We start from the raw sequence: 461,373 nt of genomic DNA, 5'->3' as shown, positions 1-461,373 counted from the left end.
ATAATGGAGGACTTTATATCCAAGTGCTTCAACACGTTGTTCATTTTGTGAAATTGCCTTTAATACTTTCCCAATAGAAGACTTTGTAAAAAGACGTAATAGAATAAAAATGAAGAATAAACATACAAGTGATACATAATAAAAAGTAAAACGATCACGGAATATTTCTGGTACCCCAAATGTAAAACCATCTCCTCCGTGAGTAAGCCCACGCCATTTTTCAGCAAGTACGAAAAACAACTGTGAAATAGCAAGTGTTAACATTGCATAAAAATGACTTTTCAACCGCAAAGAAAGCAAACCAATTATATAACTAACGATTGCTGAAACGATAATTGCAGCTACTATTCCTATTAAAAAATTCGTTATTGATACGCCTTGCCGATCAAATAAAAGCGCTACCCCATATGCTCCTATCCCAAAGAACATACAATGACCGAACGATACAATTCCTGTATACCCAAGCAATACATCAAAACTCATTGCAAAAATAGCAAAGATGAAGATTTGAGTGAACAAAATTAACAGGCTCCGTGAATCATTTACGAACGGAAATACACTTAAACAAATGAGCATACATACTCCGAAGTATACTTTAATTCGGTCCAATGTGTTGTTCACCATTTCACCCCTTTTCACCAACAAGCCCAGTTGGCTTTACTATTAAGAAAAATAGTAACATTAACATATTAATTGCAAGTGATAAATCTGGTATAAAATACGCTGTAAAAGCACCAGCTAATCCGACAATTAAAGAAGCAATAGCTGAACCTTGTACGCTTCCTAATCCTCCGATAATTACTACTATAAAAGCTAAAATTGCATACTGCATGCCCATCTCGGCGAAAATAACGCCCGAATACGGTGCTAATAAAAAACCTCCCAAAGCTGCCATCCCTGCTCCTAATAAAAAGACGAAAGAAAATATCGCTTTTACATTAATACCAAGCGCTTGAACCATTTCTTTATCCATTACACCTGCACGGATCATAAGACCTATCTTCGTCTTTTTGAGTAATAATAGTAGTGCAATGTAAATAATTACCCCAATCAAAATAACAAATAGACGATATTTAATTAATATAATACCTCCGGATGTAAAACTTCCTTGTAACCATAACGGTAATTTTGCACTAATAGGGTTTGGCCCCCAAAATATTTTAATACACTCACTAAGAACGAGCATTCCCCCAAGCGTAACGAGCAGCTGTCGAACATGATTTCCATATACTGGTCTAATAAGAAACCTTTCTAAAATAAATCCTAGGAACATTCCCATAGCTACTGCTCCAACTAAAGCTAATATATAACTTCCTGTCATATTAAATAACCAAACACCTGTAAATGCTCCCCACGCAAATAAACCACCGTGTGCAAAGTTTAAAACGCTCATTAGACCGAAAATAAGTGAAAGACCTGATGCTAACAAAAAAATGAGCATCCCTGTTGAAATCCCATTTACAAATAAATTGATTAACACATCCATCCTTTTCACCTCGGATTCATGTTAAGAGATTCCTAAATATTTATGACACATTTCCTTATCCTTTTTTAATTCATTCATAAAACCGTTATGAACAATTCGTCCGTTATCCATAATGTAAAAATAATCGCCAATTTGACTAGCCATCATAAAATTTTGCTCAACAAGTAAAACTGTTGTTTTCTCTTTCATCTTCAAAATAGCTACCATTAATTTCTCCACCATTATCGGGGATAGCCCTTTGCTCGGTTCATCAATAAGTAATAATCCATCACTATTAATAAACGCTCTTGAAATAGCCAACATTTGCTTTTGCCCTCCGCTCAAGAGCCCACTTTTCTTATTCCAAAACTGCTTTAAATCCGGAAATAGTTCCAGCATCCACTCTATTTTCACTTCTACTTCTTCACCTTTTCCCCTAGCAAGGGCGAATGTTTCTTCTACTGTCAAATCATGAAAAATACCTTGATTTTCTGGTACATACCCTATTCCTTTCCTTGAAATTAAATGTGTAGGTAATCCACTTACTTTTGCACTATCATAATAAATTTCACCATCTGCAATCCGGTGAAACCCCATAACTGAACGTAATGTCGTTGTTTTCCCTGCCCCGTTTCTACCAAACAGTACAGTAATCGTCCCTTTCTCAACACCAAGAGATACTCCTTGCAAAATATGAAACTGATCTAAATACGTTTCTATATTATTTACTTGTAATAGTGCCACTATATAATCCCCCTAAATAAGCACTTTGTACACGCTCATCTTTCATAATTTCTTCTGGCAATCCTTCAGCCAATAACTCTCCATGAAATAAAACGATAAGATGATCTGACAAACCTAGTATCATATCCATTTTGTGTTCGATAAGTACAATTGTGCTCTCTGGATGTTTCTTAATATTTTCAATCACTTGTAATATAGCAGGGACTTCCTCAACCGAAATACCTGCCGTCGGCTCATCAAGTAATAACACATCCGTTTTTAAAGCTAATAACATCGCAAGTTCTAGCTTTCTTTTCTCTCCATGTGCCAAATCTTTCGCTAATACGTTCTCTTTCTCGTGAAGTAATACTGTTTTTAAGAAACGTCTCGCCTCTCCAACTTGTTGCTTTAATTTTGCTGGACTCGGGAAAAAACTATAGTAATCTTGTACGAATGATTGAACACTTAAACGGACATTTTCAAGTACCGTTAATTCTGGGAATATGTTTGTAAGCTGAAAAGAGCGACCGATTCCTAAGCGTGTTCGATCTGAAATCGATAGTTTTGTAATATCTTGCCCTTTAAAATACACTTCACCTGTTGTGGGTGAAATCTGTCCACTTAGTAAATTAAATAATGTTGTCTTCCCCGCACCATTTGGCCCGATAATAGAAATGAGCTTTCCTTTTTGGACAGTTAAATTTACATCTTTAATAACTTGATGTTCACCAAAAGATACACTAAGATTTTTCGTCTCTAGCAAATGTGTCACGAAATCCCTCCCTTTAAAGCCGTGAGTATGAAAGAAATATGTATAAAGAGGGTCCCCCCTCTTTATACAAAACAACAGAAAATTCAGTCTATTTATTTTGAACTGGTGGTTCTGTTTCTTTCATCGTTAATTCTCGCTCTAACACTGGCACTGGATAATCAACACCATCTTGCTTTTTCAATGTGATAGAATACAGCGTCTGCATCGCTTGGTGGTCCTTCTCTCTAAACTTCATCTTTCCTTTCGGTGTATCAAATTCCATTCCTTCCATTTTCTTAATCAATGTATCTACATCTGTATCACCTTTTGTTTTCTTTAAAGCTTCTACAATAGAAATTGCTGCTGACATTCCTCCCGCTGTAAACAAATCTGGCACTACACCATTAAAACGTTTTTTATGCTCTTCAACTAGCCAATCATTCACTTTATTTTTTGGAAGTGTGTGATAATATACAGAAAAACCTTGCATACCTACTAATGCATCCATTGTTTTTAATGCTGGTATATCTGGGGCACCTGTAGAAATTTTAATACCTTGCGCTTCCACATTCATATCTTTCAACTGTTTCCAAGGTGAATTTGCCCCTGCCCAAACGATAAATAAATAATCTGGTTTTGAACTAATGATATTTTGAATATTCGCTGTAAAATCTGTTGAATTTGTATCCGCGTATTGCTCATTCACAATGTTCGCACCTAATTTTTTTGCACCCGCTTTAAATGCAGCAATCCCTTCACGACCAAAAGCGTTATCTGGGGCAAATGTCGCAATCTTTACACCTTTTTTCGCAATTGCTGCTGCTCCTGCAATCGCATCTTGTGAGGAACTTCTTCCAGTTCTAAAAATATATTTATTCCAGTTCTTCCCGGTAATACTATCCGCAACTGCTGGTTCTACAACCATAATCTTTTCATATTCTTCAGCCAGTGGTAAAACCGCTAACGTATCACTTGAACTAGACGATCCAACTAAAAAATCAACTTTCTCTTCTTCTAATAACTTCGTAGCTTTCTTCACTGCTACATCCGCTTTCGTTTCTGTATCTTCTACAACAAACTTAATCTTTTTCCCATCTACTTTCCCAGTTCCACCAGTTGCATAGTCTAACCCTAATTCAAATCCGTTCACTGTTTGTTTTCCATACGATTCTAGCGGTCCTGTTAAAGAAGCAAGGACTCCTACCTTAATCGTTTTTTCATCCTCTGTACTTGTTTTCTTTCCTGAACAAGCTGCCGTTATTAATAACGAACCTAAAACACAGCCAGTAAACATTGTCTTTAGCCACTTACGTTTTTTCATCGACATTGTGATCCTCCCCATACTTTACTTTCTGATAGAATCAAACACGCCAAAATCCCCTGTCCGTAATCATGACTAACTAATTCGATAGATAATGGAAAACTCTTGTAGTACCCTCTACATTCGGCACAAATATATAATCACCTTCCTATGTAATGGAAACGGACATACAATCAATATATATTCTGCAATCCAATTGAAAATACTGTTTCATTTCAGTAATGACCATACAAAAAGACTAACTTATTTTTTTAAGTTAGTCTTTTCACCTTAATTAGAGTTAAGTTCTACTTTCTCTAATCCTTCAGCCAATCGTTTCTTATCTAGTCCTTCTCCTATTACTACCAAGTTTGTTGGGAAACCGAAATCTTGTTCCAATAAAGTTGGTACTCCGAACGAATATTGGAATAGGTGAGGGTATTTATCTCCATGAAATTTCACAAAACCTTTCACACGATAAATACTATCTGGTAAATTCGAAAGCCATTCATATAATTTGTCTTGATCAATCGGTTTCGTAAATTGATATGTCATCGTTTGTATATGTAAATGCTGTTTGACATGTAGTGTCTCATGTTCCTCATCATTTGTAAATTCAGCTTCTTCAATATCTTTTAAAGATATATTACAATATTTTGTTTCATACAATTTCGCATGATCATTTATTGCCTTTACTTCTTCAAGCACTATGTTCTTGTCTTCATCTGTTAGTAAATCTGCTTTATTAACAAGAATATGACTACCAAATTTCAGTTGCTCATGCAGTAGCTGTTGTACATTTGCACTTAATATACTTCGGTTTAACCATCTTACGGCATCTAAAACGACTACAATTGATTTCACTTCCAGGAAAGGTGCTAAAATTGGCGAGACACACGCGTCTAACACTTCAATTGGATGCGCAACACCTGTCGTTTCTATATAAATTACATCTGGTCTTTCTTGTTGATATAACGAATGTAATTGTATTTCAAGCTCTTCTTTTAACGTACAACAAATACAACCTTTAAGAAGTTCTCTTAAAACATTCTCTTTTCCAATAATATCTGTATCTACCGAGTATTCACCAATTTCATTCATTAATACTGCAACTTTTCTATTCTTCTGTTTCTCTGCTAACAATAAATTTTGTAATAATGTTGATTTTCCACTACCTAAAAAACCACCTAATATATGAATCTCCACTTTATTCATTCAACCGACCATCCATTTCTTTACTTCAAATGTATTCAAAGCGTAATAATTACGATTTATATTTATCATTTTATTAAAAGAATGACCATTTGTAAATATAAGAGATTCACTGTTCATTTACTTCATATGCAACTCTAACTCCAGACTCAATTGCCCCTTGCATCCATCCATGTGTTAATGTCGTATGCTCTCCTGCAAAGTGTACTTTTCCAGATGATGGTGTAATATACGGAAATAACTCGAGCTCTTGGCCTGGTTCGAAAGCTGTAAATGCACCGCAAGAATACGGATTTTTACTCCAGCTAAAAGATGTTCCAGTGACAAACTCACTATAGACGATGTCACCGTATATTTCCGCTAAATTTTTTAATGCGTAACGAATACGATCTCTTTGCGGGAGACTATCCCATGTTAACGCCTCATCTGCCCACGTATAACTTGCTATAACGATAGCTGGTCCTGGAGTATGAATGCCATAACTCGGATAGTATGTAAACCGTATCGGTAAATCAGTAATAGATTTTCCACCACACTGTCCCGCTTTCTCCCAAAATCTACTTTTAAACTCTATTGCAATTTTAGTTGCAGCAATATAATTTAATTCACGAATTGCTCTTCTTTTAAAATAAGAGAATAAATAGTATGGCTGAACTTCTACAAATCTTAACGCTGAAAATGGAATTGTAATAATAGCAAAATCACTTGTTATTGTAAATTGCTCTAACGTTTGCTCATGATTTCCTTGTAACATTACTTTATTATCTTCTTGTATGATTTTATCAATCTTATACGGCATTAAAATATGCTCCCTTAATTGTGGTAAGAATGCATTCGATAACTTATCCATTCCACCAGTTATTTCATAATATTTCGTTGTTGAAGTAAAAAAGATCATTTCACGTAATACTTCAATTAAGGACATTCCCATATAAGCTTCCATATCAAGAAGTACCCCGATCATATCTATTGCACCATCTGAATAATACTCCATTAAAAATGAACCAAGCGAATACGTTTTATACTTTTTTTCAACGATAAGCCAGTTTTTATCCGGTTCCTTCTTAATATAATTTAGTATTGGTTCTAATACCTCAATCATTAACTCTTCTGCCGTTTTTCCTCTTTCTTTATCCAAAACCGGATATTCAAGTACACTTGGATCATTTTCAAACACATTCAATCTCGTTTGAATGTTATTCGTGTAAATGATATCTGCAAAAGTTTTATTTATAAAAAGGTTTAAAGGCAGTTTAAATTTATAAATATACGCTAAGGTTAACTTATGGGTATCAGGGATTCTCATCGGTCCCGCATTAAAATATAAACCCACACTAAATGGTTCCCGAATCGTATACACCCTGCCACCTATTCTGTTATTTGCTTCTATAATCGTTACTTCGTGCCCAGCCTCTTTTAATAAAGAACCTGCAACTAATCCAGAAATCCCTGCACCGGCAATCGTAATCCGTTTTGGGTTATTCTTTTTAACAAGCCCTGCATGAATAATATGAAGCATCTCTTCCATTGTTAATGGGTTCCCCATGCCATTTCCCCTTTTACAAAGGATTTTACTGAATTATATTCAGTTACCTTCATTCCTATGTTTTGGGCAAGGAATTACACGGATACATTTTCAAATACTTGAATATCTTTTATAAAATGTAATAAACTAGATATGATTCTATAGAAGTAAGACGTATTATCTTACATAACAAAACCAATGAAATTGCGAGGAATTTTGAAATGAAAAAAGGTATTAACCGTGTTGTATTAGTAGGAACAGGAGCAGTTGGATGTAGTTATGCTTACTGCATGATTAACCAAGCCGTAGCTGAAGAATTTGTTTTAGTCGATGTAAATGAGGCAAAAGCTGAAGGAGAAGCAATGGATTTAAGTCATGCTGTTCCATTCGCACCAGCTCCAACCAGAGTATGGAAAGGTAGCTACGAAGACTGTAAAGATGCTGACCTTGTAGTTATTACAGCTGGATTACCACAAAAGCCAGGCGAAACACGTTTAGATTTAGTTGAGAAAAACGCTAAAATCTTTAAACAAATCGTTCGCAGTATTATGGATAGCGGATTTGATGGCATCTTCTTAATCGCAACAAACCCTGTAGATATTTTAACTTACGTAACTTGGAAAGAATCTGGTTTACCGAAAGAACGTGTAATCGGTTCTGGTACAACGCTTGATTCTGCTCGTTTCCGCTATATGTTAGGTGAGTACTTCAATATTGGTCCACACAACATTCACGCTTATATTATCGGAGAACACGGCGATACTGAACTTCCTGTTTGGAGTCATGTTTCCGTTGGTATCCAAAAACTACAAACACTGCTTGAAAAAGACAACACGTATAATCAAGAAGATTTAGACAAAATTTTCATAAACGTCCGTGATGCAGCTTACCATATTATTGAGCGTAAAGGCGCAACTTATTATGGTATCGGTATGTCACTTCTACGTGTTACAAAAGCAATTTTAAACGACGAAAATAGTGTATTAACTGTATCAGCTTACTTAGAAGGTCAATATGGTCAAAAAGATGTTTATATCGGGGTACCTGCTGTTTTAAATCGCGGCGGTGTTCGTGAAATTTTAGAGGTTGAATTAAGTGAAGAAGAAGAATTAAAATTTGATCACTCTGTTCAAGTATTGAAAGAAACAATGGCTCCTGTTCTTTAATTAAGATAAAAGCAATCCAATTTATTTTGGATTGCTTTTTATTTTCATTATCTCCTATGACTTTTTAATGATTTTCTATCATTTCTTATTTTTTAGTCGCATCCTCATTATTTATATCAAGTACATCTAATAAAAAGATAAAGATTGGTATCCCGATAATAAGCCCCCATATTCCAAGGAAATGCTCTGAGAAGATAAGAATCATAAATGTATAAAAGATTGGTAAATTTGTTTTTGCAGACATAAACTTCGGATTTAAAAAATAACTTTCAAGAGCATGGATTACTGTTATGAACACGAGTATGTATACTACGTACATAACTCCGCCTACGTTGTAAGCAATGATACAAAGTGGAAACAAAGAAATAATCACACCTGCAACAGGAATCAACCCTAGTAAGAAAACCATAACAGCTAATACGAGTAGCTGTGGAAATCCTAAAACAATTAATGCAATGACAGTAAGAATACAATTTACAACGGCAATTAAAAACTGAGCTTCAATTACTTTTCCGAACGATCTTGCAAATCTTTCACCAAAATATGCAATTTCCTCATAAAAGATTTTTAACTTACTATCTTTAAACTTAGATGTAAATGTAATAATACGCTCTTTTTCTAATAAGAAAAATAAGCTTAAAATTAGAGATAATAATATTTGTAAACTTACCTTCCCTATATTTGCTATTGATTGATATATGACGTCTACACCTTGTTCTATATATTTTGATACTTCCATCCCATTAATTGTCGAAAGTGCATATTTAACGATTTCATTATCAGGTGGATTTTGAAAAAATAGTTTAAATTGATAAATTAATTGTGAAATTTGTATCGTCAGCACAGGTAAATATTTATATAACGTTGTGCCTATAAAGGAAACTAGTATTATATATAAACATGCAATAACAATTTTCCGGTTTACTTTCAATTTTCTTGAAATAAAACGTTGAAATCGATCCATTAAAAACGTCAGTATAAACGTAATTAATATTAAATTAATCATACTTTTTAATGCGTATAATACAAGCGCTACTATTATTAAAACGAGAAACCGTTGAAACCCTCTACTTCGAAAAAAACTCTTTACTTCATTCATTAAGAATTAACCTCCCCCTTCAATGGATGGAAATTGAATATATTACATTTTATGAACTCCTATAGACAATCTTTCTTACTAATTGAGAAGAATCCTTTTTTTCTTTTCATATTGTTAGATTCGTTTAACTGGAATCCACCAACATAATTTCGGTGGATTCCAGTTATTTTTCATATAATCTTTTATAAACTAGGCGATTTTCTATTTTTAGACTGCTGTTCATACGCATATCCAATATTGAAAAGCTCTCTTTCACCAAACTGTTTCCCTACAAACACTACACCGATTGGTTCTCCATTTTTATCATATCCAGCAGGAACCGCTAATTCCGGATAACCAGCTACAGCTGATAGAAGAACTTCATCGTTATTAATCATAACTAGAGCATCCAAACCTTTTTCTACTAAATACCTATCTAGCTCTTTTCTTGCATTTTCTTGACTCGTTTGCACTACGTTTTCAAACTCTTCTTTCGTTATAGCAGATTTTTCAGACCCCTCAATTAATGTTTGTCCGTATTTTATTCGTCTTTTACTATCCTTTTTATTAAACGCTATAATCTCTTCTAACGATTTTACCGGTACATTCTTTTGCTGTGAAAGATAGTCGTTTACATTATGCTTGAACTCATATTCTAATGTTTGCAAATTATCTACACCCTCAGCACTTAACTGGATATTATCAGTTAATATCGCACCTGCATCTTGAAGGTCTTTTCTAATTTTTTCTGCTACTGCTTTTCTATTTTCATCTTGTTGGTCTACAGAAAAAAGAAGTCCTATCTTTTTCCCTTTTAATCCATCTATTGATAAATCCTTTGTATAATCAATTCTTTCTTTATCTTTCATTTTTTCTGTCATAACATCTTTTTCGTCATAACCTATCATTGCATTAAATAACGTTGCTGCATCTTTTACCGTTCTTGCCATAGGTCCTGCTGTATCAAGAGTTTCAGCTAACGGAATAATTCCTGTTCTGCTTACCATACCTAAAGATGGACGTAACCCAACTACTGATTGCTGCGCCGCGGGTGCAACAATCGATCCCGTCGTTTCTGTTCCGATTGCAAGCGGTGCAAAATCTGCCGCAACTACTGTAGCAGATCCTGAACTTGATCCTGAAGTATCGAATGTGATCGGACCGTACGGATTTAAATTTTGTCCTTTCTTCCCACTATACCCACTTGGCATTGTAAAAGATAAATAGTTCGCCCACTCAGACATATTCGCTTTTCCTAAAACAAATGCCCCTTCTTCTTTCAACCGCTTCACAATTGTTGCGTCTTGATCTGCAATCCAATCTTTTAATACATAAGTTCCTGCACTAGTCGGCATCACTTTTTCCGTCTGTACATTATCTTTTACAACGACAGGAATACCATATAAATTCGACTTTTTGTTTCTACCTCGCTCTTGATCTAACTTCCTTGCTTCTTCCATCGCATTAGGATTTATCTCTGTAACAGAATTTAATGTTGTTCCATTTTGATCATGTTCTTGTATTCTAAAAAGATAAATACTCGTTAATTCTTCATATGACAACTTTCCATCATCAATCATTTTTTGAAGCTCATCTACAGTCGCATTTACGATTTCTTTTTCTTTTATCTTTACATTTTCTATATTGATTCCTTTAAGCTGATTATGTATCGGTTGTAGCACTCTTTCTTTATCATATACAATGCGCTCAGGTCCCTTTGGAAAATAATTTTTATACACGTAATATCCGCCAGCACATGCTAATAAGACAATACCTCCAGCGATAGACAGCGTTACCTTTACCCATTTCTTCATGTTGCTTCCTCCACTCTATAAGATGCTTAGCTATACAAAAAAGAGAGTTACCTTTTACTTAACTCTCTCCAATCAAAATGCTAAATGAAAAAATGAAAGATTTCAATCTAATTACTTCTTTTTTTGCATTTGCTTTGCTAACATTTCTTTCACTTGATTATACGTTAACCCTGAATTTTTATTTAAACGCTTTACTTCCTCAACATCAGTACCTACCACTGTATATTTTTTCTCATCATTCATTTTTCTAATTCCCTTCTCACCGTATTATTTCTTATATTTCTTCCCTAAATCCGCCTAAATTAACACCACTACAAAAAAGGAAGCTGTTTTTAAGCACAGCTTCCTTCTCGTTACATATTGTATTTCTTAATAAAATTTCACTACATCTTCAGTAGGCAAGAACGTTCTTTCTGCTGGTTGTTCATTTGGCTCACCAAATGGCATTTGTCCTACTAAACTCCACTCTGCCGGAATGTTCCAAGTTTCTTTCACTTCAGCATCTACGATTGGATTGTAATGTTGTAATGATGCACCAATTCCTTCAGCCGATAATAACATCCATACAGTATGTTGTAACATTGCATTTCCTTGATGAGACCAGAATGGGAACTGATCTTTATATAATGGTGCATTTTCTTGCATTTTTTCTACTGTTGCTTGATTTTCAAAGAATAACACAGTCCCAACACCTGTATGGAAACCTTTTAATCTTTCTACAGTCGCTTCAAAGTTTTCTGCTGGTACGCGAGCTCTTAGTGTTTCTTTAACAATATCCCAAAACTTTTCATGCTCTCCATCCATTAATACAACCATACGACCACTTTGCATATTGAAAGATGTTGGTGCGTGTAAAGCTGTTTTTAAAACTTCTTCAATTCTTTCTTTCGTAATTGCATCGTTTTTTGTTACTTTACGAATAGAACGACGGTTCACAATTGCTTCTTTTAAGTTTGTTGTAGTTGCTGACATTTTAATTCCTCCAAATATTTGTTTTATAATTTATTTTGTTATTTCATAACAAGCGAATTAACAATATCCATCTGTATTACATTGCATACCTTCAAATGAATTTGTTTTATCCTTTTCAATTTCTTTATCAATGACTCTTTGTAGCGTTTCTTTACTAGCTAGCCCTTGAATGACTTCATCTCCAATCATGACAGTTGGAACAGCCATAATATTCGCTTCATCATATGCGTGCTGAATTGCTTCTTGATGCTTTTCTTTATATTTACGAGTTACTAACGCATCTTTAAATTCAGCTTCAGGAAGACCTACTTCTACCGCTAATTTTGTTAAAACATCAATATCTTCAATGTTTTGCTCTTCTTGGAAAAATGCTGTGAATACGCGGTGATGATACTCATTTCCTAGTCCACGTTCTTTCGCAAATTGACACCCTTCGAAAGCTAAATGTGTATATGGATGCGGAGAAACACGTGGCAAACGCATATCGATTCCTAACTTCTTCGCAGTTGGAAGAATAAAAGCATCCCATGAGCCTAATTTTTCTGGCTCATTCCATGGATCAATTTTTGCATATGGACTTGGACGTAATTCAAATGGCATCCATTCAATTTCTACATCTTTCTCTTTCGCTACTTCATCTAATGGACCTTTTGCTAAAAAACAAAATGGACATATAAAATCTGAGTATACTTTCATTTTTACAGTCATACTTTTACACCTTACCTTTATAGTTGTAATCGAATCAGTTACATTAGTGATAAAAAAATATAAATATTATTTAAGCATTCATTTTTTCTTGCAAAGTTTCAAACAACTGCCCCATCGTAATATTTCTCAAAACTTCTTCCATCGCGGATTGTGCTTGAATTAAAATAATTTCTAGCACCGCTTGAATGTTCGCCCCAATTGGACAATCTGGATTCGGTTGGGCGTGAATATGAAATAGCTTATCTTCTTCGACTACATTCACTGCATGATACACATCTAACAATGTGATTTCATGTAAATCTTTTAGTAATCCCGCGCCACCTGGTCCACGATTTACATAAACAAAGCCAGCTTGTTTCAAATACGACATAATTTTACGAATGACTACTGGATTTGTATTGACACTCTCAGCCATATAGTCTGAAGTGCATAGTGAAGATGGATTGTTTTTTAAAATAGATAAAATATGAACAGCTATAGAAAAGCGGCTACTAATTTTCATCGTAATCACCACCTCGATGTAATCATTATAGTTACAACTAAAAAATAAGTCAATCCTTTTCATAGATTTTTTATAAGCAAATTAAAAAGTGTCCCATTATGATATATGAGACAACCCTTTTTATTCTGCAAATAGCGCTTGAAATTCTTCAATAAATAGCTGCACAGCGATTGAAGAATCCTTTAATGAAGGAACAGCTAAAGCAATTTCTCTCCATACTTGTGGTTCCAATTCTCTCGTTTGCACATTTTTTGGTAAATTCGTTAAAGATAATTCAGCTAATATTGCAATGCCTAATCCTTCTTGAATCATATTTAAAGCTGTAGTAACGGTTGATATTACATACTCAGCCCGAAGTGGTACGTTTGCTTGTTTAAACATATCAATAATAGGTGGTTCGTATCCACCCTTACATAATATGATCGGTTCATTCTCTAAATCACTAATTGTAATAGAGTCCTTCTTACAAAGAGGATGATCATCTCTTAAGATAGCAACCATTTTCCCCTTCGTTAATGGAACAATCTCCATCTCTTTATTAGGCAAAATAACAATTCCTATATCAACAACCCTCGATACTAACCAATCTTCAACTTCTTTAATCGTTCCTTCACAAAGAACTACTTCTAAGTTCGGATACTTCTCCTTAAAAAGGTTTATCATTTTGGGTAAAAAATGTGCAGAAGCGCTCGGAAAACTCCCAATTCGAATCGTCCCAACTTCGTGCCCTTTCTCCATCGCAACTTCTTGTTCAATCTTCGCTACACCGTTCAAAATCTCTCTAATATGTACAAGAATCCTATTTCCTACATCCGTAACGAGTAGCCCTTTTCGTTTATCACGTATAAGAATAGTAACTCCTAACTCTGACTCAATACTTGAAATCGCATGACTAACAGCTGGCTGCGTCATATTTAACACCCGAGCAGCTTTCGTAAAACTACCTAACTCAACGGTTTTTATTAATACTTGCAGTTGTGTAATGGTCATAACTAATCACTTATACTCCTCATAAAAAAGATTCATTTTATTTATTACAGTTGATATCATATCATAGTGAAATGAATAACAACAAGGAGGTCTTTCAGTGACACAGCTTTCTCGAACTAAGACGGCCATAATCCTTACTTTTCTCGTTTTCATGTGGGGAATCAATTGGCCTTTATCAAAGTTTGCCCTGCATTATACACCACCTGTTTTATTTGCAGGCGTTCGAACTTTAATTGGAGGATTCATTTTACTCCTTTTCGCATTACCGAAATACAAAGAGTTACATTTAAAAGAAACGTGGCATTTATACGTTATTTCTTCTTTACTTAACATCATTATATTTTACGGGTTACAAACTGTCGGCCTTCAATATATGCCTGCTGGGTTATTTTCCGCCATTGTATTTCTACAACCAGTTTTACTCGGTATTTTCTCGTGGATATGGCTTGAAGAATCAATGTACGGCTTGAAAATTTTCGGGCTCGTTCTCGGATTTATTGGCGTAGGTGTTATTAGCTCTAGCAGTTTAACTGGACATATTTCTATTATCGGAATCCTTCTCGCGTTAGGATGCGCGATTGGCTGGGCACTTGGCACAGTATTTATTAAGAAGACTGGTCACCGTGTTAATGCCATTTGGATGGTAACACTTCAGCTTATTATTGGTGGACTTTGCTTAATTGGATTTGGTTCAGAGTTTGAAAGCTGGTCTAGTATCGCTTGGAGTATGCCATTTGTTAGCGTACTTCTCTTTATTTCGTTCTTCGTTATTGCAATGGGGTGGCTTGCATACTTCACACTTGTGGGAGCTGGTGAAGCAAGTAAAGTTGGGGCTTATACATTCCTCATTCCACTAATCGCTATTATTGTAAGTTCAATTTTCTTACATGAGGCCATTACAATGAGCTTATTTATTGGGCTATTATTTATTGTTGTGAGCATTTGTTTTGTAAATATAAAACCGAAAGCACTTGCTATAAGGCAGCAAGTTGAAATGAAATAAACGTAAGAAAGAGCCTGCTGTTTGTAGGCTCTTTCTTACGTCTTACTTTTTACGACGTACTACAAAAACACACGCACTTACCGACGATACTATCGCCAAAATAGATAAGACAATTGCTATCAATTGCATATTACTAGTACCTTCATTCTTTTCTACACGAGACACTTCACCATGTTCTCCTGTTAATGACGTACCTTTTGCAATTGTAGTAAGTGAATGTGGTTTTTCAGCTTTTTCATCGCCTGTCCATTCAACAATTTCTCCGTCTTTATATTGTTGATATGCGTCCCAAGCTATTTTTTGCTCTTTATCCGGATTTTTAGCGACGAAAGTAAATCGCTGGAACTGACCTGTTAAAATTCCTTCTCCTGTCGCTTCCCATACTACAGTTTTAACTTTTCCGGCATTATCTTTTTGCTCCTCAACTTTCCATCCTGGCACTGGTTCATACTGTTGGAACTCCACTCCAGACGGTATTTTCAGTGTAACTTTTGTCGTTGCTACATTTTTTTCAACTGGTACTTTTATCGTATAAGTCTCCCAAGAACCAACGTCAGAAGTTGCTGGTTTTACAGTGACGTGCGCACTAACAGGTAACGAAAACATTCCCATTGCAATAATTGTTGCGATCATTGTTGTTCCTAATTTTTTTATACGTTTCATTTTCTATTTACTCCTTTTCATCTATAACATCTGTTTATCCTGCTACTCGCTAGCAGCATGATTGGTAAAATTTTATCTGCCACCTACAATAAATTTAAAATCTGTATCGAAACTATCAAGAGATTTTGTTAATCCATGAACATGTATATTCCAGTTTCCTGTCATATTAATATACATACCTTCTGCTTCATATTCTCCTGGTGAAACTACTGAAACTTTAAATGAACCTTTTCCCATGTTCATATCTAATGATTGAGTCGTCAATATCATTTGTTCCATACCAGTAACAGGCTGTCCCTTTTCGTCCTTTAGTGTAATATGGAATTTATTTTGTCCTACCTTATTCGGACTTACATTTAGCGTAAGTTCATATCCATTATCTAATTGCTTACTCTCTGTAAATGGTCCAGTAGGAGGCATCGGTGGTGTTTGTACGTTTGTCATAAAAGCTACGATTACGAAAATGATAATTCCAATGACAAACTCTACTTTCACCGTAGCTCCTAATCCTTGCTGCGCTCTTATTCTCCCTTTCACATAATGAATAATTCCCAATATCCCCATGAAAATAAATAATAGTATCTTTGCTAATAAAGCCAATCCATACTTCGTATCAAATAACGAGTGGATTGTTGGAATAAAAAATGTACTGTTAAAAAGGCCTGTTATTAAAATCACGATGACAGCACCTGTTGCCCACGGTGAAAAACGCTTAATCATATCCCAATACATATGCCACTTGTTATCCTCTTTACGTAAAAGAAGAATAATAGATGATAAACCACCAACCCATAATGAAGCTGCTAATAAATGTAGAAAATCCATAACGACAGCAATGTTTTTAAACTTTAAACCGTATGCGTGACTATTAAAGGCCTTCATAACAAGTAACCCTATAAACAATAGTATTGGAATACTCCATACTTTAAACGACGAAAACTTCTCATGCTTCACCGCAAAATACGTAACAATTATAAGCGTACTAATGAGAACCATTTGAGTAATCCATACATAACCAAAAACAGAAAGCTGTAATGTTTCTTTTAATAGTAAAGGATTGAATGCTTCTAGCCATGAAACATCAGCATTTATTTTCGCTTGCAGTGGTAGATTGAATAACAAGCTAATTAATATCCCAAATAAAGAGATCCATATTATGTTCTTACTCCTTGATCGAACCGAGGTTGCATTGCCTTTATACATAATAAGATTAAAGAATAGCACTCCTATAAATAGTGAGAAACTTGCATATAAAATTCCACGTTCCATAATCATATCGATTTGTGGGACGTAACCCATCTCTTCCACTTGTATATCGTCTGTTTCCGCTTCCGCTAATCCAACCCGGAACGGGATAACTCCTTGAATTGGATGTCCATCAGCTGAAATCACTTTCCACTGAATAGAGTAAAGACCATTTTTGAGATTGTCTTTTAATCCAGCTTCTAATAGCTTTTTATTTTTTTTATCAATATGAGCATCTTTTAAATCAACCCTTTTACCTGATGTATCTCTCACGTACAATGTATTAAAACTTGAAACTTGTATGTCCTCATCGAATTCGATTTTTACAACAGATGGTGCTTTCTTCAATGTTTCATTTTCAGTAGGGTTTGATTTCACAACGTACGCATGAGCAGATGCACTTTTCGGTATCAATATGATAAGCACACATGCAAGTAATAACCATGTCCCTAATCTTCTCATTACTTTCACACTCATTTCACTTCTCTCTTCCTCATCGCTCTATTTTCATTACTTTAACTTCCAAAGTTTGATTCTCCGTAGAAATATTAACCTGATTAAATATAAATTTCTATAAAGTATAACTCTTTATTTCTATTCCACCTCTAAACTTCCAATATAATAGTAACTATTATGATAGATACAACTTACATTTTTAAAGCCGATTGTTATTATATCATAAAATATATTTATGTAAGTTATCAATGAAGAAAAGTTATCGTGAATCATTTGTGAAGAAAATGTGAAATACATAAATAAAAAGGTGTTACGTAATAACGTAACACCTTTTTAAAATATCCTTCTTCTATTTCTCTTCCGGATAATCACAATACTCGATAATCGTTCCTTCTGTATCCGCTGGGTTAAGATATATTAATCTTCTACCGTGCTTATTAATCCGAAGTGTATGCTCTAATGTCCGAATACCTTGTTCTTTTAACTCTTCTAGAGCCACATCTAAATCATCGACACGATACGCAACGTGATGAACACCTTTACCTTTTTGTTTAATAAAACGGGCAATTGGAGATGTCGTATTATTCGTCGGTGCAAGTAATTCAATTCTATCTCCATCCACTTCAAGAATGGCTACTTCGCTTTCCACACCAGGAGCTTCACTTACGTAACGATCTATTAAAGTTCCTAGTAACACATTTTCATAAAAACGTATCGTACTATCTATATCTCGAACTGCGATGCCGATATGATCAATTGTTTTTTTCATTTTATTTCCCCTACTACTTTATTTTTTCTATCCTTATCAATAGTAACAAAAAAAGTTATAGAAACAAGTTCTATAACTTTTTTATTTAACCTATTTTCTTATTCGCACTAGCTGGTTGAACTTGATTTTTTGCTTTTACAACGCTAATGCCATATCCGATAAATCCACCGATAATCGCTGGGAAGATCCAGCCTAATCCTACTTCCTGCATCGGAAGGAATTTAGTGAACACTTGGCTTACTACTTCAATGTTAACTCCAGCTGCACTTAATCCATCGAATAAGCTGATGATAAATGTTACGATTAAGCTCACTTGATAAACTTCAGCTCTTCCTTTGAATAATGAATGGAAGAATGTTAAGAAAATCAATACGATTGCTAGTGGATAAATTGCTGTTAATACTGGAACAGAAACTGCGATTAACTGTGTTAATCCTACGTTTGCAACAATTGCACTAAATACACATAGTGTGATTGCAATTGCTTTGTAAGGAACATTTGGGAATAACTTATGGAAGAATGAAGAACATGCTGATACAAGTCCCACACTAGTTGTTAAACAAGCTACTGTAATCATTAATCCTAATAATACTCCGCCATATGATCCGAAATAGTAGTTAGAAACTTTCGCTAATACTTCTCCGCCGTTCTCTAAATGTCCAAGCTTTGCAACACTTGAAGCACCCATATAAGAAAGAGCTGTATAGATAATTGCTAAAATAGATGCTGCAATTATTGTCGCTTTTGCACAAACGACCATAATTTGTGTTTTCGTTTTCGCACCTTTTTCTTTAATAGCATTGATGATGATAATCCCGAATACGAATGATGCGAGCGTATCCATCGTTAAGTATCCTTCTTGGAATCCTTTAAAGAATGCATGTGATGTATAAGCTTCCACTGGTGCTTGCATATCTCCAATCGGATGTATAAAAGCAACGATTACTAAAATACCGATGAAAGTCAACTTAATTGGCGTTAAAATTTTTCCAACAATATCGACAATTTTCGCGGGATTTAGCGAAAAAAAACAAGTGATGCTAAAGAATATAATTGTGAAAAGAATTAAAGGTGTAGAACCTACTCCCTCTGGCATAAACGGCTTAAGACCAATTTCATAAGATACATTTCCTGTTCTCGGTATTGCAAATAACGGACCGATCGCTAAGTATAAAACTGTTGTAAATACAATCCCGAACACTGGGTGAGCACGATTTGCTAATGACTGTAAATCATCTTTACCTGAAAAACCAAATGCTAGTACACCTAGTAATGGTAATCCAACACCAGTTACTAAAAATCCAGCGTTAGCAATCCATACATTCTCTCCTGCTGATTGACCAAGCATCGCTGGGAAAATTAAATTTCCTGCTCCAAAAAATAGTGCAAATAACATTAATCCAATAACTACTATGAACGAAAACGGTACTTTATTCGCCATATTATAACCCCCATTCAAATTTCCTTATCTCATTTTCCAATTTTAACTAATTGAATTTTCTGAATATTTAATTTAAGTATCAACTATTCTTGAACTCATTATAGTTTGCTATATAATATTTTGCAATACTATTTTCGAACTTTTCTTTTATTTTATAAACATACATTTTTTAACATGAAAAACAGACTAAAAAACCAACACGGTCATCCATGTTGGTTTTTCCATTTACTATCATAAATTAAAATTTCGCTGCTACTTTTTTAACGTTTTCTAGACCTTCTTCAACAATTTGTTGTGAACGATCTGGATATTGATTGTGCCCTTCAATTACAACTGTCTCTGGATTTGTAATTCCCCAGAATCCAAGTACAGTTGTTACGTAATTAACTGCCATTTCCATAGGAGCCATTTGCTCTGAAGAGTAATCTGAACCACGAGCACCTAACACAACTACTTTTTTACCACCAACTAAACCTTCTGGGCCATTTGCTGTATATTTAAACGTTTTTCCAGCTTGAGATAAGTATGAAATATATGTGATTAATGGTGCTGGTACTGTAAAGTTCCATAATGGGAATGCAAATACAACCTTATCAGCTTCTAAAAACTGATTTAAATATTGATCTACTGTAGCAACTGCCTTCTCTTCTTCAGCTGTTAACTCCATGCCTTGGCTACGTTTATATCCACCTGAAATCGCGATATTTCCGTAATAAGGAAGATCTAATGCAAATAAATCTAATTCCGTAATTTCTGTATTTGGATTTGCTTCTTTATAAGTACTTACAAATGTTTCATACATTTTTGAACTAACTGCTTGCTCCGCTGGACGATCGTTTGCTTTTACAAATAATACTTTTGACATTTTTTTATTCCCCTCTACATTCGTATTTTCTTCTTTTTTACCAAATAATGAGCTAAATAGTCCCATTTTCTTCACCTAATCTTTCTTTTCATATTCATTATTCATCATCATAAAAATTCTTATTCTAAGAAAAAGTTTCAATAGATACCTTAAGTTAAGCTATCAAAACTTTTTGTTATTTAATTACCTTATGTAAGTGATTGTAATATAGTTACTTACTTTAGTCAAGTAACTTTTAATAAAAAACAAAATCTCAATTTAAAAATATTAACTAAAATACAATTGAACACCAAATACATCTTTATTACTTGTATAATAAACTTAGAGAGGAAAATTCATATATAGAAAGGATTTATTCATGAGCACTATAGAAAAAATTCAAACTTTTATTATTCTTTTTGCTGTTACATGCGGCATCGTACTCGGACAATTTAATTTGATACATATGTATTCAGAACAATTTATTGTCCCCTTCTTATTTTTTATGCTATATGGATTATTCCTCAGCATCCCATTAAAAGAAATAAAAAACGGATTTCGCAATTTAAAATTTGCTGGAACAAGTCTTACTATTAACTTCTTATGGACCCCTTTACTCGCTTGGGGATTAGGAGCACTATTTCTTTCAGATCATCCAGCACTTTGGGTTGGATTTATAATGTTAATGGTTACTCCATGCACAGATTGGTACTTAATCTTTACTGAAATAGCGAAAGGAAATGTAGCACTTTCTACTGCAATTTTACCTGTAAATTTAATTTTGCAAGTACTACTCCTTCCAATTTATTTATTTTTATTTGCTGGTGTCATGAAAACTGTAGCGGTTTCTGTTTTAGTAGAAAGTATTGTTATCGTAATCGTCTTACCATTTATACTTGCACACGCTACAAAATTCATTATGAATAAACTGAAAAAAGCTGAAACACTCGAGAATAATCTCATTCCGTTTTTCAGCTCTGCTCAAATTGTATTTTTAAGTTTAGCAATATTAGCGATGTTTGCCTCACAAGGTAAGTACTTATTACAAAATATGAATGTTGTTTTATTGTTACTTATACCAGTATTACTGTTCTTCATGATTAACTTTATACTAGGACAGTTTGTAGGACGTATGATGCATTTATCCTATGAAGACACTGTAAGCCTAAGCTTAACAACATTAGCGAGAAATTCGCCTGTTGCACTCGCAATTGCTGTGACTGCTTTTCCAGATGAACCTCTTATTGCACTTGCACTCGTTATTGGACCGTTGATTGAGTTACCGGTACTAGCTTGTGTTTCACAAGTTTTGTTGCTTATTAAGAAAAAACGGCAATACGCATAATAAAAAACGTCCCATTTTGGGACGTTTTTTATTATGGAAAGATTACATACAACACTTATTTCTTATTTCTTATTTATCAATACAAATGAAATTACCGAAACTACAAACGTAATAATACCAATTGTAATAAAGTGAAACTTTAATCATTGGAGGTTTTGTTCATCCCCCAATGATTATTAGCCCTCACCACTCCCGCATTAACAGATCCTTTCTAATTAAAAATGATAGGAAACGTAAATATAACGAAAGCTGCCCAAAGTCCGTATATTGGCAAATACTTCGTAACGGCATCTTGGATAGCTTTTGGTCCTGATTTATTTTGCAAGAAACGCATATAGGCAAACATAATCCAAATGAGATTTGCCCAAATCAGTATGTTTACTCCTAAAACAGCAAGTCTATTAGGTGTAATCCCGTAAGAAGAAAGTCTAAATACTATGGCTGACAATGCGACAGTGTCAATAATAAGCGCCAGAACAATTAAGGAAAAATTTATATAATCTGAAATATTCTTTTTCTCGTCCGAGTCACTTTCAACGATAGAAAATATGGTAACAGCCAATACACCAAGGAGGATTCCGTTGAAGGCCATTAGGAAATTGTGATCCAAGAACGGATTTTTCCCGACCCAAATTACCGTTATAAGATAGATAAGCAACGTGATCAGGACGAGAGGACTAAAAATTTTAGATATGTATGGTGTAATATTTTTAGCAAGCTTAAGATTCATTGATACTAAGTATGCAGCCACAATAGCGAGAGCCGCTGCTCCAAATAAAACAACATTACTAAAATAGAATTCTCCTATATCTAAGTCAACAAAGCTAAATAAACGCATGGTGAATACTGCTAGTATCATTCCGCTCACTGCCATGCTGGCGTAGAGAAGACAATATTCTAAATTAAATTTTATATAGGCTAATCTTGTACTGCCTTTTGAATATTCATTTCCTGTAAACGCAAGCCCTACTAAGACCCATAAAAATATAGGAAGATGTAAATAAGCAAGAATGGTACTGTCTTTATAATTTAATGGCAACGTATTAAGATACATCCCGGAAATAAGGAACAACGCTGCAAGGGAATAAATAATACTTTTTTTGGGAGTATTATTGTAAACAAAATAAGCAGCAATAAAGGGAATTACACCAAAAGCCAAGTTAATTGGAGCAATTGCTTCCTGCTCAACAAAGTGGAAAATGATCCTGGTGCTTATGCCGGCCAGAATAGCTAAAAGGCCCATGAATAAGAAACCTTTTTGAAACAAAGATGTTTTTTCTTTATTTACTTTCTCCTTGAAATGCAACCTTTCATACCAAGCACCTAGAACCTGGGAATCAGGGTTTTGGTCCCATGCTTGTGAGAATGCTTTTTTAAAAGCTTTCGGATCTTTTCTATACATCTTCTCCAACTCATGGGGGTTATCCATATTTTTAACAATCAAATTGTTAATGTTCATAGTTATACCTCCTCTAATTTTAAAAATAAGGTTGTTACCTTTTAACAAAAGCACCTCACTCATTTATTATGATTTTGATTTTAATACAAAATTTATCGTTTTACAATAAAAAATTATTATTTAAAGGATTTTTTTATCGTTAAATTTTAAATAAAAGAAAAACAAAAGAGCATGACAGTTTTATGTCATGCTCTTTTAACAAATTAATTCTCAAATACAAAATTAATCTTATTATCTTTCCACTCTAATTTCGCATCAAACGTTTGCTCGCCCTTTTTAAAACCTTTAATTAAATCAGTCTTTTCACCTTTTAAGAGCTTTGTCATATTCTTTTGCGAAATTGTTTTACTTAATATCTTCTTTGAAATGGTGAAATCACATTGCGTTGTATTATAGTTAGAACAACCGTAAAACGTTGACTTATCAATTACATCACCATCACATTTTTTACAGCTACCAACCTTTTTACCCGTTGTAAATTTCGATCCTTTCCGTTCAATCGATTCAACATGTAGTCCCGTGAAATCCCACTTCTCAGACATTTCCACTGCGTCTTCAATAATTTTAGCTGATAGCTTTTTCGTCTGTTCCATAAATGTAGCTGGTGAAGCTGTACCTTCACCAATTTCCGCAAGACGTTGTTCCCATTTCGCAGTCATTTCCGGTGAAGCTAGTATTTTATCACCAATTGCGGTAATTAACACTTTTCCTTTATCAGTCGCATACACTTGGTTTTTCTTTACATCTATATACTTACGGTCTTTCAGCATCGTAATAATACCTGCGCGAGTCGCTTCCGTACCTAAACCTTCTGTTTTCTTTAATACTTTCTCCAGCTCTTCATTCTCTAAATACTTACCAGCTGTTTTCATTAACGTAATAAGTTGTCCTTCTGTATAGCGCTTCGGTGGCTGTGTTTTTCCTTCTTTCACTTTCACCTTTACAACTTTTCCTTCTTCGCCTTCAGCTACAATTGGAAGAATGGTTTCGTCATCTTTATCGTCTTGGAAAATAACTTTACGCCAACCTTCTTGAATTTGCTGTTTTCCTTTTGAAATGAATTCAGCACGTTCATCTACAAGCGTTACAATCGTTGTATAGTCAAAGATTGCAACTTCATAATGAGCTGCAATAAGCCTTCTTACGATCATATCGTATATTTTCTTTTCATCACCTGATAGTCTGCTTGGGTTTGTAACTTGCTCTGTCGGAATAATTGCGTAGTGATCTGTTACTTTCTTTTCATTTACATAACGCTTGTTATTCATAATGGATTCAACCGGAGCCGGTAATAAGCCTTTATATTCATCAAACTGACTTAACTTCTGTAAAATATCAGGGAACGTCGCTGCTTCTCCTTGTGTAACATAGTTAGAATCTGAACGTGGATAAGAAACAATCCCTTTTTGATAGAGTGCTTGCGTTATATCAAGCGTCTTTTTCGGTGAAAACTTAAAGGCTTTATTTGCCGTTGCTTGCAGTGATGATAAGTTAAATAAAAGCGGCGGCTGAAACTCTTTACGCTCCGTTTTCATTTCCTTCACAACAGCCGGTTTCCCTTGGCAAAATGCCGCAATTTTATTCGCCATATCAGGGTCTTTTAAGCGGGATTCATTATCCTTTTCCCATTTTCCGTCATATTTCTTTCCTTCTATATTAAAGGTTGCAAACACTTCCCAGAAAGGCTCTGACTTAAAGTTTTCAATTTCTTTCTCTCGCTTTACAATCAATGCTAACGTTGGTGTTTGGACACGACCAGCAGAAAATACATCATTCATTCCTTTTTTCTTTAACAAAATACTAAAGACACGTGATGCATTCATACCAACAACCCAGTCAGCGCAAGATCTTGTGTATGCTTCGTAATACGTATTAATTGTATCTGATTCATCAAGTAGATTTTTAAATCCTTGGTAAATAGCTTGCTTCGTTAAAGATGAAATCCATAGACGTTTCATCGGCTTTTGCACGTTACAAAGATTAATAATATTTCGTACAATCAGTTCCCCTTCACGCCCAGCATCGCCCGCGTGAATAATTTCTGTTACCTGAGGATTATGTAACAGCTGTTTCACTACGTTAAATTGCTTATACTTTGACTTTGTTACTTCAAATTGAAAACGTTCTGGAATCATCGGTAATGTATTAAGTGACCATTTTTTCCACTCTGCGTGATAATGCTCTGGATTACATAACTGCGTCAAATGACCAATTGCCCATGTACAGTACGCTCCATTTGGAAATAACTCATTCGCTTCTACCTCTAAATATCCATCTTTCCGGCGATATTTAAACTGTGAAACAAGAGCCAACCCTTGATCTGGTTTCTCGGCAATAATTAATTTCATTTTATAACTCCCTATCTGTATTCCAGTGTTACTTTCATTGTCTATATGTTTAGAAGCGATGATAAAACAACAATCTTATTTATCATTCGCGGTTTGTCTCGCAAATGGGAGACCTATAATATTATACGCTTATTCTTTATGCCTTCACAATAGAAACTCATAATATAACAATTTCTTTCACATGCTTATAATTAAAAAAGACGCCCTAAAAAATCAAGCGTTCCTTTGCTTACATCTATGAAATTGTGCAGATAATATGCAGATATTAATAAGCATAAGTACCCTCCATATAAACATATGATGAAATGAACGATAGGACAAGGAGGTATCATAATGTTTGCTTATACGTTAACTACCTTAACACTTTGCTGTACCTCGATTCTTATTACATCCTATATTTCTAAACGTAAGGGTACCCTAATGGAGTATATGGTATTTATTATGTCTTTTAGTATGAGTATCGGTTTAAGTATTGGTTTTTACTTAGGCATTCTCTTTAAGGGGGAATTACTATATTCTACTTTGCTTGCTATTTTAATTAGTGGTTTTATCGGTTTCTTAATCGGTCTACGTTTTCACCTATATACTGCTTTAGAAGGAATGTTCTCTGGATTAATGGCAAGTATGATGGGAGCAATGATTACAGAAATGTTAAACGCTCAACAAGCTCATAGTATATTGTTCATTAGCCTTTTACTTACTATAACGATTACTATGTCCTGTGTGATTCAATTATTATCGGAGAACTTTTCTACTTTTATCCAACAGCGTTTTTTGTTATTACTTTCAATTAGTGTAGTAATTATCGTTGCCGTATTCGCGACATTTCCAAATCATGCTCCTTCACCTGGGCATAATCAACATATACATTAGTACTTGCAACAAAAATGAATAAGCAGCTATCCATAGGATAACTGCTTCCTATTATTCTGGCTTATTAGGAATGTTTTGGTTTGGAACATAGTCAGATTTATAATCTGTATAGTTCACTTCCGTTACCATCCCTGCTGAAGCATGGTGTAAATCGTGACAGTGGAACATCCACTCACCCGGATTGTCTGCTACAAAGGCTACTTCATATTCTTCACCCGGTTTTAAGTTCAATGTATCTTTTACAATTGGAGAACCTTCTATCGGTTTTCCATCTTTACTCAACAACTGGAAAAAGTGTCCGTGTAAATGCATTGGGTGATCATCCATTTTAGAACGATTTACCAATCTCACTTTTACTAAATCACCCTTTTTCACTTGAATTGGGTCAATATCCGGAAATACCTTTCCGTTAATTGTATATACCATTTCATTTCCATTCATTTGCGTATTTAAGTCCATATTATATGTGGCAGTATACTCTTGATTTAACGTGAAACTACCTAATTTTTTAGTACCATATTTCATTATATCTACTTTCGGTAATTTTTCTTTTTCGTCTGTTTTATCTTTCATCTCTTTGCTGCCATCATACTCAATAACAGCTTTCATTCCTTTTGCACCTTTATTTTTTGAATGGTCTTCAACATACCATTTCCCAGGATTATTAGCAGTAAATTCAATATCATAACGTTCACCCGGTGCGATTGAAATTACTTTATCCTTTATAACTTTTGGATCGTTTATTGGTTGACCATCTGTCGCAATTACTTTTATATCATGACCGTGAACATGTATATCATGTGATAGATAACCAGCATTAACGAGTCGAAGACGAACTTTATCTCCCTTATTCACTTTCAATGGCACTACTAAATCACCGCTTTTTCCATTGATTGTGAATAAATCATACATACTCATATCATGACCTTCCATCTTCATATTTCCATGGTCCATTCCTGTCATATTGCCAGAGTCTTTTTGATCACTGCCCATGTCCATACCGGAATGATCCATGCCGTTCTTATCGTCATTCTTTTTCGTATTTTCATCACCTTTAGATTTATTACCTATTTGCCCTTTTGTCATTTCTTTTAACTGCTTTTTAATTTCTTCTTTATCTGTAACCCATTCATCCAACATTAATGTGTAATCTTTATCATATTTTTCCTTTGTATCTTCTACAATGAGCGCTCCATACAAACCTCTCTCTAATTGATTTACAGAATCTTGATGCGAGTGATACCAGTACGTTCCTTGTACGTTCGCTTCAAATTCGTAAGTGAAACTTTTTCCTGGTTCAACCGCATCTTGTGTCACGCCTGGAATTCCATCCATGTTATTTGGGACAGGATATCCATGCCAATGAATAGATACTGGTGCAGATAATTCATTTTTTAATGTCACTTTCACCTTTTCACCTTTTTTCACCCGAATTTCTGGACCAGGAGATGAGCCATTAAATGTCCAGACTGGAACAATAACACCGTTACTTAATTTTTGCTTTTCTTCTTTCGCAATTAAAGTAACTTCTGGTCCTTTTTCAACCTTCAATGGTGTTGTAGCTGTTTCAGTCTGTAGTGTTTTTTTATCATTCATATTTTTATGATCATTTGTTGTATTTGTCGTCACAGAACAGGCAGCAATTAAAAATATTACAGAGACTGTAACGGCTCCTAATACAAATCGCTTCATGGAAAATCCCTCCTTTTTCTTTTTCAAAATCATTATAGAAGTTGATTTTCAAGAAAATAAGGAGATGTAATTAGATCTTACGTAAGCTAATTGGAAGATTACTAAAAGCGGAGACATTACAAGAGGCGAATATTTTAGAAATACAAAATATTTTCCTTGTAGCGACTATACTAGCCGTTCTCGTATTTGTTTTGACGTTATTTCTTAAGAAACAATAACACTGCTATTATTAAATAAGAAAAATGTAGCTAAAATGCTCTTCACAAAAGAACTTACATTTTTGTATAATAAGAACTAATGTTCCTTACAAGAAGACAATAGACTCAAATTACACAAATATATCAAATAGAAGAGGATTGATATACGATGAAAATTGATAGACCAAAAATTTCACCAGAGTTATCTTCAAAGAATTTTCAAGATATTTTTTATGAAGAAGATCCAACATTAGAAGTGTGTGAAATTATAGACTCCACTTTCGAAAATGAATCTGTAGATAGAGTGCGATTGTATGATGCAGTGATAAAGAATTGTAAATTCACTAATACAGACTTTAGCAATATTGATATTACAGATGTTTGTTTTGAAAACTGCGATTTATCAAATGTTAATTTAAGCAATTCTTCTGTTCATAGAGTCGAATTTAAAAACAGTAAATTAATCGGGGTTAATTTTGCAGAATCTAGCTTAGGAAATGTTAAATTTGAGAATTCAATTTTGAATTTAGCAGCATTTGGGAATTCTAAACTAGAAAAAATTATATTTAATGAAACTTCATTAAATAATGCAGATTTTTTTGACTGTAAACTTAAAAAAGTTGAATTCCAATTATGTAGTCTTGATGAAGCTAATTTTGATCAGACATCACTGAAGGGGATAGATATTAGTTCTTCTACCTTTGATACACTTACAGTTTCAGTGAACGATTTAAGAGGATGTAAAGTATCAACATATCAAGCTGTTCAGTTTGCAACTTTATTAGGATTAATAATTAAAGATTAGTATTTCGAAGATAAAAGAACCCTATCCCGAATCCTGGATTTTTTAATTGTCCACGATTCGAGATAAAGTTCAAATAAATTAGTGATGACTTTTTTATTATTTAACTACAGCTTGGTTTCCTTTTACATGTTCATTATTTACACTCATAAATTCTTCAATTTCTTCAACTTCTCTAATGATATCTTTTGATAAGTTTTCATACCCGTCTTTCGTTACAAGAATATCATCTTCTATTCGAATACCGATCGACTCTTCCTCAATATAAAGACCAGGTTCAATTGTTATAACCATACCTTCTTCTAACACTCTATCTTTATATGTTCCTACATCATGTGTATCTAAACCAAGGAAATGGCTGACACCATGATAATAGTATTTTGATAACTCTTCATCTTCTTGAATTAAACCAATTGCTTTACACTCTTCTGCCAGCACCTTTTTTGTATGCTCATTTAATGCAGCGAACTTTAATCCTGGCTTAATAATCTCTGTTGTTTCTTTTAATGCCTTTAATACAATATTATAAATTTGTTTTTGACGACTAGAGAATGTTCCATTTGCCGGGAATGTATAACTAATATCAGCGTTATAGTAGTCTTTTTGAGCACCTAAATCTAGCAATACTAAATCACCATTTTGAATTTGTGCATCATTATCTTCATAATGAAGAACTGTAGCATTTTTACCACTTGCCAAAATTGTATTGAACGCATGGTGCTTAATGCCAGATGATTTCAGTGTAAAATCAAATTGAGCTTCTAATTCATACTCCATCATACCTGCTTTTGCATGCTTAAGTACGTTGTAAATACCGTCTTGCGTTATAGCAATCGCTTCTTTAATAATTTCAATTTCTTCCTCTGTTTTAAATACTCGTAATTCACAAATGTTCGGATATACATTACCAATTGTTACGTGTGGGTATTGTTCTCTTACATGTTTAGCAAATGCTAATGTTTTTGTCTCCGTACCATTCCACTCACGACGTTCTATATCTAAATATAGATGCTTCGCATTTTCTGTAAAAAGTATATTTGACATTGTCTTTTCAAAGCTATCTAAATATACAACTTTCTTTATACCTGAAATTCCCTCTGCTTCTTCGCTAGAAACTGTTTTCCCAACCCATTTTTCCATTACTGGATCTGATTTTTCAATAAAAAGTGTCTCTTCTACACTATTCCCAAACTTTTTTAGCATAAAAATAACATTTGGTTCATCGATTCCCGTTAAGTAGTAAAAATTACGATTCGGTACAAATTTATAATGTGCATCAGCTGACATATGCGGTGCTTGTCCCGCAAATAAAATCGTAACGGATTCATCAGGTAATGTTTTCGTTAGTCTTTCTCTATTTTGAGCGAAAAATGTTGATTTCATAATAATCCCCCTAGCGTTTTATGTATAATTGTGAAACTAATTATTCAATACACTTTATTCTATTATTGTTATAATTTTTCGTCAATTTTTAACTTATTTTTAGATAGTATTGACACAAACAACTAAACAAGTTACAATAACTATAAATTAGTAAGTTACTAATTTAATTTAAAACAAGAGGTGAACAAAATGCAAAATATTTTATTCCGTATTAATGAATTATCAAAAAAAGAAAGAACATCTGGATTAACAGTTGATGAAAAACAAGAACAACAAATGTTGCGTCAAAACTATACACAAACATTTCGTGGAAGCTTAGATTCCATTTTATTAAACACAAAAATTGTTGATCAAAATGGTCTTAACGTTACACCAGCCGCATTACAAGATGCTCAAATACGTTTAAAATTAAGCAAATGAGTTCCACGCTAAAGAATTCTAATAAAACATAAACAGAGCTGGATTTCCTATATAGAAATTCCAGCTCTGTTTATTGTCTTTTTTAATTTAGTAAACGAGCGATACATCGCAATTCTCCACGACACAATCATCGCAAATGCAAGTAAGAAAAACATTCCGCTTAACTCTGCCAAATCAATTGATTGGCTTAAATATGACTTTAATGCCACGCGTACAGCTAATAAGCCTACTAAAATAAATATGAATGCTTTTGACGGTTTCATAAATATATGTTCGCCTTTTATTTCGAACTTAGTTGTTTTAATAAGAAAAATAGAAAAGATAAGCCCTATACTAATTGCCTCAACTATTTCTAACGATGTTAATCGAAACTCTGGTAAAAAGTACATCATTGCGCCTGTACTCATAAAAATTGGCGGCAATATAATTTTCTTTTTCGTTACCGGCTTTTTCGCTGCTTTAAAACGTAGAAACATTACCCCAACAGCCATACAAACTGCTACGACACTTGATAAAAGTACTATCATACTTTCCACTCCTATCTATTTAAATGACTTTTTTAGCAAAATCATAAACCAAACGAGCCCGATACTTATAATAACATGACCTAATCCAGCCATATGGCTTAAACCGTAAAAGTCAGTTCCATTTACTTGTAGAAGACCTCTCCATAGCATTGTAACAATAGTAAAGATTACTCCTACATTATAAACAACAAACCATGCACAAAAGCTCTTTGTTTCTTGTACATGAAACACTTTACATAAAGCTAAAGCAATTAAAAAGAATACAAAACCGAGCACTAATACATGTGTATGCACTAATTGCAACATTGTGGATCCTTTAATTCCTTGTGCTTTCGAATATTCTCTTGCAAATACACCTGATAATAAACCAATAATTAAGTAAATAAATGTCGCATTATATAATTTCTTCATTTTATTCCTCCTGTTGTAAACTTTCTATATTCGCTACAATCATTTTACGGAAAGTTTATGAACGGAATATGAATAAAATATTACATCCTATTTTCAAATAAAAAGCCATTTTGTTTATATTGGTTTACCCATTTCAAAATTACGGTGTCTCTTATACCAATAGCTTTACTAATTTCTCGGTAACTTTCATTTCCGTTCAAATAACGTTGAACGATGTATATTTTTTCATCAGTTGTGAATTTAACCATAGAAAAACTGCACCTCCAATTGTTAGACTGTGTCTAACAATTGGGGTGCAGTTCAGTTTTTAATGGTGGGATGCTCTTTTATAATTTATTCATTATTGATTATTTTCCATCCTGTAAGTTTCTAGCTTAATTTAAACCATTGCTTCAGTTTCTATAATTACTAAAATTACCCTTTTCTCATAACCGTCTAATATTCCTAGAATTTCCGGGATTTTTGAGTTCATGCGGTTAAGCCCTCTCAATTATTTTAGAACTTAACTAATCTTAGTTTGTAACTCCATTCCAAACATCGACATCATTATCATCTAAAATGGCTTTGATTTTATCTTTCTCAAAAACTACCAGATATTCATAAGGTAAGGCTAAAACTTGAATAATTGAAGGTCTAATTTTTAGTAGCTGATATGCGTAATATGCTTCTAATTCACCGTCAGTTTCTTCTGTTTCATCGACAGGACCGATATACCAACCAGAATCACCTTTGTCACAATCCCTAGCTCTTTGTAAATAAACCTCATCTAGTTGTAACACATTTTTTGAAGTCACTATTTTATCGCTAAACTTTATTGTTTCACCGTCAATATTTAACTGACGTAAACAATGTACTTGTTCTAATTGCACCCATAAAGCAATTGTTAGATCATCTGTAGTATCCTTAAATGGATTTTTTGTATAATCTGGGGCAATAATATGATACCCATCTTCACGTTTGGATAGAACAAAAATAGACCAACCAACTTGCATAGAAAATCTATCAACTAATTTGTTATCTTCTACTTTAGTTAGCAAATACAATAACTTTTCTATCTGGGGGCCTAAATGTTCTTCTGCTGTAGCTATTATCTTTTTACCACCTATATTTTTAACTATTGTTTTCAATGGATTGTAACCTCTCTTTTATTGATTTTTTCAAAGCTTCTCTAGCCACTGCTTCACGTTCTAACATTTCTAGTCTTATAATTTCCGGAACCTTACCGTATTTAGGGTGCCCCGGCCATGTACTCCAATCTTTTGCATTCTTAGAAGCATTTGTTGGTTTTCCAAGTCCAACAAAGTTTACATCCATATTAAGCACTTCTATTTGTTGTTCTCTCGGTAATAGGTCAAAACCTTCCATGTCCGTTATTTCTTTCATTGAAACAATGTGGTCAGCTTCAAGTTTTTCCACTTCATAACCATATACAGGATCAATTTTGGGTACGTCTGTATTTACGCTTTTTCTTATCCTATTATTGGGTGTTCTCTTCCTTAAATCTTTATATTCCTCTTTTGAAACCGCAAATTGATTTAATAAGTCTTTCGCTTCTTGGTATGCCCCACCAAGTTCATATTTTATAGAACTTTCTCCAACATCAGCATAAGCCAAACGGTTTCCAGTGTTCAACTTAAAATCAGTTAATACATTTCTATATGCAGCAGAATTAGTCATAAACGACTTTCCTTTTGCTAGGTTGCCAGCGATTGCTAACTTCCCTGCTTGTCCTGCTTTACTAAGACCTTTATCACCAATAAAACCTGTTAATAATGATGCTACACCATAGGCAGCATAGTGCTCTCTACTTTCCATATCTCCGTTCCAGAAATCATTAATAAATGAATCTGATAAAGTATTCCATGCAGCAGGAAGTGTTTCTTTATAATTAATAATTGCATCTCGCATGTTTAACCACGTTTCTTTATCGCCTAAAGCTACGAATCCTTCCCATGCATCTACAGCACCATCTACAAAACCTGTAGAAATACCAGTCCATGCATCACTTAGATCCTTTTTCTCTCTTTCCCAAGCCTTCTCGAAGTCAGATTTAGGCGAAATTTTACCGCACATTGCACCTTCTTCAATTGAATTATCAGCCTGACGATTCCTATCTTCTGTAATCGCCTGGATAGAAGTCGTCCACTCCATATTCAATCCTTGTATACTAAATGTACCACTTGCAGGACTAAAACCTTTTCCACTTTGTACTTCTGCAAGACCTGTAGCAATACTATTAGCTAATTGAATTGCTGTAGCATAGTTATTGCTAGACGTTTGATTAAATTCATGTAGATGGTCTAACTTTTCTTGAAGTTTTTTCCTCATGACAGTAAAAAGATTTGCCATAGCGTCTATACCTGGTATTGGCATAGTTTGAGTGATGGCTTCCATACTTGCTTTCATTCGGTCAATCTCTCGAATTTGTTCTAATATTTCTTGTTCAATTACATCTGCCTGAGCTACTTGTGATTGAAATTGACTTGGAAATGCATCGTTCTGACGTATTAATTCTTCACATAAGTATATGATTCCTTGTGCTAAAGGGCGAAAGGTTTCTGCGAAAAATGCTTTTGCACTATCGTAAGTTTGCCCTTGTAGAACGGTATCACTTGTAAAAGCATCAATCGATTGAATGGCTTGTTCCATACCTTGAATGGTAGCTGTACATACAGCATTCATGCTTTGAGTTTGGCTTTGTACTTCTCCCAAATACATATTTAAACTCATGCATTGACCTCCCTTGCTAATTGTTGTTGCTGGTAGGATAGGTCGTTTTCTGAATCACTAAGGTCTCGTCTTTCTTTAAGTAATGTTTCTTTTTGATTTTCTAATTCAAATGTAAGTTTTCGCTCAATGTGTTGTGCTTCTTGACGGATATTTATAAAGAAATGAGATAACTCTTTATCGTTGTGCCAAGTTTCTAAAATACGGTTAAATAAGCGGTTGCTTCGATTTTTCAATTCGTGAAAATCAGCTTCCGCTTGTTCCTGAGTTCGAAGCGCAGATTGATTTCGGTCCTGTTCTTCAAATACACTTCGTAATTTTTGATTTAACTGTTTAATTTGTTTTTTGATATCTCGATCCATTTTTTTCCTCCTAAAGTTTTATCTTTACGAAGGTGGTCATATTAGCGGAAAGTATTGTGAAGCTCGTGATCCATTCTCTCAAACTCTTTGGCTACCGAATGAATATTATCGACCGCTTGTTGAAAGGCGGTGGAAAATTGTTTCGTCAAATCTAAAACTTGTTGGTTCGCTTCTTGTGCTTTTGAATTAACTGAAAGCGTAGTACGTGTCGCCTTTTTTATAGAACGATTTGTTGCGCTTTGGATTGTATCTGAAGCTGCCCTCATTTGCGTTGCGATTTGTGTAGCGCTTTGAAAATTACTTTGAAATTGTCCCATCGTATAAACCCCTTCTATACTTAATAGAGCATGAAAATTATACCATATTAGTATAGATTTTTATATTGATAGAGAACCTTTGTTGGTAGGGCGTTTTTTAGAGTACGAAAGGTAATTCAATTATAAAAATAGCCTATCATCTTTTAATATTAATTGGGAATTTATAATGTACTTACACTACATTAATATTTAATATTTATTTTTTAAAATTTCACATGTGGTAAAATAATAAATTGATGAAAAAGGGGACGAAATATCAGTAAATAATTCACCGCAATATAAAGTAAAAAACTGCACCTCCAATTGTTATTCGTGTCTAACAACTGGAGGTGCAGTTCACTTTTCAACTTATTTTAGATTTTCTATTGTGAAAGCACCCGGAAGTAACTGCTCAACAGTCACTTCTTTTTCATCACCTTTTACATTCGTTAATAATACAGGCATTTTCGGGTCACAGAATTCAGCAATTACTTGTCTACACGCACCACATGGTGAAATCGGTCCATCAGTTTCTCCTGTAATAACTAAGTAACTAAAATCGCGCTCACCTTCTGATACTGCTTTAAATATTGCTGTTCTTTCTGCACAGTTACATAAACCGTAAGAAGCATTTTCTATATTACAACCAGTATAGATTTTCCCTTCTTTCGTAACTAACGCTGCGCCAACAGGAAATTTAGAATACGGAATATACGCTTTCGATAACATCTTGTTTGCTTCTTCAATATATTTTTTCTTATCCATATTATTTCCCCCTCAAAGTAAATGAAATAATGATTAGTCAGTAATAACTGTATGAACTAATTTAGGAGCCACTGCTGTTTCAGCGATAGAGATGTTCTCATAAATTTTTGCTTTTACATCTTCTACATTTTCACGATTTGCGTAGATTGTTACGAACGGCTCGCCTTCTTTTACTGCATCGCCAACTTTTTTGCGTAACATTAAACCTACTGCTAAATCAATTTCATCTTCTTTTGTTGCGCGGCCAGCACCAAGTAACATAGCTGCGATACCGATTTCATCTGCAACAATGTTAGAAATAACACCTGAAGTTTTTGCAGGTACATCAATTACATACTTCGCTTGTGGCATTTTTTCTGGATTGTCTACAATTGAGCTATCTCCGCCTTGATTGCTTAAGAACTCTTTAAATTTCTCAGTTGCTTTTCCGTTTTTCATCACTTCAATTAGCATTTCACGAGCTTCTTCTAACGTATTTGCTTTTTTCGCAAGTACGACCATTTGACTTCCTAATACAAGTACTAATTCTGTTAAATCTTCTGGACCTTCACCTTTTAACGTATCAATTGCTTCTTTCACTTCTAGAGCATTACCAATCGCAAACCCAAGAGGTTGTGACATATCTGAAATAACTGCCATTGTTTGACGTCCTACGTTATTTCCGATACGTACCATTGCATGTGCTAATTCTTTTGCATCTTCTTCTGTTTTCATAAATGCACCAGCACCTGTTTTTACATCAAGTACGATTGCGTCAGCACCAGCTGCAATTTTTTTACTCATAATTGAACTTGCGATTAAAGGAATTGAGTTAACAGTTCCTGTTACGTCACGTAATGCATAAATCTTTTTATCTGCAGGCGTTAAGTTTCCTGTTTGTCCAATAACAGCTACTTTGTCACGGTTTACAATATCGATGAACTGCTCTTTCGTAATTTCAACGTGGAATCCTTCTACCGCTTCTAATTTATCAATTGTTCCGCCAGTATGTCCTAAACCACGACCAGACATTTTTGCTACTGGTACGTCTAAAGCAGCAACTAATGGTCCTAATACTAAAGTTGTTGTATCACCAACACCGCCAGTTGAATGTTTGTCTACTTTAATTCCTTCAATTGCTGATAAGTCGATCGTTTCTCCAGACTCAACCATCGCCATCGTTAAATCTGCACGTTCGCGATCTGTCATATCTTTAAAGAAGATTGCCATTGCAAGTGCACTCACTTGATAATCAGGAATACTTCCGTCTGTATATCCATTAATAAAGAATTTGATTTCTTCAGTCGTTAATTCTTTGCCGTCACGTTTTTTCGCGATAATATCTACCATTCTCATTACAATCACCATTCCTTTTTATATTATATGAATCTATTAAAATAATAATCCAACGATTGTTGCTGATAAGAAACTTACTAACGTTGCACCGAATAGTAATTTCAAACCAAATCTTGCGACTACATTCCCTTGCTTTTCATTTAAGCTCTTAACTGCCCCTGCAATAATCCCAATTGAAGAGAAGTTTGCAAATGAAACTAAGAATACAGATATAATCGCTGTCGTTCTATCTGAAAAATTAAAGTTTCCTTGTGCTAAATCTGTCATAGCGACAAATTCATTTGATACTAATTTTGTTGCCATAATATTTCCGGCATTAACTGCTTCATGCCATGGAACACCCATAATAAATGCAAATGGTGCAAATACATAACCAAGAATTTCTTGGAATGAAATACCGATTACACCTTTAAATACTGCATTAATGAATGCGATAAGAGCTACGAAACCAATTAACATAGCTGCTACTGTAATCGCAACTTTAAATCCATCAATAATGTATTCCCCTAATACTTCAAAGAAAGTCTTCTTCTCTTCTTCTTGTACTTCTAACATATCTTCTTCCTCAGTAACTTCATATGGGTTAATGATAGAAGCAATGATGAAGCCACCGAATAAGTTAAGCACTAAAGCGGTTACAACATATTGTGGTTTTAATAACACCATATATGATCCAACAATAGACATAGAAACTGTAGACATTGCTGATGCACATAATGTATACATTCTTTTCTCTGGCAATAACCCTAGTTGTTTCTTAACTGAAATAAATACTTCAGATTGTCCTAAAATCGCAGATGCAACAGCGTTATATGATTCTAGTTTCCCCATTCCATTTACTTTACTTAATGCTAGACCGATAGATTTCACAATAATAGGTAATACTTTAATATGTTGCAAAATACCTATTAAGGCTGATATAAATACGATTGGCATTAATACACTTAAAAAGAACGAAAACTCTTTTTGATTTACTAATCCACCAAATACGAAATTCACACCGTCAGCGGCATATTTTAATAGCTCTCCAAAACCATCTGCTATTCCGCTAATTAATATATTCCCTACACTTGTATTTAATAATAGAAACCCCAAAATGAATTGTAATATAACCATCGTTATGATTGGACGATATTTGACTTTCTTTCTATCATTACTAGCAAGCCAAGCGATACCTAAAATCAATACGAGGCCAAAAACACCGATTAAGTATTTCATAAGCCGTTTCCTCCCATTCGTATCCGCTTACATTTTTTTCAATTATTAAAGCAATAGATATACTTTAAACGTATATCTATTGCTTTAAGCTTTTATCGATTAGTAGTTATCTGTAGCACCTTTTGCATCATTTAATACGATTGCAACACTAGCACTTGCTCCAACGCGAGAAGCTCCAGCAGCTACCATTTTGTCTGCATCTTCACGTGTACGAACACCGCCAGATGCTTTTACACCAACGTTTGGTCCTACTGTTTTACGCATTAATGCGATATCTTCAGCAGTTGCTCCGCCAGTTGAGAATCCAGTTGAAGTTTTTACGAAATCAGCACCAGCTTTTACTGATAATTCACAAGCGCGTACTTTCTCTTCATCTGTTAATAGGCAAGTTTCAATGATTACTTTTACAAGAGCTTTTCCTTTTGCTGCTTGTACTACTTCATAAATGTCTTTTTCAACAAGTTCGTTGTCGCCATCTTTCAAAGCGCCTACGTTGATTACCATATCAACTTCAGTTGCACCTTTCGCGATAGCATCTTTTGTTTCAAATGCTTTTGTTTCAGTAGTGCTTGCTCCTAATGGAAAACCGATTACAGTACAAACGTCTACATCATGTCCAGCTAGTTCATCAGCCGCTAATTTTACCCATGTTGGGTTAATACAAACAGAAGCGAATTTATATTCCTTTGCTTCTTCGATTACTTTCATAACATCTTCTTTAGTAGTATTAGCTTTTAAAATTGTATGGTCAATTAACTTTGCAATGTTCATTATCTTCACTCCTCATATCTTTTAACAACTTCATTCTAACTCTTAGTTGAACAAATGTAAATACACTTTTGAAATTTTGTTCATTCTTTTTAAAAAGGAATTTTCCTGTAGTAAGTAAAGCTCATTCTAACTAAGAAACATTTCCTATTTAAAATCAAAACTTTTATATTAACAATGGTAGTATGTATCTCCATATCCATAATTATTTTTAAGAAGGCAATTTGTGTTCAAAAAAAAACACCTATCATTCATACATAACAAAATAAAAGGCGTTCTCAAAATTAACATTTTGAGAACGCCTTTTATTTCTAATCTTTTTGATAATGTAACAATTCTTTTGCTGTATGCTGATCGATAATTAATACATTTGCATACCCGCCACGTAACGCACCATCAATTGCTTTTATTTTTCTATTACCACCTGCAACTAAAATAGAGCGTTTCTTTAATTTCAGTTCCTCTAACTCAATTCCAATGGTCCGCTTATTAATTTCTTCACTACTAATATTTCCGTCTCCATCAAAGAAACGTGAACAAATGTCACCGACCGATTGTTTTTTGAGTAAACTTGTTTCCTCCTTATCGAAATAACCTAATCGGAATAATAGCGCTTCATCTCGCACTGTTCCTACAGTAAAAATTGCAATATTCGCTTGCTTCCCCATTTCGATAATGTGATGAATATGTCGATCCTGCTCTACTAATTCTTTTGTCACAGCATTATCAAATATAACTGGAAGAGGTAGATTTCTTGGCGTCGTTTGAAAAGCATCTGCAAATAAAGCTATCGTCTCATTCGCATATGTATTTACACTCGAGTGACTAATACCACCTTTTAGCTGGACAACCTCTACCCCTTTTACATGTTGCGGTACGATTTTTCTAGCGATTTCATACATTGTCATTCCCCAGCTTACACCAACGATATCACCAGTTTTAACTGTCTTTTCCATATACTCAGCTGCATATTTACTAATATACTCTGTAATCGTTGCATATTCCGGCACTGGAGAAAACACAACATGTGCCTCTAACAAGTTGTACTTTTCTTTCAGTAAATTCCCAACGTTATCTAAATCCGCAAATGGATCGGCGATGCTAATTTGAACAAACCCTTTTTCTTTCGCGTACTTTAACAATCTAGAAATCGTCGGTCTTGAAATATTTAATTTGTTAGCAATTTCTTGCTGACTATAATCTGATTGATAATATAATCTTGCAACTTCAACGCTTAATTGTTGTTTATCTTTTTCCATAGTAACTCATTACAAATCCCTTCCTGTATTTCCCTTTCGTTACAAGCATTATACAGCTTTATGCAAAAAAATTCGACTACCGAATTTTATCTAACTGAACTTTTATTCCACTTATTATATACAATGAAACCGTTCAATAAGAAACATGAAACATCGTCTAAAAACTACCTTTGCTAAAAACTATTCAAATACCCCTTATAAACAGAAGATACTGGTTATAAGGGGTATTTATTCAATTTAATTTTATAAAAATTGGATGAAAACAATGCAAGTTCCCACTTATTTAGAATAAGTGAAAAGATGATGTTTTATTTGTTCAATAAAATAATGATGGTGTATATTATCGTTAGATACTCGACTTGCCATAATAGCCCCCTCCATTGAAGATGCAAGAAAGGAAGCGAGTGATATAACCTCTATATCTTCTTTAAGTTCTTGTTTCTCTATTCCTTCTTTTATGAGAGAAGCCATTAACATTACTGTATCATCATAACCTTTTGCTGCTGCTTTTTGTAATTCTGGAAATACTCCAGTACTTTCAATTGCGCTATTAAGTAATGGACAGCCTCCAGCAATAGGAGGATTATTAGCTGCATCTTGATATACAAGGAAAATTGCAAGGACTTTATCGATTGCTGTCTTTTTATTTTCCATTGCTTTATGAAAATGACTCCACATAATCTCACCACTTTTGTCGTAGGCAGCAAGGACAATTTCTTCTTTACTTTTGAATCTACGATAAATAGATCCCTTAGGTAGTTCAGTAGCTGTCATTATATCCTGTATGGATGTGCGAGTTATCCCATTAGTATTAAATAAATATAAAGATGTTTCAATAATTTTTTCTTTAATCTTATCAACTTTAGTCATACTTTGTAATCCTCCTAATAAAAACGAGCTTAATATTCCAGGTGATATTTACCATCTATTTTCTTGAATTTTTTTGTAAGTATAAATAAGTTTGGAACAAAAATATATTATCCATCCCTATATTATGTGAACCTCAAACAATACAGTTTGAAAAGAGGTAATCAAATTGTATTATCTATATCATTCAAATGAATTTTCTGTCAAAATTAACATGTCCAATTATTTAATTCAGTCCTGTTATACAACTAATTTCACCTACAATCGTAGAAGGTGTAAAAATATATAGTTAATTTTAACGTATAGACTATGATTATTATATATAATTTTTATTAATATGTTTAGCTAAAGTGTTTGAACTACCCCCACTTTCACTTCATTCTATAAAAGATTAACCATTAATGATTACTGGAATTAAATTGTAACAAAGCAACTGAAATATAAATATATTTGCTTTTTACCATTTTGATTTTGTTAAAAGGGTTTAAAAAACTAGAAACTTGTAGTATCATTAGATTTCGATTCAGACCGAACCGTCCGGTTTGTAATATAAATATATTTAGAAGGAGAACGTTATGCAGAAAGAAAAATCAAAGATTATAGGTAATTTAATTACGGGGGCAATAAAGTGAACTTTATAAGAATGAATAAAAAAGAAATTATTATGCTAATAGTTTATACAATGTTTGCACTACTTCAAATTGGCTTGTTCATATTATTTGGCCTATCACTTTTAACTAACAGCAATTTAGTTGAATCAGAATTTGCTCTTAGTGCCATCGGTTTGACTGTACCTGCTATTGTAGGAATAATTTTCTTTAGGAAAGAAATTATTGAAAGTTTTACTTATTTTAAAGAGAAAACAATTTTGAAAATAGTAAGTATTCCTATGGTGGTTTTATTTACGGTAATTGTGGAACAGTCTGTTATGCATTTTCTAGCAACTGATCAGCCAGAGAACCAAGAACAGCTCCTTGAAACAGGTACGGGGATACCTCTTATTTTCACATTGCTAGTATTTGGTATTCTAGGACCATTGCTTGAAGAAATTGTGTTTCGTCATATAATATTAAATCGTTTTTCACATTATATTGGTACTGCTATTGCATCTATCATTTCGATTATAATTTTTACAGTTCTTCATACGAACCAGCTTTCGGATATTGCTATTTATTTACCTGGCTCGGTGATACTTACTGTGGCTTATCTTATTTCTAACAGATCCATTGCATATGTTATGGCGATACATATGTTAAATAATTCTATCACTTTTATTCAATTACATATGTCATAACAAGACATATGTAATTGAAGGTTTTGATGCAAAAATACTCTATGTTTCTATCGAGTATTTTTTGGCACCAGAACCACTTTTCTAAGGCATAAGAAATCTTATCAAAACTATAACTTATTAGGAGAGTGTCAGTCATGATTGTAACAACAACTTCTGGAATTCAAGGTAAAGAAATTATTGAGTATATTGATATTGTAAATGGTGAAGCTATTATGGGTGCAAACATTGTCCGCGATTTATTCGCTTCAGTTCGTGATGTTGTCGGTGGCCGTGCTGGTGCTTATGAAAGTAAGCTAAAAGACGCTCGTGATATTGCGATGGACGAAATGAAAGAACTTGCAAAACAAAAAGGTGCGAACGCTATCGTCGGCATTGACGTAGATTACGAAGTTGTTCGTGATGGAATGTTAATGGTTGCTGTAAGTGGTACAGCTGTACGTATATAAATAAATAAAAAAACGGTTCCCCTTGGAATTTATACTTTGAGGGGAAATCCTGGTTCTGTTGCAGATTTTAAAGAATAACAAGAGATGTTGATAAATCATTGTACGTCGAAAAAACACAGTTTGAGTGTAAACTGTGTTTTTTTATATAGAGGCACCATCCCATCACTATCAAGCTAAAATTTTGTGTTAACTTGTACAAAATGTCCATTTTTTCGCTTTGGGGTAATTTTGAATCCTTAAGTTTATGGGCATGTGGCGTTACCCTAATACTGTACAACTTTTTTATAAATGGTTGTAAGGTTCTACGTTTTTGACCATTCTGTACAACGATAACTTTGGTTTATTGATTTCACCTGTAATCTGGTAGCCTATCCTCTGATACAATTTAATGGCAAGTTGGTTCTCTTTCTTTACTGTCAGAGAGCATTTGGCAAAGCCTTGCAGCGAAGCTTGTTCCTCAGCAAACTCAATTAATCTGGTACCTATCCCTAGTCCTCGACTTTCGGGCAGTAAGGCAATTGTTCCGATGTGAAACTCGTCATCTTCTCCCTCCTTCAAGGTAAACATGGAATAGAGCATTTTGATATTCAGAATGTTATAAACAATAAAACCCAGCTTTCGGAACGAAAGCAGCTGTTTAAAAGTGGGCCAGGCAAGACGATTTAAAACGGGTATGGGATAGCAAGTAATCATCCCTAAAGTTTTCCCGTTCATTTGAGCTTCATAGGCGTATTGATGACTAAAACGGTTGTTCTCCTGCCGCCATAGCTTACAAAATGTCCAATCGACTGTGTTCTTCTCCTCAGATCCTGCAAGTGGAAACGCCATGTATTCCAATGCCATTACATTTAGCTGGGCGCCGACCATGGATTGATGAACAGCCTTTACAATAGAGATTTTATTCATTATCCTATTGCTCCTTTTCACTTTCTATATTATTAATATTAATTATCATGGATTTGAATCAGTTCACTTCCCTCTCAATTCATCCTTAGCTTTGAAACCATAATAAAATGTATTTAAAACAAGCTCTGCAGCAGATTTTTTAGCCACATTTCCTTCATGTACCTGTTCCCAGGTATGGAAAAGCAGAGCATAAAGCGTATTCAAAATCCATTCACTGCTAACTGTTTGCTGAAAGTAACCTCTTTGTTGTAGCAATTCAATAACGCGTCTTAAGGGTTCCCTCAGCTTCTCTTCTGCTTCACCTAATTCTTTGTTGTTAAATACAGATGCATCATGACCTAGAAAATAGATTTTGTCACCTAAAGGGATTAACGCTTCAATGAGTTCCGGGATATAGTTTTCGCTTCTTTCCTCATCCAGTGGAATCTGGTTTACAGTATCACTTACCAGTTGTATAGCCCGATGGCCCAAGAACAGCATCAATTTCTCCCTGCTTTCGACGTAGCGATGGAGTGTAGCAATTCCAATTCCCGCATATTCCGCAATTTCATTCATCGAAGCAGTAGGATTTTCAACAAGCAATATAGTAGCTGAATCAAGAATTGCATTAAATCTCGCTTCCTTCAACGCTGACAAGTCTTTCTTCATCGTCAATCTCTCCCTTTTTCTGTATAAAGTCGTCATTTTTGATAGATAAATATATCATTTGATATTATAATAAACAATCTCAAATAAAGTGTCCAGCTGCTGAATGTAGCTTTTCAAAAAGAATTTATTCCTGAAACTGATAGTACTTTGAATGTTTCATTTTTAGCATTTCATTATTTAGATAACGATGAAGAAATTAAATTCTTTAATGTAATAAATACAAGAGCCAAAGGAAATGGTAGGAGTTACTTTCTGCATAAAGTTATCGGTTTATTTTAAAATTCACTTCCGGGTATTTGGTTATCAGCCTTTTAAGGGTTGAGCCGTCATCCTTCTGTTTTACATACTGGTCAAAAAATGCCAGGCTGAATTCGTTAATAATATGATGAACTTCCTTTGGATTTTCACCTGGGCTCTGCAACAGAGGTGAGAACAAATGTAAATCGGTAAAGCTTGTATGATCCGTATGAGGAATGACCATTGACATACCACCGCCAGCTAACCCGCGTCCGTATCGCTCCCTCACTTCAAAGGGATCTGCTTCATCAGGCTCTTCTGCATTCATGAGCAGAAATGGTTTTCCAATGCCACTTTCAGGCAAGATTTCACCATACAATGTACCATCCATATTGATAGCTGCTTTGACACGAGAATCTTTTGCAAGTATTTGTGCTGCGGTAGCTCCACCGTAAGAGTGGCCAAACATTCCAATTCGCGAGGTATCCAGTCTTCCTGTAAAGAAACCGGTCTCATCGTTTTCGTTAAGTTTCTCTATCTGATTAAGGACAAAGCTGACATCTTCCTCCCATAATTTTATGTGACTATCTCCTTCATCAGTTAAATTGATGGGCTGTACATAAGCAGTTCGACCACCTGGAAAGACGGTAGCTGCAGCATCAAAGGTATGATCGATACTTAGAACAATATATCCTTGACTAGCCAACTCCTCAACTTGAAACGTGTTTTGATTACGAAAACCATTAAAACCATGAGAGAAGAGTAATATGGGATAGTGATTCTCTGAGTCTGAGAGTTGTAAATCCATAAACGAATGAGACTTTACCAATTCCATGTGGCTGAATGCAAATGCAGGAATAGACAATGTTTTTTCCAATCCCTTGGAAAGCTCATTTATGTTACGAATATAAGGTTCTGGATCCCCCTTGCTTTTTTCAGCTGCAGGATACCAAATTTGCACCATCAGTTCGCGCCGATTATTTGGATTTTTCGAATATGGTTCATTTCTCTGATGATCAACCCAATGATATAGCTTCGTACCGATCCTATGTGGACCAGTTGGTTCTTCAAATGAAAATACTGGCATAAGTAAGGGTAGCGCAACTGCTACAAACAAATAGATACATAGTAACGAAGTCTTAACTATGAATATACCCGAACTTCTAAAGCCCTTTTTCTGCCCAGTTAATAAATAGCATAAAATTAAGATAACTGGGGATACATATGCCGGAATCATCTGCCACCTAAAACCTTCTGCCAATAACTGAACTGTAACCATTACAACGGCAATCAAAGTAGCTAATTTAGACCACTTTTTCGTTTCTCTGCCTATTAACAGTATCCAACTCAATAGACTAAAATTCACTACTATCAAAACAACTTCCCAGAAATTCATTGGCCTATCTCCTTTGCATGCATTTTACTTCTAATTAAAGAGGTTGTTTTCAGCCTAAGCAAAAGCAGGTGAAACACCTATATAGTTGCACCGATTATGCTAATCGTTTCATTCACTCTACTCCTTTATTCAAATTAAAAACTTAAAATGCCCAGCTACCTTTACGGAAAATTGGTTCTACAGTTCCATCTGGTAGAATACCGTCGATGTCCATCTCACTGCTGCCAATCATAAAGTCCTCATGTGTTACTGAAATATTTGCCCCTAACGTTTCAAGCTGATCGTTTGCTAGATCTCTTCCACCCTCTAAGCAAGTTGGATAAGCTTTACCAATCGCTAAATGGTTCGATGCATTTTCATCAAACAATGTATTAAAATATAAAATTCCCGATGCTGAAATTGGTGATTCATGTGGTACAAGTGCTACTTCACCTAAATAGCAAGAGCCTTCATCCACATTAATAAGCTCTTGTAATAAATCATGTCCTACCTGTGCTTCAGCTTTAACAATTTTTCCTTCTTCAAATGTCAGTTTAAAGCCATCGATAATATTCCCTTGATAAACTAATGGTTTTGTATTGCTTACATAGCCATTTACACCTTGTTTCATCGGTAACGTATAAACCTCTTCTGTCGGCATATTAGCCATAAAGATAGTATTATCAGGAGTTTTACCACCTCCAGTAACCCATTTATGCTGTGGTGCTAATGCAATTGTTAAATCAGTACCTGGCGCTGTATAGTGAAGCTTCATATATTTTTTATCGTTCAGTAGGACCGCACGAGATTCTAAATTTTTTACATGTTCACGCCATTTTTCAATAGCACTGCCGTCACCAATACGAACAGCTTTAAAAATAGCCTCCCATAATGCTGGTACTTGATCCTCAGTTGCTAAACCTGGGAACACCTTCGATGCCCACTTTGGTGAAGGAACTGCTACCATCGACCAAGCTATTGAATCCTTCATTACGGCGTTGCGATTGTTTCTCAGAGCAGCTCCTGCTACCTTTTGATAGGTAGCTAGACGATCAGATGAAATACCTGTAAATTTATCAGGATCTGTAGCATCTATCATTAATAGTGCTCCTTTACGTTCGATCAGCTCATCATTCATTTTGACTATCCACTCTGGGAAGCGATTAAATTCTTCATCTGAGGCATAATCAAAGTAAGCACGTTCCATTTCTTCATCCGAAAAATTAACATGAACACGCCCTGCCCCAGCCTTATAAGCCTCTTTCACAATTATACGGGCGAAATCCAATGCATCCACTGATGTATTGACTAATAAGTATTGCCCTGGTTGAATATTGACACCGATTTTCACCGTAAGTTCTGCATATGCTTGTAATTTTTCTTCAAAAGTCATATTATTTACCTCGCTTTTATTAAATTGGTTTTGAATTCCCCTCACTAACTTACTTTCTGAACAGGTTTTCTCAGAATTTCCATTTCCCATTTTTTATTAGAACATGATAACAACTAATGGATTTTTTCTACTACTCATATATTTAATTTTTAAACTTTGATTCAATTAATATTGATTTGTTTTTCAAAAAATCTAATCGAAGGGTATCAAACACTACATAAAGTTATAGAGTTCTTTATTGTGAAAGCTCACTCATTTCTTCCCAATCTTTTCAATGCTGCTGTACCTAAAGACTTACCATCAATAGGGCGTTTAACATTCTCAATCACTCCTTTATCTTTACAAAAGTATTTTTGATAGATAAACATATCATTTGACATAAGATTAAATCATTTCAAATGAATTATCAAGCCATAAAATTTAATTTTTAAAAAATTCGGTAAAAAAACCATATGAAAATGGATTCTATCAAAGGGAGCGATAACAAAAAGATTTTTATACACACATGGATAAAACACATGACAAACTTATATATAATTGCAAGTTCAACCCTTACAAAAAACAGGATAAAAAATAAACAGCAGAACTAGCCCACTGTTTACTTTGCCACACCTTCATGCAATTTTTCTGTATAATCCTTTACATCTTTCCAGCTATCTTTCGCTGTATGTAAATCTTCTTTTATAAACGTAAACTCTTCCGGACTAATTCCTTTTACGTTTTGTAGTAAATTATTATATTTTGCACCTACTGTATACCATTGATTTGATATGTTTTGTAGTGCTGTAATTGCTGCATCAATTGTTTCTGTCATGTTTGTTGTTTTATTTTTTACATCAGTCAAAATTAAGACTTCTGCTTGTGCTCCTGAAATTCTATCTTTTAAATTGGCGATTTCTCTTTCTGCATTTGCGATATCTTTTTTCGCAACCGCAATCATCGGCCCGCCAGCAAGACATGTTATTAGCGCTACGCAAAGTACGCCACCAGCAATGACCATATCATTACTCTTTTTAATTGAATCGTTATATGTATTTATTTGTTGCTCTAGAGCTGGAATACCAGCATTCGTACTTGCCAATATCGCTGTTAACTGATTTGTATCCTCTTTGAAACTATTTGTATCTTTCGCCATTCTATCGCGAAAAGCTTTCAAATTTCCTAATAATCCATCTACCTCATTTTGATTCTTTACAATATCCGCATACAACTTTTCTAAATCCGCTTTTAATTTTCCGCTATCCTTTTGATCAATCGCTATTAACATGTCATTATAATAAGATTGGAAAGTATTATTGTAATTAATAATATTTTGATCCGTTTTCATAATTTGAGGCTTCATATTATTTAACCAATATGCTGCATTAACTTTTGCATCTCTTTGATGCTGAATCATATTCCCTTTAAATTCACTATTAATCGAACTTATTTTACTTAAATCCGTCTCTTGTTGATTTTGAATTAATTTTGCATATGAATCCATTGCAAATATACTTGATGTCGTTTGTGCCATTACATCTTGGAATCCAGCTGGTCCAAGAGAATAGTTTTTCACATTTTCTTGTAACACCTTTACATTTTGTTCTGCTGCAAAAGGATGTAAAGGAAATGCGTTACTTGTTGCCACCCCAGCAATCATTACCGCTAAAAGACATTTTTTATAAAATCGTTTCTGCATATTTTTCACCTATTCTCTTTATAAGGATATCAAAAGCTCCTGCTCACAACTGAACAGGAGCTTCAAATCATTCATCAACACTTAACGCTCTAACGATTCGTATTCGATTATGCTTTTTTCGTATCTACTACTTTAATATCTTCAGCATAAATCTTTTCTGCATAGTCTTTAATGTTTTTCCAGCTATCTTTCGCAATGTTTAAATCTTCTTTAATGAAAACTAGGTCGTTTGGACTAATAGAATCTACATTTTGAAGTAAAGAATTGTATTTTGATCCCATTGTGTACCATTGGTTTGAAATATTTTGTAACGCTGTAATTGCAGTATCAATTGTATTTGTTAAATACTCTGTTTGTGTTTTAATGTTCGTTAATCCTGCTACTTCTAATTGCGCAGTTGTAACTTGTCCTGTTATCTTTTGAATTTCTGCTTGTGCATTATCAAGCTCTTTCTTCGCTAATACGATTCCAGCTGTACCACCGCCTACAGCTGCTGCACCACCTGCAATTAATGCTACTCCTAGCGGTGTTCCTGCGCCCGTAGCAATAACTACTGCACCACCGATAATTGCAATTGGTCCTAGAGCTGTCGCGACAGATGAACCGATAATAATTGCATTATATTTACTAATTGCTTCATTGTACGTTGTAATTTGATTTTGCAGAAGCGGAATTCCTGCATCTTGACTAGCTAATATAGATGTAATTTGATTTGCATCACCCTTGAAGTTTTGCGTATCCGAAGTCATTTTATTTCGGAATTTCTTCAAGTCTTCTACTAACTGATCCACTTGCGCTTTATTTTCATTAATACTACTTGATAATCTAGTTAAGCCTTTCGTAAGAGTCGCTTTATCCTTTGCATCAACTGCAGCAACTAAAGTATCATAATAGTTTTGGAATTTCGTATTGTAGTTAATGATATTTTGATTCGTTGAAATAAGCTGTGGTTTTAATACATCTAACCATTGCTTCGCATTTCCTCTCGCTGTATCTTGATGCTGAATGACTTTTCCTTTTAAAGCCGCATCAACAGACGATACATTTCCAAAGTTAACATTACCTTGTTTAATAATTGTTAAAGCATACAGATCCATTACTAAAGCATTTGAACCTGTTCTTTCCATTGCATCTTTTAAGCCTTCTGGTCCTAATGAATATTCTTCATAGTCATTATAAGCTTTTGCTACCGCATGAACTGGAGCTTGTTTCACTGTGCTTTCAGCTGCATACGTATGGGCTGGCATAATGTTTCCTGCTGCAAATACTGCCATAAGTGCTGATAGAGCCATTACTTTATATGGTTTTTTTGTCATTTTTCTTCTCTCCCTATATCGCTAATTATTTTTCTGCTTAATGTACTTCAACGTTTGTAACGTAATCTTCAAATTGATTTGTTTGTTTATTCATTTCATCACTTACTTTTTTAATTTGATTGAAATGTTTTTGAAGTAAACTACTGTCTGTATACGTGCCTTCTTCAACATTCTTTTGAATTTGGATCATATTATTGTTTAAAACTTTCCAGTCCGTTAATAACGTTTCTAAAGTTGTAATTTGACGATTGATTAGTTCTGTAAAGCTACTTACTTGGTCTTCAACGAATGTAATTTGTGTCGCCTCTGCTTCAGTTTGTGATAACTTTTGAATAAGTGGTAGTAGCTCTTTTTGCTTTTGCTGAATGCGAAGAGCTGCTTCTCTCGTTTGACTATCTGCAGCATTTACAATTTCATTACTTAAAGTACCGATAGAAACAAAATCGATTGTTTTCGTTTGTGCAGTTTGATTTGTGATTGTAAATACTTGTTTACCGATATTAATAGAACCTTTAATGATTTCTTGAGGTCTATTCAAAATAGTAGTTAGTTCAGCTTGAATTCCCCCTTGAATTCTTTTAATATCTTCTCTTAATTTCACAATATCTCCACTTGATCCTTGCAGTGTTTTTATTGCTTCATCGGCTTTAATTGATAAGTTGTTACTATCTTTGTCTAATACTGTTTTAAATCGATTTAACTCTAATAAATCTTGCTCCATACTCTCTTGGATGCTTTGTACTTGCAATTGTAATTTTCCATATGCACTCATAAAATCTGCTTTTGCTTGCTGATCTTCATTTACGTTTCCTGCTAGTTCATAGAGCTTACTATAATAGCTATTAAATCTAGTGCTGTATCTCATCATTTCTTGATTTAAGTCAATTAGCTTCGGATTATATTCATCAATCCATTCTCGTACATTCGCCTTTGCAAACTTTTGATGATTCGTTAAGCTACTCATCGCATTTACCTTAATGTCTGGCTGTTGCAAAATAATTAATCCGTATGCTTGAATAAGCGGTGATTGTGATCCTAACATTCTAATTGAATTGGATAATGTATTTGGAGCAATTACATTTTGCGCATATACTGTTTTCACTTCTGTTTGCCCCTCCTTGGCGTAAGCGCTTACAGGAATGAAGCAACTCGTAGATACTGCTGTAACCAATAACCCTGTAATTAAAGTCTTTTTCACTTTAACTCCTCCTATGTATTAGCAACTATTACTATCGCATTTTATTATTCTATTTTCTTGCCCATAATTTGAGATGGTTAAAATAGAGAACGTTCTCACCGCGATCCATGTATGAACCACCTCTCTCGTATTGCTACAGTACTTACTTATCGTCACAAAACATTTTATTATTTTTCATATGTGTTTAGTATGGATAACATTGTATAAATTTTCTATTTCATCGAAATTCCCACATTCACATAGTGAATATATTACGTAAAAATATTATTCATTTTAAACTAAACAACATGCGTAAATATGAAATTTCGTTTTGTTTTCATATATGTTTTGTACTGTAAGGTCATTTAAACACAGCTGTTTATATAACGTAAAGAAGTATTTTCATTCCCTTTATTTTCAAGCTTTCATGTCCTTATTTCAAAATATAATCCGATTCACTTTATCGATTGAAATATCTACATATCACAACAGAAAACACTACTTGCAAATAACCGATAAAATTATATCGATATAATTTTTAAACCCATATGCAATTATGCATAGGATATACACAAAAAGGATAGCTTCATTTTCACGAAGCTATCCTTCAAAAATCTTCTTATTTTTTCAAATGATATGGAACTGTCGTAATAACAACATTTCTTTTATAAAGTAAATACGCACGTATGAGTAAACTGGATTGATTATGAAGAATGTTATGCCAACCTTTTTTCGGAATGAACTGTGGTATAACGACCGTAACGCGGTAATTCGATTCACTTGCCTTATACTGCACTGTATCAATGAACTTCGTTAGCGGCTGAATAATACTTCTATAATGAGAATGTAATGTAACAAGCCTTACTTCAGGTTGCCACACCTTCCATTTCTCTTCAAATTTCTTTTCCTCTTCTCTGTCAAAAGCAACATATACAGCGATAACTTGATCTGCCGAAAGAGATTTCGCATAGTTCAATGAATTTTCTACTACATGCGTCATACCTGCTACAGGAACGACAATTACATTCCCCTCAATTGGAATAAGAGGTTCACAAGTTTTTAAACTTAATTGATCACCCACTGCATCATAATGCTTCTTAATTCGATGAAACAAGAAGATAATAGCAGGTAAGAAAATAAGAATCGACCAAACTTGTGCAAATTTAGTTAAAAAGAACATGCTCATTACGATAAAACTAATAACTGCACCAATTAAATTAACCGTTAATTTTAAAACCCATCCTTCAGGTTTTTCGCGAAGCCACTTTAATACCATCCCTGTTTGAGAAAGTGTAAATGGAATAAATACACCTACTGCATATAACGGAATTAAATGTTCTGTTTGTCCTTGGAAAGCTACAATTAAAATAATCGAAGCAACTCCAAGTATTATAATACCGTTTGAGTAACCTAGACGGTCTCCTCTAATCGTAAACATTCTCGGTATAAATTTATCTTTTGCGAGGTTAACCGCTAATAAAGGAAATGCAGAATAGCCTGTATTAGCTGCGAGAATTAATATTAAAGCTGTTGTACCTTGTATGAAATAGTACATGAAATTACGTCCAAATGTTTGTTCAGCAATTTGAGAAACAACTGTTACTTCTTTACTCGGCGTCACTCCGTAATAATAAGCTAAAAATACAATTCCTGAAAATAACACAGCAAGTAATGCACCCATTGCAAGCAATGTTTTTGCAGCATTGTTTGGCGCAGGATCTTTAAAGTTCGGAATTGCATTTGAAATTGCTTCAACACCTGTTAAAGCAGAACTACCTGATGCAAATGCTCTTAACAGTAAAAACAAACTAATGCCCGCAACCGGCGTTCCGATCGGCGTGTGTAAAGCCTGCGAAACGTGACCAGTCAAAATATTATATATGCCTACACCAATTAATATAAATAGTGCTAAAACAAATAAATAAACAGGATATGCTAAAACGGAAGCTGATTCCGTTACTCCTCTTAAATTTAAGATGGTAATAAATATAACAAATATAATCGCAATGATTACATTATGTGCATGTAAACTAGGAAAAGCAGATGTTAGCGCATCTGTACCTGCAGATACACTTACCGCAACAGTTAAAATATAGTCGACTAATAAAGATCCTCCAGCAATTAAGCCTGGATTCATCCCTAAATTTTCTTTTGATACAACATACGCTCCCCCGCCATGCGGATAAGCAAAAATAATTTGACGATAAGATAAAATAAGGGCTGTCAATAATACTAATACCCCAACAGCGATCGGAATGGAATACCAATAAGCGATCGCTCCCACACCTGCTAAAGCAATTAAAATTTGTTCTGGACCGTAAGCAACTGATGACAATGCGTCAGAAGATAAAATAGCTAAAGCTTTCGTTTTATTAAGCTTTTGTTCTCCAAGCTCTGTTGATTTTAACGGTCTTCCAATTAAAAATCTTTTAATAGATGAAACCAATGCTGTCCACTCTCCAATAATTTTGTACGAACTTTTCTGCTTGTTACAGCCAGTAAACTATTTCTTCAGAAAACAAAAAATGTCTACAAGCCATAGCGAAATAGACTTGTAGACATTATTTTTTTTGTCGCACAAGCTCCACCTTCCTTCTCAATATAACGCTTACGAGGTTAGCTGTCGGATTCGGGCCTATGAGTAGCCCTACCTTTTTCAAGGATTCACCCCATCGGATTATGTACTAATCCGTAAAAACGGGTCCCCCGTACCATGCGGTTTCAGCGATTTAGAAAATTGAAACTGTGGATTATAATACTCCTTTATTTTCAAAAAGTAAACAAAAATTTTTAATAAGAAAAAAATTAAAATGATTGCGCATAATCCGCTGAGAAATATACATAATGAATATTAAAAATCCGCAAAGGAGACCCATATGTCTAAAAAAAGAAGCCTATTTTTTCCGATTCATATTTAGATGCAGTAGCAAATGAAATTAATCAGTTATATGGTAAACGTGAACAGGAAATAAATTTGACAGATAGAACGAAAAGAAATAAATAATTTGTCATACAAAAAAATAAAAAAGATAGCAATACACTTATATATTGCTATCTTTTTTATTTTTTCATACATCTAATTCTATTACAGATTTGTTAAAGGTCATCTCTTCATACACCTTTAAATTTTGATATATAGTGCCTAATAATGGTGCCGCTATAGAAAATTGCTCTGCTACATCCAGTAAATATCCTTGCAAGTGCTTCCCTTCAATAAACGAACCCTTTTCCATATCACGTTGCATTGATGACTTCATATCATACGAAATTTTATCAATCGTTTTCATATGTTCCTGGGCAATTTTAGCCTTTACTGGAGCTCCTAATACTCTCATGATTTGTACAGATTCCTCAAACACATTACGGATAAAATCACGGCCGCCTTCACTTTCACGGATTGGTCCAATTGGTGCACGCATTAACGTTGTCACACCTGACATTACAGTAATAAATAAATATTTATGCCACATATCTTGCGTAATATTTTCACTTAAAACAAAACTAGATTTCGTACCTGAAAATGCTTTAGAAATATGCTTTACTCTCTCTGAATTTTGAGACTTAATTTCTCCAAACACAAGTCTGTTGGCAGCGCTAGTTTGTACAATTTCTCCTTGATCGTTTAACGTCGTCTCGATAAAGCATAAACCGCCAATTACTTTTTCTTCGCCGAATTCTTTTTGTAGTAGTGATAAATGAGCGATACCATTTAACAATGGAATGATTACAGTATTTTCACCAACAAACGGCTTCAAATCTTGAATAGCCTCGTTTAAGTGATACGCTTTTGTTGAAAATAAAATAACATCAAATTGAGAAGTTCTCTCTTCTTTCGTTATTAATTTCGGTTGGAAGGAAAAATCCCCGTTAACACTTCGGATTACAAGTCCTCTTTCCTCTAATTGTTTTTTCCGTTTACTACGAACAAGAAACGTGACATCTTCTCCCTTCTCGACTAATCTGCCACCAAAAATCCTCCGACTCCACCAGCGCCTAATACTAAAATCCGCATACAGCATCCCCCTTTTTAAAATACAATTTTATAACTTTTAGTATACATAACATTATACATGTTCCCTGCTAAATAAGCTGAATTTTCACTCTTAAACAAGTATAAAACAGTGGTTATTTTCAAATAAATTTGGGCATGTTGTTTCTATAGCATATATGGAAAGGAAACAATGTAGATGGAGGCAATACAAGCAATTGAGGAAAAAGGTGTAGCAACAGCTATATTTCAATTTATATTCCCGTTTTCGTTTAAAACTGGATATGAACAAAATATGTTCCCTTTCTTACAAAAAAACGATTTTCGTCCTTTTCGGCTCGATCATCTCGATGATGAAAATACATATTATGGGGAGTTTAAAGTTTCACATCAAAATATGGAAGCATACTATCTTTCATTTACAAATAAAATTCTCTTTCCTCACTCAGAGCATCAAAAGGGCTTGCAACGTTATTCAAAGGATCTTAACTTAACTGGACATTTAACAACAAACCTTATTTCAATTCCATTCAAGATACACTCTATTGATGTAACACTTTGTCCTTATGAACTTGGCTTCTTAACAATTCGAACAAAAGTAAACACTGCTCCAAATATGACTTTATCTGAAGCAATCGAATTCGCTGCTCGCTTCCGTGTACTTGAAACTAAAACTGATACAAATGAATCTATTTGTATTGAATGTAACGGAAAAAAGTATTCCCAAGTTGAAAAATTCATTTTTGGTTATTTATTTCATGGCGTAACTGATTTCTTTGAAAAGAAGAGATTAAGAAGTTCATACTTTCAAACCTTCCCTTTCTTTGAAGACCAAAGAATGTACGTTCAAACTTTATTGTCACTAAAAGAAGGTATGGAATTTAATGAAGTGGATGTTTATCGTACTTCCAGTCTTTCCGGATTAACAAGTGATGGTAAACCATATGTAAGCGCAAATAACCTTCCTTACATTCATGACTATTTAAAAAAACACGCTTACCAGAGATGGGCTCCAAATCGTTATTTCATAATGGAAGAACATATTTTTACATGTGTAACAAATGAAGGAGAACGCGAAATCTCTAAACTTGCTAGTCAAATGTACGGGGAATTTTATTACGCTTTATTATTAAACCTATTCCATAAAATTGTTTTATTAAAAATGGCAAACGCCTATGCTGAGCTAAATATTGAACAAGATACTAATGAAATAGAGAAATTAATTTATTCGATCAATTCGTTCACTGCTAATTATTTTTCTTTAGAATTAGTATCCCAATCACAAAGTGAAGATATTTTCTTCCGCTTAAGAAAACTTTTTAATATTGAGGTTTTATACTCGAACGCGAAACAAAATCTTGATAGTTTGTTTAAATATCAAGAAAATGTCGCCTCTAAAAAAGATAGCCTTTTATTATTAATTTTAACGCTCTACTCTGTAGTGGGCCAAATGTTAGGGTTTACTATGATCGACCTTTTAAGAAACACCGATTCAAACAAAATATCTTCACCTCTTGAATTTTTCGCTCTATTAATTGCGATTAGCGGCATTGTCATTTCACTTATTTTAGGAGCCCAAAGTTTATATCAATGGGGTCTACAGCATAAACAAAGAAAAGCTTGGGTAAAACAAACGGTACTGTCTGCTGTAAAAGAAAAAGAGGATAAAAATTAAAGAAGGTTATTTTCAAATACATGGTATGCTGCAGTAAATGAAATTTTTATTAGCGATTTTCCGATTATATCGGCGCAACTCGAAATATATCAGTGATTTTTAAGATATATCAGCGATTTTTTAAATATATCGACTTACCGACAAATGACAGGACTGGATAATAAAAAAAGGGTACTCCAAAATAAAACTTGGAGTACCTTTTTTTATTAAACGAATTCAGCTTACTTCCCTGCTTCGATTTTCTCTAATGCAGCAGCTACTTGCTCTTCCGTTAATTCATGTTGTATTACGTAGCGGTTACGTGGACTTACACGACATTCATGAGAACATGCACGTAAATATTTCGCTTCGTTTTCTTCAGAACATAAAATTTTCTTATTACATTCTGGATTTGAACAGTTTACATAGCGCTCACATGGTTCACCTGTAAAGTGGTCTTTACCAACGATAACATGTTCTTTTTGGTTTACTGGAACAGCGATACGCTCATCAAACACGTAACATTGTCCATCCCAAAGCTCACCTTGTACTTCTGGATCTTTTCCGTACGTTACAATTCCGCCGTGAAGCTGACTTACATCTTCATAACCTTCACGAACTAACCAACCTGAGAATTTCTCACAACGAATTCCACCTGTACAGTAAGTTAAAATCTTTTTACCTTCAAGGGTTTCTTTGTTTTCTCTAATCCAATCTGGTAATTCACGAAATGATTCAATATCAGGTTTAATCGCACCTTTGAAGTGTCCTAAATCAAATTCATAATCATTTCGTGCATCAATGATAACTGTATCTTCTTGTTTCATTGCTTCATAAAAATCTTTTGGCTCTAAATACTTGCCAGTTATTTCGTGTGGGTTAATGTCATCTTCTAGACGAAGTGTAACTAATTCTGGACGAGGACGTACGTGCATTTTCTTGAATGCATGGCCTTCTTCTTCATCTATTTTAAATACGATACCATCAAAACGTGGATCATTGTTCATTGCTTCCATGTATTTCTCTGTTTGCTCTACAGTTCCAGAACAAGTTCCGTTAATACCTTCTTTTGCTACAAGAATTCTTCCTTTTAATTCAAGTGAATTACAAAATTCTAAATGCTCTGCAGCAAATTCTTCTGGATTTTCAATTGTTGTGTACATGTAATATAGTAATACTCTGTATGGTTTTGTAGTTGCCAATGTATTTCTACCACCTATCTAATTTTTAAAATCATGTATAAGTTAACGTTCATATCAAAACATATATAATAAGAAAATGAATCCCATTTTCTTTTCTTTATACTATTTTCTATCAGTTAACAAAATAAAAAACAAGATTACACACACCAAAACACTATGGTTATGTTGTAATCCCAATATATTATATATCATACAAATGCAATTCCATCAATTAATATGCTGTATTATCGGCTTTATGTTCACATAAATTTCAAAAACAGCCCTTTAATTCATTATGTTTCCCCACGTCATCACACCATAAACTCCCAATTTTTTTTACGTTATTACACCATCCATTGCATAAAGGCATATAATTTGCATTAAGGAAACTTTCGTGTTCAAATAAAATTATCACATAACATATTTAAATGTATTGAAATAATGAGTAAGAATAAATACAATAATTTCATCAAGTTAACATTTTAAAGGGGAAAACTACTATGAATAAAGATATAACAAAAGATGAACATCTCCCTTCTGAAAGTACAACTGTACAATCAGCTCACTTAGCTTTAAGTGGAGAAACAAAAGGCTGGAAAAGACTGTTACCATTTTTAGGGCCCGCTTTTATCGCGTCCGTTGCTTATATTGATCCTGGCAACTTTGCTACAAATATCGCAGCTGGTTCACAATATGGATATTTACTATTATGGGTTATATTCGCTTCTAACTTAATGGCTGTATTAATCCAAACTTTATCGGCTAAATTAGGAATTGCTACAGGAAACAATTTACCCGAAATAGCTCGTGAAAACTTTCCAAAGCCTGTGTCTATCGGCTTATGGATACAAGGTGAATTAGTTATTATGGCTACAGATTTAGCGGAATTTATTGGAGCTGCATTGGGGCTTTACTTACTATTTGGAATCCCGATGCTACCTGCCGCTTTAATTACAGCAGCCGGATCATTTATTATCCTTGAATTTCAACGTAGAGGATTTCGCCCACTAGAAGCTATTATTACAGGGATGATTTTTATTGTAGTAATAGCATTTGGAATCCAAGTTTTTTATGCAAAACCAGAATTAAGTCCCCTTCTTTCAGGACTATTTATTCCGAAATTCCAAGGTGTAGACAGTATATTACTTGCAGCAGGGATATTAGGTGCGACAGTAATGCCGCATGCAATATACTTGCATTCTGCATTAACACAACGCCGCGTGGTTGGAACAACTGACGAACAAAAGAAAAAGATTTTTCGTTTCGAATTTATCGATATTATTATTGCAATGGTTATCGCTGGAGCAATTAATGCAAGTATGTTAATTGTAGCAGCTGCACTATTCTTTAAAAATGGCTTACATGTTGAAGACCTTGATGTTGCTTTTAACCAGTTCAGTACTTTAGTCGGTCCTGTATCAGCTGCTTTATTTGGAATTGGGCTCTTATCAGCAGGACTATCTAGCTCTTCTGTCGGTACAATGTCAGGTGACATTATTATGCAAGGTTTCATTCGAATGCATATTCCGTTATACTTACGCCGCTTTATTACAATGATTCCACCATTAGTTATTATCGCTTTAGGTGTAAATCCAACTTACGCTCTAGTCATGAGCCAAGTCGTCTTATCATTTGGTATTGCTTTTGCATTAGTGCCACTTATTATGTTTACAAGCAATAAAAAAATTATGGGTGCGCTCGTTAATCACCGCATAACAACCTTTATCGCTTGGATCATTGCTGCACTTGTTATCATTTTAAATATTTTCTTACTGTATCAAACGTTTGTAGGGTAATAGAAAAAGGTATTCCAATAAAACTGGAATACCTTTTTTCATTACCACTTATGTATGTACCTCTTTCTGGCATTATCACACCTTTCTCAGTTCGAAAGTAAAGTGGTAATCCTTCCGCAAGAAATATGCTCACATTTGATGGATCCTGCCTTTGATGATGAATATGTAAATGCGGCTCACTTGAACTTCCGGAGTTACCGACTTGGGCTAGAACCTCTCCTTCATTTACATGTTGGCCTTCCCTCACTTTAATTGATCCTTTCTTTAAATGGGCCAGAACCATAAATGTCCCTGATTCATCTAGTCGTAAATAAATATGATTCCCCGCCATTGACTGAAAATCATCCTCTCCTGGAACTACATCTTTTTCATCATTATTGATAGATACAACTGTTCCAGAAGCTGGTGCCATTACTTTCGCTCCATATATTCCATAATCCCCTAAATTACTACTTTTCGCTTCAGCAGGCGGAATAAGAATATCATATGCCCACCTTTCATTCGGTTTTATAACGTGATAGTTCGTTTCTAACCGATCACCACCCCATCCTACTAGTGCTCGTTCATTTAAGGGAAAACGAACGACTATTTTAGGACTCATAGTCTGTACATCTGCTGGATAAGCAATTCTACCTATATTAGCAAACCAACCGACAGGCCAAGCTCCAATGATAGAAAACAGAATAATTAAAAGTAGCGTTCTATCTATCCGCTTTCTAAAAATGCCGTTCAAAAAAAACATTATTACTGATCCTATTAAGAGAAAAACTGAAATTACACTAAAAGCCTGTATACACCACCAAACAAAGACTGATGTAACACCATTAGCTACATAAATTAAACTCCAACTTATAATTAAAAAAGGAACTATAATTACTAATAAAAATTTCTTCCACATGTCGTATCCCTACTCTCATATCCTTTTTCTCAATGATACAAAGTAAAAATTACGACATATGAAAGAAATACTTACGACTTTCTTACTTTTTTATACTGCGGTAATTTTACAGTAAAAACTGTTTCTTTATCGTTACTACGTACAGTTATATCCCCTTGATGGAGCTGTGCTATACTTTTCGAAATTGCAAGTCCTATTCCTTTCCCACCCGTATGAGAGCTACGTGATTTTTCACCACGATAAAACTTTTCAAAAACGTAAGGAAGGTCCTCATTCGGAATGCATTGTCCAAAATTTTTAATTTCTATTTCAACATTCATGTCTCTTTTAGAAACTTGAATCAAAATCTGTTTTCCGTCTTTCCCGTACATAATACTATTACTAATTACATTTTCGAATAGCCTCACCATAAGCGCTACATCCATTTCCACATGTAACTCCTTATCACCGTTAATACAAAAGCTCATATCGGCATCATCTAGTAGTGGTACAAAATCAATCATGATTTGTTCAATGAACGCTTTCATATTTACTACACTTTTATGTAATTCGATTTCTCTATAATTTATTTGACAGTATTCTAATAAATCATCTACTTGATTTTTTAATTCATAACTTTTTCGCTTTAATATACTTACATACTCTTCACATTCTTCTCCATTTGAATGAAGTTTATTTCCTAACAGGTCCGCATAACCTATTAAAGTTGTTACTGGCGTTCGTAAGTCATGAGAAATATTACTAATCATTTCATTTTTCATTTCCTGTGATTTTTTTCATTCTCAATAGACTCTTTTAAACTTTTCGCCATTCTATTAACATTTGCCGCTAGTTCACCAATCTCATCGCTTTTCGAAATAGGTATATGTATTTCAAAATTACCATCACTTATTTTCTTCACGTTCTTATTAATTTGAGATAATCTTTTCATCATCGTTTTTGTCATGAATGCAAAGTATGTTGTAGTAAAAATCAAAAAAACTATAAAATATAAAAATGAATATTTTTCCTCTAACGCAGTAACATGACTATATATATTTCCAATTACAATTTGAAACGCTATTATACTTACAGTTGCTAACAAAATGCTACATATGAATGCGATAAAAAACTTAGTTCTAATGCTTTGTAATGATTTAATCTTCAATTTTATATCCGACTCCCCAAACATTTTGAATAAACTTCGGCTCTTTTGGATTCTCTTCAATTTTATTTCTTAATCTTGCAATATGAACCATTACTGTATTATTACTTTCATAGGCTCTTTCTTTCCAAACGCTCTCATATATTTCTTCAATAGTAAACACACGATTCTTTGCAGCAGCCATTAAGTACAAAATATCATATTCAGTTTTCGTAAGATTGATTGTTTCTCCATATAACATTACTGTTCTAGACACTTCATCTATTTCTAAACCTCTAATATTTATTTTCTTTTCTATTACTTGGACAGCATTTTGATTGAAATATGTATACCTTCTTAATTGAGCTTTCACTCTCGCTATAAATTCAATTGTACTAAACGGCTTCACAATATAATCATCTGCCCCAGTACTAAATCCAATTACTTTATCTACGTCCGATGATTTTGCGCTTAAGAACATAATTGGTAAACTATGTTTTTCTCTAATCCTTCTGCACAATTCTATCCCATCCATTTGTGGCATCATAATATCCAAAATAGCAAGTTGGATACTGTTATTATTTATTATTTTTAAAGCCTCTTCTCCGTTATGAGCACTAAAAACTTTAAAACCTTCTTGTTTTAAATTCACATTAATAAATTGAATAATATCTTTATCGTCATCTACAATTAATATTGAATTTTTTTCCATTTCCAAACCTCTTTTTTGAAATATATTCCACATCTAAGTTTATCATAAATCAAATCTACCATTACACCTTGAATAATCTTTATTTTCAGATTAAATTATATAATAACAAATACATTCTATTTTCATGTGAAAAGGAGCGAAAATATGTTTCCTTTATTAAAAACTGAAAGACTTATTTTAAGAGAACTGACCGAAGAAGATGCACCGCGTATACTACAATGCTTTTCTAATACTAATGTACTGCGCTATTATGGCCAAAAACCGTTACAAGATGTTGATCAAGTGAAACAAATCATTCATAACTTTAAGTTGAGTTACAATGCAAGAAACGGTATAAAATGGGGAATCGAATTAAAAGACAAGAAAGAACTCATCGGTACCATTGGTTTTCACGATTGGTCTTCTGAGCATAAACGAGCCAATATAAGTTATGCCTTTTTGCCTGAACACTGGGGAAAAGGATATGCGACTGAAGCTGTTTCTGAGGTTATATCATACGGTTTCCATACGATTCATTTAAAGCGGATCGGGGCAATTGTATTTCTTGAAAATGAAGCTTCCAATAAGGTACTATTAAAATTAGGCTTTGAAAAAGAAGGCGTTCTAAAAAATTATATGTATCAAGATGATATCCCATATGATACGAATTTTTACGCTTTATTAAAATTGGTTTAATAGAATTCATTTGTAAAAAACCTTACTTTTAAAAAGTAAGGTTTTTTGTATTTACTCATTAGCAATATAAGCATTCTTATAAGTATAAACACCACCAAATTGATGTTTTTCAATCCCTTTTACATAATCCTTTTGTACATACGCTGAGCCAATATGATAAAGCGGCGCCACCGCAGCATCTTCTAATAATACCTGCTCGGCTTCTCGCAACGCTTCCCATCGGTTTTCCGTATCTAGTACAAAATCCGTTTTCGCTTTCTTTATTAATTCATCGTAACGAACATTAGAATAATTCATTTTATTATTCGGATTCCCTGTCGTAAATAACTCTAAATAACTAATTGGGTCTTTATAGTCAGGTCCCCAATTTGCCATAGTTATATCGTAATCACCTGTTTGTTCTAACTGTAATTTTTGCTTAAATGGCTGTTGTTTAATTTGTATCGTTAATCCATGCAAATTCTTTTCTAAATCACCTTTTATATATTCTGCCATCCGTTTTGCATTATCTTGTTCAAACGTTAAAAACTCGAGGTTTACTTGCTCTACTTCAAGCTCTTTTTTCGCTTCTTCCCAAATTTTTTGCGCATTTTGCAAATCATATGAAGAAAGATCTCCGTTTTCTTTTCTAAAATCTTTACCGGTCACTTCATTTACATGACCAACTGGTACAAGCCCGCTTACAGGTTTTGCTCCGTTATTAATAAAGTGAGCAACGAAATCATCTTTATTTAACGCTAATGAAATAGATTGACGCACCTTTTTATTTGCTAACGCGGTATTTTTTTCATTAAAACGAAGCATAGCAATTCCAGGATCACTCGACATATGTAATTCCTTATTCCCTTTATACTTATCTACAACTTGCGAATTAATAGGTACTCGATCCAAATCTCCGGCTTCATATAAATTTACAGCTGTCATTGTATCCTTTACGATATGAAAGTTTATTTCGTCTAATTTCACTTTCTTTCGATCCCAATATGTAGCATTCTTCTTTAATTGAAACTCTTGTTCATGCTTCCATTTTTCTAATACAAATGGACCGTTATATATGAGATTACTAGGTTCCAATGCATAATTGTTTCCTTGTTCTTTCAAAAATGCTTCATGCTGTGGTAAGTATATAGGTAGTGCTAACAACTGTAAAAAATACGGAACCGGCTGTTCGAGTTCAACTTCTAACGTATAATTATTTATTGCTTTAACCCCAAGTGCATCAAGAGGCATTGTTCCCTTATTGATCTCTTTCGCATTTTTCACATAAAAGAGCATGGACGCATATTGAGATGCTGTTTCAGGGTTAATTGCACGTTTCCACGCAAATATAAAATCATTTGCTGTTACATTATCCCCATTTGACCATTTTGCATCTTTACGCAAGTCAAATGTATATTTCTTACCATCTTCACTTCTTTCAAACGATTTTGCTATGGCTGGAGTAGACTGATCTTGATCATTTAATACATATAACCCCTCAAATATATTCTGCATAACGTGCGCTGATGTACCATCCATCGTTTTCGCAGTGTCCAGAGAAGGAATTTCTTCTGATACTGTTACATTTAACACTTGTTTTTTAGCCTCTGTGTCACTTTTATTCGTTTTATTATTACAAGCTGCTAAAAATAAAGATGTAACAAGTGCCATTACCATTAAATGGCTCTTTTTTCGCTTCATGAGTTGTTCTCCTTAAATATAAAATATTATAAAGCGTAATATATTATAGCAGAAATACTAACAGAAAGATGCGACATTCTTTTGAATATTTATTCGTTCAAGAAAAAAGCTATCCTTTTAAAAGGATAGCTTTTTCAACTGCCACATAATTATCTATCTTTGCAAACCTCGTTTATAACGACTCGCTTCAAATATAATACGCTCTTCATCTAACGTTTTACATTCTCCATTCCAAACGACACGTTTTCCGTTAATGATTACATCGCTTATATCTTTTCCACTAGCAGCATATACAAGGTGCGATAACACTTCATCTGCTGGTTGTAAATGCGGCTTATTAGATGGATCAATTGTGATAAAATCGGCACACTTCCCAACCTCAAGTGACCCTGTTTGTTTCATCCCGATTACTTCAGCAGCTCCTTTAGTCGCAAGTGTAAGAGCAGTTTCAACCGGTAAAGCTGTTGCATCTTGGTGAATACCTTTTTGTAGTAAAGTCGCTATACGCATTTCTTCAAACATATCTAAATTGTTGTTTGATGCCACACTATCTGTTGCAATTCCTACTTTCATTCCTGCTTCTAGCATCGCTTTTACATTCGCTATACCAGATCCTAGTTTTAAATTACTATTCGGATTATGTGCTACTCGAACATCATGTTCTGCTAAAAATGCACGTTCATTTTCATTTAATACTACACCGTGTGCAATAACTGTTGGGCGTTTAAACAACCCGCAACTTGCTGCATATTCTACTGGACGTTTTCCGTACTGTGCTTCAATATCACGTACTTCACGCTCTGTTTCCGAAAGATGAATATGAACCATCGTTTGATTTTCTACTGCAATACGTGCGCATTCTTCTAATAATTCTGTGGAACATGTATATGGACTATGCGGTGCAACCATCGTAGTTAACATGCCACTTTCGTTATAGTAACGCTTTACATATTTTTCAGCTTCTTCAATGGCTTTCTTTTCATCATCTTTCGTTCCGAAGCTAAATAAAGTTCTTGAAACAGCAGCTCGCATCCCACTTCTTGATACCGTTTCCATAATTGCATCTTGATCTACTCCAATTGGATTAAACATGTCAGAGAATGATGTTGTACCACTTTTCACCATTTCAAGTAATCCTAATTCCGTACTAGCGACCGCAAGCTCTGGAGTAAACTGACTTTCAAGTGGCCAAATTCTCGTCTCAAGCCATGGTTGTAATAACATATCATCTCCAATACCTCTTAAGAGACTCATTACAACGTGTGTATGTGTATTTACAAGCCCTGGTAAAACCCACTTTCCTTTCATGTCAATTACTTCATCTACTTCAAAATCATTAGCGAATTCTCCGCTCTTCACATCTATAATTTGATCATTTTCTACAATGATATATCCATTTTCTATCACTTCATTTTGTTCATTCATCGTTACTATTGTAGCGTTTACATAAGTTGTTTTCAAAAGTATTTCCCCTTTCAACTCTATGAAGTTCCCTTTAATAAGTTACCACCATTATAGTAACTTATTAAAGATTAAGAGTCAAAAGATAATTTTAATTCTTTTGTTATTTTTTCCTTCAAAATGCTATATTGCTTTTCATTTGTATCTGCAAATGCTGCTTCCCGATTTGACTTTTCATCCATATAATTCAATTTCCCATTGAATTGAGTCTCTGTAAAATCAAATCTCTGCCCATCTATAAAGTTATAAACGTGCCATACCTCTCTTACTTTTGTCTTTTTAATTTCTCCTCCGTATATGTCTTGAACGACAAGAGCTGTAACACCACATTGTCCCTTTGCTGGATTTTCAATTGTCCACTTTGAACTTGTTTCAATCGACCACGATTTTATTAGTGCTTCATATATTCTTTTTTCCTTTACATCATCCATTCTAATCTTCCCCTACTATTAATAGTTTTACACATCATATTTCAAAAGAGGCAGTAAACGACCCTTAAAGACAGTTGATGGTGTCTCTCCTATTAACTGTGCTCCCATTTTTAAGTAATATCCTTTTGCATTCGGATCACTATCAATTGTAAAACTTTTTAATCCAAGTTCATTGGCTTTTTCTATTACATACTCCCAAAGTATTTTCCCGTAACCTTTTCCTTTGTAATGAGGATGAATGTACAAGAAATCGAGAGCTTTATCATTATGTAAAAATGAGAAGAAACCAATCTTCGCATTATCGTTTTCTAAAACATATACAAAATTATTTTTTATGTACTCTTCCGTAATTGTTAAATCTTCCTTACAAGCAAGTATGAATTCTTCACTATAATTCCACGTTGCTTTTGAATGTAGTGCGAATTCACTTAATTCATTTGCTTCCCTTAATAACGCTTCTCTTATCTTCATGATTCTTTTTCCTCACCTTCAATATGTAAACTACTAAATTGATTCGGAATGCACTTCAAAAAACCTTTTATTTTCATAAATTAGAAATTACTTTTATAAATCTTTATTATAATCAGTACGATTTTTAACAATTTATTTAAAGAAAAAGAACGCCATCCCTAAAAGTCGGCGTTCTCTTTTTCTAAAATTTAATCTTCAAGCTCACTCATTCATTTTACTATTTCGTACGATACACACCTATACAGTTTCTACTACCGCTTCAAGCATTGTTCCATTTTTAGCATAGTTCGTATGCCAAGAAAAAGCTTTTTCTAAAATATGAGGAGTTTGTCCACCTCTTGTTTTTGCTTCTTCGTAATAAGCTCGTAGCTGGGCACGATACATTGGATGTACGCAATTCTCAATAATAAGTTCCACTCTTTCTCTTGGCGCAAGTCCCCTTAAGTCAGCATACCCCTGTTCAGTGACGATAACATCTACATCATGTTCAGTATGGTCTACATGAGAAACAAAAGGAACGATGCTTGAAATGTTACCACCTTTCGCAATCGATTTAGTAACAAAGATAGCTAAGCGAGCATTTCTTGCAAAATCACCAGACCCACCAATACCATTCATCATTTTTGTACCTAAAACGTGAGTAGAGTTAACATTTCCGTATATATCTAATTCTAATGCAGTATTAATTGAGATTAATCCAAGGCGACGAATGATTTCAGGATGATTGGAAATCTCTTGTGGACGCATCATTAATTTGTCACGATATTTTTCAAAGTTAGAAAATACTTGTTGCATTTTCTCTTCAGAAAGCGTGATAGAACAACAAGAAGCAAAATTGACTTTTCCAGCATCCATAAGATCAAAAACTGCATCTTGTAAAACCTCGGAATATACTTCTAAATCTTCAAATTCTGAATCTAACATTCCATGTAATACGGCGTTAGCCACTGAACCAATTCCTGATTGTAACGGCGCTAAACGATTTGTTAATCGGCCTACTTTGACTTCTTCTCGAAGGAATTCTATTAAATGCTGTGCCATAATAACAGTTTCTTCATCCGGAGGAACAATTGTCGATGGCGAATCCAATTGATTCGTAAACACAATTCCCTTTACTTTTTCAGGATCAATTGGAATACCGATTGTTCCAATTCGGTCATCCGTTTTCACAAGCGGAATTGGAAGCCTCTCTCCTTGTTTACCTGGTTCATATAGATCATGTAGCCCCTCTAATTGCGCGGATTGAGCCATATTCATTTCAATAATAATAGACTTAGCATTTAAGGAAAACGCTAAGGAATTTCCAATTGAAGTGGTTGGAATAATCATTCCGTCCTCTGTAATCGCAACCGCTTCCAAAATAGCGAAATCTATATCCAGAACGTCAGCACGAAGTAACTCTGCTGTATGAGATAAGTGCTGATCTACAAATAAAAAGTCTCCGTTATTAATTCCTTTTCGCATTGTCGCATCAGCTTGGAAAGGCAATCGTTTCCCTAAAATTCCTGCCTCAGCAAATAATTTGTCTACATCCGAGCCTAAAGAAGCCCCAGTATAAACATTTACTTTAAAAGATTCATCATTCTTAACTCGGTTTACAAGCGCAAATGGGACTGCTTTCACATCACCTGCACGTGTAAACCCACTTAAGCCTAAAGTCATTCCACTTTGAATCCAGGAAGCTGCTTCTTCAGGTGTAACTACCCGATCTTTTAGACGTTGATCTCTGATTCTATCTAAATTGTTCTCCATATGTAATCCCTCTCTCATTGAATATTCATAATTATTTTACACATTAACAATATCAAAATAGGGATTTTAGTATACAATGCCGAAAATTCAGACAGAACAGCAAATCTAGGTTCTAAAGCAGAAAAATTTAGAATCCTAGAAGCTTACGGAAATAACTAGCGTATGATTGACTAACTGGTACCCTCTCACCATTATCCATCGAAAGTACAAAAGTAGAATGGGTATCAGGATAAATCGCTTTAATATGATTAACATTTACAATAAACGAACGGTGACATCTAATAAATGAATCTTTCGGAAGCAAGTATTCGAATTCTTGTAGAGAGTATTTATGTGTTCCTGATAACTCTTCTGAATTCACATACGTCTTTTTATCTTTAGCCTCTAAATACATAACCTTTGAAAAAGGAACCGGAATCCAGCCGTCTGTTGTTTTTAAAGTAACGACTGACTTTCCATCCGTTAAAGCTGGATAAATTGCCGTTACGCACCCTTCAAGCTTTCCATTGTTTGAAAATGGTACAGCCATTCCATGATAAGGAATACCAAAAACATCCCGATTAATAAACTCAGATGTTTTTTGATTCATCACCATCGATTTATGAGCAATCGTTCCTTCCTTTATAGGATCCCCGACACTAATTTTTAAATCAATTCGTTTACTTGGCCGGTAGTAAATATATTCTTTCGTATTCGAAACAGCAATTGAAATTTCATCTGAAAATAATTCACCAACAACATCTAGTAATAAACCTAACGTTCTATCTTCCATTCTATTAACACCTCATTCACTATTATACTACTATTATGAACAGGCATCTGTTGCTTTATAAAAAGTTTGATTTTAAGTTACTTTTAAAATTAGTTTTATTCACTATTACTTCGTTACTACAAAAAACCTCACTTCAGAAAAGTGAGGTTTCCTCTCATACAATATTTCTTTATTTTTTTAAAGACTCTAGTAACTTTTTAACAAAATAAATTGAATTATGCGAAGCAGATACACAATTATCTTCGAACACTTCTATGCCAGACGCTTCTTCTGTATCTGTTATTGATCTCACTGCTAAAAACGGAATCGTATTTGCATAGCAGACGTGGGCTATACTTGCAGTTTCCATATCTACACAAAGTGGATTGTATTTAGAGATTATTTCTGTACGACCACTCTCACTAATAAACGCTTCTCCAGTAACAACTTTTCCAAAATAAACATTTTGAGCGAATTGATTGTTCTCAACCACTTCTCTGCTTAATTCAAGCAGGTTTCTATCCGTTCTAAAATATACACTTTCCATCCAAGGATGATATTCAGTTAATATCCCTTCATCAACATCATGATATGCTATTTCTGTTGAAATTACTGTATCTCCAATTTTCAATACTTTGTCGATTGCTCCTGCAACACCTGTGACAATAATATGCGTTACATTGAATTTATCGATTAATATTTGAGTTGCAATAGCTGCATTAACTTTACATACACCACAATATAAGGCAACAACTTCTACATTCTCATATTTCCCACTGTGAAATGTTAACATCGCAAGATTCGTTATTTCCTTATTAGACATTTCTTCAATAAAAGGCGTAATTTCATCTTCTGATGGACCGATAATTCCAAATCTCATACATTCATCTCCTTACTTACACAGAGCTTGCTATCTGTTTAATTATATAGAATAAGATTTATTTTTTATTAAGTAAAGTGAATTTAAGAATTTATTGCCCCTATTTCTGTATAATAAATAATCCCAAACTACAAACAGTTTGGGATTATCTTTCTCATTTATTATGCGCATCTAACCACGAAATTAAATCTTTAAATACTTCATCCTTATTTACTTCATGAAACATTTCATGTCTACCATTTTCATATAAACGTAGTGTCACGTCTTTCACACCACATTTTTTATAGTTTTCATATACTTCTATTACACCTTTCCCCATATCGCCAACAGGATCACGATCACCAGAGAATATATGTATTGGAAGATTTTTTGGCGTCTTCTTGTATTCTTCTAGTTTATTTACTTCTAATACTCCAGAAAATAATTCTCGGTAAAAACTCGTCGTACAAATGAAACCACATAACGGATCCGCAATATATTTATCAACTTGATTATTATCTGAAGATAACCAATCAAATTTTGTACGATTTGGCTTAAAGTTCGAATTGAAGTTTCCGAAAGATAAAAAGTTTAACATTGGACTTTTCGTTTTTGCCCCACGCAATTTCATTTCGATTGTCGCTACTTTATGACCAACGGCTCCTAAAAGCCCTGGATTTCCACCTGTTCCTGAAATCAGAAATCCATCATATAGTTCACCTCTAAGTTGTACAGCACGTCTTGATAAAAAAGAACCCATACTATGTCCAAGTAAAAATAACGGGCATGTCTGCTCTTTTCTTATTGTTTCTGATACAAAAATAACATCAGACACAGCCTTACTCCAACCTACATTTGGTTCAAAATGACCATAATCTTCTTCTCTTTTTACTGTTTTCCCATGCCCTTTATGATCATGTGCATAAACACCATACCCTGCTTTTAATAACGCAGCAATAAAGTCTGTATAAACACCTGCATGTTCTGTCATACCATGTGCAATTTGAATAATCCCTCGCGGATCTCCTTCTGGTAGCCACTTACGTAAATAAATTTCCGATCCATCCAATGCCGTAACGAAACTTTCCTGTACGTTCATTTCGTCAGCCCCCAACTCTATTATGTATATCAAAAAATGAATATCCATTCATTATTCTTATTATGTATTATATGCAATTGCTTTCATTATGACAAATGACTCGCTTTTCCAATTAGCTCAATAACTATTATGTTGACGAACTTAAAATAAAATTATATAGTTACTTACATAAAGTAACTTATTATATTTTTGGGAGGTTTCTAATATGATGCCATCATTATTTTTAGCACATGGATCACCGATGCTTGCTATTCAAGATACAGACTATACAAGGTTTTTAAAAAAACTTGGAGAAACATATAAACCGAAAGCGATTGTTATTTTCACTGCTCACTGGGAAAGTGAGGTATTAACAATTTCTTCATCAGATAACGAATATGAAACAATTTATGATTTTGGAGGTTTTCCTCCTGAGTTATACGAAATCAAATATCGTGCGAAAGGTTCTTCTAACATTGCATCTATGTTAGAAACAAAATTTAAAAACAAAGGTATTCCAGTCCATCATAATATGACGAGAGGTTTAGATCATGGCTCATGGACTCTTCTGCACCGCATGTATCCAGAAGCAAATATTCCTATCATCCAAATTTCAGTCAATCCATTCCTTCCTGCAAAAGAGCAATTTAACATTGGAGAAGCACTTAAAGGACTTGGACAAGAAGATATTTTAATAATCGGTAGCGGTGTTACCGTTCATAACTTACGAGCTTTGAAATGGAATCAAACGACACCCGAACAATGGGCAATTGAATTTGATGATTGGATTATTAAACATATGCAGAATAACGATAAAGATGCATTGTTTAATTGGGAGAATAATGCCCCTCATGCACAATTAGCAGTACCAAGAGCAGAGCATTTTGTTCCTTTGTTTATTGCAATGGGAAGTGGCGAGAATAGCGGTGAAGTCATTCACCGTAGTTATGAGCTTGGTACATTAAGTTATCTCTGTCTTCAATTTTAAAGAAAAGGATGAAGCAATCGTTGCTTCATCCTTTTTCTTTTTCATTCACTTAGTTAACTAACTTCCAAATGTCGTTTCTCTGATACTTCTTCGTTCTTATTATGAAAATAAACCCAGATACACGCAATAAATAATAGTGATGATGTAGAGAGGAAAACATATTGGAAGCCTGCATGCGCTGCAATTTGTCCCCCGAGCACTGGACCAATCATATTTCCTAAAAACTGAAACGACTGATTATATCCAAATATTCGTCCCGTAACATGGGTTGGTGTATGTTGTTTTAGTAGAGTTTGTACGGAAGGCAATAATCCTGCTTGTGCGATACCTAATAAAAATCGAAGAATTAATAGTTGCCAAGCTGAGGTTACAAATGCTTGCGGGATAAAAATAATTCCTGCTGCAAACAACGCTACAACTAACGTTTTTTGAGGACCGATATGATCTGATAATCTTCCTAGTCTTGGTGCTGCCAAAATAACTGCTAATCCTGTCGCCGACATAACTGCACCCGCAATTGTTTCAATATGTGCAGTATGAGGACCTACTAAATTTTTTACGTACAATGTAACAATTGGTTGAACTGACATATTAGCAAGTTGAATAATAAATGTTGTTACAAATAAACTAATAATTAAATGCTTCGCTGGGACCATCGTCCATACTTTTTTCGGCTGTGTTTTTTTTGCTTGAGCAGAGTGATTTTCTTCATGCAGGAAGAAAAAAACGATGAGAAAGGAAAGGAATAAAAAAGCTCCTGTAACAAGAAAGACATGACGCATTCCAATTAACTCAGACAAATAACCTCCAAGTAACGGGCCAAGTAACGAACCGCTCACACCACCAGTTGAAATTGTGGAAATCGCCCAACCTGAATGTTCTTTCGGAGTTTCTGCTGCAATAAATGTCATCGCTGTTGAAAGGAAACCAGATACTGCTCCCATTAAAAATCTTAGTGCGACTAGTTGATACACATCCGTTACAAACCCCATAAGCGTCATAATAATCGCCATACCGAGGCTAGCACGAATAAGCATCAGTTTCCGTCCATGTATATCACCAAGCTTTCCCCATATTGGCGATACGATCGCACCCATTAAAAATGTTACACCAAATGCAAGTCCCGACCACTGTGCAATGCTTGAAGTGCCAGTTACTCCTAATTCCTCAATATAAAAAGATAAGAAAGGAATTACTAAACTCATACCGGCTGCAGTGGTAAAACAACCTAGCCAACAAATCATTAAATTTCGTTTCCAGCTGGCCATTTTCACACCTTCTTTCTTTAGATACCCATTCTACACCCTTTCTTGTCAAAAGTTTAGTAATTTGCTTTATATGCAAGATTTACTACAAAACCCGCTATTTTCTAGTAAAAATCACTACATCTCTACATCATTTTCATAATAAAACCAACTCCTCTAGATGAAGTTGGTTAATTATTATCTATCGGTATTAAACGAGCATTACAATTTCTCTCGTAAAACTCAATGGGACCTGCTTGTCCAATAATCGCATATTCATATCCATCTTGCTTCATATTATATAAACAATGATGCAATAATTCTTTTCCTACACCTTTCACACGATTTTGTTTCGCTATGCCCATTGGACCAAACAATCCTTTCTTTCCTCTCACTACATCGTAACAGGCAAAACCAATTATCACTTCCTCCTGCTGTGCAATATAGATAGGTAACTTTTCGCTATATGTCCGAAATCCATAATCAACCGACTGCAACCACCGTTCACCAAATTCATCCGCCACAAATCGTGATAACTTATCAAAATCAGAAGGGCTAGCTCTTCTCACATGACAAAATAATGTATTATAAATAGATTTAAAACGATTTAAATCTACCACTAAGTCTCTCGGTGCAGCTGTAATACGTAATATATCTTCTTGCATTTGTGTATGTATAAATTCACCAATATCTGTATCTACACGAAATAATGCATACATAATATGTCCTTCATTAATTACTACTTGCTGAAAGCGTTCCATACGTTTCTTCGCTATTTGTAAAATTTCTATCGCTTTATAAGATAGTTTATATTGTCCTACTTTTTTATATTCTTGATTATGTAAATCGAATCGTTTTCGTAACGAAAGTTTTTCTAAAAAATCTGGACCCACTTTATGAAACAAATACATAAATAACTCAGCTCAAACTCCTGTACCTTCTTTACACATACCTATAAACAGATGGACCGGGTGAATTATGTTACACTGACTCTCTTTTGCTGCAATCTCCAATATTTTATGCACACGTTTTGTAAATTGAAATTCCTCCATATGTATTTCCATCCTCTACTAATTTACTAACAAACCGTAACTATATATAGCTGAAACAATTACACCCACTACCAATATACCTGGAAGTAAATTTGCCACCTTGATTTTAATAATACTAAGCAAGTTCAATCCAATAGCAGATATCATAATGCCGCCCGTAGCTGTCATTTCTACTATAAATTGGTTCATTAATTCTTTCGGGACAAAACTATTAATTTGTGTTGCAAAAACTGCAATACCACCCTCATATAAAATAACTGGAATCGCTGAAAATACTACACCAACCCCTAGAGTTGTCGTTAATATAATAGAAATGAATCCATCGATAATTGCTTTTGTAAATAAAATATCATGATTTCCGCGAATCCCACTGTCAAGTGCACCAAGTATCCCCATCGCGCCAATTGCAAAAATTAAAGTAGCTGTTACAAAACCTTCTGATATGCTACCTTTCCCTTTCGATCCAACTTTATTTTCTAGCCAATCCCCTAAATGTTTTAACTTTTCTTCTAATTGTAACCATTCTCCAATTACCGTACCAATCACTAAACTCAGTATGACAACAAGAAAGTTTTCACTTTTTAATGCCATTTGAAGCCCAAGCACAGTAACCGCTAAACCGATTGCGTGCATTATCGTCCCTTTCATACTTTCTGGAATCCTACTAAATAATTTACCAAGTAAAGTACCAAATATAATACAAATCCCATTTACAACTGCTCCTAATATAACCATTTCTCATTCTTCACCCTTCGAATTCTTTATTTCTATATTTTGGTTTATACATTGATTTACAGGTTATCTATATGTTAACTTAATATTGAGAATATTAACAAATGTTTTCCACTACATAACCCGCTATTTTTTTGTAACTTTAATTACCTTTAATAGATTCAGTGTTAATTTAATTGCGGGATAATATTAAAAGGGAAGGTATATATGAAAACTTTACTAAAACGATTTTTGTTAATAGCCTTTTTCATTACACCGATTGTTTTATTAATCAATTACTCTTTTATTTCAAAAGCAAAAGACAAACCCGATTTGCAAAACAAATCTAGTAAAACCGCTTCAAAAAACGAAAAGAAAATAGAAGACCAAGAAATCACACTCACCTTCTCTGGTGATACAATGTTTGATTGGCAATTACGTCCTATAATCGAAAAGAATGGGGCTGATTACCCATTCCAACATGTAAAAGAAGAAATAAAAAAAGCTGATATTTCTTTTGTGAATTTAGAGTCGGCATTTACAACGAAAGAAAAGAAAGCACCTGGGCAACTGTTTTGGATTAAAAGTGATCCATCTACACTACAAGCCATTAAAAACACTGGATATGACATCGTAAATATCGGGAATAACCACACACTTGATTATGGGCAAGATGGATTATTAGATACGATTTCTCACGTAGAAAAATTAAAGTTCCCTTACATTGGAGCCGGAAAAAATGCGAAAGATGCATATACAGCACGAGAAATGACCGTAAAAGGGAAAAAGTTCAAATTTCTTTCCTTCGTTCGATTTATGCCTGATTCTAATTGGGTAGCTGGTGAGAATAAACCTGGCGTTGCGAATGGCTATGATTTAAATCTTGTAACAAAAACAATTAAAGAACAAAAGAAAGATGCAGACTATTTAATCGTCTATATGCATTGGGGCGTTGAAAAATCAAATCGTCCGGTAGAATACCAAAAGCAATATGTACCTAAAATGGTTGAAGCAGGAGCTAACGCAATTGTCGGAAGCCATCCACATTGGTTACAAGGGTTTGAGTATTATAATAAAGTTCCTATCGCTTACTCATTAGGTAACTTTTTATTCCCGAGTTATGTGAATGGGAAAAGCGCTGAAACTGGCGTATTAACTTTAACTTTTAAAGGAAAGGATGTCCAAATGTCATTCAATCCTTATATCATTCGCAACAACCAAGTTTCCCCTGTAAATGAGGGAGAAAAGAAAAAAGCTCTACAATATTTACAAACGATTTCAACTGATGTAGAAATTGATGATACAGGGAACATAAAAAACAAACGAAACTAGACAGCGCAAGATTTATTTCTCTGTAACATACTTTATAGAATAGGTGATGAACATGCTGAAAGAGTTATTAGAAAATATAAACCTCTTAGAAAACATCTATAAAATGTCTATAGCAATCCTGCTTTTATGTTCCTTTTATTCTGTGAGACTATTAAAAAAAATAAAGCGAGAGAGAAATCTTACTCCCTTTGAATTTACAATGTATGTAATTATTCGCATTGCGATATTTTTTTGGTTAGCTAGCTTTATTCTTCTTGAATTTAATGAGTATCTAGTTTAACTATAAAAAAGATAGAACAAGCATTATTTTTCCCCGCTTGTATCTATCTTTTTTATTTGGGTGCTAACTCTTTCCTTCTATTAAATAAGTAAATCAAACAAAACAGGGTTTTTATTAAGCTCCATAAATTGAATATTATTTTCTTTAAAGCGAGTAATTAATTGCTCATAATCTTCTTTATGTTTTAATTCTACGCCGACTAATGCTGGACCATTTTCTTTATTATGTTTCTTAATATACTCAAAGCGCGTAATGTCATCTTCTGGTCCTAATCCTTTATCAAGAAATTCTCTTAGCGCACCTGAACGCTGTGGAAATTCAATGATGAAATAATGCTTTAACCCTTCGTAAATGAGAGAACGTTCTTTCATTTCTTGCATTCTATCAATATCATTATTTCCACCACTTAGCGTACATACAACTGTTTTACCTTTTATTTCATCCCTGTATAGATCAAGGGCTGCAATAGAGAGTGCACCAGCCGGTTCAGCTACAATCGCATTTTTCTTATACAGTTCTAAAATCGTCGTACAAACTTTCCCCTCTGGTACTAAAACAATGTCATCAATTACATCTCTACAAGTTTCAAAAGTTAACTTTCCTACTTTTTTAACCGCTGCCCCATCAACAAAACTATCTATTTTCTCCAATGCGACATTATCATTTTGAAGAAAAGCCTCTTTCATAGATGCAGCTCCCATCGGTTCTACACCAATAACCTTTGTAGTAGGACTAACACCTTTTACATATGTACCAACACCTGATGCTAATCCACCACCGCCGATTGCTGTAAAGATATAATCAACCGATTTCTCCATATCATGCATAATTTCAACTGCCACTGTTCCTTGACCAGCAATAACATACGGATCATCGAACGGATGAACAAACGTCATTCTATTATCCTCACAATAGCGCTGTGCTTCTTGGAAAGAGCTATCGAATGTATCACCAACTAATACAATCTCTGCGAAATCACCACCGAAAAATTGTACTTGTGATACTTTTTGTTTCGGTGTTGTTGTGGGCATAAATATTTTTGACGGAATCTTCAATAAATTGCACGTATAAGCAACTCCTTGCGCATGATTACCAGCACTTGCACAAACAACACCGTTTTGCAACTTTTCTTTCGGTAAGCTTTGAATTAAATTGTACGCACCACGAATTTTGAAAGAGCGAATTAATTGTAAGTCTTCTCGTTTTACATAAACGTCACAATCATATTTCTCAGATAAAACTGTATCACGTTGTAACGGTGTTTTAATAACGATATCTTTCATGCAATTATGAGCCATTAAGATATCTTCAATTTTCACTCTCTCCTTTACCTTTTGCACCATTATATATCATCCTTATCTCTTTTAAATTGGCTCAATCAAAATGTGGGATTTTCAGGACAGCCCCTGTATTCGCCGATGTTACCATTTGTGCATAACGTCCAAGCCAGCCAGTTTTTACTTTCGGTTCTGGTCGTTTCCATTCTTTTTTACGCTTATCTAATTCTTCATTACTCACTCTTACTTCTAGTAAGCGTTCTTCAACATCAATACATACAATATCCCCTTGTTCAAGAAGTGCAATTGTTCCACCAGCTGCCGCTTCTGGTGAAATATGTCCTACTGAAATTCCACGTGAAGCACCCGAGAAACGTCCATCCGTTAATAATGCAACCTCAGCACCTAATCCCATTCCAGCAATTGCTGATGTTGGTGCTAACATTTCTGGCATACCAGGGCCACCTCTTGGTCCTTCATAACGAATGACAACTACATCTCCTTTTTTCACTTTCCCAAGCATAATGCCAGCAAGTGCCTCATCTTGTGAATTAAAAATAACGCAAGGTCCTTCAAAACGCTTTACCTCTGTTGCACCGCTTTTAATAACTGCTCCATCTTTCGCAAGGTTGCCTTTTAATATACGCAATCCTCCTTCCTCACTATGAGGGTTTTCGAGAGAGTGAATAACTTCCTTATCTTTAATCTCTGCCTCAGCAATATTTTCTCTTAATGTTTGCCCCGTAGCAGTTATTCGATCAAGATGAAGTACTCCTTCTTTTCGGCTCATCTCTTTCAAAATTGCACTAATCCCGCCCGCACGATCAATATCTTCCATATGCCAATTTGAGGCTGGACTTACTTTACATAAATGAGGTACACGTCTTGAAACTGCATCAATACGGTTCATATCATAATCTAGTCCTGCCTCTTGTGCGAGTGCTAGCGTATGTAATACTGTATTCGTTGATCCACCCATCGCCATATCAAGTGCAAAAGCATCGTCAATTGCTTCTTCCGTTACAATATCACGCGGCTTAATATCTCTTTCAATTAAAATTTTCAATTTCTCTGCTGCTTGTTTAATTAACTCTTCACGTCTTGGATCAATTGCTAAAATACTCCCGTTACCAGGAAGAGCTAAACCTAACACTTCACATAAACAATTCATAGAGTTCGCGGTAAACATACCCGAACAAGAGCCACAAGATGGACAGCCATGATCTTCAATATCTTTTAATTCTTCTTCTGAAATTTTCCCAGATTGATAAGCTCCTACTCCTTCAAAAACGGAACTCAGATCAACAACTTCTCCTTTAGATGTTTTTCCTGCTGCCATCGGGCCGCCTGAAACAAACACAGTCGGAATATTAATACGTAGTGCCGCCATCATCATACCTGGTGTAATTTTGTCACAGTTTGGGATACAAATCATGCCGTCAAACCAGTGTGCATTTACAACCGTTTCTACTGAATCTGCAATTATTTCACGACTCGGAAGAGAATAACGCATACCGATATGTCCCATCGCAATACCATCGTCAACTCCAATTGTATTGAATTCGAATGGTACCATACCTGCCGCACGAACTGCCTCTTTTACAAGTTTCCCAAACTCGTTCAAGTGTTTATGCCCTGGAATAATTTCAATAAAAGAATTACAAATCGCTATGAATGGTTTTTCAAAATCTTCATCTTTCAAACCAGTTGCTTTTAATAAACTACGGTGCGGCGCTTTATCAAAACCTTTTTTAATCATGTCACTTCTCATCTTGTCAAATCCCCTCTTACATATTTTTCATTTATACTCTCTTACTCTATTTCTTTACTAATTCTTTCGGTGCATGAATCCAGCTCATCATTTCACGAAGCTCTGCTCCCACTTTTTCTAATTGATGATTTTGTTCTGCTTTTTTCATTGCGTTATACGTCGGACGCCCTGCTTGATTTTCTAAAATCCATTTCTTCGCAAATTCACCTTGCTGAATTTCTGTAAGAACACGCTTCATTTCCTTCTTCGTTTCATCTGTAACAATTCTCGATCCTGTTGCATAATCTCCAAACTCTGCCGTATCTGAAATAGAATGGCGCATATTCGTTAATCCACCTTCGTACATTAAGTCAACAATTAGCTTTAATTCATGCAAACATTCAAAGTATGCAATTTCAGGACGATATCCACCTTCCGTTAACGTTTCGAACCCGGCCTTCACAAGTGCAGTTACCCCGCCGCAAAGTACAGCTTGCTCACCGAATAAATCCGTTTCGGTTTCTTCTTGGAATGTCGTTTCAATTACACCCGCACGTGTACAACCTACACCTTTTGCATACGCTAATGCTACATGTAGCGCTGTTCCCGTCGCATCTTGATGCACTGCGACTAATGCCGGAACACCATTTCCTTCTTGATATACACGGCGAACGAGATGACCTGGACTTTTTGGCGCAACCATTGCTACATCTACGTAACTTGGCGGATTAATTTGGCCGAAGTGAATGTTAAATCCATGTGAGAAAAGTAACATTTGTCCTTCACGGAGATTCTCTTCTACTTCTGATTTATATACATGTGCTTGCTGTTCATCTGGCAATAACATTTGTACAACTTGTGCGGTTCGAACCGCTTCTGAAACAGACATTACTTCAAACCCATCCGCTTTCGCTACTTCATACGACTTACCAGAACGAACACCAACTACTACTTCTACACCAGAATCACGTAAATTTTGTGCTTGCGCATGACCTTGTGATCCATAACCAACTACTGCAACAGTTTTCCCTTGTAATAACTCTACATTTGCATCTTTCTCATAATACGTTTTCATATTCCATACACTCCTTATAATTTATTTACTTGTAGAACATCAATTAATTTTTTCAACTGACTAACAAGTAATGTCGCTTCATTTTCAGTACAAACTGCTGTGAGTTTCATTTCAGAAACACCACTAGTATCTCTTTCGTTTAAATGTAAAGAAGAAATATAATAACCACGCCGAGCAAAAATCCCACTTATACGTAATAAGACACTTGGCTCGTTATGAATAACGAGTGAAAAAGTATGACTCATTCTTCCCACCTCTTCATAATCATTTCGTTATTTCCTTTGTTTGGCGGAACCATCGGAAATACGTTTTCACCTTCTTCTACACAAAAATCAACTACGACAGGACCTTCATAAGCAAATGCTTCTAACATCACTTGTTTCGCCTCGGTTGAATTTGTTGCTCTTAATCCCTTGACTCCATAAGCTTCTGCTACTTTCACAAAATCTGGTGATCCAATTTTTGACTCTGATAAACGATTTTCATAAAACATTTCTTGCCATTGCCTTACCATCCCTAAAAATTTGTTATTTATGATAAATACTTTTACAGGGATATTATTTTCAGCAATTGTTTGTAGTTCTTGAATGTTCATTTGAAAAGAAGCGTCACCTGCAATACAAATAACAAGTTCTTCTTTTTTAGCTAGCTGAGCACCGATTGCTGCTGGAAAACCAAACCCCATCGTTCCTAATCCTCCAGAAGTAAGGAACGTCCGAGGTTTTCTTGCTTTATAGAAGTGAGCAGCCCACATTTGATGCTGTCCTACTTCTGTTGTGACAATTGCTTCACCATTCGTTAATTCACTTACTAAGTTGATCACATTCTGTGGTTTTAACTCAGATTCTTTTTGCTTATAAGAAAGTGGATATTCTTCTTTCCATGCCTTTACTTTCTGAAGCCATTCGTCTGTTTGTGTATAAATAGACATATGTAACAACATGTGTAACGCTTTTTTCACATCACCAACAATCGGATGCTCTACAGTTACATTTTTATGAAACTCAGAAGGATCAATATCAATATGTACTTTTTTCGAGTGCGGAGAAAAAAGTTCTAATTTTCCTGTTACACGATCATCGAAGCGAACACCTAATGCAAGTAGTAAATCACATTCTGTTACCGCCATATTAGCAGCGTATGTCCCATGCATACCAAGCATCCCTAGAAACAATGGATCTCCCGGTGGATATGCACCAAGTCCCATTAAAGTTGAAACGACTGGAATACGGTTCTCCCTTGCGAATTCGAAGAGTTCATCGGATCCACCTGAATGAATGACACCTCCTCCAATATAAAGAAGTGGACGCTTTGATTTTGAAATTGCTTTAGTCACCTCTCTAAGTTTCATGCTGTCTGGTACAAGTTCTGGTTTGTACCCCGGAATATCAACTTCTTCATTAAAGAAACTGGTGACTTTTGCATTTTGAACATCTTTTGGAATATCGATTAATACTGGTCCCGATCGTCCGCTTTTGGCGATGTAAAAAGCTTCTTGCACAACTTGTGATACATGATTTACATCACGAACTTGGTAATTATGCTTCGTAACAGGTACTGTAATTCCGACAACATCCGCTTCTTGAAATCCATCTTTACCAATTAAAGGCGTCGCAACTTGGCCGGTAATGACAACTAAAGGAATCGAATCCATATAAGCGTCTGCTAAGCCCGTAACTAAATTTGTCGCCCCTGGGCCAGAGGTAGCAAAGACTACCCCGACCTTTCCAGAAGCTCTCGCATATCCTTCAGCCGCATGAATGGCAGCTTGTTCATGACGAGTTAAAACATGTTTCAAACCACTTTCGTATAACGCATCGTATACTGGTAAAATCGCTCCGCCTGGATAGCCGAAAACGGTCGTTACACCCAATTTCTTCAAACATTGAATCACGTGCCCAGCGCCTGTCATTTCTTCACACTGTAACTTCTCATACGCTGTATACTGCTGCTTCATTTCAATTAACTCCTCTCCTTATTTATGCTAAGCTTTCCGTCAGCCCGGGAACACGTACTCCTCTTTCTCTCGTTAATTTTTTAAATTCTTCGGTCAATTGTTTCGTTACACTTCCTGGTTTCCCATCTCCAATTTCTCTCGAATCAACTTTTACAACTGGAATTAACTCCGCTGCTGTTCCTGTTAAAAATACTTCATCCGCTACGTATACGTCATGGCGAGTGAATGGTCTTTCCTCACATGGAATACTTAATCGTTCACATAGCTCGATAACACTATTTCTCGTAATACCTTCTAATGCTCCTAAATAGGATGGCGGGGTTAATACTTTTCCATCTTTCACAACGAAAACATTATCGCCAGAACCTTCACAAACATATCCTTGTTGATTTAACATAAGAGCCTCTAACACTCCTGCTTGTGCCGCCTCAATTTTTACAAGTACGTTATTTAAATAATTCATTGACTTAATACGTGGATCTAACGCGTCTGGCGTATTACGTCTTGATGCAACAGATACAACGCTTAGCCCATTATCATAAAATTCTTGTGGGAATAACTTTAATTGTTCTGCAATGATAATTACGCTCGGCTTCACACAACTTCTCGGATCGAGCCCTAAGTCACCTTTTCCTCTTGAGACAATTAAGCGAATGTAAGCATCAGCATATTCGTTTTTTTGGAGTGTATGTAAAACTGCTTCTTCCATTTCTTCTACCGTCATTGGAATTGTTAGTAAAATAGATTTCGCTGATTCATACAATCGTTTCACATGTTCTTTTAAACAAAATACATTTCCTCCGTAACTACGAATCCCTTCAAATACACCGTCTCCGTATAAAAAACCGTGATCATATACTGAAACAACTGCCTTTTCTTTTTCTACAAATTCCCCATTCATATAAATGTACTGGTTTCCCATCTCACATCGCTCCTCTTTTTTCTCTCTATTTTTGCAATCTATTTCTATATCGATTGCTGAGATGAGTATTTTTAACAGAATATTCAGTATATAAATCTTAAAAATATACTCGTCTCAACAATCGATTACATACATACTTGTAGCAATCCATTGCTGAGACGAGGGAATCGCGGTACCACTCAGCTTCCTTACACTTCTCACGAAATATAAGCTCTGCAAGTCCAATTAGACTTTTGTTTTTCTATCGGAAACAACTCCGCTACTTTTTACTAGTTTCAAAAGTAGTGCTCCGAGGTGATCTTCAATGATTAAATTGTTACCGCCCTCACAGCTTCTAGGCGGCTCTCTGAAACAATTTTTATCATTTACTCTCCTCTTCTACGCATTCTCTTCTTCTATTTTTAAAAATAAAAACTCTCGCCTCAGCAATCAACTACTACAATTTAGTAGCTTTGATTGCTGAGGCGAGAGTTTCGCGTTACCACTCAGCTTCCTTATACTTCTCACGAAATATAAGCTTTGTAGGTCCAATCAGACCTCCGTCCTTTTACCGGAGACGATGCCGCTGCCCTCTACTCAGTTTCCCTTTCGCAAGCGATGCTCCGAGGTGATCTTCAATGATTCGATTGTTACTACCCTCACAGCCTTGGAGTAGCTCTCTGAAACGATCATAATCATCTACTTTCCTCTTCTTTGCATATACAACATATAAAGTTAGAAAATTCTTAATTAACTTTTATTTGTTACACGTATTATAGGACGTTGTTCTTTTCCTTGTCAACATGTTTTTTCAAAAAAATCAAAATTCATTCTATTTATTTTTTCTCAAATCAAAATTGGAATGCATTACTTACATACACTCATATATTACTTAAGTATGTTTGCATTACTACATAAAGAAAAACTTATAAAGTTTATGAGGAGATGAGGAAACTATGTTAAAAGGGAAAGTAGCGTTAGTTACAGGAGCAAGCCGAGGAATTGGACGAGCGATCGCTAAACGTTTAGCAAATGACGGTGCATTGGTTGCTATTCATTACGGAAATCGAAAAGAAGATGCTGAAGAAACTGTTTATGAAATTCAATCAAATGGCGGATCTGCTTTTTCTATCGGTGCAAACCTTGAATCTTTACATGGTGTAGAAACCCTTTATAGTTCTTTAGATAGCGAATTACAAAAAAGAACTGGTAGTACTAAATTTGATATTTTAATAAACAACGCTGGAATTGGTCCTGGTGCTTTTATTGAAGAAACGACTGAACAATTTTTTGATAGAATGTTTTCAGTAAATGCAAAAGCACCATTCTTTATCATTCAACAAGCACTGCCACGTTTACGTGACAATAGCCGAATTATTAATATTTCATCCGCTGCGACCCGCATTTCTTTACCTGATTTTGTTGCATATAGTATGACGAAAGGCGCTATTAATACAATGACTTTCACACTAGCAAAACAGCTCGGAGCACGAGGAATAACAGTGAATGCAATACTTCCTGGATTTATTAAAACAGATATGAATGCGGAACTCTTGAGCGACCCAATGATGAAACAGTACGCTACTACCATTTCCGCTTTTAATCGCTTAGGTGAAGTAGAAGATATTGCCGATACCGCGGCATTTCTCGCTTCTCCAGACAGCCGCTGGGTTACTGGACAATTAATTGATGTTAGCGGAGGATCTTGTTTGTAATTTCTTAATCTACTTACGCAAAAAAAGCCAGCATTTTTGCTGGCCTTTTTCACTGTGTAAAACGATATCCTACTCCCCAAATTGTTTCGATATATGATTTATCGAATGGATCGAGTTCAATTTTTTGACGAATATTTTTCACATGTACAGCAACCGTTGCTGCATCACCAATTACATCCATCCCCCATACAGTTTCAAAGAGACGATCTTTACTAAATACTTGATTTGGATGTTCTGCCATACAAGTTAATAAATCAAATTCTTTTCCGGTTAACATGACCTCAGTTCCATTTACAAATACACGTCGGGCCGATTTATCAATAAACAATCCTCGAATACGAATTTCATCTTTTATTAGCTCTCGTTTTCCTGTTAAACGATCATAACGAGCTAGATGAGCATTTACACGTGCCACCATTTCACTCGGGCTAAACGGTTTTATAATATAATCATCTGCTCCAAAACCTAACCCTTTAATTTTATCGATTTCCTCTTGTTTTGCGGACACCATAAGTATTGGTATGTCCTTTTCCAATCGAACTTGTTTACAAATTTCATATCCATCTATTCCCGGTAACATTATGTCTAAAATTAACAAGTCATAATCCTCTAGAAGAACTCTTTGTAAACCTTTTTCGCCAGAGTAATCAATATCTACTGTATACCCAGCAACCTCTAAATAATCCTTTTCTAACTCTGCTATAATAGCTTCATCTTCAATAATTAAAATTCTTTTCAAGATGCTCTCCTTTTTCTAATTGATTTTTTGTAATGTAAATGCCAGCGTCGTTCCTTTACCTTTTTTGCTTTCTACCCAAATATCACCACCATGTTGTGTGATAATCTGATGTGCAATTGACAAACCAAGTCCGCTTCCACCTGTTTTAGAATTTCTAGAATGATCTGCACGATAAAACCTTTCAAATATATGAGGCAACGCCTTCTCTTCTATTCCTACCCCATTATCTTTTATGTAAATCGTTACATAATCAATAGATTCGGTCATGCGAATTCCTATATATCCTTCTTCTTTATCCATATACTTCACACTATTCCAAATGATATTTGTAATAACACGACGTAATTTTTCACGATCACCTTTTACCAAAATAGAAGTATCCTTTTGAGCATCCCATCTCACTGCAATTCCCTTATTTTGTAATTCAAGCTGTAGTTCTTCTATGCAATCAGATAAGTATTGATTAATTTCAACCTCTTCAAATTGAAACGGTTCCTCTTTTAAATCAAGTTTTGAAAAGAGAAAAAGCTCGTCAATTAATTGATCCATATCAAACACTTTATGATAAATAATCGTTAAATATTTATCTAATTGTTCTGGAGTTCGAGCGATACCCTCTTTAATTCCTTGTACATAACCTTTAATAGCCGTTATTGGCGTCCGTAAATCATGAGAAATATTTGAAAGCAACTCTTTACGATTTTTTTCATATTGCATTTGCAACTCGACCGATTCCTTCAACCTGCCACGCATCTCTTCAAACGATAAACTTAATTCACCTATTTCATCTTTCGCAAGTGGCTTTACTTGAAAATCTAAATCACCCTTTTGAATTCTTTCCGTTGCCTGCTTTAATGAATGCAATGGTTTAATAATACTCCGTGATATAAAATATGTTAATATTCCATTCGTAATAATTAACCCAAGTATTAAAGAAAATACGAAATACGGGAAAAATTCTCTAATCATTTCTTCTAAAGTATTTACATACTCAAATACAAAAATACTTACCTTATCCTTCTCTTCATCGTAGTAATCAAATTGCTTATAGTAAAAAGAATTACCCTCTATTTTCACATCCATTCCTTTTCTTTGTCCTTCCGTTTCAAATGCGGGTAGGTATTTATCAAACGAAGAGATTTTAAAATATGGGGATGAATATGTAAGCTCATCATTTTTTCGAATTAGTAATCCTGCTTGATTATCGTTTAATTCTTTATCAGTTTCCTTTAAAAAATTTATATCCTCCAATTTATCTGGAGCATACGATGAAAGAATTTTCAACCTACTAAAAATATCATCTTCATCTTCTTTTGTACGAATAGCTCCCTCCTGCTCTTTATCAATGAGAGAATGACTATTTTGATTAAGACCAATGATTGCTTTTGCAATACGAATATCACCAAATAAAGTAACACTAATTAACATAACTGCTATACCGCAAAAAACGATTGGAATAATTACCATCGCAACATACGACAACAGCAATCTAATACGGATTGACATTACAGAACTCCTATGAACATTATAATTTTAGCTTGTTACAGAATTCACCGGAAACGAAACTTGACTCATCCAAATACCAGCTAATAATACGAGTATAGCTAGAACAATTTCTAAGAGCAATAAACGGCGATTAACTGTTCCAATATCGTTACCCCATGTTTTCGTTTGTCTCCATGCTACAATTGTAATTATACATACAGTAAGAATCTTTATATTTAAAAGGTTCGTCCATATTGAATTAAAATTAAAAAGCACCCAATTCCTTGTCTGTAAAAACACAATTAATTCCCCAGAAAGAAATGCTAGAATAAATGAAATACCAGCAATAATACTAAAATGTTTACGGAAACGCTTTTGATCAAATGTAATTTTGTATAATGTTGTCCACGCTATAACAAGAGCTAAATAAATAAGTGCTCCTAGCCACACTGCAATACTCATAACATGGACCATTCTAATTATAACTGCTGCCCAATTTGGATTAGTAATCCATACATGACCTGTGAAAGAAAAACTCGCAACAAGAAATCCCCAAACTAGCGCATACCATTCGTTCCCCATATGCTGCAAAGACATAAGAACTAATAATAGCAGTTGAATCATAATAATAACTGAAAATGGCGAATGAATAAGTAAACTCTCCTTCGGAATAATTGACTTATACACTATTAATTCGGCTATTAATCCTACTACAAGTATAGAGAAAAAAATCTTTTTCATATTCTTCATTCTTTGCAATATGGAAGGTAATCTATAACGTTTTACAAACATATCGAGCCACTTTACTCCTGCTCCAATTAAAATCATTCCCTCTACAATATAGCGTAGTGTTACTATCATAACATCTGAAAATACTGAGCCACTCCCACTCGCATTTCCCTCTACCACTACATTAGTTTGTACTTCTTCTCCAATTGAAAAGGGATAGCCTCCCTCACTCGGATGTCCGTCTGCAGAAATCATAGACCACCTTACTGTGTAAGTACCATTATTTAAGTTTGGTAATTTCACTTTTATTTTTGTTGGGTTATCTAATATTTCAACCTTTGATACTTGTACTCTCTTTGCACTTGGATCTAGCAGTTCAATATTGACTACATTTCCTGTAACTGGTTCACTAAATTCAAGAATAATCTGTTCCGGTTGTACTGTAAGAACCTCCCCCTCTTTAGGGGTGGCTCCTACAACACTTGTATGAGCAAATACACTACTATGAGAAAATAAAAATATACTTACACTTATTAAAATAAATACTATCATTCTATAAAGCATGAAAACCTCCGTATTATTATTCTGGATGATTACCTGAGTGATCTCCGGTAGAAAATGGAGTAGTTACCCCCTCATAATTCATCATCGTATGCATTCCTTTTTCCGCATGAACGAGATGATGACAATGAACCATCCATAGTCCACTATTATTTGCCTCTAAACCAATTTCATATTCTTCTCCCGGAAAAACATTAACTGTATCTAAGTAAATCGGACTTCCCTCCATTGGTTTACCATTTTTAGAAATAACTTGGAATGTATGTCCATGCAAATGCATTGGATGAATTTCTTCTCCCTTATTTTTAAAGCGAATCTTAACTTTATCTCCTTTCTCTACTTTAATGGGTGGAATATTAGGTGATGTCTTTCCATTAATCGTATACACCCATTTTTCTTGTCCATTTACATCTTTCACACCTTCTGCCAAATCCATATTATAGACCTTTGTAAACTTTGAATCTATCGTAAACTTGCCAACTTCTTTTTCTCCATATTTCGTAAAGTCAAACCATGGATAACTCTTTATATCAATAGGTTTTTTCGGCAAAGAACCGTTCCCAATAGTCGCCGTTAACATACGATTCATTTTCTTAGATGGATCCACATTAATAAGTTTTACACTCGTTGTTTCCGGCATTTTAAAAACAAGGTCATAACGTTGTGCAGCTCCCATCGGAAGAATTGCTTTATCTAGCTCGTCCCCACCTTTTATATCACGACCATCTAATGCGATAATTTGAAATGGCACCCCAACTAATGTCATTAAATGCGTATTATTCCCAGCATTAATTAAGCGAAGGCGTACTGTTTCACCTGGTTTTGCATCCAATCGTAGTCCCTCACTTGTATCATTTAATGTAAATACATCATAATCATCTCCATCAGATAAATCTTTGAGTTGATCATTACTTGGCATCATTAACGGGCCTTCTAAAGTTTGCGCCTTTTCATTTCGAATATGATTGCTAGGGTAGCTATCCCAATCTTTATCTTGTTCGCCATTATGCTTACGGGTTTTTATGGCTCCTGTTTTCCATTCATGGATCGCCACTGTATAATCCTTTTCATATTTTACAGCTGGTTTATTCGGTTCAATAACAATGGTTCCAAATAGTCCCCACTCCGTTTGTATTGCACTTTTTTGATGTGAATGATACCAATATGTCCCCACCTGATCAGCATTAAATGCGTATGTATATGTTTCACCTAGTTTTATAGCATTTTGCGTAACACCTGGAACACCGTCTACCGCCGCAGGAACATCTAATCCGTGCCAATGGATTGTAACTGGTTCTGGCAATTCATTTTTCAAATTTACAACAATACGTTCACCTTGTTTAACTCGAATTTGAGTACCCGGTGATGTTCCATCAAAGGTCCATGCATCTACCTTTTTCCCATTTCCCAAATCTACACTTGCTACTTTCGCCGTAATATTAAAAGTTTTTGTAACCCTTTTTTGGCATCTGAATTAGCAATAGATGTAATTGATTCTGAAGTAGATGTTGCATCTGTTAACTTCTTTTTTCATTTGTACCTGGGTAATTATTTATTAAAAAATATCCAAAAATAACTAACCCTAATAGTAAGCATGCCGCAATTAATATATTTCTTAAATCGCTTTGTATAAATTCCTTTTTCATATTAGTCTCTCTTTCATTTTTTGTTGTAAACTATTAATTTTCATATATGGATTCATTGCCTATCACCTCACATATTCACTTCGATTTACATCATAACACTCAGAAAAAAAGAAACTTTGAAGGAATTTTAAAGACTTTATAAAGAAATATATTTCAATTTTTCTTTACTTCTAAATTTTTTTTATTGCGCAATAAAAAAAATTGTATAATACTATATAAAACATATACATTTAGGAGGATTACAACAATGTCCGAAAAAACATACGAACTCGCAACCTTCGCAGGCGGTTGCTTTTGGTGCATGGTAAAGCCATTTGATGAACTTCCTGGTATTCATAAAGTACTTTCTGGCTATGCAGGTGGTCATGTAGAAAATCCAACATATGAACAAGTAAAAGCTGGTACATCTGGTCATTTAGAAGTTGTACAAATTACATTCGATCCTTCTATTTTTCCATATGAAAAATTACTAGATTTATATTGGCCACAAATCGATCCAACTGATGATGGCGGACAATTCTTTGACCGTGGTCCCTCTTACCGCACTGCTATTTTTTATCATAATGAAACGCAAAAAGAGCTTGCTGAAAAATCAAAACAAGCTCTTGCAGAAAGCGGTATGTTTAAAGAGCCAATCGTAACTGAAATTCGCTCGGCTGCACCTTTTTATGAGGCTGAAGAATACCATCAACATTTCTATAAAAAGAACCCAGAAAAATATGCTAATGAGCAAAAAGAATCTGGCCGTGAAGACTTTATAAAAGAAAATTGGCAAAAATAATAATAAAAATGCATCGTACCTTTTAAGTACGATGCATTTTTATCTTTGAAAAAAGTGCCATGCAATGATGAGAACAACCGCTGTCAATGTCCAAAGTGCGATTTCATTTTTCACTCTACTCTTCTTCTTAGTCATTTCATTCCCTCCTAATAGCAATACAACATATTCAAGATTCCCTCTGTTTAATTGTCCATCTTATATACGTGAATACATCCGTACAAATTCTTATAACAAGACCACCAATGATTCCGATTGCAATTAAAATTACTAACGTCTGTCCAAAACTAAAAGTAGTTGTGTATGTTATGTAGAGAACAACGCATACAAGTAAAACATCCGGTAAAGAAAGCAAAAACTTTTTAAGCATTTCTTCAGCTCTCCTATGCTTTATTTATCTCTTCTACTGTAGCTTTGAAATAAAGCTTGTTTAAAAATTCTATTTAGATACTTATTTTACGCAAAAAGAATAAGAACCCCTTTTGAAAAGAGATTCTTATTCATCAAATGCAAATTTGATTATTTTCTACATATCCTTTACCATAATTACTCCTAAAATAGAATAATATTACTAATGATTTGTTGTACATTAACTATTTGCCAGGCAATCGGATGTTGCGCCAACTACCTACATCGCATTGACCGTATGTATTATCACCTACTGCTACCACGGTGCCATCTAATTTAAGACCGACCGTATGCGCACAACCAGCTGCTACCGCTATAATATCGCGCCAATCACTTACATTACATTGACCATACTCATTCCAGCCTACTGCCACCACGGTACCGTCTGATTTAAGTCCGATTGTATGATTCGTACCAGCTGCTATTGCCATAATATCTTTCCAGCTGCCTAAATCGCATTGACCAAGCTTATTATTACCCACGGCCATCACTTTGCCATCCGGTTTCAAACCAACAGTATGAAGGTAACCTGCCGCCAACTCCACCATACCACGCCATCCACTTACATTGCATTGGCCATATCGATTATTCCCCACTGCCGTCACTGCGCCGTCCAATTTAAGACCGACTGTATGCCAATCACCCGCCGTGACCGCCACAATATTTCTCCAGCTACTTACATTACATTCTCCTTCTTTATTTCGCCCCACCGCTATTACCGTGCCATCCGGTTTAAGACCAATGGTACGACGCCATCCCGCCGCAACCGATACAATATTATGCCATTCGTTTACATCACATTGATTATGCTTATTCCACCCCACCGCTTCCACAGTATTATCACTTTTCAGAGCGATTGTATGAGCATTACCCGTGTTCGTCGCCATATGAACATTGCCCGCTGCGACTGCTTCAATATCACACCAACCGCTTACATTGCATTCTCCTTCTTTATTTCGCCCCACTGCCACAACTGTGCCATCCGATTTAAGAGCAACTGTATGACCACGACCTGCCGCTATCGTACCTTTAGGCCACCGTTTCACTTTTAACATTTCTTCTTTCGGTGAAATGTAATTCATGTTTTACCTCCTCGCATATAAGCAACTGTATCCAAATAGATATTTTTATCTAATTTCATTATAAATGACCCGACTTTTTTTATAAATTTACAGCTACAAAAGAAGCCTATTATTACTTCTTCAAAAAATAAAAACCTCCAGTTTAAATACTAGAGGTTTTTTCTTTATTTCTTCAATCGTTCAATAAAATCGTTCAATTTATCAAGTGATTTCATATTCTGATTACAAGCTACACCATCTTTGCAAATATAGTTTCCCTTTTTAACGAAAGTTCCTTGTACATCACCTTTAATTTCAACTAAAAACATCCCTACTTCTTCATGTCCATGACATAATGAACAAATGCTCTTTTTATTTAAACTTTGGAACGTTCCTTGCAGACCAACAAACTTATTTTTATCATTTTTCGCTATAATAAATTTCCTGCTTGACCCTTTATCAATCCAGCTTAAATAAGATAATTCTTTCATGTCCAGTTCTTCCATATCAGGAAGTTTTAACTTTTTCGCTTTAGGAAATAATTTTTTTAATGTTTGCGCTGTAACTTCCTGAAACGGAATGACATACGGATTTATTTTCATTAAAAATGATTCTGCATCTTCTCTATTTTGAACTGTTAATACCGTATCAATTAACTCTTTCTGTTCATCTGTTAAATTTTCAAATACATGTATTATTTTTTCAATTGCAAGTGATTTTAATGCTTGAATTACACCTCTATCATTTGCCGTTGCATGCCCATTTGCTAAAATATAAGCTTGTGATTTTATAAAATTGTATTGATCACTTCTAATAAAAGCTTCCATCTTTATCACTCCATACAAATTGTTGATCTAGTCTTATTGTATACAATGCTTCAGCTTTTTGATATGTAAAAGATAACTTAGAAACAAATATTACATACTCCGATTATGTTCTACCGCTTCATTTCCTGACAAAAGAAACCATCGTCTGTTTTCCATTCTGCATATAATACATCCTCAAATTTAGTAATCCCTTTTTGCTTTATTTGTTTATAAAGCCATCCTTCATCAAAGCCTGCTTCTCTCAAATTATCTTTCACTACTTTTCCATCACTAATTAATGAAACCGGTAAGTATACAGGCTTATGTTTTAAGCTTAAATCATTTATAGTCGGAGATTCATATTTGCTCTTTTTCAGAACACTTATGTTTCCATTAGGTTCCAAGATCATATATTCAACTTCTCGGATTGAAAATATATCTTTTTGTTGTCTTAGCATTTGTTGTAATTGATTAATATCCAAATGATTTGAACTTAATTGTTCTCGGTCAATCTTTCCATTACGGATAATAATGGAAGGATATCCTTCAAAAAACCTTCTTGTTCCTCTTATTTTTTGTGTTATCACTTCTATAGTATAAATTAAAACCACCCATACAAATACTGAATATAAAATAGACCACACTTTAATTTTAGGGTCATATATTGAATTCCCAACAAGCTCACCAAGAACGATAGCAGAAATAAAATCAAATGGCGTCAGCTCGAGATATTTGTGTTTTCCCTAATATTTTCGTAGCAATTAACAGAACAAAAAATCCAACTAAAAGCTCTATCGTTATTTGTCCAATATGATTCATATATGTTCACCTTTCTGCTTTTCACTCAAATACTATGTATTCTATTTAGTAAAAAAACGGCACAATATTGCTATTATCATGCCCATTCATATCAAGTAGATACAAAGCAAAAAGAGTCTAGTTCAATTTAATAATTGAACTAGACTCTTTTATCTTCATTTAGAATACACAATCTTTTTAATCGTTTCCCCAGAAAGAAAATATTCTTCTGCAAGTTGATGAATAGCAATCCCACTTTTAAACGCTTCTTTAATTGCTTTATTTCTTTCATCTAGTTGTTTTCTTCCGCCAGATCGTGTACCCCATTTATAATGTTTCGTTTCTTGTTTCGGAATGTAAATTGTTTCACCTTGTATATACTTTTGAATTTCAGTAATTAAACTCTCTGGTAAAACAGCATTAGCTTTTACGTATTTCATTTCTGCTCGCCCCTTATTTTTTATGGTTCATTTCAATAAGGTGCAAAGCCAAATATAAAAAATGATACGAGCTCATATAGGCGATTGTATATTACTTGTCTACCTCACGCAAAGTATCGCCATTTCCATACTTGGCTTTGCATGAGACGTTGCAGTGTCTGGCAATTGAATTATAATCGCCATATAAACACCTCCTAATATACCTTTTGCATTTTATTATATGATAAATTCCTTCTCCTTGCATCCACACCCTTCTTAAAGCACGAAATTACTTAGTTTGATATAATACTTTTTAACTGAATTAAAAATCATTGTGAGGTTACATTATGAAGAAAAAAATTATCATTACAATTGTTACACTATTCTTTATTATCACGGCATTATTCGGAACATACAAATTGATGAACGCAAGAAGCTTTCAATTATTTGGAGATTTAACACAACGCGTAGAAACAAATGAAAAAGTGATTGCTTTAACTTTTGATGATGGCCCTACTAACAATGTAAAACAAATATTACCGCTACTAGATAAATACAACGCTAAAGCTACTTTCTTTTTAATTGGAAATGAATTAGAGCAAAATTTATCGTTAGGAGAAGCTATCGCGCAATCTGGGCACCAACTTGGAAACCATACATATTCTCATAATAGAATGGTTTTCAAAACACCTTCTTTTATTAAGGATGAAATAGAAAAAACGAATTCATTCATCCGCCAAACAGGATTTACAGACGAAATTGATTTTAGGCCCCCTAACGGAAAAAAATTAATTGGACTACCCTATTATTTAAATAAAAATAATATCGAAACGATTATATGGGATCTTGAGCCCGATACTTTTTATAAATCTGCGGCTGATAAAATTGAATATGTTAATAAAAATGTAAAACCAGGTTCTATCATTTTACTGCATTCTATGTATGATGAGTCTAATGAAAATTTTAAAACGATTGAAGGTATTTTAGATTCTTTATCTAAGAAGGGCTATCAGTTCGTAACAGTAAACGAACTGCAAAAAAGAGCAAAATAAAAAGTAGCGTATCATAGAGCGATACGCTACCTTTCTTTTTAAATAATGCCAAGTACATTTAAGAATACGATAATTATCGCAATTGGTGCGATAAAGCGAAGTAAGAATAACCATAATACGAACAGTTTATAGCCTTTATTTTTACTTACACCTAGCTCTTTCATTAATACATCTTTCTTCATTTTTAAAGGAACAAAGATAGAAACTAATAATACACCAAGTGGCATTAATACGTTACTTACTGCATAGTCCGCTAAATCAAAGACTGTCTTTCCGAAAATCTTCAGATCACTTAATATACCGAATGATAATGCTGATGGTACCCCAACAACGAAAATTAATAATCCAACGATTAAAGCCATCTTTTCGCGTTTCCCTTTACCTTTTGCAGTTAAAGATGCAACACTAATTTCTAACATTGAAATTGCTGATGTAATCGTAGCGAAGAAGAATAGTAATAAGAAAACGATGAAGAATAATTTTCCGAACGCCATTTTACTGAAAATAGCTGGCAATACGATAAATAATAGTCCCGGCCCTTGAGATGGTTCCATTCCAAATGCGAACACAACTGGGAAAATTGCAAGTCCTGCAAGTAATGTAATAACAAGAGTTAAAGCTACGATAGAAAATGCCGAACGTGGTAAACTTTCTTCTTTCGGTAAGTATGAACTATACGTTACCATTACGGCTACACCGACTGATAATGAGAAGAACGATTGCCCCATTGCGTATAATATAACTTCTGATGTTACATGTGAGAAATCAGGTTGTAAGAAGAAACGAACGCCTTCTCCAGCACCATCTAATGTAAGTGCACGAACGATTAATACAAAGAATAAAACGAATAGTGCTGGCATGAAATATTTATTTACTTTTTCAACACCATTTTGTACACCTTTACTTACGATGAAAATAGTAATAAGAATGAATAATAGCTGTGATCCAACTGCTAAATATGGATTGGAAATGATTTCACCAAACGTAGCTTCGTATGCTCCATTTCCTTCCCATAGTCTACCTGTAATTGCATTCCATAAATATAATAAAATCCATCCCCCTACAACACTGTAGAAAGAAAGTAATATGAAACAAGTTACAATCCCTAATTTCCCTAACCATGGCCATAATGTTTTTGGTGCGATTTCTCTATATGCATCAACAGCCTCTTTTTGTGTACTTCTTCCGATAACGAATTCAGCTAATAATAGCGGTAAACCAATTAATAATGTGAAACCGATGAAAATAAGGAAGAACGCCCCGCCTCCTCCGATGCCGGCCATATAGGGGAATTTCCAAATCGCCCCAAGGCCAATTGCTGAACCTGCTGCAGCTAATACGAAACCTAATTTCGATGTCCATTGCTGTGAATTCATTTATTAATCTCCTCTCTATCTCTTTTTCTTTGTTACAATTCGGTATTTATATTGTTCTATCAATACTCTTTTCTAATACGTTCACTTCCTCCCTAATAAAAAAACGCCCCTACGTAAATACGTAGGGACGACAAAAATATCGCGGTACCACCCTAGTTGTGAAGAATACTAAGAAACCACCTAAATAAAAATGCCCCTACGCAAAAACGTAGGGACGATTAAATATCGCGGTACCACCCTAGTTATGAAGCCACACCAAAGTTAGGACCTAAATAAAAAACGTCCCTACGTAAATACGTAGGGACGATAAATATCGCGGTACCACCCTAGTTGTGAAACAATCTTCACCACTTTATTTGATAACGGTATAAACTACCGTCTTTCATTTCCTCATAATGCGAGATTTATGAAAGATGCTCCAGGACGAACTTCATGAATAATCTATATACTGATTCACACCAACCATCAGCTCTCTGAAATAGGGAGATATTCACTACTATACCCTTTCATTGCCCAAATATTATTTTCCGAATTGATTACTATCATTTTTATCACACATTAAAAATAGTGTCAACTTATATTTTGAATTTTTATGTATTACAATCTATTTAAAAATTTGAAATATAAGTTTTAGTTTAGAAAACAAGTAGATTAGTACATAACGAATTCTAACAGGCAATAGAAAAAGAATTACGTATTATTGATACTTATTCCAGAAGAAAAATCATCTAGAAACATAACCTATCTCTATCTCTATCTGTATTAGTTTTTAAGAGTTTGATGGATACCAAGAAAATTTCGCATCACTATCCAGTGGTCTATTTTTCGTTTCTTCTTTAATTACACGAAACCATTCATTTAGAATTTGAGTTTTGGGCAATTGAGCAGCAAGGTTATCTTCCCAAATTATATGTGAGAACCAGGCTTTCGTTTCCCATTCAAACTGCAATTGTGCGAACGAAATTATAGGGTGATCAGCTTCACGAAATTGCTCATTTACTGCATTTGAAACTTCTGGAGCTTGCGGTAACAACTCGTTCTGAATTCTATTTCTTATCGTCTCATTTTCTAGCTGATCCCAGAAATACAATTGCCCATTTATTTGATAAAAAATATCAAATGAAGCCTCACCTTTCTTCAAATTCAATAATACGAAAGCACGTTCCACATCATTGTCAGCCGCCTTTACAGCATTAACAATTATATTTTGTGCCATTGATACCCAGTAACTAGTCGCTTCCTCTACCGGTGATTCGACATACAATTCTTCACTTAATTCATGCAGAGTGGCTTCTTGCTCATTTACTTTTTCAACTTTTTTAAAAAACCTATTAAAAAACCCCATAACTTCCCCCTTATTACTGTTTTCTATTTCACAAAATAAAAAATAGATTTTTTTGCTCATCCACATTTACTCCTGGCGCGTATGTATGAACTTGTTGCAACACTTCTTCTATTAGCAACTCTAACTCCTGCACACTATTTTCTGGACTCCCTATTAATGTATCTGCCATACGTTTATATAATTTTTCAGGTTTAATAGTCATTCGTTCCACATTATTAGGCATCCATTTAAACGCTGGATGATGCACGTACATTTTATTCAAGCCAAATAAAACACCAAATACATTCCTTTGTACTTCACAAATAACGTCATAAAGCATAAGCCAATCTTTCCGTTTTAAAAGCGCCTTTCGATTGTGCCAACGATTACTTAAGCATAGATTTTCTGAAATCATCCGTTTTGCTAGTTCATCTGGATATGCCGCTACTCTATCTTTTAATTCATTCACTTTCCCTTCTCCATACAAACTAACACCATCATGAACAGATGATACAATACATTGTTTTTCATAACTTATATCATATTGATCCACCACATCCGAAATCACTTTCTCTACTGTCTCTGTTAAAAAGTTACTAATCTCTAATTTAATTCCCTCTTTCGTTAAATACGTTTCCGACCATTCTTCTTCCTCATACGGATGATACGATAATATTTTCCCATCAATATGATAAATAGGGGCCCTACGATCCTCATCTTCCGGCGGTGTTGACCATAAAATATGTAATTCTATATCTGAATGTTCATCTTCAAGTTTTCTAGCTACTGAACCCGCTAAAATAATAGCTTCCACTTTCGGATTTTGCCTATAAATCCCTGACATCTCTATTGCTTTCTCTTTTAATCCCAATTCATTTCCTCCTAAAATTGCAGTAATCCCCTTACTTTTCATTTATCTATTTCGATTTTACAGCTTGCATTACCTTTTAAAATTCCTACTTAATCATATTTCTATCCAATAGCGCTGAATAACTTCACCAGTACGAGAAGAAACTACTTCATTTTCTAACACACCGCCAACCTTTTGAATCGTTTTAGCAGAACCGATATTGGATTTATCGCAAGTTATTAACACTTTCTGTAATCCTAATTTTTGTGCTTCAGCTAATGCAAGCTTTAGTTGTTTCGTAGCGTAACCGTGGCGACGTTTATTCGGATGGACACTATATCCAATATGACCGCTTTCCCTTAATAATTCTGGAGTTAATCTATGTCTAATATTCACAAAACCTATAAGTTCTCCTTTTTCAAAACTTAAAAATTGGCTAGATGGTACTCGATTAGTTAGTAAATTTTCTCCTAGTTCTTGTTTACGCACTTTTTCAAACCACTCATCAAGAGAATCAAAATTTTGTAAAGAGCTACTTCCATGTGGTTGTTCCCCTGAGTGTAAAAACGCCTGTCTATACGCCGTAATATGCTCACTATATTCATGGATTGGTTTTATTAGTTTCATTGTTCTTCTCCCCCTCTTCATTCCATAAAACAAACACCTTAATAGCAGCTACTCACTATTAAGGTGTTTCTATCATTTTTATTCAAATAACCCCATACTCAAATAACGTTCCCCTGTATCAGGCGCAATACATAAAACTTTTTTACCAGCGCCTAGACGTTTCGCTATCATGATTGCAGCGTAAACAGATGCTCCAGAAGATGGCCCAACTAATAATCCCTCTTGTCTAGCTAAGTTTCTCATTGTCGTTAAAGCCTCTTCGTCTGCAATTTGAATAATTTCGTTATACACTTCTGTATTTAAGTTTTTCGGGATAAATCCTGGGCTTGTTCCTACTAGTTTATGAGGACCTGGTACACCACCTGATAAAACGGGAGATCCTTTCGGTTCTACTACTGCAATATATAAGTTTGGTAATTTCTCTTTTAACGTTTCACCGGTCCCTGTAATCGTTCCGCCTGTTCCTGCCGTTGCAACAAAAGCGTCAAGCTCTCCATCCATTTGTTCGTAAATTTCAAGCGCAGTCGTATAACGGTGAATATTCGGATTAGCCGGGTTTTCAAATTGTTGCGGGATAAAACTATTCGGTATTTGTTTTTGCAGTTCTAACGCCTTCGCAATTGCTCCTGGCATTCTTTGTTCTGCTGGTGTTAAAACTACTTCTGCCCCGTATGCTTTCAATAAATTGATACGCTCTTTTGACATATTGTCTGGCATAATTAAAATCGCTTTATACCCTTTAGCAGCTGCATTCATCGCTAAACCAATCCCTGTATTCCCGCTTGTCGGTTCAATAATTGTATCTCCTGGTTTGATGAGACCATTTTCTTCTGCAACGTGAAGTAAATTATAAGCAGCACGGTCTTTCACACTGCGCGATGGATTAAACATTTCTAGTTTCACATACACATCTGCTGCGTCTTCCGGAATAAATTTAGATAATCGGACGACAGGTGTATCTCCTATTAATTCCGTAACGTTTTCACACAATTTCATAGCGCATCCCCTATTCTATCGTTTTCTTATCACTTGGCAGTAACCATGAAGTGAGTCCAATTAATGGTAGACAACTACATAATAGCATAATAAATTGCAGGCTATATATATCTGCTAATTTCCCAAGAACTACAGCACCTAATGCTCCAAGTCCAAACGCAAGACCTACGATTAATCCTGACACCATTCCCACTTTTCCAGGTACAAGCTCTTGTGCATATACAACAATTACACTAAAACTACTTGAACTAATAAAACCGATACATAAAAATAACGGTACGACCCACACAAGTGAGACATGTGGTAATAACAGTGCAAGTGGCGCTGAACCTAACATTGAAAATACGATGATATTTTTCTTACCAAATCGATCTGCTAACGGTCCTCCGAAGAAAGTTCCTAACACACCAGCAATCATAAATGCGAATACGAAATACTGGGCATTTTTTATAGATAAACCGTAATGCTCTATTAAGTAAAATTGATAGAAATTCCCGATACCAGCACCGTACCAAGAGCGTACAAAAGTAAGAAAAACAAGAAGTATAATAACGAATTTAATGTGTGTACTTACAATTGCATTTTCCGCCTCAAGTGCAGCCCTCTTCTTCCTTCTTACAGCACCGGTTGCTAATTCATTTTTGTACCAATTCGATACGAAAATTAATAATACAATTCCTACTGCTGCAAATGCTGTAAAACCTAATGAACCAATTTGACCGAGTGGAACGAAAATTAGCGCTGTAAAAATAGGAGCTAGAGAATTCCCCGTGTTTCCCCCAACTTGATAAATTGCTTGCGCTAACCCTCGTTTTGCACCTGCCGCCATATACGCAACACGAGCGCCTTCTGGATGAAAGACCGCGGAACCTAAACCAATAAATAAAACAGAAATAATAACAATAATAAAGTTTGGTGCAAACGCGAGTCCAATCATTCCAAGCATACTTGAAAACATGCCGAGTGGTAATAAAAATGGTGACGGCTTCTTATCTGAATACATACCAAACACCGGTTGCATAATCGATGACGTCATATTTAATGCAAACGCAATCCACCCTACTTGCATATAGGATAAATTCATCGTTTTTTCCAAAATAGGAAACAACGCCGGCACAACTGCTTGCATCGAATCATTTAAAAAATGCCCAAAGCTAATCGCAAATAAAATTCGATATATTGTCGGTGTTTCTACAGTTTTTTTGTGTGAAACTGCCTGCATATGTGAATCTCCCCTTTCTGTACAAAATATATATTTATTACAGTAGGTGTAATAAATTCTGACTTTTGAAACATTTCTATTCTATACTGCTTTCATTTCTTTTTCCAGAAATATAACTTAACTCCCGTCATTGGCTTGCATCCTTGTAACTTTCAGCGGTAAAACAGTACAAAAAAAGACAACCCAATCACATACTGGGTTGCCTCTTACATTAAATTGCAAAATGCTTATACTTCTCGTAATCACTCGTCTTACATTCTATTTGTAATTTGGTACCTTCGTTTTCGTAACTCGTAGATAAAACGTGTGCATGATTATTGAAATACGAAACTACCTGTCCTTGATCATATGGAATTAACATTTCACACTTCGTATATTCTTTATAGATGTGTGAGCGAATCATTTCTACAAGTTCTTCAATTCCAACATGTTTCTTCGCTGATAAATAAACGCGATCTTCTTGCACTTTCGGAATTTCAACATCTACCATATCTGATTTATTATAAGCATAGATCGTTGGAATATTTTCTACTCCAATTTTCTTTAACGTTTCATTTGTAATATCAATTAATTGTTCATAATTTGGATTTGCGTAATCTACAACGTGAATAAGTAGGTCTGCTTCCGCTACTTCTTCTAACGTTGAACGGAACGCCTTCACAAGATGATGTGGTAATTTACTTACAAATCCAACTGTATCTGTTAATAAAAATGATTTATTATCTGGCAAATCAATATTTCGTACAGATGTTTCTAACGTCGCGAATAACATATCTTTTTCAAATACTTGTTTTTCTTCTGTACCATTATAAATTTCAAGCATTGCATTCATCGTCGTTGACTTTCCTGCATTCGTATAACCTACTAATGCTACAACAGGTATTTCATTTTTCTTACGCTGCTTTCGCTGCGTTTGACGCTGGGCAACGAGCGCTTCTAAATCTTTATTCAAAACTGAAATTTGTTCTTCAATTTTACGACGGTCTAACTCTAACTTCTTTTCACCGACACCTTTATTTTTCGTACCAACGCCGCCGCTCTGTCTCCCTAACGATTCACGAAGACCGATTAAACGAGGCATCATATACTGAAGGTGTGCTACTTCTACTTGTAGCTGTGCTTCTTTCGTTTTCGCACGTTGCGCAAAAATATCTAAAATTAAAATGGTACGATCAATTACCTTACAATCTAAATCCTCTTCTAAATTTCGAATTTGTGAAGGAGATAATTCATCATTAAAGATAACCATATTCGCATCTATTTCTTGTACATACGCTGCAACTTCTTCAATCTTTCCTTTTCCGATATAATGCGATGGATTTACTCGTTGTAAATTTTGCGTTACTTGCCCAATTACCTCTACATCACAAGCTTCCGCAAGATTTGTTAACTCTTCCATCGAATATGCAAAATCATCTTCATTACCTACATTTACTCCAACTAAAACTGCTCTTTGTAATACTTCTTCCATATATTTATTCCTCCATTTCGATTACGTAAAATAAAAAACACAGGTCGCTGCCTGTGTTTTCGTAAACGGATAAGGGTTCACCAAAGAAATAGAAGAAAGCTATGCTTTCATCCTATTTTATAGTCAAAAAGTCCCAAGATTGTATACGTATCCACAGTAAGTGTTCACTTATACAATCCCATTCTATTTATAAAGGCAAAACAAAAAGAGGGCGTATTCGTCCCTCCCTCTTTTTCACATATAAGCTTAATAAAGGGTTCCTTTAAAATAGGCAGACCAATCCCGTTCACTCTGTACACAGACAGAGCCTTTGAGCGCTATTCAATTATTGGCACAAAGTATTGAGACGTAATCTGATTAAGATCAAAGGAAGCCCCTCCGTTCATTTTAAGTTACATAAAGTGTAGCATAAGTAATTCGCTTTCACAAGGTTTAACAACCTATATCATACTAAAGAAAATCTTTATATTTTTACTTTAATCTTCATTTTTTGCGAATTTTTCTCACAATAAAAATAACAAAAGCAATTATCAATTTTAGAAACTTCTCGTATATTATTTTTACAGCACTCGCCAAATTCCTTCATAGTAAGTTAAGTATTATCGTTTTAATACAACAAAAATCTTTATTGACATTTTTATAACCTAATATTAGTATCAGGTTATAAAAAATAAAAGTTAGGAGATGTTCCTATGCATTCTAAATCTCGTATTACTGCAATTGGTACTTATGTTCCAGATCAAATATTGTCTAATAACGATTTAGAAAAGATGGTCCATACGAATGATGAATGGATTGTACAAAGAACAGGAATAAAGGAAAGAAGAATCGCTAGTGACGAAGAATACTCCTCAAACTTAGCCATTAAAGCAATTAAAAATTTATGTACAACATATAAGAAAAACTTAGAAGATGTCGACTGTATCATTGTCGCTACTACTACTGCTGATTACGTTTTCCCTAGTGTTGCTTGCCAAATACAACAATACTTCAACATACCTCATACACTAGCCTTTGATTTAAATGCAACTTGTGCTGGTTTTACATATGGACTACACGTCGGTAATAGCTTAATCACTTCTGGATCACATGAAAAAGTACTTGTCGTAGCGACAGAGACATTATCTAAAGTTACTGATTATAGCGATAGAACGACCTGTATTTTATTCGGTGATGGTGCTGGAGCTATTTTATTAGAAAGAGATGAAGACACCCCAAGCTTTATCGCTGCTCACATGGGAACAAACGGTGATGGCGGCATTCATCTATATAGAACAAACTTATCTACTACTATGAATGGCACACCACTGCAAACAAATGAAAAAATCGTTCAAAATGGAAGAGAAGTATATAAATGGGCAACACGTACAGTGCCAAAAGGCATAAAAGATTTAATACATACCGCAAATATGCAAGTAGATGATATAGACTGGTTCATACCCCACAGCGCTAACTTACGAATGATTGAATCTATTTGCGAAAAATCTCAAATTCCAATACAAAAAACATTAACGAGCGTGGAATATATGGGGAATACCTCTTCAGTCACCATTCCACTCGCTTTAAATTTAGCTATAAAAGAAGGAAGGTTAAATAACGGAGACACACTTTTACTATACGGATTTGGTGGCGGACTTACGCATTTAGGACTTATTGTAGAGTGGAATTTAATTTAAGTGTATAAAAAGAGGTTCTAGTCAGTAACTAGAACCTCTTTTTCATTTAATTTCTTGCCCCTTTTCGAGACCATATCACAACAGGAATAAGTAATAACGCTAACACGCCTCCAGCCAATGACAATGCCGCATAACTTGAATTCGCTACTACCATACCTGACATTGCTCCACCAGAAGCTCCAGCTAGCGCAATAAAAACATCTATTTTCCCTTGTGTTTTAGCACGTGTAGACGGTGTTGTGGAATCAACGATTTGTGCTGTACCACTTATCAATCCGAGGTTCCATCCTAGCCCAAGTAAAGACAGAGCAACGATTAATAATAATAAAGAATCACTTGGCGCTATCGCAGCTATGACACCCGCTGCAAGTAAAATCACTCCACCAGCTATGCTCATTGTAGTTCGGCCAATTTTATCAATTAACATTCCTGTAACGAGAGATGGAAGATACATTGCACCTACATGAAAACCTATCACAAGTCCTACCGCACTTAAACCGTGACCGTGGTGTCCCATATGAACTGGCGTCATCGTCATAATCGCAACCATCACTATTTGCGTAAGTATCATTACGATTGCTCCAACTGTAATACCTCGTTTATTTTCTTTCGCTTCTTCTGTTATTGGTTGTCCTTTATATGTATGTTCCTGTTTATATCTTTCTATTATGTTAGCAATAATCAAAGGATCTGGACGAAGCATAACAAAAAGAACTAGACCCGCCAGTATAAATGCTGCTGCCGATAGTATGAACGGACCTGCAAGTTTAGGAACTCCAATTGAATGAGCAAAACTTCCCATTACCCCTACTAAATTTGGTCCTGCAACTGCACCGAAAGTCGTCATTACCATCGTAATGCTAACAGCCGTTGCTCTCTGCTTCTTATCTGCTAAATCTGTACCTGCATAACGAGCTTGTAGATTCGTGGCTGTACCGGCACCATATATAAGTAAAGAAATAAGTAAAAGAATAATACTATTTGTTAAAGCTGCCATTACAACACCAATTGCTCCAAATCCGCCTACTATAAACCCTGTTGCAAGACCTATCCGGCGTCCATATCGTTGCGAAAGCTTCCCTACTATGAAAGCTGCGAATGCCGATCCTAATGTAAACATAGCAGTTGGTAATCCTGCAAATGCATCTGTTCCAAGCATTTGCTGCGCAAGAAGTGCTCCCACTGTAATACCAGCAGCTAGTCCTGCACCGCCAAACATTTGTGAAATGCTGACGATTATTAACGTTCGTTTGTATAGTTTTTGTTGCTCTTCTTCTGTGTACACATGATTATCTATTAAAGCCCCTGCCTTATCTAGCAATTCCCCATCCTCCTTTTAAAATTAATCCCTCTTGTTAATGTACTATGTATAACGTTACATATTCAATGGCATTTTCCATTCCTTCCTTTCATTCTAAAAAACTTTCTAATCATACTCGACTTATCCCATGCTATATTAAAAATACTAATATTCACAATATGCAAGGAGAAAACAATGAAAAAAACAGTAGAATTATGTGAAGCTTGCAAACATGATCCAGTATATAAAATAGAAGAATCCGATCAAGCAAATCAACCTTATAAATTATGTAACCAATGTCATGAGCGTCTTATTTCGTTATCTTTACATCCTAAAGAATGGTACCACCTTGTAATGATTCACTCACCTTATAAATATTATTTGCATGATAGTTTTTATGAAGAAGATGGTAAAGCGAAGCAACCAAAATTAGAGATGAATGAGCACAAACTTACACCCGTCCCCACTTTAGAAGAAGTTCGCTCTAGTTTAGAGGAATTACTTGATTACACCATGACTAGATGGTTTCTTCAAGAAGCAGAAATTGAAGCTCTTAATAGGTACGATCAAAACGAAGTACTAGATGCTGTTATAAATCGCTTTTCAAACACAATGAATGGTGTAATTAAAACTAGATTACTTGAGATTGTTATATGTATACTAGGAGAATTCGCCTCAGATTGGATAAGAAAACTGTGGAAGGCATTTGATGAAGATTTACTTGCACCTCTTTCTCACGCTGCAGCTTATTGTTTACCATTTGAAGAAGCCTTTCCTTTAGTAATAGAAAGGCTAAAAACAGTATTAAAAAGTGAGCTTCCGACCACTTCCTTCATTTGTCTGCATTCTTTTCAATCCTCAGAAACATTAGATTGGATAGAGGAACATGCAGTATCATTTCATAACGATTGGGCGCGATTAGCTGCAGTATCACAACTAACTTGGAGACGAATTAAATCTTGGCTAACAAAAGGACACCCTTTAAGTTTAATAGCACTTGATGCAATGGTTAGCTGTATACCTGCAAATGAAGATGTACTACATGAAATGGCTCCAAAAATTTTATTAACAGATCCGTCAGAAATAAAGTCAACCTTAATAGCTTACAAACAAAGAGACAATGTTCCAACTGTCAAAAGAAGTGTTGAAACTATTTTAGAAAACAAGACAGAAATATTTCAATACATGAATCCTTTACAAATATCTATCAAAAAGAAACCACAAAACTTTTTAGTTATGGATGGCACAGTACAAATCCATGAAAACAGACTGGATGAATACGTAAACTTCATTAATACAAACAACTTTACTGATGTTTACATTAATGATCTTAGGTATAGTTTGCACCATATTAATTTTCTTGAACGCTGCCCGCAAATTGAAAGCTTACACATTAGTAGTATATATATTACTGATTATTCAGCCCTATATAAATTAAAAAACTTAAAATCTTTATCACTAGAAGAACCACAAGTTCCACTAAACTTAACAGAGCTAGAAAGCTTTACAAATTTAGAGGAACTTCACATACAGTGTAATAAAAACATTAAAGGCTTCGAATCTTGTCCTAACTTAAAAGAACTATACATTCGGAAATACAAACCGAAACAAAAGAACCTTGAAGAATTAATGTCTTTACAAAAAATTGAAAAACTAAGCATTACACAAGGGAACATTAATTCATTAAAAGGATGTAGGTCATTACCTAAATTAAAGCATTTAGAACTCAATTATTTAAGAAATTTAGAGCATATTGATGAAATTGAAAACAATGCTTCAACTTTAAAATACATCGAATTCGACCATTGCAGTAAGCTTAAAAACCACGAATATTTGCGCTATTTAACGGAATTAGAAACTCTCATCTTATCAAGTTGTGGTAACATACGAAATCTACAATTCATTAAAGAACTACAAAAATTAAAACATTTAAGCTTCGTGGATTCTACGATTGTAGACGGAAATTTAGAATCTTGCGTCGGAATTGATTTTGTTGGTTTTAATAATAAAAGGCATTATAGTCATAAATTTAAAGAATTAAATCCAGATTTTTCATACTAACGTAAGGAAAACAGGCTATAGCAGCCTGTTTTTCTTTACGCTTCTTCTACTAATCTTCCCCTTCTCTTTTTACTCAAAGCTTTCCCTTCCCAAAACAACAAACTTACGAAAGCACAAATTAAAATAATTGGCACACTTGCTTTATATAAATCTGTAAAACTCATTGCCATCTGATTCTTGGCATAATGATTCACATCATTCGAAAATGTGAGTACCTCTTTCTTTATACTTTCCTCTTGTTTTTCAACTTCTTTTGTCACTTGCCTCATAACTTCTTCTCTTTTTACATCTCTATATTCTACTGGAACTTCTCTTAATATTTCATCCGTCTTGTCGCGAATCAATTCTTCCTTTTTCTCTTTACTTAATCCCATTGTCATTGCATTTTGTTTCTTATTTATATTCGACTCTAAACTTTGATTCTCTATTTTCTCTTTAGTCATTTGTAAAATTTCAGTTTGCTCAGCACTATTCACATGAATATTACGCACCTTTTCTTCTGCATAACGATATACTTTTTCTTTATTTACAGTTAAATTGTGAGTTAAATTAGAGACAAATATTGCAACCGCCAATACAATTCCAACTTGTCGTAACATTGATACAACACTTTGAGAAGCAGTTAACAGTTCTCCTTCAAATGAAGAAGCACTTAAAACTGTAATTGGCCCCACTACTAAACCATATCCAACACCTAATATCATACATGGAATAATAATTTCTATATTTGTTGAATTAACATTGATTATTTGCAACCAATAGTAGGAAAGCCCCATAACAAGAAATCCTGACAAAATAATAGTTACTTTTCCGAGTTTTTCAATTAAAGTTGCTGCAACTGGTGAGACAAAAAATATCATTGCTGAAATTGGTGTCACTAAAAAAGCCGCTTCAATTTCCGTTCGACCTTGTAGTTTCGTCAAGAAAGTTGGAAGCAATACAGTAACTCCAATTAAAAATAAATTACTCAATATAACAACGATTGACGCTCCGACAAACATTCGATCTTGAAATAACTTTAAATTCACCATTGGATTATGAATCTTTCGTTCTACTAAAACAAATAGAATAAGAGAAATAGTGCTAATTGCATAACAAGACAAAGCAATATTACTTTGCCATCCCCATGTATTACCTTTTACTAATATGAGAGTAAATGAAAAAATTGCTGTGCTACTTAATAGTAGTCCTATCCAATCTATTTTTGAGATAATACGTTCTTCATTTTTTATTTGTAGCATGATGCAACATAACACGATTCCTATTATACAAACCGGAACATTAACGAAGAACACCCATCTCCATCCTAAATTTTGCGTAATAATTCCACCTATTACTGGTCCCATAGCAGCTGACAATCCTTGTGTTACTCCTAAAATTGCAAGCGCAACATGCCTTTTAGCTAACGGCATAGCTGATACACCAATTACCATACTTGTTGGAAATAAAATTGCTGCCCCAATACTTTGTATAAAACGAGAAAAAATAAGAAAATCACCTGTATTAGCAAAAGCGCAAAGTGCCGATCCACCACCAAAAATCACCAGACCAAGAATATACATCTTTGCTTTTCCAAAGATATCAGCTATCCGCCCTAACGGAATGGCAAGTACTGCAATCGTCATTGTATAAACATTTAATACCCAAGACATCTTTTCTAACGAAGTATTTACACTCGATTGTATTGCCGGTAAAGCTATATTCATAATTGTCGTATCAATCATACAAAGAAAGATACCTAGACACATTAAAAAGACAATCTTAATACCCTTTGATTGCTCCATCTTTATATACCCCTTTATTTATTGTGAACGCGTTTTTCATTCTTCTGTTTTATTGTTTTCTTTCGCCTCTAACTCTTCTAATTTTTTCTTCAAAGTCTCCACTTGTGCACTATACGATGCAATACCTACATCTAGTGAAATTTCTTCGACGAAAGTAATACCTACTCTCCACTTTTCATATTTCAATCGAAGATCTGCAATGTACGCTTCTTTTCTTTCAATTTCATCTTTAATCCATTTTTTTATTGTTACATCATCACTATAGTTACCAAAATACATTCTCATTAAAAAATCCGAACGTAAAACATCCTTCTCTACAGGTGTCTGCATGTATTGATAAAATTCTTCACGCCCCTCATCTGTAATAAAGTACATTTTCTTATTCGGTTTTCCCTCTTGCATGACAACCTCTTTTTTTATTTTCCCTTCATTCTCCAATTGTCGTAACGTTGGATAAATCATTCCAAAACTTCCATCAAAAAAATGAGTAAATACGTCTTCAAACACAATTTTAATATCGTAACCAGACAATTCCTTTTCCATTAATAAACCTAAAACAACATCTCTTCCCTTCAAAGTAAAACCCCCACATAGTATATAATCAATAATCATATTAACAATGTTAATATGATTATTGATTATATACCTTATTCTGTTAATTGTAAAATGTTTCTAAATAAAAAAGCCCCATAATTTGGTTTCACCAATTCACAGGACCATTTTCTTTTTTACTCTTTAACACCTACATCTTGCAAAACTTCGATATCCTCTTTCATTTCATAATAATAAGAAGGCAATTCTATACCATGTTCTAAGAAATAATCCTCAATGAATGAAATAATAATTTTTAACGTTTTCACACGAGCATACAATTTATCGTTACTTTCAATAATATGCCACTTCGCATTTGGCTTACTTGTTTTTTCAAACATGTCTTCCATTGCTTCAACATATTCATCCCATTTTTCACGATTACGCCAATCTTCGTCTGTAATTTTCCATCTTTTCAAAGGATTTTTCTCTCTATCTTTAAATCTCTTTAACTGTTCCTCTTTACTTATATGGTAGAAGAACTTCCCTATTATGTAATGGTCATCTGTTAGTAGTTTTTCAAAATCATTAATCTCATCATATGCTCTCATCCACTCTTCCTTTGTAGCAAATCCTTCAACACGCTCAACTAACACACGACCGTACCATGAGCGATCAAAAATGGTGATTTGCCCGTACTGTGGAATTTTACGCCAGAAACGTTGCAAATAATGGTAACGTTTTTCATGAGGTGCAGGCGCTCCAATTGGATTTACTTGGAACCCACGCGGGTCAAGATGTTCCGTCACCCGCTTAATTGCCCCACCTTTACCAGCCGCATCCCATCCTTCCATAACAAGCATAACCGCGATTTTTTCTTCTTTCAAAATTTGCTGTAATGCTAATAAGTGCCTTTGATATTTTTCTAATTTCTTATTGTACTTAGATTTTGATTCAATTTTTTTCGTTAAGTCTACTTTAGCAAGATGTCCATTTTCCATAAAACAAATCCCCCTTGTTGTATGACAATGTTATTTTAACATATTTTTGGTAATTTTTTCATATCCTAAATAGCTGTGTAGAAACATCTCTACACAGCTTCCTCCTCTAATTTCACATATATAAGCACATTTAACTACATTAAAATAAATAATTTATACAGAACTCTTAGTATATTCTTTTTATTAAAACATAAAAATAGCCCTTTTAAAAAGAGCAGTAATCTAAGTATAGAAAAAACAAATTTATTCTTTCTTACTACATACGTAATTATGCCAGCTATAAGAGTAGTGAATAAGATATTGATTCACTACTCACAATAACCACTTTACATTATATGGTATATTTACTCGTAAAAAGAGGATAATAACAAGTAAATCCATTAAAGAATGGGAGCTCTCAAAAAATGAAACGAAAAATATTAACTCTCTTTACGCTTATATGTTTAGCACTACCAATGCAAGCTAGTGCTTACACATTTCAGTCACTACCGATTGCGTCAAAGTCTAAACAATGGTATGTCGAAATTGATAAATCTCATAACTCAAACAAGCAAGCAATCCAGCCAAAACAAGGTGTATTTGATACGTATAGTTTACTCGTAAAAAACATCGGTCATGATGTATCAAACGTATCTGTGGAAATACTTGATAACAATCCTACCTCTAAAGCTACCTTTAAACCTACTACACCTAATGAAAATATTTCTAAAAGTCATACAAGCTTTGACTACATGGTATTCCCATTAGACTTTAATAGTCATAATTTTAAAGTTGTGATCACTTGGGAAGAAAAGAATTTCTCTTATAACGGCCATCCGGTAAATGAAGGTGAAAAAATGAAACAAACATTTGTATTTAATGAAGAATAAGTCCTAATTTCTTTAGGGCTTATTCTTCTCTTTTGAAACCCGCTTGTATCGCTTCCGTCACTTCTTTTGTGATTTCCAATTCTGTTGCTTCCATACTAATTTTCTTGTGCCAAATATGTACGGACGGTTTTTCATTACAAAGATGTTTTATTAATACTAATTGATTATATGCTAGATTATTTTCTATATGGGTAGCGATACAGACTGTAAAATTGTTCGCTTCAAAGACCTTTTCTTCCAAAATGTATTTACTCTCTAATTGCCTTGTTACTATATCTTTCAAGTTTTCTATAGTCATGCATATCCCCCTCTTTTCCCATATAATCAATTAAATCGACGAATACTCGGTACAGACAATGCAATTCCAATTGTTAAAATTACTAAACTAGCTAGTGTTATAATAGTTATCTCGCCACCTATGACAGTAGCTAACCAACCTACAACTACATACCCTAATGGCAATAAAGCAAAAGAACCCAACATATCAAGGCTTGCCACCCTTCCGAATGCTTCTTCCGGTACAAGTTCCTGTAAACTCGTTTCCCAAATGAGTCCAAATATCATCATGCCAAATCCTTCAATTGCCATTAAGAATATTAAAGCGGGTGCCCAAGAAATGAATGGCATAATTAATAAAGCAATACCACTAATTAAAACACCTCCATAAGCCAGTAATCCTCTCTTATGCCACCGCTCTTTCCCACCAAATATTAATGCGGCAATTACAGCCCCACCACCAGAAAAGGCCATGCCAAGTCCATACACGTAAGCTTCAAAATGATGATGAACATTAAATAACCACGGAATTAATACGACGATAATGCCGGCATAACAAATATTTATAAAAGAAAAAACTAAAATTGTAATCCACAGCCACGGATGACTTTTTAAAACTAAAACACCTTCCATAAACTCTTGTTTGTAATTAAGCTTACTCTTTTCAATGGGTTTTACTTTTTTAAACTTAATTTCTTTTAAAAATAATAAACATAAAAATGATAATAAGTACGTTACTGCATCTAGGCCGAAACCTATCCCTGCAGACGCAACCGATACGATTAACCCACCAAGTGCTGGCCCAATTAATCGTATACCTTGATTACTCATTTGAGTGAGTGCGTTAGCTGCATTACGAATTTCAGGAACGAATACTTTTGCCCTTACAGCAGAATATGCTGGTTGGAATATCCCTTCCATAAGTCCGTATAAGGCTACGAGAATATATAAAACTGTAATTGTTAATAAATCCATAAATATAAGCGATGCAAGTAATAGCATTAATATACAGCGGAGTATATCCGTAAATAACATTAATTTAACCCGATCAATTCGGTCTACAATTAAACCTGCAAACGGTAAAGCGAGAATATTAGGTAGCATGTACATTGCCATTGTCATCCCCATCACAACTGTTGAGCCAGTTAATGAATACACAACAACTGGAAGTATGACCATAGTTATCGAACTGCCTAAGGCCGAGAGTAATTGTCCAATCCATAAAAAGTTAAAATGTGGTGACGCTTTAACTGGCGATAATAATTTGCCAACATACCCTAAATCTTTTTCTCTTTGTAATTCCCCTTGCATCTTTCTCTCCTCTTTTCAAATGATTATAGACTTCATAATAAAGTGCCGAAAATTAATAATATTCTATTTTAATTATATAAGAAACTATTATGTTATGGTAAAATTATCAAGAAAAATAAAGGAGAATACATTACAATGCCTTCAAATTCACATAACATCGAGCACCGCATCTATACAATGTGTATGATCCAACGAAATAATGATGTTTTACTTATAAAACGCCCCGACCATCGAGGTTTTCCTGGCTACATCGCTCCTGGCGGAAAAGTAGATTTTCCAGAAAGTATCGTTCAAGCTGCTAAACGAGAAGTAAAAGAAGAAACTGGATTACTTGTTTCAAATTTAACTTTTAAGGGATTAGATGAATACGTAAATCCGAAAGAAAATGTTCGATATATGGTATTTAACTATTGGACAAATTCATTTGAAGGTGAACTCCTTTTGAATCCTCCTGAAGGCGAATTATCCTGGATACCAATCGATACAGCACTACATCTTCCTATGCAAGATTGGTTTAAAGAGAGATTCCCATTATTTTTTGAAACAGGCACTTTTGAAATTCAACGTGTTTGGGATAATGAGCTAAATAAACAAATTTCTATGACAATTACCCATACATAAAAAAAGCTTGGAAACCTGTCCAAGCCTTTCTTACTTCTAAGTAATTTTTTCAATCTTATAATGAATATGTAAAAATTTAAGTCCAAATATCCACATGCTATGATGAGCTGTTAACATTTTATCCTTATCCTCTGTAATGACGAAAGTCTCTGCTAACGGTAAACGTATTGTAAAGAAACGAGTATGTAAATAAATACCCTCATCTCCCTTACCATTTCTTCTTAGCTTACTAGTAATGATTAAATCATTACTCTTATTACATAATTTCAAAATCCCTGTCATATTCGAATATGGTAAAGGTAATGCAATATTCATGTATGTCTCGTTCTTATATGTATGCTTTGAATAAAGAGCTACAAAAATAGATTTACCTGCTTCATTTTTCCTTAGCCAAGCCCTTACATTCTCTCTTCCGTCTTTCTCATCCATTACACCAATGATAGAGCCATGCATCGTTTCCCACTTGCCGCCCATCCCTAAATGTATTTGTCCCACACGCTTGCTCATTTTCTCATAACAAAATGCAAACGGGCGGAACCAACGAGCCCATTTAATATTTGATTGCAACTCATACTCTGTTGTGTTTTCATAAAAACGAATAATCCTTAAAGGAACCTTCGTCACATCAAATGACTCACTATGAAAGTCATTTACTTTATCAACTAAACCGTTGTATTCCTTACTGTCTACTAAATTGCTGCTATATAAATAAGCCTCACCAATTGCCACATTTCCTCTTAACTTACTCATTGGTTTCCCATAGTATTTATAATTCGGAACACTCTTTTCGATCATCCAGCCGACAAATGCCGGTAACGCTACTCCAATTCCGTTGACAACACCGTGAATCCAAACCATTTGAGCAATTGTAATCGTCAATACATGCTTCAAATTCCCGTATGAATATATGAGTGAGAACATAATTGTAACCATGAGTGTACTAGACGAAACGATTAGAAGAATCTTTGCACTGATAGCATTAAATTTTGCTCTCCAAACGTAAAATCCATACCCATAAATCGCACATAAATATAGGAACACTGCAAAAAATTCAAATATTCTTGAGTATGTAATTCCTATTGCAACTGTCATAGGTGAAATCATGATGATAAACATAATAACATCATACACTTTACTTCTCTTTTCTCTTTTTCTCCCTATTAAACCAGCTGATAATGGCAATAGAAACGCCGAATAATGAAAATGTGCAGCTGTGAGTAAAACAATGTCAGAGCTAAAATGCATAATTGAAAGTTTTGCTACTGAAGCAAAAAACCAAAAACCACCTAAAAACAAATAAATAAATGCACTATCTATGGCGGTCTCTTCTAACGGCTTCCATCCCCTTTCTAGCAATCTACTTACACCAAATAACGCAACAATTCCTGTATATACAAACCAAACTAGCGCAAATAAATAGTGATTTGTGAAGAAAGCTAGCATTGCACAAATTGCTGCGATTGGATATAAAAACGATACGAATTTATAAAATAATAAATGCGAACCATCTCTTTTTCTTTTATCAACAATACAAAATGATATTGGTATAAATGATAAAATAGATAATAATATAATTGCTTCAACAGGGTTTATATTCGACCACTCATATATTAAAAAAACAACATAACAAGCAAGCCCAAATATTATATTTTTCATATCGTTTAGTTCCTTTCCACAAATGTTCCCTTATATGAAAAAAGCGAGCCAATTAACGGGTTTCGTACTTGTACATGAATTCGAAAACACTGTAGTGTTGCATCATAACTTTCAACAATTTTTGCTTCACCATACAAGAATTTTGGCAACGGCATTTTTCTTCCAAACATATAAAACCATTGTTTCTTTGAAGAAATATGCATTGCCCCTAACTCATCGATATGAAAATGTAGTGTAGAAACGAGTAAATGTGGTTCGCCAAAATAATCTACAATTTCATTTTCGTTTTCATCCAATTGCATAACTGCGTTAAAATATCTTTTCTTATTATGAAAATAAAAAGTACGGTTCCACCTTACTAATTCTTGTCCATATTCATCTCGCTCAGCTATGTTTTGTATCGTAAATGGAATTTCCTCTCCTCGTTCCGAGAAAAACATTCGAAACTTCGATGCAATTTTCAATATAAATTTCACGAAAAAAGAACCACCGTAAATTCCATCCATCTTTCCTTCCCCTATAAAACTATTCTCTTCTGTAATCGCATAACGCTTCTGCAATTCAGGATGAAGATTTTTATAGGTATCCCCTAATAATCGTTCATACATATTAGCCATACACTTATCCCTTTCTCGCCCTCTTGCAATTTTTCGCGCTTGGTAAATCAAAACTATTTATATAACCGATAATTGATAACCCCATTAGAAGAACATTTAATGTAATCGGATTAAACGGACCTGTAAAGCTTTTGATATCCGTAAACCCTGCCGCTAATGTTAAAACTAGTAACACAATAATATGCAGTATAAATAATTTTCGTTTTGTTAGTGGCAACAGCCATACGACACCGAAAATTATTTCTAACACCCCAATTATTTTAAGTATACATACACTACTTTCATTTGAACCAATTAATACAGAAAGCATCTTTACTTCTTCTAAATGAGTAAACAGTAGTTTTGGCACTATCCCTTGATATATCCATACAAAAGCAAATAAAAAACATACGAGCCAATACGTCATTGTTCTTCTAATTAGTAACCTAGGATGAAGCCCCTTTTCTACCCATAATTTTAAGGCATCAAAACTCCAAGCGGTCGCCCAACCTAATAACGGACGAAAAATATAGGAATCTATTACATTTCCTATACGACCAAATCTTGTATCATAATCATATTGTGTCTCAAAATGGATGTATTCTTTATTCGGCGTATACTTCCAATAACCACGTCCTATTTGAATAAGAGATAATGTATTATCCGTCCAAAATTTTAAAGAAGAAATTCTTTCACCAGTTTCTTTTCTTATTTCACCTATTGATTCCCCTTCTCCAGCTATTTCAAGCCCAAATCCAATCTTTGTTTTATACAAAAACTTCTGTGGTTCTCCTTCTTTTTTCTCTAAATACGAAATTTCAGTAAAGCGAGCATCCCACTCTGTATGTATATCTGGCTCTTGCGTATATTCCCATAATTTTTCCATCGTCGTGTTCATTTTTGTCGCAACATAAATAGGCTGTTTCCTTTTCATTCTCCCACCTCCTATGCACTATAAGTTTAATGTACATGCAATGAATTTATTTTGCTACATTTTTCACAAACTTTTTCTGAAAAAGAAAGAATTTTTAAAATATATATAAAACACTTGATTCCCCGAAAAATTTAAATTATTATAAAACAAATGTTACCAACAACTTCATAAATCAAACACTCTCGCCTAAAACGTGAGATAGAGGTTGCGATACTTATGAGTATTCTAATGGAGACACAGAGATGTCTATGAACTTAGATGAAAGGAAGTATTGCCGAAATTGATAAATTTCTCTGCATTTATCAATTGGGGCTGTTTTCGAATAGAAACAGAACTGTCATATGTACAGACGTGTACGTATGAAGAGCTATCTACAAAAAAGAGATATCATTTTTTATGATATTCCTTTTTTGGCGGTTTTTTTATTAGCTCCGTTTTCTGTTTCCCTTTTCCTGTAACAGCACCATCCTCACTTATTTGAGATGGTGTTTTTTGTTTGTCTTTCTGGTAACTACAGGAGTATTGGGATTTATATATTTCCTAATCTATTCTTAAAAATAGACGAAAGAAGGAATTTGTAATGGAAACAATTGTTCAAAAATTTGGTGGCACTTCGGTCGGAAGCGTCGAACGCATTCAACATGTAGCAAATTTAATTATTGAAGAATATGAACGAGGTCATAGCATTGTCTCTGTCGTTTCAGCAATGGGAAAAAGTACAGATGAACTTGTCGCACTCGCTAACGCTATTACAGAAAATCCAAGTAAACGTGAAATGGATATGCTTCTATCTACAGGAGAACAAGTAACTATTTCATTATTAACAATGGCACTGCAAGCAAAAGGCTATCATGCAATTTCATTAACAGGATGGCAAGCTGGTATTACGACAGAATCTGTACATAGTAGTGCACGGATTACTGACATTCATACAGATCGTATTCAATCTTATCTTGCTGAAGGCACGATTGTTATCGTAGCTGGTTTCCAAGGTATAAGTGTAAAAAATGAAATTACAACGCTTGGCCGTGGTGGTTCTGATACGACTGCTGTCGCACTAGCCGCTGCACTTAAAGCAAAAAAATGTGATATTTATACGGATGTGACAGGCGTATATACGACGGACCCACGAGTTGTAAAAGATGCTTACAAATTAGATGAAATTTCTTATGACGAAATGTTAGAGCTTGCTAATCTCGGTGCTGGCGTATTACACCCGCGCGCTGTTGAGTTTGCTAAAAATCATAACGTAGTTTTAGAAGTTCGCTCAAGTATGGAACAAGAAAACGGAACAATTGTAAAAGGAGAATGTAACATGGAACAACAATCAATCGTTAAAGGTATTGCATTTGAGGATAACATTACACGTGTCACAATTAAAGGACTAGAACAAGGCTCGCTTTCAACAGTTTTCTCTACATTAGCAGCAGCACACATTAATGTAGATATCATCATTCAAAGTATTACAAATGAAGGAACTGTACATCTCTCCTTCTCCATTCACTCGAATGATTTAAGAGAAACTTTAAAAGTTTTGGAACAAAATCAAGAAACTCTTCACTACGAATCTGTAGAACATGAAAATCACTTAGCAAAAGTATCAATCGTAGGATCTGGCATGGTATCTAACCCAGGTGTCGCTGCAAATATGTTCACTACTTTAAAAGAAGAAGATATTCATATTAAAATGGTAAGTACATCAGAAATTAAAGTGTCTGTCGTTATTGACCGCCTTCATTTAGTAACAGGCGTTGAGGCGCTGCATCAATCATTTATGGCGAAAATTGAGCCTTTCGTGCAAATGAGCTAATTTGATATGTTTAGTAACGCTTATAAAAAAATCATATTAATCTACTTCCTTCCTCTTAAATAAAACGCTGTTCGTTAACAAGATGCTATATGACATATAAAAAAACACCTTGTCACCTTTTCATATACTATGACAAGGTGTTTTTGACTGAAAGGAATTTGTAACTACTTAGTAGTATAATTATGAGGATGATTAAATAATAAACTTTTATACATAAGGAGATAAGACTATGGCAAAAAACAAATTACTACGAATGGACAATGTCAGCATCGTTGTAGAATCCCTTGATAACGCAATCTCTTTCTTCGAGGAGATTGGCTTGAACCTCGAAGGGCGAGCCACTGTCGAAGGTGAATGGGCTGGTCGCGTAACTGGACTCGGCTCTCAGTGCGTAGAGATTGCTATGATGGTCACTCCAGATGGCCACAGTCGAATTGAACTTTCGCGATTTCTCACCCCACCTACTATATCAGATAACCGAAATGCTCCTGTGAACGCTCTCGGTTATCTACGCGTCATGTTTACCGTTGAAGATATTGACGAAATGGTATCGAGACTCACTAAGCATGGTGCAGAGCTCGTTGGTGAAGTAGTTCAGTACGAGAACTCGTATCGTCTCTGCTACATTCGTGGAGTCGAAGGAATTTTAATCGGTTTAGCAGAAGAACTCGGGAATAAATAAGTAATGTTTTATAAGAAGTCTTTACTAAAGTAAAAATATTTGAAAGAAATTCTCGCTTCATAAAACTTAGATTTTGCACCCCGTTCTAGCTTTAGAACGGGGTTATGCTTGTTTGAACTTTTTAACACACTATCAATATCCTAAAATCATTATGAAACAATTCAATTACTTCTTATACTCTTTCCTAGGAAATATAACTGATTCTTCTCACCTCTTATCATATATATCTTTTCTTTTAAAAAACGATCTGAACTCATTCAAAATAACTTTCTTCACGTCAGAGTAAAAAACTATCATGAATAGTGCTATTCCTAATAAAATTTCTTGCATTCCTTCATAATCAACGAAAGCACTTAAAATTAGCAAACCAAATCCAATATAAAAACCAAACTCATTCTCTTTCTCAAAATCCTCATCTTCTTCATCAATATGTATTTTTTCTTTAATATTCTGTTTCCCTTTTATTAACTCATCAAGCGTAACATTGTACATTTCGCTTAGTAAAATTAGATTGTCAATATCAGGATAACTTTTATCATTTTCCCATTTGTATACTGCTTGCCTTGTCACACCAATCTTTTTAGCAACATCCTCTTGCGAAAACCCCTTTGATTCTCGTAGTTTTTTTAGCTGTTCTCCTATGCTCATAACGTCCCCTCCTTTAACAAATTATTACATAAAAAGAGATATAAATGAAAGAAACCATTAGTAAAACTCTCTGTAAACCATTCGTTTACACAATTAAAAAAGAGGGAATAGCTCTATATTTAAGCTATTCCCTCACTTCTATTAAAACAGATGAATGTTTTCTTTTTTACAAGCTGCACGTAAATCGTCAGGCCATACAGAAGATTGAACTTCACCGATATGTGCTTTACGTAAGAAGTACATGCACATTCTTGATTGTCCAATGCCACCGCCGATTGTTAATGGTAGTACGTCTTCTAATATACCTTTATGGAAATCATACTCACGTTTGAAGTCTTCACCAGTTTTCGTTAGCTGCTCATCAAGCGATTTACTATCAACACGAATTCCCATTGATGATAATTCAAATGAAGATTGTAGTACTGGGTGCCAGAATAAAATATCACCGTTTAATTTCCAATCGTCATAATCAGCCGCGCGTCCGTCATGCTTTTCACCTGAACGAAGTGCATCACCAATTCCAATAATAAAGACTGCACCGTGTTCTTTTGCAATTGCGTGTTCACGATCTTTCGGTGTTAATTCTGGATATTTATCTTCTAGTTCTTGAGAAGTAATGAAAACAATCTCTTCTGGTAAATACTTTCCAAGGAACGGATATTTTTCAAATAAGTGATCTTCTAAATCTTTGAATATTCCATAAATTGTTTGTACTGTTTTTTGTAAGTAATCGACAGTACGCCATTCTTTTTGAACGATTTTTTCCCAATCCCATTGGTCAACGTAAATGGAATGCGTTGCATCAAGTTCTTCATCACGACGAATCGCGTTCATGTTTGTATATAAACCTTCACCAGCTTCGTATCCGTATTCATGTAATGCAAATCGTTTCCATTTCGCTAGTGAATGAACAATTTCTAATTCTTCTCCTGAATGTAACATATCAAATTCAATTGGGCGTTCTACACCGTTTAGGTGATCGTTTAATCCTGATTTTTTCGTTACGAATAATGGTGCAGATACGCGGAATAATTCCAGGTGTTTTGCTAATTGGTCCTCGAAAAATGTTTTAACTTCCTTAATTGCGATTTGAGTCTCTCTTACTGTCATTAATGATTGATACATGGTGGTTTCCTCCTAAAATGTTTGGATGTTGTGAAAAGAAGCCAACAAAAAAAGCCCTTCTTTCCCAAAAAACTGGGACGAAAGGCTTTGGTTCCGCGGTACCACCCAAATTAGCAACAGAGGTTGCTCACTTATACAATACGGAGATAAAATATCTCGATACTGTTCTTCTTGTAACGGCGAAGTTCCCGGCTAAGTCTACTTTCCTATAAAGGATTTCGGTTAGCAACTCCAGGAGGTTCTTCATAATAGGCTTCGTATCAGGCTCACACCACCCCTGACTCGCTTAAACTACGTCCTACTACTACTCGTCCTTTCATAGTCGTTTTGTTGTCACATCTCTGAAACATTTTATTAATGATTATTCTATACAAAAAATAAAGAAAGTCAACAAAAAGTTTTAAAATGTTTTTCAATTCTTTATTTTACGGCTTTATTGATTGTTGTTAATTTAACATCTTTACTTTTTCTGCCTCGTCAATCCAAAAAATGTTTCACTGACCGAAACTAACGTATACACAACAATTAATGTGATCGTTCGGAATATAGAATCCGCAGTATTTCTTATTATTTTCATTTTCTTTATAATTCCTTTCAGTTTACTTGCAAATTCATGTTATACTATAGCATTCAAGCAGTTTATTTTTACTTAAAGCAATCATAGTCATTTATAAAGAGTATTTTCTAAATCATTGACTATTATCAAATAAGATTTTTATATAACGGAGTGATCATATGAGTAAAACGAAAGCAAAACCGAAAAAAGGTGTAGGACAAGGTACAGGAAGTAAAGGATGGAACCGTTGGCAATCAAGTGCAAAGAAAAAGGCAGCTGCCAAACCATACAAAAGTAAAGGTACAAAGAAGTAATTTAAATAACATTTGATTTCTTTACTTTGTACAAAACAAAATATAATTATTACAACAAAAAAGCTATGCCCTCATAAATTCGAAGGCATAGCTTTTTTATATTAAATCATTAAAATATCTCGAATTTCTTCCTCTGTGATTGAGGACAATTTCTCTTCTCCCGGCTCAATCACTTCAGCGATTAAATTTTTCTTACTTTCTTGCAGTTCATGCATTTTCTCCTCAATTGTTCCCTGGGCTACTAGCTTTATAACTTGCACTGTATTTTTTTGTCCCATTCGATACGCTCTATCCGCCGCTTGTTGTTCAACAGCTGGATTCCACCATAAATCGTATAATATTACTGTATCTGCACCAGTTAAATTAAGTCCGGTACCACCAGCTTTTAAAGAAATGAGAAATAGATCTCCTTCTCCTTCGTTAAACCGATCGCACAGCTCTACACGTTCCTGCGCTGGTGTACTCCCGTCTAAATAAAAGTATGGAATTGCTTGTCGATTTAACTCACGACCAATAATGGAAAGCATCTTCGTAAATTGAGAAAAAATTAATATTCTCTTTCCTGTACTTCTACATTCCTCTAAAATCTCTAACAGTTGTTCAAATTTAGCTGAACTTCCTTTGTAATCATCAACAAATAAAGCGGGATGACAACAAATTTGTCGCAATCTCGTTAAACCAGCTAAAATTCTAATTTTATTTTTACGTAACGTGTCTTTGTCTAAATGCTTTAACGTTTCTTCCCTTAACTTCGCTAAATAAGCAGCATAGAGACTCTTTTGATCGGGTAATAACTCCGATGATTGTAAGTGCTCTATTTTCTCTGGCAACTCATTTAATACGTCCCCTTTTAATCGTCTTAATACGAATGGTTTCACTCGCTTCGCTATATCTTCACGCCTTAAATCACCGAACTCTTTTCTTCCTGGTAATAATTCCGGGAAGACGACATGGAAGATAGACCATAGCTCTTCTAATGAATTTTCTACAGGTGTACCCGTTAGTCCGAAACGGTATTCAGCTTGAATTGTTTTCACAGCTCTTGCCGTTTGCGTTGTAGGGTTTTTAAACGCCTGTGCTTCATCAAGAAATAGTGTATGAAATGGTCTTGCATATAATCTTATATCTCTTCTCAGTAATGGATATGACGTAATTACGACATCAAATTCCGTTATATCTTTCAAAATTTTCCGGCGCTCTGCTTGGTTTCCATCTGCAATAACTGCTCTAATATGCGGGGCGAATTTTTTCAATTCACTAAACCAATTATAAACAAGAGATGATGGTGACACGACTAATATTGGCAGTTTCTTTTCTCGAATCTCAGTCAAAACAGAATCTATAAAAGCAATGCTTTGCAACGTTTTTCCAAGTCCCATATCATCTGCTAAAATACCGCCAAAACGGTAATGAGCAAGTGTTTTCATCCATTCGAACCCATATACTTGATACTTTCTCATTTCTGCATTTAAAGTATTTGGCACAGCAAACTTTAATTTTTTCGGGTTTTGAATGTTTTCTACTAACTCTTGAACTGAATCATCCAAACTTAAAACATTGCCTTCGTGAAGTCCGTTCATCCATTTTACACTCCGAATAAGCGGAACATTTACCTCTTCTCCATGTAAAAATTCTTTCCGAATACCTGACTCTTTTATAAACTGATTAATTTCATTAAACTCTTTACTCTCTAGCGATAAAAACGAACCGTTCGCCAATCGATAATATTTACGTTTCTCTTCAAGTGCCGCTAATACACCTTTAATTTCTGCTTCTGGTATTCCTTTTATATCAAAACGAAATGACAACCAATCAATTCTTTCTTTTCTTCTCACTCTAATAAGAGGAACTGCATCCCCTTTACTAATTCGCAATTTGATTGCTGTCGTCGCATAAATATCAACTAAACCTTTTAATGTTGGCACGACATTATATAAAAAGTTATACTCAGCTTCTTCATTATGCATAAAGTAACCGCCTTCTGTTTTTGCAAAGGCACTTTCACTCATAATGTCTAAAATCTCTTTTTCCTTTTTCTCATCACGATTAAAAACAGACGGCTGTCCATCCTCTTCTAGCGGATTAATCATGACGTTCCCATAGTGAAATTCAAGACCTGCTAATAAGCGATTTTTCACACGGTCTAAATACAATTTCGCTTTTAGCGAAGGTGTTTCAACACGATCTGATATTACTTCATCAATGTGTACAGTTCCGAGCTTCATTAATCCTGGTACAACTTTCGCGACGAAATGTTCCATCTTACTTTCTGGAATATAAAACTGATTACTATTTGAGCGACTCATCATCTTTTGTAATTCAATAAGTCGCATACAATCTTCAATGTGTAAGTGATATAATTTCCCATCGTAAAGTGCATTGTTATACATATCCATAACTTGTACACGATTTAGACCATCTATATGAAGTGTAAATCCGCCATTATTCCCCTTCGTAAATTCAAAGTGTAACGGCAACAAACCTTTTGAAACTTGTAATCCCTGAAACAGTTGTTCATTTTGTTTCAGCTGTACATATTCAACTTTAGAAAGTGAAGAGAGCATATCTTTCCATGAAACTGGTGGTATGAATATCATACTTTCATCTTGTTTCGCATGTACTTCTAGCGTATCTTCATACATTTTTTCGTTATGATACATTTTAATGAGCTGCTGAATAATCGCATCCGTTTCTTGTTTAAAACTATGTACAACTGGTGTATATGTAAATTCATTTGAACAATGAAAAGACTCTCTTTTCTCTACCTTAGAAAGAAATTCTCTAATATGATTTATGAAATACACTTTGGCAAGTTTCAATTGCATGCCAAGAAGAGCACCACCACTCCTCGTAGCTACTGGTGTACATATAAACTCAATATCTAACATTTCACGTGTATCAAAACGGTGTTGTTTACTTTTTGGCCTCAGTGGTTTGTCTGCAAACAGCTGCAACATACCACTTGTCAATTGATCATTTCTGTTACTAGTGGAGCTCATTCCACCTGTTTGTTGATTATAGTTTATTTGTATTAATACCGCTGCAACATGTTGACAGTACGTTTGAAAAGACGCTAATGAAGGACAGCTACATTTCGCAACAACATCACCCTTTTTAGCTTTTTCTACTATAACATGGAAATCCTCATTCCCTTTTACTGTCGCCTCGCAAATTTCTTTATTTTCATCATAATGATTTATTATCACTTTATTTGATTTATAATAGGCTTCACCTCTTTTATATGAGGTCTCTCCGCACACTTCTTTAATAATCGATTTATTTAATGTGAAACTCATTGCTTTGACACTTCCTTAATATAAAACCATTTTCTCTTACTTAACATTTTACATGCTCCACGAGAAAATATAAAATGTTGATTTAACAAAAAAAGATGCTTATTTATAAGCATCTTCTTCACTCTATCTCCATCAACCTCTTCGCCTCAAAATACAACACTTGAATAAACTTCTTCGTATTAATTCGCGTATGACCAGAAGATGCGAGTTCATCTTTCGTCATTTCTGTCATCCGTTTTCTAACTACAGTGAAATCGAAAAATTTTGGAGCATAGCTTTCAAATTTTGGATTTGAAAAGTCTGTTAATCCTAAAGAAGCCAAATGATTTAACGACTGATAAATAGCTCGACGTACTCTTTGTTCAGACGCTTTTTTCTCTTTATCAATATCTGCATCTAAAGCTACATCCCCTAATTTCTTTATCGTAATATGATGAAAAATTTCTTTTAACGCAGGAAAGCCAAACTCAAATGTCTGTGCCTTTTCTTGACCATATAAATATTCCAGCATACTAAGTAAATCTTTACTTCCATTCTCTCCCGCAATACCGAGTTCTGATAGTAAAAAGCGTCCTAAATCCCCTATCTTTTTTCCTTCTTGCACTGGTTCAGTACGCAATTGCGGTTTTTCCCACTGAAACACGTTATTCAATGATTTTTGAATATCATGTATAGAACGCTCCAATCTAATACGCTCCATCACTTTGCGTACAACAGATACAACTTCGATTTTATTTAATGGTTTTGTAATATAATATTCTACGCCAAGTGTATATGCCTCACCTATAAGTTGCTTCGATTCCACTTGAGAAATCATAATGATTTTCCCCGTGAAAGTTGACGCAATGTGACGAACTGTTTCAATTCCATCCCTCATCGGCATTAACAAATCAATAAATAAAATATCTACTTTTTTAAAATTTAGTTGATCCGCTTCAATAAAAGCTCCGTCATCCGCCTCACCAATTACTTCTCCAAGATCTCCATCTTCAATAATTTGCGACAGCATCGAACGGAAAACTTCATCATCGTCTACGATATAATAAAACAAATCTATTCCCCTTCCCGCTTTAAACTGCACTCCGGTAAACAAACGATAAACTTACACCCTTTTCCGGTTTCATTGTCTTCTAATCTTACTTCTCCGCCTAGCTCTGTTACCATTTCATGTATGTAAGAAAGTCCAATGCCTGTTGACGGTGTTCCTGTTTGATCATACTTGGAAGTAAATCCTGGCTTAAATACTAATTTCTTATACTTTTGCGCAATACCAGGCCCATCGTCAATTACTTCAAATATTACATGTTGCTCTCGTTTATATAAATTAATATGAATGAGACCTCTATCTTCAATTGCTTCCACTGCATTGGCAACTAAGTTATTAAAGATTGATAGCACTGTATACACGTGATATGCAGCGTGTTCACCTTCTATATGTTTAGAAAAACGTATATCTTTCTCCAGCATTCCAGCGTACTTTTCATTTATTCTTACAATCATTTCTGTAAGCTCATGTCCTTCTACATACTCAGCTACATTTTTATCTAATAACAGTTTAGATAATCCCGCAAAAATTCTTTGATTATCCTTTTTTATTTCGTGCACTTCTCCTGCTATTCTTAATGCTGTTTTACTATTAGAATCATCGTTCGCTTGTAAATTTCGATATAGCTGATATGCTTCTTGTGTGATCAATTCTGCATTTTGTAACGTCTTTTTCAAATGAACAGATTCCACATATAAATTAGAAAGATGCATTAACATGTTTTCATTTTCTTTTCGAACTTGCGATTCTTTTAATTTCGTTTCATATAAATTCATCATATTTAAAAAACCAAGTGCAAAGAAACTACGAAAAATAGCAATAATAATAAGTTTATTTACTTCAGAAATCGTTATTGTTGTACCGAGTACTAACATGTGATAAAACGCAAGTTCTGACATACTTGCAACAATTTCAATTGAAATTCCAAGGCATCCAATAATGATTGGTTTCTGATGGAACTTATTTACCCTGCAAAGCGAAAAAAGACTGCCATAAATAAAATAATAGAAGAACACAGGATAGCGCAAATAAAATGATTCTGTCATATGAAACGAACCTTGCATGATCCAGTCAAGACATACTCGGAATAAGACTACAGATATACCAACAAGAATACCTGCAACTCCTGCTGGTACTCTTCTTAAAAATAATAATAAAAAGAAGAATAGCGGTGTACCGAAGCTAACTCGAAACGTATCATTAAAGGGATGAAAGTTCAGCTCCCCAGCAATCGGAACAACGACCATTAATATAATTAAAAGGGACATATCTTTCTTCCATAATTGATTCCAATTCAAAGGTGCCACTTCCTATACTTTTTTCAGTAGTAAAAGCGAAAGCCCGCTTATTGTTATAAACGGGCTTTTTTTCTATATTCTAACCTTTTCTACCGCTTTTATTTGGCGATACTCTGGCTTCCACATTGCTTCTTTCACTGCCATCTTAATATCGTTATCACTTAAGTTCACTCTTGCAACACCTTCTGCAACTGCAACTTTCGCTACTTCAATTGCAACCATTTCTGAGATATTACGTAATTCTTCAACCTCTGGTAAAATAGGTGCTCCTGGCTGACTTGTATCTACCATACTTGCAACTGCTTCAGCTGCTGCTGCGAACATTCCATCCGTCATGACACTTGCACGTACTACAATTGTTCCAAGACCAAGCCCTGGGAAAATAAGTGCATTATTTGATTGTCCAATCACATACGTTACACCGTTATATGTAACTGGTTCAAATGGACTTCCTGTTGCAACTAACGCTCTTCCTTCTGTCCACTCGATTAAATCTGCTGGTTTTGCTTCAGCAAGCGGTGTTGGATTCGACATTGGTAAAATAATTGGTCTTTCTACGTGAGAAGCCATTTCTTTAATAATTCCCTCTTTAAATGCGCCCGCAACAGTAGATGTACCAATTAAAATTGTCGGTTTTACATGTTTCACAACTTCAGCAAGTCCGATCACATCATTTTGCTTCCACTCACTTACTTCCGCTTCTTTTCTTGCGTACGGAATTTGGAAATCAAGAAGATCTTCCATATTATCTGTAACTAACCCGTTACGATCAATACACCAGAAACGCTTATATGATTCTTCTTCAGATACGCCTACACGGACCATCGCATCTCTAACTTGATCTGCGATACCGATTCCAGCCGTACCAGCACCAAATACTACAACGCGGTGTTCACTTAATGGTACACCAGAAGCTTTCACTGCCGATAACACAGCCGCAAGCGAAACTGCACCTGTACCTTGAATATCATCATTAAACGTACAAACGTCATGACGGTATTTATCTAAAATTTTTCGTGCGTTACGAGAGCTAAAGTCTTCCCAATGTAAAAGTGCTTTCGGGAATTGTTTATTTACCGCTTGTACAAACGTATCAATAAATTCATCGTAAACTTCACCTGTTATACGAGGGTGACGATTTCCAATATAAAATGGATTGTTTAATAGTTCCTCACGGTTTGTACCTACATCTAAAATTACTGGTAATACACGACTAGGATCGATTCCAACTGCCGCCGTATAAACAGCTAGCTTTCCGATTGCGATGTTAATACCACCAACGCCCCAGTCACCAATTCCTAATATGCCTTCTCCATCTGTTACAACGACTAAATCAATGTTCTCAGCTGTTGCACCGATATTGGCAAACGCTTCTTCAATACCTGATGGATCGTTAATTGATAAATAAATACCACGTGGTTTACGGTATTCATGGCTATACCTTTGAATTGCTACACCGACAGTTGGTGTATATACAATCGGTAACATTTCACGTAAATGATCTGTTAATATACGATAAAATAATACTTCATTTCGATCATGTAACGCAGTTAAGTATACATTCTTTAATAAATCATCCGGCTGAGAACTAAATTGTTCGTATGCCCGGCGTGCCTGTTCTTCTAACGTTAAAACCGCAGGCGGTAATAACCCTTTTAAACCTAACTCTTCTCTTTCATTTTGTGTGAAAGCTACCCCTTTATTTAAAAGTGGTGTTGATAATACTTCTGCTCCTCTTAATGTTGTTTCTAATGCACCATTAGAAGCTACTGTAAACTTGCTCATAACATCCCTACCTCTATTCATATATAGCATTTCTATATTGTAAACAAAAAAGAGGGGCTTGTCCCCCCTCTTCTTTTAATTTTTCTTTAAAAGAGTTGCTCCTGCAATCCCTGGATGTGTCATTTCGAATGGATCTAGAATTAACTCTAAGTCTTCTTGTGACAATACACCATTTTTTACACAAAGTTCTCGAACGGATTGACCTGTTGCAATTGCTTCTTTCGCAACGCGAGCTGCTGCTTCATAACCGATATGAGGGTTCACGGCTGTAATAATTCCTACACTCTTCTCAACATACTCTTTTAAGCGATCTTCATTCGCTTCAATTCCTTTTAAGCAATTATCTGTAAAGGCACGGAAACCGTTATTCATAATGCTAATTGATTGCAGTAAGTTGAAAACAAGTACTGGTTCCATAACGTTTAATTCTAATTGTCCTGCTTCTGAAGCAAGGCAAATTGTATGGTCATTACCAATTACTTGGAACGCAATTTGGTTAATAACTTCTGGCATAACAGGGTTTACTTTCCCTGGCATAATAGAAGAACCTGGTTGACGAGCTGGTAACATAATTTCAGCTAAACCAACACGTGGACCTGATGCCATTAAGCGAAGGTCATTCGCAATTTTAGACATATTCATCATACATACTTTAAGTGCTGCAGATACTTCAGTATAAGCATCCGTATTTTGTGTCGCATCCACTAAATCTTCTGCACCAACAAGCGGTAATTCACTGATTGCAGCTAAATGTTTTACAACTGCTTCAATATATTCTGGATCTGCATTTAAGCCTGTACCAACTGCAGTTGCCCCCATATTTACTTCATATAAATGTTGACGCGATTGTTGAATTCGTTTCATATCACGTTCAAGTACACGGGAATACGCTTTAAACTCTTGTCCAAGACGAATCGGCACAGCATCTTGTAAATGTGTACGACCCATTTTAATAACATGGTCAAATTGTTCTGCTTTTAATTCAAATACATCATGCATATAACCCATCGTTTGTAATAAGCCTTCTAATGCATTTAACGTTGCGATATGAATCGCCGTTGGGAATGCATCATTTGTTGATTGCGCCATGTTTACATGACTATTTGGACTAATATAGTGATAGTCTCCCTTTTCCATCCCTAATAATTCAAGAGCACGATTGGCAATGACTTCATTTGCATTCATGTTCATTGAAGTACCTGCTCCGCCTTGAATTGGATCCACGATGAAATGATCATGCCATTTTCCATCAAGAATTTCTTGAGCAGCTTCTGCGATCGTGCCACCCTTGTTCAATTCCAATCTTCCTACATCTGTATTAGCAAGCGCTGCTGCTTTTTTTACAATTGCGAACGCTCTAATTAACCCTTCATGGATTTTATATCCTGTAATTGGGAAGTTTTCAACTGCACGCATTGTTTGTACGCCGTAGTATGCATAGTTTGGTACTTCTTTTTCACCTAAAAAATCTTTTTCAATTCGAACACCATTTTTAACTTCAGTTAATGTTGCCATGATTATTCACTCCTTAACGATTTCTTATGCTGCTTTTGTTTCTTTGACTGTTTCTACATATTGTTTTGCTTTCTCATTATCGAATTCGCCTTCCCACTTCGACATAACAATGGCCGCTAATGCATTTCCTAATACATTGACAGATGAGCGAATCATATCTAAAATGCGGTCAATTCCCGCAATTAACGCGATACCTTCTAGTGGTAACCCCATTGAACCTAACGTTGCTAATACAACAACGAACGATGCACCTGGAACTCCCGCCATACCTTTGGATGTTAACATGAGAACGAATAATAACGTTATTTGCTCCGTTAGTGACATGTGCACACCGTACATTTGTGCAACAAATAATGCCGCTAACGCTTGATAAATAGCCGATCCAGTCAAGTTAAATGTATAACCTGTCGGAATTACGAAAGAGGCAACTGCCTTTGGACAACCGAACTCTTCCATTTTTCTCATTATATTAGGTAAAACAGCTTCTGAACTTGCTGTCGTAAACGAAAGAATCAGTTCTTCTTTTAAAATTTTCATTAATGTAAAAATGTTTACGCCAACCATTCGTGCATTAATACCTAATACAATCACAACGAATAGTATAACAGTTACGTATACAGCTAGCACTAGTTTTCCTAGCGGAAGTAATGTCGCTACACCAAATTTTGCAACCGTAACGGCAATTAATGCGAATACACCAAATGGTGCAAATTTCATCACTTGATTTGTAACCCAAAACATCGCTTCGAGTACGCCTTCAAAGAAGTTAAAGACAGGCTTTCCTTTTTCCCCAATTGCCGCAACTCCTAAGCCGAATAATACTGAGAAGAATATAATCGGTAATAGGTCACCTTGTGCAATCGATTCAAATACGTTTTTCGGTACAATGTGAACAATTGTCTCAGCAAAACCTTTCTTCTCGGTTGCATCTGCTGTTTGTTTATAAGAAGAAATATCACTTTGCTGTAAATTACTCATATCAACGCCAGTACCTGGTTGGAATATATTCGCTGCAAGTAATCCCATTAAAATAGCAATCGTCGTAATAATTTCGAAATAAAGAATTGTCTTACCACCCAGTTTCCCAAGCTTTTTCATATCTCCTACACCAGCTACCGCAACAATTAATGCTGAAATAACAATCGGTACTACAATCATCTTAATTAAGTGAATAAATATATCCCCAATTGGTGTGATATAAGAAATCGCCGTTTTATTGCCATAAAAGACTGCCCCTACTACAATCCCTAAAACAAGCGCGACAAAAATTTGTGTTGCCAATCCGAATTTTTTCATTTATGTTCATCCCCTTCATGCGAACGCTTTCAATTTGTATTTATAAAAGCTACTCACACATCTTATAAGCGAACCTACAAAATCATACAAAAACCTACAAGTTCGTCACAAAAAATTCAAATATTTTTCTTCTTTTTTTCATTGACACCATTTTGTTAAAAAACGATAAAATAAACTTGATAAGTAATCAGATTGTTTCGTATAATCAAAAAAGATATATACTTACAACAAATCAAAATGAAAAGGAGTGGATGTTATGAAAAACTATACAAATCAATTCGTCCTATCTTCTTCTTTTCTTTTTCATTTTCTTAAAAAGGAACAAAGGCATTCGCCTTTGTTCCTTTTTTATTGCGATCTATATAGGGGGAAATTGTTATGAGACCATATAAACGTGTCTTAATTAAATTAAGCGGCGGTGCACTTGCCGATCAAACTGGAAATAGCTTTAACTCCAAACGATTAGAACATATCGCAAACGAAATTTTATCCATTGTTGATTTAGGTATCGAAGTATCCATCGTCATCGGTGGCGGTAACATTTTTAGGGGGCATCTAGCTGAAGAGTGGGGAATTGATCGCGTAGAAGCTGATAATATCGGTACACTAGGTACAATCATTAACAGCTTAATGCTTCGCGGTGTTTTAACAAGTAAAACAAATAGAGAAGTACGCGTTATGACGTCCATTCCATTTAATGCAGTAGCTGAACCATACATTCGCTTGCGTGCAGTCCACCATTTAGATAACGGTTATATCGTTATCTTTGGAGGCGGAAACGGGCAACCGTTCGTGACGACAGATTATCCAAGTGTACAAAGAGCCATTGAAATGAATAGTGATGCCATATTGGTCGCAAAACAAGGTGTCGATGGCGTCTTTACAAGTGATCCAAAGCATAATAAATCAGCGAAAATGTACAGCAAACTAAACTATAATGATGTTGTTAGACAGAATATACAAGTTATGGATCAAGCGGCATTACTGCTTGCCCGGGACTATAATTTACCAGCACATGTCTTTAACTTTGATGAGCCTGGGGTCATGAAGAAAATATGTTTAGGCGAACATGTGGGGACGTTGATCAATGATGATGTTACGATGTTGGTGCATGAAAAATAATGATTTCCCACCAAAAAGGGTGCCTTTTGTAGGCACCCTTTCCTAATTCATCGTTACAAATAGAAGTCAACCAATCCCGCCACTTTCTCCTTACAACGCTCCCAAAAAGATAACTTCTCAAAAAACTCTTTCGTCATTTCTTTTGAATCACGAAAATCCTCTGTTAACACCTTATTCACGTCCGTTACGATAGTCCCGCCATGAATATACAAATTCATCTCATCATTTATATAGAAGCTACGGGCAGTAAAGTTTGTTGTACCGATAACAGTTAATTCATTATCAATGAGCATTAATTTCCCATGAAACATCCCTTTTTTATAACCGTATACAGTAATCCCGTTATTAACAGCTTGACGTATATACGGATATGCCGCCTCTTTAATAAGGGGGATATCTGGTTTATATGACCAAAGTATTTTTACTGTAACACCACGTTTTTGCGCTTCAATTAAAGCATTCATTAATTCTTTATTTTTCGCTATAAAATAAGGCGTTGTAATGACGATTGAATGCTTCGCTTGCTTTATTAACTGTATATATGTTTCAGCGACGTAATGCCCATTGTAACTAGTCATAGTATGTAAAGTATTCCCTTTACTAGCTTTATTCGTACTTCTCTTTATCTCTTCTTTCGTATCTCGTTTCCAATCTAAAGCGAATTGCTGTTCTAAATCTTTTGCTCCTTCTCCTTTAAGCCGGACATGATAATCACGCCAATATCCAAATCGCTTATCTTTCCCTAAGTACTCATCTCCTATATTAAATCCGCCTGTATAGCCAATTTCCCCATCAATCATCGTAATACGGCGATGATTCCGGTGTTGAAGTGAATAAAATCCGAATGGCAATGCAGGTTTTCTACTATATGTAAAATGTACACCACTTTCCCGCAATTCATTTATCATCTTTCTTTCAAAAGATAAATCATTAATGCGATCAACTGATAAATAGACGCTTACTCCTTCTTTTGCCTTCTCTTTTAATAAGTTTAAAAAAGTATGGCTACTTTTATCATCCGACAAAATGAAAAAATAAGTGTAGATGGAGCTTTTCGCTTTTTTAATATCTTCAAATAGCTGCTCATATAATGATTTTCCTTCTACATATAATTGAAAATCACTATAATGAGGCGCATACTCTGTCGGCATGTTTTTCCCAGCTTCCATTTTCCTACCTAAGGTAACATCGATATGCATCCAAATTAAAATAAAAATGAAAATAGCAATAATAATAGAAGTAACTCGCAATATTTTTTTAATCATTTTGATTTCCTTCCGTTCAAATTACTTTCTACTCCGTAGTGTTTCATTTAAATATGTTTTCATACGAAATGTATTTCTGATTTTTATTGATGCTAAACGATTAAAGGAGAGAGAAATATGAGAAGAGGAAAAACTCCTATTGTTTTTATCCCAGGTCTTTTCGGCTCAATGAGCAATATTATTATTTCCGGCACTGGTAATTGGAGTTTTGGACTTTCTGCACTTGTTTACGAGCCATTCATCATGATGTTAGAAAGTATGGGGTACGAACGAAATAAAGACTTGTTCATCTGTTTTTATGACTGGCGGCAGCGCATTGCTTTTTCTACACAAAAATATTTATTACAAACGATTGCCTATGCTAAAAAAATTACAGGTTGCGATAAACTAAATCTAATTTGTCATAGTATGGGCGGCCTTCTTGGACGTTCTTACGTTCAAAGTGAAACATATAAAAATGATGTGAATCAACTTATAATACTCTGCACACCAAACGCTGGATCTCCACCAAATTATAGTTATTGGACTGGCGGTAGTCTCCCTATCCATGCCTCTTCTAAAATAAATATCGTTCATTTTTATATGGAACAATATATTCGTTACTTAAGCATCTTACATAAAATGAATAAGGTTGAGGCGATACATCTTTACTTTCCCGGATTACAAGATGTTATTCCTTGTAAAGATTACGGAAATTATTTATTTATAAGGTCTGACTCTTCTATTACATTTCTTCCTTATAGTAATATGCAAACGAAAAACCCTTTCCTCGATACATTAAATGAAAATAGATTTATTATACAAAAAAGAAATATTGAAACTACACTCATTGCCGGAGATGGAGAGGAAACAATTCAATATTTACAAGTCGTCCCTTCACATTCCAAACTGAAATGGACAGACGGCAAAGTTGTCGGTGATTTACTTACAAAACATGGTGACAGTAACGCTGTTTTACATAGCGTTTTTCTTCTAGATGGAAATAAATATGTTGTGCATGCTTCACATAACGAAGTGCTCTACAAAAGCATTCCTATATTACAAAAGATACTCTAAATTACAAACAAAAAAGGTATGGCATTAAGCCACACCCTTTTCACATTAAACAAAATTCCTCGCATCATTATTTCTTCCAAACTTATAAATCGCAATTAAGAAAAATGCCATCGCGAAAGCGCATAAAATTAAAATGTTTAAATACAACTCAGAGAATGGAATTCCTTGTTGTAATTTTGATATCGTATCTAACAACCAGCGCTGCGGAAGAAAATTAGCTACTTTTTGTACTGCACTTGGCATAATGTCATATGGGAAATAACATCCAGCAAGTAAGCATGTTGGTACTATTACTATATTTTGCATTGCATTTGAAGCAGCTGAATTTTTTGAAAAGGACACAATGACTAATGATAAACCAATTGCAATTAAAGCAAATATCATAAGCACACCAATCATTACTATGAAAGGCATATTAATATTTGTGTGAAAAACATTCGTCATAAAGAATACTGCAATGACAATTTGTACTGTTAATATCATCATATTCACTGCGACATTAGATAATATAAATTTCTTTCCATCAATCGGCGTTGATAATAATCTAAAATACGTTCTATTCTCTTTTTCTTTTAAAATAAATCCTGATAAGTTCACTGCTGAAAATAGCATAAACATAATAAGATAACCCATCGTTTGATTTGTCATATCTTTATTTTTTGAAGTATCTTCAAGTGTCTCAGACTTTACTTTAAATGAACTTTTTTGATAACCCGCGTACATACTATTAAACGTACTTTGATCCGCTCCTGCCACTTTACTAATCGCAGCTACATTATCGACATAGTTATATAAATATGATTTTATAAATACTGTTACTTGATCGCCTTTAATCGATGAAATCTCAATATGATCAGGTTTCCCCTCTCGAACACTTGCAGAAAAACCAGAATCTAATGTAATCACACCATCAATTTTTTTGGAAGTGAGTTTATCTTCTACTTCAGACTCTTTAATTTTGCTTACATTAACATGATTTAATCCTTCTAAAAATTTCACAGTATCATTTGCGATTGGCTGACTTTCTTTATTTACAATCCCGATATTTAATGTTCCTTGCCCTACATTTCCGTATATCGAAAAGGAAATGAGCGTCCCTATTATCGGCAAGCTAATTATAATGAGTAAACTTTTTTTATTTTTCAAAAGTACAGATAGCGTTTTTTGTATGAGCCATAAAATATCTTTCATACTATAGCCCCTCCCGTCTACGTAATGCAATAATCGCAATTAATAAAAAGAGTGCTGATACTCCAAGGTTTAAAGAAATGACTGGTAGTGCTGCCCCTACATCATTCGCATAAATAATTTTCATAACAGCTGTATTTGCCCACGTTAATGGTGATAAATTTGTAACGAAATTTTCTTCTACTACGAAATATGCACCACCAAAAATAGAAGCTAATTGCACTACTACCATAATAATTGCTCTAGACGCTTCACCTGTTTTCGTAATATATCCGATTCCTAAACCGAAGCTAATTGCTAGAAAGACTTGTGTTAATAATATAATAAATATGATTCCAAGATGGTCGCCCCAGTTCGCTTGAAAGACAAATTTACTAAATAACATGACGAGTAATATGCACAGGGCATTTGCTACAAGACTACCGAGTACTTTTCCAATGAATATTTCAGCTTTACTTATAGGCGCAGCAATGAGACGATCTCCTGTTTTACGTATTCGTTCTCCTCGAATTAAAGAACTTGCTCCCATCGCAGCATACAGTGCAATCATTGTCGTCATTACAACCGCATAGTAATCCATAGAACCTGGTTTTTTCGCCGCTTGTAAAGATGTTTCTTTTATATAGTCATTATGATTTCCGCTTGAAATAACTGCGCTAACCTTACTAGGATCTACTTTTGCAACTTCTGTCGCTACATTATACTTATCAACAAATGTTGTAAGCATTCCTTCTACAATACTACCCTCTACACTACTTCTGTCGCTACCGTAAAATTTTGCACCGTCTTTATTTAATTCTACATATGCAGCATATTTATTTTGCTTCACTTCTTCTTTCCCATCTATACTGCCGGAAGCTTTTTTAAAATGAATACCTGATTTATCCACTTCTTTCGTAAATGCTGCAAATGATTGAGACAACGTGCTACTTGCTTCATCTTTGTATAGTACTTGTATATCTTTAATCGAATGACTATCACTATTAAATGCGTTACTTAACGCTGTTCCTAACACAAGCATAAGCACAATTGGAAATGCTAACATAAAAACTAAAGTTCTTACGTCTCTGAAATCTCTTTTAATATGCATAACTGCTATATTGAAGATGTTCAATTGATGAACCTCCCTTTACCTTTTCTTCATTTACTTTTTATTTATCTCGTAAGTTTCTTCCAGTCAACGTAAGAAATACAGTTTCTAAATTCGGTGCCTGCTCTTCTAACGAACGAATTTCAATATCGTGATTAATGAAGTGCTGAATAATTTTATTTAAATTATTTAATCCTGCATCCGAGTTTACCTTGATTACGTTCTCTTCAATTTGAACAGCTTTCACACCGTTTATATCTTTTAACTTTTCTACATCTAAATTTTCTACAGACTTCACTTCAATCCAAATATCTTTCGTATCTGTAATAATCGCTTTTAACTGTTCTTTCGTACCTTCTGCAATCACTTTACCGTGGTCGACAATTGCGATTTTTGTACAAATCTCTTCCACTTCTTCCATGTAGTGGCTCGTGTAAATAATCGTGCTTCCCATTTCATTTAATTTCCGAACAGACTGAAGGATATAGTTTCTTGACTGCGGATCAATTCCAACTGTCGGTTCATCCATAATAATTAACCTCGGTCTATGAGCAATTGCACAAGCTATATTCAGTCTTCGCTTCATCCCACCAGAAAAGTTTTTCGGGTAACTCTTATGTTTATCGCTAAGCCCCACAAATTGAAGTGCTTCCTCTACTCTTGCTTTTAGTTCAGCCCCTCTTAACCCATACAATCCAGCAAAAAATTTCACATTTTCATAGGCCGTTAACTCTTCATAAATTGCAATATCTTGCGGAACGATACCGATATTCATTTTCGCAAATCGATTATGTTTCTTTATATTTTTTCCTAGTATGCTAATTTCGCCTTCATTACTTCTTAACAAGCCAGCAATCATATTTATCGTTGTACTCTTACCAGCACCATTTGATCCTAAAAAGCCAAATATTTCTCCTTCTTTAATAGATAAAGACATATTATCAACTGCGATAAAATCACCAAATTTTTTCGTTAAATTTTTAATTTCTAATGTATTCATCATTTTCACCCCTATTTCGGTTTCTCTGCTATTAGTATAAACAAAAAGAATGAACCTGCTCAGTGCAGAAGTTCATTCTTTTCACATGAGATTATTCACTTTTTTCATATGAGATGGTTCATCTTCGTCCCATTCTCTTATATCGGCAACAACATCGTCACTGAAAAACCACTTGTTCCATCTACAATAATTTTTCCGTTTACAGACGCTGTTCGCTCCTCCATCCCCATAATACCGAGACCTTTCTTAACAAGAGCTGCGCCTTTTCCGTTATCCTTCACTTGCACCTTAACCATCTTATTCAGTACATGAATATCGATTGAAATGACTGTCGCATCAGCATATTTCATCGCATTTGTTAACGCCTCTGTAACGTTTTCACCGATAATTTTCCACTGAATGGGAGAAATCATATCTAAGTTTCCCTTATATACGAAAGGAATGTTTACATCATGCTTACTAGCAAACTCCTCTATGAATAATTTCATACGGTGAATGCCAATTTGCTCAGTTGGTGGCTTCATATTTTTTAATGTAATGCGAATGCTTTCAATTCCATCTTTTGAAATGTGAATTGCATTTTGTAATAACTCCGCAGATTTTTCTTTATCTATCCCCATTAATCTCTTTGCTGCTTCCATTTGAATTAATGCGCCTGTCATCGAGTGACCAATTTTATCATGAATTTCTTGTGATAATCGATTTCTCTCTTCTAGCTTAAATGTGTATTCTGATTGCCTTATGTACTCTTTATTTTCATGTAAGCTTTTCGTAAGTCGTTGCATATCTTTTCGCATCTTATCATTTTGAGATTCAAGCTTTACTACACGTGATATATATCGATCTGCCATAGTTAAAACGAGAAAAGAAAATGCAACAATTAATCCATAAGTCATTCGAATGCTTTCATCTGTAATTGTAATTGGAAGCATCATAATAACAAAGCGTGACCAATTCTTGTCTATGTAATGGAATGTAATTTCGTATAAATTCAAAGATAAAAACAAAATAAAAAACGGATGAACACTCCATGTTAATAACATAACTACACTAATTGAAATACAAATCAATATTTTTTTGTACGTATCTTTTTTTAATATAGAGATTAGCACGTTTACAGAAAGATATAAAAGCAAAGCAAATATAACCCATGGTAAGTTCGTAACATTTGAATGTATGTAACTGAACACAATATATATAAAGACAATTAATTTACTTACAGTTAACCAAAATTCCATATCATTAATCTACTTTCCCTGTTAAGTAGTAAATCGCAATTTGTGTGCGATGTTCAAGTCCCGTTTTCCCTAAAACTGATGTAATATAATTTGCGATTGTTCCTTCAGATATAAAAAGCTGTTTCGAAATTTCTTTATTTGAGAAACCTTTTGCAATTAATGCGATGATACTAAGCTCTCTTTCAGTAAAAAGACTTTTATCTATTTTACATTCTTCCTCTTTACTTTCCATTAAATTGGACTTAATTTTATCGAGAACTACATCTTGCATAACAGTTTGGCCATTATATACCCCTTTTATTGCATCACGAATACGCTCCGGATCGTTATTTTTTAATAAATACCCTTTCGCTCCGTTTTTTACTGCATCCAAAATATATTCATCATCATCAAACGTCGTTAAAATAAGCGGTTTTGTTTTCGTCTCTTCACAAATAAACTTCGTCGCCTCTACCCCGTTCATATTTGGCATACGAACATCCAAAAGAGCAATATCAACTTCATGCTTTTTACAATATGCTACAGCTTCTTCTCCATCATTTACTGTATCTACCACTTCGAACTCTTCATATGTATTTAAAATAATTTTCATGCCTTCTCTAATAAAAGAGTTATCGTCTGCTATTAATATTTTAATTTTCATGTTTGTTAGTATGGACCTTCCTCCTACTAACATTCACATCCTTTCTCCGTGTAACATTTCCTACTTGCTCATTATATACTTCTGCTTACCATTTTTTCACACTTTTTTCATCTAGCTCTTCTGCAAAAAATATATTATTCTTTTTTTACAAAATGTGTAGGGTGACTTATCATTCTTTACGTCTATATAATAGAATGCGTCAAAAAGGAGGGAGAGACCCATTGAGGAAAAACAATTAATTGAAAAAGCACAACAAGGAAGCGAACATGCTTTTCGTATCCTCGTGCAAACATATCGTCATTATATTTTTCAAGTTATCTTTTCTATTGTAAGACATGAAGAAGATGCGAAAGATGTTACACAAGAAGTATTCGTAAAAATTCACGCCTCTCTCCCTAATTATCAATTTCGCGGATTAAAAACGTGGATGGCACGTATTGCCACCAATCACGCTATTGATTATAAGAGGAAGAAAGCTCGAGAAAGTGAAGAACTCTCCTTATGTAAAGAAACTGAGGAAAATATACAGTCCTCTCATAATATTGAGGCTTTATTATTGACGAAAGAGCAGAAATTACTCATTGCTCAAAAACTGAGAGAACTTCCTGAAAATTACCGTGACGTCGTTCTCGCACATTACTTAGAAGAAAAAAGCTATCAAGAAATTGCTTTACAGGAAAACATTGAAGTAAAAACAGTCGAAATGAAACTGTATCGGGCAAGAAAATGGATTAAAAAACATTGGAAGGAGGAAGAGTTTCTATGATGCATTATTCAAAAGAAGATTGGCGCAATTATACATTAGATTTTATAGAAAGCAATGAACGTGAATCTATGGAAGAACATCTTTATGAATGTGATCATTGTTTAGCACTTTATATGGAAAGTATTGATGAACAACATGAAAACCTTCCAATGATAAATGATGATTCATTTACGAACGAAGTTATGACGCAAATTAATTTTGAAACACTACAGTCTAATGAAAATATAAAAACAACCTCACTAAAGCGCACGATCATTCACTACATAATTGCGACTGCGGCTACAATTATTTTTATGGTAAGTGGTTTATTTCAGTATATTTTTACAGCGACATCAAATTTAGAGAAATCTTCAAAACATAACGAGTCTTCTATCTCACAACAAATTGTAAACAAATCGGTAGACACATCGAAAAAGGACGGAGGTTCAAAGCATGAATAAAAATCCCTTTTTAGCACTTGTATTAGGGCTAATTCCTGGGCTTGGACATTTATATTTAAAGAAATTTGGACGGTTTATTTTATATAGCGGAGGGGCTGTATTTCTATTTATCTTTGCAGCATTTTGTACAATAGCATTAGGAGCCCGTGATATTGCTTTTCTTTCTCTATTTTTACTAGTCGTGTTATGGGCAATCAATTTATTAGATTTAGTTATCACTATTATTAATCAATCGAAAAAACAAGCTGCCGGAGAATTCATAGAATCCTCTAAAGAGAGCGAACGATTTTATATCATTCTCTTATCCATCATCCCTGGACTTGGCCATTTTCAATTAGGACTTATGCAACGCGGACTTACATTTTTAGTAGCTTGCACAGGAATCGGAAGTATGATCATTTTCGTTGCACTTTTAACATCGCAAGAAAGTTTTCTTATCTTCCTTATTACATTACCTGTTTTATGGATTTACAATTTCTTTGACGTTGTTCAGCAACTCCAGAAAAAAGAACGTGGCGAGCAATTAGATGATCGTACTATTTTCGAAGAGTTTGAAGAGCACCGCGAGCAAGGAAAGAAAAATAAAACATTTGCTTCTATTTTAGCGATGTTCCCCGGAGCAGGTCATATGTATTTAGGCTTACAACGCCGTGGTCTTCAGCTTATGGCAGCCTTTTTACTATCTATTTATTTACTCGACTTATTAAGACTTTCTGCGTTTTTATTTTTAGTGCCAATCATTTGGTTCTATAGCTTTTTTGATGCTTTACAACAAACAGCAAAATACGGAAAAGAACGAGTACAAGACGAACCCATTATCGATTATTTTATAAATCATCAAAGATGGATTGGTATCGGATTAATTACACTCGGTGTTTATTATTTATTAGATCAAACGGTCCTTCCTATTTTGAATGATTATTTTGTAACTATATTTAATATTCATCTTAGTGAACTATATTATCGCTATTTCCAAACATCTATCGTTGCGCTCCTTTTAATTGGCGGCGGATTTAAATTGTTACTTGGAAATAAAGAAAACAAAGGTGGGACAAGCGAATGAGGACTTGGCGTGTTGGAACATTCTCAATGGGGCTTTCTATTATATCGTTAGGATGCTTTTTACTATTTTCAGTCGTAAAAGGAATTCAAGTATTAGATACACTAACTGCATGGTGGCCAGTTTTACTTATCATACTTGGAGCTGAAATTTTACTATACCTTCTATTTTCTAAGAAGGAACAATCATTTATTAAATATGATATTTTTAGCATTTTCTTTATCGGCGTTTTAGGAAGCGTCGGAATTGCTTTTTACTGTTTATTATCAACTGGTTTACTAGAAGAATTTCGTCATTCTATTAACACAACGAGACAAACGAGTAATATTCCAGACGGACAATTTGATATACCTGAATCTATCAAAAAAATTGTAGTAGATGCAGGGCATCAGCCTCTAACGATAGAGGGAAATAATACAAATCAAATTCACCTTTTGGGAACTTATGAAATGACGACGAAAGCAAATGAAAAACTCAATTTAAAACAAGATGATTTCCTTTCAGTTCAAACGGCTGGTGAAACGATGTATATCACTTTAAAATCATTACCTGTTCAACATACGTTATTTAATTCAGCACCACAGGTGAAACCAACGCTTGTTCTTCCACAAAATAAAAATGTGGAAATCCGTGCTTCAAATAACGAACTATCTCTTTATCCAGGTCAATTACAAAATAATTGGTTTGTACAAGAAAGCTCAAGAGTGTCTGTCCATCTTGCAAAAGAGAGTGATGTATCTTTAACAGCAGTAACGAATCAAAAAGAAACACATGGAAGTACACCTTGGGAACAAGTAGAAGATTTAACGAAAAAAGAAAATACTTCTTCAGCAGAACATCCAGAATTAAACAACCAAGAACATTGGTATAAAAATTCAATTAAAACTGGAAATGGCACGCACAAGTTAAATATTGAGAAAACTTATAATTTAACTATGAGCGTTATTGAAAAATAAGAAAAACCTTCCGCAATTGCGGAAGGTTTTTCTTATATAATCGCTTTAATTCCTTCTAACACTAATCCAATCATAAATCCACAAACCGCCCCGTTCACTCGGATCCACTGCAAATCTTTACCGACATTATTTTCAATCATTTCGATTAACGTTTTATCATCTAACTTATCAAGGTTTTCTTGTACAAGCTTACCAATTTTCGAATGGTTCTTCTCAACAAGATTCACAACTTGTTTTTGTAACCAATCTTTTATTTTTTGAACTGTCTGTTCATCTTCTTTTATTTTATTCATTTGTTTTTGTAAAAATGGAATAACATATTTATCAGCAAATTCTTCATTATTTACAAAAGCAACTGCTCTTTGTTGTACTTGCTCTAGCATCTCTTTTATTTTGTCAGTAGCATTCCAATTCGCAATCCACTTTTCTTTCCAATTTTCTAATTCCTTTAATAAGGCTTCATTTTCTTTTACATTGATAATTTCTTGACGAATCTTCGCTAATATAAGTTGTCTTGTGCTATTATCAGCCTCTTGTAAGCTGTTAATATTACTAATGATAAACTTCTGCAAAATGCCGCCAATTTTATCTTCATCTACAATATTCATAAATGATTTCAAAGTAAACTGCAAGAATCCATCTACTTTTATATTTTCCATCGCCTTCATACCTAAGCTACCGAGCTGGTAACGAGCTTCATCTTGCGCTGTCCAATCTTTTACCTTCACTAATATGTAATCAAGTGTCTTTTCATCATATTCTTGCACAACTAATTGATCAACCAGCACTTGTAAAATGTTACTTGTATTAATTGTATGTAAATATGTTTTTAATTCTTTTTCAATAATAACAGCTAACTTTTCTGTATCTATTGTTATAATTGCTTTCTCTGCAATCGTTACAATCCCCTTTTTCACAGCATCAGACTGCATTTCTCTCTCAGCAATTTGCAGTACCATTTGTGCTAACTGCATCTCTTTTACTTTATTCGTAATACTTTCTTTCGTCAGCCATTCATTTTCTAACGTATGAATAAGCCCTTTCGTTACCCGTTTACGGTTTTTAGGTAACAAAGCTGTATGCGGAATTGGTATTCCCATCGGATGACGGAATAAAGCAGTAACCGCAAACCAATCCGCAAGTCCACCAACCAATCCAGCTTCAAATCCACCTTGTATAATCTCTCCAGCTACCGTTCCTTGAAAAGGGATAGAAGCCGCAAAGCCGACACCCATAACCCCAAGCGAAATACCCGCTATATATTTAGTCTGTAATGACATCGTATACACATCCTCTTATTATGTAAAATAAAGCTTTTTTGTTGTATTTATTCAATATTAGTTATCCTTTATATATACTATAAAGAACTATTGTGAAAATAACAAAGATTTTTATGTACATGAAAAAATGAGGCTACAACTAGCCTCATTTTTCTTATATCGATAATTCCAAACCTTTCCTATAATATTCATTCATTACATCTTTAGGAACCATACTTCCACCCGTTCCCCACACAATATGAGTACCTTTTTTCACCTTCTCTGCTAACTGTTGCTTTTGTAAATACTCATCTTCTTTACACACTTTCACTGGCCCTATCATACCTGCTAGTGCAGAAGGCTCTAAATAAATATTCTCCGTATCAGCTAGGTCTTTTAACAATCTATATAACTCTTCATCGTTTACTGTATAATTTCCGCTTAAAAATGGTTCCATCGTTTTCCCGACAAATCCAGACGGTCTTCCTACCGCAAGTCCATCCGCATCTGTTACATTATCAATTCCGATATCTTGAACAGCAATTTTGTCATGAAGGCCTGTCATTAAGCCGAGTAACATACATGGAGAATGTGTTGGCTCTGCAAAGAAACAATGAACGTTGTCTTTATACAATAATTTTAAACCGAATGCTACTCCGCCAGGTCCTCCTCCTACTCCGCACGGAAGGTAAACAAATAAAGGGTGATCTTCATCTACTACAACCTCTAACTCATCTAATTGCTTTTGTAATCGTGATGCTGCTACTGCGTATCCTAAAAATAAATCATGTGAGTTTTCATCGTCTACAAAATAACAGCTGGGATCTGCATCCGCCTGTCGTCTTCCTTCTTCTACTGCTTTGCTATAATCATCTTCATATTCAATAACGTTTACACCTTTACTTCTTAATAAACTTTTCTTCCATTCTTTTGCGTCTGCTGACATATGAACAGTTACATTAAAACCTAGATTCGCACTCATAATTCCTATGCTAAGTCCTAAATTCCCTGTAGAACCTACCGCAATTGAATACTTCGAGAAAAACTCTCTACATGTATCACTATCTAAAATGGAATAATTATCTTCTTCTGTTAACATTCCGTGCTGCAATGCTAGTTGCTCAGCATGTTTCAACACTTCATAAATGCCGCCCCTAGCTTTAATTGATCCTGATATCGGGAGATGACTATCACATTTTAATAATAATTCTCCTAAAATAGGTTGCTTGTAATTTGTCTCTAAAGCTTTTTTCATAGAAGGTATTTTCACTAAAGGTGATTCGATTATGCCGTTCGTCCCTTTCGTTTCAGGAAAAACTTTCGCAATATATGGCGCAAAACGCTTTAATCTCTCTTCCGCATCTTTTACATTCTCTTCATTCAATGGTGTATCTTTTATTGCTGTTTCATACTTTTCTATGTTTGGATTTATCCAAAATACTTCTTCTGTTGCGATTAATTTATTTAATAGTAGATATTCCTCTTTTAATTTCTCTATTTCCTTCATTTCTCTTCCTCCTCATCACCTTGTAGCTTACGATTTAATAAATTATAATTAAATTAATTTTAATATAGTTTAACACAAATTATTCAATTTAGTTAATTTTAATTTAATTTATTTAAATATAATTTAATAATCATTAAGGAGATTTTCATTATGGAAAATATAGATATTGGTAAAAAAATTGAAAAACAAAGAAAAGAAAAAGGTTTAACTAGTAAAGAACTAGCAAAGATGGCTGATATTACACCATCTATGTTAAGTCAAATTGAGCGCGGGTCGGCTAACCCTTCTATTCAAACATTAAAAGTGCTTGCTAAAGCTCTTGATGTGCCAACATTTAGCTTTTTACTTGAAGATACAAATACAGACGATTTAATTGTACGTTCTCATAAACGAAAGAAAATGATTATCGATAATTTATCATATGAAATGCTTTCACCTGATTTCACTGGAAATTTAGCAACAGCAATTATGACCGTCCCGCCTAATACAGCTTCATCAGAAAATGTGCTAGAACATAAAGGAGAAGAATTAGCATTTGTCTTAGATGGGAAAATCACATTATATTTAAACGAGGAAGAATACGTATTAGAAACTGGTGACAGTGTAAAGATACCTGCTTATTTAAAGCATAAATGGGTAAATCATTTTGAAAAAAACGCGATAGTTTTATTTTCTGTTACTCCGCCGATTTTTTAATGTATAAATAAAAACAGGTTACTTCTTATGAATTACACCTCCAATTGTTAGAATGTGTCTAACAATTGGAGGTGTAATTTTTTTATGACTAAATTTACTTCAGAAAACAAAATGAATGCAGCAATACATTATCAAGATGGAAGTGAGAGTATAAAAGATATTGCGAAATCATTGAGAACGAATCACGAAGTGGTTCGAATATGTATAAAACAATTTGAATATCATGGAATCCGAGCATTTGAAAAAGACTATACAACGTATTTTGTACAGTATAAACTAGGCGTACTAAATTATATGTTCGAAAATGGGACGTCTCCAAACGAAACGGCAGTTATTTTTAATATTTCTTCATCTGGACTTATTAGAAAATGGCGTATTCAGCTACGTCAAAAAGGAGTAGACGCCCTTAAATCTAAGAAAAAGAGGCATCAATCTATGACTAAGGACAATCAAAAATCAATTAAGAAACAAACACAAACAGAAGAGTCAGTAGAAGCATTACAAGCTGAATTGGAGCGTTTGCGTATGGAGAATGCTTATTTAAAAAAGTTGAATTCCTTAGTTCAAAACAAGGAGAAATCACCAAACAAGATAAGGCGCAAATAATCTATGAACTAAGGAAAGCATTTCCGGTAAAGGCACTTTTAAAATTAGCAGAACTCCCACGAAGTACGTATTATTACTGGATACAGAATTCTAATCATCCAGATAAAGAGCTAAAGGTCTTAATTCAAAACATTTACGATGAACACCAAGGTCGTTATGGATATCGCCGTATTCGCGATGAGTTAATGAACCAAAGACACAAAATCAACCATAAAAAAGTTCAACGAATTGTGAAAGAGTTATGTTTAAAGAGCCTAGTTCGTATGAAAAAATATCGCTCTTATAAAGGGAAAGTAGGTAAGATTACGCCAAATATTTTAGAACGTAACTTTAAGGCTGAAAAGCCAAACGAAAAATGAGTTACAGACATAACAGAATTTAAATTATGCGGCGAGAAGCTCTACTTATCACCGATGTTAGATCTATTTAATTGAGAGATAATCGCTTATACAATTGATTCAAGACCAACCTATTCACTTGTATCAAAGATGTTACGATAATGCGATTATTGAAAGTTTCTTTGGTATTATGAAATCTGAATTTCTTTATCTAAAAGATTTTGAAAGCATAGAACACTTTAAACAAGAATTTGAAAAATATATCGATTATTATAATCACAAACGAATTAAGGCAAAATTAAAAGGCATGAGCCCGGTACAATATCGAACTCATGCCCTAAAAGCTGCCTAATGAAACGACTTGTCAAACTTTCTGGGGTTAGTTCAACTTTTAACGAACCCATACCACTAGTACTCAAAAATTCTGTTCTCCTAACTGTAATATCTCCTTATTTACCGGACATTTTACTTTCACTTCCCAGTGTCCATGTACTGTAACTCTCACCTGAGGATTAAACATTTTGATTTCATCTACACTAAAGATAATGCTTTTCTCCTCAAAATTTTTTTCCTTAGTGTTTACTTTCCCTATGACTTCATTCTGCCAAAACACTTCTAATGAAGCCTCACTTTTAGGATCTCCCAAGTATTTATATACAACTTCAACTTCCCCTGTACGTTCAATTAGTTGAAAAAAACACTTTTTCATATCTATGGGACTATTAAGAACAATATTAGTTCCACAGGTATACGGCTTAAATATTGATCCATCAAGTTCTGTAAGACAATTGACTTTATGATACCAATTTCCTATGTAATCATTCTTAACAACTATTTTATTTGGGTTAAACTTGGGATCATAATAAAATATTATATCATGTGGACTATTAAAAACTACTCCATGCACGCGTGTATGAGTTTGTCCAATTGGTGTAGTAAGATTGTTAATCCAAAACACTTTAAAAAAAGAATCTACCCACCTGCTTTGATAGGTATTGATAATGATATAACCTGATTTATTTAAAGGTAATTCATGATAAATTTCTGGAACCGACGTGTATAATCTTTCACCACATCCATAGGGTTTTGCAACAGTTCCATCTCCATCATCAATAATGAATATACCCCCTTCTACCTCTAAATCCAATAAATCTGTCTCCATTGCACAAAAAAATGTACCATCTTCAAAAAAGAACATGACATGATATAGTTTTTCTACTTCATAATGCCCTGTAAATCCTTTTACAAACTCTCCATCATATTTCAATTCTTTAGTAGGTGGATATATTATACCTTTTAGACCCTTATATGTCCCTTCTTTAACCAGTGCTACTTTCCCAATATTAGGATCTCGGGGATCTAATTTTGGTCTAGGAGCATTATTAGTACTAATGCTATTGCGCGTATTTTCACTTATAACAAAGTCAGACAATCTTTTAGCCTCCCACAACATGTAATTCTATAGATTCATCATTTAATACAGTGCGGTCCACAGCAATAACCATCCCCTCACCAACTTCAATCATAATGAATTTTTCAGTGATATCTTTTAAACCACCAATATATGCATTTTCTTTACATGTAAGCATAATAGCTTTTCCAATTTGATCCCCTAATTCACTAATCGGATGTGATTTCCAATTACTTCTCATATAATCACCTCTAAACTATTCAAGTTTTAATACTCTCTTTATAATCGCTCTTTATAATCAAACCCAAAACTAAGCAAGAATATAAACAATTAATTTCTATATCAAAATTAATTGTTTATATAAATTAAAGTTTTCCATCATTAAAAAACTACATGTTTATTGCAATCTATTTAATAGTATTATAGGTAAATTAGTTTATATTTTATCTGCATGTAGAATTATTTTTTATTTCCTTAAAATTCCCCCTCAACTTTTTCAGCATATAAAACGATACTTATAATAGAAAGAGGTGTTTTAACTGTATAAAACAATGCCAAATTCAAAAGAAAGAGAATTTATATACAATAGCTCATACAACAAAGGGCATATAAGCACTCCTAGCATGGTAGCTCACTGTATTGGCCTAAGTACTCACGCAAAATTGGTTTACTCAAACATTTTGAATTACATTTATAAAAAAGGAGAATTCGCATTCCCAAGTATTTATAGATTATCTATATCTTGTTCCTGCTCAATAAATACAATTATTCGTTATATTAATGAATTAGTTGAAAAAGGATTTATAAAAAAAGAGGTCCCAGGTCGCGGAAAAAGTAATCGATACTACATAATAGAATGTGATAAAATTCCACTCCTAAAAGTATCAGAAATGATGTGGGAAGTAATAGATACACTTGCAAAAAAATATGGTTGGAAGGATATTATGAAATGTAAAAATTCAATATTATCTTTTCTCAATCAAAATAAATATTCATTACATCATATGGAGATTCAGCAAAATACAATAAACCACTTAAATGCTTTATTCCTTCATGTTTTAGAGAAAAAAGAATTAGATATTGAAATATTGACTAGTAATTTTATATTTAAAAATCAATCTATTATATAACAGTTTCAAAATTACAAAATCATATAAAGAATTTATAAACATAATGGGTGGTGTGAATATTGAATGAACCTTATGTTACTTGTGCACAATGTGTCGTTAGGGATTGGTGCCAACGTAGAACTGGTACTACTCCCCTGCCACAGGATTATACGATAAATCCTGAGTGTGGCGGTTATATCTTACTTAATCAGGCTATAAAGCTTTCTCAAATTCCTTTAGAATATCAAAATGCAAATAAAAGAAATTTCATAATAGACACGGATAACAAAATGTACAAAGATTACATTATAGATACTTTTAATTCAATTAAGGAAATTGTTAAGAATGGAAATAATCTCGCTTTTATACATCCACAAAAAGGAACTGGTAAATCATATACTGCTATAGCCTTTGCAATGGAATATATATTTAAATCAGTAATGAATCCTTCTTTATTTAATTTTGAGTCTCCGGTTGTACTCTATATTAAGTATGGTTCATGGGCAAATGATCTACGCCAAATTTATCAATTAAATGATGAAGATTTCACACAAAAAGTTTTACAACAAGTAAAACTCATGAAGACGGTTCCCTTACTAATACTTGATGATATAGGAAATGGAAGATTTACAAATTATATTAGAGATTTTACTTATGATGTGATTGATTTTCGTAAGGAAAATAAAAAATCAACATTTTTCACTTCTAATCTTACACTCCAACAATTAGAACAAGAGAATTGTCTTGGAGATATTATTACATCTCGTATGTTATTTAATACTGTTGTATATCAATTAGGAGGTCGTGATAGAAGACAAGAAAAAAGTTATATTTTGAAGCCCATTATATAGAGGTCTCGTCATGCAACGAGCTCTTTCTACAATCCATTTAACAATAATATGATAAATATGTAAAAATAGTATTACAATTAATATATTTCCATAGTATACTAATTTACATGATTAAATTTTCAGCTTATGAATTGAGAAGGAATGTATTAAATCCTCATATATAAATACCTGTAAAATAAAAGAAGTTAATTAGAACAAAATAAAGCATCAATATCTGTTTTGGATAGTAAGATGCTTTATTCCATTAGAGTTCTGATTTAATCTTCTATTCTTTTACGCCTCAAAAAACGAACATAGGTTCTTTTATTTTTTGGCAAAAAACAGAACATACGTTTTATTTTAATTCACAAAGGAACGTAGGTTCTATTTTTTCACCTCAAAAAACGAACATAGGTTCCGTATTTTGTTATTAAAAAAATCGCAACTATTTCCATTATCACATCGATTATTATGTCGAGATTAGATGAAAAGGAGTCTATATTATGCCATCCATTGAAGAATTACAACTATTAAACCATATATTAGAAAATAAAGATTGGTCTTCAATTGATCAAAATGGCCTTGATGAAGAACATTTTCCTATACATAAAGATATTTTTAATTACATTAAAAATTTTAAGAAATTACAAAAACAACTTCCAACAATAGAAACCGTAATGAATATGTTTGAAGAATTTGAAATGGTCGAATTAGAAAAAACAGAATTTGTAGTAGATGCCCTTAAAGAAGATTGGTTACATAGAAAATTCAAGCCCTTTCTTCAAAAAGCAGCAAACCTTGTCGCTGAAAAAAAAACTGTTGAAGCTATTTTAGATATTAAATTAAATGCCACGAATATGTTAAAACTTGCGAATATTGACAACAAAGGATACTCATATACTGGAATGGCGGATACACGTAAGAGTAAATACTTATCAATTCACGGTAGAGATGAAAATGAAATTTTAGGAGCGACTACAGGTTTTAAAACATTAGATTTAGTAACTAATGGATTAGTAAGTGATGGACAAGAAACTGATTATTTTCTTGTTTTCGCACCATCTAACATGGGTAAAACATTAATTTCTTCATTTATGTTAATGTCCGCTTGGAATAGTAATATCGAGTGGGATTTCCCTGCATACTTTGCTTTAGAACAACGTGCTGAAGAAATTGCACGAAATTGGGATCATGTCCTGGCTGGTGTATCAAATTTAGGCATACAACGTGGTACTATGTCCGCTGAACAAAAAGACCGTTACATATTCTTTTTAGATCAACTAAGGCAAAAGCAAAAAGATATGGTCATCTATGATATTCAAAAAAATGGTGGCCGCCCCTATTCAGTGACTGAAATACAGCGCATCCTTGAGTCTGAAGGACATACTCGCTTCGTTTTAGATCAATTATCAAAAGTACGTTTAAATAACTCCAATAATAATTTTGGAGATTTAAGACAAAGATTATTTGATATATCAGCAGCAGTACGTGAAATGATTTTAGGAACAGGAATTCCAGGTTATGTAGTAGCACAGGCTAACAGAGAGTCCGCTAAAAGAATTAAAAAAAGTCTAACTGATAGCACGATGACTGGTGAGGATATCGGGGAAACTTATGCAATTTTCCAAGATGCTAGCAAAGGTATATCTATTATCAAAATAAATGAAACAACCTTTAAAGTACAGGTCATAAAAAATCGTGGCAATGCTAGTGGTCAAAGTTTCATTGTGCGATATAACTTTGATACAGGACTGATTAGTACCATTAACAATCAGTACGAAAAACAGTTCTTCTAGTATTAATAATGGAGATGAAAATACATGCAAAAAGCAAGAAATATAGAAATACTCGAAAATACATCACTGGATATACCAAGTCTAATAGATGATTTGCGTTTTAAGTATCAGTATTCCCTTAGATACCAAAGTAACCATGCAGCATTTTCAAAGAAAAATGATAACGGCAATTATATAATGTGTTGCTGTCCGAACCATACAGAAACAAGACCATCATTTGGGATTTCTAAAACCCCTCCCTATCACACACACTGTTTCTGTTGTGGATACTTAGGAACCATAGATTGTGTAATTGAAACCGCTTTTGTTTTAGAGCAAGGCAACGGATTAAAAGCCCTATTATCGAATTACTATTTTGAAAACAATCGTAAACCTTTAGACATTTCAAAACTCTTAGCTACAAGAAAAAAATGTATAAAAGCAAATACGTTATCCGAAGAAACACTCAAAAAATTGGATGAGGAAAAATTTAAAAATCAAGGGATTTACAATGTAGCAATGTCCTATTTAATTAATCAGCGTGGAATAAACATGGAGACTTTAGATACTTACGAAATAAAAATAGATGTCAGAAATAAATGTATAGTATTTCCGCAGCGTACTCGAAACGGGGATCTTCGCTTTTTACAAAAACGAAAAATTGGAAGCCATTATAAGGGTTCAAAATTTATCAACGAAGGATTACCAAACAAAAAAGATATTTTATTTGGACTTCATTTAATTAACCAACTACGAACATCACCCAATCGGATTAAAAGAGTTCGTATCGTAGAATCTCCTATAGATGTAATGAGTAACTATCAAGTAGGTATTCCTGCTGTTGCAATTAATGGGAAATTATTATTTAAAAACCAAATACGCGAATTACATCTAGCAGGTATAGAGATTGTTGATCTATTTTTTGACAATGACAAAGCTGGAAAAGATGCAACACAAAAAGCAACAAAACAATTAATACAGGAAGGATTCACGGTCAATCATACGCTCTATCCACCCCAATTCACTGAAGATTCAAAAATCGACTCCAATGACTTACTTAAAATGGGATTACTAGATAAATTAAATACAAATTCAATTAGTTTACTAAGCAGTAAATTTTAATTCATTCAAATAAAGGGGATTTATATAATGAACACAGCAACTATAAACTTTCAAGATTTAATAATGGAAATACTAAACTCTGAATCTATAGCTAAAATTTTTAATTTCGAATTATTTAAAGTGAGAAATCAAGACAAAGAGGATGTGAAACAAGATTGTATCTTGCGCATAATGAAATCTCTTCAACAAACAACAGTTCCATCTGAAAAGCTACCTTCATTCTGTCAAACAATTATTAAAAGAACCGTGGTTGATTACTATCGTTATACAAATAGAATGGTAGAACAAAATTCGACTTCTGTATTTTATTGTGATGGATTTATTGAAGACGATTCTAGTGACAACAATTGCCCTACATTTTGCCAAGAGTCTTACGAACAAGGATATGAATTCTCAATTGTTAAAGCAGATTATGAAATACATAGAAATAAATTTACTCCGACTGAACAAAATGTTATCGAATACATGCTATATGACGGCTTAGGAGTCTGTATGAATTTAGCCGAAATCGCAAACGAACTTAAAATTAATAAATCGCACTCAACAAGAGCATTAAAGAAATTGCGTAGCATTTATTGTTGTTAATATACTTAGTTCCCTACTATCTCAAACAACAATCACCCAAAAATATTGTAAAACAATTAAGAACATTTTGTAAACAAAAGTAACTTTTATTTTTATTATAAATTCCGCAACTTTTTAATTAGTTATTACGATAACTATTAATTAGTCTAGTATATACAACTAGTATACAACATAGACAATAATTTTCAAAGGCGTTTTATCTGTTTCTTATTAGATTTCAGCCTTCTTTTATATATAACACTTCATTACATGAACTTTACTGGAAAATTATTAAGCTTAGTTATTCAATTATTACTATTAAGTATTGGTTAGATTCATAACTTACAGTCTGCATTTTAAAACTTAAGTTTTATTTATTTATATAAACAGAATAAACAAAGTTAATTTAAATAAAACTTTATATCGATATATAACAATTTAGAGACGGTATATATATTAAGGAGGAAATAAAGTATGACAACAATAAAAGGATTAGATGCAATTTTAAAAGTGGGAAATACCTTTCTTACGTTTAAAGATAAAAAACCACTTACACTTTTATTTATCGATTGGTATGAAAATCTGGTTGGTATTCGCGAGCATTATGAACCCACCTTAAAACCCAAATATATACGTTGTCCAGGGACAGGTGTGTGCCCCCTTTGTCACGTTAATCCGAGTAAATATCCGAATTTAAAGATTAAATTACGTGTATATGATCCATTAGATAATAAGATTAAGCTAGTCTCTTTAGCGAAAACTCACATTCAAAAATTACACACAGATTTTAATCTTTACATGATTGATCCTACAAAAGACTTTGTCACTATTTCTAGAAGTGGAACAGGTGCTAATGATACCACTTATTCAGCTAAACCATACCATTATACTTCAGTGGATGATGAACCTATATTAAAGAAACCAGACTTTAATGAAATTGAAATGCTTGATATATCAACATATATAACTTCTCATAGTCCTGATGAAATCCAAGAATTTATGAATGCAGCATCAACAATATATAATTTACAGCAAGCACAGTTTCAATGTAGTTCCCCTACTCTTCCATTGGCTACTGAAGGTTTTGATGAAAAGGAACAATTGAGAACTACTAATCATAAATTACCATTTTAGAAAACATTATGGAATTTTAATTTCTATTATTAAATATAGAAAGGGACGATTATTTCGTCCCTTTTTGAAGTAAGGAGTTGTAAATTTTGTTTTTTAAATCAAATGAATCCAATCAGGACATTTTTACACTATTAAATAGGCGCAAAGTAAAAGAAAGCACACAAAAAACTCGTATAAAAAAAATGAGAAAAAAAGATTACGATAAAACAAAATCAATATGTTCACGGAATTAATCATTCAGTAAAACTACCTTCAAATTACTATTTAATACATACACCTGAACAATTTGAAGAATTTATTACCAAGTATAAGGTATATAAAACCTTACATTCGCAAGCTTATACATTTATTGATACGAAATCCACTGGTTCGAATCCTTTTAAAGACTCAATCATCTCAATTACGATTGGATTTATGGATAACTGTTTTTTTTATATACCTATTAAGCCTTTTAAACATGGATTATCACAGCATATCTCTACATTAAGTCTAGAATACACGATGAAAAAACTCTCACCACTATTAGAGAAAGATACCTTATTAATACTTAGTAACAGTAAGCAACACATTCATGCTCTATATAATTGGTGTGATTTTGACATTACATATAATATCTTTTGGGATACTGAGATAGCTGCAAACCTATTAAATGAGAACCATCCAAAAGGTGTAAAAGAATGGTATAAAGAATATGTATTACCTCGTCTTAATTCAAATGAAACCATTTTAAATACCATTGATAGAAAAAAATATATGATTGAAAAGACACTCTATGATCAGCTACAACATCATGTAGCTACCTACTTCGCTTGCTATGATATTTTTATGCTAAAGTCTGTATTCGAGTATCAGAAAAGAATTTTTGAAAACCCTAAATTTAATCTTGTTCCTATATATAAATTATTTAGGGAAATAGAGATGCCTTTAATAGCCGTACTTACTACCGCTGAAAGAAAAGGAATTAAAATTAGTGAAGAATTTCTAAGTAATGATGTAAAACAAATACTCCAAACGAAATTACAATCCGTAAAAAAGAAATATTGAATTACCTAGGTTCCACTATCACATTAAATAATTGTATACACCCACCTAAGCAACAAAATAAATATAATGGCGTAAATAAATTAACAAGCACTTTGTTTAATATAAATTCTCCAGCCCATTTGGCCCAAAAACTTTATATTGATAACGCTATTCTAAAACCTATCATGGAATATGACAAAGGTTGCAAAAGTGTGATTTCCAAACTAAAAACAGATAGAAAAACGCTGATACGTAATCTATCAAAGCATCCTGTAATTCCTCTAATTCTAGAATATCGTCGCTTAGTGAAATTAATAAGTTCTTTTTGTGACTCCCTACCCAAAGAACAACAAGGTACTATTGATAATAAAATCCATCCTATCTATAACTCTGTAGGAACTAAAACAGGCCGTATGAGTTGCTCGTCACCAAACCTAAAGTTGTGGGCTGCATAAAGGTGACTTTATGTGTAAGCAGATCGTTAATTCAGGGGAAACTAAGGGTAATTACCTATGTCAATCCTGAGCCAAGTCTAATAGGGATATTAGAAAGGTGCAGAGACTACTTAAATTAACCTAGAACAGGCGAAATAAGCACGAAAGCGATCCACCCTTCTACAACAGGGTGATGATATAGTCCGATACTCTTTGAAAAAAGAGAGCAAGGATAAAGAGCCTTGCATTACTACAATGACAACAAGTACCAAGTAAAGCTGATTTTATACGTATGGCCTTTAGAGCAGAAAGAGGTAGATTGTTCACCAGTATTGACTTCAGTTTACAAAACGTTGGCTGAAGTCGTTAATCTAAACCTACTCAAAACAGGGAACGCCCTCATGTAACGGTGGAGCGAATCCTGTGCTTCTAGTGACAAGAAGTGCAACGACTGCTTGTTAATTATCATCTCGATTCATAGTTAACAAAATAATGAGTCGTCTATCAACCAGAATTGATAAATCAATCGAACTCATTTATACGGTAGGCTATGGGCTTAGTGGTCACAAAATTCGCCCATTATTTGCAGGAATGCAACAGAAGGTATAGTCTAATCCGGCTCCTTTAAGGAGTGTTGAAGTACCATGAAAATGGCGGTATACATACAACAAGAATTACGTTGGCTCGCAATAGTAACACAAGAACCGGTTCTAATTGAAGCCTTTAAGAAAGGTTTAGATGTACATAGTCAAATCACTTGCCAAATTAAGGGGTTTACTTATCACTTGTTTGAGGATATTCGAAATTATAAAAGAGAGACACTAAAAGAGACTCAGCATCATATACAACAGCTTATAAATAAATGGTCAGATACTCCAGAATGTCTATATATCTTGAAGATATATAATATGAAGGAACTAAATAGTACTACCATTCCTACTCTAGCAAATGCTTTTGAATTGCTTAGAAAAAAAATGAAAAGCATTGTATTCGGTAAATGGATTGCCGAATTCAAATCTCACTCAAAACAGGGAAACCTAAGTGTATAGGCATAAGGCAATCCTGTGCCAAAGCGTTCATTCGAATGGCAGGTGCAGAGACTTATAGCGTTCCGCGGTTAATAAACAACCAATCTAACGAGTTCGCTTAATGTGAGAAGCAGCTTAAAATAGTTGCTAAGGTATAGTCCACTCCCTTAGGAAACTAAGGGGTTTAAGTGACCTTATATGGTATAACAGAAATCGGTTTATCTGATCAATTAAATATTACAAAAGTAGCAGCAACCTCCTTAATTAATCAATTTAAAAATCAATTACCAAACTTTTTAAGGTGGGAAGCTGAAACACATAGAGAAGTTTTAACTAATGGTTATGTAAAAGATTTGTTTGGTAGAAAAAGACGTTTTAAAGAAGCAATTCTAAAAGCTACCTCTTCCTCCACCTTTAAGAACGAAAATTCAGATTGGAGATTAGAGAAAATAAAACGGCAAAGTTGTAACTTTAAAATACAAGGAACTTCTGCGACACAAGTTAAAAAAGCTATGGTGAATTTATTTTATCCCACTCGCTCAGATGGCACAAAATGCTTAGATAGAGTTGAATGGCTACAGGAGAATTACAAATCTATACTTGAAGATCATGATATACACATCGTATTACAAATACATGATGAATTAATCTTTGATGTACCACAAGATATTTCCCAAGACGTTTTAAAAGAGATTTCAAACATCATGCTAAATGCCATACCTTCTACCCATTTAGGAGTGACATTTCATTCGGATATTCATACCTCTCCATATTGGGGTGGTACATTTTCAATCGAAGAAATTAGAGAGTACTCTAATAGTGATTTAGATTTCAATAGATTATTTCATCAACAATTTGAAGAGAAAATAAACGACTTTCTTAATTCAAAGTTTTAGGTGCATTAAATAGAAAATGACTTGAAAATTAAACATTATAATTTCCGCCTTGATTAAATGAAATAAAAAGATAAATAAAAAACGTACACTTCTGTACGTTTTTTATTATCTTTAGTTTCTAATTATCTATACAAAAAATTGAAATACCATTTCAACTTCTGCCTCATTTGTATATTCAACCCTAGGCATAGTACTTGGGTTACCATCAATAGCTAACGACAAAGGTGCCAGACTAACCATTGGTGTAGGTGTTGTTAATAAAACCTTACATGCAGTTACCCATTCTATGCCATATTTTTGCCGTGCCGAGTCATTTAATTTCACATCAATTCTAGAAATATTTCCAAAGTTCGTTACTGACTCCCCTGTTTGCTTATTAAATCCTTTAACCGCAATACCGTTACGTAACGAGTCATACGTTACAATATACTTCTCTGATGCAATTGTGAGAATTTTATACGGCATTGCACTCTTAACAAATTCAAATGCATTTGGTCGTTTGTCAGGCTTTCTAGTACTCATCTCAAATACTTTAATTAATTCAATATCTTTAAGTGATAATTGTCTCTTTTTCCCCCCACAATTGCTTGCTGTATCATATGGTGCAGGAGCTATATCATGAGATAATTCACCTGGAATATCAATACAATTAAAGCATCTTTCAATAGATTCTATAATCGTAACAAAGTTTAATAATTCAAAATCTATATTTGTACGTTCTAATTCATATAATTTTTGTTCAAGCATCTCTAATTCTATTTCCAAACGACATTTTGTAATAGAGGAACAATCTGAACTAGCTATATCGTCTCTCATACGCTGCATAGCATCTTCAATAGCTAAAATCTCCTCATACAAATCTCCAAATCTAATTGTCATTATCACTTCCTCCTCACTTTTTTTTCGGAGCCTTAGTAGGATCTAATGTCCAAGTGATCCAATCGCTTACATCTTTTAAAGTACTTACATGGAAGTACTCTCTACACTGTCTAAAGAAAGGAATGATAGGACTATTCCAATTCCCTGGCCCTATTTTCCCAGGTCCTTTTCTTCCAGGAAGAACTGTATATATAGTTTTCATAGGCACTAACGCATAACGATTAAATACTTTAAGGCTATTTAGCTTTCCATCAACCTGATCGTATGTAACTTCTTTATACAGGCGATGTGAAGGTTCGCTACTGCCCTCTAACTTTTGTCTATCATCTGATACAAGAATAAGAGAATTCTCTACAGGTTTACCATTTACTACACTTTTATCTATCACTTGATCAATCGAATGATAAATTGCAGACATACCAGATTCAGGGAAATCCGATCCTCGCTTAAATGTTAGCGTACCAATATCAGAAAATGCTTGTGCTAACCCTTGTACATCTACACTTTTATTCAGTAGAATTCTCCAAAAGTTCGGTCTATTCTCCCCTGCTCTGTCTGTTGGATCAGCGTAGGCCACTAATGATACTTTACATGGGATTTTAGCAGCTTTAGCATAACGTTCGATTTCATTTGCTGTGGCAACTAATAAATTTCTAACACGACCTCCAGGTTCAAGGCCCCCTCCTTCAAACATGGATTCAGAAATATCCACAACGAAAATAATATTAACCCCTGTGACTGTAACAGGTGGTACCCACGGATCCGGTTTTGGATAAGGTAAAACTTGTGGTTTTCGTGCATAAGAAGGTCTCACGCACTCCCTTATACATTCCCTGATTTTATACATTAATGTATCCAAGTTTTCACCAGATTCAAGTCCTGATTCCATGATTACTTCACGTATAGCTTCTAATTCATCTACATATTGCCGTAAAGCATCTACTGAATATGGATGGCTATGTGCCATACCCTTACGCAAATCTTTAATCATTTTATCTATTTCTTTAACATATCTCATAATACTTTTGAGTTTAGGCATATCGATTGTAACCTCCTAACCAAATATAGTAAGCCCATTATAGGAAAAGGTGTGTCAAATGACACACCTTTGTGGTATTACCTTTTCATGTTTCTTCTCACTTTAAGCATCTTTTTCTAATACTTCCTCTTCAGCCTCCATTTGGCTTGCTAATTTACTAGCCTCAATAAACTCCTTAATTTCTTGCTTAGGAGTAAATCCAACTTTCTTTTCAATATTTTTACCATCTTTCATAAACAGAAGCGTTGGAATCGTAGTAACTTCACACAATTTAGTGATATCTAAAAATTGATCAGCGTTAACTTGAATAAATTTAATATCGTCAATTTCTTTTGACAATTCCTTAATATCCTGTGTAATCATTTTACAGGGGCCACACCAAGTAGTATAAAAATAAACTAAAACAAACCCTTCTACTATCTTTTCTTTAAATTCTTCAACTGTATTAATTTCAAACATTTTATTCCTACCTCCTGTAAAGTATTTATAAGGAAGAACGCCAATAAATCCTTTATACCGTATATTAATATAAAATAATTATATATTTGCATACATTTATGTCTACTTAATTTCCACCACAGCCGCATCCAACCTTACGAGCTACCGTAAATGTATTACCGTCATTCCACTCTTGAGAAATATTTAATGCATTACGAGCAGAACTAGCCCAAACTTCTTTTTCTACATATTTTCCTTCTGCATCATGACCAGAAACCATATATTTTCGCTTGCCTAACAAATTAACCCTCTCCTTAATTACTTTTATAGAAATTACCTAAATGCTCAAAGCGAGGAACTTTTACTCCGCATACCTCAATATCCGCCATAAAAGTACTCTGAGGTTCAATCCAAGTATTTCCTTTAGCATCTTCATAAATTACCATTTCTTCATCCGTTCCTGTTTGTTTTCCCTTACCAGTAACGAGATAAATTCCACCTGTATAATATCTATAGATTTTAACTTTTTTATTATCCATATCTCCTCAACCTAAACATAATCCTCATATAAATTTATTTAATAATTTCCTTTATTTCTTTTAACCAATTTACTAACACCATTTCTATTTCCTGCAAACGTCTTATAGAAGTACTTTCAATCATTCTTTTAGATGCTTTATTGCAAATATAGAGACGTTCTTTTTCAGTATCAAATACCAAAGAAAGATGGTAATCTTGTAAGCCAAGTGAAGTGGAATCATATCTTACCATTCGTTTAATGGAATGTTCTATATGTATCTCCTTTAACTTACTAGCGAGGTTTTCTCTATGCTTTTTCCACTGATCCGTTGTAAATGTATTTAATAGCATATTAAATTATCACCAACCTTAAAATCATATCCTCTAAATCTCATTTATTAACTACACTAAAATTGCTGAATCATAATCCCCTGATACAATATAATTAATCCCTGAATCATTATGAATTTTAATTATAATCACTTCGTTAATTTGATGATTTATAAATGATCCATAAGGTACCTCAATATCTTTCATTGCATCAATAACATTTTGAATCTCTTTATTCTTAACTTTCATTGCATTTTCTATTTTGTTGCTACTATTAGAAAAATGTAATGGATACTGTAAGTTTTGCTCCGTTACATTTTTTACATTTAGTTGTTTCACTAAATATTTCACATAATCTTCTGCTTTTTTAAGCCGATTCTCCATATTACGATAGCTCTTTTCCAGCTCCGCAATATAAAGATTTCTACTCATATCTGCCTCATTATTAGAAACTGATTCAGAAGCATTCTTAGCCTTTTTATTCAATTGACTTTTTTCCTCAATGTTATCTCTTACTTGCAAATGTTGTACCTCAAGCAAATCTACATGTTTCAAGGCATTATTTTCACCTTGTTCTAATTCTTTTTTTATTGCCTTTCGCAAGTAATTAAACCATTGGACTAGCCATGTGTTATCAATATGACCATTAATAATTTTGTTTTGTTCTTCCATAGAAAAATCCATGTCACAAATTCTAGCAAGTCCGGAATTAATGTCGATACTAATGGACAAATTTTCGCCACTTTGAATTAACTGTACTAATCGACTAATTTTCTTAGATAATTCCATATCGTTTACCTCTCCTATTTCATACTGGTATTATAGTAGTCGAAATATATATCAATTTAGTTGCGATTTTTTTCTATAGCAAATTTAAATATTAAACTTGCTATAATACGTACTTCCTTATGAAAAATACTGTACTATGTTTTTACATTCACATTAAAAAATCTTAAGTAGTCGGTAATTCATCTAATGGTTTATATTGAAATGCATTAGATTTTTCAGACTCTTTACCCTCTAAATTAATTGCCGTCATTTCAATTACAGATACTTTATCATTAAAAATGTTATGATCTAATTTAGCAGGTGAATGCTCAACACCTGTTAAAACTAATACACCATTTACAAAAATGTTATAAGTCCCACTATCAGGTGACGTACTATAATCAAATCTAACTTCTACTCCACTTTCCATATTATTCACAGAAGTAATAGCTGGTGGTTCAGGGGCTTCATTTCCTACGACTGTAATTGGTAAAAATACTTCATGCACCCCATTTGTAATGACTATATCTGTAGTTCCTCCACTAAGGCCTGTTACAATTCCTTCAGGGCTCACCTTTGCTATATATTTATCTTTGACAGAATAAGTAGTGCCTGTACTCGCCCAATATACATAAATTAACCAGTTATCACCAACTTCTTCTTTACCATCTGTTTGGAAAGTAATCCCTAAATAGTCACCATTTAAATTTACAATTCGATATTCATTTCGTTTATTCGTTGCTATAACTTGTAATCCTTGTGTTTCTCTATCATCACCCACACCAAAACCATTGGTAGTCTTTACTATTTCAACTGTTCGTTCTTCGTATTTATAATTACTAATGTCTACCGTTGTAATTAAACCTTTATTATTATATAAATTATCTATATCTTTAAATAACATGGCCGGACGAAGTTCAGCAGTAACATTCCTTGTAACCCCATCACTAGTTAAGGCTTCTACATTCAACTGAACTTGATCACCCGTGTTGAGATTTAAATTCTTGTGGGAAACCATTAGAAAAGCTGTTGATGATAAAGGCTCGAATTCTGTATTAAGAAAAGCATCAACTTTCTTCTGGTACTTCTTTAGAGAGTCCTCCAAAACTAACTTTGCTTCTCTATAGGAAGTCTCAATTAATGCAGAACTTACCTCATCTCTCTTTTGCTCTAAAGTGCCTAACTTCGTTAAAATTTCTTTTGCCCTCATATTTCATCCTCCTCCCTCTTGTATCGCATTCATTATAAGGATTTACAAAATTTTTTATTTAATTTTTTCTAGAATAATTCTAGCCTTTTGTATAGTCATATTGTTTAACTTCCCAAAAGAAAAACTCTTTATTTTCAAATCTATAAAGTAATTTTTTAATGATGCTGCCCTGTTCATTATTATTTTTTAAATGCAGGATGTTCTTGAATACTTCTTGTTGCTTTAGAAACATCTTCATTCAACTCAGTTGTAGCTAGAGAGATATCTTTGGCTAAGCTAACTAACATGGTCATATATTCAACTTCTGCAAAGGATATGATAGAATTTTCACCTTTAGCATTTTTTCGAATAATAGTAGTACCATTTTCCTGCCATTCCTTAAACTTACTTTGAAAAAAAACATCTGCTTCCTCTAAGCTAAGACCTTCAGTTACTTCTTGTGTCTCACTCTTTAACTTTTTTATTAACTTATCCTCCAGCCAATCAACTTTCTTTGAATTACCACTTTTAAAATAAAAAACCGCAGAAACATTAAATTTATTTATTTTCATATTTAAATACCTCCTGGATTATAATCTTTCATCTACACCTGATCTTACTCTAAAACTTCAATAGGTTAATTAGTTTGATATGGGATTTATCTCATACAGTCATATATTTATAGTCGTTTTACTTAACTAAAGTGTTGCGAACTTATTTCCTAATAATTAAAAATGAGCCAATATCATGGGAAGCATCTATAGGTATTGATATGATTCCTTTAAGATGAGAGGTACCTGATTTACGAATTGAAATACTTCCCTCTAAGCGCGATGCACTTGCAACATAAATAGAGCTTTTTATTTCGTCAAACATACTCTTTCTAATAATAGCTGTTCCAATAAGAGTATAGCTTGCATACTGTCTTGTTAATATTGTAGAAATTATTTGAGACATATCAGGATATACCACTAAAATATTGCTATGAATCTCCATAAATTTATAATAAGTACCATCTGCAAATGGTTCCGTATTTAATACTTTTCCAATTAACAAATTGTATGCTGAGCCGCCAATTAAATTAATATCATGATGTTTCTTTGTATCCATGTGCTCAAACACCAATACAGTACGATTATTAGAAAAATCATATATCCCACCTAATTTACAAAACAAAGGAATGTTATTATCTCGAAAAATAGTTGTAATCATTTCAGGAAGTTCACTTTCAAATTGCTCATGATAAGTTTTATATTCACCTGTCTTTAATATGACATTGTATACAATTCCATCGATCTTAATTTCTAGGTTTTCATCTAAAATAGAAATAACATCCTCCAATTTTTTATCGCAGTATATTCTATCACCATGTGGAGTCAATGCCACTTTCTTCACCTCCTAAGAAAAGCAAACTTTCAACAGCTTTGTTACTCTTTAAAGAATTTCTTTGCTTTGAATTTTGTTTAACTGAAATTTTGTTTGAATAAAACAGAATTATTACTCCTCCTTTTTCATAATAGCTATCGAAATATCCCTAAAAATAGTTGTAAGATTTTAAAAATCTAAAATGAAAATAGTTTTTTGCTAACCTTCAATTCGATACTTACAAGTGTCTTCCGTTTATCCACTCAATAAACCTATATTTTCTCCTGCCCTTTTTTAAATCCTTCTACTTTTTCCGTCGCAACCTATTAACTTCTCATAACGACAGTTAGTATGCAGATTCAACAAACAGGAGGATTTAGAAATGACAAAAGACAAATTAATAAAGCTATTATATTTCAATTTGGATAAGTTAAAGTTAAACTCATACTTTGATTCGTTACCACAATCTTACATCCTAAAATTAACCAAAAGTTTTTTCTTTGTTAATAGAGTTGGGGTGAATTAAAGTGCCTTCCCAAAGATATATTGACCTTAGAGAAGATAATCTACCTGACTTACATAACAATGTGTTATTGAAAGCTTGCCAAGAGGATCCTGATTTACTCTCTGAACTTTTATATGAAAATAAAGAATTTCTCTTCTCAATCATTGCTCACTATAAAGGAAGCATTGAATCCCTGAAAAACAAATTTAACGTGGATGAAGAAGAGTTACTTCAACATGCTTATATAGCTGTTATTACAGCAATTAGAGATTTTGATTTTAATAAAGGAATTAAGTTTACTACTTATATTTATCGGCCAATTATATGGGAAGTTAACCAATTACTCTATAATGATTCTAGACTTGTACGCTTAAGTCGAAGTGCAGTAGATCTACTCAAACAAATGGAGAAAGTTGAAAATGAACTAGGTTATTTTCCAAAAGCTGAAGAATTAGCAAAATTACTTGATGTTACTGTAGAGCGCATTGAAAATGTTCTTCGATTCGCTTCAGAATTAACCTCTTTAAATTCACTTGAAAGCTTTGAACCCGAGGATTACTCAATAGGTTATGAAAGTAAAGTAATGGATAAAATCTATGTAGAAAATCTACTTAAAAACTCCGATTTATCCGAATTTGAAACTCAAGTAATCAACCTTATTATGGATGGTAACAATAACTCACAGATAGCAAAAAAATTAAATGTCTATCCAATGACAGTTAATCGTGCTTTAAACCGTATAAAGAATAAGTTAGATAACAACTTTGAGTCAAAACGATTGTCCAAATATGAAAGTGAAATAGGACTAATTGCAGAAGAAATGATCGAATTAAACTGTATAATGAATATAGAACAACTCAAAGATTTATTAGATGTATGTGGTTACAATATAAGCAAGTATAGCTCTCGAGTTTTATATTATATTCGTCAACAAGCTATAAGCCGCTTAGATCAAAACCTATCTGAATGCAATGATTGCTCGCAATAAAACTTAATTAAAAAAGTATATAACATTAATTTACAGAAGATTCAAACTATACAACTTCTTAAAAATCATTTTATTTATACATAAAAATAAGCAGATTCTTTTAATAAAGAATCCGCTTATTTATTAAATTTCTTGAATCCACATACCATAGTTAGGAAGAGCTAATTTTAATTTATTAAATGTTTCATCAACCCATGATTTAGTATTAAAATCTCCTACAATAATTCGATAATTATCATCCCCTAAATTTTCCTCCCACAAACCATAACCAGGTAGAATTTCTTTTACTCTATTCATTGTGGCATCCTTCCACTCAGACGTATTAAAGTCACCAAGGTAGATACGATAAAACGTTTTGTTCTCCTCTTCTCCCAAGAACCATTTAAGAGATTTGTCACCATTCAAACGGTTAACATCACAATTCCCAATTCCAGATACATACCCACCTGTTGTATTGTCTGCGTATTGCCATAAATCACAACTATATTTCGGCTTATTTCCATAGCGTGGAACCCATAAAAAATCAGCTTTTACATTACTTAACCCATATTTTTCATACATATGATGGCTTACATATAAACCAACTTTCCATCCTGCCGCTTTACATGTATCAATAAATGCTTGAGATGCTGCAGCTAATTTGCTCGGTCCACAACTTGCGAGTGTATCATCTTCTACATCTAACACTAAGAATCTAGCATTTGGACTAACTCGTGCCATAAAATCTTTTGCTTCCACAATTGCATCATTAACACTTACATAACACCCGTAAGCATATGCTGCATGCGGGACGCCATATGCTTCTAATTTTTGCACATGCTGATTATACAATTTATCACGTTTCAATGAACCATATTGCACACGACAAATAGCAAGATCTAAATTTTTTGCCGCCACAGCCCAATTAATATTATCATTCCATTTTGAAATATCAACAATATATCCCATACTTTAATCCCATCCTTTTTTAACGTAAAATATCAAATTTTTTCAAAAATCCATTCGCATAATTTGCTCCTCTACTTGCCAATAATCCTGCAGATATCATGGATATATATTTTCCATATCCATTCAAGTCAAAGAAGTTTAAATTAAAAGCAAATGCTAAAGAAATACCTACCAAAATAGATAACAGATACGTGAAACGATCTTGAATGGTTCTATTAGGTATCATGTTTTTTAGAATCTCTGTAAGAGATTCTGTTAGAATTGCTAAAATCACTAACAATGCTCCATTTTCTAGCATTGACTGTAAAAGGTCATTCATTTTCTATTCCTCCAATTTAAAATAGTGCATACCAAGTTTGCATACCAACTACACCATCAATAGATAAGAAACTAGAATTACGCTGATACTCTTTAACCTTTTCTTCTGTTTCCTTACCAAATATGCCATCAACACTCACTTTTAATGTTCTTTGAATCGCCTCTATATTCCGTCCCCTATCGCCTTGTTTTATAGGCTTTCCTGGATATGGTCGAACAGGAGGACTTCTCATATACTCTTCTAGTTCTAAGTTGATGTAATTCTTGCCTAATTGTGGTGAACCTGTCTCGATTAAAATACTTTGTCCTTCATACAATGCATGGATGTCCAGTTCTGGATTTAGTTTTTTTAAACAATCTACTTTTATACCAAATTGAGTGGTTAAAGACTGAAGCGTATCGGTTGAACGTATTGTATATAAATTTCCATTTTTGACTGACACCTGTTTAGATATCAAATTGGTGCCCTTTGTACAACTTTCATACTCGTCTACTACATCCATAATGAATTGATTAAAGCTTTTCCCTACATATTCTAATCCTTTAGTGGGATCACTTCTCAGCTTAGAATCTAGTACATCATGCCCTATAATATCTCGGCGAGGATTTAGTCCAAACTTATAACAAATATAAGCATGTAGCCAAACATAGCGCTTATACGAATCTACCTTATCAATTTTTTCACCGTAACATAATTCCACTCCGATGGCAGAATTATTAGCACATGTATCATATAATGCATTACTAGTATTAACATCATAAATTACATGAAAGGCATATTCTGGTTCATGTGTCACCGCAGGTATACATTCAATAATTTGTTTATCATCTACGAGAAAATGTACCGCAGTATTTGATTGATTCTGTGTACGTTGATAATAATCTACACTTTCTCTTGCTGTTAAGTTTGGATGCTCTATATCATGCGCAACAATAAATTGAACATAAATGCGATTACCAGGACGCTTGGTTGATCCTTCATCCAGATAATCCGTTTCAATTTCAAATTTTTTCTTAAATCCCACATCAAGACCTCCTCATGCCTGAATAAAATGAAGAACATCAATCTCGTATTGCAACACTTGATTTGCATTATTATAAGGAGAATATTTTATGGTTTAACATTTACTTAGAATAATAAATATATTTAATATAAAAACAGATAGAGGTAGTCCTTGCCTTTGAAATAACTAATTATTCTGAATGCATTTCCCATGAGTCACCTTATTCCGTAATACTATTGCGTCTCCTTTGTACCTCTTCTTTTAATTCTCTATTCGCAGTGGTTAATTCATGCACTTGCGTTTCCAGACTCTCATTACGAGCCGTTAATTGTCTTACTTGTACTTCTAATTGAAGGTTCGCTTTTGTTAATCTAGCAACCTCTAGAGTTAGTTCTTTCACCTGATTTTGATATGTTAACATCATATCTTTGAGTTCAATTCGAAACTGCCTTTCGTCATCAGATAAAGAATGACGGTTTGTACTTGTATCGATACTGGTGTTAGAAGTTGGTTTGTTCTTAGAAGTTAAGTAACCAAAACCTCCTGTAATAAACATGCCTAATACAGAAGCAATTGCAGAAATTAAACTATCTTTCATTAACCGTCACCTACTTTCATCAGCTTAAGATAGAGACCTGCGGCCATAAGTGCCCAAACAAAATAACTTGTACCTGTTGTAGCACTATCACTTAACCATAAGGAAACGGAAACAAATGTCCAAAATCCAATAGAAATTAACAATCCAATACTTCTAATAATCTTATTATCTGTAGCCACCCCATATAATAAGAAGAAAGATATAAATAAGCATTGCATGCCCCATAACTGTTCCGGCATAACTTGCTCCATAGTACTGTATACAGAATTTTTAAATGTAGCAATGGGAGATAACAATAGAACTGCCCACCACAGTGCTATACTGATCAAACCAATTTCAACAAGATTGTATTTTCCCTGTTTAGGCATATATAATAGCCTCCTACTTTTAGAAATTCTCCTACCTTAGACATAACCTAATGTGAATTATTACAAGGTAAAGAGATGTTACACATGAAATACGCTCAAAATTTTTATCTCCATGTATTGTCAGAGATAAAACGTATTCCTATTTCATTTATCCTTATAACTTAAGGCAGTTATCACTTTCTATCATTGAGTCTTATCTAGCTTCTTACATAGAATAGTTCAAAAAATTTCATGTCACTATACATAAAACTAACTTTCTACATTGGAAATATTTACGCTATTAAACAATTTAAGTAGAAGATTTATATATTCCCTCTAACATTACTCAAAAATAAAAAGATTACACTTTTCTTAGAGAAACACTATCTACAACACAATACGTTAAGAAAAGTTACTTTAATTAGACCATTGAAAGTTCTTTAGACAATGAAAATTGATTTTTACAGCAAAATCATAAGAATTTATATGATTCATATATTTATAAATTTATTATCTTATTCAATAGAAATTATAAGAATTTAATCATAAAAAATAGCCTACCCAGTGAAATGGTAGGCTACTTTTCTCTTTTACATTATATAGGCATATGGATATGCTGTTACGACCTCAATACTACTCTCTAAATTGCTAACACGCTTAATTAAAGCTGTTACCGATATCTGTGATTTATCACTTTGTCTTACAAAGAAATTATAAGCTTGTAAGTCACTTTTATCGGACTGTCTAACAGCTACTGTTCCAAGTTTATCATATGCAGCTGATCGTCTTACTGCAATTGTACTACTTAAATCTTCCTTATCACTCTGCCTTATAATAACCGTGGAATTTACACTGTAATGTTCAAATACTTCAACTAAACCAACAAGATTACTATTCGAAGACTGTCTTACGGTAATTTTACCATTAAGTAAACCACCATCTGTTTGAGAATCACCCCATACTCGTACAGTAGCGTTCCCGAACAAATTAAAATGATCATAGCAAGCTATTTCACAAGCTAAATCTGCTAAGGCAATTTGTCTTGCGGCAATCTTGGAAGGTAAATCACTAACTTGTTTAGCTTGAATAAATCCATTTAATCCGATTTCAGCACTTCGTCTAATACTAATACTCGATTCTTGATTCTGGTTATCCCATATTCGAATAGCTATTGTTCCATCTAGTTGTCCGCCATCAAGCCAAGAGTCACCCCATACTCTTACTACAATAGAGTTTTCTAGTATCACTGCACCAGTTTGTCTTATTCTAATAGAAGAGGCTAAATCTCTATACCGTGGCTTACTAGCAGTAATACTAGAGAACAAGTTAACCCAAGGCCTTACATACCCCTTAATCGGAAGCCTATCTTCAGTATTTTGTTTAACTCTTACATAACCTCTAAAATCTATATGACCTATAGCTCTTACAGTTAGTTCTGAATAGAAGTTACCTGAATTTATTTCAAATATACTGTCTAAATCTGAGCTTCTTCTCACTCGCGCATTTAACATGGAAACCAGATTTTTTTGCGCATTAATAGGAATCGTAATAAACGATTGTAAATTACCTGAGTTTACTGTTACAATACCTGGAACATCATACATCATGCGTAGATTAATCGAAGAAGGAATTTCCTCCCACCCACCTAGCGGAATATGAATAGTCGCAGGAAGATTGTTCTCATTATTTTGTCTTGCAATTACATGGCCATTTAATAAAGATTTCTCCCAAACATTAATGTACGTTTTTAAATTAGGATTTCCTATGTTACCATAACCTTCTAAATCCATTCTATACTTAACGTACATTTCAGAATGTTGATCCGTACATTCTTCAACCCTAATTCCAATTGTACTATCTAATTCAACTCGCTCTTTAACATCTAAACTACCAGGCAACTCAAAACTACGTGTGATTTCAAATTCCATGAGTAGATTATTTTGCAAGTCAGTATCATTAGACCATACTCTTATATCAAAATTAGAAATGAGATCATCCCTATAAAGAACATAAACACTAGAGACTTTATTATTTTCAGTAATACTCATAGTAGAGGCTATTTGCCCACCATTAACTATAGGGTTCCCCCATACACGAGCGGTAATATTAGTGCTCAAATCATTTCTATAAAGAACATAAATACTCGAACGTTTTTCTATTTCATTGGCACGAATATAACCATCAAGGTCAGATGCACCTATTGTTTTAATAGCTATTTTTGCAAGAATTTCACTAAAATCTTTTTGTCTAGATACAATACTACCTATAATTTGTGGATGGTTAATCCAAATTCGGGATTCTAACTCCCTAGGTTGATGAACATATAAACTAGATGATAGATTACCAAATCCTTTATTATCTCTAACAAGAATGTTACCAATTAAATCTTTTACCTTATTCTGAATAATTGTGATTTCTGCTGAAATATACGCATGATCATCAGAATATATCTGCATGTCATAGTATGTAACTTCTAACTCTGGTCTTCGCTCGATTGCTTCTTTTGTATAAAATCCTCTAGATAAATTTTCGGACTCTTCTACTGCCCGCACTAAGAAACCAAGGTTAGGTTTTTCATATATATGCCACTGCTTAACTAACTGCGTAACATCAAACTCTACGTATCCAGCTGCTCCACCTATTACTCTAGTTACAGAAAATCCATCTATTGCAGCTTGAGGTTGGTTAGCCCACGTTACACCTGTTTCATTCCATTGACTATTACTTTCAATGACCTGAACAGACTGAGAACCTTGTCCTCTCCCATCATAATACAGTCGTAAAATAGCTTTACCTATTTCAGTATTTACTGTAGGTATTGTTGAAATATCAAATCCCACAAGGGAACGATATTTCTCAGGAAACGGTGATCCAGTCCTACCTATATACATCTGTGTTTCTGAACCATAGTTTAATTTCGGGAAAAATTCACGAATAAATGCATCCTTATTCGGATACAGTTTCATATTAAACTTTGGCCTTTCCATCATGCCATAACTAGCCCTTAATACGAATGGCTTAGAGACAAACAATTTACATTGTAAATTTTCAGTTACTCTAATCGATAACTTAGATGATAACCACTCAAAATAAATAGGCGCTATTTCATAGGTAGCCATCATACTGTTTTTCAAATTAATGAACATGTCTCCATATAATTCATTCCACTCTTTAATCCCTAAATCCATAGGTAAATCTGCTATAAAGATTGGCGAAATTTCATAGCTGGCAGACATTATTCCTTTTACAGCTACCGTTAAGGTACCATCGAGCTCTGAAAGACTAGTAATAGTAATTTTTGAAACCAAATCATCTATGATAATCCCAGACATACCATACTGTGCTCTCATGGATGAACGGGTCGTTACGTTAATAGTAGAGGGAAGTTCCTGTACAGCTCTTACAGTAAGATTTGCAAGGAAATCTCTAATGGTAATACCATCTACTCCATAGGTTGCTCTTATATATGAATTAGTAGAGATGTGTATACTTGATTCCAAGTTATTCGTACCCATTACAAAAATCTCGGAATAAAGATCACTATAATACGAAGGCTCAGTAAAGTATGTAGCCCTTACTAATCTATCTACATTTATATTAACTCCAATATTGGAAGGTAAATCTTTAAAATATGTTACAGAAATGGCACCTTTAAAATCATGATATGAAGCTTTGTCCGTTTCATACTTAGCAGACAAATGAATTTCTTTCATATTCACTATAATGTTTGATTTTAAATGTGCAGGATACGTCAATACATTTACTTCAGAAAGTAAACTTGAAATATATTGTTCATCAATCTCATAATGGCCTACTAATTTGGCATAAGGGTTAATAGATATATTGGAAAATAGATTGTTATGTGTACATACTCTAATTTCTGATTTAAAATCGCTAGATCCATAACCCTCCATATTATATTCAGAACGCATATAACTGATAGGATTGATATTCAATGTACATCTTAAATCTTTTTGGAAATGTGTGACACTAATTGTAGCAACTAAATCTTCTTCTCCAAATTTATCAATCTCATAGTTAGCGGCTATTCTAATACTTGGATTAATTATAATAGAACTTATCATATCTTCAGGTTTCATAATATCTATGAAGCCTTTTAAATTTTGACTATCTACTTTGGCTGTCTCATATTTCGCTATTGCTCGCGACATTATGCTTACATTTAAGGTAGCTTCTATCTCATCACGCCATAATACTAATCCCTTAGAAGATAGTTCACTTTTATTGTCGGTAATAAGAAAACCTGCATTGTAACTATTCGTTACCTCATCCCAACTAAGTGCCCTTTGATATATTCTAAAAGTTGCTATATTTCCTTCAAAATAACTATTATTTGCTGTTGATGATTTACCTAATACTAATGGGGCTGTTGTATTAACGTATTCTCCCAATACAGGTAAGCTAAATCCCTGCGGAGCTGCATTGATCATACCCCATAAACGTTCCCCGTCATACAGTAAAGTTACATGTTGCCAAGCCTTTACGTTAACTTCAGCAAAAACAAAAGACATTTTCTTTGTTTCTGTTGTTATTTGAACCCGAATTTCACGAGTATCTAAGTCAAAATAAAGTGAAAACCCTCGTTCACTTCCCGCACCATAAGATGCCACATAACCTGACTTAACTGGTTTGACCCAAGTTTCAAAAGTAAAACCTGAGTCTATTGGCAGTAATTCCAAATGATTAGGGATTACCACGTGATTGTTAAGGCCGTTAAAGTAAAGCGAATAAGGATCCGTAGGTATATTCATACCTGTCCAAGTCTTATCTTGCGAGAAGTTAAAACTTATCAAACTTCCGTTATGCCCTTTTCTTGCTAAATCAAACCAAGAATTAACAGGGGGTGTATTTACACCCTGTGAGTAACCTTGGTTAGCTAACGCAGAGTGTAAATGTAAAGTCAGTCCCTTTAACGGATAAGCCATTCTAATCACGTCCAATCCCATTGTATTGAGATGAAAAGCTCATTAAGCAGGACTTGCTTTTGCCTTCATATCAAATGTACCACCCTCTGTTACTGTAACTTCGGACAAGAACCTAATATAAAACTGTCTAGCATCTCCAATAGGTATAGTTCCAGGGAAAGGTATTTCATCTACAGGTACAAAAGGATTATTTGATAAACTTAATTGGACTGTAATTCCAGGTTTAACTGTATGTGGATCGACCCAAACTTTCATATCTTTAACAGGAAAATCAGCATTATTCTGCAACCATACTGGATAAGCCTCAGAGGTACTACCCGCTACCAAAGTTCCATATTCTAAATATCGTAAAATATTACCAGCTTCATCCGTATAATACAGGCCTATTTCATTTCTAAAACCTAAAATCGGAAGTTTTGGTGGGATGTGTTTTATTAATACGGGATCCCCATCTCGATTTTTTTCATCGAATGCCCAAATATTCACAAAGTCATAGGCACCGTAGGTGGAAGGATGTCGAATTTCTGGTGTATATTTGGCATCAAGTGTATTATAAGAGCCTGCATTAGTTTTATTTCTATTAAAGAAACTATTATCAAGAATCCATCCATTGATGAAATATCCAGGAGATGGATTTTCTCCATAGTTAGAATCCCATGTCCAAAACGATAAAGTTGACGCTCTAGCATAGCCTGTGATAATAACTCTAGAAATTGTTACTCCCCATACTCCAGATTGACCTGATGTATTAGTATTATAATATTGTTCTTTTCTGCAATGAATTCCACCAATAATACCCGAATTATTAGATGCATTCGCCATATTAGCGTGAACAACACAATCTTGTATTTTGATACTTTGACTAGATTTACTGTAATAGGAGATATAAGGAATATTACCAACAATTCCTCCCATATATCCGGAAACTTGATCAAAGATACCTGATACTGTACATTTTGAAATTAAAGCTGTCCTATCTGTAGTTCCAACAATTCCTCCAAAATATCCACTTTGTTGCTGCATAGGTGCATCGAAAAGACAGTTTTCAATAGTGGTATCGTTACCCATAGTGCCCACCATTCCTCCTGATCCGTTTCCGTTTCCTGCTTTAGCAAAGACTTTATAATTAAATGTGTTAAACATCTTTACACTTACATTAAGTAATTTAGAAGAACCGGACATTTTCCCTACCACAATTCCCGATTCATTTCCAACTTCCATGTCAACATCAATAATAATAAGATTTTTTATAATAGCAGAACCAGATAATTGATAAAATAGCCCAACATTACTTGCTGAACGCCTATACATATAAAGGTTACCTATAGCCTTATTATTTCCATCAAAAGTACCTTCAAAAACATTAGCCCACCAGCCATTATCATAATTACTCATCCCCATTCCAATTGGTAGCCAACCAGAACCCGACTTAGGATAGTTCAGTATAATATCATTTTCCATACGAAAATGTTTGTCCGCGAAATGACGGACTTGTTCTAAATCAAATTGATTATAAATGAGGAACGGGTCCTCTGAAATTCCTTTACCCTTTTTAAACTTAATAAATTTTCTATTCTCAGGATATCCTCTATTTACTTTATAATCACCAATATGCCAATAATTCTGATAATCAAACGAGTATGAAGAAGCTTTTTTCATGTCTGCTTCATTAAGTGCAGTGCCCCCACCTTTAGCTACTCCGCCTTGTTTTGTAAGATTGTAGTAGCAATAGGATACACTTCCTGAACCTACAAACCCCCCATGATACGAAGCGTTTTTAGCAACTGTTAAATCAGTAACAGAACCTGTTGAGAAACATTGAGATACAGATCCACCATTAACAATTCCTAAAAAACCACCACAGTTATTACCTGAAGACATCACATCCGCATGACTATAGCTTCTTACAATTCTCCCTGCATTTTGGTAACCAACTAAGCCACCTGTATATTGAGCAGAGCTCCCCTCATTTTTAACTGTTCCCGAAATTACGGCACAATCCTCAACATCTCCATCAGACTTTCCTACTAAAGCACCTACCATTGATCCGTTGGCCACAATATTTACATTAACTAATCGAACACGCTTAATAGTCCCCCCGGTTTGTTCACCAAACAAACCCACATTAGATTGGGTACGATTAATATATAAATCTTTAATATCATATCCCGCACCATCATAGTAACCTTTAAAGCTAGTAATTGGAGCAAAACCAGAACCAGTTTGATAACTAGTCATAATAATATCCTTTGTTTGCGTGTAGTAAGCACCTAAGTTACTTCGGACATTATGTAAATCCTTTTCATCCTCAACTAAATAGGGACTAGATTGTGTTCCCCCTCCACCAGAGAAATGGTCAACATATATATATGTCTTACCTTTTTCTTTTAAAAAGTATGGTCTTTCTTGATTTTTTTCTGTTTTTTGTTCAATAAAGACAATTAAAGGGTTCCCATCTTTATCCGGATCAGTAGCAATAAATACTTTATCATAATCATCTTGAGGTAAAATAATAACGCCACTTGTCTCTGATGCCCCGTCTACCCAAGTAAATTCCCTCGGCAAATCTATACCTGCTTCAGAAATTAAATTAGATAAATCACGAACTCGTTCACGACTTCGTACAGAAATACCTGTTGGATCATCTGTGTCTAAAATTATTTCACTGTCCAGATGAACTTCTTGAAATGTTGAATATATTAGGCTTAAATCTTCATCACTTACTACACTCTCAATATCACACCATTCGTTTTCTACTAAGATTTGAACTGGTATATTAAATGTTTTTAAGTGAACTTTCTTATCTATAACTTCTATTGTGTAGTTTCGAATCGTTTCAGTATCTTTTACTACACTCCCATCCATGTTATAAGATGTACCATAAAGGGTATTTAGAAGTTGTTCTCTTGTTAACTTTACTGAATGATCCAATTCAATTCACCACCTATATTAGGTTCAAGAGGCGCTTTAGTTTCAAAAGCTACTCGTCCATTATTTACTATAATCACTTTTCCATCTAATTTCTGATCAGCTACCATTCGTAAATTAATCATGGCAGGTTGGTTAAGTGGAAGTTTTACAATGGGTTTAAAATGAAAGTTAATACCTTCTACATTAATATTCGTTTTATACCCCAAGCTGTAATGAGTGATGCGGTTCGATAGCATTCCGTTTCCCTGAAAACCAGCCACAAGTCCTGATGCTTCTGCATCTTTAAATGTGATAATATCGTTAATGTCATACTTAAAATCGCCATTTAAAGGTATAGTTTTTCCATCAAACTCATAAAAGAACTGAATGCGATGATCTGCTATACTGAAAATACCATCACGTTCAAAATAAATTTTATTACCATGACCAATTAATCCGAATCGGAAAAGCTTATTTCTATCAATCTTATAAAAGCTATTCTCTTCTTTTGTATTAAAATCAAATTCTGGGAGATGAGTACCGTCAGGATACTCAGCCACCCAGATAAAATCCTGTGCCACAGGAGAATGTGTATATTTATCATTTTGTAAAATCAATTTGCTTCCCCCTACCTCATTGCATTGAAGTAACTATTTTTTATACGTACTGATATGCAACACGTGTTAAGAATGCTACGTTTCCTGCTGTCGCGTTACCTGGAACATTGGCACGAAGGATAACTTCTGCATAGTTACCTTTTGCACTAGTTTTATTACCATCATTTTTAACACCTAAAATTTCATTTGCATTTGGAGAAAACGTACCATCAGTATTCGTTGAATTTCCTCCTGCTTGGATTGGATGAGTAGAATTACCTCCAATAGGTGTACGACCAGTTTCAGCTGCCGATGCAACAGTCACCTCAACCCATTTATTTGTTACTAACTCACCCGTATTACCACCTGCACTATCTTTTGTCGTAATAGTACAGTTTGTCATAGTAGATAAATCTGTTGTTCCCGCAAAGTTATTCCAAATTAATACTCCAAAATCAGAGGAAGGTGTTCCTGCATCAATGGTCCCAATATTCCAAGACGGTACAGCTCCTGAGTTGTCTTGTTTTCTCCAATTCACTTGTGGTGCTGGCATATAAATGACCTCCTAATTTTTATTTACACTTTAATTATCGCTACATCTCTTTATAAAGTTGTGATGAATTATTTATTATTCTTCGAGAGCTAATTCAACTATCAACTCTACAGTAATATCTTTTACGCCCTTACCTACCTCTTTGATATTGATTCTAAAGTGATCATCACGATTAACAGCTAGTTGTGACGGTTTAAAAGAATATGGTGTAGAGGACGTACGATTAGATTTGCTCTTTCCATCAATAACAAGTTCATCAGCAAGAATGCTATGCCAAATAGGTGTTGTATCATATGAACTTTGACTGCATCTTTCAATGTCAATACACGTTTTTGATTCTCCCATTGTGCCGCACGTTACATATGCATCAATTAACTCTCCCTTATAAGGGAAACGTAATTCTGTACGAACAATACCTACTTGTACAATAGATGGCACAACAAATACCATCACTTTATCGTCAAGCTTCCGTATACGCCTGTTATTGAGATGTGCTCTATTGTAAGCAATAAAATCCATAAATTTATCCTCCTTATAAATCGAGGTATGCACTGTCATTATAAGAACTTTCCATTGGAAATTAACAAAGGGATAGACTTAGCTATCCCCTCGTACTGTTGTCTTTAATAGTCTTCTAGTTGCAGGATCATATGAAAATTCCCTTGTAACCTGTTGAGATAGACTTCCAAGACCATCTGTATAATATACAGTCTCTGTTTTCAATTCACCCTTTACCATAGGTGCCTCGTTCTCATAATACGTAAACTCTCGAATAATAGTATGATCTCCCGTGATAATTTCACGAATAATTTGACCTCTTTCGTTATATTCATAATCTATATCTACACTAGAATTTCCACCGTACACCAATTCTAACTGGCGTTGTATTTCATCTAAACGTGCATCTAATGAAATATGAGGCTTATCACTCTCTCTGAATTGCCGAGCATCATATACTTCCTTTTGTAAGTCATAAAATTGCGTTCCACTAATAGTAGCTTGCCCTCTACTACAATATTGGTTTTTATAGACTTCTATGTACACCTCATCACCAATTTGTAGCTGTATAGAACGCTCTTCATTTTTTGAACCTACACCTAAATGGATGTGATAATCATCCAGCTCAATATAATCAACTCCGCTTAGTAAACGCCGGCCATTATAATACACTTTTAATAACCCTTTATTTGGTTCATAAGTATGACCAACTGGTAAAATAGGATTTGATGTACCATATGTTTTCACGAAATCTTGATCAACAACGTGTAATATTTCATCCCAATCTTTTGTGATAGGACTATATCTATGGAGCTTCATTCTTGTTCCCATTTAGCCACCCCTTATTCGTTTCTTATTTCCAAGAAGAAGTGTGAAGGTCTCATCTGTTGTTTTATTTTTTCAGGATCGGTTGTATCGACCCTAGCAATTCTCACCCAAAAATCCTTTGATTCTCCTTCATGTAACGTTCCTATACGTATTGTTGTATCTTCATATTGATTAGGAGTACCGTTGTTGTCTGTGGCAAGATCACACCATTCCCAGCCAAACTCTTTTTTATAAACAGCAATCTGAATTTCAATATTCTCCGCTACATTTCCCGAAGTATCGTTTAAGACAGTCAATTTTTGTTCAATTATGTCACTTTTCAGTGCACCTAAATGTGTAGCTTTTGTTTCACTTAACTCTTGGCCTTTCCATTTGACTTTTAAATTTGTACCTTTTAAAAACAGATCTCCGCCGTACATTTCAGCGTATTCTTTTTGTTCATCTATTAAAACATACTCACCAGTCTCACTCTTATCGTAAACTCTAATTTTCCCCTTAAAAGGAATGGTAGGTAATTCAATGTCTATACCTGAATATCCATCTGGAACTATTTGAGTAGTTACAATATTTCTTTCATAATCAATTAACTCAACTTTATAAAAACTATTTAAATTACCAACACTAATATTGGTACCTTTACACAAGATGACCCTTTCTACAATAAGGGGGGTATACCCATCTCTTGGTGTACCTTTTAATATAACTCCAGCCATAGCTGGATCGATACAAATTGTTGAGTCAAATAGCTCCCACGCATTTCCTCGCTCTGCAAAAAAGGTCCACAGATTTTGTTTTTTTACTGTTCTCCAAATATTATAGGTATTCTCATAAATGCTATCTTCACTTTCCAAAAACTCAACTTTCTCAAGAGCATTCTTCCAAATAACGAGACCACCTTCATCTCCCAAATATTTTGGTGTATAGTTCGAATGCACTTGTAGTAACAATTCATCTTCATTTTGAGGCAGAGAAAAAAGAGCATTTGTACTTCTATCAGTAGAGTTGTGTTTAAGTACTAATTGTTTATCAGAATCACTGTACGTATAAGAATCAGTAGGGGATACGATCCAACGTGAATCAAGTGTTTCAAAATTATCGTCAAAAATAAGTCCAGTCTGAACCCTATGAATGCTCAATAGTAACTTCCTCCTATCGCGTCTTCTTGATATTCCAACCATTCCATGCAGGGAATGGTTTACCCATAATGAGCCATACTTTATCCTTTTCTTTTTCATCCCATGGCTTATCTGGTTCAGGTAATCCTATACCTGTATCATCTTCATCAATTACATTCATTTCATGCTGTCTTTCAATATTTAAATCCACTTCATTTTCTATAGAAATTATATTTGAATTCGAATGCATTCCCTCATCAATTTCATCAATAAATCCATAATTCCCTTTATTAATATTTAACAATTCATCATCTTCTATAGACATTGTATTTAATATTAATTTTTTCGTTGTAGTTTCACTATCTATTGTGATATTTGAAGCAGAATTAATGTTTATCTGTTCTTCTTCATCCAGTATCATTATAGTTTCATTACTTGAACTTCCCTCTTCTTCTTGGAAAATCCTTATTTTCTTCTTATTTACCTGTTCTGTTTGCATTTCATCTTCTATTGTCATTTTTCTATTTTTACGTAATATTGTTTTATCAAATTGTTCTTCGATAACATCTAAGAATACATTACATTCTGCTAAGGTACTTTCTTCTACCTCTGTATCTACATGAATTCCCGAAATTGCCATTTCATTATTGTTTATAATTGAATCTGTTTCTTGACTATTACTCGCAAAATCATAGTGATTTATAGTAGTTTCGAAATTACTTTCTGAACCTGCAAACTTTATTTCTTCTAATGTTGTTTCTCTATCATTACCACTATTTACGAATTCAATTGTTGCAATATCCACTTCATTTGATGCATTGTGATCTGCTAAATTCGCATCTATAACTACAGTGTCTATAGTTGCACCCATTTCACCTCTAATAGTAGGATCAATAATTGACTCATAGGTATCTCCCAAACTCATAAGAACCCCATCAGTAACTACAACTCCAATTTGATTTGTTTGATTACCTGAAACTGTATCTTCAATGGTAGCATCCTTTTCTTTCCCTACATTGGTTGGTACTTGATTGTTCATTTCAATATCAAATATGTTAAACAGATGAGCTAAATGTTTTCTTTCTACTGCAACGTGGACTTCACTTCCACTTAATGCGTTTTCTACATCTTGTATCATTGTTTCATATTCTTTATGAATAATTAATGGTTCTACCTCTTCTATTAACGTTTCATAAGTCTCTCCTACTATACCTTCTGATACATAATCCAATAGAATACCATTGTCTTTTTCAGCCATATTTGACATTGTATTTTCCTTATAGACAACACTATCAATTATCCCATCAGATTTTGCTGTACTTAGATTAATGAGGTAATTTTCCTCTTCACGAAGATTTTGAAATGCTCTATCGTCACTTTGCATATACACTTCTAGCGTATCTTCCAGATTCATATCTAGTAATTTATTGACGTGTAATTCTTCTTCGCGTTCGATTTGTTCTGCTATCTCAACACTTTGCGCATACGTTTCTAGTATTTTCTCCAAATTCATACTTAGTGGTTTATCGACATGTAGTTCTTCTTCACGTTGTAATTGGTCTAATCTATCCATACTTTGCACATGCGTTTCTAACGTGTCTTCCAGGTTCATTCCTAACAATTTCTCTACTGTTGTTTCTTCTTCGCGTTCGATTTGTTCTGCTATTTCACCACTTTGCGCATACGTTTCTAGTGTTTTCTCCAAATTCATACTTAGTGGTTTATCGACATGTAGTTCTTCTTCACGTTGTAATTGATCCAATCTATCCATACTTTGCACATGCATTTCTAGCGTTTCTTCCAGATTCATGCCTAACAGTTTCTCTATAGCTGTTTCTTCTTCGTATTCAATTTGTTCTGCTATCTCACCAGTTTGCGCATACGTTTCTAACGTTTTTTCAAGATTAGTGCTTAATAGCTTCTCGACATGTAGTTCTTCTTCGTTCATTCGTTTTGCTTTATTACTATTTTGTACATACGTCTCAAGCGTTTCTTTTCTATTTTCATTTTGTTCTGCCATATTACCGCTTTGTACATACGTTTCTAATATTTTTTCATGTTTCGAACTCACTAACTTCTCAATATATACCTGTTCTTTATGATCAGTTTGATTCGCTCTATTACTATCTAATAAATACAAGTCTCTTGTATTATCTAGAACAGCATCAATTAGATATATTTCATTCAGCTCTTCTTCTCGTTCTGCAAGCGCTGCTGAATCGTTATTTTGAATATAGGTTTCAACTATATTTTCTAATTCCAATCCAATTAGATTATCAACATGAGCTTTTTCTTCTCTCTGTATATCATCTGCTATCATGCTGGTTGATACATCCGTATTCAATACCTTTTCACTTTTAGCATCTAAATATTTCACTAAATTTATTTCTTTTTCTTGTTTCAATTGATTTACTACATTACTATCTTGAATATAAGATTCAAATATCTTTTCAAGTTTTGAATTAATCAGTGTGTCTTGCTGAATTTCCATGTTCTTTTCGGGTTTATTTACTACACTTTGTTCTTCTACACAAAGTTCTAAATTCTTCTCTATCTCCCCAAAATCTCCATAGTCATTCGAAATATCAACTAAGATTTCTCTTTGATCATTTAAGATAGTTGTTGAAATAAATGTGTCAAATTCTTTATCTAGATGATACTTAATTTCATTTTCTATAGTTACCTCATAATCAGCTACACTATTTTTAACAGAAATATTTTGTTCAATTTCTGTTTCATTTGTTTTTTTCTTTTCACTCTTTTTTACTACATGTGTAACCACTACATCTTCACATTGTTCCAACACACTTGAAGAAAAACCATCTATTTTAGCGTCCTTTAATAAAGAGTGAGTTTGCATTGTATTTAACTCGTTAAGTTCAACATCTATCATATCCTCATTGCTAAAGGCCTGTTCTATAGCTATTAATTCCCCTTTAAAAGCATAACGATTAGCGCCATTCTCTAAATTATTCAAATGACCATTTTGAATCTGGAATGTTTCACCGGAATTTATAACAACCTTTTCACCAACTTGGTAATTTCTATCCCCACTAAGTAGATTTAACTTTTCTGCTTCACGAATAAATTCTGTGCTATCCAATAAAGTAGTAACATTCGCTTGATAATGACTACTAAAGTTACTATTTAATACTGAATCTTCAAATCCATACTTAAATGATTTGCTTTGTGTTTTTTCCATATTCAGTGACTCAGAACCAGAATGGTAAACCTGACCTAATTCAAATCCTGATAAATTATTTTGAACATTTTTATACTTATCTGCAATGATAAATTTCTCACTATTCTTCGTATACTGATAAGATTTACTATCTTCCATTTTATGAATTAGCTGTTTTACAGACTTGAAAGAGGTACTACCAATGTACTGACTAAAATCGTTCAAAGTATAATTCACATTTGCCCTTGGCACTGTCATTGAATCTACTCTTACGTCTGAAATATTCTTACCTGCACCTAAACCCTGAATAATTACATCATGTACGTTTCGTGTTTCATCTAATGAAGCTTTCTGATTCATTAATCTATAGACTTCACTAGCTTCACTTAATGAAGCTATATGAGACACACCCTCGTAAATTTTAGGTTCAATATACGCCTCATATACATCAAATGGGACTAATCCATATAAATGATAATTCCCCCTACTATCCTGAGAAACGTTTCCTTCTAATGCAATTAAAGATCCTGTTTCAGTATTTGCAACCTTACTTGATAACAGCTTATTTCCATTACTCATTTCATGCTTTTCTAGAAAACCTAAAATTCCTTTATAGGATTCACCTATATCTCCTAAATTCAGAACGCCTTGAATTGGTGTATCTTTTCCTTTTAATATTCCTTCATCAGGATAACTTGTAAAAATAACTTTAAAATTCTCAATCTTATTGGGCTCTTTCCCAAATTCACTTAATTTGTTACCCTTATCCAATTGGCTATAGAGAGCATCCCAAACCACTTTTAAAAAATTAGCTTTTGCTATTTCTACAACTTTCTCGCCATATTGTAAGGTTAGTAACCTTTCTTCAGTATTGATTTGCCCACTTTTAAATAATACATCTGCTAATTCTTTTACTTGATTATGACCAAAACTCGGTAATAACTCGAGTAGTTCTAAACTAATATTTTCTCCAATTAACTCTTTCAAAAAGCCAAAATCATACGAATTCCTTTCACTATAAACCCTCTTATTACTACTTTTAAATTCAAATGGAGTTTCTGTATGAATCATCGACTTTTTACTAGATTTCAAGTCATATTTGTTTAGTTTCTTAACTAGATTTGTATTAATTTGACTAATAACCTCTCCAAAATAAGCGTAAAAATCCTTATTCTCTGTTATTTCTATTAAATTCCCTTGTCGTGCACTTTTATCCCCTCTAGTTAACGCTTCTCCTACCTCCGCTATATAAATAAGACTACCTTTTTCTAAATTTAAATTGGAGCCTTCAAATATAGTTTTGTAATCAGCTAATACAGAGTGCATCGCACCAGCCGCTCGTTTCACTTTTGTACCCATTTTCATATCATCTAAAGCTAACGCACTATACCTATTCCAAGGATCAAAAGCCAATGGGACAACATCTAGATTAGGTACATTTTGATGACGATTGAACCTGAATACATATCCCTTTTTATTATAAAAAAGGGTAGTGAAACTGAGTAAATAATGCTTACTGTTACTCATTTTCCACCACCCACCTTTCGACAAAGTAAGACTTGCACCGTAGTATTCGGTACAAGTCATGACTTAGTTGCGGTTATTATAAATTTTCTTTTAAGAAACCAAGTCCAATAGGAGCATATGGAGTCATGTTCGCTAAACGGAAAGGTGTTCTAGGTGTATCTGCTAAAGTGTAACGATATGTTTGGGCGTAATTATAAGAAACAATCACTTCTACGCGATCTTTTGGAGCATCACCCAAAATTAATCGTTTGGTAGAACCATCTACTGTAAATTTCCCAGCAGCTGGAGGTGTATCTGCTTTATATTCAACATAATTCGCTTTAGTTAACGTATTACATCCAGCTGAACTTACTAAGCGAACTTCAAATTCATCATCGATTGTAGGTCTATGGAATAAATGAAACTCTTTGATTGCTCCATCTCCTGTACCTACTTGCTCGTTTTCAGATCGTTCTTTTACTTCTAGTTCATCTAATTGTGAGATATTTTTTGGATGAATTGCATAAACTTCATCTAGTCTACCCACATATCCATCAGAAGGATGAACAATATACATTGGCGAAATGTGATATTTATTAGAATATACAGACGGATTAAAACGAGACTCATGGCTTGGATCTACGTCAGCATCATGAGTAATAAATGCTAAATAGTGTTTTTGATACATTGCCCCGCCAACAGTTCGTTGTACAAGTACAGAACTATTACCATTAGATGTATTTACACCATAGTCAACTACACTACGTCCTAATTTCATACCCGCCTTATATTGAATCTCATCATCAGAACGAGCTCCACCAATAATTACATTATTCATTCGAGGAGTCTTACCAATTGTCGATAGACGTCCAATATATAATGGTGCAAAGAACGTACTTTCAGGATCCGGCGCAGGATCTAAACGGAAGTAAGAAACGATACGATCCTTTGTAATATTTCCCCAATAATAAACTTGAGAATCTCGTCCCCATCCTAAACCGATATCATTTTGCGGAATAAACGTTACGGCTGTTGGTAATGAAGGATAAACAAAGCGAACTGCATCATAAGCGGCCCCCATAAGTTCTGTTGGAACTTGCGGATTAAACTTATTTACTTCAATATCTCCATAATTACCGTTTGCATCTTTTACATATTCTAATTCATAGTCAGCGAATAATGCTAACGGCTCAGTTCCTCCTGAAAACGTTACTGTACCGGCCTCATGGTCCACAGTATAATCAGCGGAATCAAGAGGTACTGTTCCAGTTAATTTATCATAGAACTTATATGAATTCTCGCGGATACGTTGGTTCCCTTTCTTCATTTTAAAGCTAAATACTCCACCTTTTTTGTCTTCTAACTCAGCCAAGTCAGGGCGTTCAGAACGTAAAATAAATCGAGTAGGGATAAATCCTTCAAACGTAAAGAACCATAAGCGTTTTACTAGATCCGGAGCATTATCTGTAAGCGAGTATGTAGAAAGAACCTTACCTACTTGACTATCATTGAATGTTACAGTCCCTTTCTCTCCATCTATTAAATACTTTGTTGTAGCTTGGTCAATCATTGAACCATCTTCACGATATAAAATTACACTAGAAGGAATAACTGGTTTAACCATAAATTCAAATACTGTCTTTGTTTTTTTGGCCCCACTAGGAGTTACATCCTTCATTTCACCTAAAAATGTATCTTTTGAAATTACAGGTTCCTCTCCAAGCTTTCTCACATTTCCACCATAACCTGTAGTGAATCCAAAGTAGCGATGTTGTTTATCGCTACCTTTCGATTCAAATAGAAAAGTTTCAGCAAAAGTTTTTCGGTATGGATCCTTCTTTCCATTTGCATCTGTTAAAGGCGATACCGCACGGTATTTCCCTAAAGTACTCCATCCTCCCGCATTAAACAACTTCTCTAAGTCTAAAGGTAGAAGTTGCACGGACAAATCTACATCGAAAAATCCATCTGTATTAATTAATGACATATTGGTCACCCCTTCTATATTTATTAAGAAACCTCTATAGGTATTGCAGTAATACCTACAGATTCGTTACCGGCTGAATCCACCGTAGTAATTTTGATCTCAGGTTTAAATCCTGTGTTTAATCCCATTAATCTGTAATAAGTTGTTCCAGTAATTCCAGTAGCATAGATCTTACCATCTAAGTAGATATTGACATGCTTTAAATCCTTATCTGTAGGAAGGTCAAATTCTACATCAATAGTCTGTGACTTTGGACTTAATACTTTAGTAATCTTCACTTCTCCTGGAGGAGTTTTATCATTCTTATTGTCGTGAGGAACTTCATTTAGATTAATGTCCTCAGAATAAATCCCCAAACCTACAGGACGGAAAGGTGTAACAGGTAGCTTCGTTAGAGGAGATACTGCACCTATACTATGTGGTTTATACATTTCATAAACCTTTTCCGGACAGTTTTGTTTTGCAACGCGTAAATTCGTTGCACTCATTCCTTGTGAGTTAAACCCGATTGCTTTATCTAAATATCCCCTCACACCCTCTTCAGGATGAACTACATAAATTCGAGAGGAGTGTACTTTATCTGAGTATCGGGAAGTATTAAATTGATATTTATAATTGTTAGTTTTTTCAACAGGATTATATGCTCTCGGATATTTCTTACCAATTTCATCTACTCTATTTGGTGGTAGCTGGTTCGAAGGTGCATTCCATGAGAGATAGTGAGCCTGATAACGTGCACCAAATCTAGAACGGGAGACCATTACAGAATCTACACCATTTGAAGAATGATGTGGATATAATTTAAGTAAAGGATAAATCGTTTCGCCAACAGTTGCGCCAGGATCATCAAAATCAAATAAAGATACTACATCTTCATTCTTCACTCGTTTGCTAGCGTTATTAGTCGATAGACGAGCAATTGTCGCACCTGTGTCCCAATAAGGTGCACGCATGAATGTTCCAAGTTGCGCACGTTCAACAGTTAAATATTTACCTTTTTTCTCAATAAGTTTAACTACCTCTGTACCATTAATCGTTAACAACGCTGGTGCCTCAGGTAATTTTGTTGCATCATTTACATAAAGGATTGTATCGCCAGGCATAATTTTCCGCCAAGAAAATGTAGTTTCTTTTCTAGTTGAATCCACACGCTTTACAGGTGGAATAGTTCCTGAAAATAATGCATAGCCTTCATCTTTATCTCCATCTAAAGAATTTACTTTACCGAAATATAGCGGTATAGTTGGAACCAAATTCTTCTCCCAAACAGGGGCTGTATCAGCTTGAAGAACTAGGAAAAATGTTGTGCTATCAATATGACCTTTGACACGAACTTCTGAATCTGTCCACCAGTTCGTATGCCATAAAGGATCATTTATATGCTCTAAAAATTCAGCGCGTAATGTAGTCTTAACGATTGGTGACTGCATTACACGAGGATCAGCTTTTTCAATTACCGCTTCTTGCATATCAGTATCCCAACGTGTTTCTAACACTTCAATATCTAGTGCTGAACGTATTACATGGAAAGGAGAAGCTGACAATAATTTTTCCTCATAAATTAAGTCTTCTGGATCATAGTCTCTATCTTCTACATGGTAGTTTCCTTCAAAATATTCATACCACCACTTAGACCAGTCATCTCTATCCCTATCTCTGTCTTGCTCAAAGGATGTACCACCCATACCTGGCATAGTAACGATTGAAACAATACCATCTTCTTTAACAAGATTAGAGTTTGGTAACTTTTCTAACATATAGAAATACAAGTTTGTTCTTGTTGTATTATCTACATACTTTTGTTTAATCCATTCATCCCAAGTAGGTTTCATTTTAAAGTTAGGATCATTAGGATCGGTATCATCGTGAGGTCTACGAATAGGTTGTTTCTTCTCATACTTGTACTTAAGAGGGAATTGGCTAATTGTCGCAAAACCTAGCAATTTCCCATCTGCATTTCTAAAAATGGTATGTCTTGCAATTGCATAATTGACTTGATCCGTTCGGCGATTGTACGCCCTTGTATCTACCGCAGCTTTATAAAAGTTCCTCACTAACGTCCAACCGTTATCAATTAACATTTGTGCAAATACGTCCTGCAAATTATCTTCTTCAAACTTAGAGGGATAATCCTGAGGAGTTGAATCAATATATGGCATCTCATCACCCACTTCATCATTTTATTTTAATAATAGGTTAATCAGTTTTATAAATAGCAATTCTTCTATGTCATGTATATTATAGGTAGGTACCTTTCTTTCATAACATGTAAGTTGCATTACTACATTACGTTCACAGATACTTCAATACCTGCAGATTCATTACCTTTCATGTCTACAGAAACTAGTTTGATTTTTACACCATTTCCTTTTGTCACATTTTTAATAGTATATGATTCTACTTCAGTGACACCTGTTGCATACTTCATACCATTTACGAAGATGGTAACCGTTGAGAGCTCCATATCATTTGGATTTGTCCAAGTAAGTAATACAGTTCCTTCTTGTGGATTTGTAGCTTTTAGGTTAGAAACATTAACTAGAGTCTTATTCGCTGCTGGTTTCTTAGAAGTATTTAGTGCTTCTTTGTACAACCCTAATCCCATTGGTCGAAATTGTGTGGATGGTCGCTTCGTTAGTGGTGAAATTGCACTAACCGGGACACACTGATATACATCAAAAACCTTTTCTGGACAACTCTCTTGACGAATTCTTAATTCACTAGATCCCATATTAATTGAATTAAATCCTACAGATTTCTTTAAATACCCTCTTACTCCTTCTTCTGGATGAATCAGATAAATAAATGAAGTTTGTACTTTATCCGAATAACGTGAAGGATTGAATTGATAATTATTAATTCGTTCCCATGCTCGTGGGTATTGTTTATTACCTACTTCAGAGCTACGCTTAGGAGGCATATCTTGTGCAGGTGCATTCCAAGACAAGTAATAACTTTGATAACGAGAACCTAATTTAGTACGACTCACCATTACAGAGTCAACACCATTAGATGGATTAGAAGGATATTTTTTCAAGACAGGCATAATTTGACGCCCACCTTTAATCTTAATATCATCAAAGTTATAAGCAGCAACGCCATTTGTATCAGTACCTTTTGGAACAGTTCCTGCGAATAATGCGATAGCAGGATCACCTTCATCTATTGCTTCAATATCGCCATAGTAAATCGGTACAATAGGTACGACATTATTTTCCCACATTGGTGTATTATCCGTTTGGATAATTAAGAAAAGACTATTACTGTCAATATGTCCTTTAATATTAATTTCCGAATCAACCCACCAATTTGTATGCATATAAGGGTAATCAATATTCTCAAGTAATGGTGAACGTAGAGATGACTCTACAATAGGCGACTGCATCACAACAGGATTCGCTTGTTTTACAAATTCTGAACCAGCACTTGTAGATTTAAAATCAATTTGTGTAACTTCAATATCTAAAGCCATTTGAAGTCGTTTTTCATCTGCACTAGATCCCGTTCCCCATGGGGTAAATAATTTATCTCCTTCTTTTACATCTGGTAATTTTTCCAACATATAAAAATAAAGAGATGTATTTACTTTTCTTTTTTCAAATTCTTTGGCCATATAGTTAATAAGGGCCTCTTTTTCAGTAGCTGTTGATTTAAAAGCATTGTAATATGGAATCCCTTTATCATGAGCAGTAAACTCCTTCCAATCTGCAACTACAGCAAAACCAAACAAATCACCTCGTGCATTACGTAGAATAATATGATTGGCAACTGTAAATTTTTCATCATGCCTTCCTTCTAAAGGATGATCTGTAACATAATAAGACCCTGTTACAGCTTTTTTAAACTCTACTACTTTGGTCCAGCCGTGTTTAATCAGTAAATCCATAAAACCGTGTTGTAAGTTACCTTCACGAACCTTATAAGGGGAAAGTGCAGGTGTGCTATCAATATACGGCATTTCTACACCTCTCTTTCTATTAATTAAGGACGAGATCTTACCCGCCCTTATTCTGCAACTTAGTTATCGTTATGAGTAGGTAATAAGTTGCAACTAATTACTTAAATTTATTATAAGTAGTCTTTTTATTCTGTTAACAACACTCATGTCTAATTAATAATTTTAGCTTTTAGCTTTACATCCGAAGGTACACTACTTCCACAATACAGGGTATAACTCCACCTGCTCCCTTTATCTTGGCCATCATTCATTACTACTCTTAATTCCCCATCATCAGGTTTATAATAAAAACCAAATGGGCTTCCTTCTTTATCCATTTTACGTGAAGTATCATAAATCAATTCATTATTAACAAATACTCGCATTCTATCTGGTGCAGAGAAGAAATCATATTCCACATAGCAGATGCCCTCTTCACTTACAGCATGAATATATTCCCCATATCCCATGCCACCCTGTGCTGTTTGTCCGCATTTTAGTACATTTTTACCTGGTTTCTCACCTTCGCCTTCTGGCTTTCCACCTCCGCCTTCTGGTTTTCCGCCTTCACCTTCTGGCTTTCCACCTTCACCTTCTGGTTTTCCGCCTCCGCCTTCTGGTTTTCCACCTTCACCTTCTGGTTTTTCAGGGGGAATATTTTTTGAGATAAATTCAATATTCACTATTTTTTCGCAAACTCCAAAACCATAATCAACGATAAATTTAATTGAATATACTCCTGGTGAACTACTAGTAAAAGTGTAATTTCCTGTCTGCATGACTTTAGGAGGGGTTTGAACAAGTACACCAATATTAGAAGCTGAACTATTTTGTCCATGATCTAAATGAAGAACAATTGAATCTCCTACATGTGATTTTAAAGAAGGACCAGTAATGTTTAATTCACAAATAAATTCGCCAATAATAGTCCCCTCAGTTATACATTCTTGTCCATCGTTATACGTTACAATAAATGTAACTTTATATACGCCCTTATTAATAACTTTAAACGTTCCATTCCCAAGACTCTTTAAACCATTCTTATCATAGTTCGTATCAATGCGTAGAATACCAGATTTATTTGTGTGTACAAGCGAGAATGTAACAACCTCTCCTACTCCCTTATTAAATCGTGATGTAATTAAATTTAAACCACAGCTACTAATTGGGATATCATTAATAATCTGTATTTTTGAAGGCCTTGAAATTGGTTCTAATACAGGAGTCTCTATTCTTTTAAAACAACCCGCATCTTTTAACATACCTATACCTGCCATTCTAAAATGGGTAGAAGGCCTTTTAGTAAAAGCTGAGTCCCCCTCTACAATCGTCACGTAATATTCATCATTATATTCTGATTTTTTGTTATCCTTGCCCGCATTATCAGAATCATGACCATCTTTTTCTGGAGGAATGCTAGGCACCAAGTTGTCCCATTGAAAAGGAACCCTTAAATGCATTTCTTTTCCTAACCCTGTAATTACTTTTATCCAGACTTCATAAATGCCTTCTTTAGACATATTCATAAAGTCGTACATAGGTGTACCATCACCTAAGTCTTTTTGCGTAAAAGCAATTCCTTTAACTCTCCTTAATTCATGGTTTACTTCATCATCCTCTAAAGCAATTACTGCCCCAGCCTCTCCAATTTTATAGGGTTCCTCTATTAAAAGCTGATCTTTTTCTCTTAAAAATCTGATATATGCTGTTACTTCAACGATATCAGTATCTTTTAGGAAATAAACATCAAGATAAGATACACCATGCTTGTTAATATCTATAGTAAGTGGCCCATGAGAATGATATGTAATTACGTCATCTACGTCTTTAAAAATGTACCTCGATGGTAAATGCCTCCATCTAATTGAATGTATAATTGGTAGTGAATCAGTTCCTTTAAACCCTTTATTTTGCGGTACTGATAAATTAGGAACGGGAGTTAATGCCATATCAAAATCACCTCTACGCTTTTATAATTTCCACGGTAAAGCCTTGTAATTCTAAGTCTCTTTTAAAATATTCCATAAGATATAATTTATTAGATTTATTGATTGTCGAAGGATTTTTTCCGTCCTTTGTAATTAATTTATGTGGAATCCCCTTAATCTCTCCTCTAAACCTTATTCCAGTTTGAACATTCAAAATATTATCCAGGGATTTTACAAGAGATTCATTATTACCGCTTACTCTGACTTTATGTTGAATATCACCTTCATTATCAATAAAGGCAAAATCTTCTCCTCTTTTTATCTTAAGAATCATTATATTTTACCTCCTACATTTTTGAATCAATACCCATTTCTTTTAATTTATTAACTATAAAATCGTGTTTATCTTTAAAATTGCTAGCTAAAAACTGTCTATTAATGATATACATCATAAAGGCCTCAGCAAAGTCTTCGGCCGGGCTAAAACATCCATAATCTGATACCGGAGCAAGTTTTCCATTATCTAGTGCTGTACCCGGCGAGCTTTTCGTTAGTTCATTAAATGAACCATCAATATTCTCGATCCACCCACTAATATCTAACCATTCTTGCATTTCATGTAGTTTTTCACCTAATATGTCATATCCATAATTAGATAATGCATGACCCATCTCATGTACAGCTACTTCTGCGGCAACATAAGGTATATAATTATCATTAGTCATATCCGGTAAATAATATGCTTTATATTCTCCATCAACAACATGACTGCCAAAACCCAGGTTAGGTTTTATATAGTCATATGGGCGATGTGCCTTGGCAACTGAAATATTATAAAGCAGCACCTGAGGTTCAAAGTTAACTAAAGAACGAAAAGAAGATAAAATATTTTCCTTTTTCCCATTACTATGCATGGCTGTAGCAAAACTATCCATTACCCAAGCTCCAACAAGACCTGTATCATCTTCGTTTTCAATAAATACGTTATTAAAGTCAATCCAATCATATATAGCACTTGGTACTTTCTTAATTAAAGGAAGCATTTTATCTAATATATCGCCCTTTAAAAACCCCTCTGAACCTGGGAAAAATAAGACAGGTTTATTGAGTTTAGCTGACATAAATACTGAGGCTTTTTGCAATTCATTTAAACAAGGTAAATTTGCCTTTCCCCACTCGTTAAAATCTAGCCATCTATCTTGTAAACTATAACCTTCATCTTTAATATCTTTTAAAGTTTTCCATAAAAATTTATGAAAATCTTCAATTTTTATTTTAGAGTTATCCAAATGATACTGACTTTGAGACTCCTGTAAATAATCTAACCAATCATTTCGCCCCTCCCAGAACGATTTGCTTAATTCCTTTCCAATACCATCTGTGCTGTTAGCCAAATAATCTTGCGTAATAACAGAGGGATTCCAATAAGTATCATCTACTGCTTGTGCCTTTACTGATCCATCGCAATAATAAGAAAATTTATTACCTTTATCAGAATTAGAATTATTGGTTGAATCTCCCAAATTAACATGAAGATTATTCAGTTTGCTTGTACTCTTAGCAATTCCCCACTCTAATTTAGTAGATTCTTTAGGTACCTCAGGTTGATATTGAGATTCATTACATTCTTCACACCAATAAGGGAACACTAATTTCTCACCTTCAGAAACATTAATAACGGGCAGAAGTACGATATTAGGAATATACCCTAATACACCATCTTCAGGATGCATGACTGTTGCGCGAGATGTATGAATCTTATTACTATACCTAGATGCATGAAAATCGTATTGATAGTAACCATATCTTAAATAATTCCATGCCCTTGGGTACTTACGAGCGTATTCTTCCTCTTTCTCGGTTCCTTGTGCATTTTTGACCAGTCTTAATTCTTCACGAGTAGGTGGCATTAGATTAGGTGGCACGTTCCAACGTAAAAAATGTTCTTGATAACGCGCTCCGTATTTGGTTTTTTTGATCATAACGGAATCTACTCCGTTTGATGGATGGTTTACATAATTTCTTGTGATAGGTTGTAAAATTTCAGTTTTAGTCTCTATACTATCGAAATCAAAAAATTCTCCTACTTGCCTACCTCCAAGCATAGCGATTGGTGTTTCATTTTTCAAAGATGTATTTTTAGATACTAGATTTCCAAAGAAAAAGGGAATTAAAGTCACCATATTATTTTCCCAGCTAGGAGCTGAATCTACTTTTAATGTAAAAAATGCACTTGTCTCATCAAATACACCTTTTAACTGAATTAAAGAGTCCCCCCACCAATTCGTATTAGTTCGATAATTCAACTTCCCTATGGAGGCAACTAGATCACCTGTATCTCCTTTTAATTGCATGGTAATAATCGGTGATTGTTTCATACTTTCATAGTATTCATCCTCACCGTAGTACTCTATATCCATGCTATCCCTAAATATATCCAAACCATGATTTTCACTCATGATAGTAACTGGAGCAAGTTCACCACTAGGTGATACATAATGCGTATATCCAGCATATGTGTCTAGTGTGTATGAATAAACAGTTGTATAGTCTACAGATTTTCTATAAAAATTAGAAATCCATTCTAAGAAACCTTCTTTTTCTCTAGGAATATCTTTAGTGTTAATTTTTACAGCCCCTGTTGACTGTGCGAATGCTAAATACTCATTATCCCACCTACGCATAATCATATGCCGAGTGATGCATAACATACCTTCTCGAGATTCAAAAGGAGGTAGATATCCCTTTTCCCCTTTTACAAATAACTCTTTTTCAAAAGTAATTTTATATAGATCTACTTTTGGAACTTGATTGTTAAAATTCTGCCACCAGTAATTACCTGATTTATCTTTAAATCTTCTAAATACTTTATCAAACATATCATCTAAAAAATTATCATGTCTTAATGTTTCCTCTACCCAAGGCATTTATATCCACCTCTCTTATTTGTTAGGATTATCCCTTAAACATTGAAAGTTTATCCAAACATATTTCGATTGCCCACCTTTATTATCAAAGCGGAATGTAATTGGGGTACCTGCTTTTACTGTTTTCACAGCCATTAAATAAGCACCTTCTGGTAAATCCTTCGTATAAATTTCATCAAATACATAGTTATTTTTATGATCATCCCCAATAAACAAACTCCAATTATCAAAGGAATGATATCTAGATGCTCCTACAGCTACGGAGACCAGCTCAATATCAAAATCAGGAATAAATTGAATATCAAAGTGCCCTAAAGTACCTAGTACCTCTAAAATTTTCCCCTTTATATAAGGAACTGTTTTTGTAGGCATAAATGGATAATCTAAACGTCCACCACCCAATCTACCTACTCTATCTATTTCCCCTCCAACTACTACATTTGCTCCAAAACTCATGTAGGACCTCCTCTCTAAATTTCATCTGTTATCTTTGGTCCGAGTTCCACATTAACATCTACAGGAGACGATGGATTATATCCATCAGACCAACCATCTGGAGAGATTTCAATTTCTTCATTAGATGCATATCCTATTTCTGCATAGTCTACATAATCCTCTACTATCACTTCTTCATAATTACTATATTTACCGTTATAAAAATCAGATGGATTTTCATATTTAGACGGCATAGAATCTTCTTCAATTTCGTCCTCACTCCAGCCCCATTCCGAGTCAAAATACGTGAGTTTAACCTTTTTAAAATTACCGTAATCATTTTCCCTTATAATCTTTGCAACAACTTCTTGGGATTTACCAAACCACTCTGTTTTTATAGAAACTTCTGTAATCATAATATTGTTGATGTACTCATAATCTTGAATTTCATCAGATACAGATGGATTGAGCCCACGGACTAAAGAAATTTTATCTAATGCACCATTTCGATAAATAATTCGGATCTCATTAATTACATGATTAGCTATTGAATTTTCTGTTTCCCTTATGACTTCAAATGACTCTACTTGCCATTGAGAAGAATTCAATGTTGTTACACCATTGTCGTTATCATTATTGAATAGCGGACTAGTAAAATGGTGTCTTGTTCCCTTTCCTTGATTAACTTTTCTATTGATCATATCAAGTATTGGATATACATCATTTACGTTCATATGACTCTTTTGCGCCATTTTCCCACCTCGCTTTCCATAGCATTATAAGAAAAAACAAGGAGATTCCTAACGTTCCGCAGGAATCTCCTTGTTTTTTTAGCTATAATAATTCTCTTTGTCATGCCAAGTAAATTCTAGGAAATTTAACATACCTTCCTTATTTCCAACAAGTCGGTTCCCTTTTATGACATAATACCCTGCATTAGAAGTATTACTATCATAAACATAACAACCATCTAATAACTCTATCATTGGATTTCCTTTAACAACGGCATTAAAAGTACGGGCTTGCCTTTTCATATCAAAAAATAATTTGTTCGAAATATCCTCTTTGGTTCCTCTTGCATTTGAACCAAATCGCTCATCAATCCAATCAGCAACAATCTTAGCCGTTCTCATATTACCCTTTGTAGATATAAGAAGATCTTTATCTACAAAATGCTCAATTTGCCCACCATTACCAACAATAATAAGATGATTACGTATACGAGAATGGTCAATAGAAGTGGAAAGAGAATATAAATTCTCACCATCTATAAATGACCATTTTGCCTCACTTGCATTAATTTTACGGATATTTTCCAATCTAAATGTTCCATAACGATCACAGTAGGAGCGATACATAATATCTCCGATGACTTCATGAACCGCATCAGATGCTCTTGTACCTTCTAAAAAATCTATCGCCTGTACATAAGGATTTTTATAACCTTGTGCATCTTGTACAGTTGCTATATCTTTTTCGACATATTGTTGACTTTTAGTATCCCAGACGACTGCCTTTTTCCCACCTCTATCGATATCAATATAATACGTTTCTTCAATAATAGCGTCAGCATATCTCAAATCATCTTCATGGATCCTCCATCCAATCATTCCTGCCTCATTTACGATATTATGAATAATAGATGATTTAACCCACATGGTTACTGGTTGTTTTTCATCACCATGTATCTCGTCTCTTCGAGGAAAAGTTAGGACCCTATCAAAAACATGTTCTTCTAACATATCGTACATATCTACACAATTAATAGTAATTGTTTTTTCATCAGAATTTTGCTCAATCTCTCCTCTTATACGTCCTGTAAAAACCCTTACTAGGTTTTCACCATAGCCTGCATAAATACGTACTGGGGTAGCTTCACTTAACACATGTCTGATTGCACCATTCTCATAATATGACATCTCTGCTTCTCTTAAATTCTCAGGAAAGATATTGGCTCGTTCATATGTAGGAGAATAAATACCATGTTTATTGTCTAAAGTAATTCTTGCAGTTGCGACTCTGGCGTCAAAATGGCTATTTATCTCCCACTGTAATACATCTTGGTCTACTGTAAAGGTTTTATCGTATACAAACGCCCCTGTATCAACCCATACATCACGTTTACGAGCCTTAATTCTTTCATCAACATATTGTGCACCGTATTGAGTTTCAATTTCCACTACCTTAAAGCATTTTAGTCCAAATACGGCCTCACCACTTACATTATTTAAGGAGAAATCTAATATATGTGAATTGGTCCCTTGTATATCACTTGCAACCCATTTTGCATAAACTGGAGGTTCATATGTAGGTTGTGTTGTATTGTTCTCTTTTGTATATCGTTTTACAATCATTCCGTCATATGTAACCGTTACGGAATCTCCTTCTTTAAGATCTGCATAGAAAGCATATTCATAAAATCCGTCTGAAGAGAAGTTATGTTTATATCCAAAATCTTCAACTGCTCCTTTGGCAATATTCTCATTAAACCCTAAATACTTTTCGCCTGTTGACCAAGCTGTAAAATGGGTTATGTTCTCTTGTCCATGCCAATTCTCATCCAGATTTGCATCCTTATCAAAGCACTTATTAAACTTAATATTTTGGGTAATGGTCATTTGGGGTGGTGGTTGACTAACACCACTTCCATTTCCTGTACTATTATCATTTCCGCCCGTATTACCGCCTCCATTATTACCTTTACCGCTTGGTGCTACTCCTAATTTTTGAGCACCTGTTAAAACAGGATATGGATCAATATGATTATTTCCACCATAAATCCATTCACCTTTCCAAATTTCAAAGTGTAAATGGGCGCCATAAGATTGACCTGTATTTCCGACTTTCCCTAAACGTGTTCCTGGAGTAACTAAATCACCTTTTCGAACCTGTAAAGAATTATTTTGCATGTGGGCATAAACTGTCATATATCCATTATCATGTTGAATCATTACACAATTACCATAAGATGTACTTTTATAAGCCTTATGTACATGTCCAGCCCAAGCCGCTACTACCCACATACCATTAATTTTACCTTGGGATGTATGTATAATATCAGTACCCTTATGCCCTGAACGTGCACCCCCGCCCTTATGTTTCATATGGTGTGAAGATACTTTCGCACCATTTCCAAATGAAATTCCTTCAACAGGAAAAGTAGCACCGGATAACGCACTAGAGGTTGCATTATGAACTTCTTTCCTTTGTTCCTCAATTGTATAAGTCTCAGCTTTCTCACAACCACAGTCTTCTTCCTTCTTGGAAACATTTAGATTTGTAGAATGCTTTGGAAACAGATTTTTATTAATAATAGAACCAGATTCTTTACAATGCCATTTTTTTTGACTAGATTCACCAATAATTCTATCAAAATAGCTTTTCACAAGTTTTTTCCAGTTAGGTCCATCTGCTGACCATTTCCACTTTTTATATCCTTTATCTCCACCTTCATGGAAATAATCAACATCACTAGCATCCATATATCCATTGGAAATTTTTGCGTATCTGCTCCTCATTGCTTCGGAAAAACGTTTTGCAGCATACTTCGCTTGGGTATCTATCCCTTTATATTGAGGATCGCATGAACCCGGGCAACCATATCCTACTATATAACTTCCTTTTTCAGGTTTCCCTTGTCCCAATGTTCCAAATCCTGTTTCATGCTTTGCTACAGCTAATAGAAAGAAATAAGCAACATTGGGACACTTATAATGTTTTACCCATTTATTTAAGGCACATTTAATATACTCAAATCTATCCCCTGATTCTCCACCTTTTGTAACAGAACTTGGCTCAGCACCTGCTACTGGTGTTGTTAAAGTTGCCTCTGCTGCCTGATGCACAATAGATGCTTCTCGAATTCTGTCCCAAACTTCAAACTTATTTTTCATTCCTGGTACATAGGCCATTTTGTCAAATTCAATAATAACCCTAGGTTCATGACCTAAAGCATTAACTTTTCTCATTACGTCATTTAACAACTGAGGCGCAGGAGTTCTATGATCAAATACGTTCGGCATACCTTATTCCCCCCTATCTAAATCTTTCTAGTGCCCATTCTGTAAATCTATGTAAATATACAATTGCTTCAGCTCTAGTTACACATACCTCAGGTTGAAAGGAATCATCTGCGTAAAGTGGAAATACATAACAACCATCATTAAATTTTTCATCTAATATATTTAAGACTGATTCGGCATACCATTTTCCTACAATCTTATCTTTATCTTTAATGTATCTCTCCGTTTGCTTAATTGTATTATTTACATATCCTCTATCTGTATATCGATTATAAATATTCATTCTTAAACGTTGTAACAAAGTAAAAAACTCTCCTCTATATATCGTTATATCAGGAAAGAATCTATCATTATAGAGTGCGCAACTTGACATAGGGACAACTTTTTCTCCCTGCCTATTTTTGATTTGAGCACCCTTTTGATAATTGTAATTCACATAAATAGGAAACTGATTTAAATTATAAGATACATAAAGATATCCATTAATTATAGTAAAACAGTCTCGTTTAAATCCTAACGTTCTTGTAAGTGCACCTTGTATGGATTCGTCTTCATTTACATCTACATGTATTCTCTTTAACTTCTTGTTCATGCAAACTGCTATTTCATTTAAAGAGTAAGTGATATCAAATACGTAATTATTCGCTTTTTCTAACTTTTTTGCCGGATAAGCCAAAGAGCATCCGCTCATCAAAGGATAAATCTGACAGTTTTCAAGAGTATGATCTCCTTCATGCATTTCCACTACCCCAGATAAAAGAATACTAACTTCTCTTCCATTGGTTAACGGATAACCAATATGTATAAAATTATCCTCAAGTTTAGATGGGAGTGTAGGCACCCCATCAATATAAACAAACACCATTTCCCTAGAATCAGGTTTATATCCGCTTACTTCAAACTTGGTTTGTCCCTCTGTTGAAGTAAAATTATGAACCTGACGTGACTTGCCACCAATAAATTGGTTATAGGTTTTTCCACTAAATAAGGTTTCTTCTTTTTTTGCATCAATAAACATATTATCTGTTTCTAATACTGCACGATAAAACCAATCCTTTGGACCCACATCTAACCATCGCTTTGGCATTTTTAATACCCCCTCAATATCTTTTCGATGTATTTAAAAGTCCTTGTCATATAGGATGCCGTTTGAGCCCTTGTAATCCAAACTTCAGGTTGAAAATATTGTACAGGTGTTCCATCACTAGCATAAGTAGTGATAAGGCCCCTTTTTTGCATTTCATCTATATACGTTTGCGCCCAATGATTTTCAATATCTATAAAAGGATATTGATGACGATATTCGAAATCTTGTTTTCGAATTAACATAAGGTTTACAGTAATGATATATTTCGTCTCAAATTCTGCTGTTTTAATATCTAAATCACCATTAACAATCCCTAAATAAATCGTGCCTTTTTCATCATAGTATTTGTGTTCTGCACCAATAAACTGCAGCCAATCTGCAAATTCCTCTTTGCTCGCAAATAAAAATTGAATGGTAGTAGAATAATGAGAAGTCCCTTTCCCTACCAATCCTGCAGAAGATTGAATATTTTCGTTTATATGGGATTTTAATACTGGCGTTGGTGGCTTATAATCGCCAGTCATACGCCCCCTTACTTGTACAAAACGAATCCCGTTATCATAAAATAATTTACGTTTAAATACATCATCATTTGATTTACTTGGTTTTTGTTGTGCCATTTAATCACCCCTTAGTATTATAAGAAACCCCACCTAATAATTAGATGGGGTTTTGTAATTAGAATGTTGGATATCCCCAAGGGGCTGAATTTAACTGATTTCGTAGTGGTGTTGTTCTACCTTGTGCTAATCCTTTTCCTAAATTCATTCCAAGATTCGCTAACTGTTGACTAGAAGTTTGTCCAGTTACATTAGGTAACGTAATATTGACATACATATCTCCTGATTGAACACTAAAGTTTGAATGTGTACCTTTACTTGTTAGATAATCATACTGAGACATAACCTGTACGCCTTCAGGAAGATTAAATGTTCCACCCATTTGTGCTCTTAACTCTTGGTGGATACCAATCTGTGCTTGTAAAGATTGTTTTGTCAATTCTCGAATATCTTTCATGATTTGTTCGTATTCAGATGAACCTTCTTCAAACTTACCACTATTTCGCTCTGCAATTCTGACCGCTAAGGTCTTATCTATAAGTGATTTACGATCTTGTAATTCTCTTACTCTTAAGTCACGTGCTAAGAAACTATCATCTCCTATACTTGGTCCAAAATTCACACGTTCCTGCATGTACTTAATTTCCAAATCATCCATATTATTACCAAAATCATGTCTCCAAGCTGTAAGCCTTTGAATTCTTAAATTTTTAACTTCTAATTCAGCACTTGCGATTTGTTGACTCAATCCTTGAATAGTATCTTGTAACTGACCATCTGGATCTGCTAACTGTTGGGATTGCAGATTTGCCAGTTTACTTTTCATTTCTCCAATCATTGATTGGCTTGAAACAATCTGTGAATCAATATAAGTAGGACTCTCTGTGTTCATGCTAATAGCACTTAATGTATCCTTATACTGTTTCTTAGCCTGAGCTCTAGAAAATCCTTTCTGAGTGTCGTTAATATAAAATTCCGTTTTAATACGTTGTGCTTCAATTTGTTTTTTCTTATCTTCTAGGTCAAATTCAGCTTTTAATTTCTTTTCTTTGTCCTTACTCCGTTCAACAGATTCTTTAATTTTTTTATAATCAGCCGTCTCTACCTTTTCTCTAGTTTCTGGGTCCACAGTATACCTTTCCCCATTTCTTTCCAATTCTTCCAACTCTGCCTCTCGCCCTCGAGTAAAGTTATGAAGCTCGTCCATCTCTTTTTTGTAAGCTTCTCGCTCTTGTTGAATTACTTGTAACCTAAGTTTCATATACTCTTTTGAGTCAGCTTTCACACCATCTAGAAGGGCGGTAATTAAGTTAAGTTCTCCCTTATTACTGGCAACTTTCTGGCTCTCTTGAATACGAGATTTTAAATCATCATAAGAAAAGTAATCATATTGACCCTCATCTATCATTTTATTCTCCCAAGCTTTACGAGCTTTTTCTGCTTCATCCCTTCGCATATTCTGCTCTGATTCAGAGATGGCCGATTTCCTATATTGATCTATAAACTCTTCTTTTTCCAATTGCTGCTTCTTAGCATACATTCCAGATTGATTTAAATACGATTGTGTTAAATCTGTTAAAGATGCTTTTGAATAATTTCCATCTTGACCTTTAGATTTTGCATCATTTGCCCTTTTTTCATTCTCTTTTTCTAAAGCTTCTTTCCAATTCGACGTTCCATATTCTCTCTTTATCCAATTCTCAAAATTCCCTTTAAATCCCCCTTTTCCGCCTAAAAATTCTTGACCTAATCCCACATCAAAACTATCTACGTCGGGGTGTCCTGGTGAAAAAGTATTTGTAATTTTATTCCATGCCAATCCGGCTTGTCTTAGAAATCTACTCCCCTTACCTTCATCTTCTTCATATTTAACATATGCTTCAGCGGCACCTGCGGTTTGATTATGATAATCTCGTATTTTTTCTTGCTTGGTCGTTAAACCAAAGCTCTCAGCAGAATTCGTTAAAACATCACCAACAGCGGTTGCAATAGCCAATTGTTTAGCAAATCTTCCTACGCTGCGTGCAAGTCCCATAATAGCCCCACCAGCTCCTCTTGTTCGCTGTGGGATAGTATCAAGAAAATCAAGAAAACCCTTCATTCTATTTTTTGATGCACCTTCAGCTTCATCAGCTACCTTTTTTACGGCACTTGATAAATCCCTGTACGCAGTGGTACTTTGTCTTGTTTGTATAGTAGCCTTTCGGTTACTAGCCTCATATTCATCGAGTGCCTTATTAAGCCCATCCATATTATTTATCGATTTACCTACGCTTTGATAGTTTTGATCTAGATATGTCTCAAATCCAATACGTTTTTGATCATCCATTTGAGCTAAACGACCAGCCGTTGATTTTTGATTCTCATTCATACTGTCAAAGTTAGTCCTATTTGATAAGGTATTCACTAAATGCTCTGAGAAATTTGTGGTAAAAGCGTCTGTTAATAATTTACTTTGGGTAAGGTTGCGAGCATTATAGGCTGAACGAGTATGTAATTCATCAGCTGTTAATTCTTTCTTTTCACCCTTATAATAGCCTTTAGATTCATCCATGATGCTAAGGAAATCGGCCATATTTTCAGCTTTTCCACCATGATCTTTTACATATTCTTTTATCTCATTCTTTCTATCCTCTTTTAAATTTGCTAATTCTTCAAAATAACTTTTTAACGTATCATTTTTCATAGCCGCACGATAGAATTTTTTGTTATTTACTTGATTACGTAAATCTTGGCTCTCCCCCAAAACATGATCATTTAAAAAACCTACCGCTCCGTCCACTTTACGATTTGTAAAAGATGTACCACCAAAGAATTTGTTTTCCATAGTGGCTTTCTTGTAATGCTCTTCATAATTACTCAATTGACCTAATCGTTTGACTCCATGAATAGCACCAAAACCTACCAAGGCATTACCTAAAATCGTAATTAACTGCGCAAATAGCCCTGCATGTTTCTCCATTCCCTGGGCTAAGTTTGTAATAATTTTTGCTAAAGTTTGAATCTCTGGATTTAGCGCATCTAATACTGACACTAATGCATTATTAACAGATACCCCAGCTCTTTCCATTGTCACTGAAGGTGATTTCATCGTTACCGCAATCATTTCTTGAAGGCGTGCAGGATCTTTTTTAAATTCATTAATTTCTTGCTTAATTTTCCAATACGATAAATCCTTACTGTTATTTATCCCCGCTTTATGCATGGTCTCTAAAAAGGACATCAGTTTTGGTGGCTGGTTTGCCCCACCTTCTCCATACAGAATGGATTTTACTTTATCTTCTCCAATATATTTATTTTTGCTTGCTTTCGCAGTGTCTGATAGGATATCAATGAAATTCCGACGTACTTTCATACCACTTTCATTTTTTTCAAATACCTTTACACCATAATTTTCTAATTGCTTAGAAACAGATGGTAAAGTAATACGTTCTGCAATCGTTTTTAAGGCTGCACCTGCATTCTCCCCTGTTTCTCCTGAACTTTGAATTGCTAATGCATTTAAAGCCACAGCATCTTCTGCATTCACTCCCACTGAATGGAGTGCTGTACCCGATTTTGACATAGCCTTCATAATATCTTCAGTAGTCGCTTTAGTTTGACTCGTAGCAACAGCAAAAGAGTTAACTACTCCATCCAACTCCCAGACAGATAATTTGAACTGTGCCATAATTGTCTGTAATCCTGGAGCAATTGTTTCAACCAAATCTGATTTGTTATCTAAACGATAAACTTTAGAAGCTTGATCAACAAATTGTCGTGCAGATTGTTTATCCCCTGTAACACCTGATGCTATACCAGCTACCTTAGACATTCTTTCGTAATCAATACCGTAAAGAGTGGATAAATCACGTACATTATTCATTAGATTTCCAGTATCATTATCTAATTTTAGCCAATCTGTATTTCCATTTTTGTTTTTATATTCAGGTTTCAAAGAGAAGTTTTGTGTAATCTTTAACTGTTCTAACTGAGCAATTTTAAAGGTTTCCATTGCTTTAGATATTGCAGCCATCGGATCTAGCATTGAGCCCGAAGCAAGGCTCCTAACTTTTTTGGTAACCGCTCCAGCCATTCCAAACCCATCAAAAGGATTGTCTTGTTTTGTGGATTTACTTGTACTAGAATCGCTATTATTTTTATTTGTATTACTATGATTTGATCCACTTGAGTTATTTAAAGTATTAGCACTATTTCCTGCAATAAAGCCTAACTGTCTATTACTATTCGCCTTTTGAGGGTTAGTATTAATTTCTAGAATTTCATTCCTTATATGTGCAAACTGCTTATCAACGGACTCCTTAATTTTTTTAATAATTTGCTTGTTCAGCTTGTTAATTTCACTAGTTAAATATTGCGTAACATTAGAATGAGGTTCAAAGTCCACAGCTCTTACTGATTGTTTCAGTGACATCATTATTTTATTTGTTCCTGCAGTTAACTTTTTATTAATTGTATTTTCCATACCTTCAAACTGCCTTTTTAAAGCATATCCTCTTAGAGATCCTCGATCCACAGAATGAAAAGTATGAGCTAACTCGGCTGGAGAAACACCTAAATCATTTGCAATATACCTTTGAAGTTGTTTAGATATATTTTTCATAGGTACTTCTACAGATTTGAGATCAATCTTTTGAAGCCCTCCTCGTATGCCTTTTATATAATTTTCTATTAAACTGTCAATACGTTTAGCTGTTTTTATAATCTCGCTATCAATGCCATTCTCTTCGCTAATAACACCTTCGAAATCAAATTTTATAGAATCTTTTATTTTCCCTCTTACTTTTTTCGTTAATTCAGATAAATCTTTCGATGAAATTGTTAATGTCTGTCCTTCAATAGCAACCTCAGGGTTCAGTAAAATAGGTTTTAATTGATTTTTAATACTTACTAAAATTTGCTTAACCGTTCCCTTAGAAATATCTAATTTAAGTCCACTCAAGTTATCTGCATTTACTAAATCCCCCCATTTTCGCGAATGGAATTTACTAATTGTTTAATTTGATTACTAATTAACTTAGAGATTTCTTTATTAATTTTATTAAATTCATCTTTTCCAACTGGTACTACGCTATTATTCATAGCAGAATCCATATTAATGTTTATATTTTTGATCATCTTTACAATCGTTTTATTTAACTCTTTATCTACTTTAGACATCAATTGTTGAACGGTTTCTTGTTTAATACTTAAAGGTGCTGACCCAACTGAAGATAAAGTAATACCATTTGCTTGGACGATATTATTTAATTCTTGCTCAAGTTTTGCTCTAAGGTTGCTTCCCGCTGCCTTAGATGTCTGAGCCGATAACGAAGATAAAGAGTTTTTCATAGCATCTATACGTTTTTCTATACTACCAAAACGATGATCTAGCTGTTCCAACTGTACTCCAAACTCTTTCATATTTTTTATTGACTTATCAAACTCTAGTGCAATAGTAGCACCAATATTTTGATTATTGACTGTCACTTATTTCACCTTCCTTTTACATAATAAAATCCCGCCCTATCCTCAAATAAAAAGGAAGGGCAGGATTATTTATTAGAGAATACCTGCTAACCACTCCATGTCATCAGCATTTGCAACCTCATATCCGTCAATTACTTCTTTTCCATCACTATATTTTAGATTATTCTGTTCGGCAGCTTGAGCTGAACCGCCCCCAAATAACCCAGTGAAGGACATTGAATGTACCTTAACTGTAAACTCTATATGCTTATGGCATTTCTTTAAGTAATAGTTTAACTGAGGTAATGTCAAATCCCATATATCCTGTTTTTTCATCCCCAGGTAGTGACCTAAGTTAAAGAAAATCTCTGCCCAATCAACGTAGGCATTTTCGTCATATTCTTTTTCTTCTTCCTCAGAGTCTATAAAGACTTTTTTAAGCCATTAAGTCCAATCATAATATCTATAATTTCTTTAGCTGTTACAATATCAATATAATCCCCTAAATAATGAGCTGAAATTTCTTTATAATACGGTTTAAAGCCCATCAATAGGACCTCTAATAGTTCATCATAACTATCATTACCTGTTTCATCTGCAATTAAATTAGCAATAATGACACCTGTATCAATTGTATTCAACTTTTTCATTAGGTTTTTAGCATCTTTTAATCCTAAAGGAGGGATAGCATAGGTTTTTCCATCACGTAATGTTACCTTTTCATCCTCTTCGAAGAATACTTTTTCAATAAACTCTGATTCCTGCTTAGTTAACTTTATTTCCTCTTGTTTATTAGGTTCTTGCTTTTCAACCTTCTCCTCTGCTTCCTCTACAAGAGTAGGTTCCTCGATAGCTTCTTCTCTACTTGGAATTGCTAAATTACGTTCACTCATTTAATCTCCCCCTATATTACTCTATTACCCCTTATTAAATTTATAGAGGACGCAAGGAAGGGGATCACCTAAACGACCTCGTAACTAATATAAGAATTTATGTGTTAAATGTAACAACCTTACGAAAAAAGGTTTAAGTGATAGATATTTTTATAATCCATTCTCACCTTATCTAAAATGTTTAAAAATAAATTAATAAAAAAGAGGATACATAAGTATCCTCTTCTCTAATTAACAAACATCGCCACTTTTTTCAATTTGATAACGCTTAATAGAACCTAAACGACTGTCTGTACGTTCCCCATCAATAACTGTAAGTGTAATACTATGAGTCGCTGCTGTTTGTCGTGCTGTGTCTAATGTAAAGTTAGATTTCACTCGGCAAGAATATAGTTCAACTTGGTAACCTTGAATGCTACCATCCATTTGTTCAAAATGTCCATCATGAACAACAGATACTGTAAGAGGGAAATCACGAGAACCAATTGCCATTACATCTACAACCTCTGGGCGCTTGTAGTTCACATAAATTTGCTCTCCTTCAAGATAATCATTAAACTTAATCTCCCCTGTAGAAGGATCAATTGTATACTCACCTTTTGCAGGATTAGTTGTTACTTTTTTAAGTAATTTATTCTCTTTTACTAATCTTACAGATACATGCTCTGTCTTAGAAGAAGCTGAACCTAAAGATCCACCAAATAGAGGATTCTTAAGAGTCACTAGTCCACCTTTAACATCATGACGTTCTTCTAATACCCATACGAAACCATCAGGATCGATAGATGATGATGCCACAGGATAATAAACTACTACAGTATCACCTTCAACCGCACCACCTTTTAGTGTTACAGCTGATCCATTTACTGTAATTGCTGATTCTGGTACAAATGAACCTGCAACTTGGTTGAAAATCTGTACTTTAGGTGCTCCGCTACCTGTTAATACTGGACTAGATAATTTAATAGAAACAGGTTCAGTATCGCCAGCAATTGTTACTGTTTCATTTTTCAATTCATAGGCTAAGCCGCTAACTCCTTCTCGAAGTTTTGCCCCTAACACAAGACGTACCATGTTTAAATCAAATTTTGCATCCTCTGCAGTAATATCAATTACCTTTTTACGTAGTAGTGTATCAATAGGTGCTGAAGAGTCTCCCCCTTCAATATCAACCATATCCAACTGCACATCAAGACGCATATTCGCCATATGACCTAGTGTAATTAATTCATCACACCCTGGAATTTTAGCCATAAATTTACCTGCACCTTTAATAATCATTTTCTTATTCTTACTGTTAAACTTGTCAAATTGTGACATTAACTACACCCCTCAATTTCAAAAATAAATTCAAATCTAGTGAAATACTTATAAGAGTGTTCTATTTCACTTGCAACCTCTGCAGATCCTACATACTGACCCTTGAAAAATACTCCTTTAAATAACTGCAGAGATTGATTATCGAATAATTGATTTATTCTATCTGCAAGGTCTAATGCCAATTCCACATCATCATTTGTGTAGATATCGAAGTCAAATGTTATCACATGAATATTATTGTTTCGTTCCTTTTGAACAAATGACTTGTAAAATGCAATTAAAGGAATTTGGTTGTTTAGTGCCTCTTTAGGAGACATACGCTTTTGTATGTGCATTTCATTTTCCATATCTACTGTAATATTATTAAGACCCATACATTTACGTATTACACTATCTTCTCTCAATGTCTTATGTATGCAAGCATAAACATCAGTGATACGTGGAAAGAACAACTCATCACACCCTCTTGTAAGTATTTGCAGTAACAATATAAGAAAATCACAATGAAAATTTAACATCACTTAGAATAAATTTAGTCAAACTCTATCTCACCCCATAATTACTCTTAACAAAATTAATTTTTTACACTTAGCTTCTATTAAGCTCTCACGTACATTCTTAACTATTGAATTGACATGATCAAAGATTTTCTTATTTATTCTTCAATTAACAAATTAGCAATTCTATTAAAGAAGTACTTGTCATTTAACATAAAACATGTAAACGATTTATTTCTCTGAATTTGTTTATAAATTACACTAAATAATTAAATCCACTTTGAAATTGATGGAATTCAATATAAAAATAATGGTTTTAAATATTTTTAGTTTCTAAAATGAGATAGTATTGAATCTATTTTTATAACAAATAATCATTATTAAATAATAGATAATAATTTATTAATAATATTATTTAGCTTTAATATGATGGATTCAGCTTTTACCTTTAAATTAAATGCTGCAATTTATACATTGTGATTCAGCAACAACCTTTAAACTAATAAGTCTCTTTACAATTCACTTGCAACTATAGTTACTTAAATTTCGATAACTATAGGGAGGTGATATCTTGAATTTACATAAAGATAGAAAGTTAAACACTACTGATATAAAAAAATATTTTTCATTTTTATACAATGATAAACAGATAAGAGCTGTCCTTACTACAAGTAATCAATTCTTATTTGTTGGATACGATATTGGGAAAAATGCAATTGGAATAAAAAATCCTTATAGCTTAATCGAAAATATGGACAAACGCTCTAAATGCAGTGCTGTAATTACCTTTAATCAGGATATTAACCCTCAACGCTATATTTTAGTTGATTTAGAGGGACTCCACCATATGGTCTATAGAGCCAGAAAAGTTAAGGTTAATAGATTAGATTTTATTCATTGGGCCATATCTTTAGAAAAAATATACTTTAATTCATTTCATTATGTTAGCTTTTACTGGGGTAACTATCTTTCAAATGATTTATTAAATATCCCAGCTAAATATTAATTATTTTGTAACCCTCAACTTTCTAACAACTTATTACGACTTTTAAATAGGAATTGGAGGTGAGATAATGAATTTTGATATAAGTATAAGCCTGTTGCTATTTATATCCTTAGGGGTACGCGCATTTTTATTTGAAATAAAATTTCAGTACACACGTGAAAAATTACGTAGTATTCATGAATTGTTTGAAATTTTTTTAGACTGTTCTTTTTGTAATGGCTTTTGGACTGGTTTTTTTGGTTATGTAATTGTAAATGGTATTGATATTATTCTAATACCATATGCTATTTTAGTTGGTTCTTCCTCATACTATTTAACGCTATTTGTTAAGAGTCTTACACAAAGAAATTAAGAAACACAGTTTATGTCCTTTATTTCTTAAATTATCCATTCTACATCTTTATCTACTTAACCCTACTAAACTTTAGTAGGGTTTTATTCACTATTCTTATTATTTCTATCTCTATACAAATTCCCAAACAAAAAAATTGTTCAAAATAGCAAAGTACATTTTGTACTGTACCTTGTTTACGCAACTAAAACAATAAATAAGACGACTATTAAAATATCTATCACCTTTAGAAATGGAGTGAACAATATGATTTTCTTTTCAAGTAAGCACCGAATTAAAGATCTTTCTTTCCTAAATAAACTTTGGATGACACCCGTAGCTTATGGACTAAAATATCTTGCCGGAACTGTAATATACATTGCAGATAAATTTGATGAAAAGGTAAGATTTGAAATCCTAAAAAGACATATCTAAAACGGAGGAAATGAGAAAATAAAAAGAGGATTTATTCACTTTAAGAAAGGTTATAACGAATTGATAAAGGCCACTTTAAATTCCTGCCATCATGCAATGAATTAAAAAACATTTATAAATCCTTTCTTGAAAACTTTAGTCAGGGAGATATTATTCCTATAAACTATACAGGATAGTATTAGGTATCGCGGTGATTTCAAGTATAATTACGGAATTAAAAAGTTTAAAATTGCGTTAGTAAGAAAGAATCACTCTAAGGATATTTTTACTAACGCAATCTTACTTATTTTCGAAAAAATATTTTAACAATCTATAAATAGATTTTCTACCTAAAACATCGTATTATCATTAGCTGCTTCACTTGGAATCTCTTGAATTACATCCCAGTGTTCGACAATCTTTCCATCCTTTATACGGAAAATATCCACTATAGCAACTCCCTTATCTTGAGAGTGAGTACGAGAATGTACATGAAGAGAAACTGTATCTCCTTCAGCTACTACACGTTTAATTTCTGCAAAAGAATTAGGGTTCTTAACAAAATCCTCCTTAAAGAAATCCATGAAAGCTTTTCGTCCATCAGCTACAAAAGGATTATGTTGCTTGTAATCCTCACTTACATATTTTTAGTAAAAAAACTCATAGTTGAATTTAATGTATCTAATTCCTTTTATTATCAGAATAAGCCTTTACAACAACTATTTATTATTTATTATTTTGCATTTCATTAATTCTATAGTTTCTTTAATACACTTACCATTATCCATTGTTATATCTAATTTCTATTTAAAACCCTTCTTTGTAAGTTTACACCTATGTATCGTGTTAAATTGTGTGTGGCAAGATAAAACAAGCTTTTAAATTTAATTATTGTTAGGTAGCTTCTACAGTATGATATTATCAAACAATTAGTTATACATATAAAAAAGGTTTCCTGCCTTGTAACAGGAAACCTTTTATGTATTATTAACCTATAAACCTAAAATTTCAACAATCTGACGTGCCTTAGCATTATCTATATAATAATGCATCTCTAACCCTCTTCTTTCTGAACGGAGTACGGTTCTCCTCAATTTTGATAAATGTTGTGAAACAGTGGATTGGGGGAGTCTTAATATTTCCGTTAACTGTGTAACATTACATACTTTATGGTGCATTAATTCATTTACAATTTGTAATCGGACAGGATGTGCCATTACTTTTAATACATCTACATCGTCTTCATGGATTTCAGCTAGATTTCTTTCAGATATTAATGTTATCATTTCACATTCTCCTTTATTATTAATTTCTCTTTTCCTTTTATCCTTATAATTAATACTTATAGCTGATTACCATTTGTCCTGTTGAGAAAATATATTCTCTTTTTAAAACAAAAAGGACACCAATTCATAAAAACGTTTTTTACTGCTTTAATGAATTGATGCCCTCTAATTTTTTGACCAGAATATATCTTATTTTAAAGGATATTTTCAGTTCCTTTTTTCTCACGTCTATTGAGATTTTGTATTTTCTTTAAAATTCATATTAAGAATATTCTTCAAATCCTGAAAGCATAAGTTTGCGGTAAACTTATGCTTTCTATCACATTCCACACCAATTAAGATAGTTAATACTATTAACATAGCGCTAACTATCTTAATTAAATATTAGTAATAGTGAATCTACATATTATCAATTCACTTTATAGTACATATATGTAAAAATAATAACATGATAAGCTTTTTCAAATTTTTCTCCTGATAAAGATTTGAAATTAGCATTTCAATACTCTCCTTACTGTTAATATGCCTAGAAAAAGGAGAGGGATATCTCCCCTCTTCACCAATAAAATCGAACATATTTACAATTAAGAAAGAGCATACATACATTCATCAAGAAATGAAACGAACAATAATAGTTCATTTAGTGAATTATAATACAAATCCAATTCCGTTAATGGATATTTTTTACATTTTCGGAATAGTAATCAATCAACTGTAATACCCCCTCCATACAAAAATAAACTCAACGAAATATTCACTATAAAACCAACGTATGTAAAAAAACAGCTACAAGTCCATTCATAGTTTTAAAAATTTGTCCTCCTCTTCTTCTAAGAATATTCAAAATCTCAAATAGATTATCTTATATCGCCACCTTATGTATGCAGAATTACATATCAAGCCATATCGAAAATCATTCTCATTGTAACTATAATAGTTTCAAGAAGTGGTATTTTTACTTCCTTTTCAAATCTCAAAATATATTAAAGGAGGCACTAACATTATGAAAAAAGCTATTTTAGCAGGGGCACTAGGAATTGTAGTACTATCAGGTATGAATTTACCAGGAGTAGAGGCATCAAAAGCAAGTGCAGCAACTACAAATTTAGAAATTCAAGAAGTTACAAAATACTACTCTATGAGTTCCTATGAAGTTTCCCAAAAAGAATCATTTAATCTTAATAAAGGGGAAGAACTTACTGTCTTTGTACAAAATTCCGGGTTTCCAATTTCTTATACAGTCTTTGATGCAGATAATCAAGTAATTGGCACATACAATGCTAATTCACAATATGGTCGCGTATTCAAAGCACAAAAAGACGGTAATATTTCTGTTCAATTTCAAACAGGAGTAAATTCTTCTTACATGAAGAAAATGAATTTCACAGCTCAATTCGCAGTTTCTAAACTTAACCAACAATAAAAAATTTAACGATCCTCTTTAAAAAAAATTAAAAAGGTATATCCCTTCAATAGGATATACCTTTAACTTTAGTGAAGTTTATATTGACCAGATAACCGCTCTTGCGCCATACGAACTAAACGTTTCGTAATCTCTCCGCCTACTGAACCATTTGCTCGTGAAGTTGAATCTGGTCCAAGTGTAACGCCAAACTCCTGAGCAATTTCATACTTCATTTGCTCAATTGCACTTGCTGCCGCCGCTACCAAAATCTCGTTTGAATTATTATTTTCTCGAATTTGCATTTCTAACACACCTCCATTTAATTGGTAATATCATGCTCTATTTCCAATTAAATATGCAAAATTTATATTCATTTAAGTAAGCGTGTAATTTACATTAATACATTCCAATTAAAAAAGGTTTTTCAAATGAATCAATATAATCCTTATTGAATTTTAAACTCTCCAATTAATTCTTGTAACTCTTGTGATAGCCCACTTAATGATGTTGCTAGTTCTGCAATATCTTGTACATATACTTCTTGTTCTTTCATACTAGTCTCTACATTACTACTGCTATCCACATATGTATTAGCAATATGTGATAATTCATTTACAATCTGAATTATAGTTTGACTATTTTTAAAAATATCACTTGAATTACTCGAAGTCGCTTTAATTTGATTTGTAACAGCTTGTGCAGATTTTGAAATTTTTTCGAAGAAAGCACCACTACTTTGAACAGGAGTTATTCCTGATTCGACTTCTTTTGAGCTCTTTTGCATTGAAACTACAGCCTCTTCTGCTTCAGCTTGTGTTTCACTAATTAATTTAGCTATCCCCTTTGCAAATGCCTTCAAAAGTCGTGAGTTTAGTGTTTCACTTAACTCTTTGATGTTCGGATATTAACAATGTATTGTTAATAATCACCATTTTATAGGTACACCTACATATAGGCCAAGTATGCAATTACAGAACGTTTGTTATAAAAAAACGTAAACATGTCAAACAAAAAAGACTCAATTACTATATCTCATCCCTTCTTTTAAATATAAATCTACTACCTCGTTCTTAAATTCTACATTGTTAGTGACTCTAATTTTCCCCATAGAAAAATCCGCTCTTAACTCTCAATCAATTTCTTAAATTTCTTTTCTAATTGATCTGGTGGTAATACACCTCGTACATGAGCTACTATAATTCCATCTTTATTAACAAAAAATGTCGTCGGTAAAGAGAATACTTTATAATCTAGTCCAGCTACTCCGTCCATATCTAGTAGAACAGGAAACTCAAACCCATAGCGATTAGCAAATGCGCTTGCTTCTTGTACTGGGTCACTAACAGTAGCATTCACCGCAAAAATTTCAACATCCTTTTTATATTTATCATACATATGAACTAAGTCAGGTGCCTCCATTTCACACGGCCCACACCATGATGCCCAAAAATTAATAATATACGGTTTTCCCTTTGCATCATTTAACGACTGTAACTTTCCGTCTAATCCTTTTAATGTGATGCCAGGTGCTTTAAAACCGACTTGTGGTAATACTTCTTTCTCCTGTAACTCTGCTTGTTTCGCTTTTCTTTCCTTTTCTTCTTTCTTTGAATTATAAAAATTGACCCCCGCCCAAACGAGTGCCCCTACTAGTATAATAGCAATTAGTTTCTTCACTCTTTTTCCTCCTCATTTTAAAATCCTGTAACTCCACCAAATAGACGAATAATGAACGCTGTGATTTCCGTCATTTGATTTGTATACAATAAAAAACCTGTAATATATGATAAATAAGATGTATATAGCGTTAAAAAGCATGATGATATAAATGACAACACCACTATTCACACTACATAGAGTAGTGTTTATCCTTAAAAAAAGAGGCTATATGCACTCTCCAATAATAAGTACAATCGACACACAGAATAAACCTATTGTTACATATACCGAATTCGGATGTAACGGGATATTAAGCTTCACAACTTTTTCATTTAACACTTGTTCGATTCTTAAATTTATTGCTGTTTTTGCAAATGAAGCTGTAACACATCGATTTTCCATTGTCTTTATTTTAATCAATTTTAATAACGCACTACCTAACTCAAATGAAGATTTCATTTTTTGCATCGCATATTTATCTGCTGCTAACTCTTGATACGTATGATATCGTTGTAACATTCCTTTTAATATCGGGATGTACATCATTCCTTCTGCTAATAACGTAAAACAAAATAATTTTAGCGGATCCCAATTATTTTGATGATATTCTTCATGGAAAATAATTGCATCAATCTCTTCATCTGAAAACGTCTGAAGCAAACCTTCCGATACGACAACTTTCGGACGGAATAATCCAATTGTAAACGCTGCAACTTCCGCAGTCGGCAGTATATGTATTTGTTTCCCTTTTCTAATGAATGGGATAAGTGCTTTTTGTAATTTTTCACTATAGAAAAATTGCCGCCAAATTCTTTTACACACAATCAATACAGTAATTAATAATAACCCAGCTATTATAATACGAACCATCGATAGTTCTTTCATATGTTTTTCTAACTGAAACAAGCAAAACTTTGAAAGGAAGAATGCCTTATTTTGAAAAAGAAATGGATATGTAACGTAATACAATAACATGCTGAAAAAGAGGGTACTAACAATGAGCGCTAACAATACGATTTTACGCATTTGCCATTTCATTTCATCGATCCTCTTTTTTTAACTGATTCAATTTGTCTTCTAATTTTTTTATTAAATTCGGATCAGCCTGCTCTAACTCATCTATCATATGAGTTACAACTAAATCTCCAAATTCCCCCACTAATTCCTGTGTCATTTTCTTCGTTTGATTGGATAAGAATTCTTCTTTCGTTTGTATAGCACGATATATGCCACTTCTTTTTACAGTCTGTTTTTCTAGGTGTAATTTCTCTACTAACCTGTTCATAACTGTCATAACAGTATTAAAATTCACAGGCGATTCTTCACTTAATTTCTGCTGGACTTCTTTAATAGTAATACCTTCAGTAGACCAGATAATCTCCATAATCTTCGCTTCAAGCGGTCCAAAGAAGTGATTTAATCCCTGCTCATTTAACCTATAGTTTTGCGTAAACATCGTATAACTCCTTTCACACTACGAATTGTAGTACAAATTAAATGAGAGGTCAAACGCAAGTAATATAAACTAAAATTAACTACCTATAAATACGTACCTCATTCCATTCATTATAAGCCTAACTTATCTCCAAATGTTTCAAAAAGATACTGCTCTAATATTTGTACACTAAACTTCTCATTACGCCCAAGTGCAAATAATTCCCGATCTTTCGCTACGATAGTATCTAACGGAATAGCTACATTATCCACTATTTTTGTAATTTCAATTATATTACTTTTTACATTTACTTCTGTTTTAAATTCAACGTTTTCTAACACTATATGTGAACGTCTTCCTGATGCAAAAAAAGTAAAATTAGGATTTTTAACAACGCCAATTTCAGTCTCTAACGCATATAAATAGTGAAAAATTACATCTCTGTGTCCATCTTTTATTATTTTTTCATCCTTCTCATCGTCTAAGTATTCTTTCAGCTTCGTTGTAAATTCAAATCGAAAATCCACTTTTTTCACGCTCCCTCTTTGTATTTCATATTAAATAAATATATTGAAATAATTTTACCATATTGTAATACAAGTTCCTATTAAAAGTAAAAACTGTTTCGGAAAATCGCTATTATTTCCGATGCTCTTTTAAAATATAACCATAAATTCAATATGAATAAATGCGTCATTATATCTATTTAAACATATTTTTTCCATATTTTGAAACATTAGTATGAAATATTATATATCAATGAATTGTTTCTAATTCACTGATATATATATTCAGTGTTTTCTTTACTATCCCGATATACTTAAGCTACATTTTCTAATTATTGATTACATTACGGAAGGAATGTAACTCTCTTCTATCGAATTTTTATATAACAAAAATGATTAGGTGGTGCTTTACTATGAAATTAGCTGTCATTGGTGGCGGTGATTTACAAGATTCAAATCACTTGCCTATTAATGAACGCCTTATAGAATTAACAAATAAACAGTATCCAAAAGTATTGTTTATTCCAACGGCAAGTCATGATGATGAAAGCTATATAAAATTATTTTTAGACACGTTTGAAAAACAATTACATTGTGAAGTACAAATTTTACGTACTACAACAGATTCACCTTCTAAGTATGAAATAGACGAGATGATTCATTCAGCCGATTTAATTTATCTAGGTGGCGGGAATTATATTCACATGCTTACGCAATGGAAAGAACATAGACTCGATGAAAAATTATTATTGGCTCTGCAACAAGGAACACTTATTGCTGGTTATAGCGCTGGTGCTATGTGTTGGTTCACGTCTAGTATCCGATCAGATTATGAAGGTTCTGGTTATATAGAGAGTAACGGATGGGGGATTGTTAATAAAAGATTTTGTCCACATTATAATCAATTAAATAGAATGAACGCCTTCCATTCCTTTTTACAAAATCATCAAGGGAATATAGAAGGAATTGCACTGGAGGATAATTGCGCTTTATATATTACAGAGGAATCCTTTGAGATTATCGGTGAACCGGAAAAAGCGTGGGAGTTTTATATGAGTGATAAAACACTCATTAGACAACATTTTGATATAACTTTAAAAAGCTATTTGTAAACCTGCACTTACAAAAAAATGTCCCTAAGTCAAATAACTTAGAGACATTTTTTCTATTTAACTAACTAATCGTGTAATTCGTTTCTTTTGCCATGAAAGCTTATAATATGCATACTGTAATATTAAGCTGATAATAAATGCTGCTGGATACCCGATCCAGATCCCTTCTATTCCAAGACTTGTATGGTAAGAAAGATAATATGCTACGGGTACTTCTACAAGCCAAATTGAAACAACTCCAATAACAGTTGGCCAAAGTACTGTACCACTCGCTCGCATTGTCGCACTAATAATTTGTGCATGACCGAAAATTAAATAACTCCATAACGTAATCATAACTAAGCTATGAGCAATTTCAATTGTAGTTTGACTCGTTAAAAATAGTGATAAAATGTCTCTTGAGAATAAGTAAATAAGAGATATTAACACACCACCGATGACGTAGTTCATAATAATTCCGGCCTTCACAACTTTCTGCAATCGATCAAATTGATTCGCCCCAATTGATTGTGCTGCAAAAATAGAAACTGTAATACCAAGGCTAACTGCTGGCATTTGTACATAACTTGCAACTTGATTCACAACGCCGTAAGCAGCTGTTGCATCCGAACCGTAACGATTTACAAACGCGATTACAGCAATTTCAGATAATGAAACTAATATCATATTAATACTCGCTGGAATACCGAGCCTTAGCAATAGCTTTAATAACTCCCCATCCATTCGAAGGTATTTTCTAACCGTGCCATCTAGTTGTAATGGGTGATTTTTCTTCTTTAAATACAAAAGCATGACAATAAACGTAATAACTGTAGATATAACAGAGGCATAGGCTGCTCCATACACATCTAATTTCGGAGCTCCTAACCATCCAAAAATAAGAATCGGTAATAAGATCATATTTAGCGCTGTACTTACAATTAAAAAGTAAAATGGCGTTTTAGAATCTCCTGTACCTCTCATAAATGTTGTGTATGCGAAATATAAAAATAATACTGGCATCGATATAAATAAAATTCGTGCATAATGTACACTTATTTCAATAATATTTTCTGGCGTTCCCATTAGACGCATAATATCCATCGCAAAAATACTGCCTATTATCGCCAACACAACTCCAATAATAAAGGTAAATGTCAGCGTCGTACCAACGATAGCTTTTAAACGATCTTCGTTTTTAGCACCAAACGCCTGACCAATTAAAATAGAGCTTCCTGAACCGATACCAATTACAAATGAAACGAGCAAGAAAAATAATGGGAAGAATGCTGATATAGCCGCTAAATCATTAACTCCAAGCCATCTTCCTACTACTACCATACCAAATAATTGTCCAACTGATTGTAGTACATTACTTAATAATAATGGTACTAAAAACATCGACATCGATTTCCAAATCGGTTTACTCTCACTTTCCAACTTATGTGACTCCGCACCTTCTTTATTGTTATCTGCAGGTGGTTTCAAGTTTCATTTCTCCTTTTATTAAAAATCAATTTTCAATATCTATCTCTTTGTATAGTTGTTATAATACTGTGCTTCTATTCATTTTCTTTTCGTATGATTATAACTTCACCCAATATTGACTTCCATCGGCTGTTCGATCTAAAAATCCATACTCGATTAAATATCTTCTTAAAGTTACGAAATCAGGGTATACATTTTCTATCACTGTATTTACTTCTTTTTCAGTATACTTTTTATTACTATCAAACTTCTTTACTAAATGACGTAATATAATTAATTTACGCTTTTGTTTTTTCGGAAATTTAGAAAGAGGTCCATCTAATCCTTCTGTAAAATGAGCTTTTAATACTTCATCATTTTCTTCTTCCGTAATATTGTATCGATCATCCACCATCGTTGCTGTTCTATGAATTGGTACAAATTTCGTTTGTACTTTTGATTTTTCTTCGGATAATTCCATTAGAGCTAAAAATACTTTTGCTTGCTTCATTTTCTCTCGCAGTGTAAATCGATGATTACGAATTGTTGATGTACTTCCGCCATCCAACTCTTTTACAATTTCTTTATCATTCAGTCCCATATGGAAAAACTGAACCATTTTCTTTTGTAAATCCGTTAAACCAGTAAATTTCTTATCCATATTTAACAAATAATCAAACATAGACGTATGCTCATTTTGAATATGCAATCGGACGAACTTCTCTGCTTCATACAAAACTTGATTATCTTGATAAATAACACCTTTAATAAATGTTTCACCACAAGCTAAGCAAATGTACTCCTCTTTTTCTCCATCAAACACATACCCTTTCTTTAATTCCTCTATTGACGCATCCCAAAACTTCTCTGAAATATCACTCATACTAAACACTCCTTCAAAATGTTTATTCAAAAACCAAACAAATCACTATAACGTCTATTATCACTTCACCATCTTATCATAACACAAACAAACATTTCAACATTTCGTTTACCCATTTTATAAACTTTTATAAAAACATCTACCGAAAGGGTTTAATACAACGAAAAGCGAATATGTTTATACAAATTCATTTTATAGGATGTAAAATAGAACATGGATATTCTTCAAGACTCTTGGTTTACCGTTAAGCAAATTGCACAGAATACATATGCGATTAGTGAATATGGAACCGGTATTCATCCATTCCAAAACTTCAGTATTCAATTTCAACTACAAAAAAGATGTTTCCGTATAAGAAAACACCTTTTACTTTTTATCCCGCATTTAAGGGCAGTAAGACTCCCACATCAAAATTCAGCGGAAGCAAAGAAGTTAAGTGAGGCCGGGCTGCCAGTAAAAGCCCGATTGGTGAGGGCTAATAATCAGTTGATTAAAGTTTCAATTTATATATTCTATTTACAGTCTCTACTAAAACCTTACTTGCTTGTACAAATGTATGCTTTCGATTTCTATCTTCAACAAATTTATTAGCACAACTACTCATAATCATCATACAACTAATTATGACTAACACTATCTTTCTATTCTTGTAAGTCACTTCATGTCACTCCACTATTACAAAACTTCTTTTGAATTTATCCTATCAAGAAATTTTACATGAATAATAAAACGTGTGAATATGCAATTCTGCATATTCACACGTTTTATTACAATGTTATGATTTAATTTAGTTAAAGAACAAGTATACCGAGGTGACTAACTTGAAATTTAAAGCGAAAAAAAATCCATTCCACGTCATTTTCATTACATTATTTATAATTATTTTTTTCGTTTCGTTATTCTTCCAAAATGAAAATTCTATTTTTTTCACTCTCATGATGCTATTAAATATCGTGAATCTTTCTTCATTCTATTTCTCTCACTACAACGTAACGGAATCATCTCTTGTTGTAAAACACGGTTTCATACTTCGTACTGAAATCCCATTTAAAGACATTCGCCATATTAAGTACTCTGGCAAAAAACTTCGTTCAAAAAAATGGACTAGGCAACAATTAGAAATTAATTATAATTTATTTGACTCAGTGACCACTTTCGTACCACAAGAAGAAGAAAAATTCATTTCACTCTTAAAAGAGAACTGCCCACAGATGAAAGTAATGAATACGCCTGCTAACCAATAATATATTTTGAAGCTTGCAGTATTGCAAGTAGATGAAACATAAAAATGAACATCAAAAAAGCCAAGATTCTATACTAAGAACCTTGGCTTTTTCTATTACTCTTTTGGAGCAATCATTTTCTTTGGATCTACAATTTCATCAAATTGCCCTTCTGTTAGTAGCCCAGATTGCAATGCTGCTTCTTTTAAAGTTAACCCTTCTTTATGAGCATGCTTCGCAATTTTCGCTGCATTTTCATATCCGATATGTGGGTTTAGCGCTGTTACAAGCATTAGTGAACGATTCACATTTTCATTAATTACGTCTTCATCTGCTTCAATACCAACTGCACAATTGTCATTAAACGAAACAATTGCATCCGCTAATAAGTGAGCTGATTGTAAGAAGTTATAAGCAATAACAGGTTTAAATACGTTTAACTCAAAGTTACCTTGGCTCGCAGCAAATCCGATTGTTGCATCATTCCCCATCACTTGCGCTACAACCATCGTTAATGCTTCACTTTGCGTTGGATTTACTTTACCTGGCATAATAGAGCTTCCTGGTTCATTGGCTGGAATAATAATTTCTCCAAGACCACTACGTGGACCACTTGCAAGCCAACGTACATCGTTAGCGATCTTCATTAGATCTGCAGCTAATGCTTTTAATGCACCATGAGTATATACAACTTCATCATGGCTCGTTAATGCATGGAACTTATTTGGTGCAGAAACAAATTGTTTACCTGTAAATTGACTAATTTCCTCTGATACCATCTCACCAAATTTAGGATGAGCATTAATACCTGTTCCAACCGCAGTTCCACCAATTGCTAACTCTTTCATATATGTATTGCTCTCTGCAATCATACGCTCTGTTTTTTCAAGCATACGGTGCCATCCGCTAATTTCTTGCCCTAAAGTCAACGGTGTTGCATCTTGTAAATGTGTACGACCAATTTTTATTATATGTTCAAATGCAGTTACTTTTTCTGCTAAAGTTCCTTTTAATTTCCTGATTGCTGGTAATACGTGATTTTCTACTGCGATTACACAAGCTACATGGAGCGCCGTTGGAAATGTATCATTTGAACTTTGTGACATGTTCACATCATCATTCGGATGAATATGTAAGTCAGATCCCTTCTCTTTCAAAATTTGATTCCCACGATTTGCAATTACTTCATTCACATTCATGTTTGACTGTGTACCACTACCTGTTTGCCATACGACAAGCGGAAAATGTTCATTCCATTTCCCTGCAATCACTTCATCAGCAGCTTCTACAATTGCTTCTGCTTTTTCTTCTGATAGCTTTCCTAATTTTTGATTGCTAAGCGCTGCACTCTTCTTTAAAATTGCAAATGCTTTTACAATTTCAAGCGGCATTTGCTCTGTTCCAATTGGAAAGTTTTCTTTACTACGTTGTGTTTGTGCTGCCCATAATTTATCAGCTGGAACTTTTATTTCTCCTAATGTATCTCTTTCAATTCTGTACTCCATGTTTTCATCCCCTTGAAAATATAATACCTACATCTCTTATAATAACAGACTTTTTCTTAAATGATAAGAATTCTCACTCTTATATATAGATATTCTATATTTATTAAAAAAAATTCCTCTTGACCTAAACTTAAGTTTAGGCTGTATCCTTTCCATTGTAACCTACTATAACACTACTGGAGGAATTCAATATGAAAAAATATGCTTTTATAACAGGTGCGAATAAAGGAATTGGATATGAACTTGTTCGTCAATTAGCAGAAAAAGATTATCACGTATTTTTAGGTGCTCGTAATGAACAACTTGGACAACAAGCCGTAGAATCTTTAAATGTTTCAAACGTTTCCTATATTCAAGTAGATATTTCAAATTCACAATCCATTCAAGAAGCAACAAAGAAAATTTACGAAACGACTGACCATTTACATTTATTAATTAATAACGCAGGCATTGCATTAGACTTCAATACGCTACCTAGTGAATTAAATATTGAAACTTTACGCCAAGGATTTGAAGTTAACTTTTTTGGAACTTTCCAAATGATGCAAGCCTTTTTACCATTATTAAAGAATTCAAGCAACAGTAAAATAATAAATGTAACAACTGACATGGCCTCACTAACAATGTTTGCTAATGGTGAAACACATCCAATCAATACACTAGGATATAATTCTTCCAAAACTGCTATTAATGCTTTAACATTAGCTTTTAGTAAAGAATTTACTACTAACGGTCCAGAAGTATTTGGGATAACTCCTGGTTTTACAACTACTGATCTTAATGGAAATTCCCCTGGTGGCCATACAACTATTGAAAGTGCTAAAATTATTATTAAATATGCATTAAGTGAAACAAACTATAATGGTAAAATACTAAATAAAAATGGCATTATACCTTGGTAACAAAAGGATGAATGATATGTATTATACAATTGGGCAAGTCGCCAAAATGCAAGACTTAACTATTTCTCAAATACGTTATTACGATAAACAAGGACTGTTCCCTTTTCTGCAAAGAAATGAAAAAGGAGATCGAGTTTTTGATGAAGAAGCACTCAAATACTTAGAAATGATTTTGTGTTTAAAAAACACTGGTATGCCTATTCAAAAAATAAAACAATTTATCGACTGGTCTATGGAAGGAGAATCTACCATCTTTCAACGGTTGGAATTAATGAAACAACAAGAGACCAATGTCTTACAGCTCATCCAAGACACTGAAAAAAACTTAAAAAAGATACAACAAAAAATTGCTAAATATGAGAATGAAATAACTTCAGCAGATGCTATTACAAAATAAAAAAATCACCTTCTACATATTGTAGAAGGTGATTTTTATTTTATGATGCTTGCTTTCCTTTATCTGCATCATCTACATACCAGATGAATTTGCCTGTATATCCGTAAATAACTGCTAAAATTAACGATACGAAGCTTAACCACATAAACGGAACGTATGAGAACGTTGCTACACCTAAAATACCCGCCATAAAAATACCATTATCAGACCATGGAACCATACCTGAAGTTAACGTTCCACCTACTTCTGAGTTACGCGCTAATACACGACGGTCTATTTTTAATTTATCATAGCTATCTTCCATAATTTTTGGTGTTAAAATTAGTGATACATACATCGCACAACCAAATATATTAGCTAAGAATGCCACGATTAATGTAGACAATGTTACATTACCTGCAGAATTTAATTTCTTCTCAAATTTTGATACGATTACTTTTAAAACACCTAGTTTTTCAAGTAATCCACCAAATCCTAAACCGAAAATAATAACAGCTACTGAGCCAAGCATGCCGTTAATTCCACCACGGTTTAATAACTTGTCAACAAACTCAACACCAGATTGAATTGAGAATCCGTTATAAGCTGTTCCAATCGCCTCTCCAAAGTTCATCCCTTGGAAAAGAGTTGCCCAAATTGCACCAATTAAAGCTCCCATTGCAATTGTTGGCATAGACGGTTTCTTCATCGCTAATAGAACGATAACAATGACCGCCGGAACAAGCATCCATATTTTAATATCAAATTGCTTTAATAAAGCTTCTTTTAAAAATTCTACTCGATTCAAATCTACATTATCGCCGCCATACATCCAACCAGCTACAGTAAACATAATACTAGTAATAATATAAGCCGGAACATCTAATACGAGCATAGCTCGAACGTGAGCAATAACATCTACTTTCGCCATAGAAGCTGCAAGAACTGTGCTATCAGAAAGTGGTGATAATTTGTCGCCGAAATAAGCTCCTGAAAGAACTGCACCAGCAACAAGCGGAAGTGGTAAACCAAGTCCTTCACCAATCGCCATCATAGCAATACCTGCTGTTCCCACTGTTCCCCAAGACGTTCCTGTTGCGATAGAAGTTATAGAACAAATAATTAATGTTGCTAATAGGAATATGCTAGGGTGAATAAATTCTAATCCATAATAGATTAATGTTGGTACTACCCCACCAGCAATCCACGTTCCAATTAAAGCACCTACTGCAACTAAAATCAGTATTGCTTCTAATCCGTTAGAAATCCCTTTCGTAATTGCATCTTGCAATTCTTGATAACGAAATCCTAATCTTAATCCAAGCGCAATTACTAAAAACCATGAAATAAATAGCGCTAATTGAATTGGGAGATCAAAAATCGTTTGGAAGGAAAAGACAACAGCAAGAAATAGTAATAAAAGAACTATGATTTCTAGCATCGATGGTAATCTTACACTTTTCATTTTTTTCTCTCCTTACAAGTCGATAACATGACGTATGTCGTCTTACATGTATGTAATATACAATTAGCGAAGACAAAACAAAATTTTCATATTATTTCGATTTATTTTTCCAGTATAATATATTCACAACCCTTTCTATTGTAAAAGTAGATTACGTTTTTCGCAATGAAAAATATAAAAAATGTTGTATTTTTATTTATCCCGATATTTTCGGCCAATAAGACCCCCGCCTTAAAATTCAGTAAGTACAAAGCACTTAGGTAAGAAATTAACTACTGTAAAATTCCGAATTGATATGAACGTATTAAAGCTTCACTTTATTTACAAGGAACAATCCCATACTAACTTTTTTAATATTTGCTGCAACAAAACTTTTTACAACTATCTTCACTTTTTAATTCACACTATTATTTTCCACACAAAAATAGGACACACATCATTAAAATGATGCATGCCCTATCTTTATTTATACATATTTTGTATTTCTTCTTTATTTTTAAGTATTTCCTCAAACTTATCATTACAACCCTTCGGAAATAACACTCCCAGTCCATATGAATGCGCAAATTGAAAATGAGGGTAATTCACTTTTACCTCATCCCAAAACTTATACACGCCGAAATCACTACTTCTAACTTCAATATCATGAAATAATACAATACCGTTTTTCGCGACTTTCGGTAGCCATGTATTATAATCGTGAGAAACAGCTTCATACGTATGATAGCCATCAATATGCAAAAGATTTATCGTTTCATCTTGAAACCGATCTACAGCATCATCAAAAGTAGATCGAATTAAATTTCCTATATTAAGGTAGTTATCGCTCACTACTTTCTCTACTATTTGAAAAACCCCTTCTCCATATGGACCTGTATGCCCATCTCCAGCCCAAGTATCTACTGCAAAGCATTTAGTCGATAACCCTCCATCTTTTACTCCCTGGCAAAAACTAAAAAAGGAGGCTCCTAAATGTGTACCTAACTCAACTAAAGTTTCTGGTTTTTCAAATCGTACTAAGTCATATGCAAAATCTAAATGTCCACTCCAAGCAGATTGTGACCGAATAATAGGACTAAATGTTTCAAATTCAAATGATGGTTTATGAGTAACCCAGTTCATCGCATAACTCCTTCTGCACATATTTTTAACAAACCAAATTACTCTTATCTTTATTTTTTTATCGTCATGATTATGATTCTATTTCATGAAAATATGAAGAATTTATTCTTTTCTATTGAGGTAAAGCGTCATATACATATGGGTCAGTTGGCTTATCAATTTTCTCGATTTTGTTTACTTTTACAAGTGGAAAGACTGTTCCTTTATATGTCGTTTCATCTAATAATCCTGTTATTTTCACCCATGTTTCTTCTGGAATTTTTCAACATTTTGCCCGGTAACAATCATCCCCCAGACTGATGCATCCGCAATACAACAAGTTATACCGTATCGAGCCACTACTGCTTTATTACCCGTCACATCCTTTACATTCCGATCAAAAAACATTTGAAATACACTTGCTAAAAAAGCACCAATCAATAAATACTTACCAGTATCAAAAAACTCATCTACAGTGTGATTCATAACATCTTTCCAACTCTTTTTTTTCTTGTTTGAACTGAAACCTCTACATCTTTTAAAACATTTCTTTCGCGATAGCAATAATACACAATTAGACCTATGAATAGAGCAACTAAAATTGTTATCCCAAAGCGTGCATATACAACGTAATCATTTTTTGGAAACGCATATACAGTAGATAAAAGGACAACTGGATTCATAATGAGTGCACTCATTAAAATAACAATGCCTACATGAAGTGGTAACCCCTTTTGAATGAGCCTTCTTACAATTGGTATAATGACACATTCACACATTGGAAAAAGAACTCCCACAAATACTGCTGGAATCATTGCAACAATCGGAGATTTTGGCATTACTTTTTGAATCATATCTTCCGTCACAAACACTTGAATACATGAAGAAACAATTACCCCTAATAAAATAAAAGGTATTGCTTCAAAAATGATACTTAAAAATACCGTATTCACATTCAGCCATTCCTGCGGTATATTTTTGTGCAAATTTACTAGACTTGTAAAATCTACAAAAAACAACAAAAAGAGAAACATAGCGATAAGAGCTATGCCTACTAATTCTTTTGAAACTCTATTAAAAACCAAGCTTCTCGCCTCCATTTTATTTATATGTAAACATGTGCTTGTCCAAATGCTTCATACTACAGCACAAATTTTATAGTCTATTTCTATTCTTAAATCGTAATCATTATGATTTATTATTGATTTTTCTTTTCCCTTCGTTTAATATAAAACGTAATCATTACGATTTAAAGGAGAGATCATTTCATGAAAAAAGTACCTATCACTGTATTAAGTGGTTTTTTAGGATCTGGAAAAACTACCTTACTACATCACATTTTAACTAATAAGAATAACTTAAAAGTAGCTGTTATCGTTAATGATATGAGCGAAGTAAACATTGATGCATCTCTTATAAAAAAGGGTGGTTTTTCACGTACGGAGGAAAAACTAGTAGAAATTCAAAATGGCTGTATTTGTTGTACACTACGAGAAGATTTAATGATAGAAGTGAATCGTCTTGTTGAAAATGGTGATATTGACTATATTATTATTGAATCTTCTGGTATAAGTGAGCCTATTCCAGTTGCTCAAACGTTTACTTATACAGACGAAGTTCTTAACATTGATTTAACGAAAAATTGCCGCCTCGATACGATGGTTACAGTTGTAGATGCAAATAGATTTTGGGATGATTTTGCAGACGGAGAAAGTTTATTAGACCGAAAACAAGCAATCGATGAAAATGATACCCGGGAAGTTATTGATTTATTAATAGATCAAATTGAGTTTGCAAACGTAATTATTCTTAATAAGATAGATTTGCTAGAAAAAGAAGATGTGATAGAGCTTCATCATTTACTAAAAAAATTAAATCCTAATGCAAAAGTTCTTGAATCTTCGTTTAGCAAAGTACCATTACAAGAAATTTTAAACACAAATCTATTTAATTATGAAAAAGCCAGTCAATCGGCCGGCTGGATACAAGAATTAAATAGTGAACATCATACACCGGAAACGGAAGAATACGGTATCAATTCCTTTGTTTACCGTCGCAAATATCCTTTCCATCCCGAGCGCCTTATGAATTGGCTAGAAAAATGGCCTTTAGATGTTGTAAGAGCGAAAGGATTCTTCTGGCTCGCATCTCGTAATAATATGATAGGGCTTCTATCTCAAGCAGGTTCCTCTATTACAATTCAAGGAGCCGGTGAATGGATAGCCGCATTACCTGAAACTGAAAGAAATCAAATGATTACAGAAGAACCAGAAGTATTGAAAAACTGGGATAAACAATATGGGGATCGACTAACCGAACTCGTATTTATCGGTATTGATATGAATCGTTCTGTGATTGAACAATCATTAGATGATTGTCTATTAACAGAAAAGGAAATGGAACAAAAGTGGAATACATTTATTGATCCTATTCCGGCTTTTACTTATACTTCATAATAATTAATAAAAGGCTTCAGTAGAATGAAGCCTTTTTATTTTATAGCACTCTTATTTAATAGGTTTGCTTTAATTATAAATACAACTGTACCTAAAACAATTAATATAGCATATACGATACCAACTACATCACCTATTTTTTCTAAGCCAAGCGGTAATATTATAGTAGCAACTCCAACTATATAAGAAAATACTCCTGAAAGCTTCGTTAATTTATTTTTATCTCCAACAAACGTTTCTTCCTGATATCCTGCTAACAAAAACAACCTCTTTTTCACATGTATTTGATACCCTAAAAAAATGATAAGTAACCCTACAAATAAACAAACTAAAAATCCTGCTAACATATCCTCCCCCTCCTCTACAATATTTTACTATACATAAAAAATCTTTTAATTAGAAATTTTAGTTTATTGATAAGTTATTCTGTGATATATTGCATATTGTATTCAATTTGTATTTTTAGAAAGGAGAATTTTAGATCATATGGATTCAAATCGATTAAAAGGAATTATAATGGTCATAATCGGTACTTGTTTATGGGGCTTGTCTGGTACAGCTGCACAACAACTTTTTCAATATGGCAATGTTTCAACCGAATGGTTAGTTACGATCCGTTTACTTATATCTGGAATTATTTTGCTCATTATTTCCTCATTCGGAACAAGAAAAAAAGAGATATTTAGCATTTGGAAACAAAAATCTGATGCTATTAAAATGATTTTGTTTGGTCTATTCGGTATGCTTGCTGTACAGTATACGTATTTCGCTTCAATTAAAGAAGGAAATGCCGCCGTGGCAACATTATTACAATATTTAGCTCCTATATTCATCACTGTATACTTACTTTTCAAATGGAACGTTCGTCCATCAAAAATTGATTTTATTTCAATTACCCTTTCATTAGTAGGCACTTTCCTCTTACTAACAAACGGGTCTGTGCATAACTTGGCAGTTTCTACACCAGCTATTATTTGGGGTATTTTATCTGGATTATCTCTCGCTTTTTATAGTTTATATTCAAAGGAATTGTTAGAAAAATGGTCTTCCTCTGTTATCGTTGGATGGGGCATGATTATTGGGGGTATTGGTGTAACGATTGTACACTTTATTTCTACAAACGAATTCATTTTATTATCAACTATGAAATATGTAAAACTAAGTACCCTACCGCTCATCACATTTGTCGTCATTTTCGGGACACTTATTGCCTTTTATTTATACTTAGACAGCATACGATACCTGACTCCGAAAGAAACGACATTATTCGGTTGTACAGAACCACTCGCAGCTATTATTTCTTCTGTACTTATATTACACATACCGTTTCAATCTTTTCAGTTATTAGGTGCTTTTTGTGTCATTGTAATGGTGCTCATCTTAAGCCAAAAACCGGATGAAGGGAAACCAAAATTAAATCTTGTTCATGAGAAAAAGAAAAATATACAATGAAAGGTTTGAATTCACTATGCCTATCCCTCAAAATTATAAAAAACAAGGAAGAGTTTCGGCAAAATCACTCGTTTTAAATCAACTACAAGATTGGATTGTTGAAGGTGTACTGCAACCTGATGAAAAAATTAATGATGGGGAATTGGCTGAAGCACTAGGGGTAAGTAGAACACCTGTAAGAGAAGCACTTCAAATATTAGAGCTTTCTGGATTAGTGGAAATGGTACCTGGGCAAAAAACAAAAATTGCTCCTATTAAGTTAGACGACATACCTATCATTTATCAAACGATGGCTGGTCTTCACTCTATTATAGGAAAGCAAGCACTTCAAAACATTACAGAAAGTGATATTAAGCTACTTTCTGTAATAAATGATGATTTTCAGCGCTCTATAGAGGAAAAAAACTCAAAACAAGCTTTAGAACTAGATATACAATTTCACAATACCATTACTTCTATTGCTAAAAACCGATATATTGAACCTTTTCTAGAAAATATGCAGCTTCATGTTTTACGACTTGAATATTTGTTTTTCCAAAACTTTGTGCCTGCAAGTCAATCTATTAAAGAACATCACTCTATTATTCAAGCGCTACAAAAACAAGATGAAAAACAAATGGAACAAATGATGTCTCAAAACTGGCTCCGTCCCATGAAAGAAATACAAAAAATGATTTCTATAAAATAATAAAGCTGGCTACACAACAGTGTAACCAGCTCCTTATTTACTAATCTATATGCTATGCCTGAATATTTGCGTAATCCTCAATATCTTCATACTCTTTTTCTAATTCCTCTAAAGACAGCTCGTATAATTGTCGGTCGCGAACTTTAAACACCCCTGCTCCAATTAACTCATCAATTAAATGCCTCTTACGATTTTCAACAGCAAAACGGAGTTGACTACTCATCTTTTAAAAAACTCCTTTCTACGATCATTGAAAATGATAATCTTTATCAATTACCACTTTTGATTATAAAAGATGATTCTTAATAAGTAAAGTAATCTTATGAAATATTTACCTTACAAAGTATTTGTGGCCACATTATATATATGTATGCCATGCGAAAAATGTTATGACACTTTTTCTAATCCTTTTTCTTTCATACTTTGCAAGTTGTCTCACTATGATTAAATTCACCATCTATCTCTACTTGAATGGTGACATGTTCTACATGAAATTTCTCCTTTAATACATCCGTAGCCTCTTTTAATACACTTTGCGTTTCATTCCCTTTAATAATAAGATGACATGTTAATACTTGAAAATCCGATGTGACAGACCATATGTGCAAATCATGAACTTCTTTTACAATCGAAATATTTAATAACGTACTTTTTACCTCTTCAACATTTATGTGCTGTGGTGCACCTTCCATTAATATATGAACCGTATCACGTGTTACACGCCATCCACTAATAATGACTAAAATAGACACAAGAATACTAGCAATCGCATCTGCAGCAGTCCATCCGAAAAATTTAATACATAGCGCTGCAATAATCGCTCCGACGGATCCTAATAGATCGCCTAGTACGTGCAGGAAAGCACTTCTTAAATTCAAATTACCTTTCACATCTCCGCCTCTCATTAATATCCAAGCTGATAAAATATTAACGAGCAAACCAAGTACAGCAATAATGAGCATCACATTACTAGCAATCTCAACTGGTTCTTTAAAACGACGGATTGCTTCAATAAAAATGTATACCGAAATGACAATAAGAACGACACCGTTACATAATGCTGCTAACATTTCGACTCGCTTATATCCATATGTTTTCGCAGTTGTTGCTGTTTTTTCTCCGAGCTTAAACGCAAGTAAACTTAAGGCTAAAGATACCGCATCACTTAACATATGCCCCGCGTCAGATAATAGTGCTAAGCTATTTGTTACAAATCCACCAACAACTTCTGCAATCATAAAACTTGTTGTTAGTAGGAAGGCAATTAGTAACGCCTTTTTATTTTTTGAATGACCATGATCATGCGAATGTCCCATACGAATACTCCTTTAAGTACAATATCTGTATGTTAGTATGAAACAAACTCCCCATCTTTATCCCGAATTGACTGATTGTAAACGCCCGCTTCCTCTGTATACACACTTCGCTTCTTTTTAAACAATCCCTTTTTCTCAAATAAAACAAGACTACTTCTTTTTTATTTTCATATTGTTTACTAATGAAAGAATTTTTAAGGAGGTTACTAAAATGAAACGTTTATTTCTCTGTATGGAACGTGAACTTGTTGTAGTGAAAGAACAATATGATGACTATGAAACGACTTACCACTTACAAAATATGCAACCTACCTGTATCGCTGTTGATCCATTTCAAAAAAATCGTGTATATTGCGGAACATTTGGACGAGGTCTATGGTTAAGTGACGATAGCGGGGATTCATGGAGACCAATTGGAGATTCTTATCGTTACTTTGATTTTCCTAAAGAAGATGGTATTTTGCACTCCTCTATCACTTCCATAACAATAAGCTCAAATGAACAATTTAACGGATATGGTGTCGTTTATGTCGGCACAGAACCGAGCGCTTTATTCCGCTCTGAAAATGGTGGTGAAACGTGGACTGAACTTAAAAATATGAAATCATTATTATCTTCTTATACGTGGGCATTTCCGCCTAGACCTTTTACCCATCACGTACGCTGGATTACAGTTGATCCAAACAACCCTAATACAATACACGTTTCAATCGAAGCTGGTGCTGTTATTCAAAGTAATGATAAAGGGCATACATGGATCGATAAAAAATTCGGTGCCCCTATCGATGCTCATCAATTACTTATGCACCCTGAAGCACCAAATCGCCTTTATGCATCATGTGGTGACGGATTTATGGGCGGACCTGATCGTGCATATCTTGAAAGTTATAACAATGGAAACAGCTGGATTTCATGCAGTGAAGGACTTGAACATCATTATTTATACAGCATGGCTATCGATCCCGCTGATTGCAATACGATTCTCGTTTCAGCTGCACCGAGTGCTGATCTCGCTCATCACCATATTCCTTATGAATCTTATATTTATCGAAAAACGAAAGATACTCCTTTCCAGCAAGTACAACAAGGACTACCATCCGCAATCGGTACAGTCATTTCGATGTTTGCGACAAACAAGGCAGAACCACATACGTTTTACACGTTAAATAACAACGGCGTGTTTCAATCCAATGATAGCGGCGAATCGTGGGAACAACTAAACATTCCGTGGAAAGATGAGTATAAAACGCAGCATCCACATGCTTTACTCGTAACTAGTTTTTAGCGAAAAAAAAGACTGCCTAATGTTTTTAGGCAGTCTCTCTTCTATTTCTTTAAATCAATTACGATATCATCTAGAACAATATCTTTACTCTTCGCTTCTTTTTTCGGCACTTCAATTTTCTTCTCTTTTCCATTCACATACTCCACTCCACCATGATTTTCAGGTGTATGAACCCGCAAGTGTACGCGAGGTGTAACGATAAGTTTTGTTGCATTTTCGTTTAATTTTTTGAATGTAGTACTCCAACTACTTTTATGTGGCTCCGCTACTGTACTACTTCCGCCATTTCCTTCACCAGCATAATGATTTCCTAAATCATCTTTTATTTCTAACTCAACATCCGCACTATCCCATATACTTCTTAATGCCTTAGATTCTTCCTGATTGAAAAAAACGATATATGACATCGGGGTTACTTCCATTTTGTCTATATTTACTTTTATTAATTCATTTTCAGAAACCCCATTAACTTTTACTTCCTTACTATCCATTGCTTTTAAACTAAGTGCGAAATTCCAGTTTCCCTTTATTACATTACCTTCATAATCCAACTCAATTGCCTCTATATCCCACCAAACATTTGCGACATCTAACCTTTCACTACCATGACCACTCATCGTAGTCATACCTACATATTTTCCCTCTCCAACTTTTGTAACGTTCGAACTACCTCCTCCGCCATCAAAGCCCATAACTTGCGGACTTCCAAATGGGAACGGTTTCTCTCCTAAATCTTTTTCGCTCTCAATAGAATATGTAATTGTAATTGTTCTACCATCGAATACAGCATCATTAATTGTAACCTTAACCCCATTACTCTCTTTTGTCATATTCAACTCAGTCGAAAATTCCTTATAATTTTCATATAACCCCGTTCTACCATTATCTAAAAATCGGAATATGTCACCTACAATTGGCAATCCCCCGGCATATGTAGGAAAACCGATACCAAGAGTTGCAACCGATAACCCTACTAAAATTGATGCAGCAGCGACACCTTTTTTCCAACTTTTCATCTTTTTCTTCGTACGTATCGATTGTTTTACATTTCGTTTTACTTTTTCCTTTTCAATTTCAGAAGCCTCAATTTCTTCTAGTTCTTTTTCATCTATATCAATATCATTTAATAGTTCATAAATGTCTTTCATATTGCACTACCTCCAAAACTAATATTCGTAGCATTTTGTTGTAGTTTCTTTTTCCCCCGGTACACTCGATTATCAATTGCTGCCCGAGTTAATCCTAACTTGTCACCTATTTCCTCTGTCTTCATACCAAGTAAATATTTCATAATGAACACCTTTTGATCTAGCGGTTCTAATTGATTAATGAGCTTCAATAATTCTTCCCTATCTTCCATAACGATTAATTCGTCTTCTGCTGATTTTTCTGTACTGATATGAAACTCATCTGAAATGATTTCTACTGTTTTAGTCGATTTCCGGTAATAATCAATTGCTTTAAACTTCGCAATCGCTGCAATCCACTTTTTAAAATCACTCGGCTCTCCATGGAATTTATTTGCGTTATTCCAAATGGAAAGAAATATATCGTTTATACATTCCTCTATGAGTCCATCATTTTGAATGGGAAGTAGAACTTTATGCGTGATCCCCTTTATGAGTGGTAAGTATGTATCGACAACGAATTCTAACGCGTCTTCTTTTTGCCGCTGTAATCTTTTTATAAAATTTTTCTCATTTGATTTCATGTAGCGATTCCCCTTATTGTTTTGTAAAAGCTTTTACACCCTATATAACGTCTGAGAAAATTTTTTCTCTCATCTTTTTTATTTTTTGTATGTAATGGAATACTTTCCCTTAGCCATTTTCTCACATAACTATGCATTCAAAGAAAACTTTCTCAAGTCTGTAATTTAATTCATGTAGTACACTATTTATATAGTCACTCTTTAATTTAGTGTACATTTTATTTCATTAATCTATTTTAAAAATTAGGAGATGAGATGTGTATGTGTGGAATTACAGGTTGGGTAGATTGGAAGGAAGACCTTTCAAATCAACATGTTATTTTAAAAAAGATGGCAAATAGTATTGAGCATCGTGGTCCGGATGCTGAAGGATTTTGGTTTTCACCTCATGCGGCCTTTGCACACCGGCGTTTAATTGTAATTGATCCAGAAGGCGGGACACAGCCTAAGACATTTCGTGCTGGTGATTATACGTATGCTCTTACTTATAATGGAGAAATTTATAATTTCCGTGAACTGAGAGAGCAGCTTCAAAAATGTGGGCATGCATTTGAAACCCATTCAGATACAGAAGTATTACTACATGCTTATTTAGAATGGAAAGAAGACTGCGTACGACATTTAAACGGAATTTTCGCTTTTGCCTTATGGGATGATCAGAAGCAACAATTGTTTTTAGCACGAGATCATTTAGGTGTAAAACCACTCTTTTTTACAGAAAGAAATGGCAGTATTATTTTCGGCTCTGAAATTAAAGCATTATTAGCGCATCCATCTGTCCCTGCTGAAATTGATGCGAATGGAATAAATGAAATATTTGGATTAGGCTTATTTCGCACTCCAGGATGTGGCGTCTTTAAACATATTCAAGAAGTACGTGCTGGACATTCTATAACATTTACACGTCATAAAAAAGTAGTTACTAAGTATTGGAATTTAGAAAGTAAGTTCCATACAGACTCTATAGAAGATACATCTTCGCATATTTTATCTATTTTACAAGATACAGTAAAAAGACAATTAATTGCCGATGTTCCTCTCGTTTGTATGTTATCAGGCGGATTAGACTCTAGCGGTATTACTGCACTTGCGGGTAAAGAATTTGCTGCTGAAAATAAAACACTTCATACGTATTCTGTTGACTTTGTAAATAGCGCAAAAGATTTCGAACTGACATTTGCTCGCACTGGTTTAGACGCTCCTTGGGTAAAACGCGTTTCTGAACATGTCGGGACAGCGCATCATGATATTATTGTGAATGCTGAAGAATTAGCAAATCACTTATTCGTTCCCCTTCATGCAAAAGATTTACCGAGTGCTGGTGAAATGGAAACTTCACTATATTTACTATTTTGCGAAATGAAAAAAGATGCGACCGTAGCTTTATCCGGCGAATCGGCTGATGAAGTATTCGGTGGATATCCTTGGTTTCATCAAGAAGAACTACTATATGTAGATAAGTTTCCTTGGCTAACAAATTGGAAAAATACATCTCCTCTTCTACTAAATGAAGTAAGTAACCAATGTAATCTAGAAGACTATATTGATACACGATTCCAAGAAGCGATACTTGAAGTACCTACTCTTGAAGGCGAAAGTAAAAAATCCGCGAAACAACGTCAAATGTTTTATTTATTTTTAACAAGATTCCTTCCTTTCTTACTTGACCGTAAAGATCGTATGAGTATGGCTGTTGGATTTGAAGTTCGTGTACCGTTTTGCGATTATAGATTAGTTGAATATTTATGGAATGTTCCTTTCAACATAAAAAGTATTGATAATATTGAAAAAGGCATTTTACGTAGAGCACTACAACCAGCTTTACCTGACGATGTACGCAATAGAAGAAAAAGCGCTTATCCAACTTCACAAGATCCACACTACTTACAAACAATCCGTAATTTAACACTTGATATGTGTAACAATAAAAACAATCCTATTTTCTCACTTATTAACCATTCCATCTTACTTTCAATTGCTGATCAAAGTAATAAAGTGATTAACAATTTTGAAGCAAGAAGTGCCATGGAGTATATGCTACAAGTAAATGAATGGTTGAAAACATATCACATCCATATTGCTTAACAAAAAGGAGTTCAAGGATAAAAACCTTGAACTCCTTTTATATTAATTAGCACATTGTTTATTATCAGTATCAATAGACCATCCAATAATCGTGGCACAGTCTCTACCTTTCCACTGCAGTACATTTGTTAATACGGGCTCAATCTGCAAGCTATTTCCGTCGTGTAATATTTCTACTAAAGATTGATCATCATCAAACCTTCGTTTGTCACACTCTAAAATACCGTCCGTTGCCATTACAATGTGATTCATTCCTTTTTCTAATCCTCTTACACCTGACGTAAAGCAAGGTGTATTTGCTGCAAAAATATTTTTCCTGCCAATATATTCGTAATTTTTCCGTTTATTTAATCGTCCTTTTCCATTTTTCGTTTTCTCAGAATGGAATAAATACGCGAAACAATCACCAACTGATAACCAATATAAAAATTCGCCTTTTCGTAAACAAATTAAGCAAGCGAGTTCCTCATCATCTTGATCACACTTTTTAATAAATAACTCATCTGTAAATAACGCTAATAAGTACATATGTGTATGATGAAAAGCTAAATGTATTGGATAGGAAAATAACTCTTTTAATTTCTCTTTTCTTTCTGAAATCGCTTCTATTATATAATCAATATTTTTTGTTTTGTGGTGTGTATCAAAAATCATAACAAATTCAAATTGTAATTCAGGGTCCCACCAAGCAAGTACCGCATCTCCTCGTTCATATGCATCACTTTCTTGATTTCCCCCATATACGCCGACTGAAAGAGGACCACATTTTTCAACATGTATTTCATCTACATACATCTGTTCATGACTCATCCATTTGAATGTATTCACAACTATCATCCTCTCTCTTGCTAAATGTATACCTTTACACATAGATTACCTTATATTTCAATAAAAATAAACTTTTTCAACATTTTTTATCCAAATAAAAGGATTTTATTTCTAAAACAACGAATATATCTTACTATACGATATAAAAAAGGGGATTTATTATTATGAACAACATTAATCAACATTGGGAGAGCATTTATTATCACTTACGATACGAATACGAGGACAATCTTTCCCACCAAGCAATTCGTATTTTACAAATCGTTTCTCGTGAGAAAGATATAACAATTGGAAAAGTCGCTACTGAGCTTAGCCTTTCTCATAACACAGCATCTGAACATATAAAGCGCCTTATTCAAAAGGGGTTCATCGTTAAAGAGAGAAATAAAAAAGATGAAAGAGTGGTAAACCTTACATTAACAATTGAAGGAATTGAAGTATTAGAAAAACATACTTTACTAGATAAAGAAAAGATAAAAATATTAGAATCACAGTTATCAAAAGAAGAACAACAATTAATTGAAAAAGCATTTTCGTTATTAGCGAAGGAGGCAAAATATGCATTTCCTCGTTAAAGTAATCGTTTCGGCACTTATTATCGGCGTTATCACTGAAGTCGCTAAACACTACAGTACGATAGGTGGCTTTATTGCTGCCCTTCCTCTCGTGAGTTTACTTAGTCTATTTTGGATTTCATTCGAAGGCGGAAATAAACAAGAATTGAGTCAATTTGCTTTAGGGGTATTATATGGATTCCCCGCATCAGCACTACTATTATTTATCGTCTATATTGGTTTGAAAAATTCATTTACACTTAGTACCTCTGTCTTACTCGGTATAGGTGTTTGGTGTATCGTTTTTGCTTTTCAAAAATTATTTCAAGCTTAGGAGGAATTAACATTCATAAATTTGTAGAAATAATGGGGCGAAATATAGAAGTACATATAAAAGGAAGTGGTAAACAAACTGTAGTCATTCAAACCGGAATGAGTTGCTCATTTTATGATTGGTTTCCTATTATAGAAAAGCTTTCAGAGCACTTTACAGTCGTTTCATACCATCGCCCAGGTTACGGAAAAAGTGATTTAGGCAATCAGCCGCGTACAATAAGGCAAGTTACAAAAGAGCTATATATGTTAATAAACAAACTAGCTATTCAAGAGCCACTTATTCTAATCGGTCATTCCTATGGAGGATTATGTGCACAACATTTTGCGATGTTACATGAAGATAAGCTGCAAGCACTTATTTTAGTTGATTCTACTTCGATGAACTTACACCGTTTAGATGAACTTCATTTACCAATTTCTGATCAAACTGATTCTGATGATGTTTGGTTTCAAAAATATAATATATATTCCAAAATGGATGTAGACACACTTTATAATGAACTAAAACCTATTCTCACCGATCAATCAAAACAGCAAATTGAATTCTCTACCTCGCCTTCATTATATAAAGCGACAGCTTCTGAACTATCGGAGTGGAAAAACTGTGCTCTCTCACTAAAAGAGCTATGTAAAACATTAGAAATACCATTAATCGTTATCGGTAGAGATCCTCAATATTCTATTACTCAATTGACTAATGGCGGCATGCCAAAAGAGGAAGCAACACAACTTGAAGCAATGTGGCAAGAACTAATTCACGAACAATTACACCTCTCAACTAACAACCAATATATTCTTGCCGAACATGCTAGTCACGGTATAGAAAATGATCGACCAGATATTATTATTGAGGCAATTCATTTCTTACAAATAAAAAAAGGAAGCAACTAAAGCTGCTTCCTTACTTATCTATTCATAATCTTCTTCATCATCGATTTCTTCGTAATATGAACTTCCATTACTTACATATATAGGGCCATTCGCAACATCAATACGTAGTACCCACGCCCATGGCACAGCTAAACGTTTATGTATCGCTCGCCAAAAGCTCATTGATTTTCTTTCGTACTCCTGGAACTCCTGAAGTAACTCTTTGTAGGAGGAACCGTCTAACTGAATATTTGCTTCTAACAAACGAGAATGGGCATAGTACTGTAACTCTAGTTCAGCAGCAATTTCCATTTCTTCTTCCGTTGCCATACCAATAATTGTTCCATCTTCTGGTGCAATTTCATATACGTTTTGAACTTCAATAAGCCCTTCTTTCTCTTTCTCAAACATGTAAACAGCCTCCTTTAACATATATTTTTTATGTTACAAAGTCATACTTCTACAATAACTTCTCTCTTTCCTCTTTTTTTGATAAACTTTTACAAAATATTTAACCGATGACCTGTTTTCTCTATTCTTTCAGCAGAAATGAAACGATTTTTATCAAAATTTAATTGATACACATCAGGCATATGAAGTGTTTTCCAAAACTCAAAGTCATATTTCGAATTAAAATAATTCATGAGTAATACCATAATATTTCCATGCGTACCTATTACAATATTCTTACCTTCATATTGTTTTAATATATTTTGCATACATATTACAGCGCGCCTTTGTGCGACATCATTCGATTCTCCGCCTTCGTATGCAAAACTCCAATCTTCCCACACATTCTGCATAGCATCATTAAAATTTGATACCGGCTCTGTGCTCAATAATCTTTCACGCAAATCTTCTTCTGTTTGTATTGATAATTTATATGTATGCGCAATTCCTTGTACAGTTTGGATTGCTCTTTTATACGGGCTAGAAATCACAACCTCAATATGTTTATCTTTTAATAAGCGTGTTACATTCTCTGCATCTAAGTACCCTTTTTCAGATAAAGGTCGCTCCCGTTCTTCTTTTGTATAGGTAGAATGGGCATGGCGAACGAAATAGATTGTTGTCATTTTTCAACCTTCTTTCTTATTTTCAATTTATATTCAATAACAAGATTGGAAAATCCTGTATTAAAAAAGAGCACTTTGCATAAGCGCTCTTTTGTTTACATAATAAAATTATTTCATTATAATTTATTTCTGAATTCCTCACTTATGGCAATATCTCGAATAAAGTAATCCATATTACTTAGAAGTTTTTCAAATGCTTTTTCACTCAAATTGTTCATCATAAAGACAATCTCAATCTTATTCCCTTTTTTATCAGTACCATAGAAACTATTTGTTAATACAAATGCCGTAGAACCACCTTTCTGTCCAGCAAATTCGAACATACCCTCTCCTACGGTTCCTTTAAATATATTCTCAATCTCACCTTGCATTTGTGGTGTAAAATAATTTCTGCTATTTATCTTTTCCAGTAAACTCATGTAATCCTTCGCATTTGCACCTATAAACCGATCTGACCAAATACGTTGAAAGTCCATATCGGCTTTTAACGATATCTCGCGTTTTGTCCATTCTTTCTCGTCTTTCATCCATTCATGTATTTGCCATACATGCTTAACATATTCATCATTAGACATATTACGTAGCTTGTCCAATGCTTTATTTTGAGGAATATGCAGTTCTTTTTCAACATAGCCCCTCATATATAATGCCCCTGTATACGTTGGATAAAATTCATCGTGACTATTTAAGCCTAACTCTTTCAAACTTTCATTTATCCGCGCTGCTCCAAGCTTGTCCAATAAATATGATGTATTCGCATTCGAACTATAATGGATCATTCCTTTCACTACTTCTTCTAAAGAAGTTTGACCACCCTTCACTAACTCTTTAACTTTTACATCATCTAGCCATGCAGGGTGTGCACCACCATCAGTATTTTTCACATAGTATTTTTCTAATTCTTTCAATGAAATTTGCTCGTCTTTTCTTATTTTCCCTTCAGCTACTTGCTTAGCATATTCAATTGCTATAACGATTTTCGACATACTTGCTAGCGGTAGTTTTTCTTTTTCATTTATTGATGTCAATGTTTCACCATTTCTTTTAACAATTAAAGAAGTTGTTTTATCATCCTTATGTTCTTTTATGTAATTTAGCACATAATTAGAGTCTTCTTTGGAATTGACATATTCCTTCACTGAAAAGAAAGCTATACAGCCTACTATAGTAATTCCAGCTATAATTCCAACAACTTTTAATCCCCTCATGATACTCCCCCTAAAATAAACATATTATATATTATACTAAATAAATTTCCCTTTTTAAGTAATAATTAGATTATTTATACAAAAAAACACTTCTTTTCTTAAACAACAAAAAAACATGCTTTCATGATGAGAGCATGTTTTGTGATATTATTCACATTGTTTAGTTGAAAAATTTTACTTACCATGATGTAACATTAAATCACTAAGTTCTTCTTCAATGTGATTTAATTTCGCAACGCCTTCTTTCCATTTATGAATATAACGTGAGACCCCAACGAAAAACAAAACAATAATTGTGGAAAGAATAATACCATATACGATTGCTACAGTACTCATAGTTACACTTCCTTATAATTAGTAATGTGGTTATTAGTTATATTTTTATTATAAACCTTTTTCTTTTAAAATACTTCAATTTCAACTTTTTGTAACAAAATTGATTTTTCTAACATTTCGTTCGTAAAAATGGCATATTTTTCACAAATTATACAAAACTTCACCATATGTACTATTACCATATGAGTTATATTATTAAATAGAATAAAGGGGATGATATACTATGACGACTTGGTTTATTGTGATGTTAGTTGTATTTGGAGCATTTAAAATTATCGTTTCTAGCCTTCCTAACACTGTTATTGAATCCATTATTAGCAAGTACGAAACACATCCACAACTTGACGAAGAGAATGTGACTATTACAATTCACGGAAATAACGTAGAAGGCGAAAAGAAATCAAAAATTATTCATGATTTTAACGAAGGTTTATTTTTAGATCGCTATTATGCACCACCCCATAATGAAGGCACTCCTTTAATTATCAATGCAAAACGTGGTAAAAAAGATTTCACATTTTATATTTACAGTCATGAAGAGCATGTTGATGTTGTAAAACAATATAAAAAGAAGGTAGTTGCTTATAGTTTACGCTCTAAAAATCTTCAAAACAGTGATATGTTCGTATCAGCTGATTTGTATAGTGATAATAAAGTTATTGAATTTTGACTAAAAAAGATAAGAGCCTTACTACATTCTATATGCAGCAAGGCTCTTTAAAGTTGTTTCAAATTATATCCATCTGCTTATGTAATGCTTAAAAAATGAATAATAAAGTTGTTTACTTCTTATTAAACTAACGCCCCCGTTAGTTTAAGTGTAACTCTTCACAATTATTTGATATTATATAGATAAATAGAAATATAAATCAGAATTTAGTTTATAGTTATAAAAATAAGTTATTTATACCCTTATAATTCTTCAGAAAGGAGAGTGTATGAAAAAGACTATTGTTTTTGTATTAACGATATTTATATTATTCTCAGGATTCGCAACACAAAGTTATGCGTTGTCAGATTCGAAATCTGTGGCAATACAAGCATTGCTAGATGATGCCTGTCGTACGTCAGGTGTGCCTGGAATGTCACTCTCAATACTTGCTGATGGTGAAGTGTTCTACTTTTCTTCTGGGTATGCAGATCTTGAAAAGGGACTGTCTGCAAGTGAAAATACACTCTATGAGTTGGCCTCGGTGAGTAAAGCTTTTACTGGTATGGGGATTTTGCTATTGGAAGAGCAAGGGCTGCTATCAATGACTGACCCTATCCAAAAATATTTACCTTGGTTTACGTTAAAGTATCAAGGTAAACCTGTTGATATGCAAAACCTTACACTAAATAACTTTCTTCACCATACCAGCGGCCTAACAAATATTAGACATCTTCAAAATATTCCACAAGGTAATACGCCTGATATGTTGCAAAAGACCGTGGAAACGCTGGTAGATGCAGAATTGGCGTTCTCTCCCGGTGAACAATATAACTATGGAACCGTTAATTATGACGTATTGGGTTTGGTTATTGAGATTGTATCACGACAAAGCTATGAAGACTTTATGAAGGAGCAGGTATTTATACCCTTAGGTCTTCACCAGACGTATGTTTATAAAGAAGATGCTCAAGCCACTGGACAGTTAGCACAGGGCTACCGTTCTTCCTTTTTTATAACAACTCCATTTAACGCTCCGGATTATGCTGGGAATAAACCTGCCGGCTATATCATTTCTAATACAAAAGATATGGCGCGTTGGATGGGCATACAGATGGGTATTGTGCAGGACATACCCGAAATATTTCACAGGGCTATCGAAAAATCACATAGGGGTGATATGTCTGTTTCGGCTGTCAATGATATGTATTATGCGGCAGGTTGGTCGGTAAACGCCGAACAAACGTTTATAGAACACACTGGGGGTAATCCAAATTTTAGTACCAAAGTAGCCATACTGCCAAATGAAAGAACAGCCATCTGCTTACTGAGCAACGGCGCAAATACCAATATAAACCTGGTACTAAAAGTTAAAAATATATTAAACGGCAATCTAACTCAGTCATATGAGATAAGCGGCACACAGCTTTTGGACATCATTTTGTCGTCTACCACAATTATTCTTTGCCTATTAGCCGTTCTGTTATTTTTCTTAGGATTAAGAAAAAGGAAAACGAATGAGCAGCAGCCAATGACAAAAAAGAGAACAATCGTAACAATTATTTTCCTAATCGCTACGATTGCCCAGTGTATAATGTTTTTTGCCCTCGATTGGTCAACGATACTTATTTGGCAAACATATAGTGTTCTTACAGCTTTAATTTCGTCAACATTATTAACAGCAAGCATTACTTGGTTTGTATATACTCACCGATTAGATGCCTCGGTCCGAAAATAAGTATAATGTTAAGTAAATAAATCCTAATTTATCGATATTTTTAATTTAAAAAACAGAAGACACCTCGGTGTCTTCTTTAATGTCATCGACACTTCTCCTAGTTAAACCCACTTGCTATTTCTTCCACTAACCTGCCTCGTTAGTAGAAGAAGGATTTTTAAACAACTATATTATTTTTTAAATGACTTTATTGTAAATTAAACAACTTTATTATCTCTGTACATGATTTAGCTTAATACTCATATATAAAAAGGAATCCACGAAATATGGATTCCTTTTTTCTCATTTACTGAAAAATAAGCTCTGTCTTTAAACTATCTTTCGGTAACAACCAGTCTTTTTTCTCTAAACTCCCCATTAATAATTCCCTTTGTTTTGTCGCAATACTTTCTTCATTTGTTTTAAATGACACTTCTATTACGAAGTCATCTTCTAATTTTCCGGTATTACTTAATGGCCAAATTTCAATATTTGCTTTTATGTTTTCAAACTCTCCTGTATATCGTTTCATTAATACAGGACCATAAATACGGGAATTCTTTAACATCTCTTCTCCCCAATTTGTATACAACCATTTGTTCATTTTCCCTGGTAACTTTTCTATTAACATGTTTTGAGCAGCTTGTTCATTTGGTAAATCAAGTACCCCATATCCTTTAGCACTGTAGCTTTTCTTATTTGAAATGCTTAATGTTTTCTTCTCAAATCCCCAATCTATTTCCGCCTCATAACTATCCGTATTACTATCGAATCCTTCTTTTTTAGCTACTTCTAGTGCATCTTGAATTACACCATTTTGAATAGGGTATCTTTTTTTATATGTTAGTTCAAAATCTTTACTAAGTTCTTTTTTTCGAATTCTAGCAAACCAACCTTCATCACTTAAACTTTTATTCGCAGTATCTAAAAATTGCACTTGTATTCTTTCATATTTTGTACCAACCTGGAAATGTTCTAGCACCTCTTGCTTCATCTCTTTGTTATAACCTAATACTTGTTCTGGCTTCAATAATAACTTCACTTCAAAACTAGGTTTCATTGGACTAGCAGTAAACCCTTCCTTAACGTTATAAAGGAAACAACAAAAGAAAATGCTTACGAATACAAATACTTTTTTCATATACCTATCCCCTTTACATTTTAACTGACTTCTATACGTTCCATTGCAAGTGAATATACATTTTCATATCCTGCTGTACTTAGCTTTTGTTGTAATCGATCCGTATCCTCTTTCAAAGCGTGCACTAGCACCGTATGTTCCGGTAATAATGTATTTAACATCTTTTTAACGTCTCTTATACTTTGGTGAACTTTATACGAAACTCGATTCACCCTACATGTACTCCTTACATGTTCTTTCATAACTCTTTCTGCAAAACTCCCTTTAGCAATATGCCCAGTAAAAATAACGGAATTCCGTTTTTCATTCCGAAGCTGTTCATAGTATAACTGTGCTCGTTTCGTTTGCATATTCGCATCACTCATTACAACTATTCCGTAACTATTTTGCATACAAATGTCATTATCCATAACTATTATGTTTCTTTTTAGACTCTTCATAACCCATTTAAGTTCTTCATTATTTTTTATCCAATCTTTGTATACGAACATCTCTTCAAATCCAGCCAAAATTTCTTTATCTACTATAATTGGAAACTCTTTATACCTTTCATATAAATACAATACGATATCTTGTGCCCTACCAAGCGCGGGCAATGGTAGTAATGCTATTCCTTTATTTTGCACAACTCGTTCAATTTCTGCACATAGTTCGTTGACACGTTCATTTTGCGAAACATCATCTGTGTGATAAGCGGCATCTACAATTGCGACTTTTATATTGTGGCCCAATTTCTCAGGTAAATTAGCTCGTAGTATATTAGACTCTGCTGAATAGTCGCCTGAATAAAATACGTATGTATTACACATATCAACTAAAAACCAAACAGCTCCTAATACATGCCCACTATATCCCCATTGAAACCGCAATGTAGGAGTAATTTGTATCCATTCATTTGGATTACTAATCTCATCAATACATACATAATTTAAATCTTTTATATTTTGGTCGATATAAGGTAAATTCCATCCTTTCATCACATTATAGTTTCTCCATTTTTCATAATATAACGGCAGTTGCTCCTTCGTATAACGAGTCGTCCAAATTTTTTTCTTATATCCATACTTCGCTAATAAAGGTAAACCCATCGTATGATCTTCATGAATATGTGATAAAAATACCGCATCTAAAAACGGAACAGCTTCTCTCTCTATTTTTGGATAACTATTCTCATATGATCGATTAATACCACAATCAAATACTATTTTCGCCTCTTTATTTTTTACAAAATAGCAGGAGCGACCGTATTCTCCTGCTCCTCCCCATACTTCCACTCTCATCATGCTACCCCTTTTCGTTTTTGCTCCATATGTTGCAGCAGTAATAAGCATATTGTTGTAAGTCCAACAGAAACAACGGCCATCGCCATTCCTATAGATACTTCACCCTGTTCAAATTGAGCAAAAATAAATGTTGCTGACGTTTCTACTGATGGAGGTAATACGAGAAGCGATGCTACTAACTCTCTTATCGAAATTGTAAATGTCATCGCCCATCCAGCAAGAATACCCGGGATAATAAGGGGCAATATTATTTTTCTAAAAATATAAATATAATTTCCAGAAAAAATACTTCCGGCCTGCATGAGAGAATCATCAATTTGTCCAAGTGATGATTTTACATATTGCACCGTGTAAGGTAAAAACAGAACAACATACGTTACGATAACCATGATTGGTGTATTGTAAATTGACAGGGGCATATATGGTGAATTCCAAAACAAAATAAGACCTACCACCATAACGATTCCTGGTACCATATTCGGTAACATACCGCACATATCAAGCCACTTTTCAGAGGATTTTTTCCCCTTTCGAATCATAAGTGCGAAAAAGACTCCAATAATTACCGCAATAATCGCTGTTACGAGCGAAAAAAGAAAACTATTCCATAAAGCCTCTAATCCCGGAGATCCCATCGTAAACAATGCCTCATAATGGCTTGTTGTTAAGTTATTTACATGTAATCCGCCGCCTCTTAATTTTGACAAAGAAGCAATAAGTATAGAAAAGTATGGAATTCCAATTGATACGATTAATAAACCAATTACATACATCCATGCTACAACGCGCGTAAATATAGACAAAGTATATCTTTTAGATTTCACACCTTTTCCACTAACCATTGCATATGAATACTTTCGATTCAATACATTTTGCATATACCAAATGAGCATACAAGCACTAAGTAATAAAGAAGATAATGCTGTTGCACTACTAAAATCAATTGGCCAACTCGAAATAAATTTATGAATTTCTGATGTTAATACGTGAAATCCTATTCTACGTCCGAATGTAGCCGGTGTTCCAAATTCAGCAATCGTCTTTACGAAAATGAGTAAAGCACCCATTACATAACTTGATACTAATAACGGCAATATTATTTTTCTTAAACGATAGAAAAAACTTCCGCCATGAACTGCTGCAGCTTCTTCTTTACTACTCCCAATCTGAAGTAACGTATTTTTCAGCATGAAATAAAGGAATGGGAATAAATGCAGGCTCATAATTAAGACCATACCTCCTAAACTAAAAAACGATGATGAAATCGTCTTTAGCATCGGAAGAAATTGTTCAAAATAGCCGTTAGGTTGCATGAACAAAATCCAGCCCATCGATCCAATATACGGCGGTGTCATAAATGGAATCATAAAAACAATATCTAACTTACTATACTTTCCTACATCTGTTTTGCTCATAATAAACGCCAATGGAAATGCAAATATTGTAGCTCCTATTACAACGAGTACACCTAGAAGCATCGAATTTAGAAAAATCCCAGCTAATCCACCACTCTGTATCACTTCAAAAGGCTTTAAAAAATTCCAACTGCTATTTTCATATACACTAGAAAATAAAATAAGAAAAAGTGGAATGACGATTAACATCACCACAAGTAATAACGCTACCGTCATTCCAACTTGTCTTACTGATACGAATCGATTTACCATGGAATCACCATCTTATTGAAATACTTTCTTAAATTGTTTTCCTATTTCATCTTGCTCTTTCTCAACTGTTTTCCAATCAATATTTAATACTGGAATCTCTTCTACATTTGGTCTATTTTCAGCTTTTATATCTGTTCTACCAGGCAATAAATACGCTTTAGCAACTTGTTTTTGTACATCATCGGATAATAAATAATCAATAAACTCTTTTGCACCTTCAACATTTTTACTATCCTTCATAATCCCCGCTGCACGTGGGCTAATAACTGTTCCGCTTTTTGGATATACGATATCAACAGGTTCCCCCTTTGCTTTTGCGCTGTACGTCATATAATCAACACCCGCAATTACCATATCTTTCGCACCTGTTACAACTGGATCTAACGCTTCCTGATTTGCTCCTGCTACTGTAACTTCATTTTTCTTAAGCTGCTCAAATAAATTCCATCCATCTTGTCCATTCTTTTTCACGTATCCTGTTACAAAATCTAATGCTGAACCTGAAAGTGCTGGATCTGGAAGATTCGCTTTCCCTTTCCATTCTCCTTTCGTTATATCGCTCCAATCTTCAGGTGCTGTCTTCACATTTTTTGTATTGTACACAATCCCTAATGCTGAAGCACTATACCCGAAATAATGCCCTTTATCATCTGACCATTCAGAACGCAGCTTATCAGCTTGTTTCGCCTCTTTATAAGCTAACGTTTGACCCTCTTTCTTTAATCCTTCCATCGCTGGTAAGGAAGCGAGTACGACAACGTCAACGACTGGATTTTTCTTTTCAGCTTCCATTCTCGCTAAAATTTTACCAGTTGTCCCTTGAAACATTTCTACCTTTATACCAGTTTTCTTTTCAAAGTCTTTTTGAATTTTTTCTGCTAACCCTTTTGGCCCTGCACTATATACAACAATTTTCTTTTCATTCGTATTTGTACTTTTTGCATCTGCATTACCTGTCTTTGAACTACAACCTGTTACTACAGTAGAAAATAGTAAAGTACATACAAATAAAGACTTAAGCGAACTGAATTTCTTCATACGATTCTCCCCCTATATGATGAATACATTTTTTTGGTACATATAACGATACTGGTTTCCCGATGCTTAGCTTACTATTGTTATAGGCTGTCCAGATGCCTAAATTCCCCATATTTATTTTCACTTCATAACGTTCCCCTACATATGTAACGTGCTTAATTTCACCTGTATACATTTCGCACACTTCATTTTTCGTCCAGCTTACATGCTCTGGACGAACCATTTTTTTACCCTCTACAAGCCAATTCGCCTTACCAACAAATTTGGCAACAAATTCATGAGACGGTTTCACATAAATATCTTCCGGTGTTCCTTTTTGTAATACTTCTCCTTGTTTCATGACAATAATTTGGTCTGACATTGACATTGCTTCTGTTTGGTCGTGAGTGACATACAGTGCAGTTAAACCAATGGAATGAACGATATCCATAAGCTCTATTCTCATTTCTTCTCGCAAAATTGCATCGAGTGCACTTAGTGGTTCATCAAACAAAATAAAATGAGGTTTTGTTACAATTGCTCTAGCGAATGCGACACGTTGTTGCTGTCCACCAGAAAGTTCGTGTGGATACCTTTTCTCCATACCTTGCAAGCGAACTCGCTTTATCGCATCTTCTACTTTTTCTCGTAAATGATTCGTTTGCTTTGTAGCCCTTAAACCAAATGCAACATTTTCAAAAACAGTCATGTGCGGCCATAAAGCAAAATCTTGAAATACCATACCGATATTCCGTTCATGAGGAGATGTCTTTATCTTTTTTGTAGCAGAATACATGCACTGGTCTCCAAAATATATTTCTCCCTTATCCGGTTCTTCAAGCCCTGCTATCATTCTAAGTAAAGTCGTTTTCCCACACCCCGAAGGCCCTAAAAGTGTAGTGAATTCCCCTTGTTTCATTACAATCTGCAACGGCTTTAACGCCTGTGTTTTTCCAAATGTCTTTTCTAATCCACTAATTGTAATATCCATTGCTTCACCTCTCTCCCCTCATTCTTAACCTGCTTTCATTCTATATGGAAGATTTATACTGAATGTTAATGTACTGTAAAGATTAAATTAAAAAACTTCTAATAAACTATTTATTTCTATAGATTTTTTCTATAGTTAAAATAAAAAAGGCGGCAATTCATAATGAATCTCTTAAAATTAGAAATTGTAGTACTTATTAAGAAATACAAAAAGCTTACAATCGTTGCAGAAAAACTTGGCGTTAAACAACCAACTATTACATTTCATATAAAAAGCTTAGAAGAAGAACTCGGTGTGTCTTTATTCGAATTACGTTCTGGAAGGTATTTCTTAACAGAAGCTGGTGAGGCTTTGCATCATTATGCTTCTAAAATAGATGCACTTATGAAAGAAGCTAGACGTGTCACGCAAGAGTTTAAAGATTTTCATAAAGGTGCTATAACAATCGGCGCTAGTTATGTACCAGCGACTTATCTTTTGCCAGAAGTCGTTCATGAATTTCAATGTGAATTTCCCAATATAAAAATAACGCTACTAGTTAAAACAGCCCCTGAAATTCGAATGATGCTACAAAATCACGAAATCGATCTTGGGATAATTTCCGCTGCTCCATTTGATGAACCACTTTTAAAACAAACGAATATAATACCTGATACACTTGTTCTTGCCTTTTCCAAAGAACATCATTTTTCAAAGAAAGAAAATGTATCGTTACAAAATATCGAAAAGGAACGCATACTATTGCATCGTAATCCATCTACAACGAGAGATTTACTTACAAAATGGATGTCAGTTCATAACATTACATTCCAATCAGAAATTGAATTAGACTCATTAGAAACGATGAAACAAATTTTAAAATATGGTAATGGAATTGCCTTTATTTCTAAACTTGCTATTGAGCAAGAAATACAACGAAATGAGCTATGCTATATACCAATCCCAGAATTTGAATTTCAGCGTAATATTTATACGATTCATCATGAGGACAGATGGAATTCTAAAATCATTTCTTTTTTACTACAGAGCATCCATTCATTTGCAACAAAAAATTAAAAGGCTGTCGTTATGCACGACAGCCTTTTACACTATAAATCTATTTATTTTTCTTTGCCTCAATTTTTGCTTGCGCCTCTTCAGCCTTATCTAATGCTTCTGATACTTTCTTCTCTTTTTCTTTCACTTCATCTATACTATCGACAGCTTTAATAATTTTATCGATTCCTTCTTCTTCTACCTTTCTACGCTTTGCTACTCTTTCATTCACTTTCTCTTCTACATCTTTTGCTTTTTGAAGCATATTCTCTGCATTTGATGTTACAGCTTTTTCAAGTGCATCATCTTTTTTCTTTTGTAACACTTCATTTGCAATGTCTTTCGCTTCTAAATACTTACCGTCTTTTAATGCTGTTGCCCCGTGATCCATTTTCTCAGCAACTTCTTTATATGATTTCGCTTCATTTCCTGATTTCTCTTTTTCTGCTTTTTCGAACCACATTGTTGCATCACTATACTTTTCATCTTTCAATGATTGCATACCTGTTTCAATATATGTGTCATAATTGCTACATCCAGCCATTACGATTAATAGAAAAAGCATAACAAAACTTAATTTTTTCATGCTGTTGTCTCCTTTTCTTTGCAAGCTCACTTTACTTTAACATACATGAAAAAGAGTTTCAAAAACTAAAATACCAATTTAGTCATTTTTATAATAATAAGTCAAATTTTTATTATTTTCTTATTTTTAAGCGGACACATCTACTTGTTTTTTCGCCATATGTTGCTTTACTCCAACTAATACAACTAACAATAAACCTCCGCCTATTGTCATCATAACAATGCTAGTCGGCAACATATCTAATAGTAGTCCATATACAATCATACCAAGTGGTGCGATTGCAGTCGCAATTGTTTCAAGTAGGCCAAACACACGCCCTAGGTAGCTCGGGTCTGTCGTTTTTTGCATATGTACTTGCATTGGAATGTTTACAATCATAATTGCTATACCAGTTAACATCATAAAAGCAATATAGTAAATAAAACTTGCTAATTTTGGAATGATAACTAACAACGGAAAGACTGTACATAAACTTAAACCTGCAAACAAAAACAGTCCAGTATAAATAGAACGAAACGGATTATTCACTTCTTTACGCACTGATAAAGCAATCGCTCCCATTAGCATCCCGACTGCTAACATTCCCTCTACAGTACCGAGTTGCTTTGAAGATAAATGCAATGTATGGACGATAATGTATGGAAGTGCAACTGTTAGACCACACGCAAAAAAGTTTACCCACAATGCTATTTTCATTAAACCATATATTTCACGTTGTCTTTTTACATATAAAAAACCTTCTTTTATACTCGTCAAGAAATGCTCTGTACTCTCAACCACTTCTTTTTTATATAAATCAAATACGATAAATAATTGCAAAATAACTGCTAAAAAGAACGTAATACTATTTAATAGGAAAAACGATTTAATTGAAAAGAAACCATATACAACTCCGCCAATAATCGGCCCTAAAATATTTGATAAAGAAGCCGCCGTTTGATTTAAAGCACTCGCTTTTTGAATACGTCCTTCATCTACTAAACTCGGAATAGACGAAGTTAATGCAACGGAATAAAAACTTGCACAAATTGATAATAATGCTGCTGAAATATAAATAAAAAGAAGTGATGGTCCAAATATAGTAGCAAGAATAAACATACTAAGCATCGTTAAACTACTTAATAAATCAGTACCAATGACAAGCCATTTTCGATTCACACGGTCTGCTACAGCACCAGCAATTGGACCACAGATCATCCTTGGAAGTGATCCGCAAACGAGCGTAATTGCAAACCCCATCCCTGAACCAGTAGTCTTTAATACGTATAATCCCATTGCAAACGTATAAATACCCGCTCCTAACAAGGACGTCATTTTTCCAATCATCATTAAAATAATATTTCTCGTTGCAATCTTCATTTTCCAATCATTTTGACCTATATTTACATCCCCCATTATGACACTCTCCCCTTAAAAGTTAAATTGTGTTAAACTTATTATATAATTAACTTTCCAATTTTTACAACAAAAAGTTTAATTGTATTTAACTTCAAAATTATAAAGGAGCATATAATGGCTACTCTCGGTGCAAAAATTAAAACGTTACGAAAAGAAAAAAAGCTTACTCAAACTGATTTAGCAGGTTCAGTACTAACAAAAAGTATGCTTAGTCAAATTGAAAATGGAAAAGCTACGCCTTCCATGAAAACATTACAATATATTGCTGAAAAACTTGGATGTGAAACGAGTTTTTTATTAGAAGAAGATGATGTAGAAATTGTAGCACTCATTCAAAAAATGGAGCCATTAATAAAAGCAAATAAATGCGATGAAGTATATGAAACTTTACTACCTATCGTTCAAAAAGAACTACCCCTTACTTTAAACACAGCACGTTTATATAAACAGTTCATAACTGGAGCGGCCATTATGAACGATTACAATATTGAATATTACGTTGAAACAGCTGTTTCTATATTTGAAAAATATACTTTGTATCGTGAAAGTACTGAAACGAAACTACTGTTTTACTATATGCTCTACAAACGGAAAAAATATAAAGAATGTTTACAGTTGATTAGCAGAATTCGCGATGAATATAAAACGAAGAATTTAGAAATGGATCTTATTACACATATACAATTATATTTAAAAGAAGCAATTATTTTACTCGCATATGGTAATTATGAAAAATGTGAAAAAATCATTTTAGATGCACTTGCATTTTCAAAAAAACATCAAGTGTATTATAAAACAGATGAATTTTACCGTATTTTATCTTATCAAAAAATCATTACAACCGATAAAGAACGATATTTATATTACATAAAAAAATCGGAGCAATTTGCCATTTTTACAGAAGATACTTTATCCGCTGCAAATATAGATATATTAAAAGCTTATTACTACAATACCGTTACGAATGAATATACAATTGCATTAGAACATTTAGAACAATTCCGAGAAAAACTAAAAGATGTACCGATTTTTCAAGACGATGGATTGTATTATCTTGAAAAAGGAAAATCTCTGTATGGTTTAAAACGTTACGAGGAAGCTTTGGAAACATTAAAACGTGCTAACATTCCAGATTATATGAGTCATCCACTTGATCAGTCATGGTTATTAACAGCTGGATCATATCGTGCCCTGTGTCATATAGAACTTCAAGATAAAACGGCTGCTCTGAAAGAAGCAAAAGAAGCAGTTCAAACGATGGATGGTTATCCTAATTCCATCTTTTCTTCATTTATTAAAGAAACATTACAAATAATACAAAAACTTTAAGAATATCTCTAAATGGTATATTATTCCTCTTTTTTAGCAAAGATAATAATGATGGGAGGAATATAAATGAATATACAACGTGCAATAGAGCTTTCTGTGTCAGCGGAACAAGCCAATGTCAGTTTTCAAGGCATGCCTGTTATGATTCAACACGTCGATGAAAGCAATGAAACCGCCCGCATATATGAAGTAAAAAACCCAGGACGCGAATTAACTGTTCCAGTTAATAGCTTAGAGGAAATATAAGAAATGCCACTTCTCTTTTGAAGTGGCATTTTTCTTATGAATCAAAAATACAACTATTATTTCTTCTAATTTTTTAAGCTTATAATAAGAAAATGTAAATTTTATACTCTAAACCTATATTTTGTGATATTGTACAATCTGAAAATAATTAAATCTTTATAGATGAATAACATAAAGTTTTTTCTATTTCCAACTCTATACATAAAGGAGGAATTGTATGAGCCTCTCTATATACGAAGGTTTAGGTATTATTTTTTTCGTAATCATTATTACTTACGCCCTTGCACACAAATATTTATGGTCAAAAAAATTACTTATTATTCTATTTCTCATTTGTAATGCTATTTATCTTATTTGGCGAACTTTTTATTCGTTACCAACTATTAATCTCATAAGTATTATCGCTGGTATTATATTGTTAATTACAGAATGGGCTGGTTACTTACAATCTATCGTTTTTAGCATTGTTTCATGGAAACCATATAAACGGAAAGAAGTACCATTATCCACTTTTGAAAAACTACCTACTGTCGACATATTTATTGCCACTTACAATGAACCGATCGATTTGTTAAAACGTACTGTAGTTGGTTGTACGTTGATTACTTATCCGAAAGAGTTACTAAACATTTATATTTGTGACGACGGGCGCCGTGAAAGTGTAAAGCAACTTGCGGCAGATTTTTCTGTTCATCACATAACTCGCACCGAAAACAAGCATGCAAAAGCTGGAAATTTAAATCATGCGATGCTTCATTCAAAAGGTGATATTATCGTAACAATGGATGCCGATATGATACCACGAGCTAACTTTTTAGAGCGAACGATTGGTTATTTTTCTAAAAATAATGTTGTATTCGTTCAAGCACCACAAGTTTTTTATAATGCTGATCCTTTCCAATATAATTTGTTTTTTGAAGATAACATCGCCAATGAACAAGATTTCTTTATGCGCCAGTTAGAAGAAGGGAAAGATCGCTTTAATGCTACGATGTATGTTGGTAGTAACGCCCTATTTCGCCGCACCGCGCTTGAAGAAATTGGAGGATTTGCGACTGGAGTTATTACTGAAGATATGGCAACTGGTATGCTACTACAAGCTAACAAATGGGAAACTATATTTGTCAATGAAACACTAGCTGTTGGATTATCCCCAGAAACATTTAGTGATTTATTAAAACAACGGGACCGCTGGTGTAGAGGGAACATTCAAGTCGTAAAAAAATGGAATCCTTTCACTATAAAAGGATTATCTTTTATGCAGCGTCTTTTATATGCAGATGGAATTCATTATTGGTTTTTCGGTGTTTATAAAATGATATTTTTACTAGCACCGCTATTATTTTTAGTATTTGATATTTATAGTTTAGAAATTAATTTCATGCACTTATTTATGTTCTGGGCACCTGCCTTTTTAACATCACAGCTTATTTTCAAAGCTGTTTCTAATAAAAAACGAACAACTACGTGGAGTCATGTGTACGAAGTTGCTATGGCTCCTTATATGGGATTTGCTATTTTATCAGAAACTTTCTTACATAAGAAGTTTCAATTTCATGTGACAAGAAAGGGAGTTCAAAATAATACAAGGCATTTTTTATGGATTGCAAGCATGCCTCATCTCATATTACTCATTTTAACAATTATTGCACTTATTCGAGCAACACTTATGCTCTTATACCCTGAGCAATATCATATTGAAAGTGAGAGCTTATATATTAATATTTTCTGGGTACTATACAACGGGATAGCTATTGTCACTTCACTATTTGTAGCATTTGAAAGACCGCGTTTTCGAAATTCAGAACGTTTCGTAGTAAATTTACCAGGTACTTTATATGCCGAAGATATGATCATTTCTTGCAATGTCCTTGATATTAGTGAAACGGGGGCACGTTTTGAATTAGATTCCTCCATTCCATTTGAAACTTTATCAAGTCTATCTTCCTATATGCTATCTTTTGGCGAGGTAGAAAAGATTCATAGTACAAAAAAATGGATTCGGAGACAAGAAAATTCTGTACAAGTTGGTGTATCATTTGATGATGTATCCCATGAGCAATATTGTAAACTTATTCTTCATCTATTTAGTAAACCGGTTAATGACCGGGTGGAAAAGGTGTACGATAAAGCATTTCTTACACTAGCAATTGCATCTTTCATAAAAAACACAAAAAAAGCACCAAGACAATTTCGCAGACAACATATACGTGAGCAACTGATGTCCCCTGGAATATTGCATATGAATGGGATGCCAATTGAAGCGACCATTATCGACTATAGTACAGGTGGGTGCCAAGTACAAACGAACATCCCACTTGTAATTGACCAAATTATACAAGTAACAATGGAAGAGCGTAATATTCAAAAGAGAAATGCACAAGTGTGTTGGATTCAAAAAAAGGGTCGTAAAATATATGCTGGATTAAAATTCACAGCGTAAAAAAGAAAAGAAGCGTCATGCTTCTTTTCTTTTTTTTACATGCTAAAATACTTATTAAAGGGGGAATTTATATGGAAAATGCTTCACAAAAGGCGAATCATTATTATGCCGTGATATTCACTTCTAATTTATCAAATGATACAACAGACTATAATACCGTTGCCGAAAAAATGGAGGAGCTTGCAAAGCAACAACCTGGATTTTTAGGTGTAGAAAGTGCACGAGGTAATTCTGGGCTCGGAATAACAATTTCTTATTGGGAATCACTTGATGCAATTGAAAATTGGAAGAAGAACGCCTTACATAAAGAAGCGAAAAAAAGAGGTCGTGAGCAATGGTATGAAAACTTCCATCTGCGTATTTGCCTTGTTGAGAAAGAATTTAAGTTTCAAAGAGGCACAATATAACTATGAAGGAAAAATTAGCTCTCGTTATTGTTCATGAAATATATGGTGTGAACGACCATATGCATCATGTTACCCAGCACTTTACTTCATCTCATATAGACGTATTCTGTCCTAATCTTCTACACTTACAACATGCATTTCATTATCGTGATGAAGAAAAAGCATATCAACATTTTGTAAATCATATTGGATTTGATTATGGAAAAAAGCAAATTGAAGAATTCATTTCTCATCTTTCTAGTAGTTATACACATATTGGACTTATCGGCTTTAGTGTTGGAGCTACCATCTCATGGCTATGTAGTAACAATCCGAAAATAGATTTTATTATCGGATGTTACGGTTCTCGTATACGCGACTATGTTCACATAAAGCCTACATGCGCTACACTACTTATATTTCCTGAAAAAGAAGTTAGTTTTTCAGTATCCTCTTTAATTCAAACATTGCAGCAACAAAAAAATCATTTACTAGAAATACAACAACTACACGGTGAACATGGATTTCTAAATCCGTACACTGAAAAATATAGCGAGAACTCTACAAAACAAGCATACAATGTAATAGATTCATTTCTTGTAAAGTGAAACTTTATTAGTTTTTTATTTGGGTTATTTTTGTTAATTCTTTCGGGGATGTAATAGAAGAAGGAAGAAAAGCCAACTTTCACCTTTTCTTCCTTCTATGTTTACCTTTAGCTTTCACTGTCACTGATTCACAAGGTGTATAATATATTTGAGGTGTCGCCCTATCAACAAACATCATAAATGTAATAAAGCCGATAATAAAGAAAATAAATAACGTTAATAATATTGCTCCTATCGTTAAAAGTATCATAACACCACCCCTATACAATTTATATTATTATACCTTTCGCTATTATATGAACGTAATCCTTTTTAGAAAAAGAAACGTAACAAAATAATCACAACCACTCCCGTTAATACTGTACCTAATAAACTACGAGTATATATTGCAACAAGAAATGTTGGAATTGCTGCGATAAGGTAATCCCACTGCATCGTCTCATGCATAAATAAAACTTGTGCTAAAAGCGCTGCTAATATCGCAATTGGTATGTAATTTAACCATTTTAAACCCCAGTCAGGAATTTGTAGTTTGCTAAATACGAGTAGAGGTAAAATACGTGGCACGAGTGTAACAGCTCCTGCTGCTAGTAAAAGTAATAATACATCTAATCTCATTTCCATTTTTCAATCACCACTCCAATCGTCGCAGCTAGTAAGGTTGCGATAATAACCGCTATACTATCTGGCATAAATAGGTGTGAAACGTATGCGATGATAATCGCTACAATTGCAACACTTAAATGAATTGCTAGTTTTGGTTTACTACTTATGAGCTGAAGAACAAATAATCCAATAAACATCGCTGGTAATGCATAATCCATCCCGTATGTATGTGGATCTGGTATCCACTCACCAAACAGCCCACCAATAATAGTAGCAAGAATCCAATTTAAATACGCTGTTACGTTAAGCCCGATCATCCATCTTTCACCTAAATATCCTTTTTGCGCCGCGTGTTGCACTGCAACGCCGAAAGTTTCATCTGTAATTTGCGAACCGATGATTAAGTTTTTAAATAGAGGAATTTTCGTAAAGTACGGCGCGAGTGCAGCACTCATAAGAAGGTGGCGCAAGTTAACAAAAAATACAGTAAAAATAATTGCGGAAGCAGGAGCACCGGCTGCATACATACCAGCTAATATAAATTGGGCAGAACCTGCATAAATTAAAGTGGACATAAATGCAATTTCAATGATAGAAAAACCTACTGTTTTTGCAATTACACCAGCTGCTATACCGATGCTCAAGTAACCAAATACAGTTGGTAAACAATCTTTTACTCCTTGCTGAAATGTATCATCGCTCTGCAAAGCTACATGTGCCTGAGCTTTACTCATCTCTATCATCCTCCATTCCTTCTAAAGTTCGTTTTCCTGTTACGACATGAACTAAATCTATATTTTCACGCCATAACGTATCTAACTTATCAGCCCCAAATTCCTTCGTGATTTCTTCAACCATAATATCGTGCCGCACATACTCTGTAGCAACGAGAACTAGCGCTGGGTCATACGTTGTAACGGCCCATGAAGTGCTATCATTTGAGAAGTTCGCAATTAATACTTCCTCTCCATCACGCGCAATAACAGTTAAATGACCACCCATTCTCTTTTCAACAACGTGAGGCGTCATATAATTATGGTGAAACGTCGCTCCTATTTTTGTTTCTGGAGCTCCAAATAAGATTGAAAATATATGTACGCCTTCCTCTTCCTTTTGATGAATGTATGGCTCAATTTCATGCACTTGGTCTTCCCATACAGAAATCCATAATTCTTCCTTTGCCCTATTAATTATATTGCATATTTCTTTTAAAACACGATCATTTGAGCGAATATGTGAAATTACATCAATCTGTCTTTCTTGTTCTAAACAATTTAATTTCTCATCTAAAAATTCAAAGGACTTTTCAAAGTCTTTTCGCATTCGATTCATTAATTCGGTAGCTGGTACTGATACATATTTAACTGGTTCAGAAGGTACAATATGCACCGCTCCTTTATCCATTAACTTACCGAGTACCTCGTAAATCATAGAACGAGGTACTCCTGTTTGTTTACTCACTTCATAGCCAGTTACTGGGGAATGTTTTAACAATCCAATATACGCTTTACATTCATATTGGGAAAATCCTAACTTTTGTAATTCCTTTATAATTTCATCCATCGGTAACCCCTCACAATCTAAATCGCTCTTACTTCAAAACGACGATTTTGCTTCCCTTTACTTTTTACTTTATCAATAACAAGTGTTCCTATTTCACTTGTGCTTTTCACATGTGTGCCTCCACAAGCTTGTTCGTCTAAGTTTTCAATTGTAACAATGCGGATTTCTTGGATAGTAGTTGGCAGGAGATTTATTGCTGTTTTAATCATTCCTACAGCATTTTCTGCTTCTTCGCGGCTCATATAACGAGTGGAAATTTCTTTATTTTGCTTAATAAGTTTATTCACTTCCTCAACAATTTCTTCTACTTCCACGCTCGATAACTCTTGTAACTCATTAAAATCGATACGTGCTTTATCAGGATAAATTTGATTTCCGGTGCATAGAGCTCCATACTTTTCATAAACAACAGCTCCGATAAGATGCAGTAAAGAGTGATGACGCATTAAATTATGACGTCTTTCCCAATTAATCTCTAATTTAACTGGACCTAATTTTACTTGAGCTTCATCTTTTATATAGTGAACTATTTCTCCCTGCTCCTTCTTTACTTTTTCAACTTCAAATACAGACCCATCTTGTACAATGACACCCGTATCACATTCCTGTCCTCCACCAGTTGGATAAAAAACTGTTTCTTTTACAAATACTTTATTCCCTTCCACTCTTATCACTTCTGTCTCGCAACTTGTTTTGTATGCATCTTCTAAATATAATGCCGTTTTCATACTCTCACCTCTTTAGTAGTTATAGTTATACCTACTAATATAAAAAATAATATTCATACAGTCAACTTATATTTCAGAATTTTTAATTTCAAACAAAAAAAGCCTTTTATAATAAGGCTTTTTTCTACATGCTATTATTTATTTTAACTGTAAAGTATTTAATATGTTTCCCTCCAAATGCTCCCGTAAAGTAGAACCTGTATACTCTTCCCTAAATGCCCCTGCCTTCACAAATAAAGGAATGACTTCACTAAAGAATAGATTTAGTGACTTGGGAGGTCCTCCTGGAATAGCAATAAATCCATCTAACGCTCCGGCCTCAAACCTATCCATAATTTGCTTCGCAACGTCTTTTGGTGTACCAACCGCAACCCAATGAGCCGATCCAACAACTTCTGGTCGCTCTAGTATTTGTTCAACTGTTGGTTCATTTTTAATAATGAAATGCCGTAATAATTCTGCATGTGTTTTACTACGTACAGTTTGATCCCGACTTGGCAGCATCTCTTCGGTAATTTTACTTTCTAGCGGAATCCCCCTCGCATCTAATCCGAGAACCATTTCAAGTAACGCATATCTCTTCTCTTTTGTGAGATGTTGATGAGCTTGCCTATGCATTTCTAGCGCCTCTTCATATGTATCACCTATAAAGAAATATAATCCAGGTAATACGCGTATAGCATCTTGCTTTCGGCCATGCTGTTCTGCTCTTCTTCTTAAATCTTGACGAAGTTCAATTCCTGACTCTACATCTGGCGTTGCGGCAAAAATTGCATCAGCAACAGAAGCAGCAAAATTCCGACCAGACTCTGAAGCACCAGCTTGAAATAATGGCATTTCTCCTGATATATGCTGCGGAATATTAAGTGGACCTTTTACCTCAAAATATTCACCGCTATGTTCAATTGGCTTAGCCATCTCTCTAATAACTTCAGTGTTATCTATTTTCAACACTTCATAAGGATGGCTCCTCCAAAGTTTTCTTACTAACTCTGTACATTCTGCCGCTTTCGCGTATCGTTCCTCAGATGATGGCATCTCTTCCTCACCAAAGTTTTCAGCACCGTCAATGGATGTAACAATATTCCACCCTACTCGGCCGTTACTAATCCAGTGTAACGATTGTAATTGCCTTGCTAATATATATGGTGGATAAAACGAAGTTGAAGCAGTTGTAACGACTCCAATTTTTTCTGTCGCATAAGCAATAGCAGTAAACAGTAACGTCGGGTCTAAAATGACATTCCCTTTATTACGAGCAATTAAATCTGGGTGCGCCACTAAATAATCGGCTTTAAAAACAAAATCTAACTTAGCCTTTTCTGCCTGTAGTGCCAACTCTACTTGTTCATCAATTCCGGAATTAAACTCATTCTCTTGTTCTTTCTTTCTAGAAATTAAACATAATCCAATGCAAAGTTGATTCTTTGTAGACATATATACACCATCCCCTTGTTTTTAATTCACTTAGTTAAACAAATATTGCTGTCATTATGAAATTCTGTTCTTATGAAAATAGATAAAATGATATTGATAATCATTATCATTTTATGATGTAACTGTAATAAAAGCAATAACAAAAAAGACTCCCACTTTTGGAAGTCCTTTATCTCAATATTTCATTCGCTTCTTTTTCATAAATTTTATCAAATGACGTCATAACGCGCTGTGATGCTTGAATCATCTTTTGATCCGTCATAAGATCGGCCATCTCTTTCGTCATATCTACATTTGAATTTTCTAGCATATGATTTTTTACTATTCCTGTTCCGTTCGGTAAATTAGCAATGTTTCCTTCTGCTAGTGTAAAGCTTTTATTTTCACGTTGCACGAGACGAGCATTCGTTTCTGCATCTACTGTTTTTGTTTGCAAACGAGCAATATTATTTTGTGTTACTTCATCATATAATGTACCGTCTGCTTGTACAGCAACCTTTGCTCCTTCCGGAATACGAATACGCTCATTATTCTCTCCCATTACGAAAGCACCTGAAGATGTTTGTAAATAACGATCACTATTTAATGTGAAACTACCATCTCTCGTTAAAAACGTTTCATCATTTTTAGAAGTAACGAAAAATGATGTTGTGCCGGCTGCGCCGTCATCTAAAAAGAAATCTGTAGCGCTATTTGTCATTTGTATATTTCCTTGTACTAAATTCACATGTGTTGCAGCTGGTACTACAGCATAATCGACCAAACCGATATTTGTTACCGCCCCATCTCCGCGGCGATATGTGTCTTGTACATCAAATACTTTAGACGTCATATTTTCTGCTTTAAATCCTGTCGTTTGAGCATTTGCAACGTTATTCGAATGAACATTAATTCGCTGCATGTAGTTCATCATACCCATAGAACCTATATAAAGACCGTTCATATTCGTTTGAATAAGGCAAGCGCCTTATTCTTCACCTCTTTTCTACGATGTTTGTAACATTTGTTTCGCTAAATGTTCAGCTGTAGCGATATGTATATTTTTCCTTATGTCTTGGCCGTCTGTCATTAATACAATAGGAGCTGATGATACTGCTGGAATTTTCAACAATTCACCACTACTTGCTGTTTCATCAAATTTTGTAAACACAATACCATCTATATGAATATCTTTAAAGTTTGTAATGATTTCAATCATATCTTTACTTTTCATCGAAGCTGATAACGTTAAACAAATATAATCTGGCTCTACTTGTCCCATCGTTTCAATCATTTCTTCTACTGTTTCTGTCGTACGATAATTTTTTCCGGCTGTATCAATTAAAATATAATCGACGCGCGCTTCTTCTTTAAAATACGTAAGCGCTCTTGTCATTGCAGCTTCATCACGCACAGCAATTACTTCCGATCCAATTATCTTTACGTTATCTTGCAATTGCTGCACTGTCCCTATGCGCGAATGATCTGTCGTTATAAAACCAACTGTTTTGTTCTTACCGTGAAATTGCCATGCCATTTTCGCAAGCGTCGTCGTTTTACCAACACCAGTTGGACCGATTAATGCAATTGTTTGTACTTCTTTTTCAAAGACGTTTTCCGTATTGAAATGAGATTTCATATCTTCCAATATGTACCTAATAACTTCTTCTTCCGTAATCATCGTTGCATTTTCAAACTTTATTTTTAACTTTTCAGCATATGCATAAATGAAATATTGTTCCACATCGTTTTGTTCTAGCATCCGAATTACCTTTTGAATAATAAACGGTACAGATTCTTGACTTTCTTTCTTTGGAACTACTTCTTCTTTCTTTACCGGAACGACTTGTTTCACAACTTTTTTCTTTTTCGGTACTTCCGTTTCTTTCGTCTGTTTCACCACGACAATTCCTTTTTCAAACAGCTTTAATAGTTTTTCTTTTTTTCTTGCCCATTCTTCACTATTTCCTGTTTGCATTGCCGCGTATGACATAGAAGTCGTTACGTTTTCTAAATTGTGCAGTACTGATTGAATTCCATTCGCCTTCACAATTTGTTCTGAAGGATCATTCACAACATCCATTAACTGTTCATGAAATTGAGCTGTACCTTCATTCACTTCTTCCTGTTTTTCTTCTGGAAAAGCAACTAACATTTCATAATCCTTTTTCCAGAAAAACGGTATATTTCGTTTTACACTTTCATCGACAACGTAATAATAATCTGTACCATATTGGTCAAATAACTTTCGATACAATTCATTTTTCGAAGCTGCTTTTATTCGCATTAACGCTTCTTTCTTTTCTGTACTTTCCATTACTTCACCCCCTACTATTCAATATAGGCAATTTGATCCACAACAATTTCTGGTGCTAATTCGCTAATACAAAGTACTTGTGCTTCTACTTGATAACGTTCTAGCAGTCTTACAATTGCAAATCTAAAATCTTTTCTACGTGTTAATAACACTGGTTCTCTTCCCATTAAACGTGCTTGCTTAAAGACGCGCTGCACTTGCTCAACGACACGTGTTTCTAAATCTAAATCCCAGTTTAACAAGTAACCTTGATATGAATTATTCACAACATCCGCATCTAACTCAATTGAATCAGAGAAGAGCGCTGCATAAATTTTTCCGTCCGGATTTTTCGCATTTTCACAAATAACTTTTGAAATACATTCACGAACAAATGATGTCACACCATCAACGTGATTTTGATTCACTTCTTTTCCGTCAATAATACCTTCAATAATTGTTGGTAAATCACGAATAGAAATACCTTCTTTTAGAAGTTGTTTAATAACATTTTGAACGAGTGATAAATCAATTTCTTTCTTCTTAATCTCTTCTAATAGAACGCCATTATCATTTTCAAGCGAGTTAATTAAGTCTTTTACATGTTGGCGCTGAATTAATTCATGCAGATTACGCCTTACGACAACATCTAAATGTGTAATTAATATGCTAAGTGGCTCTAACACTTGATAGCCTTTCATTTGTGCATCTTGCACCATATGCTCTAAAATCCAATATCCATCTTCGCCGAAAATTGGATCTTTCGCTGGTTCTGCATCTAAATCAGCCATTACGTTCGGTGTTTTTAGTGCTAATAAATAACCTGATTTTAAAACACCTTCAGCCGCCTTCGCACCTTTAATACGAATAATGTAACGACCACGTGGTCTAAAGCTCGTATTATCTTTAAAGTTAATTCCAGGAACGTTAATACCAAGGTCAGTAATAATCGACTTCCGCATAAGAACAACTTTATCACGAGCTGTTTCCCCGTTAATTTTCTGCTTTACAAGTGCTGCTAAATCTAAACCGAGTTCTACAATAATCGGATATTTATCCGTAAATACTCCGAATGAATCTTCCACTTGTTGCAGTTGCTCATCTTCACCTTGAATCATTTCTAATTCTTTTTGAAGCTCGTCTTCTTTTTCTTTCTTTATTCGATTTTTATTACGAATGCCTAAGAAGATAATCGTTCCACCAACGAGTGCGAATGGTAAAAACGGTAGCGGAGTAAAAATACCCATTGCAATAAATAAACCACCTAGTGCATATACAACGACTTCATGCGCTAATAACTCTTTAAAGATACCTTCTGTTACTGTATCCGGTGAGCCGTCAAATACACGCGTTACGATAATACCTGTTGAAATTGCAAGCATTAATGAACCGATTTGGTTTACGATTCCGTCACCGACAGTTAACTGTGTATAATGAAGAGCTGCATCTGCAAAGCTCATTCTTTGCTGCATCATGCCGACAATTAAACCGAAAATAATGTTTACGAATAAAATGACAATCCCGAAAATAACGTCCCCTTTAATGAACTTTCCGGCACCATCCATCGCCCCGTAAAACTCTGTTTCCATATTTAATTTTTTTCGTTTTGCCTGTGCATCTTTTTCTGAAATAATACGCTGGTTTAAATCAGCATCGATAGACATTTGTTTCCCCGGTAAAGAATCAAGTGTAAAACGAGCTGCTACTTCAGCTGTACGAGATGCACCGTTTGCAACGATAAACTGAAATATGATTAATACTGTAAAAATAACGATACCAATTAATAAGTTTCCGCCAATTACGAACTGGCCGAACTCTTCAATAACATGACCGGCATTTCCATCTGTCAAAATCGCTCGCGTCGTCGAAACGTTAATCGATACGCGGAAAATCCCGATTAATAACAACATCGTCGGAAATGACTTTAATTCATCCCACTCGTTAATACTTGTCGCTCGCATATAAATAAGTACTGACATACTTAGTAGAAAAACGATAATGATATCAAGTATAAATGGTGGAAGTGGAATTAAGAGCGCCACTACGAATGACGCTGCTAAAAAGATAGAAAAATAGGTTCTTGCAGAATCTATCTTAAACAAAGAGATCTCCTCCAAACGCGCTATTATACTTCAAGTTCATTCGTCTGAATTAAATAGCGCATAACTTCAATTACAGCTACGTATAAATCTTCAGGAATCGTCTCATCTTCCTCGACTTGATAATATAAAGAACGAGCAAGCGGACGGTTTTCCACCATTGGTATTTCTTGTTCACGGGCAAGTGTTCGTATATATAATGCGAGCTCATCTTCCCCTTTTGCAACGACAATTGGTGCTGCATCAACGTGTTTATTGTAACGAAGTACGACCGAAATATGAGTCGGGTTGTTGACAATAAACGTTGCGCCATCCATCTTCTTCGCAATTGTTCCTTGCAAGATCGCATGCATAAAGTTTTTTCGTTTCCCTTTTACTTGCGGGTCCCCTTCATTATCTTTATGCTCCCTTTTTACTTCTTCTTTTTTCATCTTAATATCTTGTTCGTACTCCCATTTTTGATAAATGAAATCAATAATGGAAAGAATGATTAAAATAATTAAAATGGCTAAAAAGATAAATTTAATTTGGCTAATAATTTCAGTAAGTGACGCTGTCCAGTTAAATCCAATCATACTAACAATCTTCTCTAAATTCTTTTTAAAGAGAACGTACGAAACGTAACCGATTAATCCCATATAAAACAGTGATTTCAAAATATCTACTAAACTTTTACGACTAAACAATCTCGTAAAATAGTTTTTCGGATTAATACGTGACGCTTTCGGTTTAATGACTTTAGAAGAAAATAGGAAGCCGACTTGAATCATATAATTGAATAAATGAAAAGCATATACGAGTATTAATATCGGAGCCGATACTTTCAGTAATAAAATCCCCATTAAATAAAAATACTCGGTTGAATCTGTATTTTTTCCAATTTGATCAAACAGCACCGCTACGGAATTTGCAATCTCATAACCTAGCCAATCCCCGAAGAAATAAACGACAACTGCTAATACGAGAATGGAAAATAAATTATTTAAATCTTTACTCCGGGCAATATTCCCTTCTTCACGCGATTTTTTACGCTTCTGCGGGGTGGCCTTTTCTGTTTTATTATCCTTTGCCATGCGCGTCCCCCTACTTCGTTAAGAAAAAGTTAAATAGTTTCGTATACTCTTCAAGTAATACATCCGTCATATTTTTAAACACATAACCGAGCATCGGTACACTCATCGCAATAAACAAAATACCGCACGTAATTTTAATTACGTATGCATTCATAAAAACGTTTAATTGCGGAGCATTTTTTGCAATTAAAATTAGAACAAAGTTAATGATGAATAAACTTCCCATAAGCGGCAGAGCAATTTCAACCGCTGATGTGATCGCAAATAATAACGTTGCGAGTAGACTATCTAAAAAACTAGTCGTCAACAATTTTGAAATCGCCTCTGTATATTGAAACGACTTTAAAATAGTGGCAACGAAATAGTTAATGCCGCCAAGTGAAATAAAAATAATGAGAAAAAATATATCAAAAATGGTTGATAGTAAAGTAGACTGTGAGCCCGCATTTACATCAAACAAACTTGCTTGTGATAAACCGATATCAAAGTCTAAAATATGCCCTGCCATTTTCGGAATGTTCCACAGCATCTCTACAATTTTTGAAAGTGATAAACCAATTACAATTTGCGTTGCTGCATAAGCTGCAACGTCCCAAACTGTCTTGATGTGAGAGACATCCACTTGATCGGCCACTGTAATTGAAAGAGCAAGTCCAACTGTAACCTTCGCCATTGCTGGAATGGATCGGCCTGAGAAAAACGGTAAAAAATATAAAAATGAAGTAATGCGACAAAACGCAAAAAACGTCGCCGCCCATAATTCCATATTCATTTCAGTTCACCTATCTTAGTACGAACGCAATAGCGATGGGATTTTATCAAATAAATCTAAAATAAGCATCGTTAACTCTTGGAACATCCACGGACCTAAAATGATAATAACGAGCACAATACTCGCCATTTTCGGTAAAAACGTCAGCGTTTGCTCTTGAATTTGCATCATTGCCATAATAACCGCGATAATAATAACGACAATCAGACTTACAACGGCAATCGGCATTAAAATCATAACCCCTTTATAAAAAAAGGTTTGGAAAATATCTATAATTGGTGACGTATTCATTTATATGACTCCTATCACATAGCATCAAGCGCTTCAGGCGACCGTCTTAAACATAATATCGACGATTTTTGTATATCCACCTAAATATACGAAAACGAGTATTTTAAACGGTAAACTTAAAATCATCGGCGGTACCATCATCATCCCGAGGTACATTAAAAGTGTACTAATAATCAAATCTATAAATACAAACGCTAAATAAATGAACATCCCTGTTAGTAAACCTTTTTGAATTTGCGTTAACGTAAAGGATGGTACAAGTGTAAATAAGGAAAGATCTTTCAAATCTTTCGGCAACTCTTCTCCGCGTACTTTCAGCATCATTTTCAAATCATGCTTATACGTATGCTTTGACATATATTCTTTCATAATAGGAGCTGTCGTTTCCGCAGCTTGACTTACTGTTATTTTCTCTTTTGTCATCGGATCCCACACATCGCTCTTCAGTTGCCCGAGTACAGGCTGCATCGTAAAGAGTGATAAAAATAATGCAAGTCCAACAAGCACTTGGTTTGGTGGTAAATTCATTACCCCAAGTCCTTGACGTGTAATCCCAAGAACGATCATAAAATAAGTAAAATGTGTAAATAATAGAACGATAGAAGAAGATAATGATAAAAGGGTGACGAGCGCAAATAGTTGTACACTTGAATTACTCGTAAACTCTTTTCCATTTTCGAAATTAATAAAACCGTTCGGGGCCGCATACGCTGGATTTACAAAAATAATTGAAAAAACGATAGAAAATACGAAAATAACGGCTAATAATGATAACTGTTTCTTTATTCTCATGATGGATCCTCTACTTTTTTCGTTTCAGTCTTCACCGCGTCTTCTAGTGCTTGTTGAAACTGATTTCCTGTTCCGGTTAATTGCACAGACTGTACACCGTTATTACTAATAACAGTGAACACTTGCTTTCCGTCCACTTCAAATAAAAAGGCACTCGTTTGATGATTTAAATACACGCCGTCTTTTACTTGAATATGGCCATTTTCACCCTGCTTAAAAAACTGCTGTTTGCGCGTCTTTTTTGTCATATAATATGCACCGTAACCGAGCGCACCAAACAGTAAAACGACTTGAAATAAGGTCGTCATATACGACATATGACTCCTCCTCTACTCTTTATCTTGCATTTGACTTTGCGCTTTCATAAGCGCCGCTTGTTTCTTATCAGCTTCAATTTCAGAAATGATAATACCGAATTTCTCGTCCATTACGATTGCTTCACCGATGCCGACTTTCATATTACTTAAATACACATCTACTTTATGTCCTAAGTTTTTTTCTACTTCAAGAACATCGCCAACTTTTAACTGCTTTACATCACCAAGCGTAATAGATGACTTTCCAAGCTTTACACCAAGTTCAATCGAAATATCTGAAACAGTATCAATATGTGCTTTGCCTGCTTCATTTCGCTTTCCTGCAAAATCTTCTAATCCCATTAATGACACAGGAGATACTTCATGCTTCATATGGATCCTCCTACTCTACAAAACTTTTAAATAGGAGCGCCTTACGCGTTCCGTCTTTTCCAATAAAACAATTAAATTTATGCTTTCCATCTACATAACCAAGTAATTCATCCGAAACTTTCGTATGAAGCGGAATAATATCGCCTTCTTCAATTTGTTCAATCTCACTCATTGTCATTTTCTGCTCACCAATTGCAACGTGAACAGGTTTGTACACTTGATTTACTTTCACTTCCACTTCAGACGTATACTTCCTACGTTTATCCGAAGAATGTTCGACAATATTTTCAGACGTTAACTTATCCATAATTTCTTCAACAGATAAGAACGGAATCCCGATACGCACCGTCGTATTCCAAAAATCTGTTTTCATATTTACATTAAGTAATGAAATGATATCGCTCGCTGTCGTAATCTTTAATGCATTCGGATCTGTTTCCGTCGTTACAAATTTCGGTTCAATCGCAACAACACTTTCAAATGATTGCTCTAAATTTTTACAAAGAAGCAAGAATATATTATCAAGCGTTAAAAACTCAAATGCTGTTAACGGTCTACGCATCGTAAAGTTACGCTTACTATCTCCGCCAAGCCAACATTCATGAATATAAATAACGAATGCTAAATCAATCTCAATAACAATTTCTCCAAGCTCTGGTAAACCGAGATCAATTACGCAATATAAATAATAATCTTTCGGCATTTTCTCCACATACTCACTCGTAAATGGAACTTGTTCAACTGTTGAAGGCTCTAGTTCAATTGGAATACGCATACGCGCTGATAACGTCTGTGACGTCTGTTTTCCAAACGTAGAAGCAATCGCTTGCAAACTACGTAAATGCTCAACACCGAACTTCTCTGGTCTATTAAAATCATACTCTTGAAATTTCTCTTGCTTTCCTGCTTCTTGTGCGAAAGCTGGCATTTCCTCGCCTTCATTTACCGCCTTCAGCAGGGCATCAATTTGCTCTTGGCTTAATTTTTCGCCACTCATGACAATCCCCTTCCCTACCTTTTCAATTCAACGATTTCAACGTACATCTTTCCATTCTTCGTCAAAATCTTTCCGGTTCCAATCTCTTCATTCTCAAGCATAAGACGCACCGTATTTTTCGTTGAATTTTCAAGACGATACAATGTACCTTTCGTAATATGAAGCAGATCTTCAATTTTCTTTTTCGTATTTCCGATTTCAAAATAAATTGTTAACGGAATATCATCTTGTAATTTCAAATCTAGCCAACTCCCATATCATGTTCACGAAAATTTCATGTTCTCTCTATATATGAAACTTCTTATTTTGAAACGTCGATATTTAATATTTTTTTAATATATCCTTGCGTTTCTTTAAATGGCGGTACGCCTCCGTACTTCCTCACATTCCCAGGACCAGCATTATAAGAAGCAAGCGCCAATACTAAGTCGCCGTTATTTTTCTTTAAATAACCGCTTAACTCTTTTACGCCACCTTCAATACTTTCAGCTGGTGAAAAGGGATTCTTCACACCCATCTCCTTCACATTCGCTGGCATAAGCTGCATAAGACCCATCGCACCTGCATGTGACACCGTTTTCGGATTAAAATTAGACTCTACTTCAATCATTTTTTGAATTAACGTTTTCGGAATTCCGTATGTACGACTTACACGATCAATAATATCCTCATACTTCCCTTCATTGGAAGAACGTATTTTTTGAATATTATACTTCTTCGTTAATTCCCACGTATCAACAGCCTCATTTTTCGTTTCTGGGAAACGTCGTTCAAACTCTTTTTGCGCAACTTGCACTTCATCTGCTTTCTTCGTTTCAGCCTTTTCTTCAGGCTTACTCGCTTCCTCTACTTTATTAATAGTTTCTACCGGTTTATTAACAACCGCTTCTATTTTCGTAGATTGTACCGGCTGACTCATATCTTCTACTTTTGCCGGCTGCGTAGTAGCCTTGGTCTCCTTCGCAGGTTCACTCTGCAACTTCTCTTGAAAACGACTACTAACGAATGCTTGTGGACTACTTAGCTTTTGCTGAATTTGCCCTTTCTTATATGCAAGCACTTCTTTTACTATATTTCCAACTATCATAATATCACCTTTTCGGTAAACAAAGATAATCTAATATTAGAGTTTTTTTTTAAAGTTTGCAATAATCCTTTTAATAATTATGTAATAAAAAAATGAATATATTGTTAAACTGTTATTTTTTTATATTTATTAATTCGAATTTTTAGTTGACACCCGTTGTGGCAAGGATTACAATAAATCTCGAAATTGATTTTTTCGCATATTACCGTTTTTCAATTTGCAGAAAAGTCAATATAAAAAAATGGGGGTTTCTTAACATGAGAATTAATACAAACATTAACAGCATGCGTACACAAGAGTACATGCGCCAAAACCAAACAAAAATGAGCAATGCTATGGACCGTTTATCAAGTGGTAAACGTATCAACAACGCTTCTGACGATGCAGCAGGTCTTGCAATTGCAACTCGTATGCGTTCACGTGAAGGTGGCTTAAACGTTGCAGCTCGTAATACAGAAGACGGCATGTCTTTAATTCGTACAGCTGACTCAGCTTTAAACTCTGTATCAAACATCTTACTTCGTATGCGTGACCTTGCAAACCAATCTGCAAGTGAGACTAATACTAGTAAAAACCAAGCTGCAATGCAAAAAGAATTTGATCAATTAAAAGAACAAATTCAATACATTGCGGACAACACTGAGTTTAACGACAAAAAATTATTAGACGGATCTAATAGTACTATTAATATCCAAACTCTTGACTCACATGATAAAAATAAACAAATTACAATTTCACTTGATTCTGCATCACTTAAAAACTTAGATATTACAGATTTAGCTATTGGCTCAAACACAGTTAACAAAAATGATCTTGATACACTTAATAATTCTATGAAACGACTAGAAACTGCAGCTGCAGATGCAGCTGTACAAGCTCAAGACGTTACAGATGCAAAAAATGCTTTTAATAAAGTCAAATCAGGTTATACACCAGCAGAAGTAGAGAAAATGGAAGATGCTTTCAAAGCTTATGATAAAGTAGTAGCTGATCCAGCTAAAACTGATGCTCTTCTCAAAGCTGCTGCAGAAAAGATTAATACAGAATTTAAAACACTAACAGCACCTACGGCAACAGCATTCGATCCATCTTCTTCTGTTGAAAAAATCGACAAAGCAATAGAAACAATTGCTTCTAGCCGTGCTACTTTAGGTGCTACATTAAACCGCCTTGACTTTAACGTAACAAACCTTAAAAGCCAAGAAAACTCTATGGCAGCTTCTGCTTCTCAAATCGAAGACGCTGACATGGCGAAAGAAATGTCTGAAATGACTAAGTTCAAAATCTTGAACGAAGCTGGTATCAGCATGCTTTCTCAAGCAAACCAAACTCCACAAATGGTTTCTAAATTATTACAATAAGCCATTTGAGTTAGTTTCCTGAATAAACCTCTCTGCTTGCGGAGAGGTTTATTTTTTCTATATAGATAGATTGAAAGATTTTTTAACTTAAAGAGAAGCTCTAATCATATTTAGTAGCGGTCAGGGCCTGTTTTATCCTCGTTCCGTGTATGAAAACAAAAAGATATAGTGAGCATACGCCCCTTTTTCTTTTCATAACCGTTTATTAGCTTTAGAACACTAACTATATCAATCTATAAGGAGTGTCTATTATGCGTATTGGTACGAATGTTTTAAGTATGAATGCTAGGCAGTCGTTGTATGAGAATGAGAAGCGTATGAATGTTGCAATGGAGCATTTGGCGACTGGTAAGAAGTTGAACAACGCTTCGGATAATCCCGCTAATATTGCAATTGTGACTCGTATGCATGCGAGAGCAAGTGGTATGCGCGTGGCGATTCGTAATAATGAGGATGCAATATCGATGCTTCGCACGGCAGAAGCTGCCCTTCAAACTGTGACGAATATTTTGCAGCGTATGCGTGATTTAGCTGTTCAATCTGCGAACGGTACAGATTCAAATAAAAACCGTCATTCGCTGAATAAAGAGTTTCAGTCTTTAACAGAACAAATTGGCTATATTGGCGAGATGACTGAGTTTAATGATTTATCCGTATTTGACGGTCAAAACCGCCCTTTTACATTAGACGATATCGGTCATACAATAAATATGACGAAACATATTTCCCCTTCCCCTACACAACATGACATCAAGATTTCAACAGAACAAGAAGCAAGAGCGGCAATTCGTAAAATCGAAGAGGCTTTGCAAAGTGTGTCACTTCATCGTGCCGATCTTGGAGCTATGATAAATCGTTTACAGCTCAATATTGAAAATTTAAATAGCCAAAGTATGGCGTTAACAGATGCTGCATCTCAAGTTGAAGATGCAGACATGGCGCAGGAAATGAGCGATTTTTTAAAGTTTAAATTGCTAACTGAAGTTGCACTTAGTATGGTTTCACAAGCAAACCAAATTCCGCAAATGGTTTCTAAGTTACTGCAATCGTAAAAATTCATCTTCCTTCTTTAGAACGATTCCATACAAAATAAAAGGGAAATACATATAAACTATGTATCTCCCTTTTATTTTGTACCCAAATTTTATTACTGTGTTACGGTCATAACTTGTCCGCTACGATCAACCATAATTTTCATTTTACCGTCTTGTGCATTATATAGCCCTAGTTTATGTAATTCCATTTTACAATCTTGTACGAAAGTTGGTAATTTACGAATTTGATCGATATCAGAACTTGTAATGAAATGAATTAAAAGCTGCGTCATGCCTTTAATATCTTGTACAAGCTCTTCTTTCTCTCGTTTTAACCTTTCATTTTCTAGTTGTAACGACTGCAATTCACCTTCTAGACTACGTATATTCTTTACTTCTCTAGAACGCCCTGCTGCCATGCTAGAAAGCTTATAAATACCTTCCATAAACTGATGTAGTTCGTCTTCTTTCCTTTCACTACATTGATTAATTGTTTCAAAGTTATCAACGATACCAGATATAACTGTTACAAGATTTTTTTCATCCTCTTTATGCTGAATCTCTTCTTTTAATTTGTACTCGTTTTCTTGTTTTCTTGCAACGATTGTCTCTTTTACTGGTATATATTTTCGCTTTCGTCCTGGTTTTTGTTTTTCAATATTTTCAAACGGCATTTCACGTTTTTTCAATTTATAATACGTATTTTGCAATTGACTTTCTGTTTTTGGAAAAAGATTTAGTTCATTTTTACTTACGTATTTTGAAATATTTAAAATGTTTAAACCGTGACGTTGACAAAATTGATACACTTCATACAGTAGCTCTAGTTCAGACTTCAGCCATGTAATTGCTGATTTTTCATATGCTCGCATCCCGCCATTTTTTTCTATATCTATTTGAAATAATACCATTCTATTATGTAAATCAACTAATTCTTCATACTTTACTTGGAATTCTTTTTCTATTTTTTTAAATTCCACCTCTAGTTGCATATCGTTCATTTTATTATTTGACATGTTTTGTAAAAGACCTAATACATTAATTGCTGTGTGGTGATACATAATCTGTGCCACTCCCCCTCATCCTTTCACAATTCTCATCTGACTCCCATGTCTTTTAAGAAAATAGCAATTTTTACATATCCATATTATAACAGTTCGAAATTATCTGTCAAATAATAAACATACAAAAATGTATAGAAAGTATAAAAATTTGGAAAATGTTTTTTATTAATATGCAAAATTGCATATTAATTACATTTAATTATATTATATGGTATTTTGAATATTTTTTCACCGAAAAAATTTGCGTTACCACGAAATATTAATAAAATAACCATCGAAAATACGTTCTTTTATATTTTTAAATCAAAAATCTTCAAATGAAGAATTTTCATACATACAGCACCAAACACTCCAGAAAACTTTCATTTTTCTACCAGCTTAAAATATAGAATACCAAAAAGGAATTAGCCATATGTAGCATTGGCTAATTCCTTCCTCTCTCTAACAGAATAGAGTTATAAACCCAGTCTTCAAATTCTCAATCGAAGTCTCACTTCTTCTTACCTAAAACTACTTCATACCTCTGAACTCACATCGCATAAGACTCTATTAAGCACTGAAAACTTCCTTACATAAGTAGTTCCTCTATTCCTACTAAATAGAAAAATGTTATACACCAGCTCTTCTACTTACCTATAACCACTCCATATGTCTGGTCTCAACATCACATAGGGCTCTATTAAGCACTGACCGCTCAACACTTGGCTAGCGTTTCTATTCCGGCTAAATAGAAACTTTTAAAGTACTAACTTATCAACTAAACCAATTAGCTCTTGAATATCTGGCTTACTTACTTGAGCATTTGCTCCTACAGCTTCACCTTTATGGAATAATTCATTTGTAATTAATGAAGAGAAAATAATGACTGGTAAACGATTCATTACTTCACTATCCTTAACCACTTTCGTTAAATGATGTCCATCCATTTTTGGCATTTCAATATCCGTAATTAGCAAGTGAATATGTTCAAACATTTTTTCGCCTTGCTCTTTCGCTAATTTTTCAATTTGCGCTAACGCTTCTGCACCATTGCTGAAGAAGTTCATTTTCGTATATCCAGCTGATGATAATGTTTCTTCTAATATTTGGCGTAGCATCGCTGAATCTTCTGCAATATAAATTACTTTTTCAGCTCGATCTGTTTTTTGTTCTAACCCTGCAATTGATTTATTGTCATAACCAGTGCCGCTAATTTCACATACAATTTTTTCATAATCTAATAGTAAAATGATTTTGCCATCTAGTTTTACAATACCAGATGTCGTTTCTTCTAGTCCCATAGATAATGAAGCTGGTTCATCAATTTGTTCCCACGAAATACGTTGAATACGATGCACTTCATCAACGCGGAAAATAACTTTCATTTGGTTTAATTCTGAAATGATAAATTTCGTTTGATCAAGTGGCTTTGTTGACTTTAAATTAAGAGCCATTGCCAAGTTAATAACAGGTAAAATTTCACCACGTACTTGAACAACACCTTCAACTGCATAATGAGATTCTGGCACAGTTGTAACAGGGAATGGATTAATGATTTCACGTACTTTCATTACATTAATACTGAATAGGTTTTCACCAACAGTGTACGTAACAATCTCTAATTCATTTGTTCCGCTTTCTAATAAAATACTTTGTGCTTGTGACATAAAGGTGTCGCTCCCCTTCCATTAATTCCGTATATCTAATTATTAAGCTTTATAAAAGCGAAAAAGTCAACTACCTATATAAAAAATATAGATAGTCGAACGATTCATTTTATAAAAAAACAATTAATCTTGTATAAACGAAGCAAGTGCCTCTAATAACACTTCTTGTGCTCCTACAACTTCCGTCGGCATTGCTTCCCATTTTTTCGAAAGCTCGGTCTCTACTCTTATTCTCAGCTCAGAATTCATTTCTGCTAGCACATATTCTTTCGTTGCTATATCAACATCCAGTAGCGCGAGTGCATATAATTCCGGGTCATTTATTTTTTCGAATAATCGTTTTAATACTACTGGTGCTATATGTTTTAATTTTTCAATATGAATTTCCTTATCCGAAAATAGTAACTCATACTGAATAAACGTAACATTTTCTTTAATCACTTTAAAATAACAATTATTTTTTTTATCATTCACAAAATAACCGTTTGGATCTGCAATAATACTCTCTACTTTACGAATTAAATCTGGCAAACTATTCGCCGCCATTACAGTCCGCTGCTCAACCTCACTCGGCGAAATGAATGTAACGCGATACTTATTTTGCGCCATCCTCCTCACCTCTCCTTTTATAGAAATTCAGTCTAATTGTATACTACAACTACCTTAAATTAACTTAAAACTATTTTATATTACCACTTCTTACACTACCACACTACTCTAGTAACGCTACATATCTCTGGTCTTACACATCGGTCGGGACTCTATTAGGCACTAACCGCTCCAAAACATCGCCAGGTCCTCTCTCAAAACCTAAAAAGTGCTTTTAAGAACCTTTCAATAACTCTATGTTATTAAACCAAAACGCTATCTGCTGATCCGTAATATTTGGCAACATAACAAAAAACTCACGACACTTCATCTCATCCTTAAACAGTTGATACTTCCAAACGCTATCGCTACCAACACTTATGAAATAAAACTCATGGATACGGCCAATGATTGCTTGTTTTTCGCCAAATGAATACGGAGGCACTTGCTTAATTTCAAATTGATCTGGTAAATATACATGCTCTTCTCGTTCTATTTTTAATACTTGCTCGGCAAGTTCACGTTTATTTTCGAAAAAAGGCAATTGTAAAATTCGCTCTTGTCTTGTCATACGAATAAAAAACCCTTTCTACTCCATTACATTTTTTCATTACGATATATTATCGAATTAAGTTTACAACTTCATTTAATACTTCATCTGAAACTTTAATTACTTTCGCATTTCCTTGGAATCCGCGTTGGTATAACATTAAGTCAACGAACTCTACAGATAAATCTACGTTTGCACCTTCTTGTGCACCACCACGTACTTTACCCGCACCGTTTTGACCAGATGCACCAAGAGCTAAAATACCTGTTGTATTCGTCGCTGTATAGTTACCATTACCTGTTTTCATTAGTCCGCCTTCGTTCGGGAACATCGCAACAGCTAATTGACCTGCAGATTTCATACTTCCATCAGAATATTTTACCATCACATATCCACCGTCAGCAATGAAGCAATCTTTAACCGTCGCTGCTGCTCTACCATCTACGTCTGTTACTGATAATGTTTTATCTGTTGGATGGTTTGTTAAATGACTTAAGTCTAATTTTATAGAGCCACCGTCAAATGGAATATTTGCTCCTTGCTCTTTCGGATTTGGATTTCCAACAGCATCAAATGTCATATTACCACCTGCACCTGGAACATCCTTAAACTCTGTTTCTTTTTTCGAGTCATTACGCATTTGTACTTTATATGTATAATTATGTTCACTCGTTTGTTTAAACTCTACACGCATTGTCCATGTATTCCCTGCATTATCATATACAGGTAAATCTTGTGTAATTTGTTTTTCACCAGTTGGAATATTCCCTTTAATTGTCCCTTTCGATGTTCGAATACCACCAATTGCTGTTCCCATTGGAATTTGCAACGGTCCTGGAATTCCAGATAAATCAACTTCACCGGTTGCCTCATTTGCAGGGTATGCAAATACGTATTGACCTTCAGTATTCGTAATATAGTAATCTGAAGATATCCCAAACGTACCTTTACGAGTAAATTCCATATTTCCGCCTTTTGAATCACCTACAACGAAGAAACCATTACCTTCCATTGCGGCTTGTGTTTTGCCACCTGTTAACGTAATTGTACCATCACTATAATCCGTAACCGTACCACTCATTTTCACACCGTTACCAATACTTTTCGGATTCGTTCCTGCATATTTACCGTCACCTTTTGCACCAATCGAATTGTTATATAGTAAATCATCAAACATTGCTTTTTGTTTTTTATAACCTACTGTTTGTGCATTGGCAATATTATTTGAAGTTACACTTAATGCATTTTGTGTTGCATTCATCCCTGTAATACTTGTATATAACGCTTTAATCATAACGTATGGACACTCCTTATGAATTTGTATTTTTTACTTCTTCAGTTACTTTTTGATCGTCTTTCTTTGCGTCTTCTGGATTTGTTTCTCCAATCGGTTTATCAGACACTCTCTCAACGAAACGAAGAGATACAACTTTATTGTTAATAACGAGCTGTACATCGTTATTTTCCGCAAGGCGAACCGTTTCTACTTGACCGGTTACTTTGTTTCCGTCACCGTCAACACCTCTTACATATTTACCTAAAAACTTCATTCCACCATCAAGTGCTGTTGAATACATCGTTGATTGCAGCTTATCTACTGCTTTCGTCATATTCTGTACTTGTTCCATAAGAGATAACTGTGCTGTCTGATTCATCATTTGATTCATATCCATCGCATTAAATGGATCTTGATGTTGAAAACTTGATAAAAACAATTTTAGGAAATCATCTTTCCCCATTACCCCAGGAGTCTTTTGCGCTCCTGCCGAAACTCCATTACTTTGTTGCACTGGCGATTGTACACCATTAACAGGTACATTACTTTTTTGCGCTCCTGCTTGTAACGGAATATGATTTGTACTCGTTGTATTTAACCCAACTGTTGGCACGCTTTATTCCTCCAATAATCCCGCAAATTCTGTTGATTGTTGTTTTTCATGATTTGTATTTGCTAATTTCTGTTTTTGCCTTTGCTCTTGTTCTCGCTGTTCTTTACGATTTTCATCTTTATCTGAATAGCTAATTTGAATATTGATTTCTTTTTCTTTTAACTTTAATTTCAATTCATCAAAAATGATTTCAACACGTTTTTTCGCATCGTGTTTTTCCATTTCTACGTGAACGTCAATTTGATCTCCGTGTTTTTTCATAAACACTGTTAATGTACCAAGTTTTTCTGGATTTAACTGGAATAAAACACGTTCTTGTTTCACTACAAATTTTTGCAGCGCTTCTACTTGCGCTTCCATTTTCTTTCCTAAGTCAGGTAATGAAACTTTCTCAGCACCACTATTTGATTTCCCTATTTGTTCGGTACTCGTCGTTTTATTTAATAACTCTGCACCTGCAGAGCTCGAATCATTTAATGCATCAACCTCTGGCAACTCTACCTTTGCATCATCGCTCTCAAGTTTTGGAAGATCTACCTCTTTAGACTCTTCTTGTTCCTTTGCAATATTACAAGTTTCGGTTTCTACAACTTTCAATGCTTGCATCGTTTGCTCTGGCATCTTCATTTTGTTTAATACCATTTGCATTGTATCTTCTAAACATATAGCATTTTTGATATTCATATTTGAAAGAAGTTCTTGTAATTGTTGTAATTCAGCTGCAGGTAATTCATTAAGTTTAATATTGCCATATTCTTTATATAGCTCTTGTATTTTTTGTATGTATTGATATAACAATTCCGGCTGCACATGTAATTGCTCAATTGCAACCATTTGCTCAGATACAGCTAATAACAACTGTTCTGTCTCTTTTTTTTCTTCTTTCTTTACATTTGGTTCTTCTTTTGTTACCGATTTTTTAGAAAGAATATAATCTTTTTTCTCTTCTGGTGGTGCTTCTTCTCGTTTCGTTTTCTCCGTTTGCGGCTGTTTTTTATTTTCCATTCTCATCGTACGATCGAATGAAGAATCTTCATTTTTTGATTGTACTTCTAGCCCTTTTTCTTTTTGCGGAGGTAAACTTTGTTGCACCGGTAATACAGACTGTATCACTACATTCACCTCATCCATTCATACACATTTTCAAATCCAGAAGCATTTTTTCTTCCAGCTTTTCTTGTGCTTTCGCAAGCTTTTTACAATTTTCTTGATACATCTCATCAATGACACGTTCTTTTTCTTTTACTTGCTCTAAAAGGCTTTCATTTTTTTGAATAAAACCTTCCGTTTTTTTAATTTTTCGATTCCATTCTTCTATTCTTTCAGGTGAAAACGTATGTGAAGAAAGCATGCCCGCCATAATACGTTGCCCAGTTTGTACGACTTTACTACGCGATTTCACAACATATAAATCATATTCTTTTTTTTGTTCTATTTTTCTTTTTTCAGCTGTTAATTCATACACTTCTTTTAAAATATGTTCTTTTTCTTGATTTATTTGCAATTTTATTGTGTCGTACTGCTGTTTATCCACCTGTTTTCATAGCCCCTTCCTATTATAACGTTCTCTTTTTCTATTATATAGTTTTTTTCCAAAAAAATCTGTGAAATATTAAAAAACAAAAAAATAAGACCTCTTAGGCAGAGGCCTTATACTATATGGTGTATCGCTTGAACGATATCATCAAATTGGAAACTATCCGATCGACCTTGCTTTAAAAATGTATTTATACCTTCTACTTTATTTTTACATTCAAAAATATAAGCATTTTCTTCATTTTCTTGAATCGTTCCTAACTTAAAATACAATTCATTTTCTTTATAAATTGATAAAATTTTCCTCATTTCATTTGCAAGTTGCCAATGATGTGGCGACACGATTTCTTCCATAATCCTACTTACTGAATCTAATACTGAAATTGCAGGATAATGACTAAGCGTTGCAAGCTCACGCTTTAATACAATATGTCCATCTAAAATACCACGTGCTAAATCTGGTACAGGGCCATTTAAATCGTCCCCATCAACAAGCACCGTATAAATACCTGTTATAGATCCCTTTTGTGTTTTCCCGGACCGTTCTAACAGCTTCTTCATATAACTTTCCATTAACAGTGTTTTACCACCAATCGGTAACTCTTTAACAGCAATATCAACACTTCTTCGTGCATCGGCAAAACGAGTAACAGAGTCCATCATAAGTAATACGTTATTGCCTTGGTCACGGAAGTATTCAGCAATAGACGTTGCGAGTTTCGCGGCACGAAGTTGCATAAGATGACTTTCATCTGACGTCGCTACAACAACGACGCTTTTTCGCATACCTTCCTCGCCTAACTCTTTTCGAATAAAGTCTTTTACTTCCCGGCCACGTTCTCCTACTAAACTAATAACGTTTATATCAGCTTTTGCATTTTTTGCTATCATTCCAAGTAAAGTAGATTTACCAACACCTGACCCAGCAAAAATACCAATCTTTTGACCGATACCAATTGTTAGCATAGAATCAATTGATTTTATTCCTGTTTCAAATACATCGGTAATCTCTTCACGTTCAAATGCATGTATAGGCGGTGCATCTAGTTTAATTTTCTGTAATGGAATGTTTTCAGCTTCCTCATTTAACACTTCACCATTTGCACTTAACACTTTTCCGAGCAAGTGATTACCACGTGGTACAACAACATCTTCTGAAATTAAAGTCACTGAATCTCCATAACATACTTTTTCTGTCTGTTCAAATGGAAGTAGCATATTATTTTCTTTTTCAATGGCAATCACTTCACATAAGACCTTATGCTCTCCAACGAAGCAAACATCTCCGATCTTCGCTTTCGGCCCTTTTGCTACGAAAAACTGTTCTTGTACACTATGAACTTTGCCTACTTTCGTATACAGCGGTGTTTCAATGAACTTATTCCATTTTTCGTTCTCATTCATTAACAGACGGCTCATACATTTTGCTCCTCAAATAACTTCTCTTCTTCCCATTTCTGACGAAGTTTCGCAAATATAGGTGCAAATTTAAATTCAAAGAACTCTTTCTCTTCTTCCAGAACAAATTCACCAAACTGCAGGGAGAAATCATATTTCCATTCTACTAATTGTAGTAACCAATATTCTTTCGTATTTTCCTTCTCTTCTTGAATACGTTCAAACGTTTCTGGATGTACTGTAATGATTAATTTTTCAAACGAAGTTGGCAATGTTTGCACGATGCCAGTTAAAATAGGTAACACATCAAGCGATCGTGAATCTACCGCTTGATTCACGATTTTTTCTGCTAGATGAAAAGATTGATCCCATAATAACTCTGTCCATTCATATGCTGTTTCTTGTTGTTCTTTTTGAAACTGCACACGCGCTGCTTCCATCTGTTCCATTTGTTCATGAATATGCATTTGAAATTGTTCTTTATCTTGTAATAACTGCTGCCGCTCTCGTTCTAGCATTTGCTTCTCTTGCCTTAGCTGATTCATTTCCATATGTAACGATTCTTGCTGGGCGCGAAGTTCTGCATGATCAGCTTGTAATTCTTCCTCTTCTATTTGAACTGAAGCTGGTTTTGGAAATTGTAATTCATACGTTTCTTCAGAAAAAGAAACAGAATTCTTCGGAATTCTGTTTTTAAATAAGGACATCCTCTTCACCTCTTTGAACGATAATTCTTCCTTCTTTTTCTAGCTTTTTCACTGTACCAGTGATCGTTTGCTGCGCTTTTTCAGCATCCGTCATCTTAAGCGGTCCTAAGCCATCTAATTCTTCTAGAATCATCTCTTTACGGTTTGAAGACATACATGTAAATAATTTCTCTTTAATTTCTTCTTTTGCAATTTTAAGTGCTTTCGCAAGAACACCGTTATCTGTAATTTCTTCTAATACACGGCGAAGCGCAAGATCTTCAAGACCAAGTAAGTCTTCAAAGACGAACATATTTTCTTTAATTTTCTCAGATAACTCATAATCGACTTCATCCAGCTTTTGAAAGACTGTTTTTTCAACACCACGTGAAACATTATTTAAAATGTTTACGATTGTTTTCAAGCCATCAGTTTTATTAATTGCACTGAATGCCATATTATTTAATTTCGATTTTAACAACTCACCAATTTGATTAATTAATTCACCATCAACTTGTTCTAACTTCGCAATACCCATTACCGTCTCTACTCGTTTATGATCTGGCAATCTCTCAATTAATTGAGACGCAAGCTGCGGTTTAATATAAGAAGCGATAATTGCAATTGTTTGTGGTGATTCATCATTAAGCACTGTAAGAAGTGGCTCTAAATCTGTAAGTGAATTTAAGAATTCAAATGGATTATCTTTGTTATACCAAAGGTCTTCCAATAATTTTTCCAGTTCGTCTTCTGGCATGTTTTTAAATATGCGACGAATGTATTCTTTATCTGGAGTGACTAAGTTCAATTCTTTTACATTTAGTTCATATAAGAACTCTCCTAGTACATTTTCTAACGTTTCTGGTTTATATACACGAAACTTCGCGATTTCACGAAGTAATACTTCTTTTTCCTCAGCTGTCATATATTCAATGACTTTTGCTGCCACCCCTTCTTCTAATGTACGAATAAGGATGGCAGCTTTTTCTTTGGAGGAGATTTCATCTAACATCGTTGTTCCTCCCTTACTGTCCGTTTAGCCATTTTTTAATTACTTTTGCAGTACCTTCTACATGTTCTTTCGTAGCATCCTGCACTTGTTCATCTAACGTTGGTTCTTTCGGTTCTTCTGGTTCAGGTTTTGGCTCTGGCACTATTTTTTCTTCAGGAATTTCCAAGATACTTTCATTACTTGCAGCAATTTCATCTTCTGCTAAGTATTCTTCATATTCCTCTTCTTCTTCTTTCTTTCTCTTACGTCTTGCTAATAAGAACCATACTAGACCACCGATCGCTAATAAGCCAGCTGTAATTCCACCGAATAACCACCAGTTCATGCCACTTTTTTCTGGCTCTTTCTCTTTTTCGACTTTCGGCTGATCGAACTGAACAGTTACAACGTTAACTTGACCATTTATAAAGTTACCGTTTGGATCAGCTTGAAGTCCTGCCGCTGTTCCGATTGCTTCTTTAAAAGTTGTCATATCCATTCTACGTTTTACTAGCGTATCATTATCTACCCATACAACAACATTTGTTTTCGTTAATTCTGGGTGTTTCTTAATTGTTTCAACTGTTTTATCTATTTCATAGTTTTCAATTTTGTTACCATTTTTATTATCATAGACAACTTTACCATTTTGATTATTGTTCGTACCGTAGTTTGGCACTTCACCGTTCGCTGTAATACCAGCACCTTGCTTCGTATCTGTCCCTTCTTGCGCAGTAGAACTTTCCTCTTGCTCTTGTTTACTACGAAGTACACCTTTATCACCATACTTTTCTGACTGACGTGTAACTTCATCGTAGTTTACAGATACTTTCGTATTCACTTTATATTCATTCGGTTTAAACATCGTCATTAACGTTGCATCAATATCTTGCTTTAATTTACCTTCAAGTTGATGCTGCATCTCTACTTCTTTCTCATAAGAAGAAGAACTACTAGAATGTGCTTCATCTGTCCCTTTTGAGATAACACCTTTTTTACTATCAATAACGCTTACTTCTTCTGCCTTTACACCAGGAACTGCTGCACTTATCATTTGCTGTATACCTGCAACTTGATCAGCTGTTAACAATTGGCCACGCTTCACTCCAACCGTAATCGCCGCTGTTCCTTTTGCTTTTTCTTCATCAAAAATTGTCTCTTTTTCAGGCAATGTAATTTGAACATTTGCCGTTTCAACTGTCGCAAAGTTTCTTACAATATCTTGCTCCAATTGCTTCTTCGTACCGACAATTTGCTTCATTTTTTTATCTTGCTCACTTGAACCGAGCGAGCTTTCTAATAAAATTTCCTCACCGCTTTTAGAATTAAACGGTAAGCCCATCCCATTCATTTCTTTTCGAACCCATGGAGCATCATTCTTTTGCACACGAATCGAACCATCGGCCGCTAATTGATAATCGACACCTAACTTGGATAATTCTGCTGTAATCTCTTGTTTATCTGTATCATTTAAATTTTGATATACAACAACATATTTATCTGGCAAGGTGAAGTATAAAAGTGCTCCTGTTACAATCGCTAAAAGCGCAGCACCAATTACTAACTTATGCCACGTTTTTAACGATTGGATAACATTTTTCATCTTTTCCATTTAAACACACCCGTCCACTTTCCTAAATTTGCATATTAATTAGTGACTTATAATTTTCAATAAGATTATCACGTACGAGAGCAGCTGTTTTCATTTGAGACTCAGCTTTCTTTTGCTGAATTAAAACGTCATGTGTTTCTCCTACCCCTTTAGTTAGTAAATCATATACTGCTGTTTGCGCATTGTTTTGCGTTTGATTCATATCTTCCAATAAATCAATAAACTTTTTCCCCTCAACTACAGATGTTTGAGAAGTTTTCGGTGCACCAATTGACTGAATTGCTCCAAATGGTTGTGTATGTAACATTGGTTGGATTTTCATATTACTATCTTCCCCCTTATCCTCGGCCGATTTCTAAATCTTTATCAAGCATTTTTTTATTTGCATTTAATACACTCGTATTTGCTTCATACATTTTTTGAGCAACCATAACATTCGTCATTTCAGCAGTTACATCAATATTTGGATAACGTACATATCCTTCTTCATTTGCATGCGGATGCGTCGGATCATACACTAAATTTTCCGTTTTGTCTGCTTCAATACTTTTTATTTTTACTCCGTTAGTAGGAGCCCCATCTAGCATACTTGCAAAACTATTGTTTGATTCTAGCACCACACTACGACGCTCATATAAATCTGCCCCCGGAGCCGCCGTCGTATTTGCATTTACAATATTGTTAGAAGTAACTTCCATCCACTTTCTCGCTGTCGTTAGCCCTGAGCCACTTGCATTAATTGCCTGAAACATCCGTTGTCTCTCCTTCTACTTTTAACGTCCGCGTGCCGCTTGGTTAATTGCATATTGTGTATTAATTGCGTTAACTGAAATACCGTATAACTGATTTGTTTTCATTAAATCTAGCATTTCTGTCGTTACATCCACACTATTTCCGTCTTTACTCGTTTGCATTGATTTTGTTTGAATCTTTGCATATGTATTTTTCGTATTTACTGTCGGCAAGTGCATTTCATTCGTTTGATATAAATCTGGATTGCTCTTTAAATCAGCCGCATTGTTTTTATATAATGCACTACTTTTATTCATCTGCTCAGCAAATGTTACATCTTGTGCTTTATAGCCAGGTGTATTCGCATTTGCAATATTACTAGAAACAGTATTTCGTTTCGTCACTAAATAATTCATATAATGGCTTACATCACTCACTAAATCTGGCATATTCCACACCCTTTCTTTTCTAACGTAATGATCCACTGATAGAAGTTTCACTTCATTATTTATTTTCTTATATGCGTTTATTAAAATATTTACTATTATGTACCCTTACATATTTTATTCCATTTTTTCATTGTTGTCTTTAGAAAAATACAAAAATATAAAAAAGAATGCAAAAAAACTGTATACCATAGTAATCTAAAGAACATTTCAATATATGAACTATAAACTAAAATCCGTTTTTCTATTATTTAGATTACTATTTTTTTCATCACAGTCATAAAATGAAACCTCAATCAGCGGATTTCTTTATTTAAACGAAGGAATAGACCCCCTTTTAAAAGGGGAATCTGTTTCCAAACGTTATTATTAATATTTACCGTAAAATGAATTAGCCTTCATTCGCCCATCATTTGTCATAATCATTTCTTCCAAAATCTTTTGCTTATCCCGAATATGCTGAGCTGCCTTAATAATGAACGGGCTTACTTCTGCTGCAACTTGCGTACGTTTTTCTTCATCTAGTGTCATCATCCAACGATTTAACATCTCACTCTTCTCAGCAAACTCTTCATCTGACACTTGCAATTCACCGATTTCATTAAAACAGCTGACAAACGTCCGATAAATATCATTGTTCATTTTCAAGTGCTCCGCGGTAACCGTCTATTAAATCTTGTAACACTTTCACAATTGCATCAATATCTTTCGCTTCACGCGTTACTTTCATCGTTTGAATTTGAATGCTAATCCAATCGTATAAACCATATAAGCTATCATATAAATCTTTCGTAATTTCAGGATTTAATTGAAGCTTTAGTTCTTCAAAAATACGTTCTAGTTTTTCAAGAAGTGCGTCCCCTTCTTGTAGATTAAAAGTATGTAAAAGTTCTTCTAAATTACGAAACTCTACAATACATCTTTCATAAATAAAAATTGTATTTTTAATCGGATTACTCGTCATAATATCATTTTGCATATAACGTTGCCATGCTTGCATACAATCACTTCCTTAGATTTCATTAATCATCACTTTTTTGTTTTGTCATTGCTTTAATTGTTTTTAGTTGGCTATCAAGCGCTGCTAATGTACTTTCTAGTTTTTGATACTTTTTCACAATTTCATCTTGTTTTTGTTTATTTTGCATATCAATATCGCTAATTTTTCTATCTAAATCACTTACACGCGAATCTATACTCTTTACTCGTTCCCCAACGACACCTTTATCACCGAAAAGCTTTTCAAGCGGGGCTTCCATCATTTTTCCTAAACCATTTGAGCTAAAGAAAAATTGTTTAGCTGTATCTGGCTTTTCTTTTAATGCCTTTGTTAGAGTTTCATCATCGACTTCTAATGTCCCATCCTGCTTTATTTGGATACCAAAAGTAAATAAATAATTATCATCTTGAGAAAATGTTACAACACTATTCATTACTTGGCGTATACTTTGCATAATTACTTGTCCCTGGAAGGCTCCATCTTTTCCAGCAAAAAGATCTACTGTAGAAACCGCTTTATTATAATCTGCCACCATTTTTTTTATAAGGTTGGATGCTTCTGTTACGTTTGAATCACTTACTGTAAATTTTAAATCTATTCCTTTTGTGTCTGTACCAGTTCCACCGTCCGATACCTTCGATTCAGTTACTTTTAATAACTCCACTTTTACACCAGGGAGTGTTTCAATTGTATTACTAGCACTTTTTCCTTCAATGCCATTAATACTGTATATTGCATCCTGTGCTTCATTAACGACGTTCACTGCTTTACCATCCACTGTAGATAAGCCCATTTTTTGGAACAAATCAGATTTTTCACTTGTAAACTTAATTTCGCCTCCCATTCCCTCTTTTTTAGCAGACATAAATACTTTGCCACCAAGCGTATATGCAGAAACACCATAGTCACCATCATTAATTTTATTAATTAAGTCCTTATAAGTCATTTCCGTTGTTACTTTAAGTAGTTTCCCATTAATTTCCAATGTTTCTTCTGCAGGTAATTTTTCATCAATTTTAATATCATTTGAAGCAATTTGATGGCGTTGCGCAAGTTGCTTAATTGTCATATTGAATGTTCCTGAGATTGCTCCGCCATCAGCTATTACATTAATATAGCCATCCTGTGTTGTTGTAACTTTTTTTTCATTCCCTTTAAATGATGCTAAGTTTTTAAATGTTTGTGTAAAAGAACTAAATTCTGTTTTTAAACTTGTATATAATTGTTTATCTTGTGTAAGTTGTTGTTTTTCCGTTGTATACGGTGTTTTTTTCATATTTAATGCTTGCAATTCTAGTTCTACAAGATTAGAAGTATCAATCATATTATTTCCTAGGTTCCAAATTTGTTGTCTGCCGCCAATACCTGTTAATGTTCCTGCCATGTTGTATCACTCCTTATTCGTTTACATATAATCTAAAATGCTCGTTTTACTCATCGTACTAACTGCTTTAAGCGTCGCTTCATACGTTGCATTTATATATGCTAAGTCAGAAATTGCGACCGCTAAATCGACATCCTCAATTTCTTTACGGTTTTCTTGAAGCGCTAAATTTTGCTCGCTTAAAATTGTTTTAAATGTTTCCATTGTGTTCATTGTTGAACCAACTTCAGTTGTACGGTTAATGATACCATCTAAGTTTTTCTTATTTTCTCCTAATAACGGTTGTAATGCTTTTTGGTCACCTTTTTGCATCGCTTCGCTCATCTGTTTTAACGTTTTTATAACTGGTGATAATAACGCTTCTCCGTTACGGAACGCTTTGAATTCATAACCGTCATTTAGTTGCCAGTTCACATCATTTTGTCCACCTTGATACGTACCATCTTCTGTAAATGGTGGCTTCTCTGCACTATCCCCACCGAAAATATAACGGCCTTGCTCTTTCGTATTTGCTAAATATACAACTTGTTTTAAAATTTGATCAATCTCTGCACCGATGGCTTTCAATTCTTTTTCACCATTTTGTTCACTTAATGCTTGTACTGTTAATTGATCTGCTCTTGTTAAAGATTTCAAAACACCTTGTAAAGTATTTTCAGTTTGTGTTAATACATTTTTCGAATCCGCTATATCTTTTTGCATTTGCTCCATATTCGCCAATGAATGTTGAATCGCAAATGACTTACTTGCCGCAAGTGGATCTTCACTCATAAGAAGGTTTTTCTTCCCTGAAGTTACTTGATTTCGATGATATTGCTGTTGCACGTTCAAATCCATTAACTGATTCTTTGCCCAGTTTGCATTTTGAAATGTAGATACTCTCATTTCTATCTCCTCCTTATATATTTTCAATCAATTACTATCACTTATCGAATAATCGAAAATAGACTATCAAACACTTCATTCATCGTAGTAATAGCTTTAGAGTTCGCCACGAAATATTTTTGGAAGGCCATTAAATTTACCATTTCCTCTTCCATATTTACCCCTTCAACGCTCATCTTTTCTTGCTGAATGCCTTCTAATAAGTCCCCATGAATTTTTTGATAAGCATTTACTGCACTTTTATCAGATGCAACACGAACTATAAATTGGTCTAATGCTTGTTTATAAGAAAGACCTTCTTTATAATCTCCATCTGTAATTGCTGCTAGTTTATTTGCTGTTTCAGCAGATATTTTCATTTTCGAAATATCTTTTTGAAATTCTGGATTTAACTTCATATCTTTCGCATGATCTCCAACGAAGAAATCTTTTCCCATCACTGTATTCACTTGATTTTTCACTGAACTCATTAAGTCTTCAAGATTTTTTTTATAATCAACAATCTTCGCTTTCGTGTCAATCGCTGATTTTATCGCTCCGCTAGTTACATTGATTTCTGAACCGTAAATCTCAACTGACATTGGGTCTTTTTCTTTATTTAATTGAAGTGGATATGTATCTTGTCCATTTACTGTTAAAATACCATTCATTCTAACACTCGCGATATTAGGATTCATAGATTCATAAGATACTTCTATATTTGCATACTTAGACATCTCTGTAACGATGCGATCTCGTTCGTCTAAAAGTTGATTCGGCACTTGTGTACCTGCTTGTCCAATTTTATGATTCGCTTCTGCTAAACTAGCAGCAAGACGATTAAATTCATTAACATGCGCTTCAATATCTTCTGCCGTCTGTGCTTCCACTGTATCTAAGTTTTTCGCAAGACGATTCACTTGACTTGTGAACTTCCCAGTTTCAGAAATTAATGTATCGTAGTAGTTTGGTTGTTCTGGATTTTTCGCCACTTCACGAAAGGCATTAAAGAAACCGTCCATTAAACTAGATAATGAATTCTTTCCTGTCGTTCCAACCATAGACTCTACACGTGATAAAGTCGAATTCATGTAGTTATAGTAAGAGAGCTGAGATAATTGATCATTAAACTGCTTCGTCTTTACCTCATCAGTAATACGGTCAACACCTAGCGTTTGTACACCGTAACCAATTCTCTGTTCTGGCGTATGACCATTGCTTGCTCCAACAGATCCGTAATTCACCATTTGACGCACATAACCCGGTGTATGAATGTTAGACAAGTTTTGTTTCGTTGTTTGTAACCCCATTTGAGCCGCTAACATGCCTGATAGCGGTGTATTATAATCAGATAATCTCATAAAGCTTCACTTCTCCTTTACAATAGTTCGTTCATAAAGATTTGCGAATTATTGTTTCGCTCTAAGTTATATTCAGAAACAGAATCCACAATACTTTCTGTAGTTTTTAATAGTACGTTTAAGTAATATTGATTTTTCAAAAGAATCATTTTTACATTCTCTTCTAATTCAGTTACGTTTTTTTGTAATTCTTCCATTTTTTCAATTTCTTCTTGAGAAAAATACGAAAATAACGCACTTACACGAAACGATTCAACTCCTTGTTCTTTACAGAAATGAACAACCATTTCTTCAAATGAGCTTGATAACCCTTTTAAACCATCAATGTACTGCAATTGCTCTACTTGTAACTTTTGAACTGCATTTACATTTTTATTTTTTAAATTCTCATATATTTGCTCTCCAAGCGCTTGAATATTTTCATACGCTTTTTGAATAATAACGAGTTTTTCATATAATTGTATGTACATATAGCTTCCTTCCTTTTACAAGACTAAATTCACAATTAAACCATGGATTTCTCCAATTTGATTTAACATTTCTAAATGTCCTGTTTTCGTATTAATTAAATTCATCACATCTTCTAATTCATTCAATCCCATTTCTGCCTGTTTCACAATCGTCATTTTCTGTGAATATCCGTAACGCGGGTGACGAGACATGACATCTTTATACTGCAATACATTATCAACGTAGAAATTCAAAAATGATTTTACTGTATTTTTGTATTCCATTACATTATCAAGCGTTAATTCCATTTCAATTTTCTCTTTAATTTCTCCAATATTATCGACAAACGCTTCCATTTGTTCTAGTAATTTATCTTTTTTCGGATCTGCATGCAAATTATCCGAAAATGCAAGTCCTGTCCTGACATTTGCTTCTTTCGGCATTTGAGTAGCAGGCGGTATATGCGATAAAATTGGATTATGCGAGATAGAACGTAGCATATATATCACCTATTTATTTTTTTATTTCTTCCTAAACTTAATCGTAAAATCCAGTTATTTATAATTATACTCTGAACAGTAATATTTTGCAGTTATTTTTTATAAAAGATATGTTACAATTTAGCATGAGGTGGCACAATTCTATGAATATTTTCCTTTGTGGTTCAAATCAATTAACAGCATTAGATCAAGAAGAAATTAAAAAATTTTTAACTGACTATGCTCACAAACATAAAATTTACATATTATGTTATAAATCTATTGAAAATGAGGTTCTTCGTTTTTTCGTTGAGAATGAAAGACTCGCTCAAAATTTATGCCTTTACACGCTGCAACCATTGCAAGCAATAACAGATGAATTTCAAGAAGTCGTTGATTACTTAAAAAAACACGGAGCCGAATATGTTGCTTTCGATCATCCTTCTGACTCCATTTACCGATCAGATTATATGTTTTTTGTTAAACAAATTATTGAAGACACTGATTTAGTTCTCTGTTTTTATAATGGGGACAAACATACATCTGTCATCCCTGTCGATGTTGCAAAAGAAGCAGGTATTGATGCTGTCATTTATGATTTACCAGGATTACATGAAAAGCAAATGAAAAAAAGCTTTGAACAAAAAATTCGTATGATGTAAAGGGGGAGGCACAATATCATTATTGTGCCCATTGTAAATATGATAATTGAACAAGATTATGATCATTTTATCGCGAGTTTTAAACAACAATTCAATATGGACATCGCTTCATATAAACAAGATAGAATGCGCCGTAGAATCGATGCTTTCATTTCGAGAAAAGGCTTCGAAAACTACACTAATTTTTTAAACAAATTACGCGCTGATCAAAATTTATTCTTAAATTTTATTGACTATATTACAATTAACGTTTCAGAGTTTTTTAGAAATAAAGAACGCTGGCAAACTTTAGAGTCGAAAGCACTACCAAAATTACTCGAACAAAATAGCGGAAAATTAAAGGTATGGAGTGCCGCTTGCGCTGCTGGTGAAGAACCGTACACACTCTCTTTAATTTTATCAAAGCATCTAGCTCCATTTCGTTTTGAAATTCAAGCAACAGATCTTGATTTTCATATTTTAGAAACCGCAAAACGCGGTCAATATACAGAACGTTCTCTGAAGGAATTACCTAATGATTTGAAAGAACGTCATTTCACAAAAGAGAATGATATATATTCATTGCATCAAAACATTAAACAAAACGTTACGTTCAAACAGCACGACCTTTTAATGCAGTCGTTCGATACAAATTATGATTTGATTATTTGTCGTAACGTAATGATTTATTTTACAGAAGAAGCAAGAGTAAAACTTTATGAAAAATTTAGTCGTTCTTTACGAAAAGGCGGTGTACTATTTGTTGGTAGTACGGAACAAATTTTAACACCCGAACGTTACAATCTTCAGCGATTTGATACATTCTTCTACGAAAAAATATAAAAGAAGTCGTCACAATATAGTGACGACCTTTTTACATAACTCGAATTAAAATAATACCGACAATCCATATAAAGAGAAAAAGAAACGTCATAGACCATTTATGTTCTTGCACCGTATGTTTCAACACCTGTGACAATTGTGTCATGTTCATTTCCGCAAGCGCTCTCCATACACTTACATCCCGATCTTTAGCAATGCGGTCTGTAACGCTAATTAAAATTGTTTCGTTAGACAATTTCGTTATATAAGCAGTAATAACCGTTACCATCAAATTTATATTTCCTTCTGAAGAATCACTTTCCACTCTAGAGATAAGTGCACTCACATCTAATAACGGAATATGTACTTTTCTACCAAATGATAGTTGTACTTCAGCGAAATCATATGTTCCATCTAACAAAGGAAGTTCTTTTATATGCGCCTGCTTAATAAGTCCTTGCAGGCTTCTAATTACTTGTTCAAATACTTTTTCTGATTGCTTTCCTTCTCCAGATAACGTGTGTAACTTTTTAAAAAGTTGTAACACTGTATCCATCTCTTTAGAAAGCATTTCCTTCATAATCTTTCCATCACTTAAACTTGCAAGTAAAATACCTATTTCATTATTTTTCGAAATAATTTTAGACTGTCCAGTAAAGACTAAATTGCTACGCTTTCGTTCTTTCTGGATTTCATGCTCCGAAATAGCTGCAGGCTGTTTTAATGGTTGTAACGCCTTATCTTCAATTGTCGTACGTTTAATCTCCATTTAAGCGCCTCCACTACTATGAAATAATTAGCCCCATTCTTTATTACTCTTTAAAACTAAAAACAGTACGAATAAACCTGACATGATAGTAAACACATCAGAAGCTTGCACTCCCTGTTCACCTTTTTCTTCTTTCTTGTCTTTCGGTTCTTCTTTTTGTTCTTTCTTTTTAGAGGCAACTTGTTTGTTATTTTTCTCTTTTCGGTCCTTCGCCTTATGTACTTCCTTGTTGTCTTCGAACGGCTCTTTTATAACGTAAGTAAATTCCTCTTTCTCTTTCAACGGTTCTTTTATAAACTTATTTACTATCTCATCTTGCTTCGGAATTTGAACAACTGGCAAATTTTCTTCTGGAAGCGGGTTTTTGACTTTCGGAATTTCTTGCTTCTCATTTTCTTTCTTATCTTCTAATTCATTTTCTAGTTTATTATCTAATTTTTCTTCTTTCTCTTTCTCTTTCTCTTCTATCTTTTTATCATCTTCGTTTTTTGGCGCCAAAACAGAAATGGTATATTCACTTTCCTCAACAAGTTTATTACCTGCTGCATCTATTATCTCTACAAGTAATTCATATGGCCCAGCCGGCAATGCTTCTGTTATTTCAAATACTTTTTGCCAATCCATATCATGCTTGTTGTAGTCTAATAAAAAGGAAAGCTCTTTATTTTCTTTCCCTTTTAATGTAACGCGCACTTCTTTTACAACTGATTCTATATCCGACGCTTTTACTCGTATATGTATAGAATCTCCCTGTTTTCGTTCAACTAAGTTCTCCTTTACTTCATCAATAGTAACTTTCTGTAACTTTGGCAATTCTTTATCTATAGTTGGCGTTTCATTTTTAATACGAATGAGCGGGACTTTCACTTCATTTTTTATGAGCTCTTCTTTCTCATTCTCTTTGTAACTTTGAACGAGCTGAAGATTCCAATCACCTTGCAAATCAAAATCCCCTGCTTTATAGTTAGCAACCCAGCTCTTCGTTTCTTCATCATACTCAAAAGATAACATTCTTTCTTGCGCATATTGCTCGCCATTTTTTTGTAACTGCAATATACCTTTCATACTTTGAATGTTTTTCCCATTTGGTTCTACAGCAATTCGCACCTCTTCGCCAACTTTAAGCTCCAGCTTATTTACTGTAATAATTCCCTGTTCTGTTTCTATCTTTCTTTCACTCAATTGTTTATTTGCTACTTCTTGTTGTTCTGCTTCTTTTTGTTTCTCTTCTTTTTGTTTCTCTTCATCTTGTCTCGTTTCCACTTGCTCTGGCGGTTCTTGAGATTCCTTATTTTCTTCTTGTACATTCACTTCATTTATTTTTTGATCTGGCTCAATTTGTTCCTCAGCCTGACTTTGCAAGGGGAAGAACAAGCACACATGTATGCATAGCCAACTCATTAGAAAAAACTTTACGTTTTTCATCTACTAGTTCAAACTCCTATTTCAATGCCTTATAGTGATTTCGTCAATTTTACTCCGAAAAATCCATCTACATTTACAAGTTCACCATACGCCACTAATACATCATTTACATAAATACGAATTGGTTCATCAATATCCTCATCTAGTACAACTGCTTCATTTTCTTGTAAACTTAATATATCTTGAATCGTTTTCACTGTACTTCCAAATACAAATTTCACGTTCATTTCTACATTTTGTAGAATGGATGTGTCCATATATACTGGTTCCATTTGTTTTACTTCTTTAAATTCAATTGGTTGCACAACTGGTTCTACAATTTTTTCTTCTTTAATTTCTTCTGTTGCAATCTCTTCTTCTTCCACCATTGGATACAGAAGTCGCCTTACCATTTCTTTCGCTTCAGAAATCGGCAAAATTTGATACATTTTCGATTGAAGCAGATCGCCAATTTCAAGATTGAACGTAATTTGAACGAGTTCGTCCACTTCCATTGACTCTCCCAAATACTCCATTTCTTCTTTTAACGTTACAAATTTAACATTTGGCGGCGTCATGTCCATTTTTTCTTGGAACATTTCTGACATCGCCGTAGCAGCGTGCCCCATCATTTGGTTCATAATTTCTTTAATACCGCTCAGTTCTAATTCAGTAAGCTCTTTTTCCGGATTAACTTCCCCTGTTCCCATCATCATTAAATCTACCATTGTTAAGGCGACATCTTTCGTAAATACGAATACATTCTCATTCTTTAGCCCTTCAACAAAGTCAACATTTAAAATAACAAATGGCACTGGTACTCCATCATAATGACGAACATTGATTGCTTCCACATTTGGTGTACTAATTGTAACTGGCTGATTTAAAAGCGTTGACAATACTGTTGAAGCGGAACCAATTGAAATATTTGCAATTTCACCAAGCACATCTTTCTCTTCTTGTGTTAAATGCTCTTTTTCAACTTCTTCTACAATCTCAGTTTCCACTACTTCTGCTGTCTCGTCTTTTTCTTCTACTCCACCAGATAATTGCATTAATTTATTGACCATTTGTTTCGCATGCTCAACTGAAACAATTTGTACAAGTTTAGAGTTTACAAGATTATCTATCTTTAAATCAAACGACACTTTAACAATCGTATGATTCCCATCGATTTCAGAGATTTTCTCCATTTCTTCTGATAACTTTACAACATTAATCGTCGGCGGAGACATATCTACTGTATCTTGGAAGAATTCCGACATAGATGTAGCTGCGAATCCCATCATTTGATTCATCGCTTCTTGTACAGCACTTAGCTCTAATTCACCAAGTTCTTTTCCGTCCTCCACTTCACCTGTTCCCATCATCATTAAATCAGCGATGGACAATGCAACATCTTGCTTAAGGACAAGAAGGTTTTCCATATCTAATCCTTTTGTAAAATGAATGTTTAATACAACATGTGGAACTTCGACATCTCTTGAATCATATAAATCTACCAACTCTATGCGAGGAGCAGTAATGCTTACTTGCCTATTTAGAATCGTTGATAATACAGTCGAAGCTGAACCAAATGATATATTTGCAATTTCGCCAAGAATATCGCATTCTTGAGGCGTTAAATGCTCATTTTCTTTTTCTAGCACAATCGTGCTCGTATCCCCTTTTGTGTGTTGCTCAGGCATTTTCCCTGCCTCCTCATTTCTGTTTTTCTATCAAATAATATAAACTCTCATTTGATTTTAGCAAACTTATTATATAAAAAATTAATATGTATGTATTCCCATTATTAGATTAGTAACGATTAGCCAAAAAGCTCCCCAATTGTATACAAGTGGGGAGCTTTCCTTCATTCCTATTATAAACCTTCTGGGTTTAAAATGAGGACCACTCGTCCATCACCGAGAATCGTCGCACCAGAGAAATAGTTAGAACTCTCTGCAAAGAAGTCACCTAATGACTTTAAGACTATTTCTCTTTGACCGATAATTGTGTTTACAATAAGTCCATAGCTGCGATGTGTATTACGAACAATTAACACAGGAACCATTTGACCATCATATGACGCAAACGCCTCATCTACTGTTTTTTCACCAAATACAGTACTTAAATGTTTCACTTCAATAATTTGATTACGATAATTTAACACATCTTTTCCTTGTAAGGATTGGATGTCTTCTCTCTTAATTCGAATTGCTTCAACGATATTTCCAAGAGGTAAAGCATAACGCTTATCATTCGTTTGAACAAGCATAGATTGAATAATAGACAACGTTAACGGAAGTTCAATTCTAAATGTACTTCCCTTTCCTTCCTCAGAATCAATAATTAAATGTCCACCTAAACTATGAATCGTATGTTTTACAACATCTAATCCGACACCGCGTCCAGAAAGATCTGATACAACTTCAGCTGTACTAAATCCTGGTTGGAAAATAAGATCAAACACTTCACGATCTGTTAATCTATTCGCATCTGCTTCAGTTACAACGCCATTTTTAATCGCTTTTTCTAATACTTTCCCTTTATTAATACCGTTTCCATCATCCGTAATTTGAATAACGACATGATTTCCACTATGAAAGGCTTCTAATTTAATAGTACCTGTCTCATTTTTACCTGCATCACGTCGTTTTTCAACAGTTTCAACACCGTGATCGATTGCATTTCGAATTAAATGAACGAGCGGATCACCGATTTCATCAATAACAATTTTATCTACTTCAGTATCTTCACCTGTAATTTGTAAATCGATTTTTTTCCCTAAATCTTTCGCTAACATACGTACCATACGTGGGAAACGATTGAACACAGTTTCAATCGGCACCATACGCATATTTAATAGTACGTTTTGAATATCTTTTGAAATATCGCCTAATCGATTTAAATGTTCAATTAACTCCTTGTTTTGAATCGTTTGAGCCAATTCATCAATGCGCCCACGTTCAATTACACTTTCTTCAAACATATTCATTAATCTTTCGATTTTCTCTAATTGAACACGAATTGAACGATTCTCCACTTTAGCATTTTTCGTTTTTGTAGTACTTTTAGCTGGTATAGCACTTTTAGGTTGATTCGTTGCCACTATCGGTGATTCTACCTGCGTAGCCACAGCTGGTTGTAGCGTTCCTTCTACTTGCACAACTTCTTGTGTAACGACTTTTTTAGAAGCTACTTCCCTCGATATAGGTTCTCCTTGCTTTACTTCCACTTTCTCAATTTCAGAAACATGAAGTACTACTTGTTTCAATTCTTCTATACTACAATCAGTATCCATAAATACTGTAAATTCAAATCCGAAAGCATCTGCTTCAATTTCTTCAATACTCGGAGCTGTTTTTTGTATATTCCCTACATTCTGCAATGCTTCAATACACATAATGGCACGTACTGCTTTTAAAATTGCTTGCTGTTCAACTGTTATATGCACTTCATGCGAAACTGCATCATCGTTGTCTATATGATTTTGCTCTATATGTTCCGTAGGAGTTTCTACATTGCCGTTCAATAATGCTTCTAATTTCTGTTTAGTTGAGACTACATCAATATTGCCCATTCCACCCTGTTGCACATCTGCAACCATCTTCTCCAAATTATCAATGCACTCAAAAATCACATCAATAATATCCGCATTTACAACTATATTTCCATGACGAATTTCATCTAACACATTTTCCATCTTATGCGTTAAATCAGCCATCTCTGTAAATTCCATACTCGCAGACATACCTTTGAATGTATGAGCGGAGCGGAATATTTCTCCTACAACATCCATATCAGCAGGATTTTGCTCTAACACTAGCACATTTTCATTTAGCGACTGTAAATGTTCTTCTGACTCTTCGAAAAATATATTTAATAGATCTGTTTGCATTTTTATCCCCTACCTGTCTAACAAACATTTCATTTATGTATAACAATTTAGTGTTTTATAATGAGAAAAAAGGGGGCCACACGTCGATCCGCTATCACTGTTTTGATTCCTTGTGGCACCCCTTCTATATTAACTATTTGCTACTTTTGTTAAAGCTTCAATTACACGATCCGCTTGGAATGGCTTTACAATAAAGTCTTTTGCCCCGCCCTTAATTGCATCTAATACCATACCTTGTTGTCCCATTGCAGAACAAATAACAACCTTTGCACTTGAATCAATTTTAATAATTTCTTTTAATGCTTCAAGCCCGTCCATTTCTGGCATAGTAATATCTAATGTTACAATATCAGGTTGAAGTTCTTTATACTTTTGAATTGCTTCTACCCCATTCTCTGCTTCGCCGATAACTTCAAATTCAGCATTACTTTTTAATAAGTTTTTAATCATCGTTCGCATAAACATCGCATCGTCTACTACTAAAATTTTATGTGCCATTCTTTTTAATTCTCTCCTTCTATGTATAAATATATCTTAATATTTCACCTTATCATTCTCACTCATTATACAAAATAAAATGATAAAATTTAATATTTTTTTAAAAGAATTTTCGTATTTTTATTATTTTTATTATTTTATTATTAAAATAATAATATACTACTCTTTTATATAAATAACAACGCGACGGTTTTTTTCCCAGTTTTGCGGTGAATCATTTGGTACAATTGGCTTTGTGTCTGCATATCCTACCGCAGCTAGCCTTTTATCATCCACATTATACACTTCAATTAAATGGTGAATCATATTTGCCGCTCGTGCTGAAGATAACTCCCAATTAGAAGGGAATTTCTCGTTATGAATAGGTCTACTATCTGTATGTCCCTCTACAACAATTGGGTTAGGTACGGATTGAAAAAATCCAACTAATTGACTTATTATCCCTTTCGCTTCGGGCTTAACGTTCGCATCGCCTGTATCAAATATTAAATTATCTACTATAACGACGCTTACCCCTGTATCCTCTCGATATACATTCACTTGACTAATACCGTTATTATCTACATACGCTTTCAACTTCTTATATAATTCATCCATTCTCTTTTTTGAGATCATTTTTTCATCATTTTTTTCATGTGAAATATCTGGTATTGTATTTTCCATTACTTTTGCATCTACTTGCCCCGTATCACTAAACTTTTCAAGCATCTTTGACAATTTTACTGCATCTTGCTTTGATGTAGCAACTAGTAATACAAAGAAAGTTAATAATAACATCGTTAAATCTGTAAAAGTCGTCATCCAACGAGGCGATCCCTTTTGCGGTCCTTTACTCATCATACCACTCCTTGAAATATTAGGCTGCTCCTTTTACCTTTTTTACCTTTGTTACCTTTGTTTCGTATACGTATGTATCCAGTTTCAACTTTAATTTAGAAGGGATTTGTCCACGATACAATTCTGAAATTGCTTCTATTACAAACTTCTTCTCTGTATATAAATCTTCAATACCACGATATACTTTTTCCGAAAGAGGGATTGCAATCATATTCGCAAGTACAGACCCATATAATGTCGTTAACATCGCAACTGCCATCCCTGTACCAATTTGCGATGTATCTTGTAAGTTTTGGAGCATAATGATAAGACCGATTAACGTACCAATCATTCCCCAAGCTGGAGCAAAATCACCAATTTTATCTAATAATGCTGCTCCTTTTCTTAACTCATACACTTCCGTTTCAATATCTTTCAATAACACTTCTTTTAATTCATCTTCATCGTAACCGCTTAACATTAATCGAATTCCTTTTTGAATAAAAGGATTGTCTACTTGCTCTCCATCAACCTCTAAAGAAAGCAAGCCATTCTTTTTAGACTTTTTCGAAAAATCAACAAACAAATCCGTTAACTGTTCTAAATCTTCTTCTCTTCTATGTAAAACAGTGAAAATACTTTTCGTATATTTTTTTATTTCTCCAAATCGATATGCCACAACAATTGTCGCTGTCGTTCCCCCTATGACAATTAAAATAGATGAAATATCTAAAAAGTTTTTGAAAGCTTTTATTCCACCGCCACCAAGCATAATCGCCGCTATCACTATGATGAAACCTACTATGATGCCCACTGGGCTAGAAATATCAAACTTCCTTTTTCTTCTTTGTGGTCTAGCTAATACTTGATTTTTTCTCCCATATTTCTGCCCTTTCCTTTCCATTTTCATATAACATTTTTTTATTTTAATAATACGTTTTCACATATAACATGTATTATACGCTTATCATCTGTTTATCGCAATATACTCATGAAATTGACACATTTCATTTCTATATTAGAATTATGGTATAAAAACATGAGGAGGCTCACGATGGAACACAACATTTTACAAGTCATTGCATTAGCAGAAAAATTAAAATATGAAATGCGACACAGCTGGCTTTCCAACGGACGTCAAGAAAGTGTTGCCGAGCATACATGGCGTATGTCTCTAATGGCCATTTTAGTTGAACCTTATTTGGATCAAAAAGTAAATATTGAGAAATTACTTAAGATGGTTATTATTCACGACATAGTCGAAGCCGAAGCTGGTGATATCCCTGCTTTTGATACAATGAATAGTCACGAATTACAACTACAAAAACAAAAAAATGAACTAGAAGCTATTTTAAATATTAAACAAACATTAACAGGTTCTCTCGGCGAAGAATTATATGACTTATGGATGGAGTTTGAAGCGAAAGAAACGTACGAAGCAAAAGTTGCTAATGCACTCGATAAACTTGAGGTGAAAATCCAACATAACGAAGCTGATATTGATACGTGGTTACCAATTGAACATAAAATGACATTCCAAGTAGCAAAGCATACAAACTTTGATTCTTTCCTATCTAAATTACAAAAAATTATTGAGCAAGTTGGAGAAAAGAAGTTAATTGCTGCCGGTATTGATGTTGAGGCATGCAAGCAATAATGAAATAAGACACTCAACAAGAGTGTCTTATTTCATTATTGTTGATATAGCCTGCTTATAAATAAGCTGTTGTTTTCCATCCACTAATATTAAAACTGTAAATTTATCTACTCCAACAACTTCTCCTACTATTCTAACGCCACTCTTTAAGAAAATTGTAACTGTACCTTTTTCTTCTTTTATTTGTTTATACAATTCTTCCTGTAAATGTTCCAATTACTGTCCTCTCCTTCCCGTGAAACATCTTAATATAAAAAACTATAAATTTTTTATTTATGCACTTTGTCTTTTCCATTCATAAACTTATTAATTAGTATATCTAAATCTCGGCTAAATAACAAAACTTTATCATGATCCAATCCGTGCCTCGCAACAAGTTGAATTAACTCTTTCTTTTTGCTTTCTATTTTATTTTGTAATTGTCCCATCTCCATCTCTATACTAAAACTCCCTTTTCCCATAATATTACTTGTAAAATTATAGTACATATTCTCTCATAAAAAAATAAAAAAATGGTTTTTTTTACAATTTTTTATTTTTTTATGCCTAAATTACGAATCACGTAAAGGTTCATTTACAAATCACTAACATACAATCCTAATGAATCTACAGGCATTTGTCTAATTATAAATGAGACTGGCTCGTTTTCTGTACAAAAAACATACTGTATATAGTAGTCCATGAACCATATAGATTAACTTACTAAAAAGGAGGAAAACATATGAGTTATGGTGGAAGTTGCGCTGGTTTCGGCGGTGGATTTGCTTTGCTTATCGTACTATTCATCCTTCTAATCATCATCGGATGTAGCTGTTGGGGTGGCGGCGGATACGGATATTAATATATCCTATCCTTGACAAATGAACTAAAAACTATAGAAAAACAGCTCATATTTGAGCTGTTTTTTTCATACTTTCGTATGAATTTATATCCCTCTTATTTGCGATTTCAACTAACAAAATATCGTTTAATATGGAATAAGAAACATTTTTCACTGATATAAAAGATGGTTATACATACATACATACATATTACAAACAAAAATTATTTTAACATTAATTCTTGTCGGCATTTCATGGGGCATTATTGGAGGCGCTTATCAGCTATTCCTAACGATCTATGCCGAGAGAATTTTCCACACTAACATTGGAATTTTATATACAGTTCAAGGCATTGGGCTTATGATTGGAAGCCTCCTCGTTAATCTTTATATGTCTCATAATAAAGAAAAAATGAAAAAAGTATTCGGTTGAGCCTACTTATTTCAAGGAATTTTCTTTCTCGGATTCATTCTATCCGATCAACTTATTATCGGTATCGTTACTTTATTCTGTATGCGCATAGCAGGAGGAATCCTCGTTCCACTTGATACGACATTACTTCAAACTTACACACACGAAAATATGATGGGTAAAGTTTTTCATTCCATTATTCCGTTTACGGATCTCTTATTCAGTTATCTATGTTTTTTACAGGAGGGCTGTTAGAAATTCTTTCTCCTCAAATGATTGGCAGTTTATTAGCTACATGCTGTATTTTTGTAAATTTTATATGGCTTTTCTTATTTATCGCGGGGATCTCAGTGAATAATCTAATGATAATCAATAGATTTTAATCCCATTCATTATTTGTTTCCCAATAATAAAATTGTTTAAAAATATCAGTCTGATTTTTTAGTTAATGACCCTTATATGGCAACACTATTTGAGAAAAAACTAGATATTTATGTTAAAATATAAATAAGTTTGTGAAAGTTTGCACTTAAATAAGAGACTTCAACTAGTTAAACTTGATTAAAGAGGAGGGCTGTTTTGGGTGTTACATTCATTTTCATATGTATTATATTAGTGGCTTCTATTCTGCAAGCAAGTACAGGTTTTGGCTTTTCCATAATGGCAACCCCTTTCTTACTTATGTTATTTCTACCACAAGAAGCTATACAAATAAACATTATTTTATCTTTAATTATCTCCATTTCACTCATTTGGAAAATAAGAATGGACGTTGATTTTGTTCTACTGAAAAGGTTTATTTTGGGAAGTATAGTTGGTGTACCTTTTGGTATTTTAATCTTCATTTCCGTTAACATAAACACTTTTAAATTAGCAGTTAGCATCCTACTCTTACTATTAACATTGTTGCTAATATGCAACGTTAAGGTTAGATCAACACAATCTAGAGATTTCATAGTTGGTGGATTATCTGGTCTTTTAACGACAAGTATCGGTATGCCAGGACCACCCCTGTTACTTTACTTTACAGGAACTGATACGAAAAAAGAGAAATTGAGAGCAACTACTTTAGCTTTTTATCTATTTATATATTTCATTAGCCTACTAACTCAAATACTCTTTACTGGCACAAACAAAACAATTTGGGAATCAAGTTTTTACGCTATTCCAATCGTATTTCTAGGTTTGTATATAGGGCAAATTATTTTCAAATGGCTTAATCAACGGATTTTCAAAATATTTACGTACATCCTTTTAAGTTGCACGGGTATGTATCTTCTTATTGAAAGTTTGCATTTATTATAAGTAAGTTTTTCAAAATACAAAATCATAAATAAAATACTAACCAAACGATAAAAAGCGGCTATTATGCCGCTTTTTATTTTCACATTAAATATTTTAAAACTAGAAGCCCAGCTATCGCTATTACAAACACATTGAAAAAAATCATCCAACTTTTTTCGAAATCTTTATATCTCTCTTCTTTCACTCCACATTGTTTTAGCTTTCCAATTAAAACTGCTAATTCTTGATTATACTCTTTACTTCCTAATTGTATATAATTGTTATTTATTTTAATTCCATATACATTTTTCATTTTTTTATGTTGCGAAACTGCTTGAATTGAGTTTACTAATACACTGTATTCATTTAACTTTTTAAAATAACAATCTAACGCTATAATTTGTAACCTTGTATTAGTTAAAACAATGTAATAATAAAATGTAGCACCTGTGGTTAATATATTAGGTATAACTTTAGAATTTACAAGACTTCCTTCTTCCACTAATATTTCACATTGTATTTCCTCTCCTTCTTGCAACTCTTTCCGAACTGATTCTTCCAACATTTGCACCGTTAATTTCTTCAATAACTCCCCGTTTTTCACATAATACTTATCTATATTTATAGATTCATTCGCTTCTTTCTCTAAACGTGCAATTTCTTCTTCTGAATATTGGAGCTCATTTAACATCGATAATAATCTTTTATCCATATTACACACTCCCTTTCCACAGTTTTGAAGTTTTTTCTTCCCACGAGAAATTCGATTGTATATATAATCCGCCGTTACTTTTAATTCTTTTGCGATATCGTCAATGGAATATCCATCAATATACCTCTTTAAATATATATATCGATCTTTCTTATTTAAATCTTGAACTATTTCCATAATCTCTTCTTCTTGTTCTATTTCATACCTATCATGGACACCTGTATCTATTTCTACGTCTTTATCGATTATATTCTCTTTATATACTTTCTTTTTATATTCCAATGCCTTCAATTTACTAATACCAATCATCCATGATTTTAAGTTTCCCTTTTCTGTATCAAATTGGTCGATATTAAACCAAATGACAGTAAATACATCGTTATAACAATCATCCACATATTGTTTTTCAATAGGGGTACTTAATGATTTATGAATAATGTACAAAATTAATTTTCCATATTGATCAATCACTTCTTTCAAAACATCTTGATCATGTTTTTTCATAGCTATAATTAAATCCTCTTCAGAATTGAAAATCATAAGCATCTTCCTTCCTCAGTTCCCCTTTAGCAGCTGCTTTTACTTACTATTGGCATTTCATTCTCTTTTTCTATCACTTTTGTAAAAAATTATTAATTTTTATTTCTATGTATATGATAACAAACAAAATACCTAAGTTCAGAAAGAATAAAGAACTTAGGTATTTCTCCTTCCAAAAAAGGCAAACCCACATCACAGGTTTGCCTCTTTACTCACTTCTTATTTAAACCTTTTTCACTTAAAAACTCTTTCATATGCATTCTTTTTTCTTTGGACATAAATGAACTCATTGATTCCGTCCACGTTACGTTTTTTTGATTTGATGATCTTTCTTTGTAATACGCGCTCATCGTTTCATCATATTCATTTAGTAATTCATCATATTTCTGTTCATTATATCCATTTTCATGAAGAACTGCTGCTACTGGTAAACGTGGTTTAACTCCATGTTCTTCATCTGGTACACCGACTGTCATTCCGAATACAGGATATACTTTATCCGGTAAATGAAGCAATTCGCTCACTTCTCTCGGATTATTACGAATACCACCAATATAACAAATACCGTAGCCTAATGACTCTGCCGCTAGTGCTAAGTTTTGCGCAAAAAGTGAAGCATCTACCGTCGCAACGATAAAGTCTTCTACTCCCTCATGCTTTATCTCTGTACCATGTTTTTCACATGCAATTTCAAGTCGTTTTAAATCTGCACAACAAATAAAAAATGCTGCACATTCTTTCACATGGCGATTTCCGGATAGCTCTGCTAGTTTAGCTTTTAATTCCTGATCTGTTACATATATAACAGAATACGCCTGTACAAAATGTGATGAAGCTGCATGTTGTGCAGCGTGCACCATCTTTTCTACTACATCTTTCGGAATTGATTCTTCTTTATATTTACGAACTGAAACATGTTGCTCCATCTTATGTATTATCTCATTCATGAAAATCACTCCTTTTTCTCTTCATAATGAAAAATTAACACATCTTTTTCAATATTCACAACTTATAAGCACAAAAAGAGCAATTCTTTTTTGAATTGCTCTTTTTTTAAAACGTCTATGAATACGGTAAATGAAATTATATTAACGGTAATTTAAATGAAATTTTTTCTTGTCTTATTACGCCGTTTTCAAAACTTTAATACCTTTTACGATATTCCAAATGAAGTAGTAAATTCCTACAAGAATGAACACTGCATATGTGATAATCATTCCAATTCCAGCACCGTCAGATTGATTGAAACCTAAACCGTACATGCCTGATACTGCTAGTCCTCCAAATAAGATTGCGTATGGGAAAACATGTGACCAAAATGCTTTTTTCGCGTGATACTTCACTTCATCTTCTGCAACAAAGTACACGATAATTGGTAGTAAAAATGGTGCAAAAAAGATACTAAAGTAACATAACGAAGATAAAATATTATTTCCTTTCATCCGATTCACCTCTAAATAGTTTTTGTTACCTTCATTATGTCAGGAAACCATTCTAGAAACTATCGCTTTACCTTTCACTAACGTGACATATTTGTAAGATTTTCCTCTAAAATAATCCCGCCTGAAATTTCAGGCGGGATTATTTTCTCTATATTCGATTCATAAACCAATATTGTGTAATTGCTAAATATTCTCGTACATTCGATGGAATGATGATTGGTTTCGGTGTTTTTGCCGGAAGACCTTCTAATTGTAAACCTTGTTTGGCCGCTATTTTTTTTGCTCTAAACATATGAAAATCGTTTGTTACGATCATACCTTTTTTCATATCGGCTGGTATTAACGGTTTTGAGAATGTAATGTTCTCATCTGTGCTCGTAGATTTGTCCTCCATTATAATACGGTCTTCTGCGATGTTTTGTTTTATTAATCCTTGTTTCATTGCTAATGCTTCTGAAATGTCTTCACCTTTTCCTTGTCCGCCAGATACAATAGCAATTGTTTTCTCATGTGATTTTAAATATTCAGCTGCTTTATCAATACGATATTGCAATGAATAAGATGGTTTCGTCCCATTTACTTTCGATCCTAGTACAATTATGTAGTCAGCATCGTAGGTTGCATTCATATGCCCATGCTTATAAATGTGATATTGTAAAAACCCCATATACACGGCGCAAATCATTATGACAACTAAAATGCACTTCATTATTTTCTTCTTTCTCATATTCATATACTCCTATTTTCTTTTACTTCCTTCATGATAATATCCATTTATTTGTTTGTATACAGACAGATTTCAATAAACCCTAATTTCTCCTCTGAAAGGTAATATTTATATTACTTTCGGGAACAGTAAGTACAACTTTGCACGAAGGAGTGTCTCTATTGCTTCTCTTTTTATGTAACGTATCGTTCTTTTTTATCTTATTTTTATTATCACTTAAGATGCTCGGTAAGTCTGCTTTAGCACAACTAACTCCTCATGATTTTGGGGCTATAATTTTTTTATCTTATTTAGCTTTCCAGGCCATACCCGTCTCTGGTGCTTTACAAGCATTTCTCGGTATGGTTGTTATTACATGTTTACATTTACTCCTTACAAAATTAAGCCTATTCAACAAACTAAATCGTTTTATTCTCGGACACCCTATCATTTTAATTAAACATGGTGATATTATTTTTGAGAACTTACAAAAAAGTAGATATCCCATTGCCGAACTACTTTCTAATCTTCGCGTTGCAGGATATCCAAGTGTTCATGAAATTGAATACGCCATTTTAGAAGCGAACGGAGCTATTAGTATTTTACCAAAAAGAGAACTTGTACCATTAACTCCAAAAGATTTAAACATAGATGTTAAGTATGCTGGATTACCAATTGCACTTATCGTCGATTCACAAATTCAATACGATAACTTAAAGTTAATCCATAAAAATGAAAAATGGTTATATAAAGAATTAAAAGAAAAAGGAATTACACATATTAAAAACGTTGCTTTCGCTTCTGTTCAAGAAACAGATGGATCTTTTGCGATTAGTTTAAAGGAATAAAAAACCCCCTTAATTGCTTAAGGGGATTTTCTTCATCATATCGCTTCTTTCTCTCCTGCTATATTTAATGGAACAGGATGTTTCATACGATTCATCGTAAATACGATAATCGCAGTCATTACTTCCGCAACTGGCATAACGAGCCAAATTCCGTTTATCCCAAATAATTTTGGCATAATCCATAACAATGGAAGAATAAATAGTAACCCTCGGCTCATTATAATCAGTACTGATTCCTTCGTTTGTCGCACTGATTGGAAGTACTCTCCATACACGATGTTATAGCCTAAAAATACGTATTGAATAAAGAATAAGCTAATACCCGTTAATGTTAACTCCAATAATTCTGGAGATTGGACATCAAATAGACCAATGATATATTTCCCGAAGAATAATCCGACAATTATCGCAATGCCCCCAAGTACAACAGCAATTTTCACAGCAAACTGCAATCCTTCACGCAATCTTTCTGATAAGTTTGCACCATAATGGAAACTAGCAATCGGTTGCAATGCAGCACCTACACCGAAGAATAATAGTAATGCCATTGCATGAATACTATTCACCATCGCATAGGAAGCTACTCCTACTTCTCCTGCATATTGGACGAATGCGATATTAAAACCAATCGTTACGATTGCAACCGTACTTTCTGCTGTAAAACTTGGGAAACCAATCACCATAATTTGTTTGACAGTATCCCATTCAAAATGGAATTTCGTCCATTTTAAAATGCTACTTTTTCTAAAGAAATGGGTTAATAATACAAGGAAACCAATCGCTGCCGAAAGAATAGTCGCTGAAGCAGCACCTGTTACGCCCCATCCAAAAATAAAAATAAAGATATAGTCAAACACTATGTTTAATACAGCCGTTACAACAAGACCTGCCATTGCTAAATTAGGATTTCCATCATTTCGAATAAATGTACTTAAAATATTTTCTAAAACGTATATCATTCCAAATGTTAATAATACGTGTAAATAGTCTAATGCATACGGTAAAATCACTTCATTTGCACCAAATAAGTATGCTAAATCTTCTATTCTCCATAAGCAAATAGCTGCTAAAACACCTACAATAACAACTGCTACTGTCATGGATTGAGTAAAAATAGACCTTGCTCTTTCTCGCTTATTTTCACCTAATGCAATTGAATATAACGTTGCCCCGCCCATTCCAATCCATAATGAAATAGAGAAGAAAATCGAAAACGCTGGAATAGCCACGTTTACTCCTGCTAATCCATTTGCTCCAACTCCCCGACTAATCATTACCGCATCAATTACAATATTAACTGACATTAATACCATTCCGAGGACGGCTGGTATTAAATATGAAATAAATAAGCTTTTTATCGGTTTTTCTCTTAACTTTTCTGTTGCTTCCATACTCTAATATGCTCCTTTTTTTCAACTCTCTTTTCTTAGTTTAAACCTTCAAGTAACTTGAAGGTCAATAGAGAATTAAAAAATAAGTAACTTAATTATCGTGTTTGATCCTCATTTGTAATTATACGAGTCCTACAACTTATTGCTTTATTTTTTCATTATAGGAATTTGAATTTCTGTTACTTGCTCCTCTGGATTTTCTGTTACAGACCAATCGATTAATGCAATCTCAATCGCATCTCCACTTACTTCGTACCCTTCTTGATCAATATATTTCATTAACCTCTTATATGTTTCATCAGTTTCTTCATACGGTCCATGATGATATACACAGGCAAACATACCTTCTTTAATTTCATCTGAGCTATGCACTTGAAAGGGCATGTAATCCAAAAGAATGAAAACACTGCTATATGCTTGAAACTCATTTTGCATTAATCCTTTTTTCGCAACAGTTACACCAATATCTCCAGAAAATAAACTATCATCCATTTGCCTCATATTTTTTTGCAACGAATGGATGTAGTACTCAAACATATCATCCGTCGTATTTGGAGCAACCGCAATTGCTGTAATTTTTCGCTGCGGGATCTCTTTAATTACCATTTGTTCAGCTTTTGCTTTTGTTGCTTCCTTAATTAAATGAATTCTATGCTCCATTTTCGCCAAAGCATACTCAATTTCTCTTTGTTTTTTCAACATCATTTCTTGTTGTTTTTCCAGTAAATTGAGTGCGTATGCTGGATTTCTTTCATCAATATATTTCTTAATTTCCTTTAACGGAATATTTAACTGGCGTAAAAATTTAATCGTATCTAACAGTGAAAATTGATCGATTGTATAATAACGATAATTCGTTTGAGGATCAACAATGGACGGATGAAAAATTCCTTTTTCATCATAATACCTTAATGTAGATTCTGCGATATTATGCATTTTTGCCATTTCTCCAATTGTAAAACGTTTATTTAATAACATGTTTCCTTCTCCAATTCATTAAAAATGTTGCCTTATTTCTTCTTATTATATAGCCATTCCCTTCATACCTAAATCAAATTCCATCATGAAAATCTGCTATTTTTTCATTGATTTTTAATAAATTTTATTATATATTAATTACAGGTTCAAATTACGAGTTCAAAAGAACTTGTAATCAGACCCTTTTGTTTAATGGGTTTTACATATTTTCATTAGGCAAATTCCGAGAAATCGTATGATAAAACTAAAAATGACGAGGAGAGGATCAGATGGAATTCGAATTTTTCTTTCAAATTGCACTTATTTTATTAAGTACAAAGCTTGCTGGTGATCTTAGTGTTAGATTAGGTCAACCTTCTGTGCTAGGTAAATTAATTGTCGGTATCGTTATCGGCCCAGCTATATTAGGTTGGATTGAAAATTCAGAGCTTCTAACACAATTAAGTAATGTCGGTGTTATTCTTTTAATGTTTATGGCAGGACTTGAAACAGACTTAGATGAATTAAACGCAAATCGTAATTCTTCTTTAGCAGTTGCACTCGGGGGTATCATTCTTCCATTCGTAGGTGGTTACGTTTCCGGTCTTGTTATGGGAATGGAACAAGGAAACGCTGTATTCTTAGGATTACTTCTATGTGCGACAAGTGTTAGTATTTCCGTTCAAACACTTCGCGATTTAGGAAAGATGAAGACACGTGAAAGTACAACTATGCTGGGCGCAGCTGTATTTGATGATATTCTTGTTGTTATTTTATTAGCATTCGCAATGAGCTTCTTAGGCACTGATGATGTTAACTTAACAATGATTATCTTGAAGAAGGTTGTATTCTTCGCTTCTATTATTTTAATCGGTTGGAAAGGTGTTCCTGCGATTATGCGTTGGTTATCACCACTACGCGTATCTGAGTCTATCGTGAGCGCGGCTCTTATCATCTGTTTCTCATTCGCATATTTCGGCGAATTATTAGGAATTGCCGGTATTATCGGTGCTTTCGCTGCTGGTATTGCAATTTCTCAAACGAACTACAAACATGAAGTAGAAAAGAAAGTAGAACCAATTGCTTATGCTATGTTCGTTCCAGTATTCTTCGTTAGTATCGGTATGAATATTACATTTGACGGTATCGGCAATCAAATTTGGTTCATCTTAGCATTAACTGTTATCGCTGTATTAACGAAATTAATCGGCTGTGGATTCGGTGCACGCATGACTGGATTTGATGCAAAGTCTTCTGCAATTATCGGTGCTGGAATGGTTTCTCGTGGTGAAGTTGCACTTATCATCGCAGGAACAGGACTTTCTTCAGGTCTATTGGCACAAGATTACTTTACAGCAATCGTTATTGTCGTTATTTTAACTACAATGATTACACCACCAATGTTAAAATATACTTTTGGTGCAAAAGATAAAGCAATGAAAGCAAGTAAATAAGTTTACTATAATAAAAGGAGATTGCTATCTTATAAGATAGCAATCTCCTTTTTGTTTTATCTTTAAACAATCCCGTTCTTTTTTAACCATTTTTCAAAAATAATTCGTGCTTCATCATCATCGATATCATTACTAAATGAATACACCTTAATACCATAATCATCTATATATTCGCCTAGTTTCATTTCCTCCACTTTCTTATAAAAACCGTCTGCCTCATAGTGCGGAAGATAAGCATCCCAAACTGGTTCATTTATTCTTTTGTACGCCGTCACTTCTAAATCATATCCATCTTCATAATATCCGATGTGATAATGTTTGTTCGGATCATATTTCTCCATTAAAAGTCCCCTCCTACTAAACAAAAGCGAGCCTTATATTACAGCTCGCTCCTCTCTCTATTTATTAAATACGTTCCATCGCCGTCTTCAACGTTCCAACAACAAAGGCAATTTCTTCACTTGATATAATAAGCGGCGGTGCTAATGTTAAGACATTATTATATCCTGCTGTTGTCATACCGTTGCGTCCTATAATTAAACCCTTTTCTTTACAAGCATTTACGACACTTGCAATTTTGTCGTTATCAATTGGCTCTTTCGTCTCTTTATCATTTACTAATTCAATTCCAACTAATAAACCTTTTCCTCTAATATTCCCAACAAGGGGATGTTCCCCAATTTCATCTTTTAGTTGCTCTAATAAAAGGGAACCCATTTGCGCAGATCGCTCGATTAAATTTTCATTTTCCATAATCTCTAAGTTTTTAAGTGCTAATGCACAAGCTGCTGGATTTCCACCAAATGTATTAATATGGCGGAAGAATTCATATTCTCCTTTACCTTTAAAAGCCTCATATATTTCTTTTTTCACAGCTGTTGCAGATAATGGTAAATATGCGCTCGTAATGCCCTTTGCCATTGTAATAATATCTGGCTTCACATCATAATTCATAAATCCAAATGCTTTTCCTGTACGCCCGAAACCGCAAATCACTTCGTCACTAATAAGTAGCGCACTGTGTTTTTGACACGTCTCATGAACAGCTTTCATATAGTCTTGTGGTGGCATTAATATGCCACCGCCTGTGATAATTGGTTCCATAATAAAAGCGGCAATTGTTTCACTTAATTCCCACGTCATAACACGATCGACTTCTTTCACACATTCTACATCATAAATATGCTGCCCTTCAATCCCAGGCATACGGTAACAATCCGGTGGTGTTACGTGTAAAAAGCCTGAAGCAAACGGCTCATATTGATATCTACGCTGCGCTTGTCCCGTCGCTGCCATTGTCGCCATTGTATTCCCGTGATACCCACGATAACGTGACATAAATTTATAACGATGTGGTTCACCTTTTTGCGCATAGTATTGCCTTGCTATTTTAAAAGCTGTTTCGTTCGCTTCTGAACCACTATTTGAGAAGAAAATAACATACTCTCCCCCAAGCCACTCATTTAACTTTTCAGCAAGCTTTATAGCTGGTTCATGAGATTGTGACATTGGAAAGTATGATAATGTTTGTAATTGCTTATAAGCCGCTTCTGCGAGCTCCTTTCTTCCATATCCACTATTCACGCACCAAAGACCACTCATACCATCTAAATATCTTTTTCCTTGTATATCTTCAACCCAGCACCCTTCAGCTTTTGCCCCTACCATTGTACTATTTGGACTAAAGGGACGCATTCCGTGCCAAACATATTGCTCATCTTTTGCTAATAATTCATCAGTTTGCTTCGTTTTCATCATTACTTCCACCTTCCATAACAACTTATTTTTCACAAAAGCTGCGCTGGTGCCATGATGATTTAAATTTCTCCCTGCTATTTTCATTCCACAAAATTAAGACAAATCCTACTTATAAATCAGTAATATTTACAAGAAAATTCCAAAAGAAAAAAGAGCTTTTCTCATCTATCGAAAAGCTCCTCTTTTATTTAATGTGAAGACGCATCGCTAATACCATGACCAGTATTAGATTTCACGAGAATTTCATCAAATTTCGCTACATCTTCTTTCTTACTAGATAAAACAGTTCCTAAATATGCTGCAAGAAATCCGAGTGGAATTGAAATAATTCCTGGTGTCGTATATGGGAATAACGCTTCCCCAACAAAAATAGCTTTTCCAGCTACAGGGTTCCAAACATTAGGACTCAAGGCTACAAGAACAATTGCTGATACGAGACCTACAATCATACCAGAGATCGCACCCGTTGTGTTAAAACGCTTCCAATATATTGTAAATAATATAACTGGTAGGTTTGCACTCGCCGCAACAGCAAATGCTAAAGACACTAAAAATGCTACGTTTAATGTTTGGGCAAATAATGCAAGTATAATGGATAGTATCGCTACTCCAATAGATGCATAACGAGCCATGGATACTTGCTCTTTTTCCGTTGATTTCCCTTTGCGAATGATCTCATTATAAAAATCATGTGCAAATGCTGATGCTGCTGTTAATACAAGACCTGCCACTACAGCCAAAATCGTCGCAAAAGCAATTGCTGATACGAAAGCAAATAAGAAATCTCCACCTAACGCTTTTGCTAATAAAGGTGCCGCCATATTACCAGCTGGGTTCGCTTTAATGATCGCTTCATTTCCTACAAAAGCCGCCGCACCAAATCCTAAGAAAATCGTCATAATATAAAATGCACCAATTAACCACGTCGCATAAACGACAGATTGACGTGCAGTTTTTGCATCACGTACTGTAAAAAAGCGGACAAGTATATGTGGTAATCCAGCTGTACCAAGTACTAGTCCTAAATTTAAAGAAAGTGTATCAAGACCATCCTTATACTTTACACCTGGATTTAAAAATGAATCTTTTAATGGTGTAGCTGTTTTCATTTGAGCGAACATTTCAGTCACGCTGAAGTTGAATTTTGCGAAAACGATAACAGAAATAATAAACGTACCAGCCATAAGTAATACAGCCTTTACAATTTGTACCCAGCTCGTTGCTGTCATACCCCCAAAAATAACATACACCGTCATAAGTGTTCCAACGATTAATACAGATGTCGTATATTCAATCCCTAATAATAATTTAATAAGTGCACCCGCGCCAACTAATTGTGCAATCATATAAAAGATAGAAATCGTCATCGTATTAAGAGCCGCGACTCCGCGAACTTTTTTCGCATCAAAGCGTGCTGCAATCATATCCGCCAAAGTATACTTCCCTAAATTTCTAAGCGGTTCTGCAACAAGATATAGTACAACTAAATAAGCAACTAAAAAGCCGATACTATAAAAAAATCCATCAAACCCAGTTAATGCGATTGCCCCGGCTATACCAAGAAATGAAGCAGCAGACATGTAATCTCCAGCAATGGCCAGACCATTTTGCCAACCAGTTAATCCCCCTCCAGCCGTATAAAATTCACTCGCATTTTTCGTTTTTTTCGATGCAAAATAGGTTATGACAAGCGTACCAAGAACAATAATTAAAAATAGTGCAAACGCAGTAGTATTCAAGTTCAGCCCCTCCCTTTTTGCATATCTTGCAGAATTTTTCGGGAGATTTCATCAAATGATTCTGCTTTTTTACTATAAATCATACACAGTGCCCATGTCATGATAAATTGGGAAAAAGCAAATACCCACGCCCATGTAACGTCACCAAATGCAGGTGTATTGAGCACCTTTGAATACGATGTTAAAATAGGTAATGCGATAAAAAAACTAAAAAAGAAAATACTCATTGGAATGATAAACTTCTTTTTCGTATTTAATAACAATTGAAACTCTTCCGACTGAACGACCTCTGTATAATTCACCTCATTTTGCAACTTACGTGCTGATGTATCATCTCGTTTCATTAACCGATCCCCTCTCTTACTTAAAATGCACTTCCCCCTTGCATACATAAAGACTAAATTTTATAAATATTCAGAAACTTATACTTATTGTAGACAATCCATGCATTCATGCAAAGATTTTTTGATAGACATTTTTCGGCAATTTCCCCTAAATTTTTAATATACTTTTTCAACATAAAGTGACACCTTACTTATTTTTTCCTCATTAAGACAAAAGCAGTGCTTAACGCACTACTTTTGTCTTTTTTTCCTTTTCTAAATTACGAGCTGTTTCGCTTAACTCAACCTCTTTTCCGTCTTTAAGTGTTCCAAATATAAAATCGAATACTGGATTTGAAACACCGAACCAAAACTTTTCGTTTTTATAATGGTGTAATATATGTTGTTTTTTTAGCCATCTTCCAAACTTAGTGACGGGACGAATCGGTCTATGGGCAATATAATGTTTCCATTCGTAAACGAGCAGCATAATAATCATTCCGATTCCAAATGAAAGTGTAATAGTAACACTTTTTGTAATACCATATGCTATAAGTAAATATATAGTAAAACTAGGTATACTAAACCATACAGGTAAAAACAAAAGTTTTAAATCATCTGGATATACGTGGTGATCATAATGTAATCTTCTTAACATTTTTAATAGAAATGTGTTTTTAGGTGGCTTTATATGAAATAAAAAACGATGTGTCATATATTCATTAAGTGTATAGAAAACAATCCCAAACATACATGCTAACATGCCAACCCAAGAGAAAAATTGCATTTTTAAAATAATAATGAAAATAAATAGAATGCTATACATAATAACGATATCATGTTGTAAAAAGAACTCTTTCCCCACTTTCTTCATCTTGTTTTCCCCTTTTCCCAAAAAACAGCCGCAACATATCGTTACGACTATTTCTTTTCTATTCACTTTACAAATTTGCCTGCTGTTCTATTGTCGAGAAAAAATTGTTTGGTCCAAATATATTTTGCTTCGGAATAATATGTTCCACTGCAAACACTGTTACTTCTCCTCTTTGCACTTCTCCAATAATGAGACCAAATATTTCATGATTTACTGCAAACGTCGGTTGCTTTGTTTGTAGCAATCTTGCAGCATTATGAAATACCGCTTCATATAGTGGATTTCTATCAATAATTTCTTTTCGGATTTTTGGCGCTAACGTAATGATAATTTCTTTTCCGTCAATAGTGGTTCGATACATAAAAATCTCCCCTTCAATCTTATGTGAACAACTGTAAAGCTTTGTATGCAAAATGTATAGAGTAACCTACTAAAATAATACCTGCTCCGGCTGTTATGTAGCCAAGTGCTTTTGGTTTTAATAAAGTTCTTCCAAAATGTACAGAAAAAGCAATATTTAAATTCCATAAAATAATACCAGCAATAATGCAAAGACTGTACAAAAAAGCTTCTTGTTTCGTTACCTTCGTAAGTAATGAGCTAAGTGTACTTCCGTATATACCAAACCAAAAAACAAGATTTAATGGATTGGATATCGCAATTAAAAATCCTGCCATAAACGATTGCTTAAGGCCACCTACCTCTTCTTTTTTATATTCCATATTCGAGTGGAAAATTCCTTGTTTTACACTTTGAAATCCTAAATAAAATAACAAGAAAAAACCCGTGCAATACATGAAGGCTTGTACATATGTATACATAAACACAGAAGATAAACCGAAATAAATGAGAAGCATAAATAAAACATCTGCAGTCATTCCACCAATTCCAACAACCCAAGCATGCCAAAACCCACGTTCAATTCCTCGTTTTAACATTTCAATATTAATCGGCCCTACTGGCGCAGCTAATGAAATACCTAATACGATTTGCTGTATAATTGCTCCAAACATCGCTCTATCCTTTCTAATCTCTTTACTACTAGTTAATGATGTAATTTGAAAAAATAGACTAGCTTTCATAATAAAATACCCTTTTTTATCCAAAATATACAAAAGAGCCATCTAGGTGATGGCTCTTACTTTTCTATCCTATGAAGAAAAGGACATTTCCCTTTTATTGGTTCTACATCGTCTCCTATGAAATATTGTTTCCATTCACGATGCTCTGGGTCACCATAATGACTAATGTTAGGATGTTTCGGCAATTGATCCCACTTTTCAACTCGCTCACGGACCATTTGTCTTGAATATGCTCCTTTAGGACGATCCCCCTCTAATCCATCAAAAATAGTGCGTGGCTGAAACCCAATAACGAGAGAATTCCCTAAATGTCTAGTTTTTCGTTGTTTATAAGCTGGCGCGTTTCCAAATGCGAATATTGGCTCACCACCAAATGAAAATTCCCATAAATAATGGTCTGGATCTTCAGGAATTTGCTTTGGCCATGCTTGATTATCGTTTTCATGTAAATACTGTAACACTTTCCAAAAGGAATCACGGTAATATTCGAGTGATTGTTCTTCACATTGCGGTTCTACAAAAAGGAAAAAGCCCCTTCTTACAATCGGCCTCTCTTTCATTAACTCTAAAAAAGATAACATTGTATGCGGCAAATGACTCCAATCATTATGAGAAAGAAATGAATAACGAAGTTCATTCTTTTTCAAAGCAGTTAAACCGAAATAACATGGAAAAGTTGGTTCTAACACGACACTTGAAAAAATCTCAAATTCTTTTGCAACCCAATTCGGTATGTCAGTTCTCGTTCTCATTCCTTCATTATCTAATAAGTAAGACTTATTCATTCTTTCACCTCGTTATGTATAGCATTCAATTAAGAATATTACATACTCGGCCTGTCCTATACCTATTTAAAATTTGATTGGAAAATTATTTAAAAATATAAAAAAATAAAACCGCTTACTTGACTAAATTCTCCCAATTCGTGTATATTTAAATTAATCATTTAGCAGAATATTCAAGAATATAGCATTTTTAGTTTATATTATTTCTTTAAATGAATTTCACTAAATGAAAATAGTAAACGCTTTTAGGAGGAATTGTAACATGCAAGGAAAAGTAAAATGGTTTAACAACGAAAAAGGTTTTGGATTTATCGAAATGGAAGGCGCTGACGATGTATTCGTACATTTCTCTGCTATTCAAGGAGACGGCTACAAAGCTTTAGAAGAAGGTCAAGAAGTATCTTTCGACATTACTGAAGGTAACCGTGGACCTCAAGCTGCTAACGTAGTAAAACTTTAATCCTACATATAACAGGAGGTTACCTTACTTGGTAACCTTCTTTGTTATTCCTTTGTATATTTCCGTTTTACAGAGCAAAAACTATGTAAAATGCGCACTATACAAAGGAGGAATTATTAATGGGATCAGAAGTAAATGATTTTGAAGAAGTAAAATTCCGTGTAGAAACAGCACAAAAGATGGTAGGTTCTGCAACAATTTCAATGGATCCAGACACATTAGAGCATGCCACTACTGCAGTAGAAGCAGCTCGCTCACAGCTTGAAATTATGAAATCTGTTGCAGTAGATTTAGATGAACCATTTTTAATGAACGAGGAAAAGAAACTAAGCAAATGCGAGCAGCAATTAAAAGAAGCAAAGCACTAAAAAAACATCCAGAGAATTTTCTCTGGATGTTTTTTTATGACAACTGTTCTCCATACTTTTTCAATGTTTCTCCAACTGTACACTGTCTTATACAAAATGAATGTGCATAATATTTACTATTTGTCTTTCGATTATGTTCTCGCAAGAAACATCCTTCACAATATGTTTCTAATAAGTCATTTACCTCTGTAATGAGTTGCTTTTTATCCACCTTTGCACCTCTCTATTCGGTTATTTCTTTATGACTATCAATAACTGTTCCTTCTAATGCTTGCGTTGCTAATTGATGTGCTTCTTTATTTTGTTTTCTAGATATCGGCTCACATACAAGTTTTAATTTCATTTGCTTCGCCTTTTGTTCAATTTGATCTAAATAATGATTTAAATGTTCATCATAACAAGGCCATTCTCCGGCTAATTGCTGCAGTACCACTTGTGAGTCTCCGCGAAGTGTAACTGCTTCATACTTAATCCCTAGTTCCTCGAGTATATTCATACCGTATAATAGTGATGCATATTCCGCTTCATTATTATCATCTATACCTTCTATATATGCATTGCGGCGAATGCGGTAGTTTGTATTTCCTTTTTTATAGTACACACATATACCAACGCCAGCTTCTTTCGTTTGCACATCATACCCCCCATCAAAATAAACGAGTATTTCTTGGGGCTCTTCCTCTACTTGTTTACTCAGTTTTTTCATTTCCTTTAATGACCATTCTGCATCCATTTCATCGTAAAATAAAAGTTCCTTAGCTCTTCCTGTTTTCTCAAAATCCTCTGCAAATTGAAGTATTTCTTCTATGTTCATATAATCTGTTGTTAATTCCGTCTGCAATCCTCGCTTCGTTTTATACAACCAATGAATTTTATATTTCATACTAGATTCCCCTTATGTAAGACTTCTTATATGTAGCCAGCTAATGAAAGCCTCACTTTATTTTATTATATTTTATCAAGAGTCACAGCATTATATTCAATATGATTACATACAAAAAGAGCTATCCCTATAGGAATAGCTCTTTCATCTATTACATAAATCTTTCAAATTGTACTCGCTTATTAATCCAGTACATTACAGGCATACCGATCGCCATGACAACAAATTCACCGATTGCACACGTTAACCAAGACAACATAAATGGTAAATCCAATGCAAGATGAAGTTCAATTGCAATCATAAACATTGTAATCGTAAAGATAACTGTATTAAAAATCATACGAGCCCAAACACCTTTAATAAATCGCATAGAAATAATCGTTGCAACTAACGCAAGAATAGATTGCCCTACTCCAAATACTAAATCGTAAGCGATCATAGGTGAGAAAAAGAGATTCGTTAAAAATACACCTAATACAATTCCGTAAATTGCTTTCTTGTTAAATACAACGAGATGATTAAACATCTCTGAAATACGAAATTGTACATTCGTAAAGCCAAATGGCTGAATAAGCATAGAAACAGCAATATATAATGCCGCTAAAATACCATTACCGACTAAAGTTCTAATATTCATGACAAAATCTCCTTAGTTTTTTTACGTGGGATGGTTTCGAACCACGTTATTCGTTTTTTAAGCAACAAGATTATATTTTACGTGGTAGCCCCTCTTTCGTCAATAGATTCCTATCATAAACTACCTTTTTCCTTTTAGACAACGTATAATGAAACATATGAAAGATTTAGGAGGTTTCACTTCATGACAGCAACAATCCAAAATGAAAAAGTGATCGTTTCCATTTCTGACAAAGGTGCAGAATTACAAAGCGTTCGCTTAAAAGAAGACAACACAGAATATTTATGGCAAGGTGATTCTACATATTGGGGACGTCGCGCACCAATTTTGTTCCCAATTGTCGGCCGATTAGTAGATAATACATACTACGTAGACGGTAAACCATATTCATTAACACAACACGGTTTCGCTCGTGATCTTACTTTCTCTGTGAAAGAACAAAGTGAAACAAAGATCACTTATATCGTTACTAGTAATGAAGAAACGTTAAAAAAATACCCATACAAATTCGAATTACTCGTTTCTTATGAGCTAGAAGGACAAAACGTTCATGTAACATATGAAGTAAACAATCCTACTTCTAAAGAGATGTTCTTCTCAATCGGAGCACATCCTGGATTCAACTTCCCTTTATTGGACGGTGAATCATTTACAGATTATCACTTATCGTTTAATGGTTCGGAACGCTTAGAAACAAGCGTATTAGAAGGACCTTATCTTTCAAACAAAAAGCAATTAATCGCTGAAAATACGACTGAATTGCCACTTACATATGATTTATTCAAAAATGATGCACTTATTTTTGAAAATATGAATACAAATGAAATTTCGATTCGTTCTCATAAACATAATAAATTTGTAAAAGTAGAATTTGATGGGTTCCCATTTGTCGGCGTATGGACACCAGGGGATAACGCACCTTTCTTATGTATTGAACCTTGGTATGGAATCGCTGATGAAGTAAAACCAGCAAAAGATTTCAAGGACAAAAAGGGAATTCAATCTTTACAAGCGAATGAAACATTTACATGTCGTTACAGCATCACAATCGGATAACTACTCTATCCCCTACTTCAAAAAATATTTAAGTAGGGGATCATCTTATAATTTGGAGGTTTCTCATTTTGATTGAAGTATATATTGATGGTGCATCAAAAGGAAATCCTGGTCCTTCTGGTGCAGGGGTGTTTATTAAAGGCGTTCAACCAGCTGTACAATTATCATTGCCCCTTGGGACAATGTCCAATCATGAAGCAGAATACCACGCTTTACTTGCGGCATTAAAATATTGCACGGAGCATAATTATAACATTGTCTCTTTTCGTACAGATTCACAACTTGTCGAGCGATCTGTCGAAAAAGAATACGCAAAAAATAAAATGTTCGCACCACTATTAGAGGAAGCACTACAGTACATAAAAAGTTTCGATCTCTTTTTTATTAAGTGGATTCCAAGTAGTCAAAATAAAGTAGCTGATGAATTAGCTAGAAAAGCTATCTTACAAAATTAACGGGGGTATGAGTGTGAAAAAAGAGTGGATTGCTCCTCTTGCTTTATTATTTGTCTCTTTTATTTGGGGAGCTACGTTTGTTGTCGTTCAAAACGCTATATCTTTCGTTGGTCCATTTACTTTTAATGGTATTCGCTTTTTATTCGCTGGAATTATTTTATTATTCGTTCAAATGATTTTCTCAAAAAACACTTCAAAACAAGATATAAAACAGAGTAGCCTCGCTGGATTAATCGTTGGGTTCTTTTTATGTGTTGGCTATGTATTACAAACATTCGGCTTACTTTATACAACTTCTTCAAAAGCAGGCTTCTTAACAGGGCTTAGTATCGTTATGGTACCAATTCTATCTTTTATCTTTTTAAAACAAAAAGCTACCATTTTCATTGTACTTGGTATTGCTGTAGCTACAACAGGTTTATACTTATTAACAGCTGCTGATTCTTTCCAATTAAATATAGGAGATATACTTGTTCTCGGTTGTGCAATCGCTTTCGCTGCCCATATTCTTATTAACGGCTTCTTTTCTAAGAAAATATCACCTTTATTATTAAGCACATCTCAAGTATTAGCTGTTGGTATATTTTCTTCTATTTGCGCTTTCTTGTTTGAAGATTGGGAAAAATTATTTTCAGTATCACTATGGACGAATCAATCTTTTTTATTCGCACTCTTTCTAACTGCCCTGTTTGCAACATCTATTGCTTTTTTCATTCAAACATCGGCCCAAAAGCACACTTCTCCAACGAGAGTAGCAATTATTTTCGCAATGGAACCCGTTTTTGCTGCATTAACAGGCGTTCTCGTTGCAAATGAACAACTTTCTATTTCTGCTATTATCGGATGTCTATGTATTTTCCTGGGCATGATTTTTGTTGAATTGCCTTCCAAAACAAAAAAAGAAGCGCAGGCTGCGTGAAGTTACGCTTGTAACTTCCGCATAAAAGCCTTAGCGCTTTTTTTATCTGTAATTTCTTCCTCTTTCAATCGTTCTAATAACGCAACGAAATAACTACCATCAAACTGCAATTGATGTTTAATTGTCGCTTCTATTGCTGCATTCACAATCCCATCAGACGCACCAGTATATCCTTGTCCAAACATAATAAACCCTTGTGCTTCCTCTGATAATTTAAATCCTTTCGTATGTAAGAATGAAAGATAATCTTCTACTGTTTGCATGTTATTCCCACCTACTCAAAAATTCTCCATCTCCTATCATACATGTTTTTACACGCTATGAGAATGAAATTTCTTTGACAACTTTGTAAATCAATCTTCTAATTTGCTTGCAATGGAGGATTTCCTAACAATCTGAAGGAATATGTACAGTGGAACTTATTTCATATTAAAGGGGAGACACGATGAAACAAGCACTACTAATTATCGACGCTCAGCAAGAATTAATTGATGGAAATGAGCAAGAAAATGAAGTTTTTCGTAAAACCGAGCTATTATCTACACTAAATACAGCCATGCAGAAAGCAATAGATTCCAATGTTCTTATTGTTTTCGTAAGAGATGTCGATGTTGCTTCTGGTAGTGGCGAAGGATTTGAAGTACATAATCAAATTCAAGTACCTCAGTCTGCAATCTTTATTAATAAAGCAGCAACCAATTCATTCTACGGCACTTCTTTACTTGAACTTTTAAAAGAAGAAAACATTAAGCATATTGTTATAGGCGGCTGTAAAACAGAACATTGCATTGATACTGCCGTTAGGACAGCCACTGTACAAGGATTTGACGTTACATTAATTAAAAACGGTCATTCAACAACTGATTCTAACGTATTGTCTGCAGAGCAAATTATTGCTCATCACAATAAAACTTTACACGGTCATTATAACGTTGATCATTTTTCTATGGTGAGAGATATCGAGGAAGACCTCTTTCAGCCAACTCATGACCAATATCGTGATTAAATTAGCTCAAAAAAGAATCCTTCATTTAAAAGGATTCTTTTTTATCCAAAAATTTGTGCTGCAATACTATATAGTTCACTATTTCTTTTTAATAACCGATTACTATTTTTCATCATAATTGGTGGTGTATTCACCTTTTTAAAACCAGCAATCTCTAATTCTTTCATGAAATCTTTCTTTCCTTCTGGTACATCCATTCTTAATTTTCCATTATGCCCTCTTACTAAATCATGTACTATTCTCATTGCCATCGCATTATTTTTAGCAACGACTGGTCCAATTATTTTATTTTCTGGCGTTTGTATACATATACCGTATCCTACTACATTTTCTTTCGTATCCTTTACAACGACACACCGCTCACTTTGCATAATTCTTTGTTTTAAAAACTCGTTTCGGCTTGTCCCAAATGCGCCTTCATCTATTTTTATTATTCCTTCTAGATCACCCTCTTTATAAACCACCATATATTCTTCATTTTCTGCACATTTATGATTCGCATTGTACGAGTTACAAATATATTTAGAAACATAACTTACTACCCTAAATCCTAATTTTTCATATAAGGGCTTCCCTTCATCCGTAGCAATAAGCATAAATGGAGTTTGAGCTGATACGCTATTCATGCATGAATTCGTTATCATCTTTCCAATTCCTCTTCCCTTATAATCTGGATGTACAATTACCATTCCGATAGATGCCAACACCTCCCCATATAATATTATTGCTGCGCTAGCAATAAGTTCCTTACGCTCATTCTAGACGCCGTATACAATACCTAAGTTAAAAACTGTTTCAATTTCTTCTCTGTTATAATCCCAGCCAATATAAGAAGATAATGCTACAATATCGCCTATTTGTTCTTTCCTAAGACGCTCCATCCTAATTTCCAATTCAATCATACTCCATCCCCTTATCTAGACATTTAAATCATTATTACTAAATCAACTTGTACATGTTTCCATTTATTTGTCACATACATATGTTATTTTGACCAAGACTATATTGTAAATGAGGTGACAACATGCCCATTACGAATCGATTTTCTACCACCACTAATGGCGCACTCGCTATTACAGGTAATACTTTAGGCTTAAGTAAAATTAGTAATCAAAACCGTGCTGGTACAATCGGGGCAATTGGTGCATTCGCAACTACGAATACTGCTTTACAAGTACCTACTTTTCCTGCTGGTACAACGTTAAACTATACACAAAATAGTTCTACCGCTATTTTAAATATCCCTGCTGGTAGTACTATTCTTTACGCAGAACTCGTTTGGGGTGGAAACTATTTATCTCGTGATCAAAACATTACGAGTGTATTAGGAAACCCAGTTTCTTTTACAACACCTGTTTCAACATACTCGATTACTCCTTCAGCTGTTACGGCTTCAAACCAAACATTCGTTTCAAACTCTATTACATTTGGCTTTTACACTCGTTCAGCAGACGTAACAACCCTTATTCAAGCGGGAGGTTCTGGTTCCTATACTACAGGTGCGGTTCCTGGACTTGTAGATCCTATAGATGCTTCTAATGGAACAATTAATTCGGCTGGATGGACGCTTATCGTCGCTTATCAAAACGGGACATTGCCAGCAAGAAACTTAACCATTTATGTAGCGGGTAACCGTGTTTCTGCTGATACCGGTAGTGCAGATGTAGCTGTTTCTGGATTTTTAACACCTTCAGGAGGACCTGTAAGCGGGAGATTATTTTTAAGTTCTATTGAAGGAGATGCAGATTTAATAGGGGATCAAGCATTATTTGGACCAAATTTCAGTTCATTAAATGCTTTATCTGGGCCAAATAATGCTGTAAATAATTTCTTCGGTTCTCAAGTTAATAATGCTGCAGGAAACTTAGATACAACTGGAACATTTGGAACGCGAAATCAAAGTGCTTCTACAGGTACAAACATCTCCGCTGGAAGACAGGGCTGGGATATTACTTCTATTGATATTTCTCCTTATTTAACAAACTCACAAGTATCCGCCGCAATCCGTTTAACTACTAACGGAGATGCATATATGTTAAATACAGTCGGCTTACAAATTAATATAAACTCCCCAAATATACAAGCAACGAAAAGCGTAAATAAAAGTGTTGCTGCAATTGGAGATATTCTCACTTATACAGTTACTATCCCTAACACCGGGCTTCTTCCTGCCAATAACGCTATTTTTATAGATAGCCTCCCTAACGGTACTTCTTTTATACCAGGCACTGTAACAGTAGATAACGTACCACAAACAAATGCAAATCCTGCAGCTGGTATATCTCTTGGAACAATTAATAATGGTACTTCTCGCACAGTAACTTTCCAAGCTACTGTCGTTTCTCTTCCAAGTCAAAATCCTATCTCTAACACTGCTAATATTACATTTCAATATACACCCATCGCTGGAGGAACAACCTTTAACGGTCTTGCAACAAGCAACTCTGCTGGAACACAAATTAACCTGGCAGATATTAATGGAACAAAATCAGTTAACAAACTTTTTACAGATATTGGTGAAACATTAACTTACAGTATTGCCTTAACTAATATAGGAAATATCGCTGCAACAAACGTTATATATACGGATCCGATTCCTAGCGGGACTACTTTCATTCCAGGAAGTGTAACTGTTAACGGAGTTACTCAAGCTGGTGCAAATCCCGCTAATGGTATATCAATTGGATCAATTGCCGCAAATTCTACTACTACTATTTCATTTCAAGTATTCGTTCCTGCTATCCCCCAAACAAATCCAATATTAAATAGTGGTACAACAACATATCAATACATTCCTGTGCCAAATCAACCTGCAGTAAGTGGGACTGATACGACCAATATCGTATCTACTCAAGTGAATAACGCTACTGTAACAATGGTAAAAGCAGTAGATAAAAATTTTGCAGATATTGGTGATACACTAACGTACACCGTTTCTTTTACAGGAACAGGTAATACAAATGCGAACAATGTTATTTTTACAGATGTCATTCCTACTGGAACAACTTTTGTTCTAAACAGTTTAACAATAGATGGCACTACACAAGTGGGCGCAAATCCCGCTAACGGCGTGAACATTGGATCCATCCCAAGCGGCACAACAAAAAATATTACATTTCAAGTAGTAGTAAACACAATACCCGCGTCAAATGTCGTATCTAATGGATCAAGTGCTTCTTATCAATATACCGTCAATCCTAGCCAATCACCCGTTACAAAAAACATTTCTTCTAATCTCGTTTCCACTCAAATTAACAATGCGAATGTAACATTAACAAAATCAGCTAACAAACAATTTGCCACAATTGGTGAAACGATAGGTTATACAATCCTTATTACAAACAGTGGAAATACAGCCGCTAATAACGTACAACTAACAGATCCACTTCCAAATGGAACGATATTAACATTAGGTTCGGTAACGCTCAACGGCGTTTTGCAAAATGTAGATTCTCTCGTTGCTTTACCTATTGGCACAATTCCTGCTGGAGCTACTTTTACCCTCTCTTTCCAAGTAACAGTTATTAATATTACTTCACAAAATCCTATCCTTAATAACGCTTTTGCCTCTTACATTTACACTGTAAATCCAAGTCTGCCACCAACTTCAAAAACAGCAAATTCTAATTCTGTTACATCAACAATTAGACTAGCAAATCTCCATGCTAATAAATCTGTAGATAAAACGTTTGCGGAAGTTGGCGATGTATTAACTTACACCTTTGCTCTTACTAACGATGGAAATGTTGCAGCGAACAATGTATTACTATCCGATTCAATCGCGAATGGAACCGCCTTTGTACCAAATAGCATTATAGTTAACGGTGTTACTCAGCCAGGCGTTACACCAACTAGCATCAATATTGGTAGTATCAATGCTAATACTACAATTACAGCTTCATTCCAAGTAGTAATAACTAGCATTCCAAATCCAAACCCTATTTCAAATAGCGCTTCCATTTCCTATAACTTTATCGTTGATCCAAACACTTCACCTGTAAGTAAGAACACTACTTCAACCACTACATTTACTCAAGTAAACGATGCAAATGTCATTTCAGCCAAAACAGTGGATCGAGCGTTCGCTACCGTAGGAGATATATTAACTTATACTGTTACTTTGACAAATGCAGGAAGTGTTTCTGCTGATAGTCCTACTTTCGTAGATACGAATCCAGACGGTACTACCTTTATTCCAAACACTTTTCTTATTAATGGTGTACTCCAAAATAACGCAGATCCAAATATAGGTGTTCCGCTACCTTCCATTGCTGCTAACGGTTCACTTACCGTCTCTTATCAAGTAACCGTCACCTCTTTACCAACACAAAATCCAACATTAAATTCATCTAGTACACAGTATAGCTTTATTCTAAATCCGGGCGATCCACCAACTATAGAAACATCTGTAAGTAACACTGTAAGTACACAAATTAATTTAGCAAATGTCATTATTGTCAAAGAAGTAGATTTAACTATCGCCGACGTCGGGCAACCAATCACATATACAATTTCTATAGCTAATCTTGGCAATACTACAGCAAATAATGTTATCGTTACCGATATAATCCCTAATGGCACCACTATCGTACCAAATAGTATTTTTATAGGTGGTGCTTTACAACTAGGTGCAGACCCTAGTACCGGTCTTCAAGTCGGCTCCATTCCTTCGGGTGGTTTTACAACGATTGTTTTTCAAATAAGTGCAAATGGGCTACCTTCACCAAACCCAATTCAAAACAGCGCTTCACTTCAATATAGCTTTATCGCTGATCCAAACTTACCTGCTCTTGTTAGAAACGCCGCTAGCAATATAGTAACTACACAACTTAATACTGCTAATATCGTTGCTACAAAACTAACGAGTACAAACTTCGCTGATGTTGGTGATGTCATATTATATGCGACTATTTTAACAAATAACGGGAATATCCCTGCTGCTAATGTAACATTTACAGATATCATTCCAACGGGTACCCTCTTCATTCCTAATACTGTAACGATTAATAATGTCCCTATAGCTAATGCAAATCCTGCTAACGGCATTTCGATTGGTACGATAGGAGCGAATTCATCACGTACCGTTGCATTCCAAGTTTTTGTACCAACTATCCCTGCTGTAAACCCAATTACAAATCAATCAGGCACAACATTCCAATATACGTATGATCCATCCAAACCAGCTGTAATGCAGATGGTTGCTTCTAACACTGTACAGACAACTATTAATAACGCCTCAATTGCCGCTACTAAATCGGCAGATAAACAGTTTGCTAACGTAAATGATATTATTACGTACACGACTACTTTAACGAATAACGGGAACACACTTGCGTCAAATGTAATATTTACAGATGTAATTCCAAACGGGACATCGTTTATTCCTAATAGTGTTACTGTAAACGGGAATACACTGCCTAATGTAAATCCAGCAAGCGGAATTGCAATCGACCCAATAAATCCGAATGCAAATACGATCATCTCGTTCCAAGTACAAGTAAATTCTATCCCGAATCCAAATCCAATCCCGAACCAAAGCAATACAACGTACCAGTACGTCGTAGATCCTAACTTACCTTCAGCATCCGCCAATACGTTAAGTAACGTAATAACAACTCAAATTAATAACGCTACTATTGTTGCTACTAAGTCTGTGAATACGCCGACAGCTGCCATTGGTGATATCGTTACCTATACGATTGCAGTAACAAATACAGGTAATATCCCTGCTAGTGCCACTGTTTTAACAGATGGGCTTGGCGCAGGAGCTTCATTTATCCAAAACTCCGTAACGATCAATAATGTTCCACAACCAGGATTAGATCCATCACTTGGTGTTCACTTGGCAGATATTTCGCCAGGAGATACTGTATTCATTACTTTTCAAGCACAAATTTTAGCGATACCACCTAGTGGCACATTAACAAATAATGCTCTTGTAAATTATGAATATACCGTGAATCCAAACCAATCTCCTGCTGTTAATAGTACAATTACGAATACAACGGTTACTCCAATTATTGATGCTACTCTTTCTATAAATAAAACTGTCAATTCAACATTCGCTACTATTGGAGATACACTTACTTTCACTTCTACCATTACTAATTCCGGTAATACTACCGCAAACAATGTTATTTTTACAGATGTAATTCCAAATGGTACAACGTTTATTCTAAATAGTTTTACGGTAAATGGAACAACTATTCCTAATGCAAATCCACAAAATGGTATCAATATTGGCAACATAAATTCAAATGCATCCGTTATACTCAGTTTTCAAGTAAACATTACAACGATTCCAAATCCTAATCCAATCCCTAACAAATCATCGCTTCAATATAGCTTTATTGTAGATATAAATGAACCGCCTGTTTCACGAACAGTTCAATCCAATAAAACTTTTACGCAAGTAAATTCGGCTTCCGTTATCGCAACGAAAACTGCGAGCAGTGCATTTGCCGCTGTTGGAGATACAATTACGTATACAACTACTCTCACTAATAGCGGAAATACTACCGCAAACACACCTGTTTTTATCGATATATTACCACCTGAACTTTCATTCATTCCCGATAGCGTACAAATTAATACCATCCCACAACTTGGATTTAGACCAGATAGCGGGCTCTCTTTAGACTCAATTCCAGTTGGAGGAACGACAACAATTAGCTTTCAAGTAATTGTTGGCTCAATACCAGCTACAAACCCAACGTTGAACCAATCTAGCACAACATACTCGATTATTGTGGATCCTACCCAGCCGCCGGTGACAGAAACAGCTACAAGTAATCCAACTTTAGTTCAAATTAACGAAGCAATTATTCAAGCAACGAAAAGTGTGGATCGACTATTTTCTGACGTAGCACCTGGAAATTCATTTTTAACGTATACAGTTTTATTAGAAAATGAAGGGAACACGACTGCTACGAATATCATTTTTACAGATCCAATTCCAAATAACACAATATTTATAACAGATAGTGTTCGAGTAGGCGGGGTCTTATTACCTGGGGTAAATCCAGCGAATGGGATACAGATTGGGGATATTATTGCAGGAGATTTTATAAACGTTACCTTCCGTGTGCAAGTAGTTAGCATTCCAAATCCAATTTTCACAATTGGACCTGGGGGTCCAAACTCACCTGTTGTAAACGGAGCTTCCATTGATTATCAATTTATGACAGGACCTAATTTACCACTCGTTTCAAGAAATACGACATCTAATCCCGTTTCGACACAAATAAATTCTGGGGAAATTGTGGCAATCAAATCTGTAGATAAAACTTTCGCAACGATTGGCGATACAATTTCTTATACAATTACATTAAGTAACCCTGGAAATGTCACTTCACAAAATATAATTTTCACAGATATTTTACCTAACGGAACGACATTCATATCTGGCACTCTTACAAACGATTCTGGTACACAGCAAATCGGAAATCCAGCTAGCGGGATACAGATTGGAAATATAAACCCAAATGGAACGGCCGTTATTTCTCTCAACGTACTTGTTACAAACATTCCAAGTATAAATCCTATCTCTAATTTTAGTTCCATACAATTTGAACATGTGATTGATCCTAGCCAACCTTCTGCATTACAAACAGCTGTATCTAATGCGGTTTCGACAACAATTAACAGTGCGATATTAAATACAACAAAAACTGTTGATAAATCTATCATTTCCGTCGGAGATACACTTACGTATACAACGACTATTACGAATACAGGAAATACACCAGCTACAAATATAACTTTTACAAGTGCGATTCCTTCTAGTACTACTTTTGTACCAGATTCGGTCACTATAAATGGCATCCAGCAGCTTGGTGCACAGCCAGCACTCGGAGTAAATATACCAAATATCGCTCCTGGTGAAACAGTAACCGTTACTTTCCAAGTAAATGTTATTTCTGTTCCCCCTTCAAGCTCAATTATGGGTAACGATACAATTTTATATTCTTATACTGTTGATCCAAGTGCCGCTCCTATTACAACTTCTACTTCAACGAATATCGTTACAAACCCGGTACTAGATGCTATGATAACGATGGTAAAATCGGTCGATCAAACAATTGTAACACTAGGTGATACCATTACCTATACAACCATTTTAACGAATAATGGCAATACAAATGCAACGAATATTACTTTCACTGATCTTATTCCAGACGGCACAACGTTCATTCCGAATAGTGTCACAATCAATGGCAGTACACACATCGGACTCGATCCTAATACAGGTATAACAATCGGATCAATTGCTCCTAACAACTCAATATCTATAGCATTTCAAGTTACCGCTACTTCTACTCCCGTTCAAAATCCTATTGCCAATTCGGCTAGTGCTTCTTACACATTTATCACTGACCCTAATGCCCCTATTGTTTCAAGGAATGTTACTTCAAACACAGTGTTCACTACAATTAACACAGCTACCATTCTTTCATTAAAACAAGTCGATAAATCCTTTAGCCGTATTGGAGACACACTCACCTATACTGTTACTTTAACAAACAATGGAAACTCATCCGCACAAAATGTTATATTTACAGATACCATGCCAAGCGGAACTACATTTATTGCAAACACATTTTCTATTAATGGAGTTCCTCAAAGTGGAGCGGATCCAACAAACGGTGTAAATATTGGGCCCATAACAGCTGGGACTACAGTAACAGTTTCGTTCCAAGTTACTGTAACGTCATTACCAACTGAAAACCCCATTGTAAATTTCTCATCAACATCGTACCAATTAGTCTCACCACCTGATGCAGAAACTTCAATTAGTAATCCTGTTTCAACGCAAATTAAAGAAGCCATATTATCCATGACGAAAAATGAAAATGTATCCTTTGCAGATATCGGGCAAACTGCTTTTTATACTACTTCTATTACCAATGTAGGCAATACCGATGCAACTAATATTGTATTCACAGATGCATTACCAAGTGGACTCACATTTGTTCCTAACACATTAACTGTCGATGGCGTTTTACAACCTAACGCGGATCCAAATACAGGTGTATTACTTGCAACACTTCCACCAAATGAAATATATAGTATCGTCTTTCAAGTTACAGTGAACAGCATCCCACCTATTAATCCTGCACCAAATACAGCATCAACGACGTATGAGTTTACTGTTGATCCTGTTAATCCTCCTGTTTCAAGTGCAGCTACTTCCAACACTACACTTCTTCAAATAAACAACGTAACTATTATTAGCACAAAAACAGCAGATCTTACTTTCGCGGATATTGGTAATACAATAACATTTACACTTAACCTCCCTAATACCGGGAATGTGACTGCAACTGATGTAACTATTATTGACATTCTTGATAGTAATTTAAGTTTCGTTCCAAATAGTTTCACAGTTAATGGGCAAACCATTCCAAACGCTGATTTATCTACTGGTGTAAATATTGGTTCCATTAATGGTGGTAATGCGGCAATCGTTACATTCCAAGCAACTGTTATTACACTTCCAACACTTAATCCCATTTCTAACTCTGCTTCTACCACCTATCATTATGTCGTTGATCCTAGCCAGCCACCTGTTACAACTTCCAATCAATCTAATACAACGACAACACAAATTAATAACGCTACCCTTACTGCACAAAAAAATTCAAATGTATCTACGGTAGATATCGGGCAGGATATTACCTACACCGTTACAATTACAAATAGCGGAAATGTTAGTGCAACGAATGTTATTTTTACCGACCTTATTCCAGACGGAACTTCCTTTGAACCGAATAGTTTTACACTGAACGGAACTAGCATCCCAAATGCAAATATCATTACAGGCGTTCCAATTGGTGATATCGGGCCAAACCAGTCTGTAATCGTAGCATTTCACATTATCGCAAATGAAATTCCACCTATAAATCCAATTACCAATCAAGCTAACGTTAGCTTCCAGCATATCGTTAATCCAGCTAATCCTCCCGTTTCAAAAAACATTACTTCTAACAACGTTACAACAAAAATTGAAAGTGCTATTTTAAACACGATTAAAATAGGAGATAAAACATTTGCAACGATTGGTGATACGATTACGTATACAACGACTATTACGAACACAGGCAATATTCCTGCTAACAACGCTATATTCTCAGACCCTTTACCATCGTGGACACAATTTGTTGCAGGATCAGTTATTGTTGATGGCACTCCATTACCATCCGCTTCCATTATTAACGGTGTTGGCATAAATACAATTACTCCAAATCAAACTGTAACAATCATATTCCAAGTACAAATCGTAAGTAATCCAACAACGTTCACACCTGAACTCCAAAACTTAGGATTTGTTAACTTCCAATATAATGTAGGCAATGCATTACAGGCTCAGCCTGGCAATGTGGAAACGAACGTCTTCGTTACTTCTATTAATTCAGCAATACTTTCAGCTGTAAAAACTGCTAATACAGCTTTTGCAAATATCGGAGACACGATCACTTATACAGTTTTGATTCAAAATAGCGGCAATACAAACGCTACGAATGTAAATTTCTCAGACATGGTTCCAGCAGGAACAACCTTTGTTGAAAATAGTTTTGCTGTAAATGCAAGTACCATTCCAGGTGCAAATCCAAATAACGGAGTGAATATCGGAACAGTTAGCACGGGTAGTTCCTTAACCGTTACTTTCCGAGTCATAGTTACATCCACTCCACCTTCAAATCCAATTACAAACGTAGCATCTATTCAATACGCATTCATCGTTGATCCGGCCTCTCCTCCTGTTACAGGCACGATAAATTCTAATAGCGCTTCAACACAAATTAATAACGCGACTGTTACAACTGTTTTACAAGCAAATCGAACAATCGTATCTATCGGAGATGTAATTACGTATACAGCAACATTAACGAATACTGGAAACTTCCCCGCAAACTCTGTATTACTCATTAACGGAGTTCCTGAAGGAGCATTATTTGTTCCAAATAGTGTTACGCTCAACGGGATTTCACTTCCAGATGCAAGTCCAACTCTTGGTATTCCAGTTGGTATTATCGCACCAGGTGATTCCGCTACTATTACGTTCCAATTTCTTGCAAGTTCTATTCCACCGCAAGGAGCGATTATAAATCAAGCACTTACAAGTTACACGTATATTGTCGATCCAAGTCAACCTCCTGTTACAGCAACATCCTCGTCTAATACGGTTAATACAGCTGTTGTTGATGCATCGTTATCCGCAATTAAAAGTACAGATTCTCTCGTACAATCTACTGACGGTACAATCACTTACACAGTAGTCGTTCAAAACAACGGAAATACTACTGCAAATACAGTTACTTTAACAGATTTGGTCCCAGAAGGAACTGCATTTATTCCTAATAGCGTAACTATTAATAGCGTTTCCGTTCCAGGTGCTAACCCTAACGTAGGAATACCATTAAACTCCATCGCACCGTCAGAAATCGTCACTGTAACATTCCAGGTTATCGTTCAATCTATTCCAAGCGTGAACCCAATTTCTAATACAGTCCGTATTGACTATACTTTTATCGCCGATCCAACTGCTCCTATCATCTCTCGAACAATTACGTCTAATCCTGCTTTCACACAAATTTCAGATGCGACTATCCTTTCTTTAAAAGGAGTCAATGCACAACAAGCAACAACAGGTGATATTTTGACTTATACGATAACACTAGAAAATACCGGAAATATTCCAGCTACTAATCTCACATTTTCAGACACTATCTCCCAAGATACTACATTCGTAGAAAATAGTTTTACACTTAACGGAACAGCTATACTTGGTGCCAATCCAAATGTAGGTGTTACTTTGCCTAACCTAGCTGCAAACGCTACGCACCTTATTTCGTTCCAAATTCTTATTACCGATTCATTCTCGCAAGAATCGATTACAAATCAATCCAATACAACATATACAATTCAACCAGACCCAGGGCAACCGCCTATTACTGAAACATCTACTAGTAATATCGTCATTACAAATTTCGTGCAAGCGCAATTGACAATTACTAAAACATCCAATCCAACAACTGTAGATATCGGTGGAACTATACTTTATATTTCTGAAGTGAAAAATACTGGTAATGTTGACGCAATAAATATTAATTTCACAGATTCTATTCCATCTGGGACTACATTCGTTCCCGATAGTGTCACAATTAACGGTGTCCTTCAGCCAGGTGTAAATCCAGAAAACGGAATACCGATTGGAACAATTCCAGCAAACAGTTCCAAAACGATACTATTTCAAGTGCAAACAAATAATCCACCTACTGAAACCGAAATTGTAAATCAATCTTCAGCAACTTACCAATATGTAAGTATCCCTACAGCCCCACCAGTAAATCGCTCTGCAAATTCTAACATTGTTACAACATCACTTCAAAACGCAAATATTATTTCTGTTAAAAGCGCGGATGTAGCTTTCGTATCAATCGGGCAAATTATTACCTACACAAATACACTACAAAATATAGGAACCGTTCCAGCTAACAATACCGTGTTCATTGATAACATTCCGGAAGGTACTATATTCATTGAAGATAGCTTAGCAATAAATAATGTCATCCAGCCTGGTGCGAACCCAGAGAATGGCGTAACTCTCGGCACGATACAACCAGATGAAACAGTCACTCTTTCATTCCAAGTACAACTTACAAATATACCAGAGGGCAATACAGTCATTAATATTTCAGACACTTCGTACGAATACCAAATTGACCCTAGTTCTCCAATTATTCAGCGTAGATCGTTATCAAATGCAGTAAATACTGAAGTGCGGACGGCAAATGTTAGTGCCATTAAATCCGCCAATAGATCCATTACACGCATTGGTCAAATCATCACATATACAGTCGCAGTTACAAACGCCGGTACAGTACCTATTACAAATACTCTCCTAATTGACGCAATTGCAGCTGGGACCACATTCGTTCCAAATAGCATTCTTGTAGATGGCGTACCAAGACCTAACGAAAATCCAATTACCGGTATCAATCTTGATATAATTCTTCCAAATAATACGATTATTGTTACGTTCCAAGTAAGCGTAGTCTCTATACCGCCACAAAATAACATTAATAATATCGCCGTCATTCACTATGAGTATCGACCGGACCCAAGCGCACCACCAATTTCAGAAACGACCTCTTCCAATAGTACAAATATACAATTTATTGATGCTATTCTTATTGCTACAAAATCCGCTAATACTGTATTAGCTAACATTGATGAAACCATTGAATATACAGTATTCATTCAAAATAATGGATCTACTACAACTAACTCCATCTTTTTTACAGATACTATAGCGGATGGAACAGTATTTATTCCAGGAAGTGTAATAGTTAACAATACTGTACTTCCTGCAGCAGATCCGAATATCAGCTTTTCCATTCCTAATGTCGCAGCAGATCAAATGGCTACAGTAACATTCCAAGTTTCCGTTACGAATTTACCTGTTGTAAATCCAACACCTAATACTGCAAACATCGTCTACGACTTTATTTTCAATCCTGACTTTGCACCAATTCAAAAATCTACTACTTCCAATACTACTTTCGTTCAAATTAATGATGCTGATATCGTTTCACTTAAAACTGTTGATTTGACCTCTGTAACAATTGGTGACATTTTAACTTATACGACAACTTTAACGAATACAGGGAATACGGATGCCACTGCTGTTGTATTTACAGACAATATACCTGATGGAACAACTTTTATTGACGGTAGCGTTTTAGTAAATAACATTCCTCAGCTTAACGCCAATCCAAGTGCAGGTATACTTGTAGGAACGATTGCTCCTAATATTTCTATCCCAGTCACATTTTCTGTTACCGTCGTAGCTCTTCCTGCTAGCGGCCATGTTCAAAATCAATCAACTTCTCGTTATACAATAAACGTGGAAGAACAAATATCGACTAGCAATATTACCTTCACTGAAGTTATTTCTGCTAATGTAATTGCGACAAAAACAACGCCTATCCAATATGCTGACTTACAAACTATCATCCCTTATACAATTTCCATCATAAATAACGGAAATATACAAGTCGAAAACATTATTGTTACAGATATCATCCCAGCAAATACGAGCTTTATAGAGAATAGTGTTATCGTGAACGGCAATGCTCGGCCAAATGACAACCCTCTTAACGGTATACAAATTGATAACATTCCGCCTAATACGACAGCAACTATTCTATTCCAAGTACGGGTTACTTCGATTCCACAAACAAATCCAATCTCTAACACGAGTACAATTGAATATGAATACACGGTACCAGATCGACCACCTATTACCGAAACTATTATTTCATCAGCTGCCGCAACAGAAATTAATCACGCGAATTTGAATAGTAATAAAGCTGTTGACCTTGCATTTGCAACGGTTGGTGATACGTTAACGTATACGATTACACTAAATCAAACCGGTAATGTTGCAACAAATGATGTAATCATTCAAGATATTATTCCTCAAGGTACTACGTTTATAGAAAATAGCGTCATTGTAAACGGAGAAGCTCTTCCAGGAGTGAATCCAGTAAGCGGCATACCAATTGGCACTATAATTGTTGGTGGAGATGCTATCGTTTCATTCCAAGTAACTGTGACTTCTATTCCAACACCAAATGAACTAAACAACAAAGCAATTACTACTTTTAACTATATAGTCAACCCAAATAACGTACCCGTTACAAATACGACTACAACAAATACCGTCACAACTACTGTCCAAAATGATAATGTCATTGCCATAAAATCTATTGATGTAACGAGTGCCTTACCTGGTCAAACTTTAACGTATACAATTACGATTACGAATAGCGGTAATGTAACGATTGAAGACCTTCTTGCCATAGACACCGTACCAATAGATACGACTTTTGTTGCTGATAGTGTTACGATTAACGGAATCAATCAGCCTAATGAAAATCCTGAAAATGGTATTACGTTAGGAAATCTTGCTCCTAATGAATCTGTTATTATTACGTTCCAAGTGACAATATCTTCTTCTACTCTTCAATCTACAATTAATAATGATGCTTCTGTTTCCTATACCGTTATCATTGATCCAACAAAACCACCTATTACAATTACAAAACAAACAAATACCGTTACAACGACAGTCATTGATCCGATGGTTCGCATTGAAAAAACAGCTGACAAATCTATTGTCGTTATAGGAGATATCATTACATTCACATTAGCGGTATTTAATCACTCCCCAATTCCGACAATCAGTACTTCTGTTATAGACACAATTCCAGCTGGTACAACATTTATAGAAAACAGCGTAACAATTAACGGTACTTCGGTTCAAAATGTTCGTCCAGACACTGGTATTAATATTGGTTCTTTATCTGCAGATACAGTAGCAACTATAACATTTCAAGTTCTCGTAACTTCTATTCCTTCAAACAGTACAATTATAAATTCTGCAACAGTTACCGCTGCTTTTCAATTGACACCACAGGATCCAATTATTACTTTCATTGTTAATTCAAATATTGTTCGTATACCAGTTCAATTTGTAACTGCAACAGTCACGAAAAACGCTTCCGTCAGCTCCGCTTATTTAAACCAATATTTTGATTATACGGTGCGTATTACAAATACTTCCGAAATTTCACTCTCAAATATTTCTTTACAAGATACCATTCCAGCAGGTTTACAATTTATAAACGGCACTGTCTTTATTAACGGTGAACGCTCTCCACTAGCGAATCCGAATATCGGTTTCCTAGTTGCCACTAATTTAGAGCCAAACGAAACAATTATCGTGTTATTCACAGTACAAGTAATAAGTCCACCTGTTAATAATCAATTTAAAAATACGGCCAATATTTCGTTACAACTTCAAGTCTCGCCTACCGATCCACCAATTACAGTAACCGTTACAAGTAACGAAAACATCGTCACCTTTGTTCCAGAAAATCCAGACGAAACACTTCCAAATTTAAATTGCTTCTTTGACGGTGAACGCTTCATACGGATTACTCCCCGAAATGCAAGAAATTACCTTTGGACTTGGATTTGGTGGAATTAAATTAAAAAAGAGATTGTAGTTTGGTTGAAACCAAATTACAATCTCTTTTTCATTACCTTTATCACACTACGTTATAACTCGTCCAAGGATATACAATTAAGCATCACCTCAAGTTATTTTAGTCGTAATAAGTTGGCCAGCTTCATTAATAGTAACTCTCCAGTTCACTCCACTAGCTGTCTTCATGATTATGCCTTTACTTGCCTCTATTTCAATATCTCCAAACATTCTTCCACCAGTTGTAGCTAACCAAGCATTCCCATTTTCCATAGAAGACCTTGCAAAGATGCGATTAATTCGAAAACGCTTATGATCTTGAGAATAACCACTTAATGTAATTCTTACTTTATATAGTTGATTCGCCTTCATATTCGATATAATTGTATCGCCTACATTTAATGGAACATCCGATGCGATAACCCAATTTCCAGTTGCGCCTAATGCATATTCAATTTTAATTTTTTTCGGGCTTTCTCCCCATCCAAAATACATTCCAAAACAATTTAACATTTGTATTGGTTTTTTCGTAAAATCCAGTTCAATGACAACTGGATTACTATCTGGAACGTCAATATAGTTTACACTTTGTTCATCTATTAAATTAAAGCAATTTGCGAGATTTCCCCCGTACGGTACTTTCCCACTTACTTGCTTAACAATATACTTCTGCTGAGCATTTACTAAAATATCATCTTGATTCCCTATTAAATGCGGTCTATTTAACGTCAACGGTAACTGAATTCGTAGGGATTCTTCATAAGTAGACTTACAAACATTGTATTGTCCTTTATCTACAATAATTGTCGAAAGCAGATTTGAAAAAAGGTAGTTTCGATGAGAATTAGAAGAAAATTCAATGACAATTTGTTCACTACTCATCCGGTACGTATCCCAAATCATACAATCAAATGTATTATACGCACCTGAGCAACGAATTGCTTTTTTCGTTTGTTGTCTACATTGCACTTGAATATCATGAAACGTATTTCCTGAACTTTCATTTGGCAAATCACTATTTCCATCTACTTCAATCCCATACCCACATCCATCAATAAATATAGATTGAAATACATTGGCGTTAATCCAGCAAGGTGTATTGATATCATTTATATATTCTGTCTTCAAATGTATTGCAGTTTGAAAATTTTTAATTTGAATAAATTTAACTTGAAAGAAACTAATAAAATCCCATGCCTTTTGACAATAAAAATATATAGCTTTTCCTTTATACGATGGAGTTGCATTTACTATATTTATATTTGATATAACAGATTGATTAGGTACTTCGATTTGTTGTGAACCAGAAACATAAATAACAGCAGATTGAAACAATGGATTTATAACTTGAATAGTACCACCAATTATCGAAGCGTTACTTTGTAGCTCAAATGCATTAAAATCCCCATCAATTTGCAGCGTTACAGTAGGATCTAACTCTAATCTTACATTTGATTTAATAACAATGGGCTTTACAATTTTGTACGTATTTACTCCTGTAATTCTTACCGTCGAAATTCGGTTAGCTACACAATAATCAATAGCTTGTTGAATTGCTAATGAACTATCATTTCCCGAGTTCGGAACTGCGCCAAAACAATTAATATTAACGCTACTTTCTGGCACACAACCTTCTTGGGAAGAAATATATTCTGACAAAATAAATTCACTCCTCATATTACCTTTTTCATATAATATGTGAGTTCTCTCTTAAAAGTTTCTATAATAAAAAAACAAACGACCTACCCGGTCATTTGTTTAATTCATATATATTTTTCGTTTCTTCTATCATTTTAGTTAACGAGAAATACCTCACTACTTTCTCTCGTGCTTCGAGTCTAATAGCATTTACCTTTTCTTCATTCCCTTGTAGTTCCTCAAGCGCACTTGCGAATTCAGATTCACGATATTCAGATATTAAAATGCCTGATTCTCCATCTATTACCGCTTCATTTATTCCGCCAACATCTATTGAAACAATTGGTGTCCCTGTAGCCATCGCTTCAATTACTACCATTGGAAACACTTCACGAAAAGATAATAAAAGTAAGGCATCCATATTCCCTATAAACTCATGCGGCTCTGAAATATTCCCTAGCATCTTCACACTTTGCTGCAATCCATATTTTTCTATTTCTTTCATAATCGATTCTTTCTCTGGTCCATCACCAGCAATATAAAACATAAAATCATTTCTCTTTTTCAACACATTTGCAATTTTGACAAATAGTTGATGGTTTTTCTCTTTGGATAATCTAGCTAATATCCCTATTTTATATGTAGATTCTTTCTTTTTCTGCTGGAATAAAAACTTTTCAATATCGACACCGTTATAAATTGTATTTATTTTTTCTTCTGCTACATGAATTGAAATTAAATTATTCTTTTCAAACTCACTTACTGTAATAATATTGTTCACATATTTATTCATGAAATAACGAAAAAGCGTTGGCATTTTCTTTTCTAATATCGTTACATTATGTTTCGTATAAACAATTTTCATCTTTTTTTAATAAACTTTTGAAGTAGAAAAGCATATAATACCATTCGCAAACTATTTGCATGAATAAGTTCTATCTTTCGTTTACAAATTTCGTTTCGTAAATAATAAATATTTCTCAAATGATTCCATCGACTAAGTAATATAAAATTTTCTTTTCTAGTAAGAGATTCATATAGTTCTCCATCACCTGCAGCTGTATAAATCTTAAAATCCTCATAACGCAAATTACTTTCCAATTTACAGAAATAGCTCTCGGCTCCGCCAGTTATTAGTTTATCTGTCATCAACAGTATATTCATAATTGCGTCTTCCCAACTACATTGATTTTATTTTTTTATAAGCATGATAAGCATACTTACTAAAATAGTAAAAAATTTGCACCGAATTCAGTCGTTCTTGTTCCCTTAACAATTTCCAATACCGGAAAGCTGCTCTAATTTTATTTCTAGAAACAGAATTTGTAACAATTCTATATTTTGCTAATACTTGCTGTATCCCTTTTGCTTCATACCCTTCATGTAATAAGTTCAGCCATAACGCTGTATCTTCCGGCTGTATACTAGGCATTTCCACATACGGAATTTTTTCACGATCAATCATCACTGTTAAACACCCGATAATTGTATTCCCTGCTAAATAATGATAGTCAACAGATTTTGGTACACTCACTTCGCGATTTAGTTCATTACCATTTTCATCAATTAAACTATACGACGCATATGAAAAAGCAATATTCATTTCTTCCATAAATAACAATTGTGTCTTCAATTTATGCGGCAACCATATATCATCACTATCTAAAAAGGCAATGTACCTTCCTCTCGCCTCTTGAATCGCTAAATTCCGAGCTTTAGCAGCACCGACATTTTCTTTTAATGATAATAACCTAATTCGTGAGTCTCCTTCTATTATCTCTTTAATTTTTGCGGCAGATTGGTCGGTTGAACAGTCATCAACGATAATCATTTCCCAGTTTTCATACGATTGATTCTGTACAGATAAAATTGTCTCACCTATAAATCGTATACTATTATAAGAAGGTGTTATTACAGAAACATAAGGCGGCTCGTTATGTGCTGATAGACATTTTACCATCTATCTTTCCCCTTCCTTCATATATTGAAATATACTTCACAACAACTGCTAAAAATAAAAAGAACGCTTCGTTAATAATAAGTGACAATGACATCATCTGAAATAAAAATGCAATCATAGTCAATAGAAGGTATGGCCTTTCACGAAACAAAGTATGCTGCGCTAGCTTGAACATTAATATGAATAAAAACGTGCTATATAGAAGAAAACCAATTGTACCCGATTCAGACAAAATTTCTAAAAATGTATTGTGTACATATAATTTTTCATTAAATTGATACTCATAATAATTCGAAAAGTTAAAAGCACCGATTCCGATATATGGATTGGATAAATAATATTTAAAAGCAGCTTCCCATAATGTAAATCTACCACTTCCATTATCATGGGAAAAATCAGAAATTCGTTTATTTAATATGTCATCTAATTGGCCCCCCATTACACTATTCGATAAACTAAAAATAACTACACTAAACAATACTAAACTCATAATTATTTTTATTTTTTTAGCGAAACTAGACATACATATATATACAAAAACGACCAGTACAAGCGCTAATATACCGCCCCTTGAAAAGGTTAATAGACTCGTCGTAACACATAAAATCAACCCTAACATGTTAGTAATATTTTGCAAATTCGTCATATAGTACATAAAAAATATTGTATTATAGAAAATAAAAATGTTAGGATCATCTAGCAATCCAATTAACCGTGGATATCCTCTATCAACTAATAACCCGGCAAAAATTTCTCTCTCTTCTCCACCGTATAAACTAAAGTATTGTAAACCGATTATATAGAGTATTAGACTTACAACATTAAATACTACTCCTACATAAGCAATAGATGATTCAAGTACCACTATTTCAGTATTCCCCAATAAATTCCTCATTATAAAATAGCATCCTAAAACGAGTAGCACGCCAAAAATCATACGAATACTGGCATTTAAATACATAGAAAGAATTCCACTTAAACAATAAATGAAATAAAACAGTAAAAATATAACTTCATGAAAATATAACTTTTGAATATGAAAGTCTTTAATTGTTAAACAAAAATATATGACTAAAAAAATCATATATATCTTCAATGAAAATCCAATATATAAATTGTATTTACTTAACATAACAAATAATATTAGAAGAATAATCCATCCCATCGATACTTTCATATTATTTTCCATAGGCTATATCCCCTGTTTCGTAATATAATCCTTTTTGCGTATTTTTCTTATAAAAGAAAGAAGAAGTTTTTTTAGCTCATAATCATATAGGAATATGGCAGCTACTACAATTAGTATATTAAGAACAAGCGCAATCAAATGATATGTATGCACTATATATTGCACTCCAATAAAGGTTACACCAAAATAAATTGTATACGGTATTACAATTTGGAATACAATTTTTTTCTTCACTACACTTACCGCTATATATCCCACTAAAGCGACAATTTCAAATAAAACCATAGCGTATGCCGCTCCTATCACTCCACCAATACTACTAAAGCTATAAAGCATAACCCCACCTATCACCAATGCTACACACTGCACAACAGTTCTCTTATTTTGACATCCACTTGTCGTTAAACCGTCAGCAATGGCAATATTTAAACTTTGTAGCACAATAAGAAATGATAATATTTGGAGTGGTTCTACTGCATTGCTCCATTCTTCATGAAAAAATATAGAAATAAAGTATGGCGTTAAATGATATAAACCGATCGTCATACATATTCCTACAATCGCCATTGATTTAATTTGAAGCAAATTTAATTTCGTATGCTCTTCTAAATTATTCTGGTTATAATGCTTAAAGAGCACTGGAAAAAATGCACCTGCAATTACCCCCGGTACTTGATATAAAGCTGCCGGCATCCGGTACGCCACTGCAAAAACACCTACCATACTTAATGGCAATGTATAGTTAAGCAAGATAGGCGCTAATTGTGGCGTACTCATTATTAAAAAACCGCTAATAATAAAAGGAGTTAATTGCCAAAATAACGCTTTATGAATGACGACTTTCATATTCATTTTCGTCTTTCTTCTCATGATATATATACTGAATAAACCACCGATCATATACCCAAAAGCATATAAGCGAGCCGTTACATACACCGGTAACTCTCCGAAAATACAAAAACATGTAATTATAATGACAACCGATGATGATACAACTTTAATGAGCGCTATATACTTCATACGTTCCGTCAGTTGAAAATAGGCAATCCCTATGTTTTGCCAAGTTAACCCTATTAACATGAAAAACATTACGTTTATCGTCATATAAATTAAATTTTTATCCGCATACATATAATGAATAGAAATATAACCGATGATAGAAATAAAAATAAGTAGAATCATTCTTATTTTTACATACGATGATAAAATCTTCTCTAAATCTGCTCCATCCTTTGCCCCTTCTCGAAGAAACGTATTACTAAGTCCTAAGTCTGTAAAAAATAACATAACAAACGTCACTGCTATGGCAACACTAAACATCCCATAATGTTGTGCATTAAAAAAGTTTGCTAAAGCAATTAAACTGACAGCCTGAAGAAGGTTAGCTAAAATCGTGCTATAAAATAGATGGATAATATTATTTAGAATAGATCTACCCATACCAGTTCTCCTTTGCAAGTAACCTACTTACATATGTTGTTTGTTTACATATATATTTATCTTGCACCATTACCGTTCAATACAATTAAAACGGTCTTACATAAAATACGGATGTCCATCCGAATCGTTTTCATTTCAATATACTCCATGTCTAACCTCAACTTTTCCTTTGGATCAAGATTATACCCTCCATTTATTTGTGCCCATCCTGTTAAGCCTGGTTTTACCATTAAACGATCCTTAAATTCTGGAATATACGCATCAAATTCATTATAAAAAAACTCTCTCTCTGGTCTAGGACCTACAAAAGACATATCTCCTCTTAAAATATTTAAGAGTTGTGGTAATTCATCAATTCTCGTTTTTCTTATAAACAATCCAACTTTTGTAATTCTTTGATCATGTTCTTTTGCCCATTGTGGTCCGTTCATTTCAGCATCCTTTACCATCGACCTTAATTTAAATACATTAAACTTCTTCCCGTTTATACCTAAACGTTCTTGAAAGTAAATTGGAGCCCCTGATGTTTCTAAAGTAATCATAATACAAAAGAACAACATAATTGGTATCGTTAATAGTAACAATATGATTGAAAATATAATATCAAACAAGCGTTTTACACTTCGATTCAATATGCTAGGCTTTTCTTGAGCCGGAATCGTATACAACTTGGCTTGATTTGTTTCACGAATCATGGATCGTTACCCCCACATTCAAGAATATAAAATTATACCTATTAATTCACATTCTTTCCTCTTTATATCCGCTATTACTTTTTGCACTGTACGTAGTGAATCTTTTCGCTTTTTAACTGCTAAAACCACTCCATCGCACTTCCCTGCAATAATGTGCGTAGCAGGAAGGTCAAATACTTCAGAGGAATAAAAGAAAATGTAATCAAAATCTTCTTTCCACTTAGCAATCGCATTATCAAATTCATCCATAGCAACTAAGGGTGTCCCTGTGTGTACTGTTTTTTTTGCAGGAATACAATATAAGTATTTAGACAAATTACTAGAAAAAGATTCATAATTGCAGGGGGAAGAACTTATTATATCGTTTACTGTTATCATGTGATTACTTTGTAATAATACATGTAGTTTAGGGTCAGAAAAATTCACATCAATAAGTAACACCTTTTTCTTCATTTCCGCAAACACTAGACCCATATTTACTATAAGCGAGGCAACAACACCTCTGTCCTTCGTTGAACTAACTGTGAATAGTTGTTTTCCAGATTTTTTCAGCTCGTGATATACCGTATAAAACTGCTCTTTCATCAGATCATCATGCATATTGAATGGCAGCTGTTTCTTTGTCCTAAACATCGACATGTTCACCTCGATATATAGATGATTGTTTATCAACCTCTGTAGGTTTCTTTTTTCTATTCGGTTTCATATTTATGTAACCAATAACAGAAACTGTTGTTATTTTCTCTAAATCCTGTTCCACGTATATACGTTCATCAAAATAATCTCGAAATACAGCTAAACCTATACCAACAAAAAAACTAACAATTAAAGAAATAGGAATGATCAGTTGAAATTTCGGAAACAATTTTTCGGCCTGTTCCTGTAACTCAGGATCAGTTAATACTTTCACTCCTTGTACATTTGTGTACTGTTGAAAGCTTTTTTGTGATTGCTCTGCCAATGTCTTTACTATGTCTTTCACGACTTTCGGATTGGAATCTTTTACTGTAACAGTTACAATTTGTGAGTTGTCCGTATTTACCACCGAGATTTTTTGTGCTAATTCATAACTTGATTGCTCTAATTTCAAAGTTTTTTTAACTGTTGAAATAATTAATGGGCTTTTTAAAATATCGACATACGATGTTACTAGTTGCTTATTTTCTTGTGTTTTATTTGTTGAATTTTCCTTATTAAACTCATCTAAATTCCCAACAAGAATTTGCGTTGAATATTGATATGACGGCTTTAAAACATACATAGAGATAAGAACTAAAGAAGCGGTTAAACAACACATCGTTAAAATAATCGTTACGAATCTTCTTTTCAATAATTGTTGAAAATCTTTTATACTCATTTCTTGCTTCAATTATTTCACCGCCCTTTTCTGAATAACATCCTGCAAGTCACTCTTTACAGATAACCCTTTCTCCTTTCTATCCACTTGTTTTGTTACATACTTTCCAACTCTGAATGCAAATTTTTCTACATATATATACGAAAGCATTGCAAATATAAACGAAAAAACAAGTGAAAAAATTAAAATAATAGGCAACGGTAATATTTTATGGAGCATGTATATAAGGGAAAATAACGATATAATATGATATAAATAAAGACTGTAAGAAATCTTCCCCAAATATAACAAGTATTTATTACGTAGTAAGGACGACAAAGTTGATATTGACAAGCTTAATATGACAAATAGACATGCACTTATCGCCACTATGTAGTCTCGAAATATAAAATTATTGAGCACTTTAATTTCTCCAATAAGCCCTTCATACATAAAAAGTAAAATTGCAAATAAAAACCATGCAATTTTCGTGTTTTTAGTACAATTACTATAAAAAACTATTAAATTATTTTTATACTTCGCAACTAGTGCTCCTAGTAAAAACAACACCGTGTAATGCAACGTTAATGCATAGCTTGTTAATGTTAAGCTCGAACGGAACAAAAATAATATCATGACAGAACATATACTAAAACTAAACAATAATAGTAATGAACACCTCAACGTTTTTCGTAAGCAAATCATCAAAATTAACGGGAAGATTATTGATATTCGCATTTCATGGACAAGCGACCAAATCACACCGTTATATGCATCTGTATTATATTTCCCAACCAATAAAATATGTTGTGCGATTAAACTTGAAGAACTTTCAATCGTCCATGAGCGATTAAACCATTCACTTAAATAAGAAATACCATATTCACTAATTGTAGTCTGGCATATAATAGCTATAATTATTGCCACAATATAAGGAATGTATATTCTACATATACGTTTTAAAAGGTATGACCCATAGCTACTATAGTTTTTTTGAATAGATTCATACAAAACAAATCCGCTCAAAACAAAAAAGATAATAACAGATTCGTTACCACTACTAAAAATTAGACGAGCAGGCGTTTCTTTTAATAGATACACAACAAATGGTTTATTATCTTCATAACTGTAATTTTGAAATGCTGAAAAAATCATTAAATGATGACCAATCATTACTACTAATGAAGAAATCCCTCTTATAGAGTCCAATTCTTCGTATCTCTTCATCTTTTTACATCAACTCCTAATGAAATGATAATAATCATTTCAAAGCGACATCTTTATTCATATTCCTCTCCTTTCTTTTCATTCCAATTTTTCATATTAAAATGATTTTATAGTATAAATTTGAGTGTATTGTAACATTTTTGGTAATATTATGAATAGTAAATCTCAAAAATTGGTATATACCAATTTCAACCTCGAAAAATGAGTAATATTGATAGAAAAACACTATAAAAATATCTTGCATATTTACAAAATTAAAGAGATGAATAACGTTTTTTCAATATAAAATAAAAAAGATAGCCTATATAGGCTATCTTTTTTATTTTATTTAATTACTAGCACCACTATATGCCACATGTCGTTTCTCAATTCTCTCTTCAATTTCTTTCATATTTTCTTTATTATTTAATAGTGATTGTTTATTTTCAATTAATAATTGTTTAAAAGATTTTCTCACTTTTTTTCTCATTTTCATTGTCCTCCTTGGGGGATGGTTTATATAAAAGATAAAGAATTATCTGTGTGTTCTTATAATAATTGATTGTTGTGAATTTTATTTGAACTTCATATGAAAATTCCGTTTATTTTCTGACAACTTTGTGAACACGAAAAAAGAGACTATCTAAAACTATGTTGAAATTAATTCACTTCATTATAAAAGTTACTATTTTCATCAACTTTTATCATTATACCTTGTCGAAACATTTATATATTTAAAATTGAGTTCGACATAATTTTATTTACTATAATACTGTTTACAAAAACAAAAAGAAGGTGTTGCATAAATCAAAGCTCGACTTATGCAACATCCCTCTTTCCAAACTATTTATAGCATATTTATTAATATTTCAGGTCTTCCCCAATTCATTTCTTCACAAACAAATCTAAGTTTTTCTCCATCCATTGTGTGTAATCCCTCTTCTAGTGAACATGAAATTGGAACTTCACAGTGAATTTGTGCTAATTGTAACGAAATATTTAAGTTCTCTAAATCACTTTCAATCTTCGTACGCTGCGCTTTTGTTAATGATTCTACATTTTCTAGTACAGCGGATACTGTTCCGTGCTCTTGAATAAGCTTATACGCTGTTTTTTCACCGATACCTTTTACACCTGGATAATTATCACTTGTATCTCCCATGAAAGCTTTTGCATGGACGATTTGCCACGGCTCTATACCTTTTTCTTCCATGATTTTCTCCGGTGTGTAATATTCGTAATTTCCAATTCCTTTACGCAGAAGCATAACTGTAACGTTCTTATCAACAAGTTGAAGTAAATCTGTATCACCAGTTAAAATATAAACTTCAGCTTCATTGCAATATTGTTTTGCAAGCGTACCGATACAATCATCGGCTTCGTAGCCTTTCATACCGATAACTGGAATGGATAATTTCGCAGTCATTTCTTGTACTAAATCAAATTGAGGAATTAATTCTTCTGGTGGCGCTGCACGATTTGCTTTATAATTCGAGAACGATTCTGTTCTAAATGTCGTACTTCCCATATCCCAGCATGTAACGATATGTGTTGGTTCGATCGCTTGCGTAGCTGTTAACAAGTGTTTCATATAACCATGAATCCCGTTCGTAGGTGTTCCATCTTGTCGTTTCATAAATTGTCCGTAGACACTTGTTGCGTAAAAAGCACGAAATAATAGTGCCATACCATCAACTAATAATACTTTTTTCATAATTCCTCTCCTATTAAAAAAATAATAACCTCACGTTATCACGTAAGGTTATATAAATAGATTACCATTCTACGTTTTTGCTCAACTTTGTCTATTATACATTGTTTTTGTATATTTAGCACCATTAACACATTAAGACATCCTACTACAACATGTATGCAATATGCCTGAATACGTATTTTTCCCAGTAGAAACAACGACAGCCTTTGCATTTCCACTAACAATATGCGAACCTTTAAAACATACATTTTCAAGCTCAAGTGGATTATAATCTTTCATCCGTTTTAATGGAATAAATCGTTTACGTTCAAGGTGATAGCAGCTTTCAAACTTCTCTATACTCGCTTCGTTTCCCGTTAACACAGACTCATTTACTAATAAATCATCTGCATAAATAATACGTACATCAGCTGGCACAGCATCTCCAGCCGAAAGAAAAATCATATCTCCAGGTACAAGTTCTTGCACTGGTATCTCCATCATTTTCAGTTCACTATTTAGCCCTGTACTACTAGAACATTCTACTCTAGATACAGTAATCGTTTCACGTTGTAATTCATCACACACACGTTGTTTTGAAAAACCTGGGATCATGCCACCAAGCTTTATCATTACTTCTGCAAGAAGTGCTCTTTTTGAAGTTAGTTCATTTCGGCCATATACTTGAATACGTTTTTGTGCCTCTTTCATTGATAGTCCGTCTCTTGTTGTTTTAAAATATGCAAATACAGATTTTACATCTCTTGTTGCAATTTCAATTAATAAATCTTTATTTTTTTGAAGCATTGTTTGTTCTTTTATTGATTTTTTACTTAGTTTATATGACGTGTTACCCACAGTTTTGTTTGCATATAACATATTATCGTCTCCTCCTTTACAACATAGGAAGAAACGCTTTGTTTCTCAATTTATCCACTTTACTGTGAAAGTGTCTAGCGCTTTATAAACGCTACATTGTGATAAATATAGAGGGAGGAACAAGTCGTTTCCTGCCTACATCATATATTTTTGATTTGAAGTATATGGGTAACGGAACCGAGTCAGAATTTGACATGCTCCTCACCTCCTCGTTTAATTTTATAGTTTATACTATGAAATTACTCATAGCTTGGTAACAAAAAAGACCCCTACCCTTAAGAGAGTAGCGGCCATTACATACACAAATAAACGATTTCTAATATAATTAGAAATCTACGGACCTCTCCCTCACCGAGTTTTAGCACTGTATAGCATAGGTACATTACCAGCTACGTTAAGAAAAACCTTAATTCGATCATTCCTGTTGACCCATTGGCGTCTCTCGACATTTTTGGGCAGTAGCATTTCTCTATACAGGAGCCTCACCTAACAGAGACTTATTTTCATTACATTGAAAATGTTACTCTTATTTAAAATAGATGTCAACCATAGCCTACAATTTTTTCAAAAGGTATGGCAAACTAACGTAAAGTTTTTAATAAGTTATACAGCCAGCAATTACAATCCCAATTGAAAGCGATAAAAACATAAGAAAAAGACCGACTGCTTGATTATCTTCTTCAAGACTTTTGTTTATATTAAAGCGCGGTGTAAGCCACTCAGCTAAATAAAAAACGATAATTTGAGCCAAAATCCCAACTGCTCCCCACGAAATCATATCAAGAAGTGAAATTGAATTAGCTGCTGTCGAATATAAAACAATAGCTAACCCAAGTAATCGTCCTCCAAGCACATAGCTTACCGCCTTATTCCCTTGAGCCATTAACTTAAATTCCTTAACTTTCGTTGTCACTTCCATCAAGAACAGACCTATACATAAAAGGCCGAGTGTTACTGCTAAATATAATAAAAAATTAATCATTTTTTCCCCTCCTTTTTATACCTACCGGTAAATAGTACGATTCATTTCCGGTAATCTTTTCTCCCGCACGAATACCGATACTACTCGCTTTTCCAGCAATTAAAAACGAACCAAACACATATGACAGTTTCTCGATCCCTTTTTCTGTTTCCAAGGATACGACTGGCAGTTCGGTATACTTTTGAAATATCGGCAGTGACGCTTTATACGTTTGGTGTGCATTTTGAAGCATAATATTTTCGTCTTTATCGCGAATCGTAATTGTATCTCCTTCTCTCCCAAATGAAGGTTTTTGAACGAAAGAACCTTTGCCTAAAAATAAATCTGGTTCTAAATATGTAGGTAACATATATTCTTTAATCCACTGTTGTTCCTCATTTGTATAAAAGGCCTCTTCTTCTGCTAACCCCCAAATAAGACACTGAATTGATTTTGGCTGAAGTAAAAATGCTGACAAAGGATTTATTATAAAAAGCTTTCCGGCTTTTACAAGTTGTAACAGTTCCACACCTACCAAATCTCCTGTTTCAGGATCTTGATCCTCAATTAAATCTTCTATCGGATATGTTTGGCGATATAAAACATCAATCTTTGCCCCATCTTTATCGACTAGAGCATCCTTTGTAATTCTAAGTTCTGACATTGGCACTACTTTATTTTCAACATGGCATAGCTGACTTAAATACATAGTGGTATTCCAATCCTCGATATGTTCATGATGTGCTGTAAAAACAACATTTGGATTATCTAATCCCTTTGTCGCTTCCATTACTGCTTTCGTTACACCAGAAGCTAGCAATCGTTCTTGATCCGAGTTTGGATCATCATAGCCTAGATTTTTACATACTTTCCCATTCATTTGAAAACATTCCACAATAAAAGTTGGTGTATCACTATTAAACTCAAGCATTTTGATTTTGTTATCCTCTGTTACAGCAAAATCAAATCGCGAAATTACAGATTCAGGATAAAGCCCTTTCATTCTAATGAAAGATAAACTCGCGGATGGAAAGCCAAGATCTAGAAGCTGTTCGTCACTTAAATTACGCAGCAGTCTAGCAGTCTTAAAAAATATTTTCCCCATTCGTTCAGTCGCTAAGTGTAATTGGTCCAAAGTCTGATTTGTTATAGAAAAAACATGAAACAAACTATACTCACATTCATATAAATCCGACCAAAAATTCGGATATTTTAAATAAAATTCTTTTCGATCCCTTATGTATTGCGACATATTTTAGCCCCCAAATCCTCCCTTTGAACCGCTTCCAATTCCACCTTTAAATTCAGCAGACGATTGATACGATTTAAACGCCGATGAATTTTTAAAGGTGGACTTATTTTGATAGTATCGCCCACCATAGAAATAATGCCCACGATAACCTGAACTACTATCATCACACTGCCATACCCCAAGTTCATCATCCCAATCCCAATCAGAACAACTATTATCATTCGGTTTTGGGGGAAGATCTTGTGCGCAGCCAAATAAAGTGCCAGTCATTAAAGATGTTACGACACCACCTACTAGCCATTTCGTTTTTGTCACCTTCGCACTCCCCTTTTTAAATTATATTTCTATTATATAAGACGGCATGATAAAGTAGAAGAAAAAGGAAGAAGAGGGATTAAATGCGCTTAGAATATCGACTTAATGATGAAACAAAAGGGTATCCTGCTTTATGGAACTACGCAAATATTTCTAATTCTGAAATTATCGCACGCATGACTTGTGAATATTTTATTAAAGAGAAAAATACTTATGTTGTTACTGCAACTTCGGTTGATCCAGACGGAACAGCAGTTATTTATATTCAAAAAGAAGTTTTCGCAAATGACCCTTCAGACCCTACATACTCCTACATCGGTTTTGAAATTAGAGAACTAAGTGAAACGAGTTCAAACATAGTAGATAGTCAAGATGTATGGAACTACGAAGAAATTTTACCATCTCTTCATTCAGATATTATATATATTCAGCGAGACGGCATGTCTATGGAATTCTCCTTGGATTCAAGAGAGATTGATGAAGACAGAAAGTGCTACATTTATTACGGAAACTTCACAGGTGAATCAAGATAATATTGATATATCTATGCAACAAAAAAACCTTACGTATAAAACGTAAGGTTTTTATATAGCCCCACATATGCCGTTCTCTCTAGATGTCCATAAACCTGCTCTCACAGGTGGATGCTCTCACAAATGTTTGTAACTTCCTTCTTAAAAAGATGGCATGTTAGCTACATTTAAATATTGAACTTCCATATTAAACTTATTGGTTTAAGACATGCATAAGCTACGTACACCGTAGGAATTTTATATAAGGTTAGTTGAAATAAGACCCCCGCACGTGCCGCTCCTCGTAAATGTCCAAAAACCCGCTACTCGCAGGTGGATGCCCTCACAGTTACCGTACATCTTCCTCCACAAGGAAGGCTTGATGATGGTCGCTAAATATTGAGCTTCCGTATAACTAACATCGGTTTTAGACATAAATAAGTTACGCACACCGCAGGATGTATTATTTACTTGTCGTTATATTATCACATTGTTTCTAATGTGTAAAATACAAAGTTTTTCGAGCAATCTCTTGCTTGTGACCTTATTTTAATACAAATTATTTTTGCATGCAAGTGATTAATCTTCTTCTTTTGCAATTTGATTTTCTGGATAAGAAATCCAATCACTCCAGCTACCTGCATACAATTTAACATTTTGGAATCCAGCCAATTTTAATGCAACGATATTTGGACATGCCGTAACACCAGAACCACAATATACAATGGTTTCCTTATCTTTCAACAGGTTTTGGAATCGTTCTTGTTGCTCAGCTTCATTCTTAAATTGTCCTGATTGCAACATTCCATCCTTCCAAAAATAGTTTGCTGCTGTCGGAATATGTCCTGCTTTATGATCGACAAGTTCCTCTACACCAGCATAACGTTTTGGCTCTCTTGAATCAATTAACGTAACATCTGCACCTGCCTGGATATTCTCTCTTACTGTTTCCATCGATACAAGCATATGATCTTGTATGTTTGTTTTAAATGTTTTTCGTATAACAACAGGAATTTCAGTTGTTGTCGGTAGTCCATTCTCTTTCCAAACCGGGAAACCACCATCTAATATATATACTTTCTCATGTCCTACATAGTTACATAACCACCATAAACGAGCAGCATTTGCACCAGCTTGACTGTCATACGCAATTACTGTCGTATGTTCATCAATACCAACCTCCGAAAGCTTGTCCGCAAACTCTTCAATGCTTGGCAACGGATGGCGGCCACCATGTTCTGCTATAGGACTTGATAAATCTAAATTCAAATCAAAATATAACGCATGAGGAATATGTTCTTCTTCATACTTTTCTCTACCCCAATTAGGATTCGCTAAATCAAAACGACAATCGATTACACGGACGTTCTCATCTTCTATATGCTCACGTAACCATTCGACTGTAACTATCATCTTTAACGACCTTCTTTCTCTTGTAAACGACTTACATACTCCATAACCATTTCTTCTGTAACATATTTACGCTGCAAGGTAACACCATTTTTTGCAAGATCATTAATTTGCTTTGTTACAACATTAATGACATCAACCGAAAATTCTTTCCCATTTGACGCAAGAGATACGGCTGCTTCAATAGCTGCTTCACGCTGCGCATCTAATTGTAAACATGCTTTTACACTTTCATTTTGTTTACGAGAATGTGCTGTAATTGCTTTATGTACTTCCATCTTCTCTTCCCCCTAAATAAGTTATACGTTCTAATTCAATTCCATTGCAAGCCGAATCATATCACGGCATACAATCCCATTTTCAATAATCTCTTCTTCATAATGCTTCGAAAAGTAATCAAAATCAATAGAAAAAATACGAAATCCACATTTTTGATATAAAGCAAGTTGTGAAACACTAGAATTACCTGTACCAATTTCAATTTTGGACATACCATATTCCTTAGCTGTTTCTACAGCATGCTTTAATAGCTTCTTTCCAATACCTTTTCCTTGCATATGTTCTACAACCGCAATATTCATGATTTCCATCGTCTTCGGCCTTGTTTCCAAAAGAACATACACACCGATGACGCTGTCCCCTTGCTTTGCTACGTATGTTAACCCTCTTTGTACATATGTAGCTATTTGCCGTTCACTTGGATCAGCAAGTAGCAATAAAGACTTCGGTATAGCCTCTTTTAAAATACGTTCTATTACAAAAGACATAAAAAATCCCCCCATCTCTATTGTTCTAAACCCTCCTTGTCTACCATAAATAATAGAAAGGAGGGATTCACCATGGACAACAATGAGAAAAAATGCAACGTCATCTCTATTGATGGAAAGAAGAAGAAAAGCGACACGTATTCCTACCCAAAATTAGTAGTAGAAAACAAAACATATGAATTTTCTTCATTCGTCTTATGCGGTGAAACACCAGATGGCAGACGACTCGTTCTTACTCATATGATTTCTACCGATGAATTTGCTGGATTTGTCAAATCTTTAGATACTGTACTGCAAAAGAAAATTGAACGAATCTTTTTCTCATAACGACTATATAACATAAATTTCTTTTTCAATCTCTACTAACTGTTTTTGCAATTGTTCTTTACTTTGTTCATATAGAGATACATCGATCGTTTCAGCCAATGCAAACAATATACTTTCATAATAGTTCATCACATCTTGTTGCATCACTTTTTGGAATAAGTTCCACTTCATATCCCATTCTTGCTTATAATGATGAACAAATAAATCTTTTTCATCGGCTACATAGTTTGATACGAGCGGTTCTAATACAGATTTAGCGTCTTCTTGCATAAAAGCTTTGTCATTCTTTTCAAAAAAGCTTTTCTCATTTTTAAAATGTGCCAGTGCTTTTTTGAAATCTTTTATTTCAACTGAAGGGAACGGTTCTTTATGTGTAATATCTTTATATTCATACTCCACTGTTCCATTCATAGAAATTGATTGATTTTCTACTTTACAGTTCACTACAATTTCGTCCTTTGCACGCTTCATCGCTTCGTCTATCCATTTTTCAAGACGTAATGATGTCGCACGCATTTCTTGTAATAAATCATGCTGAATAAATGCTACCAATTCCATAACACACTGTTGCAATTGTGTTTTCACATTTCCATCCGTTCGAAGTGACGCCGGATTAATAAATTCAGTAAACACATCGTTATAGCGTAGGAATAGACGCTGTTGCACGTAATAAAGCAACTCTTTCACTTCATTTTGCATCGCCTGTTCTTCAGCAAGTACACTATATGATGAAATAATATGAAGTAGTTGATCACGCTCTGCTTCATATTTTTTCGTTTGCTTCTCTTTCTCTTCATTCCCCTGCTTTGCACCATTTATCATGTTTACTAAAAGCTGATCTGCCCCTTGCAACGCACCATATAGAGCATGCACAGAAACAAGCATTAAATCTCTCATCATAAAGGACGTAAATGATTCCTCAAACTTAGTAATTCCAGAGTTTTGTAAAATACCATACTTCTCTTTTTCAACATTCTTTCCTTGTTTCTCTTCAAGCGCACATAAACTTGAAATTGCAAATAAACGCGGATTTCTAATACCGTATTGCAGTAGCTGATCTGCGATATAACCTTTTACCATTTCAAGTTCTTCTTCAGACTCTGCTAAATCCGCCGCATTAATTAAGAAGAACATTTTATCAAGGGCAAAGGTATCCTTTACACGACCAAGCTGAATTAAAAATTCACGATCAGCACGAGAGAATACATGGTTATAATATGTTACAAATAAAATAGCATCTGCGTTTTTAATATACTGGAATGCAACATCCGTATGGCGAGCATTAATAGAATCCGCTCCAGGTGTGTCTACAAGCGCTACTCCCTGCCTTGTTAAAGCACAATCATAATAAAGCTCCATATACTCAACGAAGCATGATTTTTCTTCATTCGCTACATAATCAGAGAACTCTTCTAATGTGACTTGTACTTGTTCTCCTAAATAAGTAGAAACTGCATCATACCCTTTTTGTACCGCTCGTAAGAAGCTAAATGTTGTTTTTTGCTTCCCAGTCGGTGAAGGATATTTCATAACTTTATCAATTTGTGCTAACGCCTCATCTAACGTAGTAATCTCATAATGAAACAGCTTATAAACAGCTTTCATATCTTCTAATAGAGCTTGCTTTGATTTGAATTGAACCATTACTGTTCCGTGTGGTTTTTCCTCTGTAACCGGCAAAATTTGATTAATCGTTGCCGTCGTCGGATTTGGTGATACAGGAAGTACCTTCTCACCAAGTAAGGCATTGGCAAATGATGATTTCCCAGCACTAAAAGCTCCGAATAACGCTACTGTAAATTGTTTCGTTTCCACACGACGCCTTTTTTCTATCACCTCTTGCTGTACATGTTTCAGCGCTGGCAATGGCTCTAATATCATTTCAGCTTTCTTCACTTTCTCTAATATACGCTGAATATTTAAAGCTGCCGTTCCTTTTATCTCTTCTTCATGAGCCGCTACGTTATCATTTACCATTTCCTGCTCTTGTAGTGTGAATTTCTCACTAACAATTTGTTTTTCACGTTGCAATATCTCCTCTATTTGCAATCCTTCTGGTGTAGCAACACGCTCGTGCCAAACATTTTGTAAATAACTTTCATATGTCTCTAAATTGTTACTGTATTGTAATTCCGTCTCTTTTGCCGTTTGCAACATCGTATATTTTTCAATCTCTTCTTCCATACGAGCAACTGCTTCCTTCACTTTTTGCTTTAAAACGACTGCACTTTTATCAAAAATTTGCTGTGCTTTTGTAAAATAACGTTTCTTCAGTTCATTCGCTACATCCGCTGTATAAAGAAGTAAGTAATCACCTGTGAAACCTGCACCTTGTTTAATGACTTCAGCTAACATTTCTGGTCCAAAAGCAATTTCTAAAGCATATATGTCTTTCCCAATTTCCTCCGTGAACAATCCTTCTTCTTTTAAGAAGGCTACAATAAATTCTTTCACATGAAAATCAAGTTGCGTTTCAACAGTCTTTTGAAGGGCAGAATAAAACGCCTCTACACGTCTTTGTTTTTCTTGCTCCGTCTTTCCTTTCGCAAATAGCAAACCAACTTTAAACTTTGTTAATTTCGTTTCTAAATATGCATTTGCCAATTCTCTCATTTCAAATGGCATTAAATACGCGTTATCTAATATAGCTTGTAAACCTTTTATAAATTCGTTTCTCACATGAGATTCTTTACTAGCCTCGCGATGTTTAGTTTCCGTTAGCTCTTCTTTCTTTTCAACTATTTCTGAAATCGAAAGCGGTGATGCTAACTCTTCCTCATATGTCAAAAGAGCTTTTTCATTTTCAGAAAGAATAAACGAGAAATGTTCTCCCATTAAATATTCTGTTTCTCGCTCCATTCCCTCTCTTACATACTGCTCTTTTTCTTTCATAATAGAAGTAATTAATGTTTCTAAACTTCCAATTTCATTATGTGGATGGTTCATCATTCGTAATGACGTATAATAAACTCCATCTACTTCAATATCCCAGTTAGAGAACGATTGTTTCACACTATCTTTATAATCCTCAAATGATAATTCATTTTCTTTATGTTTATCTATTTGATTTACAACGAGATAAACCGTTTTATTACGTTGTTTCAATTCTTTAACAAATTGCAAATTCACTTCCGATTGGACGTGATTATAATCCATCATATAAAAAATTACGTCTGCTAGATGTAGCGTTGATTCTGTCGCTAGTTGATGGGCATCATCTGTTGAGTCAATCCCTGGTGTATCAACTAACATAACACCCTCAGGAATTGGTGCATCATTCCGATAAATATGAACACCAATTACCTCATCGCCATCTTTACAAATTTGCTTTAATTCTTCTGCTGAATATGCACCGTCATATTCGTACTGCTCTCCAGATTTAACCGTTACAACAACACGATCCATTCCTTTTTCAATTTTGACAACGTTAGCGCTTGTCGGAATTGGACTTGTTGGTAACAACTGTGCTTTATATAGATGATTCATCATCGTTGATTTCCCTGCAGAGAAGTGACCGCAGAACGCTATCATAAGCTGTTCTTGTTTATATTTTTGAATCACCTCAAACAACTTTAAACTATTCTCTGCATCGCCGTGTTTTTGCCACTCTTCATAAAAACAAACAAGTTTTCTCATACCGTTTGTCTGTACTATGTTTGTCATCCCCTTGTTCCCCTTTATCCAAGATGTATATACTTTTCCCCGCTATTTGCGAGCTCATAACCAGTGAGAGTTATACCTACCCATTGATTACAGTTTCACTTTACTATCATACTAAATTTTCAGCATATTCTCATTAAAAATAAAAAATCCCTTTCATTCTTTTTACAAATGAAAGGGATTTTATGTCATATCACTCATTTTGCTGTTCCTACTCCATTTAAAACATACTTTGTAATAACTGCATATACAGCGACTGTACCTGCTACTAACGCATATACCATACTTACGCACCAACCTTTTTTTGATAATGATTATCACTTTTGAATACAGTTTATCATTAAAGAGAATCATTATCAACACTTTTCATAAAGAAAGCTCCTTATAAGAAGGAGCTTTACCGCCTGTTTTGAAGAAGGTTAAAACTTATTGTGCTCTCTTATTATATCTCATCCTACATAACTTAACAGTTTAAAAAAATGGAAATATCCCCTATACCCTCCATCTTACATTTTGTATAATAAAAGGGAATTACTTAACAGGGAGGAAAAAAATGACACAAAATCTCACGCAAGGCGAGAGGATACATTCCATCGATATTATTAGAGGAATAGCTGTACTGGGTATTTTTCTTGTTAACTGGCCAATTATTGCCGGGATTGACTCACGTGATATTACAGGAATTTACGAAGGGATAGACAGCTATATTCGCCTATTTTACGATATGTTTATTCAAACGAAATTTTATACAATTTTTTCATTTTTATTTGGATTAGGTTTTTATATTTTTATGAATCGTGCTGAAGCGAAGACCGATCGTCCAAAAACTTTGTTTGTTCGCCGCTTACTTATCTTATTATTATTTGGTTTCTTACATTACGTTCTTTTATGGGACGGTGACATTTTACATACTTATGCAATTACCGGTTTTTTCTTATTTTTATTTTACAAAAGAGAGCCACGTACTATTTTAATATGGTCAATTGTACTATTAAGTTTCATGCAATTGTTCACATTATTAGGTTCTCTTCTCATGTTATTAGTGCCGGTAAATGAACTAGGCCTTTCCATAGCCATTATGCCGTTAGAAAACTGGGACTTACAAATTACAGACAGATTCCATTCTTTCTATTCTGAAGCAATAAGTAACAGTCTTATTATGCTTCCTGAAACACTAGGATTGTTTTTACTCGGATTATCTGCCGGTAAAAAAGACATTTTCCGCCGTGCTAAGGAATTAGATCCAAAACTTAAAAAATGGCAAATCATTATGTTCATTTTAACATTACCGATGTGGTTTATTATGGTTTACTTCTTTATGAACAATCAACCATACACACCATTTTCACTTATGGGTATTACGATGATAAGTGGAAAGACATTGTTCATCTTCTACATTGTCACGTTAATGCGTTTATTACAAAAAGAAAAATGGCAAACAGTATTACGTCCATTCCAATATGTTGGACGAATGGCATTAACAAATTACATCTCGCATACAATTGTTACATTACTTGTATTCGGGCTATTATTCAAAAATGATTATCTTGCTCCATTATGGGTTGGACCACTATTCTGCGTCGGTTTCTACACGTTACAAATCTTTATTAGCCGCTGGTGGCTTTCACATTACCAATACGGGCCACTTGAGTACATTTGGCGTCTTGGTACTTACGGGAAAATGATGCCACTTAAAAAGAAAAGCAAGGTCTCATAACGAGACCTTGCTTTTTTACGCTTCTCTTACTGCACTTTGCATAGACACCGGCTCTTCTTTTACTTTCACTTTGCGCTGCGGCACCATATTAAATACAATATTTAACAATACTGCTGATGCACTTCCAAGTACAATTCCGTTATCTGTTAAAATACGAATGCTTTCTGGAAGTTGTGAGAATAATGTAGGAACGACTGTTACGCCAAGCCCAATTCCAACAGAACATGCAACGATTAATAAGTTTTCTTGTCTTCCAAAGTCAACGCTACTTAACATTTTAATACCATATGCCATAACCATACCAAACATTGCGAGCATAGCACCGCCAAGTACTGACTTCGGAATAATCGTTGTAATGGCTGCAATTTTCGGAATAAACCCAAGAGCGATTAACATACCACCGCAAGTATAAATAATAACGCGATTTCTTACTCCAGTTAATTGAACAAGTCCTACGTTTTGAGAGTATGTTGTATATGGGAACGCGTTAAAAATACCACCTAACACCATCGCTAATCCTTCTGCACGATACCCTTTTGTTAATTCTTTTTCACCGATTTTTTTATTGCAAATATCAGATAATGCAAAGTATACACCCGTTGCTTCTACAATCCCTACACAAGCAACGAGAATCATTGTAATAATTGGTGTTAATTCAAATGTTGGTGTACCGAAGTAAAATGGCTGAATACCATGGAACCAATCCGCCTCTCCAACTGCTTGCAAGCTTACTTTCCCCATAAATGCTGCAACGATAGTACCGAACAACAAACCTAATAGAATAGAAATTGAACGGATAAACCCATCAAAGAAACGATACATAATGATGATAAATAATAACACTCCAAATGCTAATGCTAAGTTTTCAAGACTTCCGAAATCTTTGCTTCCTACTCCACCAGCCATATCATTAATAGCGGCTGGAACAAGTGTAACTCCAATTACTGTAACGACAGACCCTGTTACAACTGGTGGAAACAGTTTTACAAGCTTTCCAAATAATTTCGCAAAAATAACAACGAATAACCCGGCAGCAATAATTGCCCCATAAATAGAAGACACACCGTATTGTTTTCCAATTGCAATCATCGGCCCAACCGCTGTAAATGTACAACCAAGTACAACTGGGAGTCCAATACCGAAAAAGCGATTTGATAATGCTTGTAAAATTGTCGCAACGCCGCACATTAATAAATCAATTGAGACTAAGTATGTTAACTCTTTTTGATTTAAACCAAGTCCGCCGCCTACAATAAGCGGAACGATAATTGCGCCAGCATACATAGCAAGCATATGCTGCATACCAAGCGATGCAATTTTAAATGGATGCTGCTTCATCGTTTATTTCACCTCCGCAGTTTCTTGCTGTACAAATGTAACTGTGCCGTTATCAAGTGATGCAATTTCTGCTAGTGATTCAACACGAACCCCTTGTTCACGAAGCTTCTTTCCTCCATCTTGAAATGCTTTTTCAATAACAATTCCAATTCCTGCAATACTTGCTCCTGCTTGCTCTACCAAACTCATTAAACCTAAAGCAGCCTGACCGTTTGCTAAAAAGTCATCAATGATTAACACGCGATCATTTTCATCAATATGATTTCGAGATAATGAAATTTCATTTGTTTCTTGTTTTGTAAATGAATATACGTTTGCAACGTACATATTATCTTGTAACGTTAACGATTTACGTTTTCTTGCAAAGATTACTTTTACACCAAGCTCTAATGCAGCCATAACAGCTGGTGCAATGCCTGAAGATTCAATCGTCACGATTTTTGTAATGTTCTCTTCTTTAAAACGTTTAGCAAATTCTTTTCCGATTTCTTGCATAAGTACTGGGTCAATTTGATGATTTAAAAATGCATCTACCTTTAATACGTCACCAGATAAAACCTTTCCTTCGTTCAAAATCTTTTCTTGTAATACTTTCATGTTTGTTCCCCCTCTTATGCAATAAAAAAACTCCAAAAGCCGCCACCACTCGTTACAAGTGAGAGACGCGCTTTTGGAGTTTCGCAAAAAAGAATGCTAAACAAGCAACTATATTCGTCCTCACTCATAGTCAAAGTATTTACGGTACTTCGGTAGAAACTTGCAGGCCATATCCCCGCGATTATATGAGTGTAGCTAACTATTTATTTTATAGAAGGATTATAACGCACTTTTTATACTTTGAAAAGCATTTATCGAAAAAACACGTACGAATTTTTAAAAACTAATATTTTCGTTCGAGTTTTACAAACTCTTTCATTCCCAATTACAACTTCGTTAAAATGATTGGCCCATCTTTTGTAATCGCAAGTGTATGCTCATATTGAGCTGATAATTTCCCGTCCATCGTTCGTGCAGTCCACCCATTTAAATCTACTTTCGAATATCGCATACCTACATTGACAATCGGCTCAATCGTAATCACCATTCCTTCTTGTAACTGAGGCCCTTGTCCTTGCTTCCCAAAATGAAAAATTGCTGGTTCTTCATGAATCTCTTTACCGATCCCATGCCCCGTAAAGTCTCTTGCAACAGAAAAACCTTCATTTGTTACATAACTTTCAATTGCATAGCCAATATCTCCTACATGATTACCGATTACCGCCTGATCAATCCCTTTATATAAAGCATTCTCAGCTACTAACAATAACCTTTCTGCTTCATCAGAAACATTTCCAACTATATACGTCCAAGCAGAATCTGAAAGACCACCATTTAAGTTTACTACCATGTCAATTGTTACAATATCACCCTCAGTTAAAGAAACATCGGCCGGAAACCCATGACACATTTCATCGTTTACAGATGCACATATCGCATATGGATACCCATTGTAATCTTTCTGTTCAGATGTGGCACCATGCTTTTTTAAATACATTTCAACAAACGTATTAATCTCTTGCGTCGTTATACCTGGCTTTATCATTTTCGCAATTTCTTTATGACATGAAGCAAGTAATTTTCCAGATTCATGCATCAAATCTATTTCATTTTTCATTTTAATTGTAATCATACTACCTCTACCTTTCCTTACTAAACCTGCTATTTGCTACTAAAATTCTATCATACACATCCTTTACCAAAATTTCAAAACCCTCTATTACAACAAGTACAAAAATATGTATCATATATTTCTAAATCAAAATAAAAAACAGAAGACCCCTCTGTTTTTTAATCATGTTTACATATGTAGTTCATTTTCAAAAACTCAAAACAACTACCATTTGTTTTCTGTATAAACGTTCCAACCGCCTCAAATCCTGCTCTTTTATACACTTTGATTGCTCTCTCATTAAATGTCGCTACTGATAGTGTTATATAATTGCACCCGTATTTTTCTTCACTAAAAGCTAGTCCAGCATTCACGAACTGTAAACCAAATCCATTGCCAGTTATATCAGGTCTCATTCCAAGTCCTATATCAACCGTTCCATCATTCATTTTACAAACAGTAAAAAAACCAATGAGAATGCCATTTTGCTTCACAGAAAATGTATGATCCCCTCTACTCTCACCATGTAAAAATTCATCTAAATCTTCTTCATCTGCCTCTATATCATAAAAAGAATATTTCCCTTCATAATACCAGTTATACGCAATTTCCTCCGCTTCTTCTTGCTTCATTACTGTATATGTATAACCCATTCTCCCATCCCCTTTAACAAAAAGAGCTGCAATTAAGCAGCTCTTTTTTTACAACTCATAAATCTCTTTATATTTCGCTTCTAAATAATCGGCTAAGTAGTTTGCATTTAAGCCTTCACCTGTTACATCTTCTAAAATTTCAAGCGGCTTTTTCGTTTTACCATATTGGTGAATATGTTCTGTTAACCATTCACGAATCGGTGTTACGTTTCCTTCTTCTAATAATGCATCAAAGTTCGGAATGTCTTTTAACATTCTTTGCTTAAATTGCGCTGCATACATGTAACCAAGCGCATAAGATGGGAAGTATCCAAATGAACCACCAGCCCAGTGAACATCTTGCAATACACCTTGTGCATTATTTTCCGGACGAATGCCTAAATATGCTTCCATCTTATCATTCCAAGCTGCTGGTAAGTCCTTCACTTGTAATGTACCATCAAATAATTCTTTCTCAAGCTCATAACGAACCATAACATGAAGCGGGTATGTAAGTTCATCTGCTTCTATACGAATGAATGACGGTTTCGATTCGTTAATTGCATCATAAAACTCATCGACTGACATATCATCAAATTGACCATTGCTATACTCTTTTAATAAATCATAATTCTTCTTCCAGAATGATTTATTACGGCCGATAAAGTTCTCAAAGAATAATGATTGTGATTCGTGAATACCCATAGATGTACCACTGCAAAGTGGTGTACCTTCAAATTGTTCTGCAATATTTTGTTCATATACTGCATGACCACATTCATGAATTGTTCCAAAAACAGCCATACGAAAATCTTTTTCATCATAGCGTGTCGTAATACGAACATCCCCTCTATTTAATGTAATTTCGAAAGGATGTACTGTTTCATCAAGACGACCTGCTTCAAAGTCATAATTCAATTGCTTCAATAATTCTAATGTAAAGTTCTTTTGTTTTTCTTTTGAAAATTGTTCCGATAAAGCACTTGTTTTTAATCCTTTTTTAGACTCAGAGATTTCTTTTACAAGCGGTACGATGCGCTCACGAAGCTGACCAAATACGTGATCTAAAACTTCTACTGTAATACCTGGCTCATACATATCTAATAATGTATTGTATTTATATGTTTCATAACCCCAATATGTAATAAATTTCTTTTTAAATTCCACAATTTTTTCTAAGTACGGGCGGAACATTTCGAAATCAGATTTTTCGCGAGCTTCTTCCCACACACTCTCTGCTTTCGCTTCTAATTTCACATAAGCCTCATATTCAACTTGTGGAATTTTTTTATTTCTATCATATTCTTTCCGGCACTCTTCAACCATTTTCTTCGTCGTTTCAGAAAGTTTATCTTCGCGTATTAAAGCTTCAAGCTCTGTTAAATAGTTTCCCATCTCATCTGAAGTCGACATAGCAAACACTTCTGACGAAAGCATACCAATTACTTCAGAACGCTGATCCACACCTTTTTTGGGTGCACCTGTTCTTAAATCCCAAAACATTAAACTTAATGCTTCTCCGTAATTCTGTATCTTCTTCACGTATGTTAAAAATTGTTTTTCTACTTCATATGTAGCAACTGTCATCGTATAAAAGCCTCCTTTTTCTACCTCAAACTTAATTCGACACGGACATATAAATTCCTTTTATAATAGAAAAAAGCTTGGCAAGCGCCAAGCTTTCTCCTTATAATTCTTTACCTTCTACTGGCAGTACATTTTTCACAGCTGCAACTACTTTCTCATCTTCTGAATCAGATAAGAAGATTGATATAGCACCTTTATCGTCGCTCGTACGAATTAAACGTCCCATCCCTTGACGAAGTCGTAAAATCATATACGGTACATCTACATCCCAGAATGGATCATTTACGTGCTTACGTTTCGCTTCAAACACAGGATCGTTTGGAGGGAATGGTAATGACCAAATGATAACATGTGATAATGATGAACCTGGAATATCTAAACCTTCCCATAAATGAACGGCACAAAGTACAGTCTCTTCTTCATTTTGGAAACGAGAAACGAGCTGACTAATTTCCTGATCTCCTTCATATAGAAACGGAACTGACATTTGTTCTTTACTTACATATTCTTTAAACGCTGCAAGTTCTTGTGTTGTACGGAATAATACAAGCGTACGTCCATTTGTTTTTTGTATATTTTCAAGTGTATATTGACACTTTCTTTCCCATTCATTTTCTTTCGTATGCGATAGTAAGTTTACCGCCATTTGCTCCTCATAATCAAACGGTGAGGCAACTGAGAATGATAAGTAATCTTTTACCCCTAGACTATTTGCTGTAAATGCGAATGAATCGTTGTTCGATAATGTCGCAGAAGAGAAAATATACGGGATTTTCTTCGAGAATACTTTCTCTTGTAACACTTCTTCAACTGCACGCGGCATAATAACTAACGTGAAGGCACCATCACCTTCTTCGCCCCATGTAATTACATTTTTCTCGTGCATAAACAGACGAAGTGAATGTTCTAACACATCTAAATGCTCATCAACGATATTTAAGTCATACGTGTTTACTGTATGCATTTCACTTTCAAATACTAATGCATCACCGACTTCACCAATTTTTGCATAAAGTCGCTTCGCTTCAGCTGTTACTTTTTCTGTCACAGTAATTTCTAAACGATCAGAACCGGCAATTTCCTTTTTATTCTCTTGTAACACATCAAAGAATCGCTCTGTTTGCCAAATTGTTTCTTCTACTAAATGTGCAAACTCCTCGCGAATATCGTTTTGCAACAATCTCGTTAAAAGTTGCTCCATCATCGTTTGCTTTAAACGGTATGTTAAAGCTTTTTGAGCTGCATATTCTACAAGATGTCCTTCATCGAATACAACGCAGCTACTTTCTGGTAATAATGGAATTTGCCCTTCACGCTTACGAGCATCGTACGTCCAAATATGATCCATATAGAAATCTTGAGAACAAATAATTAAATCTGCTGCTTTACGATAATGTTCGCGAGAAAGAGTTTGTCCACAACGATGACGAGAATCACAAGTAAAGCAATCTTGGAAGTAATCCCAATTTACTTTTGACCATTCTTCGTCATTTAAAAGTGGAAATTCTTTTCTGTCACCATAGTGAGTAAAGTTTTGCATCGTACCATGATCGAATACAAACTGTGGTAACTCGTAATATACGTCTTCAATTACTTCTGGAGCTCGTCCACTCATAACATCTTCTAATTTTCGTAAACATAAATAATTATCCATTGATTTCGCAAGTCTTACATCTACTGATAAGCCTAATGCTTCAGATAATTTAGCAATGTCCCCTTCTTCTTTTACCAGCTGCTCAATTAACGTTTCATCTGCACAAGCGATAATTGCTGGTTTTCCTGTATAACGCGCGTAACAAATTGCATATAGAAGATATACAATTGTTTTCCCTGTTCCTACACCCGCTTCTGCGAACATAACTTTCTTTTCTTGGAAAGCACGTTCTAACTGAAACGCCATAAAAATTTGTTCATCACGCTCTTCAAAGCCTTTTTCCGGAAGGATGTCGTAAAATACATCTCCAATCCACTCATTCAACTTATCATAAAAATTATCTTGTTTCCCTACTTCAAATGGTAATCTCTTCTCAGTAAACATCCTTAGCCTCCAACCAAAAAGTTTTTCTATAAAAAAATAATAGCAACTGCTACGCATATGTATGCATTTGCTTTCCCCTGTTGCCATACATAGAAATTCACGAAAAAAAATTTTCCTTTCGAAAAAGGAAAATTTTCTTCTATATTAATGACTTTAAATACCGTTTATCAATCGCTGTTTCATGTGAAAGAGCTGACAAATATTCTTCTTGTGCTTTTTGTATTTCATCTACAATCGCACCCTGACTATCCACTTCTTTTCCGAGCTCATCATACGTACGGTGAATAGCTTTTTGAATCATTGATAATTGGAAACTATCCATATCACTTCCTCCTTTACGCATTACATAATAGCCAGTATATGCGCGCTGGAGGAGTTTTATACTATGAATTACGCGGTGGACGTTTTCCGAAGTATTGGTAGTAATCTGTACGGATAAATCCGTTAAACAGTTTACGCTTCTTCGACGCATCTTTTCCGTAACACTTCTCAAATGCTTCGTAGCTTGTTAATACATACGCTGACCATGTATCTAATGGGCGGAATACTTGTCCCATTTCTTTATACAGTTGTTCAACGAGTGCTTTTTCACTTAAACGTTCTCCGTATGGAGGATTCGTTACAACGTAGCCATAATCCTCTTTTGTTGTAAAATCTTTTACCTGCATTTGTTTAAATGTAATTAAATCACCTAAGCCTACTTCTTCTGCGTTATCTTGAGCAACTCGAATCATACGATGATCAATATCTGATCCAATGATTTGTAATCGTTGATTATAGTTCGCTAAATCTTCAGCTTCTTGACGCGCTTCACGCCAGTTTTGTTTACCTACCCAGCCCCACTCATCTGATGCGAAACCACGGTTAAATCCTGGCGCAATATTTTGTCCAATTAATGCTGCTTCAATCGGAATTGTACCTGATCCACAGAATGGATCAACAAATGGACGATCTGGCTTCCAGTTTGTTAATTTAATTAAAGACGCAGCTAATGTTTCTTTTAACGGAGCTTCCCCTTGATCCATACGGTATCCACGTTTATGAAGTCCAACACCACTCGCATCAATTGTTAATGTTGCAATATCCTTGAGCATTGCAATCTCGATACGGAATAACGGACCATCTTCTTCAAACCAAGTTGTACGTTTATATGTTGTTTTTAATTTTTCAACGACAGCCTTTTTAACAATACGTTGGCAATCCGAAACACTGAATAATTCAGATTTTAAAGATTTACCGATAACAGGGAACTCGCCATTCTCTGGAATATAATCTCCCCAGTTTAATGCTTTCGTTTTTTCAAATAGCTCATCAAATGTTGTTGCTTTAAATTCGCCAACTTTAATTTTTACACGATCCGCAGTACGTAACCATAAATTCGTGCGACAAATCGCCTTTTCATCTGCTTCAAATGTTACTTTGCTGTTTTCTACTTGACATTCATAACCAAGATCGCGAACTTCTCGGGCAACTAACGCTTCAATACCCATTGCCGCTGTTGCAATTAAAGTAACTTTTCCCATTTGCATTCACCTCTTATGTATATTCAAACAATAATTAATAGCAATTGTTCCTATTAATCATTACATTTTGCGAAAAATTTTCTCATTAACCATTTTAACTCATACTTTATAACTTCATACAAATAAAAAGCCCTCCTCTAACAAAGGAGAGCTGAGTTATTTCATAGTTGGTTCATAACGTTCTGTAAGCCATGTTCTGTTCCTTTGTACTACAAACGGCCCACGCCTCGTACTCCGGTGGCAATCATCTATCTACAGGTTATAAAACCTGTCCTTTCCCGTCGTTCATTTCCTTGGAAAAGATTCCCCTACCATTATTTGGGTTTCTCGCTCGTGGGGTTTACCTCGTTCCACTCCTATCATTTCTTCAAGGACTTCGTCACTGTGGCACTTTAAAGGTAGTCAAACCATATCCGAAAGGACTTAGGTTTTTTCCCTGCCGTTAAACCAGCCTTACAGCCAGAATACCCTAGCTTATGAATTGGCTAGGCACGAACACTACAGCCATCTCAGGCCGTGCGAGCATGGACTTTCCTCTACAACGTTGGCGTTGCAGCGATTACCCAAACGTTATGACATCCATTAGTATAGTGGAAACAAAAAGATTTTGCAACGTTTTTTTCTATGTAAAATGCTTAAACCTTTTCCCACCTTACATCATTCGTATAACTTACTTCCAAATACAGCTTTTTCTAAGTTAGATAAGCGTTTTAAAATATCCGTATTCGTGTTGTTATAAACCGGTTGTGCGACTGGTGTTTGTACAGGTTGTTGTGGAACTTGCGTTACTGCTAGTTTTTGTTCCTCTAATTCACGCTTTAAACGAGCATTTTGTTGCTTTAATTGCTCAAACTCTTTGTGGAAAGCTTCATAGTCTTTAATGATCATATCAAGAAACTTGTCTACTTCTTCTTGCTGATAACCTCTCATACCTGTTTTAAATTCTTTTTCTAAAATATCTTTTGCTGTTAATTTAATTTTATCCGAAATCATTTTCTTCACCTCAAATTTTTACCAAAACTTTCATTAACTAAATTTTTTCAGAAACAATGCTTTTTGTCAATCATATATACGAGTACTATATTACATATTACTCTGCATTATTCCACTGTTCCTCTTCTATTATATCTTGTAAATCAGAAAAAAGAATGAAATAACTGTGATAATTTTCTATTTCCCCTTTTTTCTTTGCTGCTTCTACAATATATTTGGGACTTCCTGGTTTTTCTTCATCGTATACCGCTAAAAGTGCATCACTTTTTTCAATAAAAAATTGATTTTTTAATTTAAATTGCTCTGGGCTTTCATACTTCCGTTTCGTGATACTATCAACATGGTCTGCTTGAGAAAGAATAAATTCGTAATATTCACGATTATCTTCTTTCCAATTTTCTTCTTGTTCTAAAAACGGAGTGAATACCGCTAATTTTAAATCTGGATATTCTACTTGAATTTCAAAAACAACTTCAGCAGCCCATAATTCTACACCTAACTGGCCGCTTATTATAACCCACTCTAAACCATCTTCTACAAAAGTGGTTAATTTACGGTGTAATGCCTTTTTTATACACCCCACCCCTGGATGATCATTTTTAAATATTCCAAGTTCAAATGGCTTATATCCTGTTACTGCAATAACTTTCATATCAACACTCCAATTACAAAAAAAGAACTAGCATTTCGCTAGTTCTAACATATCATTTACTTTTTAAATATTCCACCAACGTTTGGTCCGATATTTGGACCTACTGGTGATACATTGTTTGGTAAAAACGGTGATACATTTGGTCCTGGTCCAAACGGTGATACATTCGGTCCTGGCCCAAATGGAGATATTTGATGACCGTGGTGATGATGACCATGGCCACACGGTCCACATCCACCGCCGAATCCTGGGTCGATTGGGTCCACAACATTTACATTTGAATTTGTTTGTGGGAAGAAGTTTTGGTTTTTAATTTGTTGATGATGTACATGTGTTGTATGTGTTGGGAAAATGTGTGGCACCACCGTAGTTGAAAAAGAGTGTGTTACGCATTGTTTCGTCGGATGAACGACAGGAGCAGTTGTACAAATAGGTCCTACAGGCTTATGCCCTCCAAAACAAGGATGACAATGATGCATAGTTTTTTCTCTCCTCTCTCGTTAAAAAAATCTGATTACACTTTACAGTATGAGAAAAGAGAGAAAGCCGCTTGTTATATATACCCATTTATTACAAGGAAATTTGTCTAGTCCTTTATTTCATATACAATACTTTCATAGACAACTCTTCAACATTACTTACCAAAAAAGCCTCCAACTTGCTTTACAATACCTGTCACCTGATTCATCGCATTCATCATTTGTCCAGCTGTATTCATCATTTTATTTACATCATAGTTACCATCGGATGTTTTAAATTGAGAAACAAAACTAGAAAACTGACTTGGCTGTTGTTGCTTTTGTTTACTTTGCGTCGGGTACGGCTGTTTTGGTGGATAAAACATCGCTTGTTGATTAGCATAGGGCGATGGTGGTGGCATATAATATTGCGAATTCATATAAGGCTGCTGTTGTTGATTCATGTATGGTTGCTGAGCTTGTGATTGTTGAGCTTGATTCACATGAGGTTGCTGCTGTTGTGGTTGTTGAGCCTGATTCACATAAGGTTGCTGCTGTTGTGGTTGTTGAGCCTGATTCACATAAGGTTGCTGCTGTTGTGGTTGTTGAGCTTGATTCATAAATGACACTTCAAACGGTTGATAATAATTTTGATTTCCATAATAAGGCTCGAAAGGATACATATTATACCGTAAATATGTATCCGTATTATATTGGTACATATTTTGCTGTGCATATGGATTTGTTTGCTGATATACGTTAGATTGTTGAAACATGCATTCTCTCCTCCTTTACATAAGTTTCTACATATATAATATGTACCTATAAAATAATATGTGTGATGGAGTATCTGTCTATTTTTGTCGGAAGTTTAAATTTTTAAAAAATTAAAAAAGAAAACCCTTCCATGCTATGATAATTAAGAAGAAGATTCTCATGGGGGAGGAATCAACATGGTATTAGGGGATTTAAAACAAGCGTTTTCTCAAAAAAAGGGGTATTGCACAGAGAATGCAAATGAATTATTAGACTTTGCGAGACATTGGTATCTCGAAGGAAAAATATGCATTTCAGATTATCGAACATTAATAAAAGAATTAGAAATAAACGGCGCAACAAAACCTACAACAATGACAGAAGCATAAAAATAACAAGAGGGTTCTCCCTCTTGTTATTTACATTGCTCAACTATATTTTGCAAAGTATACGAAATGGCTTGGTGTGTTTCAAAGAATCGTTTACCTTTACCTTTACCTTTATTTACAAAGCATTGTAACACATTCGTTTGTAAATTATCGTATACTTGATCAATTTGCTGTACATGTATATACTTTGGCTTTTCTTCTTTAATCCACGTATAAGCTAATTCTTTCCACTTCTTTAATTCCTCATCTACCATGTCTACAAATGGTTTCATATCCTTATAAAAGTCGTATTCGATTAGCTCTCTTTTTTTTATATTCGCTTCATTATTATACTGCATGAGTTTTTCTGAAGACTGTATTAATGCTTCATTCTTCATCTCTTTCCCACCTTATTATGCACTCACTACGACGTTTTGAAATGTCTTTACCCAATTCCCTTTTTCTTCGTGATGCACTAATTTATTTTCCATATGTTCAATATGCATTTCTGTTATTTCTATCTTATTACATATTTTTTCACTCGCATCCTTTAATGCATGATTCATTCTAATCCCTATATTCATTTCCAGCAAATCGAGAGAACTTAACATTTGATCCATTTTTTTCATTACATCTTCCTTCTGAACCATCGCCATATACAAAACGCCTCCTTCTTTGCTTTTCCTTTGTCATGTAATTTCGCCGAATGATTCACCACTCCTGCCCACATGACAAAACTAGTTGTTATTCGTCAAAGAAATCATTTCGTATGTCATTTATAGAAATGGTAACAATACAAAAAGGAGGTGTAGTACAATGGCAAAGAACAAAAATGAAAAAAAGAAAAAACAAAACAAACAACAAAATAAACCCGAGACTGGCAATCCAAAGCTAGATGGTCCAAACTTCCCTGCTACATAAAGCCAGACTTTATTACGTATGGTTAAATTTCAAGTCACCCTTAATCTCCTACTAGCATTAAGTTTTGAGATTAAAGTCGTAGCAAGCATAGCAGGCTTATTTCAAATTAAGAAGTCCCGTCTTCAAAATGGAAGACGGGACTTCTTTTTCATTATATCATGAACTCATCCATCCTTTTAACGAAACGATTTACGATAGATATCCTATAGATTTGTTCCCTCTTTCTCCTATACCATTCTGTTATATTAACTTCCTCTTTAGGTTCTTCAAGTACAAATAGCACATCCATTTTCATATTTGCACAAAACCAATCTCTCATTTCTATTTCTTCATGTAAAACAACAGGATAACTATCTCTAAGTGCTGGCGTACACGATTTTCTAGTTTCCTTTGAGTAAAATTCATAATCTTCTCTAGACCCAGTATGTGTAGTTTGCAATGCAAACTTATAAAACGAACCATTATAAATTGGATGAAACAATAACCATGCTAATTTTTTTCCCAGTTCTATACGCTGTTGTAACGTTTCAAATTGATAAACCGAAAATCCATACATTCTCCCTTCAATTGTTGGGAAGATAACTGCACTAATATGAAATCTTTCTTGTACTTTAAAAAGTGCAGTATGGAATACATGTTTTTTAAAATATGTGCTCTCAATGACTGGTTTTTGAATTTTATTTTGTTCATTTATAATAAGTGCTGTTATAAGCCTATTCATATCTCTTTTCTCCCAGAAAAGTAACCATTCTTTTTCCATAAAAATTGATACGCTGAAATATTGCAACAAATGAAAGAGAGGTGTACGTCTCTTCTTACTTTCCTCATACAATAATAGCTGAGGAAAGGCATCTAAGAAAATAATCCAATTAGCTTGTTCGTACAGAAGAAATAAATGTTTTTTTACCGTTTTAGGTAAAACAGTAGCATAATATCTCCCTTCTAAATCGGTCATATTCCATCCCGCATTTCTCGAAACCATACTCGCTAAAAAGGCCCACCTGATTTCACTATTTCTTAAATAATATTCTTGATAAGATTGTGTCCGAGAAATATTGTCCACATTAGCTATTTCTGTTTTCTTTTTAATATTGCGAATGATTGCTTTTTCTTCCTCTGTACAAAACTTTTTTTCTCGATTTTGTTTAATTTTCATATAATCATTCCATGTAAACATAAATAAGTCATCATACCTTTCATCAAAAAGGTCACATCTTTTTTCATTTTTTGATATAATCACCTTTGTAAGTAATTCTTAGTAAGTTGGGAGTGGACACACTATGACCATTCGTTACCCAAATGGAAAAAGGTATAATCAAGCTTCACAACCTCAAAAAACACCTATAAAAACACATACTTATAGCAACAGAGGTATGTCCCTTGAAGAGGAATTGAATGAAACAAATCAATATTACTTAACCCATAATATTGCATGTGTACATAAAAAACCTACACCTCTTCAAATTGTAAAAGTAGATTACCCCGCTCGAAGTGCTGCAGTGGTAAAAGAAGCGTATTTTAAACAACCTTCTACAACAGATTACAACGGTGTATACAAAGGGAAATACATCGATTTTGAAGCAAAGGAAACAAAAAATAAAACTAGTTTCCCACTTCAAAACTTCCACCTTCATCAAATAGAACATATGAAGCAAGTGGTTGCTCATAATGGAATTGCATTTGTCATTATTAAATTTACACTTTTTGATGAATTTTATTTATTAGATGCAAAACATATTATTGCATTTTGGAATCGTCAAAATACTGGTGGACGCAAGTCGATTACGAAAGAAGAAATAGAAGAGCATGGATCCTTATTATCATGCGGTTATCACCCTCGGATTGACTATATCCGTGTACTAGACACGGTTTATTTTTCGTGATAGAGTCATCACTAAGGCTCTTTTTTCGACTTTTGGGGGAGAGAATGAAAGGTAGGAGAAAGTATAATGTCAGATAATTATCGTTCTCGTACAGAACGAAATCATGTGAAAAATCAAGAGAAAAAAACACATAAAGAAGAAAAACCAAAGAAAAAAGGCTCCTTTTTCAAGAAATTCCTTATAGGTTGTCTACTTCTTGGTATCGTTGGTCTCGTAGCCGGCGTTTCCGCTTTCTTTGTTATGGTAAAGGACGCTCCAAAATTAGACAAATCCAAACTTGTTAATCCTTTATCAACAAAGTTTCTTGATAAAAACGGGAATTTCTTCTATGAATACGGTGCTGAAAAACGAACGCATGTTACTTATGATCAAATTCCAAAAGTAGTTGAAAATGCATTCCTTGCAACTGAGGATTCGCGTTTCTATGATCATAATGGAATTGATTTTAAACGAACTACAAAAGCAGTTATGGAAAATGTCACTGGTGGTTTCGGTTCCCAAGGTGGTAGTACGATTACACAGCAAGTCGTTAAAAACTATTTTCTAACGATGGACAAAACTGCTAAGAGAAAAGTACAAGAGTGGTACTTATCTTATAAATTAGAGCAACAATACTCTAAACATGAGATTTTAGAAATGTACTTAAATAAGATTAATTTAGGTAACCGTTCATATGGTATTGCGACAGCAGCGCAAAAATATTATGGTAAAGATTTAAAAGACTTGCAATTACATGAAGCTGCTATGCTCGCTGGTTTACCCCAAGGTCCAAACATTTATGATCCAACAAAAAAGGAAAATGTTGAACGAGCAACAAATCGTCGTAATGTTGTATTATCATTAATGAATCGACATGGTTATATAACAAAAGAAGAAATGAATAACGCCGTTAAGATCCCAGTAACAGAGGGCCTTCAACCGTCTTCAGAAGTAACTGAGATGAAGTATCAAGCATTTTTAGATGCGGTTGTAAAAGAAGTTGAAAAAGAATATCCTGATGTAAATATCGGTTCAGATGGTTTAACGATTCATACAACACTTGATCAAGATGCTCAAGATTACGCTGACAAAATTATGGATGGCAATCTTATTAAGTATCCGGACGATCAATTCCAAGGGTCATTCGTATTTATGGATACACAGTCTGGAGAAGTTCGAGCAATTGGTGCTGGACGTAAAGAAAGTAAGTCTACTTTCAAAGGTCATAATATGGCAACTGATTTAAAACGCCAAGTTGGTTCAACAATGAAACCAATTTTCGACTACGGTCCGGCAATTGAAAATTTACAATGGTCTACATACCATCAATTAAACGATTCAGAGTATACGTATTCCAATGGTAAAAAAATACAAAATGCAACAAAGAGCTACAAAGGTGACGTTTCACTACGTGAAGCTTTGAAAAAGTCATTAAACATTCCAGCTTTAAAGACAGCACAAACAGTTGGTCTTAATAAGTCAAAAGAATTCGCTGAAGGTTTAGGCATGACCTTTAAAGAAGGAAAAGTCTACGAATCAACAGCAATCGGTAGTAACGAGGGGTCTCCATTGGAAGTAGCAGGTGCATATGCAACCTTCGGTAATAGTGGTAACTATAATAAACCACACTTCGTAAAAGAAGTAACCTTCCCGGACGGGAAAAAGAAAAGCTTTAAACCTAAGGAACAACGCGCAATGCAAGACTATACAGCTTACATGGTTACTGACGTTCTTCGTGACGTAGTAAAACCTGGTTCTGGTGGTACAGGTCCAACAGCATACGTTTCAGGTGTTGACGTAGCAGGTAAAACAGGAACACAAAACTTTGATGCATCAGTTCTTCAAAAATATGATATCCCAGCTGATGCAAACAGAGATAGCTGGTTTGCTGGATATACACCACAATACACAATGGCTGTTTGGACTGGTTACGAAAAAGATGGTCCAAAAAATTATGTTAGTGATCGCTCCACTAGAATTGCACAGCAAATGTTCCAAATAATGATGAGCAAATTCGCTACAGATAAATCACGCTTTGAACGTCCTTCTTCTGTACAAGAAATAAACGGAGAGTTATACGTTAAAGGTGCGAAAAAAGATGCAATTAAACAAATTAAAGTAGATGCCCCTAGTGGTCTGAATGTCACTTTTGATGGCGCTAGCACAGTTACACTAAACTGGTCTGGACCAGCAGAAGTGGATGCATATGCAGCCAGCTATAAAGCAACTGACGGTTCAAGTGGTAGCCTATCAATAAGTGGTACGACAGCTACTCTTGGTGGTATTAAACCAGGTGTTACTTACAGCTTCTCTGTAGTAGCGAAAAAAGGCACTGGAACAAGCCCAGCAGTTGGTGCATCCTTCACTGCGCCTGGCGGAACTCCAGATGCGAAAAAAGCTGAAGAAGAGGCTAAGAAAAAGGCCGATGAAGAAGCTAAGAAAAAAGCTGATGAGGAAGCCAAGAAAAAAGCTAATGAAGATAAAGTAAAACAAGACGAAGCTAAGAAAAAAGCTGAAGAAGAGGCTAAGAAACAACAAGAACAGCAGCAACAACAAGAACAACAACGTAAACAACAAGAAGAAGCTCAAAAGAAAGCTGATGAGGAAGCTAGAAGAAAAGCTGAAGACGAAGCTAAGAAAAAAGCTGAAGACGAAGCTAAGAAGAAAGCTGAAGAAGAGGCCAAGAAGAAAGCTGAAGACGAAGCTAAGAAACAACAAGAACAGCAACACCAAAATCCCGGAGGAGATACACCTCACGCAGACGGTACTGTTGTTACAACAGAGTCTTAATAAACAAAAAAAGAAGTCTGTTTCTCTTAACGAGAAGCGGACTTCTTTTTTGTTATCATTTTCTTTACATACAGCTTTTCTATTTCGATATATAACTGCGCTAATTGAATATAAGAATGATAATTACTCGGTTTCTTTATAATAAATGAATATCTTTCCATAAAATTAACAGGTTGCACTTTTAATTTATTCGTATTTATTTGTATTTCATTCAAACTATGAACAGGTTGCTCATTTAGCCAATAGACAACCGATAACAAGTGAGCTGCAAAAAGAATCATTGGCCCCTCAGCCTCTTGCTTATCTCTATTTCGAAACAGTATAGCAATGTCTTCATGCTTATTTTTCCATACATTCAACACTGCTGGAATGCTGTTTTCAATTTCCTTCCATGGCTCATACTGTCTTTCAATATCAAATATAAAATAAGTATTTTGTATTATTTCTTCAAAAGACTCGTCTGTATGATACTCAATTGAATTTACGCTTTCTTTAAAAAATGGTAAGCAATGAAATTCTTTCGGTATTTCTATAACTCGCTCCATCCTTTATTTCACCTTCATTCGCTTCTTTCCTTCACGACATACTTCTAACAGCCTGCACTCCTCACATTGCGGTCGTTGTGCTTTACAGTGATAACGTCCAAAGAAAATCATACGATGATGCGTAACCCCCCACTCATCCATCGGTACTTTCTTCATTAACGTTTTTTCTACTTCTAACACAGAGTCTTTCCATCTGCAAATCGCTAATCGTTTACTCACTCGCTCCACATGTGTATCAACAGCAATTGCCGGAATCCCAAACGCTACGGAAACTACAACATTCGCTGTTTTCCTTCCTACACCTGGTAATTTCGTAAGTTCATCTCGATCGCTCGGTACTTCCCCATTATAGTCATCTAATAACATTCGACATAATTTTTGAATGTTTTTTGCTTTATTTCTATACAATCCGATAGAGCGTATATCTTGTTGTAATTCTTCTAGAGAAACACTTAAATAATCTTCTGGTGTTTTATATTTTTGAAATAAATTTCTTGTCACTTTATTTACAAGTACATCTGTACATTGTGCAGATAACGCCACCGCGATTACAAGTTCAAATGGATTGTCATGAACCAATTCACAATGTGCTTCTGGATACATATCCGCCATTGTGTCTAAACAATAACGGATTTGCGTTTTGTTAAGCATATTTCCCCTCCTATATTACTGCTCCAACCAATTATAAAAAGGCACTTTTCCAGTAAATTTCGTCTCTTGTTTTGTCATTTGTTGTGCTCTTTGTTGATTCGCTCTAAATTTTTGACCTTGATTTTGAGCCTGATCTACCGTTTTAATTCCATTCTTTTTCCACTCAAATAAAATACGATCAATATATCGGAAATTTAGTTTTCCACTCATTACAGCTTCTCTAAGAGCCGCTTGAATTAAATTTGGATGATGTTGATCTTGGTCCTCCCACATTCCTAACGTTTCACATTCGAACGGCGAAAGTGGTCTTCCAAATTCTTTTTCGAATACTGTATATAAATTTACTTGCAGCTGTTTTTTTTCTTTTTGCTCTTCCTCTATTGATTCATCCATTAAGAAATGTAATATTTTTTCCCATAACGGTTGTAAAGAATAACTTTCGCACATCATCGCTTCTGATCTTTGTCCACCTTCTAGTGATAAAAAACCTTTTTGAATCAACGCTTGAATTACTTCCATACATTTCATTTCTGTTATCGTCATCCGTTCAGAAATCTCTGAAGGAGTCGGAAACGAATTACCTGATTCTAAAAATGTATGTACATGAAGTACAACCATAAATTCCGTCTCATTTAAACCTAATTTTTTATAATGCATCATAAGCAATTTTGGAATTGCAATGCTTCCCTGCTCAAACCACTGTAACATCATTTTCTTTTTCATCACCAAACACCTCGCTCTCTAGTATAACACACCTTTAGCTATTTCTTTTTGCCACAATTCGTCAAAAAAACCTCCCCATTAATAGGGAGGTTTTGTATATTACATGAACGAAATATACAATTAAGCTTGCACTTTACTTTTCATAAATGTATGGATGCGTTCCAATGCTTTCTCTACTTGTTCAAGAGATGTCGCATATGATAAACGAACATTATTTGGAGCACCAAATCCTGTACCTGGTACAAGAGCCACTTTTTCCTCTTCTAATAGAGCTTTTGCCCAATCATCAACTGTTGCATATCCTGATAAAGCTACAGCTTCTTTTACGTTAGGGAATAAGTAAAATGCACCTTGCGGTTTAATACAAGTAAAGCCAGGGATTTGAATTAATTTATCATAAATGATGTTTAATCTCTCTTCAAAGGCTTGACGCATTGTTTCCACAGGTTCTTGTGAGCCTGCATATGCCGCAATTGCGCCGTATTGAGCGATTGAAGTAGGGTTTGACGTACTATGACTCGCTAAGTTCGTCATCGCTTTAATAAGCCGCTTATTTCCTGCAGCATATCCAATACGCCATCCTGTCATAGAATGAGATTTAGATACACCATTAATAATAAGTGTTTGTTCTTTTAATGCATTAGAAAGCTGGGCAATTGAAATATATTCTACGCCACCATAAATTAATTTTTCATAAATTTCATCAGAAACGATTAAAATATCATGTTCTAAACATACTTCTCCAAGCTGTTGTAATTCTTCTTTGCTATAAATCATTCCTGTTGGATTGCTCGGTGAATTAATAATAACTGCTTTCGTTTTCTCTGTAATTGCCTCACGCAGCTGCTTTGCTGTAATTTTGTACTCATTGTCTTCTAAACCTTCTACATAAACCGGCTTACCGCCAGCAAGCTTTACTTGCTCTGGATAGCTTACCCAGTAAGGAGTTGGGATGATAACTTCATCTCCCTCATCAAGTAATACTTGGAATAATGTATATAATGCATGCTTTGCGCCATTACATACAATAATTTCAGATGGATCATACGCAATACCTTGATCGCGAGTAAATTTCTTCACAATTTCTTGTTTTAACGATTGTAATCCACCTGTTGGTGTATACTTCGTATGCCCTTCTAACATCGCTTTATGTGCAGCATCCATAATATGCTCTGGTGTATTAAAGTCAGGTTCCCCTGCCCCTAATCCAATTACATCATGCCCCTCTGCTTTTAATGCTTGTGCCTTTGCTGTAATCTCTAAAGTTGAAGACGGTGTTAAAGCAGCTACTCGCTTTGCTAATTTCATTTGTAGTTCCCCCTACATCTATTTTTCAATGCTATATCGTCTTAAAAATTTTCCATCTTTAAATTCAAGATAGTAATAACTATAACGATTGTCATCATCAATATATGTAACTTCCCATAGTGGTACATCATTTTCAAAGCCTAATTTTACTTTCATAATCTCTTTCGGCTTACTTTTTGATTCCTTACTTTCATTGCCGACTTGTTCTACTGTTCTTTGTATAGCCTCTTTTTCAGAAATACCTTCGCTCTTTTTCCTTACTACAGTATCCCCTTTTTTCTCAGGCACCCAAACGATAAGTTGTTCTCCCTTTTCATCTGTACCTTGCACGACTATATATGCAGATTTTCCGTTGTAATAATCAACAGATTTCACCTTTGTAAGCTTTGCTTTTTCTTTAGCAATTTCTACAAATTTCGACTCTTTTGGAATTTTCTTTCCCATCGCTTTATTATAAACATACGCCCCATATATTCCGCTAGCAACGATAACAATAATGATTGCAAAGATCCACTTTTTCATTGTATCGCTACGTTCTGTAAATCGTAAATACAGCTGTTTCTTTATCTTTTTCGTCTAATGCTAGTCCGAACATGAGGTCCTGCTCTTTTAACGTACGATTCAAACTATCAACAATTTTATACAAATCAGACGAATATTTAATACGCGTCGTTGATAGTACTTCGATTTTCTTCTCCATGAAAAAACTCCTCCATTACACAAAAATTTCTAATTATAGAAGAACGCAATGCGGTTACAATAAGAGTACATTCTTTACAACCCCTGCTTCATCACCCATCTATTATAGCAGGACATGTACAGCAAAAAAAGGTTTCAAGTCGAAAACCAACACATTTTGTATACAAGAAGTAAGAAAAATAAAATTCCTCCTACCCACATTTTTTACGCCTGAAGTTTATAAGCACTTCAGGCGTATTTTTCTTCCATTTTTATTCATTTAATGGTTCTTCTAATTGTACTAATAATTCTTCTAATGGCCCTTCATAAAGAGGTACGTTAGGGATCGATTGTAGAAATCGTTTTCCATAGGAAGAACTCGTCAAACGACGATCTAACACTACTACCGTTCCTGTATCTGTATTCGTTCGAATTAAGCGGCCGAATCCTTGTTTGAAACGTAATATTGCTTGTGGCAACGCTAATTTAGCGAATACATCCTCACCTTGATTTTTTAGCCACTCACCTTTCGCTTCCATCATAGGCTGATGAGGAGGCGTAAATGGTAGACGGACAATAACAAGACAACTTAAGGCATCTCCTGGAATATCTATTCCTTCCCAGAAACTGCTCGTCCCTAATAAAATTGATTTGTCGAACTCTTGAAACTTTCGAATTAAGCGGCTTCGACTTCTATTATTCACACTTTGGGTGAGTAATAAATAACCCTCTAATTCATCATTATTTTTTAAATTCGCATACGCTTCTTTTAACATTTCATACGAAGTGAATAAAACGAGCATTCTGCCTTTTGTGGCTTTTGCTATCTTTGCAATATGTTCCGATACAGATTCAATATATCGCTCATTACTTACTTGCTTAATAAAAGGTACATCCGTTGAAACCATTAATTTCATCTGTTCATCATAACGAAATGGTGACGGAACCTTTAAAGTATTTGGAGCGAAATCATGTAAACCAAGTTCCTCTTTTATATAATCAAACGTATCGTTAACTGTTAGTGTTGCGGATGTAAAAATAACACTCTTTTTTTCTGTTAAAAATTCATCAGCAAATCTTTCACCAATATGGACAGGCTGTGCGTATAGAACTGTTGAATGAATTGTCCCTTTCGTTTCAGTCTCCATCCAAGTTACATACGAATTCTTTTCTAATACGAGTAACTGTAATGATTCTGCCATCTTTCTCAGCAACTCAATTAAATGCATAAATTCACCTGTTACAACATGCATCTCCCATTCTAACTTACTTTGCAATATATCCACTTGCTTCTCAAGAGCAGTTACTACCCTTCTTAATTCATATATAAAACGATTTGTTAATTCGACGATACTATCCCACAACTTACCTTTTTCTAGTTCTGCGTTATACCTATAGATGAGCGGCATATTATTCGTTCCTTGCTCTTGCTTTGTTTGTTTAAATATAAAAGTACGTAACATTTGGAAGAGTTCATCCGCATCAAATTTAAGTTCCTTCAAACTATAACTTATCATACGGAAAGTTGAACGAGATGCTTGCTCTGATTTTTTCATCATTTTATATACTTTGGAGAGTACATCTTCTGTTTCTAGCGTCCCAAGACGAGATATAACCAATTGAAAATACATACAAGAGAACTGTTCACCCAATGTTCTACTCGCAGCTTCTTCAATATGGTGAGCTTCATCAAAAATAATATGTTCGCATGAAGCAAACAACGGTTCTTCACTTGAAAAATCTTGAAATAATAACGCATGATTTGTAATAACGATATCTGCAAATAAAGCTTTATTCTTCGCTCGCTGATAAAAACAACGACTAAACCAATTACTTTGCATACCGCCTGGACTATACGCATCGCTACAAATACGATTCCAAAGTAACTTTCCGCCCTCAGGAATATTTAATTCGTCTCGATCACCTGTTTCAGTTTGCAATAGCCAAACTAAAATCTTCGCCTTCGTAAGTGCCATATCATAATTTTTTTCTTCCTCTTGCAAAGCATACTCAAATTTATGTAAGCATAAATAATGCTTTCTTCCTTTTAGAAGAGCTGCCTCAAATGAAAATGGCATTATTTTTTGTAATAACGGAATTTCTTTTTCTAATATTTGTTGTTGGAGTTGTACCGTTTGTGTACTTATAATGACAGGTTCTTCTTTTCTCTTTGCAAAATAAAGACTAGGAAGCAAATAAGCAAGAGTCTTTCCTGTTCCTGTACCGGCTTCAATTAGTGAAAAACGAGAATCTCTTAACGCCGTATATATCTCTTTCATCATCAGTTGTTGACTTTCTCTTCTTTCAAACTTTGGCATATGTGATTCCAATTTATCCATCGTTTTATTCAAGAAGGCATCAAACTTTGATGAACACGTTTCTCCAAGGTTTAAGGAATAGTTCCGCTTTTTCAGCGCAATATTTCGATGTATTTCATACTCCGCTATATCTTCTTTACCGTGCATTACTTTCTTTAAAATATTTTCAGAAAGCACATCAGCTATGTCACTTTGGAATACATCGCTTAATTCATAAAGCGATTGCAACGTGACAAGTGGTAACTTTTCAATTTCATTTAAAAATTGTAAAAATAATTCCGCTGTTGCAAGAGCATCACTATCCGCACGATGTGGTTGATCGTGCTCTAGTTCATGCTTCTTAGCTAAATCACGTAATTTATAACTATCAGCTGTCGGCAAAAGAATTTGTGCCAATTCAACCGTATCAATTTTCGGACAATGAATTTCTGTATATCCAGCCTGTCTTAATTCTTCATTTAAAAAATTCCAATCAAAGTGAACATTATGCGCAACGAAAGCCGCACCTTGTAATAGCTCAACAATCATCGGGGCTACATCTTGAAATAACGGGGCTTGTTTTACAAGACTTTCATCAATCCCTGTTAATTCTGTAATAAATGGTGGGATCTCTCTCTTTGGGTTAACAAAAGACGAAAAAATCTCCAATATCTCTCCATCTTCTACTACAACAGCTGCAATTTGGGTAATTTTATCCTTCCCATCTTTCCAGGAGTTCCCTGTCGTCTCTAAATCAACAACGACATAACGCTTACTCATATATGTAACACCTCAATTTCTTACCTTTCAAACAACAATAATTTATATAATGTTACTATACCACGTTTTATCTCATCTTAATGAAAAGATGCACAAAAAAGCTATCTCCGCAATGGAGATAGCCTTTCTACTTATAATATCGTACCCGCTTTTTCAGCACCTAACATTTCAATAATTTGATTATTATCGTCTAGTACTGCAATTTTTGGTTCTTGTTTATGAACCTCTTCTTCCGTAACTAGCCCATAACAAATAATAATTACTTTGTCCCCTGGTTGTACAAGCCTTGCCGCAGCACCGTTTAAACAAACAACACCACTACTGCGTTCTCCTTTAATAACATATGTCTCTAAGCGAGCACCATTATTATTATTTACAATTTGGACTTTTTCATTTTCTACAATATTTACTGCATCCATTAAATCTTCATCAATTGTAATACTACCTACATAATTTAAATTTGCCTCCGTTACAGTTGCACGATGTAACTTTGCTCTCATCATTGTGCGAAACATAGATGCTCCCCCTTATTTAACCGTTAATGTTATATTGTCAATTAATCTTACATTTTCAAACTTAACTGCAATAGCTAAAATGATTCGTCCTTCGACTTTCTCTACCATTGTTAATGACGGATATGCATATAAATCCGCATAATCTACAGTGCCTTTCGTATGCGTCTCAATATACTCTTTCACAAGATTTGTAATGATTTCCGGATTACGTTCTCCTGCCTCAATTCTTTCTTTCGCTATACATAGACTGCGGTATAAATGAAGAGCCTCTTCACGTTCATCTTGTGATAGGTACACGTTACGAGAACTTTTCGCTAATCCATCTTCTTCCCTTACAATATCAACTGGTACGATTGTAACTGGAATATTGAAATCAGTTACAAATCCTTCAATTACTGCAACTTGTTGAGCATCTTTCATACCGAAATAAGCACGCGTTGGCAGCGTAATATTAAATAGTTTCATTAGTACAGTTGCAACACCAGCAAAATGACCAGGTCTTTGTTTACCGCATAATACGTCCGTGCGTTTTACAACTTCTACTGTTGTTGTTTGTTCTGCTGGATACATTTCTTCTACACTCGGATAAAATAAATAATCTACACCGTTTTCTTTTGCTACATTTTCATCTCTATCAATATCACGAGGATATCGATCTAAATCTTCATTTGGGCCAAATTGCAGCGGGTTTACAAATACACTTAAAACTACAATTTCATTTTCTTCTCTTGCTCTACGTAATAAAGTAGCATGGCCTTCATGTAAATAACCCATTGTTGGAACAAAACCAATACTCTTTCCACTTGCACGAAGTTCGCTCGTAATTTGCTGCATCTCTTGCACTGTAGTTATGATTTTCATTATTGTTTTCCCCCGTATAACGCTAAGCGGTCTTCTTCTTTCATTGTGAACGAATGTTTTTCTTCAGGAAATTGCCTTGTCTTTACTTCAGCAACATATTGAGAAATCCCACGTACAATCTCCTCTTGAACAGACGTATACTGCTTCACAAATTTCGGAACGCGATTTACACCATATGAGATAAGATCATGATAAACAAGCACTTGCCCATCTACTTTTTGTCCTGCACCAATCCCAATTGTTGGAATTGTTAGTTGCTCTGAAATAAGTTCTGCTAACTGCATTGGTACACATTCTAACACAAGCGCTATTGCACCAGCTTCTTCACATTTCTTTGCATCTTCTATTAATTTCTTTGCACTCTCCGCATCTTTTCCTTGCACTTTATATCCACCCAACACTCCTACAGATTGAGGGGTTAAACCTAAATGCGCTACAACAGGAATTCCTGCGTTCGTCAAATATTGAATTGTTGATACAACTTCTCCAGCACCTTCTACCTTCAGTGCATGCGCCCCGCTCTCTTGAACGATGCGGCGTGCATTCACCATCGTTTCTTGTAATGATACGTGATACGACATAAATGGCATATCAGTTACAATAAACGTCTCTTTCGCTCCGCGGCGTACAGCTTTCGTATGATGAATCATATCCTCTACTGTTACAGGTACTGTTGAATCGTATCCGAGTACAACCATTCCAAGAGAATCTCCAACTAAAATCATATCAACTTCAGCTTCTTCTGCTAATTTAGCAGATGGATAATCATACGCCGTTAGCATTGTAATCGGCTCACCTTGCTCTTTCATCTTCAAAAAATCTGTTTTTGTTTTCAAAAACTACTCCTCCTTTATGCAGGAGAGAGGAGATGGCCGAAATCATATAAAAAACCCCTCTGGCCATAAAAGGGCAGAAGGGTTGTGTGTTAGTCGGCATTATTCATCCCTCTGTCCCAGTCCGTTATTGGATCAAGGCAGAATCCAAGTTATTATTTTTCGTCTTACTTCGAATCATGGTGCAGTTCGCTCTGATACTGCCCACATTCGAACTAATTATAACAAACTACAAAAAGGAATTACTACATTTTTTCGAAAAAATAATTTTTTATTCTTATTACGGTATATGAAATTTAATACGAAAGTATATATGCTATAAAGTGAAACTTTAATTAGTGGGGGTTTTGTTCATCCCCCACTGATTATCAGTCCTCACCAATCGGGCTTTTACGGGCAGCAGGGCAAATAGCGGGATAAAGTTTTTATAGATAATTCAATCCTGAAAAGATACATGTTTTTTCAACGTACGTTAAAAAAGTCCAAGTTAATTTCTTCTATAATCAATTTAACTGTATAGTATAACTCTTTGACTAATGATGCAGGTTAATTGAGGAAAAGTACTTAACAAAGGAGAATTGCAGATGTCTATGAACAGGTGGTTATTTCAATTCAGCAGTTTGCTTGCAATAATTGTATGGTGGATATCTTTAGAATCCTTTCATGTATTTGCCTCAGTTAATGTCGTAACACAACCCACCGATTTAACGAACATGATTGAGGTTGAACTAAATGATGATTACTTTAATCCAAATGTCATCACGATTCCGATTGAAGGATCAACAACATTACTATTGAAAAATAAAGGCAAAAACGAGCACACCTTTACAGTGAAAAAACTCGGCATTGACGTCGTAGTCGAGTCAGGAAAAGAAAAGAATATTACCGTGAAACCTAAAAATACTGGTACATATGAATTAATATGTCGATACCATCTGCTTAAAGGAATGGAAGGCAAAGTAATCGTCAAATAACATGCCAGGCCAACTAGACGGAAGATATTTTGAAGTGAACTTTAACTATTAAAAGAATTTATTATCATGTTACAAATTCAACTCAAAAATATTGAAATAAAAAGAAGTTCCAAAAGAGGAACTTCTTTTACTTAATTTCGATATCTGCAGAATGAATATGATGTACTTTCCCCTCATGATCCTCCAGAAGTAATACACCATCCTCTGTGATTCCTTTTGCTAACCCCGTAATCGTCTCTCTCATCGTTCGAGCGGTAATTTCTTTCCCGATGCTCACAGCGTAACTTTCCCAAAGAATTTTAATGACAGAGAAACCATTTTGTAAATACTCTTCATATAATTTTTCTAGTTGTAAATAGATTTGTTGCATAAGTTCTGCACGAACAATCGGCTTACCTGATTCAATCGCTAATGAAGTAGCAATGTGCTGAATTTCTTCATCAAAATGTTCTTGCTTTTGATTCGCATTAATACCGATGCCCATAATGACAGCATTAATTTTATCAGGATCCGCTTGCATTTCTGTTAATATACCTACAGCCTTTTTACCTTGAATTAAAATATCATTTGGCCATTTTATTCCCACGCCTACACCTGTACATTTTTCAATTGCCTGTGCAACACTAACAGCCGCTAACAAAGTAAGTTGCGGTGCATGATGAACTGGAATCGATGGGCGTAAAATAATACTCATCCAAATTCCTGTTCCTTTTGGTGAATGCCATTTTCTGCTTAAACGACCTCTTCCCGCTGTTTGTTCTTCTGCTACAACGATAGTTCCTTCTTCTGCACCTTCATAAGCCAGTTTTGCTGCAATGTGCTGCGTTGATTCAACAGTTTCTTCAAAATACACTGTTCTACCAATTCGCTTCGTTTGTAGCCCTAACTGAATTTCATTAGCAGTCACTTTGTCTGGCTTACTTGCAATTCGGTAACCTAATCGACGCACAGCTTCAAGTTCATATCCCTCACTCCGGAGATCTTCCATATGTTTCCACACAGCAGTTCTTGAACAACCAAGTTTATCACTAATCGTTTGGCCGGATACAAACTCGCCATCCGCTTCAGAAAAAACTTGTAATAACTGCTTTCTTATAGTAGATTGCATCCTTGCAGCCACTCCCTTATACGCTCTTTCTCATTAACTACGTTTCCTTGTACGATTGCTTCCTCGATTTTCTGAAGCATTTCAGCAACCCACGGACCAGGCTTTTTGTTTGCCCAGTTTAATAAATCATTACCAGTCACATTCATTTCTTGACGACCCTGGATTGGCAATACATGAAACATTGATTGTACTCGTTTAACAGATGTAGGGTCATAGCTTTCAATCATCGCTTCATATACTCTCTCTGCCATTTCAGCGATATGAATTCCCGTTTTATAAAGAAGGACTGTATCCCAACCCTTCTCCTTTCTAGTACGGATTGCCAATAAAACTGCAACAATATCTTTTATTTTTTTATTCGAAAACTTCCATTGACGTAAAAAGACAGATGGATGTTCTTCTCCGATACAATATAAGAAAAATGCCCACGCCTCAATATCCGTTTCGAAAGAATCCCATTTATACCGCGTAGCTGTTAACAGTCTTTCTTCTGACATTTGTAAATATGGCAAATGAGAAAATAGCTTCGTCTCTACTAATTCTTTGAGACCTTTCACACAATATGTACCAGTTAACAGTTTCTCAAACTCTACTGTAATGCGCTCAATTGCTATATGTTCTAGCAAATGCCCATACGTTTCAATTGCTTGCTTCGTTTTCGTTTCTAATGAAAAACCTAACGTGCTTACAAACCGAATACCACGCATCATTCGCAGGGCATCTTCTTGAAAACGATCTGCAGCATTTCCAACTGTCACGATTTCTCTCTTTTGAATGGCTTCCTGTCCAGCAAATAAATCAACCATTTCGCCTTCTTCTGTCATAGCAATTGCATTCATCGTGAAATCACGACGTTTTAAATCCTCTTCTAATGAACGAACAAATTGAACACTACTAGGTCTTCGAAAATCTTCATATTCGCTTTCTGTTCGAAAAGTAGTTACCTCATAAGGCTCACCATTTTCTAAAACAATTACAGTTCCATGCTCAAGACCAACAGGAACATTTCTTGGGAATATAGCCATCACTTCTTCTGGTAAAGCAGATGTCGCAATATCAATATCTCCAATCGGCCTATCGATAATAAGATCTCGTACGCTCCCACCAACAAAGTAAGCCTCATGTCCTTGTTGCTTTAATGTCTCAATAATAGAACTAGCTTTTTTAAATCTTTCCATTTTTGTCATCCCTTAGTACGTCATAGTAAATCGTTTCATATTGTGAAACAATTTTTTCTGAGCGAAATTGCTCATAAACACTTTCTCTTGCTCGTTCTCCCATATTACGATGAAGTTCCTCGTCCTTTAATAGCTGAGTAGCTTGATTTGCCACTCCTGTTGTATCGCCAACTTCACATAAATATCCTGTTTCCCCGTGTTGAATAACCTCTGGAATACCTCCGACCCGTGTTCCGATACAAGGTACACCACACGCCATTGCTTCTAATAAAACAAGACCAAAACTTTCCTTCTCTGATAGAAGCAACATTAAATCACTCATCGCAAGTAGTTCTGCAACATTATCTTGCTTGCCTAGGAATAAAACGCGATCTTCAATATGTAAATTCTTCACTATCTGTAAAATCGTACAGAATTCTGGTCCGTCTCCAACAAGAAGCAACTTCGCATCTACTTCTTTAACAATTTTAGCAAATGCCTGAACAACATCCTGCACACGTTTCACTTTACGGAAATTCGAAATATGAATAAGTACTTTTTCACTCTCACTTATACCGTATTCTTTCTTTAATTGAGACATATTACGCTTGAAATATACACGTTCGTCTATAAAGTTATATACCGTTTGAATTTCTTTACTTGGTTTTACAAGCTCATGCGTTTCGTTAATTAATGAATGCGAGACAGCAGTTACAACATCCGATTGCTCAATACCAAAACGAATTAAATTATTTAACGAAGGGTCGGAACCTAACACAGTAATATCTGTTCCATGCAAGGTTGTAACAATTTTAATACGCTCCCCGATCATTTGTTTTGCTAAATATGCACAAATCGCATGTGGTATTGCATAATGCACATGTAAAATGTCTAGATTTTCTCTTTGTGCAACCTCTGCCATTTTACTTGCTAACGCTAAATCGTATGGTGGATATTGAAATACAGAGTATTGGTTTACCGTCACTTCATGAAAATAAATGTTTGGATATACTTTATTTAACCGGAATGGTAAACCCGATGTAATAAAGTGAATTTCATGCCCGCGTTCCGCCAATTGCTTTCCTAATTCTGTTCCAACAACTCCAGAACCACCTACAGAAGGATAACATGTAATACCTATTTTTAATTTCATTTACATCCCCCTAATAAATCAGCATGTAATAAAACCGGTTTCTTACTCATAAATCCCTCGGCATACAAGACTCCAACTTCTTTTCCAAACATCTTCTCACGAGCGATCACCGTTTCAACGTATCCTTCTGTTAACGGTGTCTTAACCCCATCACTCCCTGTTGAAAACTGACTTTCATACGATTCTAATGCTTCCACCTTTATAGAGAGGTGCTCACTTATATCTATACAAAAATTCGGTTTATGAAAACCATTAATCATATAATTATAAAAAGACTCCACACGATGTGGTGCAAGTTCCGGCATATATTTACGGATTCCTGCTGAAAAAATAGCCTCTTCCACAAGCTTTGCACAATTTGCATGATCTGGATGGCGATCTTCATAGTACGGTGCAAAAACTAGTTTTGGTTTATATGTACGGATCACCTTGACAATTTCACGTATATACTCTTCTTTCATATACAAACCACGGTCTGGCATCGCTAAATTCAGTCTCGTTTTTACTCCCATTATACGAGCTGCAACCTTTGCTTCTTCTTTTCTCAACTCTATCGTTCCATTTGAAGAAAGATCAGCTTCTGTTAAATCACAAATACCTACTTCATACCCTTGCTTTGTATATTTAGCGATGGTACCAGCCATGCCGATTTCAACATCATCGGCATGAGCACCAAACGCTAATATATGTAATCCACTCATAATTGTTCCCCTCATTTTCTTAACTTACGATAATCTAAATCTCCTCGCTCTAATGCGTGCATTAACATTTCAGCACTTGCCATATTCGTTGCAAGTGGAATCGCATATACATCACATAAACGAAGCAATGCATTCACATCCGGTTCATGCGGCTGTGCTGTTAATGGATCGCGGAAGAAAATCACCATATCTAAATCGTTTTTTGCAATCATTGCACCAATTTCTTGATCTCCACCAAGAGGGCCAGATTGATATCTTGTTACAACTAATCCAGTCTCTTCCATAATGCGAAGCCCTGTCGTTCCTGTTGCAAATAATTCATGTTGCTCAAAAATTGGTTTATATGCGTATGCAAACGAAACCATATCATTTTTCTTTTTGTCATGTGCGATTAAGGCAATTTTCATCCGTTGTCTCCCCTTTAGTCGATAATATTTTCTAAACCGTACACAAGATGATCAAGGTTCATTACTGTCTCAATTGATAGTTTTACACCTGACATAAATGATGCACGATTGAATGAATCATGACGAACTGTTAACATTTGTCCATCTCCACCGAACATTACTTCTTGGTGTGCAATAAGCCCTGGCAAACGTACACTATGAATGTGAATACCGTCTACATTTGCACCACGTGCACCTGCTAGTTGCTCTACTTCATTTGGATGACCTTGCTGCTTTGATTCACGATTTTGACGAATTAATTCTACCGTTTTTACAGCTGTACCAGATGGTGCGTCTAATTTTTGATCATGATGTAATTCAATTACCTCAACATCTTGGAAATATTTCGCTGCCATTTGTGAGAATTTCATCATAAGAACTGCACCAATTGCAAAGTTTGGAGCAATAATTGTTCCTACTGCTTTTTCTTTTGCATTCTCTGTTAAACGTGCCAATTCTTCTTCTGTAAATCCAGTTGTACCAATAACAGAACGAAGTCCACGCTCAACTGCAAGTGTAACGTGTTGTTTCCCAACTTCTGGTGTTGTTAAATCTAACAACACATCTGCTTCTACTTCATCTAAACAAGTATGTAAATCAGCGTAAATCGGTGCATGTAATGCTGGCATGCCAGGTAAATCAGAAATCTTCTCACCACCATGCTTATAATCCACTGCTGCTACTAAATTTAAATGTTCCGTTCTTTCCATAAGAAGGACTGCTTCATGTCCCATACGTCCTCTTGGTCCGGCGATAATTACTTTAATTTCTTTCATTATTCTTTCTCTCCCTCATCAATACGTGTCCAGCGATCTTTATCACGTGTATTAAATTTGTTCATTACAATGTTATGTGCTGTCTCTAAATCAATATTTAAACTATTTGCCATACAAATCATAACAAATAATACATCTCCAAGCTCTTCTTCAATACTATTTTCTTTTTCAGTTGTTTTCTTCGGTTTCTCACCATAATAATGATTTACCTCTCTTGCAAGCTCTCCCATTTCTTCCGTTAAACGAGCCATCATTGCAAGCGGACTGAAATAACCTTCTTTAAACTGACCAATATATGCATCTACTTCTTTCTGCATATCTTTCATCGTTTTTGCTTCCATACTATTCACCTCTAATCCTTCCTCTTTCATGTTAGCCAATTCATCGCGATTTGACAAATATTATTCCCCACCAAACACCTATTTGCGACCCTTTTTTGGATAGACTATAATAAAGTGAAACTTCTTTTGCGATTTTTGCAAAAGATTAGTTGAACCAATCGGGTTCCTACGGCTGGTTTGCCTTTCTTCAGAACTTTATCTCCTACCAGCCGTTGGTACGGGGTAAAGTGAAACTTCTTTTGCGATTTTTGCAAAAGATTAGCCCGAACCAATCGGGTTGCAACTAGAAATTACTTATTATTATGTTTTACTGTTTCAGCGGAGCAATGCAATCATTACATAATTAGGGGGATTTCTATATGACATCAAAATTGAAGATGCGAAATATTATTTTTATTTTAATCGGTTCCGCTATTTTTTCTTTCGGTATTGTGAATATCAATATTGAAAATCACCTTGCAGAAGGTGGATTTACTGGTATTACACTATTATTGTATTTTCTATTTAAGTTTGATCCTTCTTATTCAAACTTAATTTTAAATATCCCTATTTTTTTTATTGGTTGGAAGTTACTTGGAAGAACGACATTTATCTATACACTAATCGGCACATTCAGCGTATCTTTATTTCTATGGATTTTTCAACGTTATGACGTTCTTAACTTACATTTAAACTTACAAAATGATATGACACTCGCAGCTTTATTCGCCGGGGCATTTATCGGTATCGGTCTTGGCATAATATTTAAATATGGCGGGACTACTGGCGGTGTAGATATTATCGCGAGGCTCGCTCATAAATATGTTGGCTGGAGTATGGGTAAAACAATGTTTATGTTCGATGCTGTCGTTATCGTCGTCTCTATTCTTACCTATTTATCATACCGTGAGGGTATGTATACGTTAGTTGCTGTTTTTATCGGGGCTAAAGTCATTGATTTTATGCAAGAAGGAGCCTATGCCGCTAAAGGAGCGACTATTATCTCAGAGAAAAATGATGAAATCGCTGCCAAAATTTTATCTGAAATGGAGCGCGGAGCAACCTTTTTAAAGGCTGTTGGATCGTATACAAAAGTGGAACGTAACGTACTGTATTGCGTTGTTGCTAAAAATGAAATCGTGAAATTAAAAAATATTATTACGTCTGTAGATCCTCATGCCTTTGTTGCTGTAAGTGATGTACATGATGTAGTTGGTGAAGGTTTTACGCTAGATGAAAATAAAAACCCTTTACATAATTAAATGTAACTAGAAAAGCACCTTAGCTTTTCTAGTTTTTTATTACAAGTCTTTTAAGCTTCTCCAAATCCTCATAAATAAGCTCCAATAAACTCCGATTATAAAAAATGGAAGCTGGATGAAAAGTTGGAAAAACATGATATTCATTCTCTGACCATATAAACTCTGCACTTTGCATATCCTTTAATTTTTGAATGGGCTGTTTTAATAATTGCCCATGTACATCTGTGATTTTTTTATTTTTTCCTATTAAACGTTGAAGACCGATATTTCCAAGCGTGACGATAAGCTTCGGATTTATTTTCTCTAATTCATAATCTAATAAAGGCGCATGGGCAACTATTTCTCCTTGATTTGGCGTTCTATTATACTTTTTTTGTATGATTTCACCATTTCGTTCTTTTTTCTCTCGCCATTTATAAGGTCTACTCCGAACAGCGCTCGTAATATATACTTCTTCCCTTGTAACGTGAATACGCTCTAAAAAACCCATTAATTGTTTTCCCGCCCTCCCGCTAAACGGAATCCCATTATGAATTTCTGTTTCACCAGGCGCTTCTCCTAACAACATAAATTTGGGATTTTCAGGGCCTTGTCCACTTAAAAAACCTTCTAGTTGATAAGGAGCACTACGCTCTTTCACTTGTTTTACTAAATGGTCTGGATATTTCATTTCCCCCACCGCCTTTCCGCATTACTTCTATTATTTCTATTTGCAATACATTATATAATTCAAGCCACACAACAAAAAAAGACTATCAAAATTGATAGTCTTTAGTCGTCGCTACGCTGCATACCAGTATACATTAATACGAGACGTAATAATTCAAATACCGCTACAGCTGCAGCTGCTACATATGTTAATGCTGCTGCATTTAATACTTTACGAGCTTGGCCATATTCATCTGTTGATACGATACCTAACGCTTCAATTTGTTGCATTGCACGCTTTGAAGCATCGAACTCAACTGGTAATGTAACAAGTTGAAACACAACACCTGCAGCCATTAAAATAATTCCTAATAACAATAGTTTCGACATTGTCGCAAATATACCAATCATAATAAATACCCATGATATATTCGATCCAAAATTCGCCACAGGAACTAACGAATGACGAATACGCATAAAGTTATAATCTTGCGCATCTTGAATTGCGTGTCCTACTTCATGTGCTGCAACTGCCGTACCAGCAACTGAATGTCCATAATAGTTATCTGTGGATAATCGAACCGTCTTAGCGGTTGGATCATAATGGTCTGATAAATGACCTGGTGTTTCTTCTACAGCTACGTTGTATAATCCATTTTCATCTAAAATTTTTCGAGCCACTTCCGCTCCTGTCATACCTGATGTTGAATAAACTTGTGAATACTTGCTATAGGCACTACGTACTCTTGACTGTGCATACAACGGTATGATCATTATGATCGCGAAGTAAATTAAATAAAACATCATGAACCTCCATTGAAGTTTTAATTATAGTACTTCTCATTCTATTTTCTTCTGCCACTATTGTCAATGAATAAACCTTACAATCCATATCTTTACTTATTACATTATCTATTTTTAGAATGTACATTACTTTTTCTTTTTTCTCTCTCTCCTTTATATTTTCTCCATCCAACATAAGTTAATGTGAATAAAATAAGTCCCCCAGTAATTGTCATAAACCAAATGAGAGAGGGTGCAATTTCATCCTTTTTTACTGTTTGAAATATCTTTTGCAAATCCCCTTTAATAATCCCTAATTGCATTTGGCCGCCTTTCGTTTTTAACATAACGTTACGAAATTCATCCAAATAAGATAAATGAGCATTTACACGCTGTACCTCGTTTTCTGGCAAAGCAATCATTAAGCTTGGATAAATAATATTGAATTCATTTAAAAATGTATTTAACGTTTGTTGAAACTGCCCAACATCTTCTTTTTCCATCGCTTTTTCCATTTGAGAAAAGGCATCCATTACTTTTCTTTCTCTTTCCATCCAAAGCGGTTGATATTTCGATACTTGCGCATCAACAGCAAGTTGTAATGCCAACACATTATCAATTTTAACTTGCTTACCTAAACCTTCTTCAGAGAGCGATTGCTGTGCCTTGTCGTAAGCTAAAGAAATAACTCTAACTTGATCTGGTGTTACTTCCTGCTTCTTTTCATTCCCCTTGATTAAAAATTGCTCCGAGAAAAGTTGTAATACTTGCACTGCTTTTTCATCTTCATTACGCTTTACTAACTGTAACGAGTCGTCTAACAACCCTGTTAGCTCATTCCATTCTTCAGCATATATACGCAACGGAAACATTATAATTAGAAATGCTATCAATCCAATTAATGTTCTCTTCATCCCGGTCCCCCCTATAACTACTAGTACAAAATATGTTAATTTGGACAAGAATAGAACAGAACTGGACCGAAAAATATATTATCGTTTTACAAAGAAAAAAATTCTCTTTAAGCAGAGAATTTTTTCTTTGACATCCTTTTCTTTTTTACGAAATACCTATATAAGCTGTAACAAAGTATACTACCACCTAAAATGAATAATAAAATAGCACACGCAGCATGCATAAAGAACTCCTCTGGTAGCATTAATATAACTGGATCCGTTTCAATATCAAACATCCAATAATCATTACTGAATAAAAGCTTATGGAATAATACAAAGCTCTTTTCAAAATTAATAGCGATTGGTAACATAAGCGCTATCGGAAAAATGATTGTTAAAATCGATCCGTGCAGTAAAAACTTTTCATTTTTCTTTTTTAATAAATAAATTCCGCCTATCACTGCAATCATAATTGTCGCATACATCACATATTGAATCTTTACTAAAATATTTTTAACATCTACAAAATGAATACGGCCATTTGTAGACATATCTAATGTTGGCAAATGTAATGCTCCGTCATAAAACGGGGATAAATATGTAATAAGCACATCGTAATTTCTTTTAATTTCATCCTTCGTCATATCCGCTAAATCAGGAATATTTAAAAAATCAATTTCAAAATAATACAGCCATTTTCCATACACAACTGCCGTTGTTGCAAGTGCAAAAATAGAAAATGCTATGCTATATGAAACAATTAAAGTAATCAATCGATCCAATATTTTTGTACCACTCTTATTTTTCTCCATGTTCTCCCCCTAAATGTTCTAACCGTCATAAAGAAAATTGTTTCCTGTGCTCACGTAAGCAACAATAATATGTAATACATAGTACAGCAATACTTAACCAAAACGTAAAATAACCAATTTCCTCTACAAACAAATGCATAATTCCATATCGCGGCATTTGCCAAAATAAATAATCAATTGCATCGTTATGCAACGTCCACACACCCGCTACTATAAAATGCCATTTTTTTATACGGTAAAATGGAGCATATAAAACACCTTGCACCGCCATCGCAAAGTGCGAAAGCATTAACATGTAGCCCATAAGGCCAATAGGACCTTTTACGTAAATCATAATCGCGTTTACAACAACAGCCCAAATACCATATTTTATTAAAGTAACAATCGCTAACGCTTCTACTAATCCCCAGTTTCTCTTTGTCCAAAAAGCAATTAAAACAAAGACAAAAAAGAGACTCGCCATAGGACTATCTGGTACAAACGGCCAAAATATAGGTGACGTTTCTTTCAATTGATTTCCGTACCATATAAATCCGTAAATTGTACCTAATATGTTAACAATTAATAAAAATAATAATACCGATCGTTGTCTTAACATTGCATACAAGTACACCAATCTGTATGTCCAACACCTTTCAAGATAAGTAATTCATTCACTAAATCCTACTCTATTATAACAAACTTCATCCAACTAAATAGAAAAGCTGACTACAAATTTTGTAGTCAGCTTTTTATTATTTTTTATTATACTTTGCAACGAATTCCGAAAGCTTCTTCAGTTCCTCATCCGTACCTTTAAATACACCTTTAGGCATTGAACCTTTTCCATCTTTCGCAATTTTAGCAATTTCTTCTGGCTTTAAAGTTAAGTTTTGCAGTGCTGGTGCTGCCGCCCCGCCCTGTAAGTTGTCACCATGACATGTTAAACAAGTATTTTTTTGCATTAATTTATAGCCATCATCATTTTTATCAACTGGCGCTGTTTTTACAATTGCTCCTTGTTTCTTTGCAGCTTCCCAGTCGTGATGTGCTACAGATTCCCAAGTTAAAAAGATAATCGATGCAATTGCTAAAAGCATAAATCCAGTTGCTACAGGACGCTTCAATGGACGTCTTTCTGGACCTCGATCAAGAAATGGAGCTAACAGTAATGCACCAAACGCAATCCCTGGCATAATAAACGCTCCAATTACAGTAAATGAACCGGAAGCATAAGAATACTTTAATAACTGATACAAGAATAAGAAATACCAATCTGGAAGTGGTATATATCCAGCATCTGTTGGATCCGCCATTCTCTCAAGTGGCGACGGATGCGCCACTGTTAAACATAAATAACCGATTAAAAAAACTGCACCAACCATCCATTCTTTTAACAAGAAGTTCGGCCAAAATGCTTCTGTTTTCCCTGGGTATTCAGAATAGTCTTTTGGAATATTTGGTTTCCGAGCTACTGGTACCCGAGAATCTCCTACAAACTTCATCCCTTTGCCGCGATGCATAATCTCCCTCCTTTAGTTCTTTCCCCTTTAATTTAGCAATCTCTTATAGTGGACCGGAAATACCTTGTTTGCGAATCATGATGAAGTGGAAGGCCATTAAACCTAGAAGTGCTGCTGGTAAGAAGAAGACGTGAATAGCAAAGAAGCGAGTTAATGTTTGAGCGCCAACAATTTCGGAATGACCAGCGAGTAATGTTTTAATATAAGGACCAATGAGCGGTGTTTGCTCTGCAATTTGAATCCCTACTTTTGTAGCAAATAAAGCTTTCATATCCCACGGTAATAAATATCCGGTAAAACCAAGACCTAACATAACAAAGAAAATAAGAACACCAACAATCCAATTTAACTCACGGGGCTTTTTATACGCACCTTGGAAGAAAACTCTGAGTGTATGTAAAAACATCATTACAATTACGAGACTAGCACCCCAGTGGTGCATACCACGAACAATTTGCCCATAAGCAACTTCATTTTGTAAATAGTAAACTGATTCCCAAGCATTTTTAATATCAGGCACATAATACATCGTCAAAAACATTCCAGATAAAATTTGAATTACAGTAACGAAAAAGGTAAGTCCTCCAAAGCAATAGACGAATGCAGAAAAGTGATGTGCCGGGTTTACATGTTCAGGTACTTCATGATCAGCGATATCACGCCATATTGGTGTAATATCTAATCTTTCATCTACCCAATCATAAATTTTATTTAACATCTACTTTGCACCCCCTCTTGGCTTTGCTTTTCCTAGATACAGCGTTCCATCTTTCACTTTAGACTCGTACACATCAAGCGGAGCAAGGGGTGGCGTACCTTTAATGTTCATCCCATCTTTTGTATAACGCCCCCCGTGACATGGGCAAAAGAATTGATTCGGATGTGCTTTGTCCGAATTCCAGTTAACTGTACATCCTAAATGTTTACATACTGGAGAGAACGCAACAATGTCTCCGCTTTCATCTTTATGAACCCAAGCCGATTTTGGTTCTTCAGACTTGTACCAACCATCAACCTGCTTCACTTTAAAATCGAAACGCTTCGGCTCTGTTGTAATATCCTTTACTTGCGCAACAGCAACCATATCTGTTCCGGCTTCTTTTCTTAACACCGGATCAAGCGCAAATCGCGTCATCGGCATTAAAATACCGGCAGCCATAAAGCCTCCTACCCCTGTGAGTGTGTAATTTAAAAATTGTCTTCTTGACACGCGATGTTCTTTCTCGCTCACGAAAATTCCCCCCCTCTATCAGAAATTGTCCCCTCGTGATAAATTATATAAAAAATAAAAACTAGGACACTATCATGATATAATACGCTCATGCACAGGTCAATATCATACTACTCATAATAATAAGAACTTTCTGTTTATTATCAGTTTCCCCACTTCTCTTCCAACATCACCATTATATTTTTTATATGTGCATGAATAACTTCTCTTTTCGCTTGATCACTAAATTGTTCTAATGCTAATGAAGGAAACCAAAATAAATCTCCCTGTAACTCTTTTATATCCTCTTTCCATGAAAAATCACTTGTAACATAAGCAATATGCTTAAAACCTTCGCTTCGTAAATGATTTGTCCATTCTTGCAAACGACCTTTTTCATTCTTTTGACTTTCTACTAAATACGTAAACGCAGGCAGTAAAAGCACCCTTCCTTTATACTCTCTTTCCAATTCCATACTCAACAATTCGATAAATTCACCTTGTTCTACAACCATTTTCATTTCTTTCGCTGCCGAAATTGATAAAAGCGGTATTACTCCGGTATCAACATACTCTCTTGCTTGCTCAAACTGTTCCACATCTTTTACAATCCATTTCAAATTTCTTCCCCCCTTCATTTACAAATGACAGAACTTTCACTTTATATATATTAAACCATACTAAAAGAGGTAAAAAAAGAAAAACTACCCAATATAGGTAGTTTTTCTTGATAAAAGTCTGAAATTTGTAAAAAATTATTAATCCAAATAAATTCTATAAAGTCCTTAACTCTGCCGTTAATCTATGAAACGCTTCCTTATCTTGCTTATCTAACGCTTCATCAATTTGTTTCAAAAGGCGTTCTCTTCTAAACGAAAATACACTTTCTTCCAAAAATCTTTCTGCAAGTAAACGATCTTTTTCATTTACTTCAATATGCTTTGGTAGATATGGGTTTTCTTCTAATACAGCTACATAATTCGCATTTTGAAACGACGATTTAAAGTTGAGTTGAATATAAATATCCTCATCTCGATTTAAACGAATATCATGAAACGATTTTTCAGCATCTGTTGTCATAACATTTTGTTTAAAAAAGTGAAACGGTGTGTCTTTCACACAATTCGCTGACATCACTAAGCCACGCGGACAATATTTTGCATGCTCTACGAAGTGGACTTTATGCATTAATTGGTCGTGACTCATTAAATAATTCAGAATCCATACACATTCACGCTGTTTCAGTTGGTAATTATTTAAAAACCATTTTACAAAATCCTTCTTCTCGTTTACAGAAACAGGGGTATTCATAGCAATTAAGTCCCTCCTCTGTCTTTCTCTTTTCTTTTTAGATTCAAGAAGCGGCATTCAGTTTCCTTCCAACTTATGAAAAATCCTCTAAATTATATAACAACTCTTCAATATGAATTTGTGTCGGGTCTAGTTGTAATAACTGGATAAATACTTCTTTCGCCTCTTTTCGCTTTCCTTCTTCCAATAAGAAATAACCGTACTCTTCTAAGAAGTCTGGATGATTCTTAAAAGAAGTATATGCACTTTCATAGTGTTTTAATGCATCCGAATACATTTCTAATTGTTTTTTTGCATACGCAAGATCCCAAAGTAGTTGCGTATCTGGTTCTCCACTATCAATAGCACGCTCTACAATTGCAATTAACTCTTCGTACTTTTCTTGTTCTTTTAAGATATACGCATATTTTAATGTTGCTCCTAAATGTCCTGGATCTAACTCAAGCGCTTTTTGAAGAACTTCCTCTGCTTCTACTACTTTTCCTAATTTCGCCGCAATGTTCGCTAATTCTACATAAAACGGCACTGAAAGCTCATCTACTTTAATTCCTTCATGAAGCGTTTCATAGCTTTCTTGAAGCATCCCTTCTTTTTCATAGCTTTTCGCTAAATACATGTACAGTGATGCGTACTCAGGGTCTAATTCTTTTAGTTCTTGCCAAGCACCAATTGCTCTCTGATATTCTTCACCTTGGTATAATGTGAAGGCATATCCAAATAATGAGTGAATATCTTTTTGTTCCTCTAGGCCTGCTTCATAATAAGAAATCGCCTCTTCCCAGTTTCCGATCGCGCTTAACGTTTCTGCAAGACGAAGTGCGATCACAACACCACCCATTACGTTATGTTCCGCTAATAGCGATTCATAATAAATAATTGCCTTTTGTTCTTCACCTTTACTACTATATAATTCTGCCAATCCAAACGTAATAACAGGTTCATCAGGCATCATTTCTTTCGCCTTTAATAGTTTTTGCTCTGCTACATCATCAAAACCTTGCATTTGGAATAAATCTGCAACAAGTAATAACGATTGAACATATAAATCGTCATTTTCTGGAATATCATGAAGCACTTCAATCGCTTCATCTTCTTTATCTAGATCAATATATAATTCTGCTAAAAATACAGTGAATTCACTTTCTTCCGGATATAGTAAACGTAAGTCTTCAGTAATTGCTAATGCCTCATCTGTAAATCCAAGTGTATGATAGTAACGAGCGATATCATACTTCTCTTCATCATTCGCAATTTTTAATTGTTCTTTTAATAATTGTAATCCTTTTTCCGCTTCACCATTTTCAATATATGAAACAGCTTGTTCAAACTTTTGCATAAACGTCTCCTTTAATTCTAAAAAATATTCTCTTCTGTTCATTTATCATAAGCAACTCACTGTTAGAACGCAACCTTTAGAATGAGCATGCTTCTTCTTATACTTCTTCTTATACTTCTTCTTACAGAGTAGTTAATTGTTCAAAAGGTTCGGATATGACACCGATACCTTATCATCTTCTATTGTACCGCTTTCTTTTATGACCGTGCAAATAACTTCTCTCACTAATTATCAAGCCATACAAACCGTGATTTACAGAACAACTTAATTACTAGTCTTCAACCTTTATTTTTAATACGATAAAAAAGGCTCCTATAATAGGAGCCTTCACAATCTCTTAAGAATATGTTTCTTCTTTCTGTACTTTCTCATTTACAAGCTCTTTCAGCAACTCTATAATTTCATCATTTTCTTCTTTCAAACCGACAGTAATACGAATACCATCATCGATACCAAATGCAGCACCTGAACGAACGATATATCCTTTTTTCATTAATCGTTCGAAAGCTTCATTACCTGGTATACCAAGTTTTAAGAAAATGAAATTTGTTTGAGATGGATAATAGAATACGCTATATTCTTTACAAAATGCATAATACTGATTTAGACCTTCAGCATTCTTTTGCACACAATCTTGTAAAAAGGCTTGATCTTCTAATGCAGCGAGTGCTACAGATTGCGCTACAGTTGATGTATTGAATGGTAACCTCGCTACTTCTAGCTGTCCGATTAACTTCGCATCCCCAATCGCATATCCGATACGAAAAGCAGCTAAACCATATGCTTTTGAAAACGTGCGTAAAACCATAAGATTTTCATATTTTTCAAGAAGTGGTAATGTTTGCGGATAGTCTTCTGCTTCCGCGTATTCATAATATGCTTCGTCCATAATAACGAGAGCCGACTTAGGAACTGATTCTAAAAATGAAAGTAATTTTTGTTTTTCAACATATGTACCTGTCGGATTATTCGGATTACAAATCCATACAATTTTCGTTTTATCATCCACTTGCTGTAACATCGCATCTAAATCATGAATGCCATCTTTTAGTGGTACTTCACGAACTTCTGCTCCTTCAATAACAGCATGGTGATGGTATTGCGAGAATGTTGGATTCGCCATTACAATATTTGTTCCTTCGTGTAGTAATGCACGGCTAATCATTTGAATGACTTCATCTAATCCACTACCAAATAACAGTTGTTCTGCTTTGACACCTAACTGCTCTGCTACTTTTGTCCGAAGTTCAAATGCATATCCATCTGGATAAAGAGCGTATTGACTCGCTAAAGAAGTTAATGCTTCTGTTACGCGTGCTGAGCAACCGAATGGATTTTCGTTCGATGCTAATTTCACAATTTTTGATAACCCATATTCCCTTTTTACTTCTTCAATATTTTTCCCAGGTACATATGCTCTCAAAGTTAACAATTGCTCTTTCACTCTCATTTTTCTTCCCCCAGTCATTTTATTCAATTACAATACGGTTATAATCCCTTACTATAATCGCTTATCATTACCGTCACTATTACGAGAATACCTCTAAATGAGCACTTCACAGCACTTCGCTATCATTTTAAACCATATCTTTTTGAAATGCCTCTAACGCAATATGAACAGTCTCATCTGAAATAGATACGACATTCACTACCCCATATTCCTGCATAAGCACCATATGAATTGCTCCTGCATTTGCTTTCTTATCTTGTTTCATCAATTTAACAAGGCGCTCTACATTCAAATCTCTTGGCATTTTTGGATAGCCGTATTTCAAGAACCACTGCTTCATATCTTCATAAGCAAGATCAACCTTGTACACTTGCTCACTTAAAAATATGGCGAATAACATTCCCACCGCTACGCCGTCACCGTGAGTAATATTTCCATACCCTAGCTCTTTTTCAAGAGCATGTCCTAACGTATGTCCAAAGTTCAAATGGGCACGTACACCCTTCTCTTTTTCATCTTGTGATACAACATTTGCCTTTACAGGAATCGCCTTCGTTAATATATGGATTAACTTCTCATCACGAAGATCCGCTAATGTTTGCACTTCTTCTTTTAACCAATGATATAGCTCCACATCACCAATAAGAGCATGCTTTATCACCTCTGCATAACCTGAACGCCACTCTTTTTCAGGAAGAGACTGTAAAAACGGTGTATGATATACTACTGCTTCTGGCTGATGGAATGCACCAATCATATTTTTACCTAACGGATGATTAATCGCTACTTTCCCACCCACTGCGCTATCGTGCGCTAATAAAGTCGTCGGAACCTGCACAAAGCGAATACCACGCATAAACGACGCAGCAACAAAACCAGCTAAATCTCCAATCATTCCGCCTCCAAGTGCAAGAATTAAAGAATTTCTATCTAATTTATTTTCAAGAGCTGACGTATGAGCTGCATAGAAATTTTCGAAAGACTTCTCTTTTTCGCCACTTGGTACAACAAACGAAAACACGTCCTGCTCTACTTGTAATGCATCGATAACTGTCTGTAAATGCAGTGATGCAACAGCTTCATCTGAAATGATCATTACGTTAGATACCGCGGGCTGCATACTTTGAACGATCGTTGTTAAGTGTGACAACGCTTCTTTACCAACATGTACATCATATTCTTTTGATTTCGTTTGAATATGTATGTTTCCCATTAAAATCCCCTCGCATATTCATTATGTTTCTCGATATTTTCACGAATTAGTTCCATACGATCTAATCCGAATTGTTCTATTAAAGCTGTCGCTAATTCCCAAGCCACAACTGCTTCTGCAACGACACTAGCTGCTGGCACTGCACAACTATCTGAACGTTCAATGCTCGCTGTAAAAGGCTCTTTCGTATCAATATCTACACTTTGAAGAGGTTTATAAAGTGTAGGTATCGGTTTCATCACACCTCGCACAACAATTGGCATTCCAGTCGTCATACCGCCTTCTAATCCACCTGCATTATTTGTTCTTCGTGTATATCCATGCTCCTCATTCCACAGAATTTCATCATGAACTTCACTTCCCGGTCTATGTGCTGCTTCAAAACCAATTCCAATCTCGACACCTTTAAAAGCATTAATACTCATAATTGCAGTTGCTAATTTCGCATCCAGTTTTCGATCATAATGCACGTAGCTACCTACTCCAATTGGCATTCCTTCCACAATTACTTCAACGATTCCACCGATTGAATCACCATTTGCTTTCGCACCATCAATTGCTTTCATCATTTGGTTACCAGCTTCTTCATCTAAGCAACGTACAGGTGATGCTTCTGTAATACTCTTTAAGTCTTCAATTGAACTATACGTAACCTCCTTAGCTTGTACACCGCCAATTTCAATTACATGGCCCGCCAATTTAATACCAAGTTCTGCTAACACCTTTTTAGCAACCGCACCAGCAGCAACACGCACCGTCGTTTCACGCGCTGAGGAACGTTCCAGTACATTTCTCATATCTCTATGACCATATTTAATTGCACCATTTAAATCAGCATGCCCAGGCCTTGGTTTTGTCACTTTCCTTTTCATCTCTTTTTCTTCTTGTTCCGTTAAAGGTTCTGCACCCATAACTTTTGTCCAATGTGCAAAATCACGATTTTCAACAACGAGTGCAATAGGGGAACCTAATGTTTCTCCATGTCTAACACCACTTAAAATTTGCACTTGATCCGTTTCAATTTGCATGCGTCTACCACGCCCATATCCCTTTTGTCTTCTAGCTAACTCTTCGTTTATATCATCCGCTACTAAAGACAATCCTGCTGGAACACCTTCTATAATCGTTGTAAGTTGCGGACCATGAGATTCACCAGCTGTAATATATCGCATACGTTATTCCTCTTTTCGTATATGTATTTATCTCACTATATTAACTTTTATCATTCTAAAAATATTAAAGAAATTATATCATAAATCGACCATTTTCTTATTCTATATTTCCGATAGGCCTAATTTAAATATCAATATATCATAACAGCTCAAACTTCGTAACTAATTGAAAATAAAAAAAGCGCAAGAAGAATACCCCTATTCTCCTTGCACTTTTTACTATTATCACAGTGATTAAAGCGTTTACAAATTATTTCAAAATAATTAGTAAATCCATTCATTCATTAATTTTGAGTAGTCAACTAATTCTTCTTCTTTAAAGAAAATAGCAATCTCGCGCTCTGCGCTTTCTAAAGAATCAGAACCATGAATAATATTTTTCGCAACAGTTACACCGAAATCTCCACGAATTGTTCCAGGAGCTGCTTCATGTGGTCTTGTTTTCCCCATCATGTTACGCGCTGTATCTACTACACCTTCACCTTGCCATACCATTGCGAATACAGGTCCAGATGTAATAAAGTCTACTAACTCACCAAAGAAAGGTTTTTCCTTATGCTCAGCGTAGTGTTGTCCAGCAATTTCCGGAGTGACTTGCATTAATTTTGCACCAACTAATTGAAAGCCTTTTTTCTCAAAACGAGCTAGAATTTCCCCAATGAAGGCACGTTGTACACCATCTGGTTTTACCATTAGAAATGTTTTTTCCATAAAAAATCTCTCCACTTCTGAATTATGTATGTAATTGTATATCCCCACACACATATTATCACCCTTATCACAATTGTGCAATAGTTTTGAAATAGAGAGATTATTTTATTTTTTAGAATAAACATTAAAATTTTCGTTTTCCAATATACTTTGCAACATTTTGTAATGCGTACTTTGCTTGTCCACGTGGGAGTGGTTTTATTATTTCTAAAGCTTTATGTAAATAACGTTCACTAAACGCAAATGCTTGATCAATTGCTGTACTATTTTTTACAGCATCAATAATTTCTTGCATTTCACTTGCTGTTGTATTTTCGTGTACAGATATGATTTTCTGACGAAGTGCTGGATCTTCCATCGCATATAAAGCAGGAAGTGTAATATTCCCTTGTAGTAAATCTCCGCCAGCAGGTTTTCCAAGTTTCTCTTCTGTGGAAACGAAGTCTAAAATGTCATCAATAATTTGATAAGACATTCCTACAAAATACCCATACCAAAATAAACGATTTACCGTATCACGATTAGCACCAGCAGCAATCGCTCCCAATTGACAACTCGCGGCAATTAATAATGCTGTTTTTCGCTTTATTCTTCTTAAATACGTTCTTAAATTCTGGTCATAATTGTATTTATCTTTAATTTGTTCAATTTCACCTTTACAGACTTCTAAAATAGTATGTGATAACGCTTGATGCGCCTCTGGGATTTCGATGTTTGTTATACATTCAAGAGACTTAGCGAACAGATAGTCCCCTGTATACATCGCAATACGATCTCCCCATTTTGCATTCACAGTCGCACTGCCGCGTCGTAAAAATGCAGCATCAATAACATCATCGTGAACAAGAGAAGCCATATGAATAAGTTCTAACGCAACAGCAACATGCTTAATTGCATCTAACTTATAATCTCCAAATTTCCCTGCAAGCAACACAAATACAGGACGAATTCGCTTCCCACCAGCTTCAATAAGCTGTAATGCTGCCTCTTCTACTAATGGCTGTTCAGAAGCGACTGTCTTTTTTAATTCTTTTTCTATTACATTAATATCCGATCGTAAAAAAGAGTACATAAGTTGTAACTTCATATTGTTCACCTTAACCTAAAACTTCTTTTTTCTATTTTGATTCTGGTTTAATACCTAAATGCATCGCTGCTACCCCAAAAGTAAATGGTTTCACTTGCACACGTTCAAGTCCAGCTTGCTCAAACATTTGAGCCAGTTCTTTCATCCCTGGGAACGTACTAGCAGATTCTTGAAGCCATGAATATTCTTTATAACTTTTCGCAAACATCTTTCCAAATAACGGCATGATATATTTAAAGTATAAAATATACCCTTGTCGAAAACCAATCATTGTTGGTTGAGATGTTTCTAAACAGATTACTTTTCCACCTGGTTTTACTACACGCGTCATTTCTTTTAATACGTGCATATAATCCGGTACGTTACGTAAACCAAACCCAATCGTTACATAATCAAACGTATTATCTTCAAACGGAAGTTCCATTGCATTCCCATGTAGAAGTTCTACTTGTTTTAATTGTAATGCCTCTACCTTTTGCTTACCGACAGATAACATATTTTCACTGAAGTCTAAGCCAACAGCCTTTCCTTGTTCACCTACCGCTTCAGCTAGTGCAATTGTCCAATCTGCGGTTCCACAGCATACATCAAGCGCTTGACTGCCTGGTTGTACATCCATAATTCGCATCGTTTCTTTACGCCACGCTTTATGTCTTTGAAAACTAATTACAGAATTCATCACATCGTATTTATCAGAAATCTTTTCAAATACGTCATGTACTCTTTCTTCTTTTGATTGTTGCATGCTCGTACCTTCTTCCAATGTAAAATTGCTTATGTCTTCTATTTATCCCTTAACACAGAATTTATTTCATTAATGTCTATGTGATTTTCTAAAAATTGTTTTTCTTTCTTTCTCAATTCCATCATCCAACTATTAATCACTACTTCTGCTTTATCCCCTAAAGCATCTTGCATCGCTTGAAAAACAGGTGAATGTTGTTTATCAGCATACAATTGAATTTCTTTTTGAAGGCGATTTCCACCTAATACGTATGTGATAAATGGCTTCCAATGTGATAAATGAAAATGATCACATGTTTTTTGAAGGAGTGCAGACTCAATCGTTACTACGCTTTTCATTATGTCATCCGTCGTTTCATGCGCTTTTTGGTATAACATAATTTTGTGTTCATTTATCTCTTTAATTCCTTCAGCAAGTGCACGAATTAAAACAATATCACGATTCATAGACAATAAATAATAATATAGTCCACTATAGTAATCGCCTGCAAGTACTGTTAATTGACGACATTTATGCGATTCAATCGCTTCCTCGCCTGCTTTATTTGATACCTTTTCATGCGTATCAAGCGCAATTTGTACAAGCATAATCGTTACTACGTAATGCTCAATTTGTTCTATATGTAAGTTTGCACTCTTTAAAGCACCATATAACAATGCTATCTTTTCTTCATCAATAAATGGTTCTTCAATATAGTTTATAAAATAAGGATGGCGTAATTTCTCCATCAATTTCTCTTTTATACCCGCATACCCTCCGTAGATGTCACACACAAAAAATCACCCTTGTTTTCTAATTCATAAAACTTATTATAACACATACACTCTATTTTCTATAACCAAAACTTGGCTACACCTACCATTCATGTAAGCAATTTTTCTAATCTCACTCTGTCTAGCTAAAACTATATCATTTATTTACTAAAAAAAAAAAAGAAAAGCAGTTTCCCGCTTTTCTTTACTTCGTTTTAATAAACGATAAAATTTCACTGCGCGCTGCAGCATCATTTTCAAGCACACCACGCACTGCTGTCGTTACTGTTTTCGCACCTGGTTTTTTCACACCACGCATCGTCATACACATATGTTCTGCTTCTACTACTACCATTACACCATGAGGCTCTAGTACTTCCATAATAGAGTTCGCTACTGTTGATGTAATACGTTCTTGCAGTTGTGGACGACGTGCAATTGTATCTACAGTACGAGCTAATTTACTTAACCCTGTCACCTTTCCACCTTGCGGAATATATGCAACGTGAGCAACTCCATAGAATGGAACTAAATGATGCTCACACATCGAATAAAATGGTATATCTTTTACTAGTACAAGCTCTTCGTGATCTTCTCCGAATACTTTATGCAAATGCTCTTTCGGATCTTCATGCATACCTGAGAACACTTCTGCGTACATTTTTGCAACACGTTTTGGTGTATCAAGTACTCCCTCACGATTTGGATCATCCCCAATCGCCTCTAAAATAAGGCGTACTGCATGTTCAATTTGTTCTAAATTAACTTTTGCCATCCGCTAGCCCTCCCGAAAACCTAAAAGTGATACGAACACATTCTAGCATATTTATGTTTTTAAAAGCAAAAAGAAGAGTTCCCAAAAAGGAAACTCTTCTTCCCTGTTAATATGTAAGGATTATTTAACCGCATCTTTTAACGCTTTACCAGGTTTGAATGCAGGTACTTTACTTGCAGCGATTTCAATCTCCTCACCTGTTTGTGGGTTACGACCTTTACGAGCCGCACGCTCACGAACTTCGAAGTTACCGAATCCGATCAGTTGTACTTTATCACCTTGTTTTAAAGCTTCTAAGATAGAATCAAAAACAGCGTCTACTGCTTTTGTTGCGTCCTTTTTAGAAAGGGAACTTGCTTCTGCAACAGCATTGATTAAATCTGTCTTGTTCATGCCATTCACCTCCTCCCAAAGATAAGACTGTATAATGATCATAAAATGAGTCTTACTTTCATTTGTAGGCAATTTTTACAAATTCTATACTACAAAGATGTAGATAAATCATTATCAACGCCTATATTATACGATTCTCCTTTATAATTCAATATTTTTAAGGAAATTGTTACTGTGAAAATGTGAAAATCTGATGAAACTTGACAATTTACAACAATGTATTAGATAATGACTGTTTATTTTTCTATTTTATAATCAAAAAAAACAAAAAATCCCTCTACAATGAGAGGGATTTTTCTTATAGTATAATCGCAATTAATCCGCCAGATCCTTCATTAATAATTCTTTCTAGCGTTTCTTTTAATTTATATCTAGCGTTTTCTGGCATTAAGGATAATTTCGCCTGAATTCCTTCTCGAACAATCGAGCTAAGCGAACGTCCAAATATATCAGAATTCCAAATTGATAACGGGTCATCTTCAAAATCTTGCATTAAATAACGAACTAATTCTTCACTTTGCTTTTCAGTACCAATGATCGGTTCAAACGTTGACTCTACATCTACTTTAATCATATGAATGGATGGCGCTACCGCTTTTAACTTCACACCAAACCTTGAACCGTGACGAATAATTTCTGGCTCATCTAAGCTCATATCTGCTAGCGCAGGCGCTGCTACACCATATCCTGTTTGCTTAACCATACGCAGTGCGTCTGCGACTTGGTCGTATTCTGTTTTCGCATGAGATAAATCGAGCATAAGCTTCAATAAATGATCTTTCCCTCGAATTTCTACCCCTACTACTTCTTTTAAAATCTGATCATATAATTCATCTGGCGCATATAAATCAATCTCCGCCACACCTTGCCCCATATCAATGCCAGCTAAGCTCGCTCGATCAATAAATTCATATTGACTAAACTGCCAAACAACGCGATCCACATCACGAAGACGTTTTATATCCTTCACAGTTTCTTGAACTGCTTCTTGATAACTTTGACGCAACCAATGCCCTTCATTTAGCACCATTACCCAGCTTGGAAGGTTCACATTCACTTCTAATACAGGGAATTCAAATAGCGCTTCACGAAGTACATTATATACATCTGTTTCTCTTAAACTCTCCACACTCATTGCAATAACCGGGATATCATATTCTTCTGATAAACTTTGGCGTAATTGCTCTGTATCTGGATGATACGGCTGTACCGTATTAATTATCATAATGAAAGGTTTTCCTACTTCTTTCAATTCATTTACAACGCGTTCTTCTGCCTCTATATAATCTCTTCTTGGAATTTCACCAATTGTTCCATCTGTTGTAATTACAACACCAATTGTTGAATGTTCTTGAATTACTTTACGCGTGCCGATTTCTGCAGCTTCATGGAATGGAATAGGTTCTTCATACCAAGGGGTATTAATCATGCGCGGGCCATTCTCATCTTCATAGCCCTTCGCTCCTGGAACCGTATATCCAACACAATCTACTAATCGAATATTCACTTCAAGTCCTTCATCTACTTCGATAGAAACCGCTTGGTTTGGAACAAACTTCGGTTCCGTCGTCATAATTGTACGACCAGCAGCACTTTGAGGCAATTCATCCTGCGCTCTTTGACGGTCAGACTCATTCTCAATATTTGGAATAACTACAAGTTCCATAAATTTTTTAATGAATGTTGATTTCCCTGTTCGAACAGCTCCTACAACTCCAAAATAAATATCACCGCCTGTTCGTTCTGCAATATCTTTAAAAATATCTACCTTTTCCAAGTGATTCCCTCCCTCAAAATTTTTGGGAATAATTCCGCGTTTATAGTCAACTAATACCTTCTCTAACGTTGCCTATAATATCTGATATAATATAATGGTATTCTAGAAGTTCGGACAATATATCATATAATTTTGTCCAATTTCATATGACTATTAAAAAATATCTTTTGTTTGCATCGTAAGTTGTATAACATAAAAAACCTTTCTTCTAGAACTTATTCACTAAAAGAAAGGTTCATGACTTATGATTTTAAAAAAATTGGTTCTCCGTCCTTTACTGTGTACGGTAAAGAATAAGCTGGTACAAACGGGGAACCTTTCGAAAGTATATTTCGAATATCTTCTCCCTCCGTAAACTGCCCTTCATTTTTTTTCAAAGCGTCATATAAGTCGATTCTATAATCAACAAAAACTTCTCCTTTTTCATTAATTACAAAAGGAAGCCCTTTACCAGAATATGGACTTGTCACTTGTGGCACATCTTTATATCCTAGTTTTTTGAAATCCAATTCATATACACCATCTGAAATTACTTTTTTAAAAGGTGGATATTGATGTTCATCACGATACATCCTAAGCTTTAAAGATAATTCCTGAATTTGTTCAGCCATCCTAACATCAATTAACTTTACTGTTGGATTTGTTTCAACGTCTATTAATACGTATTGATATACTCCTCCACTTTCATATGCATTTCCTGGCGCTTCTTGTATGTAACGCGGGGCAATCTGTTGAAAATCGATTGGATACTTTTGATAAATAGGTGTACTCATATCCCTCGTCTTAATTGGCAATATCCCATCATTTTGCTCCTTAAATGTCACAACAGCTTTTTGAACAACCTGCAGCTGATCTTCATAAGGAACCGCATTTTGCTTCATATTTTCTTTCGGATACAGACACCCCGTTAAAAGGCTCATACAACAAAATATTAAAATAATATGGACTTTTTTCACTAGCATCACCTTTTCATACTAATATAACTTGCTCCGTATGTAGTATTTTCGAGACCATTCCATTTACTGCTGTACAGGTCCACTAAATACAACAAGAAAAATAACAATTCCTGACACAACCATAAGGGTGTACGCTACTAACGCTGTAATCCCTTTCAAGAATTTATTCTTTATTTTATGTCTACTTAATAAAATAAAGCTTACTGCAAAAAACATAAATCCAATTGCCCCTAAAGCCAGCCACATTTTCATAAGCCCTTCTGACATATACACACCCCTTTTTATTAATCTATTTTTATACTATTTTAACAAATTAAAATCTTTAAACAAATACAAAAAGAACATTTTACTACAAATTACGAATATGTAACTTTAATCAATAGGTTTTTCAGTATTTTCCACCAATCTAGATAAAAATAAAACCGAAGCGATTGTATCTCTCGCTTCGGTTGACCAAATATGCCCAAAAACAGCTCTATTCCCATTCTTTCATGGCTATCATATGCAATCTACAAACTCTTTGTTTCTCATAATTTATTTTTTAAACATTTTGCTTAACGAGCCAAAATCTGCTGGCATATTATTATTAATAATCGCTTTTACAATTTGATCCTCTTGCTCTTTCGGCACTTCACGTCCCGCCATAAGAGCCACTTGATGAATTAATTGACGAAGTACAGTTTCATCACGTAAATTCGCATTTTGCACGGATGATGCTAATTTAAAAATATCCTCTTTATTTACTTTCGCTTCCTTCTCAATATTATTAAAAATGTTATTATCCATTCTTTTCACCCTCTCCTCAAGTTACTCTTCATCCTATGCAAAAATAAAAAAATGGTGAAAAGACCCATAAAATAAAAAGCGACAGAAGTACGAATGTACTTCTGTCGCTTTTCTTTACAGTAAGTCAGGTATAGCTTCCACTTCATGTTTTCGAACACGTCCCATCAATGAGCCTACCGCATCTTTTACGTTATTTCCATTGAACAGCACGTCATATAAAGCAGCTGTAATCGGCATTTCAACTTCCATTTTCTCTGCCAATTCATGAGCAGCTTTCGTTGTTCTTACACCTTCCACAACCATACCCATGCTTTCTAACACTTCTTCTAAAGAGTATCCTTTTCCAAGCATATTTCCAGCACGCCAATTTCGACTATGAACACTTGTACAAGTTACAATTAAGTCTCCCATACCAGTTAGACCAGCAAACGTTAACGGATTCCCGCCCATTTTTCTTCCTAAACGAGCAATCTCTGTTAAACCACGTGTCATTAATGCCGCTTTTGCATTATCACCTAATCCAAGACCATCAGTTATACCAGCAGCTAATGCGATAATATTTTTTAACGCACCACCAAGTTCAACTCCAACGATATCTGGATTTGTGTATACACGGAAATAACTATTCATAAATAAATCTTGTACTTCCTCAGCCGCTTCCATACGCTTTGCTGCAGACGTAACTGTTGTCGCTTGTCGTAAACCAACTTCTTCAGCATGACTCGGTCCAGACAATACAACAACATCTTTAATTAAGTTCTCTGGAATTTCTTCCTCGATCACTTCCGAAATACGTTTTGACGTACCAGGTTCAATCCCTTTACTCGCATGAATCCAAGTAATCGGTTCTGTAACAATTTCTTTCATCTCTTGTAATACATCTCTGTACGCTTTCGTCGGTACTACTAGCAGTACTGTATTTACATCTACTAATGCTTCTTCTAAAGAAGAGTAGGCTACGATTGTGCTTGGCAATGTAATGCCTGGAAGATATCGACTATTCTCATGTTTCGTATTCATTTCATCCATAAGTTCTGAGCGATTTCCCCAAATACGTACATCATGTCCATTGTCAGCTAATACCATCGCTAACGCTGTTCCCCAGCTACCTGCTCCTACTACTGTGATTTTTGTCATAAAATCACATCCTCTCCATTAGTCTCTTGCTCGAGCGATAATGTGAATCGGCGTTCCTACAAAACCGAACGCTTCACGTAAACGATTCTTTAAGAAGCGCTCATATGAAAAGTGCATTAATTCTGTATCGTTTACAAACACAACAAATGTCGGTGGTTTTACCGCAACCTGTGTCGCATAGAAGATTTTCAGACGGCTACCATTATGAGTCGGTGTTGGATTCATCGCTACCGCATCCATAATTACATCGTTTAATACGTTTGTTTGTACACGGATGCTATGGCTTTCATTTACCTCATTGATAACCGGTAATAACGTTTGTGTACGTTTTTTCGTTTTTGCAGATAAGAATACAATCGGCGCATAATCCAAGAATTGGAAATGAGCACGGATATTTTCTTCAAATGCTTTCATTGTTTTTTCATCTTTTTTCACTGCATCCCATTTGTTTACAACGATAATAACAGCTCGTCCTGAATCATGAGCATATCCAGCGATTTTTTTATCTTGCTCAATAATTCCTTCTTCTCCGTCTAAAACAACTAAAACAACGTCAGAACGTTCAATTGCTCTAAGTGCACGAAGTACACTATACTTTTCTGTACTTTCATATACTTTTCCTTTTTTACGCATACCAGCTGTATCAATGATTACATAATCTTGATCATCTTTACTATATGGTGTATCGACAGCATCACGCGTCGTTCCTGCGATATTACTTACAATTACACGTTCTTGACCAAGAAGTGCATTTACAAGCGATGATTTCCCTACATTTGGACGTCCAATTAAAGAGAAACGGATTGTTTCATCGTCATACGCCTCTTCTTCAATCTTTGGAAAATGATTTGCAGCTTCATCTAACAAATCACCAAGCCCTAAACCGTGTGTACCTGAAATCGGGAATGGCTCGCCAAATCCTAATGAATAAAAATCATAAATATCACTACGCATTTCTGGATTATCAACTTTATTTACCGCAAGTACAATTGGTTTTTTAGAACGATACAAAATTTTAGCAACTTCTTCATCCGCTGCAGTTACACCATCGCGACCATTCGTCATAAAAATGATAACATCTGCTTCATCAATCGCAACTTCCGCCTGTTGACGAATTTGTGTCAAGAACGGCTCGTCTCCAATATCAATTCCACCTGTATCAATAATGTTAAACTCATGATTTAACCATTCTCCCGCACTATAAATACGGTCTCGAGTTATACCTGGGATATCTTCTACGATTGAAACTCTTTCTCCAACTATTCTATTGAAAATAGTAGATTTTCCTACGTTCGGGCGGCCTACTATTGCTATTACTGGTTTCGGCATATACTTTCATCCTTTCAACTTGCTTCTGTTTATTATGTAAAAAACCCTTCTTTGTGCAAGAAGGGATTTGCATTCCAGAATATTTCTCAACGTATCAAAACACCTCACATTATAACACACGTTCCTAATGTTTCACAATAATATATACATTCTCTTGTAAGCGATGCGCAATACCATCTAAAATTGCCTCTAAATTATTTGCAACAAATTCTAGTTCCTCCATCGACTCACAAACAAATAAAGGAGCACCACCTGCAAATTTTTCTGGCGCTGTTGTAATAACTGCCAGGATAACGCTTTCTAACATCATCTCTTATCTCCCCTTCCTTTCGGGGCTTCCGATGACATATGGACAGCACTTTCTAACGTTGGTACATTTCCTATGACACTTATCGCTTTCTCTGCATCTTGATCTTGCGGTAAGACAAAGATTCCAACCCTGCCATCCTCTAAATCACGCTTTGCTAACGGTACAAGCGCTGGTGTACCAGAATCTCTATAAATCCCTAACGCCACCGAAACATCGTGTAAAATAGCTTGTCGTTGCCCTAAATTTGAGATTGTAACCATCGCATCAATTGATTTCGGTTTTAAAATAAACCCCATGCCATATTTCATAATCTCTTCTTGCCTCGCCGGCAATCCAATATTCATAATATAAATATTATCAATATACAGTCCTGCCCCTTCAAAACGAAGCGGAACGTGCTCAATTTCAACAAGATCATGTAGCCTTTTTCCAGACATTAATTTTTTCGCAATAAAAAATGCGATTATAGCCATAATTACTCCAGCAATCCATGAACGGAATCCTATATACGCAAACGTCGTTGCAAACGACGTTAACATCGCCAAATAGTTGCGACTTTCAAAAACCAATGCAATTCCTTCAATATATGTATTTCCACGCGGTACGAGCTCATATCCATCTAATTGTTGAAGCGTATTTCTTTCCATATTACGTACATCACGAAATTGTGTTGCTGCTAACGTAAGAAATGTAATGGCAGAAAAATCTTTTTTCAAAATAGACGGGATTGCAATCGCTCCTAAAGCTGCTGCAATTAACCCCATTGCAATATGAATAATTTTCCCATGCAGCCTCGTCGGATATTGCCGCGTATCCGTCCGAAGCATTAACAACCTTGTAACTGTACCCGCTATTACGCCGCATAAAATGGCTGGTGTATATTCAGTCATGTATTACCCTCGCCTTTCTTTTACGTGTTTTTCTCTTAAACTGTTCCATGTATACTGATGCTTTTGCAATCCAAAACAATACTGCCATGAATAATGTAGAAACGGCGACGATATCAAAAAATGCTAAACTACCGTAATCATATGGAAAATTCAATTTCCGAAAAATAAATGTCACTAGCAACTCTCCTTGTAACATCCCTACATATAGGGAACATAATCGTAATATGCGATCCCCATGCAATAACACCGATGCATACACAAGAGCACTACTTAGCAGAAACACTCTATCCACCACAATCCAAATCGGATCATATATCTCTAACAGATGAAAACTTGTATATAACATTGCAATAATAAGTGCCGAAAGTAAGCTATATAATTTTTTCCAAACAGAATATAGCGTGATCCCTATAAAAGAAATAATACAAAGTAAAAGAGCATTTACTGATACCATGAATGAGGCAATCGTTACATGTAACGGAGAGCAAATTATAAAAATCAATATACAAGCGCCTAACTTCCACCGAATAGGGTCCTTTTTCATAAAAAAGGTTACGACAATCCACCCTATCCAAGCTATAAAATAAAAAGTACTTCCATCCATCAACTTCACCTCCTATGTTTTCCATTATGGGAACTTTTTATGAAAGTTAATCCACTTTATTTACGCATAGTTTTTTCTTATAACAGCAACACTTTTAACAAGGAGGTGTTATTCATTATGGGTAAAGATCGCCAAGAACGAAAACTGCGAGAATCGCGCCGCGTTGAATCTGATCGTAATCAATCACTACAGTATCCAGGTGCAACTGGACTTGATACACCAGAGCAGGCTCGAAAACAAAACCAGCACTAATCAACACAAAAAGACGGTTTCGATATTGTACGAAACCGTCTTTTACATAATCATTTTAATGATTTTTATTTATATTGAAATAATATTTTGTGTACTATATCCTCCTATCACTTCTTTTTACCTCCACCTATTTTCCTTAGAAAATCAAGCCCTCTCCAAAAATCTAGTAACTAATCATCTTCATTTTTTAACCTTTTTTCAATTACAATTTTTATAAAATTATATTTTTATAAAATACCAATTCCATTTTATATTACGAGAAACAAAACAAAACAAAACAAAACAAAACAAAACAAAACAAAACAAAACAAAACAAAACAAAACAAAACAAAACAAAACAAAACAAAACAAAACAAAACAAAACAAAACAAAACAAAACAAAACAAAACAAAACAAAACAAAACAAAACAAAACAAAACAAAACAAAACAAAACAAAAAAATCAACCGAACGGTTGATTTTTTATCTCCTACTATAATGCGCTGTATCAATACCACGCTGCATTAACCAATGATATGTTTCACCTTTTACAACAAGAGGTACAGATTGCAACTCTTCTATCGTCTTCGCACCAAGAGCTGTCATAATAAATTTCAAATCTGTATGTAGAAGCTCAATTTCATCCACTAATTTCTCGATACCATCTTGCATTAAAATACGTAAAAAGTAACCAGCAAACGCAGTTGTATTCGCCCCTAATGCGATTGCTTTTGCTACGTCAAGCGCTGTCTGTATACCCCCTGATGCAATAAAAGAGAGGTTATTATTTGTAGAGGTTGCTTCAATAATCGAGGTTGCTGTTTGTATGCCCCAGTTATTAAAATAAGAAAGCATTCGCTGTCTTCTTTCATTTTCAACAGCAGCAAAATTCGTACCACCTTGCCCACCAATATCAATTGCTGTTACACCTACGTTCGCTAACTGTTGCATTGTTTCCTTACTCATCCCAAATCCAACTTCTTTTACAATGACAGGAACTTTACTATTTAAAACAATTTTCTCAATACGCTGAAGTACGCCAGTAAAATCACGGTCTCCTTCTGGCATCGTTAACTCTTGTATGACATTTAAATGAATTTGCAACGCATTCGCTTCAATCATATCAACGGCACGCTCTGCCTGCTCGATAGTTGCCTCACTACCTAAATTAGCAAAGAAAATACCATTTGGGTTTACCTTTCTGATCACCTTATAAGAAGCAGCCTCACTTTCATCTTTTAACGCCGCCATTTGCGAACCTACAGCCATAGCAAGGTTATGTTGTTTCGCTACATATGCTAATTGCTCATTGATATGTAACGTTTTCTCTCCTCCACCACCAGTCATCGCATTGATAAAAATCGGCGAACTTAGTGAAAGTTCGCCGATTTTTGTTTCACATGTTATTGTGTCATAATTTGAATTTGGCAAGCTTTGATGCACAAAATCAATATCATGAAAGCCATGCGTACGAGACTGACCAGTAGAAAGAGCGTATTCAATATGATCTAATTTACGTTTTGCCCTTACCACTTGTACCCCTCATTATTTCTTTAATTTTTTCAGTTGTTCACCAATAATATCACTTAATTGGAAAGTAGCAGAATCAGCATTTGGCTCATACTGACTATAATCTTCAATTACATTATTTTCCTCAAGCGCTTCTTTTATACTTAAAGAAATACGTTTCTCTGCTGCGTGAACTTCAAGTACTTTCACTTTTACTTCTTGTCCCATTTCCAATACTTCATTCGGATTTTTCACGTGACGATTTGCAATTTGAGATACATGTACAAGTCCTTCAACGCCAGGTAAAATCTCAACGAATGCACCAAATGTAACAAGGCGTTTTACTACTCCCTCACGAATATCTCCAGCTTTTATTTCGCCAGCAACGTTTTCCCAAGGTCCTGGTTGAGCTGCTTTAATCGATAAAGAAATACGTTGTGTATCAGCATCAACAGATAACACCTTTACCTTAACCTTTTGACCTTGCTCTAAAACTTCAGAAGGTTGCTCTACACGTTCGTGTGAAATTTGTGAAATGTGAACTAAACCGTCCACGCCACCAACGTTAACGAAAGCACCAAAGTCAGTTAATCGTTGCACTGTTCCTTCAACAACGTCCCCTTCTTTTAATGAAGAAATTGCTTCTTTTTTCTGAGAATCTAGTTCTAATTCTACTACCGCTTTATGCGAAAGGATTACACGATTTTTTTCACGGTCTAATTCAATAATTTTCACCGCTAACGTTTTACCTTTATAGTCAGTAAAGTCTTCTACATAATGTACTTCTACAAGTGAAGCTGGGATAAAACCGCGAACCCCAAGATCCACAACTAATCCGCCATTCACAATATCTTTTACAGTAACATCAAACACATGACCAGAAGTAAATTTCTCTTGTAATTCTACCCATGCTTTTTCTGCATCAACAGCACGTTTAGACAAGACAAGATCATCTTCTTCTAATTTAATAATTTTCAACTCTAGTGTTTGATCTAATTCTACAACATCGCTTGCTTTTTCAATATGAACGTTAGCTAATTCACTAATTGGAATTACGCCATCTGTTTTGTATCCAACATTTACAAGCACTTGTTTCTCTTCAACTTTCGTTACAGAACCTGTAACAACGTCACCAACTTGTAATTCTTTTGAATCCATAACTTCTTCATTCATTTTCTCTACCATGGAAATACCTCCCTACAGAATTGACAAAGCATTTTTTATGTATATACGAAATGAAAACAAAGTTTTCATTTGCATGTTTAAGAATTTCTCATCACATACTTTTTTTCAATACCATTCACAAGAAAATATATTAAACCTATATAAATAGTATACAGCAAAACCAGCTTGAAAAAAGTATGTTTTGAAATATAATAGCGAATATATTCTGACAGTTTTATTCCTCTTTAACTAACTTCTTACAAATCAGCTCATTTGTCAAGGAAAGAGACTCACAATTCACGTATCCTTTACATTTCTATTTAAACAAAAAAAGAAAGAGGATCATCCCCTTTCTTTATTTCGCAAACACTCCTGAAACAATACTCATAATTTTTTGGACAACTTCTTCAATTGATAAAGAAGTCGTATCTAATTCCAATGCATCATCAGCCTTTTTTAGTGGAGAAACTTCGCGTTCTGAATCTAATTTATCACGCTGAGCAATTTCTTCTTTTAGCTGCTCTAAATTAGAATCGAAACCTTTATTTAAATTTTCTAAATGTCTTCTTTCCGCTCTTTCTTCAACAGAAGCAAGCATAAAGATTTTCACTTCAGCATCCGGTAATACATGTGTACCAATATCACGGCCGTCCATTACAACGCCGCCTCTTTTCGCTAAATCTTGCTGACGGCGTACCATTTCTTCACGAACAAGGCGATGCTTTGCTACAATAGATACTCGATTCGTCACATCAGGTGTACGAATTACTTCAGAAACATCTTGTCCATTTAAAAATACAAGCTGTGTATTTTCTCCTTGCTGAAATTCAATATTTACATTCCTTACAACTTCCATTAACTGCTCTTCATTTTCAATATCTACTTTTTGTTCAAGGGCTGCATATGTAAGCGTACGGTACATTGCGCCTGTATCAATATAAACGTAAGAAAGTTCCTTCGCAACAACTTTTGCCACTGTACTTTTCCCAGCAGCTGCTGGACCATCTATAGCAATTGAAATTCGTTTATCCATTGTAACACCTCATTTTTTCACTTATAAAACAAAACGAAAAGCAGGTGTTCACCCTGCTTCTTCTCATTTGCTTCACGTCATTAAATCCTCAATTATTGTAGCATAATCCTTCATAGAAGAAAATGAAAACTACCTATTCACCTGTAAGATTTCCGCTTTGTCTTTTACCATGACACCTTCATAATAAACAATTTTAGATAAATATTTCACTGATGACTTATGTATAAATAACAATTGCACAACAGAAAGACAAATAAATTGTATTATTAATATACGAATAAAAATTCTCTCCATCTTTTCCACCGTAATCGCTCCCTCCTATACTATATTTGCACATCTCGTTTCGTAATTTTATACATCGTACATATAGCAGTTAATTTTATTGTCATTTGCGAGGCATACTTTTATACATTTCCATTGTCGAATTTACTAAAAACATGTTATGTTCTAAATGTATTTTTTTACTTGAAAGGGGTATAAGAATTGAAAAGAATCCTAGTTTTACACACAGGTGGAACAATTGCAATGGAGGAGGATAAAGAAACTGGAGTCGTACAACCAGGTGAAAAAAATCCTCTTTTAAAATTCATTCCTGATTTAGAAGGCGATGTTGATTTAATCGTTGAAGATGTGTTCCATTTACCATCTCCCCATATGACACCGAGCGAAATGTTACAATTACAAGTCATCATTGATGAAAGAGTAAAACAAGACAACATTCATGGCGTAGTCATTACGCATGGTACTGATACATTAGAAGAAACAGCCTATTTCTTAGATTTAACAGTACAAGCAACTATTCCGATCGTTGTGACAGGTGCAATGCGCTCTAGCAATGAATTAGGTGCTGACGGCCTATATAACTTCTTATCAGCTGTAAAAGTTGCTAGTTGTGATGAAGCTGCAGAAAAAGGTGTTTTAGTCGTATTAAATGACGAAATTCATTGCGCTACAAATGTAACGAAAACACATACAAGTAATGTCGCAACATTCCAAAGCCCACAATACGGACCAATTGGAATGGTAACAAAACGCGGCGTTGTCTTCCATCACGCTTTAGTACATCATGAAACATATACGATAAACACAGTGTCTAAAAATGTAGTTGTTCTAAAAGCATATGCTGGCATGGATGATACATTATTAGCAGCAATCGAAAATCTTCCTGTAGACGGTATTGTTATCGAAGCGCTTGGACAAGGTAATCTACCTCCAAGAACACTTCCTAGTCTAGAACGATTATTAAATAAAGGTATTCCTGTCGTATTAGTTTCTCGCTGTTTTAACGGTATCGTTCAAGACGTATATTCGTATGAAGGTGGCGGTAAACACTTAAAAGATATGGGCGTTGTATTCACATACGGCTTAAATGCACAAAAAGCACGTATTAAATTACTTGTCGCATTAGAGAATACAAATTCTCATGAATCCATTCAAAATATGTTTATGCACGAATAAAAAGGAGTTGTCGAGATTTTCTCGACAACTCCTTTTTATTTTTCTCTTGATGCAATGGTTTGCGCAATCGCATCTCCATGAAATCTACCGTTCTCGATAAATATTTCATTTGCATTATTTCCAGCAGCAATGACACCTGCAATGAAAATATTTTCAGCATTCGTTTCCATTCTATCCTCTGTATAAATTGGACGTCCTGTTTCTTCATCAATCTGAACACCCATCTTCGTTAAGAAGCTATGATCAGGATGATAACCAGTCATCGCAAATACAAAATCGTTTTGGATTGTATAAACTTCACCATCAACTGTAAACGTTAATGTATGCTCAGTAATTTCTTTCACATGAGCCCCGAAATGCATTTGAATTGTACCGTTTCGTACTAACGCCTCAAATTCCGGCAAAATCCAAGGCTTTATGCTTGGTGAATACTCACTTCCACGATACAGTACCGTTACACGCGCACCAGCTTTAACAAGTTCTAATGCGGCATCTACACTCGAATTTTTCCCACCTATAACTACTACGTCTCGATCAAAATAAGGATGCCCCTCTTTAAAATAGTGAGCTACTTTCTTCAATCCCTCACCTGGAACATTCATATAATTTGGATTATCATAATATCCAGTTGCTACAACAATATATTTCGCTATATATGTTTCTTTACTTCCGTCACGCTTTGTCGTCTCAACTTGAAAAACTTCTCCATCTTTTTGAACTTTCTCCACTCGCTCAAAAGCATTTACACGTACAGATTTACGTTTTACTACTTCACGATAATACGCAAGCGCTTGATTTCGAACTGGCTTACGATTTTCTGTAATAAAAGCTACATCACCAATTTCTAATTTTTCACTAGAAGAGAAAAATGTTTGATGAGTTGGATAATTATAAATGGCATTTACAATGTTTCCTTTTTCAATTACTAACGGATTTATCCCTACCTTTTGCAACGAAATCGCTGCCGCTAATCCGCACGGACCGCCTCCAATTATAATAACTGTTTCTTTTTGCATACTCGTCCACTCCTAGTCTTCTACCAATACACTATTTATAAAAACAAGAAAAAACCTACTTACAGCAGTAGGCACCTATCTTTATTGTATTCATTTTTCATATATTTGTCATCTAAACGAAACGTACATCCGATAGACATCTGCTAAAAACTGCTGAAATTTAATACCTTGTTTCCCTAATACATTCTCAGGATCAATCTTTCTAGCTGGATCAAGCGTTTTATGTGACACGATATCTTTTTTCGGATTTAAGCCAAAGTTTTGGCATAAATACGCATGATACCATGTAAAACGATTATATGCTTCCCAAAAGTTAACATCACCACCATAACAAAGTTCCACTCCAATGGCCGCCTTATTCGCATCATAGCCGTATAAGTCATTATCCGTCGGCACACCATATCGAACATGATACGCAACTTCATTTATAGGAATAATCTCCAATATTGTTTTATCATCTATAAATGTATGCGCCGAAGCTTTCGGTTGTAATTCATTAAAGTAATCTCGATTTCCTATCGCATTGCTTCCTGGATTCCCCGTATCATGGCTTACAATAAATCTCACTTTAGTCAGAGGAATCCCCGGCCGTGAACTTCCATATCCAATATAGTTGCGCTCTATAGGAAACATCGCCATTGCTACCAACTCCCGCTCTAGAAGATTACCTTACTTCCTTATATATGTATTCGGTAGCAACGTCCTTATCGCATATTTCTTACACGAAGAGAAAATCGAAAATATTTGAAGTGAACACCATAAACAACAAGATACTTACAGCCACTCCATAAAAACCGTAAAACCAAACACAATCTTCTTTCGTATCTAAACCGAAAAATTTATTTACCGATTGTAATAATGTGCCACGCTTGCTTTGTTTGTTTCGTAATACTTCCACTCGCTCTACAACATCTGCTGGCATCATAAATCTTTGGTCTACTGTCATTTTCATCATTTATCTCTCCTTAAAATCATTTCCGTTTTGTTTATCTAAGGAGAGTATAGCACGTTTGTTCGTATAGAACAAGCGTTCTTTTTTTATTTTTATTTTATTTTTCAGCAAGCCAAGTAAAAATTGAGATTACAACGGCAATAATCGGCCCTACTACAACCACACCAAATATCAAAAACAGTAGCCCTTCCCCGAACATTCTAACGGTACCTATTTTTCGAGCTTTCATCGTTCTTGCAAGTTCTCCCTCTAACCTCTTAACCTTTTCTTCTAATTGTTCTACTCGTTCCAGCATTTCATTCTCCATATATAACACCTCATTTAATACTTCAACAAAAAAACGTGATTCCCTCGAAAGGAAATCACGTTTTCTCAAGATATAATATTTTATACCCAACCTCTGAAGCGGCTTGCTTCAGCCATTTTACGAACACCAACCATGTACGCCGCTAAGCGCATGTTCACTTTACGAACTTGTGCTGTTTCATAAATAGAATCAAATGATCTTACCATTACTTTTTCTAAACGTTGTTCTACTTCTTCTTCAGTCCAGTAGTATCCTTGGTTATTTTGTACCCACTCAAAGTAAGATACTGTTACACCACCAGCACTTGCTAACACGTCTGGAACAAGTAAAATTCCGCGATCTGTTAAAATTTTAGTCGCTTCTAATGTTGTTGGACCATTTGCAGCTTCAACAACGATTTTCGCTTTAATATCATTAGCATTTTCTTCTGTAATTTGGTTCTCAATTGCAGCTGGAACTAAAATATCGCAATCAAGTTCTAACAATTCTTTGTTTGAAATTGTATTGTTAAATAGCTTTGTTACTGTACCGAAGCTATCACGACGGTCTAATAAATAATCAATATCTAATCCGTTTGGATCATGTAACGCGCCGTAAGCATCTGAGATTGCAATAACTTTCGCACCTGCATCATGCATAAATTTAGCTAAGAAGCTACCAGCATTACCGAATCCTTGAACAACAACGCGTGCACCCTTAATATCAATGCCACGTTTTTTCGCAGCTTCACGAATACAAATTGTTACACCTTTCGCTGTTGCTGTTTCACGGCCATGTGATCCACCTAATACAAGCGGTTTACCTGTAATAAATCCTGGTGAATTAAATTCATCAATACGGCTATACTCATCCATCATCCATGCCATAATTTGAGAGTTTGTGAATACATCTGGAGCTGGAATATCTTTCGTCGGACCTACGATTTGGCTAATTGCTCGTACATAACCGCGGCTTAATCTTTCTAACTCACGGAATGACATTTCACGTGGATCACAGATAATTCCACCCTTACCTCCACCATATGGTAAATCAACAATACCACATTTTAAACTCATCCAGATTGAAAGTGCTTTCACTTCATTTTCTGTTACATTCGGATGGAAGCGAATTCCACCTTTCGTTGGACCAACAGCATCATTATGTTGTGCACGATATCCTGTAAATATTTTAACAGTCCCGTCATCCATACGAACTGGTATTTTCACTGTCATCATACGAATTGGTTCTTTTAATAATTCATATACTTCGTTTGGATAACCCAATTTTTCTAACGCTTCACTAATAACAATTTGTGTTGAATTCAATAGTTCAAAATGTTGTTCCCTTTGTTGTTGTGTTTTTGTTTGAGTTCCCTTTTCGGCTACCATAGTAAGTAAACCCCCTGTAATTTCACTTGTTTAGTAAACCTTCATTGCCTAGTATACACCCTTAAATTTGGAATGCAATAGAAAACGCTAACAAATATATACAAACTATTTTCTGTTGCAAGCGTTTTCACTATTATTATAGTCCTTTTATTACTTTTAGAAAAGTAAAATACTTAAATATTTAAATATTTTTTATTTTACTCAAACATACTCCCATAAAACTGCATATTTTATTTTAAAAAAGTATGTTGGAGTATTTACAATCATCCCTTCCCTTATCCAAATAAAAACAAAACCTCAGCTATGTTGTATTAGCTGAGGTTTTGTTTTTTCACAAAGTAATTGTGTATTTGTTCTATCGCATTAAAATCCATTAATTCTTTACCGTACTCCATGATGCGATAAATAGTTGCGGTAGACGGATTACCGTATTCCGCTAAAATAGCTATAAAATCCGCCTTTAACAATTGAATTTGTTCCTCTTCTTCCATCCAAAGATAGAAGCGCTTATCCCACGTATATAGCTTTCCGCCAGTTACACCAAGGTTATATAAGCGATTCGACAGGTTAATTATGTCATCTAGCGTAGCAAACTCATATAATATATGCTCACTTTCATCTAGAGTCACTTGCATTTCAATAAACTCGTCACGAAACTCATCATCTGTATCCATTTCTTGATTTTCTTTCGTTACAATTACAACCATCCCTTGTGCTTGTAGAGAAAATACTTCAACTGCAATCGGACCATCTGCTTCAAATCCTAATTCCTTATTTGCTTCTTGCATCATATCACGAAATAATTGCTGTACTTTCGGCGCATTTCTCCATAAATCTTCTTTCGTTAATCCTCGTTCAGATAAATCATCAAATGTTAGAAAAATTTTTATCTTATTGTAATTTAATCGTTCCAGCCTCATCTCATACCCTCCCTACGTAACCAATGCATCTAATTTTTATTATATGAAATAGAAAATAGATGGTTCTTTTCGAACAACTATTCCGACATTTTTAACCATTCATCCCATTCTTCTTTCGTATCACCAATTAAGGTTGTTTCAATGTCCAACTGGTTTAGAACGCCTAACTTTCCGATAAACCCAACAGAAAGAGATTCCCTTTTTTCTTGTAATAAATTTATAAAGTTCATCGTCTTTTTCATTTCTTGTTCGTCAGCAAAAGATACAAATACATATTTCGGCTGTATTTCTTCTACCGCTGACAACATACCATCTTCAGCTAAGCTTGTCCTAATATATATCGCCTCATATCCTTTTAAGCGTAAATACGTTGAAAAAATAAATCCTTGCAATGCATTCTTTTCTAACACAATAACTTTGTGTAAAGAGGAAAACATTGAGGCATTGTGATACACCATTCCTAGACGCGTTTGTAAAAATGATAGTGCATATTGGAATTGCGCCATTGAAATCTCATTATTATTTTTTGACATTAATAAATTGTCTGTCACTCGAAGAACGATACTGGCAACAACCTTTTCTGTTGAATATATACTAAAAGCTTCGTTTAATAATGCAGTAATTGTAATTTCATCAAATTTTAACAAAGCTTGTAGCAAATCGTCCACTAAAACAACTTCTTTATCGAAAGGTATCTCTTTTTGAACTGTACTCTGCAAACGATTCTCTTCTAATAACTGAACTGCTTGTCCAATCATCATACCGGAAGAAACTTTTTCCATTAACCATTTTAAAATTTGAATATGTTCTTCTGTATATAAACGATGCCCAGCTTGATTCCGCTTTGGGGCAATAATTTGATATCGTCTTTCCCATGCACGAAGCGTACTCGGCTGAACTCCAATTATATTCGAAACAGCTTTTATATTATATTTTCCACTAAGAGTTGGCATCATTTCCCTCCGCACAATGTAATGATATGTGTTTGAGCAGGTGCTCGGAAACGAAGTGGTATCAATGTTGTTCCGTACCCATTACTAACAAAGAGAATCGTATTCAAATGGTTATATACGCCACCTTTTAAATATTTTTTAGATGGGAATAATCGGATTTGTCCCCCATGCGTATGTCCACTTAATACAAGTGAAATCTGCTCATTTCCAGACATCTTTTTTATTATATCAGGGTTGTGACTAACTAAGATACGAAAACCATCTTCTTTACAATCCGCCAATGCCAAATCTAGACGATCACGGTGCAATCCAACATCATCTATACCGAGCAAACAAATTTTCTCTCCTAATTCAGACTCAAATACCACTCTTGTATTATCTAAAACTTTTACGTTATTTTCTAATAATAACGCATCTAATTCATGATATTCTATCTCATAATCATTGTTTCCCCACACAAAATATACAGGAGCTATCTCTCTTAACTTTTGAATATTCGCAGAGATTTTTGATAAAGAGACACCTTTCTCTGCTAAATCTCCTCCGATAATTACTAGATCTACTTTTCCTTTTACTTGTTCAATTAACAAATTCGAAATGACTCTTCTATGAATATCAGAAATAAAAAACACATTTACTTTTTGAAAACTTTTCGGAAATTCTTTAAATACTAAAGTATGTTCCAACACCGTATTACGCGTCGCTTCTTTATACATCACAAGAAGTAATAAAATCCCCATGCCTATGAGAGTACTGAATAATATAATCCATATCATATTTTTTACTCCCCTCCTCATAAAGATAATCCTAGGCTTTTATAACAAATTGTGATCGCTTAATTCACTAGCTCTCTTGCTTTGTGGATTTATCTTTTATCGGAATTTTTAATTCTTGCCCTGCACTCACTTCATCTTCTTGCAAGTTATTATACTTTTTAATGACTTCAATCCCATTTTCATCCGAAAAATATTGCTTCGCTATACTTTCTAAAGTTTCTCCCTCTTTCACAGTATGCGTTATCGCTTTTTCAGACTGTTTCTGCGAATCAGATTTAGCTGAATCAAAGAAGATTACTTCAAACGCACTTTTCCCGGCATTATTACTATCGCCCTTCACCTGAATATATTTATCCGTATACCACAAAATACTAATTGGCAGCAGAATGAATAGAAATGTTAAAACCCGGACGAAAATGTGATTTATTTTAAACTTTTGTTTTTTCTCTTTATTTCTATGAATTTCACTACGCGGCGGTAAACTTTCTTTTTCTTCCACTCGCTCAACTTCTAATTCCTCTTCAAAATCAGGAATTCGTTTCCTCATGTTGTTCACCACCACCTTCCATTTATTTTCTTAATTGGAGTCCCATTATAAAATCAACAAGAAAGTGTGCAAAGATTGTTATAAACAAATTCCCTGTCCATTCAAATACATAACCAAAGACAAAACTAATGAAACAGACGAAACAAAACAAAAATGGCTTTGTTATATAACGAATATGTAACACTGCAAATACTAAACTCGCAATTACAATTCCAAAATGAGTCTGCACTACACCTCTAAATAAAAATTCTTCTGCAAAACCGATTACGAACGTAATAACGAGTAAATGGAGAACCGACATTCCTCGAAACATCTTATCGTTAATACCACCATCATCAAACCAAGACTCTGGAAACACTCGCATTGCAACATAATCTAATAACACAATACCAATCGCTAACAAACCACCTATAATAAGTATAGATACTGGTTCCCATTTCCATAAATTAAACACTTCTTTTACATCTTGAAATAATATATATGCTAGTAAACAGCCAATACCGATAATAATTAACTGTGTTATATATAGATTCAGCCTTATTTCCTGCGGACTCATATCTTCAACATTATACCTTTGAATGTTCATCATTCCTCCATCTTTTCTAGGCCGAAAAGCTTTTGTAACTCTGTTTCCCAATTATAGTCGAAATCCGATTGTTGCGCTCGTCTTTTTTTATAATCTTCTTTTGTAATACCGCAATAATCGCAGCAATTATTTAACTCTTTCTCTTTCCTATAACCGAACTGTTGCAGCACATATTCACGTCTACATCCTTTAACTCGTATCCATGACTTCATATTTTCTAGTTCACTATATTTATTACGCAACCTTATTTCTACTTCAGCTATTAATCGGTTCATAATTTCATCTGACAAACCCTCTAATAATAATCTTCGTTGTTGTATAATTCCAACCTGTTCGAGATGATAACGAACGAAACGCCAATATTGCTCATTAAATCTTGCTGCATTATAACAAATTTCTTCTACATCTTCTATTGGTAATTCTTTCGTTTGGAACATTCTTTCTTGTAGTAAAGAAAATAAAAATTGTATTTGCGACTTACTTGGCAATTCATCCTCAATGATTGAAATTGGTAGATCATGATCCAACGGACTACACAATAAAATAGCTATACTCGGTTCGCCATCTCTTCCAGCTCTTCCGATTTCTTGTAAGTAAGAAGCTATATTAGTTGGATAATGAAAATGAATAATATATTGCGTATTCGCCTTATTTACCCCCATACCAAATGCACTTGTACATATTACAAGCTGCAATTGATCGTTCATAAACTGCTGTTGAATTAACATACGCTCTTCATGTTCCATACCACCATGATAAAAAGCTACACCAGTAACACCTTTCCCTCTCAAGTATTCCGTTAACCTTTCTGTCCACGCTCTACTTGAACAATATACAATCCCCGGCCCTTGTAAATACATCACCTGCTCCAAAAGCGCCTCTTTCTTTTCTTCTATCGTCTCTACAAATTGCACCTCCATTGCAATATTAGGACGGTCAATAGAGTATACATGTTCCGCGGCACCCTTTAAATTTAAACTGTCTGCGATATCTTGCAGTACCCCTTTTGTCGCTGTGGCTGTCAATGCTAACACTGTAGGAGAACCAATATTTTCAATAACTACATTTAGTTTCTTATAGTCCGGTCTAAAATCATAACCCCATTGAGAAATACAATGAGCCTCATCAACAACAAATAATGAAATATGAATTTTCTTCAATTCCCTAATTAATAACTCCGACTGTAACATCTCTGGTGAAACAAAAATAAATTTATATGAAGATAATTTTTTCATCGCTTCTCTTTTTTCATTTAATGTCCGAAAACTATTAAATGCTATCACTCGGTTTTTCACAACATACTTTAATTGTGTCACTTGATCTTCCATTAAAGATAATAACGGTGATACAACAAGCACTGTTCCTTCTCGCATAAGCCCCGGAAACTGATAGCACATAGACTTTCCTCTTCCAGTCGGAAGCATTGCTATCACATCTTTTCCTTCTAATAAATCTGTAATAACTCCTTTTTGACCTGGACGAAATTCAGAATATCCAAACCACTTATATAAATATTCTTCAAGTTTCATTTACACCCTCCATCCGCGCTAATACAAGACGAACTTCAAAATAAGAGATATCTTCTCCAATCGCTTGTTTCAAAACACGTAACTTCCGCGTTTGCAATGCTTCAATTACTTTTATTACTTTGTCTATCTTTTCTTTTTCCATAAACATTTCAATAGAAAAATCTTTTTCTCGCAAAGCAATTTCAACAAAATGATCTTCTATCGTTGCAACCTTCAAATTCCGAATCGTTGCTATTTCTTCTAAAGAACGCCCTTGTCTCCAAAAATTATATGTTTTTTTCGTAGATAAACTAAATAATTCAGCTCTCTCATTTGGATAAGATATAATTTCAGCTAATAGTGGAAATTCATTTTCTTTATCACGAACTTCTTGTATAAAGAAATGCATTGTACCCCAAAATAAAAAATACACCCTGAACATATCTTGTTTCGTAATTTCTGCTAATTGTTGCAATGTACAACCAATCCGTTCATAACCCGTTAGTCGATATGTTACAATCGTCGCTTCTATCGCATTACTTTTTTCTAAAAGATTATGTACTTCCGTCCACAATTTTCTCGCCAATTCACTTCTCTTATATGGCCTTCCTGTTAGAAAACGTTTCACCCACATCATTATTTCTGTATCTTGTTGAATCGGGATAAACTTCGTATTATTCTGTTGTAAATTTGATATAGTTTGAATAATCAATGATAATCTTTTCCAAAATGTTTCACCTAATTCTCCATAATGTAAACCATGCAAATGCGCTGGAAAAGCATAAACTTCCTCCCATTTATGTAACTGCGTTTTACCCTTAGGTGTTAACACATATGTATTTTCATGTATTTCTTGAATAAAATCTGCTTGCAACAACTTTACAACTTCACCATCATAGTCATTTCTATTTAATGATTTATATATTCCGAACAAAAAAGAAATTCTAAACATATTTCCATCTTGTAAAGTTTGCGAAGAACGTTTGCCCTTTAGTAAATAATAAATAGATGAAACGGTTCTTTCACCATTCAATTGTTTTAAACAATGCAACAAAGTATATTGTATTTGCATGACCGCTTCCACCTTCCAATCTTAACTTCATTCTTTTCAGTACAATTACACTATCTACTGTCGCTCATTAAACTTATCATAATAAGAACTATATACTTGTATATATTCTATTGTATCAAACGAAATCATATTTACGTATTTTGAAAATCTTATGACATAATTCAAAAATAAGTTGACACTCTAATTGATAAGCATTATCATTATAATTTTATGTTGAAAAGTTTTACAAACCGTTTTACAATAAGGTTATAATTTTTATGGCAAGCTTTTCACATACATATTATCAGGAGGGAAAAAAGATGGCAAAATATACAATCGTTGATAAAGATACTTGTATTGCATGTGGTGCTTGTGGCGCTGCTGCACCAGACATTTATGACTATGATGATGAAGGTATTGCATTTGTAACATTAGACGATAACCAAGGTATCGTTGAAATTCCAGATGTATTAATTGAAGATATGATGGATGCATTCGAAGGCTGTCCAACTGACTCAATTAAAGTTGCTGACGAATCATTCGACGGAGACGCTTTAAAATTCGAATAGTCTTTTATTAACTTCAAAAAATGCCCCTCATATTGATGAGGGGCATTTTTTGTATCTAAATTTTATTTTTCTTAATAAAAAACCATTAGTAGTTCCACACTACTAATGGTTTATATATATTATGCATTTTTCATTTTTGCAAACACCCATACTTTCAGGCGTGAGAATAATGCTACAAATACAATTGTTACAACAATTCCTTTAATTAAATTAAATGGTAAGATTGCCGTTACAACCGTTGTTCTTATAGCTTCGCTAGACATAGCCGGTGAATTTAAAAACCAAGTGTACGCCGGGAATATGATGATGTAGTTTAATACACTCATAATAAGTGCCATTGTAATTGTCCCTAGCATTAACCCTGTCGTTAAACTCTTCACAGTACGATACTTTCTAAATAAGAAAGCTGCTGGTCCAATAAATAAACACCCTGCAATAAAGTTTGCAATTTCTCCAACTGGTACTCCCGTTAAACTTCCTTGAATCCCGTAATGTAAAATGTTCTTTATTGCCTCTACAATCACTCCTGCTACTGGTCCAAAGATAATTGCTGCAATTAGAGCTGGTACATCACTAAAATCAATTTTCAAAAATGGCGGAAGCCCTGGGAACGGGAAATCTAACATCATTAGTAAATATGCAATACTACTTAGCATCGCTACACTCACCATCTGCACCACACTGTTTTTTTGTTTCATCTTTCTCTCTCCTTTTCCATCGATCATCTCATGGAAAGTGGAAAGGTTCTGCTATGCCTATTTTTTCATAGAACGAAAAAACCCTTTGTGTTTTACACAAAGGGAGAATTTAAGGCACATCAAACAGACGTTCAAATCCATATCTTTTTTGAACGCTTGAACCTCCATCTTCTCCCATCCAGACTGTACTGTCGGCTTTGGAATCACACCAAATCCTGCCTTAACGGCTCGCGGGCTTAGAACAAAATCATAAATAGTTCATCACCGCCGGTCGGGATTTTCACCCTGCCCCGAAGATAGACCGATATTCTATTTTCCCCCTCATTATACAACAACCTCATAACATTGTGAACAAAAAAATTGTAACTTATTTAAAATTAGTTGTTTATTTTTCGTAACAATAAATAAATTGCGAGATATTTTACAATACAATCCATATTTTTTATTATTCGGCATTTCTCTTTTGAATTACCTAGTCATATATAATTAAAAGTGATAAGATATTGAATTGTTAAGATAAGAACATTTTCTGAGTTATGGAGGAAATGTCATGAAAAAAGAAAAGAGACATTCTATTCGAGAAGCAATGAAAAAAAACTTAAGAAAAGAATACTTTTACTTAAAAAAAGAATTACTTTTCTACTGCCCAATTGATTTAGGCACATTCTCAAACGAGACATACTATGCTACTTTCGATGAAGATGGCATCAGTATTTATCAGTATGATAAAAAAACAGAAAGTAAATTAAAATTGTGTGAGCGTCATCCGTGGAAGAGTTGGAGTAAAGTGAAGATTGATCACTATTTGACAACTTCTCAATTTATTTTTCAGGGTGAGCGAAATTGGATCTTATCCCTTTTTCAAAAAGGAAAAGAAGCTCAAAGAATTATTGAAGAGCATACATCTTTACAAACAGAAGTTGTTTCCCGCTCTTTCTTAAAAAAACTTCCTGGTTTTCGTTCTAATACACCACTGAATAAATACATCGGTAGCATTTGTTACACTGCACTTATTGCATTTTTATTAAAATGGATGATTCCATTTCAAGCACCACAAATCGCCCTGTATTCTATTTCGATTGGTTGTATGCTTCTTGGCCTACTTTGTTTGACAATCGGTTTAATCGAACCGACTATCGTACTGTTTCGAACAAAAGAGAAAACAAGAACAAAAGTTTTTTACTTATATAGCTATTTAGCTATTTCTGGATTTATATGTGTCTTTATTTTTTGGTAAAAGAAAACCGTCCCAAAATAAATTTTGGGACGGTTTTCTTTTAGATATAAATACTCTAATTCACTCAATACTTCTAGCAGAAGCGCCCATATAATTTCATTTACATTGAACCTTATTTAAGATTATTCAAAGTTTAATTTTTGAGACGTTGCCTTTACTTAACATATAATTGTTGATTAGGATAAATTAGCTCTTGCCGCAATCCATTTTTTTCTTTAATTTCCTTAAGTGTCATACTAAATTTCCGTGCAATACTAACTAAAGTATCCCCTTTTTGTACGACATATAATGATGAAGAAACAACTTCATTTCTTTGTTCACTTAAAACAAGCAATGGGTTCATCGCATTCTTTTTCGCCATCGTCCATCTTCCTTGATGAAGTTCTAGATGTAAGTGTGCACCTCGCGATTCTCCCGTGTTCCCTACTTCTCCAATTTTTTCACCTTTTGAAATATAATCTCCTTGACCCACATATCTCTTATTTAAATGTGCATATACAGCCTCATATTCTCCGTGTTTAATAAATACAACATTTCCATAACTACTTGAATAATAAGACTTTGTTACCTTACCATCTTGGATAGCTGCCACAGGCGTTCCAATCGGTGCAGCTACATCAATACCATAGTGTTTTCCATGCCTTGTCCCAAAATAATCACTTATCTGACCTTCAACAGGCCATGTCCATCGATTTTCTTCTGCATAAACATGTAATTGAGATACAAACAGTATACTCAATAACATGACTCCGCATTTTAAAACTTTCATATACATCCTCCGTTTTCTAATTACCACCATACCTTCTCTATTTTGGTATATTACAGAAAAAAGTATACAAAAAAAGAAAGTGAATTACTCCACTTCCTTCTCTTTCTTATCACGAAAAACTAATGCACTACGGTTATACTCCACATCTTTCACTTGTAATCGTGCATTTATTACTCTAGCTATCGCAAACAAATAATCAGATAATCTATTTACATACTTTAAGACAACTTCATTTATTCTCACTTCTTTTTGCAATGATACTATAGAGCGTTCCGCTCTCCTTACAACAGTACGTGCAATATGAATAGTAGCCGCCGCCTCGCTACCACCTGGCAAAATAAAGCGTTCTAATGGCGGGGCTTCTTCTATATATAAATCAATCTTTCTTTCTAAGCTTTCAACCATCTCAATTGTCACTTTATAAGGAATTTTTTGTTCCACTATTGCCAAGTCTCCTCCGCAATCAAATAGTTCATGTTGAATATTTTCGAGCTCATTGTAAATATTTCTAAAAGCCCCGCTTTGAAGCTTAGTCATTGCATATCCAATATAAGAATTTGCCTCGTCTATTGTTCCATACGCTTCCACACGGATATCGTCTTTATCAACCCTACCACCTATTACACTTGTCGTTCCTTTATCTCCTGTTTTTGTATATAATTTCATTTCTTCACAGCACCTCTCTTGTTATTCTTAATTCGACCAAGATAGAAAAAAGTTCTACTATTCTTTATTTAATTGAGTTTACAAAAAAATAAAAAACAGTAGAACTTTATTCATTATCAACTTTAAAAACACATATCTAAATTATACGATTCGGTAAATATACAGAGAATATAGTTCCTTCTCCAACAACACTTGAAACAGAAATTTTACCATCATGACCTTGAACAATATTTTTCGCAATCGCAAGCCCGAGTCCTGTTCCACCCTTTTTACCACGTGTTCTTGCTTTATCAGCTTTATAGAAACGATCAAATAAAAATGGAATATCCTCTTCTGGAATACCTGCACCCGAATCTTGTACTTCAAAAATGAGGCCATTATTTTTCGTATCAATTACAAGCGTTACATGTCCACCCGCATTCGTATGACGAATTGCGTTATCAATCAAGTTCGTCAACACTTGTTCCATCCGATCTGCATCAAACGCATATTCTTCGATCGGATTTCGGAAATCAACTGTTAGTTCAACTTCTTTATCCTTTGCGATCCCTTGGAATTTACGACCAATTTTTTCAACAAACGGATGTATGTCCACTTCACCAATATGTAACTCTACATGACCGCTTTCCATACGAGCTAAATCTAACAATTCATTTACAAGTTTACCTAAACGAACAGATTCATCATAAATAATTTGAACAAACTCATCAATTTCCTCTTTCGTTTGCACAATATCATCTAAAATCGCTTCACTATACCCTTGCAGCATTACCATTGGTGTACGAAGTTCATGCGATACATTCGCAATAAAGTCTTGACGCATCTTTTCAAGACGACGTTCTTCCGTCATATCTCGCAGTACTGCTACAGCTCCTCGAATTTTCGTTTGATTGTAGAGCGGCGTCATAAGAACTACATAGTTCCCTTTTTGTAAATTAATTTCAACAACTTGTTGTTGTTCGCTTTCTACAACGAGATGGAATAGTTCCACAAGTTCAGAAGGTAGTTTTTTACTTAACTCTATCTCTTTTTCTTCTTGCCAAACTTGTAAGAAATGTTCGGCCGGCGGATTGATTACTACAACTTCACCTTCTTGATTTAACGTAATAACCCCATCTGCCATACTACTCAAAATACTTGCTAACTGCTCTTTTTCTTGCTGCAAGGCGTTCATATTGAACTTCAACTGTTTTCCCATTTGATTTAAGGCCGTTGCAAGCTCACCAATCTCATCCTGAGATACCATAGGAGCCTTTGCATCAAACTTCCCACGTGACACTTCAAAAGCAACCTCACGCATTTTACGAAGCGGCGCTGTAATCCGAGTAGATAAGAAGAACGCAAAGAAAGTTGTTAATATAATCGCAATCCCAGCCGATAAGAAAATAAAATCAGTCGTTCTTTCCATACCTTGTATCGGCACTTGTAATGATTCATATACGAACACTGCACTTTGATTTTTTGATTGCACTGGTTTTCCGACGATCATAATATCATTTTCGGTGTTTTTATTCTTCCTACTATTAGACGCTTTTCTAACGTTATTTTTAATTTCTTTTTTGTCCGTAAAAACAGCAGCTAATTCTTTATCTTCTTTTAAATCATCCATTGTAAGAGTGACTAGCCCTTCTTGTTTCGGTGAAGAAGAGATTTCCTTACCATCTTCTACAATAATAATCCTTGAAAGTGGATCAGAGAATTTGTACGCGATATTCTCAATCGTTTTTACATCGGCACCTTCTTCAATTAACTCCGAAACACTTGTTGCGACTTTTTGAAGCCTAGCTTCACTCATATCAACATAATACGTTCTAAAAAACTGTGAAAGTAAAATCGCAACAAATCCAAGAACAAACGAAACGAGAAGTAATATGGTCATCCATAACTTCCCTACTACACTTCTCCAAAGCATCAGTCGTTCACAACCTCAAATTTGTAACCCACACCCCAAACAGTAACAATCATTTTCGCTGCATCTGGTGATTTTTTGCTTAACTTCTCACGTAAACGCTTTACATGTGTATCAACTGTACGTAAATCTCCGAAGAATTCATATTGCCATACTTCTTTTAACAGTTGCTCACGATCGAATACTTTATCAGGAGCTTTCGCTAAAAATAATAGTAACTCATATTCTTTCGGCGTTAAGTTTACTTCATTACCATCTGCAGTAACACGGTGTGCATCGTTATCAATTGTTAAGTGCGGGAATACAGTAACATCTTTTGTCGTTGTATCTTGTGTAAAAAATGTTGTTGGTACAGCACGACGTAATACCGCTTTCACACGTAGCACGACCTCACGTGGACTAAATGGCTTTACAATATAATCATCTGTTCCAACTTCAAATCCTTGTACTCTATTTACTTCTTCACCTTTTGCTGTCAGCATAATAATTGGTGTCGCTTTCTTCTCACGAACCCCTTTACATACTTCAATGCCATCTTTACCAGGCATCATAAGATCTAATAAGATTAAATCGTAATCATTTTGCAACGCCATTTCTAAAGCTGTATCACCATTATCTGCTTCTTCAATTGTGTATTGTTCTCTTTCTAAGTACATTTTCAATAAACGACGAATACGATCCTCATCATCTACAATTAAAATTCTTGATTCATTTTCCATCTCTACCCGCTGCGTACTCTCACCTCAGCGGTTCACACCTACCCTTCTTTACTATTATGTTGCGCTATTCTCGTTTATTTAAGCAATCTTCTAAATGTTTCACTTCCCATATTATGCTTCACAAGAATAATAAATTTTGTTCAATTTTTTTCCAAAACTATGTATTTTTTTTGAACAGTATATAATGTCCTCGACATCATTTTACAAAATCAAGCGCTACTTTGTCATGTTTTTCTCAAAAAAGAAGAAAAGTTGACAAAAATAAAATAGGAAAGTGACATGCACTCTCCTATTTTATTTCTCTATGCATATGAATGTAAACCGGCAATAATTAAGTTTACTACAATAAAGTTAAACATAATAATTGCAAAACCAATTACTGCAAGCCAAGCTGATTTCTCTCCATGCCACCCTTTAGATAATCGTAAATGTAGTACTGCAGCATAAAAGAGCCACGTTATAAGTGCCCAAACCTCTTTCGGATCCCAGCCCCAAAAACGCGTCCACGCTATTTGAGCCCAAATCATTGCAAAAATTAACGCTCCTAATGTGAAAACTGGGAATCCAATTGCAATAGATCGATATCCGATTTCATCTAGTAAATCACTATTCGTATTCTTTACTAACGGCTGAAGTGCCGCCGATACTCGCTTCCGTAAAACAAGCCTTAATACAATATAAAGTAATGTTCCAACTAACACTGACCAAATAACAGTATTTAATTTTTTCGCATTTACAATTGCTGGAACTTCAACTGCCGGTTCTAATTTATTTTCTGTCTGTAACTTCCCTTCATGCGGTCCTACTAAAGCTGGAAGATTGTACTTCATTTCCAGTTGTTGTTCATTTTTATCAACCCATTGAAACTTCGCTTCATATTTCATACTAGAAAATACCGTTGTTACTCCAATAAATCCAACTGTACAAACAAGTGTAAATACTACCGTCTCTAGCCAAAATGTCCGTTTACTTCTCGTTGATTGATCTACATTTTTTAATAAATACATCACGCCCGTAATAAAACTAATCGCTAAAATTGCTTGTCCTGCTGCTGCAGTCGTCACGTGAATATGTAACCAATTACTTTTTAAAGATGGAATAAGCGGAGATATTTCCCTCGGAAACATACTTGCATAGGCAATTAATAAAAGCGCAACTGGTAATGCAAATAGTCCAATTATACTTACGCGGTACATAAAATACATTACAATAAATGCTCCTACAAGCATCATGCCGAAAAATGTACCGAATTCAAAAAAGTTACTAACTGGCGCATGCCCTGATGCAATCCACCTTGTAACAAAATATACTGTTTGTGCTATAAACCCTAAAATTGTAATTGTTATTCCTACATTTGCCCATTTATGACCCTTTTCTTTAATGGCTCCACCAAAAAATAGAGTCGCAATTAAATATAAAATAAATGCGGTAAAGAGAAAGTTACTACTTATTTGCACCATATCGTTTCCCCACCTTAACTAATTTTTTTATCGATTACTTTATCATTTGGCTGTGGAATTGCTGTACCTTCTATTACTCTTTCAATATCTTTCTTTAAACCAAACCAATTTTTATTCGTATGCCCTGCAATCCACCATTCATCATTAACACGTTGTATCCAAATACGGCGATGATTCCAATACATACCTTGAATGACACCAACCATAAATATAAACCCTCCAATACCGAGAATCCAAAGCGTTAAATCTTTTCTTACAGTAAGTGCTGTTGCATTTTGCATTTCAACACCTGCAAACGACATTTTATATTTGTTGTTTCCATCAGGTTCTATATTTTGCTGAATACCAACAAAACTCACTTCACCATCTGGTGTTTCAGGTGTAAACATTTTAAATACAAATGCAGGATTGTTCGGTAATTTCGTTTTTGTATTTGGTTTTCCATTCTCATCAAAATAAAAATCAGGAAAATAGCTTAATAGTTCTAGAGAATAACCATTTCCTAAATCATATTTTTCCTTAGGATTCGTTAAATCTACTTTAATCGGTCCCCATTTTTGATTATTTTCTTTATTTTGCAAGTTGAAGGACATACTTTTAAATTCACTTTCTTTATAATCCACTTGATACACTGCAAATTGATCAAATTTCAGTGGTTCATTCACTCGAATTTCTGCTTCTTTTACTTTTTCTAATTTCGGTTTTTGTCCTGCTATATTTTCTCCTACCGCTTTATATAATACGGCATTCGTTTGGAAGTTTTTCGCAATCATTTTATCGCCTACACGATCAATCGCTTCCTCAAAAACTTCCTTGTCCTTACTTTTATCATAAACTTCTTTTATAAATTTCTCGTTTTTTAAGTAGTATTGCCCATCCGTCCCTGGTATTTCTTTCGTTTCACCGTCACGTAACCAAAGTGCTTCGTCTACGTACATACTCGGTAAAAAACGAAGCATCGCACCGAATAAAAAGATAATAAGACCGATATGATTTACATATGGACCCCAACGCGAGAAGCGTCCCTTTTCTGCTAAAACGTTTCCGTCTTCTACTTTCACGTTATAGTTTCTTTTCTTTAAATTCTTTTGCACTCTTTCCAGGTCACCATCTTGCGGTGTACCAGTCCCATATAATCTCTGTCTCTTTAAAAAGCTAGGATGTCTTTTTACGCCTTGCTTTTTTAAAGCTTTATAAAGTGGAATAACGCGGTCTAAACTACATATCACAAGTGAAATACCGATAGAAGCAATCAAAATCATATACCACCATGAACCGTATAAATTATTAAATCCTAATTGATAGTATAATTGTCCTAAAAATCCGTATTCTTGTTTATAATATTCAGCTGGTGCAATCCCTGGAGTTATGTACATTTCTTGCGGAAAAATAGTTCCTATCGCTGATGCAGCTAAAGTTATTACGATTAGCCATACACCCACTTTTACAGAAGAGAAAAAGCTCCAAATTTTATCGACTATCGTTTTTGTTTGCGTGAGAGATCTCCGTGCACTCCCCTCATAGCGCATATCCAATAGTTTTGCATTTTCATTGCGTTCAAATGGTTTCCCGCAAGCTTCACAAAAAACGGTTCCTATCGGATTAACATGTCCACATTCACATTTAATTTCTTTCAACACTCTCACCGCCCCTGTATCTATATGTACTATTGTATATTCTAACCTCGAGTTACCGCAATACTCAGAATTTTTAAATCAGAGGCACTATAGACACGCACCTCTTATGTAAAGGCTTTCTTTATTACGGAGTAATTTTCTTTAAATACCCTTCTAACTGTTCTTTCGTTTGTTCACCTATAATTTGCTCCACTACTTTTCCATCTTTATCAATCAAAAAGCTTGTCGGTAATGGACCTACTCCATATGTCCCTATAATCTTCTGTCCTTTATCAATGGCAACTGGGAATTTCAAACCATATTGGTTCACAAAGTTCTTTACTGCAATATCCGTTTCATCTGCATCTAACGCTATGATTTCAACGCCTTTTTCTTTATACTTTGGATATAATTCATTCATATAAGGCATTTCTTTTTCACAAGGTTTACACCACGTGCCCCAAAAGTTTAAAAATACTCCTTTTCCCTTTAAATCTTTTAGTTCAATTTTCTTCCCTTCTAAATCCGTCACAACAAAGTTAGGTGCTTCTTTTCCGATTTGCATTTTCTCTTTATTAGCAAAGAATCCTTGATAAAGGGTAAACCCTACAGCACCGCATAAAATGAGTAGAATAATAACGCGAAATAATAAGCGATTTTTCTTCATATTACCTCTCCTCTCCTCGGTAAATGTTATGTATTATCTTCTGTAAATGTTGTATTGAATAAATCACCAGCAGAGCACTCCACTGGTGAATTTTTAACTCTATAGCTTATCTTGGCTTTGTAGAAGCAAGCGCGCGTAATTGTTTCACCTCATGTGGTGTCAATTCTCTCGCATCACCAGGTCGCAGGCTTCCTACTTCTAAGAAAGCATAACGTTCACGTTTTAATTTCACCACTTTACAATCTAACGCTTCAAACATACGACGTACTTGACGGTTACGTCCTTCATGAATTGTTAATTGTACAATAGCCATTTCTTTACGCTTGTCCCAAGAAATAATTTTCACATGTGCTGGTGCTGTTTTACCGTCTTCTAGTGCAACACCGCGTTCTAACATGCGAATTTTCTCACCTGTTAATGGGCCTTTTATTTTTGCAACATACGTTTTTTCAACTTTATATTTAGGATGCATTAATATATTTGCGAAGTCCCCGTCGTTTGTCATTAATAATACTCCTGACGTATCATAATCTAGACGTCCGATTGGGAATAAACGTTGTGTAATTTCAGGGAAAAAGTCTGTTACAACACTTCTACCTTTATCATCTGATACACTTGAAATTACACCAGTTGGTTTATATAGTAAAAAATAAACAGGTTCTTCTTTTTCAAGAGGGATGTTATTTACTTCTACTTTATCTTGAGGAGTTACTTTTGTTCCTAACTCTTTCACTATTTTTCCGTTAACTTTCACTTTTCCTTGCTGAATTAATTCCTCAGCCTTTCTTCTCGATGCAATACCTGCTTGCGCAATCACTTTTTGTAATCGTTCCATTTCTTTTTTTCACCTCGAATTTATCTTACCTTACATTAGAAAGACTTGGCAACCGCATACGCTTTACGGTTATTCGCTCCATCTCACTTAAACAACATAGCGATGATATTAAACATATAAAGGTCAAATCATGTTTTTATCCTTTATTATTGTCCATATTTTTCATATTTCTCACAATAAAAGTTCATCATTTTGTCAAAAATACCACATAAAAAAACCACTATTAAGCTACACCTTAATAGTGGTCGTATACGTATTATACGCCAAATAGCATAAAAAATGAATAGCTTTACTGAAACAATAGGGAAACAAAGACAATCGAGCAAATAATTCCGATTAAATCTGCAAAAAGCCCTACTTTTAATGCATCTCCCATTTTTCTAATACCAACAGCTCCAAAGTATACTGTTAAAATATAAAAAGTCGTATCTGTACTCCCTTGCATCGTAGAAGCTAATCTCCCAATGAATGAGTCTGGCCCATATGTGGCAATTAAATCAGTCGTAATACTTAGACCAGCAGAACCAGAAATAGGGCGTATTAGTGCTAATGGAACGATTTCTGCTGGAACATGAATTAAATCTAACATTGGCTTCATTACTGATATCATTGCATCTAGCGCACCTGACGATCGGAATATAGAAATAGACACAAGCATTCCAACCATAAATGGTAAAATGGAAATTGCAATTTGAATCCCTTCTTTTCCTCCCTCAACGAACGATTCATACGTCGGCACTTTCTTTATCGTGCCATATAAAAGGATAAAACCAATTACACAAGGGATTACCCATAAGGATATTGCATTTACAATACTCATTTTTTCCGCCCCTTTCTACTCCTTCTTCGGTAAAAATAGCGGTCAATCCAAATTGCTCCAATCATAGAAAGTACTTGTGCAATAAATGTTACCCCAACAATTTCAGTAGGATTGGCTGATTCATACGTCATTCGAATTGAAATGACTGTCGTAGGGATTAATGTAATAGCTGATGTATTTAATGCTAGAAACGTCACCATAGAACGGCTCGCCGAATCCTTTCCTCCATTTAACTCTTTTAGTTGTTCCATCGCTTTAATACCAAGAGGGGTTGCTGCATTACCTAGACCAAAAAAGTTTGCCATCATATTTGATAGAATAAATCCCATGGACGGATGATCCTTTGGTATTTCTGGAAACAACCTTTTTACTATCGGCATAAAAAGTGAAACTAATTTTTTTAACAATCCGGCTTCCTCTGCAATTTTCATTAAACCAAGCCAAAATACTAAAACACTAATAAGTCCTATACAAATCGTTACTGCATCTTTTGCTCCGTCAAATACAGCTTTATTCACTTCTTCCATCGTTCCATTTATCATGGCGTATACAATCCCAATGACAGCCATCGCTACCCATACGAGATTAACCATCGTTCCCAACACCTATCATGTAAGAAAAAATTTCTTTCACATTATTCCAGTAAAGTCCTGTTGTAGCTACTAACTTCCGTTTACTATAAAATAAATTCCGTTCTCCAACTTTCTCATTGCCAACATAAACATCTGTCTTTCCAACCTTTACTCCATCCTCAAGCGCTATACTTTTATCCAGTTCAACTTTTAATAACACGTTCTTTCTTTCCTCTTCAGTTAACGGCACTGAAAAACTATTTTTCGTATAAACATGGTTGGCATACTTCTTTTCATTTATTTCAGCAATTGCTCCTTGTCCCAAAACTTTCGTTTG

At 34.5% G+C, this 461,373-nt stretch carries 439 protein-coding genes, 3 other RNA genes, 15 pseudogenes, 6 riboswitches and 3 other annotated features (2 of these 466 running past the window's edge); of the genes and pseudogenes, 96 read left to right on the top strand and 361 right to left on the bottom strand.

The genetic code is table 11. The annotated features are described in order from the left end of the window. The 7 genes from JFU02_RS29110 to JFU02_RS29080 form a co-directional block, all read right to left on the bottom strand. Nucleotides 1–576 carry the 5' portion of a branched-chain amino acid ABC transporter permease gene (locus JFU02_RS29110; protein ID WP_141551084.1) on the bottom strand. It extends 378 nt beyond the left edge of the window, so the window shows 576 of its 954 coding nt (coding positions 1–576); its start codon is at nucleotides 574–576; its stop codon lies beyond the left edge, outside the window. Between the two features lie 49 nt (nucleotides 577–625). Then, entirely contained in the window at nucleotides 626–1,486 is an 861-nt protein-coding gene (locus tag JFU02_RS29105) for a branched-chain amino acid ABC transporter permease (protein ID WP_089170816.1), read from the bottom strand. A 21-nt stretch (nucleotides 1,487–1,507) separates the two neighbouring features. Continuing rightward, a complete protein-coding gene (locus JFU02_RS29100) occupies nucleotides 1,508–2,209 on the bottom strand; it encodes an ABC transporter ATP-binding protein (RefSeq protein ID WP_098838338.1) in 702 nt (233 codons plus the stop codon). Beyond that, nucleotides 2,187–2,960: an ABC transporter ATP-binding protein gene (locus JFU02_RS29095; RefSeq protein ID WP_098838337.1), complete on the bottom strand. Its 774-nt coding sequence runs from the start codon at nucleotides 2,958–2,960 to the stop codon at nucleotides 2,187–2,189. The genes JFU02_RS29100 and JFU02_RS29095 overlap by 23 nt, the downstream gene beginning before the upstream one ends. A gap of 88 nt (nucleotides 2,961–3,048) precedes the next feature. After that, complete coding sequence (locus tag JFU02_RS29090; RefSeq protein ID WP_000061999.1) at nucleotides 3,049–4,266, bottom strand: substrate-binding domain-containing protein; 1,218 nt, start codon at nucleotides 4,264–4,266, stop codon at nucleotides 3,049–3,051. A gap of 264 nt (nucleotides 4,267–4,530) precedes the next feature. Continuing rightward, the gene (locus tag JFU02_RS29085) at nucleotides 4,531–5,454 is read right to left on the bottom strand and encodes a CobW family GTP-binding protein (RefSeq protein ID WP_061667429.1); all 924 of its coding nucleotides are present in this window, start codon (nucleotides 5,452–5,454) and stop codon (nucleotides 4,531–4,533) included. 106 nt (nucleotides 5,455–5,560) lie between these two features. Beyond that, nucleotides 5,561–6,997: a flavin monoamine oxidase family protein gene (locus JFU02_RS29080; protein WP_000528026.1), complete on the bottom strand. Its 1,437-nt coding sequence runs from the start codon at nucleotides 6,995–6,997 to the stop codon at nucleotides 5,561–5,563. Between the two features lie 200 nt (nucleotides 6,998–7,197). Between JFU02_RS29080 and JFU02_RS29075 the strand changes: the two genes are divergently transcribed. Beyond that, nucleotides 7,198–8,142 carry an L-lactate dehydrogenase gene (locus JFU02_RS29075; RefSeq protein ID WP_000715327.1) on the top strand — a complete coding sequence of 315 codons (945 nt, stop codon included), beginning with the start codon at nucleotides 7,198–7,200 and terminating at the stop codon, nucleotides 8,140–8,142. Nucleotides 8,143–8,227: 85 nt separating this feature from the next. Here JFU02_RS29075 and JFU02_RS29070 read toward each other — a convergent pair whose 3' ends face one another. The 7 genes from JFU02_RS29070 to JFU02_RS29045 all read right to left on the bottom strand — a co-directional run bounded on the left by JFU02_RS29070 (nucleotide 8,228) and on the right by JFU02_RS29045 (nucleotide 14,206). Then, nucleotides 8,228–9,241 carry an AI-2E family transporter gene (locus tag JFU02_RS29070; protein WP_001006600.1) on the bottom strand — a complete coding sequence of 338 codons (1,014 nt, stop codon included), beginning with the start codon at nucleotides 9,239–9,241 and terminating at the stop codon, nucleotides 8,228–8,230. Nucleotides 9,242–9,423: 182 nt separating this feature from the next. Continuing rightward, nucleotides 9,424–11,034, bottom strand: a complete 1,611-nt coding sequence (locus JFU02_RS29065; protein WP_098515868.1) for an amidase family protein — start codon at nucleotides 11,032–11,034, stop codon at nucleotides 9,424–9,426. 111 nt (nucleotides 11,035–11,145) lie between these two features. Further along, complete coding sequence (locus tag JFU02_RS32520; protein WP_000997344.1) at nucleotides 11,146–11,277, bottom strand: hypothetical protein; 132 nt, start codon at nucleotides 11,275–11,277, stop codon at nucleotides 11,146–11,148. A gap of 126 nt (nucleotides 11,278–11,403) precedes the next feature. After that, nucleotides 11,404–12,006, bottom strand: a complete 603-nt coding sequence (locus JFU02_RS29060; protein WP_001277031.1) for a nitroreductase family protein — start codon at nucleotides 12,004–12,006, stop codon at nucleotides 11,404–11,406. A 57-nt stretch (nucleotides 12,007–12,063) separates the two neighbouring features. Continuing rightward, the gene (locus JFU02_RS29055; protein WP_000216656.1) at nucleotides 12,064–12,714 is read right to left on the bottom strand and encodes a DsbA family oxidoreductase; all 651 of its coding nucleotides are present in this window, start codon (nucleotides 12,712–12,714) and stop codon (nucleotides 12,064–12,066) included. Nucleotides 12,715–12,784: 70 nt separating this feature from the next. Beyond that, nucleotides 12,785–13,216 carry an Rrf2 family transcriptional regulator gene (locus tag JFU02_RS29050; RefSeq protein WP_071714426.1) on the bottom strand — a complete coding sequence of 144 codons (432 nt, stop codon included), beginning with the start codon at nucleotides 13,214–13,216 and terminating at the stop codon, nucleotides 12,785–12,787. Between the two features lie 120 nt (nucleotides 13,217–13,336). Next, nucleotides 13,337–14,206 carry a LysR family transcriptional regulator gene (locus JFU02_RS29045; protein ID WP_061667428.1) on the bottom strand — a complete coding sequence of 290 codons (870 nt, stop codon included), beginning with the start codon at nucleotides 14,204–14,206 and terminating at the stop codon, nucleotides 13,337–13,339. Between the two features lie 97 nt (nucleotides 14,207–14,303). Between JFU02_RS29045 and JFU02_RS29040 the strand changes: the two genes are divergently transcribed. Continuing rightward, on the top strand, nucleotides 14,304–15,209 hold the full coding sequence (locus JFU02_RS29040) for a DMT family transporter (RefSeq protein WP_000192807.1): 906 nt from the start codon (nucleotides 14,304–14,306) through the stop codon (nucleotides 15,207–15,209). Nucleotides 15,210–15,251: 42 nt separating this feature from the next. On the opposite strand, the gene JFU02_RS29035 is transcribed toward JFU02_RS29040, so the two are convergent. The 5 genes from JFU02_RS29035 to JFU02_RS29015 all read right to left on the bottom strand — a co-directional run bounded on the left by JFU02_RS29035 (nucleotide 15,252) and on the right by JFU02_RS29015 (nucleotide 20,714). After that, entirely contained in the window at nucleotides 15,252–15,872 is a 621-nt protein-coding gene (locus JFU02_RS29035) for a YcnI family copper-binding membrane protein (RefSeq protein WP_086407328.1), read from the bottom strand. Nucleotides 15,873–15,944: 72 nt separating this feature from the next. Next, the gene (locus JFU02_RS29030; protein ID WP_103945446.1) at nucleotides 15,945–17,594 is read right to left on the bottom strand and encodes a copper resistance CopC/CopD family protein; all 1,650 of its coding nucleotides are present in this window, start codon (nucleotides 17,592–17,594) and stop codon (nucleotides 15,945–15,947) included. A 328-nt stretch (nucleotides 17,595–17,922) separates the two neighbouring features. Continuing rightward, nucleotides 17,923–18,342, bottom strand: coding sequence for a VOC family protein (locus JFU02_RS29025; protein WP_000750850.1), 420 nt, complete (start codon nucleotides 18,340–18,342; stop codon nucleotides 17,923–17,925). An 85-nt stretch (nucleotides 18,343–18,427) separates the two neighbouring features. Then, nucleotides 18,428–19,783, bottom strand: a complete 1,356-nt coding sequence (gene brnQ / locus JFU02_RS29020; protein WP_098838335.1) for a branched-chain amino acid transport system II carrier protein — start codon at nucleotides 19,781–19,783, stop codon at nucleotides 18,428–18,430. A gap of 238 nt (nucleotides 19,784–20,021) precedes the next feature. Then, nucleotides 20,022–20,714 carry an FMN-dependent NADH-azoreductase gene (locus JFU02_RS29015; protein WP_000522528.1) on the bottom strand — a complete coding sequence of 231 codons (693 nt, stop codon included), beginning with the start codon at nucleotides 20,712–20,714 and terminating at the stop codon, nucleotides 20,022–20,024. A 292-nt stretch (nucleotides 20,715–21,006) separates the two neighbouring features. On the opposite strand from JFU02_RS29015, the gene JFU02_RS29010 reads away from it, so the two are divergent. Further along, complete coding sequence (locus tag JFU02_RS29010) at nucleotides 21,007–21,972, top strand: arsenic resistance protein (protein WP_098838334.1); 966 nt, start codon at nucleotides 21,007–21,009, stop codon at nucleotides 21,970–21,972. A 211-nt stretch (nucleotides 21,973–22,183) separates the two neighbouring features. On the opposite strand, the gene JFU02_RS29005 is transcribed toward JFU02_RS29010, so the two are convergent. Both JFU02_RS29005 and topB read right to left on the bottom strand, forming a co-directional pair. Next, nucleotides 22,184–23,431, bottom strand: a complete 1,248-nt coding sequence (locus JFU02_RS29005) for a DUF4153 domain-containing protein (protein WP_201072006.1) — start codon at nucleotides 23,429–23,431, stop codon at nucleotides 22,184–22,186. Between the two features lie 203 nt (nucleotides 23,432–23,634). After that, the gene (gene topB / locus JFU02_RS29000) at nucleotides 23,635–25,779 is read right to left on the bottom strand and encodes a DNA topoisomerase III (protein ID WP_098285430.1); all 2,145 of its coding nucleotides are present in this window, start codon (nucleotides 25,777–25,779) and stop codon (nucleotides 23,635–23,637) included. Nucleotides 25,780–26,112: 333 nt separating this feature from the next. Here topB and JFU02_RS28995 point away from each other — a divergent pair, with 333 nt between their 5' ends. Further along, a complete protein-coding gene (locus tag JFU02_RS28995) occupies nucleotides 26,113–26,652 on the top strand; it encodes a hypothetical protein (RefSeq protein WP_098285431.1) in 540 nt (179 codons plus the stop codon). A gap of 51 nt (nucleotides 26,653–26,703) precedes the next feature. Here the strand turns inward: JFU02_RS28995 and JFU02_RS28990 are convergent, their stop codons facing one another. After that, a complete protein-coding gene (locus JFU02_RS28990; protein WP_201072003.1) occupies nucleotides 26,704–28,344 on the bottom strand; it encodes a multicopper oxidase family protein in 1,641 nt (546 codons plus the stop codon). Between the two features lie 366 nt (nucleotides 28,345–28,710). Here JFU02_RS28990 and JFU02_RS28985 point away from each other — a divergent pair, with 366 nt between their 5' ends. Continuing rightward, on the top strand, nucleotides 28,711–29,346 hold the full coding sequence (locus JFU02_RS28985; protein WP_000687268.1) for a pentapeptide repeat-containing protein: 636 nt from the start codon (nucleotides 28,711–28,713) through the stop codon (nucleotides 29,344–29,346). A 96-nt stretch (nucleotides 29,347–29,442) separates the two neighbouring features. Here the strand turns inward: JFU02_RS28985 and JFU02_RS28980 are convergent, their stop codons facing one another. Next, nucleotides 29,443–30,726, bottom strand: coding sequence for an aminopeptidase P family protein (locus tag JFU02_RS28980; RefSeq protein ID WP_097960251.1), 1,284 nt, complete (start codon nucleotides 30,724–30,726; stop codon nucleotides 29,443–29,445). Between the two features lie 189 nt (nucleotides 30,727–30,915). Between JFU02_RS28980 and JFU02_RS28975 the strand changes: the two genes are divergently transcribed. Continuing rightward, entirely contained in the window at nucleotides 30,916–31,146 is a 231-nt protein-coding gene (locus tag JFU02_RS28975) for a DUF896 domain-containing protein (RefSeq protein WP_001179621.1), read from the top strand. Nucleotides 31,147–31,193: 47 nt separating this feature from the next. Here the strand turns inward: JFU02_RS28975 and JFU02_RS28970 are convergent, their stop codons facing one another. From JFU02_RS28970 to JFU02_RS28910, 13 genes and pseudogenes are all read right to left on the bottom strand, one after another. After that, on the bottom strand, nucleotides 31,194–31,673 hold the full coding sequence (locus tag JFU02_RS28970; protein ID WP_098838332.1) for a CcdC family protein: 480 nt from the start codon (nucleotides 31,671–31,673) through the stop codon (nucleotides 31,194–31,196). A 15-nt stretch (nucleotides 31,674–31,688) separates the two neighbouring features. Beyond that, the gene (locus JFU02_RS28965) at nucleotides 31,689–32,084 is read right to left on the bottom strand and encodes a DUF2871 domain-containing protein (RefSeq protein WP_029442003.1); all 396 of its coding nucleotides are present in this window, start codon (nucleotides 32,082–32,084) and stop codon (nucleotides 31,689–31,691) included. Between the two features lie 104 nt (nucleotides 32,085–32,188). Further along, nucleotides 32,189–32,332 (bottom strand): annotated as a pseudogene (locus JFU02_RS28960) (transposase); the annotation flags it as partial. 264 nt (nucleotides 32,333–32,596) lie between these two features. After that, complete coding sequence (locus JFU02_RS28955; RefSeq protein WP_000849724.1) at nucleotides 32,597–33,211, bottom strand: immunity protein Imm33 domain-containing protein; 615 nt, start codon at nucleotides 33,209–33,211, stop codon at nucleotides 32,597–32,599. Then, nucleotides 33,195–34,814, bottom strand: a complete 1,620-nt coding sequence (locus JFU02_RS28950) for a T7SS effector LXG polymorphic toxin (protein ID WP_029442002.1) — start codon at nucleotides 34,812–34,814, stop codon at nucleotides 33,195–33,197. Before JFU02_RS28950 ends, JFU02_RS28955 begins: the two co-directional genes overlap by 17 nt. Beyond that, nucleotides 34,811–35,173, bottom strand: coding sequence for a DUF3958 family protein (locus JFU02_RS28945; protein ID WP_000373354.1), 363 nt, complete (start codon nucleotides 35,171–35,173; stop codon nucleotides 34,811–34,813). The genes JFU02_RS28950 and JFU02_RS28945 overlap by 4 nt, the downstream gene beginning before the upstream one ends. A gap of 41 nt (nucleotides 35,174–35,214) precedes the next feature. Beyond that, the gene (locus JFU02_RS28940) at nucleotides 35,215–35,490 is read right to left on the bottom strand and encodes a TIGR04197 family type VII secretion effector (RefSeq protein ID WP_000529649.1); all 276 of its coding nucleotides are present in this window, start codon (nucleotides 35,488–35,490) and stop codon (nucleotides 35,215–35,217) included. A 348-nt stretch (nucleotides 35,491–35,838) separates the two neighbouring features. Beyond that, a complete protein-coding gene (locus tag JFU02_RS28935) occupies nucleotides 35,839–36,234 on the bottom strand; it encodes a cytidine deaminase (protein ID WP_000358535.1) in 396 nt (131 codons plus the stop codon). A 33-nt stretch (nucleotides 36,235–36,267) separates the two neighbouring features. Further along, complete coding sequence (locus JFU02_RS28930) at nucleotides 36,268–37,569, bottom strand: pyrimidine-nucleoside phosphorylase (RefSeq protein WP_001983022.1); 1,302 nt, start codon at nucleotides 37,567–37,569, stop codon at nucleotides 36,268–36,270. A 36-nt stretch (nucleotides 37,570–37,605) separates the two neighbouring features. Next, nucleotides 37,606–38,787, bottom strand: coding sequence for a NupC/NupG family nucleoside CNT transporter (locus tag JFU02_RS28925; RefSeq protein ID WP_000876186.1), 1,182 nt, complete (start codon nucleotides 38,785–38,787; stop codon nucleotides 37,606–37,608). A 99-nt stretch (nucleotides 38,788–38,886) separates the two neighbouring features. Then, nucleotides 38,887–39,558, bottom strand: a complete 672-nt coding sequence (deoC, locus tag JFU02_RS28920; RefSeq protein WP_001017441.1) for a deoxyribose-phosphate aldolase — start codon at nucleotides 39,556–39,558, stop codon at nucleotides 38,887–38,889. Between the two features lie 308 nt (nucleotides 39,559–39,866). After that, on the bottom strand, nucleotides 39,867–40,814 hold the full coding sequence (locus JFU02_RS28915) for a sugar-binding transcriptional regulator (RefSeq protein ID WP_000409790.1): 948 nt from the start codon (nucleotides 40,812–40,814) through the stop codon (nucleotides 39,867–39,869). A gap of 279 nt (nucleotides 40,815–41,093) precedes the next feature. Then, nucleotides 41,094–41,684 (bottom strand): TetR/AcrR family transcriptional regulator, encoded by a 591-nt coding sequence (locus tag JFU02_RS28910; protein ID WP_098447967.1) that lies wholly within the window; start codon nucleotides 41,682–41,684, stop codon nucleotides 41,094–41,096. Between the two features lie 625 nt (nucleotides 41,685–42,309). On the opposite strand from JFU02_RS28910, the gene JFU02_RS28905 reads away from it, so the two are divergent. Continuing rightward, nucleotides 42,310–42,975, top strand: a complete 666-nt coding sequence (locus JFU02_RS28905; protein ID WP_086407303.1) for a CPBP family intramembrane glutamic endopeptidase — start codon at nucleotides 42,310–42,312, stop codon at nucleotides 42,973–42,975. Nucleotides 42,976–43,109: 134 nt separating this feature from the next. Continuing rightward, nucleotides 43,110–43,421, top strand: a complete 312-nt coding sequence (locus JFU02_RS28900; protein ID WP_000637505.1) for a heavy metal-binding domain-containing protein — start codon at nucleotides 43,110–43,112, stop codon at nucleotides 43,419–43,421. Nucleotides 43,422–43,703: 282 nt separating this feature from the next. Here JFU02_RS28900 and JFU02_RS28895 read toward each other — a convergent pair whose 3' ends face one another. The 9 genes and pseudogenes from JFU02_RS28895 to panE form a co-directional block, all read right to left on the bottom strand. Further along, the gene (locus tag JFU02_RS28895; RefSeq protein WP_097960716.1) at nucleotides 43,704–44,327 is read right to left on the bottom strand and encodes a GNAT family N-acetyltransferase; all 624 of its coding nucleotides are present in this window, start codon (nucleotides 44,325–44,327) and stop codon (nucleotides 43,704–43,706) included. A gap of 63 nt (nucleotides 44,328–44,390) precedes the next feature. Next, nucleotides 44,391–44,975, bottom strand: a complete 585-nt coding sequence (locus JFU02_RS28890; RefSeq protein WP_000710981.1) for a TetR/AcrR family transcriptional regulator — start codon at nucleotides 44,973–44,975, stop codon at nucleotides 44,391–44,393. A gap of 262 nt (nucleotides 44,976–45,237) precedes the next feature. After that, nucleotides 45,238–46,608: an alpha/beta hydrolase family protein gene (locus JFU02_RS28885; RefSeq protein ID WP_029441998.1), complete on the bottom strand. Its 1,371-nt coding sequence runs from the start codon at nucleotides 46,606–46,608 to the stop codon at nucleotides 45,238–45,240. Between the two features lie 142 nt (nucleotides 46,609–46,750). After that, nucleotides 46,751–47,980: an aminopeptidase gene (locus JFU02_RS28880; protein ID WP_086407302.1), complete on the bottom strand. Its 1,230-nt coding sequence runs from the start codon at nucleotides 47,978–47,980 to the stop codon at nucleotides 46,751–46,753. Nucleotides 47,981–48,578: 598 nt separating this feature from the next. Continuing rightward, nucleotides 48,579–49,658: a non-hemolytic enterotoxin NHE subunit C gene (nheC, locus tag JFU02_RS28875; RefSeq protein ID WP_201072000.1), complete on the bottom strand. Its 1,080-nt coding sequence runs from the start codon at nucleotides 49,656–49,658 to the stop codon at nucleotides 48,579–48,581. A gap of 107 nt (nucleotides 49,659–49,765) precedes the next feature. Then, on the bottom strand, nucleotides 49,766–50,974 hold the full coding sequence (gene nheB, locus JFU02_RS28870; protein ID WP_000162968.1) for a non-hemolytic enterotoxin NHE subunit B: 1,209 nt from the start codon (nucleotides 50,972–50,974) through the stop codon (nucleotides 49,766–49,768). 37 nt (nucleotides 50,975–51,011) lie between these two features. Then, nucleotides 51,012–52,172, bottom strand: a complete 1,161-nt coding sequence (nheA, locus tag JFU02_RS28865) for a non-hemolytic enterotoxin NHE subunit A (protein ID WP_201071985.1) — start codon at nucleotides 52,170–52,172, stop codon at nucleotides 51,012–51,014. 598 nt (nucleotides 52,173–52,770) lie between these two features. Then, on the bottom strand, nucleotides 52,771–54,597 hold the full coding sequence (locus JFU02_RS28860) for an APC family permease (RefSeq protein WP_086407299.1): 1,827 nt from the start codon (nucleotides 54,595–54,597) through the stop codon (nucleotides 52,771–52,773). A 144-nt stretch (nucleotides 54,598–54,741) separates the two neighbouring features. Next, nucleotides 54,742–54,888: riboswitch (cyclic di-AMP (ydaO/yuaA leader) on the bottom strand. Nucleotides 54,889–55,219: 331 nt separating this feature from the next. Continuing rightward, a pseudogene (panE, locus tag JFU02_RS28855) lies at nucleotides 55,220–56,163 on the bottom strand (2-dehydropantoate 2-reductase). Nucleotides 56,164–56,338: 175 nt separating this feature from the next. On the opposite strand from panE, the gene JFU02_RS28850 reads away from it, so the two are divergent. Then, entirely contained in the window at nucleotides 56,339–57,814 is a 1,476-nt protein-coding gene (locus JFU02_RS28850) for a hypothetical protein (protein ID WP_086407297.1), read from the top strand. Between the two features lie 221 nt (nucleotides 57,815–58,035). Here JFU02_RS28850 and trhO read toward each other — a convergent pair whose 3' ends face one another. Then, the gene (trhO, locus tag JFU02_RS28845; RefSeq protein WP_061666774.1) at nucleotides 58,036–58,995 is read right to left on the bottom strand and encodes an oxygen-dependent tRNA uridine(34) hydroxylase TrhO; all 960 of its coding nucleotides are present in this window, start codon (nucleotides 58,993–58,995) and stop codon (nucleotides 58,036–58,038) included. Between the two features lie 479 nt (nucleotides 58,996–59,474). Between trhO and JFU02_RS28840 the strand changes: the two genes are divergently transcribed. Then, nucleotides 59,475–60,770, top strand: coding sequence for an Nramp family divalent metal transporter (locus tag JFU02_RS28840; protein WP_061666775.1), 1,296 nt, complete (start codon nucleotides 59,475–59,477; stop codon nucleotides 60,768–60,770). Here the strand turns inward: JFU02_RS28840 and JFU02_RS28835 are convergent. The 3 genes and pseudogenes from JFU02_RS28835 to JFU02_RS28825 all read right to left on the bottom strand — a co-directional run bounded on the left by JFU02_RS28835 (nucleotide 60,727) and on the right by JFU02_RS28825 (nucleotide 63,503). Beyond that, a complete protein-coding gene (locus tag JFU02_RS28835) occupies nucleotides 60,727–61,668 on the bottom strand; it encodes a M23 family metallopeptidase (RefSeq protein WP_086407296.1) in 942 nt (313 codons plus the stop codon). The two genes, JFU02_RS28840 and JFU02_RS28835, sit on opposite strands and share 44 nt — an antisense overlap. Nucleotides 61,669–61,739: 71 nt before the next feature. Next, nucleotides 61,740–62,815 (bottom strand): annotated as a pseudogene (locus JFU02_RS28830) (HAMP domain-containing sensor histidine kinase). Beyond that, on the bottom strand, nucleotides 62,805–63,503 hold the full coding sequence (locus JFU02_RS28825) for a response regulator transcription factor (protein ID WP_086407294.1): 699 nt from the start codon (nucleotides 63,501–63,503) through the stop codon (nucleotides 62,805–62,807). Before JFU02_RS28825 ends, JFU02_RS28830 begins: the two are co-directional and overlap by 11 nt. Before the next feature lie 144 nt (nucleotides 63,504–63,647). Between JFU02_RS28825 and JFU02_RS28820 the strand changes: the two genes are divergently transcribed. After that, nucleotides 63,648–64,178 carry a GNAT family N-acetyltransferase gene (locus JFU02_RS28820; RefSeq protein WP_086407293.1) on the top strand — a complete coding sequence of 177 codons (531 nt, stop codon included), beginning with the start codon at nucleotides 63,648–63,650 and terminating at the stop codon, nucleotides 64,176–64,178. 51 nt (nucleotides 64,179–64,229) lie between these two features. On the opposite strand, the gene JFU02_RS28815 is transcribed toward JFU02_RS28820, so the two are convergent. From JFU02_RS28815 to JFU02_RS28780, 8 genes are all read right to left on the bottom strand, one after another. Then, nucleotides 64,230–65,858, bottom strand: coding sequence for a peptide ABC transporter substrate-binding protein (locus tag JFU02_RS28815; protein ID WP_086407292.1), 1,629 nt, complete (start codon nucleotides 65,856–65,858; stop codon nucleotides 64,230–64,232). A gap of 153 nt (nucleotides 65,859–66,011) precedes the next feature. Further along, the gene (locus JFU02_RS28810) at nucleotides 66,012–67,337 is read right to left on the bottom strand and encodes a bifunctional S-methyl-5'-thioadenosine deaminase/S-adenosylhomocysteine deaminase (protein ID WP_113938121.1); all 1,326 of its coding nucleotides are present in this window, start codon (nucleotides 67,335–67,337) and stop codon (nucleotides 66,012–66,014) included. Nucleotides 67,338–67,390: 53 nt separating this feature from the next. Further along, nucleotides 67,391–67,750, bottom strand: a complete 360-nt coding sequence (locus JFU02_RS28805) for a YunG family protein (protein WP_201071970.1) — start codon at nucleotides 67,748–67,750, stop codon at nucleotides 67,391–67,393. A 27-nt stretch (nucleotides 67,751–67,777) separates the two neighbouring features. Next, entirely contained in the window at nucleotides 67,778–68,221 is a 444-nt protein-coding gene (locus JFU02_RS28800) for a GNAT family N-acetyltransferase (protein ID WP_086407290.1), read from the bottom strand. A 237-nt stretch (nucleotides 68,222–68,458) separates the two neighbouring features. Beyond that, complete coding sequence (locus JFU02_RS28795; RefSeq protein WP_097821015.1) at nucleotides 68,459–69,973, bottom strand: acetyl-CoA hydrolase/transferase family protein; 1,515 nt, start codon at nucleotides 69,971–69,973, stop codon at nucleotides 68,459–68,461. A gap of 127 nt (nucleotides 69,974–70,100) precedes the next feature. Continuing rightward, nucleotides 70,101–70,745 (bottom strand): LytTR family DNA-binding domain-containing protein, encoded by a 645-nt coding sequence (locus JFU02_RS28790; RefSeq protein ID WP_029441983.1) that lies wholly within the window; start codon nucleotides 70,743–70,745, stop codon nucleotides 70,101–70,103. Nucleotides 70,746–70,914: 169 nt separating this feature from the next. After that, nucleotides 70,915–71,604, bottom strand: a complete 690-nt coding sequence (locus JFU02_RS28785) for a 5'-methylthioadenosine/adenosylhomocysteine nucleosidase (RefSeq protein WP_016082075.1) — start codon at nucleotides 71,602–71,604, stop codon at nucleotides 70,915–70,917. 154 nt (nucleotides 71,605–71,758) lie between these two features. Beyond that, entirely contained in the window at nucleotides 71,759–72,682 is a 924-nt protein-coding gene (locus JFU02_RS28780; protein ID WP_201071967.1) for an alpha/beta hydrolase, read from the bottom strand. 205 nt (nucleotides 72,683–72,887) lie between these two features. Here JFU02_RS28780 and JFU02_RS28775 point away from each other — a divergent pair, with 205 nt between their 5' ends. Next, nucleotides 72,888–73,649 (top strand): DODA-type extradiol aromatic ring-opening family dioxygenase, encoded by a 762-nt coding sequence (locus JFU02_RS28775; protein ID WP_201071964.1) that lies wholly within the window; start codon nucleotides 72,888–72,890, stop codon nucleotides 73,647–73,649. A gap of 53 nt (nucleotides 73,650–73,702) precedes the next feature. Here JFU02_RS28775 and JFU02_RS28770 read toward each other — a convergent pair whose 3' ends face one another. The 3 genes and pseudogenes from JFU02_RS28770 to JFU02_RS28760 all read right to left on the bottom strand — a co-directional run bounded on the left by JFU02_RS28770 (nucleotide 73,703) and on the right by JFU02_RS28760 (nucleotide 76,680). Continuing rightward, nucleotides 73,703–74,917 (bottom strand): multidrug efflux MFS transporter, encoded by a 1,215-nt coding sequence (locus tag JFU02_RS28770; RefSeq protein ID WP_000179303.1) that lies wholly within the window; start codon nucleotides 74,915–74,917, stop codon nucleotides 73,703–73,705. 167 nt (nucleotides 74,918–75,084) lie between these two features. Continuing rightward, nucleotides 75,085–75,945 (bottom strand): annotated as a pseudogene (locus JFU02_RS28765) (GNAT family N-acetyltransferase). An 18-nt stretch (nucleotides 75,946–75,963) separates the two neighbouring features. Further along, a complete protein-coding gene (locus JFU02_RS28760) occupies nucleotides 75,964–76,680 on the bottom strand; it encodes a DUF554 domain-containing protein (protein WP_087948443.1) in 717 nt (238 codons plus the stop codon). A gap of 204 nt (nucleotides 76,681–76,884) precedes the next feature. Here JFU02_RS28760 and JFU02_RS28755 point away from each other — a divergent pair, with 204 nt between their 5' ends. Both JFU02_RS28755 and JFU02_RS28750 read left to right on the top strand, forming a co-directional pair. After that, entirely contained in the window at nucleotides 76,885–77,988 is a 1,104-nt protein-coding gene (locus tag JFU02_RS28755) for a CapA family protein (RefSeq protein WP_201071961.1), read from the top strand. A gap of 52 nt (nucleotides 77,989–78,040) precedes the next feature. Next, nucleotides 78,041–78,268: a hypothetical protein gene (locus JFU02_RS28750; RefSeq protein ID WP_000910605.1), complete on the top strand. Its 228-nt coding sequence runs from the start codon at nucleotides 78,041–78,043 to the stop codon at nucleotides 78,266–78,268. A gap of 80 nt (nucleotides 78,269–78,348) precedes the next feature. Here JFU02_RS28750 and ilvA read toward each other — a convergent pair whose 3' ends face one another. From ilvA to ilvE, 6 genes are read right to left on the bottom strand one after another with little or no spacing between them, the layout of a single operon-like run. After that, nucleotides 78,349–79,611, bottom strand: coding sequence for a threonine ammonia-lyase IlvA (gene ilvA / locus JFU02_RS28745; protein ID WP_098447887.1), 1,263 nt, complete (start codon nucleotides 79,609–79,611; stop codon nucleotides 78,349–78,351). Nucleotides 79,612–79,642: 31 nt separating this feature from the next. Beyond that, entirely contained in the window at nucleotides 79,643–81,316 is a 1,674-nt protein-coding gene (gene ilvD, locus JFU02_RS28740) for a dihydroxy-acid dehydratase (protein ID WP_098447886.1), read from the bottom strand. 46 nt (nucleotides 81,317–81,362) lie between these two features. Beyond that, nucleotides 81,363–82,370: a ketol-acid reductoisomerase gene (gene ilvC, locus JFU02_RS28735; protein ID WP_086407279.1), complete on the bottom strand. Its 1,008-nt coding sequence runs from the start codon at nucleotides 82,368–82,370 to the stop codon at nucleotides 81,363–81,365. A 14-nt stretch (nucleotides 82,371–82,384) separates the two neighbouring features. Then, on the bottom strand, nucleotides 82,385–82,615 hold the full coding sequence (locus JFU02_RS28730) for an ACT domain-containing protein (protein ID WP_000019916.1): 231 nt from the start codon (nucleotides 82,613–82,615) through the stop codon (nucleotides 82,385–82,387). Further along, nucleotides 82,612–84,327 carry an acetolactate synthase large subunit gene (gene ilvB / locus JFU02_RS28725; protein WP_201071958.1) on the bottom strand — a complete coding sequence of 572 codons (1,716 nt, stop codon included), beginning with the start codon at nucleotides 84,325–84,327 and terminating at the stop codon, nucleotides 82,612–82,614. The genes JFU02_RS28730 and ilvB overlap by 4 nt, the downstream gene beginning before the upstream one ends. A 22-nt stretch (nucleotides 84,328–84,349) precedes the next feature. Further along, nucleotides 84,350–85,249, bottom strand: a complete 900-nt coding sequence (ilvE, locus tag JFU02_RS28720; RefSeq protein WP_000528156.1) for a branched-chain-amino-acid transaminase — start codon at nucleotides 85,247–85,249, stop codon at nucleotides 84,350–84,352. Nucleotides 85,250–85,400: 151 nt separating this feature from the next. Continuing rightward, nucleotides 85,401–85,639, bottom strand: a binding site (T-box leader). A gap of 545 nt (nucleotides 85,640–86,184) precedes the next feature. Here ilvE and JFU02_RS28715 point away from each other — a divergent pair. Beyond that, nucleotides 86,185–86,943, top strand: a complete 759-nt coding sequence (locus tag JFU02_RS28715) for an SDR family oxidoreductase (protein WP_097821017.1) — start codon at nucleotides 86,185–86,187, stop codon at nucleotides 86,941–86,943. Between the two features lie 49 nt (nucleotides 86,944–86,992). Here the strand turns inward: JFU02_RS28715 and JFU02_RS28710 are convergent, their stop codons facing one another. Genes JFU02_RS28710 through JFU02_RS28695 form a run of 4 tightly spaced genes read right to left on the bottom strand, consistent with a single transcriptional unit; the run spans nucleotide 86,993 to nucleotide 91,868 of the window. After that, a complete protein-coding gene (locus JFU02_RS28710) occupies nucleotides 86,993–87,682 on the bottom strand; it encodes a response regulator transcription factor (protein WP_000821645.1) in 690 nt (229 codons plus the stop codon). A gap of 15 nt (nucleotides 87,683–87,697) precedes the next feature. After that, nucleotides 87,698–89,188 carry a sensor histidine kinase gene (locus JFU02_RS28705; protein ID WP_201071955.1) on the bottom strand — a complete coding sequence of 497 codons (1,491 nt, stop codon included), beginning with the start codon at nucleotides 89,186–89,188 and terminating at the stop codon, nucleotides 87,698–87,700. Nucleotides 89,189–89,215: 27 nt separating this feature from the next. After that, the gene (locus tag JFU02_RS28700) at nucleotides 89,216–90,460 is read right to left on the bottom strand and encodes a copper resistance CopC/CopD family protein (protein WP_201071952.1); all 1,245 of its coding nucleotides are present in this window, start codon (nucleotides 90,458–90,460) and stop codon (nucleotides 89,216–89,218) included. 16 nt (nucleotides 90,461–90,476) lie between these two features. After that, the gene (locus JFU02_RS28695; RefSeq protein ID WP_242488096.1) at nucleotides 90,477–91,868 is read right to left on the bottom strand and encodes a multicopper oxidase family protein; all 1,392 of its coding nucleotides are present in this window, start codon (nucleotides 91,866–91,868) and stop codon (nucleotides 90,477–90,479) included. A 482-nt stretch (nucleotides 91,869–92,350) separates the two neighbouring features. Here JFU02_RS28695 and msrA point away from each other — a divergent pair, with 482 nt between their 5' ends. Then, complete coding sequence (msrA, locus tag JFU02_RS28690) at nucleotides 92,351–92,884, top strand: peptide-methionine (S)-S-oxide reductase MsrA (protein WP_086407273.1); 534 nt, start codon at nucleotides 92,351–92,353, stop codon at nucleotides 92,882–92,884. Nucleotides 92,885–93,050: 166 nt separating this feature from the next. Here msrA and JFU02_RS28685 read toward each other — a convergent pair whose 3' ends face one another. From JFU02_RS28685 to JFU02_RS28665, 5 genes and pseudogenes are all read right to left on the bottom strand, one after another. Beyond that, a complete protein-coding gene (locus tag JFU02_RS28685) occupies nucleotides 93,051–93,251 on the bottom strand; it encodes a hypothetical protein (protein ID WP_061666787.1) in 201 nt (66 codons plus the stop codon). A 223-nt stretch (nucleotides 93,252–93,474) separates the two neighbouring features. After that, a complete protein-coding gene (locus JFU02_RS28680) occupies nucleotides 93,475–94,371 on the bottom strand; it encodes an RCC1 domain-containing protein (protein ID WP_086407272.1) in 897 nt (298 codons plus the stop codon). A 164-nt stretch (nucleotides 94,372–94,535) separates the two neighbouring features. After that, nucleotides 94,536–95,177: a FusB/FusC family EF-G-binding protein gene (locus tag JFU02_RS28675; protein WP_000387068.1), complete on the bottom strand. Its 642-nt coding sequence runs from the start codon at nucleotides 95,175–95,177 to the stop codon at nucleotides 94,536–94,538. 110 nt (nucleotides 95,178–95,287) lie between these two features. Then, nucleotides 95,288–95,975, bottom strand: a pseudogene (locus JFU02_RS28670) (DUF421 domain-containing protein). A 155-nt stretch (nucleotides 95,976–96,130) separates the two neighbouring features. Further along, nucleotides 96,131–96,394 (bottom strand): CD3324 family protein, encoded by a 264-nt coding sequence (locus JFU02_RS28665; RefSeq protein ID WP_000878325.1) that lies wholly within the window; start codon nucleotides 96,392–96,394, stop codon nucleotides 96,131–96,133. 326 nt (nucleotides 96,395–96,720) lie between these two features. Here JFU02_RS28665 and JFU02_RS28660 point away from each other — a divergent pair, with 326 nt between their 5' ends. Beyond that, complete coding sequence (locus JFU02_RS28660) at nucleotides 96,721–97,425, top strand: polysaccharide deacetylase family protein (RefSeq protein ID WP_098838328.1); 705 nt, start codon at nucleotides 96,721–96,723, stop codon at nucleotides 97,423–97,425. A gap of 38 nt (nucleotides 97,426–97,463) precedes the next feature. On the opposite strand, the gene JFU02_RS28655 is transcribed toward JFU02_RS28660, so the two are convergent. The 7 genes from JFU02_RS28655 to hflX form a co-directional block, all read right to left on the bottom strand. Further along, nucleotides 97,464–98,801 (bottom strand): sodium-dependent transporter, encoded by a 1,338-nt coding sequence (locus JFU02_RS28655; RefSeq protein ID WP_001088183.1) that lies wholly within the window; start codon nucleotides 98,799–98,801, stop codon nucleotides 97,464–97,466. Between the two features lie 296 nt (nucleotides 98,802–99,097). Then, nucleotides 99,098–99,320, bottom strand: a binding site (T-box leader). A 250-nt stretch (nucleotides 99,321–99,570) separates the two neighbouring features. Further along, complete coding sequence (locus tag JFU02_RS28650; RefSeq protein WP_000505542.1) at nucleotides 99,571–100,146, bottom strand: hypothetical protein; 576 nt, start codon at nucleotides 100,144–100,146, stop codon at nucleotides 99,571–99,573. 28 nt (nucleotides 100,147–100,174) lie between these two features. Then, nucleotides 100,175–100,996 carry a DUF4037 domain-containing protein gene (locus JFU02_RS28645; protein WP_201071947.1) on the bottom strand — a complete coding sequence of 274 codons (822 nt, stop codon included), beginning with the start codon at nucleotides 100,994–100,996 and terminating at the stop codon, nucleotides 100,175–100,177. 93 nt (nucleotides 100,997–101,089) lie between these two features. Then, nucleotides 101,090–101,602 carry a GNAT family N-acetyltransferase gene (locus tag JFU02_RS28640; protein ID WP_098223186.1) on the bottom strand — a complete coding sequence of 171 codons (513 nt, stop codon included), beginning with the start codon at nucleotides 101,600–101,602 and terminating at the stop codon, nucleotides 101,090–101,092. Nucleotides 101,603–101,680: 78 nt separating this feature from the next. Continuing rightward, nucleotides 101,681–102,598, bottom strand: coding sequence for a cysteine synthase A (gene cysK, locus JFU02_RS28635; RefSeq protein WP_000762271.1), 918 nt, complete (start codon nucleotides 102,596–102,598; stop codon nucleotides 101,681–101,683). 10 nt (nucleotides 102,599–102,608) lie between these two features. Further along, nucleotides 102,609–103,820, bottom strand: coding sequence for an MFS transporter (locus tag JFU02_RS28630; RefSeq protein WP_001149399.1), 1,212 nt, complete (start codon nucleotides 103,818–103,820; stop codon nucleotides 102,609–102,611). A 211-nt stretch (nucleotides 103,821–104,031) separates the two neighbouring features. Then, the gene (hflX, locus tag JFU02_RS28625; RefSeq protein ID WP_000393283.1) at nucleotides 104,032–105,291 is read right to left on the bottom strand and encodes a GTPase HflX; all 1,260 of its coding nucleotides are present in this window, start codon (nucleotides 105,289–105,291) and stop codon (nucleotides 104,032–104,034) included. 692 nt (nucleotides 105,292–105,983) lie between these two features. On the opposite strand from hflX, the gene JFU02_RS28620 reads away from it, so the two are divergent. Further along, entirely contained in the window at nucleotides 105,984–106,967 is a 984-nt protein-coding gene (locus JFU02_RS28620; RefSeq protein ID WP_016513032.1) for a ketoacyl-ACP synthase III, read from the top strand. Between the two features lie 46 nt (nucleotides 106,968–107,013). Here JFU02_RS28620 and JFU02_RS28615 read toward each other — a convergent pair whose 3' ends face one another. Further along, nucleotides 107,014–108,288, bottom strand: a complete 1,275-nt coding sequence (locus tag JFU02_RS28615) for an MFS transporter (protein WP_061666792.1) — start codon at nucleotides 108,286–108,288, stop codon at nucleotides 107,014–107,016. A 174-nt stretch (nucleotides 108,289–108,462) separates the two neighbouring features. Here JFU02_RS28615 and JFU02_RS28610 point away from each other — a divergent pair, with 174 nt between their 5' ends. Beyond that, nucleotides 108,463–110,328, top strand: coding sequence for a leucine-rich repeat domain-containing protein (locus JFU02_RS28610; protein WP_061666793.1), 1,866 nt, complete (start codon nucleotides 108,463–108,465; stop codon nucleotides 110,326–110,328). A gap of 35 nt (nucleotides 110,329–110,363) precedes the next feature. On the opposite strand, the gene JFU02_RS28605 is transcribed toward JFU02_RS28610, so the two are convergent. From JFU02_RS28605 to JFU02_RS28595, 3 genes are all read right to left on the bottom strand, one after another. Then, complete coding sequence (locus tag JFU02_RS28605) at nucleotides 110,364–112,112, bottom strand: MFS transporter (RefSeq protein WP_061666794.1); 1,749 nt, start codon at nucleotides 112,110–112,112, stop codon at nucleotides 110,364–110,366. 36 nt (nucleotides 112,113–112,148) lie between these two features. After that, nucleotides 112,149–112,688: a PadR family transcriptional regulator gene (locus JFU02_RS28600; RefSeq protein WP_000678333.1), complete on the bottom strand. Its 540-nt coding sequence runs from the start codon at nucleotides 112,686–112,688 to the stop codon at nucleotides 112,149–112,151. Between the two features lie 152 nt (nucleotides 112,689–112,840). Continuing rightward, nucleotides 112,841–113,644, bottom strand: coding sequence for a polyphosphate kinase 2 family protein (locus JFU02_RS28595; RefSeq protein WP_061666795.1), 804 nt, complete (start codon nucleotides 113,642–113,644; stop codon nucleotides 112,841–112,843). A 404-nt stretch (nucleotides 113,645–114,048) separates the two neighbouring features. Here JFU02_RS28595 and JFU02_RS28590 point away from each other — a divergent pair, with 404 nt between their 5' ends. Then, nucleotides 114,049–114,513, top strand: coding sequence for a hypothetical protein (locus JFU02_RS28590; RefSeq protein WP_000823334.1), 465 nt, complete (start codon nucleotides 114,049–114,051; stop codon nucleotides 114,511–114,513). Between the two features lie 19 nt (nucleotides 114,514–114,532). Here JFU02_RS28590 and JFU02_RS28585 read toward each other — a convergent pair whose 3' ends face one another. Beyond that, a complete protein-coding gene (locus JFU02_RS28585; protein ID WP_061666796.1) occupies nucleotides 114,533–114,811 on the bottom strand; it encodes a hypothetical protein in 279 nt (92 codons plus the stop codon). Between the two features lie 26 nt (nucleotides 114,812–114,837). Then, a complete protein-coding gene (locus tag JFU02_RS28580) occupies nucleotides 114,838–116,100 on the bottom strand; it encodes an MFS transporter (protein WP_001161201.1) in 1,263 nt (420 codons plus the stop codon). Between the two features lie 135 nt (nucleotides 116,101–116,235). On the opposite strand from JFU02_RS28580, the gene JFU02_RS28575 reads away from it, so the two are divergent. Further along, nucleotides 116,236–116,721, top strand: a complete 486-nt coding sequence (locus JFU02_RS28575; protein WP_061666797.1) for an 8-oxo-dGTP diphosphatase — start codon at nucleotides 116,236–116,238, stop codon at nucleotides 116,719–116,721. Nucleotides 116,722–116,757: 36 nt separating this feature from the next. Here JFU02_RS28575 and JFU02_RS28570 read toward each other — a convergent pair whose 3' ends face one another. The 3 genes from JFU02_RS28570 to JFU02_RS28560 are packed head-to-tail and all read right to left on the bottom strand — an operon-like array spanning nucleotide 116,758 to nucleotide 119,907. Next, a complete protein-coding gene (locus tag JFU02_RS28570) occupies nucleotides 116,758–118,377 on the bottom strand; it encodes a YndJ family protein (RefSeq protein ID WP_098515806.1) in 1,620 nt (539 codons plus the stop codon). A 5-nt stretch (nucleotides 118,378–118,382) separates the two neighbouring features. Next, a complete protein-coding gene (locus JFU02_RS28565; protein ID WP_000002645.1) occupies nucleotides 118,383–118,994 on the bottom strand; it encodes a DUF4166 domain-containing protein in 612 nt (203 codons plus the stop codon). 4 nt (nucleotides 118,995–118,998) lie between these two features. Further along, on the bottom strand, nucleotides 118,999–119,907 hold the full coding sequence (locus tag JFU02_RS28560; RefSeq protein ID WP_000823942.1) for a DoxX-like family protein: 909 nt from the start codon (nucleotides 119,905–119,907) through the stop codon (nucleotides 118,999–119,001). A gap of 191 nt (nucleotides 119,908–120,098) precedes the next feature. Beyond that, a riboswitch (Lysine riboswitch) is annotated at nucleotides 120,099–120,285 on the top strand. A gap of 202 nt (nucleotides 120,286–120,487) precedes the next feature. Here JFU02_RS28560 and JFU02_RS28555 point away from each other — a divergent pair. Beyond that, entirely contained in the window at nucleotides 120,488–121,717 is a 1,230-nt protein-coding gene (locus JFU02_RS28555) for an aspartate kinase (RefSeq protein ID WP_000448036.1), read from the top strand. A gap of 229 nt (nucleotides 121,718–121,946) precedes the next feature. Next, nucleotides 121,947–122,399 (top strand): VOC family protein, encoded by a 453-nt coding sequence (locus tag JFU02_RS28550; RefSeq protein ID WP_001107267.1) that lies wholly within the window; start codon nucleotides 121,947–121,949, stop codon nucleotides 122,397–122,399. 207 nt (nucleotides 122,400–122,606) lie between these two features. Here the strand turns inward: JFU02_RS28550 and JFU02_RS28545 are convergent, their stop codons facing one another. After that, nucleotides 122,607–123,047, bottom strand: a complete 441-nt coding sequence (locus JFU02_RS28545; RefSeq protein ID WP_000021949.1) for a helix-turn-helix domain-containing protein — start codon at nucleotides 123,045–123,047, stop codon at nucleotides 122,607–122,609. Nucleotides 123,048–123,188: 141 nt separating this feature from the next. Next, a complete protein-coding gene (gene asnA / locus JFU02_RS28540) occupies nucleotides 123,189–124,172 on the bottom strand; it encodes an aspartate--ammonia ligase (protein ID WP_086406589.1) in 984 nt (327 codons plus the stop codon). Nucleotides 124,173–124,242: 70 nt separating this feature from the next. After that, nucleotides 124,243–124,501, bottom strand: a binding site (T-box leader). A gap of 406 nt (nucleotides 124,502–124,907) precedes the next feature. Here asnA and JFU02_RS28535 point away from each other — a divergent pair. Next, on the top strand, nucleotides 124,908–125,042 hold the full coding sequence (locus JFU02_RS28535) for a DUF3934 domain-containing protein (RefSeq protein ID WP_000047588.1): 135 nt from the start codon (nucleotides 124,908–124,910) through the stop codon (nucleotides 125,040–125,042). Between the two features lie 101 nt (nucleotides 125,043–125,143). Here the strand turns inward: JFU02_RS28535 and JFU02_RS28530 are convergent, their stop codons facing one another. From JFU02_RS28530 to JFU02_RS28505, 6 genes are all read right to left on the bottom strand, one after another. After that, nucleotides 125,144–128,338, bottom strand: coding sequence for a DEAD/DEAH box helicase (locus tag JFU02_RS28530; protein ID WP_061666799.1), 3,195 nt, complete (start codon nucleotides 128,336–128,338; stop codon nucleotides 125,144–125,146). A 118-nt stretch (nucleotides 128,339–128,456) separates the two neighbouring features. After that, nucleotides 128,457–129,389, bottom strand: a complete 933-nt coding sequence (locus JFU02_RS28525; RefSeq protein ID WP_000500300.1) for a response regulator — start codon at nucleotides 129,387–129,389, stop codon at nucleotides 128,457–128,459. A 2-nt stretch (nucleotides 129,390–129,391) separates the two neighbouring features. Then, on the bottom strand, nucleotides 129,392–130,690 hold the full coding sequence (locus tag JFU02_RS28520) for a sensor histidine kinase (protein WP_003306724.1): 1,299 nt from the start codon (nucleotides 130,688–130,690) through the stop codon (nucleotides 129,392–129,394). Nucleotides 130,691–130,753: 63 nt separating this feature from the next. Then, complete coding sequence (gene malS / locus JFU02_RS28515) at nucleotides 130,754–132,466, bottom strand: oxaloacetate-decarboxylating malate dehydrogenase (protein ID WP_042973244.1); 1,713 nt, start codon at nucleotides 132,464–132,466, stop codon at nucleotides 130,754–130,756. A gap of 75 nt (nucleotides 132,467–132,541) precedes the next feature. Beyond that, nucleotides 132,542–133,981, bottom strand: coding sequence for an aspartate ammonia-lyase (aspA, locus tag JFU02_RS28510; protein WP_000224197.1), 1,440 nt, complete (start codon nucleotides 133,979–133,981; stop codon nucleotides 132,542–132,544). A 24-nt stretch (nucleotides 133,982–134,005) separates the two neighbouring features. Continuing rightward, nucleotides 134,006–135,277 carry a cation:dicarboxylate symporter family transporter gene (locus tag JFU02_RS28505; protein ID WP_000713293.1) on the bottom strand — a complete coding sequence of 424 codons (1,272 nt, stop codon included), beginning with the start codon at nucleotides 135,275–135,277 and terminating at the stop codon, nucleotides 134,006–134,008. Between the two features lie 378 nt (nucleotides 135,278–135,655). Between JFU02_RS28505 and pyrH the strand changes: the two genes are divergently transcribed. Further along, nucleotides 135,656–136,399: a UMP kinase gene (pyrH, locus tag JFU02_RS28500; protein ID WP_001248059.1), complete on the top strand. Its 744-nt coding sequence runs from the start codon at nucleotides 135,656–135,658 to the stop codon at nucleotides 136,397–136,399. Between the two features lie 53 nt (nucleotides 136,400–136,452). Here the strand turns inward: pyrH and cls are convergent, their stop codons facing one another. After that, on the bottom strand, nucleotides 136,453–137,664 hold the full coding sequence (gene cls / locus JFU02_RS28495; RefSeq protein WP_201071944.1) for a cardiolipin synthase: 1,212 nt from the start codon (nucleotides 137,662–137,664) through the stop codon (nucleotides 136,453–136,455). A 117-nt stretch (nucleotides 137,665–137,781) separates the two neighbouring features. Between cls and JFU02_RS28490 the strand changes: the two genes are divergently transcribed. Next, nucleotides 137,782–138,720, top strand: a complete 939-nt coding sequence (locus JFU02_RS28490; RefSeq protein WP_001252492.1) for an esterase/lipase family protein — start codon at nucleotides 137,782–137,784, stop codon at nucleotides 138,718–138,720. 45 nt (nucleotides 138,721–138,765) lie between these two features. Here the strand turns inward: JFU02_RS28490 and JFU02_RS28485 are convergent, their stop codons facing one another. The 5 genes from JFU02_RS28485 to JFU02_RS28465 all read right to left on the bottom strand — a co-directional run bounded on the left by JFU02_RS28485 (nucleotide 138,766) and on the right by JFU02_RS28465 (nucleotide 143,879). Further along, nucleotides 138,766–139,911 (bottom strand): ABC transporter permease, encoded by a 1,146-nt coding sequence (locus JFU02_RS28485; protein WP_000651891.1) that lies wholly within the window; start codon nucleotides 139,909–139,911, stop codon nucleotides 138,766–138,768. 1 nt (nucleotide 139,912) lies between these two features. Next, on the bottom strand, nucleotides 139,913–141,022 hold the full coding sequence (locus tag JFU02_RS28480) for an ABC transporter permease (protein WP_001020176.1): 1,110 nt from the start codon (nucleotides 141,020–141,022) through the stop codon (nucleotides 139,913–139,915). Nucleotides 141,023–141,059: 37 nt separating this feature from the next. Then, nucleotides 141,060–141,998 (bottom strand): ABC transporter ATP-binding protein, encoded by a 939-nt coding sequence (locus JFU02_RS28475; protein ID WP_001093815.1) that lies wholly within the window; start codon nucleotides 141,996–141,998, stop codon nucleotides 141,060–141,062. A 137-nt stretch (nucleotides 141,999–142,135) separates the two neighbouring features. Beyond that, nucleotides 142,136–143,236, bottom strand: coding sequence for a sensor histidine kinase (locus JFU02_RS28470; RefSeq protein WP_000397661.1), 1,101 nt, complete (start codon nucleotides 143,234–143,236; stop codon nucleotides 142,136–142,138). Between the two features lie 4 nt (nucleotides 143,237–143,240). Next, nucleotides 143,241–143,879 (bottom strand): response regulator transcription factor, encoded by a 639-nt coding sequence (locus JFU02_RS28465; RefSeq protein WP_000694093.1) that lies wholly within the window; start codon nucleotides 143,877–143,879, stop codon nucleotides 143,241–143,243. Between the two features lie 283 nt (nucleotides 143,880–144,162). On the opposite strand from JFU02_RS28465, the gene JFU02_RS28460 reads away from it, so the two are divergent. From JFU02_RS28460 to exsE, 4 genes are read left to right on the top strand one after another with little or no spacing between them, the layout of a single operon-like run. Then, on the top strand, nucleotides 144,163–144,645 hold the full coding sequence (locus tag JFU02_RS28460) for an RNA polymerase sigma factor (RefSeq protein WP_001195484.1): 483 nt from the start codon (nucleotides 144,163–144,165) through the stop codon (nucleotides 144,643–144,645). Then, nucleotides 144,642–145,085 carry a hypothetical protein gene (locus tag JFU02_RS28455; RefSeq protein WP_000972351.1) on the top strand — a complete coding sequence of 148 codons (444 nt, stop codon included), beginning with the start codon at nucleotides 144,642–144,644 and terminating at the stop codon, nucleotides 145,083–145,085. Before JFU02_RS28460 ends, JFU02_RS28455 begins: the two co-directional genes overlap by 4 nt. Further along, nucleotides 145,078–146,148 (top strand): hypothetical protein, encoded by a 1,071-nt coding sequence (locus tag JFU02_RS28450; protein ID WP_001039098.1) that lies wholly within the window; start codon nucleotides 145,078–145,080, stop codon nucleotides 146,146–146,148. The genes JFU02_RS28455 and JFU02_RS28450 overlap by 8 nt, the downstream gene beginning before the upstream one ends. Continuing rightward, nucleotides 146,145–147,101 carry an exosporium protein ExsE gene (gene exsE / locus JFU02_RS28445; protein WP_098316042.1) on the top strand — a complete coding sequence of 319 codons (957 nt, stop codon included), beginning with the start codon at nucleotides 146,145–146,147 and terminating at the stop codon, nucleotides 147,099–147,101. Before JFU02_RS28450 ends, exsE begins: the two co-directional genes overlap by 4 nt. Before the next feature lie 32 nt (nucleotides 147,102–147,133). Here the strand turns inward: exsE and JFU02_RS28440 are convergent, their stop codons facing one another. Together JFU02_RS28440 and JFU02_RS28435 are read right to left on the bottom strand one after the other, a co-directional pair. Further along, nucleotides 147,134–148,381 (bottom strand): DUF445 domain-containing protein, encoded by a 1,248-nt coding sequence (locus tag JFU02_RS28440; protein ID WP_098838327.1) that lies wholly within the window; start codon nucleotides 148,379–148,381, stop codon nucleotides 147,134–147,136. A 154-nt stretch (nucleotides 148,382–148,535) separates the two neighbouring features. Then, complete coding sequence (locus tag JFU02_RS28435) at nucleotides 148,536–149,867, bottom strand: D-serine ammonia-lyase (RefSeq protein ID WP_000658340.1); 1,332 nt, start codon at nucleotides 149,865–149,867, stop codon at nucleotides 148,536–148,538. A gap of 150 nt (nucleotides 149,868–150,017) precedes the next feature. On the opposite strand from JFU02_RS28435, the gene JFU02_RS28430 reads away from it, so the two are divergent. Beyond that, nucleotides 150,018–150,563 (top strand): helix-turn-helix domain-containing protein, encoded by a 546-nt coding sequence (locus JFU02_RS28430; RefSeq protein ID WP_000427637.1) that lies wholly within the window; start codon nucleotides 150,018–150,020, stop codon nucleotides 150,561–150,563. A gap of 84 nt (nucleotides 150,564–150,647) precedes the next feature. Continuing rightward, nucleotides 150,648–151,859: pseudogene (locus JFU02_RS28425) on the top strand (IS3 family transposase). A gap of 63 nt (nucleotides 151,860–151,922) precedes the next feature. Here JFU02_RS28425 and JFU02_RS28420 read toward each other — a convergent pair. Together JFU02_RS28420 and JFU02_RS28415 are read right to left on the bottom strand one after the other, a co-directional pair. Continuing rightward, complete coding sequence (locus JFU02_RS28420) at nucleotides 151,923–152,939, bottom strand: hypothetical protein (protein WP_098838326.1); 1,017 nt, start codon at nucleotides 152,937–152,939, stop codon at nucleotides 151,923–151,925. A 4-nt stretch (nucleotides 152,940–152,943) separates the two neighbouring features. Further along, nucleotides 152,944–153,159, bottom strand: coding sequence for a hypothetical protein (locus tag JFU02_RS28415; RefSeq protein ID WP_001257365.1), 216 nt, complete (start codon nucleotides 153,157–153,159; stop codon nucleotides 152,944–152,946). A 310-nt stretch (nucleotides 153,160–153,469) separates the two neighbouring features. Here JFU02_RS28415 and JFU02_RS28410 point away from each other — a divergent pair, with 310 nt between their 5' ends. The 10 genes from JFU02_RS28410 (at nucleotide 153,470) to JFU02_RS28370 (ending at nucleotide 162,833) form a co-directional block, all read left to right on the top strand. Continuing rightward, entirely contained in the window at nucleotides 153,470–154,048 is a 579-nt protein-coding gene (locus JFU02_RS28410; protein ID WP_001133840.1) for a helix-turn-helix domain-containing protein, read from the top strand. Nucleotides 154,049–154,107: 59 nt separating this feature from the next. Further along, the gene (locus JFU02_RS28405) at nucleotides 154,108–154,878 is read left to right on the top strand and encodes an ATP-binding protein (RefSeq protein ID WP_001005177.1); all 771 of its coding nucleotides are present in this window, start codon (nucleotides 154,108–154,110) and stop codon (nucleotides 154,876–154,878) included. Between the two features lie 482 nt (nucleotides 154,879–155,360). Further along, nucleotides 155,361–156,653, top strand: coding sequence for a DnaB-like helicase C-terminal domain-containing protein (locus tag JFU02_RS28400; protein WP_001139151.1), 1,293 nt, complete (start codon nucleotides 155,361–155,363; stop codon nucleotides 156,651–156,653). 24 nt (nucleotides 156,654–156,677) lie between these two features. Beyond that, on the top strand, nucleotides 156,678–157,754 hold the full coding sequence (locus JFU02_RS28395; protein WP_001167997.1) for a toprim domain-containing protein: 1,077 nt from the start codon (nucleotides 156,678–156,680) through the stop codon (nucleotides 157,752–157,754). 27 nt (nucleotides 157,755–157,781) lie between these two features. Then, nucleotides 157,782–158,339, top strand: a complete 558-nt coding sequence (locus JFU02_RS28390; RefSeq protein WP_201071941.1) for a sigma-70 RNA polymerase sigma factor region 4 domain-containing protein — start codon at nucleotides 157,782–157,784, stop codon at nucleotides 158,337–158,339. A gap of 453 nt (nucleotides 158,340–158,792) precedes the next feature. Then, entirely contained in the window at nucleotides 158,793–159,452 is a 660-nt protein-coding gene (locus JFU02_RS28385) for a hypothetical protein (RefSeq protein WP_000207535.1), read from the top strand. A gap of 195 nt (nucleotides 159,453–159,647) precedes the next feature. After that, nucleotides 159,648–160,496, top strand: a complete 849-nt coding sequence (locus tag JFU02_RS32675) for a DNA polymerase I family protein (RefSeq protein WP_346656165.1) — start codon at nucleotides 159,648–159,650, stop codon at nucleotides 160,494–160,496. Then, entirely contained in the window at nucleotides 160,493–160,930 is a 438-nt protein-coding gene (locus JFU02_RS32315; RefSeq protein ID WP_276571065.1) for a DNA polymerase, read from the top strand. The genes JFU02_RS32675 and JFU02_RS32315 overlap by 4 nt, the downstream gene beginning before the upstream one ends. A gap of 623 nt (nucleotides 160,931–161,553) precedes the next feature. Next, nucleotides 161,554–161,958, top strand: a complete 405-nt coding sequence (locus JFU02_RS28375) for a DNA polymerase I (RefSeq protein WP_098838324.1) — start codon at nucleotides 161,554–161,556, stop codon at nucleotides 161,956–161,958. Between the two features lie 167 nt (nucleotides 161,959–162,125). Then, nucleotides 162,126–162,833 carry a DNA polymerase gene (locus tag JFU02_RS28370; protein ID WP_097961813.1) on the top strand — a complete coding sequence of 236 codons (708 nt, stop codon included), beginning with the start codon at nucleotides 162,126–162,128 and terminating at the stop codon, nucleotides 162,831–162,833. Between the two features lie 126 nt (nucleotides 162,834–162,959). Here the strand turns inward: JFU02_RS28370 and JFU02_RS28365 are convergent, their stop codons facing one another. From JFU02_RS28365 to JFU02_RS28320, 10 genes are all read right to left on the bottom strand, one after another. Beyond that, nucleotides 162,960–163,712: a hypothetical protein gene (locus JFU02_RS28365; RefSeq protein WP_098838323.1), complete on the bottom strand. Its 753-nt coding sequence runs from the start codon at nucleotides 163,710–163,712 to the stop codon at nucleotides 162,960–162,962. Between the two features lie 13 nt (nucleotides 163,713–163,725). Next, nucleotides 163,726–164,751, bottom strand: a complete 1,026-nt coding sequence (locus JFU02_RS28360) for a vWA domain-containing protein (protein ID WP_098838322.1) — start codon at nucleotides 164,749–164,751, stop codon at nucleotides 163,726–163,728. Between the two features lie 102 nt (nucleotides 164,752–164,853). Further along, nucleotides 164,854–165,210: a thioredoxin family protein gene (locus JFU02_RS28355; protein ID WP_098838321.1), complete on the bottom strand. Its 357-nt coding sequence runs from the start codon at nucleotides 165,208–165,210 to the stop codon at nucleotides 164,854–164,856. Between the two features lie 106 nt (nucleotides 165,211–165,316). Continuing rightward, nucleotides 165,317–165,490, bottom strand: coding sequence for a hypothetical protein (locus JFU02_RS28350; RefSeq protein WP_176543426.1), 174 nt, complete (start codon nucleotides 165,488–165,490; stop codon nucleotides 165,317–165,319). 13 nt (nucleotides 165,491–165,503) lie between these two features. Continuing rightward, the gene (locus JFU02_RS28345) at nucleotides 165,504–165,728 is read right to left on the bottom strand and encodes a DUF1653 domain-containing protein (RefSeq protein ID WP_098838320.1); all 225 of its coding nucleotides are present in this window, start codon (nucleotides 165,726–165,728) and stop codon (nucleotides 165,504–165,506) included. Between the two features lie 34 nt (nucleotides 165,729–165,762). Next, entirely contained in the window at nucleotides 165,763–166,059 is a 297-nt protein-coding gene (locus JFU02_RS28340) for a hypothetical protein (RefSeq protein ID WP_098838319.1), read from the bottom strand. 51 nt (nucleotides 166,060–166,110) lie between these two features. After that, on the bottom strand, nucleotides 166,111–166,827 hold the full coding sequence (locus JFU02_RS28335) for a hypothetical protein (protein ID WP_098838318.1): 717 nt from the start codon (nucleotides 166,825–166,827) through the stop codon (nucleotides 166,111–166,113). A 163-nt stretch (nucleotides 166,828–166,990) separates the two neighbouring features. Then, nucleotides 166,991–168,016, bottom strand: a complete 1,026-nt coding sequence (locus JFU02_RS28330) for a hypothetical protein (protein ID WP_098838317.1) — start codon at nucleotides 168,014–168,016, stop codon at nucleotides 166,991–166,993. A 179-nt stretch (nucleotides 168,017–168,195) separates the two neighbouring features. After that, nucleotides 168,196–168,567 (bottom strand): hypothetical protein, encoded by a 372-nt coding sequence (locus JFU02_RS28325; RefSeq protein ID WP_090976091.1) that lies wholly within the window; start codon nucleotides 168,565–168,567, stop codon nucleotides 168,196–168,198. Between the two features lie 142 nt (nucleotides 168,568–168,709). Beyond that, nucleotides 168,710–169,381 carry a hypothetical protein gene (locus tag JFU02_RS28320; RefSeq protein WP_090976089.1) on the bottom strand — a complete coding sequence of 224 codons (672 nt, stop codon included), beginning with the start codon at nucleotides 169,379–169,381 and terminating at the stop codon, nucleotides 168,710–168,712. 506 nt (nucleotides 169,382–169,887) lie between these two features. Between JFU02_RS28320 and JFU02_RS28315 the strand changes: the two genes are divergently transcribed. Continuing rightward, a complete protein-coding gene (locus JFU02_RS28315) occupies nucleotides 169,888–170,853 on the top strand; it encodes a sigma-70 family RNA polymerase sigma factor (RefSeq protein WP_088047532.1) in 966 nt (321 codons plus the stop codon). Nucleotides 170,854–170,976: 123 nt separating this feature from the next. On the opposite strand, the gene JFU02_RS28310 is transcribed toward JFU02_RS28315, so the two are convergent. From JFU02_RS28310 to JFU02_RS28170, 29 genes and pseudogenes are all read right to left on the bottom strand, one after another. Further along, entirely contained in the window at nucleotides 170,977–171,801 is an 825-nt protein-coding gene (locus tag JFU02_RS28310) for a GH25 family lysozyme (protein WP_000540598.1), read from the bottom strand. Between the two features lie 19 nt (nucleotides 171,802–171,820). Further along, entirely contained in the window at nucleotides 171,821–172,120 is a 300-nt protein-coding gene (locus JFU02_RS28305; protein WP_000998965.1) for a hypothetical protein, read from the bottom strand. A 16-nt stretch (nucleotides 172,121–172,136) separates the two neighbouring features. Further along, entirely contained in the window at nucleotides 172,137–173,144 is a 1,008-nt protein-coding gene (locus tag JFU02_RS28300) for an N-acetylmuramoyl-L-alanine amidase (protein ID WP_098838316.1), read from the bottom strand. Nucleotides 173,145–173,343: 199 nt separating this feature from the next. Beyond that, on the bottom strand, nucleotides 173,344–173,721 hold the full coding sequence (locus JFU02_RS28295; protein ID WP_000655296.1) for a hypothetical protein: 378 nt from the start codon (nucleotides 173,719–173,721) through the stop codon (nucleotides 173,344–173,346). Further along, entirely contained in the window at nucleotides 173,721–174,089 is a 369-nt protein-coding gene (locus tag JFU02_RS28290; RefSeq protein WP_001125914.1) for a hypothetical protein, read from the bottom strand. The genes JFU02_RS28295 and JFU02_RS28290 overlap by 1 nt, the downstream gene beginning before the upstream one ends. 569 nt (nucleotides 174,090–174,658) lie before the next feature. Further along, entirely contained in the window at nucleotides 174,659–179,014 is a 4,356-nt protein-coding gene (locus JFU02_RS28285; protein ID WP_098838315.1) for a DNRLRE domain-containing protein, read from the bottom strand. Nucleotides 179,015–179,056: 42 nt separating this feature from the next. Then, nucleotides 179,057–181,945, bottom strand: coding sequence for a fibroblast growth factor (locus JFU02_RS28280; protein ID WP_000350106.1), 2,889 nt, complete (start codon nucleotides 181,943–181,945; stop codon nucleotides 179,057–179,059). Beyond that, the gene (locus JFU02_RS28275; RefSeq protein ID WP_098838314.1) at nucleotides 181,930–182,541 is read right to left on the bottom strand and encodes a hypothetical protein; all 612 of its coding nucleotides are present in this window, start codon (nucleotides 182,539–182,541) and stop codon (nucleotides 181,930–181,932) included. Before JFU02_RS28275 ends, JFU02_RS28280 begins: the two co-directional genes overlap by 16 nt. Nucleotides 182,542–182,581: 40 nt before the next feature. After that, a complete protein-coding gene (locus JFU02_RS28270; RefSeq protein WP_001111327.1) occupies nucleotides 182,582–183,073 on the bottom strand; it encodes a hypothetical protein in 492 nt (163 codons plus the stop codon). 75 nt (nucleotides 183,074–183,148) lie between these two features. After that, on the bottom strand, nucleotides 183,149–183,592 hold the full coding sequence (locus tag JFU02_RS28265) for a hypothetical protein (RefSeq protein WP_098838313.1): 444 nt from the start codon (nucleotides 183,590–183,592) through the stop codon (nucleotides 183,149–183,151). Between the two features lie 78 nt (nucleotides 183,593–183,670). Beyond that, nucleotides 183,671–184,402 carry a hypothetical protein gene (locus JFU02_RS28260; protein ID WP_000537241.1) on the bottom strand — a complete coding sequence of 244 codons (732 nt, stop codon included), beginning with the start codon at nucleotides 184,400–184,402 and terminating at the stop codon, nucleotides 183,671–183,673. An 11-nt stretch (nucleotides 184,403–184,413) separates the two neighbouring features. After that, entirely contained in the window at nucleotides 184,414–185,535 is a 1,122-nt protein-coding gene (locus tag JFU02_RS28255; protein ID WP_000022192.1) for a hypothetical protein, read from the bottom strand. Between the two features lie 13 nt (nucleotides 185,536–185,548). After that, nucleotides 185,549–190,222, bottom strand: a complete 4,674-nt coding sequence (locus JFU02_RS28250) for a ring-infected erythrocyte surface antigen domain-containing protein (protein ID WP_098838312.1) — start codon at nucleotides 190,220–190,222, stop codon at nucleotides 185,549–185,551. Nucleotides 190,223–190,298: 76 nt separating this feature from the next. Then, nucleotides 190,299–192,188: a hypothetical protein gene (locus JFU02_RS28245; protein WP_098838311.1), complete on the bottom strand. Its 1,890-nt coding sequence runs from the start codon at nucleotides 192,186–192,188 to the stop codon at nucleotides 190,299–190,301. 23 nt (nucleotides 192,189–192,211) lie between these two features. Continuing rightward, a complete protein-coding gene (locus JFU02_RS28240; protein ID WP_098838310.1) occupies nucleotides 192,212–194,347 on the bottom strand; it encodes a hypothetical protein in 2,136 nt (711 codons plus the stop codon). A 122-nt stretch (nucleotides 194,348–194,469) separates the two neighbouring features. Next, complete coding sequence (locus JFU02_RS28235; RefSeq protein WP_103945283.1) at nucleotides 194,470–196,146, bottom strand: hypothetical protein; 1,677 nt, start codon at nucleotides 196,144–196,146, stop codon at nucleotides 194,470–194,472. 149 nt (nucleotides 196,147–196,295) lie between these two features. Further along, a complete protein-coding gene (locus tag JFU02_RS28230; RefSeq protein WP_098838308.1) occupies nucleotides 196,296–198,074 on the bottom strand; it encodes a hypothetical protein in 1,779 nt (592 codons plus the stop codon). Nucleotides 198,075–198,087: 13 nt separating this feature from the next. After that, nucleotides 198,088–198,387 carry a hypothetical protein gene (locus JFU02_RS28225; RefSeq protein ID WP_098838307.1) on the bottom strand — a complete coding sequence of 100 codons (300 nt, stop codon included), beginning with the start codon at nucleotides 198,385–198,387 and terminating at the stop codon, nucleotides 198,088–198,090. Nucleotides 198,388–198,400: 13 nt separating this feature from the next. After that, entirely contained in the window at nucleotides 198,401–200,980 is a 2,580-nt protein-coding gene (locus JFU02_RS28220; RefSeq protein ID WP_201071938.1) for a hypothetical protein, read from the bottom strand. A 15-nt stretch (nucleotides 200,981–200,995) separates the two neighbouring features. Continuing rightward, complete coding sequence (locus tag JFU02_RS28215; RefSeq protein ID WP_000007798.1) at nucleotides 200,996–201,436, bottom strand: hypothetical protein; 441 nt, start codon at nucleotides 201,434–201,436, stop codon at nucleotides 200,996–200,998. Between the two features lie 14 nt (nucleotides 201,437–201,450). Next, nucleotides 201,451–202,167: a hypothetical protein gene (locus tag JFU02_RS28210; protein WP_000057634.1), complete on the bottom strand. Its 717-nt coding sequence runs from the start codon at nucleotides 202,165–202,167 to the stop codon at nucleotides 201,451–201,453. 78 nt (nucleotides 202,168–202,245) lie between these two features. Next, nucleotides 202,246–205,437: a M23 family metallopeptidase gene (locus JFU02_RS28205; protein ID WP_098838305.1), complete on the bottom strand. Its 3,192-nt coding sequence runs from the start codon at nucleotides 205,435–205,437 to the stop codon at nucleotides 202,246–202,248. Nucleotides 205,438–205,450: 13 nt separating this feature from the next. Continuing rightward, entirely contained in the window at nucleotides 205,451–206,524 is a 1,074-nt protein-coding gene (locus JFU02_RS28200) for a hypothetical protein (RefSeq protein ID WP_001126626.1), read from the bottom strand. Nucleotides 206,525–206,526: 2 nt separating this feature from the next. Continuing rightward, nucleotides 206,527–207,144 (bottom strand): S-layer homology domain-containing protein, encoded by a 618-nt coding sequence (locus JFU02_RS28195; protein WP_000068593.1) that lies wholly within the window; start codon nucleotides 207,142–207,144, stop codon nucleotides 206,527–206,529. A 58-nt stretch (nucleotides 207,145–207,202) separates the two neighbouring features. Beyond that, nucleotides 207,203–212,553 (bottom strand): annotated as a pseudogene (locus tag JFU02_RS28190) (phage tail tape measure protein). A 72-nt stretch (nucleotides 212,554–212,625) separates the two neighbouring features. Beyond that, entirely contained in the window at nucleotides 212,626–212,844 is a 219-nt protein-coding gene (locus tag JFU02_RS28185; RefSeq protein ID WP_242488092.1) for a hypothetical protein, read from the bottom strand. Between the two features lie 110 nt (nucleotides 212,845–212,954). Next, a complete protein-coding gene (locus tag JFU02_RS28180) occupies nucleotides 212,955–213,425 on the bottom strand; it encodes a hypothetical protein (protein WP_000004089.1) in 471 nt (156 codons plus the stop codon). 231 nt (nucleotides 213,426–213,656) lie between these two features. After that, on the bottom strand, nucleotides 213,657–214,745 hold the full coding sequence (locus JFU02_RS28175) for a hypothetical protein (RefSeq protein ID WP_000077128.1): 1,089 nt from the start codon (nucleotides 214,743–214,745) through the stop codon (nucleotides 213,657–213,659). Continuing rightward, complete coding sequence (locus JFU02_RS28170) at nucleotides 214,745–215,197, bottom strand: hypothetical protein (RefSeq protein ID WP_000465972.1); 453 nt, start codon at nucleotides 215,195–215,197, stop codon at nucleotides 214,745–214,747. The genes JFU02_RS28175 and JFU02_RS28170 overlap by 1 nt, the downstream gene beginning before the upstream one ends. A gap of 616 nt (nucleotides 215,198–215,813) precedes the next feature. Between JFU02_RS28170 and JFU02_RS28165 the strand changes: the two genes are divergently transcribed. Beyond that, nucleotides 215,814–216,248, top strand: coding sequence for a BRO-N domain-containing protein (locus tag JFU02_RS28165; RefSeq protein WP_242488091.1), 435 nt, complete (start codon nucleotides 215,814–215,816; stop codon nucleotides 216,246–216,248). A gap of 67 nt (nucleotides 216,249–216,315) precedes the next feature. Beyond that, on the top strand, nucleotides 216,316–216,600 hold the full coding sequence (locus JFU02_RS28160; protein ID WP_001008319.1) for a hypothetical protein: 285 nt from the start codon (nucleotides 216,316–216,318) through the stop codon (nucleotides 216,598–216,600). A gap of 743 nt (nucleotides 216,601–217,343) precedes the next feature. Here the strand turns inward: JFU02_RS28160 and JFU02_RS28155 are convergent. Continuing rightward, a pseudogene (locus JFU02_RS28155) lies at nucleotides 217,344–217,640 on the bottom strand (nuclear transport factor 2 family protein); the annotation flags it as partial. Nucleotides 217,641–217,985: 345 nt separating this feature from the next. Continuing rightward, nucleotides 217,986–218,279, bottom strand: a complete 294-nt coding sequence (locus JFU02_RS28150; protein WP_086413784.1) for an ArsR/SmtB family transcription factor — start codon at nucleotides 218,277–218,279, stop codon at nucleotides 217,986–217,988. A 1,003-nt stretch (nucleotides 218,280–219,282) separates the two neighbouring features. On the opposite strand from JFU02_RS28150, the gene JFU02_RS28145 reads away from it, so the two are divergent. Then, on the top strand, nucleotides 219,283–219,702 hold the full coding sequence (locus tag JFU02_RS28145; RefSeq protein WP_098838422.1) for a hypothetical protein: 420 nt from the start codon (nucleotides 219,283–219,285) through the stop codon (nucleotides 219,700–219,702). A 68-nt stretch (nucleotides 219,703–219,770) separates the two neighbouring features. On the opposite strand, the gene JFU02_RS28140 is transcribed toward JFU02_RS28145, so the two are convergent. From JFU02_RS28140 to JFU02_RS28115, 6 genes and pseudogenes are all read right to left on the bottom strand, one after another. Continuing rightward, nucleotides 219,771–219,986 carry an alpha/beta-type small acid-soluble spore protein gene (locus tag JFU02_RS28140; protein ID WP_046945468.1) on the bottom strand — a complete coding sequence of 72 codons (216 nt, stop codon included), beginning with the start codon at nucleotides 219,984–219,986 and terminating at the stop codon, nucleotides 219,771–219,773. 143 nt (nucleotides 219,987–220,129) lie between these two features. After that, nucleotides 220,130–220,540: pseudogene (locus JFU02_RS28135) on the bottom strand (chemotaxis protein); the annotation flags it as partial. A 266-nt stretch (nucleotides 220,541–220,806) separates the two neighbouring features. Further along, a complete protein-coding gene (locus tag JFU02_RS28130; RefSeq protein ID WP_098838420.1) occupies nucleotides 220,807–221,361 on the bottom strand; it encodes a TlpA family protein disulfide reductase in 555 nt (184 codons plus the stop codon). 207 nt (nucleotides 221,362–221,568) lie between these two features. Further along, nucleotides 221,569–222,381: a M56 family metallopeptidase gene (locus JFU02_RS28125; protein ID WP_000871934.1), complete on the bottom strand. Its 813-nt coding sequence runs from the start codon at nucleotides 222,379–222,381 to the stop codon at nucleotides 221,569–221,571. Between the two features lies 1 nt (nucleotide 222,382). Further along, the gene (locus tag JFU02_RS28120; RefSeq protein ID WP_000495076.1) at nucleotides 222,383–222,799 is read right to left on the bottom strand and encodes a BlaI/MecI/CopY family transcriptional regulator; all 417 of its coding nucleotides are present in this window, start codon (nucleotides 222,797–222,799) and stop codon (nucleotides 222,383–222,385) included. Nucleotides 222,800–222,909: 110 nt separating this feature from the next. Next, on the bottom strand, nucleotides 222,910–223,305 hold the full coding sequence (locus tag JFU02_RS28115) for a DUF3942 family protein (protein WP_042973240.1): 396 nt from the start codon (nucleotides 223,303–223,305) through the stop codon (nucleotides 222,910–222,912). Nucleotides 223,306–223,697: 392 nt separating this feature from the next. On the opposite strand from JFU02_RS28115, the gene JFU02_RS28110 reads away from it, so the two are divergent. Then, nucleotides 223,698–224,396 carry a peptidase E gene (locus JFU02_RS28110; RefSeq protein WP_000762126.1) on the top strand — a complete coding sequence of 233 codons (699 nt, stop codon included), beginning with the start codon at nucleotides 223,698–223,700 and terminating at the stop codon, nucleotides 224,394–224,396. A gap of 57 nt (nucleotides 224,397–224,453) precedes the next feature. Here the strand turns inward: JFU02_RS28110 and JFU02_RS28105 are convergent, their stop codons facing one another. Both JFU02_RS28105 and JFU02_RS28100 read right to left on the bottom strand, forming a co-directional pair. Beyond that, nucleotides 224,454–225,863 (bottom strand): MATE family efflux transporter, encoded by a 1,410-nt coding sequence (locus JFU02_RS28105; RefSeq protein WP_086406577.1) that lies wholly within the window; start codon nucleotides 225,861–225,863, stop codon nucleotides 224,454–224,456. 97 nt (nucleotides 225,864–225,960) lie between these two features. Beyond that, on the bottom strand, nucleotides 225,961–226,725 hold the full coding sequence (locus tag JFU02_RS28100; RefSeq protein ID WP_001280280.1) for a DUF2087 domain-containing protein: 765 nt from the start codon (nucleotides 226,723–226,725) through the stop codon (nucleotides 225,961–225,963). A 213-nt stretch (nucleotides 226,726–226,938) separates the two neighbouring features. On the opposite strand from JFU02_RS28100, the gene JFU02_RS32670 reads away from it, so the two are divergent. Together JFU02_RS32670 and JFU02_RS28090 are read left to right on the top strand one after the other, a co-directional pair. Continuing rightward, nucleotides 226,939–227,316 (top strand): hypothetical protein, encoded by a 378-nt coding sequence (locus tag JFU02_RS32670; protein WP_176281125.1) that lies wholly within the window; start codon nucleotides 226,939–226,941, stop codon nucleotides 227,314–227,316. 230 nt (nucleotides 227,317–227,546) lie between these two features. Beyond that, a complete protein-coding gene (locus tag JFU02_RS28090; protein WP_000669073.1) occupies nucleotides 227,547–227,969 on the top strand; it encodes a PH domain-containing protein in 423 nt (140 codons plus the stop codon). Between the two features lie 95 nt (nucleotides 227,970–228,064). On the opposite strand, the gene fumC is transcribed toward JFU02_RS28090, so the two are convergent. Beyond that, the gene (gene fumC, locus JFU02_RS28085) at nucleotides 228,065–229,453 is read right to left on the bottom strand and encodes a class II fumarate hydratase (protein ID WP_086406576.1); all 1,389 of its coding nucleotides are present in this window, start codon (nucleotides 229,451–229,453) and stop codon (nucleotides 228,065–228,067) included. A 191-nt stretch (nucleotides 229,454–229,644) separates the two neighbouring features. Here fumC and JFU02_RS28080 point away from each other — a divergent pair, with 191 nt between their 5' ends. Together JFU02_RS28080 and JFU02_RS28075 are read left to right on the top strand one after the other, a co-directional pair. Further along, the gene (locus JFU02_RS28080) at nucleotides 229,645–230,355 is read left to right on the top strand and encodes an SDR family NAD(P)-dependent oxidoreductase (RefSeq protein WP_097960357.1); all 711 of its coding nucleotides are present in this window, start codon (nucleotides 229,645–229,647) and stop codon (nucleotides 230,353–230,355) included. A 16-nt stretch (nucleotides 230,356–230,371) separates the two neighbouring features. Next, nucleotides 230,372–230,752: a MerR family transcriptional regulator gene (locus JFU02_RS28075; protein ID WP_097960356.1), complete on the top strand. Its 381-nt coding sequence runs from the start codon at nucleotides 230,372–230,374 to the stop codon at nucleotides 230,750–230,752. A 40-nt stretch (nucleotides 230,753–230,792) separates the two neighbouring features. Here the strand turns inward: JFU02_RS28075 and nhaC are convergent, their stop codons facing one another. The 4 genes and pseudogenes from nhaC to JFU02_RS28055 form a co-directional block, all read right to left on the bottom strand. Then, nucleotides 230,793–232,196, bottom strand: a complete 1,404-nt coding sequence (gene nhaC, locus JFU02_RS28070; protein WP_000843992.1) for a Na+/H+ antiporter NhaC — start codon at nucleotides 232,194–232,196, stop codon at nucleotides 230,793–230,795. A gap of 462 nt (nucleotides 232,197–232,658) precedes the next feature. Then, nucleotides 232,659–233,318 (bottom strand): class I SAM-dependent methyltransferase, encoded by a 660-nt coding sequence (locus JFU02_RS28065; protein ID WP_001104674.1) that lies wholly within the window; start codon nucleotides 233,316–233,318, stop codon nucleotides 232,659–232,661. 112 nt (nucleotides 233,319–233,430) lie between these two features. Further along, nucleotides 233,431–233,657: pseudogene (locus tag JFU02_RS32665) on the bottom strand (TIGR03943 family putative permease subunit). Beyond that, nucleotides 233,646–234,382: pseudogene (locus tag JFU02_RS28055) on the bottom strand (permease); the annotation flags it as partial. The pseudogenes JFU02_RS28055 and JFU02_RS32665, both read right to left, overlap by 12 nt. A 183-nt stretch (nucleotides 234,383–234,565) precedes the next feature. Here JFU02_RS28055 and JFU02_RS28050 point away from each other — a divergent pair. Next, nucleotides 234,566–235,753, top strand: a complete 1,188-nt coding sequence (locus tag JFU02_RS28050; RefSeq protein ID WP_098323879.1) for a GTP-binding protein — start codon at nucleotides 234,566–234,568, stop codon at nucleotides 235,751–235,753. A 35-nt stretch (nucleotides 235,754–235,788) separates the two neighbouring features. On the opposite strand, the gene JFU02_RS28045 is transcribed toward JFU02_RS28050, so the two are convergent. Continuing rightward, nucleotides 235,789–236,100, bottom strand: coding sequence for a DUF3784 domain-containing protein (locus JFU02_RS28045; RefSeq protein WP_098323880.1), 312 nt, complete (start codon nucleotides 236,098–236,100; stop codon nucleotides 235,789–235,791). Between the two features lie 139 nt (nucleotides 236,101–236,239). On the opposite strand from JFU02_RS28045, the gene JFU02_RS28040 reads away from it, so the two are divergent. After that, nucleotides 236,240–237,205 carry a DMT family transporter gene (locus tag JFU02_RS28040; RefSeq protein ID WP_098285651.1) on the top strand — a complete coding sequence of 322 codons (966 nt, stop codon included), beginning with the start codon at nucleotides 236,240–236,242 and terminating at the stop codon, nucleotides 237,203–237,205. A gap of 16 nt (nucleotides 237,206–237,221) precedes the next feature. Beyond that, the gene (locus tag JFU02_RS28035; RefSeq protein WP_098285654.1) at nucleotides 237,222–237,893 is read left to right on the top strand and encodes a GntR family transcriptional regulator; all 672 of its coding nucleotides are present in this window, start codon (nucleotides 237,222–237,224) and stop codon (nucleotides 237,891–237,893) included. Between the two features lie 52 nt (nucleotides 237,894–237,945). On the opposite strand, the gene fbpA is transcribed toward JFU02_RS28035, so the two are convergent. Both fbpA and JFU02_RS28025 read right to left on the bottom strand, forming a co-directional pair. Beyond that, the gene (fbpA, locus tag JFU02_RS28030; protein ID WP_000098308.1) at nucleotides 237,946–238,116 is read right to left on the bottom strand and encodes a Fur-regulated basic protein FbpA; all 171 of its coding nucleotides are present in this window, start codon (nucleotides 238,114–238,116) and stop codon (nucleotides 237,946–237,948) included. A gap of 193 nt (nucleotides 238,117–238,309) precedes the next feature. Continuing rightward, nucleotides 238,310–239,209, bottom strand: coding sequence for a cation diffusion facilitator family transporter (locus JFU02_RS28025; protein ID WP_098285652.1), 900 nt, complete (start codon nucleotides 239,207–239,209; stop codon nucleotides 238,310–238,312). Between the two features lie 211 nt (nucleotides 239,210–239,420). On the opposite strand from JFU02_RS28025, the gene JFU02_RS28020 reads away from it, so the two are divergent. Further along, nucleotides 239,421–240,494, top strand: a complete 1,074-nt coding sequence (locus JFU02_RS28020; protein WP_000825314.1) for a WD40/YVTN/BNR-like repeat-containing protein — start codon at nucleotides 239,421–239,423, stop codon at nucleotides 240,492–240,494. A gap of 41 nt (nucleotides 240,495–240,535) precedes the next feature. On the opposite strand, the gene JFU02_RS28015 is transcribed toward JFU02_RS28020, so the two are convergent. After that, on the bottom strand, nucleotides 240,536–241,642 hold the full coding sequence (locus JFU02_RS28015) for a DUF4179 domain-containing protein (RefSeq protein ID WP_061666823.1): 1,107 nt from the start codon (nucleotides 241,640–241,642) through the stop codon (nucleotides 240,536–240,538). Further along, a complete protein-coding gene (locus JFU02_RS28010; protein WP_000840007.1) occupies nucleotides 241,639–242,205 on the bottom strand; it encodes a sigma-70 family RNA polymerase sigma factor in 567 nt (188 codons plus the stop codon). The genes JFU02_RS28015 and JFU02_RS28010 overlap by 4 nt, the downstream gene beginning before the upstream one ends. Nucleotides 242,206–242,466: 261 nt before the next feature. On the opposite strand from JFU02_RS28010, the gene asnB reads away from it, so the two are divergent. Further along, on the top strand, nucleotides 242,467–244,290 hold the full coding sequence (gene asnB / locus JFU02_RS28005) for an asparagine synthase (glutamine-hydrolyzing) (protein ID WP_000333936.1): 1,824 nt from the start codon (nucleotides 242,467–242,469) through the stop codon (nucleotides 244,288–244,290). Between the two features lie 42 nt (nucleotides 244,291–244,332). Here asnB and JFU02_RS28000 read toward each other — a convergent pair whose 3' ends face one another. Further along, complete coding sequence (locus tag JFU02_RS28000) at nucleotides 244,333–245,160, bottom strand: PP2C family serine/threonine-protein phosphatase (RefSeq protein WP_001999549.1); 828 nt, start codon at nucleotides 245,158–245,160, stop codon at nucleotides 244,333–244,335. Nucleotides 245,161–245,282: 122 nt separating this feature from the next. Between JFU02_RS28000 and JFU02_RS27995 the strand changes: the two genes are divergently transcribed. Genes JFU02_RS27995 through JFU02_RS27985 form a run of 3 tightly spaced genes read left to right on the top strand, consistent with a single transcriptional unit; the run spans nucleotide 245,283 to nucleotide 246,899 of the window. Then, nucleotides 245,283–245,693, top strand: a complete 411-nt coding sequence (locus tag JFU02_RS27995) for a MarR family winged helix-turn-helix transcriptional regulator (protein WP_001059785.1) — start codon at nucleotides 245,283–245,285, stop codon at nucleotides 245,691–245,693. After that, nucleotides 245,677–246,006, top strand: a complete 330-nt coding sequence (locus JFU02_RS27990; protein ID WP_000545641.1) for a DUF3147 family protein — start codon at nucleotides 245,677–245,679, stop codon at nucleotides 246,004–246,006. Before JFU02_RS27995 ends, JFU02_RS27990 begins: the two co-directional genes overlap by 17 nt. Then, entirely contained in the window at nucleotides 245,967–246,899 is a 933-nt protein-coding gene (locus JFU02_RS27985; protein WP_140337837.1) for an alpha/beta fold hydrolase, read from the top strand. The genes JFU02_RS27990 and JFU02_RS27985 overlap by 40 nt, the downstream gene beginning before the upstream one ends. An 18-nt stretch (nucleotides 246,900–246,917) precedes the next feature. Here the strand turns inward: JFU02_RS27985 and JFU02_RS27980 are convergent, their stop codons facing one another. The 5 genes from JFU02_RS27980 to JFU02_RS27960 form a co-directional block, all read right to left on the bottom strand. Further along, nucleotides 246,918–247,289 (bottom strand): hypothetical protein, encoded by a 372-nt coding sequence (locus JFU02_RS27980; protein WP_000461779.1) that lies wholly within the window; start codon nucleotides 247,287–247,289, stop codon nucleotides 246,918–246,920. A gap of 89 nt (nucleotides 247,290–247,378) precedes the next feature. After that, nucleotides 247,379–247,954, bottom strand: coding sequence for a histidine phosphatase family protein (locus tag JFU02_RS27975; RefSeq protein WP_061666829.1), 576 nt, complete (start codon nucleotides 247,952–247,954; stop codon nucleotides 247,379–247,381). 116 nt (nucleotides 247,955–248,070) lie between these two features. Next, nucleotides 248,071–249,162: a serine hydrolase gene (locus JFU02_RS27970; RefSeq protein WP_001214676.1), complete on the bottom strand. Its 1,092-nt coding sequence runs from the start codon at nucleotides 249,160–249,162 to the stop codon at nucleotides 248,071–248,073. 174 nt (nucleotides 249,163–249,336) lie between these two features. Beyond that, nucleotides 249,337–249,498 carry a hypothetical protein gene (locus tag JFU02_RS27965; RefSeq protein ID WP_000108701.1) on the bottom strand — a complete coding sequence of 54 codons (162 nt, stop codon included), beginning with the start codon at nucleotides 249,496–249,498 and terminating at the stop codon, nucleotides 249,337–249,339. Nucleotides 249,499–249,563: 65 nt separating this feature from the next. Then, a complete protein-coding gene (locus JFU02_RS27960; protein ID WP_001987133.1) occupies nucleotides 249,564–249,680 on the bottom strand; it encodes a hypothetical protein in 117 nt (38 codons plus the stop codon). Between the two features lie 41 nt (nucleotides 249,681–249,721). Between JFU02_RS27960 and JFU02_RS27955 the strand changes: the two genes are divergently transcribed. Further along, on the top strand, nucleotides 249,722–250,168 hold the full coding sequence (locus JFU02_RS27955) for a YfmQ family protein (protein WP_029441929.1): 447 nt from the start codon (nucleotides 249,722–249,724) through the stop codon (nucleotides 250,166–250,168). Between the two features lie 268 nt (nucleotides 250,169–250,436). Beyond that, nucleotides 250,437–251,885 carry a serine hydrolase domain-containing protein gene (locus JFU02_RS27950; RefSeq protein ID WP_061666830.1) on the top strand — a complete coding sequence of 483 codons (1,449 nt, stop codon included), beginning with the start codon at nucleotides 250,437–250,439 and terminating at the stop codon, nucleotides 251,883–251,885. A gap of 286 nt (nucleotides 251,886–252,171) precedes the next feature. On the opposite strand, the gene JFU02_RS27945 is transcribed toward JFU02_RS27950, so the two are convergent. The 5 genes from JFU02_RS27945 to JFU02_RS27925 are packed head-to-tail and all read right to left on the bottom strand — an operon-like array spanning nucleotide 252,172 to nucleotide 257,963. Continuing rightward, entirely contained in the window at nucleotides 252,172–253,005 is an 834-nt protein-coding gene (locus tag JFU02_RS27945; RefSeq protein WP_061666831.1) for a hypothetical protein, read from the bottom strand. 20 nt (nucleotides 253,006–253,025) lie between these two features. Next, the gene (locus JFU02_RS27940; protein WP_061666832.1) at nucleotides 253,026–254,288 is read right to left on the bottom strand and encodes an MBL fold metallo-hydrolase; all 1,263 of its coding nucleotides are present in this window, start codon (nucleotides 254,286–254,288) and stop codon (nucleotides 253,026–253,028) included. Next, a complete protein-coding gene (locus JFU02_RS27935) occupies nucleotides 254,285–255,955 on the bottom strand; it encodes an ABC transporter permease (RefSeq protein WP_061666833.1) in 1,671 nt (556 codons plus the stop codon). Before JFU02_RS27935 ends, JFU02_RS27940 begins: the two co-directional genes overlap by 4 nt. Before the next feature lie 12 nt (nucleotides 255,956–255,967). Further along, on the bottom strand, nucleotides 255,968–256,993 hold the full coding sequence (locus tag JFU02_RS27930; protein ID WP_061666834.1) for an ABC transporter substrate-binding protein: 1,026 nt from the start codon (nucleotides 256,991–256,993) through the stop codon (nucleotides 255,968–255,970). Then, complete coding sequence (locus JFU02_RS27925; protein WP_098838418.1) at nucleotides 256,971–257,963, bottom strand: ABC transporter ATP-binding protein; 993 nt, start codon at nucleotides 257,961–257,963, stop codon at nucleotides 256,971–256,973. The genes JFU02_RS27930 and JFU02_RS27925 overlap by 23 nt, the downstream gene beginning before the upstream one ends. Before the next feature lie 162 nt (nucleotides 257,964–258,125). On the opposite strand from JFU02_RS27925, the gene JFU02_RS27920 reads away from it, so the two are divergent. Then, nucleotides 258,126–259,019 carry a LysR family transcriptional regulator gene (locus JFU02_RS27920; RefSeq protein WP_098838417.1) on the top strand — a complete coding sequence of 298 codons (894 nt, stop codon included), beginning with the start codon at nucleotides 258,126–258,128 and terminating at the stop codon, nucleotides 259,017–259,019. Nucleotides 259,020–259,059: 40 nt separating this feature from the next. On the opposite strand, the gene JFU02_RS27915 is transcribed toward JFU02_RS27920, so the two are convergent. Next, nucleotides 259,060–259,584, bottom strand: a complete 525-nt coding sequence (locus tag JFU02_RS27915; RefSeq protein WP_000736417.1) for a DUF4398 domain-containing protein — start codon at nucleotides 259,582–259,584, stop codon at nucleotides 259,060–259,062. A 126-nt stretch (nucleotides 259,585–259,710) separates the two neighbouring features. Further along, nucleotides 259,711–260,979, bottom strand: a complete 1,269-nt coding sequence (locus JFU02_RS27910; protein WP_098285947.1) for an MFS transporter — start codon at nucleotides 260,977–260,979, stop codon at nucleotides 259,711–259,713. A 117-nt stretch (nucleotides 260,980–261,096) separates the two neighbouring features. Between JFU02_RS27910 and JFU02_RS27905 the strand changes: the two genes are divergently transcribed. The 5 genes from JFU02_RS27905 to JFU02_RS27885 all read left to right on the top strand — a co-directional run bounded on the left by JFU02_RS27905 (nucleotide 261,097) and on the right by JFU02_RS27885 (nucleotide 265,994). Further along, nucleotides 261,097–262,311, top strand: a complete 1,215-nt coding sequence (locus JFU02_RS27905; RefSeq protein ID WP_098285946.1) for a helix-turn-helix domain-containing protein — start codon at nucleotides 261,097–261,099, stop codon at nucleotides 262,309–262,311. 66 nt (nucleotides 262,312–262,377) lie between these two features. Continuing rightward, nucleotides 262,378–262,557: an H-type small acid-soluble spore protein gene (locus JFU02_RS27900; protein WP_001025734.1), complete on the top strand. Its 180-nt coding sequence runs from the start codon at nucleotides 262,378–262,380 to the stop codon at nucleotides 262,555–262,557. Between the two features lie 217 nt (nucleotides 262,558–262,774). Beyond that, complete coding sequence (locus JFU02_RS27895; RefSeq protein WP_201071934.1) at nucleotides 262,775–265,000, top strand: glycosyltransferase; 2,226 nt, start codon at nucleotides 262,775–262,777, stop codon at nucleotides 264,998–265,000. A 71-nt stretch (nucleotides 265,001–265,071) separates the two neighbouring features. After that, nucleotides 265,072–265,407, top strand: a complete 336-nt coding sequence (locus JFU02_RS27890) for an antibiotic biosynthesis monooxygenase family protein (RefSeq protein WP_000426495.1) — start codon at nucleotides 265,072–265,074, stop codon at nucleotides 265,405–265,407. 2 nt (nucleotides 265,408–265,409) lie between these two features. Beyond that, nucleotides 265,410–265,994, top strand: coding sequence for a dienelactone hydrolase family protein (locus tag JFU02_RS27885; protein WP_098223156.1), 585 nt, complete (start codon nucleotides 265,410–265,412; stop codon nucleotides 265,992–265,994). Between the two features lie 79 nt (nucleotides 265,995–266,073). Here JFU02_RS27885 and JFU02_RS27880 read toward each other — a convergent pair whose 3' ends face one another. From JFU02_RS27880 to JFU02_RS27795, 18 genes are all read right to left on the bottom strand, one after another. Then, the gene (locus JFU02_RS27880; RefSeq protein WP_086406564.1) at nucleotides 266,074–266,244 is read right to left on the bottom strand and encodes a DUF3951 domain-containing protein; all 171 of its coding nucleotides are present in this window, start codon (nucleotides 266,242–266,244) and stop codon (nucleotides 266,074–266,076) included. Nucleotides 266,245–266,306: 62 nt separating this feature from the next. Next, nucleotides 266,307–266,618 (bottom strand): AzlD domain-containing protein, encoded by a 312-nt coding sequence (locus JFU02_RS27875; protein ID WP_000425944.1) that lies wholly within the window; start codon nucleotides 266,616–266,618, stop codon nucleotides 266,307–266,309. After that, on the bottom strand, nucleotides 266,609–267,334 hold the full coding sequence (locus tag JFU02_RS27870) for an AzlC family ABC transporter permease (protein ID WP_201071931.1): 726 nt from the start codon (nucleotides 267,332–267,334) through the stop codon (nucleotides 266,609–266,611). The genes JFU02_RS27875 and JFU02_RS27870 overlap by 10 nt, the downstream gene beginning before the upstream one ends. Further along, a complete protein-coding gene (locus JFU02_RS27865; RefSeq protein ID WP_000343387.1) occupies nucleotides 267,327–268,163 on the bottom strand; it encodes a TrmB family transcriptional regulator in 837 nt (278 codons plus the stop codon). Before JFU02_RS27865 ends, JFU02_RS27870 begins: the two co-directional genes overlap by 8 nt. A gap of 17 nt (nucleotides 268,164–268,180) precedes the next feature. Beyond that, on the bottom strand, nucleotides 268,181–268,891 hold the full coding sequence (locus JFU02_RS27860; RefSeq protein WP_103945388.1) for an alanyl-tRNA editing protein: 711 nt from the start codon (nucleotides 268,889–268,891) through the stop codon (nucleotides 268,181–268,183). A 138-nt stretch (nucleotides 268,892–269,029) separates the two neighbouring features. Further along, nucleotides 269,030–270,328, bottom strand: a complete 1,299-nt coding sequence (locus JFU02_RS27855) for an NtaA/DmoA family FMN-dependent monooxygenase (protein ID WP_098838415.1) — start codon at nucleotides 270,326–270,328, stop codon at nucleotides 269,030–269,032. Between the two features lie 169 nt (nucleotides 270,329–270,497). Further along, nucleotides 270,498–271,271: a flagellar basal-body rod protein FlgG gene (locus JFU02_RS27850; protein WP_098838414.1), complete on the bottom strand. Its 774-nt coding sequence runs from the start codon at nucleotides 271,269–271,271 to the stop codon at nucleotides 270,498–270,500. A 42-nt stretch (nucleotides 271,272–271,313) separates the two neighbouring features. Continuing rightward, a complete protein-coding gene (flhF, locus tag JFU02_RS27845; RefSeq protein ID WP_201071929.1) occupies nucleotides 271,314–272,624 on the bottom strand; it encodes a flagellar biosynthesis GTPase FlhF in 1,311 nt (436 codons plus the stop codon). Nucleotides 272,625–272,638: 14 nt separating this feature from the next. Beyond that, nucleotides 272,639–274,705 (bottom strand): flagellar biosynthesis protein FlhA, encoded by a 2,067-nt coding sequence (gene flhA / locus JFU02_RS27840; RefSeq protein WP_098838412.1) that lies wholly within the window; start codon nucleotides 274,703–274,705, stop codon nucleotides 272,639–272,641. 23 nt (nucleotides 274,706–274,728) lie between these two features. Next, nucleotides 274,729–275,775, bottom strand: a complete 1,047-nt coding sequence (gene flhB / locus JFU02_RS27835; protein ID WP_001040120.1) for a flagellar type III secretion system protein FlhB — start codon at nucleotides 275,773–275,775, stop codon at nucleotides 274,729–274,731. A gap of 10 nt (nucleotides 275,776–275,785) precedes the next feature. Continuing rightward, nucleotides 275,786–276,547: a flagellar biosynthetic protein FliR gene (locus tag JFU02_RS27830; RefSeq protein WP_001055717.1), complete on the bottom strand. Its 762-nt coding sequence runs from the start codon at nucleotides 276,545–276,547 to the stop codon at nucleotides 275,786–275,788. Between the two features lie 15 nt (nucleotides 276,548–276,562). Beyond that, nucleotides 276,563–276,838, bottom strand: a complete 276-nt coding sequence (locus tag JFU02_RS27825; RefSeq protein WP_001098080.1) for a flagellar biosynthetic protein FliQ — start codon at nucleotides 276,836–276,838, stop codon at nucleotides 276,563–276,565. A 33-nt stretch (nucleotides 276,839–276,871) separates the two neighbouring features. After that, on the bottom strand, nucleotides 276,872–277,630 hold the full coding sequence (locus tag JFU02_RS27820; protein WP_001220582.1) for a flagellar type III secretion system pore protein FliP: 759 nt from the start codon (nucleotides 277,628–277,630) through the stop codon (nucleotides 276,872–276,874). After that, on the bottom strand, nucleotides 277,627–277,947 hold the full coding sequence (locus tag JFU02_RS27815; RefSeq protein ID WP_000121178.1) for a hypothetical protein: 321 nt from the start codon (nucleotides 277,945–277,947) through the stop codon (nucleotides 277,627–277,629). The genes JFU02_RS27820 and JFU02_RS27815 overlap by 4 nt, the downstream gene beginning before the upstream one ends. Nucleotides 277,948–277,959: 12 nt before the next feature. After that, a complete protein-coding gene (gene fliN / locus JFU02_RS27810) occupies nucleotides 277,960–278,319 on the bottom strand; it encodes a flagellar motor switch protein FliN (RefSeq protein WP_000680010.1) in 360 nt (119 codons plus the stop codon). Between the two features lie 10 nt (nucleotides 278,320–278,329). Continuing rightward, complete coding sequence (fliM, locus tag JFU02_RS27805; RefSeq protein WP_000012361.1) at nucleotides 278,330–279,316, bottom strand: flagellar motor switch protein FliM; 987 nt, start codon at nucleotides 279,314–279,316, stop codon at nucleotides 278,330–278,332. A gap of 14 nt (nucleotides 279,317–279,330) precedes the next feature. Beyond that, nucleotides 279,331–279,555, bottom strand: coding sequence for a flagellar motor switch protein FliN (locus JFU02_RS27800; RefSeq protein WP_000775712.1), 225 nt, complete (start codon nucleotides 279,553–279,555; stop codon nucleotides 279,331–279,333). A 62-nt stretch (nucleotides 279,556–279,617) separates the two neighbouring features. After that, entirely contained in the window at nucleotides 279,618–280,403 is a 786-nt protein-coding gene (locus JFU02_RS27795) for a lytic transglycosylase domain-containing protein (protein ID WP_088349673.1), read from the bottom strand. 257 nt (nucleotides 280,404–280,660) lie between these two features. On the opposite strand from JFU02_RS27795, the gene JFU02_RS27790 reads away from it, so the two are divergent. Continuing rightward, nucleotides 280,661–281,764 carry a flagellin N-terminal helical domain-containing protein gene (locus JFU02_RS27790; protein ID WP_001222396.1) on the top strand — a complete coding sequence of 368 codons (1,104 nt, stop codon included), beginning with the start codon at nucleotides 280,661–280,663 and terminating at the stop codon, nucleotides 281,762–281,764. 251 nt (nucleotides 281,765–282,015) lie between these two features. Continuing rightward, nucleotides 282,016–282,816 (top strand): flagellin N-terminal helical domain-containing protein, encoded by an 801-nt coding sequence (locus JFU02_RS27785; RefSeq protein ID WP_098838411.1) that lies wholly within the window; start codon nucleotides 282,016–282,018, stop codon nucleotides 282,814–282,816. Nucleotides 282,817–282,911: 95 nt separating this feature from the next. On the opposite strand, the gene JFU02_RS27780 is transcribed toward JFU02_RS27785, so the two are convergent. From JFU02_RS27780 to JFU02_RS27675, 22 genes are all read right to left on the bottom strand, one after another. Then, entirely contained in the window at nucleotides 282,912–283,859 is a 948-nt protein-coding gene (locus JFU02_RS27780; protein ID WP_201072174.1) for a DNA-binding domain-containing protein, read from the bottom strand. A 740-nt stretch (nucleotides 283,860–284,599) separates the two neighbouring features. Further along, nucleotides 284,600–285,508, bottom strand: a complete 909-nt coding sequence (locus JFU02_RS27775) for a chemotaxis protein (RefSeq protein WP_098838409.1) — start codon at nucleotides 285,506–285,508, stop codon at nucleotides 284,600–284,602. A gap of 123 nt (nucleotides 285,509–285,631) precedes the next feature. Next, nucleotides 285,632–286,117 (bottom strand): hypothetical protein, encoded by a 486-nt coding sequence (locus JFU02_RS27770; protein ID WP_000068302.1) that lies wholly within the window; start codon nucleotides 286,115–286,117, stop codon nucleotides 285,632–285,634. A 214-nt stretch (nucleotides 286,118–286,331) separates the two neighbouring features. Further along, nucleotides 286,332–286,667 carry a DUF3964 family protein gene (locus tag JFU02_RS27765; protein WP_000198166.1) on the bottom strand — a complete coding sequence of 112 codons (336 nt, stop codon included), beginning with the start codon at nucleotides 286,665–286,667 and terminating at the stop codon, nucleotides 286,332–286,334. Between the two features lie 49 nt (nucleotides 286,668–286,716). Continuing rightward, nucleotides 286,717–287,940 (bottom strand): flagellar hook protein FlgE, encoded by a 1,224-nt coding sequence (locus JFU02_RS27760; RefSeq protein ID WP_000588320.1) that lies wholly within the window; start codon nucleotides 287,938–287,940, stop codon nucleotides 286,717–286,719. A gap of 16 nt (nucleotides 287,941–287,956) precedes the next feature. Then, nucleotides 287,957–288,535 carry a flagellar hook assembly protein FlgD gene (locus tag JFU02_RS27755; RefSeq protein ID WP_001143460.1) on the bottom strand — a complete coding sequence of 193 codons (579 nt, stop codon included), beginning with the start codon at nucleotides 288,533–288,535 and terminating at the stop codon, nucleotides 287,957–287,959. 3 nt (nucleotides 288,536–288,538) lie between these two features. Next, a complete protein-coding gene (locus tag JFU02_RS27750) occupies nucleotides 288,539–289,648 on the bottom strand; it encodes a flagellar hook-length control protein FliK (protein WP_050844814.1) in 1,110 nt (369 codons plus the stop codon). 10 nt (nucleotides 289,649–289,658) lie between these two features. Beyond that, nucleotides 289,659–290,069: a hypothetical protein gene (locus JFU02_RS27745; RefSeq protein ID WP_000360860.1), complete on the bottom strand. Its 411-nt coding sequence runs from the start codon at nucleotides 290,067–290,069 to the stop codon at nucleotides 289,659–289,661. A 116-nt stretch (nucleotides 290,070–290,185) separates the two neighbouring features. Continuing rightward, nucleotides 290,186–291,490 (bottom strand): flagellar protein export ATPase FliI, encoded by a 1,305-nt coding sequence (gene fliI, locus JFU02_RS27740; RefSeq protein WP_097981822.1) that lies wholly within the window; start codon nucleotides 291,488–291,490, stop codon nucleotides 290,186–290,188. Further along, nucleotides 291,487–292,176: a FliH/SctL family protein gene (locus tag JFU02_RS27735; RefSeq protein WP_016082179.1), complete on the bottom strand. Its 690-nt coding sequence runs from the start codon at nucleotides 292,174–292,176 to the stop codon at nucleotides 291,487–291,489. Before JFU02_RS27735 ends, fliI begins: the two co-directional genes overlap by 4 nt. Further along, complete coding sequence (fliG, locus tag JFU02_RS27730) at nucleotides 292,163–293,167, bottom strand: flagellar motor switch protein FliG (RefSeq protein ID WP_000883364.1); 1,005 nt, start codon at nucleotides 293,165–293,167, stop codon at nucleotides 292,163–292,165. Before fliG ends, JFU02_RS27735 begins: the two co-directional genes overlap by 14 nt. A gap of 13 nt (nucleotides 293,168–293,180) precedes the next feature. Continuing rightward, the gene (locus JFU02_RS27725; RefSeq protein ID WP_098838408.1) at nucleotides 293,181–294,758 is read right to left on the bottom strand and encodes a flagellar M-ring protein FliF C-terminal domain-containing protein; all 1,578 of its coding nucleotides are present in this window, start codon (nucleotides 294,756–294,758) and stop codon (nucleotides 293,181–293,183) included. 22 nt (nucleotides 294,759–294,780) lie between these two features. Continuing rightward, entirely contained in the window at nucleotides 294,781–295,080 is a 300-nt protein-coding gene (fliE, locus tag JFU02_RS27720) for a flagellar hook-basal body complex protein FliE (protein ID WP_000701672.1), read from the bottom strand. A 16-nt stretch (nucleotides 295,081–295,096) separates the two neighbouring features. Next, nucleotides 295,097–295,510, bottom strand: a complete 414-nt coding sequence (gene flgC / locus JFU02_RS27715) for a flagellar basal body rod protein FlgC (protein ID WP_000484680.1) — start codon at nucleotides 295,508–295,510, stop codon at nucleotides 295,097–295,099. Nucleotides 295,511–295,531: 21 nt separating this feature from the next. Continuing rightward, complete coding sequence (gene flgB, locus JFU02_RS27710) at nucleotides 295,532–295,990, bottom strand: flagellar basal body rod protein FlgB (RefSeq protein ID WP_481748755.1); 459 nt, start codon at nucleotides 295,988–295,990, stop codon at nucleotides 295,532–295,534. A gap of 315 nt (nucleotides 295,991–296,305) precedes the next feature. Next, complete coding sequence (locus JFU02_RS27705) at nucleotides 296,306–296,578, bottom strand: flagellar biosynthesis protein FlgG (protein WP_141539114.1); 273 nt, start codon at nucleotides 296,576–296,578, stop codon at nucleotides 296,306–296,308. Then, nucleotides 296,568–296,936 (bottom strand): flagellar export chaperone FliS, encoded by a 369-nt coding sequence (locus tag JFU02_RS27700; RefSeq protein WP_016077910.1) that lies wholly within the window; start codon nucleotides 296,934–296,936, stop codon nucleotides 296,568–296,570. The genes JFU02_RS27705 and JFU02_RS27700 overlap by 11 nt, the downstream gene beginning before the upstream one ends. Nucleotides 296,937–296,958: 22 nt before the next feature. Further along, on the bottom strand, nucleotides 296,959–298,320 hold the full coding sequence (locus JFU02_RS27695; RefSeq protein ID WP_098838407.1) for a flagellar hook-associated protein 2: 1,362 nt from the start codon (nucleotides 298,318–298,320) through the stop codon (nucleotides 296,959–296,961). 21 nt (nucleotides 298,321–298,341) lie between these two features. Beyond that, nucleotides 298,342–299,205, bottom strand: a complete 864-nt coding sequence (locus JFU02_RS27690) for a flagellar hook-associated protein 3 (RefSeq protein ID WP_098532928.1) — start codon at nucleotides 299,203–299,205, stop codon at nucleotides 298,342–298,344. Nucleotides 299,206–299,246: 41 nt separating this feature from the next. Continuing rightward, a complete protein-coding gene (gene flgK, locus JFU02_RS27685) occupies nucleotides 299,247–300,545 on the bottom strand; it encodes a flagellar hook-associated protein FlgK (RefSeq protein ID WP_098838406.1) in 1,299 nt (432 codons plus the stop codon). A gap of 17 nt (nucleotides 300,546–300,562) precedes the next feature. Then, a complete protein-coding gene (locus tag JFU02_RS27680; RefSeq protein ID WP_098223387.1) occupies nucleotides 300,563–301,015 on the bottom strand; it encodes a hypothetical protein in 453 nt (150 codons plus the stop codon). Between the two features lie 15 nt (nucleotides 301,016–301,030). Then, nucleotides 301,031–301,495, bottom strand: coding sequence for a YaaR family protein (locus JFU02_RS27675; RefSeq protein WP_000946323.1), 465 nt, complete (start codon nucleotides 301,493–301,495; stop codon nucleotides 301,031–301,033). A gap of 143 nt (nucleotides 301,496–301,638) precedes the next feature. On the opposite strand from JFU02_RS27675, the gene JFU02_RS27670 reads away from it, so the two are divergent. Further along, on the top strand, nucleotides 301,639–302,136 hold the full coding sequence (locus tag JFU02_RS27670) for a flagellar motor switch protein FliG (RefSeq protein ID WP_001020110.1): 498 nt from the start codon (nucleotides 301,639–301,641) through the stop codon (nucleotides 302,134–302,136). A 39-nt stretch (nucleotides 302,137–302,175) separates the two neighbouring features. After that, complete coding sequence (cheR, locus tag JFU02_RS27665) at nucleotides 302,176–302,958, top strand: protein-glutamate O-methyltransferase CheR (RefSeq protein ID WP_000582875.1); 783 nt, start codon at nucleotides 302,176–302,178, stop codon at nucleotides 302,956–302,958. Nucleotides 302,959–302,989: 31 nt separating this feature from the next. On the opposite strand, the gene JFU02_RS27660 is transcribed toward cheR, so the two are convergent. From JFU02_RS27660 to JFU02_RS27630, 7 genes are all read right to left on the bottom strand, one after another. Then, on the bottom strand, nucleotides 302,990–303,706 hold the full coding sequence (locus JFU02_RS27660) for a hypothetical protein (RefSeq protein WP_098838405.1): 717 nt from the start codon (nucleotides 303,704–303,706) through the stop codon (nucleotides 302,990–302,992). A 27-nt stretch (nucleotides 303,707–303,733) separates the two neighbouring features. Further along, the gene (locus JFU02_RS27655; protein WP_098838404.1) at nucleotides 303,734–305,131 is read right to left on the bottom strand and encodes a transglycosylase; all 1,398 of its coding nucleotides are present in this window, start codon (nucleotides 305,129–305,131) and stop codon (nucleotides 303,734–303,736) included. 29 nt (nucleotides 305,132–305,160) lie between these two features. After that, entirely contained in the window at nucleotides 305,161–306,798 is a 1,638-nt protein-coding gene (locus JFU02_RS27650; RefSeq protein ID WP_098838403.1) for a flagellar motor switch protein, read from the bottom strand. 173 nt (nucleotides 306,799–306,971) lie between these two features. Next, nucleotides 306,972–308,990 (bottom strand): chemotaxis protein CheA, encoded by a 2,019-nt coding sequence (locus tag JFU02_RS27645; RefSeq protein ID WP_088114211.1) that lies wholly within the window; start codon nucleotides 308,988–308,990, stop codon nucleotides 306,972–306,974. A gap of 129 nt (nucleotides 308,991–309,119) precedes the next feature. After that, nucleotides 309,120–309,488 (bottom strand): response regulator, encoded by a 369-nt coding sequence (locus tag JFU02_RS27640; protein WP_000940568.1) that lies wholly within the window; start codon nucleotides 309,486–309,488, stop codon nucleotides 309,120–309,122. A gap of 159 nt (nucleotides 309,489–309,647) precedes the next feature. Beyond that, on the bottom strand, nucleotides 309,648–310,325 hold the full coding sequence (locus tag JFU02_RS27635) for an OmpA family protein (RefSeq protein WP_000033627.1): 678 nt from the start codon (nucleotides 310,323–310,325) through the stop codon (nucleotides 309,648–309,650). A gap of 19 nt (nucleotides 310,326–310,344) precedes the next feature. Beyond that, complete coding sequence (locus JFU02_RS27630; RefSeq protein ID WP_201071923.1) at nucleotides 310,345–311,208, bottom strand: MotA/TolQ/ExbB proton channel family protein; 864 nt, start codon at nucleotides 311,206–311,208, stop codon at nucleotides 310,345–310,347. Nucleotides 311,209–311,358: 150 nt separating this feature from the next. Between JFU02_RS27630 and JFU02_RS27625 the strand changes: the two genes are divergently transcribed. After that, nucleotides 311,359–311,961, top strand: a complete 603-nt coding sequence (locus JFU02_RS27625; protein ID WP_098838400.1) for an HD domain-containing protein — start codon at nucleotides 311,359–311,361, stop codon at nucleotides 311,959–311,961. Between the two features lie 27 nt (nucleotides 311,962–311,988). On the opposite strand, the gene hfq is transcribed toward JFU02_RS27625, so the two are convergent. Continuing rightward, the gene (gene hfq / locus JFU02_RS27620; RefSeq protein WP_000400665.1) at nucleotides 311,989–312,177 is read right to left on the bottom strand and encodes an RNA chaperone Hfq; all 189 of its coding nucleotides are present in this window, start codon (nucleotides 312,175–312,177) and stop codon (nucleotides 311,989–311,991) included. 53 nt (nucleotides 312,178–312,230) lie between these two features. After that, entirely contained in the window at nucleotides 312,231–312,449 is a 219-nt protein-coding gene (locus JFU02_RS27615) for an aspartyl-phosphate phosphatase Spo0E family protein (RefSeq protein ID WP_061666856.1), read from the bottom strand. 233 nt (nucleotides 312,450–312,682) lie between these two features. On the opposite strand from JFU02_RS27615, the gene JFU02_RS27610 reads away from it, so the two are divergent. From JFU02_RS27610 to JFU02_RS27600, 3 genes and pseudogenes are all read left to right on the top strand, one after another. Beyond that, nucleotides 312,683–312,802 carry a YjcZ family sporulation protein gene (locus tag JFU02_RS27610; protein ID WP_000120179.1) on the top strand — a complete coding sequence of 40 codons (120 nt, stop codon included), beginning with the start codon at nucleotides 312,683–312,685 and terminating at the stop codon, nucleotides 312,800–312,802. 140 nt (nucleotides 312,803–312,942) lie between these two features. Further along, nucleotides 312,943–313,576 (top strand): annotated as a pseudogene (locus JFU02_RS27605) (MFS transporter); the annotation flags it as partial. A 196-nt stretch (nucleotides 313,577–313,772) separates the two neighbouring features. After that, nucleotides 313,773–314,498, top strand: coding sequence for a sulfite exporter TauE/SafE family protein (locus tag JFU02_RS27600; protein ID WP_000539221.1), 726 nt, complete (start codon nucleotides 313,773–313,775; stop codon nucleotides 314,496–314,498). 79 nt (nucleotides 314,499–314,577) lie between these two features. On the opposite strand, the gene JFU02_RS32300 is transcribed toward JFU02_RS27600, so the two are convergent. From JFU02_RS32300 to JFU02_RS27580, 5 genes and pseudogenes are all read right to left on the bottom strand, one after another. Next, on the bottom strand, nucleotides 314,578–315,189 hold the full coding sequence (locus JFU02_RS32300) for a flagellar motor switch protein FliG (protein ID WP_042973234.1): 612 nt from the start codon (nucleotides 315,187–315,189) through the stop codon (nucleotides 314,578–314,580). A 1-nt stretch (nucleotide 315,190) separates the two neighbouring features. Then, nucleotides 315,191–315,735: pseudogene (locus tag JFU02_RS32295) on the bottom strand (sigma-70 family RNA polymerase sigma factor). A gap of 206 nt (nucleotides 315,736–315,941) precedes the next feature. Next, complete coding sequence (gene nfsA, locus JFU02_RS27590; RefSeq protein WP_098838398.1) at nucleotides 315,942–316,676, bottom strand: oxygen-insensitive NADPH nitroreductase; 735 nt, start codon at nucleotides 316,674–316,676, stop codon at nucleotides 315,942–315,944. Between the two features lie 177 nt (nucleotides 316,677–316,853). Next, the gene (locus JFU02_RS27585; RefSeq protein ID WP_000678056.1) at nucleotides 316,854–317,171 is read right to left on the bottom strand and encodes a magnetosome magnetite crystal formation protein family; all 318 of its coding nucleotides are present in this window, start codon (nucleotides 317,169–317,171) and stop codon (nucleotides 316,854–316,856) included. 148 nt (nucleotides 317,172–317,319) lie between these two features. Next, nucleotides 317,320–317,898 (bottom strand): YdcF family protein, encoded by a 579-nt coding sequence (locus JFU02_RS27580; protein ID WP_001227671.1) that lies wholly within the window; start codon nucleotides 317,896–317,898, stop codon nucleotides 317,320–317,322. A 161-nt stretch (nucleotides 317,899–318,059) separates the two neighbouring features. On the opposite strand from JFU02_RS27580, the gene JFU02_RS27575 reads away from it, so the two are divergent. After that, nucleotides 318,060–318,725 (top strand): DUF421 domain-containing protein, encoded by a 666-nt coding sequence (locus tag JFU02_RS27575; protein WP_000923936.1) that lies wholly within the window; start codon nucleotides 318,060–318,062, stop codon nucleotides 318,723–318,725. A gap of 35 nt (nucleotides 318,726–318,760) precedes the next feature. Here JFU02_RS27575 and JFU02_RS27570 read toward each other — a convergent pair whose 3' ends face one another. Both JFU02_RS27570 and JFU02_RS27565 read right to left on the bottom strand, forming a co-directional pair. Beyond that, on the bottom strand, nucleotides 318,761–320,116 hold the full coding sequence (locus JFU02_RS27570; protein WP_098838396.1) for an MATE family efflux transporter: 1,356 nt from the start codon (nucleotides 320,114–320,116) through the stop codon (nucleotides 318,761–318,763). Nucleotides 320,117–320,263: 147 nt separating this feature from the next. Further along, nucleotides 320,264–321,094 (bottom strand): MerR family transcriptional regulator, encoded by an 831-nt coding sequence (locus JFU02_RS27565; protein WP_000925913.1) that lies wholly within the window; start codon nucleotides 321,092–321,094, stop codon nucleotides 320,264–320,266. A gap of 269 nt (nucleotides 321,095–321,363) precedes the next feature. Between JFU02_RS27565 and JFU02_RS27560 the strand changes: the two genes are divergently transcribed. Continuing rightward, nucleotides 321,364–322,527: a cation:proton antiporter gene (locus JFU02_RS27560; RefSeq protein WP_061666858.1), complete on the top strand. Its 1,164-nt coding sequence runs from the start codon at nucleotides 321,364–321,366 to the stop codon at nucleotides 322,525–322,527. A gap of 62 nt (nucleotides 322,528–322,589) precedes the next feature. Here the strand turns inward: JFU02_RS27560 and JFU02_RS27555 are convergent, their stop codons facing one another. From JFU02_RS27555 to JFU02_RS27520, 8 genes are all read right to left on the bottom strand, one after another. Further along, nucleotides 322,590–322,868: a DUF3986 family protein gene (locus JFU02_RS27555; RefSeq protein WP_000417069.1), complete on the bottom strand. Its 279-nt coding sequence runs from the start codon at nucleotides 322,866–322,868 to the stop codon at nucleotides 322,590–322,592. Nucleotides 322,869–322,932: 64 nt separating this feature from the next. Further along, nucleotides 322,933–324,282, bottom strand: coding sequence for an aspartate aminotransferase family protein (locus JFU02_RS27550; RefSeq protein WP_000850967.1), 1,350 nt, complete (start codon nucleotides 324,280–324,282; stop codon nucleotides 322,933–322,935). A gap of 191 nt (nucleotides 324,283–324,473) precedes the next feature. Further along, entirely contained in the window at nucleotides 324,474–326,024 is a 1,551-nt protein-coding gene (locus tag JFU02_RS27545) for a solute symporter family protein (protein WP_061666859.1), read from the bottom strand. A 2-nt stretch (nucleotides 326,025–326,026) separates the two neighbouring features. Further along, on the bottom strand, nucleotides 326,027–326,368 hold the full coding sequence (locus tag JFU02_RS27540; RefSeq protein ID WP_000817366.1) for a DUF485 domain-containing protein: 342 nt from the start codon (nucleotides 326,366–326,368) through the stop codon (nucleotides 326,027–326,029). 223 nt (nucleotides 326,369–326,591) lie between these two features. Continuing rightward, complete coding sequence (locus tag JFU02_RS27535) at nucleotides 326,592–327,221, bottom strand: sterol desaturase family protein (protein ID WP_000755392.1); 630 nt, start codon at nucleotides 327,219–327,221, stop codon at nucleotides 326,592–326,594. A gap of 67 nt (nucleotides 327,222–327,288) precedes the next feature. Further along, nucleotides 327,289–327,582 carry a hypothetical protein gene (locus JFU02_RS27530; protein ID WP_000286356.1) on the bottom strand — a complete coding sequence of 98 codons (294 nt, stop codon included), beginning with the start codon at nucleotides 327,580–327,582 and terminating at the stop codon, nucleotides 327,289–327,291. Nucleotides 327,583–327,601: 19 nt separating this feature from the next. Further along, nucleotides 327,602–328,345 carry a LysE family transporter gene (locus tag JFU02_RS27525; RefSeq protein ID WP_001196840.1) on the bottom strand — a complete coding sequence of 248 codons (744 nt, stop codon included), beginning with the start codon at nucleotides 328,343–328,345 and terminating at the stop codon, nucleotides 327,602–327,604. Nucleotides 328,346–328,359: 14 nt separating this feature from the next. Continuing rightward, nucleotides 328,360–329,088, bottom strand: a complete 729-nt coding sequence (locus JFU02_RS27520; RefSeq protein WP_001043774.1) for a YqcI/YcgG family protein — start codon at nucleotides 329,086–329,088, stop codon at nucleotides 328,360–328,362. A gap of 262 nt (nucleotides 329,089–329,350) precedes the next feature. On the opposite strand from JFU02_RS27520, the gene cspB reads away from it, so the two are divergent. After that, on the top strand, nucleotides 329,351–329,548 hold the full coding sequence (gene cspB, locus JFU02_RS27515) for a cold shock-like protein CspB (RefSeq protein WP_001161731.1): 198 nt from the start codon (nucleotides 329,351–329,353) through the stop codon (nucleotides 329,546–329,548). Nucleotides 329,549–329,667: 119 nt separating this feature from the next. Beyond that, nucleotides 329,668–329,916: a DUF2564 family protein gene (locus tag JFU02_RS27510; RefSeq protein WP_000534399.1), complete on the top strand. Its 249-nt coding sequence runs from the start codon at nucleotides 329,668–329,670 to the stop codon at nucleotides 329,914–329,916. 34 nt (nucleotides 329,917–329,950) lie between these two features. On the opposite strand, the gene JFU02_RS27505 is transcribed toward JFU02_RS27510, so the two are convergent. From JFU02_RS27505 to JFU02_RS27495, 3 genes are all read right to left on the bottom strand, one after another. Beyond that, complete coding sequence (locus tag JFU02_RS27505; RefSeq protein ID WP_000358801.1) at nucleotides 329,951–330,127, bottom strand: zinc-finger domain-containing protein; 177 nt, start codon at nucleotides 330,125–330,127, stop codon at nucleotides 329,951–329,953. Nucleotides 330,128–330,139: 12 nt separating this feature from the next. After that, entirely contained in the window at nucleotides 330,140–330,799 is a 660-nt protein-coding gene (locus tag JFU02_RS27500; protein WP_086405893.1) for a ribonuclease H family protein, read from the bottom strand. A gap of 151 nt (nucleotides 330,800–330,950) precedes the next feature. Continuing rightward, nucleotides 330,951–331,436: a QueT transporter family protein gene (locus JFU02_RS27495; RefSeq protein WP_001026473.1), complete on the bottom strand. Its 486-nt coding sequence runs from the start codon at nucleotides 331,434–331,436 to the stop codon at nucleotides 330,951–330,953. 6 nt (nucleotides 331,437–331,442) lie between these two features. Next, nucleotides 331,443–331,487, bottom strand: a riboswitch (PreQ1 riboswitch). A gap of 132 nt (nucleotides 331,488–331,619) precedes the next feature. On the opposite strand from JFU02_RS27495, the gene JFU02_RS27490 reads away from it, so the two are divergent. The 3 genes from JFU02_RS27490 to JFU02_RS27480 all read left to right on the top strand — a co-directional run bounded on the left by JFU02_RS27490 (nucleotide 331,620) and on the right by JFU02_RS27480 (nucleotide 333,866). Beyond that, nucleotides 331,620–332,492, top strand: coding sequence for an aldose 1-epimerase family protein (locus tag JFU02_RS27490; protein ID WP_086405892.1), 873 nt, complete (start codon nucleotides 331,620–331,622; stop codon nucleotides 332,490–332,492). 68 nt (nucleotides 332,493–332,560) lie between these two features. Next, complete coding sequence (locus JFU02_RS27485; RefSeq protein ID WP_201071920.1) at nucleotides 332,561–332,947, top strand: reverse transcriptase-like protein; 387 nt, start codon at nucleotides 332,561–332,563, stop codon at nucleotides 332,945–332,947. Between the two features lie 13 nt (nucleotides 332,948–332,960). Then, nucleotides 332,961–333,866, top strand: a complete 906-nt coding sequence (locus JFU02_RS27480) for a DMT family transporter (protein WP_000712598.1) — start codon at nucleotides 332,961–332,963, stop codon at nucleotides 333,864–333,866. A gap of 2 nt (nucleotides 333,867–333,868) precedes the next feature. Here the strand turns inward: JFU02_RS27480 and JFU02_RS27475 are convergent, their stop codons facing one another. Then, nucleotides 333,869–334,129: a DUF6123 family protein gene (locus tag JFU02_RS27475; protein WP_001195212.1), complete on the bottom strand. Its 261-nt coding sequence runs from the start codon at nucleotides 334,127–334,129 to the stop codon at nucleotides 333,869–333,871. Between the two features lie 182 nt (nucleotides 334,130–334,311). On the opposite strand from JFU02_RS27475, the gene JFU02_RS27470 reads away from it, so the two are divergent. Further along, entirely contained in the window at nucleotides 334,312–334,872 is a 561-nt protein-coding gene (locus JFU02_RS27470; protein WP_000806326.1) for a cysteine hydrolase family protein, read from the top strand. A gap of 41 nt (nucleotides 334,873–334,913) precedes the next feature. On the opposite strand, the pseudogene JFU02_RS27465 reads toward JFU02_RS27470, so the two are convergent. Further along, nucleotides 334,914–335,774: pseudogene (locus JFU02_RS27465) on the bottom strand (GNAT family N-acetyltransferase). A 122-nt stretch (nucleotides 335,775–335,896) separates the two neighbouring features. On the opposite strand from JFU02_RS27465, the gene JFU02_RS27460 reads away from it, so the two are divergent. Next, nucleotides 335,897–350,929: a DUF11 domain-containing protein gene (locus tag JFU02_RS27460; RefSeq protein ID WP_201071917.1), complete on the top strand. Its 15,033-nt coding sequence runs from the start codon at nucleotides 335,897–335,899 to the stop codon at nucleotides 350,927–350,929. 108 nt (nucleotides 350,930–351,037) lie between these two features. Here the strand turns inward: JFU02_RS27460 and JFU02_RS27455 are convergent, their stop codons facing one another. The 15 genes and pseudogenes from JFU02_RS27455 to JFU02_RS27385 all read right to left on the bottom strand — a co-directional run bounded on the left by JFU02_RS27455 (nucleotide 351,038) and on the right by JFU02_RS27385 (nucleotide 365,490). Continuing rightward, entirely contained in the window at nucleotides 351,038–352,585 is a 1,548-nt protein-coding gene (locus JFU02_RS27455) for a glycoside hydrolase family protein (protein WP_141538922.1), read from the bottom strand. Nucleotides 352,586–352,676: 91 nt separating this feature from the next. Next, nucleotides 352,677–353,728: pseudogene (locus tag JFU02_RS27450) on the bottom strand (glycosyltransferase family 4 protein). Nucleotides 353,729–353,744: 16 nt separating this feature from the next. Then, on the bottom strand, nucleotides 353,745–354,524 hold the full coding sequence (locus tag JFU02_RS27445) for a glycosyltransferase (protein WP_201071914.1): 780 nt from the start codon (nucleotides 354,522–354,524) through the stop codon (nucleotides 353,745–353,747). After that, complete coding sequence (locus JFU02_RS27440) at nucleotides 354,499–355,713, bottom strand: O-antigen ligase family protein (RefSeq protein ID WP_086405888.1); 1,215 nt, start codon at nucleotides 355,711–355,713, stop codon at nucleotides 354,499–354,501. Before JFU02_RS27440 ends, JFU02_RS27445 begins: the two co-directional genes overlap by 26 nt. A 3-nt stretch (nucleotides 355,714–355,716) precedes the next feature. Next, complete coding sequence (locus tag JFU02_RS27435; RefSeq protein WP_201071911.1) at nucleotides 355,717–357,153, bottom strand: oligosaccharide flippase family protein; 1,437 nt, start codon at nucleotides 357,151–357,153, stop codon at nucleotides 355,717–355,719. 56 nt (nucleotides 357,154–357,209) lie between these two features. Continuing rightward, nucleotides 357,210–357,848 (bottom strand): sugar transferase, encoded by a 639-nt coding sequence (locus tag JFU02_RS27430; RefSeq protein WP_000617647.1) that lies wholly within the window; start codon nucleotides 357,846–357,848, stop codon nucleotides 357,210–357,212. An 18-nt stretch (nucleotides 357,849–357,866) separates the two neighbouring features. After that, nucleotides 357,867–358,487: a CpsD/CapB family tyrosine-protein kinase gene (locus tag JFU02_RS27425; protein WP_061666871.1), complete on the bottom strand. Its 621-nt coding sequence runs from the start codon at nucleotides 358,485–358,487 to the stop codon at nucleotides 357,867–357,869. Next, the gene (locus JFU02_RS27420; RefSeq protein WP_000807060.1) at nucleotides 358,474–359,217 is read right to left on the bottom strand and encodes a YveK family protein; all 744 of its coding nucleotides are present in this window, start codon (nucleotides 359,215–359,217) and stop codon (nucleotides 358,474–358,476) included. Before JFU02_RS27420 ends, JFU02_RS27425 begins: the two co-directional genes overlap by 14 nt. Beyond that, nucleotides 359,218–360,411, bottom strand: coding sequence for an acyltransferase family protein (locus tag JFU02_RS27415; RefSeq protein ID WP_000833050.1), 1,194 nt, complete (start codon nucleotides 360,409–360,411; stop codon nucleotides 359,218–359,220). A gap of 328 nt (nucleotides 360,412–360,739) precedes the next feature. Continuing rightward, complete coding sequence (locus JFU02_RS27410; RefSeq protein WP_001228048.1) at nucleotides 360,740–360,880, bottom strand: FbpB family small basic protein; 141 nt, start codon at nucleotides 360,878–360,880, stop codon at nucleotides 360,740–360,742. A 357-nt stretch (nucleotides 360,881–361,237) separates the two neighbouring features. Further along, nucleotides 361,238–362,104 carry a 5'-3' exonuclease gene (locus tag JFU02_RS27405; protein ID WP_000757064.1) on the bottom strand — a complete coding sequence of 289 codons (867 nt, stop codon included), beginning with the start codon at nucleotides 362,102–362,104 and terminating at the stop codon, nucleotides 361,238–361,240. A 132-nt stretch (nucleotides 362,105–362,236) separates the two neighbouring features. Then, the gene (locus tag JFU02_RS27400) at nucleotides 362,237–362,962 is read right to left on the bottom strand and encodes a P-type ATPase actuator domain-containing protein (protein ID WP_000964946.1); all 726 of its coding nucleotides are present in this window, start codon (nucleotides 362,960–362,962) and stop codon (nucleotides 362,237–362,239) included. 335 nt (nucleotides 362,963–363,297) lie between these two features. Then, nucleotides 363,298–363,463: riboswitch (M-box (ykoK) riboswitch) on the bottom strand. Between the two features lie 94 nt (nucleotides 363,464–363,557). Continuing rightward, on the bottom strand, nucleotides 363,558–363,944 hold the full coding sequence (locus tag JFU02_RS27395) for a DUF350 domain-containing protein (protein ID WP_000606857.1): 387 nt from the start codon (nucleotides 363,942–363,944) through the stop codon (nucleotides 363,558–363,560). After that, entirely contained in the window at nucleotides 363,937–365,175 is a 1,239-nt protein-coding gene (locus JFU02_RS27390; RefSeq protein ID WP_000084937.1) for a glutathionylspermidine synthase family protein, read from the bottom strand. The genes JFU02_RS27395 and JFU02_RS27390 overlap by 8 nt, the downstream gene beginning before the upstream one ends. A gap of 3 nt (nucleotides 365,176–365,178) precedes the next feature. Further along, nucleotides 365,179–365,490 (bottom strand): hypothetical protein, encoded by a 312-nt coding sequence (locus tag JFU02_RS27385; protein ID WP_000169030.1) that lies wholly within the window; start codon nucleotides 365,488–365,490, stop codon nucleotides 365,179–365,181. An 83-nt stretch (nucleotides 365,491–365,573) separates the two neighbouring features. Here JFU02_RS27385 and JFU02_RS27380 point away from each other — a divergent pair, with 83 nt between their 5' ends. After that, on the top strand, nucleotides 365,574–366,023 hold the full coding sequence (locus JFU02_RS27380; protein WP_001235523.1) for a hypothetical protein: 450 nt from the start codon (nucleotides 365,574–365,576) through the stop codon (nucleotides 366,021–366,023). Nucleotides 366,024–366,077: 54 nt separating this feature from the next. Here the strand turns inward: JFU02_RS27380 and ssrS (JFU02_RS27375) are convergent. The 5 genes from ssrS (JFU02_RS27375) to JFU02_RS27355 all read right to left on the bottom strand — a co-directional run bounded on the left by ssrS (JFU02_RS27375) (nucleotide 366,078) and on the right by JFU02_RS27355 (nucleotide 368,179). After that, nucleotides 366,078–366,261: non-coding RNA, 6S RNA (ssrS, locus tag JFU02_RS27375), on the bottom strand. 21 nt (nucleotides 366,262–366,282) lie between these two features. Further along, nucleotides 366,283–366,465: non-coding RNA, 6S RNA (gene ssrS, locus JFU02_RS27370), on the bottom strand. Nucleotides 366,466–366,581: 116 nt separating this feature from the next. Further along, nucleotides 366,582–367,415 (bottom strand): sulfurtransferase, encoded by an 834-nt coding sequence (locus JFU02_RS27365; protein WP_061666873.1) that lies wholly within the window; start codon nucleotides 367,413–367,415, stop codon nucleotides 366,582–366,584. A gap of 2 nt (nucleotides 367,416–367,417) precedes the next feature. Continuing rightward, nucleotides 367,418–367,690, bottom strand: a complete 273-nt coding sequence (locus JFU02_RS27360) for a YpbS family protein (protein ID WP_000451820.1) — start codon at nucleotides 367,688–367,690, stop codon at nucleotides 367,418–367,420. Nucleotides 367,691–367,720: 30 nt separating this feature from the next. Then, complete coding sequence (locus JFU02_RS27355; protein ID WP_016082228.1) at nucleotides 367,721–368,179, bottom strand: GNAT family N-acetyltransferase; 459 nt, start codon at nucleotides 368,177–368,179, stop codon at nucleotides 367,721–367,723. A gap of 72 nt (nucleotides 368,180–368,251) precedes the next feature. Between JFU02_RS27355 and JFU02_RS27350 the strand changes: the two genes are divergently transcribed. Then, the gene (locus tag JFU02_RS27350; protein WP_000369740.1) at nucleotides 368,252–368,506 is read left to right on the top strand and encodes a DUF3931 domain-containing protein; all 255 of its coding nucleotides are present in this window, start codon (nucleotides 368,252–368,254) and stop codon (nucleotides 368,504–368,506) included. Between the two features lie 3 nt (nucleotides 368,507–368,509). On the opposite strand, the gene JFU02_RS27345 is transcribed toward JFU02_RS27350, so the two are convergent. Then, on the bottom strand, nucleotides 368,510–372,169 hold the full coding sequence (locus JFU02_RS27345; RefSeq protein ID WP_086405886.1) for a dynamin family protein: 3,660 nt from the start codon (nucleotides 372,167–372,169) through the stop codon (nucleotides 368,510–368,512). 550 nt (nucleotides 372,170–372,719) lie between these two features. Between JFU02_RS27345 and JFU02_RS27340 the strand changes: the two genes are divergently transcribed. Further along, nucleotides 372,720–373,883, top strand: coding sequence for a DUF418 domain-containing protein (locus tag JFU02_RS27340; RefSeq protein WP_086405885.1), 1,164 nt, complete (start codon nucleotides 372,720–372,722; stop codon nucleotides 373,881–373,883). 15 nt (nucleotides 373,884–373,898) lie between these two features. Here JFU02_RS27340 and pbuX read toward each other — a convergent pair whose 3' ends face one another. The 13 genes from pbuX to JFU02_RS27275 all read right to left on the bottom strand — a co-directional run bounded on the left by pbuX (nucleotide 373,899) and on the right by JFU02_RS27275 (nucleotide 385,528). Next, nucleotides 373,899–375,221, bottom strand: coding sequence for a xanthine permease PbuX (pbuX, locus tag JFU02_RS27335; protein WP_000809215.1), 1,323 nt, complete (start codon nucleotides 375,219–375,221; stop codon nucleotides 373,899–373,901). Nucleotides 375,222–375,224: 3 nt separating this feature from the next. Beyond that, the gene (locus JFU02_RS27330) at nucleotides 375,225–375,818 is read right to left on the bottom strand and encodes a xanthine phosphoribosyltransferase (protein ID WP_000866483.1); all 594 of its coding nucleotides are present in this window, start codon (nucleotides 375,816–375,818) and stop codon (nucleotides 375,225–375,227) included. 107 nt (nucleotides 375,819–375,925) lie between these two features. Further along, nucleotides 375,926–376,027: riboswitch (purine riboswitch) on the bottom strand. A 116-nt stretch (nucleotides 376,028–376,143) separates the two neighbouring features. Next, a complete protein-coding gene (locus tag JFU02_RS27325) occupies nucleotides 376,144–376,890 on the bottom strand; it encodes a type I methionyl aminopeptidase (protein WP_098838394.1) in 747 nt (248 codons plus the stop codon). Nucleotides 376,891–377,048: 158 nt separating this feature from the next. After that, nucleotides 377,049–377,522 (bottom strand): GNAT family N-acetyltransferase, encoded by a 474-nt coding sequence (locus JFU02_RS27320; protein ID WP_000542518.1) that lies wholly within the window; start codon nucleotides 377,520–377,522, stop codon nucleotides 377,049–377,051. A gap of 48 nt (nucleotides 377,523–377,570) precedes the next feature. Next, nucleotides 377,571–379,088, bottom strand: a complete 1,518-nt coding sequence (gene ypwA, locus JFU02_RS27315) for a carboxypeptidase (protein ID WP_061666877.1) — start codon at nucleotides 379,086–379,088, stop codon at nucleotides 377,571–377,573. Between the two features lie 100 nt (nucleotides 379,089–379,188). Further along, the gene (locus tag JFU02_RS27310) at nucleotides 379,189–381,126 is read right to left on the bottom strand and encodes an ATP-dependent DNA helicase (protein WP_098838393.1); all 1,938 of its coding nucleotides are present in this window, start codon (nucleotides 381,124–381,126) and stop codon (nucleotides 379,189–379,191) included. A 139-nt stretch (nucleotides 381,127–381,265) separates the two neighbouring features. Continuing rightward, the gene (locus tag JFU02_RS27305) at nucleotides 381,266–381,448 is read right to left on the bottom strand and encodes a DUF3921 domain-containing protein (protein WP_000376895.1); all 183 of its coding nucleotides are present in this window, start codon (nucleotides 381,446–381,448) and stop codon (nucleotides 381,266–381,268) included. A 61-nt stretch (nucleotides 381,449–381,509) separates the two neighbouring features. Then, nucleotides 381,510–382,649: a THUMP domain-containing class I SAM-dependent RNA methyltransferase gene (locus tag JFU02_RS27300; RefSeq protein ID WP_000521232.1), complete on the bottom strand. Its 1,140-nt coding sequence runs from the start codon at nucleotides 382,647–382,649 to the stop codon at nucleotides 381,510–381,512. Between the two features lie 180 nt (nucleotides 382,650–382,829). Further along, nucleotides 382,830–383,220: RNase P RNA component class B (rnpB, locus tag JFU02_RS27295), an RNA gene on the bottom strand. 86 nt (nucleotides 383,221–383,306) lie between these two features. After that, nucleotides 383,307–383,642: a cell division regulator GpsB gene (gene gpsB / locus JFU02_RS27290; protein WP_000622431.1), complete on the bottom strand. Its 336-nt coding sequence runs from the start codon at nucleotides 383,640–383,642 to the stop codon at nucleotides 383,307–383,309. A 97-nt stretch (nucleotides 383,643–383,739) separates the two neighbouring features. Further along, a complete protein-coding gene (locus tag JFU02_RS27285) occupies nucleotides 383,740–384,294 on the bottom strand; it encodes an SLOG family protein (RefSeq protein ID WP_000862926.1) in 555 nt (184 codons plus the stop codon). Nucleotides 384,295–384,350: 56 nt separating this feature from the next. Beyond that, nucleotides 384,351–384,773: a CotD family spore coat protein gene (locus JFU02_RS27280; RefSeq protein ID WP_000546292.1), complete on the bottom strand. Its 423-nt coding sequence runs from the start codon at nucleotides 384,771–384,773 to the stop codon at nucleotides 384,351–384,353. A 155-nt stretch (nucleotides 384,774–384,928) separates the two neighbouring features. Further along, nucleotides 384,929–385,528, bottom strand: coding sequence for a YppG family protein (locus JFU02_RS27275; RefSeq protein ID WP_000487715.1), 600 nt, complete (start codon nucleotides 385,526–385,528; stop codon nucleotides 384,929–384,931). Nucleotides 385,529–385,705: 177 nt separating this feature from the next. Here JFU02_RS27275 and JFU02_RS27270 point away from each other — a divergent pair, with 177 nt between their 5' ends. Further along, a complete protein-coding gene (locus JFU02_RS27270) occupies nucleotides 385,706–385,897 on the top strand; it encodes a YppF family protein (RefSeq protein ID WP_000242652.1) in 192 nt (63 codons plus the stop codon). Between the two features lie 26 nt (nucleotides 385,898–385,923). Here JFU02_RS27270 and JFU02_RS27265 read toward each other — a convergent pair whose 3' ends face one another. The 3 genes from JFU02_RS27265 to JFU02_RS27255 form a co-directional block, all read right to left on the bottom strand. After that, complete coding sequence (locus JFU02_RS27265) at nucleotides 385,924–386,274, bottom strand: YppE family protein (protein ID WP_201071907.1); 351 nt, start codon at nucleotides 386,272–386,274, stop codon at nucleotides 385,924–385,926. Nucleotides 386,275–386,289: 15 nt separating this feature from the next. Then, nucleotides 386,290–386,532 carry a hypothetical protein gene (locus JFU02_RS27260; protein ID WP_001252036.1) on the bottom strand — a complete coding sequence of 81 codons (243 nt, stop codon included), beginning with the start codon at nucleotides 386,530–386,532 and terminating at the stop codon, nucleotides 386,290–386,292. A gap of 416 nt (nucleotides 386,533–386,948) precedes the next feature. Then, nucleotides 386,949–387,974, bottom strand: coding sequence for a DUF2515 domain-containing protein (locus tag JFU02_RS27255; protein WP_097820775.1), 1,026 nt, complete (start codon nucleotides 387,972–387,974; stop codon nucleotides 386,949–386,951). Between the two features lie 103 nt (nucleotides 387,975–388,077). On the opposite strand from JFU02_RS27255, the gene recU reads away from it, so the two are divergent. Both recU and JFU02_RS27245 read left to right on the top strand, forming a co-directional pair. Next, the gene (recU, locus tag JFU02_RS27250; RefSeq protein WP_000155599.1) at nucleotides 388,078–388,680 is read left to right on the top strand and encodes a Holliday junction resolvase RecU; all 603 of its coding nucleotides are present in this window, start codon (nucleotides 388,078–388,080) and stop codon (nucleotides 388,678–388,680) included. A 66-nt stretch (nucleotides 388,681–388,746) separates the two neighbouring features. Continuing rightward, nucleotides 388,747–391,449, top strand: coding sequence for a PBP1A family penicillin-binding protein (locus tag JFU02_RS27245; protein ID WP_001283104.1), 2,703 nt, complete (start codon nucleotides 388,747–388,749; stop codon nucleotides 391,447–391,449). A gap of 26 nt (nucleotides 391,450–391,475) precedes the next feature. Here JFU02_RS27245 and JFU02_RS27240 read toward each other — a convergent pair whose 3' ends face one another. The 10 genes from JFU02_RS27240 to panB form a co-directional block, all read right to left on the bottom strand. Beyond that, a complete protein-coding gene (locus JFU02_RS27240; protein WP_000442660.1) occupies nucleotides 391,476–391,994 on the bottom strand; it encodes a YpoC family protein in 519 nt (172 codons plus the stop codon). Nucleotides 391,995–391,997: 3 nt separating this feature from the next. Then, nucleotides 391,998–392,645, bottom strand: coding sequence for an endonuclease III (nth, locus tag JFU02_RS27235; protein WP_000933035.1), 648 nt, complete (start codon nucleotides 392,643–392,645; stop codon nucleotides 391,998–392,000). 15 nt (nucleotides 392,646–392,660) lie between these two features. Beyond that, nucleotides 392,661–393,368 carry a DNA replication protein DnaD gene (gene dnaD / locus JFU02_RS27230; RefSeq protein WP_000728542.1) on the bottom strand — a complete coding sequence of 236 codons (708 nt, stop codon included), beginning with the start codon at nucleotides 393,366–393,368 and terminating at the stop codon, nucleotides 392,661–392,663. 120 nt (nucleotides 393,369–393,488) lie between these two features. After that, nucleotides 393,489–394,676, bottom strand: a complete 1,188-nt coding sequence (aspB, locus tag JFU02_RS27225) for an aspartate transaminase AspB (protein WP_201071905.1) — start codon at nucleotides 394,674–394,676, stop codon at nucleotides 393,489–393,491. Between the two features lie 18 nt (nucleotides 394,677–394,694). After that, entirely contained in the window at nucleotides 394,695–395,198 is a 504-nt protein-coding gene (locus JFU02_RS27220) for a cell wall elongation regulator TseB-like domain-containing protein (protein WP_000758741.1), read from the bottom strand. A gap of 7 nt (nucleotides 395,199–395,205) precedes the next feature. Further along, nucleotides 395,206–395,376, bottom strand: coding sequence for a YpmA family protein (locus tag JFU02_RS27215; protein ID WP_000412179.1), 171 nt, complete (start codon nucleotides 395,374–395,376; stop codon nucleotides 395,206–395,208). A gap of 250 nt (nucleotides 395,377–395,626) precedes the next feature. Continuing rightward, on the bottom strand, nucleotides 395,627–398,431 hold the full coding sequence (gene dinG / locus JFU02_RS27210; RefSeq protein ID WP_000044955.1) for an ATP-dependent DNA helicase DinG: 2,805 nt from the start codon (nucleotides 398,429–398,431) through the stop codon (nucleotides 395,627–395,629). 131 nt (nucleotides 398,432–398,562) lie between these two features. Next, a complete protein-coding gene (gene panD, locus JFU02_RS27205) occupies nucleotides 398,563–398,946 on the bottom strand; it encodes an aspartate 1-decarboxylase (RefSeq protein ID WP_000490190.1) in 384 nt (127 codons plus the stop codon). A 12-nt stretch (nucleotides 398,947–398,958) separates the two neighbouring features. Further along, a complete protein-coding gene (gene panC / locus JFU02_RS27200; protein WP_000692372.1) occupies nucleotides 398,959–399,807 on the bottom strand; it encodes a pantoate--beta-alanine ligase in 849 nt (282 codons plus the stop codon). Further along, nucleotides 399,807–400,643, bottom strand: coding sequence for a 3-methyl-2-oxobutanoate hydroxymethyltransferase (panB, locus tag JFU02_RS27195; protein ID WP_061666881.1), 837 nt, complete (start codon nucleotides 400,641–400,643; stop codon nucleotides 399,807–399,809). The genes panC and panB overlap by 1 nt, the downstream gene beginning before the upstream one ends. Nucleotides 400,644–401,224: 581 nt before the next feature. On the opposite strand from panB, the gene JFU02_RS27190 reads away from it, so the two are divergent. Further along, a complete protein-coding gene (locus JFU02_RS27190; protein ID WP_061666882.1) occupies nucleotides 401,225–401,614 on the top strand; it encodes a cupredoxin domain-containing protein in 390 nt (129 codons plus the stop codon). Between the two features lie 127 nt (nucleotides 401,615–401,741). Here JFU02_RS27190 and JFU02_RS27185 read toward each other — a convergent pair whose 3' ends face one another. The 7 genes from JFU02_RS27185 to JFU02_RS27155 are packed head-to-tail and all read right to left on the bottom strand — an operon-like array spanning nucleotide 401,742 to nucleotide 407,296. Further along, complete coding sequence (locus JFU02_RS27185) at nucleotides 401,742–402,722, bottom strand: biotin--[acetyl-CoA-carboxylase] ligase (protein ID WP_001192058.1); 981 nt, start codon at nucleotides 402,720–402,722, stop codon at nucleotides 401,742–401,744. Then, nucleotides 402,707–403,900 carry a CCA tRNA nucleotidyltransferase gene (locus JFU02_RS27180; protein ID WP_086405877.1) on the bottom strand — a complete coding sequence of 398 codons (1,194 nt, stop codon included), beginning with the start codon at nucleotides 403,898–403,900 and terminating at the stop codon, nucleotides 402,707–402,709. Before JFU02_RS27180 ends, JFU02_RS27185 begins: the two co-directional genes overlap by 16 nt. Continuing rightward, nucleotides 403,887–405,032, bottom strand: a complete 1,146-nt coding sequence (bshA, locus tag JFU02_RS27175) for an N-acetyl-alpha-D-glucosaminyl L-malate synthase BshA (RefSeq protein ID WP_000768306.1) — start codon at nucleotides 405,030–405,032, stop codon at nucleotides 403,887–403,889. The genes JFU02_RS27180 and bshA overlap by 14 nt, the downstream gene beginning before the upstream one ends. After that, complete coding sequence (bshB1, locus tag JFU02_RS27170; protein ID WP_000015671.1) at nucleotides 405,029–405,733, bottom strand: bacillithiol biosynthesis deacetylase BshB1; 705 nt, start codon at nucleotides 405,731–405,733, stop codon at nucleotides 405,029–405,031. The genes bshA and bshB1 overlap by 4 nt, the downstream gene beginning before the upstream one ends. 11 nt (nucleotides 405,734–405,744) lie before the next feature. Then, nucleotides 405,745–406,140, bottom strand: coding sequence for a methylglyoxal synthase (gene mgsA, locus JFU02_RS27165; RefSeq protein ID WP_000684768.1), 396 nt, complete (start codon nucleotides 406,138–406,140; stop codon nucleotides 405,745–405,747). A 14-nt stretch (nucleotides 406,141–406,154) separates the two neighbouring features. Then, entirely contained in the window at nucleotides 406,155–406,955 is an 801-nt protein-coding gene (dapB, locus tag JFU02_RS27160) for a dihydrodipicolinate reductase (RefSeq protein WP_000658818.1), read from the bottom strand. Next, a complete protein-coding gene (locus tag JFU02_RS27155) occupies nucleotides 406,955–407,296 on the bottom strand; it encodes a nucleotide pyrophosphohydrolase (protein ID WP_014894810.1) in 342 nt (113 codons plus the stop codon). Before JFU02_RS27155 ends, dapB begins: the two co-directional genes overlap by 1 nt. Before the next feature lie 359 nt (nucleotides 407,297–407,655). Here JFU02_RS27155 and JFU02_RS27150 point away from each other — a divergent pair, with 359 nt between their 5' ends. Further along, nucleotides 407,656–408,537, top strand: coding sequence for a YitT family protein (locus tag JFU02_RS27150; protein ID WP_000202118.1), 882 nt, complete (start codon nucleotides 407,656–407,658; stop codon nucleotides 408,535–408,537). Between the two features lie 28 nt (nucleotides 408,538–408,565). Here JFU02_RS27150 and JFU02_RS27145 read toward each other — a convergent pair whose 3' ends face one another. From JFU02_RS27145 to JFU02_RS27005, 29 genes are all read right to left on the bottom strand, one after another. Continuing rightward, nucleotides 408,566–409,207: a uracil-DNA glycosylase gene (locus JFU02_RS27145; protein WP_000876852.1), complete on the bottom strand. Its 642-nt coding sequence runs from the start codon at nucleotides 409,205–409,207 to the stop codon at nucleotides 408,566–408,568. 101 nt (nucleotides 409,208–409,308) lie between these two features. Next, nucleotides 409,309–409,992, bottom strand: coding sequence for a zinc metallopeptidase (locus JFU02_RS27140; protein WP_011109966.1), 684 nt, complete (start codon nucleotides 409,990–409,992; stop codon nucleotides 409,309–409,311). Between the two features lie 101 nt (nucleotides 409,993–410,093). After that, entirely contained in the window at nucleotides 410,094–410,882 is a 789-nt protein-coding gene (gene ypjB / locus JFU02_RS27135; protein WP_000831588.1) for a sporulation protein YpjB, read from the bottom strand. Between the two features lie 107 nt (nucleotides 410,883–410,989). Continuing rightward, a complete protein-coding gene (gene lit / locus JFU02_RS27130) occupies nucleotides 410,990–411,676 on the bottom strand; it encodes a lipoprotein intramolecular transacylase Lit (RefSeq protein WP_000414366.1) in 687 nt (228 codons plus the stop codon). Nucleotides 411,677–411,701: 25 nt separating this feature from the next. Continuing rightward, on the bottom strand, nucleotides 411,702–412,292 hold the full coding sequence (gene lhaT / locus JFU02_RS27125) for a lipoprotein heptaprenylglyceryl N-acetyltransferase LhaT (RefSeq protein WP_116365365.1): 591 nt from the start codon (nucleotides 412,290–412,292) through the stop codon (nucleotides 411,702–411,704). A gap of 118 nt (nucleotides 412,293–412,410) precedes the next feature. Continuing rightward, nucleotides 412,411–413,178, bottom strand: coding sequence for a menaquinol-cytochrome c reductase cytochrome b/c subunit (gene qcrC, locus JFU02_RS27120; RefSeq protein WP_000554601.1), 768 nt, complete (start codon nucleotides 413,176–413,178; stop codon nucleotides 412,411–412,413). Nucleotides 413,179–413,221: 43 nt separating this feature from the next. Continuing rightward, entirely contained in the window at nucleotides 413,222–413,896 is a 675-nt protein-coding gene (qcrB, locus tag JFU02_RS27115) for a menaquinol-cytochrome c reductase cytochrome b subunit (protein WP_000932700.1), read from the bottom strand. Further along, the gene (gene qcrA, locus JFU02_RS27110; RefSeq protein ID WP_001290420.1) at nucleotides 413,897–414,409 is read right to left on the bottom strand and encodes a menaquinol-cytochrome c reductase iron-sulfur subunit; all 513 of its coding nucleotides are present in this window, start codon (nucleotides 414,407–414,409) and stop codon (nucleotides 413,897–413,899) included. 143 nt (nucleotides 414,410–414,552) lie between these two features. Beyond that, entirely contained in the window at nucleotides 414,553–415,026 is a 474-nt protein-coding gene (locus JFU02_RS27105) for a YpiF family protein (RefSeq protein ID WP_003306633.1), read from the bottom strand. A 136-nt stretch (nucleotides 415,027–415,162) separates the two neighbouring features. Continuing rightward, on the bottom strand, nucleotides 415,163–415,699 hold the full coding sequence (locus JFU02_RS27100) for a ReoY family proteolytic degradation factor (RefSeq protein ID WP_001095926.1): 537 nt from the start codon (nucleotides 415,697–415,699) through the stop codon (nucleotides 415,163–415,165). A gap of 73 nt (nucleotides 415,700–415,772) precedes the next feature. Continuing rightward, nucleotides 415,773–417,035 (bottom strand): tetratricopeptide repeat protein, encoded by a 1,263-nt coding sequence (locus tag JFU02_RS27095; protein ID WP_001168666.1) that lies wholly within the window; start codon nucleotides 417,033–417,035, stop codon nucleotides 415,773–415,775. Between the two features lie 337 nt (nucleotides 417,036–417,372). After that, nucleotides 417,373–418,485: a histidinol-phosphate transaminase gene (hisC, locus tag JFU02_RS27090; RefSeq protein ID WP_086405875.1), complete on the bottom strand. Its 1,113-nt coding sequence runs from the start codon at nucleotides 418,483–418,485 to the stop codon at nucleotides 417,373–417,375. Nucleotides 418,486–418,612: 127 nt separating this feature from the next. Beyond that, nucleotides 418,613–419,698, bottom strand: a complete 1,086-nt coding sequence (gene aroB, locus JFU02_RS27085; protein ID WP_000526807.1) for a 3-dehydroquinate synthase — start codon at nucleotides 419,696–419,698, stop codon at nucleotides 418,613–418,615. Beyond that, nucleotides 419,698–420,870 (bottom strand): chorismate synthase, encoded by a 1,173-nt coding sequence (gene aroC / locus JFU02_RS27080; protein WP_061666887.1) that lies wholly within the window; start codon nucleotides 420,868–420,870, stop codon nucleotides 419,698–419,700. Before aroC ends, aroB begins: the two co-directional genes overlap by 1 nt. A gap of 264 nt (nucleotides 420,871–421,134) precedes the next feature. Beyond that, nucleotides 421,135–421,581, bottom strand: coding sequence for a nucleoside-diphosphate kinase (ndk, locus tag JFU02_RS27075; RefSeq protein ID WP_000415878.1), 447 nt, complete (start codon nucleotides 421,579–421,581; stop codon nucleotides 421,135–421,137). Between the two features lie 124 nt (nucleotides 421,582–421,705). Continuing rightward, nucleotides 421,706–422,668, bottom strand: coding sequence for a heptaprenyl diphosphate synthase component II (gene hepT, locus JFU02_RS27070; protein ID WP_000776072.1), 963 nt, complete (start codon nucleotides 422,666–422,668; stop codon nucleotides 421,706–421,708). A 31-nt stretch (nucleotides 422,669–422,699) separates the two neighbouring features. Further along, the gene (menG, locus tag JFU02_RS27065; protein ID WP_001187672.1) at nucleotides 422,700–423,413 is read right to left on the bottom strand and encodes a 2-heptaprenyl-1,4-naphthoquinone methyltransferase; all 714 of its coding nucleotides are present in this window, start codon (nucleotides 423,411–423,413) and stop codon (nucleotides 422,700–422,702) included. Nucleotides 423,414–423,451: 38 nt separating this feature from the next. Then, the gene (locus JFU02_RS27060) at nucleotides 423,452–424,186 is read right to left on the bottom strand and encodes a heptaprenyl diphosphate synthase component 1 (RefSeq protein WP_000332840.1); all 735 of its coding nucleotides are present in this window, start codon (nucleotides 424,184–424,186) and stop codon (nucleotides 423,452–423,454) included. Between the two features lie 184 nt (nucleotides 424,187–424,370). Continuing rightward, on the bottom strand, nucleotides 424,371–424,940 hold the full coding sequence (gene folE, locus JFU02_RS27055; RefSeq protein ID WP_001151482.1) for a GTP cyclohydrolase I FolE: 570 nt from the start codon (nucleotides 424,938–424,940) through the stop codon (nucleotides 424,371–424,373). Between the two features lie 120 nt (nucleotides 424,941–425,060). Continuing rightward, nucleotides 425,061–425,333 (bottom strand): HU family DNA-binding protein, encoded by a 273-nt coding sequence (locus tag JFU02_RS27050; protein ID WP_001043860.1) that lies wholly within the window; start codon nucleotides 425,331–425,333, stop codon nucleotides 425,061–425,063. A 298-nt stretch (nucleotides 425,334–425,631) separates the two neighbouring features. Next, nucleotides 425,632–427,110 carry a stage IV sporulation protein A gene (spoIVA, locus tag JFU02_RS27045; RefSeq protein ID WP_000416521.1) on the bottom strand — a complete coding sequence of 493 codons (1,479 nt, stop codon included), beginning with the start codon at nucleotides 427,108–427,110 and terminating at the stop codon, nucleotides 425,632–425,634. Between the two features lie 242 nt (nucleotides 427,111–427,352). Then, nucleotides 427,353–428,066: a hypothetical protein gene (locus JFU02_RS27040; RefSeq protein ID WP_000755479.1), complete on the bottom strand. Its 714-nt coding sequence runs from the start codon at nucleotides 428,064–428,066 to the stop codon at nucleotides 427,353–427,355. Nucleotides 428,067–428,129: 63 nt separating this feature from the next. Then, nucleotides 428,130–428,333, bottom strand: coding sequence for a DUF2768 domain-containing protein (locus JFU02_RS27035; RefSeq protein ID WP_001289005.1), 204 nt, complete (start codon nucleotides 428,331–428,333; stop codon nucleotides 428,130–428,132). Between the two features lie 267 nt (nucleotides 428,334–428,600). Continuing rightward, nucleotides 428,601–428,852 carry a stage VI sporulation protein F gene (locus tag JFU02_RS27030; protein WP_000369753.1) on the bottom strand — a complete coding sequence of 84 codons (252 nt, stop codon included), beginning with the start codon at nucleotides 428,850–428,852 and terminating at the stop codon, nucleotides 428,601–428,603. 114 nt (nucleotides 428,853–428,966) lie between these two features. Continuing rightward, complete coding sequence (locus tag JFU02_RS27025) at nucleotides 428,967–429,989, bottom strand: NAD(P)H-dependent glycerol-3-phosphate dehydrogenase (RefSeq protein WP_000161784.1); 1,023 nt, start codon at nucleotides 429,987–429,989, stop codon at nucleotides 428,967–428,969. 18 nt (nucleotides 429,990–430,007) lie between these two features. Further along, on the bottom strand, nucleotides 430,008–431,318 hold the full coding sequence (der, locus tag JFU02_RS27020; RefSeq protein WP_001125890.1) for a ribosome biogenesis GTPase Der: 1,311 nt from the start codon (nucleotides 431,316–431,318) through the stop codon (nucleotides 430,008–430,010). A gap of 124 nt (nucleotides 431,319–431,442) precedes the next feature. Next, nucleotides 431,443–431,628, bottom strand: coding sequence for a capping complex subunit for YIEGIA (locus JFU02_RS27015; RefSeq protein ID WP_000979048.1), 186 nt, complete (start codon nucleotides 431,626–431,628; stop codon nucleotides 431,443–431,445). Beyond that, a complete protein-coding gene (locus tag JFU02_RS27010) occupies nucleotides 431,625–432,518 on the bottom strand; it encodes a YIEGIA family protein (RefSeq protein ID WP_000141589.1) in 894 nt (297 codons plus the stop codon). The genes JFU02_RS27015 and JFU02_RS27010 overlap by 4 nt, the downstream gene beginning before the upstream one ends. After that, entirely contained in the window at nucleotides 432,511–433,122 is a 612-nt protein-coding gene (locus tag JFU02_RS27005; protein ID WP_000349094.1) for a YphA family membrane protein, read from the bottom strand. Before JFU02_RS27005 ends, JFU02_RS27010 begins: the two co-directional genes overlap by 8 nt. Before the next feature lie 117 nt (nucleotides 433,123–433,239). Between JFU02_RS27005 and JFU02_RS27000 the strand changes: the two genes are divergently transcribed. Further along, nucleotides 433,240–433,374: a YpzI family protein gene (locus JFU02_RS27000; protein WP_000513902.1), complete on the top strand. Its 135-nt coding sequence runs from the start codon at nucleotides 433,240–433,242 to the stop codon at nucleotides 433,372–433,374. A gap of 461 nt (nucleotides 433,375–433,835) precedes the next feature. Here JFU02_RS27000 and JFU02_RS26995 read toward each other — a convergent pair whose 3' ends face one another. The 4 genes from JFU02_RS26995 to JFU02_RS26980 all read right to left on the bottom strand — a co-directional run bounded on the left by JFU02_RS26995 (nucleotide 433,836) and on the right by JFU02_RS26980 (nucleotide 437,361). Further along, a complete protein-coding gene (locus JFU02_RS26995; protein ID WP_000251041.1) occupies nucleotides 433,836–434,885 on the bottom strand; it encodes a type 2 isopentenyl-diphosphate Delta-isomerase in 1,050 nt (349 codons plus the stop codon). A 12-nt stretch (nucleotides 434,886–434,897) separates the two neighbouring features. Further along, nucleotides 434,898–436,046: a 30S ribosomal protein S1 gene (gene rpsA / locus JFU02_RS26990; protein WP_000229554.1), complete on the bottom strand. Its 1,149-nt coding sequence runs from the start codon at nucleotides 436,044–436,046 to the stop codon at nucleotides 434,898–434,900. A gap of 334 nt (nucleotides 436,047–436,380) precedes the next feature. Next, entirely contained in the window at nucleotides 436,381–437,058 is a 678-nt protein-coding gene (gene cmk, locus JFU02_RS26985) for a (d)CMP kinase (protein ID WP_000361255.1), read from the bottom strand. 129 nt (nucleotides 437,059–437,187) lie between these two features. Next, complete coding sequence (locus JFU02_RS26980) at nucleotides 437,188–437,361, bottom strand: YpfB family protein (RefSeq protein WP_000413849.1); 174 nt, start codon at nucleotides 437,359–437,361, stop codon at nucleotides 437,188–437,190. Nucleotides 437,362–437,541: 180 nt separating this feature from the next. Here JFU02_RS26980 and ansA point away from each other — a divergent pair, with 180 nt between their 5' ends. Next, nucleotides 437,542–438,516 (top strand): asparaginase, encoded by a 975-nt coding sequence (gene ansA, locus JFU02_RS26975; RefSeq protein ID WP_000822011.1) that lies wholly within the window; start codon nucleotides 437,542–437,544, stop codon nucleotides 438,514–438,516. A gap of 35 nt (nucleotides 438,517–438,551) precedes the next feature. Here the strand turns inward: ansA and JFU02_RS26970 are convergent, their stop codons facing one another. The 12 genes from JFU02_RS26970 to JFU02_RS26915 form a co-directional block, all read right to left on the bottom strand. Next, nucleotides 438,552–439,532: a YpdA family putative bacillithiol disulfide reductase gene (locus JFU02_RS26970; RefSeq protein ID WP_001168516.1), complete on the bottom strand. Its 981-nt coding sequence runs from the start codon at nucleotides 439,530–439,532 to the stop codon at nucleotides 438,552–438,554. 108 nt (nucleotides 439,533–439,640) lie between these two features. Next, nucleotides 439,641–440,171, bottom strand: coding sequence for a peptidoglycan recognition protein family protein (locus JFU02_RS26965; protein WP_001240655.1), 531 nt, complete (start codon nucleotides 440,169–440,171; stop codon nucleotides 439,641–439,643). Between the two features lie 79 nt (nucleotides 440,172–440,250). Next, the gene (locus JFU02_RS26960; RefSeq protein WP_002083150.1) at nucleotides 440,251–440,487 is read right to left on the bottom strand and encodes a DUF3961 domain-containing protein; all 237 of its coding nucleotides are present in this window, start codon (nucleotides 440,485–440,487) and stop codon (nucleotides 440,251–440,253) included. A gap of 94 nt (nucleotides 440,488–440,581) precedes the next feature. Next, nucleotides 440,582–440,791 (bottom strand): hypothetical protein, encoded by a 210-nt coding sequence (locus JFU02_RS26955; RefSeq protein WP_086405872.1) that lies wholly within the window; start codon nucleotides 440,789–440,791, stop codon nucleotides 440,582–440,584. Nucleotides 440,792–440,871: 80 nt separating this feature from the next. Next, complete coding sequence (gene gudB, locus JFU02_RS26950) at nucleotides 440,872–442,158, bottom strand: NAD-specific glutamate dehydrogenase (RefSeq protein ID WP_000225173.1); 1,287 nt, start codon at nucleotides 442,156–442,158, stop codon at nucleotides 440,872–440,874. A gap of 311 nt (nucleotides 442,159–442,469) precedes the next feature. Next, nucleotides 442,470–443,078: a genetic competence negative regulator gene (locus tag JFU02_RS26945; protein WP_001235399.1), complete on the bottom strand. Its 609-nt coding sequence runs from the start codon at nucleotides 443,076–443,078 to the stop codon at nucleotides 442,470–442,472. 77 nt (nucleotides 443,079–443,155) lie between these two features. Next, nucleotides 443,156–444,031, bottom strand: coding sequence for a MerR family transcriptional regulator (locus JFU02_RS26940; protein WP_001142722.1), 876 nt, complete (start codon nucleotides 444,029–444,031; stop codon nucleotides 443,156–443,158). Next, nucleotides 444,031–444,807, bottom strand: coding sequence for a metallophosphoesterase (locus tag JFU02_RS26935; protein ID WP_000637801.1), 777 nt, complete (start codon nucleotides 444,805–444,807; stop codon nucleotides 444,031–444,033). Before JFU02_RS26935 ends, JFU02_RS26940 begins: the two co-directional genes overlap by 1 nt. Before the next feature lie 67 nt (nucleotides 444,808–444,874). Then, entirely contained in the window at nucleotides 444,875–445,354 is a 480-nt protein-coding gene (locus JFU02_RS26930; protein ID WP_001231548.1) for a LysM peptidoglycan-binding domain-containing protein, read from the bottom strand. Nucleotides 445,355–445,376: 22 nt separating this feature from the next. Further along, nucleotides 445,377–445,940: a CPBP family intramembrane glutamic endopeptidase gene (locus tag JFU02_RS26925; RefSeq protein ID WP_001025791.1), complete on the bottom strand. Its 564-nt coding sequence runs from the start codon at nucleotides 445,938–445,940 to the stop codon at nucleotides 445,377–445,379. Beyond that, nucleotides 445,940–447,469: an ATP-dependent DNA helicase RecQ gene (gene recQ / locus JFU02_RS26920; RefSeq protein WP_061666890.1), complete on the bottom strand. Its 1,530-nt coding sequence runs from the start codon at nucleotides 447,467–447,469 to the stop codon at nucleotides 445,940–445,942. The genes JFU02_RS26925 and recQ overlap by 1 nt, the downstream gene beginning before the upstream one ends. After that, complete coding sequence (locus JFU02_RS26915; RefSeq protein WP_001167015.1) at nucleotides 447,459–448,520, bottom strand: YpbB family protein; 1,062 nt, start codon at nucleotides 448,518–448,520, stop codon at nucleotides 447,459–447,461. The genes recQ and JFU02_RS26915 overlap by 11 nt, the downstream gene beginning before the upstream one ends. 299 nt (nucleotides 448,521–448,819) lie before the next feature. Here JFU02_RS26915 and JFU02_RS26910 point away from each other — a divergent pair, with 299 nt between their 5' ends. Next, nucleotides 448,820–449,068: a ferredoxin gene (locus JFU02_RS26910; protein WP_001151993.1), complete on the top strand. Its 249-nt coding sequence runs from the start codon at nucleotides 448,820–448,822 to the stop codon at nucleotides 449,066–449,068. A 119-nt stretch (nucleotides 449,069–449,187) separates the two neighbouring features. Here the strand turns inward: JFU02_RS26910 and JFU02_RS26905 are convergent, their stop codons facing one another. Then, complete coding sequence (locus JFU02_RS26905) at nucleotides 449,188–449,766, bottom strand: ECF transporter S component (RefSeq protein WP_000810856.1); 579 nt, start codon at nucleotides 449,764–449,766, stop codon at nucleotides 449,188–449,190. 162 nt (nucleotides 449,767–449,928) lie between these two features. Beyond that, nucleotides 449,929–450,068, bottom strand: a riboswitch (FMN riboswitch). A 248-nt stretch (nucleotides 450,069–450,316) separates the two neighbouring features. Here JFU02_RS26905 and JFU02_RS26900 point away from each other — a divergent pair. Beyond that, nucleotides 450,317–451,003 (top strand): hypothetical protein, encoded by a 687-nt coding sequence (locus JFU02_RS26900; protein ID WP_000711799.1) that lies wholly within the window; start codon nucleotides 450,317–450,319, stop codon nucleotides 451,001–451,003. A gap of 154 nt (nucleotides 451,004–451,157) precedes the next feature. On the opposite strand, the gene JFU02_RS26895 is transcribed toward JFU02_RS26900, so the two are convergent. The 11 genes from JFU02_RS26895 to JFU02_RS26845 all read right to left on the bottom strand — a co-directional run. Beyond that, a complete protein-coding gene (locus JFU02_RS26895; protein ID WP_000866114.1) occupies nucleotides 451,158–451,772 on the bottom strand; it encodes a peptidoglycan DD-metalloendopeptidase family protein in 615 nt (204 codons plus the stop codon). 84 nt (nucleotides 451,773–451,856) lie between these two features. Next, on the bottom strand, nucleotides 451,857–452,438 hold the full coding sequence (locus JFU02_RS26890) for a cob(I)yrinic acid a,c-diamide adenosyltransferase (RefSeq protein WP_061666891.1): 582 nt from the start codon (nucleotides 452,436–452,438) through the stop codon (nucleotides 451,857–451,859). A gap of 136 nt (nucleotides 452,439–452,574) precedes the next feature. Further along, nucleotides 452,575–454,350, bottom strand: coding sequence for a sensor histidine kinase ResE (gene resE, locus JFU02_RS26885; protein ID WP_000964686.1), 1,776 nt, complete (start codon nucleotides 454,348–454,350; stop codon nucleotides 452,575–452,577). Next, nucleotides 454,350–455,066 carry a DNA-binding response regulator ResD gene (resD, locus tag JFU02_RS26880; RefSeq protein ID WP_000426861.1) on the bottom strand — a complete coding sequence of 239 codons (717 nt, stop codon included), beginning with the start codon at nucleotides 455,064–455,066 and terminating at the stop codon, nucleotides 454,350–454,352. The genes resE and resD overlap by 1 nt, the downstream gene beginning before the upstream one ends. 302 nt (nucleotides 455,067–455,368) lie before the next feature. Continuing rightward, complete coding sequence (resC, locus tag JFU02_RS26875; protein WP_000250088.1) at nucleotides 455,369–456,526, bottom strand: cytochrome c biogenesis protein ResC; 1,158 nt, start codon at nucleotides 456,524–456,526, stop codon at nucleotides 455,369–455,371. A 14-nt stretch (nucleotides 456,527–456,540) separates the two neighbouring features. After that, entirely contained in the window at nucleotides 456,541–458,166 is a 1,626-nt protein-coding gene (gene resB / locus JFU02_RS26870; RefSeq protein ID WP_201071903.1) for a cytochrome c biogenesis protein ResB, read from the bottom strand. 121 nt (nucleotides 458,167–458,287) lie between these two features. Continuing rightward, a complete protein-coding gene (resA, locus tag JFU02_RS26865; protein ID WP_000742194.1) occupies nucleotides 458,288–458,809 on the bottom strand; it encodes a thiol-disulfide oxidoreductase ResA in 522 nt (173 codons plus the stop codon). Nucleotides 458,810–458,915: 106 nt separating this feature from the next. Continuing rightward, the gene (gene rluB, locus JFU02_RS26860) at nucleotides 458,916–459,644 is read right to left on the bottom strand and encodes a 23S rRNA pseudouridine(2605) synthase RluB (protein ID WP_000440553.1); all 729 of its coding nucleotides are present in this window, start codon (nucleotides 459,642–459,644) and stop codon (nucleotides 458,916–458,918) included. 289 nt (nucleotides 459,645–459,933) lie between these two features. Continuing rightward, entirely contained in the window at nucleotides 459,934–460,464 is a 531-nt protein-coding gene (spmB, locus tag JFU02_RS26855) for a spore maturation protein SpmB (protein WP_000029480.1), read from the bottom strand. Next, complete coding sequence (gene spmA / locus JFU02_RS26850; RefSeq protein ID WP_000247810.1) at nucleotides 460,461–461,057, bottom strand: spore maturation protein SpmA; 597 nt, start codon at nucleotides 461,055–461,057, stop codon at nucleotides 460,461–460,463. Before spmA ends, spmB begins: the two co-directional genes overlap by 4 nt. Beyond that, a protein-coding gene (locus tag JFU02_RS26845) for a D-alanyl-D-alanine carboxypeptidase family protein (protein WP_001252624.1) crosses the window boundary here: on the bottom strand, nucleotides 461,050–461,373 show its 3' portion. The gene runs 801 nt beyond the window's last position; the window shows 324 of its 1,125 coding nt (coding positions 802–1,125); its start codon lies beyond the right edge, outside the window — the gene reads right to left on this strand; the stop codon is at nucleotides 461,050–461,052. Before JFU02_RS26845 ends, spmA begins: the two co-directional genes overlap by 8 nt.

This window comes from Bacillus sp. TH13, from assembly GCF_016651175.1.
Taxonomy (GTDB): Bacteria; Bacillota; Bacilli; order Bacillales; family Bacillaceae_G; genus Bacillus_A; species Bacillus_A thuringiensis_S.
The sequence above is the reverse complement of the archived record's forward strand: the minus strand, read 5'-3'. Positions and strand labels throughout refer to the sequence as shown.

Coding starts and splice junctions, on each gene's coding strand:
- JFU02_RS29105 (WP_089170816.1), bottom strand. CDS start 1,486: ATGGATGTGTTAATCAATTTATTTGTAAATGGGATTTCAACAGGGATG.
- JFU02_RS29090 (WP_000061999.1), bottom strand. CDS start 4,266: ATGTCGATGAAAAAACGTAAGTGGCTAAAGACAATGTTTACTGGCTGT.
- JFU02_RS29085 (WP_061667429.1), bottom strand. CDS start 5,454: ATGAATAAAGTGGAGATTCATATATTAGGTGGTTTTTTAGGTAGTGGA.
- JFU02_RS29080 (WP_000528026.1), bottom strand. CDS start 6,997: ATGGGGAACCCATTAACAATGGAAGAGATGCTTCATATTATTCATGCA.
- JFU02_RS29075 (WP_000715327.1), top strand. CDS start 7,198: ATGAAAAAAGGTATTAACCGTGTTGTATTAGTAGGAACAGGAGCAGTT.
- JFU02_RS29070 (WP_001006600.1), bottom strand. CDS start 9,241: ATGAATGAAGTAAAGAGTTTTTTTCGAAGTAGAGGGTTTCAACGGTTT.
- JFU02_RS29065 (WP_098515868.1), bottom strand. CDS start 11,034: ATGAAGAAATGGGTAAAGGTAACGCTGTCTATCGCTGGAGGTATTGTC.
- JFU02_RS32520 (WP_000997344.1), bottom strand. CDS start 11,277: ATGAATGATGAGAAAAAATATACAGTGGTAGGTACTGATGTTGAGGAA.
- JFU02_RS29060 (WP_001277031.1), bottom strand. CDS start 12,006: ATGTCAGCAACTACAACAAACTTAAAAGAAGCAATTGTGAACCGTCGT.
- JFU02_RS29055 (WP_000216656.1), bottom strand. CDS start 12,714: ATGACTGTAAAAATGAAAGTATACTCAGATTTTATATGTCCATTTTGT.
- JFU02_RS29050 (WP_071714426.1), bottom strand. CDS start 13,216: ATGAAAATTAGTAGCCGCTTTTCTATAGCTGTTCATATTTTATCTATT.
- JFU02_RS29045 (WP_061667428.1), bottom strand. CDS start 14,206: ATGACCATTACACAACTGCAAGTATTAATAAAAACCGTTGAGTTAGGT.
- JFU02_RS29035 (WP_086407328.1), bottom strand. CDS start 15,872: ATGAAACGTATAAAAAAATTAGGAACAACAATGATCGCAACAATTATT.
- JFU02_RS29030 (WP_103945446.1), bottom strand. CDS start 17,594: ATGAGTGTGAAAGTAATGAGAAGATTAGGGACATGGTTATTACTTGCA.
- JFU02_RS29025 (WP_000750850.1), bottom strand. CDS start 18,342: ATGAAAAAAACAATTGATCATATCGGCATCGCAGTTCGAGATATAGAT.
- brnQ (WP_098838335.1), bottom strand. CDS start 19,783: ATGGCGAATAAAGTACCGTTTTCGTTCATAGTAGTTATTGGATTAATG.
- JFU02_RS29015 (WP_000522528.1), bottom strand. CDS start 20,714: ATGGGACTATTTAGCTCATTATTTGGTAAAAAAGAAGAAAATACGAAT.
- JFU02_RS29010 (WP_098838334.1), top strand. CDS start 21,007: ATGAGCACTATAGAAAAAATTCAAACTTTTATTATTCTTTTTGCTGTT.
- JFU02_RS29005 (WP_201072006.1), bottom strand. CDS start 23,431: ATGAACATTAACAATTTGATTGTTAAAAATATGGATAACCCCCATGAG.
- topB (WP_098285430.1), bottom strand. CDS start 25,779: ATGAAATTAATTATTGCCGAGAAACCAGATCAAGGGTTGGCTCTTGTT.
- JFU02_RS28995 (WP_098285431.1), top strand. CDS start 26,113: ATGTTTGCTTATACGTTAACTACCTTAACACTTTGCTGTACCTCGATT.
- JFU02_RS28990 (WP_201072003.1), bottom strand. CDS start 28,344: ATGAAGCGATTTGTATTAGGAGCCGTTACAGTCTCTGTAATATTTTTA.
- JFU02_RS28985 (WP_000687268.1), top strand. CDS start 28,711: ATGAAAATTGATAGACCAAAAATTTCACCAGAGTTATCTTCAAAGAAT.
- JFU02_RS28980 (WP_097960251.1), bottom strand. CDS start 30,726: ATGAAATCAACATTTTTCGCTCAAAATAGAGAAAGACTAACGAAAACA.
- JFU02_RS28975 (WP_001179621.1), top strand. CDS start 30,916: ATGCAAAATATTTTATTCCGTATTAATGAATTATCAAAAAAAGAAAGA.
- JFU02_RS28970 (WP_098838332.1), bottom strand. CDS start 31,673: ATGATAGTACTTTTATCAAGTGTCGTAGCAGTTTGTATGGCTGTTGGG.
- JFU02_RS28965 (WP_029442003.1), bottom strand. CDS start 32,084: ATGAAGAAATTATATAATGCGACATTTATTTACTTAATTATTGGTTTA.
- JFU02_RS28950 (WP_029442002.1), bottom strand. CDS start 34,814: ATGAGTTTAAATATGTATTTGGGAGAAGTACAAAGCCAAACTCAAAGC.
- JFU02_RS28945 (WP_000373354.1), bottom strand. CDS start 35,173: ATGGATCGAGATATCAAAAAACAAATTAAACAGTTAAATCAAAAATTA.
- JFU02_RS28940 (WP_000529649.1), bottom strand. CDS start 35,490: ATGGGACAATTTCAAAGTAATTTTCAAAGCGCTACACAAATCGCAACG.
- JFU02_RS28935 (WP_000358535.1), bottom strand. CDS start 36,234: ATGGATAAGAAAAAATATATTGAAGAAGCAAACAAGATGTTATCGAAA.
- JFU02_RS28930 (WP_001983022.1), bottom strand. CDS start 37,569: ATGAGAATGGTAGATATTATCGCGAAAAAACGTGACGGCAAAGAATTA.
- JFU02_RS28925 (WP_000876186.1), bottom strand. CDS start 38,787: ATGAAATACTTAATCGGTGTTTTTGGCCTCGTATTGATTTTAGGTATC.
- deoC (WP_001017441.1), bottom strand. CDS start 39,558: ATGAACATTGCAAAGTTAATTGACCATACAATTTTAAAAGCTAATACT.
- JFU02_RS28915 (WP_000409790.1), bottom strand. CDS start 40,814: ATGGAAAAAGATAAACAACAATTAAGCGTTGAAGTTGCAAGATTATAT.
- JFU02_RS28910 (WP_098447967.1), bottom strand. CDS start 41,684: ATGACTAAAGTTGATAAGATTAAAGAAAAAATTATTGAAACATCTTTA.
- JFU02_RS28900 (WP_000637505.1), top strand. CDS start 43,110: ATGATTGTAACAACAACTTCTGGAATTCAAGGTAAAGAAATTATTGAG.
- JFU02_RS28895 (WP_097960716.1), bottom strand. CDS start 44,327: ATGAATAAAATCTCTATTGTAAAGGCTGTTCATCAATCCATGGTCGGC.
- JFU02_RS28890 (WP_000710981.1), bottom strand. CDS start 44,975: ATGAAGAAAGACTTGTCAGCGTTGAAGGAAGCGAGATTTAATGCAATT.
- JFU02_RS28885 (WP_029441998.1), bottom strand. CDS start 46,608: ATGAATTTCTGGGAAGTTGTTTTGATAGTAGTGAATTTTAGTCTATTG.
- JFU02_RS28880 (WP_086407302.1), bottom strand. CDS start 47,980: ATGACTTTTGAAGAAAAATTACAAGCATATGCAGAACTTACGGTGAAA.
- nheC (WP_201072000.1), bottom strand. CDS start 49,658: ATGCAGAAACGATTTTATAAAAAATGTCTTTTAGCGGTAATGATTGCT.
- nheB (WP_000162968.1), bottom strand. CDS start 50,974: ATGACAAAAAAACCATATAAAGTAATGGCTCTATCAGCACTTATGGCA.
- JFU02_RS28850 (WP_086407297.1), top strand. CDS start 56,339: ATGGAGGCAATACAAGCAATTGAGGAAAAAGGTGTAGCAACAGCTATA.
- JFU02_RS28840 (WP_061666775.1), top strand. CDS start 59,475: ATGAATAAAGATATAACAAAAGATGAACATCTCCCTTCTGAAAGTACA.
- JFU02_RS28835 (WP_086407296.1), bottom strand. CDS start 61,668: ATGTGGAAGAAATTTTTATTAGTAATTATAGTTCCTTTTTTAATTATA.
- JFU02_RS28825 (WP_086407294.1), bottom strand. CDS start 63,503: ATGGAAAAAAATTCAATATTAATTGTAGATGACGATAAAGATATTATT.
- JFU02_RS28820 (WP_086407293.1), top strand. CDS start 63,648: ATGTTTCCTTTATTAAAAACTGAAAGACTTATTTTAAGAGAACTGACC.
- JFU02_RS28815 (WP_086407292.1), bottom strand. CDS start 65,858: ATGAAGCGAAAAAAGAGCCATTTAATGGTAATGGCACTTGTTACATCT.
- JFU02_RS28805 (WP_201071970.1), bottom strand. CDS start 67,750: ATGGATGATGTAAAGGAAAAAAGAATATATGAAGCACTAATAAAATCG.
- JFU02_RS28800 (WP_086407290.1), bottom strand. CDS start 68,221: ATGAAGATAAGAGAAGCGTTATTAAGGGAAGCAAATGAATTAAGTGAA.
- JFU02_RS28795 (WP_097821015.1), bottom strand. CDS start 69,973: ATGGAGAACAATTTAGATAGAATCAGAGATCAACGTCTAAAAGATCGG.
- JFU02_RS28790 (WP_029441983.1), bottom strand. CDS start 70,745: ATGGAAGATAGAACGTTAGGTTTATTACTAGATGTTGTTGGTGAATTA.
- JFU02_RS28785 (WP_016082075.1), bottom strand. CDS start 71,604: ATGAGATTTGGAATTATCGGTCCATCAGAAGATGAAATTACGCCTTTT.
- JFU02_RS28780 (WP_201071967.1), bottom strand. CDS start 72,682: ATGAACGTACAGGAAAGTTTCGTTACGGCATTGGATGGATCGGAAATT.
- JFU02_RS28775 (WP_201071964.1), top strand. CDS start 72,888: ATGATGCCATCATTATTTTTAGCACATGGATCACCGATGCTTGCTATT.
- JFU02_RS28770 (WP_000179303.1), bottom strand. CDS start 74,917: ATGGCCAGCTGGAAACGAAATTTAATGATTTGTTGGCTAGGTTGTTTT.
- JFU02_RS28760 (WP_087948443.1), bottom strand. CDS start 76,680: ATGGTTATATTAGGAGCAGTTGTAAATGGGATTTGTATTATATTTGGT.
- JFU02_RS28755 (WP_201071961.1), top strand. CDS start 76,885: ATGAAAACTTTACTAAAACGATTTTTGTTAATAGCCTTTTTCATTACA.
- JFU02_RS28750 (WP_000910605.1), top strand. CDS start 78,041: ATGCTGAAAGAGTTATTAGAAAATATAAACCTCTTAGAAAACATCTAT.
- ilvA (WP_098447887.1), bottom strand. CDS start 79,611: ATGGTGCAAAAGGTAAAGGAGAGAGTGAAAATTGAAGATATCTTAATG.
- ilvD (WP_098447886.1), bottom strand. CDS start 81,316: ATGAGAAGTGACATGATTAAAAAAGGTTTTGATAAAGCGCCGCACCGT.
- ilvC (WP_086407279.1), bottom strand. CDS start 82,370: ATGAAAACGTATTATGAGAAAGATGCAAATGTAGAGTTATTACAAGGG.
- JFU02_RS28730 (WP_000019916.1), bottom strand. CDS start 82,615: ATGAGTCATACTTTTTCACTCGTTATTCATAACGAGCCAAGTGTCTTA.
- ilvB (WP_201071958.1), bottom strand. CDS start 84,327: ATGAAGCAGCAGTATACAGCGTATGAGAAGTTACAGTGTGAAGAAATG.
- ilvE (WP_000528156.1), bottom strand. CDS start 85,249: ATGGGAAACCAGTACATTTATATGAATGGGGAATTTGTAGAAAAAGAA.
- JFU02_RS28715 (WP_097821017.1), top strand. CDS start 86,185: ATGTTAAAAGGGAAAGTAGCGTTAGTTACAGGAGCAAGCCGAGGAATT.
- JFU02_RS28705 (WP_201071955.1), bottom strand. CDS start 89,188: ATGTCAATCCGTATTAGATTGCTGTTGTCGTATGTTGCGATGGTAATT.
- JFU02_RS28700 (WP_201071952.1), bottom strand. CDS start 90,460: ATGCTTTATAGAATGATAGTATTTATTTTAATAAGTGTAAGTATATTT.
- msrA (WP_086407273.1), top strand. CDS start 92,351: ATGTCCGAAAAAACATACGAACTCGCAACCTTCGCAGGCGGTTGCTTT.
- JFU02_RS28685 (WP_061666787.1), bottom strand. CDS start 93,251: ATGCTTAAAAAGTTTTTGCTTTCTTTACCGGATGTTTTACTTGTATGC.
- JFU02_RS28680 (WP_086407272.1), bottom strand. CDS start 94,371: ATGAATTACATTTCACCGAAAGAAGAAATGTTAAAAGTGAAACGGTGG.
- JFU02_RS28675 (WP_000387068.1), bottom strand. CDS start 95,177: ATGGAAGCTTTTATTAGAAGTGATCAATACAATTTTATAAAATCACAA.
- JFU02_RS28665 (WP_000878325.1), bottom strand. CDS start 96,394: ATGAAATACGTAAAAGCTAATGCTGTTTTACCAGAGAGTTTAATTACT.
- JFU02_RS28660 (WP_098838328.1), top strand. CDS start 96,721: ATGAAGAAAAAAATTATCATTACAATTGTTACACTATTCTTTATTATC.
- JFU02_RS28655 (WP_001088183.1), bottom strand. CDS start 98,801: ATGAATTCACAGCAATGGACATCGAAATTAGGTTTCGTATTAGCTGCA.
- JFU02_RS28650 (WP_000505542.1), bottom strand. CDS start 100,146: ATGGGGTTTTTTAATAGGTTTTTTAAAAAAGTTGAAAAAGTAAATGAG.
- JFU02_RS28640 (WP_098223186.1), bottom strand. CDS start 101,602: ATGAAACTAATAAAACCAATCCATGAATATAGTGAGCATATTACGGCG.
- cysK (WP_000762271.1), bottom strand. CDS start 102,598: ATGAAATTGTGTGAAAACGTTACGGAATTAATAGGAGATACACCTGTC.
- JFU02_RS28630 (WP_001149399.1), bottom strand. CDS start 103,820: ATGCAGGCAGTTTCACACAAAAAAACTGTAGAAACACCGACAATATAT.
- hflX (WP_000393283.1), bottom strand. CDS start 105,291: ATGGAAGAAGTATTACAAAGAGCAGTTTTAGTTGGAGTAAATGTAGGT.
- JFU02_RS28620 (WP_016513032.1), top strand. CDS start 105,984: ATGCATTCTAAATCTCGTATTACTGCAATTGGTACTTATGTTCCAGAT.
- JFU02_RS28610 (WP_061666793.1), top strand. CDS start 108,463: ATGAAAAAAACAGTAGAATTATGTGAAGCTTGCAAACATGATCCAGTA.
- JFU02_RS28605 (WP_061666794.1), bottom strand. CDS start 112,112: ATGGAGCAATCAAAGGGTATTAAGATTGTCTTTTTAATGTGTCTAGGT.
- JFU02_RS28595 (WP_061666795.1), bottom strand. CDS start 113,644: ATGGAAAATGGACATCTTGCTAAAGTAGACTTAACGAAAAAAATTGAA.
- JFU02_RS28590 (WP_000823334.1), top strand. CDS start 114,049: ATGAAACGAAAAATATTAACTCTCTTTACGCTTATATGTTTAGCACTA.
- JFU02_RS28585 (WP_061666796.1), bottom strand. CDS start 114,811: ATGACTATAGAAAACTTGAAAGATATAGTAACAAGGCAATTAGAGAGT.
- JFU02_RS28580 (WP_001161201.1), bottom strand. CDS start 116,100: ATGCAAGGGGAATTACAAAGAGAAAAAGATTTAGGGTATGTTGGCAAA.
- JFU02_RS28575 (WP_061666797.1), top strand. CDS start 116,236: ATGCCTTCAAATTCACATAACATCGAGCACCGCATCTATACAATGTGT.
- JFU02_RS28570 (WP_098515806.1), bottom strand. CDS start 118,377: ATGAAAAATATAATATTTGGGCTTGCTTGTTATGTTGTTTTTTTAATA.
- JFU02_RS28565 (WP_000002645.1), bottom strand. CDS start 118,994: ATGGCTAATATGTATGAACGATTATTAGGGGATACCTATAAAAATCTT.
- JFU02_RS28560 (WP_000823942.1), bottom strand. CDS start 119,907: ATGAAAAGGAAACAGCCTATTTATGTTGCGACAAAAATGAACACGACG.
- JFU02_RS28555 (WP_000448036.1), top strand. CDS start 120,488: ATGGAAACAATTGTTCAAAAATTTGGTGGCACTTCGGTCGGAAGCGTC.
- JFU02_RS28550 (WP_001107267.1), top strand. CDS start 121,947: ATGGCAAAAAACAAATTACTACGAATGGACAATGTCAGCATCGTTGTA.
- JFU02_RS28545 (WP_000021949.1), bottom strand. CDS start 123,047: ATGAGCATAGGAGAACAGCTAAAAAAACTACGAGAATCAAAGGGGTTT.
- asnA (WP_086406589.1), bottom strand. CDS start 124,172: ATGTATCAATCATTAATGACAGTAAGAGAGACTCAAATCGCAATTAAG.
- JFU02_RS28535 (WP_000047588.1), top strand. CDS start 124,908: ATGAGTAAAACGAAAGCAAAACCGAAAAAAGGTGTAGGACAAGGTACA.
- JFU02_RS28530 (WP_061666799.1), bottom strand. CDS start 128,338: ATGAGTTTCACATTAAATAAATCGATTATTAAAGAAGTGTGCGGAGAG.
- malS (WP_042973244.1), bottom strand. CDS start 132,466: ATGAGCAAGTTTACAGTAGCTTCTAATGGTGCATTAGAAACAACATTA.
- aspA (WP_000224197.1), bottom strand. CDS start 133,981: ATGGCAACATTAACTGAAGTTAAAAATGGTGTTCGAATTGAAAAAGAT.
- JFU02_RS28505 (WP_000713293.1), bottom strand. CDS start 135,277: ATGAAAAAATTCGGATTGGCAACACAAATTTTTGTCGCGCTTGTTTTA.
- pyrH (WP_001248059.1), top strand. CDS start 135,656: ATGAGACCATATAAACGTGTCTTAATTAAATTAAGCGGCGGTGCACTT.
- cls (WP_201071944.1), bottom strand. CDS start 137,664: ATGATTAAAAAAATATTGCGAGTTACTTCTATTATTATTGCTATTTTC.
- JFU02_RS28490 (WP_001252492.1), top strand. CDS start 137,782: ATGAGAAGAGGAAAAACTCCTATTGTTTTTATCCCAGGTCTTTTCGGC.
- JFU02_RS28485 (WP_000651891.1), bottom strand. CDS start 139,911: ATGAAAGATATTTTATGGCTCATACAAAAAACGCTATCTGTACTTTTG.
- JFU02_RS28475 (WP_001093815.1), bottom strand. CDS start 141,998: ATGAATACATTAGAAATTAAAAATTTAACGAAAAAATTTGGTGATTTT.
- JFU02_RS28470 (WP_000397661.1), bottom strand. CDS start 143,236: ATGGAATTTTGGTTAACTGTAAGTAAATTAATTGTCTTTATATATATT.
- JFU02_RS28465 (WP_000694093.1), bottom strand. CDS start 143,879: ATGAAAATTAAAATATTAATAGCAGACGATAACTCTTTTATTAGAGAA.
- JFU02_RS28455 (WP_000972351.1), top strand. CDS start 144,642: ATGATGCATTATTCAAAAGAAGATTGGCGCAATTATACATTAGATTTT.
- JFU02_RS28450 (WP_001039098.1), top strand. CDS start 145,078: ATGAATAAAAATCCCTTTTTAGCACTTGTATTAGGGCTAATTCCTGGG.
- exsE (WP_098316042.1), top strand. CDS start 146,145: ATGAGGACTTGGCGTGTTGGAACATTCTCAATGGGGCTTTCTATTATA.
- JFU02_RS28440 (WP_098838327.1), bottom strand. CDS start 148,381: ATGTCATTACAGACTAAATATATAGCGGGTATTTCGCTTGGGGTTATG.
- JFU02_RS28435 (WP_000658340.1), bottom strand. CDS start 149,867: ATGAAGGAAATAGAGAAATTAAAAGAGGAATATCTACTATTAAATAAA.
- JFU02_RS28430 (WP_000427637.1), top strand. CDS start 150,018: ATGGAAAATATAGATATTGGTAAAAAAATTGAAAAACAAAGAAAAGAA.
- JFU02_RS28415 (WP_001257365.1), bottom strand. CDS start 153,159: ATGAGAAGTAATTGGAAATCACATCCGATTAGTGAATTAGGGGATCAA.
- JFU02_RS28410 (WP_001133840.1), top strand. CDS start 153,470: ATGCCAAATTCAAAAGAAAGAGAATTTATATACAATAGCTCATACAAC.
- JFU02_RS28400 (WP_001139151.1), top strand. CDS start 155,361: ATGCCATCCATTGAAGAATTACAACTATTAAACCATATATTAGAAAAT.
- JFU02_RS28395 (WP_001167997.1), top strand. CDS start 156,678: ATGCAAAAAGCAAGAAATATAGAAATACTCGAAAATACATCACTGGAT.
- JFU02_RS28390 (WP_201071941.1), top strand. CDS start 157,782: ATGAACACAGCAACTATAAACTTTCAAGATTTAATAATGGAAATACTA.
- JFU02_RS28385 (WP_000207535.1), top strand. CDS start 158,793: ATGACAACAATAAAAGGATTAGATGCAATTTTAAAAGTGGGAAATACC.
- JFU02_RS28375 (WP_098838324.1), top strand. CDS start 161,554: ATGAAAATGGCGGTATACATACAACAAGAATTACGTTGGCTCGCAATA.
- JFU02_RS28365 (WP_098838323.1), bottom strand. CDS start 163,712: ATGACAATTAGATTTGGAGATTTGTATGAGGAGATTTTAGCTATTGAA.
- JFU02_RS28360 (WP_098838322.1), bottom strand. CDS start 164,751: ATGCCTAAACTCAAAAGTATTATGAGATATGTTAAAGAAATAGATAAA.
- JFU02_RS28355 (WP_098838321.1), bottom strand. CDS start 165,210: ATGTTTGAAATTAATACAGTTGAAGAATTTAAAGAAAAGATAGTAGAA.
- JFU02_RS28345 (WP_098838320.1), bottom strand. CDS start 165,728: ATGGATAATAAAAAAGTTAAAATCTATAGATATTATACAGGTGGAATT.
- JFU02_RS28340 (WP_098838319.1), bottom strand. CDS start 166,059: ATGCTATTAAATACATTTACAACGGATCAGTGGAAAAAGCATAGAGAA.
- JFU02_RS28335 (WP_098838318.1), bottom strand. CDS start 166,827: ATGGAATTATCTAAGAAAATTAGTCGATTAGTACAGTTAATTCAAAGT.
- JFU02_RS28330 (WP_098838317.1), bottom strand. CDS start 168,016: ATGAGGGCAAAAGAAATTTTAACGAAGTTAGGCACTTTAGAGCAAAAG.
- JFU02_RS28325 (WP_090976091.1), bottom strand. CDS start 168,567: ATGAAAATAAATAAATTTAATGTTTCTGCGGTTTTTTATTTTAAAAGT.
- JFU02_RS28310 (WP_000540598.1), bottom strand. CDS start 171,801: ATGGGATATATTGTTGATATTTCAAAATGGAATGATAATATTAATTGG.
- JFU02_RS28305 (WP_000998965.1), bottom strand. CDS start 172,120: ATGAATGACCTTTTACAGTCAATGCTAGAAAATGGAGCATTGTTAGTG.
- JFU02_RS28295 (WP_000655296.1), bottom strand. CDS start 173,721: ATGAAAGATAGTTTAATTTCTGCAATTGCTTCTGTATTAGGCATGTTT.
- JFU02_RS28290 (WP_001125914.1), bottom strand. CDS start 174,089: ATGCCTAAACAGGGAAAATACAATCTTGTTGAAATTGGTTTGATCAGT.
- JFU02_RS28285 (WP_098838315.1), bottom strand. CDS start 179,014: ATGGCTTATCCGTTAAAGGGACTGACTTTACATTTACACTCTGCGTTA.
- JFU02_RS28270 (WP_001111327.1), bottom strand. CDS start 183,073: ATGCCAGCACCACAAGTGAATTGGAGAAAACAAGACAACTCAGGAGCT.
- JFU02_RS28265 (WP_098838313.1), bottom strand. CDS start 183,592: ATGGATTTTATTGCTTACAATAGAGCACATCTCAATAACAGGCGTATA.
- JFU02_RS28260 (WP_000537241.1), bottom strand. CDS start 184,402: ATGGGAACAAGAATGAAGCTCCATAGATATAGTCCTATCACAAAAGAT.
- JFU02_RS28250 (WP_098838312.1), bottom strand. CDS start 190,222: ATGAGTAACAGTAAGCATTATTTACTCAGTTTCACTACCCTTTTTTAT.
- JFU02_RS28245 (WP_098838311.1), bottom strand. CDS start 192,188: ATGTCATTAATTAATACAGATGGATTTTTCGATGTAGATTTGTCCGTG.
- JFU02_RS28240 (WP_098838310.1), bottom strand. CDS start 194,347: ATGCCATATATTGATTCAACTCCTCAGGATTATCCCTCTAAGTTTGAA.
- JFU02_RS28235 (WP_103945283.1), bottom strand. CDS start 196,146: ATGCCGTATATTGATAGCACACCTGCACTTTCCCCTTATAAGGTTCGT.
- JFU02_RS28230 (WP_098838308.1), bottom strand. CDS start 198,074: ATGGCATTAACTCCCGTTCCTAATTTATCAGTACCGCAAAATAAAGGG.
- JFU02_RS28225 (WP_098838307.1), bottom strand. CDS start 198,387: ATGATTCTTAAGATAAAAAGAGGAGAAGATTTTGCCTTTATTGATAAT.
- JFU02_RS28220 (WP_201071938.1), bottom strand. CDS start 200,980: ATGCCTTGGGTAGAGGAAACATTAAGACATGATAATTTTTTAGATGAT.
- JFU02_RS28215 (WP_000007798.1), bottom strand. CDS start 201,436: ATGAGTTTTGGAGCAAATGTAGTAGTTGGAGGGGAAATAGATAGAGTA.
- JFU02_RS28210 (WP_000057634.1), bottom strand. CDS start 202,167: ATGGCGCAAAAGAGTCATATGAACGTAAATGATGTATATCCAATACTT.
- JFU02_RS28205 (WP_098838305.1), bottom strand. CDS start 205,437: ATGCCGAACGTATTTGATCATAGAACTCCTGCGCCTCAGTTGTTAAAT.
- JFU02_RS28200 (WP_001126626.1), bottom strand. CDS start 206,524: ATGCCAAAGCGATGGTTAGATGTGGGTCCAAAGGATTGGTTTTATCGT.
- JFU02_RS28195 (WP_000068593.1), bottom strand. CDS start 207,144: ATGGCACAACAAAAACCAAGTAAATCAAATGATGATGTATTTAAACGT.
- JFU02_RS28180 (WP_000004089.1), bottom strand. CDS start 213,425: ATGAGTGAACGTAATTTAGCAATTCCAAGTAGAGAAGAAGCTATCGAG.
- JFU02_RS28175 (WP_000077128.1), bottom strand. CDS start 214,745: ATGTCACAATTTGACAAGTTTAACAGTAAGAATAAGAAAATGATTATT.
- JFU02_RS28160 (WP_001008319.1), top strand. CDS start 216,316: ATGAATTTTGATATAAGTATAAGCCTGTTGCTATTTATATCCTTAGGG.
- JFU02_RS28150 (WP_086413784.1), bottom strand. CDS start 218,279: ATGATAACATTAATATCTGAAAGAAATCTAGCTGAAATCCATGAAGAC.
- JFU02_RS28145 (WP_098838422.1), top strand. CDS start 219,283: ATGAAAAAAGCTATTTTAGCAGGGGCACTAGGAATTGTAGTACTATCA.
- JFU02_RS28140 (WP_046945468.1), bottom strand. CDS start 219,986: ATGCAAATTCGAGAAAATAATAATTCAAACGAGATTTTGGTAGCGGCG.
- JFU02_RS28125 (WP_000871934.1), bottom strand. CDS start 222,381: ATGAAATGGCAAATGCGTAAAATCGTATTGTTAGCGCTCATTGTTAGT.
- JFU02_RS28120 (WP_000495076.1), bottom strand. CDS start 222,799: ATGTTTACGCAAAACTATAGGTTAAATGAGCAGGGATTAAATCACTTC.
- JFU02_RS28110 (WP_000762126.1), top strand. CDS start 223,698: ATGAAATTAGCTGTCATTGGTGGCGGTGATTTACAAGATTCAAATCAC.
- JFU02_RS28100 (WP_001280280.1), bottom strand. CDS start 226,725: ATGAGTGATATTTCAGAGAAGTTTTGGGATGCGTCAATAGAGGAATTA.
- JFU02_RS32670 (WP_176281125.1), top strand. CDS start 226,939: ATGGATATTCTTCAAGACTCTTGGTTTACCGTTAAGCAAATTGCACAG.
- fumC (WP_086406576.1), bottom strand. CDS start 229,453: ATGGAGTACAGAATTGAAAGAGATACATTAGGAGAAATAAAAGTTCCA.
- JFU02_RS28080 (WP_097960357.1), top strand. CDS start 229,645: ATGAAAAAATATGCTTTTATAACAGGTGCGAATAAAGGAATTGGATAT.
- JFU02_RS28075 (WP_097960356.1), top strand. CDS start 230,372: ATGTATTATACAATTGGGCAAGTCGCCAAAATGCAAGACTTAACTATT.
- nhaC (WP_000843992.1), bottom strand. CDS start 232,196: ATGAAAAGTGTAAGATTACCATCGATGCTAGAAATCATAGTTCTTTTA.
- JFU02_RS28065 (WP_001104674.1), bottom strand. CDS start 233,318: ATGAACTGGGTTACTCATAAACCATCATTTGAATTTGAAACATTTAGT.
- JFU02_RS28050 (WP_098323879.1), top strand. CDS start 234,566: ATGAAAAAAGTACCTATCACTGTATTAAGTGGTTTTTTAGGATCTGGA.
- JFU02_RS28045 (WP_098323880.1), bottom strand. CDS start 236,100: ATGTTAGCAGGATTTTTAGTTTGTTTATTTGTAGGGTTACTTATCATT.
- JFU02_RS28040 (WP_098285651.1), top strand. CDS start 236,240: ATGGATTCAAATCGATTAAAAGGAATTATAATGGTCATAATCGGTACT.
- JFU02_RS28035 (WP_098285654.1), top strand. CDS start 237,222: ATGCCTATCCCTCAAAATTATAAAAAACAAGGAAGAGTTTCGGCAAAA.
- fbpA (WP_000098308.1), bottom strand. CDS start 238,116: ATGAGTAGTCAACTCCGTTTTGCTGTTGAAAATCGTAAGAGGCATTTA.
- JFU02_RS28025 (WP_098285652.1), bottom strand. CDS start 239,209: ATGGGACATTCGCATGATCATGGTCATTCAAAAAATAAAAAGGCGTTA.
- JFU02_RS28020 (WP_000825314.1), top strand. CDS start 239,421: ATGAAACGTTTATTTCTCTGTATGGAACGTGAACTTGTTGTAGTGAAA.
- JFU02_RS28015 (WP_061666823.1), bottom strand. CDS start 241,642: ATGAAAGACATTTATGAACTATTAAATGATATTGATATAGATGAAAAA.
- JFU02_RS28010 (WP_000840007.1), bottom strand. CDS start 242,205: ATGAAATCAAATGAGAAAAATTTTATAAAAAGATTACAGCGGCAAAAA.
- asnB (WP_000333936.1), top strand. CDS start 242,467: ATGTGTGGAATTACAGGTTGGGTAGATTGGAAGGAAGACCTTTCAAAT.
- JFU02_RS28000 (WP_001999549.1), bottom strand. CDS start 245,160: ATGTGTAAAGGTATACATTTAGCAAGAGAGAGGATGATAGTTGTGAAT.
- JFU02_RS27995 (WP_001059785.1), top strand. CDS start 245,283: ATGAACAACATTAATCAACATTGGGAGAGCATTTATTATCACTTACGA.
- JFU02_RS27990 (WP_000545641.1), top strand. CDS start 245,677: ATGCATTTCCTCGTTAAAGTAATCGTTTCGGCACTTATTATCGGCGTT.
- JFU02_RS27980 (WP_000461779.1), bottom strand. CDS start 247,289: ATGTTTGAGAAAGAGAAAGAAGGGCTTATTGAAGTTCAAAACGTATAT.
- JFU02_RS27975 (WP_061666829.1), bottom strand. CDS start 247,954: ATGACAACAATCTATTTCGTTCGCCATGCCCATTCTACCTATACAAAA.
- JFU02_RS27970 (WP_001214676.1), bottom strand. CDS start 249,162: ATGAGGGGATTAAAAGTTGTTGGAATTATAGCTGGAATTACTATAGTA.
- JFU02_RS27965 (WP_000108701.1), bottom strand. CDS start 249,498: ATGAGTACTGTAGCAATCGTATATGGTATTATTCTTTCCACAATTATT.
- JFU02_RS27960 (WP_001987133.1), bottom strand. CDS start 249,680: ATGGTAATAGTACATATGGTGAAGTTTTGTATAATTTGTGAAAAATAT.
- JFU02_RS27955 (WP_029441929.1), top strand. CDS start 249,722: ATGACGACTTGGTTTATTGTGATGTTAGTTGTATTTGGAGCATTTAAA.
- JFU02_RS27950 (WP_061666830.1), top strand. CDS start 250,437: ATGAAAAAGACTATTGTTTTTGTATTAACGATATTTATATTATTCTCA.
- JFU02_RS27945 (WP_061666831.1), bottom strand. CDS start 253,005: ATGAAAAAAGTATTTGTATTCGTAAGCATTTTCTTTTGTTGTTTCCTT.
- JFU02_RS27940 (WP_061666832.1), bottom strand. CDS start 254,288: ATGATGAGAGTGGAAGTATGGGGAGGAGCAGGAGAATACGGTCGCTCC.
- JFU02_RS27935 (WP_061666833.1), bottom strand. CDS start 255,955: ATGGTAAATCGATTCGTATCAGTAAGACAAGTTGGAATGACGGTAGCG.
- JFU02_RS27930 (WP_061666834.1), bottom strand. CDS start 256,993: ATGAAGAAATTCAGTTCGCTTAAGTCTTTATTTGTATGTACTTTACTA.
- JFU02_RS27925 (WP_098838418.1), bottom strand. CDS start 257,963: ATGGATATTACAATTAGTGGATTAGAAAAGACATTTGGAAAAACACAG.
- JFU02_RS27920 (WP_098838417.1), top strand. CDS start 258,126: ATGAATCTCTTAAAATTAGAAATTGTAGTACTTATTAAGAAATACAAA.
- JFU02_RS27915 (WP_000736417.1), bottom strand. CDS start 259,584: ATGAAAAAATTAAGTTTTGTTATGCTTTTTCTATTAATCGTAATGGCT.
- JFU02_RS27910 (WP_098285947.1), bottom strand. CDS start 260,979: ATGGGGGATGTAAATATAGGTCAAAATGATTGGAAAATGAAGATTGCA.
- JFU02_RS27905 (WP_098285946.1), top strand. CDS start 261,097: ATGGCTACTCTCGGTGCAAAAATTAAAACGTTACGAAAAGAAAAAAAG.
- JFU02_RS27900 (WP_001025734.1), top strand. CDS start 262,378: ATGAATATACAACGTGCAATAGAGCTTTCTGTGTCAGCGGAACAAGCC.
- JFU02_RS27895 (WP_201071934.1), top strand. CDS start 262,775: ATGAGCCTCTCTATATACGAAGGTTTAGGTATTATTTTTTTCGTAATC.
- JFU02_RS27890 (WP_000426495.1), top strand. CDS start 265,072: ATGGAAAATGCTTCACAAAAGGCGAATCATTATTATGCCGTGATATTC.
- JFU02_RS27885 (WP_098223156.1), top strand. CDS start 265,410: ATGAAGGAAAAATTAGCTCTCGTTATTGTTCATGAAATATATGGTGTG.
- JFU02_RS27880 (WP_086406564.1), bottom strand. CDS start 266,244: ATGATACTTTTAACGATAGGAGCAATATTATTAACGTTATTTATTTTC.
- JFU02_RS27875 (WP_000425944.1), bottom strand. CDS start 266,618: ATGGAAATGAGATTAGATGTATTATTACTTTTACTAGCAGCAGGAGCT.
- JFU02_RS27870 (WP_201071931.1), bottom strand. CDS start 267,334: ATGAGTAAAGCTCAGGCACATGTAGCTTTGCAGAGCGATGATACATTT.
- JFU02_RS27865 (WP_000343387.1), bottom strand. CDS start 268,163: ATGGATGAAATTATAAAGGAATTACAAAAGTTAGGATTTTCCCAATAT.
- JFU02_RS27860 (WP_103945388.1), bottom strand. CDS start 268,891: ATGAAAACGGCATTATATTTAGAAGATGCATACAAAACAAGTTGCGAG.
- JFU02_RS27855 (WP_098838415.1), bottom strand. CDS start 270,328: ATGTCTACAAAGAATCAACTTTGCATTGGATTATGTTTAATTTCTAGA.
- JFU02_RS27850 (WP_098838414.1), bottom strand. CDS start 271,271: ATGAACGGTCTTTATATAGGTTCTATGGGTATGATGAACTACATGCAG.
- flhF (WP_201071929.1), bottom strand. CDS start 272,624: ATGGAAAGTACAGAAAAGAAAGAAGCGTTAATGCGAATAAAAGCAGCT.
- flhB (WP_001040120.1), bottom strand. CDS start 275,775: ATGGCAAAGGATAATAAAACAGAAAAGGCCACCCCGCAGAAGCGTAAA.
- JFU02_RS27830 (WP_001055717.1), bottom strand. CDS start 276,547: ATGAATATGGAATTATGGGCGGCGACGTTTTTTGCGTTTTGTCGCATT.
- JFU02_RS27825 (WP_001098080.1), bottom strand. CDS start 276,838: ATGAATACGTCACCAATTATAGATATTTTCCAAACCTTTTTTTATAAA.
- JFU02_RS27820 (WP_001220582.1), bottom strand. CDS start 277,630: ATGAGAATAAAGAAACAGTTATCATTATTAGCCGTTATTTTCGTATTT.
- JFU02_RS27815 (WP_000121178.1), bottom strand. CDS start 277,947: ATGTCGTATATGACGACCTTATTTCAAGTCGTTTTACTGTTTGGTGCG.
- fliN (WP_000680010.1), bottom strand. CDS start 278,319: ATGAAGCATGAAGTATCTCCTGTGTCATTAATGGGATTAGAAGATTTT.
- fliM (WP_000012361.1), bottom strand. CDS start 279,316: ATGAGTGGCGAAAAATTAAGCCAAGAGCAAATTGATGCCCTGCTGAAG.
- JFU02_RS27795 (WP_088349673.1), bottom strand. CDS start 280,403: ATGATAGTTGGAAATATAGTAAAAGAAGTGCTTGCATATAAGAAAGGG.
- JFU02_RS27790 (WP_001222396.1), top strand. CDS start 280,661: ATGAGAATTAATACAAACATTAACAGCATGCGTACACAAGAGTACATG.
- JFU02_RS27785 (WP_098838411.1), top strand. CDS start 282,016: ATGCGTATTGGTACGAATGTTTTAAGTATGAATGCTAGGCAGTCGTTG.
- JFU02_RS27780 (WP_201072174.1), bottom strand. CDS start 283,859: ATGTATCACCACACAGCAATTAATGTATTAGGTCTTTTACAAAACATG.
- JFU02_RS27775 (WP_098838409.1), bottom strand. CDS start 285,508: ATGTCACAAGCACAAAGTATTTTATTAGAAAGCGGAACAAATGAATTA.
- JFU02_RS27770 (WP_000068302.1), bottom strand. CDS start 286,117: ATGGCGCAAAATAAGTATCGCGTTACATTCATTTCGCCGAGTGAGGTT.
- JFU02_RS27765 (WP_000198166.1), bottom strand. CDS start 286,667: ATGACAAGACAAGAGCGAATTTTACAATTGCCTTTTTTCGAAAATAAA.
- JFU02_RS27760 (WP_000588320.1), bottom strand. CDS start 287,940: ATGATTAAAGCGTTATATACAAGTATTACAGGGATGAATGCAACACAA.
- fliI (WP_097981822.1), bottom strand. CDS start 291,490: ATGAGCCGTCTGTTAATGAATGAGAACGAAAAATGGAATAAGTTCATT.
- JFU02_RS27735 (WP_016082179.1), bottom strand. CDS start 292,176: ATGTCCTTATTTAAAAACAGAATTCCGAAGAATTCTGTTTCTTTTTCT.
- fliG (WP_000883364.1), bottom strand. CDS start 293,167: ATGTTAGATGAAATCTCCTCCAAAGAAAAAGCTGCCATCCTTATTCGT.
- JFU02_RS27725 (WP_098838408.1), bottom strand. CDS start 294,758: ATGGAAAAGATGAAAAATGTTATCCAATCGTTAAAAACGTGGCATAAG.
- fliE (WP_000701672.1), bottom strand. CDS start 295,080: ATGAAAATCCAACCAATGTTACATACACAACCATTTGGAGCAATTCAG.
- flgC (WP_000484680.1), bottom strand. CDS start 295,510: ATGTTTCAGGCAATTAATGCAAGTGGCTCAGGGCTAACGACAGCGAGA.
- JFU02_RS27705 (WP_141539114.1), bottom strand. CDS start 296,578: ATGAACAATGATATTTATCGGACGTTTGTCAGCTGTTTTAATGAAATC.
- JFU02_RS27700 (WP_016077910.1), bottom strand. CDS start 296,936: ATGCAAGCATGGCAACGTTATATGCAAAATGATATTATGACGAGTAAT.
- JFU02_RS27695 (WP_098838407.1), bottom strand. CDS start 298,320: ATGGCAGGAACATTAACAGGTATTGGCGGCAGACAACAAATTTGGAAC.
- JFU02_RS27690 (WP_098532928.1), bottom strand. CDS start 299,205: ATGAGAGTATCTACATTTCAAAATGCAAACTGGGCAAAGAATCAGTTA.
- flgK (WP_098838406.1), bottom strand. CDS start 300,545: ATGAGATTATCTGATTATAATACACCGCTATCAGGCATGTTAGCGGCT.
- JFU02_RS27680 (WP_098223387.1), bottom strand. CDS start 301,015: ATGTACATACAATTATATGAAAAACTCGTTATTATTCAAAAAGCGTAT.
- JFU02_RS27675 (WP_000946323.1), bottom strand. CDS start 301,495: ATGCTACGTTCTATCTCGCATAATCCAATTTTATCGCATATACCGCCT.
- JFU02_RS27670 (WP_001020110.1), top strand. CDS start 301,639: ATGAATATTTTCCTTTGTGGTTCAAATCAATTAACAGCATTAGATCAA.
- cheR (WP_000582875.1), top strand. CDS start 302,176: ATGATAATTGAACAAGATTATGATCATTTTATCGCGAGTTTTAAACAA.
- JFU02_RS27660 (WP_098838405.1), bottom strand. CDS start 303,706: ATGGAGATTAAACGTACGACAATTGAAGATAAGGCGTTACAACCATTA.
- JFU02_RS27655 (WP_098838404.1), bottom strand. CDS start 305,131: ATGAAAAACGTAAAGTTTTTTCTAATGAGTTGGCTATGCATACATGTG.
- JFU02_RS27650 (WP_098838403.1), bottom strand. CDS start 306,798: ATGCCTGAGCAACACACAAAAGGGGATACGAGCACGATTGTGCTAGAA.
- JFU02_RS27645 (WP_088114211.1), bottom strand. CDS start 308,990: ATGCAAACAGATCTATTAAATATATTTTTCGAAGAGTCAGAAGAACAT.
- JFU02_RS27640 (WP_000940568.1), bottom strand. CDS start 309,488: ATGGCACATAAAATTTTAGTAGTAGACGATGCGATGTTTATGCGAACG.
- JFU02_RS27635 (WP_000033627.1), bottom strand. CDS start 310,325: ATGAGTAAAGGACCGCAAAAGGGATCGCCTCGTTGGATGACGACTTTT.
- JFU02_RS27630 (WP_201071923.1), bottom strand. CDS start 311,208: ATGGAAAGGAAAGGGCAGAAATATGGGAGAAAAAATCAAGTATTAGCT.
- JFU02_RS27625 (WP_098838400.1), top strand. CDS start 311,359: ATGGAACACAACATTTTACAAGTCATTGCATTAGCAGAAAAATTAAAA.
- JFU02_RS27615 (WP_061666856.1), bottom strand. CDS start 312,449: ATGTACTATAATTTTACAAGTAATATTATGGGAAAAGGGAGTTTTAGT.
- JFU02_RS27610 (WP_000120179.1), top strand. CDS start 312,683: ATGAGTTATGGTGGAAGTTGCGCTGGTTTCGGCGGTGGATTTGCTTTG.
- JFU02_RS32300 (WP_042973234.1), bottom strand. CDS start 315,189: ATGGATAAAAGATTATTATCGATGTTAAATGAGCTCCAATATTCAGAA.
- nfsA (WP_098838398.1), bottom strand. CDS start 316,676: ATGAATGAGATAATACATAAGATGGAGCAACATGTTTCAGTTCGTAAA.
- JFU02_RS27585 (WP_000678056.1), bottom strand. CDS start 317,171: ATGAAAGGAAATAATATTTTATCTTCGTTATGTTACTTTAGTATCTTT.
- JFU02_RS27580 (WP_001227671.1), bottom strand. CDS start 317,898: ATGAGAAAGAAGAAAATAATGAAGTGCATTTTAGTTGTCATAATGATT.
- JFU02_RS27570 (WP_098838396.1), bottom strand. CDS start 320,116: ATGGAAGCAACAGAAAAGTTAAGAGAAAAACCGATAAAAAGCTTATTT.
- JFU02_RS27565 (WP_000925913.1), bottom strand. CDS start 321,094: ATGTTATTAAATAAACGTTTTACAATTGGAGAAATGGCAAAAATGCAT.
- JFU02_RS27560 (WP_061666858.1), top strand. CDS start 321,364: ATGGAATTCGAATTTTTCTTTCAAATTGCACTTATTTTATTAAGTACA.
- JFU02_RS27555 (WP_000417069.1), bottom strand. CDS start 322,868: ATGGAGAAATATGATCCGAACAAACATTATCACATCGGATATTATGAA.
- JFU02_RS27550 (WP_000850967.1), bottom strand. CDS start 324,282: ATGAAAACGAAGCAAACTGATGAATTATTAGCAAAAGATGAGCAATAT.
- JFU02_RS27540 (WP_000817366.1), bottom strand. CDS start 326,368: ATGAAACGAGATGATACATCAGCACGTAAGTTGCAAAATGAGGTGAAT.
- JFU02_RS27535 (WP_000755392.1), bottom strand. CDS start 327,221: ATGAAGAAAGTGGGGAAAGAGTTCTTTTTACAACATGATATCGTTATT.
- JFU02_RS27530 (WP_000286356.1), bottom strand. CDS start 327,582: ATGTATCGAACCACTATTGACGGAAAAGAAATTATCATTACGTTAGCG.
- JFU02_RS27525 (WP_001196840.1), bottom strand. CDS start 328,345: ATGGCTCTTTTGTATATTTTGGATAAAAAAGGGTATTTTATTATGAAA.
- JFU02_RS27520 (WP_001043774.1), bottom strand. CDS start 329,088: ATGAATAAGTCTTACTTATTAGATAATGAAGGAATGAGAACGAGAACT.
- cspB (WP_001161731.1), top strand. CDS start 329,351: ATGCAAGGAAAAGTAAAATGGTTTAACAACGAAAAAGGTTTTGGATTT.
- JFU02_RS27510 (WP_000534399.1), top strand. CDS start 329,668: ATGGGATCAGAAGTAAATGATTTTGAAGAAGTAAAATTCCGTGTAGAA.
- JFU02_RS27500 (WP_086405893.1), bottom strand. CDS start 330,799: ATGAAATATAAAATTCATTGGTTGTATAAAACGAAGCGAGGATTGCAG.
- JFU02_RS27495 (WP_001026473.1), bottom strand. CDS start 331,436: ATGAATATTAGAACTTTAGTCGGTAATGGTATTTTAGCGGCATTATAT.
- JFU02_RS27490 (WP_086405892.1), top strand. CDS start 331,620: ATGACAGCAACAATCCAAAATGAAAAAGTGATCGTTTCCATTTCTGAC.
- JFU02_RS27475 (WP_001195212.1), bottom strand. CDS start 334,129: ATGCAAACAGTAGAAGATTATCTTTCATTCTTACATACGAAAGGATTT.
- JFU02_RS27470 (WP_000806326.1), top strand. CDS start 334,312: ATGAAACAAGCACTACTAATTATCGACGCTCAGCAAGAATTAATTGAT.
- JFU02_RS27460 (WP_201071917.1), top strand. CDS start 335,897: ATGCCCATTACGAATCGATTTTCTACCACCACTAATGGCGCACTCGCT.
- JFU02_RS27445 (WP_201071914.1), bottom strand. CDS start 354,524: ATGGTAAAATGTCTATCAGCACATAACGAGCCGCCTTATGTTTCTGTA.
- JFU02_RS27440 (WP_086405888.1), bottom strand. CDS start 355,713: ATGGAAAATAATATGAAAGTATCGATGGGATGGATTATTCTTCTAATA.
- JFU02_RS27435 (WP_201071911.1), bottom strand. CDS start 357,153: ATGGGTAGATCTATTCTAAATAATATTATCCATCTATTTTATAGCACG.
- JFU02_RS27430 (WP_000617647.1), bottom strand. CDS start 357,848: ATGATTCGTGAAACAAATCAAGCCAAGTTGTATACGATTCCGGCTCAA.
- JFU02_RS27425 (WP_061666871.1), bottom strand. CDS start 358,487: ATGTCGATGTTTAGGACAAAGAAACAGCTGCCATTCAATATGCATGAT.
- JFU02_RS27415 (WP_000833050.1), bottom strand. CDS start 360,411: ATGAAGAGATACGAAGAATTGGACTCTATAAGAGGGATTTCTTCATTA.
- JFU02_RS27410 (WP_001228048.1), bottom strand. CDS start 360,880: ATGAGAAAAAAAGTGAGAAAATCTTTTAAACAATTATTAATTGAAAAT.
- JFU02_RS27405 (WP_000757064.1), bottom strand. CDS start 362,104: ATGAAAAAAGTATTATTAGTTGATGGTATGGCACTATTATTTCGTGCT.
- JFU02_RS27400 (WP_000964946.1), bottom strand. CDS start 362,962: ATGTTATATGCAAACAAAACTGTGGGTAACACGTCATATAAACTAAGT.
- JFU02_RS27395 (WP_000606857.1), bottom strand. CDS start 363,944: ATGATTAATTTTTTATTATATTTAGCAGTAACACTCGGCCTTTTATGT.
- JFU02_RS27390 (WP_000084937.1), bottom strand. CDS start 365,175: ATGTCGCAATACATAAGGGATCGAAAAGAATTTTATTTAAAATATCCG.
- JFU02_RS27380 (WP_001235523.1), top strand. CDS start 365,574: ATGCGCTTAGAATATCGACTTAATGATGAAACAAAAGGGTATCCTGCT.
- JFU02_RS27365 (WP_061666873.1), bottom strand. CDS start 367,415: ATGATAGTTACAGTCGAATGGTTACGTGAGCATATAGAAGATGAGAAC.
- JFU02_RS27360 (WP_000451820.1), bottom strand. CDS start 367,690: ATGGAAGTACATAAAGCAATTACAGCACATTCTCGTAAACAAAATGAA.
- JFU02_RS27355 (WP_016082228.1), bottom strand. CDS start 368,179: ATGTCTTTTGTAATAGAACGTATTTTAAAAGAGGCTATACCGAAGTCT.
- JFU02_RS27350 (WP_000369740.1), top strand. CDS start 368,252: ATGGACAACAATGAGAAAAAATGCAACGTCATCTCTATTGATGGAAAG.
- JFU02_RS27345 (WP_086405886.1), bottom strand. CDS start 372,169: ATGACAAACATAGTACAGACAAACGGTATGAGAAAACTTGTTTGTTTT.
- JFU02_RS27340 (WP_086405885.1), top strand. CDS start 372,720: ATGACACAAAATCTCACGCAAGGCGAGAGGATACATTCCATCGATATT.
- pbuX (WP_000809215.1), bottom strand. CDS start 375,221: ATGAAGCAGCATCCATTTAAAATTGCATCGCTTGGTATGCAGCATATG.
- JFU02_RS27330 (WP_000866483.1), bottom strand. CDS start 375,818: ATGAAAGTATTACAAGAAAAGATTTTGAACGAAGGAAAGGTTTTATCT.
- JFU02_RS27325 (WP_098838394.1), bottom strand. CDS start 376,890: ATGATTACAATTAAAATGAAAAATGAAATAGATTTGATGCATGAATCT.
- JFU02_RS27320 (WP_000542518.1), bottom strand. CDS start 377,522: ATGGGTTATACATATACAGTAATGAAGCAAGAAGAAGCGGAGGAAATT.
- ypwA (WP_061666877.1), bottom strand. CDS start 379,088: ATGACAGTTGCTACATATGAAGTAGAAAAACAATTTTTAACATACGTG.
- JFU02_RS27310 (WP_098838393.1), bottom strand. CDS start 381,126: ATGTTTACTGAGAAGAGATTACCATTTGAAGTAGGGAAACAAGATAAT.
- JFU02_RS27305 (WP_000376895.1), bottom strand. CDS start 381,448: ATGGATAGTTTCCAATTATCAATGATTCAAAAAGCTATTCACCGTACG.
- JFU02_RS27300 (WP_000521232.1), bottom strand. CDS start 382,649: ATGGGAAAAGTTACTTTAATTGCAACAGCGGCAATGGGTATTGAAGCG.
- gpsB (WP_000622431.1), bottom strand. CDS start 383,642: ATGATTTCGGATAAAATTAAATTAACAGCAAAAGATATTTTAGAAAAA.
- JFU02_RS27285 (WP_000862926.1), bottom strand. CDS start 384,294: ATGAAAGTTATTGCAGTAACAGGATATAAGCCATTTGAACTTGGAATA.
- JFU02_RS27280 (WP_000546292.1), bottom strand. CDS start 384,773: ATGCATCATTGTCATCCTTGTTTTGGAGGGCATAAGCCTGTAGGACCT.
- JFU02_RS27275 (WP_000487715.1), bottom strand. CDS start 385,528: ATGTTTCAACAATCTAACGTATATCAGCAAACAAATCCATATGCACAG.
- JFU02_RS27270 (WP_000242652.1), top strand. CDS start 385,706: ATGGTATTAGGGGATTTAAAACAAGCGTTTTCTCAAAAAAAGGGGTAT.
- JFU02_RS27265 (WP_201071907.1), bottom strand. CDS start 386,274: ATGAAGAATGAAGCATTAATACAGTCTTCAGAAAAACTCATGCAGTAT.
- JFU02_RS27260 (WP_001252036.1), bottom strand. CDS start 386,532: ATGGCGATGGTTCAGAAGGAAGATGTAATGAAAAAAATGGATCAAATG.
- JFU02_RS27255 (WP_097820775.1), bottom strand. CDS start 387,974: ATGTTTACATGGAATGATTATATGAAAATTAAACAAAATCGAGAAAAA.
- recU (WP_000155599.1), top strand. CDS start 388,078: ATGACCATTCGTTACCCAAATGGAAAAAGGTATAATCAAGCTTCACAA.
- JFU02_RS27245 (WP_001283104.1), top strand. CDS start 388,747: ATGTCAGATAATTATCGTTCTCGTACAGAACGAAATCATGTGAAAAAT.
- JFU02_RS27240 (WP_000442660.1), bottom strand. CDS start 391,994: ATGGAGCGAGTTATAGAAATACCGAAAGAATTTCATTGCTTACCATTT.
- nth (WP_000933035.1), bottom strand. CDS start 392,645: ATGCTTAACAAAACGCAAATCCGTTATTGTTTAGACACAATGGCGGAT.
- dnaD (WP_000728542.1), bottom strand. CDS start 393,368: ATGAAAAAGAAAATGATGTTACAGTGGTTTGAGCAGGGAAGCATTGCA.
- aspB (WP_201071905.1), bottom strand. CDS start 394,676: ATGAAATTAGCAAAGCGAGTAGCTGCTTTAACACCGTCTTCAACTTTA.
- JFU02_RS27220 (WP_000758741.1), bottom strand. CDS start 395,198: ATGAAAAAGTGGATCTTTGCAATCATTATTGTTATCGTTGCTAGCGGA.
- JFU02_RS27215 (WP_000412179.1), bottom strand. CDS start 395,376: ATGGAGAAGAAAATCGAAGTACTATCAACGACGCGTATTAAATATTCG.
- dinG (WP_000044955.1), bottom strand. CDS start 398,431: ATGAGTAAGCGTTATGTCGTTGTTGATTTAGAGACGACAGGGAACTCC.
- panD (WP_000490190.1), bottom strand. CDS start 398,946: ATGTTTCGCACAATGATGAGAGCAAAGTTACATCGTGCAACTGTAACG.
- panC (WP_000692372.1), bottom strand. CDS start 399,807: ATGAAAATCATAACTACAGTGCAAGAGATGCAGCAAATTACGAGCGAA.
- JFU02_RS27190 (WP_061666882.1), top strand. CDS start 401,225: ATGTCTATGAACAGGTGGTTATTTCAATTCAGCAGTTTGCTTGCAATA.
- JFU02_RS27185 (WP_001192058.1), bottom strand. CDS start 402,722: ATGCAATCTACTATAAGAAAGCAGTTATTACAAGTTTTTTCTGAAGCG.
- JFU02_RS27180 (WP_086405877.1), bottom strand. CDS start 403,900: ATGGAAAGATTTAAAAAAGCTAGTTCTATTATTGAGACATTAAAGCAA.
- bshA (WP_000768306.1), bottom strand. CDS start 405,032: ATGAAATTAAAAATAGGTATTACATGTTATCCTTCTGTAGGTGGTTCT.
- bshB1 (WP_000015671.1), bottom strand. CDS start 405,733: ATGAGTGGATTACATATATTAGCGTTTGGTGCTCATGCCGATGATGTT.
- mgsA (WP_000684768.1), bottom strand. CDS start 406,140: ATGAAAATTGCCTTAATCGCACATGACAAAAAGAAAAATGATATGGTT.
- dapB (WP_000658818.1), bottom strand. CDS start 406,955: ATGAAAGAAATTAAAGTAATTATCGCCGGACCAAGAGGACGTATGGGA.
- JFU02_RS27155 (WP_014894810.1), bottom strand. CDS start 407,296: ATGGAAGCAAAAACGATGAAAGATATGCAGAAAGAAGTAGATGCATAT.
- JFU02_RS27150 (WP_000202118.1), top strand. CDS start 407,656: ATGACATCAAAATTGAAGATGCGAAATATTATTTTTATTTTAATCGGT.
- JFU02_RS27145 (WP_000876852.1), bottom strand. CDS start 409,207: ATGAAATATCCAGACCATTTAGTAAAACAAGTGAAAGAGCGTAGTGCT.
- JFU02_RS27140 (WP_011109966.1), bottom strand. CDS start 409,992: ATGATGTTTTATTTAATTTACTTCGCGATCATAATGATCATACCGTTG.
- ypjB (WP_000831588.1), bottom strand. CDS start 410,882: ATGAAGAGAACATTAATTGGATTGATAGCATTTCTAATTATAATGTTT.
- lit (WP_000414366.1), bottom strand. CDS start 411,676: ATGGAGAAAAATAAGAGTGGTACAAAAATATTGGATCGATTGATTACT.
- qcrC (WP_000554601.1), bottom strand. CDS start 413,178: ATGCATCGCGGCAAAGGGATGAAGTTTGTAGGAGATTCTCGGGTACCA.
- qcrB (WP_000932700.1), bottom strand. CDS start 413,896: ATGTTAAATAAAATTTATGATTGGGTAGATGAAAGATTAGATATTACA.
- JFU02_RS27105 (WP_003306633.1), bottom strand. CDS start 415,026: ATGAAGGGGGGAAGAAATTTGAAATGGATTGTAAAAGATGTGGAACAG.
- JFU02_RS27100 (WP_001095926.1), bottom strand. CDS start 415,699: ATGAATACCCCTGTTTCTGTAAACGAGAAGAAGGATTTTGTAAAATGG.
- JFU02_RS27095 (WP_001168666.1), bottom strand. CDS start 417,035: ATGCAAAAGTTTGAACAAGCTGTTTCATATATTGAAAATGGTGAAGCG.
- hisC (WP_086405875.1), bottom strand. CDS start 418,485: ATGAGAGTGAAAGAGCAATTGTTAACTTTGAGAGCATATGTACCTGGG.
- aroB (WP_000526807.1), bottom strand. CDS start 419,698: ATGGGAAACATACATATTCAAACGAAATCAAAAGAATATGATGTACAT.
- aroC (WP_061666887.1), bottom strand. CDS start 420,870: ATGCGATATATTACAGCTGGTGAATCTCATGGTCCGCAACTTACAACG.
- ndk (WP_000415878.1), bottom strand. CDS start 421,581: ATGGAAAAAACATTTCTAATGGTAAAACCAGATGGTGTACAACGTGCC.
- hepT (WP_000776072.1), bottom strand. CDS start 422,668: ATGAAGTTACAACTTATGTACTCTTTTTTACGATCGGATATTAATGTA.
- menG (WP_001187672.1), bottom strand. CDS start 423,413: ATGCAACAATCAAAAGAAGAAAGAGTACATGACGTATTTGAAAAGATT.
- folE (WP_001151482.1), bottom strand. CDS start 424,940: ATGGCAAAAGTTAATTTAGAACAAATTGAACATGCAGTACGCCTTATT.
- JFU02_RS27050 (WP_001043860.1), bottom strand. CDS start 425,333: ATGAACAAGACAGATTTAATCAATGCTGTTGCAGAAGCAAGTTCCCTT.
- JFU02_RS27035 (WP_001289005.1), bottom strand. CDS start 428,333: ATGTCAGAAGGGCTTATGAAAATGTGGCTGGCTTTAGGGGCAATTGGA.
- JFU02_RS27030 (WP_000369753.1), bottom strand. CDS start 428,852: ATGGATAATAACATTTTTAATAATATTGAGAAGGAAGCGAAAGTAAAT.
- JFU02_RS27025 (WP_000161784.1), bottom strand. CDS start 429,989: ATGACAAAAATCACAGTAGTAGGAGCAGGTAGCTGGGGAACAGCGTTA.
- der (WP_001125890.1), bottom strand. CDS start 431,318: ATGCCGAAACCAGTAATAGCAATAGTAGGCCGCCCGAACGTAGGAAAA.
- JFU02_RS27015 (WP_000979048.1), bottom strand. CDS start 431,628: ATGATGTTAGAAAGCGTTATCCTGGCAGTTATTACAACAGCGCCAGAA.
- JFU02_RS27010 (WP_000141589.1), bottom strand. CDS start 432,518: ATGACTGAATATACACCAGCCATTTTATGCGGCGTAATAGCGGGTACA.
- JFU02_RS27005 (WP_000349094.1), bottom strand. CDS start 433,122: ATGGATGGAAGTACTTTTTATTTTATAGCTTGGATAGGGTGGATTGTC.
- JFU02_RS27000 (WP_000513902.1), top strand. CDS start 433,240: ATGGGTAAAGATCGCCAAGAACGAAAACTGCGAGAATCGCGCCGCGTT.
- rpsA (WP_000229554.1), bottom strand. CDS start 436,046: ATGGTAGAGAAAATGAATGAAGAAGTTATGGATTCAAAAGAATTACAA.
- cmk (WP_000361255.1), bottom strand. CDS start 437,058: ATGGATAAACGAATTTCAATTGCTATAGATGGTCCAGCAGCTGCTGGG.
- JFU02_RS26970 (WP_001168516.1), bottom strand. CDS start 439,532: ATGCAAAAAGAAACAGTTATTATAATTGGAGGCGGTCCGTGCGGATTA.
- JFU02_RS26965 (WP_001240655.1), bottom strand. CDS start 440,171: ATGGCGATGTTTCCTATAGAGCGCAACTATATTGGATATGGAAGTTCA.
- JFU02_RS26960 (WP_002083150.1), bottom strand. CDS start 440,487: ATGATGAAAATGACAGTAGACCAAAGATTTATGATGCCAGCAGATGTT.
- JFU02_RS26955 (WP_086405872.1), bottom strand. CDS start 440,791: ATGGAGAATGAAATGCTGGAACGAGTAGAACAATTAGAAGAAAAGGTT.
- gudB (WP_000225173.1), bottom strand. CDS start 442,158: ATGGTAGCCGAAAAGGGAACTCAAACAAAAACACAACAACAAAGGGAA.
- JFU02_RS26945 (WP_001235399.1), bottom strand. CDS start 443,078: ATGAGGCTGGAACGATTAAATTACAATAAGATAAAAATTTTTCTAACA.
- JFU02_RS26940 (WP_001142722.1), bottom strand. CDS start 444,031: ATGCCAACTCTTAGTGGAAAATATAATATAAAAGCTGTTTCGAATATA.
- JFU02_RS26935 (WP_000637801.1), bottom strand. CDS start 444,807: ATGATATGGATTATATTATTCAGTACTCTCATAGGCATGGGGATTTTA.
- JFU02_RS26930 (WP_001231548.1), bottom strand. CDS start 445,354: ATGAGGAAACGAATTCCTGATTTTGAAGAGGAATTAGAAGTTGAGCGA.
- JFU02_RS26925 (WP_001025791.1), bottom strand. CDS start 445,940: ATGAACATTCAAAGGTATAATGTTGAAGATATGAGTCCGCAGGAAATA.
- recQ (WP_061666890.1), bottom strand. CDS start 447,469: ATGAAACTTGAAGAATATTTATATAAGTGGTTTGGATATTCTGAATTT.
- JFU02_RS26915 (WP_001167015.1), bottom strand. CDS start 448,520: ATGCAAATACAATATACTTTGTTGCATTGTTTAAAACAATTGAATGGT.
- JFU02_RS26910 (WP_001151993.1), top strand. CDS start 448,820: ATGGCAAAATATACAATCGTTGATAAAGATACTTGTATTGCATGTGGT.
- JFU02_RS26905 (WP_000810856.1), bottom strand. CDS start 449,766: ATGAAACAAAAAAACAGTGTGGTGCAGATGGTGAGTGTAGCGATGCTA.
- JFU02_RS26900 (WP_000711799.1), top strand. CDS start 450,317: ATGAAAAAAGAAAAGAGACATTCTATTCGAGAAGCAATGAAAAAAAAC.
- JFU02_RS26895 (WP_000866114.1), bottom strand. CDS start 451,772: ATGAAAGTTTTAAAATGCGGAGTCATGTTATTGAGTATACTGTTTGTA.
- JFU02_RS26890 (WP_061666891.1), bottom strand. CDS start 452,438: ATGAAATTATATACAAAAACAGGAGATAAAGGAACGACAAGTGTAATA.
- resE (WP_000964686.1), bottom strand. CDS start 454,350: ATGCTTTGGAGAAGTGTAGTAGGGAAGTTATGGATGACCATATTACTT.
- resD (WP_000426861.1), bottom strand. CDS start 455,066: ATGGAAAATGAATCAAGAATTTTAATTGTAGATGATGAGGATCGTATT.
- resC (WP_000250088.1), bottom strand. CDS start 456,526: ATGGTGCAAATAAGTAGTAACTTTCTCTTTACCGCATTTATTTTATAT.
- resA (WP_000742194.1), bottom strand. CDS start 458,809: ATGAAGAAAAATCGCTTATTATTTCGCGTTATTATTCTACTCATTTTA.
- rluB (WP_000440553.1), bottom strand. CDS start 459,644: ATGGAACGATTACAAAAAGTGATTGCGCAAGCAGGTATTGCATCGAGA.
- spmB (WP_000029480.1), bottom strand. CDS start 460,464: ATGAGTATTGTAAATGCAATATCCTTATGGGTAATCCCTTGTGTAATT.
- spmA (WP_000247810.1), bottom strand. CDS start 461,057: ATGGTTAATCTCGTATGGGTAGCGATGGCTGTCATTGGGATTGTATAC.